This is a genomic window from Lentzea miocenica, assembly GCF_033949945.1.
GTDB classification, from domain to species: domain Bacteria; phylum Actinomycetota; class Actinomycetes; order Mycobacteriales; family Pseudonocardiaceae; genus Lentzea; species Lentzea miocenica.
This window is the reverse complement of sequence record NZ_JAXAVW010000004.1, coordinates 1-341043: the sequence shown is the minus strand read 5'-3', so window position 1 is coordinate 341043 and position 341043 is coordinate 1. Positions and strand designations below refer to the sequence as shown.

The 341043-nt window shown below is 68.1% G+C and carries 329 protein-coding genes, 1 tRNA gene, 2 pseudogenes and 1 riboswitch; of the genes and pseudogenes, 161 read left to right on the top strand and 171 right to left on the bottom strand.

Annotated elements, in window-relative coordinates; translation table 11 throughout:
* Window positions 1-31: 31 nt before the first annotated feature.
* Genes SK803_RS07475 through SK803_RS07465 form a run of 3 tightly spaced genes read right to left on the bottom strand, consistent with a single transcriptional unit; the run spans window position 32 to window position 3033 of the window.
* Window positions 32-1495, bottom strand: coding sequence for a tripartite tricarboxylate transporter permease (locus SK803_RS07475; RefSeq protein WP_319965050.1), 1464 nt, complete (start codon window positions 1493-1495; stop codon window positions 32-34).
* 54 nt (window positions 1496-1549) lie between these two features.
* Window positions 1550-2068, bottom strand: a complete 519-nt coding sequence (locus SK803_RS07470) for a tripartite tricarboxylate transporter TctB family protein (protein WP_319965033.1) — start codon at window positions 2066-2068, stop codon at window positions 1550-1552.
* A complete protein-coding gene (locus tag SK803_RS07465) occupies window positions 2065-3033 on the bottom strand; it encodes a Bug family tripartite tricarboxylate transporter substrate binding protein (RefSeq protein WP_319965049.1) in 969 nt (322 codons plus the stop codon). The genes SK803_RS07470 and SK803_RS07465 overlap by 4 nt, the downstream gene beginning before the upstream one ends.
* Window positions 3034-3163: 130 nt before the next feature.
* Between SK803_RS07465 and SK803_RS07460 the strand changes: the two genes are divergently transcribed.
* Window positions 3164-4699, top strand: coding sequence for a sensor histidine kinase (locus SK803_RS07460; RefSeq protein ID WP_319965032.1), 1536 nt, complete (start codon window positions 3164-3166; stop codon window positions 4697-4699).
* Window positions 4696-5367 (top strand): response regulator, encoded by a 672-nt coding sequence (locus SK803_RS07455; protein WP_319965031.1) that lies wholly within the window; start codon window positions 4696-4698, stop codon window positions 5365-5367. Before SK803_RS07460 ends, SK803_RS07455 begins: the two co-directional genes overlap by 4 nt.
* Here the strand turns inward: SK803_RS07455 and arfB are convergent.
* The 6 genes and pseudogenes from arfB to SK803_RS07425 all read right to left on the bottom strand — a co-directional run bounded on the left by arfB (window position 5350) and on the right by SK803_RS07425 (window position 10853).
* Window positions 5350-5778 carry an alternative ribosome rescue aminoacyl-tRNA hydrolase ArfB gene (gene arfB, locus SK803_RS07450; protein WP_319965030.1) on the bottom strand — a complete coding sequence of 143 codons (429 nt, stop codon included), beginning with the start codon at window positions 5776-5778 and terminating at the stop codon, window positions 5350-5352. The two genes, SK803_RS07455 and arfB, sit on opposite strands and share 18 nt — an antisense overlap.
* Before the next feature lie 684 nt (window positions 5779-6462).
* Window positions 6463-6921 (bottom strand): annotated as a pseudogene (locus SK803_RS46705) (SigE family RNA polymerase sigma factor); the annotation flags it as partial.
* Window positions 6922-6975: 54 nt separating this feature from the next.
* Window positions 6976-8037: a phosphoribosylformylglycinamidine cyclo-ligase gene (gene purM, locus SK803_RS07440; RefSeq protein ID WP_319965028.1), complete on the bottom strand. Its 1062-nt coding sequence runs from the start codon at window positions 8035-8037 to the stop codon at window positions 6976-6978.
* A gap of 48 nt (window positions 8038-8085) precedes the next feature.
* Window positions 8086-9591, bottom strand: a complete 1506-nt coding sequence (gene purF, locus SK803_RS07435) for an amidophosphoribosyltransferase (protein ID WP_319965027.1) — start codon at window positions 9589-9591, stop codon at window positions 8086-8088.
* A 192-nt stretch (window positions 9592-9783) separates the two neighbouring features.
* The gene (locus SK803_RS07430; RefSeq protein WP_319965026.1) at window positions 9784-10107 is read right to left on the bottom strand and encodes a hypothetical protein; all 324 of its coding nucleotides are present in this window, start codon (window positions 10105-10107) and stop codon (window positions 9784-9786) included.
* On the bottom strand, window positions 10107-10853 hold the full coding sequence (locus SK803_RS07425) for a maleylpyruvate isomerase N-terminal domain-containing protein (RefSeq protein ID WP_319965025.1): 747 nt from the start codon (window positions 10851-10853) through the stop codon (window positions 10107-10109). Before SK803_RS07425 ends, SK803_RS07430 begins: the two co-directional genes overlap by 1 nt.
* A gap of 95 nt (window positions 10854-10948) precedes the next feature.
* Between SK803_RS07425 and SK803_RS07420 the strand changes: the two genes are divergently transcribed.
* Window positions 10949-11272: a type VII secretion target gene (locus tag SK803_RS07420; protein WP_319965024.1), complete on the top strand. Its 324-nt coding sequence runs from the start codon at window positions 10949-10951 to the stop codon at window positions 11270-11272.
* Window positions 11269-13239: an alpha/beta hydrolase gene (locus tag SK803_RS07415; RefSeq protein WP_319965023.1), complete on the top strand. Its 1971-nt coding sequence runs from the start codon at window positions 11269-11271 to the stop codon at window positions 13237-13239. The genes SK803_RS07420 and SK803_RS07415 overlap by 4 nt, the downstream gene beginning before the upstream one ends.
* Here SK803_RS07415 and SK803_RS07410 read toward each other — a convergent pair.
* On the bottom strand, window positions 13236-13583 hold the full coding sequence (locus SK803_RS07410) for a sterol carrier family protein (RefSeq protein ID WP_406601496.1): 348 nt from the start codon (window positions 13581-13583) through the stop codon (window positions 13236-13238). The two genes, SK803_RS07415 and SK803_RS07410, sit on opposite strands and share 4 nt — an antisense overlap.
* A gap of 91 nt (window positions 13584-13674) precedes the next feature.
* On the opposite strand from SK803_RS07410, the gene SK803_RS07405 reads away from it, so the two are divergent.
* Both SK803_RS07405 and SK803_RS07400 read left to right on the top strand, forming a co-directional pair.
* The gene (locus tag SK803_RS07405; protein WP_319965021.1) at window positions 13675-15192 is read left to right on the top strand and encodes a hypothetical protein; all 1518 of its coding nucleotides are present in this window, start codon (window positions 13675-13677) and stop codon (window positions 15190-15192) included.
* The gene (locus SK803_RS07400) at window positions 15189-16868 is read left to right on the top strand and encodes an FtsK/SpoIIIE domain-containing protein (protein ID WP_319965020.1); all 1680 of its coding nucleotides are present in this window, start codon (window positions 15189-15191) and stop codon (window positions 16866-16868) included. Before SK803_RS07405 ends, SK803_RS07400 begins: the two co-directional genes overlap by 4 nt.
* Here SK803_RS07400 and SK803_RS07395 read toward each other — a convergent pair.
* From SK803_RS07395 to SK803_RS07375, 5 genes are all read right to left on the bottom strand, one after another.
* Complete coding sequence (locus SK803_RS07395) at window positions 16863-18443, bottom strand: glycosyl hydrolase family 28-related protein (protein WP_319965019.1); 1581 nt, start codon at window positions 18441-18443, stop codon at window positions 16863-16865. The genes SK803_RS07400 and SK803_RS07395 overlap by 6 nt on opposite strands.
* 119 nt (window positions 18444-18562) lie before the next feature.
* On the bottom strand, window positions 18563-19369 hold the full coding sequence (locus tag SK803_RS07390; protein WP_319965018.1) for an ESX secretion-associated protein EspG: 807 nt from the start codon (window positions 19367-19369) through the stop codon (window positions 18563-18565).
* Entirely contained in the window at window positions 19366-20616 is a 1251-nt protein-coding gene (locus tag SK803_RS07385) for a PPE domain-containing protein (RefSeq protein ID WP_319965017.1), read from the bottom strand. Before SK803_RS07385 ends, SK803_RS07390 begins: the two co-directional genes overlap by 4 nt.
* Window positions 20617-20630: 14 nt before the next feature.
* Window positions 20631-20999, bottom strand: coding sequence for a transcriptional regulator (locus tag SK803_RS07380; protein WP_319965016.1), 369 nt, complete (start codon window positions 20997-20999; stop codon window positions 20631-20633).
* Between the two features lie 116 nt (window positions 21000-21115).
* Window positions 21116-21709 (bottom strand): DUF3558 domain-containing protein, encoded by a 594-nt coding sequence (locus tag SK803_RS07375; RefSeq protein ID WP_319965015.1) that lies wholly within the window; start codon window positions 21707-21709, stop codon window positions 21116-21118.
* Between the two features lie 150 nt (window positions 21710-21859).
* On the opposite strand from SK803_RS07375, the gene SK803_RS07370 reads away from it, so the two are divergent.
* Entirely contained in the window at window positions 21860-24505 is a 2646-nt protein-coding gene (locus SK803_RS07370; RefSeq protein ID WP_319965014.1) for a glycoside hydrolase family 2 protein, read from the top strand.
* Here the strand turns inward: SK803_RS07370 and SK803_RS07365 are convergent.
* From SK803_RS07365 to SK803_RS07355, 3 genes are read right to left on the bottom strand one after another with little or no spacing between them, the layout of a single operon-like run.
* The gene (locus SK803_RS07365) at window positions 24498-26297 is read right to left on the bottom strand and encodes a glycoside hydrolase family 15 protein (RefSeq protein ID WP_319965013.1); all 1800 of its coding nucleotides are present in this window, start codon (window positions 26295-26297) and stop codon (window positions 24498-24500) included. The two genes, SK803_RS07370 and SK803_RS07365, sit on opposite strands and share 8 nt — an antisense overlap.
* A 20-nt stretch (window positions 26298-26317) precedes the next feature.
* Complete coding sequence (locus SK803_RS07360; RefSeq protein WP_319965012.1) at window positions 26318-28483, bottom strand: putative bifunctional diguanylate cyclase/phosphodiesterase; 2166 nt, start codon at window positions 28481-28483, stop codon at window positions 26318-26320.
* 60 nt (window positions 28484-28543) lie between these two features.
* Window positions 28544-29359, bottom strand: a complete 816-nt coding sequence (locus tag SK803_RS07355; RefSeq protein ID WP_319965011.1) for an SAM-dependent methyltransferase — start codon at window positions 29357-29359, stop codon at window positions 28544-28546.
* A 92-nt stretch (window positions 29360-29451) separates the two neighbouring features.
* On the opposite strand from SK803_RS07355, the gene SK803_RS07350 reads away from it, so the two are divergent.
* Window positions 29452-30378 carry a hypothetical protein gene (locus tag SK803_RS07350; RefSeq protein ID WP_319965010.1) on the top strand — a complete coding sequence of 309 codons (927 nt, stop codon included), beginning with the start codon at window positions 29452-29454 and terminating at the stop codon, window positions 30376-30378.
* Between the two features lie 880 nt (window positions 30379-31258).
* On the opposite strand, the gene SK803_RS07340 is transcribed toward SK803_RS07350, so the two are convergent.
* Complete coding sequence (locus tag SK803_RS07340) at window positions 31259-32152, bottom strand: LysR family transcriptional regulator (protein WP_406601493.1); 894 nt, start codon at window positions 32150-32152, stop codon at window positions 31259-31261.
* Between the two features lie 78 nt (window positions 32153-32230).
* On the opposite strand from SK803_RS07340, the gene SK803_RS07335 reads away from it, so the two are divergent.
* Window positions 32231-33070 carry an aldo/keto reductase gene (locus tag SK803_RS07335; protein WP_319965009.1) on the top strand — a complete coding sequence of 280 codons (840 nt, stop codon included), beginning with the start codon at window positions 32231-32233 and terminating at the stop codon, window positions 33068-33070.
* Between the two features lie 42 nt (window positions 33071-33112).
* On the top strand, window positions 33113-33904 hold the full coding sequence (locus SK803_RS07330; protein ID WP_319965008.1) for a lysozyme: 792 nt from the start codon (window positions 33113-33115) through the stop codon (window positions 33902-33904).
* Window positions 33905-33961: 57 nt separating this feature from the next.
* Here SK803_RS07330 and purL read toward each other — a convergent pair whose 3' ends face one another.
* The 4 genes from purL to SK803_RS07310 form a co-directional block, all read right to left on the bottom strand.
* A complete protein-coding gene (gene purL, locus SK803_RS07325; protein WP_319965007.1) occupies window positions 33962-36214 on the bottom strand; it encodes a phosphoribosylformylglycinamidine synthase subunit PurL in 2253 nt (750 codons plus the stop codon).
* Window positions 36211-36882 carry a phosphoribosylformylglycinamidine synthase subunit PurQ gene (gene purQ, locus SK803_RS07320; protein ID WP_319965006.1) on the bottom strand — a complete coding sequence of 224 codons (672 nt, stop codon included), beginning with the start codon at window positions 36880-36882 and terminating at the stop codon, window positions 36211-36213. Before purQ ends, purL begins: the two co-directional genes overlap by 4 nt.
* Complete coding sequence (purS, locus tag SK803_RS07315; RefSeq protein WP_030477798.1) at window positions 36879-37118, bottom strand: phosphoribosylformylglycinamidine synthase subunit PurS; 240 nt, start codon at window positions 37116-37118, stop codon at window positions 36879-36881. The genes purQ and purS overlap by 4 nt, the downstream gene beginning before the upstream one ends.
* A gap of 231 nt (window positions 37119-37349) precedes the next feature.
* Window positions 37350-37889: a hypothetical protein gene (locus tag SK803_RS07310; RefSeq protein WP_319965005.1), complete on the bottom strand. Its 540-nt coding sequence runs from the start codon at window positions 37887-37889 to the stop codon at window positions 37350-37352.
* 114 nt (window positions 37890-38003) lie between these two features.
* Here SK803_RS07310 and SK803_RS07305 point away from each other — a divergent pair, with 114 nt between their 5' ends.
* On the top strand, window positions 38004-38984 hold the full coding sequence (locus SK803_RS07305) for an NAD-dependent epimerase/dehydratase family protein (protein WP_319965004.1): 981 nt from the start codon (window positions 38004-38006) through the stop codon (window positions 38982-38984).
* 13 nt (window positions 38985-38997) lie between these two features.
* Here the strand turns inward: SK803_RS07305 and SK803_RS07300 are convergent, their stop codons facing one another.
* Window positions 38998-40122, bottom strand: a complete 1125-nt coding sequence (locus SK803_RS07300) for a trypsin-like serine peptidase (RefSeq protein ID WP_319965003.1) — start codon at window positions 40120-40122, stop codon at window positions 38998-39000.
* Between the two features lie 66 nt (window positions 40123-40188).
* On the opposite strand from SK803_RS07300, the gene SK803_RS07295 reads away from it, so the two are divergent.
* Complete coding sequence (locus tag SK803_RS07295; RefSeq protein WP_319965002.1) at window positions 40189-40812, top strand: MBL fold metallo-hydrolase; 624 nt, start codon at window positions 40189-40191, stop codon at window positions 40810-40812.
* Here SK803_RS07295 and SK803_RS07290 read toward each other — a convergent pair.
* Window positions 40775-41425: a DUF2334 domain-containing protein gene (locus SK803_RS07290; RefSeq protein WP_319965001.1), complete on the bottom strand. Its 651-nt coding sequence runs from the start codon at window positions 41423-41425 to the stop codon at window positions 40775-40777. The two genes, SK803_RS07295 and SK803_RS07290, sit on opposite strands and share 38 nt — an antisense overlap.
* 50 nt (window positions 41426-41475) lie before the next feature.
* On the bottom strand, window positions 41476-42351 hold the full coding sequence (locus tag SK803_RS07285; RefSeq protein WP_319965000.1) for a phosphoribosylaminoimidazolesuccinocarboxamide synthase: 876 nt from the start codon (window positions 42349-42351) through the stop codon (window positions 41476-41478).
* 91 nt (window positions 42352-42442) lie between these two features.
* On the opposite strand from SK803_RS07285, the gene SK803_RS07280 reads away from it, so the two are divergent.
* On the top strand, window positions 42443-42874 hold the full coding sequence (locus tag SK803_RS07280; protein ID WP_319964999.1) for a hypothetical protein: 432 nt from the start codon (window positions 42443-42445) through the stop codon (window positions 42872-42874).
* On the opposite strand, the gene SK803_RS07275 is transcribed toward SK803_RS07280, so the two are convergent.
* From SK803_RS07275 to SK803_RS07245, 7 genes are read right to left on the bottom strand one after another with little or no spacing between them, the layout of a single operon-like run.
* A complete protein-coding gene (locus SK803_RS07275; RefSeq protein ID WP_319964998.1) occupies window positions 42871-43662 on the bottom strand; it encodes an MOSC domain-containing protein in 792 nt (263 codons plus the stop codon). The two genes, SK803_RS07280 and SK803_RS07275, sit on opposite strands and share 4 nt — an antisense overlap.
* A 2-nt stretch (window positions 43663-43664) precedes the next feature.
* Window positions 43665-45083 carry an adenylosuccinate lyase gene (gene purB / locus SK803_RS07270; protein ID WP_319964997.1) on the bottom strand — a complete coding sequence of 473 codons (1419 nt, stop codon included), beginning with the start codon at window positions 45081-45083 and terminating at the stop codon, window positions 43665-43667.
* Window positions 45084-45108: 25 nt separating this feature from the next.
* A complete protein-coding gene (locus SK803_RS07265) occupies window positions 45109-45870 on the bottom strand; it encodes a hypothetical protein (protein WP_319964996.1) in 762 nt (253 codons plus the stop codon).
* Window positions 45867-46400 (bottom strand): SigE family RNA polymerase sigma factor, encoded by a 534-nt coding sequence (locus tag SK803_RS07260; RefSeq protein ID WP_045316796.1) that lies wholly within the window; start codon window positions 46398-46400, stop codon window positions 45867-45869. Before SK803_RS07260 ends, SK803_RS07265 begins: the two co-directional genes overlap by 4 nt.
* A gap of 57 nt (window positions 46401-46457) precedes the next feature.
* Complete coding sequence (locus SK803_RS07255) at window positions 46458-47042, bottom strand: TetR/AcrR family transcriptional regulator (protein WP_319964995.1); 585 nt, start codon at window positions 47040-47042, stop codon at window positions 46458-46460.
* A 27-nt stretch (window positions 47043-47069) separates the two neighbouring features.
* Window positions 47070-47759 (bottom strand): hypothetical protein, encoded by a 690-nt coding sequence (locus SK803_RS07250; protein ID WP_319964994.1) that lies wholly within the window; start codon window positions 47757-47759, stop codon window positions 47070-47072.
* 35 nt (window positions 47760-47794) lie between these two features.
* A complete protein-coding gene (locus tag SK803_RS07245; protein WP_319964993.1) occupies window positions 47795-48313 on the bottom strand; it encodes a SigE family RNA polymerase sigma factor in 519 nt (172 codons plus the stop codon).
* Window positions 48314-48496: 183 nt separating this feature from the next.
* Here SK803_RS07245 and SK803_RS07240 point away from each other — a divergent pair, with 183 nt between their 5' ends.
* Entirely contained in the window at window positions 48497-49438 is a 942-nt protein-coding gene (locus SK803_RS07240) for a threonine aldolase family protein (protein WP_406601495.1), read from the top strand.
* 1 nt (window position 49439) lies between these two features.
* Window positions 49440-50042 (top strand): HAD-IA family hydrolase, encoded by a 603-nt coding sequence (locus SK803_RS07235; RefSeq protein ID WP_319964992.1) that lies wholly within the window; start codon window positions 49440-49442, stop codon window positions 50040-50042.
* Here the strand turns inward: SK803_RS07235 and SK803_RS07230 are convergent.
* The 9 genes from SK803_RS07230 to SK803_RS07190 form a co-directional block, all read right to left on the bottom strand.
* Window positions 49986-50711, bottom strand: coding sequence for a potassium channel family protein (locus SK803_RS07230; protein ID WP_319964991.1), 726 nt, complete (start codon window positions 50709-50711; stop codon window positions 49986-49988). The two genes, SK803_RS07235 and SK803_RS07230, sit on opposite strands and share 57 nt — an antisense overlap.
* A gap of 38 nt (window positions 50712-50749) precedes the next feature.
* A complete protein-coding gene (locus SK803_RS07225) occupies window positions 50750-50899 on the bottom strand; it encodes a hypothetical protein (protein WP_166049133.1) in 150 nt (49 codons plus the stop codon).
* 55 nt (window positions 50900-50954) lie between these two features.
* On the bottom strand, window positions 50955-52085 hold the full coding sequence (locus tag SK803_RS07220; RefSeq protein ID WP_319964989.1) for a pyridoxal phosphate-dependent aminotransferase: 1131 nt from the start codon (window positions 52083-52085) through the stop codon (window positions 50955-50957).
* Window positions 52086-52117: 32 nt separating this feature from the next.
* Window positions 52118-53281, bottom strand: coding sequence for a transglycosylase SLT domain-containing protein (locus SK803_RS07215; protein ID WP_406601492.1), 1164 nt, complete (start codon window positions 53279-53281; stop codon window positions 52118-52120).
* Window position 53282: 1 nt separating this feature from the next.
* On the bottom strand, window positions 53283-53588 hold the full coding sequence (locus SK803_RS07210; protein ID WP_319964988.1) for a hypothetical protein: 306 nt from the start codon (window positions 53586-53588) through the stop codon (window positions 53283-53285).
* A 124-nt stretch (window positions 53589-53712) separates the two neighbouring features.
* Window positions 53713-54450 carry an ESX secretion-associated protein EspG gene (locus SK803_RS07205; RefSeq protein ID WP_406601491.1) on the bottom strand — a complete coding sequence of 246 codons (738 nt, stop codon included), beginning with the start codon at window positions 54448-54450 and terminating at the stop codon, window positions 53713-53715.
* Between the two features lie 22 nt (window positions 54451-54472).
* Complete coding sequence (locus SK803_RS07200) at window positions 54473-55765, bottom strand: hypothetical protein (RefSeq protein WP_319964986.1); 1293 nt, start codon at window positions 55763-55765, stop codon at window positions 54473-54475.
* 9 nt (window positions 55766-55774) lie between these two features.
* Complete coding sequence (locus SK803_RS07195; RefSeq protein WP_319964985.1) at window positions 55775-56362, bottom strand: DUF3558 domain-containing protein; 588 nt, start codon at window positions 56360-56362, stop codon at window positions 55775-55777.
* Between the two features lie 2 nt (window positions 56363-56364).
* Window positions 56365-56817: a hypothetical protein gene (locus tag SK803_RS07190; RefSeq protein ID WP_319964984.1), complete on the bottom strand. Its 453-nt coding sequence runs from the start codon at window positions 56815-56817 to the stop codon at window positions 56365-56367.
* A 222-nt stretch (window positions 56818-57039) separates the two neighbouring features.
* Here SK803_RS07190 and SK803_RS07185 point away from each other — a divergent pair, with 222 nt between their 5' ends.
* Complete coding sequence (locus tag SK803_RS07185; protein ID WP_319964983.1) at window positions 57040-57888, top strand: AraC family transcriptional regulator; 849 nt, start codon at window positions 57040-57042, stop codon at window positions 57886-57888.
* Here the strand turns inward: SK803_RS07185 and SK803_RS07180 are convergent.
* The 5 genes from SK803_RS07180 to SK803_RS07160 form a co-directional block, all read right to left on the bottom strand.
* The gene (locus SK803_RS07180; protein WP_319964982.1) at window positions 57878-58786 is read right to left on the bottom strand and encodes an ADP-ribosylglycohydrolase family protein; all 909 of its coding nucleotides are present in this window, start codon (window positions 58784-58786) and stop codon (window positions 57878-57880) included. The genes SK803_RS07185 and SK803_RS07180 overlap by 11 nt on opposite strands.
* Window positions 58783-60039, bottom strand: coding sequence for a phosphoribosylamine--glycine ligase (gene purD / locus SK803_RS07175; protein ID WP_319964981.1), 1257 nt, complete (start codon window positions 60037-60039; stop codon window positions 58783-58785). The genes SK803_RS07180 and purD overlap by 4 nt, the downstream gene beginning before the upstream one ends.
* Before the next feature lie 16 nt (window positions 60040-60055).
* Window positions 60056-61033, bottom strand: coding sequence for a TAXI family TRAP transporter solute-binding subunit (locus SK803_RS07170; protein ID WP_319965045.1), 978 nt, complete (start codon window positions 61031-61033; stop codon window positions 60056-60058).
* Window positions 61023-62912, bottom strand: coding sequence for a TRAP transporter permease (locus tag SK803_RS07165; protein WP_319965044.1), 1890 nt, complete (start codon window positions 62910-62912; stop codon window positions 61023-61025). Before SK803_RS07165 ends, SK803_RS07170 begins: the two co-directional genes overlap by 11 nt.
* Window positions 62913-63037: 125 nt before the next feature.
* The gene (locus tag SK803_RS07160) at window positions 63038-63298 is read right to left on the bottom strand and encodes a UBP-type zinc finger domain-containing protein (RefSeq protein WP_319964980.1); all 261 of its coding nucleotides are present in this window, start codon (window positions 63296-63298) and stop codon (window positions 63038-63040) included.
* 20 nt (window positions 63299-63318) lie between these two features.
* Here SK803_RS07160 and SK803_RS07155 point away from each other — a divergent pair, with 20 nt between their 5' ends.
* Together SK803_RS07155 and SK803_RS07150 are read left to right on the top strand one after the other, a co-directional pair.
* Window positions 63319-64893, top strand: coding sequence for a Na+/H+ antiporter (locus SK803_RS07155; protein ID WP_319964979.1), 1575 nt, complete (start codon window positions 63319-63321; stop codon window positions 64891-64893).
* Between the two features lie 66 nt (window positions 64894-64959).
* The gene (locus SK803_RS07150) at window positions 64960-66042 is read left to right on the top strand and encodes a glycerophosphodiester phosphodiesterase (RefSeq protein WP_319964978.1); all 1083 of its coding nucleotides are present in this window, start codon (window positions 64960-64962) and stop codon (window positions 66040-66042) included.
* On the opposite strand, the gene SK803_RS07145 is transcribed toward SK803_RS07150, so the two are convergent.
* From SK803_RS07145 to SK803_RS07125, 5 genes and pseudogenes are all read right to left on the bottom strand, one after another.
* Entirely contained in the window at window positions 66032-67156 is a 1125-nt protein-coding gene (locus SK803_RS07145; RefSeq protein ID WP_319964977.1) for an LLM class flavin-dependent oxidoreductase, read from the bottom strand. The genes SK803_RS07150 and SK803_RS07145 overlap by 11 nt on opposite strands.
* Window positions 67153-68109: an ABC transporter substrate-binding protein gene (locus tag SK803_RS07140; protein WP_406601490.1), complete on the bottom strand. Its 957-nt coding sequence runs from the start codon at window positions 68107-68109 to the stop codon at window positions 67153-67155. The genes SK803_RS07145 and SK803_RS07140 overlap by 4 nt, the downstream gene beginning before the upstream one ends.
* Window positions 68093-68791, bottom strand: a pseudogene (locus SK803_RS07135) (ABC transporter ATP-binding protein); the annotation flags it as partial. The pseudogene SK803_RS07135 and the gene SK803_RS07140, both read right to left, overlap by 17 nt.
* Complete coding sequence (locus SK803_RS07130) at window positions 68776-69543, bottom strand: ABC transporter permease (RefSeq protein WP_319964976.1); 768 nt, start codon at window positions 69541-69543, stop codon at window positions 68776-68778. The pseudogene SK803_RS07135 and the gene SK803_RS07130, both read right to left, overlap by 16 nt.
* A gap of 129 nt (window positions 69544-69672) precedes the next feature.
* Window positions 69673-70962 carry an adenylosuccinate synthase gene (locus tag SK803_RS07125; protein WP_319964975.1) on the bottom strand — a complete coding sequence of 430 codons (1290 nt, stop codon included), beginning with the start codon at window positions 70960-70962 and terminating at the stop codon, window positions 69673-69675.
* A 110-nt stretch (window positions 70963-71072) separates the two neighbouring features.
* Here SK803_RS07125 and SK803_RS07120 point away from each other — a divergent pair, with 110 nt between their 5' ends.
* Window positions 71073-71681: a hypothetical protein gene (locus SK803_RS07120; RefSeq protein WP_319964974.1), complete on the top strand. Its 609-nt coding sequence runs from the start codon at window positions 71073-71075 to the stop codon at window positions 71679-71681.
* Between the two features lie 102 nt (window positions 71682-71783).
* Window positions 71784-72413 (top strand): HNH endonuclease family protein, encoded by a 630-nt coding sequence (locus SK803_RS07115; RefSeq protein ID WP_319964973.1) that lies wholly within the window; start codon window positions 71784-71786, stop codon window positions 72411-72413.
* Window positions 72414-72572: 159 nt separating this feature from the next.
* On the opposite strand, the gene SK803_RS07110 is transcribed toward SK803_RS07115, so the two are convergent.
* Both SK803_RS07110 and SK803_RS07105 read right to left on the bottom strand, forming a co-directional pair.
* Window positions 72573-73733 carry an FUSC family protein gene (locus tag SK803_RS07110; protein WP_319964972.1) on the bottom strand — a complete coding sequence of 387 codons (1161 nt, stop codon included), beginning with the start codon at window positions 73731-73733 and terminating at the stop codon, window positions 72573-72575.
* Window positions 73734-73951: 218 nt separating this feature from the next.
* Window positions 73952-74362: a DUF3151 domain-containing protein gene (locus SK803_RS07105; RefSeq protein WP_319964971.1), complete on the bottom strand. Its 411-nt coding sequence runs from the start codon at window positions 74360-74362 to the stop codon at window positions 73952-73954.
* A gap of 319 nt (window positions 74363-74681) precedes the next feature.
* On the opposite strand from SK803_RS07105, the gene SK803_RS07100 reads away from it, so the two are divergent.
* Window positions 74682-75728: a hypothetical protein gene (locus SK803_RS07100; protein WP_319964970.1), complete on the top strand. Its 1047-nt coding sequence runs from the start codon at window positions 74682-74684 to the stop codon at window positions 75726-75728.
* Here the strand turns inward: SK803_RS07100 and SK803_RS07095 are convergent.
* Complete coding sequence (locus tag SK803_RS07095; RefSeq protein ID WP_319964969.1) at window positions 75721-76092, bottom strand: winged helix-turn-helix transcriptional regulator; 372 nt, start codon at window positions 76090-76092, stop codon at window positions 75721-75723. The genes SK803_RS07100 and SK803_RS07095 overlap by 8 nt on opposite strands.
* An 84-nt stretch (window positions 76093-76176) precedes the next feature.
* Between SK803_RS07095 and SK803_RS07090 the strand changes: the two genes are divergently transcribed.
* Entirely contained in the window at window positions 76177-77016 is an 840-nt protein-coding gene (locus SK803_RS07090) for an SDR family oxidoreductase (protein WP_319964968.1), read from the top strand.
* Window positions 77017-77084: 68 nt separating this feature from the next.
* Here the strand turns inward: SK803_RS07090 and fbaA are convergent, their stop codons facing one another.
* A complete protein-coding gene (gene fbaA, locus SK803_RS07085; RefSeq protein ID WP_319964967.1) occupies window positions 77085-78119 on the bottom strand; it encodes a class II fructose-bisphosphate aldolase in 1035 nt (344 codons plus the stop codon).
* Window positions 78120-78276: 157 nt separating this feature from the next.
* Between fbaA and SK803_RS07080 the strand changes: the two genes are divergently transcribed.
* Complete coding sequence (locus SK803_RS07080; protein WP_319964966.1) at window positions 78277-78561, top strand: DUF427 domain-containing protein; 285 nt, start codon at window positions 78277-78279, stop codon at window positions 78559-78561.
* Here the strand turns inward: SK803_RS07080 and SK803_RS07075 are convergent.
* A complete protein-coding gene (locus SK803_RS07075) occupies window positions 78551-79345 on the bottom strand; it encodes a TIGR03620 family F420-dependent LLM class oxidoreductase (RefSeq protein ID WP_319964965.1) in 795 nt (264 codons plus the stop codon). The genes SK803_RS07080 and SK803_RS07075 overlap by 11 nt on opposite strands.
* A 37-nt stretch (window positions 79346-79382) precedes the next feature.
* Between SK803_RS07075 and SK803_RS07070 the strand changes: the two genes are divergently transcribed.
* Complete coding sequence (locus SK803_RS07070; protein WP_319964964.1) at window positions 79383-80318, top strand: aldo/keto reductase; 936 nt, start codon at window positions 79383-79385, stop codon at window positions 80316-80318.
* 45 nt (window positions 80319-80363) lie between these two features.
* A complete protein-coding gene (locus SK803_RS07065) occupies window positions 80364-81215 on the top strand; it encodes an SDR family oxidoreductase (protein WP_319964963.1) in 852 nt (283 codons plus the stop codon).
* Here SK803_RS07065 and SK803_RS07060 read toward each other — a convergent pair.
* Entirely contained in the window at window positions 81205-81489 is a 285-nt protein-coding gene (locus SK803_RS07060) for a YciI family protein (RefSeq protein ID WP_319964962.1), read from the bottom strand. The two genes, SK803_RS07065 and SK803_RS07060, sit on opposite strands and share 11 nt — an antisense overlap.
* A 40-nt stretch (window positions 81490-81529) precedes the next feature.
* Here SK803_RS07060 and SK803_RS07055 point away from each other — a divergent pair, with 40 nt between their 5' ends.
* From SK803_RS07055 to SK803_RS07010, 10 genes are all read left to right on the top strand, one after another.
* Complete coding sequence (locus tag SK803_RS07055) at window positions 81530-82093, top strand: SigE family RNA polymerase sigma factor (protein ID WP_167972523.1); 564 nt, start codon at window positions 81530-81532, stop codon at window positions 82091-82093.
* A 151-nt stretch (window positions 82094-82244) separates the two neighbouring features.
* Window positions 82245-83156: an ROK family protein gene (locus SK803_RS07050; protein WP_319964961.1), complete on the top strand. Its 912-nt coding sequence runs from the start codon at window positions 82245-82247 to the stop codon at window positions 83154-83156.
* On the top strand, window positions 83153-84304 hold the full coding sequence (nagA, locus tag SK803_RS07045) for an N-acetylglucosamine-6-phosphate deacetylase (RefSeq protein WP_319964960.1): 1152 nt from the start codon (window positions 83153-83155) through the stop codon (window positions 84302-84304). The genes SK803_RS07050 and nagA overlap by 4 nt, the downstream gene beginning before the upstream one ends.
* 4 nt (window positions 84305-84308) lie before the next feature.
* Window positions 84309-84503 (top strand): hypothetical protein, encoded by a 195-nt coding sequence (locus tag SK803_RS07040; protein WP_319964959.1) that lies wholly within the window; start codon window positions 84309-84311, stop codon window positions 84501-84503.
* Window positions 84504-84526: 23 nt separating this feature from the next.
* Window positions 84527-85246: a DedA family protein gene (locus SK803_RS07035; RefSeq protein ID WP_319965042.1), complete on the top strand. Its 720-nt coding sequence runs from the start codon at window positions 84527-84529 to the stop codon at window positions 85244-85246.
* A gap of 79 nt (window positions 85247-85325) precedes the next feature.
* On the top strand, window positions 85326-86597 hold the full coding sequence (locus SK803_RS07030; protein WP_319964958.1) for an FAD-dependent monooxygenase: 1272 nt from the start codon (window positions 85326-85328) through the stop codon (window positions 86595-86597).
* A complete protein-coding gene (locus tag SK803_RS07025; RefSeq protein ID WP_319964957.1) occupies window positions 86540-87109 on the top strand; it encodes a TetR/AcrR family transcriptional regulator in 570 nt (189 codons plus the stop codon). The genes SK803_RS07030 and SK803_RS07025 overlap by 58 nt, the downstream gene beginning before the upstream one ends.
* A 32-nt stretch (window positions 87110-87141) precedes the next feature.
* The gene (locus tag SK803_RS07020) at window positions 87142-88284 is read left to right on the top strand and encodes a glycoside hydrolase family 18 protein (RefSeq protein ID WP_319964956.1); all 1143 of its coding nucleotides are present in this window, start codon (window positions 87142-87144) and stop codon (window positions 88282-88284) included.
* A 4-nt stretch (window positions 88285-88288) separates the two neighbouring features.
* Complete coding sequence (locus SK803_RS07015; protein WP_319964955.1) at window positions 88289-88492, top strand: hypothetical protein; 204 nt, start codon at window positions 88289-88291, stop codon at window positions 88490-88492.
* Window positions 88493-88526: 34 nt separating this feature from the next.
* On the top strand, window positions 88527-89963 hold the full coding sequence (locus SK803_RS07010) for an amidohydrolase family protein (RefSeq protein WP_319964954.1): 1437 nt from the start codon (window positions 88527-88529) through the stop codon (window positions 89961-89963).
* Here the strand turns inward: SK803_RS07010 and SK803_RS07005 are convergent.
* Window positions 89960-91336, bottom strand: a complete 1377-nt coding sequence (locus SK803_RS07005) for an FAD-binding oxidoreductase (RefSeq protein ID WP_319964953.1) — start codon at window positions 91334-91336, stop codon at window positions 89960-89962. The genes SK803_RS07010 and SK803_RS07005 overlap by 4 nt on opposite strands.
* A gap of 156 nt (window positions 91337-91492) precedes the next feature.
* Between SK803_RS07005 and SK803_RS07000 the strand changes: the two genes are divergently transcribed.
* From SK803_RS07000 to SK803_RS06980, 5 genes are all read left to right on the top strand, one after another.
* Window positions 91493-92137, top strand: a complete 645-nt coding sequence (locus SK803_RS07000) for a DedA family protein (RefSeq protein WP_319964952.1) — start codon at window positions 91493-91495, stop codon at window positions 92135-92137.
* Window positions 92138-92225: 88 nt separating this feature from the next.
* Window positions 92226-93200, top strand: a complete 975-nt coding sequence (locus SK803_RS06995) for an AAA family ATPase (RefSeq protein ID WP_319964951.1) — start codon at window positions 92226-92228, stop codon at window positions 93198-93200.
* A complete protein-coding gene (locus SK803_RS06990; protein WP_319964950.1) occupies window positions 93191-94354 on the top strand; it encodes a DUF58 domain-containing protein in 1164 nt (387 codons plus the stop codon). The genes SK803_RS06995 and SK803_RS06990 overlap by 10 nt, the downstream gene beginning before the upstream one ends.
* Window positions 94351-96498 carry a transglutaminase family protein gene (locus tag SK803_RS06985; RefSeq protein WP_319964949.1) on the top strand — a complete coding sequence of 716 codons (2148 nt, stop codon included), beginning with the start codon at window positions 94351-94353 and terminating at the stop codon, window positions 96496-96498. Before SK803_RS06990 ends, SK803_RS06985 begins: the two co-directional genes overlap by 4 nt.
* Window positions 96495-99359 (top strand): PKD domain-containing protein, encoded by a 2865-nt coding sequence (locus SK803_RS06980; protein WP_319964948.1) that lies wholly within the window; start codon window positions 96495-96497, stop codon window positions 99357-99359. Before SK803_RS06985 ends, SK803_RS06980 begins: the two co-directional genes overlap by 4 nt.
* An 11-nt stretch (window positions 99360-99370) precedes the next feature.
* Here SK803_RS06980 and SK803_RS06975 read toward each other — a convergent pair whose 3' ends face one another.
* From SK803_RS06975 to SK803_RS06965, 3 genes are read right to left on the bottom strand one after another with little or no spacing between them, the layout of a single operon-like run.
* On the bottom strand, window positions 99371-100426 hold the full coding sequence (locus SK803_RS06975) for a toll/interleukin-1 receptor domain-containing protein (protein ID WP_319964947.1): 1056 nt from the start codon (window positions 100424-100426) through the stop codon (window positions 99371-99373).
* A gap of 39 nt (window positions 100427-100465) precedes the next feature.
* Window positions 100466-101053: a nucleoside/nucleotide kinase family protein gene (locus tag SK803_RS06970; RefSeq protein WP_319964946.1), complete on the bottom strand. Its 588-nt coding sequence runs from the start codon at window positions 101051-101053 to the stop codon at window positions 100466-100468.
* Window positions 101054-101064: 11 nt separating this feature from the next.
* Window positions 101065-101910, bottom strand: a complete 846-nt coding sequence (locus tag SK803_RS06965) for a PfkB family carbohydrate kinase (RefSeq protein ID WP_319964945.1) — start codon at window positions 101908-101910, stop codon at window positions 101065-101067.
* A 34-nt stretch (window positions 101911-101944) separates the two neighbouring features.
* On the opposite strand from SK803_RS06965, the gene SK803_RS06960 reads away from it, so the two are divergent.
* Complete coding sequence (locus tag SK803_RS06960) at window positions 101945-102922, top strand: LacI family DNA-binding transcriptional regulator (protein ID WP_319964944.1); 978 nt, start codon at window positions 101945-101947, stop codon at window positions 102920-102922.
* Window positions 102916-103647, top strand: coding sequence for a sugar phosphate isomerase/epimerase family protein (locus tag SK803_RS06955; RefSeq protein WP_319964943.1), 732 nt, complete (start codon window positions 102916-102918; stop codon window positions 103645-103647). The genes SK803_RS06960 and SK803_RS06955 overlap by 7 nt, the downstream gene beginning before the upstream one ends.
* Here the strand turns inward: SK803_RS06955 and SK803_RS06950 are convergent.
* From SK803_RS06950 to pyrE, 4 genes are read right to left on the bottom strand one after another with little or no spacing between them, the layout of a single operon-like run.
* Window positions 103637-104734, bottom strand: coding sequence for a glycoside hydrolase family 76 protein (locus SK803_RS06950; protein WP_319964942.1), 1098 nt, complete (start codon window positions 104732-104734; stop codon window positions 103637-103639). The genes SK803_RS06955 and SK803_RS06950 overlap by 11 nt on opposite strands.
* A gap of 25 nt (window positions 104735-104759) precedes the next feature.
* Complete coding sequence (locus SK803_RS06945) at window positions 104760-105425, bottom strand: TrmH family RNA methyltransferase (RefSeq protein ID WP_319964941.1); 666 nt, start codon at window positions 105423-105425, stop codon at window positions 104760-104762.
* Window positions 105397-105765: a DUF2784 domain-containing protein gene (locus SK803_RS06940; protein ID WP_319964940.1), complete on the bottom strand. Its 369-nt coding sequence runs from the start codon at window positions 105763-105765 to the stop codon at window positions 105397-105399. Before SK803_RS06940 ends, SK803_RS06945 begins: the two co-directional genes overlap by 29 nt.
* Before the next feature lie 59 nt (window positions 105766-105824).
* Window positions 105825-106373 carry an orotate phosphoribosyltransferase gene (pyrE, locus tag SK803_RS06935; RefSeq protein WP_319964939.1) on the bottom strand — a complete coding sequence of 183 codons (549 nt, stop codon included), beginning with the start codon at window positions 106371-106373 and terminating at the stop codon, window positions 105825-105827.
* Window positions 106374-106444: 71 nt separating this feature from the next.
* Between pyrE and SK803_RS06930 the strand changes: the two genes are divergently transcribed.
* Window positions 106445-106993 (top strand): LURP-one-related/scramblase family protein, encoded by a 549-nt coding sequence (locus SK803_RS06930; RefSeq protein WP_319964938.1) that lies wholly within the window; start codon window positions 106445-106447, stop codon window positions 106991-106993.
* Here the strand turns inward: SK803_RS06930 and SK803_RS06925 are convergent, their stop codons facing one another.
* The 6 genes from SK803_RS06925 to SK803_RS06900 all read right to left on the bottom strand — a co-directional run bounded on the left by SK803_RS06925 (window position 106994) and on the right by SK803_RS06900 (window position 110619).
* The gene (locus SK803_RS06925) at window positions 106994-107449 is read right to left on the bottom strand and encodes a hypothetical protein (RefSeq protein WP_319964937.1); all 456 of its coding nucleotides are present in this window, start codon (window positions 107447-107449) and stop codon (window positions 106994-106996) included.
* Window positions 107446-108348 (bottom strand): WXG100 family type VII secretion target, encoded by a 903-nt coding sequence (locus SK803_RS06920; protein WP_319964936.1) that lies wholly within the window; start codon window positions 108346-108348, stop codon window positions 107446-107448. Before SK803_RS06920 ends, SK803_RS06925 begins: the two co-directional genes overlap by 4 nt.
* On the bottom strand, window positions 108345-108659 hold the full coding sequence (locus SK803_RS06915; protein WP_319964935.1) for a hypothetical protein: 315 nt from the start codon (window positions 108657-108659) through the stop codon (window positions 108345-108347). The genes SK803_RS06920 and SK803_RS06915 overlap by 4 nt, the downstream gene beginning before the upstream one ends.
* A 37-nt stretch (window positions 108660-108696) precedes the next feature.
* On the bottom strand, window positions 108697-109470 hold the full coding sequence (locus SK803_RS06910; protein ID WP_319964934.1) for an SDR family NAD(P)-dependent oxidoreductase: 774 nt from the start codon (window positions 109468-109470) through the stop codon (window positions 108697-108699).
* A 49-nt stretch (window positions 109471-109519) separates the two neighbouring features.
* Complete coding sequence (locus SK803_RS06905; RefSeq protein WP_319964933.1) at window positions 109520-109696, bottom strand: LPXTG cell wall anchor domain-containing protein; 177 nt, start codon at window positions 109694-109696, stop codon at window positions 109520-109522.
* Between the two features lie 188 nt (window positions 109697-109884).
* Entirely contained in the window at window positions 109885-110619 is a 735-nt protein-coding gene (locus SK803_RS06900; RefSeq protein ID WP_319964932.1) for a type III secretion system chaperone family protein, read from the bottom strand.
* Between the two features lie 88 nt (window positions 110620-110707).
* On the opposite strand from SK803_RS06900, the gene SK803_RS06895 reads away from it, so the two are divergent.
* Entirely contained in the window at window positions 110708-111871 is a 1164-nt protein-coding gene (locus SK803_RS06895) for a cytochrome P450 (RefSeq protein ID WP_319964931.1), read from the top strand.
* Between the two features lie 62 nt (window positions 111872-111933).
* On the opposite strand, the gene clpB is transcribed toward SK803_RS06895, so the two are convergent.
* Complete coding sequence (gene clpB / locus SK803_RS06890) at window positions 111934-114516, bottom strand: ATP-dependent chaperone ClpB (protein ID WP_319964930.1); 2583 nt, start codon at window positions 114514-114516, stop codon at window positions 111934-111936.
* A 147-nt stretch (window positions 114517-114663) separates the two neighbouring features.
* Between clpB and SK803_RS06885 the strand changes: the two genes are divergently transcribed.
* Window positions 114664-115047 (top strand): VOC family protein, encoded by a 384-nt coding sequence (locus SK803_RS06885; RefSeq protein WP_319964929.1) that lies wholly within the window; start codon window positions 114664-114666, stop codon window positions 115045-115047.
* Here SK803_RS06885 and SK803_RS06880 read toward each other — a convergent pair.
* The gene (locus tag SK803_RS06880) at window positions 114945-116603 is read right to left on the bottom strand and encodes an MDR family MFS transporter (protein ID WP_319964928.1); all 1659 of its coding nucleotides are present in this window, start codon (window positions 116601-116603) and stop codon (window positions 114945-114947) included. The genes SK803_RS06885 and SK803_RS06880 overlap by 103 nt on opposite strands.
* Before the next feature lie 142 nt (window positions 116604-116745).
* Window positions 116746-117369 (bottom strand): pyridoxamine 5'-phosphate oxidase family protein, encoded by a 624-nt coding sequence (locus SK803_RS06875; RefSeq protein ID WP_319964927.1) that lies wholly within the window; start codon window positions 117367-117369, stop codon window positions 116746-116748.
* A gap of 303 nt (window positions 117370-117672) precedes the next feature.
* Here SK803_RS06875 and SK803_RS06870 point away from each other — a divergent pair, with 303 nt between their 5' ends.
* The gene (locus tag SK803_RS06870) at window positions 117673-118776 is read left to right on the top strand and encodes an FAD-binding oxidoreductase (RefSeq protein WP_319964926.1); all 1104 of its coding nucleotides are present in this window, start codon (window positions 117673-117675) and stop codon (window positions 118774-118776) included.
* A 6-nt stretch (window positions 118777-118782) separates the two neighbouring features.
* A riboswitch (ZMP/ZTP riboswitch) is annotated at window positions 118783-118867 on the top strand.
* A 13-nt stretch (window positions 118868-118880) separates the two neighbouring features.
* Window positions 118881-120098, top strand: a complete 1218-nt coding sequence (locus SK803_RS06865; protein WP_319964925.1) for a serine hydroxymethyltransferase — start codon at window positions 118881-118883, stop codon at window positions 120096-120098.
* On the opposite strand, the gene SK803_RS06860 is transcribed toward SK803_RS06865, so the two are convergent.
* Window positions 120081-120656 (bottom strand): TetR/AcrR family transcriptional regulator, encoded by a 576-nt coding sequence (locus SK803_RS06860; RefSeq protein WP_319964924.1) that lies wholly within the window; start codon window positions 120654-120656, stop codon window positions 120081-120083. The genes SK803_RS06865 and SK803_RS06860 overlap by 18 nt on opposite strands.
* A gap of 85 nt (window positions 120657-120741) precedes the next feature.
* Between SK803_RS06860 and SK803_RS06855 the strand changes: the two genes are divergently transcribed.
* A complete protein-coding gene (locus SK803_RS06855) occupies window positions 120742-121641 on the top strand; it encodes an SDR family oxidoreductase (RefSeq protein ID WP_319964923.1) in 900 nt (299 codons plus the stop codon).
* A gap of 307 nt (window positions 121642-121948) precedes the next feature.
* Here SK803_RS06855 and SK803_RS06850 read toward each other — a convergent pair whose 3' ends face one another.
* The 9 genes from SK803_RS06850 to SK803_RS06810 form a co-directional block, all read right to left on the bottom strand.
* Window positions 121949-122476, bottom strand: a complete 528-nt coding sequence (locus SK803_RS06850) for a hypothetical protein (protein ID WP_319964922.1) — start codon at window positions 122474-122476, stop codon at window positions 121949-121951.
* Window positions 122452-122880, bottom strand: coding sequence for a heat shock protein transcriptional repressor HspR (locus SK803_RS06845; RefSeq protein ID WP_319964921.1), 429 nt, complete (start codon window positions 122878-122880; stop codon window positions 122452-122454). The genes SK803_RS06850 and SK803_RS06845 overlap by 25 nt, the downstream gene beginning before the upstream one ends.
* Window positions 122881-122885: 5 nt before the next feature.
* A complete protein-coding gene (dnaJ, locus tag SK803_RS06840; RefSeq protein WP_319964920.1) occupies window positions 122886-124049 on the bottom strand; it encodes a molecular chaperone DnaJ in 1164 nt (387 codons plus the stop codon).
* A gap of 19 nt (window positions 124050-124068) precedes the next feature.
* Window positions 124069-124701, bottom strand: a complete 633-nt coding sequence (gene grpE, locus SK803_RS06835) for a nucleotide exchange factor GrpE (protein WP_319964919.1) — start codon at window positions 124699-124701, stop codon at window positions 124069-124071.
* Window positions 124698-126569, bottom strand: a complete 1872-nt coding sequence (gene dnaK, locus SK803_RS06830) for a molecular chaperone DnaK (RefSeq protein WP_319964918.1) — start codon at window positions 126567-126569, stop codon at window positions 124698-124700. The genes grpE (SK803_RS06835) and dnaK overlap by 4 nt, the downstream gene beginning before the upstream one ends.
* A gap of 187 nt (window positions 126570-126756) precedes the next feature.
* Entirely contained in the window at window positions 126757-127599 is an 843-nt protein-coding gene (locus SK803_RS06825; RefSeq protein ID WP_319964917.1) for a DUF4097 family beta strand repeat-containing protein, read from the bottom strand.
* Between the two features lie 92 nt (window positions 127600-127691).
* Entirely contained in the window at window positions 127692-128246 is a 555-nt protein-coding gene (locus SK803_RS06820) for a hypothetical protein (RefSeq protein ID WP_319964916.1), read from the bottom strand.
* 4 nt (window positions 128247-128250) lie between these two features.
* Window positions 128251-128838, bottom strand: a complete 588-nt coding sequence (locus tag SK803_RS06815; RefSeq protein WP_319965041.1) for a TetR/AcrR family transcriptional regulator — start codon at window positions 128836-128838, stop codon at window positions 128251-128253.
* Complete coding sequence (locus SK803_RS06810) at window positions 128835-129158, bottom strand: DMT family transporter (protein ID WP_319964915.1); 324 nt, start codon at window positions 129156-129158, stop codon at window positions 128835-128837. The genes SK803_RS06815 and SK803_RS06810 overlap by 4 nt, the downstream gene beginning before the upstream one ends.
* A 143-nt stretch (window positions 129159-129301) precedes the next feature.
* Here SK803_RS06810 and SK803_RS06805 point away from each other — a divergent pair, with 143 nt between their 5' ends.
* Window positions 129302-131563, top strand: coding sequence for a (Fe-S)-binding protein (locus SK803_RS06805; RefSeq protein ID WP_319964914.1), 2262 nt, complete (start codon window positions 129302-129304; stop codon window positions 131561-131563).
* 61 nt (window positions 131564-131624) lie between these two features.
* Here SK803_RS06805 and SK803_RS06800 read toward each other — a convergent pair whose 3' ends face one another.
* The 3 genes from SK803_RS06800 to SK803_RS06790 form a co-directional block, all read right to left on the bottom strand.
* Window positions 131625-132005 (bottom strand): phage holin family protein, encoded by a 381-nt coding sequence (locus SK803_RS06800; RefSeq protein WP_319964913.1) that lies wholly within the window; start codon window positions 132003-132005, stop codon window positions 131625-131627.
* Between the two features lie 32 nt (window positions 132006-132037).
* Window positions 132038-133321 carry a hypothetical protein gene (locus SK803_RS06795; RefSeq protein ID WP_319964912.1) on the bottom strand — a complete coding sequence of 428 codons (1284 nt, stop codon included), beginning with the start codon at window positions 133319-133321 and terminating at the stop codon, window positions 132038-132040.
* A gap of 157 nt (window positions 133322-133478) precedes the next feature.
* Entirely contained in the window at window positions 133479-134027 is a 549-nt protein-coding gene (locus SK803_RS06790; RefSeq protein WP_319964911.1) for a MarR family winged helix-turn-helix transcriptional regulator, read from the bottom strand.
* Between the two features lie 420 nt (window positions 134028-134447).
* On the opposite strand from SK803_RS06790, the gene SK803_RS06785 reads away from it, so the two are divergent.
* Window positions 134448-135422, top strand: a complete 975-nt coding sequence (locus tag SK803_RS06785) for a cation diffusion facilitator family transporter (protein WP_319964910.1) — start codon at window positions 134448-134450, stop codon at window positions 135420-135422.
* On the opposite strand, the gene dcd is transcribed toward SK803_RS06785, so the two are convergent.
* Entirely contained in the window at window positions 135419-136000 is a 582-nt protein-coding gene (dcd, locus tag SK803_RS06780) for a dCTP deaminase (RefSeq protein ID WP_319964909.1), read from the bottom strand. The two genes, SK803_RS06785 and dcd, sit on opposite strands and share 4 nt — an antisense overlap.
* Before the next feature lie 48 nt (window positions 136001-136048).
* Here dcd and SK803_RS06775 point away from each other — a divergent pair.
* Together SK803_RS06775 and SK803_RS06770 are read left to right on the top strand one after the other, a co-directional pair.
* Window positions 136049-136119 (top strand) — tRNA-Gly (locus SK803_RS06775).
* A 283-nt stretch (window positions 136120-136402) separates the two neighbouring features.
* Window positions 136403-136789, top strand: a complete 387-nt coding sequence (locus SK803_RS06770; RefSeq protein WP_319964908.1) for a hypothetical protein — start codon at window positions 136403-136405, stop codon at window positions 136787-136789.
* 53 nt (window positions 136790-136842) lie between these two features.
* On the opposite strand, the gene SK803_RS06765 is transcribed toward SK803_RS06770, so the two are convergent.
* Both SK803_RS06765 and SK803_RS06760 read right to left on the bottom strand, forming a co-directional pair.
* Window positions 136843-137835 (bottom strand): hypothetical protein, encoded by a 993-nt coding sequence (locus SK803_RS06765; protein ID WP_319964907.1) that lies wholly within the window; start codon window positions 137833-137835, stop codon window positions 136843-136845.
* A 64-nt stretch (window positions 137836-137899) separates the two neighbouring features.
* Entirely contained in the window at window positions 137900-138271 is a 372-nt protein-coding gene (locus tag SK803_RS06760) for a PadR family transcriptional regulator (RefSeq protein ID WP_319964906.1), read from the bottom strand.
* Between the two features lie 399 nt (window positions 138272-138670).
* Between SK803_RS06760 and SK803_RS06755 the strand changes: the two genes are divergently transcribed.
* The 4 genes from SK803_RS06755 to SK803_RS06740 all read left to right on the top strand — a co-directional run bounded on the left by SK803_RS06755 (window position 138671) and on the right by SK803_RS06740 (window position 141511).
* Entirely contained in the window at window positions 138671-139444 is a 774-nt protein-coding gene (locus tag SK803_RS06755; protein ID WP_319964905.1) for a hypothetical protein, read from the top strand.
* A 64-nt stretch (window positions 139445-139508) separates the two neighbouring features.
* Entirely contained in the window at window positions 139509-139877 is a 369-nt protein-coding gene (locus SK803_RS06750) for a roadblock/LC7 domain-containing protein (protein WP_319964904.1), read from the top strand.
* A 150-nt stretch (window positions 139878-140027) separates the two neighbouring features.
* Window positions 140028-140399 carry a hypothetical protein gene (locus SK803_RS06745; protein WP_319964903.1) on the top strand — a complete coding sequence of 124 codons (372 nt, stop codon included), beginning with the start codon at window positions 140028-140030 and terminating at the stop codon, window positions 140397-140399.
* A gap of 149 nt (window positions 140400-140548) precedes the next feature.
* Entirely contained in the window at window positions 140549-141511 is a 963-nt protein-coding gene (locus SK803_RS06740; protein ID WP_319964902.1) for a TIR domain-containing protein, read from the top strand.
* On the opposite strand, the gene SK803_RS06735 is transcribed toward SK803_RS06740, so the two are convergent.
* Window positions 141508-141924: a hypothetical protein gene (locus SK803_RS06735; protein WP_319964901.1), complete on the bottom strand. Its 417-nt coding sequence runs from the start codon at window positions 141922-141924 to the stop codon at window positions 141508-141510. The genes SK803_RS06740 and SK803_RS06735 overlap by 4 nt on opposite strands.
* A 90-nt stretch (window positions 141925-142014) precedes the next feature.
* On the opposite strand from SK803_RS06735, the gene SK803_RS06730 reads away from it, so the two are divergent.
* Window positions 142015-142386 (top strand): hypothetical protein, encoded by a 372-nt coding sequence (locus SK803_RS06730; RefSeq protein WP_319964900.1) that lies wholly within the window; start codon window positions 142015-142017, stop codon window positions 142384-142386.
* Here SK803_RS06730 and SK803_RS06725 read toward each other — a convergent pair.
* A complete protein-coding gene (locus SK803_RS06725; RefSeq protein ID WP_319964899.1) occupies window positions 142376-143887 on the bottom strand; it encodes a sodium:solute symporter family protein in 1512 nt (503 codons plus the stop codon). The two genes, SK803_RS06730 and SK803_RS06725, sit on opposite strands and share 11 nt — an antisense overlap.
* Window positions 143888-144130: 243 nt before the next feature.
* Here SK803_RS06725 and SK803_RS06720 point away from each other — a divergent pair, with 243 nt between their 5' ends.
* The gene (locus tag SK803_RS06720) at window positions 144131-144772 is read left to right on the top strand and encodes a response regulator transcription factor (RefSeq protein WP_319964898.1); all 642 of its coding nucleotides are present in this window, start codon (window positions 144131-144133) and stop codon (window positions 144770-144772) included.
* On the opposite strand, the gene SK803_RS06715 is transcribed toward SK803_RS06720, so the two are convergent.
* Entirely contained in the window at window positions 144734-145312 is a 579-nt protein-coding gene (locus tag SK803_RS06715) for a TetR/AcrR family transcriptional regulator (RefSeq protein ID WP_319964897.1), read from the bottom strand. The genes SK803_RS06720 and SK803_RS06715 overlap by 39 nt on opposite strands.
* An 82-nt stretch (window positions 145313-145394) precedes the next feature.
* Here SK803_RS06715 and SK803_RS06710 point away from each other — a divergent pair, with 82 nt between their 5' ends.
* Both SK803_RS06710 and SK803_RS06705 read left to right on the top strand, forming a co-directional pair.
* Entirely contained in the window at window positions 145395-146429 is a 1035-nt protein-coding gene (locus SK803_RS06710) for an FAD-dependent oxidoreductase (protein WP_319964896.1), read from the top strand.
* Between the two features lie 151 nt (window positions 146430-146580).
* On the top strand, window positions 146581-148416 hold the full coding sequence (locus tag SK803_RS06705; protein WP_319964895.1) for an acyl-CoA dehydrogenase: 1836 nt from the start codon (window positions 146581-146583) through the stop codon (window positions 148414-148416).
* Window positions 148417-148484: 68 nt separating this feature from the next.
* On the opposite strand, the gene SK803_RS06700 is transcribed toward SK803_RS06705, so the two are convergent.
* From SK803_RS06700 to SK803_RS06675, 6 genes are all read right to left on the bottom strand, one after another.
* Window positions 148485-149408, bottom strand: coding sequence for a hypothetical protein (locus SK803_RS06700; protein ID WP_319964894.1), 924 nt, complete (start codon window positions 149406-149408; stop codon window positions 148485-148487).
* Between the two features lie 22 nt (window positions 149409-149430).
* Complete coding sequence (locus SK803_RS06695) at window positions 149431-150399, bottom strand: FG-GAP repeat domain-containing protein (protein WP_319964893.1); 969 nt, start codon at window positions 150397-150399, stop codon at window positions 149431-149433.
* A gap of 77 nt (window positions 150400-150476) precedes the next feature.
* Window positions 150477-151265, bottom strand: coding sequence for a DUF1206 domain-containing protein (locus SK803_RS06690; protein WP_319964892.1), 789 nt, complete (start codon window positions 151263-151265; stop codon window positions 150477-150479).
* Between the two features lie 46 nt (window positions 151266-151311).
* Window positions 151312-153096, bottom strand: a complete 1785-nt coding sequence (locus SK803_RS06685; RefSeq protein ID WP_406601494.1) for a VanW family protein — start codon at window positions 153094-153096, stop codon at window positions 151312-151314.
* A 280-nt stretch (window positions 153097-153376) separates the two neighbouring features.
* On the bottom strand, window positions 153377-153670 hold the full coding sequence (locus tag SK803_RS06680; RefSeq protein WP_319965040.1) for a GroES family chaperonin: 294 nt from the start codon (window positions 153668-153670) through the stop codon (window positions 153377-153379).
* Window positions 153671-153706: 36 nt separating this feature from the next.
* Window positions 153707-155527, bottom strand: a complete 1821-nt coding sequence (locus SK803_RS06675; RefSeq protein ID WP_319964890.1) for an NHL domain-containing thioredoxin family protein — start codon at window positions 155525-155527, stop codon at window positions 153707-153709.
* A 91-nt stretch (window positions 155528-155618) separates the two neighbouring features.
* Between SK803_RS06675 and SK803_RS06670 the strand changes: the two genes are divergently transcribed.
* Together SK803_RS06670 and SK803_RS06665 are read left to right on the top strand one after the other, a co-directional pair.
* Entirely contained in the window at window positions 155619-156110 is a 492-nt protein-coding gene (locus SK803_RS06670; RefSeq protein WP_319964889.1) for a helix-turn-helix domain-containing protein, read from the top strand.
* Between the two features lie 160 nt (window positions 156111-156270).
* Window positions 156271-156543, top strand: coding sequence for a hypothetical protein (locus SK803_RS06665; protein WP_319964888.1), 273 nt, complete (start codon window positions 156271-156273; stop codon window positions 156541-156543).
* 13 nt (window positions 156544-156556) lie between these two features.
* Here the strand turns inward: SK803_RS06665 and SK803_RS06660 are convergent, their stop codons facing one another.
* Window positions 156557-157408, bottom strand: coding sequence for a pentapeptide repeat-containing protein (locus SK803_RS06660; protein WP_319964887.1), 852 nt, complete (start codon window positions 157406-157408; stop codon window positions 156557-156559).
* 121 nt (window positions 157409-157529) lie between these two features.
* Here SK803_RS06660 and SK803_RS06655 point away from each other — a divergent pair, with 121 nt between their 5' ends.
* A complete protein-coding gene (locus tag SK803_RS06655) occupies window positions 157530-158549 on the top strand; it encodes an NAD(P)-binding domain-containing protein (protein ID WP_319964886.1) in 1020 nt (339 codons plus the stop codon).
* On the opposite strand, the gene SK803_RS06650 is transcribed toward SK803_RS06655, so the two are convergent.
* Window positions 158546-159214, bottom strand: a complete 669-nt coding sequence (locus tag SK803_RS06650; RefSeq protein WP_319964885.1) for a dienelactone hydrolase family protein — start codon at window positions 159212-159214, stop codon at window positions 158546-158548. The genes SK803_RS06655 and SK803_RS06650 overlap by 4 nt on opposite strands.
* Before the next feature lie 74 nt (window positions 159215-159288).
* Here SK803_RS06650 and SK803_RS06645 point away from each other — a divergent pair, with 74 nt between their 5' ends.
* Window positions 159289-160062: an HAD family hydrolase gene (locus SK803_RS06645; RefSeq protein ID WP_319964884.1), complete on the top strand. Its 774-nt coding sequence runs from the start codon at window positions 159289-159291 to the stop codon at window positions 160060-160062.
* Between the two features lie 8 nt (window positions 160063-160070).
* Here the strand turns inward: SK803_RS06645 and SK803_RS06640 are convergent, their stop codons facing one another.
* Both SK803_RS06640 and SK803_RS06635 read right to left on the bottom strand, forming a co-directional pair.
* Complete coding sequence (locus tag SK803_RS06640) at window positions 160071-160415, bottom strand: PIN domain-containing protein (protein WP_319964883.1); 345 nt, start codon at window positions 160413-160415, stop codon at window positions 160071-160073.
* Window positions 160416-160430: 15 nt separating this feature from the next.
* On the bottom strand, window positions 160431-161798 hold the full coding sequence (locus SK803_RS06635; RefSeq protein ID WP_319964882.1) for a S28 family serine protease: 1368 nt from the start codon (window positions 161796-161798) through the stop codon (window positions 160431-160433).
* A 136-nt stretch (window positions 161799-161934) separates the two neighbouring features.
* On the opposite strand from SK803_RS06635, the gene SK803_RS06630 reads away from it, so the two are divergent.
* A complete protein-coding gene (locus tag SK803_RS06630; protein ID WP_319964881.1) occupies window positions 161935-163110 on the top strand; it encodes an LGFP repeat-containing protein in 1176 nt (391 codons plus the stop codon).
* Window positions 163111-163115: 5 nt separating this feature from the next.
* A complete protein-coding gene (locus SK803_RS06625) occupies window positions 163116-164258 on the top strand; it encodes an LGFP repeat-containing protein (protein ID WP_319964880.1) in 1143 nt (380 codons plus the stop codon).
* On the opposite strand, the gene SK803_RS06620 is transcribed toward SK803_RS06625, so the two are convergent.
* From SK803_RS06620 to SK803_RS06610, 3 genes are all read right to left on the bottom strand, one after another.
* Window positions 164255-165109, bottom strand: a complete 855-nt coding sequence (locus SK803_RS06620) for an NAD(P)-dependent oxidoreductase (RefSeq protein ID WP_319964879.1) — start codon at window positions 165107-165109, stop codon at window positions 164255-164257. The two genes, SK803_RS06625 and SK803_RS06620, sit on opposite strands and share 4 nt — an antisense overlap.
* Before the next feature lie 225 nt (window positions 165110-165334).
* Entirely contained in the window at window positions 165335-165481 is a 147-nt protein-coding gene (locus SK803_RS06615; RefSeq protein WP_167969512.1) for a hypothetical protein, read from the bottom strand.
* A 158-nt stretch (window positions 165482-165639) separates the two neighbouring features.
* The gene (locus SK803_RS06610; RefSeq protein ID WP_319964878.1) at window positions 165640-166833 is read right to left on the bottom strand and encodes an ATP-binding protein; all 1194 of its coding nucleotides are present in this window, start codon (window positions 166831-166833) and stop codon (window positions 165640-165642) included.
* Between the two features lie 154 nt (window positions 166834-166987).
* Between SK803_RS06610 and SK803_RS06605 the strand changes: the two genes are divergently transcribed.
* Window positions 166988-167602, top strand: a complete 615-nt coding sequence (locus tag SK803_RS06605) for an SIMPL domain-containing protein (protein ID WP_319964877.1) — start codon at window positions 166988-166990, stop codon at window positions 167600-167602.
* 144 nt (window positions 167603-167746) lie between these two features.
* Here the strand turns inward: SK803_RS06605 and SK803_RS06600 are convergent, their stop codons facing one another.
* The 3 genes from SK803_RS06600 to SK803_RS06590 all read right to left on the bottom strand — a co-directional run bounded on the left by SK803_RS06600 (window position 167747) and on the right by SK803_RS06590 (window position 170247).
* Window positions 167747-168001, bottom strand: a complete 255-nt coding sequence (locus tag SK803_RS06600; RefSeq protein WP_319964876.1) for a hypothetical protein — start codon at window positions 167999-168001, stop codon at window positions 167747-167749.
* A gap of 72 nt (window positions 168002-168073) precedes the next feature.
* The gene (locus SK803_RS06595; protein WP_319964875.1) at window positions 168074-169045 is read right to left on the bottom strand and encodes a serine hydrolase domain-containing protein; all 972 of its coding nucleotides are present in this window, start codon (window positions 169043-169045) and stop codon (window positions 168074-168076) included.
* A complete protein-coding gene (locus tag SK803_RS06590) occupies window positions 169042-170247 on the bottom strand; it encodes an acetyl-CoA C-acetyltransferase (protein ID WP_319964874.1) in 1206 nt (401 codons plus the stop codon). The genes SK803_RS06595 and SK803_RS06590 overlap by 4 nt, the downstream gene beginning before the upstream one ends.
* A 53-nt stretch (window positions 170248-170300) precedes the next feature.
* Between SK803_RS06590 and SK803_RS06585 the strand changes: the two genes are divergently transcribed.
* Entirely contained in the window at window positions 170301-171536 is a 1236-nt protein-coding gene (locus SK803_RS06585) for a 3-oxoacyl-ACP reductase (RefSeq protein ID WP_319964873.1), read from the top strand.
* The gene (locus tag SK803_RS06580) at window positions 171536-172306 is read left to right on the top strand and encodes a MaoC family dehydratase (protein WP_319964872.1); all 771 of its coding nucleotides are present in this window, start codon (window positions 171536-171538) and stop codon (window positions 172304-172306) included. The genes SK803_RS06585 and SK803_RS06580 overlap by 1 nt, the downstream gene beginning before the upstream one ends.
* Here SK803_RS06580 and SK803_RS06575 read toward each other — a convergent pair.
* Window positions 172295-172933 carry a TetR/AcrR family transcriptional regulator gene (locus SK803_RS06575; protein ID WP_406601489.1) on the bottom strand — a complete coding sequence of 213 codons (639 nt, stop codon included), beginning with the start codon at window positions 172931-172933 and terminating at the stop codon, window positions 172295-172297. The genes SK803_RS06580 and SK803_RS06575 overlap by 12 nt on opposite strands.
* A gap of 98 nt (window positions 172934-173031) precedes the next feature.
* Between SK803_RS06575 and SK803_RS06570 the strand changes: the two genes are divergently transcribed.
* The 3 genes from SK803_RS06570 (at window position 173032) to SK803_RS06560 (ending at window position 175796) form a co-directional block, all read left to right on the top strand.
* Window positions 173032-173661: an SCP2 sterol-binding domain-containing protein gene (locus SK803_RS06570; RefSeq protein WP_319964870.1), complete on the top strand. Its 630-nt coding sequence runs from the start codon at window positions 173032-173034 to the stop codon at window positions 173659-173661.
* A 22-nt stretch (window positions 173662-173683) separates the two neighbouring features.
* Window positions 173684-174898, top strand: coding sequence for an acyl-CoA dehydrogenase family protein (locus SK803_RS06565; RefSeq protein WP_319964869.1), 1215 nt, complete (start codon window positions 173684-173686; stop codon window positions 174896-174898).
* Between the two features lie 166 nt (window positions 174899-175064).
* Window positions 175065-175796: a thermonuclease family protein gene (locus SK803_RS06560; protein WP_319964868.1), complete on the top strand. Its 732-nt coding sequence runs from the start codon at window positions 175065-175067 to the stop codon at window positions 175794-175796.
* 134 nt (window positions 175797-175930) lie between these two features.
* Here the strand turns inward: SK803_RS06560 and SK803_RS06555 are convergent, their stop codons facing one another.
* The 6 genes from SK803_RS06555 to pdhA all read right to left on the bottom strand — a co-directional run bounded on the left by SK803_RS06555 (window position 175931) and on the right by pdhA (window position 182490).
* Entirely contained in the window at window positions 175931-176251 is a 321-nt protein-coding gene (locus tag SK803_RS06555) for a hypothetical protein (RefSeq protein WP_319964867.1), read from the bottom strand.
* A 75-nt stretch (window positions 176252-176326) separates the two neighbouring features.
* Window positions 176327-177247, bottom strand: a complete 921-nt coding sequence (locus SK803_RS06550; protein ID WP_319964866.1) for a helix-turn-helix domain-containing protein — start codon at window positions 177245-177247, stop codon at window positions 176327-176329.
* 44 nt (window positions 177248-177291) lie between these two features.
* The gene (locus SK803_RS06545) at window positions 177292-178791 is read right to left on the bottom strand and encodes a carboxylesterase/lipase family protein (RefSeq protein WP_319964865.1); all 1500 of its coding nucleotides are present in this window, start codon (window positions 178789-178791) and stop codon (window positions 177292-177294) included.
* A gap of 71 nt (window positions 178792-178862) precedes the next feature.
* Window positions 178863-180254: a dihydrolipoamide acetyltransferase family protein gene (locus SK803_RS06540; RefSeq protein WP_319964864.1), complete on the bottom strand. Its 1392-nt coding sequence runs from the start codon at window positions 180252-180254 to the stop codon at window positions 178863-178865.
* Between the two features lie 14 nt (window positions 180255-180268).
* A complete protein-coding gene (locus SK803_RS06535; RefSeq protein WP_319964863.1) occupies window positions 180269-181294 on the bottom strand; it encodes an alpha-ketoacid dehydrogenase subunit beta in 1026 nt (341 codons plus the stop codon).
* Window positions 181294-182490 carry a pyruvate dehydrogenase (acetyl-transferring) E1 component subunit alpha gene (pdhA, locus tag SK803_RS06530; protein WP_319964862.1) on the bottom strand — a complete coding sequence of 399 codons (1197 nt, stop codon included), beginning with the start codon at window positions 182488-182490 and terminating at the stop codon, window positions 181294-181296. The genes SK803_RS06535 and pdhA overlap by 1 nt, the downstream gene beginning before the upstream one ends.
* A 355-nt stretch (window positions 182491-182845) precedes the next feature.
* Between pdhA and SK803_RS06525 the strand changes: the two genes are divergently transcribed.
* The 9 genes from SK803_RS06525 to SK803_RS06485 all read left to right on the top strand — a co-directional run bounded on the left by SK803_RS06525 (window position 182846) and on the right by SK803_RS06485 (window position 196677).
* Window positions 182846-184264, top strand: coding sequence for a M20/M25/M40 family metallo-hydrolase (locus SK803_RS06525; protein WP_319964861.1), 1419 nt, complete (start codon window positions 182846-182848; stop codon window positions 184262-184264).
* Window positions 184265-184406: 142 nt separating this feature from the next.
* A complete protein-coding gene (locus tag SK803_RS06520) occupies window positions 184407-186065 on the top strand; it encodes an ATP-binding protein (protein ID WP_319964860.1) in 1659 nt (552 codons plus the stop codon).
* Window positions 186066-186178: 113 nt separating this feature from the next.
* Window positions 186179-188833: an MGH1-like glycoside hydrolase domain-containing protein gene (locus SK803_RS06515; protein WP_319964859.1), complete on the top strand. Its 2655-nt coding sequence runs from the start codon at window positions 186179-186181 to the stop codon at window positions 188831-188833.
* A 142-nt stretch (window positions 188834-188975) separates the two neighbouring features.
* Window positions 188976-189788, top strand: a complete 813-nt coding sequence (locus SK803_RS06510; protein ID WP_319964858.1) for a basic amino acid ABC transporter substrate-binding protein — start codon at window positions 188976-188978, stop codon at window positions 189786-189788.
* A gap of 76 nt (window positions 189789-189864) precedes the next feature.
* Window positions 189865-190665, top strand: a complete 801-nt coding sequence (locus tag SK803_RS06505) for an amino acid ABC transporter permease (protein ID WP_319964857.1) — start codon at window positions 189865-189867, stop codon at window positions 190663-190665.
* A complete protein-coding gene (locus SK803_RS06500; RefSeq protein WP_319964856.1) occupies window positions 190662-191429 on the top strand; it encodes an amino acid ABC transporter ATP-binding protein in 768 nt (255 codons plus the stop codon). The genes SK803_RS06505 and SK803_RS06500 overlap by 4 nt, the downstream gene beginning before the upstream one ends.
* A 4-nt stretch (window positions 191430-191433) precedes the next feature.
* Window positions 191434-193542 carry a hypothetical protein gene (locus SK803_RS06495; RefSeq protein WP_319964855.1) on the top strand — a complete coding sequence of 703 codons (2109 nt, stop codon included), beginning with the start codon at window positions 191434-191436 and terminating at the stop codon, window positions 193540-193542.
* Between the two features lie 55 nt (window positions 193543-193597).
* On the top strand, window positions 193598-195766 hold the full coding sequence (locus SK803_RS06490; RefSeq protein ID WP_319964854.1) for an NEW3 domain-containing protein: 2169 nt from the start codon (window positions 193598-193600) through the stop codon (window positions 195764-195766).
* 11 nt (window positions 195767-195777) lie between these two features.
* Window positions 195778-196677: an ROK family protein gene (locus tag SK803_RS06485; protein WP_319964853.1), complete on the top strand. Its 900-nt coding sequence runs from the start codon at window positions 195778-195780 to the stop codon at window positions 196675-196677.
* 513 nt (window positions 196678-197190) lie between these two features.
* Here the strand turns inward: SK803_RS06485 and SK803_RS06480 are convergent.
* Window positions 197191-197970, bottom strand: a complete 780-nt coding sequence (locus SK803_RS06480) for a LamB/YcsF family protein (protein ID WP_319964852.1) — start codon at window positions 197968-197970, stop codon at window positions 197191-197193.
* A 96-nt stretch (window positions 197971-198066) separates the two neighbouring features.
* On the opposite strand from SK803_RS06480, the gene SK803_RS06475 reads away from it, so the two are divergent.
* The 5 genes from SK803_RS06475 to SK803_RS06455 all read left to right on the top strand — a co-directional run bounded on the left by SK803_RS06475 (window position 198067) and on the right by SK803_RS06455 (window position 202917).
* Window positions 198067-198753 carry a GntR family transcriptional regulator gene (locus SK803_RS06475; protein ID WP_319964851.1) on the top strand — a complete coding sequence of 229 codons (687 nt, stop codon included), beginning with the start codon at window positions 198067-198069 and terminating at the stop codon, window positions 198751-198753.
* Window positions 198754-198858: 105 nt separating this feature from the next.
* A complete protein-coding gene (locus SK803_RS06470; protein WP_319964850.1) occupies window positions 198859-199125 on the top strand; it encodes a DUF3311 domain-containing protein in 267 nt (88 codons plus the stop codon).
* Window positions 199125-200759 carry a monocarboxylate uptake permease MctP gene (mctP, locus tag SK803_RS06465; RefSeq protein WP_319964849.1) on the top strand — a complete coding sequence of 545 codons (1635 nt, stop codon included), beginning with the start codon at window positions 199125-199127 and terminating at the stop codon, window positions 200757-200759. Before SK803_RS06470 ends, mctP begins: the two co-directional genes overlap by 1 nt.
* Before the next feature lie 71 nt (window positions 200760-200830).
* Entirely contained in the window at window positions 200831-202078 is a 1248-nt protein-coding gene (locus tag SK803_RS06460; RefSeq protein ID WP_319964848.1) for a hypothetical protein, read from the top strand.
* Window positions 202075-202917 (top strand): septum formation family protein, encoded by an 843-nt coding sequence (locus SK803_RS06455; RefSeq protein WP_319964847.1) that lies wholly within the window; start codon window positions 202075-202077, stop codon window positions 202915-202917. Before SK803_RS06460 ends, SK803_RS06455 begins: the two co-directional genes overlap by 4 nt.
* 294 nt (window positions 202918-203211) lie before the next feature.
* Here SK803_RS06455 and SK803_RS06450 read toward each other — a convergent pair whose 3' ends face one another.
* From SK803_RS06450 to SK803_RS06435, 4 genes are all read right to left on the bottom strand, one after another.
* Complete coding sequence (locus SK803_RS06450) at window positions 203212-203421, bottom strand: hypothetical protein (RefSeq protein ID WP_319964846.1); 210 nt, start codon at window positions 203419-203421, stop codon at window positions 203212-203214.
* Window positions 203422-203495: 74 nt separating this feature from the next.
* Window positions 203496-205307: a phosphoenolpyruvate carboxykinase (GTP) gene (locus SK803_RS06445; protein WP_319964845.1), complete on the bottom strand. Its 1812-nt coding sequence runs from the start codon at window positions 205305-205307 to the stop codon at window positions 203496-203498.
* A gap of 314 nt (window positions 205308-205621) precedes the next feature.
* Window positions 205622-206308, bottom strand: a complete 687-nt coding sequence (locus SK803_RS06440) for a hypothetical protein (protein ID WP_319964844.1) — start codon at window positions 206306-206308, stop codon at window positions 205622-205624.
* A gap of 43 nt (window positions 206309-206351) precedes the next feature.
* Window positions 206352-206600, bottom strand: a complete 249-nt coding sequence (locus SK803_RS06435; protein WP_319964843.1) for a hypothetical protein — start codon at window positions 206598-206600, stop codon at window positions 206352-206354.
* Window positions 206601-206689: 89 nt separating this feature from the next.
* Between SK803_RS06435 and SK803_RS06430 the strand changes: the two genes are divergently transcribed.
* The 3 genes from SK803_RS06430 to SK803_RS06420 all read left to right on the top strand — a co-directional run bounded on the left by SK803_RS06430 (window position 206690) and on the right by SK803_RS06420 (window position 207996).
* Complete coding sequence (locus SK803_RS06430) at window positions 206690-207547, top strand: helix-turn-helix domain-containing protein (RefSeq protein ID WP_319964842.1); 858 nt, start codon at window positions 206690-206692, stop codon at window positions 207545-207547.
* A complete protein-coding gene (locus SK803_RS06425) occupies window positions 207544-207723 on the top strand; it encodes a DUF397 domain-containing protein (RefSeq protein ID WP_319964841.1) in 180 nt (59 codons plus the stop codon). Before SK803_RS06430 ends, SK803_RS06425 begins: the two co-directional genes overlap by 4 nt.
* 78 nt (window positions 207724-207801) lie before the next feature.
* Window positions 207802-207996 (top strand): DUF397 domain-containing protein, encoded by a 195-nt coding sequence (locus tag SK803_RS06420; protein ID WP_319964840.1) that lies wholly within the window; start codon window positions 207802-207804, stop codon window positions 207994-207996.
* Here SK803_RS06420 and SK803_RS06415 read toward each other — a convergent pair.
* Genes SK803_RS06415 through SK803_RS06405 form a run of 3 tightly spaced genes read right to left on the bottom strand, consistent with a single transcriptional unit; the run spans window position 207961 to window position 211639 of the window.
* The gene (locus SK803_RS06415) at window positions 207961-209781 is read right to left on the bottom strand and encodes a dynamin family protein (protein ID WP_319964839.1); all 1821 of its coding nucleotides are present in this window, start codon (window positions 209779-209781) and stop codon (window positions 207961-207963) included. The genes SK803_RS06420 and SK803_RS06415 overlap by 36 nt on opposite strands.
* Window positions 209778-210143: a nucleotide exchange factor GrpE gene (gene grpE / locus SK803_RS06410; protein WP_319964838.1), complete on the bottom strand. Its 366-nt coding sequence runs from the start codon at window positions 210141-210143 to the stop codon at window positions 209778-209780. The genes SK803_RS06415 and grpE (SK803_RS06410) overlap by 4 nt, the downstream gene beginning before the upstream one ends.
* Complete coding sequence (locus tag SK803_RS06405; protein WP_319965039.1) at window positions 210140-211639, bottom strand: dynamin family protein; 1500 nt, start codon at window positions 211637-211639, stop codon at window positions 210140-210142. The genes grpE (SK803_RS06410) and SK803_RS06405 overlap by 4 nt, the downstream gene beginning before the upstream one ends.
* A 63-nt stretch (window positions 211640-211702) precedes the next feature.
* Here SK803_RS06405 and SK803_RS06400 point away from each other — a divergent pair, with 63 nt between their 5' ends.
* Window positions 211703-212149 carry a hypothetical protein gene (locus SK803_RS06400; RefSeq protein ID WP_319964837.1) on the top strand — a complete coding sequence of 149 codons (447 nt, stop codon included), beginning with the start codon at window positions 211703-211705 and terminating at the stop codon, window positions 212147-212149.
* On the opposite strand, the gene SK803_RS06395 is transcribed toward SK803_RS06400, so the two are convergent.
* Window positions 212134-212502, bottom strand: coding sequence for a GntR family transcriptional regulator (locus tag SK803_RS06395; RefSeq protein WP_319964836.1), 369 nt, complete (start codon window positions 212500-212502; stop codon window positions 212134-212136). The two genes, SK803_RS06400 and SK803_RS06395, sit on opposite strands and share 16 nt — an antisense overlap.
* Window positions 212499-213179, bottom strand: a complete 681-nt coding sequence (locus tag SK803_RS06390; RefSeq protein WP_319964835.1) for a hypothetical protein — start codon at window positions 213177-213179, stop codon at window positions 212499-212501. The genes SK803_RS06395 and SK803_RS06390 overlap by 4 nt, the downstream gene beginning before the upstream one ends.
* Window positions 213180-213294: 115 nt before the next feature.
* On the opposite strand from SK803_RS06390, the gene SK803_RS06385 reads away from it, so the two are divergent.
* Window positions 213295-214470 carry a sensor histidine kinase gene (locus SK803_RS06385; RefSeq protein WP_319964834.1) on the top strand — a complete coding sequence of 392 codons (1176 nt, stop codon included), beginning with the start codon at window positions 213295-213297 and terminating at the stop codon, window positions 214468-214470.
* Between the two features lie 9 nt (window positions 214471-214479).
* Window positions 214480-215136, top strand: coding sequence for a response regulator transcription factor (locus SK803_RS06380; RefSeq protein ID WP_319964833.1), 657 nt, complete (start codon window positions 214480-214482; stop codon window positions 215134-215136).
* Between the two features lie 294 nt (window positions 215137-215430).
* Here the strand turns inward: SK803_RS06380 and SK803_RS06375 are convergent, their stop codons facing one another.
* From SK803_RS06375 to SK803_RS06365, 3 genes are read right to left on the bottom strand one after another with little or no spacing between them, the layout of a single operon-like run.
* Window positions 215431-216351 carry an SDR family oxidoreductase gene (locus tag SK803_RS06375; RefSeq protein WP_319964832.1) on the bottom strand — a complete coding sequence of 307 codons (921 nt, stop codon included), beginning with the start codon at window positions 216349-216351 and terminating at the stop codon, window positions 215431-215433.
* Window positions 216335-216814 carry a pyridoxamine 5'-phosphate oxidase family protein gene (locus SK803_RS06370; RefSeq protein WP_319964831.1) on the bottom strand — a complete coding sequence of 160 codons (480 nt, stop codon included), beginning with the start codon at window positions 216812-216814 and terminating at the stop codon, window positions 216335-216337. Before SK803_RS06370 ends, SK803_RS06375 begins: the two co-directional genes overlap by 17 nt.
* Window positions 216814-217341: a TetR/AcrR family transcriptional regulator gene (locus tag SK803_RS06365; RefSeq protein ID WP_319964830.1), complete on the bottom strand. Its 528-nt coding sequence runs from the start codon at window positions 217339-217341 to the stop codon at window positions 216814-216816. Before SK803_RS06365 ends, SK803_RS06370 begins: the two co-directional genes overlap by 1 nt.
* Before the next feature lie 48 nt (window positions 217342-217389).
* Here SK803_RS06365 and SK803_RS06360 point away from each other — a divergent pair, with 48 nt between their 5' ends.
* Window positions 217390-218178, top strand: coding sequence for an HAD family hydrolase (locus tag SK803_RS06360; protein WP_319964829.1), 789 nt, complete (start codon window positions 217390-217392; stop codon window positions 218176-218178).
* A 51-nt stretch (window positions 218179-218229) separates the two neighbouring features.
* Here the strand turns inward: SK803_RS06360 and SK803_RS06355 are convergent, their stop codons facing one another.
* Window positions 218230-218664 (bottom strand): PPOX class F420-dependent oxidoreductase, encoded by a 435-nt coding sequence (locus SK803_RS06355; protein ID WP_319964828.1) that lies wholly within the window; start codon window positions 218662-218664, stop codon window positions 218230-218232.
* A gap of 131 nt (window positions 218665-218795) precedes the next feature.
* Between SK803_RS06355 and SK803_RS06350 the strand changes: the two genes are divergently transcribed.
* From SK803_RS06350 to SK803_RS06340, 3 genes are all read left to right on the top strand, one after another.
* Complete coding sequence (locus SK803_RS06350) at window positions 218796-219707, top strand: ABC transporter ATP-binding protein (protein ID WP_319964827.1); 912 nt, start codon at window positions 218796-218798, stop codon at window positions 219705-219707.
* 5 nt (window positions 219708-219712) lie between these two features.
* Complete coding sequence (locus SK803_RS06345; protein ID WP_319964826.1) at window positions 219713-220471, top strand: hypothetical protein; 759 nt, start codon at window positions 219713-219715, stop codon at window positions 220469-220471.
* Window positions 220472-220557: 86 nt separating this feature from the next.
* On the top strand, window positions 220558-221460 hold the full coding sequence (locus tag SK803_RS06340) for an ABC transporter ATP-binding protein (protein ID WP_319964825.1): 903 nt from the start codon (window positions 220558-220560) through the stop codon (window positions 221458-221460).
* Here the strand turns inward: SK803_RS06340 and mycP are convergent.
* Window positions 221426-222574: a type VII secretion-associated serine protease mycosin gene (gene mycP / locus SK803_RS06335; RefSeq protein ID WP_319964824.1), complete on the bottom strand. Its 1149-nt coding sequence runs from the start codon at window positions 222572-222574 to the stop codon at window positions 221426-221428. The genes SK803_RS06340 and mycP overlap by 35 nt on opposite strands.
* A gap of 155 nt (window positions 222575-222729) precedes the next feature.
* Here mycP and SK803_RS06330 point away from each other — a divergent pair, with 155 nt between their 5' ends.
* The 5 genes from SK803_RS06330 to SK803_RS06310 all read left to right on the top strand — a co-directional run bounded on the left by SK803_RS06330 (window position 222730) and on the right by SK803_RS06310 (window position 228387).
* Complete coding sequence (locus tag SK803_RS06330; protein WP_319964823.1) at window positions 222730-223242, top strand: hypothetical protein; 513 nt, start codon at window positions 222730-222732, stop codon at window positions 223240-223242.
* Window positions 223243-223310: 68 nt separating this feature from the next.
* Window positions 223311-223955, top strand: a complete 645-nt coding sequence (trmB, locus tag SK803_RS06325) for a tRNA (guanosine(46)-N7)-methyltransferase TrmB (protein WP_319965038.1) — start codon at window positions 223311-223313, stop codon at window positions 223953-223955.
* Between the two features lie 132 nt (window positions 223956-224087).
* The gene (locus SK803_RS06320) at window positions 224088-225194 is read left to right on the top strand and encodes a nitric oxide synthase oxygenase (RefSeq protein ID WP_319964822.1); all 1107 of its coding nucleotides are present in this window, start codon (window positions 224088-224090) and stop codon (window positions 225192-225194) included.
* A 309-nt stretch (window positions 225195-225503) separates the two neighbouring features.
* Window positions 225504-226661 (top strand): sensor histidine kinase, encoded by a 1158-nt coding sequence (locus SK803_RS06315; protein ID WP_319964821.1) that lies wholly within the window; start codon window positions 225504-225506, stop codon window positions 226659-226661.
* Between the two features lie 421 nt (window positions 226662-227082).
* Window positions 227083-228387, top strand: coding sequence for an amidohydrolase family protein (locus tag SK803_RS06310; RefSeq protein WP_319964820.1), 1305 nt, complete (start codon window positions 227083-227085; stop codon window positions 228385-228387).
* Between the two features lie 170 nt (window positions 228388-228557).
* On the opposite strand, the gene SK803_RS06305 is transcribed toward SK803_RS06310, so the two are convergent.
* On the bottom strand, window positions 228558-229235 hold the full coding sequence (locus SK803_RS06305; RefSeq protein WP_319964819.1) for an SDR family oxidoreductase: 678 nt from the start codon (window positions 229233-229235) through the stop codon (window positions 228558-228560).
* A 14-nt stretch (window positions 229236-229249) separates the two neighbouring features.
* Here SK803_RS06305 and SK803_RS06300 point away from each other — a divergent pair, with 14 nt between their 5' ends.
* Window positions 229250-230425: an MFS transporter gene (locus SK803_RS06300; RefSeq protein ID WP_319964818.1), complete on the top strand. Its 1176-nt coding sequence runs from the start codon at window positions 229250-229252 to the stop codon at window positions 230423-230425.
* Here the strand turns inward: SK803_RS06300 and SK803_RS06295 are convergent.
* The 5 genes from SK803_RS06295 to SK803_RS06275 form a co-directional block, all read right to left on the bottom strand.
* The gene (locus SK803_RS06295) at window positions 230398-230937 is read right to left on the bottom strand and encodes a DUF3455 domain-containing protein (protein ID WP_319964817.1); all 540 of its coding nucleotides are present in this window, start codon (window positions 230935-230937) and stop codon (window positions 230398-230400) included. The genes SK803_RS06300 and SK803_RS06295 overlap by 28 nt on opposite strands.
* Before the next feature lie 141 nt (window positions 230938-231078).
* Complete coding sequence (locus SK803_RS06290; protein ID WP_319964816.1) at window positions 231079-231621, bottom strand: DUF3455 domain-containing protein; 543 nt, start codon at window positions 231619-231621, stop codon at window positions 231079-231081.
* A 129-nt stretch (window positions 231622-231750) separates the two neighbouring features.
* A complete protein-coding gene (locus SK803_RS06285) occupies window positions 231751-233814 on the bottom strand; it encodes a PhoX family protein (protein WP_319965037.1) in 2064 nt (687 codons plus the stop codon).
* 159 nt (window positions 233815-233973) lie between these two features.
* On the bottom strand, window positions 233974-235989 hold the full coding sequence (locus SK803_RS06280; RefSeq protein ID WP_319964815.1) for a PhoX family protein: 2016 nt from the start codon (window positions 235987-235989) through the stop codon (window positions 233974-233976).
* A 57-nt stretch (window positions 235990-236046) separates the two neighbouring features.
* Entirely contained in the window at window positions 236047-237213 is a 1167-nt protein-coding gene (locus SK803_RS06275; RefSeq protein WP_319964814.1) for an MFS transporter, read from the bottom strand.
* Between the two features lie 66 nt (window positions 237214-237279).
* Here SK803_RS06275 and SK803_RS06270 point away from each other — a divergent pair, with 66 nt between their 5' ends.
* Entirely contained in the window at window positions 237280-237909 is a 630-nt protein-coding gene (locus SK803_RS06270) for an HAD family hydrolase (protein ID WP_319964813.1), read from the top strand.
* On the opposite strand, the gene SK803_RS06265 is transcribed toward SK803_RS06270, so the two are convergent.
* The gene (locus tag SK803_RS06265) at window positions 237858-238439 is read right to left on the bottom strand and encodes a hypothetical protein (protein ID WP_319964812.1); all 582 of its coding nucleotides are present in this window, start codon (window positions 238437-238439) and stop codon (window positions 237858-237860) included. The genes SK803_RS06270 and SK803_RS06265 overlap by 52 nt on opposite strands.
* Before the next feature lie 94 nt (window positions 238440-238533).
* Here SK803_RS06265 and SK803_RS06260 point away from each other — a divergent pair, with 94 nt between their 5' ends.
* A complete protein-coding gene (locus SK803_RS06260; RefSeq protein WP_319964811.1) occupies window positions 238534-239268 on the top strand; it encodes an SDR family NAD(P)-dependent oxidoreductase in 735 nt (244 codons plus the stop codon).
* 57 nt (window positions 239269-239325) lie between these two features.
* Here the strand turns inward: SK803_RS06260 and SK803_RS06255 are convergent, their stop codons facing one another.
* Both SK803_RS06255 and SK803_RS06250 read right to left on the bottom strand, forming a co-directional pair.
* Window positions 239326-240411 (bottom strand): inositol-3-phosphate synthase, encoded by a 1086-nt coding sequence (locus tag SK803_RS06255; RefSeq protein WP_319964810.1) that lies wholly within the window; start codon window positions 240409-240411, stop codon window positions 239326-239328.
* 30 nt (window positions 240412-240441) lie between these two features.
* Window positions 240442-240978: a PadR family transcriptional regulator gene (locus SK803_RS06250; protein ID WP_189157466.1), complete on the bottom strand. Its 537-nt coding sequence runs from the start codon at window positions 240976-240978 to the stop codon at window positions 240442-240444.
* A 164-nt stretch (window positions 240979-241142) separates the two neighbouring features.
* Here SK803_RS06250 and SK803_RS06245 point away from each other — a divergent pair, with 164 nt between their 5' ends.
* From SK803_RS06245 to SK803_RS06205, 9 genes are all read left to right on the top strand, one after another.
* The gene (locus SK803_RS06245) at window positions 241143-241541 is read left to right on the top strand and encodes a DUF5318 domain-containing protein (RefSeq protein ID WP_319964809.1); all 399 of its coding nucleotides are present in this window, start codon (window positions 241143-241145) and stop codon (window positions 241539-241541) included.
* Window positions 241542-242068: 527 nt separating this feature from the next.
* Entirely contained in the window at window positions 242069-244423 is a 2355-nt protein-coding gene (locus SK803_RS06240) for a transglycosylase domain-containing protein (RefSeq protein ID WP_319964808.1), read from the top strand.
* Window positions 244424-244774: 351 nt separating this feature from the next.
* Window positions 244775-245287: a hypothetical protein gene (locus SK803_RS06235; protein WP_319964807.1), complete on the top strand. Its 513-nt coding sequence runs from the start codon at window positions 244775-244777 to the stop codon at window positions 245285-245287.
* 291 nt (window positions 245288-245578) lie between these two features.
* The gene (locus tag SK803_RS06230; RefSeq protein WP_319964806.1) at window positions 245579-248812 is read left to right on the top strand and encodes a golvesin C-terminal-like domain-containing protein; all 3234 of its coding nucleotides are present in this window, start codon (window positions 245579-245581) and stop codon (window positions 248810-248812) included.
* Between the two features lie 7 nt (window positions 248813-248819).
* Window positions 248820-249704 carry a S8 family serine peptidase gene (locus SK803_RS06225; protein WP_319964805.1) on the top strand — a complete coding sequence of 295 codons (885 nt, stop codon included), beginning with the start codon at window positions 248820-248822 and terminating at the stop codon, window positions 249702-249704.
* Window positions 249701-250201: a hypothetical protein gene (locus SK803_RS06220; RefSeq protein ID WP_319964804.1), complete on the top strand. Its 501-nt coding sequence runs from the start codon at window positions 249701-249703 to the stop codon at window positions 250199-250201. The genes SK803_RS06225 and SK803_RS06220 overlap by 4 nt, the downstream gene beginning before the upstream one ends.
* A gap of 95 nt (window positions 250202-250296) precedes the next feature.
* Window positions 250297-254148 carry a golvesin C-terminal-like domain-containing protein gene (locus tag SK803_RS06215; protein WP_319964803.1) on the top strand — a complete coding sequence of 1284 codons (3852 nt, stop codon included), beginning with the start codon at window positions 250297-250299 and terminating at the stop codon, window positions 254146-254148.
* 23 nt (window positions 254149-254171) lie between these two features.
* Entirely contained in the window at window positions 254172-254591 is a 420-nt protein-coding gene (locus tag SK803_RS06210) for a hypothetical protein (RefSeq protein ID WP_319964802.1), read from the top strand.
* 68 nt (window positions 254592-254659) lie between these two features.
* Window positions 254660-256273 (top strand): glycosyltransferase family 87 protein, encoded by a 1614-nt coding sequence (locus tag SK803_RS06205; protein ID WP_319964801.1) that lies wholly within the window; start codon window positions 254660-254662, stop codon window positions 256271-256273.
* Here the strand turns inward: SK803_RS06205 and SK803_RS06200 are convergent.
* Genes SK803_RS06200 through SK803_RS06190 form a run of 3 tightly spaced genes read right to left on the bottom strand, consistent with a single transcriptional unit; the run spans window position 256185 to window position 259382 of the window.
* On the bottom strand, window positions 256185-257192 hold the full coding sequence (locus SK803_RS06200) for a GDSL-type esterase/lipase family protein (RefSeq protein ID WP_319964800.1): 1008 nt from the start codon (window positions 257190-257192) through the stop codon (window positions 256185-256187). The two genes, SK803_RS06205 and SK803_RS06200, sit on opposite strands and share 89 nt — an antisense overlap.
* Window positions 257193-257211: 19 nt before the next feature.
* The gene (locus SK803_RS06195) at window positions 257212-258588 is read right to left on the bottom strand and encodes a glycosyltransferase family 87 protein (RefSeq protein ID WP_319964799.1); all 1377 of its coding nucleotides are present in this window, start codon (window positions 258586-258588) and stop codon (window positions 257212-257214) included.
* Window positions 258589-258611: 23 nt separating this feature from the next.
* Entirely contained in the window at window positions 258612-259382 is a 771-nt protein-coding gene (locus SK803_RS06190; RefSeq protein ID WP_319964798.1) for a deoxyribonuclease IV, read from the bottom strand.
* Between the two features lie 132 nt (window positions 259383-259514).
* On the opposite strand from SK803_RS06190, the gene SK803_RS06185 reads away from it, so the two are divergent.
* The 6 genes from SK803_RS06185 (at window position 259515) to dnaB (ending at window position 264878) form a co-directional block, all read left to right on the top strand.
* The gene (locus SK803_RS06185) at window positions 259515-260453 is read left to right on the top strand and encodes a hypothetical protein (RefSeq protein ID WP_319964797.1); all 939 of its coding nucleotides are present in this window, start codon (window positions 259515-259517) and stop codon (window positions 260451-260453) included.
* 101 nt (window positions 260454-260554) lie between these two features.
* Complete coding sequence (rpsF, locus tag SK803_RS06180; protein WP_319964796.1) at window positions 260555-260929, top strand: 30S ribosomal protein S6; 375 nt, start codon at window positions 260555-260557, stop codon at window positions 260927-260929.
* 29 nt (window positions 260930-260958) lie between these two features.
* Window positions 260959-261465: a single-stranded DNA-binding protein gene (locus SK803_RS06175; protein WP_319964795.1), complete on the top strand. Its 507-nt coding sequence runs from the start codon at window positions 260959-260961 to the stop codon at window positions 261463-261465.
* A gap of 57 nt (window positions 261466-261522) precedes the next feature.
* Window positions 261523-261762, top strand: a complete 240-nt coding sequence (gene rpsR, locus SK803_RS06170) for a 30S ribosomal protein S18 (protein ID WP_030480165.1) — start codon at window positions 261523-261525, stop codon at window positions 261760-261762.
* Between the two features lie 18 nt (window positions 261763-261780).
* Window positions 261781-262233 (top strand): 50S ribosomal protein L9, encoded by a 453-nt coding sequence (gene rplI, locus SK803_RS06165; RefSeq protein ID WP_319964794.1) that lies wholly within the window; start codon window positions 261781-261783, stop codon window positions 262231-262233.
* A 617-nt stretch (window positions 262234-262850) separates the two neighbouring features.
* Window positions 262851-264878: a replicative DNA helicase gene (dnaB, locus tag SK803_RS06160; RefSeq protein ID WP_319965036.1), complete on the top strand. Its 2028-nt coding sequence runs from the start codon at window positions 262851-262853 to the stop codon at window positions 264876-264878.
* A gap of 143 nt (window positions 264879-265021) precedes the next feature.
* Here dnaB and SK803_RS06155 read toward each other — a convergent pair whose 3' ends face one another.
* Window positions 265022-266005, bottom strand: a complete 984-nt coding sequence (locus SK803_RS06155) for a helix-turn-helix transcriptional regulator (RefSeq protein WP_319964793.1) — start codon at window positions 266003-266005, stop codon at window positions 265022-265024.
* 86 nt (window positions 266006-266091) lie between these two features.
* Here SK803_RS06155 and SK803_RS06150 point away from each other — a divergent pair, with 86 nt between their 5' ends.
* The gene (locus SK803_RS06150; protein WP_319964792.1) at window positions 266092-266472 is read left to right on the top strand and encodes a VOC family protein; all 381 of its coding nucleotides are present in this window, start codon (window positions 266092-266094) and stop codon (window positions 266470-266472) included.
* On the opposite strand, the gene SK803_RS06145 is transcribed toward SK803_RS06150, so the two are convergent.
* Window positions 266469-267068, bottom strand: a complete 600-nt coding sequence (locus SK803_RS06145; RefSeq protein ID WP_319964791.1) for a TetR/AcrR family transcriptional regulator — start codon at window positions 267066-267068, stop codon at window positions 266469-266471. The genes SK803_RS06150 and SK803_RS06145 overlap by 4 nt on opposite strands.
* A 123-nt stretch (window positions 267069-267191) precedes the next feature.
* Here SK803_RS06145 and SK803_RS06140 point away from each other — a divergent pair, with 123 nt between their 5' ends.
* The 3 genes from SK803_RS06140 (at window position 267192) to SK803_RS06130 (ending at window position 268979) form a co-directional block, all read left to right on the top strand.
* On the top strand, window positions 267192-268043 hold the full coding sequence (locus SK803_RS06140; RefSeq protein WP_319964790.1) for an SDR family oxidoreductase: 852 nt from the start codon (window positions 267192-267194) through the stop codon (window positions 268041-268043).
* Window positions 268044-268061: 18 nt separating this feature from the next.
* Entirely contained in the window at window positions 268062-268547 is a 486-nt protein-coding gene (locus tag SK803_RS06135; protein WP_319964789.1) for a GNAT family N-acetyltransferase, read from the top strand.
* 75 nt (window positions 268548-268622) lie between these two features.
* Complete coding sequence (locus tag SK803_RS06130; RefSeq protein ID WP_319964788.1) at window positions 268623-268979, top strand: nucleotidyl cyclase domain-containing protein; 357 nt, start codon at window positions 268623-268625, stop codon at window positions 268977-268979.
* A 104-nt stretch (window positions 268980-269083) separates the two neighbouring features.
* Here the strand turns inward: SK803_RS06130 and SK803_RS06125 are convergent, their stop codons facing one another.
* From SK803_RS06125 to SK803_RS06115, 3 genes are all read right to left on the bottom strand, one after another.
* Window positions 269084-272110, bottom strand: a complete 3027-nt coding sequence (locus SK803_RS06125; protein ID WP_319964787.1) for a beta strand repeat-containing protein — start codon at window positions 272108-272110, stop codon at window positions 269084-269086.
* Window positions 272111-272302: 192 nt separating this feature from the next.
* The gene (locus tag SK803_RS06120) at window positions 272303-273079 is read right to left on the bottom strand and encodes a hypothetical protein (protein WP_319964786.1); all 777 of its coding nucleotides are present in this window, start codon (window positions 273077-273079) and stop codon (window positions 272303-272305) included.
* Window positions 273080-273227: 148 nt separating this feature from the next.
* Window positions 273228-275405 carry a translocation/assembly module TamB domain-containing protein gene (locus SK803_RS06115; protein ID WP_319964785.1) on the bottom strand — a complete coding sequence of 726 codons (2178 nt, stop codon included), beginning with the start codon at window positions 275403-275405 and terminating at the stop codon, window positions 273228-273230.
* 77 nt (window positions 275406-275482) lie between these two features.
* Between SK803_RS06115 and SK803_RS06110 the strand changes: the two genes are divergently transcribed.
* A complete protein-coding gene (locus SK803_RS06110; RefSeq protein WP_319964784.1) occupies window positions 275483-276622 on the top strand; it encodes an AI-2E family transporter in 1140 nt (379 codons plus the stop codon).
* On the opposite strand, the gene SK803_RS06105 is transcribed toward SK803_RS06110, so the two are convergent.
* Window positions 276619-277761, bottom strand: a complete 1143-nt coding sequence (locus tag SK803_RS06105) for a GGDEF domain-containing protein (RefSeq protein WP_319964783.1) — start codon at window positions 277759-277761, stop codon at window positions 276619-276621. The genes SK803_RS06110 and SK803_RS06105 overlap by 4 nt on opposite strands.
* Window positions 277762-277939: 178 nt before the next feature.
* Here SK803_RS06105 and macS point away from each other — a divergent pair, with 178 nt between their 5' ends.
* The 6 genes from macS to SK803_RS06075 are packed head-to-tail and all read left to right on the top strand — an operon-like array spanning window position 277940 to window position 284023.
* The gene (macS, locus tag SK803_RS06100) at window positions 277940-279100 is read left to right on the top strand and encodes a MacS family sensor histidine kinase (RefSeq protein ID WP_319964782.1); all 1161 of its coding nucleotides are present in this window, start codon (window positions 277940-277942) and stop codon (window positions 279098-279100) included.
* Window positions 279097-279759, top strand: a complete 663-nt coding sequence (locus SK803_RS06095; RefSeq protein ID WP_319964781.1) for a response regulator transcription factor — start codon at window positions 279097-279099, stop codon at window positions 279757-279759. The genes macS and SK803_RS06095 overlap by 4 nt, the downstream gene beginning before the upstream one ends.
* Window positions 279756-280289 carry a DUF1707 SHOCT-like domain-containing protein gene (locus tag SK803_RS06090; protein ID WP_406601488.1) on the top strand — a complete coding sequence of 178 codons (534 nt, stop codon included), beginning with the start codon at window positions 279756-279758 and terminating at the stop codon, window positions 280287-280289. The genes SK803_RS06095 and SK803_RS06090 overlap by 4 nt, the downstream gene beginning before the upstream one ends.
* A 36-nt stretch (window positions 280290-280325) precedes the next feature.
* Window positions 280326-281777 carry an SDR family oxidoreductase gene (locus tag SK803_RS06085; protein WP_319964779.1) on the top strand — a complete coding sequence of 484 codons (1452 nt, stop codon included), beginning with the start codon at window positions 280326-280328 and terminating at the stop codon, window positions 281775-281777.
* A 36-nt stretch (window positions 281778-281813) separates the two neighbouring features.
* Window positions 281814-282845 (top strand): L-threonine 3-dehydrogenase, encoded by a 1032-nt coding sequence (tdh, locus tag SK803_RS06080; protein ID WP_319964778.1) that lies wholly within the window; start codon window positions 281814-281816, stop codon window positions 282843-282845.
* A complete protein-coding gene (locus SK803_RS06075; RefSeq protein WP_319964777.1) occupies window positions 282845-284023 on the top strand; it encodes a glycine C-acetyltransferase in 1179 nt (392 codons plus the stop codon). The genes tdh and SK803_RS06075 overlap by 1 nt, the downstream gene beginning before the upstream one ends.
* 84 nt (window positions 284024-284107) lie before the next feature.
* Here SK803_RS06075 and SK803_RS06070 read toward each other — a convergent pair whose 3' ends face one another.
* The 4 genes from SK803_RS06070 to SK803_RS06055 all read right to left on the bottom strand — a co-directional run bounded on the left by SK803_RS06070 (window position 284108) and on the right by SK803_RS06055 (window position 289219).
* Window positions 284108-285283, bottom strand: coding sequence for an MAB_1171c family putative transporter (locus tag SK803_RS06070; RefSeq protein ID WP_319964776.1), 1176 nt, complete (start codon window positions 285281-285283; stop codon window positions 284108-284110).
* Window positions 285280-285822, bottom strand: coding sequence for a hypothetical protein (locus SK803_RS06065; RefSeq protein WP_319964775.1), 543 nt, complete (start codon window positions 285820-285822; stop codon window positions 285280-285282). The genes SK803_RS06070 and SK803_RS06065 overlap by 4 nt, the downstream gene beginning before the upstream one ends.
* Complete coding sequence (locus SK803_RS06060) at window positions 285809-286249, bottom strand: XRE family transcriptional regulator (protein ID WP_319964774.1); 441 nt, start codon at window positions 286247-286249, stop codon at window positions 285809-285811. Before SK803_RS06060 ends, SK803_RS06065 begins: the two co-directional genes overlap by 14 nt.
* A 63-nt stretch (window positions 286250-286312) precedes the next feature.
* On the bottom strand, window positions 286313-289219 hold the full coding sequence (locus SK803_RS06055) for an AfsR/SARP family transcriptional regulator (protein ID WP_319964773.1): 2907 nt from the start codon (window positions 289217-289219) through the stop codon (window positions 286313-286315).
* 146 nt (window positions 289220-289365) lie between these two features.
* Here SK803_RS06055 and SK803_RS06050 point away from each other — a divergent pair, with 146 nt between their 5' ends.
* From SK803_RS06050 to SK803_RS06015, 8 genes are all read left to right on the top strand, one after another.
* Window positions 289366-290670: a C40 family peptidase gene (locus SK803_RS06050; RefSeq protein WP_319964772.1), complete on the top strand. Its 1305-nt coding sequence runs from the start codon at window positions 289366-289368 to the stop codon at window positions 290668-290670.
* A 19-nt stretch (window positions 290671-290689) separates the two neighbouring features.
* On the top strand, window positions 290690-292009 hold the full coding sequence (locus tag SK803_RS06045) for an FG-GAP repeat domain-containing protein (protein WP_319964771.1): 1320 nt from the start codon (window positions 290690-290692) through the stop codon (window positions 292007-292009).
* 1 nt (window position 292010) lies between these two features.
* On the top strand, window positions 292011-294089 hold the full coding sequence (locus tag SK803_RS06040) for a N,N-dimethylformamidase beta subunit family domain-containing protein (protein WP_319964770.1): 2079 nt from the start codon (window positions 292011-292013) through the stop codon (window positions 294087-294089).
* Window positions 294090-294280: 191 nt separating this feature from the next.
* Window positions 294281-294745 carry a hypothetical protein gene (locus SK803_RS06035; RefSeq protein WP_319964769.1) on the top strand — a complete coding sequence of 155 codons (465 nt, stop codon included), beginning with the start codon at window positions 294281-294283 and terminating at the stop codon, window positions 294743-294745.
* Between the two features lie 20 nt (window positions 294746-294765).
* The gene (locus SK803_RS06030) at window positions 294766-295128 is read left to right on the top strand and encodes a hypothetical protein (RefSeq protein ID WP_319964768.1); all 363 of its coding nucleotides are present in this window, start codon (window positions 294766-294768) and stop codon (window positions 295126-295128) included.
* Between the two features lie 33 nt (window positions 295129-295161).
* On the top strand, window positions 295162-295482 hold the full coding sequence (locus tag SK803_RS06025) for a hypothetical protein (protein WP_319964767.1): 321 nt from the start codon (window positions 295162-295164) through the stop codon (window positions 295480-295482).
* Between the two features lie 72 nt (window positions 295483-295554).
* Window positions 295555-296031: an RNA polymerase sigma factor gene (locus tag SK803_RS06020; protein ID WP_319964766.1), complete on the top strand. Its 477-nt coding sequence runs from the start codon at window positions 295555-295557 to the stop codon at window positions 296029-296031.
* The gene (locus SK803_RS06015; protein ID WP_319964765.1) at window positions 296016-297032 is read left to right on the top strand and encodes a hypothetical protein; all 1017 of its coding nucleotides are present in this window, start codon (window positions 296016-296018) and stop codon (window positions 297030-297032) included. Before SK803_RS06020 ends, SK803_RS06015 begins: the two co-directional genes overlap by 16 nt.
* Before the next feature lie 4 nt (window positions 297033-297036).
* Here SK803_RS06015 and SK803_RS06010 read toward each other — a convergent pair whose 3' ends face one another.
* A complete protein-coding gene (locus SK803_RS06010) occupies window positions 297037-297627 on the bottom strand; it encodes a TetR/AcrR family transcriptional regulator (RefSeq protein WP_319964764.1) in 591 nt (196 codons plus the stop codon).
* Between the two features lie 65 nt (window positions 297628-297692).
* Here SK803_RS06010 and SK803_RS06005 point away from each other — a divergent pair, with 65 nt between their 5' ends.
* The 4 genes from SK803_RS06005 (at window position 297693) to SK803_RS05990 (ending at window position 300504) form a co-directional block, all read left to right on the top strand.
* On the top strand, window positions 297693-298595 hold the full coding sequence (locus SK803_RS06005) for an oxidoreductase (RefSeq protein ID WP_319964763.1): 903 nt from the start codon (window positions 297693-297695) through the stop codon (window positions 298593-298595).
* The gene (locus tag SK803_RS06000; protein ID WP_319964762.1) at window positions 298592-299440 is read left to right on the top strand and encodes a LysR family transcriptional regulator; all 849 of its coding nucleotides are present in this window, start codon (window positions 298592-298594) and stop codon (window positions 299438-299440) included. Before SK803_RS06005 ends, SK803_RS06000 begins: the two co-directional genes overlap by 4 nt.
* 94 nt (window positions 299441-299534) lie before the next feature.
* Window positions 299535-300326, top strand: coding sequence for a helix-turn-helix domain-containing protein (locus SK803_RS05995; protein ID WP_319964761.1), 792 nt, complete (start codon window positions 299535-299537; stop codon window positions 300324-300326).
* A gap of 13 nt (window positions 300327-300339) precedes the next feature.
* Window positions 300340-300504 carry a DUF397 domain-containing protein gene (locus SK803_RS05990; protein WP_319964760.1) on the top strand — a complete coding sequence of 55 codons (165 nt, stop codon included), beginning with the start codon at window positions 300340-300342 and terminating at the stop codon, window positions 300502-300504.
* Here SK803_RS05990 and ptsP read toward each other — a convergent pair.
* Window positions 300481-302112, bottom strand: coding sequence for a phosphoenolpyruvate--protein phosphotransferase (gene ptsP / locus SK803_RS05985; RefSeq protein WP_319964759.1), 1632 nt, complete (start codon window positions 302110-302112; stop codon window positions 300481-300483). The two genes, SK803_RS05990 and ptsP, sit on opposite strands and share 24 nt — an antisense overlap.
* A 214-nt stretch (window positions 302113-302326) precedes the next feature.
* Between ptsP and SK803_RS05980 the strand changes: the two genes are divergently transcribed.
* Window positions 302327-303487, top strand: coding sequence for a right-handed parallel beta-helix repeat-containing protein (locus SK803_RS05980; protein ID WP_319964758.1), 1161 nt, complete (start codon window positions 302327-302329; stop codon window positions 303485-303487).
* Window positions 303488-303496: 9 nt separating this feature from the next.
* Here the strand turns inward: SK803_RS05980 and SK803_RS05975 are convergent, their stop codons facing one another.
* From SK803_RS05975 to SK803_RS05955, 5 genes are read right to left on the bottom strand one after another with little or no spacing between them, the layout of a single operon-like run.
* Complete coding sequence (locus SK803_RS05975) at window positions 303497-304375, bottom strand: ribokinase (protein ID WP_319964757.1); 879 nt, start codon at window positions 304373-304375, stop codon at window positions 303497-303499.
* Window positions 304372-305289 carry a substrate-binding domain-containing protein gene (locus SK803_RS05970; RefSeq protein ID WP_319964756.1) on the bottom strand — a complete coding sequence of 306 codons (918 nt, stop codon included), beginning with the start codon at window positions 305287-305289 and terminating at the stop codon, window positions 304372-304374. The genes SK803_RS05975 and SK803_RS05970 overlap by 4 nt, the downstream gene beginning before the upstream one ends.
* 30 nt (window positions 305290-305319) lie before the next feature.
* Window positions 305320-306225: an ABC transporter permease gene (locus SK803_RS05965; RefSeq protein ID WP_319964755.1), complete on the bottom strand. Its 906-nt coding sequence runs from the start codon at window positions 306223-306225 to the stop codon at window positions 305320-305322.
* The gene (locus SK803_RS05960; RefSeq protein ID WP_319964754.1) at window positions 306222-307631 is read right to left on the bottom strand and encodes a sugar ABC transporter ATP-binding protein; all 1410 of its coding nucleotides are present in this window, start codon (window positions 307629-307631) and stop codon (window positions 306222-306224) included. Before SK803_RS05960 ends, SK803_RS05965 begins: the two co-directional genes overlap by 4 nt.
* A complete protein-coding gene (locus SK803_RS05955) occupies window positions 307628-308593 on the bottom strand; it encodes a LacI family DNA-binding transcriptional regulator (protein ID WP_319965035.1) in 966 nt (321 codons plus the stop codon). The genes SK803_RS05960 and SK803_RS05955 overlap by 4 nt, the downstream gene beginning before the upstream one ends.
* A 112-nt stretch (window positions 308594-308705) precedes the next feature.
* On the opposite strand from SK803_RS05955, the gene SK803_RS05950 reads away from it, so the two are divergent.
* Both SK803_RS05950 and SK803_RS05945 read left to right on the top strand, forming a co-directional pair.
* Window positions 308706-310661 carry a DUF2339 domain-containing protein gene (locus tag SK803_RS05950; RefSeq protein ID WP_319964753.1) on the top strand — a complete coding sequence of 652 codons (1956 nt, stop codon included), beginning with the start codon at window positions 308706-308708 and terminating at the stop codon, window positions 310659-310661.
* A gap of 121 nt (window positions 310662-310782) precedes the next feature.
* The gene (locus tag SK803_RS05945; RefSeq protein WP_319964752.1) at window positions 310783-311865 is read left to right on the top strand and encodes a cytochrome D1 domain-containing protein; all 1083 of its coding nucleotides are present in this window, start codon (window positions 310783-310785) and stop codon (window positions 311863-311865) included.
* Here the strand turns inward: SK803_RS05945 and SK803_RS05940 are convergent.
* Window positions 311796-313919, bottom strand: a complete 2124-nt coding sequence (locus tag SK803_RS05940) for an MMPL family transporter (protein ID WP_319964751.1) — start codon at window positions 313917-313919, stop codon at window positions 311796-311798. The two genes, SK803_RS05945 and SK803_RS05940, sit on opposite strands and share 70 nt — an antisense overlap.
* A 112-nt stretch (window positions 313920-314031) precedes the next feature.
* On the opposite strand from SK803_RS05940, the gene SK803_RS05935 reads away from it, so the two are divergent.
* Window positions 314032-314757 carry a TetR/AcrR family transcriptional regulator gene (locus SK803_RS05935; protein ID WP_319964750.1) on the top strand — a complete coding sequence of 242 codons (726 nt, stop codon included), beginning with the start codon at window positions 314032-314034 and terminating at the stop codon, window positions 314755-314757.
* Window positions 314758-314910: 153 nt separating this feature from the next.
* On the top strand, window positions 314911-315333 hold the full coding sequence (locus SK803_RS05930; protein ID WP_319964749.1) for a hypothetical protein: 423 nt from the start codon (window positions 314911-314913) through the stop codon (window positions 315331-315333).
* A gap of 22 nt (window positions 315334-315355) precedes the next feature.
* Here SK803_RS05930 and leuS read toward each other — a convergent pair whose 3' ends face one another.
* Window positions 315356-318133 (bottom strand): leucine--tRNA ligase, encoded by a 2778-nt coding sequence (gene leuS, locus SK803_RS05925; RefSeq protein ID WP_319964748.1) that lies wholly within the window; start codon window positions 318131-318133, stop codon window positions 315356-315358.
* Between the two features lie 152 nt (window positions 318134-318285).
* Window positions 318286-319245: an esterase-like activity of phytase family protein gene (locus SK803_RS05920; protein WP_319964747.1), complete on the bottom strand. Its 960-nt coding sequence runs from the start codon at window positions 319243-319245 to the stop codon at window positions 318286-318288.
* A gap of 65 nt (window positions 319246-319310) precedes the next feature.
* Here SK803_RS05920 and SK803_RS05915 point away from each other — a divergent pair, with 65 nt between their 5' ends.
* Window positions 319311-319715, top strand: coding sequence for an SdpI family protein (locus SK803_RS05915; RefSeq protein WP_319964746.1), 405 nt, complete (start codon window positions 319311-319313; stop codon window positions 319713-319715).
* 30 nt (window positions 319716-319745) lie between these two features.
* Here the strand turns inward: SK803_RS05915 and SK803_RS05910 are convergent, their stop codons facing one another.
* Entirely contained in the window at window positions 319746-320324 is a 579-nt protein-coding gene (locus SK803_RS05910) for a YqgE/AlgH family protein (protein ID WP_319964745.1), read from the bottom strand.
* A gap of 237 nt (window positions 320325-320561) precedes the next feature.
* On the opposite strand from SK803_RS05910, the gene SK803_RS05905 reads away from it, so the two are divergent.
* Window positions 320562-321896 (top strand): MFS transporter, encoded by a 1335-nt coding sequence (locus SK803_RS05905; protein ID WP_319964744.1) that lies wholly within the window; start codon window positions 320562-320564, stop codon window positions 321894-321896.
* Here SK803_RS05905 and SK803_RS05900 read toward each other — a convergent pair.
* A complete protein-coding gene (locus tag SK803_RS05900; protein ID WP_319964743.1) occupies window positions 321825-322079 on the bottom strand; it encodes a LuxR C-terminal-related transcriptional regulator in 255 nt (84 codons plus the stop codon). The genes SK803_RS05905 and SK803_RS05900 overlap by 72 nt on opposite strands.
* Before the next feature lie 95 nt (window positions 322080-322174).
* Complete coding sequence (locus SK803_RS05895) at window positions 322175-323611, bottom strand: CCA tRNA nucleotidyltransferase (protein WP_319964742.1); 1437 nt, start codon at window positions 323609-323611, stop codon at window positions 322175-322177.
* A 42-nt stretch (window positions 323612-323653) separates the two neighbouring features.
* Between SK803_RS05895 and SK803_RS05890 the strand changes: the two genes are divergently transcribed.
* From SK803_RS05890 to SK803_RS05850, 9 genes are all read left to right on the top strand, one after another.
* Entirely contained in the window at window positions 323654-324169 is a 516-nt protein-coding gene (locus SK803_RS05890) for an NUDIX hydrolase (RefSeq protein WP_319964741.1), read from the top strand.
* A complete protein-coding gene (locus tag SK803_RS05885; protein ID WP_319964740.1) occupies window positions 324166-326460 on the top strand; it encodes a DUF6049 family protein in 2295 nt (764 codons plus the stop codon). Before SK803_RS05890 ends, SK803_RS05885 begins: the two co-directional genes overlap by 4 nt.
* Window positions 326457-328106, top strand: a complete 1650-nt coding sequence (murJ, locus tag SK803_RS05880) for a murein biosynthesis integral membrane protein MurJ (protein ID WP_319964739.1) — start codon at window positions 326457-326459, stop codon at window positions 328104-328106. Before SK803_RS05885 ends, murJ begins: the two co-directional genes overlap by 4 nt.
* A 37-nt stretch (window positions 328107-328143) precedes the next feature.
* Window positions 328144-329661, top strand: coding sequence for a protein kinase family protein (locus SK803_RS05875; RefSeq protein WP_319964738.1), 1518 nt, complete (start codon window positions 328144-328146; stop codon window positions 329659-329661).
* 140 nt (window positions 329662-329801) lie between these two features.
* On the top strand, window positions 329802-330419 hold the full coding sequence (gene sigM, locus SK803_RS05870) for an RNA polymerase sigma factor SigM (protein WP_319964737.1): 618 nt from the start codon (window positions 329802-329804) through the stop codon (window positions 330417-330419).
* The gene (locus SK803_RS05865; RefSeq protein WP_319964736.1) at window positions 330416-331159 is read left to right on the top strand and encodes a hypothetical protein; all 744 of its coding nucleotides are present in this window, start codon (window positions 330416-330418) and stop codon (window positions 331157-331159) included. Before sigM ends, SK803_RS05865 begins: the two co-directional genes overlap by 4 nt.
* 78 nt (window positions 331160-331237) lie before the next feature.
* A complete protein-coding gene (gene trxB, locus SK803_RS05860; RefSeq protein WP_319964735.1) occupies window positions 331238-332218 on the top strand; it encodes a thioredoxin-disulfide reductase in 981 nt (326 codons plus the stop codon).
* Window positions 332219-332244: 26 nt separating this feature from the next.
* Window positions 332245-332574, top strand: coding sequence for a thioredoxin (gene trxA / locus SK803_RS05855; RefSeq protein ID WP_319964734.1), 330 nt, complete (start codon window positions 332245-332247; stop codon window positions 332572-332574).
* 219 nt (window positions 332575-332793) lie between these two features.
* Window positions 332794-333933: an N-acetylmuramoyl-L-alanine amidase gene (locus SK803_RS05850; RefSeq protein WP_319964733.1), complete on the top strand. Its 1140-nt coding sequence runs from the start codon at window positions 332794-332796 to the stop codon at window positions 333931-333933.
* A 56-nt stretch (window positions 333934-333989) separates the two neighbouring features.
* Here SK803_RS05850 and SK803_RS05845 read toward each other — a convergent pair whose 3' ends face one another.
* The gene (locus SK803_RS05845) at window positions 333990-334622 is read right to left on the bottom strand and encodes a GNAT family N-acetyltransferase (protein WP_319964732.1); all 633 of its coding nucleotides are present in this window, start codon (window positions 334620-334622) and stop codon (window positions 333990-333992) included.
* A gap of 134 nt (window positions 334623-334756) precedes the next feature.
* Between SK803_RS05845 and SK803_RS05840 the strand changes: the two genes are divergently transcribed.
* Both SK803_RS05840 and SK803_RS05835 read left to right on the top strand, forming a co-directional pair.
* Complete coding sequence (locus tag SK803_RS05840; RefSeq protein ID WP_319964731.1) at window positions 334757-336073, top strand: aminotransferase-like domain-containing protein; 1317 nt, start codon at window positions 334757-334759, stop codon at window positions 336071-336073.
* Window positions 336074-336094: 21 nt separating this feature from the next.
* A complete protein-coding gene (locus tag SK803_RS05835; RefSeq protein ID WP_319964730.1) occupies window positions 336095-337039 on the top strand; it encodes a D-alanine--D-alanine ligase family protein in 945 nt (314 codons plus the stop codon).
* An 89-nt stretch (window positions 337040-337128) separates the two neighbouring features.
* Here SK803_RS05835 and SK803_RS05830 read toward each other — a convergent pair whose 3' ends face one another.
* The 3 genes from SK803_RS05830 to rsmG form a co-directional block, all read right to left on the bottom strand.
* Window positions 337129-338097 carry a ParB/RepB/Spo0J family partition protein gene (locus tag SK803_RS05830; protein ID WP_319964729.1) on the bottom strand — a complete coding sequence of 323 codons (969 nt, stop codon included), beginning with the start codon at window positions 338095-338097 and terminating at the stop codon, window positions 337129-337131.
* Entirely contained in the window at window positions 338094-338969 is an 876-nt protein-coding gene (locus tag SK803_RS05825; protein WP_319965034.1) for a ParA family protein, read from the bottom strand. The genes SK803_RS05830 and SK803_RS05825 overlap by 4 nt, the downstream gene beginning before the upstream one ends.
* Before the next feature lie 98 nt (window positions 338970-339067).
* Window positions 339068-339715 (bottom strand): 16S rRNA (guanine(527)-N(7))-methyltransferase RsmG, encoded by a 648-nt coding sequence (gene rsmG / locus SK803_RS05820; RefSeq protein WP_319964728.1) that lies wholly within the window; start codon window positions 339713-339715, stop codon window positions 339068-339070.
* A 137-nt stretch (window positions 339716-339852) separates the two neighbouring features.
* Here rsmG and SK803_RS05815 point away from each other — a divergent pair, with 137 nt between their 5' ends.
* Entirely contained in the window at window positions 339853-340383 is a 531-nt protein-coding gene (locus SK803_RS05815) for a protein-tyrosine phosphatase family protein (protein ID WP_319964727.1), read from the top strand.
* The last annotated feature ends 660 nt before the right edge of the window (window positions 340384-341043 follow it).

The window sequence follows — 341043 nt, the reverse complement described above, 5'->3', positions numbered from 1 at the left end:
CAGCTGAGCGGGGGCCTTCGTCACGACGCGATCAGGCGTCGACCTTCTCGCGGTCCGGCGTCGGCGCGGCGGGAGGCGCGGGATTCGGCAGGAACTTCCTGATCAGCGGGAAGAACAGGATCACCAGGACGACCACGTAGACGATGATCGCCATCGGCGTGTTCACCAGGCCCGTCAGGGAACCGTCGGAGAGCTGCAACGCGCGGCGCATCTGCTGTTCCGCGGCCGGGCCGAGGATCACGCCGATGATCGCCGGCAGCACCGGAAGGCCGTAGCGGCGCATCGCGAAGCCCAGCAGGCCGATCACGAACATCAGCAGCAGGTCGAAGATGTCCGCGTTCACCGCGTACGCGCCCACCGAAGCGAAGAACAGGATGCCCGCGTAGAGGTACGGCCGCGGGATCCGCAGCAGCTTCGCCCACAGCGGCGCCAGCGGCAGGTTCAGCACCAGCAGCAGCGTCAGGCCGATGAACAGCGACGCGATCAGCGCCCACACCAGGCCGGCTTCACGCTGGAACAGCAGCGGACCGGGCTGGATGCCGTACTGCTGGAACGCCGCCAGCATCACGGCCGCGACCGCGGTGGTCGGCAGGCCCAGCGTCAGCATCGTGACCAGGGTGCCGGCGGCTGACGCGGAGGCCGTGGACTCCGGGCCCGCGACGCCCTCGATGGCGCCCTTGCCGAACTCGTCCTTGTGCTTGGAGAGCCGCTTCTCCGTCACGTAGGACAGGAAGGTCGGGATCTCCGCGCCACCGGCCGGAATCGCGCCGAACGGGAAGCCGATCACCGGGCCGCGCAGCCACGGCTTCCAGGTGCGCTTCAGGTCCGCCTTCGACAGCCACGGACGACCGACGGGGATCGGCACGAACGGCTTGCGGCGCAGGTGAGCCGCCACCCACAGGGCCTCGCCGACCGCGAACAACGCCACCGCCACGACGATCACGTCGATGCCGTCGGCCAGGTGCAGCGAGCCGAACGTCAGGCGCTGCTGGCCGGTCATCTCGTCGAGCCCGACCAGGCCGAGCGTCAGGCCGATGAGCAACGACGCCACGCCGCGGATCCGGGAGGCGCCGAGGACCGAGGTCACCGCGATGAAGGCCAGCACCATGATCGCGAACAGGTCGGGCGCACCGATGTCGACCGCGTGCCTGGCCACGAACGGCGCCAGCAGGACGATCAGGATCGTGCCGATGATGCCGCCGGTGAAGTGGCCGATGGCGGCGGCGGCAAGCGCTTGCGCACCACGTCCCTTGCGGGCCATGGGATTGCCTTCGAAGGCGGTGACCACCGCGGCGCTTTCGCCCGGTGTGTTCAGCAGGATCGAGGTCGTCGAGCCGCCGAACATGCCGCCGTAGTAGATGCCGGCGAACATGATGAACGCGCCGGTCGGTTCCATGCCGTAGGTGACGGGGAGCAGCAGTGCGACCGCCATGGCCGGGCCGATGCCGGGCAGGACGCCGATCGCGGTGCCGAGCAGCACACCGATCGCCGCCATGAGCAGATGTGTCGGCGTCAGCGCCGTCGCGAAGCCGTCGAGCAGTTGTTCCACCTAGAACACCTCCATCAACGGGCCACCGGGCAGGGGGACGCCGAGCAGGTTGTTGAAGATCAGGAAGGTCGCGATCGACATGCCGGCCGCGATCAACGGGTCGCGCACCAGGTTGCGGCTGCCGAGCGCGTAGGCCGCGCCCCAGAACAGGATCGCGCCGGAGATCGGGAACCCGACCACGCCGATCAGCACGGCGTTGGCGAGGAAAGCCCCGCACAGCAGCAGAACCGTGCGCATGTCGGCCGGTGCGGTCAGGTCGACGTCCTCGCCGCCCTCCGCCTCGCCACGACCGCCGCGCAGCACGTCACGGGCCAGCAGCGCGGCCACGAGCAGCAGCAGCGAGCCGACCAGGATCGGCACCGCCTTCGGGCCGACCGGGCCGCGCTGGGCGAAGTCCGTGGGGATGCGCAGCGCGTCGGTCAGCACCAGCACGCCGAGCACGACCAGCAGGGCGCAGATGCCCAGCTCGGAGCGTTCGCGGAGCCACGCCCTGGCTCCAGTCCTCGTCTCGGTCGTCATGCCAGCCCCAAGTCCTTCAGCACCGTTGCCACCCGCTTGTTCTCGTTTTCCAGGAAGGTCTTGAACTCGTCCCCCGGTGCGAAGGCGTCGGTCCAGCCGTTGCGCTGCAACGCTTCCGCCCACTGCGGCGTCTTCTGGAGCCGCGCGAACACGTCGACCAGCTTGTCGCGGTCGGTCTGCGTGATGCCCGGCGGCGCGACGATGCCCCGCCAGTTGGTGAACTCGACTTCCACGCCGGCCTGCTTGAGCGTCGGCGCGTCGATGCCCTGGATGCGGTCCTTGCTCGTCACCGCGAGCACCCGCAACGTGCCGGCCTGGATCTGGTCGCGGTACTCGCCGACGCCGGAGACGCCGAACGCGACCTTGCCGCCCAGGACGCTGGCGAGCAGTTCGCCGCCGCCGTCGAACGGGATGTAGTTGACGGTCTTCGGTTGCAGGCCCACGGCCTTCGCGATCAGCATCGGCGCCAGGTGGTCGGGCCCGCCGGGAGCCGAGCCGCCGCCGACGGTCACGGTGCCGGGGTTGGCCTTCCACGCGTCCACGAGTTGTTGCATCGACGTGTACGGCGAGTCCTTCGCGACCACGACGATGTCCGGTTCCTCGATCAGCTTCGCGATCGGGGTGGTGTCGAGCAGCGAGTTCGGCGACTTGTTCGTGTACACCGCGCCCACGACGCCCAGGCCCATAGACATGATCAGCTTGCCGTTGCCGCGTTCGCCGACCGTGCGGCCGAGTCCGACCGTGCCGCCGGCGCCGGGGAGGTTGAACACCTCGGCGTTGCGCAGCAGGTCAGCGTCTTCCATGGCCTTCGCCGCGGTCCTGGCGGTGATGTCGTACCCGCCGCCGGGCGCGTTCGGCACGAGCACCCGCAGCGCCCTCACCTGGTTCGTGTCGCCGCTGTCCGCACCCGGCGTCAGCAGCGGTGGCACCAGCAGGACGGCGAGCAACGCCGTCGCCACCGCCACCCACACCTTCACCGACACTGTGATCCCCGCCTCTCGTCCGCGTGGTTCGACATGTTGCTCTGGTGTAAACCTTGATGTCGCTCTTGCGCTTCTAAGGTTTCTTTCGGTCTTTCTGGTCACGGGAGGTTTCATGCGTCGCCGCCGTTCCCTGGCCAGCCAACTTCTCGTGTGGCAACTCGTAGTCGTCACCTTGCTACTGTGCGCGGTCGGCGCGCTGACTGTCGTCCAGACGGGCAGCAACTTTCGCTCCAACGAGGAACGCAGGATGCTGTCGGTCGCGGAGACCGTCGCCGCGAACTCGCTGGTCCAGGAGCAGATGGGCAACTGGCGGCTGCTGTCCGCGCCCGCCGAGACGGCCCGCAGCCTGTCCGGCGCCACCTACGTGCTGATCCTCAACGCCAAGCGGCTCGTGATCGCCTCGCCGGACCCCGCCCAGATCGGGTCCACTCTGGACACCGGGACCACCGCGCTGGAGGGCAGGTCGTGGACGGGAACGGTCGGCGACTCGATCGAGGCGCACGTGCCGGTGTTCGACCCGATCAGCCGCCGCGTGAACGGCATGGTGATCGCGGGCGCGGAGAACCCCGGGATCTTCGCCGGAGCGTTGGAGCAGCCCGTCGACGTGCTGCGCTACCTGGCGATCGCGCTGCTCATCGGCGTCACCGGCTCGTTGCTGCTGGCCCGCCGGGTGAAGAACCAGACGCTCGGCCTGGAGCCGCACGAGATCACCGCGCTGGTCGAGAACCGCGAGGCGTTGCTGCACGGCATCCGGGAGGGCGTCGTCGGCCTCGACGGGCAGAACCGGATCATGCTGGTCAACGACCACGCGAGCGATCTGCTGGCGTTGCCGGAGGACGCCGTCGGCCGCTCGGTCGAGGAGCTGGAGCTCAACGACCGGCTGCGCGACGTGCTGACCGGCCGTGCGACCGGTGTCGACCAGCTGGTGCTGCGGCAGGGCGTCGTGCTCACGTTGAACCGCATGCCGATCGAGGGCGCCGGCGCCGTCGTGACGTTGCGAGACCGCACGGAACTCCTTGCGCTGCAACACGAACTCGACGCCTCGCAGCACGCGACGGACACGCTGCGGGCGCAGGCGCACGAGTTCGCGAACCGGCTGCACACGATCGCCGGGCTGATCGCTTTGAAGGAGTACGACGAGGTCACCAACTACATTCACCAGATCAGCTCGGCGCAGGACCAGTGGCGGGCCGAGGTCAGCTCGTCGATCGGCGACCCCGCCGTGGCCGCGCTGCTGATCGCCAAGGCGTCGCTCGCGGCCGAACGCGGCACGGAGCTGAGGCTGGGGCCGGACAGCGTGCTGGGCCGCGTGGACGAGGCGTTGTCGGCGGATCTGGTGATGGTGCTGGGAAATCTCGTCGACAACGCGTTGGACGCGCTGAGCTCGCTGAGCGCCAACGGAGCCGGCAAGTGGATCGAGGTAGGTGTGATGCAGTTGGACGACGAGGTCCAGGTCGTGGTGCGTGACTCGGGTCCCGGGGTGGCGCCGGAACTGGCGGAAGAGGTGTTCCGGCACGGGTTCACGACCAAGGCGGCATCGCATGGCGAACGCGGCATCGGACTCGCGTTGATCAGGCGGGCGTGCCTGCGGCGCGGAGGTTCGGTGAGCGTTTCCGGCTCCGTCTTCACCGCAAGGCTGCCCTGGTGATCCGGGTGCTCGTCGTCGACGACGACTTCATGGTGGCCAAGGTGCACAGCGGATATGTCGCGCGCACAGAGGGTTTCGAGGTCGTCGGGGTCGCGCACACCGGCGGTGACGCGTTGCGGCTGGTGTCGTCGCTGAAGCCGGATCTGGTGCTGCTCGACATCTACCTGCCGGACGTCAGCGGACTGGACGTGCTGAAGTCGTTGCGCGCCAACGAGGACGTGGACGTCATCGTGATCACCGCGGCGACCGACGTCGACACCGTGCGCAGTGCGATGCGCGGCGGGGTGCTGCACTACCTGATCAAGCCGTTCGACTACTCGGCTCTGCGTGACCAGCTCGCGCACTTCGCGTCGTTGCGGGACAAGCTGCACCGGCTGGACTCGGCCGGACAGGCGGACGTGGATCAGGTGTTCGGCGCGCGGCCGTCCTCGAAGCCGTTGCTGCCCAAGGGTTTGACGCCGGAGACCGCGCGACTCGTGGAGGGTGCGCTGCGGGCACGTCCGGACGGGTTGTCGGCCTCGGAGTGCGCTTCGTCAACGGGGGTGGCTCGCGTAAGTGCGCGGCGGTACCTGGAGCACTTCGTGTCGATGGGACGGGCCGAGGTTCGGTTGCGGTACGGCGGAACCGGTCGCCCGGAACGGATCTACGCGCTAGTCCCAGGAGCCTGAACGGCCGCGGCCGCGTTTCGTGTCCGCGCGGCGCTTCTTCGACGCGATGCGGCGTTCCTGCGAACCCTTGGTGGGCTTCGTCGGCCTGCGCATCGGCGGTGGCGGAGCGGCCGCGCTGCGCAGGATCGCGGCGAGGCGTTCACGGGCGGCGGCGCGGTTCTGCAACTGCGCGCGGTGCTCGGACGCGGCGATCGTGAGCACGCCGTCGACCAGCCGGCCTTCCAGGCGGTCGAGCATCCGGCGCTTGAGGTGCTCCGGGATCGACGGCGAGGCAGCCAGGTCGAACGAGAGCTCCACGCGGCTGTCCGCCGTGTTCACTCCCTGCCCGCCCGGCCCACCTGACCTGGAAAAACGTTCGCGCAACTCAGACGCCGGCAGCACCAGCGTCCGAGTCACGGTCACGTCGTTCATGCCTCCAGGTTAGAAGGTCAGGCCCGGAAGTGTCGCGATCTTTATCAGCGCCTCGCGGTCGAGCACGGGTTCCGGCCGCTGCGGCTCGCCCAGCAGGTCGACCTTGCCCCAGAACGAGGGGTTGAACCTGCCGATGTTGTCGCTGGTCACCTGAACGTGGGTGCCGTCAGGGCGCCACGCCTCCGCCATCAGCACCTTCTGCGTCGTCGCTCCCGGCACCGCGGCCGGCGCGATGGTGACCTTGATGCCGTTGCGCTCGTACGTCTGGCATTGGGTGACCGGGTCGTTGCAGTCGCCGGTGCTGCGCCGGGGCTCGCGGTCGAGCCAGATCGTGACGCCACCGACGCCCTGCGCGTCACGCAACCGCGCCGCCGCCCAGCTCTTGCTGTCGCGACTGCGGAACTCGAACGCCGGCGCCTGGATCTCCGCGACGTCCTCCACCGCGAAACCGGGTGGGACGACGTTCGCCTCGCGCAGCACCCTGGTCAGCTCGGCGTTGTGGTTCACCTGCAGGACCGGCTGGGCGGCGTTCTCCTGCGGACGAGCCAGGAAGGCCACACCTCCGAGCGAGAACACCAGCAGCACGGTCAACGCGGTCGCGATCGCCGTGCGCCGGCGCGCCAGCCGGGACCTGCCCGCCCTGATGACGTCGGCAGTGTGGATCTTCGATGCGGGCTCGTCCTCCAGCAGTTCGCGCAACGCCGCGAGCCCCTTGGCCGCCTGACTCTTCACCGTGCCCTCCGTCCTGCCGAGGATGCGGGCGGTCTCGGTGACGCTCAGGTCCTCCCAGTACCGCAGGACGACGACAGCGCGTTGCCCCGGTGGCAACGCGCCGAGCGCCCGGCGCAGGTCGAAGTCCGCGGAGTCGTCCGAGACGGCGAGTTCGGGCACGGCGTCGACGGTCCGTTCACGCGCGAAGAACCCGCGGCGCTGCTCGTCGATGGCGGTGTGCACCAGCACTTTGCGGGCGTAGGCGTCGACGCTGTCCTGGCGCACGCGTGACCAGGCCACGTACATCTTGGTCAACGCGGTCTGGACGATGTCCTCCGCGCGATGCCAGTCGCCGCACAGCAGGTACGCGGTGCGGCGCATGACGAGAGCGCGTGCGTCGACGAACTCCCCGAACTCGCGGTCGCGGTCCAAGTGCCCCCTCCTCGGTCGCCGCTTAGTACGCGGCGACCACCTCAGGAGGTTGCCTCAGAAACGCGGGTGGTCGCCGACGAGTGCGGCGCCGCCCTCGGGCGACTTGGTGATCTCGCCCAGGACCCACGCCGGCACGTGGCGTGCGGTCAGGACGGCCAGTGCGCGGTCGACGTCCTCGGGCGCGACGACGGCGACCATGCCGACGCCCATGTTGAACGCCTTCTCCATCTCCTCGCGCTCCACGCGGCCGCGCTGGGCGATGAGCTGGAAGATCGGCGCGGGCGTCCAGGTGCCGCGGTCGAGCTTCGCGTGCAGGCCCTCCGGCAGCACGCGGGCCAGGTTCGCGGCGAGGCCACCACCGGTGACGTGCGAGAACCCGCGGACTTCCGTCTCGGCGATCAGCGCGAGGCAGTCCTTGGCGTAGATCTTGGTCGGCTCCAGCATCTCCTCGCCGAGGGTGCGGCCGAACTCCTCGACGTGACCCTCGAGCGGCATGCGCGCGATCTCCAGCAGCACGTGCCTGGCGAGCGAGTAGCCGTTGGAGTGCAGGCCGGACGAGCCCATCGCGATCACGACGTCGCCGTCGCGGACCCGGTCGGGGCCGAGCAGCTTGGACTGCTCGACCACGCCGACGCCGGTGCCGGAGATGTCGTAGTCGTCGTCGCCCATCAGGCCGGGGTGCTCGGCCGTCTCGCCGCCGAGCAACGCGCAACCGGCCTGGACACAGCCCTCGGCGATGCCCTTGACCAGCGACGCGATCCGGTCGGGAACGACCTTGCCGACCGCGATGTAGTCCTGCATGAACAACGGCTCGGCACCGCACACGACCAGGTCGTCCACGACCATCGCGACCAGGTCGATGCCGACCGTGTCGTGCTTGTCGAGCGCCTGGGCGATCGCGATCTTGGTGCCGACGCCGTCCGTGGAGGAGGCGAGGATCGGTTCCTTCCAGCGGTCGAGCTTGAGCTGGAACAGGCCGGCGAACCCGCCGATGCCACCGAGCACCTCGGGCCGATGCGCCTTGGCCGCCCACGGCTTGAGCTTCTCCACCGCCTCGTCACCTGCGGCGATACTGACTCCGGCGGCGGCGTAGGTGGCCTTGGCGCTGTCGGTCACGTCAACTTCTTCCACTTGGTTCTGGGAGGCTCAGGGACGCACCCAAAATCAGGGGCGTCGGAGTGCGTCCTCGGCACCATAGCCGTTGGCCAGAACGGGGGCGGCTGAGCCCGCCACGCCCTTGAGGCCCTCGAGCAGGTGCTTGCCGATGAGCGCGTCCGGCGGCAGTTCGATCGGGTACTCGCCGTCGAAGCACGCAGAGCACAGCCTCGTCTTGGGCTGCTCGGTCGCGGCGATGAGCTGCTCGAGCGACACGTACCCGAGCGAGTCAGCGCCGACCGACCGGCGGATGCCGTCGTCGTCCAGGCCGTTCGCGATGAGCTCCGCCCGTGAGGCGAAGTCGATGCCGTAGAAGCACGGCCACTTGACCGGCGGCGACGCGATCCGCACGTGCACCTCGAGCGCACCGGCCTCGCGCAGCATGCGGACGAGGGCGCGCTGGGTGTTGCCGCGCACGATCGAGTCGTCGACGACGACCAGCCGCTTGCCGCGGATGACGTCGCGCAACGGGTTCAGCTTCAGCCGGATGCCCAGCTGACGGATGGTCTGCGACGGCTGGATGAACGTCCGGCCGACGTAGGCGTTCTTGACCAGGCCCGACCCGTACGGAATGCCGCTGGCCTGCGCGTATCCGATCGCGGCCGGCGTGCCGGACTCCGGCACCGGGATCACCAGGTCGGCCTCGACCGGGTGCTCCTTGGCGAGCCGGCGGCCGATCTCGACGCGGGTGGCGTGCACCCCGCGCCCGGAGATCGTCGTGTCCGGCCGCGCCAGGTAGACGTACTCGAAGATGCAGCCCTTGGGCTCGGGGGTCGCGAACCGGCTGGACCGCAGTCCGTCCTCGTCGATCGCGATGAGCTCACCGGGCTCGACCTCGCGCACGAAGCTCGCGCCCACGATGTCGAGCGCCGCGGTCTCGCTCGCCACGACCCAGCCGCGGTCGAGCCGGCCGAGCACCAGCGGGCGGACGCCGTGCGGGTCACGCGCCGCGTACAGCGTGGACTCGTCGGAGAAGGTCAGGCAGTAGGCGCCCTTGACCGTGGGGAGCAGCTCCAGAGCGGCCTGCTCGATGCCCTTGTCGGCCGCCGCGTGGGCCAGCAGCGCGGTGAGGATGTCCGAGTCGGTCGTGGCGCCGTTGCGGCTGGAGATGCCGAGTTCCTTGACCTTCTCCAGCAACTCGGCGGTGTTCACCAGGTTGCCGTTGTGACCGAGGCTGAGCCCCGACCCGGCGGCCGTGGTCCGGAACGTGGGCTGCGCGTTCTCCCAGGTCGTGGAGCCGGTGGTGGAGTAACGGCAGTGCCCGACGGCCACGTGGCCCTTGAGCGACTGCAGGACCTGCTCGTCGAAGACCTGGCTCACGAGTCCGAGGTCCTTGAAGACGACGACCTGGGACCCGTCACCGACGGAGATGCCCGCTGCCTCCTGGCCGCGGTGCTGCAGGGCGTAGAGCCCGTAGTAGGTCATCTTGGAGACGTCTTCACCGGGAGCCCAGACGCCGAAGACGCCGCACTCCTCACGGGGTTCCTGTTCGGACTGGGAATGGTCGTCGACCACCGAATTGGCTCCCTCACGATGGGGCTGGCTGCAACCCGAGTGTAAGTGGAGCAACGGGTGAACTACCCCCTCCAGACCCCTGGTGAGGTGATGAAACTCATGCCATCCGGCACTTCGAGAGCTGCAGCGGGATCCCGTTGAGGTACGAAAGCCGCCGAAGGCTGGCCGCGAGCACCACGACGGTCCTGCGCATCAAGCCTTCTTGCAGCCGCTCAGCTTGGTGTCCTTGGACCAGTGCGCGAACGGGCTGCCTTCCTCCTGCTTGGCCGTGCAGACAACCTCGTCCCCGACGGTCGCGCCACCGCCGACGCGGCTCGGCACCTCGAATTTGGGAGTCAGGCCGTCCTGCCACAGCAGGCCCTTCGGGGGATCGCCCACCAACTCGAGCTCGAAGTACTCGGTCGGGGCGTTGCTCCTGTCGATCGAGACGATCTTGTACCGGAGTTCGCCATCCCACGAGGAAGCGCAGCCGGACAGCGCCAGGCAGCTCAGCAGGACGATCGCGAGCTTGCGCATCAGTGCCCCCGTCCGACCTGGAGGACGTCCAGCACGCGCCGGTCGCCGGTCATCTCCTTGAAGTTCATCCTGTTCCAGAGCCAGAAGTAGACGAGCTCGGCCTCACCGGTCACCTGCGCGTCACCCTCTTCGCCGGGGGCCGCGGCACGGACCTCGGGAACCTCGTCCGCCGCCAGGGAGATCAACCACGACTCCGGCACGTCGGTCGGTCGCACCACGGCGCTGCCGGACACCGTGTTCGGCACGTCGCCGTCGAGCTTCGCCGCGACGATCGTGGTCAGCACCTCGTCGATGCCGTCGGCGCTGAGGTCGGCGTCCGTGGCGACGACCTGCCGGACGACCGTCTGCGCGTCGAACCGGCGCAGCACGGTCTCATGCGCGATCCGGCGGTGCCACACCCAGGCGAGATCAGGCGCAGCCGCCGAGAACGTCCAGACGGGGCGGTTTCCCGGCACAGCCGTCAGAATCTCGCCGGCCGCGGTCAGCTGCAGGTCGAGGTATTCGAGCGGGGCCAGCCCGGCAGGCGGAGGCGGTGGCCGCATCGCGGTGCGGCTGCCGGTGCTCAGGTAGGCGGTGGAGGTCTCCAGGAAGCGTGCGAGGTGCACGACGAGGTCCTGCACGGTCCAGCCAGGACGTGTCGGGACCTCGGCGGTGGGGTCTGCTTCCGTCACTGCCTTGCGGAACATCTCCGCCTGTTCGATGAACACAGCGGTCCACCGCTGGGCCGTCCACCCTGTCTGCACCATGAGCGACATCGTGCCGGAAACGTCCCACGCGTGAGTGGGGAACCGGCCATGATGCTTCTGCGTCGCATGGATCAGAGACCAACCAGGGGGTGGCGATGTTCGGCGTTGAGCCCGAACTGCTGCGCAACGCGTCCAAGGAGTTCGGCAACGGCTCCGACGCGGTGCGCGAGGCAGCGGAGATGATCTCGATGCTCCAGCTCGACGCGGGCGCGTTCGGGGAGGTCGACGCCGCCGCGGAGTTCGCGGACGCCCTGTCGAAGTTCGTCGGCACCCACTCCCAGGACCTGCAGCGTGGTTCCGCCTGGATCACGGACGCGGCCGAGGGCCTGGTGTCGAACGCCGATGCCTACCAGCGCACGGACGAAGATCACGCGGCCGCACTGACGAAGCTCTTCGGGGGACTTGGGGGCGGCAAGTGAGCTACCCGGATCCGGAGAGCCTCTACGGCAAGCTCGCCTCGGGCGACGCAGGCCGCATCGCCGCCGCTGCCGACCCCATTACCGGCGCGATCAGCGCGGTCGGGCGCGCGGGCGAGTCCGTCGCCAACGGTGGCAAGACCGCGGTCAGCAACTGGACCGGCGACGCCGCGACGAAGTTCACCGCGCGCGCCGAACTGTCCGCGCGCGCCGCCAAGGCCGCTGTCGAACGACTCGGTGCGGGTGTCGACATCGTCCAGGCCGCCTCGCGGGCCTATGGCCAGATGCGCGGCGCTGCCGACCAGGCGATCGGCGTGTGGCGCGGCCGCCCGCCCGGCATGGACGAGGCACAGACCCGCCAGCTCGCGAACCAGGTCAACGAACACCTGAACAAGGTGAAGTCGGGCTACGACAACGTTCTGCGCACCTACGCCGGTGCTCTCACCAAGATCCCGCCAGGGTTCGAGGAGTCCGCACGCACGGACTGCGGATGGGACCGCGCCGCCCAGCGCGGTGGTGCGGGCGGTGCGCTTCCTCCGGTTCCGCCGCCGGGCAGCGACCCCAAGGCGGTTGCCGACTGGTGGAAGTCGCTCAGCAAGGACCAGCAGGAAGCGCTCAAGAACACCAAGTACCAGGAGCTCGGCCAGCTCCGCGGGCTGCCGGCGGACGTGCTGAACGACGCCAACCGCAAGCGGATCCCCGAGGACGCGGCGCGGTTCAACGCGGAGAAGGACCAGCTCAAGCAGCAGGTGGCCGACCGGGCACGCGAGCTCGGCGTCGACCCGAACTCGCCGGAAGGCCAGCGCGCTCTGCGCAACGACGCCCAGGGTTCGCAGCTGATGTCGCAGTACGACGAAGCGGCACGTCGGGCGAAGAACGCGGACGACGCGGTCGGTGCCCTGACGAAGGCCGACAACTTGGGCGCTGAGAGTGGCAAGAAGGCGTACGTGCTCGCGTGGAGCCCGGACGGCGCCGGCGCCAAGGAAGGCGCGATCGCCGTCGCGTTCGGCAACCCGGACACCGCGAAGAACCTCGCGGTGTGCGTGCCCGGCACCACGTCCACGCTCAGCAGCTTCGGCCTCGACCAGGCCTCGAACCTCAGCGCGAAGATGGGCCCGGACGGCGCCGCGATCCAGTGGCTCGGCTATGACGCACCGGAGTTCCTGCCCGGTCAGGTGAACGACCCCGCGCAGGCCCGCGAGGGTGGCGCGATCCTCGCGAAGGACGTCGAGGGCTACCGCACCGCGAACCCCAACGCCCACGTCACCGTGATCGGCCACAGCTACGGCAGCACGGTCGTCGGGTACTCCGCCATGGACAACGGCTTGAAGGCGGACGACATCGCGTTCGTCGGCTCACCAGGCGTTGGTGCGTCCAACGTGGACCAGCTGTCGGCCGGCAACGGACACGTCTACGTCGGTGGCACGGAACACGACCCGGTCATCCAGGCGACCAGTGGCGACTGGTTCACCAAGGACGGGTCGTCGACCGGTCCGTACGACTCGTCGTTCGGGGCGAAGACGTTCGGCACGTCCGGCGAGAGCGGTATCGGACACGCCCACTCGTCCTACTACGACAAGGGTTCCGAGTCGCTCGACAACCTCGCGAAGATCGCCAACGGGCACGGCGGCGACGTCAGCGAGCAGCGCTGGCAGGACGCTCCCACGCCGCGTGAGGTGCCCGGTTCGGACCTGCCGGGCGTCGGGCCCGTCATCGACTGGGGTGTCAACACGGGCAAGGAAGTCGTGGACATGGGCGAGGACGTCTGGCGCGGAGGCGGTCAGGTCGTCGACGACATCTCGCAGGGCAACTGGGGCGACGCGGCCGGCCACGCGTGGGACACGACCAAGGAGGTCGCCAGCGATGCCGGGGACGTCGTGGTCGACACCGTGGGCAACGTGGTGGAGGTCGGGCGGGACGTCGTCGACGGTGTCGGCGGTGCGATCAAGACGGTCGGGTCCTGGTTCTAGAAGCGCACGACCGGCAGCAGTTGTGAGAGGTCCGCTCGGGTCCCGGACGCCGTGACCCGGGCGCCGTCCAGGGCGTCGGACCAGGCCAGGTCTCCGGTGGCCAGTTCCAGCCAGGTGCGGGGATCGGTTTCCACCACGTTCGGGGGCGTGCCGCGGGTGTGACGCGGACCTTCGACGCACTGCACGGCGGCGAACGGCGGCACGCGGACTTCCACGGTACGGCCCGGTGCGATCTGTTCGAGGGTGCGCAGGCTCAGCCGGACGGCGGCGGCCAGAACAGGGCGTTCCGGCTGGTCGGCCTCGCCTCGCAGCCAGGGGAGCACGGCCTGCACGGCGGCGCGCATCTCGGCTGGGTCCACGGCTTTGGCTGGCACGTCGCCCACATTAGCGAAGGGGCAGCGGCGGTCCCTGGGCTGTTGGTATATGTGGGCGGTGATGAGGAACTTCGCCGTCGTCGGTCCCGGGCAGGCGACCAGGGAGCGGTTGACGGCGGCTCTCGCGGCCGCGCCGGACCTGGCCGTCTACCGGATCGGGCGGGGTGCCGACCCGTTGCCCGTCGCGGCCACGTTCGATCCGTCCGACCAGTCGGGGTGCCGGAGTCTGCTGGACTGGTTCGAGCGCGGGGCGCCGTCGGGGGCGGTGCTGCTGGTGGACGACTGGGCGTTGTGCGCCGGGCAGGATCCTGGGCTCGGCGGGACGGTGGAGTGGATCGCGGCGTTCGGGCCCGCGCGGGGCGTACAGGTCGTCGTCACGGCGCGGAGGTGGGCTGATGTGCCGGACCGGTTGCGCAAGCACCTGCTCGGTGAGCCGACGGACTTCCTCGCGTTGCACGAGATCGAGGCCGATCTGAGCAACATGTGGCAGCGCAACGACTTCAGGGCCGCCGCCGGGGTCGATGACCGGGGGTGGCCGGTCAACGCCGAGCTCGCGCTGGGCAGTGCCGTGCATCGTGGCACGCCGGACCAGCTGCTGAGTCTGCTGCTGGGCTTCCTGGTCACGCACTCGGCCGACCACGTGCAGTACCTGCTCATCGACGGCGACGGCAGCGGTGTGTTCGAGCCGCTGGCCTTCATGTCCCAGGTCGCGCACACCATGACGCCGGCGGCGGACGACGCGACGGTGGTCCGGTTGCTGGACGCGTTCTACGGCGAGATCAACCGGCGCCAGGAGATCGTGCACACCGCCGGGAAGTTCAAGAGCCTGAACGACTACCGGAAGGCGCTGATGAACGGCGCCCCGCTCGACCCGGTCGCGGAGCTGATCGTCTGCGTGTCGGGCGCGAACGCCTTCATCGCCAGGGAGCCGAAGTTCCTCGCGGCACTGCTGATGGGCATGCGGGCCGGCCGGGTGCTGGGCGTGCACGTCATGTTCGCAGGCGAAGTGCCACAAGGGCTTCCGCACGAACTCCCGGAGTGGCCGCTCGCCACTCCCACCTACGACTTCGCCGAGATGCTGGACGTTCTGCCGGACGTCGCCGGCGGCGGGTTCGCCTACGAGATCATGCTTCCACCGCTGGGCGATCCACTGACGCTGGACATGCTCCCGCCCGGTGCCGTCGGGCTGATCGACAAGCCGTACGAACACCGCATCGACCCGTTCGTCCCGGACTTCACGCCAGAACTGCGGCACGGCGCCATCGTCGGCGCGCCCGGCACCGGCAAGTCCACGACGTTGCGCACGCTCGCGACCGTTCTCGGTGATCTCAGCGCGTACCAGCTGCTCGACGGGCCCGGCGAACCCCTTGACCCGCAACGCCACATCGTCGTCACCGCACGCACCTGGGACCAGGTGCCGCCGTTCATCAGGGACAGCCTGGCGTTCGGCATCGAGCTCCGCCTGGACGACCCGGACACCTCGCTGATCAACGGCCGCAGCGCCGCGCACGTGCCGAACCTGCCCGGCATGGGGCTTTCCGTGCACGACAAGGCCGCCGTCCAGATCGCGGTCACGTGACCGGGCAGATCTACCGCATCGGCCGCGGCACCCCGCCCGAGCCGGTCAACGTGTCGTTCGACCCCGCTGACCACCGCCGCTGCCAGAACCTGCTGACGTGGTTCGAGCGCGGTGGCGAACCCGGCGCGACCCTCCTGATCGACGACTGGAAGCTCTGCGCGGCAAGCCATCCGGGTCTCGCGGACTCCGTGCGCTGGATCGCCGCGACCGCCAGGAACGCCCAGGTGATCATCAGGGCCGGTGCGCTGAGCGACGTGCCGACAGGCCTGCGATCGTTGGTGCGGCTGAACTTCCTCGCTCTGCACGGCCTGAGCACCTTCACCAGGGCCCTCGCGTGGAAGGGCCGGTGGTGGAAGGTTCCGATCGGTCTCGACAGCAACGGCGAGCCGGTCGTCGTCGAGCTCACCCACTTCGTCGACGGCAAGTGGCGCACCGGATCACACCTCAGCGTCACCGCGCCGGACGCGTTCCGGAGCCTGGTGCTGGGCCTGATGACGACCCAGTCGCCCAAGATGTTCCAGGCGATCTTCATCGACGCGCACGACACGGACGTGTTCGCGGGGCTCGACCAGGCACCGCACGTGCAGGCACATCATCGGAACGCGGCACGGAATCCCGGGCGGCTCGCGGACGTGCTGCTGGCCGAGTCCCAGCGCCGGCTCGAGGTCGTCGGCAACACCTGGACGATCTTCCACCACCGCGGCTTCGACCAGGTGCTGCCGCAACTCCTGGTCTGCGTCACCGGGTTCGAGGACATCAAGGCCGCGGAACCTTCGTTCGCCTCCGACCTCGCGATCATCGCCAAAGACGTTGGCCAGTCGGGGATGCAGCTGCTCCTCGACTGCCCGCACGAGGCAGCGGAACTGCAGATCGACGACTGCACGGTGCCCGCGGACCTCGACGAGATGGCTGTGTCGTTGCCGTTGCTGATGCACCAGGACGAGCCGCCGCCGGACTTCTTCACCCTGCACGACATGCCCAACCGGTTCGACCAGCCGCACGCGTGGCGGCCACGCCCGATCGCCATGCAGTACCGGGTCGCGGTGGGCGCGGACGTGTACGGCCAGCCGGTCGAGATCGACCTCAAGTCGAGCGCCCTGCAAGACGGAATGGGACCGCACGGCGAGGTGGTCGCCCCGGCCGAACGACGTGCGGAAGCCCTGCGCGCGTTGGTTCTCGGTCAGATGCTGCGGCACTCGCCGGACGAGCTGCAGGTCGTCCTGATCGCCCTCCACGGCGCCGCGGTGTTCGACGGCCTTGCAGACGCACCGCACGTGCGGGCCGTGGACCTGCTGGAAGACCACGAGCAACGCACCAGGACGCTCGCGGCCAACGGCTACCGGAGCATCTGGGACTATCGCGCGGCCCGGTCCAACGGTGCGGAACTCGGTCCGCTGCCGGAACTCCTCGTCTGCGTGGACGGTCTGGCCGAGGTGCCCCCGGAGTTCCTGGACGTCCTGCGGACACTGGGCCAGGCCGGGCGCACCTACGGCCAGCACCTGCTGCTGTCCGGCCCGGCACCGCTGGGGCTCGACTTCCTGTCGTACCGCCTGGAGCTCACCGGGCAGGGCTGGACCCGACGCATCAGCAGGTCGGTGGAGAACCTGGTGCTCCCCACCGACCTGGACGACGTGACGCGATCGCTGCCAGGAGTGATGCGGGCCGCTAGCTCATGAGCGACGCAACCGCTTCTGCGCGTCGTAAAGGTTGCGAGGCGTGACATCCGTGGTGCCGTAGAGCTCCAGGCGCGAGTTCAACGGCCCGATGAAGTCCGGCTTGTCGATCTGGCCGAAGTCGCGCACCTCGGAGATCGCCACGGTCGCGCTGCACGGAGCGACCTGGTCGATCCGGACGTTGCCGGCGCGCTGGTTCGTCACGGTGACGTTCCAGTGCGCGAACCGGGCGCCGTACAACGGGCCGGCGTTCGCACTGCCGCCGTGCGCACCAACGTTGTTGATGGTGATCTCGGTGCGGACGTTGGCGAACGGCAGACCGCGGTGGGTGTCGAAGACGTCGTGGTCCATGTGGCCGCGAGTCCAGACGTTGCCGCAGGACAGGCCTTCGACGTTCAGGCCGTGGTTGCCCGCGCCCGCCTGCGAGGGTTCCGAAGGCGCCTCGATCACGAACCCGTCGGTCAGGTTGTCGTGGGACTGCTCGCGCGTCGCGTACGCGTGGTGGTGACCGCGGCCGGACACACGCGTGTTCAGCAGCGAGATTCCCTTTGAGGACACCAGGAGGAAGCCGTTGTCGACGTCCTGCACGTGCACGTCGTCGGCCCAGCAGTCCCACGCGCACTGGAACGCGAGACCGTTGTACCCCTTGTCCTGCAGGTGCCTCGGCGTCGGCACCTTGAACATCTCGATCTTGATGCCCTCGACGCCCGCACCCGTGACGACCGGCGCCATCGTGGTCAGCCGCGCCTTCCACTCCGGGCGGATCTCCAGCGGCAACGGCTGCGCGAGCTTGACCCTGTTGCCGCGCACCCACTCCACCCCCACCGGCCACAGGAACGGGAAGTACGACAGGAGCTTGTCCTTGTCGTCCCACTTGTAGGACGTCGTACCGGCGACATCACCGCACATGTGCTTCGGCAGCGAGTACTCGGAGTCGTCCAGCCGCAACAGAACGCGCTGGCCGGCGCGCAGCTTGCGTCCATTCTCGACAGTCACGACGAACGCACCACGTGCCGCCGAACCGGTCACGTTGGTGAGAGTCGACCCCTGCTCCAGCTCGTTGCCCGTCCAGCCCTCGAACGGCCACTTCTTCGCCTTGATCGCGTCGACCAGCGGCTGGTAGCGGTCGCGGTGGCACACCCACACCAGGCCGCCCGACCAGCTCCAGGCCGAGTTCTCCGAGCCGTACCGGCTGCGGTTGATGCCGACGATCTCCTCCAGCGACCGGGTCGCGCAGAAGGTCGTCTTCTTGCTGCCCGCGCCGCGCAGCACCACGTTGTCGTAGCCGATGCGGATGATGTCGTCGATCCGGTAGCGGCCCGGTGGCACGTAGACGGTGCCGCCGCCCAGCCGGCCGACGAACTCGATCGCCTTGTTGATCGCGGCGGAAGCGTCGGCGGAGCCGTCCCGGCGCGCGCCGAAGAACAGCACATTGGCCAGAACAGGCCGGTGAGCAGGCTTTTCGCCCATCCGGTAGCCGGCGTAGGCGATGTTCGGGATCTGCGGGTGGTTGTACGGGTTGGCAACGAACTCCTGCCACAGCGAAGCGGAGGACGCTGCCGAGGCAGTCCCCGTCATCACTGACGTCCCGACCAGTGCGACCCCTGTAGCCAGCAGGAATCGCCGTCTGTCGATGTTCATTTCGCCGTCTCCAAGGGGTCTTGGCCACGGCGGCGGTGGTCAGATCAAACCAGACATCAGCCGCTTGCGGAACGAACCGCTTCGGAGATCAGCTCGTCCACCTGGTGCATCATCCGGCGGGCGTCGGTCGGCGTGAACGTGCTCCACGGCGGCTGGCCGTTCGAGGCACGGCGTTGCTGCAGGTAGCGGCCTTCCTCGGTGTCGAAGAACGCGACCACGCGCTCGGGCCGCCAGCGCTTGCCGTACTTGTCCCTGGCCGCGGCACCGAAGTTCCCGGTGTGCACGATGCCGGTGAACATCTTGATCAACGCCTTGGCGTCGTCCTCGCGCAGGCCGATGCCCCGGAACGCGGCCTCCATCGACTTCGGCGACCCGTCGGTCTGCGAGATCGCCTTCTCGATGTCGGCGCTGGGCAGCGTCACGGACAGGCCCGTGCCGGCGGGGTGGGACGGCAGCATCGAGAGCACCGCGGAGGCGAGCCCGGAGCCCGCCCACGGCTGGAACGTCAGTTGATCGTCCCGCAACGTCGCCAGCGCGCCCCAGTCGCCGTTCGCGACGGCGAGGACCCGCAGGCTGTGCCCGAGCCAGAGGCGGCCGTCCGCCTCCCGCTCTGGCTTGACGAACATGCGCAGCAGTCCGTCCAGTTCGGACGAAAGCCCGCGCGAGTTGCCCAGGCGGCGGTGATCCAACTGCTGGTAGACGCGGTTTTCGAGCTGAATGCGCTCGTCCCGCGTCTTACCGGGAGTGGGAACCTTGAGCACGAGCGGCATGGGACCGACGTTCATCCGGTCCCACAGCACGTCGAACTCCTCGGCGGAGAGAGTGATCGGCTCCCTCTCCGCCGGGCCGCCGAACAAGCTCACTCCGTGAAGCCTCCGATGACGGGCGGCGCGACCATGCGGTCGTCACCGAACACGTCGCCGGTCTCGACCAGGTAGTCCGCTGCCTTGTGCTCGAGGTCGTCCTCGCCCTCGCCCTTCTGGCCGTGCGCACCACCGGCACCCGCACCAGCGGCACCGCCCTTGCCCGCGGCACCCGCGCCGGAGCCGGCGGCACCGCCGCGCATCCCGTCCGGACCGGCACCCATGCCGGACAGGCCGCCGGGCTTCATCGCGTTCTGCTGGCCGGACGTGCCGAGCGAGCCGGACATCGGGCCGAACGCCTTGCCGGAACCGAGCTGACCACCGCGAACGTTGCCGAGCTGACCACCGCGGCCACCACCGGAACCGCCACCGGGCGTGCCCGTGGTCGGCCGGGTGAACACCGGTCCGCCGGGAGGCGTCACGGTGGGCGGCGGGGTCGGCTGCGGAAGGCTCGTCGGCGGCGGCGTGTGGATCGGCGGCGCGGGCGGCGGCGTCGGCTGCGTCCACGACGTGTGCGTGGTGTCCGTGGGAGGAGGCGTCCAGCCGGTCGAGACCTGCTGCGTGGTCGCCGGCGGCGTCGTCCAGGACGGGTTCGTGGTGCCGGTGTTGCCCGACGGCGAGTGCGTGCCGGTCGAGGTGTAGCCGGCCCGCGTGCTGCCGGTGCCGGTGTCGGCGGGCGGCGGCGTGTCGATCACGACCTGAGGAGGCTGCGGGAACTCACCGAGCGTCGAGGAGTTCCAGCGGCTGTCCGACTGGTAGTCCTCCATGACCTTGACGGCCTGGGCCGCGGCGTTGTCCGCGGCGGCTTCCTGCTTCTCGTGGTCCATCTGCTGGCCCACGACGTGCGCCATGCCGACCGGACCCGTGAGCGCGCCGACCGCCATGTCCATGAAGCCGGGCTTCTCGGTGGTGATCGGGACGACCTCGGGCATCTTCTTGCGCGCGTCGGCGATGAACTCGCCCTGCAAGCGCGCGGAGCTCTCCATCGTCGTGGCGCCCTGCTCGGCGAACCCGGCCCACTGGGCCAACGGCGACAGCGCGCCCTGGGCGGCGTCGGCGGCGTCGGACTCCCAGTCCGCGCCCATCTTCGCCAGCCCGGCGTGCAGGTCGGCGTCGATCTGGGCGAGCGTGGCCGCGATCGTCTTCCAGCCCTGCTCCACCGGGATGGAGGCGGAGACGCCAGGACCAGAGTTGATCATCTTGTACAGCTCGGGGTGTGCGTACCCCTGAAAACGGTGGTCAGTCATCGGTCAGCCCCCTCTCAGTCCCGGTCCCGCAGGTGCTTGCCCCACATGGCCTCGTTGTCGCCCTCGGTCTGCCGGTACTGCGCCTCGATCATCGTGAGCTGGCTGATGACCCCGACGAGCTGCTCCCGGTAGAACTTCATCGCGGCGAGCGCCTTCTCCGAGGTCTGCTCGTTGAAGGCCTTCGAGGTCTCACTGCTGATCGGGTCCTGCGCCCACGGCTTCGTGGGGAGCTGCTCGATCGCGTTCTTGATCTTGTTGTCGAACTCGTCGAGCGCGTGCTCGAAGGCTTTCCTCGCCTGCGGAATCGCAGACGGCTCCACCTTGAGCTTGCGCTGACCGAACTCAGGAGGCGACGAGCTGCCGCCACCGTCCGCGAGATACACGGAACACCCTCCTCAGTACGGCCCCCCAGTTTTGGGCCGCGTGTGCATTTGGAACGACTTTAGCTCTGATGCATGACGCGAGTGACCGGTTCCCGGTACAAGCCGGGTACTTCTACTCACTTCTTCGCGAGCACCGCCCCCGCGGCCTCCGCGAGCGGCTTGACCTTCTCGCACGCACTGTCCGCAGTGGCCGAACTACCCCATCCCGCGATCACCGAAACCAGCAACAACTGCTCGTCGTGGGCGTCGAAGTAGATCTCGCACTGGGGAGATCCGGCGCCGGACTCGCCCTTCGCGAGGTAGGCGGGGTAACCGGCGACCTTGAGCTCGGTGAGCTGACTCTCCTTGCCGACCGTCCTCTTCAGCCTGTCGACACCGCCGTTGACCACCGTGTGGATGCCCCAGGTGAAGTTCCGGTCCTCGAAGCTGGTGCCGCACGCCTTGCTGCCCTCGCCGTAGTCCGCGTCGACGGGAGCCGACTGCACGGTGCGGATGGCGAGCGCGGCCTTCGTCTCCGGCGTGACCAGCGAGCACGGGTCCAGCGTCTTCATGTCGACGGCCTTGGGCCTGTCCACCGGCGCAGTCCCGGCCGAAGAACCGGTCGTCGGCGCCGCGCCGGTCTGATCTCCCGCGGAGGGCGTCCCCGGTTGCTGCGAAGAACACCCGGTCAGGACCGCTGCCAGCACGAACGGGACGGCAAGTCGAAGCATGAAGGCAAACGTATCGGATGGCCGGGCACGGAGTGTGGCGAACGATGTGTCCCGCGTCACCCGTAAGGCGCATTGCCGGTGACCTCACAAAAAGGAAACCTTCTTTACGATACCCCGAAGCGCCGCCGCCCCGATGCGTCGAGGAGCGACATGCTGCGCAACCGACCACTACCGACACTGGTCGTGGCGGCGGTGGGCCTGGCCTTGTTGGTGCCAGGAACATCAGCCAACGCGGGTCCCGTGCCCGGCACGGGAGCGGCGCTCAAGGTGGCCGCGAGCCCAGGAACGACCTCCACCATCCCGGACTGGCGCATGCAGTCGAGCGCCACGGCCACGCAGGCCGGCAACGTGATCTCCGGTCCAGCCTATTCGGACGCCGGCTGGCTGACCGTGCCCAAGCGGTCCACCGTGATGGCGGGCCTGATCGCCAACAACAAGTACCCGGACGTCAACTACTCGCAGAACCTCAAGCAGGCCAACCCGAACGACTTCAAGGTGCCGTGGTGGTACCGCAAGGTCTTCCAGGCCGACCCGCAGCCGGGCGTCAACACGTTCCTCAAGCTCAACGGCGGCATCATCTCCCGCGGCGAGATCTGGCTCAACGGCACGAAGGTCGCCGGCACCGACACGGTCGTCGGCGCCTACCCGACGCACGAGTTCAACGTGACCTCGTTGCTGCGCAAGGGCGACAACGCGTTGGCGATCAGGGCGTCGTCGTCCGACCCGCAGAACGACCTGCTGATCCACTTCATCGACTGGGCGCAACTGCCGCCCGACCGCAACCAGGGCATCTTCCGCGACGTGCAGTTCACGCCGAGCGGCCCGGTCTCGCTGCGGAACCTGCGCGTCGACTCCGACCTGCCGCTGCCGAGCCTGAGCAGCGCGAAGATCACCACCAAGGTCGACGCGCGCAACAACACCGGCCAGGCGGTCACCGCCGAGGTCACCGCGACCGTCGCGGGCCAGGTGTTCAAGCAGCAGGTGCAGCTGACCGCGAACCAGACCAAGACCGTCACGTTCACCCAGGACCTGCAGAACCCGCAGGTGTGGTGGCCGTTCCAGATGGGTGCGCAGCCGCTCTACCTGGCCACGCTCGCCGCGAACGTCGGCACCGCCGAGTCCGACACGGCGAAGACGACCTTCGGCGTCCGCGAGGTCACGTCGAGCATCCGCGGCAGCGGCCGGCAGTTCACGATCAACGGCAAGCCGTTCCTGGTCCGCGGTGGCGGCTGGGCGTCGGACCTGTTCCTGCGCACCGACCTGCGCTACATCGAGGACCAGCTCGACCTCGTCAAGGCGATGGGCATGAACACCATCCGGCTGGAGGGCAAGCCGGAGAACGACGAGCTCTACGACTTGGCCGACCGCTTGGGGATCATGCTGCTCACCGGCTGGGAGTGCTGCTCGAAGTGGGAGAAGTACGACACGTTCGACGCCGAGGACAACCGCGTCGCCGGTGAGTCCGCGGAGAGCGAGGCCAAGCGCATCCGCAACCACCCGAGCATGATCGGCTTCATGATCGGCTCCGACGCCGCACCGGGTGCGGGCCTGGAGAAGATCTACCTCGACGCGCTGAAGCGGGCCGAGTGGAACCTGCCGGTCATCTCCTCGGCGAAGAACATCAGCTCACCACAGCTGGGCAACCCCGGCATGAAGATGGACGGCCCGTACTGGTGGGAGCCGCCGGTCTACTGGTTCAACAAGCAGAAGGGTGGCGCGGCGGGCTTCGCGTCCGAGATCGGTCCCGGCGCGACCATCCCGGAGATGGACGAGCTCAAGAAGTTCCTCTCCTCTGGCGAGATCAGCAAGCTGACCGACTACAACGCGACGCAGTACCACCTGTCTCCGTCGTCGACGTTCAACAAGCTCACCTTCTGGGGCACGGCGCTCGACAACCGCTACGGCAAGCCCACCAACGTCGAGGACTTCGTCCGCAAGGCGCAGCTCGCGAACTACGAGACGAACCGCTCGCAGTTCGAGGCGTTCGGCGACAACTTCAACGACTCCAGCAACCCGTCCACGGGCGTCATCTACTGGATGCTCAACAACGCGTGGCCGACCCTGTACTGGCACCTGTACGACTACTACCTCGCCACGGCGGGTTCGTACTTCGGAGCCAAGACGGGCCTGCGTCCGTTGCACGCCCAGTACTCCTACGACGACAAGTCGCTGGCCGTGATGAACACCAGCCTGCAGAACGCGAACAACCACAAGCTGCAGGTCACGCTGTTCAACCTGGACGGCACGCAGAAAGCCGACGAGACGCGCAACGTGAACGCGACGGCCAACGGCCCGACCAAGGTCGGCTCGTTGCCGCAGCCGTCCGGGCTCTCCACCACGTACTTCGTCCGCCTGCTGCTGAAGGACGCGGCCGGCAACGTGGTGGACCGCAACGTCTACTGGCTGTCCACCAAGGCCGACACGCTGAACTACGGCGGCTCCACCTGGTACCACACGCCGCAGTCCGGTTACGCCGACCTGAAGGGCCTCAACACGTTGAAGCCCGGCACGGTGACCTCCACCGTCGCCACCACCCCTGTCGGTGACGACAAGCAGCAGACCACCGTGACGCTGAAGAACACCGGCACCACCGTGGCGTTCTTCGTGCGGGCGTCGCTGCGCAAGGGCCAGGGCGGTGCCGAGGTGCTGCCGACGCAGTGGAGCGACAACTACGTGACGCTGTGGCCCGGCGAGACCCTCACGCTCAAGGCCGAGTACCGCAGCTCGTCGCTCGGTTCCGCGCAGCCCGTCGTGGAGATCTCCGGCCACAACGTGGCGAAGAAGTCCTTCAGCTGAGGTAACGCCGCACGACAACGGATGGTCGCTCGACCGGGGTGCCTCGGTCGAGCGACCACGCCAGCCGCACGTACTGCGCGTGCGTCCAGGCGAGTGGGGTGGCCGAGGTGGTTCCCCGGCCGTCCCACACCTGTTCGGGCAGCATGAGGCCGCTGTTCGCCGTTGCCGCGATCTGGCTGAGTCGCTTGGCGGCACTCGCTTTGTCGTTGAGGAGCAGCTCGTACTCGCCGCGTTCACCGCTCAGCAACGGCCACAGCCGGCCGTACGTGCGGGTCGGCGTCGGCCAGTTGATGCCCCACGGCCTGCCGTCCGCGGTCTCGCCGTAGCCGTCCTGCGTGAACCGGTGCCAGTAGCCCTGTTCCTTCAGCTGCTGGTCCACGACCGCGACGGTGTTGCGGATGACCGGGTCGTCGGCGCGTTTGACGCCGAGCCGCACCAGTTCCAGGAAGCTCGGGTCCACCACGGCCCGCTGGTCGATGTCGGTGGGGTTGTTGTCGCCGAGGTTGTACTTGGTCGGCGCGTCCGGGTTTCCGTCCTTGGTCAGCCGCAGGTAGTACGGCTTGGGCGAGTACGGCCCGGTCTTGGTCGCGGTCCAGCTCTCCACCTTGCGCTGCCACTCGTCGGCGGCGGTGAGGTAGCGGTCGGCGTTCTCCCCGTTGCGCTGCAACAGGTCCGCGAAGCACACCAGACCCGCGACGACCGAGGCGATCGTGGCGGGCGAGTAGCCGTCCTGGTTCTCCCACCGCTCCTGCTCGCTGAACGGCGAGTTCGGGTAGGCGAGCAGGTAGTCGGCCGAGCGGCGCAGTGAGTCCACTGTGGACTTGTCGTGGCGGCCCAGTTGGTGGGCCAGCAGCAGGGGCGCGGCGGTCTGGTCCAGCTGGACCTTGGTCCACACCGGCGTGCCGTCGACCCGCGTGTTCTGCGGCAGGTGGCCGTCGGGCCGCTGTTGCTTCCGGAGCATGAAGTCCAGGGCACGCCCAGCGAACCCGCGATCTCCAGCCGCGATCATGGCCGTGGACACGTGGTAGAGGTCGCGCGGCCACACCAGCGCGTACGGGCCGAGCTCCGGTGCCAGCTCCCGGTCGAACCCGAACGCCCACGGGAAGCTCGGCGAGGCGATCGACGCGCCGGGGTTGGCCTTGTCCTCGGTCGCGGCCAGCACCATCACCGACTGGTCGTAGAGGCGCCGATCCGCCGACTTCGGACGCTTCAGCCCGTCCAGGTAGGTGTGCCAGCCCCGCGCGTACTCCCGCGCCGCCGAGGCGAACCCGCGGTTCAGAGCGGCCTGGGCGACGCCATCGCCGAACCCGACCGCGAACGTGCCTTTCGCGCGTCGCACCGGGTTGGTGGGCAACGAGCCGGCCACGTCGCTGGAACCCTTGATCCGCACGTGGTCGATCGACAACCGGACCGGGCGCTCGGCCCTGACGGACACGTCCGCCAGCACGGCGGCCCGCCGCGGATCGGTGACGTAGGTGATCTCAGCCCGCCAGCCGTCGCCGCGCAGCCGTTGGCGGAACGTCAGCGACCTGTCGTCCGCGGGCTCGGTGTACGCCTGACCGGGCTTTCCGTCGACCAGCAGCCGGGTCTCGCGGGTCGCGGGCGTGCTCAGGTCAGGGTGGAAGATCTCGGACAGGCCCTGGTGGCCGAGCGTGAACCAGACCGGGCTCGCCGTGGACCTGGCCGTACCGAACGCCTGTTTGTCAGCGGGCAGCGGCACTACGTCGGGGGCCGCACGGGCGACCGGAGTCATTGTGACGAGCAGGAGCACGACCAGGGCCAATGACTTCATGGCACTGGGAGTTCCCCGAGCTAGAGATCACCACGCAACAGGCTGTCGATGTTCTCCGGCGGACCGGGCCGGGCGAAGAACCAGCCCTGCCCCGTGTCACACCCCAGCCGCAGCAACCTGGCTGCCTGAGCCGGCGTCTCCACGCCCTCCGCCGTCACGCCCAACGACAACGCGTGCGCGAGCTGCACGAGGGTCGCCACGATCTGCGAGTCGACCGGGTCTTCCTCGTTCTCCGCCCGCAGGCCCTCCATGAACGAGCCCGCGATCTTCAGCTCGTGCACGGGCAGGTGCTTCAGGTAGGCCAGGTTCGAATACCCCGTGCCGAAGTCGTCGATCGCGATGCGCACACCCATGTCGCACAACGCCCGCAGCGCTTCCAGCGGCTCGTCCGCGGTGCCCATGATCGCCGACTCGGTCAGTTCCAGCTGCAGGTGGTGTGGCGGCAGGGCGCACTCGTCGAGGATGCGCTTGACGTCGCGGACCAGCTCGGGGTCGCGGGACTGACGCACGGCCAGGTTCACCGACACGAACGGTGCCGCGTCGCCGAACTCGACCAGCCAGCGGCGCGCTTCCTCGCACGCCTTGCGCAGCACCCACCGTCCTAACGGGACGATGAGGCCGGTTTCCTCCGCCAGTTCGATGAAGCGGTCCGGCGCCAGTCGGCCGAACTCCGGGTGTTGCCAGCGCACCAGGGCTTCCACGCCGGTGACGGTGGAGTCCTCCAGCCGCACCAGGGGCTGGTACTCGACGTAGAACTCGCCGCGTTCCAACGCGCGCGGCATCGTCGCGGACAGGGTGAACCGAGCCACCTCGCGGGCGTTGCGTTCCGGGTCGTACAGCGCCCAGCGCGCCTTGCCGTCCGCCTTGGCCCAGTAGAGCGTGATGTCCGCGTCGCGCATGAGGTCGGCGGAGGTGGTGCCGGAGAGCTGGCGTTCGACGATGCCGATGGACGCCGAGACCGACAGCTCGTGGCCGGCGATGCGGATCGGCGCTTCCAGTTCGGTCAGCACGCGGTCCGCCACGTCGACGATGTCCTGCTCGCCGGCCGAACCCTCGACCAGGATCACGAACTCGTCGCCCCCCATGCGCGCGACCAGCTTGCCCTCGCCGGACACCGAGTGGTCGAGCCGGCGGCCCACCTCGACCAGGAGCTGATCTCCCGTGTCGTGGCCCAGCGAGTCGTTGATGACCTTGAAGCCGTCCAGGTCCAGGTAGCAGAGGCCGGCTCGCACGTGCCTGGCCCTGTTGTTGAACACGCGGCCGAGGCGTTCCAGGAACAGCGCGCGGTTCGGCAGGCCGGTCAGCGGGTCGTGCAGCGCCTGGTAGCGCAGCCGGTTCTGCAGCAGGTGGCGGTCGGTGACGTCCTCGATCATCGCGACCTGGTACTGCGGCTCGCCGTGGTCGTCGCGGACCAGGGACAGGGTCAGGTGCGTCCACACCTGTTCGCCGTCGGCCCGGTGGAAGCGCTTCTCGGCGCGGTAGTGATCGCACTCGCCGGCGATGAGCTGGTCGTAGAGCCGCCACACGCTGCCCGCGTCCTCGGGGTGCATGAGGTCGCGCACGTTGTACTGGCGCATCTCCTCGACGCTGAACCCGAGCATGTCCTGCAATGCCTGGTTGACGTCCAGTATCCGGCCGTCGATGTCCGCGATGCCGATGCCGATCGCGGCCTCGGTGAACATCGCGCGGAACCGGGCCTCCGAGGCCCGCAGCATCGACTCCGCCTGGTCGCGGGCGTCCAGGACGGCCGCCCTGATCGCCTCCTGCTCAGCGAGCGTGCGTTCGCGCAGCGCTCGGGCGTATCCGGCGGCCAGCCCGCCCTGCAGCGCGGCCAGCCGGGACTGCAGGCGGTCGTCGCCGGGGAAGCCCAGCTCGGTCAGCAGGTCGTCGCCGAGCAGCTGGACGGTGCGGCCCAGCGTGTCGGTGCCGGTGAAGTGCGCGTCGACCAGCCGTGAGCCGATCTCGTAGCCGGGTGCCGTGCGGAACGGGCTCGCGAACAGCGCCTCGACCAGCATCTCGGTGAGGTCCTGCAGGTGCTGCGCCACCTCGGCGCGGGTCATCGGCACGTAGCTCGACCCGATCACCGCCGTGGCCCAGCTGCGCGCGAACGACTTGGCACCGGCCAAAACGGCCGGGTCCAAAGGAGAGCGATCCTCACGCACTCGCTGGTCAACCCGTTCGGTCATCTGCTCGGCCCTAACGCCACGAACGCGCAGCATACGGGCGGTCGCCGTGAGTCGTCACCTCTACGCCTTCCGGCCTACTGCCGCGAAGCCCGGGAAGGCTCCGCCGAACTCCTCGACGTCGTCCACCGACTCCGGGCGCCACGCGGGAATGCGCACGACTCCCGGCTCGACCAGCTCGAAGCCCTTGAACAGGCGGGTCACCTCTGCCCTGTTGCGCAAAGTCGTCGAGGTGACGCCGCGGTCGTAGATCTTGCGCGCCTCCCGCGACGCGGCCGGCACCTCGTCCGACTCGTCGTAGCCGGCGTGCGAGACCGCCAGGAAGCTGCCGGGAGCGAGGCGGTCGCGATAGTCGCCGACGATGCTCTCCGGGTCGTCCTCGTCCGACACGAAGTGCAGCAGCGCGATCATCAGGACCGCGATCGGCTCGGCGAAGTCGAGCTGCTCGGCGACCTCCGGCGCGGCCAGCACGGTCGCAGTGTCGCGGACGTCGGCCTGCAGCACGCTCACCCGGTCGTTGCCGGTGAGCAGCGAGCGGCTGTGCGCGACGGCGACCGAGTCGATGTCGACGTAGACGACGCGGGCGTCTGGGTTCGTGGTCTGCGCGATCTCGTGCACGTTGCCCACGGTCGGGATGCCGGAACCGAGGTCGAGGAACTGCCGGACACCGGCGCCGACCAGATAGCGGACGGCCCGGCCGAGGAACGCGCGGTGGTTCAGCACGACGCTGCGCACCTGCGGCATCGTCTCCAGGGTCTTCTGCGCGATGGCGCGGTCGGCGGCGAAGTTGTGCGCGCCGCCCAACCAGTAGTCGTAGACGCGTGCGACGCTCGGCCGTTCCAGGTCGATGTCCCCCGGCGCCCAGTTCGGCCGCTCCACCCGCTCACCCCGTTCGAGTTCGGACAGTTCAACCCAATCATCTGCCGATAAGTCAGCCTGGCACACCGCCTGCTTGGCAGAATGCCGATCTCGTGAGGTTCCTGCCGGCCGCCGGTGCACGCAAGCACCGCCGCGCACAAAGTTTGCTGCTTCTGACCATTCTCGCGTCGCTCGGCGCGTTCGCGCTGGTCGGCGGCGCGCTGCTGCTCATCGACCCCGGCGCGCCCAAGCACGAGGCGATCAAAACCGGCGGCCTCGCGGGCGGCGCGATCGTGGCGCTCTACGCGCTGTGGCTCAACGACCGGCGACGCAAGGTCGAGGAGGCCCGCCAGGAGCTCGAGAGCCAGCGCATCGAGCACGACAGGTCGCGCGTGGCCGACGAACGGTTCGCGCGCGCCGTGGAGCTGCTGGGGCACGACGCGGCCCAGGTCCGGGTGGGCGCGATGCACGCGCTGGCCGGCCTCGCGAAGTCCCGGCCGGAATACACGCAAACCGTGCTCGACATCCTCTGTGCCTACCTGCGCCGGCCGTTCCAGCACCACGAGGACGACCTGGAGGACTTCGACGCCGTGCAGAACGAGATCGAGCTGGAGGTCCGGCTCACCTCGCAGCGGCTGATCGAGGACCTGCTGCCGCGCGTCGAGGAGAAGGACCCGGTCCGCTACGACCTCAACCTCACCAAGGCGCACCTCGAGTACATGGACCTGTCGTACCGGCACGTCGGCGACCTGATCATGCGCGTCGCCCGGCTGAACGAGGCGAACGCGTTCCACCACATGGTGATCCACGGCGACGTCTACCTCACCGAGGTCGAGTCGACCGGCCGGTTCTACATGCACCACACCGAAGTCCGCGGCAAGGCGTGGTTCAGCCGGTTCAAGGCGCGCGGCCTCGCGGTGCTCACCGAGTCGAAGTTCCTGGGCGAGACCAAGTTCAAGGGCTCGGAGTGGACGGATGTGAAGGCGGACGGCTGTACGTTCGCGACGAAGGCCGAGCTACCCGAAGCGTGGAGGAACTGAAGTGCGTGCACCTTGGCTGGTGGCGGTGGTCGCCGCGCTCATCACGACGGGGGTGACGGGGGTGGCGCTGTGGCTGGTGAAGGCGCCCCCGGTCGAGATCGTGAAGACGGCGGGTGTCGCGGGTGGCGCTGTGGTCGCGCTGTACGCGTTGTGGCTCAACGACAAACGCCGCCGCACTGAGGAATCCCGGCACAGCCTGGAGAGCGAGAAGGTGGCGGACGAACGGTTCGCCCGTTCCGTCGAACTGCTCGGCAACGAGGCGGACCAGGTGCGGGTGGGCGCGATGCACGCGTTGGCGTGGTTGGCGAAGTCGACTCCGCGCTATCGGCAGACCGTCATCGACGTGCTGTGCGCGTACCTGCGCCGCCCCTTCGAACACCCGGCCCACCAGGCGAAGCCAGAGGACCCGGACCAGGTGTTCCTGGAGGTGGACCAGGACATCCGGCTGGAGCACCAGGTCCGGCTGACGGCTCAACGGTTGATCAAGGACACGTTGTCGTGGGGCGACCGCGACGACCACGACCACCTCAACCTGGACCTCACCGGTGCCGTGCTGGAGTACTTCTCGCTGGACGGCAGGCACGTCAACAGGTTCGTCGCCCGGCGCGCGCGGTTCTACGGCATCACGAACCTGCGCAACATGCACGTGCAGAAGCCCACGCTGTTCTCCGGCGGCGCGTTCCACGGCAGGCTCGACCTCACCGGCGGGCGGTTCGAGGGCGGGATCTCGTTCCAGGAGACGACCTTCGCGGGCCTGGTCGAGCTGAACGCGGAGGTCGGCACGTTCATCCACCCGTCGGTGCGACGACCGGCCCGGCTCTCCGGTGAGCTGAAGTTGTTGCCCGGTACGCAGTTCCGGGGGCTCATGAACGACTGGCCGCTAACCGGCCACACGGAGGCGGCCGGACTTGGCCTCTCCGACCATGTCCAGCAGGACGCTCGCGGCGGCGCTGACGGTGTTGCCGGTGACGACCACGGTCTCGGCAACGGGCAGGTCGCCGCGAAGGCTGATGAAGCACGCGCGGTTCGTCTTGACGACGAAGGACTGCGGGACTAGCGCGACCCCCAGGCCGAACCCGACGAAGTCCAGGAGCGAGTGCACGTCGTTGACCTCGACGGCGACGTGCCGCTCGACACCGGCCGCGGCGAGCATGCGGTCGACGTCGTCGCGCGTGCCCCAGTCCGGGTTGAAGTCGACGAAAGCCTGCCCGGCGAGCTCCTCCAGTCCGACGAAGTCCCTGTCGGCGAACGGACTTCCCACCGCGCAGGCGAGCATGAGCGGTTCGCTGGCCAACGTGGACACCCGCAGGTCGTCCGCGATCTTGGACTGCCTCGTGACGAACGCGAGGTCGAGCCGGCCCGCCCGGACCTCCTCGACCAGTTCGGCGTTGCCGGACTGGCGCATCCTGATCTCCACGCCGGGGTGGATCTCGTGGAACCGCGCCAGCACCGCGGGCAGGTGCACCACGTGCAGGCACTGCAGGCTGCCGACGGACAACGTGCCGCGCAGCAGCCCCTGCACCGCGGCGACCGCGTCCCTCGCCGACTCGACGCTGCTCAGGGCCCGGCGCGCCTCCGGCAGCAGGGCACGCCCGGCCTGGGTCAGCTCGACCTGGCGGGTGGTGCGCAGGAACAACGGCGCGCCCAGCTCCACTTCGAGCGCCCTGATCGACGCGGACAGGCCCGACTGGGAGACGTGCATCCGGCGCGCTGCCCTCGTGAAATGACACTCGTCGGCGACCGCGAGGAAGTACTCCAGCTGTCTGAGTTCCACGATTCATCACCTCCAGTGCTCAATGAGATCACTTCTTTGCGTTGGACAGCTTAATCCAGAGGGTCCAGAGTGGAGTCCATGCAGAAGCGTCGTATCGGAGAAGTGGAAGTCAGTGCCATCGGCCTGGGCGGCATGCCCATCTCCGTGCAGGGGAGGCCGGACCGCGCGCAGGCGATCGAGACCATCCACGCCGCGTTGGACGCGGGCGTGACGTTCATCGACACCGCCGACGCCTACTCGCTCGACGACACCGACTTCGGCCACAACGAGGAGCTGATCGCCGAGGGGTTGCGCGGCAGGTCAGAAGAGGTGTTCGTGGCGACCAAGGGCGGCCACACGCGGGTGGCGGGCGGCGGCTGGGAGCTCGACGGACGCCCGGAGTACCTGCTCAAGGCCGTGGACGCGTCGTTGCGGCGGCTCGGCGTCGACCAGATCTTCCTGTACCAGTTCCACCGGCCGGACCCGAAGACGCCGATCGCGGAGTCGGTCGGCGCGCTGAAGGAGCTGCTGGACAACGGCAAGATCCGCTACGCGGGCGTCTCGAACTTCAACCCGGACGAGATCGTGCAGGCCAACGAGATCCTGGGTGGGCGCCTCGCGGCCGTGCAGAACCAGTTCTCGCCGGTGTTCCGATCGAGCGAACCCGAGCTGGAGCTGTGCGCGAAGCTCGGCATCGCGTTCCTGCCGTGGAGCCCGTTCGGCGGCATCGGCAAGGCGGGTGCGCTGAGCGGTCCGTTCAAGGAGGTCGGCGAGGCGCACGGCGTCAGCGCCCACCAGGTGTGTCTTGCCTGGATGCTGGCGAAGTCCGAAGTGGTAGTCCCCATTCCGGGTGCTTCCCGGCCGGCGAGCATCCGGGATTCCGCCTCGGCCACCCACCTGGAGTTGACCGAGGACGAGTTGACCCGCCTGGACGGGTGACCCCGGTAGCAGATTAGGACAAATGGTCGGACGATCTACTCCATGCGGACCTTGATCAGCATCGTGGCGATCGTCGCCGGCCTCTCGCCGGCACCCGCGTCCGCGGCGCCCTTGCCCGAGGGCTCCGCGGACCACACCGCGGGTTCCCAGATCCTCAAGCACGAAGGCATCGGCGATCTGCGCTCGGCGGAGTCGCCACCAACAGACGGCAAAGTGCCGGGGATGGACGTCAGCAGCCATCAGGGCGACGTCGACTGGAAGTCCTCTTGGGACAAAGGCGCCCGGTTCGCCTACGTCAAGGCGACCGAGGGCACCCATTACCGGAACCCGAAGTTCACCCAGCAGTACAACGGTTCCCTCAACATCGGCATGATCCGCGGCGCGTACCACTTCGCGCTGCCCGACCGTGCCGACGGCGCCGCGCAGGCGAACTTCTTCGTCAACAACGGCGGTGGCTGGTCGCCCGACGGCAAGACGCTGCCTCCCGCGCTGGACATGGAGTACAACCCGTACGGCGAGACTTGCTACAACATGAGCCAGACCGCGATGACCGCCTGGGTGAAGGCGTTCAGCGACACGGTCTTCGCGCGCACCAAGCGGCATCCGGCCATCTACACGTCCACGAGCTGGTGGAACAAGTGCGTCGGCGGCTCGGTGAAGTTCGGGGACAACAACCCGCTGTGGATCGCGCACTACAACTCGAAGCTCGGCCCGCTCCCGCTCGGGTTCGACTTCCACACCATCTGGCAGTGGCAGGCGGCCGGTCTCTTCCCCGGCGACCAGAACCTCTTCAACGGCAAGTTCGAGCAGCTGCAGCGGATCGCGTCGAGCTGAAGGCGTCTGCAAGTACCACCAACTGCGAGTCGGTAGTACTTGCAGACGCCGGAACAGCTAGTCGAACAGCGCCGGGAGAGTGCCTTCCCAGGCCTCGCGGAGCTCGTCCAGCGGGAGTTCGCCGAGGTCCTGGATCTCCAGGGCGTTCGACTCCGGGTCGACGACACCGACCTTGCGCCACGGCAGTCGGCGCGCGGTGCACATGTCGGTGAAGCGCTGCTCCTCGGTCCGCGGCACGGCGACCAGCACACGGCCGGCCGACTCGCTGAACAGCTCGGTGAACAGGTCGCCCTGCAGGAACACCCGCGCGCCCACCTCGCCGATCAGGCACGTCTCGACCAGCGCCTGGGCCAGACCGCCCTCGGACAGGTCGTGCGCGGCGGAGACCATGCCGTCCCGCGAGCCCGCGACGAGGACCTGGCCGAGCAGCTTCTCGCGTTGCAGATCGACCTTCGGCGGCAGCCCGCCGAGGTGACCGTGGACGTGGTGCGCCCACTCGGACCCGCCGAACTCGTCGCGCGTCTCGCCGAGCAGCAACAACGTCTCGCCGGCCTCGGCTCCGATCCCGGTGGGGATGCGGCGCCGCACGTCGTCGATCACGCCCAGCACGCCCACGACCGGCGTCGGCAGGATCGCCGTGGAGCCGGTCTGGTTGTAGAAGCTGACGTTGCCGCCGGTCACCGGGATGCCGAGCTCCGCGCACCCGTCCGCGAGGCCCTTCACGGCCTGCTCGAACTGCCACATGACCGCGGGGTCCTCCGGCGAGCCGAAGTTGAGGCAGTTCGTGACGGCGACCGGCGTGGCGCCGGTGGCCGCGACGTTGCGGTAGGCCTCGGCGAGCGCGAGCTTCGCGCCCTCGTACGGGTCGAGCTTGGTGTACCGGCCGTTGCAGTCCGTCGAGAGAGCGACGCCGCGGCCCGTCTCCTCGTCGATCCGGATCATGCCGCCGTCGCTCGGCTGCGCCAGGATCGTGCCGCCGCGGACGTACCGGTCGTACTGCTGGGTGACCCACTTCTTGGAAGCCAGGTTGGGGCTGGCCGCCATGGTCTTGATCAGTTCGAGCAGGTTCTCCGGCCTCGGAAGGCTGTCCGGCGTGTTCGCCTGCAGCTCGTCCTGGTCGGCCGGCCGCTGGATCGGCCGGTGGTAGACCGGGCCCTCATGGGCGACGGTCCGCGGCGGCACGTCCACGACGACCTCGCCGTCGTAGGTGATCACCAGCCGGTCGCCGTCGGTCACCTCACCGATCTCGGTGGCGATGACATCCCACTTCGCGCAGACCTCCAGGAACGCCTCGACGTTCGCGGGCTCGACGACCGCGCACATGCGTTCCTGGGACTCGCTGGAGAGGATCTCCGCCGGGGTCATGCCGGTCGCCCTGAGCGGGACGCGCTCCAGGTAGACGTGCATGCCACCGTCACCGGCGGACGCCAGCTCACTCGTCGCGCAGGACAGACCCGCGCCGCCGAGGTCCTGGATGCCGGCGACGATGCCCTTCTCGAAGAGCTCGAGCGAGCACTCGATCAGCACCTTCTCCGTGAACGGGTCGCCGACCTGCACGGACGGCAGCTTCTTGCGCTTGCCGGCGCTGTCGTCGAACGTCTCGCTCGCCAGCACGCTGACCCCGCCGATGCCGTCGAGGCCGGTGCGCGCGCCGTAGAGGATGACCTTGTTGCCGGTGCCACTCGCATGCGCGAGGTGCAGGTCCTCGACGCGCATCGCACCGACGCACAGGGCGTTGACCAGCGGGTTGCCCTGATAGGACTCGTCGAACACGACCTCGCCGCCGATGTTCGGCAGGCCGAGGCAGTTCCCGTAGCCACCGACGCCCGCGACGATGCCGGGCAGGACGCGTTTCGTGTCCGGCGCGTCCGGCTTGCCGAACCGCAGCGGGTCCATGACCGCGAGCGGCCGGGCACCCATGGCGAGAATGTCGCGCACGATGCCGCCGACCCCCGTGGCCGCGCCCTGGTAGGGCTCGACGTACGACGGGTGGTTGTGGCTCTCGAGCTTGAACGTGACCGCCCAGCCGTCACCGATGTCGACGACGCCGGCGTTCTCGCCGATGCCCGCGAGCATCTTGCTGCGCATCTCGTCGGTCGTGGTGTCGCCGAAGTACTTCAGGTGCACCTTGGACGACTTGTACGAGCAGTGCTCGCTCCACATGACCGAGTACATCGCGAGCTCGGCATCGGTAGGGCGCCGTCGCAGGATCTCCTTGATGCGCGCGTACTCGTCGTCCTTCAGGCCCAGCTCCTGGTAGGGCTGCTCCTGGTCCGGCGTGCTCTCGGCGTTCTTGACGGTGTCGATCATGCCTTCACCACCGAGTCGAGCAGGGACAGGAACATGCCCAGCCCGTCGTCCGTCGGCCCGGTGAGCGCGTCGATCGCGTGCTCGGGGTGCGGCATGAGGCCGACGACGTTGCCCCTGGCGTTGGTGATGCCCGCGATGTTGTTGCGGCTGCCGTTCGGGTTCTCGCCGACGTACCGGAAGACGACCCTGTTGTCGTCCTCAAGCTCTTTGAGCGTGTCCTCGTCCGCCTGGTAGCCGCCCTCGCCGGACTTCAACGGCACGAGGATCTCGGCACCGAGGTCGTACCTGCCGGTCCACGAGGTGGTGTTGTTCTCGACCTTCAGCCACTGGTCGCGGCACACGAAGTGCAGCTTGTGGTTGCGGACGAGCGCGCCCGGCAGCAGATGCGCCTCGGCGAGGATCTGGAAGCCGTTGCAGATGCCGAGAACCGGCATCCCCTTGTTCGCGGCCTCGATCACTTCCTGCATGACCGGCGCGAACCGCGCGATGGCGCCACACCGCAGGTAGTCGCCGTACGAGAACCCGCCAGGCACGATGACCGCGTCAACGCCCTTGAGGTCGTGGTCGCCGTGCCACAACGGCACAGCCTCCCCGTCCGCATACCTGACGGCGCGCTGCGCGTCGACGTCGTCGAGGGTGCCGGGGAAGGTGATGACACCGACCCTCATGCCTCGACCCTGCGCACGGTCCAGTCCTCGATCACCGGATTGGCGAGGAAGGTCTCGGCGATCTTGGCGAGCGTGGCGTCGTCGACGTCGTCGGCGACCTCCAGCTCGAAGTGCTTGCCCTGGCGGACGGCGGTGACGCCGTCAAAGCCGAGGCGCGGCAGGGCGTTCGCCACCGCCTGGCCTTGGGGGTCGAGAATTTCGGGCTTCGGCATGACGTCGACGACGACTCGGGCCACGACAGACTGCTCCCGGGTTTGGAGGGGCTGGCGGTACCTCGAGAGCCTATCTGACCTGTGCGTTCATCCTCCCGACACGTGTTCGGGGGCACATCGTGACGGGCTCACCATCGGGTGAACGACCTTGCCTCGGCGGCGCCGTTTGGTAGAGTGGGAGACAGCCGAGGCCCGTAAGCCGAGGAAGTGTACCCAGCCCACGTCCGGACGGTCGGCGGCTGGGTATCGCGCTTTCTAAGGACAGTCCAGTTCGACGATCGACTCGACGACTGGCATCACGCGCTCCCGCCATTCACCGCCGGAGCCGTAGCACCACGCCACGACGTCCGCGATCCACAGCAGCTCCTCGTTGGTGCTGCGGCAGTGCTCGTAGACGAGGTTCGACGACCACGCTTCATGGCCCAGTGCCGTGCGGATCGTCAGGGCGTCATGCCGATCCCGCTGGTCGCGCGAGTCGAGGACCATCCGATGGGCGTCGACGTCCAACAGGTCGGTGACGAGCCGCCCGAGGCACGTTTGACGCGCCTGCTCGTCACCCCAGTCGCAACTCCGCGTGTAGAGCCGCACGGAGACCTGCTCCGCGACCAGTCGCGAAACGATCATCTTGCGCCGGCTGGGTGTTTCCTTCTTGCAGTGCAGCTCGTGCTGCCCCGGCATCAGCAAACCACGCAGGGCTTTGCGGAACTTGTGCAACCGACCGGGCGACACCAGGGCTACAGCCAGCAGGTACGTGTTGTTTCGCCGCGACTCGTCGACGAAGGCGTGCAGACTCACGGAACGTCCATCGGCCGGGCCCGAACGATACTTGATCAAACCCATACCAACGAGCTATTTCGCCGAAAGCGAGACCGGTGGCAGTCCGGCGCGATCGGACGGATGCTGGAGATCATGAAGATCCTGGTGCTCGGCGGAACCGTGTTCCTCAGCAAGGCCATCACGGCGGAGGCCGTCCGGCGAGGCCACGACGTGGTGTGCGGCGCTCGCGGTGCTTCCGGCGAGGTGCCCGAGGGCGCGCGCCTGATCTCGATCGACAGGAACAAGCCCGGCGCGTTCGACCAGTTGGCCGGTGAGCAGTTCGATGCCGTTGTCGACGTGTCGAAGTACTCGGTGAACTGGGTGCGGGATGCGTTGGAGGCGTTTGGGCGGACGACGCCGCACTGGACGTTCGTGTCGAGCATCTCGGTCTACGCGGATCACACGACGGGGAGCGACGAGCTGTTGCCGCCGTTGGAGGACGATCCGGCGGAGGAGTTCACGTCGGAGCGGTACGGCAGCGTCAAGGTGGCCAGTGAGATCGCCGTGCGGGAGGCGGTGCGGGGGCGTGAGTTCATCGTCAGAGCTGGGCTGATCACCGGGCCGGACGACCCCAGTGACAGGTTCGGGTACTGGCCGGCGCGGATGGCCCAGGGTGGGCGCGTGGTGGTGCCGGACAGTCCTGACCTGGGGTTCCAGCACATCGACGTGCGGGATTTGGCGCAGTGGATCGTGTTCGCGGCCGAGGAGCGGGTCACGGGCACGTACGACTCGACCGGGCCGGTCATGCCGTTCCAGATGGCCATCGGGGAGATCGCGGGGGCCACGGCGCCTCCCGGTACGCAGCTCGTACCGGTGCCCGAGAAGGTCCTCAACGAGTTGGAGATCAACCCGTGGGCCGGGCCGCGGTCGCTGCCGCTGTGGCTGCCGCAGGAGTGGGCCAAGATGGTCGGCCGCGATGTGAGCAACGCGCTGGCGAACGGGTTGCGGGTCAGGCCGCTGGCCGAGACCGCGCTCGACTCGCTGGAGTACGAGCGCGGCCTCGGGCTGGACCGGCCTCGCAAGGCCGGGCTCACCGCGGCGGAGGAGCAGGAGATCCTCGCCGCTGTCAGCTAGCTGGAACAGCGAGTCAGAGCAGTGAGCCGATCTGCGCGGCGACGAGGTCGATGCGCACGCCCTGGTTCGGGCAGCCGCCGAAGTGGTGAAGCCCGATCACCTTGTGCGTGCGCCTCGACAGCACCGGTGAGCCGGACGAGCCGCCTTCGGTGTCGCACATGTAGCTGATGTCGGACTGCGACGAGCTGCCGTTCACCCGCACCGCGCGCACGATGCAGTAGCCGCCGCCGTTGTTGTTGTCGCGCAACGACAACTTCTTGAGCTTCCCGGCCGGGTGGCCGATGACGTACATCTCTTCACCAACGGCCGGGACGCGCGCGTCCAGTTCGAGGAAGCCGAACGAGCTGATGGCCGCGAAGTTGTTGACGGTGAAGAGGGTGTAGTCCAGCGCGGCGTTGGTCTTGAGGACCTGCGCTGCCAGCACCTTGGTCGTGGGAGCGGACGTGGTGCCGCCACAGGTCGGGCACTGGTAGTTGAACCACACCTCGATGCCCGCGGTGCTGGTGAAGCAGTGGTTGTTGGTCAGCAGGCGGTTGTTGGGGCCGACCCGCCAGGCGGTGCACAGCGAGCTGCCGTTGCGCAGCAGCTTCGCGACGGACGCGGTCTTCCCGAACTCGGTCGGGTTGCTGGACTGGTAGCAGACCGCGTCCTTGTAGTCGTTCGTGCCGCAGATGCTCTGCACCGACGGACGCGAGTCCATCTCGGCCTCGGTGTAGCCGCGCGTGATCTTGTCGATCCGCACCCGGCTGAGCGGGTTGCCCACCGAGACGACGGCGCGCGAACCCGTGATCGACATGGCCCAGAAGCCGGTCGAGTCGGGCGTGGCCGTCAGTGAGGTCTTCAGGTCCCGGTTGTAGGTGTACTTCTCGGTGCCATCAGGGTTCGACACCGTGAGCACGTCGCCGGGCAGGATCCGGAGGTCGGTGAAGTGGATCTTCACGTACCCGGAACCAGGTCGGTCGATCACGGACGAAAGGGACTTTCCACCAACACGGACCGAGAGCGACTCCTCGGTGCCGATTTCCTGCGACTGCGGCGACGCAGCCTGTGCAGGTGTAGAGGTGGTGGTAGCAGGGACGAAGGACGTCATCGGCAGGGCGAGCGCCAGTGCCGTGAGGAGTTGCAGGGTTTTCCTCATGCCATTTGATACTTCCGACGTCACCTGACCGTGTCAGCCCGCCAAACGTCGGTAATGGAGGAATCTGTGCAAGTTGTCCATTTCGGTCATGCCTGCGTACTTCTCGACACGGGAACCACCCGCATCCTGATCGACCCCGGCACGTTCTCCACGGGGTTCGAGGACGTAAAAGACCTGGACGCGGTGCTCATCACGCACCAGCACTACGACCACCTGGACGTCGAGAAGCTGCCCGCGCTGCTCAGGGCGAACCCGCAGGCGCAGCTCATCGTGGACGAGGGATCGGCGCCCAGCGTCGAAAATCCGACCGTCGCACGACCGCGTGACGTCATCAAGGTCGGCGACACGACGGTCACGGTCGTCGGCGGCAAGCACGCGATGATCCACCAGGACATCCCGATCGTGCCGAACACCGGCTACGTGGTCGGCGACGGCGCGTTCTACCACCCCGGCGACTCGCTGTTCGTGCCGGACGAGGACGTCGACGTGCTCGGACTGCCCACCGGAGCACCGTGGCTGAGGCTCGGCGAGGCGGTCGACTTCATGCGCGCGATCAAGCCCCGCGTGGCCGTGCCCATCCACGAGAAGCTGCTGTCGATGCCGGAGAACGCCTACCGGATGTTCGAGATGCTCAAGCCGGACGGCACCGAGGTCAGGCCGCTGACGCCTGCCGCGGAGACGGCAGTCTGACGTAGGTGGTCGGCGCGGCGTCGTGGGCGAGTGCGATGTCCACGGCGTCGAGCACGGCCTGCCGGGCGCCGGGCCGGTCCAGGTCGCGGGCGTCCACGGTGATCCGGGTCAGGCCGCCGCGGCGCGCGGACCGTGCCGCCGCGTAGACCAGCGCCAGCGACCGCAGCTCACCGAAGCTGCTGCGCTCGGTCAGCGCGTGCAGGCGGCCCAGCGTCGCGAGCCCGGTGCCCACCTCACGGACGGCGTGCGCGTCGGCGCAGCGGGTGAACCGGTGCTTGGCCAGCGCCATCAACGTGCCGGGCGACGCGACACACCGCCGGGGCGCGAACGTGTCGGCGTTGAGCCCGATGGCTTCCATCTGGACGCGAGCACCCGTGAGCAGCAGCCCGGCCTCGTAGGCGGGCAACCGCCGTTGGCCGAGGCCGTGCAGCACGACCGCATCGCCGAGCGCGGCGCGCTGCCGCACCCATTCCTGCGCCCTGCCGAGCTCGCGAGGGATCACGAGCAGCGACAACGGCACCTTCCGCGGCTCGAGAGCCGCGGCGAGATCAGCGCATCGGTCGAGTGTCTGCGGACCGATGCCGGACAGGGAGACCACGAGCTGTGAGTGCACGCATTGAGTGCGCCATGCCGTGGTGACATCCGCGTGAAACCGGAGCTAACTCACGCGAGCCAGTCAGCGAAAGACCGGCCGGTGAGCCGCTCGTACGCCTCCACGTACCTCTTCCGGGTGGCTTCGACGACCTCCGCGGGCAGCGGGGGCGGCGGAACGTCGCTCTTGCGGTCCCAGCCGGACTCCGGCGACGTCAGCCAGTCCCGGACGTACTGCTTGTCGAACGACGGCTGCACGCGACCGGGCTCGTAGCCCTCGGCCGGCCAGTACCGCGACGAGTCCGGCGTGAACACCTCGTCCGCCAGGATCAGCTCGCCGGCAGCGTCCAGCCCGAACTCGAACTTCGTGTCCGCCAGGATCAGGCCGCGGGTCAACGCGTACGCGCGCGCCTCGCTGTACAGCTCGATCGTGCGGTCACGCAGCTTCGACGCCAGCTCTTCACCGTGCTTCGCGGCGATGACGTCGAACGACACGTTCTCGTCGTGCGCGCCGATCTCGGCCTTCGACGCGGGCGTGAAGATCGGCGGGACGAGCTCGGAGGCCTCGACCAGCCCGGCCGGCAGCTCGATCCCGCAGACCGCACCGGTCGCCTTGTAGTCGGCCATGCCGGACCCGGTCAGGTACCCGCGCGCCACGCACTCGACATCGACCATCTTCAGCTTGCGCACCAGCAGCGCCCGGCCGCGGACCTCGGCGGGAATCCGCGGGTCGTCGAACGCGACCAGGTGGTTCGGGGCGAGCCGCTCGAACCAGAACACGCTCATCGCGGTGAGCACCCGGCCCTTGTCCGGGATCTCGGTGCTCAGGACGTGGTCGTAGGCGGAGATCCGGTCGGACGCGACGAACAGCAGCAGCTCGTCGTCGACGTCGTAGAGTTCGCGAACCTTGCCGCGGGCGACGTGCTGGTAGTCAGCGAGCGTTGGCACGGCAGCCAGCCTACGTGCCCCTTGTTCCGCAAAACCGACGCACACCCCTCACCTCTACAGATCAAGCGCGAAGACGCTTAAGGTGCACCCCGTGCTCACCCGAAAGGCGTTGTGGATCCCGGCGTTGGCCAGTGCGGGACTGCTCATCGTGCTGGGCGTGGCCGGCTGGAGCTTCGACTCCGCCCCCATCTCGACCTCATCGTCAAGCTCCCCGGACACGAGCACGACGCAGTCGGTCAGCATCGTGCCGACCCCGGACGTCGCCGAGATCACGGTCAAGACCACGGCCTCCGCAACGACGACCACCACGACGACCACGCAGCCGAAGCCGCCGCCCGTGCAGGCTCCGCCGCCCGCTCAGCAGCCCACCACGACCACGGCGCCTCCTCAGCGAGGCCTGCTGGTCAACGAGGGTGCGCGGTGCGATCCCGAAGGCGCACAAGGCATCGGCTTGCTCAACGAGCCGTTGGTCTGCCGCAAGGACGCCCAGCGCGGTGACCGGCTGCGCTGGCAGAAGGCCTAGACAGCCGCCCACTCCAGCACGTCGATCTTGTCCCCGATCGCGACGGTGCCGGTGGCGATGACGGCCGCCTTCATCCCGAAGATCACGCCGCCGTCCGGGTCACGCCGGTAGGTGGCGAGCGTCCGCGTCGGCTCCGGGCCGTCGCGCAGCCCGGTCTCCTGGTCGACCATCGGCACGGCGCATCGCACGCAGTCCTTGGCGTAGGCCAGTTCCACGTCGCCGATCACCGCACGCCGCACCCTGTCCTCGGTGTGCGGCTCCTGCCAGCCGGACACGACGACGTTGGGGCGGAAGCGGTTCATCGGCACGGGCTCGCCGCCACGTTCCAGGATCCGTTCGTTCAACCCGTCCAACGAGGACAGCGAGATCATCAGCAACGCGTGCGCGTCCGCGTACCCGACCAGGCCCGCGTTCTCGCCGCCCGACTCCCGGTGCAGGTCAGGAGGCGTTCGCCGGAGCCGCACGGACATACCGAGCGCGTCCGAGAAGTACTCCGCGGCAGCGTCACCCTGGTCGATTCCGGTGCCGTGCCACTTGTGCACGACCACCGGAACCCGAGGCCCGTCGACGACAACCGGGAACGACTCCCCGCCGATCACCAGCGAGGAGTCCACGAGCGAGGGACGCAACGCGGCCATCGCCGGCATCTTGCGCTGCGACAGGAACACGCCGTCGTCGTCGACCAGCACCATCATCCGGTCGTCGCGCAGACCCGTGAGGTCGACGGCCGACGCCGTGACGGAGAACCCGCCGCAGCCCTTGATCGGATAGACGTGCAGGCCGGACACGATCACAGAATCGGCTCCGGCTCGTAGACCGGGTACTTGTCGACCACCGCCGCCACCTGCTCGACCACGGCCGCGACCTGCGCCGACGCCACGCCGGTGAACGACAGGCGGTCGGCCAGCAACGCGTCCAGCGCCGCGCGGTCCAGCGGCAGGCGCTCGTCGGCGGCCAGCCGGTCCAGCAGGTCGTTCTGCGCGAGGCCCTGCTCGCGCATCGCCAGCGCCACGGCCACCGCGTTCTCCTTGATGGCCTCGTGCGCGGTCTCGCGGCCGACGCCCGCGCGCACGGCCGCCATCAGCACCTTCGTCGTGCCGAGGAACGGCAGGTAGCGGTCCAGCTCACGCGCGACCACGGCCGGGTAGGCACCGAACTCGTCCAGCACCGTCAGGAACGTCTCCAGCAGCCCGTCGAACGCGAAGAACGCGTCCGGCAGCGCGACCCGGCGCACCACCGAGCACGACACGTCGCCCTCGTTCCACTGGTCGCCCGCCAGCTCGCCGACCATCGACAGGTAGCCGCGCAGGATCACCGCGAAGCCGTTCACGCGCTCGCAGGACCGGGTGTTCATCTTGTGCGGCATCGCGCTGGACCCGACCTGGCCGGGCTTGAAGCCCTCGGTCACCAGCTCGTGGCCTGCCATCAGGCGGATGGTCTTCGCGACCGACGAAGGCGCCGCCGCGAGCTGCACGAGCGTCGACACGACGTCGAAGTCGAGCGAACGCGGGTAGACCTGGCCGACCGACGTCAGCACGCGCTCGAAGCCCAGGTGGCCCGCGACCGTGCGCTCCAGCTCGGTCAGCTTCTCCGGCGTGCCGAGCAGGTCGAGCATGTCCTGGGCGGTGCCGACCGGGCCCTTGATGCCGCGCAACGGGTACCGCGCGATCAGCTCGTCCAGCCTGCTGAACGCCACCAGCAGCTCGTCCGCGCCCGTCGCGAAGCGCTTGCCCAGCGTCGTGGCCTGCGCGGCCACGTTGTGCGAGCGACCGGCCATCACCAGGTCGGAGTGCTCGGCCGCGAGCCGCGCCAGCCGTCCGAGCACCGCCGCGACCTTGGACCTGATCAGCTCCAGCGAGCGCAGGACCTGCAGCTGCTCGACGTTCTCGGTCAGGTCGCGCGAGGTCATGCCCTTGTGGACCTGCTCGTGGCCCGCGAGCGCGTTGAACTCCTCGATGCGCGCCTTCACGTCGTGCCGCGTCACCCGCTCACGCGCCGCGATCGACTCCAGGTCGACCTGCTCCAGCACGCGCTCGTAGTCGGCGATCGCGGTCGCCGGGACCTCGATGCCGGCGGCGGCCTGGGCGCGCAGCACGGCGAGCCACAGCTGGCGCTCCAGCACGATCTTGTGCTCGGCCGACCAGAGCGTCGCGAGCGACGTGGAGGCGTAGCGACCTGCGAGGACGTTGGAGATGCGCGGCTTGGTCACGCCCTCAGGTTAGTGCACACGGGACTCACTCCCAGCTGATGCTCGGGTCCGTGACCAGCTGTGTGAGCACCCCCACGGGCACCGGCACGGTCTGGCGCAGACCCAGGCCCGTCGCCGGGTTCGTGTTGTAGCTGGAGATCCGCACGAGGAGTCCGCTGTCGAGCCGGCGCAGCACCTCCGCCCGCGCGATGGACGTGGTCCCGTCGTAGAACTCGGCCGCGGTGACCAGCGACCCGTCCTTCTGCTTCACGTCCTGGCAGGTGTTCGCGCCGGTGCAGAAGCCGCCCTGGTCGTAATCGCGCTTGACCACCACCACGCGCAGCGCGGTCGGTCCGATCTCGTCGGTCAGGAACACGTAGCCCGACATCTCCGGATCGGACGGCGAGCGCTTCTGGGTCGACGTCGTCGTCGCGATAGGCGGGTAGAGGACTTGACCCGGCCGGAGGTCCGCGTAGACCTCCTTCACGTTCGTCATCGTGACGCCGAGCTTCTCCGTCAGCTTGTCGCCGATGCGCTGGGCCTTCTTGTCCGCGGACTCGCTCGGCGGCGCCGACGAGGTCGTCGGGCCGTCGGACGCGAGCTGGCCGTCCTGGCCGCGCGGCAGCAGACCGGGCAGCGCGAGCGACGCGACGACGATCATCGCCGTAGCCACGCCCACAGTGACCAGCGCTCGTCGACGACTTTTTTTCTGCTCGACCCGCCTCATCAGCGTGTCCGGGTCGAAGTCGAGCGGCGGCTCGTCCCAGACGGCCAGCAGCATTCCCTCGCGGATCTCCTGCTCACTCACGACGCGACCCTCCCCGAACTGCTGTCGAGCTTCTCCACGATGGCGCGCAACGTCGCGAGGCCGCGCGCCGTCTGGCTCTTGACCGTTCCCTCGGTGCAACCCATGGCCACCGCCACCTCGGCGACCGACAGGTCTTCGAAATAACGCAACACGAGCACCGCCCGTTGCCTCGGCGGCACCTGCAACAACGCGGTGTGCACCAACTCGCGGGCCCAGAGCTTCGCGCTGGTCGTGTCGGGATCGGAGGTGGCGTCCGCGGCGTCCGGCAGCTCCCCGTCGCGCTGCTCGGCTCTGCGCCACGGCCTGCGCTTCTCGTCCAGCCAGGTGCGCAGCAGCACCTTGCGGGCGTAAGCGATCAGGTTGTCCAGGTCCTTGATGCGCTTCCAGGCCATGTACATCTTCATCAGGCTCGACTGCATCAGGTCTTCTGCCGTGTGCCAGTCGCCACAGAACAGATACGCAGTGCGTCGCAAAGACGCGGCATTGGCTGCCGCGAACTCGCGAAAGCCCTGCTCATCGGCCTTGCGCATGCGATCCCCTCTCGCGTCCTCAACCAGGGGAACGCATCAGGGGAACGCGAGGTTGCATCATCCGTGACGCGAAAGGGCCGAACGGAGCATCCTGGCCGCGACGCCGCGCGGATCCGGCTTGAGTTCGATGAACGCGTTCACCATCGAACCGTCCACCAGCGCGATCAACTCCTCGACCCGGTCGGGCGCGATGTCACGGCCTGAGCGGGCGAAGATCTCGGCGATCAGCGAGTGCAGTTCCATGGACAGCACCCGCATCAACGGCCGCAGGTACGGGCGGCGGCCGGTCGCGACGAGGCGTTCGTAGCGCAGCAGCATCGCCTCGGTGTCGGTGACGTCCTGGCCGACGAGCAGGTCGAGGACCAGCTCCACGAGCACGTCGTCGTCGGTCAGCCGGTCCGAGATCGTCGCCAGGCGTTCGCGGCAGCTCGCCAGCTCGGCGTGCGCGTGGAACTCCACGGCGGCGGTGATCAGCTCGTCCAGCGAGTCGAAGTAGTACGTGGTCGACGCGAGCGGCAGACCTGCGCGTTCGGCGACCGCGCGGTGCCTGATCGCGTCGAATCCGCCCTCCACGAGCAGTTCGGCCGCGGCCTCGACGAGCGCCTGCCGCCTGCGCTCACCCTTGGGGGTTGCTGCCGTCATAGTCGCGCCAGGGTACTTGGCGAACGATCAGAACCTGGGGGCCAGTGCGTCGGCGAACCGCTTGGCCTGGCCTTTCAGCTCGCCATCTCCCTGCGTGAAGACGTAGAGGTCCTGGCCTTTCGCGGTTTTCACCTTCTCCGTCCGCGCGCCGGCGGGCGGCTCGAAGGACTCCGGCGTGACGATCGCGGTGAGCGTAAGGCCGTCGATCTTGAACGTGGCCGCGCGGGAGTTCGGCGAACAGGTCACCGTCGGGGGCTCCGCGAAGTCCGGTGAGACCGAAAGCTCGACGGCGAGGGCGTCGGCGAGCTCTCGGTCCACACCTGCGCAGCCCTGCACTGCGCGTTCACCAGCCGAAAGGCCAGTGCTTCCCGGCGATTCCCCGTCCCCCTGCGTGGACGGGTCGCCAGAGAAGTTCGTGGGGGGTTTCGCTTGTTGCGGGTTGATCTGCTCCGTCAGCGGCGATTGTGCCGCGTTGTCCTGCGCTTGCCCAGAACCCGCACTCGTCGAATTGCTCCGGTCCTGGCTGATCCAGTTGGTACCCGCCATCACACCGCCGAAACCGAGCACCACGACCAAGGTGGTGCCGGCGGCGATCGAGTTGCGCCTGCGCATGGTGGCGCGGCGCGAAGCCGTCCGGACGTCACCCGCGTCGAAGGACGCCGGTGGTGCGTCGTGCGCTGCGTCGCGGAACAGGTCCGCGAGCTTCTGCTCGTCCATCTACGTCCTCCTCTCGCTGGTGGTCACCGCGCCGGTCACGAGGCCGGTCGCAGGTCGTCGATCGCGTCGCCAAGAGCTTCCCGCAACGCGGTCAGCCCACGGGCGGTCTGACTCTTCACAGTTCCTTCCGAGCACTTCAGCGTCTCGGCCGTGGCCGTCACGTCGAGGCCCTCGAGGAACCTCAGCACGAGCACGGCCCGTTGCCGCGGCGGGACTCTGCGCAGGCCCTTCATCAACGCCTCGCGCGTCGCGACCGTCTCGCCGATCTCGTTGTCCGTCGTCGGTGGTTCAGGCATCTCGTCGGTGAACTTCTCGCGCCGCCACGGACGGCGTGATTCATCGATCACCGCGCGCACGACGGTGCGACGGACGTAGGCGTCGAGAGCCTGCTTGTCCCGGATCTTCCGCCACCTCCTGTGCACCGCTACGAACGCTGTCTGCGCGAAGTCGTCAGCGCGGTGCCAGTCGCCGCACAGCAGGTATGCCGTTCGGCGCACGGCCTCACGGCGAGCCACGAAATACTCCGCGAACTCCTGCTCGTCGCGCTGATCCACGCGGACTGCTCTCCGCTCGTTCTACGAGTTGCACTTACCGGACGGAATCTGAGGCAACAACGGTTGCACGAACCACCGGAGAGAGCTACATCACCCCCTCGGTCGTTCACCGGATGTGATGTGATCGGCGTCGTGATCCCCATCGACCTGCGCTCGGACACCGTCACCCAGCCGGACGAGGAGATGCGTCGCGCGATGGCCTCGGCCGAGGTCGGCGACGACGTGCTGGACCACGACCCGACGATGGCCGCGCTGGAAGAACGGGTCGCCGCGCTTCTCGGTGTCGAAGCCGCCCTGTGGGTGCCCTCCGGATCGATGGGCAACCTGATCGCGTTGTTCCTGCACCTCGACCGCGGTGACCGGTTCCTGGCTCCGCTCGGCGCGCACGTGCTGGACGCCGAGCTGGGGACCGCCGCCTGGCTGGCCGGTGGGATGCCGCACGCGCTGCCCGTGATGTCTCCGGAAGCCGTGGTGGCCGCTGGTGGTGGTGAGTCTCCTTATTACGGGCTTCGCACCACGTTGTTGTGCGTGGAGAACACGCACAACGCTTCCGGCGGCACCGTGACCACGGCTGACGAGCACGCATCGTTGGTGTCGACGGCACGGTCCATCGGGCTGGCTGTGCACCTCGACGGTGCACGGCTGTGGAACGCGTCGGTGGCACTTGGGGTGTCGCCCGCTGATCTGGCCGTTGGGGCGGACACCGTGCAGGTGTGCCTGTCCAAGGGGCTCGGGGCGCCGGTCGGGTCCGTGGTGGCCGGGTCCGCGGCTTTCGTGGTCGAGGCTCGTCGCGTGCGGAAGATGCTCGGTGGCGGGGTCCGGCAGGGCGGCGTCCTGGCCGCTGCCGGTCTGGTCGCGCTGGACCGGATCTCCCGGCTCGCCGACGACCACGCTCATGCGTCGGCGCTGGCGGCCGGGCTGCGCGAGCTGGGGTGGGACGTGCCGGAGCCGGCCACGAACATCGTGCTGGCCTCCGTTCCCGACCCGGACAAGACGCTGTTGTCGTTGCGGGAGGTCGGGGTTTTCGCCAGTCCGATGTCCGGCAAGGTCCGGTTCGTGACGCACGGCGACGTGGGCTCGTCCGACATCGCCGAGGTGCTGCGCCGGCTACGAGAGGACGCCTGAGATGCGCTGGATCGTGTTCGACTTCGGCGAGGTCATCAGCCAGCGGAACCCGGCGCTGCCCGCGATCGCCGCGCGGCTCGGGGTGTCCCTGGAGGCCTTCGAGGCCGCGTACTGGGACCGGGACGCCTACGACCGCGGCGGCCCTGACGCCGACTACTGGTCGCTGATCGGGTCCTCTTTGGACCTGTCGTTCGACGACACGGCCGTGCGCGAGCTGACCGCGCTGGACAACGCCGGATGGCTGGACGACCCGGTGGCGGACACCGTCGCGTTGATCGACGACCTGGACTCGCTGGGCGTGCCGCTCGCGTTGTTGTCGAACGCGCCGGTGACGTTCGCCCGGCTGGCCGAGAAGGTGCCGTGGGCCAAGCACTTCCGGCACCTGATCTTCTCCGGCGATCTCGGGTGCGCGAAGCCGGACGTGGCGATCTGGGAACACCTGTGCACCGTGCTGGGTGCGGCTCCCGCGGACCTGATCTTCTTCGACGACCGGCAGTCGAACATCGACGGCGCGCTGGCGTTCGGGATCGACGCGCGGCTGTGGACGTCAGCTGCCGCTGCGCGTGTTGAGCTCCGCGCGGAGTTCGGCGATCTCGGCGCGTAGGTTCCGGAGCTCCTGCGCGACCTCGAGTTCGGCTTCCTCGACGCCGCGCAGCTTCTCCACCAGCCAGCTGGCGATCGTGCCGGTGATGACACCCAGCAACGCGATGCCACCGACCATGAGCAGACCCGCCACCAGCCGTCCTTCGACCGTGACGGGGTAGCGGTCGCCGTAGCCGACCGTCGACATGGTGGTGATGGTCCACCACAGGGCGTCGCCGAACGTCGTGATGCTCGCGTTTTCGGCGTGCCTTTCGGCGTCCAGCACGGCGAGACTGGCGCAAAAAGCGACGATTGTCGTCACGCCGGCGACGTAAATGCTCACCCGTTGCCGGATTTTGTGCTGGAACTTCTTGTTCAGCAGGGTCATGACGGTGATGAGCCGGAGGACCCTGAGTTGCCGGACCATCGGCAACACGACCGCGGCAAGATCGAAGATGTGCGTCTTCAGAAACCGGATCTTGTTCTCGGCGAGACTGAACCGGGTCGCGTAATCCGCCGCGAACACGGCCCAGACCAGCCACAACACGATCTCGAGCGGGAAGTGCATGCTCCCGTGATCATCAAAGACCTGCCACGTGTACGCGGCGAGGAAAAGCAGGGCGAGAGCCGTCAGCGGCCACTCGACCTTTCGTTCCCACCGCTCGAGGCGGGTCTCGGTGGACTGCAACACCGCTTCATGGTGAGTGGTGTGTCCCGTTTAGACCAGGGTCACCGCTTGGATTTGATCGCACCGTAAGCAGCCGTGCCTGCGAGGAGTAGTCCTCCAATCACAGCGAGCCAGAAAAGGCCCTTCACCACGGCTCCGACGACGGCCAGCACGATCCAGATCGCCACCAGCCACCCGATGATCGCCCACATGGGTCCCTCCCCTTCTCCGCACTGTGAACGTTCGGCGGGCCCGCTTTGTTGCGATCTAGATCCAGGCCTTGAGACGGCGGAGCGCCTCCTCGATGTCCTGGGTGGCGCCCGCGAACGACATCCGCACGAAGTGGTGCCCGTCGACCGGGTCGAAGTCGATGCCGGGCACGATCGCGATGCCGGTGTCGTCCAGGAGCTTCCTGCAGAAGCCCATCGAGTCGTCCGTCAGGTGCCGGACGTCCGCGTAGACGTAGAACGCGCCGTCCGCCGGCGCCAGCTTGTCGATCCCGAGGTTCGTCAGGCCTTCGAGCAGCAGGTCCCGGTTGGTCTTGTACCGCTGGAGGTGCTGCGCGGTCTCCGCGTAGGCGTCGGGGTGAAACGCCTCGACGGCGGCGTACTGCGCCAGAGCGGGCGGGCACAGCGTGAAGTTGCCGGTCAGGCAGTCCACGGCCCTGCGCAGGCGTTCCGGCAGCAGCATCCAGCCGAGCCGCCACCCCGTCATCGCGAACGCCTTCGAGAACGAGTTGACGACGATCGATTCCCTCGACGTTTCCCAGGCGCAGCGCAGCGGTTCGCCGTAGCTGATGCCGTGGTAGATCTCGTCGCTGATCAGCTGCACGCCGTTGTCCGCGCACCACCGTGCGATCGGGCCGACGTCCACCATGGTCCCGGTGGGATTGGCCGGGCTGGCGACGATCACGCCCTTGAGGTCCTCGTCGAGCATTTCGACCGTGGGCTGGAACCGCGTCTCGGGCCCGCACGGCAGCTCGACGACCTCGCACCCGAGCGCCTTCAGGATGTTGCGGTAGGCGGGATATCCGGGCCGTGCCAGGGCAACCCGGTCGCCGGCGTCGAAGGCCGCCAGGAACGCCAGGGTGAACGCGCCAGACGACCCGGTCGTGACGACCACGTCGTCGGCCGTCACGTCCAGGTCGTACTGGCGCCGGTAGTGCCCGGCGATGGCCGTTCGCAGCTCGGGAATCCCGAGCTGCTCGGTGTAGCCCAGCGCGTGGTCGTCGAGCGCCCTCGCCGCCGCCTCCCGCACCGGCCGCGGCGCCGAGCTGGAAGGCTGCCCCGCGGCCAGCGAGATCACGTCACCGTGCGTCCGCTGCCGTTGTGCGGCAGCGGAAAGCACGTCCATGACGTGGAAGGGCGGGACGTCGGCGCGGGCGGCCACGGTCAGCATGCCGCCAGGCTAACTCCCCGGTGCGGATCCGGTCAGTAACCCTGGTACCCGCCGCCCTGGGACATCGCCTTGAGGCCGGGGTGGCCTTCGAAGCCGCCGTAGCGCGAGAACGTGTACCGGACGCCGGCGATGATGTTGTCGACCGGGTTCCAGATGTCGTCGTGGCCGGGCAGCTTGTGGGCGTTGAACGTCGAGTCGATGCACTGCATCAGACCCTTCGACGGGTGCCCTGCCTGGTAGTTGGAGTCCCAGAGGTTGATGGCGTGCGGGTTGCCGCTGGACTCCTTCTCGATGATCTTCCAGATCTCGTCGATGTTCGCGTCGGTGACCGGGATGCCGTTGGCCTGCAGGATCTTGATGGCCTCGCGGATCCACTCCTCGACGTTGCCGGGAGGTGGGCTGCCGGAGGGCGGACCGCCGCTGGGGCCCATGCCGCCGCCTCCGCCGCCGCCCTCACCACCGCCGCCTCCGCCACCGGATGCGCCGCCGCCACTTCCACCACCACCGCCGTGGTTCGAGGTCGTGGGCGTCGGCTGCGGCGGGGAGTCCGCTGTGGACTGTTTGGTGGAGTCGTCCGGCGGCGCGCTCGGCGCCCACTCGACAGGCTTGCCGGGTTGCGGGACGAAGGTCTGCGTGGCCGGGTCCTGCAGGCCGGAGAACTTCGGCGCCAGCGAGCCTGGACGGCCCTTGAGCGTGCCGGCCGCCGCGTTCACGGCGTTTTCCGCTTGGGAGACAACGGGTTTAGCGTCGCTCGTGGCCTCGGCGCAGTAGCTGCGAATGATGCTGTCGACGTCTTCCTGCGGCTGGTTGTGCAGCTGCTGGCGCGTCTGCCGGGCGCGGCTCAGCAGGGTCTCGCAGATGCGGCTCATCGAGGACTTCGCGGTGTCCAACGCGTTCGCGGCCGCCTCCAGGTCGGCCGCGGCACCGTTGAGCGCGTCCGCCATCGACGTGCCGCACTTGGTGAGGTTGCCCATGTAGGCGACGAAACCGTCCGCCGACTTGCCCTCCCAGCCGCCGTCGAGCTGGCTGACCGACCGCTGCAGGACGTTCGTCTGGTCACCGCACTTGCCGGCCGCCTGCTTCCAGCGGTTCGCGATGTCGCGCACGGCCTGCGGTTGCGCGGTCTCGATCTTGTCCGCGAGCGCGGCCAGCTCCGCTCCGCCGGGCAGCGCCGCGACCTCGTCCATCGCGCTCACGTCACACCGCCTTCATGGAGTTCTTGTTGGCTTCCTCGACGTCCTGCACGCTGGTCTGAATCGCGTCGAGCGCGCTTTCGACCTTGCGCAACACCTTCTCCGCCGCCTCGAACTCCTGCGTGCCCGCCTGATCCATTGCGGTCACCGCACTCGAAACAGCGCCGGAAGCGCCGAGTTTTCCGAAAATGTCCGAATTGCCGTACTGATTGGAAAAGCCGTCACCGATCGCGCCGAATTGCCCGGCCTGACTGCTCACGGTCGTGCGGCACTGTTCCATGGCTTCGCTGTTGAACTTCGCCACAGCCATGCGCGCCTACCCCCTCATGTCTCCTCGAAGACCTTAGAACGAACTGCGCCAGGCAGGGCGCCGATTCGCTCGTTCGTGCCCGCCCCTCAGGTTCGACGGGCGGGCACGTCCAGGGGTTCCGCGATCACACCTCTTGCAGGAGCTCCCAGATGGAACCCGCGAGGCGATGGTTGTCGACCGGCGTGATGGTGCACCACTTTCGCCCGTCACTGCTCGGCTTGAGCTGGCGAAGATAACGCCCGTTGTGCGTGTCGTGAAAAGAAACAACGCGACCAGCACGCCGCCCGTTGCGCTGCACACCGAACTGCCCGCGCGTGGACGTGCCGTCAAGCATTCCGGCAAGTTCCTGCGCGTCACCAAGCCGCATTCCCTGCCGTTCCAACGCCGTGATCAACCGCTGAGCGTCCTGCCCGACACCTTTGGCCGCAGCCACCAGATCGTCGTAAGGCAGGCTGATCGACCGCCCGAACCCGGCAGGCATCTCCCCGGCGACCGACACCGCGGCCTCCGCGAGAGCAGTCCCGCGGGCCTCGATCAACCACATCTCGTCACGATCCTGCACAGCCAGGATCGCCTCGTCACCAATGGCCGCGGCGAGCCCGCTGATCTGCCGATCCGCCCAGATCCACAGGTCGATGGAAACGGTCGAGTTGGCCAGCAACGCGAACCCGTCCGCGAGCTCGGGCACAACCCGCCCGTTGCGCGCCAGCCCACGCGACTCCAACGACTCCCAGGCCCGCTTCACCACCTCGGCCTTCTCCGTGTGGGTGACGGAGGGAATCCGCGTGTCCAGAGCAACGTGCGCGGCCGGGAGGCGTTGCGCCTCCCAGACCACGGCGAACTCCACTGTGGACAAAACCACAGAACCTGGTGAACTCAAGGGATTACTGATCCTTAGGGTCTTCGCCGATGACGGACTGCACCACCATGCGGTCATCGCCGAACATCTCGTCGGAGTCGACGCCGTACTTGCGCACGTGCTCGCCGTCCTCCTCGCCATCACCCTTGGCCGCACTGGCCGCGGGCGACATGAGCGACCCACCGCCCTTACCACCAACGCCACCCTTGCCGGCAGCAGCGCCGGCCCGGTTCGCCTCAGGCCCGACACCAGCCGCGCCACCAGGCGTGACCGCACCCTTGCCAGCGGCACCGGTAGCACCAGGCCCGCCGGCCGCCCCGCCACCAGCGCCGCCTGCGCCACCACCCTTGCCGCCACCTGCGCCGATGGTGCTGGGCGCACCCTTCGGTCCGGCGGGCGCGATGGGCGTCTTCGGCGCCTGGCTCGGCCCGCGTCCGCCGCCCACGACCTGGGCTCCGCGTGCGGCACCCGTGGCGCCGGCCAGACCGGATGCGGCCGCGGTTGCGGCGGTGATGCCGATCGAGGGGCCGATGAACGGCTTCGGCAGACCGGGGCCTGCCGCGAGGGGAGTCGGAGTGCCGCCGCCGGGGATGATGCCCGTGGCGTTGCCGGGGATGTTCGGGGTGGGGCCGACCGGGACGCCCGGCGAGCCGGGACTGCCCGGGGTGCCGGTGAAGCCGGGGCCGCCGTGGATGCCGGGCGTGCCTGCGGTGGGGGTGCCGACTGGGGGTCCAACGGGCGTGGCGACCGCACCGCTGGTGACCACGATGTCCGGAGCCTTGTCGGGGGCGCGGAAGCCGTCCAGCGAGCCCTGGCTGTTCGAGACGTAGCCGTTGAGGGTGTCGATGGCCTGCTGACGCGCTTTGTTGGTCTGCTCGACCTCAGCGGCGTGGTCGGTCTCGATGCCGAAGAAACCGCCGACCTTGTCCTTGAAGTTCTGCTCGGTGTCGCCGCGGAGGTCCTGCTCGGGAGGCGTGCTGTGGCGGGCGGTGCTGGTGCTCTCGCCCTGCTGCGTAATGGCCTGAGAGTTCTGCTGCGACGCCTGGCTGCCGTCGTCGATGCCCTTGGCCACCACGTCGGTGTGGTCATGACTCTTCTCGGCGGTCGCGCCACCCCACGCGATGTCGAGGTCTGCGAGCTGCCCGCGAATCGTCTGGTCGATGGACTCGAGCGTGTTGGCCAACGTCCGCAGCGCCTCAGACGCCTCGCCGAACCGCGAAGCAACCGTGTTGCCGGACAACTTCTGGACCTCGTCCGCGAGCTGCTGATTGGACCAGCCGTCGAAGTTCCAGTCGTTGAGCTGCCGATAACCCGACATGGCTCCCCCTCACTTCAATGTCTTGAGCGTCGAGAGCGCGAGACCCGCGGCCTTTTCAGCCTTCCCGCACAACACGGACTGGTCCTTCTCCTTGGTGGTGGTCGGAATGTAGCTGACCATCAGCTGCTGACCGTCAGCGACATCGATCGCCACCGAGCAGTCGAATCCTGAGCCACCTTTGAGCTTGACCTGCACCGCGCCGTAGTCGCCAACCTTGATCGCTTTCGCGTCAACGTTGCCGCCACCGTCCAGCCAGTAGGAAACGCCGTTGTGAGTCACCGCGCCGACCTGGTAACCGAAGCCTCCGTCGCTGCCATAATCGCAGCTCGGTGACTCTTTACCCTCCACCAGGTCCAGTTGCACCGGGTCCGCGGAAACAGCGCTGATCTGCTTCATCTGATCCGCGGTCAGCAACTTGCAGGTATCCACCGAATCCAATTTGAGAGCCTGCGGACGTTCCGGCAACTTGGTCCCGGAATCGTTGCTGGACGAGCCGGTGGACGGAGCAGGAGTGGGATTCCCCTTCTCGCCGCTGGTCGTGCAAGCCGAAACAGCCGCCGCGATGACAACCACGGCAGCAAGCTTGGATACGCGCATCGTCACTCTTTCGACTTGCTGAACACGGCGGTGACCTCGTCCTCAGTGAAGCCGTACTGCTGCGCAGACTCCTTCAACTGGTCGGAAAGGTTGCGCAGTTTTTCCATGTAGAGGGTGATTCTGTTGGCATAGGAGTCGTCGTGGAAGACCAGTCGGTCGTTCCAAGCCTCCACCACGTCCGAGGACACGCTGTCACCGCTGGCCGGGATCCGCAGCTTGGGAACGTTCTGCTTGTACGCCTTCTCCAGGAGATCGAGCTGGTCGTGGACGACCTTGCCCGCCCTCATGACGGTGTCCTTCTCGACGTGGAACTGCTGGGTCGACGGACCAGCGGACAGCCTGTCCATGACCGCCGATGCGGCCTTGAGCGCGCTGACCGCACCGGCCATCGCGCCACCAGCCAGTCCCGCAGCGGCACCGAGAACGGCATCCGCCCCCGCGTTCTCCTGTGTCACGACGTCCTACCCCCGTACGGTTGGTAACGGTTCGGTCCCGCTTCGCAGGCTACCAACGCCTGCGTAAGACGTACCTGTGGTTGGACGAAGACCACCCCTAGTTGGTTCCACATCACTCTGAGTCCCGAGCGAGGTCGCGGCCCGTGGCGGGGCTGGGTGAGGCGATCGGACCGGGCACAGGAAGTCGGGTGCCGCCGCTGCCCAGCCCATAGCGTTGGGGACGTGTTGGAGCGACTCAACGAGGCCATGGCCCGCATCGAGCAAGACCTCGGGAGCGAGGTCGACGTCAGGTTGCTGGCGCGGATCGCCGGCACCAGCGAGTACCACCTGCGCAGGCTGTTCAGCGCGTTGGCGGGCATTCCGCTGAGCGAGTACATCCGGCGCAGGAGGCTCACGAAGGCCGCGGCGGAGGTCCTCAGTGGACACGAGTCGCTGCTCGACATTGCGACTAAGTGGGGTTACGGGTCCAACGAGGCCTTTGCGCGGGCGTTCAGGGCCATGCACGGAGTTGGGCCGCAGGAGGCTCGCAGCAACAAGAAGGCGTTGCGGTCGCAGCAGATTCTCACGTTCAAGCTGATTGTGGAGGGGAGTACGAGCATGGAGTACCGGATTGTGGAGAAGGACGCGTTCCAGGTGGTCGGCCGGGGGACGCGGGTGCCGTTGGTGCACCTGGGGATGAACCCCGCGATCGTCGAGTTCATCAAGGGGATCGGCATGCCGGCGTTGGAGCGGATGAAAGCCCTCGGTGACGGGGAGCCGGAGGGGCTCGTCGCGCTCACCTACAACCAGGAGGGCGTCGAGGAAGGAGATCATCTCGACTACTTCCACGGCGTGGTCACGGACAAGGAGGCCCCGGAGGACTTCCAGGCCATGACGGTGCCCAAGAACACGTGGGCCGTGTTCACCAGTGAGGGGCCTTATCCCGAGACGATTCAGCACATGTGGCGGGACGTTTACACGCAGTGGTTCCCGTCGAACAGCTACCAGAGTGTTGAGGGGCCGTCGATGTTGCGCACGCGGATCGCGGGTGAGACGGCCAAGGCCGAGTTGTGGATTCCGGTCACCAGCTGAGGGCCAGGCGTTCGATCTCGTCCCGCAGTTCCAGGACCGACAGCCACGACTCGGGGATCACGGTGACGCCGTCGCGGGCGCCCAGGATGTTGCCGCAGATCGAGCCGGTCGAGTCCGAGTCGCCTGAGTGATTCACGGCGACGCGCAGTGCCGAAGTGAAGTCTGGGGACACCAGGGCGGCGTGCAGGCCGATGGCCAGGGCTTCTTCGCCCACCCAGCCGCCGCCCAGTTCGGATTCGATCTCTTCCGGGGTCAGTGGGCCCAGCGCCACTGCCTTGTCCAGCAACGAGGTTTGTTCCTCGTGGCCGTCCCAGCGGACCAGTTCCGCGCGCGCCAGAGCGACCGCGCTGGGCAGGTCGGAACCACCCAGCAACGCCTGCACGATCACTGCCAGCACGCCCGCGGACAGGTAGCCGCTGGGGTGGTGGTGGGTCAGGCGCGCCGTCTCCGCCGCCAAACCGAACACCTCGCGCGTGTCGCGGGACCACACGGCGACGGGGGCGGCGCGCATCACGCCGCCGCAGCCTTTGGAGTTGTTCTTTTCGTTGTGCCGCAACGCGGTGATGCACGTGTGGCCCGGCGCCCGCCGTGAGTGCAGGCGCTGGTCCGCCATCAGCCGTCCGTCGGAAGCCACGACGGGGCCGCCTTGCGTGTGCAGCCAGCGCAGGTAGGCGGCGTGCACGGTGGCAACGGGGTCGGTCCCGCGTTCACGGGCCAGCAACAGGCCTTCCAGCGTGAACAGGGTCATCTGGGTGTCGTCGGTGATCTCCAGCTGAGGGAGGTCGACGACACCCTCTGGGCCGTGGAGCCGGCGGATCACGTCGATCGACGAGAACTCGATCGGCGCGCCCAGCGCGTCGCCCACGGCTCCGCCCAGAAGCGAACCGAGCAGGCTCACGGGACGGTGATGGTGCCGTCGACCGCCTTCGACGCGATGTCCGAACGGTGGTGCGAGCCGGTGAGGTGGATGTCCGCGATCCGCTTGTACGCGCGCTCGCGGGCCTTGGACAGCGACTTGCCGGTGCCCACGACCGACAGCACGCGGCCGCCGGCGGACACCACGGCGCCGTCTTCACGGCGGCGCGTGCCGGCGTGCAGCACGCCCTCTGCCTCGGAACCGGTGATCACGTCGCCGGTGCGCGGACGGCCGGGGTAGCCCTCGGCGGCCACGACGACGGTCACGGCGTAGCCGTTCTCCCACTCCAGAGCCGGCAGCTCCGCGAGGGTCCCGGTCGACGCCGCCAGGAACAGAGAAGAGATCGGCGACTTCAGCAGGGCGAGAACGGACTGGGTCTCCGGGTCGCCGAAGCGGCAGTTGAACTCGATCACCTGCACGCCGGACGACGTCAGCGCCAGGCCCGCGTACAGCAGCCCGACGAACGGCGTCTCACGGGCGCGCAGCTCGTCGACGACGGGCTGGACGCACCGCGACACGATCTCCGGCACCAGGCCCTCCGGCGCCCACGGCAGCGGCGCGTAGGCACCCATGCCACCGGTGTTGGGGCCGTGGTCACCGTCACCCACGCGCTTGAAGTCCTGCGCCGGGATCAGCGGAACGACGGAAACGCCGTCGGTGACGCAGAACAGCGACACCTCAGGACCGTCCAGGAAGGACTCCAGCAGCACGGGGTGCCCGCCGTCGAGCAACGTCATGGCGTGCGCACGGGCCAGCGCCAGGTCGGACGTCACCACGACGCCCTTGCCGGCGGCCAGGCCGTCGTCCTTCACGACCCACGTCGGGCCGAAACGACCCAGGGCGGCGTCCAGCCGGGCCGGGTTGTCCACGACCTCGCTGTGCGCGGTCGGCACCCCCGCCGCGTTCATGACGTCCTTGGCGAACGCCTTGGACCCCTCGATCTTCGCCGCCGCGCGGGACGGCCCGAAGCAGGGGATGCCGAGCGCACGGACAGCGTCGGCGGCCCCGGCGACCAGCGGTTGCTCGGGGCCGATGACGACGAGGTCGGCCTTCCACTCCTTCGCGAGAGCGGCGACCGCCGAAGCATCTGCGACGTCCACGCCGTAGATCTCGGCGTGTCCCGCGATGCCGGCGTTGCCAGGCGCGCACGCCAAAGCAGTCAGCTGCGGATCGCGCGACAACGCGAGGACAAGGGCATGCTCACGGGCTCCAGACCCGATGACCAGGACGCGCACGATGCCCGAGCCTAGTTCAGCCGAGCGCCTGCTTCGCTCCTGGGTGCAGCGGGACCGGGTCGGAGGAGGCCGCCTTGGCCCTGTCGATGTCCTTCACGGCCGGGTGCACCTTCTCCAGGTCGGCCTTCTTGTCGAAGATCAGCTTGGTCACGGCGCACGCGTTGTTGGCCGCGAAGTCCTCGCGCACGAGCAGCAGGTTGGGCACCACGATCGTCGGAACGTCCGAGGTCCCGTAGGTCGCGGCGGGGATCGTGGCCGTGTCGTACACCGGGCTGATCTTCTTCATCTCCGGCAGCAGCGGGGTGATGTCGACGAACTTCACCCGGTCCTTGAGCGACGTGGTGATGTCGGTGATCTGCGGCGTCGGCAACCCGCCCGACCAGATCAGGCCGTCGATGCTGCCGTCCTTCATGCCGTCCGCTGTCTTGGTCAGGTCCAGCCGCTGCGCCTGCACGTCGGAGTCGATGTTGAGACCCGCCGTCTTCAGCAACCGGCCCGCGATCACCTCGGTGCCGGACTTCGGCGAACCCGTCGAGATCCGCTTGCCCTTCATGTCCGCGATCGAGTTGATCCCGGCATCGGCCCGGACGAGCACCTGCGTGTAGTTCGGGTAGATCCGCGACAGCGCCGCGATCTTCTCCTTCTTGCCGTTGAACGCACCGCTGCCGTTGATGGCGTCCGCGGCGGTGTCCGCCAGCGAGAACGCGATGTCGTAGGTGCCGGACACGAGCTGCTGGATGTTCTGCACGGACGCGCCGGTCTCGGCAGAAGACGCCTTCAGCTTCGAGTTGTCGGAGATCAGCTTGGCGAGGCCGCCGCCGACCACGAAGTACACGCCACCGGAGTTGCCGGTCGCGATCGTGATCCGGCCTTCGGACGCCTCACACGACGCGCCGCCGCCCGACGCGTCCGGGGTCGTGGGTGTGCGCTTGCCACCACAACCGGAAACAGCCAGCGCGAGTGCGATCGCACCGATCGCGTACTTACGCAGCATCACGAACCCTCCCACGGGTAACCAGGTGTACCGCCACGGCCACCACGAGGAATCCAGCCCCGATGGCGATCGTCAACGGCTGCAGGTAAAGCAGGAACAACGCCGCCGGCACGCACAGAACGCGTTCCGGCCAGCGCGCGGGACCGAACAACCAGCCGCCCGTCAGCACAGCCAGGGCGGCAACACCCAGAGCGGACGCACCGAACGCCCACACCGAGTCCAGCAACGGCCCGCGCAACAACAACGCGGCACCGGAATCGGTCAGCACGAACGCCAGCGGCACGAGGAACGCAGGCAATGTGTACTTCCACGTCTGCCACATCGTCTTCATGACATCGCCGCCGGTCAGCGCGGCGGCGGCCACCGCAGCCAGCGCGGTCGGCGGCGTCACCTCGGACAACACCGCGTAGTAGAAGATGAACATCGCGGTCTCGGCCGGCTCGACGCCCAGCGTGATCAACGCCGGCCCGATGACGACCCACGAGATGATGAACGACGCGGTCACCGGCACGGCCAGGCCGAGCACCGACACCGCCACGGCCGCCAGCACCGCGGTCAGCATCAACACGACCACGGGTGACGACGACACCGCCGAGGCGAGGTCGACCAACGACCCCGCAAGCGCTTGCCCCAGGCCGGTCTTGGTGATCGTCGACGTGACCACACCGGCCGCCGCGCACACCGCGATCACCGGGAACGCCGAGCGCACGCCGATGGACAGCGCGTCTGCGATCAGCCGGAACCAGTCACGCCGGTGGTTGATCAACGCGAACAACGCGGCCACACCCGTGGCGTACACGACCGCCTTGTAGACCGGGATGTCCAGCGCCAGGAACACGATGATGATCCCGAGCGACAGGAAGTGGTACCAGCCGAGCTTCAGCACGTCCCAGAACCTCGGCGCGTCCACGTCGACCGGCTTCGCACCGAACCGCCGTGCGTCGGCCTCGACCGCCAGCGCGATGCCCAGGTAGTAGAGCAGCGTCGGGATGATCGCCCAGATCAGCACGGACAGGTACGAGACCCGGAGGTACTCGGCGATGATGAACGCCGCCGCGCCCAGCGTGGGCGGCGACAGGATCGCCCCGATGCCGGACGCCGCGAGCAGCCCGCCCGCGTTCTCCTTGGGATAACCGGCTTTCTGCAGCATCGGCCACGTCACCGCGCCCAGCGACACGGTCGTCGCCGTGCCGGAACCGGAGACCGTGCCCAGCAGGAACCCCGCCGTCGCCGCGGTACGGCCGGGCGCCGTCCGGGACTTGCGGAACGCGGCGAAGCTGATGTCGACGAAGAACTTCCCGGCACCGGAAGCGTTCAGCACGGCACCGTAGATCGTGAACAGCACGATGTAGGTCGCCGCGACGTCCAGCGGTGTCCCGTAGAACCCGCTGAAGTCGTTGAAGAAGCCGTTGATGATCTGCGGGAAGTCGACGCCGGAGTGCGAGATCGACCACGACGGCGGCAGGAACCCGCCGTAGTAGGCGTAGGCGATGAACGCCACGCACACCACCGGAAGCACCCAGCCGGTCGTGCGGCGGCACGCCTCCAGGATCAGCACCAGCAGCACCGAGCCCGCGATCACGTCGAGCGTCGAGAGCTGCCCCTGCCGGTTGAGGAACTCGTCGAAGCCCCCGAACAGCGGGTACGCGCCGGCCAGGAAGGCAAGGCCCGCCAGCACCCAGTCCCACCAGGGCGGCGTGTGCCCGCGGCCGTACGCCAGGAACACCAGCGGCAGGGTCACCGCCAGGAAGATGATCAGGTAGTACTGGCTTCCCTTGGCGAACGGGAAGAACACCTGCTTGAGGACCAGAAGCGCGATCAGCAGACCGGCGATCCACAGCGCCCGCTCCCACCGGGGTGAGAGCGAGCGCGACGGCATCTCCTCGTCGTTCTCCGCGACGATGCGGGCGAGGTCCGGGTTGGCCACGCTCGAACCGTACTGTGGGCGCGATCACAGCGGCAGACGATCAATCCAAAGGGACTGCAAAGTCCTCAGGGCGCGACTCAGACGATGGCACTGTCCACATAGCACCAGCGCCAGTCCTCGCCCGGCTCGAACGAGCGCATGACCGGATGCTGGGACGAACCGAAGTGCGCGGTCGCGTGCCGGCGCGGGCTCGAGTCGCAGCACGCCACGTGCCCGCAGGACAGGCACATCCGCAGGTGAGCCCAGTTGTGCTCACCCAGAGCGAGGCAGTCGACGCAGCCTGCTGTCGACTCCGGCGCCACCGACTGGGGCAGCGCTCCCACGTGCGAACAGGTCATGGCTTCCATCATTACGCAGAATGAGCGGCATGGTCGGGCCTGAACTGCTGCTGCTGTTGCTCGGGGCGCTGGTCGTCACCTCCATCGCGCGCCGCCTGAACTGGTCGGCGCCGCTGGTGCTGGTCGCGGTCGGGCTCGTGGTCTCGTTCATCCCTGGAGTCCCGGAGTTCGCGCTCGATCCGCACCTGATCCTGGTCCTGGTGCTGCCGCCGCTGCTCTACAGCGCGGCGCTGGACAGCTCGTACCTCAACATCCGCGCGAACCTGCGGCCGATCGGCCTGCTCGCGGTCGGGCTCGTGCTGTTCACGACGTTCGTGGTGGGCGTGACGGCGAAGTTGGTCTTCCCGGACCTGCCGTTCGCCGCCGCCCTGGTCCTCGGCGCGGTGGTCGCCCCGCCGGACGCCGTCGCCGCCGTCGCGATCGGGCGCAAGCTCGGCCTGCAACGCCGGGCGATGACGCTGCTGGTCGGCGAGAGCCTGATCAACGACGCCACCGCGCTGACCGCGTTCAAGGTCGCGGTGGCGGCCGCGGTGGGCACGGCCATGCACCCGATCACGAGCGTCTGGATGTTCATCTACATCACCGCGGGCGGCATCGCGGTCGGGCTCGTCGTCGGCGTGGTGGTCCGCTTCCTGCGCAAACGGCTCTGCGAGGGCGTGCTGGAGAGCGCGCTGGGCCTGCTCGTGCCGTTCGGTGCCTACCTGCTCGCGGAAGAGGGCCTGCACGCGTTCGGCATCCAGTTCTCCGGTGTCCTCGCGGTCGTCGTCGCGGGCTTGTACGTCGGTCACCACTCGCCGCGCGGCACCTACACGACCCGGCTGCAGGACGCGGCCGTGTGGCGTTCGGCCGACGTGCTGCTCGAGTCGTTCGTCTTCGCGCTCATCGGCCTGCAGGTCTCGTCGATCATCAGCGACGTCGACCTCGACGTCAGCCTGCTGCTCGGTGCGGCCGCCGTGCTGCTCGCCACGATCCTGGCGCGGTTCGTCTGGATGTACCCGGCCACCTACCTGCCCAGAATCCTCTTCCCGAAGCTCAAGAAACGCGAGGACCGGCCGCCGCACCTCGGCCAGGTCACGGTGATCTCGTGGGCGGGCATGCGCGGCGTGGTGACGCTCGCCGCCGCGGCCGCGATCCCGGAAACAGTCCCGGGACGCGACATCATCCTGTTCTGCGCATTCGTGGTGACGGTCGCCACGCTGCTGCTGCAGGGCACCACGCTGCCCTGGCTGATCAACAAGATCGGGTTCGAGGGCGACGACGCGCGGCAGGACGCGCTGGCCGAGGCCCAGGTGCAGCACCGGGCCGCTCAGGCGGCCGTGACGAGGCTGGACGAGGAGATCGAGGACGTCCCCGACCACGTGCGCGACCAGCTGCGATCGCTCGCCGAGCACCGGGGCAACGCCGCCTGGGAACGGCTCGGCCGGCAGGAGGAGGAGAGCCCGGCGGCCGCGTACCGGAGGTTGCGCACGGCGATGCTGATGGCCGAGCGCGACGAGTTCGTCAAGGCGCGGGACGCCGGTGAGATCGACGACGAGGTGCTCTTCCGCGTGCTGCGCGAGCTGGACTTGGAGCAAGCCGCACTTTCTCGTGAGTAACCGTTCACCTGCTTTTCGTGTTGCGATGCTTGGGTGCGCTCTCAACACCAAATGGGAGGTCGATCGATGTACCGGAGAGGTCTTGCCGCCGCGGTCCTCGTGTTCGCGGGTGCGGTGGTGGCGTCGCTGCCGTCCGCGTCGGCACACGACGACAAGGGTCCGATCGTCATCGGGCACCGTGGCGCGTCGGCGTACCGGCCTGAGCACACGCTCGCGTCCTACGAGCTCGCCGCTCGCATGGGCGCCGACTTCATCGAGCCCGACCTGGTGCCGACCAAGGACGGCAAGCTCGTCGCCCGGCACGAGAACGAGATCGGCGGCACCACCGACGTCTCGACCAGGACGCAGTTCGCCGACCGCAAGAAGACCAAGACCATCGACGGCGTCGCCGTCACCGGCTGGTTCACGGAGGACTTCACGCTCGCCGAGCTGAAGACGTTGCGCGCCAAGGAACGCATCCCGGCGATCCGCCCGCGCAACACGCTCTACGACGGCCGGTTCGAGGTGCCGACGCTGCAGGAGGTCATCGACCTGAGCAAGCGCCTGTCCCGCGAGCTGCACCGCGAGATCGGCATCTACCCGGAGACCAAGCACCCGACGTACTTCCAGTCGATCGGTCTCGCGCTGGAGCCGAAGCTCGTCGACGTGCTGAACCGCAACGGCCTCAACCGCCGCGGCGCCAAGGTCTACGTGCAGTCGTTCGAGGTGGCGAACCTCAAGCAGCTCAACAAGTCGCTGCGCGTGCCGCTGGTCCAGCTGGTCAACGGTTCCGGCGCGCCGTACGACTTCGTCGTGGCCGGTGACAAGCGCACCTACGCCGACCTGGTCACCCCGGCCGGTCTGCGCGAGGTGCGGTCGTACGCGGACGGCGTCGGCCTGACCAAGGACCTGATCATCCCGCGCGACGCGGCAGGCTTCCTCAAGGCGCCGACGACGGTGGTCAAGGACGCGCACAAGGTCGGTCTGATCGTGCACGCCTGGACGTTCCGCAACGAGAACTCGTTCCTGCCCGCGGACTTCCGGTCCTCGACCGACCCGGCCGCGTACGGCCGGGCCTTCGAGGAGTACGACCTGTTCTTCAAGCAGGGCCTCGACGGCGTGTTCGCGGACAACCCCGACACGGCCGTGGAAGCAAAGGTCAAGCGCTAGCCAGTGCGAGCGTGCGGTCCCCGTCGAGCAGATCTCGCTGCTTGAGCAGGGGCCGCACGCCCTCACCGAACCAGTAGGCCTCTTCGAGGTGCGGGTAGCCGGAGAGGACGAACTCGTCGATGCCGATGGAGTGGTACTCCTCGATCAGGTCGGCGACTTCTTCGTGTGAGCCGACGAGAGCAGTGCCCGCGCCGCCACGCACGAGTCCGACGCCGGCCCACAGGTTCGGGTAGATCTCCAGACCACGCACGCCACGGCTGAGGTCGCCGCCGTGCAGCGCCAACATCCGTTGCTGGCCAACGGATTCCGACGCACCTAGCTGTTCCTGCGCTTTCGCCACCACCGCCGGGTCCAGCGCGTCGAGCAACTTCGCCGCCGACGCCCACGCTTCGGCCGACGTGTCCCGGCTGATCGTGTGCAGCCGGATGCCGAACCGGATCGGCCGGTCCGTCAGCGCCCGCACCCGTGCGATCTTCTCCGCCACGTCCTGCGGCGGCTCGCCCCAGGTCAGGTAGACGTCGGCCCGCGCAGCCGCCACCGGGAGAGCGGCGTCGGAAGAACCACCGAAGTAGATCGGCGGCACCGGGTCCGGCGCGGCCAGCACGGTCGCGTCCTGCACCTGGTAGTGCTTGCCCTGGAACGAATACGGCTTGCCGGTCCAGATGCCGCGCACGACCTGGAGGAACTCGTCGGTGCGCTCGTAGCGCTGGTCCTTGTCGAGCCAGTCGCCGAACCGTTGCTGCTCAACGGAATCGCCGCCGGTCACCACGTTCAGCAGCAACCGGCCGCGCGAGATCCGTTGGTACGTGGAGGCCATCTGCGCGGCCAGCGTCGGCGACAGCACACCCGGCCGGAACGCCACGAGGAACTTCAGCGTCTTGGTCTGCGCGATCAACGCGGATGTGGTCAGCCACGCGTCCTCGCACCACGTGCCGGTCGGCGTGAGCACACCGGTGAACCCGACCTGCTCGGCCGTGCGCGCGATCTGTGCCAGGTAGTCGATGTCCGCCTCACGACGTGCCCCGGCAGCAGGCGCGCGGTTGGCGTGGAAGTGCTCCACGACCGTGCGCCCGTCACCGGACGTCGGCAGGAACCAGTGCAGCGTGATGCTCATGCGAGATCTCCCTGGAACCTCGTGTCGACGAACTTCGCGAAGTCGACCTTGCCCGGCAACGTCTTGTCCTCGGTGAACGCGTCCGCGAGCTCCTGCTCCGACTTGATCACGGTGTCGTCGATCTTCACCGGCAGGTCGCCGTTGCGGTTCACCGCGGCGAGCGCGACCTCGTACTTGAGACCCGTCTCCGCCGCCCACGCCTTCGCCCACTCCTCGCGGTGCGTGTCGGCCCACTTCTGCGCCTTGTAGTAGCGGATCAGGTATTCCTTGAGCGCCGGGTTCTTCCCCTTGTCGTCCAAGGCCTTCTTGCCGGCGACCTGGAAGCCGTACCCGTTCGACCTGCCCTCACCGGTGGTGAGCACGCGCGCTTTGGCCTCCAGCTGCGCCTGCGCCGTGTAGGGGTCCCAGACCGCCCACGCGTCGACCTTGCCCTGGGTGCACGCGCCGTACGCGTCCGACGGCTGCAGGAAGTTCAGCGTCACGTCCTTCGTGCTCAACCCGTTGGCACGCAACGTGAGCAGCACCTGGCCGTGCGCCGAACTGCCCTTGGCGACGGCGATGTTCCTGCCCTTCAGGTCCGTGACCTTCTGCAGCGGCGAGCTCTCCGGCACGAGGATCGCGTCGGCCTCGACCTGCCCCTTCGACGCGCCGATCGCGGCGATCTTGGCGTTCGCGGCGGCGGCGAAGATCGGCGGTGTGTTGCCCACACCGCCGATGTCGATGGCTCCGGCGGACGCGGCTTCGAGCAGCGGCGGGCCGGAGGTGAAGGTCGACCATTCGAGCTTGTACGGGAAGTCGGCGAGCAGACCGGCGGCCGTGAGCAGCGCCTTCGCCCCGCCCTTCTGGTCGCCGACCTTCAGCACGACGTCGCCGGCCGGGGTGTCCTGCGCGGTCGCGGCGCATCCGGTCGTGAACAAGATCGCCGCGAGGAGGCCAAGCAGCTGTTTCAACATCCACTCCCAGATCAGCGAGCACGCGGGTGCGTTGCTCCACAACGGAGGCCCGGCGGCGCGGGCGGGGCAGGTCGACGTGGTGCGTGGCGACGATCCGGCCCTCGTCGAGCACGAGGATCCGGTCGGCCAGCAACAACGCCTCGTCGACGTCGTGCGTCACCAGCAGCACGGCGGGCTGGTGCCTGGTCCACAGGTCTTCCACCAGGTGGTGCATTGCCAGCCTGGTCAACGCGTCCAGCGCGCCGAACGGTTCGTCCAGCAGCAGCACGTCGGGTTCGCGCACCAACGCCCGTGCGAGCGACACCCGTTGCGCCTCACCGCCGGACAACGTCAGCGGCCACGCGTCGGCGTGATCGGTCAGCCGTACCTCTTCGAGGGCTTTGAGCGCGACCGAGCGCCCGTCCGGCTTGTGCAGGCCGAGCGAGATGTTCCGCCAGACCTTGCGCCACGGCAGCAGACGCGGCTGCTGGAACGCGACCGACACGGTGCCGGGAACCGTTGCGACGCCGTCGTACTCGCCGTCCAGGCCCGCGAGGATGCGCAGCAACGTCGACTTGCCGCAGCCGCTGCGCCCCAGCAATGCCACGAGCTCACCAGGAGCGATCTCCAGGTCAATCCCGTCCAGCACGGTTCGCGGGCCGAAAGCCTTGCGCAGACCGCGAACGCTCACCGCGCTTGCCATCGCAGCACTCTCCTTTCCAGCATGCGCACCAACGCGTCCGTCGTGAGACCGAGCAGCGCGTAGACCACGAGGCCGACGACCACGACGTCGGTGCGGAGGAACTCACGGGCGTTGTTGATCAGGTGACCGAGGCCGGCGTCGGCGTTGATCTGCTCGCCGACGATCAGCGACAGCCAGGCGGTGCCGAGCGCGATCCGCAGTCCCACCAGGGTTTGTGGCACGGCGGACGGCAGCACGACGTGCACAATCTGTTCGACGCGGCTGTACCCGAGCACGCGGGCGGCTTCGACCAGGCCGGGGTCGGTCTGCCGGATGCCGGCGTGCAGGTTGAGGTAGAGCGGGAACGCCACACCGGCGGCGACCAGCGCGAGCTTGGGTTCCTCGCCGATGCCGAACCACAGGATGAACAACGGGATCAGGCCGAGATGCGGCAGCGTCCGCAACATCTGGACGGGCGGATCCAGCAATGTCTCGCCCCACCGGGAAAGACCGGAGGCAAGACCGAGTGCGACGCCGGCAACGCCACCGATGAGAAAGCCGAAGAAAACGCGGCCGAGCGAAACGGCGAATGCCTCGCCCAATTGGCCGTCCGCGATGAGCTCACCGGCGGATTCGACCACCGTCACCGGCGAGGCGAGTTTGTCCGGCGACAGCACACCCGTTGAGCTGGCCAGTTGCCACAACAGGACCAGCGCCACCGGGCTGATCCAGCGCAGCGGCAGCGAGGGTTTCCGAAGAAGCAAAAGGGCCACGGCGCGAAGTACAGGCGAGCCGTGGCCCCGAGTCAACGACGCCCAAATCGTGAAAATGCGTCGTAGTTCGAGATGATCGGCGTCCGGGTGGTTTCCCAGATATCGGAAACCACCCGGAGCCTGTGGTGTTTAACCGAGCACGTCGTGGCGGACGATCGTCTGGTCGCGGCCGGGGCCGACACCGATCGCCGAGACGCGGGCGCCGATGATGCTCTCCAGGTACTCGACGTAGGACTTGGCGTTCGCCGGCAGTTCGTCGAACGAACGGCAGTGCGAGATGTCCTCGAACCAGCCGGGCAGCTCCTCGTAGACCGGCACGGCGTGGTGCACGTCGGTCTGGGTCATCGGCATCTCGTCGACGCGGCGACCGTCCACTTCGTACGCGACGCAGACCGGCACCTTCTCCAGGCCCGACAACACGTCCAGCTTGGTGAGGAAGTAGTCGGTGATGCCGTTGACGCGCGAGGCGTAGCGGGCGATCACGGCGTCGAACCAGCCGGTGCGGCGCGAGCGGCCGGTGGTGACGCCGAACTCACCGCCCTGCTTGCGCAGGTACTCGCCCATGTCGTCGTTGAGCTCGGTCGGGAACGGACCGGAGCCCACGCGGGTCGTGTAGGCCTTGAGGATGCCGATCACGGTGCTGATGCGGGTCGGGCCGACACCGGAGCCTACGGTCGCGCCACCCGAGGTCGGGTTCGACGACGTGACGAACGGGTAGGTGCCGTGGTCGACGTCGAGCAGGGTGCCCTGCGAGCCTTCCAGCACCACGATCTCGTCGCGGTCGAGCGCCTGGTTGAGCAGCAGGCGGGTGTCCGCGATGCGGTGCACGAAGTGCTGACCGTGCTCCAGCACCTGGTCAACGACCTGGTCGGCGTCGAGCGCCTTGCGGTTGTAGACCTTGACGAGCACCTGGTTCTTGAAGTCCAGGGCCGCCTCGACCTTCTGCCGGAGGATCTTCTCGTCCAGCAGGTCCTGCACGCGGACCCCGACGCGAGCCAGTTTGTCCTGGTAGGCGGGCCCGATGCCGCGGCCGGTGGTGCCGATCTTCGCCTTGCCCAGGTAGCGCTCGGTCACCTTGTCGATGGCCACGTGGTACGGCATGATCAAGTGCGCGTCCGACGAGATCAGCAGGCCGCTGGTGTCGACGCCCTTCTCCTCCAGCCCCGCGAGTTCCGTCAGCAGGACACCGGGGTCGACGACCACGCCGTTGCCGATGACGTTCTTCACACCAGGCGTGAGGATGCCGGACGGGATGAGGTGCAGGGCGAACTTCTGACCGTCCGGGAGGACCACGGTGTGACCCGCGTTGTTGCCGCCTTGGTAGCGGACGATCCACTGGACACGCTCACCGAGGATGTCGGTGGCCTTGCCCTTGCCCTCATCGCCCCACTGGGCACCGATCAGCACGACGGCCGGCATGTGAAACTCCAAGCGCTTGGACTGGTTCGAGCGAACGCCGGTAAGCGAGGGTAGACCAGGAGATGACCGTGCACGGAATCGTGTTGGCCTGCGGAAACTCGCAGTCGCCAATGATCACTCAACGTGACGGCGTGCAGGTCGTTCCTGCCCGCCCCGGCAAGGACCACGTCGACCCCCACCTGGACGCGGAACGGCTCGTCGTCGTGGGTACGGACGCGGACCTCGCCGCCGTCGGGGTTCGGTTGCTGCGCAAGGAGAAGCTCGGTTCCGTCACGCTCGGCTACGTACCCGTGGGCGATTCGCCCGTTGCCGCGCTCTGGGGGCTTTCGACCGACCCCGAGCGCGCGCTGGACATCGCTCTCAACGGTGACGTAGATCCCGTTCCGTTCGTGCGCGATGACGTCGGTGGAGTCCTCATGGGACTCGGCGTGTTGTCACCGGTTCGTGGCGTTGGTTACAGCGACGCGGACAACGTGCTGCGCGGCCAGGCCTCGCGGATCGAGTGCACGCCCGACCCCGAAGGCGGTCTGGGTCTCGTCGTCCGCATCGTGAACAAGCGGCTCATCGGGTCGAAGGTGCGGGAGAGCCGGCCACGTGCGTTCCAGCTCGGCTGCCTGCCCACCACCGCGGTGCTGGACGGCCACAAGCATCCGCGCCCTGTGGACAAGTGGACCTGGTACCGGCACACCGAGGACTTGAGGCTCGTCCGAGGCGTCTAGTCGTCCGCTTGTCATTCACTTGAGCGTCACTCGAAGGCATTGCTTAATTCCACAATGTGACTGAGGGTGGTCCCGAAACTTCCAACCAGGAAGGCCGGGACAATGTCAAAAGTTAACCGAACCATTGGTGTTTTAGTTGCCGCCGCGGCTCTCACCTTTGGTTTTGTTTCCCCTGCACTGGCGACACCAACTGGAATCCCCACCACCACTGAGGCCAAAACCAAGCTGGCCGCTCTGACGGTTCGCGCGGACGGCTCGATGACGGGTTATTCGCGCGACAAGTTCCCGCACTGGATCACGCAGTCGGGCACCTGCAACACCCGCGAGGCCGTGCTGAAGCGGGACGGCACCAACGTGGTGACCGACTCGTCCTGCGCGGCCACCTCCGGCCGCTGGTTCTCGCCGTACGACGGCGCGACCTGGTCCGCGGCGTCGGACGTGGACATCGATCACATCGTGCCGCTGGCGGCCGCCTGGAGGTCGGGAGCGGCGTCGTGGACGACGGCGCAGCGCCAGGCGTTCGCGAACGACATGACCCGCCCGCAGCTCATCGCGGTCACCGACAACGTGAACCAGGCGAAGGGCGACCAGACCCCGGCCACCTGGAAGCCTCCGCTGACGTCTTACTGGTGCACGTACGCCAAGATGTGGGTAGGTACTAAGAGCTACTACAACCTCAGCGTGAACTCGGCTGAGAAGACCGAACTGACGGGCATGCTCGGAAGGTGCTGATGACGTCACTCTCCTCGCTTTTCGTGGCCGGTCCCGGCGGCGTGATGACCGATGAAGTCGGTGTCGTCACCGGGGACCTGGAACTGTGCACAGAGCTTTCCGACGACGGAAAGCTGCGTGCGCTGGTCCGCTACGAGGGCGCGGAGGAGTGGTATGCCGTCACGGGCGCTTCTTGTGTGCTGACTGATCCTCGCGATCACGAGCCGGTTCACTCGCTGCTGCTGGGTTTGCTGAACCGGCCGGAGGGCTGAGAGGCGGCAACGCCTCCATCGCCTCGCTCCTGCTCAACCCGGTCGCCTGCAACAGATCCACGGCCACGCTGCGGATCTGCGCCAGCACGACCTTGGACGAGAACCCGTCCCCGCCGAGACGCCGCGCGGTGAGATGCCGCGCGGCGTTTCGCACGGCCTCTCTGGTGTCCTTGGGCGTCTTGCCCTTCTCCAGCTCGACTCTGAGGCAGTCGACGGCGTCCGCGTAGTCCTTCAGGACGTCCGGCACGCCGTCCGGGATCTGCTCGTCCGCCTTGAGCGCCGCCATGGTCCTGCGCGCGAGCACGCGGGTGTTGCGGATCGCGTAGTCCACCGGGCCGGCCGCGGTCTGGTACCTGCTGAGCTCGTCCTTGGAACGCCATCGGATGGGCGCGATCTTCGCGATCTCCGACCCGGTCTGCAGCGCCGCCTTGTAGTCGTCGATCGTGGCCTGGCTGGTCCGCAGCTCCGCGAGCACCCCGGCCGCCTTGACCGAGTCCTTCTCGGTCAGCGCCTCGGCGAGGTTCCGCAACGCGCCGCTGAGGGTGTTCGTGAGCGCTTTCAACTGCCGTTGGGCCACGGTGACCGGGTTGGCGGGCAGAAGTGCCGCGACCACCAGCCCCACCAGACCGCCGGTCAGCGCGTCGATCATGCGGTCGAACCCGCCGCCCGCACTCGGCGGCAGCAGCGTCGCTACCAGCACCGCGCTGCTTCCGGCCTGCAGCGCGATGACCGAGCCGCCGTCCAGCAGCACCGCCGCCGACATCGCGAGCCCGACGACCAGCGCGATCTGCCACGGACCGCTGCCGATCAAGCTGATCAGCGCGTCGCCGACACCGACGCCGACAGAGACGCCGACGACGAGCTCACCGACGCGCCGCAGACGTTGCCCCAGCGAGACTCCGAGGCAGACGACCGCGGCGATCGGCGCGAAGAACGGGTGCTGGTGTCCGATGACGAGGGTCGCCACGAGCCAGGCGATGCCCGCGGACAGGGCACTTTGGACGATCGGCAGCGCGGCTTTGCGCCACCGCGTCAGCCCGCGCCCGACCGCGTCCCGGACAGCACCCACAACTCACCCCGACCTGGTTCACCCGACCGCCTCAGTCTTGGTCCAACGGTCAACAGGCACAACCTGCGGGTGCTCTTTCACATGCCCAACACGACCAGCGTCACAGGTGCCACGCCGCGGCCAGACCGGTGTGCTCTTTTCGTGTGACAAAGCAGCCGGACCCCTGATTCCGCGAGCAGCGGCGTCAGAGGTCCGGAGCTGGTGAACTACAGGCTGGGTCAGACCAGGCCCAGCGCGGCCGGGGCCTTGGGGTCGGAGTCGGCGAGGAACTTGCTGCAGCGCTCCCACTCCTCGTCCTCCCCGATCTCGCGGGCGGCACGGGCCAGCGCGGCCAGCGCGCGCAGGAAGCCCTGGTTCGGCCGGTGGTCCCACGGCACGGGGCCGAAGCCCTTCCAGCCTGACCTGCGCAGCTGGTCGAGGCCGCGGTGGTAGCCGGTGCGGGCGTAGGCGTAGGCGGCGACGGGGTCGCCGGCGTGCAACGAGCGTTCGGCCAGCAGGGCCCAGGCCTCGGAGAAGTCCGGGTAAGCCCGCACGATCTTGCCTGGGTCGGTGCCACCGTCCGCGGCGGCCTGCGCCTCAGGGCGGTCGGGGAGACGGGTCGGCTCGGGCCCGAGGAGGTTCTCAACCATGCGGCCCATCGTGCCGCACGAACGCGACTTGTCAGATGAAGACCCTCATGACGGCGGCCACAACGGCCAGCATCAACGCGGTCACGAGCACTCCGGCGACGATCTTCTTGCTCATGGCCGTGCACTGTGCCGCGCTGGGCCGAAGAGAGCAACGTCGTTCACCCGAAGGTGCACACAACTTGGAAACATCAGGGTAAAGCCAGGGTGGGTCGGCCTTCCTGGAGACACGACCGCAGCTCATGATGTTCGGATGATTCAGGGGGTAAGGCAGTTCCGGGACCAGTACTGGGAGCGAGGCGCGCCGGGCAGGGACACACCGGTGAAACTCACGAAGCAGCTCTACCAGCTGTGGCTCGTCGGACTGCTGCTCAAGTTGATCGGGTCCTCGTGGGACGTCTCGTGGCACTTCAAGTGGCTGCGCGACGACCTCGCACCGCCGCACCTGATCAACACGGTCGGCACGGTGATCGTGGTCGGGCTGACGTTGTTCCACACGTTCACCGGCTACGGCGTCGACAAGCTGACGCTGAGGCTGATGCAGGTCGGGTGCGGGATCTTCCTGGTGGCGCTGCCGATCGACGTCATCAACCACCGGATCAACGGGCTCGACATCACCTCGTGGAGCGGCTCGCACGCGCTGCTCTACCTGGGCACGGCCGTGATGCTGGCCGGCGCGATCCGCGGGTGGATGAAGTACTTCCCCGAGGGCAACGCACGGACGTTCGGGCTCGTCGCGCTGTGGTTCTTCTTCCTGGAGAACGTCTGGTTCCCCAACCAGCACCAGGAGTACGGCGTGCGCGCGCTGCAGGCCTGGGACAGCGGCAAGGCCGAGGCCGAGCCGATCCTGCTGCAGTTCGCCGCGGACCAGCTCGGCGTCCCGATCGGACGCGAGGCGGTCGTGCACTTCGCGCTGCCCATCGCGGACTGGGTCTACCCGGTGTGGGGCCTGGTCGCGGCCGCCATCGTGCTGGTGATCGCCCGGCGCACCATCGACAAGCCCTGGGCCGCCACCGCCGTCGTGGGCGGTTATGTCGCGTACCGGTGCCTGATCTGGCCGTTGCTCGCGGGCATCGACTTCCCGAAGTCCGCCGTGCCGCTGTTCCTGATCTTCGTCGGGCTCGCGATCGACGCGGCGCACGCGATCAAGATGCCCACGCCGGCCGCGGCCGTGCTGGGCTCGGCGGCCGTCACGACGGTCGGCTACGTCGGCATCTGGTTCCAGCAGGAGTACCTGTGGGGACCGCCCATCTCGTTCTCGTCGGCGGCGGTCACGGCCGTGATGCTGGCGGTGTTGTGGACGGCCGGGGACATGGTGATCCACCGGCCGGAGACGCAGATGATCGCGTCGAGACTGAAACTCAGCTGAGCAGGTCCGCCGACAGCCGGCTGGTGATCCGGCCGAACAGGTCGGCCAGCGGCTCGCCGACGTCCCGCCCGAACTCGGTCAACCCGTAGGTGACCTGGGGCGGGGTCGTCGGCTCGACCTTGCGCCAGATCAGGCCGTCCTCGACGAGCCCGCGCAACGTCTGGGAGAGCATCTTCTCGCTGATGCCCCGGATGCTCTCGCGCAGCTCGAAGAACCTCAGGTCGTTGGTCTGCAGGGAGATCAGCACCCAGATGCCCCACCTGCTGGTGACGTGGTCGACCATCTCGCGCGCGGGGCAGTCGGTGTGAAACACCTCATACCGCTCCGTCGACTCGGACCGCGTGAACCGAGTTCCGACCGCCATGTCCGGAGCTTACCTTCAGGTACGTCCTTACCAAAAGTAAGCCCAGTTCCTAGCGTCGTCCCCACAACGACGAAGGAGCTGGAAATGATCGTGGTGACCGGGGCTACCGGCAACATCGGGCGACCGCTGACGAGGGCGCTGGCGGAGGCCGGCGAGCAGGTGACGGCCGTGTCGCGGCACGCGGCGGAGGTGCCGGACGGCGTGCGGCACGTGGTGGCCGATCTCGCCGATCCGGCGAGCCTCGAATCCGCGCTGGCCGGCGCGAAGGCGTTGTTCCTGCTGCTGTCCGGCGACCTGCACGCGGCCGGCGCCAACCCGGCCGACGTCATCGCCCAGGCCGCGGCCGGCGGGGTGCGCCGGGTGGTGCTGCTCTCCTCGCTGGGCGTGGTGACCAGGCCGTTCGGCACGACCCGGATCGCGATGCGCGAGCTGGAGGACGGACTGCGGGAGTCCGGTCTGGACTGGGCGATCCTGCGGCCGGGCGGCTTCGCGTCCAACGCGCTGTGGTGGGCGGAGTCCGTTCGGGCGCAACGGGTCGTCGCCGCGCCGTTCGGTGACGTCGGCGTGCCGATCATCGACCCGGCGGACATCGCCGAGGTCGCGGCCGCCTGCCTGCTGGACGACCGCCACACCGGTGGCGTGTACGAGCTGACGGGGCCGGAGGTGATCACACCGCGGGAGCAGGCGGAGGCCATCGCCGCCGCGCTCGGCTCGCCGGTGCGGTTCCACGAGCTGACCCGCGCCGAGGCCAAGGCAGGGATGGAGCAGATGATGCCGGGCGAGCTCGCCGACGACACCCTGGACATCCTCGGTTCCCCGACGCCGGCCGAGCAGCGCGTCAGCCCGGACGTGCAGGCGGTCCTCGGCCGCACACCCCGCACCTTCTCCACCTGGGCCGCCCGCAACGCAGCCGCGTTCCGCTAGCCGCAAACGCACGCGGGGACCTTTCGTACCGTCTGATGGTACGAAAGGTCCCCGCGTGCGGTCTGGGGTCAGCCCGCGATCATGCGGCCCGACGACTTGAGGTGCTCGCACGCCGAGGCGATGCGGGCGGCCATGGCCTGCTCAGCGGCCTTGAGGTAGCTGCGCGGGTCGTAGGCCTTCTTGTTGCCGACCTCGCCGTCGACCTTCAGCACACCGTCGTAGTTCGCGAACATGTGCGCCGCGATCGGACGGGTGAAGGCGTACTGCGTGTCCGTGTCGATGTTCATCTTGATGACCCCGTACGACACGGCCTCGTGGATCTCCTCGAGCAGCGAGCCGGAGCCGCCGTGGAAGACCAGGTCGAACGGCTTCGAGCCGGCCGCGAGGCCCAGCTTCTCCGCCACGACGTCCTGGCCCTGCTTGAGGATCTCCGGGCGCAGCTTCACGTTGCCCGGCTTGTAGACGCCGTGCACGTTGCCGAAGGTCGCGGCGAGCAGGTAGCGACCCTTCTCGCCGGCGCCGAGCGCCTCGACCGTCTTCAGGTAGTCCTCGGCGGTCGTGTAGAGCTTGTCGTTGATCTCGTTGTCGACGCCGTCCTCCTCGCCACCGACGACACCGACCTCGATCTCGAGGACGAGCTTCGCCTTGGCGGACAGGTCGAGCAGCTCGCTCGCGATCTGGAGGTTCTCGTCCAGCGCGACAGCCGAGCCGTCCCACATGTGCGACTGGAACAGCGGGTTGCCGCCCTTGTCGACGCGCTCCTGGCTGATGGCGATGAGCGGACGCACGTACCCGTCGAGCTTGTCCTTCGGGCAGTGGTCGGTGTGCAGCGCGATGTTCACGGGGTACTTCGCGGCGACCACGTGCGCGAACTCGGCGAGCGCGACAGCGCCGGTCACCATGTCCTTGACCTTGGTGCCCGAGGCGAACTCGGCACCGCCGGTCGAGACCTGGATGATGCCGTCGCTCTCAGCCTCGGCGAAGCCGCGCAGAGCCGCGTTGAGCGTCTCCGACGACGTGACGTTGATGGCGGGGTAGGCGAACTCGTTCGCCTTGGCCCGGTCCAGCATCTCCGCGTAGACCTCGGGAGTTGCGATGGGCATCGGTGGTCCTCCTCAGGCGCCCTGAACGGGTGTCAGCCCGCATCCTACGAGGCCGAGTCACGGGGCCAACTCGGTGGCCGTCCTCACAGAGTGATCGATCAAGTAGCAGTTGACCAGGCGGTCCGCGCTACTCGCCGGTACGGGCACACTGGATGACATGGCAACCGCTCAGTGGAACGGCAAGATCATCGCTTCGAGCGACGACACCGTCGTGGTCGAAGGCAACCACTACTTCCCGCTTGAGTCCGTCGACCCGGCCGTGCTGAAGCCGTCCGAGCACACCTCGCACTGCCCGTGGAAGGGCAACGCGAACTACTACTCGTTGCAGGTCGACGGCGCGGAGAACGCCAACGCGGCCTGGTACTACGCGGAGCCGAAGGAGGCCGCGGCGCAGATCAAGGGCCGCGTGGCGTTCTGGAAGGGCGTCGAGATCAGCGCTTGAGCCCCAGGGCGGCGGCGAGTTCGGCGTAGTGCCCGTTCAGCGACTGGACGGCCACGTGGTCGGCGCCCGCGTCGACGTGCGCCCGCAGCTTCGCCGCCACCTGGTCCGGACTCCCGTGGGCCACGAGTGCGTCGATCAGGCGGTCAGAGCCGAGGTCCGCGACGTCCTCTGGCGAGAAACCCCAGCGCAGCCAGTTGTTCGTGTAGTTGGTCAGGCTGAAGTAGTACGAGAGCTGCTCGCGTGCGATCGCCCGCGCGGCCTCCGGGTCCTCCTCCACGACGACGGTCACCTCCGGCGCGAGGATCTTGTCGCCGAGCGTCTTGCGGGCCTCGGCGGTGTGCCCGACCGGCACCAGGTACGGGTGGGCGCCCGCGGTGCGGTCGGCGGCGAGCTGGAGCACCTTCGGGCCGAGCGCGGCGAGCAGCAGCCGGTCGGCGGGCACGTCGAGCCGGTCCAGGTACGACACCAGCTTCGGATACGGCTTCTCGTAGGACTGGTCGATCTGCCGGTGGCCGACACCGACGCCGAGCACCACCCGGTCGCTGCCGAGGCGCTGGAACGAGCGCGACACGTCCTCCGGTTCGGTCTGCCACACGTTGAGCACGCCGGTGGCAATGGTCATCGACCGGGTGACGTCCAGCGCCTTCTCGACGAGCGCCAGGTCGGACGGCGGTGAGCTGCCGACCCAGAACGTGCCGTAACCGAGCGACTCGAGGTCGGCGACCTCGTCCATCCGCTCGCCCCACTGGTAGAGCGATCCCCAGACCCCGAACGTTCCCAACATGCGAGCCCCAATCTCGACGACGGACTACCTTCGCAGTATGCCGATCTTGAGCACCACTGACCTGAACGTTTCCCGACTTTGCCTGGGGGGCAACGTCTTCGGCTGGACGGCCGACGAGGACGCCTCGTTCGCAGTGCTCGACGCCTACACCGCGGCGGGCGGGAACTTCGTCGACACCGCCGACGTGTACTCGGCCTGGGCGGACGGGAACTCCGGCGGCGAGTCGGAGACGATCATCGGCAGGTGGCTGGCCAAGCGTGGGACCCGCGACGACGTCGTGATCGCCACCAAGGTCGGCATGCTCGCCGGGTTCAACAACCAGAAGCGCGACACCATCCTGAGCAGCGCCGAACGCTCGTTGAAGCGCCTGGGCATCGATCACATCGATCTGTACTACAACCACCTCGACGACCCGAACACGCCGCTCGAGGAGACGCTGGCCGCCTACGACCAGCTCGTCCGCGACGGCAAGGTCCGCCACCTCGCGGCGTCCAACTTCTCCGCCGAGCGGCTGGCGAAGGCGCTGGAGATCCAGGAGCGCGAGGGCTTCGCGAAGTTCGTGGCGCTGCAGCCCGAGTACAACCTGGTGAGCCGCGACCAGTTCGAGGGCGAACTGCAGGACACCGTGGCGAAGCACGACCTGGCGACCGTGCCGTACTGGTCGCTCGCCAAGGGATTCCTGACCGGCAAGTACCGGCCAGGTGTCGAGGTGCAGAGCGCACGGGCCGGCGCGGCCTCGAAGTACCTGGACGAGCACGGCCTGCAGATCCTCGAAGTGCTCGACGAGCTGGCCGAGACGCACGAGACGCACGAGACCACAGTCGCCTCGGTCGCCCTGGCGTGGCTCGCCCAGCAGCCGACCGTGGTCGCGCCGATCGCGTCCGCCCGCACGTTGGAGCAGCTCAGCGACCTCGTTCCACTGTTCACCCTGGAGCTCTCCCAGGCCGAGGTGGACCGTCTGAGCGCAATTTAACTTGCCAGTAGCTTACCGGGAGTAGGTTGCGTTACCGTGACGGGCATGGACGTCACGGGCAAGGTGGTACTGATCACCGGCGCGGCCAGGGGCATCGGCGCCGAGGTGGCGAGGCAACTGGCCGCGCGCGGAGCTCGGCTCGCGCTCGTCGGGCTGGAGAAGGCCCAGCTCGAAGAGGTCGCCCAGCAGACCGGCGGCAGGGCGTGGGAAGCCGACGTCACCGACTGGGACGTGCTCGAACGCGTCATGAACGAGGTCGCGGACCACTTCGGCGGCATCGACGTCGTGGTGGCGAACGCGGGCATCGCGGCCACCGGGTTCGTGCGCTCGATGGACCCCAAGGCGTTCGAACGGGTCATCGAGGTCAACCTGCTCGGCGTGTGGCGCACGGTGCGCACGGCTCTGCCGCACCTGATCAAGAGCCGCGGCTACTGCCTGGTCGTGTCGTCACTGGCCGCGATCGTGCACATCCCCGGCAACGCGGCCTACTCGGCGGCGAAGGCGGGCTGCGAGGCGTTCGCCGACAGCCTGCGGGCCGAGGTCCGGCATCTCGGCGTGGACGTCGGCACCGCGTACTTCTCGTGGATCTCCACGGACATGGTCAACAGCGCCGACGAGCACCCGGTCTTCGGCAAGCTGCGCCAGGGCATGCCGGGCGTGGCCGGCAAGAAGTACCCCGTCCGCAACGTCGGCAAGGCCGTCGTGAAGGGCATCGAGAAACGTGCGAAGGCGGTCCACGTCCCCGGCTGGGTGGGCGCGCTGAAGTTCTTCCGCGCGTTCACGCCGATGGTCGTGGACCGCCAGGCGGTCGAGGAAGTGGCCGACGCCGACCGGCAGATGGCCGCGAGCGACACATCGGGCCTGGTCGGGCCGGGAGGTCAAGCCGCTAGTCGGTGAGCCAACTGCCGAGCAGGGCGTTCCAGACGCGGATCTCCCACTTGGTGATCACGTTGGCAGGCGTGTACGGGTCGTTGGAGATGATCTCCTTCAACGTCGCCTCGTCCTGCGCGTCGTAGATGATCAACGCGCCGGTGTCGTCCGCGTACGGACCGGCGGCGAGGACCACGCCTTTCTCCGACAGAGAGGCGATGTACTCGCGGTGCGCGGGGCGTGCCGCGAGACGCTTCTCGCGATCGGGACCGAACACCAATTCGACTGCAAAGCGGGCCATGCGACCACCGTAGCGACGGTGACCGGTACCGTCCTACCTTGTGGTTGGCGACGAAACACCGCGCACCGTGCAGGACACCCTGACCAACCTGCGAATCAAGGACGGCGTCGCAGGACCTCCTACAGGGCCCCTCACGCTCGAAGACCTGTACAAGCAGCACCGCATGCGCCTCGTGAGGCTCGCGCTGCTGCTGGTGGACGAGCCTTCGACGGCTGAGGACGTGGTCCAGGAGGCATTCGCCGGCCTGCACCGCAACTGGAAGGGCCTGCGCGACGCACAGGCGGCCGTCGGTTACCTCCGCACGGCCGTGGTCAACGGTTCCCGCAGCGTGCTGCGCCGGCGCAAGACCGCCCGCGACTACACACCCCCGCACGTCGCGAACGCGCGTTCGGCCGAGTCGCTCGCGATGCTGACCGCGGAGCACCAGGCCGTGGTCAAGGCGCTGCAGCAACTGCCGCCGCGCCAGCGCGAGGTGCTCGTGCTGCGCTACTACGGCGACCTGTCCGAGGCGGAGATCGCCGAGGCCACCGGCATCTCGAAGGGCACCGTGAAGTCGACGGCCTCGCGTGCGCTGGACGCCCTGCAGAAGATCATGGCCGGCTGAGTCAGCGCAGGATCGGACAGTTAGCAAACTTCACAGTCTTCCCAGTTGAGCCGTTTTGCCCGGTGCGGGCGGTTTCAGCTCGTAAGACCACGCGCCCAAATCGGTACTTGGTATAGACCAATAGGGCTCCGATGCCTCAGGATCAGTCCTCGTGGCACGCAGACACGTGGTCGCCGTTGACATCGGTGGCACCGAAACCAAGGCGGCGCTCGTCTCCGGCACCTCGGAGGCGGTGGCGGCGGAGAAGCACGCCCGTCGCGCGACTCCGGCCGAGCTGGAGCCTCTGCTCGGGGTGATCGCCGAGCTCGTCGACGAGCTCAGGAGCGCCTCGGAGTACGAGATCGACGCCGTGGGCGTGGTGGCGCCGGGCATCGTGGACGAGGCCAACGGCGTCGGCGTGTACACGACGAACCTGCCGTGGAGCCAGTTCCCGTTCAGCACCGTCCTCACCGAACGGCTGGGCGTCCCCGTCGCGTTCGGCCACGACGTGCGCGCCGCCGGTCTCGCCGAGTGCCGGATGGGTGCCGCGCGAGGTCTGCGCAACGCGGTGATCCTGCCGATCGGCACGGGAATCGCGGGCGCGCTGCTGCTCGACGGGAAGATCTTCAGCGGCGACGGGTACGCGGGCGAGATCGGGCACGTGAACGTGGGCCACGGCGTGCCGTGCGCGTGTGGCCAGATCGGCTGCGTGGAGACGGTGGCGTCGTCCGCGGCGATCGCCCGCCGGTACACCGCACGTACCGGGAATCCCGTCAACGGCGCCGCTGATGTCGCCCGAAGGGTGAAAGACGGAGAGCAGGACGCCGTCGCCGTGTGGCACGAGGCCGTGGACGCGCTCGCCAGGGGGATCCTGGTGCTGGCGACGCTGCTCGGCCCGGAGGCCGTTGTGCTCGGCGGCGGGCTCGCACTCGCAGGGGACCTGCTGGTGGAGCCGTTGCGGGAAAGGCTGGACGGGCTGATCGCCTTCCAGCGCCGACCGGAGCTGCGGCTCGCGGCGCTCGGCGACGAGGCGGGCTTCCTCGGCGCGGCGCTGCTGGCCATCGACATGCTGGAGGCGTCATGAGCACATGGGGTGGACCTGTCGACGTGACCCTGACCAATGGTCGGGTCGTCACGCCGGACAGGGTGCTCGAGAACGGGTGGGTCAGCATCAGAGACGGCAGGATCGCCGCGGTCGGTGAGGGCGTCGCACCCGACGGCCCGACGACCGACGTCGGCGGTGGCACGATCGTGCCGGGATTCGTCGACATCCACTGCCACGGCGGTGGCGGTGACGCGTTCACCAGCAGCGACCCGGTGAAGGTCCGCAAGGCCGCGTCCGCGCACCGCAGACACGGCACCACGACCTTGCTCGCGTCACTGGTGTCGCGCCCGGTGCCCGAGCTGGCCGACCAGGTGTCCGCGCTGGCCGAACTGGTCCAGGAGGGTGTCGTCGCCGGCATCCACCTCGAAGGACCGTTCCTGAGCGCGGCCCGGTGCGGCGCCCACGACCCGGCGATCCTGTGCCCGCCGGAGCAGACCGCGGTGACGAAGCTGCTCGACGCCGGCAAGGGCACCGTCCGGATGATCACCATCGCCCCCGAGCTGGAGGGCGCGGTCCAGGCCGTGCACCAGCTCGTGGACAACAACGTCATCGCCGCCATCGGCCACACCGACGCGACCGAGGCGCAGGTCCGCCCCGCCGTCGACGCGGGCGCTTCGGTGGCGACGCACCTGTTCAACGGCATGCGCCCGTTGCACCACCGCGAGCCGGGCCCGATCGGCGCGCTGCTGGACGACGACCGCGTGACCGTCGAGCTCATCTGCGACCTCGTGCACCTGCACCCGACCGCGGTCCGCCTGGCCGCGCGGCACGCGGGCCGCAAGCGCACGATCCTGATCACCGACGCCATCGCGGCCGCCGGTGTCGGTGACGGCGTGTACGACGTGGGCGGGCTCGAAGTCCGGGTCGTCGACGGCGTGCCAACGTTGGCAGGCGGTGCGGCACTGGCCGGCAGCACGCTCACGATGGACATGGCGTTCCGCAACGCCGTCAACTCCTGCGGGCTGTCGCTGCTGGAGGCGGTGCACGCCACCTCGACCCGCGGCGCGGAGCTCCTCGGCCTCGACACGGGCAAGCTGCAGCCGGGCTGTGCGGCCGACATCGTGGTGCTCGATGCAGAATTGAAGCCGAAGGACGTGTTGGTCAGGGGCGAGTGGGTCAAGGATTAGGTGCATGGCGGACGATCCGGAACGGCTGGTGACCGACGCGTTGCGCGCGCAGGCCACCAGCACCAATGCCGGATTTGCCGTACCTGTCCCGGTTTCCGATGAACGCCCTGGTCCGCTGTCAGTGTGGTGGGTGCTGGGCCTCGCGCTGCTGTTGGGCCTGGCAGCGGGCACGGTGGCCGCAGTGATCACGCTCAGCTGACCTGTACCGTTGTCGCCGTGACGATTGCATTGGGCCCTGACTGGCTGGACCCCACCGTTCTGCTGAACGGGCTCGGCCCGTACATGCTCATCGGGCTGTGCCTCATCATCTTCGCGGAGTGCGGGCTGCTCGTCGGTTTCTTCCTGCCGGGCGACTCGCTGCTGTTCACGGCGGGTCTGTTCGTCGCGGCGGGCACCATCGACACCCCGCTCTGGCTCGTCTGCGTGCTGCTGACGGTGTGCGCGTTCGTCGGCAACGTCGCCGGCTACTACATCGGGAAGAAGGCCGGCCCGGCGCTGTTCAGCAAGCCGGAGTCGAAGATCTTCAAGAAGGAGTACGTCGACAAGACGCAGGAGTTCTTCGACAAGTACGGCGCGCGCGCCATCGTCCTCGCCCGATTCGTGCCGATCGTCCGCACGTTCATCACGGCGATGGCCGGTGTCGGCAAGATGGACCCGAAGAAGTACTTCACGTACTCGGCGATCGGCGGCGTGGCGTGGGCCGCGGGCCTGACGATCCTGGGCTACTTCCTCGGCCAGGTCTCGTTCATCAAGAACAACCTCGAGATCACGCTGCTCGCCATCGTGTTCCTGTCGATCGTGCCGATCATCATCGAGGTGATCAAGGCGCGCAGGGAGAAGAAGTCGCTCCTGCAGGAAGAGGCGGACGACATCACCCAGGTGATGGACGCCCAGCTCCACCAGGACGACTCGACGCAGATCATCCCGCGCGTCGAGCGCTGACCAGCTGCTGAGGCCCGCCTGTTCCGGCAGGCGGGCTTTTTGCCGGCACTATTTGAATACAGTGCTGTACTGTATTCGTATGGTCATCATTGCGGGGGCGGGTCCGACCGGCTTGGCGCTGGCGTGCGGACTCCGGCAGTTCGGGGTGGATGTGCGGGTCGTGGACCAGGCGGAGGGGCCGGCCACGACGTCGCGGGCGCTGGGGGTGCAGCCTCGCGGCGCCGAGGTGCTGGCGCGGGTGGGCGCGCTGGGCGACCTGCCGGAGAAGGCGGTCGAGCTCAGGGCGTTGCACGTCGACGGCAAGGTGGTGATGAACCTGGCGCGGATGGCGCAGGCCGGTGCGTTGATCGAGTCGCAGGCACTGGTGGAGGCACGGCTGCGCGACCGGCTCGCGACGCTCGGGGTCTCGGTGGAGTGGCAGACGCCGGTCTCCGCGGTGCGGGAGTGGGACTGGCTGGTCGGGTGCGACGGCGCGCACTCGGCGGTGCGGAAGATGGCGGGCATCTCGTTCGACGGAGTGCCGGTGATGGAGAACTTCTTCCTGCAGGACGTGCACGGCGCGTGGGACCTGGACCGTTCATCGGTGCACGTCCTCACCCGCGGCAACTCGATGACCGCACTGTTCCCGTTGCCGGGCAACGATCTCTGGCGGGTGATGTCCCCGGACGGCGCCCGGTGGACACCGGGCCCGGTCACCTCGACGGTGTGGGAGTCGACGTTCCGGATCCAGCGCCGGCTCGCGTCGGCGTACCGGCGGGGCAACGTCCTGCTGGCCGGCGACGCGGCGCACATCCACAGCCCGCTCGGCGGTCAGGGCATGAACACGGGGCTTGGTGACGCGGACAACCTGGCCTGGAAGCTCGCCCTGGTCGTGCAGGGCCGGGCGTCGGAACGGTTGCTGGACAGCTACGAGGCCGAACGCAGGCCGATCGGCGCGCAGGTGCTCAGGTCGACCACGCCCGCGACGCGGATGGTCCTGGGTTCCGGTCGTGCCGCCCGGATCCTGCGCGATCGCGTGATCTGGCCGTTGATGAACGTCGGTGTGCTGCAACGGAAGCTGATCCGTGCCGCGTCCCAGCTCGACGTCCGGTACTCCGGACCGCTGGGAGGACCGCGCGTGCCGCTGTTCGCGAAGGTCGGCCAGTGGGTGCTGGCGGGACCGGCGACGTGCCTGGAGGTGGCCGGGGACCGGCTCGGGGACGTCGTGCACCATGAACGCGCCGGTGACACGCTGCTGGTGCGCCCCGACGGCCACCTGGCGTGGCGCGGAACCTCCCCGGAAAGGCTTTCTGCGTGGCTGAACGAAGTGCTGGGCGCCCCCGAGACCCCGAGGCGGACCACGCGATCCTGACGGCGGCTTTCGAGCTGTTCCTGGAACGCGGCCTCGACGGCACCTCGATCGAGCAGGTGGCCAAGCGGGCGGGCGTGACCCGCGCGACGGTCTACCGCCGGTTCGCCACCAAGGAGGAACTCCTGTTCAGCGTGATCGAGCTGCCGCGCGACGTCGCGGCGCTCGATCCCGCACGCATGGCCGTCGCACCACCCGAGGAGATCGTGCGGGGCTGGGCGGCGCTGATGTCGACGGCGCAGGCGATCCAGCTGCTGCGACGGCTCGTGGGCGCGTCGGCGGACAACTTCCCGTTGATGCAGCGGTACTGGGAGCTGTTCATCGCGCCCCGCCGGGCCGTGCTGAAGGACGTCGTGCGTCCCGGTTTTCCGCCCGGTACCGATCTCGACGTCGTGGTGGACATGGCCGCGGGTGCGCTTTTCTACCGCGTGCTGACCCGCCCGGAGCAGTACCCGCCCGCAGAACTCGAGACCTATCTCCACAAGGTGTTGCACCAGGTCGGTTACCGCCCCTAGGTTCTAGTGGTCTGGACCACTGGAGGCCCGTGATGTCGTTGTTCCGCAAGGGATTGGCGGTCACCCTGGCCGCGCTTTCCGTCTCAGTTGGCATCGGTGTCGCCGACGCCTCGCCCAAGAAGATCGTCGGCGCCTACTACGGCAACTGGTACAGCGGCTCGAAGCCGATCTCGTCGATCCCGACGAACACACCGATCACGCACCTGTTCTACGCGTTCGCGCTGATCGAGAACGGCAAGTGCGTGATGCCCGCCGAGACCGCGGCCAAGGACTTCGCGGACATCCGGGACCTCAAGAAGCGCAAGCCTTCCCTCAAGGCGCTGATCTCGCTGGGCGGCTGGGGCGCCGGCGGTTTCTCCGACGCGGCACTGACCCGTGAATCCCGGTCCGTGCTGGTCAAGTCGTGCGTGGATCTCTTCTTCACCGACGGCACGTTCGACGGCATCGACCTCGACTGGGAGTTCCCGGTCTACGGCGGTCCGACGGAGATCACCGACCGGCCAGAGGACAAGCGCAACATGACGTTGCTGACGAAGGACTTCCGCCGCGCGCTCGGCAGGAAGCTCGTCACCGCGGCACTGCCCGCCGGCCGCCTGCAGACCGACGGCCCGTACGACCCGGCGAAGTCGTTCGAGCTCCGCGAGCTTTCGCAGATCATGGACTTCATCAACGTCATGACCTACGACCTGGGCACCGGCTTCTCGCCAGTGGCCACGTTCAACGCCGGGTTCCGCGAGGTCGCCGACGACCCGATGCCCGCGGCCGACCGCAGGTGGAACAACGTCGTCGGCGCCATCGACTACTACCAGCGCCACGGCGTCTCGCCGCGCAAGATGGTGCTGGGCACGCCTTTCTACGGCCGCGGCTTCAACGTGAAGACCGAGGGCCCGCAGCACGGCCTCTACCAGGCCTACGACAGCGCGTTCTGGGTCGACGGCTACGACGAGGCGCTGAAGCTGAAGGCGACTCCCGGCTGGAAGGAGTACTGGCACCCGGTCGCGCAGTCGCCGTGGCTGTACAACGCGGCCGAGAAGAAGTTCGTGTCGTACGAGAACCCGCGGTCGATCGGGATCCGCGCGGACTTCGCGCGCTCCCGCGGGCTGCTCGGCACCTTCATGTGGGAGCTCGGGCACGACGACGCCCAGCACTCGTTGCTGAAGGCGATGTCGCGCTGAAACCATGTGTCCTCAAGCGGAAGACCGCATCGCACTGCTGCGCCAGGCGTTGGCCAGCCGGGACGCGTGGCAGGTGGCGGCCGCACTGAAGTACATCGCCGACAAGCTGGAGCACGAGCACCGCGCGGCGCTGGTGCCCCAGCTCGTCGAACTCAGCGGCAATCCGCTGTGGGCGTGCGACGCACGTGCGGTGCTCGAAAGGATTTGAGTCTGACGCTACGTCAAGGTGTTGGTTGAACGGCATGACCGACACCACTCGACGTGAAGTGCTGGGATGGCTGGCCGGACTCGGTGCGGCAGCGGGCGCGGGCCTGCTCCTGCCCGGTCAGGCCGGCGCTTCCACCGCCGTCACCGCGCTGCGCGACGTCACGCTCATCGACTCGGCCGGCGTCCGGCCCGGCGCGACGATCGTGCTGGCGGACAACGAGGTTCTCGCGGTCGGCTCATGCGACCTGCCGTTGCCGCGCGGCTCCACCGTGCTGAACCTCACCGGCAAGTTCGTCATCCCCGGGCTGTGGGACATGCACGTGCACGGCGCGTACATGGACCGGATCACACTGCCGCTATGCCTGGTCAACGGTGTGACAGGCATCCGCGAGATGTGGGGCTTCCCGCCGATCTACGAGCTGCGCGAACGGATCGAGCGTGGCGAGGTGTTCGGACCTCGGCTGATCGTCGGCAGCTCCATCATCGACGGGCCGAACTCGACGTTGCCCGGCGCGTTGATCGTGAGCACTCCCGACGAGGGACGCGCGGCCGTGCGGGAAGCGAAGACGCAGGGCGCCGACCTCGTGAAGGTCTACTCGTACCTGGACCGTCCCACCCTCGCCGCCATCGCGGACGAATGCTCCAAACAAGCCATCACGTTCGCCGGGCACTGCTCCAACCACGTGCCGCTCGGTGACGCGAGCGACCTGGGGCAGCGCACCTTCGAGCACATGTACGGCCTGCCGCTCGCCACGAGCACGCGGGAAACCCAGCTGCGCCAAGCGATCGCGGACCTGCCGCTCGACCCGGCTGACACGTTCGCCTGGTTCAGGCAGGTGCTGGAGTTCGAACGGCAGGCAACGCTGTCGCACAGCGGAAGCAAAGCCGCGCAGTTGGCGAAACGGTTGCAGCGCAACAACTCCGCGCTGTGCCCGACGATGGTCGCGATGCGCGTGTACTCCAGTCCGGCGGACCGGTTCGTGAACGACCCGCGGGTCAAGTACCTGCCGGCCTTCTACCTGGACCTCTGGCGTGACGGCCTCAAGCGGTGGGTTCCGGTGACACCGCAGGAGATCCGCCGGCAGGCCGAGTTCTTCCGGCGCCGCCAGGACCAGGTCGCCGAGATGCACGACCACGGCGTCGAGATCCTGGTCGGCACCGACGCGGGCAACCCGTACTCGTTCTCCGGCTTCTCGGTGCACGACGAGCTGGAACTGCTGGTCGAAGCGGGCCTGTCCCCGAAGGCGGCGCTGAAGGCCGGCACTCGGGGCGGCACGGTGCGGCCCGGCGAGGCGGCGAACCTCGTCGTGCTGGACGGCAACCCGCTCAAGGACATCCGCAACACCCAGCGGATCCACACCGTGCTCACCCGCGGCCGGGTGTTGGGTCCGGCCGAACGGCAGCAGATGCTCGCCGATGTGGAGAAGGCCGCTCAGGAACCGTTCCCCCCAACCGCACGCACCTGTTGCTAGAGGCTGAACATCGAGCCAGGGTTGAACAGGTTCTCCGGGTCCAGCGCGCGTTTGATCTCGCGGTGGACCCGGAGGCCGACCGGCCCGATCTCCTTCGCCAGCCACTCGCGCTTGATCTTGCCGATGCCGTGCTCGCCGGTCACCGTGCCGCCCAGCGAGAGACCCACGGCCAGGATGTCGTCGAACGCCTTCTGGGCGCGCGCGAACTGGTCGGCGTCGGTGGGGTCGTAGACGATCGTCGGGTGCATGTTGCCGTCGCCCGCGTGGCCGACGACGGCGATCTTGAGGCCGACCTCCTTGGCGATGTCTTCGCAGCCCTGGATGAGCTCGGCGATGCGGGTGCGCGGCACGCACACGTCGTCGGTCAGCCACGAGCCGTAGACCTCCAACGCGGTGAGGACGGCCCGGCGCGCGGTCAGCAGGTCTCGGCCCTCGTTGACGTCGTGCGTCGAGTAGACGAGATCGGCTTCCAGGCAGATCTCCTCGATCTTCTGGAGTTCGTGCCTGGCCTGCTCGCCGCCCGCGTCGGACTGGCAGATCAGCAACGCCGCGCAGCCGGGTCCGGCGCCGAGTTCGGTCTTCAGGTACTGCTCGACGGCCTCGATCGAGGTGCGGTCCATGATCTCCATCAGGGACGGCACCAGGCCCTCGCGGACGATCCGGCTGACCGCGGCGCCGGCCGTGGCGGTGCTGCTGAACGCGGCGACCAGGGTGGCGGGGGCCTGCGGGAGCGGCTTCAGCGCCAGGGTGGCCTTGGTGATCACGCCGAGCGTGCCCTCGGAGCCGATGAACAACTTGGTGAGGTCGTAGCCCGCGACGCCCTTGACCGTGCGGCGGCCCGTCCGGAGCACCTCGCCGTCGGCCAGGACGACTTCGAGTCCCAGGACGGAGTCGGTGGTCACGCCGTACTTCACGCAGCACAGGCCGCCGGCGTTGGTGGAGAGGTTGCCGCCGATCGTGCACCAGTCGTAGCTGCTCGGGTCCGGCGGGTAGAACAGGCCGTTCTTCTCGACGGCGCCGCGCAGGTCGAGGTTGATCACGCCGGGTTCGACCACGGCGAGGCGGTTGTCGGTGTCGATCTCGATGATCGCGTCCATCTTGGTCGTGACCAGCACGACGCAGCCGTCGATGGCGTTGGCGGCGCCGGAGAGGCCGCTGCCCGCACCGCGCGGCACGATGGGGACCTGGGCGCTCGCGCAGGCCCGCACGACCGCCTGGACCTGCTCTGTGTTCAGCGGGAACACCACGGCCAGCGGGCTGCCGTGCGGCGCCAGCGGCATCATGTCGCGCTGGTAGCTCGCGGTGACATCGGCGTCGGTCAACACTCCGGAGTCGCCGACGGCGGTGCGGAGTTCAGCGAGCAACGTCTCCATATCTCCCACGCTAGTCCGATTCGACTGGTTCACTCGAAAGTGATCTCAACGGAAGGGTGTTCACGTGGTGACCGAGCGTGCTCAATCAAGATTTCGTCGTCCCGTCAGACCGATGTCGCCGTGCCGCCGGCGCAGCACGACGTAGGCTGGCTCACCGTGGCACATGCTTTCGCCTCGCTGGAGACCGCTGGTCCGGTGGCCGTGTGGGTCATCGTGCTCAGCTTCATCTTCGTCGAATGCGCGTTCATCTTCGGGCTCTTCCTGCCTGGTGACTCGCTGCTGTTCGCCGCCGGTGTGGTGCTGGCGACGCACAACAGCGAACTGTCGGCGTGGGCGCTGTCCCTCGTGGCCCTGATCGTGGCTGTCGTCGGCAACCAGGTCGGATACTTCATCGGCAGGGGCACCGGCACCCGTGTGCTCGCTCGCAAGGGCGGCAAGGTGCTGAACCGGCAGAACCTCAAACGCGCGGGCGACTTCCTCGACCGGCGCGGGTTCTGGGCCGTCGTGCTCGCCCGCTGGCTGCCCTGGATCCGCACGCTGGCGCCGATGATCGCCGGTGCCGCGCGGATGGACATCCGCCGGTTCACGCTGGCCACCACCCTCGGCGCCATCGCCTGGGTGCCGACGCTGGTGCTCGCCGGCTACTACGGCGCGGGCATCCTGCAGCAGCTCCCGTGGCTGGAGACGGCCGCCCTGGTCGTCAGCATCGCGTTCTTCCTCGGCGGCACCGGGTGGGGCATCTGGCGCTACCGCCAGGAGATGCAGAAGCCCATCGACGAAACGGTCGAAGTCGCTTCCTAGAGCACCTGCGCAATTCCTGTCGTTGTTTTGACATTGATCCCCTCCTGGGCCGATCGCAGACTTGTCTGCGACCAAACGGAGGGTGCGCATGTCCGACGTCAAGCACTTCGCCGATCGGTTCACCACCCTCGCGGGCAACGTCGAGACGTTCATCCGCGGCAAACCCGAGGTCGTGCGGCTGGCGCTGGTGTGCCTGTTCGCGCAGGGGCACCTGTTGATCGAGGACGTCCCTGGCGTCGCGAAGACCTCGCTGGCCAAGGCCATCGCGCGGTCCATCTCAGGCGTGAAACTGCGACGCATTCAGTTCACGCCGGACCTGCTGCCGTCCGACGTGATCGGGGTGCAGACCTACGACCAGGCCAATCACGTCTTCAAGTTCATCGAGGGGCCGGTCTTCGCCAACATCGTCATCGGTGACGAGATCAACCGCGCGTCACCGAAGACGCAGTCGGCACTGCTCGAGGTGATGGCCGAGCAGCAGGTGACGATCGACGGCCTGCCGCGCCCGGTGCCGGACCCGTTCCTCTGCATCGCCACGCAGAACCCGATCGAGCACCAGGGCACGTACGCGTTGCCGGAGGCGCAACTCGACCGGTTCATGATGCGGATCGAGGTCGGCTACCCGTCGGACCCGCTGGAGGAGATGCAGGTCATCACCAACGGCATCGCGCGCAGGACGCCCGAGCGGCTGCTGGAACCGGTGATGCAGGTGGACGACCTGCGCGGCCTCATCAAGGTGGCGCAGAGCGTCCACGTGTCCGATCCGATCAAGAACTACATCGTCCAGGTCGCCATGCGCACGCGCGGCCACGACTCGGTGCGGCTCGGCATCAGCCCACGCGGCTGCATCGCGCTGGCCGCCGCCGCGCAGGCGTACGCGGCCGCGCAGGGCCAGGACTTCGTCGTCACGGACGACGTGCGGGCAGTGGCGTTGCCGGTGCTGAGCCACCGGGTGCTGCTCAAGCCAGAGGCGCGGATGCACGGCGCGAACGTGGAGACCATCCTCAACGGACTGCTCAGAGACGCCGAAGGCGTGCCTGCGCCGCGGAAGCGATGGGCCTGACCAGGGGCGGTGTCACCGTCGCGGTGGCAGGGGTGGTGCTGCTGGGCGCAGGCCTCCTCGCCGACTACCCCGAGCTGGTGCTCATCGCCCTCGCCTGCGCGGCCGCGTTCCTGGTGGCCGCGCTCTGGATGCTGCTGAGGCCGGAGCTCACCGCGACGCGCGCCGGGATCTGGCCGTTGCGGGTGACCGAGGGTGAGGAAGCCGGTGTCACGCTCGTCGTCGTGAACAACGGGCGCCGCCGCAGCCCACCGGTGTCGCTGGTGGAGAAGGTCGGCGGGCACCCCGTCTCGATCGAAGTGCCGAGCCTCGCCGGTCGCAGCAGCCACCGCCACCACTACGACCTGCCACAACTGCGCCGCGGTGTGCACGTGCTGGAAACACCGGAGGTGGGGCACTCCGACCCGTTCCGGTTGATGAAGATCGGCAGCACGTCCGGGACGGAGTCGGTCGTGCGCGTCCATCCCCGCGCGCACGTCGTGGCCGCGCCGCCGACGGGCGGGCCGCAGGACGCCGAGGGCCCGACGTCGAGCGGGTCGCCGCAGGGTGGCGTGGCGTTCCACAGCCTGCGCGACTACGTGCCGGGCGACGACTGGCGGCTCATCCACTGGCGGTCCACCGCTCGCACGGGCAAGGCCGTCGTGCGCCATCACGTGATCCCGGACGAACCGCGGCAGCTGGTCGTGCTCGACACCCGGCGAGCGTCGTACCCCAGCGAGAGCTTCGAGGACGCCGTGCGGGTGGCCGCGTCGCTGGTCCGCGCGGCGAGCCGGGCGGCGTTCCCGCTCGACCTGCGCACCACCGCCGACGTCCGGACCGGGGACCACCGTCCCGCCGAGTGGTGGTCGACCGACGAGCTGCCCGCTCTGGATCTGCTGTCCACCGTGGAGCCCGACGACGGCGCCGGCCTGCGCGGGCTGCCCGGCCTCGTGGCGGACGTCGCGTCGAGCATCGAGGGTGTGGCGCTGACCGTCGTCACCGGTTCACCGCACGCCGAGGAGCTGGCCTGCCTTCCGGCCGTCAGGTCGCGGTTCCTCATGATCAGTCTCGTCCGGATCGGGGAGAGAGCCGGCGCCGAACCGCCCGGTGCGGTCACCGTCGACGCCCGCACCAGCACCGAGTTCGCCGCGCTGTGGAACGAGCTGGTGACGCGATGATCCGATGGCTGACCACGCTCCTCTGCGCCGCGCTCGCCGCGACGAGCGGGCTGCTGTACGCGGAGTTCTTCGCCACCAACGGTTTCCTGCTTCCCGTGCTCGCCTCCGCAACCGCAGGCGCGCTCATCGCGACGCTCCACTGGCGACTCGGCGGCGCCCTTGCGCTGGCGTTCGGCGTATTCGCGCTGCTCGTCGCCTACCTCGCGCTGCGGGACACGCTGTGGGGCTTCGTGCCGACCCCGCGGACCGGGCTTGAACTGCTGCGCGGCATCGGGGGCGGCTGGGCGCGGATGCTCACCACCGGGCTGCCCGCCGATGTCCGCGGTGAACTGCTGGTCACGCCGATGCTGCTGACCTGGGCCGCCGCGTTCATCGCCACTCGCATCGCGCTCCGGCACGGCAACGCACTGGCTCCGACGGCACCGCCGCTCGTGGCCTTCGTGATCTGTCTGCTCTTCATCGCCAAGCGGCCGGGCTCGCACCTGGACGTGGCGGCGCTGTTCCTGACGCTCGCATTGACGCTGGTGTTGTTGCGCGCCAACCGAAGCGCGACACCGAACCGGCGGATGAGCGTGACCAGGGTCGTGGTCGGGGCACCGACGATCGGCGTGGTCGCTGCGCTCGCATTCGTCGCGACCAGCGCGCTCGGCTTGGGTGACAACCGCTTCGACCCGCGCGAGCTGCGGCCACCACCACCGTTGGCGAGCGACGCCGTCACGCCCCTCGCGGCGGTGAAACGCCAGCTCCGCCAACCAGAACCCGACAGGCTCTTCACCGTCCGCGTGAGCGAGTCCACGGTGGACAAGATCAGGACCGCCGCGCTCGACCGGTTCGACGGCGCGTTGTGGACGTCCAGCGACTCGTTCCCCGCCGCGGGCCACGAGCTCGCGGCCGACGCCGACGGCAGCACGTCCTTGCCGATGACCGGCGAGGTCACGATCGACCGGCTCACCGGGCCGCACCTGCCGGTCGCCGGGTGGCCGACCAGCCTCGAGACGCAGACGCCGATGGGGTTCTGCGACTCTTCCGGCACGCTCATCGGCACCGGCCGGATCAGCGGAACCACCTACCGCTTCAGCGCTCAGCTCAGTCCCAGGGACGAGGGGCTGCTCCTCGCCCCGCCCAGCTCGACGCCGAAGTACCGCCGCTACACCGAGAAACCCGCAGGCATGCCGGCCAGGCTGCAGGTGCTCGCGCTGGAGATCACCAAGGGCGAACGCACCCCGTACGGGCAGCTGACCGCGCTCGAGAAGCACCTGCAGTCGTTGCCCTACAGCCTCGACGCCCGGCCCGGCCACTCCTACGGCGCGATCATGCGGATGTTCGACGGCACTCAGCCTGGTGACTCCCAGGCGTACGCCGAACAACACGCTTCGGCGTTCGCGGTGCTGGCCCGCCTCCTGAACCTGCCGAGCCGGGTCGCCGTCGGGTACCGCCTGCGCGACGCGAAGGACGGCCAGTTCACCGTGACGTCCCACGACGCGCACGCGTGGGCCGAGGTGCACTTCAGCGGCTACGGCTGGGTGGCGTTCGAACCGACCGACCTCACCAAGGTCCCCCCGGACCCGCACGACCCGATGAACAACGCCGCGTTCGAGTCGATCGCGCAACAGGTGCCGCAGGAGTCACCAGAGCTCGACCCGATCGTCACCGAGAAAGGCGACGACTCCGGTTCGCTCGGCCGCACGATCCGGCAGGCAGCGCTGGTGACGGGACTCGGCCTGGCCGGACTGATCGTGCTCACGGCAGGCACGATCGTGCTGACGAAGGTGCTGTGGCGGTGGCGAAGACGGCGCGGCGCCCCGGCCGATCGCGTGCTCGGGGCGTGGCGCGAGTCGCTGGACCGGCTGGTGGAGCGCGGGCTCGCGGTGCCGGTGACCCTGACCGCCCGCCAGGTCGCCGCGACGTCGAGGTCCGGAACCCTGCACCGCCTCGCCCCGATGGCCGAGGCCGCCGTGTTCGCCGCGGACGAACCGAACGACGACACCGTCCGCGCGGCCTGGGCGCTGGAGGCCGCGATGCGCCGTGAGCTGCACCCGAGACGCCTGTCGCCAGGCCGGTTCCGAGCCGCGCTCAGCCCACGCCCGCTGCTCATGGCGTGGCGGCAATGGCGGCTCGTCCGCAGAGCAGAGGTGCGCCGATGAACAGCAGGCGCCGTCTCTTCGCCTGGACGGCAACGACGATCGCCGCCGCGACGGCGCTGGCGTTCGCCGGGCTGGCCGAGCAGTACCCGGCGCCAGAGGTGCGGCTGCACCCAGGAGTCGTGTGGCTCGCGTCCAACGGCATCGGCCACCTCACGCTCCTCGACGGCACGTCCGAGGAGGTCGCGGCGAGCGTCAAGGTCGCTGATCCGGGCACGAAACTCGGTGCGGTGCAACAGGGTTCGACCGGCTATGCGGTGAACCGCGGTGCGGGCACGGTGACCAGGATCGACGGCGCGACGCTCATCGCAGGGGCAGCGGCCACCCCGTTGCCAGGCGCCGAGAACGCGCTGACGATCGTGCCGGCAGCGGACGCCGTCTACGCGCTCAACGCGAGCAAGGGCGTGCTCACCCGCACCGACCCGGCCACGCTCGCTCCCATCGGTCAGCTCCAGTCGTTGCCGCAGCACACGCAGGACATCGCCGTGCAGGGCAACGCCCTGTGGGCGATGGACCCGAGCACCGGAGCGCCGACCCGGTACGCCGGTGGCAGCCGGACTCCCGCACGGCACAAGGGCACCCCGCGGGTCGCCAAGCTCACCGACGGCCCGGTGCTCGTCGACCAGGACCGCCGGGTGGCAGAGCTGCTCGACCCGGACAGCGGCAATCCGCTGAAGTCGGTCACGATCGACGCCGGGGTCCACGACGAGATCGCGATCGCGGGCAGCACCGACCGCGTGCTCGTGTCGATCGGCGCGCGAGGACTGGTGCTGTCGTGTGGTTACGCCGAGGGCCAGTGCACTCCGGTCGAGGTGGACAAGGGTGAGCTGGGGCCTGCTGTGGTGGCGGCGGGTCACGCGTTCGTCCCCGACTACGGGCGTGGCCGAGTCTTGATCATCGACCTGGCGACCGCCGGGCTCGTGCACGAAGCAGAGATCTTCGGCGGGAAGAGGAACTTCGAGCTGATCAGCCGCGACGGGTACGTGTTCTTCAACGACCCGGACACCGACCAGGCCGGTGTGGTCGACATCAACGGCAGGGTGAAGCCGATCCCGAAGTACGACCCGGCCAAGCAGACCGGCAACGACCCGCAGGTGCCCGACGACCAGAAGAAGGACCAGGAGCAACAGAGGCCCGACCCGGTTCCAGACCCGAACAACCCGAATCGGCGGGACGACCCGAGCCGGCCGGGCGAGCAGCGGGTGCCGCCGGCGACCGGATTCCCTGACGGCGGTGGCATCACCGCGAGGGACGTGTCCATCGAGGTGCGGCCGGGCACCCGGCTCGGCGTCGGCGAGGAGGCCGAGTTCACCGTGCGGGTGAAGGACAACGCCGTCGCTTCCGCGCGCTGGACGTTCGGCGACGACACCACCGGTACCGGGACGACGGTGCGACATCAGTGGGATCGCACCGGTACGTACCAGGTCAGCGTGTCCGCGGTGACCGTGTCCGGGCGGCGTGCTCCCGTGGCGACCGTCGCGATGACCGTCTCGTCGTCCCCCAGCGGGGTGACGTTGAACATCTCCTCGATCAGCGTCCAGCCACCGACACCGCTGACCGGGCAGCCGGTGAACTTCAGCGCGGCGGTCGAAGGTCAGCCGGAGCGCTGGGAGTGGACGGTGTCCGGTCCCGGCGGCACCACGCCGTCGGGCGAGAAGGACTTCCAGCAGGCGTTCACCTCGCCCGGCCCGTACGTGGCGACCCTGCGCGTGTTCCGCGGCGAGATCGTGGACGAGGAACGCCAGACCTTCACCGTCGCACTGCCGCAGACCGGTGTGCAGTGCGGTGACCGGATCACCCAGAGCGCGCTGCTCACCGGGCATCTGCAGTGCGGCAGCGGGACCGGGGTCACGATCGGCGGCAACGACGTGGTGCTCGATCTCGGCGGCTTCACCATCTCCGCCGGCACCGGCGTGGTCGTGGACGGCGTGTCCGGAGCGGTCATCCGCAACGGCGACATCGAATCCGACCCGACCACCGGTGTTGTGCTGACGAACACCAACGGCGCCCAGATCATCGACATCACGACCATCTCGGGCATGCAGGGCACTGACGCGGCCAACACCCAGCTGACCAGGGTCACGACCAGCCAGGCCGGCGGTGCGCTGATCACCACGACGTTCCGCAGGTCGTCGGTGACCATGTCCGGCGGCGGTTTCATCATCGACACCTTCACCTGCACGGAGAGCTCGTCGTGCGTGTTCGACGGCGCCGCCCTCGACGCCGTCTGGATCACCTGCGACCTCGACCTCAACTCCTCGCTCACCGTCCTCGGCGGCACCATGGAGGTCGGTGACGTGCGGTGCCGCTCGGTGGTGCTGAGCAACCTGGTGCAGGGCACCATGAACACCCTCGCCGCACAGACCGCGACGATCACCGACAGCACGATCACCGCGACCGCGGGCAACGGGCTGCTGCTCGCCGCGGCATCGGTGACGATCCTGCGCAACAACTTCAGCGGTGGATGGCACGGCCTGCAGGTGCGCGACGAGCCGCCGTTCCCCGGTGGGTTCCTGCAGAGCGGGTCGATCAGCGGGAACAGCTTCTCGAACCACGGCGGCGTCGGCCTGTTCATCAACACGCTGAACCACCGGCCGGGCAACGTGCTCATCGACAGCAACACGTTGACGTCCAACGGCCACGACAGCGACTCGCAGGTCTTCGACAAGGGAGGCAATCGCGTCAACGACGGCTTGCGCCTCTACCTGCCGTTCGGCAGCGACATCAGGTTGTCCAACAACATCTCGGACAACAACAACCAGTTCGGCATCTGGGTCGGCCCGAATCCAGGCGGTGTGGCCAGTGCGAGCGGCAACCAGGCGAGCGGCAACCCACAGGGCTGCCACCAGATCAGCTGCTCCTAGCGGCGTGGCTACTAGCGGCCGCGATTCCGGTTCTCGATCGCGGCCGCCAGTTTCCGCTGTGCTGCCGCGAGGATTTCCGCGCCGAGCAGGCGTTCCAGCCTGGCCGCCATCCGTTCGCCGACCGGTGAGCCGCGCCGGGCGAACTCACCGAGCGACGGCGCCGCCACCGAGTCGTGCACCTCGATCAACGACCGCAGGTACTCGTACTCCTCGAAGGCGTCCTCGTACCGCGTGTCCCGCACCAGGTCGAACACCGGCCGCAGCACCCTGCGCAGCCGCGTGCTCAGCAGCCCGTCCACGTACTGGGGATCGACGACCCGGTACAGCGGCATCGGATGCCCGTGCAGCGCCTCCCACACCAGCTCGTCCCGTTCCACCGCGGTGGCGGCCACCCCGTAGGCGTACGACACGAGCAGTGCCGCATACGCAGGTGCGGCCGAGTTGCGGACGCGACCGATCGCCCAGTCGACGTCGTCTCCGTCCCGCACGGCCTCCGCGACGCCGCGCAGCACGTCCGCGAAGGCCTCCTCGCACGACGTGAACCACGTCGCGACGGCCGGCCGCACCCGGTCGGAAGGCAGGTCTCCTAGTTCCGGGAAACCGGGGCAGCCGCTCACCGCCCGGCCGATCCTCGTCTGCAACGGCACCGCCCAGGCCGGTGGCGAACCGAGCGGCGGCCGTTCGGAAACGTCGTAGATCGCCCGCAGCACCCGTTGCAGACCCAGCTGGACGTCGGTGGGGTCGACGTCGATCCAGGTGATGTCGAGCAGCGCGGGAGGGATCTCCACGTCGTCGATCCGGATCGGGATGACCCTGATCCTGCCGCTGATCCGCAGGTTGATCGCGGCGCGCACCTCCTCGGTCATCCACCGCGACGCCGCGCTGTGCTTCGACAGCACGGCGATCAGCACGTCCGACTTCGCGATGCCCTCGTCGAAGAGCTGCCCGACGAGGCTCTCGCCGAGCTTGAGCTCCCACCGGTCGACCCAGGCCCTGACCCCGTTGTCCCACAGCGCGAGGCTGAACGGGATGACGAACCGCTCCTTGTCCGGTCCCGCGTGGCTCATGAACACGCTGGGCGATCTGTCCGAGGTCAAGGCACCCGCCTAAAGCACTTCCGTGATCAGCAGATCCGCTGATCCCTTCGACGAGTTGACCATCAACGCGTTGACGTGGTCCGTGCCGTGCAGCACCCGTTCCTCCGCCTCCGACAAGGTACGCCCGTACCGCAGGTGGCGGTCGATCAGGCGTTGCACGCGCACGTCCTCGTCGATGAACAGGAACCACGCCTCGTCCAGGATGATCCGGACGCGCTTCCACTTGTCGTAGTTGAGCAGCAGGTAGTTGCCCTCGGTGACGACGAGCGGGACGTCCGGGTGCACCGGCACCGCGCAGGCGACCGGTTCCTCGATCTCGCGGCGGAACTGCGGCGCGTAGATCATGTCCGGCCCGCACGCCTTGATCCGGCCGAGCAGGTCCACGTAGCCGGGGATGTCGAACGTGTCCGGCGCGCCCTTGCGTTCGACCAGCCGCAGCCGTTCGAGCTCGCTCTGCGCGAGGTGGAAGCCGTCCATCTCGACGAGCACCGCCTGGCCGTCGAGGGCCTCGACGAGCCGTCGCGCGAGTGTCGACTTGCCAGAACCCGGTGCGCCTCCGATGCCGAGAATCTTGCGCTCACCCTGATCCGTGAGCACTCGAGCCCGCTCTAGCAGCTCGTCGAACCTGACCTGCTGTCCTGCCACCGTGCCAGCCTCTCAACCCAGTCCCCGACCGCGCCGACGCGAACAGCGGCCGCTTGCGACGCGAAGCCGATGGCCTCCACCGGGTCCGCACCTGACGCCAGCGCGTAGGCGTACGCGCCGTGCCAGACGTCCCCGGCACCGTTCGTGTCCTTCACCTCCACCGAGGGCACGGGCACCTCTCCGGTCGAGCCGTTCCGCGACCAGGTCACCGGTGCCGCACCCTGCGTGCGGATCACCAGCGGCACTCCGAAGGCGTGCACCTCGGCGTCGGACCGCTCGAACCCCGAAGCGCAGGCGGCCACGTCCACCAGCGGCAACAGGTGATCGAGGACAGGTTTCCAGCTCCCGGCGTCGAGCACCACAGGCAATCCAGCTGCTTGCGCCTGCCGGGCGACGGGGATCACCAGCCCTTCATGGTGTCCGTCCAAGAGCACGACGTCCGCGGCGGCGAGCAGGCCGGACAAATCCGGCGCCGTGACGGGCACCGAGGCGTTGCGCGAGACGACCGTGCGCTCCCCATCAGCGTCTCTGACGACGACCATGCTCACCGGGGTCGTGCCGGCCACGGCGGTGACTTGGACCGGGTCCAAGGAGGCCCGGACGAATTCACCCAGTGCGTCGGCACCCAACGCGGTGAGCAGTGACGATTTTCCGCCCAGGGCCGCGACGGCACGGGCCGCGTTCGCCGCGGGACCACCGGGCGACAGGACCGCGTCGAGCGAGCGGACCTTCTGCCCGGGATCCGGGAAGGCGTCCACCCGTTGAGTCACGTCGAGAGTTGTGAGCCCGACACACAGCACGGCTGCCATCAGGGCTTCCTCCATACGGGTAAGGTCCCGGGCCATGGTCACCATGCGGGATGTCGCGGCTCTCGCGGGGGTCTCCATCACCACGGTGTCACACGTGATCAACGAGACCAGGCCCGTCGCCGGAGACACGCGAGAGCGCGTCCAGAAAGCGATCGACGAAACCGGGTACACGGGTGACGCCATCGCGCGATCACTGGTCATGGGTGGCACCAAGTCGCTGGGCCTCGCGGTGTCGCTGGTCTCCCACCCGTACTTCGCCGAGCTGATCGCCGCTATCGAGAACGAAGCGACGCGCAACGGCTACTCGCTCGTGCTGATCGACACCAGAGACACCCCCGAGTCCGAGCAGACAGCGGTCAGAATGCTGCGCTCACGAAGAGTCGACGGCTTGTTGCTGACACCGTCTGCCGGCACCGGAGGCAGCCTCGTGCTGCCGGAGCTCAAGAAGCTCGGCATCCCGACGGTGCTGGTGGACCGCCTGACCGTGGCCAAGGACATCGACCAGGTCGGCCCGGAGAACGTCCAGGCGACCTCGGGCCTGGTGAAGCACCTCGCGGAACTGGGGCACCGGCGGATCGGCATCGTCTGCGGCAAGACGGGCGTGGCGACGACCGAGGAACGCATCCTCGGCTACCGCCTCGGCCTCGGCCGCGCGGGCCTGAAGTGGGACGAGGCGCTGGTCTCGCAGAGCGGCTGGCTCGCGCCCCTGCTCGACCAGGACGACCCGGCGACCGCCGTCGTGGCCGCTGACCACCTCGTCACGGTCGGCATGCTGCACGAGGCACGTGCCCGCGGCCTGAAGCTCGGCACCGACCTGGCCGTCGTCGCGTACGACGAGGTCGAGTGGGCGACGTTGATCGAACCGCCGCTGACCACGCTGGCCCAGCCGGTCGAGGAGATCGGCAGGACCGCGGTGAAGCTGCTGCTGTCCAAGATCGCCGACCCGGAACGGCCGCCGGAGACCATCCGGCTCTCGCCGTCACTGATGCACAGGCAGTCCTGCGGATGCTGATTCCCGGCCTCGTCTCGGTGACGTTCCGGCAGCTCACGGTCGAGGAGATCGGTGAGCTGGCAACGGAGTGCGGGCTGCAGGCCGTGGAGTGGGGCGGCGACGTGCACGTGCCGCCCGGCGACTTCGCGGCCGCGCGGCGGGCGTTGGACACCGGCCTGAAGGTGGCCGCGTACGGGTCGTACTACCGCGCGGGTGTGTCCGATCGCGGTGACCTGGCGGCGATCCTGGAGACCGCGGCCGAGCTGGACGCGCCGTTCGTGCGGGTCTGGGCCGGGACCGCCGGTTCGGCCGAATGTCCTGACCGCGCACCGGTGATCGAGGCGTTGCAGCACGCGGTCGAGCACGCGGACGCGATGGGCACGAAGATCGCGTTGGAGTACCACCGGAACACGCTGACGGACACGTTGGACTCGACGGTTCAACTGCTCGACGAGGTCGACGGCGTGGTGTCGTACTGGCAGCCGCGCGGAGGCCAGGACGTGTTCTCCGCGGTGCACGAGGTGCGGACGCTGGAACCGGTGACGGCACACGTCTTCTCGTGGGGTCCCGGTGGTTTCACCGAACGGCTGCCGCTCGCCGCGCGCCGCGACCTGTGGAAGCCGGTGCTGACCGAGCTCGCGCGCGACGGCATCGAGCGCAACGCGTTGCTGGAGTTCGTGCTCGACGACTCGCCGGAGCAGTTCCGCGAGGACGCCAAGACGCTGCTGAGCTACCTCAAGCAGTAGCGACGTTCAGGCCGTGCCGTTCGAGCAGGGCCGCGGACTCCAGGCACATCCAGCCGCCGAGCTGGACGGACAGGTCGCGTCCCTCGCGCTCGTCGGCAGGAACCGTCCACTCCGGACCGAACAGCGGGCCGCTCACCGCCATCACGCGGTTGAGCCACGCCGCCTCCGCTGACTGGACGACGAGCTCCCTGGCCAGATCCGCGGTCTCGTGCCGGTCCGGGTCGAGGTCGGGGATCGTCAACGCGGCCTGGGCGAGATAGCGCGTGAGGATGCCCGCGAACAGACCGCCGTCACCGCCGCCCTGGCCCCTGATCACGCCGTTCGTCGCCAGGTCGTCGTGCACCGCGGTGATCGTGCGGGCGGCCTTGTCGAGCCACTTGTCGGCCTGGCCGTGCTGGGCCAGCTCCACGCACGCGCCGATGAGAACTCCTTGGCAGTACGTGTAGATGTTCTTCTCGTACTCGCGGATCTCACCGTTGGGGTGGACGTGCAGACCGTCCCACGCGAGGCCGCTGCCGGGGTCGACCAGGTTGTCCTCGACCCAGTCCACGATGGACCGGGCGCGGGCGAGGTCGGTGCGTTCGTTCTGGCGGGCCAGGAAGATCGCGGCCGGGCCGTTCGCGGGCACGTTCTTGAAGTCGTCCTTGCGCTTCCACCAGATACCGCCGCCGGCGTGGTCGGTCCAGCCGTCCCGCAGCCGTTCGGCGATGGCGCTGAGCGCCTTGGGTTTCGCGACACCGACCTCGTGCTGCGCGCGTTGCAGGGCGAGGCCGAGCCACGCGATGTCGTCGTAGAAGTCGTTGGTCCAGCCGAGGACGTTGCGCACCCGGATGCCCCGCACGACCTTGGTGATCGCGGCCTTGCGCAGCTCGTTGGGCGAGCGCAGGTAACCGTCGATCATGCAGTCGAGCAGGTGCGCCTGCCACCAGTAGTTGAAGCTGGAGTGCAGCTTGTCCCGGAAGAGCGGGGGCCAGGCCCGTGCTCCGAGGAGCGTGCCCGGCACACCCCAGACCCGTCGAAGGTGCCTGGAGTACACCGCGCGCTCCGCGACACCCGCGCGTGCCGCCAGCAGTTTCGCGATCACCACTGGCTCATCGTGAGTGCTTGACCGGTCAAGAAGCTCGATGAATCACCCAGTGGTAGAGACCCATCGCCACAGAAGTTGTCAGGTTGTAACTGCTGACCTGGTCCCGCATGGGCAGCCGGACGATCCTGGTGGCCTTCGCGCGGACCTCGTCCGACAGGCCGTGGCGCTCCGAACCGAACGCCAGCACGGCGTTGTCGGGGATCGGACCCTTCAGCAGGTCGCCGTCCGCGTCGAACGCGATCAGCTCGCCCTCGAAGTCGAGGCTCGTGGCTTTGCCGACCGGCAACGCGAAGTGCAGGCCGGCCGATCCCCTGAGCACGTTGGGATGCCACGGATCGACGTCACCGGTGGAGATCACCCCGCCCGCGTCCAGACCCGCCGCCACCCGGATGGCCGCACCGAAGTTGCCGAGGTTGCGCGGGTTGTCGAGCAGGACGATCGGAGCGCCCCGGTCGAACGGCAGCTCCGGCCGGTCCGCGAATCCGGCGACACCGGTCGGATGCGTACGGCCGATCTTGTGCACGAACGTGGCCCGGTCGACCTCGGTGGCCTGCCGGAAGGCTTCGACCAGGTCCGGCGCGTGCGACTCGGCGAGCTCGACCGCGTCGGCCAGGTTCGTGGTGAGCAACGGGCGCACCTCCGCGCCGAAGCGCAGGGCGTGCTTAACCGTGTGAAAGCCTTCGAGCAGCACGTGCGCCAGCGTAGAACCCGATCCACGAGACGATCACGATCGACCCCAGCACCAGCTGGACCAGCGTCGACGCGCTCTCCGGGTACCAGACGCCGTCGATGTAGTGGTCGATGAACCCGGTCCCCAGCGACGGCATCCCCGCCTGAGCGCGGAAGAACTCCTCCGCGGTCGTGAGCGGGCACGTCACCGGCACCAGCAGACTGAGGATCGCCCACGCACCGATCGTCAGATGTGCGTAGATCACGCCACGCCACCGCCATGCGATGAACCCACCCACGAGCAGGAACGCCAGCACGGCGAAGTGCAGCATCATGACCGCTTCGGCGAAGAACCTGGCCATTCGCACCACCCCGCCTTCCAGACTAAGACGGGGTGGCTCGAAGCGCTCTCGATAAAACCTCAGGCCAGGCCGAGGTCGTTCAGGTCGAGCAGGTACCGGTACTGCAGACCCTCGGCCTCGATGGCCTCTTTTGCACCCGTACCGCGGTCGACGACGGTGGCGACACCGATGACGTCGGCCCCGTGCTCGCGCAGCGCGGTGACGGCCGTGAGCACCGAACCGCCCGTGGTGGAGGTGTCCTCAACTGCAAGAACACGCTGCCCGCGCACGTCGATGCCCTCGATCTGCCGCTGCATGCCATGCGCCTTGCTCGCCTTGCGCACCACGAACGCGTCGAGCACGTCACCGTCGATCGCGGCGGAATGCATCATCGCGTAGGCAACGGGATCCGCACCGAGTGTGAGACCGCCGACAGCGACGAAGTCCCAGTCGCTGGTGAGCTGCCGCAGCAGCTTGCCGATCAGGGGGGCCGCCGCGTGGTGCAGCGTCGCCCGCCGCAGGTCGACGTAGTAGTCGGCTTCCTTGCCGCTGGAGAGAGTTACCTTGCCGTGCACCACGGCCAATTCGCTCACAAGACGAGCGAGTTCCGACTTAGCGTTCGCGTCCAAGACCACTTCAGTTCGCACGGGTCGCTAGCTTCGCACACACGGGCCGTCAGTGCCTCGTACCCTGCATCACCGTGAGCACCCTCTACGTGGAACAGCCGTGGACGTCCATGAGCCTGTTGTTCCGGCCGCACTACCGGGTGGAGGTGTTCGACGAACACGACACGCCGGTCATGGTGGTCAGCGAGCGCAGCGGACCGGGCCTGCAGCGACCGCTCCGGCACACCGGGTTCTCCGGCTGGACGACGTTCGACCTCGACGTCGTGGCACCGCACGGCCAGCCGATCATGCACATCGACAAGCAGTTCGGACGGCGTCCGCACGTGCGGGTCAGCACGCCGCAGGGACAGTTGATCGGGACGATCAAGACGCACGGCGCCTGGCAGCAGTCACTGCACGACGCGAACGGTCAGCAGCTCTGCTTCTTCGGCGACGTCGGGCGGATCGAGACCGGCGCACGCGCCAAGCGGGGCGGCAGGCGCGTCCGCCGGGACCGCGTCGAGATCAACCCTCAGGTGACCGAGCCGGTGCGCTCGCTGGCGACCGCCTGCGCGGTCGCCTTCGACGTCGTTCGCGGCACCGGGACCAGCCACCTGAGCGGCAGCGGCACCTGGCCGGCCTGACTACCAGGCGTCCTTGCGGAAGTGGCTCGGGCCGTCGTCCTCGTCGTCGTCATCGGCACGGCGCGAACGGACCGGCGGCTGCGGGACCGGGTTGCCCGACGCGATGATGTCGTCGATGTCCTGGCCCTCCTCGATCGCACGGTAAGCGCGCTGGAGGTCCGGCACGCCGACGGCGAGTGCCTTCTGCACACCCTCGTCGTTGATCGCGCGGCCAGAGGCGACGTCAGCCCACGACATCTCGCCGGCGTCGACGCGCCGCTGGAGGTCCTTGAGCTCCTTCGGCGCGCCCGGCGACTTCGCGAAGCGTTCGATCTCGGCCAGGTCCTGCTCGGAGAGCCCGCGCGACCGGCGCTGCACGTGCGATGCGGCCGTCGCGACCTTCCCGAGATCGTCGATCTTGGAGTCCACGTCGTTGATCAGCGCCTGCAGTCGCGCCTGGTCGTACGGGAACGTCATTGCTGACCACCACTGGGAGCCGGAGCCGGCGCGGGAGCGGGAGCAGGGGAGCCACCCGAGCCCGAGCTGGAACGGCCGGAGGCCGCGGACCCGGCCTTGCCGAGACCGTAGGCACCCAGGCCGACACCGATCGCACCGGACTTCGCGGCGGCCTTGCCGTTGTCGAACTTCTGCTTGCCGTCCTGCACGCCGTCGACCACGTCGAGGAAGTCGTTCACGTCCTTGACGTCCTTGAGCTTCATCAGCGCCGTGCCCATCGCCACGATGCCGTCGACCATGCCCTTGACGCCCTCGATCAGCGTCATGATCGACTGGATGATCTTGCGGATGGCGTCGACGATCTGGATCGCGTCGTAGACCATCCACACCGCGCGGCCCCAGCCGACGACCGGGATCACCGCGGTCATCGCGGCCTCGAGCAGCATGGTGCAGAGCTTGTCGAGCAGGAACAGGGCGATCTTCGTGGCCGAACGGCACGCGGACGCCATGGACTGGAACTTGTTGCCGATGATCCGGGCGACCTGGGAGTCCGCCTCGATCGCGATGACCCACATGGTGTCCATGCGGCGCTCGAAGCCCTGCGCGGCCGCACCGTCCCAGTGCGGGCCGAGCTTGCCCGCGCCCTCGCCGACGTTGTGCCGCACGGAGTCCAGCGCCTTCGCGACCTGGTCCCACGCGTTGGCGTTGGCGTCGATCTTCTCGAAGTCACCGACCAGCGGGGTGATCAGCGCCTCGATCAGGTTCTCGCCGGTGACCTTCTCGTAGATCCAGTTGACGCCCTGCAGCTTCCACCCGGCAGCCTCCATCAGCTCCTTGGTGGACTGCCGGCCAGGGCGGTCCTCGGCGGCGGCGTTGAGCGCGGCCGACGGGTCCTGGACGTCTGCGTATGCCGTGGTCATCGGCCACCCCCGGCCTGCTTCATCAGCTGAACGCCGTGAAGGTCGACCTTCTCGTAGGTTTCGGCTGTCTTCTTCAGCGCGTCGGAGTCCTTGAGCATCATCTTGTTCGCGAAGTCCAACGTCTCCCCGTACAGGTTCGCGACGCCGGTCACGACGGGGTGCAGCAACGTCAGCAGGCCGGTGAACCCGCTGGTGTCACCGCCCTTGGAGATCGCGTGGTCCTTGATGGTCAAGAAGTGCTGGGCGTTGCGGTCCAGCAGCTCGCTGTACCCGCGCAGCTCGTTCGGTTCGACATGGAACTGTTCGCTCACGAGGGCTCCGACGCGCCATTCGGCCGAACGGTTCCGCTCAGGTCCGGCCGCGACCGCCGGCGAAGCGCGACGCCATCTTGCGCACGAGGGCTCGCGGGAGCAGTCGCGAGATGATCACGACGGCCTTGTACTGCAGGCCGGGGATCGACAGCGGCTTGCCGCGGCGCAGGTCGCGCAGGGCCTCGTGCACCAGCCGGTCGGCGTCGACGTAGAGCCAGCCCGGCGTCTTGGACATGTCGATGTTGGCCCGCTTGTGGAACTCGGTCCGCACGAAACCGGGACACAGCGCCATGATCCGCACGCCCGAACCCTCGGCCGCGAGGTTCATGCCCTCGGAGAACGTCGTCACCCACGCCTTGTCGGCGCTGTAGCTGGTACCGCGGCCGGGCAGGAAGCTGGCCACGCTGGACACGTTGATCACGTCGCCCTTGCCGCGGGCGATCATCGGGGGGATCGCGGCCCTGGACAGGCGCAGCACCGTCGCGACGTTGACGTCCAGCTGGGCCTGCAGCTTCTCGATGTCGGCCGCGAAGAACTCGCCGGTGTTGGCGAAACCGGCGTTGTTCACGAGGAGGTCGACCGGCGACTCGGCCAGCCGTGCCTCGACCTTGGCGCGGTCGGTCCTGTCGCTGAGGTCCGCGGGCAGGACGTCGACGTGCACGCCGTGACGATCGCGCAGCTGCTGCGCGACCTCCTCCAGTGCGGACGCGGTGCGCGCGACCAGCACGAGGTCGTATCCCTCAGCCGCGAGCCTGCGGGCGAAGGCGGCCCCGATCCCGACGGTCGATCCGGTCACCAGTGCGGTTGGCATGCCACCGAACGGTAGTCGGAAAATCGCCGGGGCCGAAGGCCGCCGATGATCACACTTCGCGTTTCGCCGGGCGGCGAAGCACGACGAGGCGCAGCGCGAGGCCCGAAACGACCAGCGCGACTCCGCCGAACAGCAACCATCCGACCGACGCACCCGTGTTGGCCAGCGTCACGACGGACGCGGTGCCGGCTACTGCGGCGGGCGGAACCACTTTTCCTCCGTACATCGTGCTTCCCTCCGGGGGGTTGGGGACACGACGACTTACGCACGGAGTATCTGAATCGGGCCCAGATGTTTTACACGGAGTGAAGTGTGATGTAGCTCACACCACTTCCGCGACGGTCCGGAACAGCGCTGGTTGGAGTGGGACGACGGACGGTACGTATGCCCGGCGCTCACCCACCGTCACATGAGTTACGGCTGCTTGCGACCGAACGACGGCCGGTAGACCTCGCCGCCCTCGTCGTCCTCTGCCACCGGTTCCTCGCGCTCGGAGGGGTCCGGGTCGAACGGGTCGATGACGTCCGCGAGCTCACCGACGTCGCGCAGCAGCCGCTCCAGGCGGGCGGGCGACGAGTTCGGCGGCGCGGCGGCCAGCACCCAGTCGTTCTCCATCCAGACGACCGTGACGTCGCCACCGATCTCCTCGGCGGCGTCGATCAGGTCCGGCGTGATGATCTTGCGGGCGGCCGGGACGTCCGTGACGAACGCGTACCGCGAGCCGACCGGCCCGAGCAGGTCCGGCATCGGCATCTTGTCGTTGTCGCGCTGGAACGGAACCGTCGACAGCCAGAGTTCGATCACCACCGACAACGCCCGGCGGCAGCGCACGCCGACCAGCACGGAGTTGACCTTGCCACCGGTCTCGTGGTCGAGCACGTAGACCTGCCGCCGCCCGTCCGCGGTGAAGGTCGAGCCCGCCACCACGTCCCGGGCGAGCCCGGTGCCGTAGTAGGCGATGGCGCCCGCTTCCCAGCGCGTCGGGAGCACGTGGTCTGTCTCCTCGAACTGCCAGCCGCGCAGGGCAGCCCAACGGCGCCGTTCACGATTTCGGGCGGTTCGTTGCGCACGGTCGGTCGCCAGCAGGGCGAACCCCGCCACACCCGCCACCGCAGCGACGGTGAACCAGACCCACGCCGGTATGTCCACAGCTGAAGCGTAGTGGGTCGGACGCGTGGAACGAAGATCACTTCCACGCGTCGTGAACTGGGCGCGCCAATTCGACGTGGTTCAGGACATGTCCGCCACGTTCCCGTTCACCACGCCGCGCTCGTTGGACAACGAGCCGGAGGCGCAAACCCTCCTCGCCTCCGAGGGGCCCGTCGTGCTCGCGAAGATGGGTCCGATCGACATCTGGCTGGCGTTGTCCTACGCCGCCTGCAAGCAGGTCCTCACCGATCCGCGCTTCAGTCGCGAGGAGGCCACCCGCCCCGGTGGCCCCGTCACGATCCCGTCCGCGGCCAACCCACTGGTCCTCACCTCGATGGAAGGCGGCAAACACGCCCGCACCCGCAAACTCGTGGCCTCCGCGTTCAGCCCGCGCATGGTCGCCACCCTGGAACCCCGCGTCCAGGCGATCGTCGACGCACTCCTGGACGCCCACCCCGCAGACCTCGTCGCCGGTCTCTGCACACCACTGCCCACGATGGTCATCTGCGAGCTGCTCGGAGCGCCCTACTCCGACGCTCCCGACATCCGCCGCTGGACCGGCGTGCTGATGACGTCCGTCCTGACGCCGGAAGAGCTTCGTCAGGCCGAGAACGACATGCAGGGCTTCCTCGCCGACCTGGTCGAGGAGAAGCGGGTCCGGCCCGACGACAAACTGATCACCGCCCTCGTCGAAGCCCACGACGAAGGCGGGCACCTCACGTCGGCCGAGATGCTCGCGAACCTGCAGATGCTGCTGGCCGCGGGCCACGACACAACGGTCAACCAGCTCGGCAACTCCCTGCTCACGTTGCTGAGGCACCCCGCGGAGATGCGCCGGCTGATCGACGACCCGTCGTTGATCGACACGGCCGTCGACGAGCTGCTGCGGTACTCGCGGCTGATGGCCGCGACCCTCCCTCGCGTCACCACCGAGGCGGTCGAGCTGGCCGGCGTGCGGCTGGAGAAGGGCGCCGCGGTGCTGCCGATCCTCTCCTCGGCCAACCGGGATCCTTCGGTGTTCCCGGATCCCGACCGGCTGGACCTCGGCCGGGCAGGCGCGGCGCCGTTGGCGATGGGCTTCGGGCCGCACTACTGCCTGGGTGCGCAGCTCGCGAAGCTGGAACTGCGGATCGCGCTGACCTCGGTGCTGAAACGGTTCCCGGGGTTGCGGCTGGCGGTGGACGAGTCGGAGCTGGCGTACCGGATGGAGACCAACGTCCGTGCGCTGGTCTCGCTGCCGGTTACGTGGTGAGTTAGCGCGGTACGACGAAGCGGCCCCGCCGATCAGGCAGGGCCGCCTCGAACGCACACAGGTCAGGCGCTGCGGCCCACGATCAGGCCCGAGTTGTCGTCCAGCACGTCGACCCGCACGGTGTCGCCGTCGCGCACCTCACCGGCCAGCAGCTCCTTCGCCAGCTGGTCACCGATCGCCGACTGCACCAGCCGCCGCAACGGCCGAGCCCCGTAGATCGGGTCGAAACCGTTCAGCGCCAGCCAGTCCCGCGCCGAGGCCGTCACGTCCAGCGTCAGCCGGCGGGCGGCCAGGCGGTTCGCCAGGCGGGTGATCTGGATGTCCACGATGGACGTCAGTTCCTCGGTGGCGAGCGCGTGGAACACCACGACGTCGTCGAGCCGGTTCAGGAACTCCGGCTTGAAGTGCCGTTGCACCACCGAGAGCACGGCGTCCTTGCGTTCCATCTCGGTCATCGACGGGTTCGTGATGGCCTGCGAGCCCAGGTTCGAGGTGAGCACCAGGATCGTGTTGCGGAAGTCGACGGTGCGGCCCTGGCCGTCGGTCAGGCGGCCGTCGTCGAGCACCTGCAGCAGCACGTCGAACACGTCCGGGTGCGCCTTCTCGACCTCGTCGAGCAGCACGACCGAGTAGGGGCGGCGGCGGACCGACTCGGTCAGCTGGCCGCCCTGGTCGTAGCCGACGTAGCCGGGAGGCGCGCCGACCAGGCGGGCCACCGAGTGCTTCTCGGAGTACTCGCTCATGTCGATGCGGATCATCGCCCGCTCGTCGTCGAACAGGAACGCAGCCAGCGCCTTGGCCAGCTCGGTCTTGCCGACGCCGGTGGGGCCGAGGAACAGGAACGATCCCGTCGGGCGGTCCGGGTCCGCGACGCCGGCACGCGTCCTGCGCACGGCGTCCGACACGACCCGCACGGCCTCGGCCTGGCCGACGACCCGGCGGGCGAGTTCGTCCTCCATGCGCAGCAGCTTGGCGGTTTCGCCTTCCAGCAGACGTCCCGCGGGGATGCCGGTCCACGCCGCCACGACGTCCGCGACGTCGTCGGGGCCGACCTCCTCCTTGAGCATGGCATCGTCCTGAGTGGACTCGGACGCTGCTTCGAGGTCCTTTTCCAGCGCGGGAATCCGGCCGTAGCGGAGTTCGGCGGCGCGGCCGAGGTCGCCGTCGCGCTCGGCCCGTTCCGACTCGCCGCGCAACGACTCCAGCTGCTCCTTCAGCGTCCGCACGCGGTCGATGGAGCCCTTCTCGTTCTGCCACCTGGCCGTCAGCCCGGACAGCTCCTCGCGCTTCTCGGCCAGCTCGGCGCGCAGGGCGTGCAGCCGTTCCACCGACGCGAGGTCGGATTCCTTGGCCAGCGCCATTTCCTCGATCTCGAGCCGGCGCACGGCACGTTCGACGGTGTCGATCTCGACCGGGCGGGAGTCGATCTCCATCCGCAGCCGGGACGCGGCCTCGTCGACGAGGTCGATCGCCTTGTCCGGCAGGAAGCGCGCGGTGATGTAGCGGTCCGACAACGTCGCCGCGGCGACGAGAGCGGCGTCGGTGATGCGCACGCCGTGGTGCACCTCGTAGCGTTCCTTGAGACCGCGCAGGATGCCGACGGTGTCCTCCACCGACGGTTCGCCGACCAGCACCTGCTGGAAGCGGCGTTCCAGGGCGGCGTCCTTCTCGATGTGCTCGCGGTACTCGTCCAGCGTCGTGGCGCCGACCATGCGCAGCTCACCGCGGGCCAGCATCGGCTTGATCATGTTGCCGGCGTCCATGGCCGACTCGCCGGTCGCGCCCGCGCCGACGATCGTGTGCAGCTCGTCGATGAACGTGATGACCTGGCCGGCCGAGTCGGTGATCTCCTTCAGGACGGCCTTGAGCCGCTCCTCGAACTCACCGCGGTACTTGGCGCCCGCGACCATCGAGCCGAGGTCCAGGGCCACGACCTTCTTGCCGCGCAACGACTCCGGCACGTCACCGGCCACCACGCGCTGCGCCAGGCCCTCGACGATCGCCGTCTTGCCGACGCCGGGTTCACCGATCAGCACGGGGTTGTTCTTGGTGCGCCGGGACAACACCTGCACGACCCGGCGGATCTCGGCGTCACGGCCGATCACCGGGTCGAGCTCGCCCTTGCGCGCGCGTTCGGTCAGGTCGACGCCGTACTTCTCCAGCGCCTTGTAGGTGCCCTCCGGGTCCGCCGACGTCACCCGCGCCGAGCCACGCACCTTCGTGAAGGCCTCGGTCAGCGCGTCGGGCGTCGCACCGTGCCGCCGCAGCAGGTCGGCCACCTGGCCACCGTGCTGCGCCAGCCCGACGAGCAGGTGCTCGGTGGACACGTACTCGTCACCCATCTCGGTGGCGAGCTCCTGCGCCTTGCCGAGCACCCGCACGGCGTCGCGCGAGAGTTGCGGGGCGGACACGGTCGAGCCGGACGCGCTGGGCAACGAGCGGGAGAGCTGCTCGAGCTCCTTGCGCACCTGCGCCGGGTCGGCACCTACCGCCGACAGCAACGGCGCGGTCAACCCGTCCGTCTGCGCCAGCAGTGCACTGAGCAGGTGCACGGATCCCACGTCCGGGTTCCCGTTGAGCGTTGCGGCCTGCACCGCCGCGGAAACCGCCTGCTGCGTCTTGGTCGTCGGGTTGAAAGCGTCCATTCCTCCACCTCGTGGTCAGCCTCCAGCATGGACCATCATCCCGCACAACGTCAGAAAAGTTGAGCGTGTTCCGCTCAACTATGGAACGTGACGAGCGTCCCCGAAAATCGCACGTCAGCTGACCCGGGTTAGGCGAAGATCTGCGCCATGACCTCCATCATCCACAACGTCACCGTCGACGCCCGCGACTCCTACGAGATCGCCTCGTGGTGGGGCCAGGTGCTCAACCTGCCGCTGCACCCGGACGACAACCCCGGCGACCCGGAGTGCATGGTCGTGCTGCCGAGCGGCATCAACTACCTCTTCATCAACGTGCCAGAGGGCAAAGAAATCAAGAACCGCCTGCACATCGACCTGCAGCCGACCGACGGCACCCGCGACCAGGAGGTGGAACGCCTGGTCGGCATCGGCGCGACGATCTTCGACGATCAGCGGCGCCCCGACGGCACCGGCTGGGTCACCATGCGCGACCCCGAGGGCAACGAGTTCTGTGTGGAACGCAGCGCAGCCGAACGCGCCGCGACCTCCTGATCGCTGTCACTCGAAAGCACCAACAGCTTGTCCACAGCGGAGACGGAGTTGTCCACAATCCGCTGTTCAGTATCCACAGGTGAATCAAGCTCAGTGGCGACCGTCTGTGCACTAGAACCCGTTGGGGTGACATCCACCGAGTCCCGCAGCGGCTGTTCCTTGATCAGCAGCACGGCGATCACCGTGAACACCGCGAGACCGGCGGCGATCAGGAACAGTTCACCCATCGCGTCGCCGTAGGAGTCCCGCACCACTGGGGAGAGGGAGCCGCGGTCGAGCGTCTTGGTGCTCACGTGGGCCGCCAGCACAGCGCCCAGCACCGAGACGCCGGCCGTCCCGCCCAGCGACCGCAGGAACGTGGCCGTGGAGCTGGCCGCACCGAGGTCCGCCATCCCCACGCCGTTCTGCACGGCCAGCACCAGGTTCTGCATGGTCAGCCCGACCCCGACACCCACCAGCGCCAGGTAGGCACCCATCAGCACCAGGTTCGTGCGGTGATCGATCGTGCCGAGCAACGCCAGCCCGATGACCAGCGAGAACGCGCCCCAGACCAGGTAGCTCTTCCACCTGCCGCTCTTGGCGATCAGCTGCCCGCTGACCGTGGACGAGATGCTCAGCCCCAGCACCAGCGGCACGGTCAGCAACCCGGCCTTGGTGGGCGAGAACCCGCGCGCGATCTGGAAGTACTGCCCCATGAACACCGAGGCCCCGAACATCGCCGTGCCGACCGCGATGCCACCGAGCATCGCCAGCACCACGGTCCGGTTCTTGAACAGGTGCAGCGGAATGACCGGCGAGCTGGCTCGCCGCTCGACGAAGTAGGCGCCGACGATGGCCAGCACCGCGCCACCGACGAAGAGGGCGCTCGCCCCGCTGATCCAGTCGAAGTTCTTGCCGGCGAACGACACCCACATCAGCACGAGGCTCACACCACCCGTGATGAGCGTGGCACCCAGGTAGTCGATCTTCACGTGCTGCTTCTTGGTGGGCAGGTGCAGCGTCTTGTGCAGCACGGCCAGCGCCACCAGCGCCAACGGCACGCAGACGAAGAAGCACCAGCGCCAGCCGGGCCAGTCGACGAGGAACCCGCCGACCAGCGGGCCGCCGACGGTGCCCGCGGAGATCACCATGCCGGTGTAGCCGCTGTACCTCCCGCGCTCACGCGGGCTGAGCAACGCGCCGACCACGACCTGGCCGAGCGCCTGCACACCGCCCATGCCCAGCCCCTGGACGACCCGGAACGCGATGAGCTGCTCCATGTTCTGACTCAGCCCGGACAGCACCGAGCCGACGACGAACAACACGATGCTGACCTGCAACAGCATCTTCTTGTCGAAGAGGTCCGCGAGCTTGCCCCACAACGGCGTGCTCGCGGTGGACGCGAGCAGCATCGCGGTGATGACCCAGGTGTACTGGGTCTGCGTGCCCTTGAGCTCGGCCAGGATCGTCGGGAGTGCGTTCGAGACGATGGTGGAGCTGAGGATCGCGACCAGCAGCGCTACCCAGATGCCGGACAGCGCTTCGAGGATCTCCCGATGCGACGAGGGCCGGTTCAAGCACACCTCCAGTAGTTAGTTGATGCCATACAACTATATCTGGAGATAGTTAGCTAGGCCAACTAATTCGGTGGCTGATCGGTCACACCCAAAAAGCGGGGACCTCACGTACCCGTTCAGTACGCAAGGTCCCCGCGTGCGGTCAGTTGGCGGTCTTGTCCGCCTTGACCCCGAAGAAGTCGCCGCCCTTGCGCTTGACGTCGTCGGTGCCCCAGTCCCGGACGCGGTCGACCGGGATCATCCGGGGGATGTGCTTGCGGCAGTGGATGTAGGCCTCCTGCACCTCGACCACCACCCACCGCTCGATCCGCCGGTCCTCCCCGGCGAACTCCGCGAACTCCTCCCGGGGCACGACCCGTGCGCGACCGTTCACGTGCAGCCCGATCAGGTCGTCGGCGAAGTCCACCATCAGCATCCCGACGTGCGGGTTCTCCATGATGTTGCCCAGGGACGCCATCACGCCGTTGCCGCGGTACTCGGGGTACACGACGGTCCGGGAGTCGACGACTCTCAGGAACCCCGCCGGCCCGGCCCGCAGGGTCGAGTCGCACTCCCCGTCGGCATCGGCGGTCGAGATGAACGCCATCTCCATCCGGCCCACGAACTCGGCCATCGCGGGGTTGAGGTGATCCAGGACCTGGTCCGAGTAGAAGCGTGTGGCGCGGTCCTGTGTCTCCAGGGCACATTGGAGGAAGTGCTCACCGCGTGAGCCAGGTAGCTCAACACGGTCGGGTGAGGTGGTTTCAGTCAGCTCAGGCAGGGACACGCGCCCAACCCAAGCACGCAAGCACGCAACCCGGTACAGACGGACCCTCACATTCACACTGTTGCGGTAACAACTAGTTGCGTACGGTAATCGTGCTTCGCTCGAAGGTGGCATCAAGGAGTCAAACAGCCCGATCAGGGGTTACTGTCCACCCTGTCGGGGGACGGATGCTTGACGAGGACGACAGCGCCTTGCTGGCGCCAATCAGATTGTGGAGACTGCGCGCGGACCATGACTGCGAACGCTGTGCTGAGCCCCATCCCTACCCCGCCTCACCGAGAACCTCCGCCTGGTGTCACCGCGATGGTGCGGATGATCCGGGAGAGCTTCGCGGTGGTGGAGCCGCATTCCGAAGAAGTGGCGAAGTTCTTCTACGGGATGCTCTTCTCGCTCTCGCCTGCCACACGCGAGATGTTCCCCGCGAACATGGAGGTCCAACGCAGCCGCCTGCTGCGGGCCCTCGTGCACGTGGTGCAGATGGTCGACCGTCCGGACGACCTCATCCCCTTCCTGCGTCAGCTGGGCCGTGACCACCGGAAGTTCGGTGTCATCAACGTCCACTACGAGGCGGTGGGGACCGCACTGCTGTCCGCGGTGAAGAAGTTCTCCGGTGCCGCCTGGACGCCGAAGGTCGAGATGGCCTGGGCCGAGGCCTACACGCTGATGGCGCGAGCCATGCAGGAGGCGGCCGACGCCGACAACGGGCCCGCGTACTGGCACGCGACGGTGCTGGAGCACCAGCGCGTCTCGTGGGACCTGGCCGTCGTGCGGCTGCAGCCCGACCACCCGGTCAACTACAAGGCCGGGCAGTACGTCAGCGTGGAGACGCCGCAGCGCAAGCGCCTGTGGCGGTACTACTCGCCGGCGAACGCCCCGCGTGAAGACGGCGTCATCGAGTTCCACATCCGGTCCGTCGACGGCGGCTGGGTGTCACGCTCGGTCGTCGGCCACACGCAGGCCGGTGACACCTGGCGCATCGGTCCGCCGATGGGACGTCTTTCGGTCGACCGCACGGCCGGCTCGGACATCCTGATGGTGGCCGGCGGCACGGGCGTCGCGCCGATGCACGCGATCATCGACGAGATGGCGCAGTACGGCGAGAACCCGCGTGTGCACCTGTTCTACGGCGGCCGCACCCGCGAGGACCTCTACGACCTGGACAACCTGCAACGCATCGCGACCACGAACCCGTGGCTCACGGTCGTGCCGGTGCTGGAGTCGGACCCCGGTGTCCGGGGCGTCGAGCAGGGCAGCCTGGCCGACGTGGTCACTCGTTACGGCGCGTGGGAGGAACGCGACGTCCTGGTCTGCGGCAGCCCCGCCATGATCAGATCGACGGTCTCCCGCATGCTGGTCGCCGGAACTCCGCTCGACCGGATCAAGTACGACCCGTTCACGCTGGACTAAGCTCGGCACGTCGAAAGCGACTGGCGTGCCGAGGGTGGAAGTGACCACCGGGAAGCGACGGCCGAGCGCACCGAACGCCTGGGTGCCCGGCGCGGAGTGATGCCGTGCTGCACGAAGTCGATCCCGAGATCGCCACCCTGATCCAGGCCGAACAACGCCGCCAGGCGAGCAAGCTGCGCATGATCGCGTCCGAGAACGACGTGTCGTCCGCCGTGCTTGAAGCAACAGGCTCGGTGCTGACGAACAAGTACTCCGAGGGCTACCCCGGCAAGCGGTACTACGAGGGCCAGCAGATCATCGACCAGGTCGAACAGCTCGCCATCGACCGGGCGAAAGCGCTGTTCGGCGTGGACCACGCGAACGTCCAGCCGCTCTCCGGCGCACCGGCGAACCTCGCCGTCTACCTGGCGTTCCTGCAGCCGGGCGACACCGTGATGGGCATGTCGCTCCCGATGGGCGGCCACCTCACCCACGGCTGGAACGTGTCCGCCACCGGCAAGTGGTTCCACGCGGTGCAGTACGACGTCCGCAAGGACACCGGCGTCGTCGACATGGACGAGGTCCGCACCCTCGCCCTCGCCGAACGCCCGAAGGTGATCTTCTGCGGCGGCACCGCGATCCCGCGCACGATCGACTTCCCGGCGTTCGCGGAGATCGCCAAGGAGATCAACGCCGTCCTGGTGGCCGACATCGCCCACATCGCCGGCCTGGTCGCAGGCGGCGCACACCCGTCACCGGCCGGGCACGCACAAGTGATCACCACGACCACGCACAAGACGCTGCGAGGCCCCCGCGGCGCGATGATCCTGTGCGACGCCGAACACGCCAAAGCCATCGACCGCGCCGTGTTCCCCGGCCTCCAAGGCGGCCCGCACGACCACACGACGGCCGCCATCGCCGTGGCACTCAAGGAAGCCTCACAGCCGGAGTTCCGCGACTACGCCCACGCGATCGTCGCGAACGCCAAGGCCCTGGCCGACGCCCTGCTGGACCGCGGCTTCGACCTGGTCTCCGGCGGCACCGACAACCACCTGATCCTGGTCGACCTCACCTCCAAACAACTGGGCGGCAAGCCGGCGGCCCGCGCCCTGGATCGCGCAGGCATCGAACTGAACTACAACGCCGTCCCCTACGACACCCGCAAGCCGTTCGACCCGTCCGGCATCCGCCTGGGCACGCCGGGAATCACCACCCGAGGCCTCCAGCCGTCTCAAATGCCGTTGATCGCAGACTGGATCGACCGAGCCATCACCGCCCACGACAACGACCAGGCCCTGGACCGCATCGCCGCCGAGGTCGAAGAACTACTCAGCACCCTCTAGCGCGGCAGCCGCAACCCGAACCTCTTCGAGCGTCCGGCGGGCGACTTCCCCGAAGTCCCCGCCGACCTCAAGCCACTCGCCGTACCCCCGCCGCAGCGCCAGCACACCCAACTCGGCAGCAACGGCCGCATCCAGCTCCGCCACGCCACGCCGCTCCAACGCCTCAACCATCGTGCGGGCAAACCCGGCCATCTTGAGCGCGTCCCTCTCCCGCAACTCGTCGTTGCCCGCAATCACCGCCAGCCGCCGAGGCCCGTTGGCACGCCGCTCCTCGGTGAACGTGACCGCGATCGCCACCAGCGCCCCCTCGACCGCCACCAGCGCCCCAGCCCCCTCAGGCGCACCACTGATCCCCGCGATCAACAACTCGACCAACTCGTCCTGGCCGCCGAACAACACCTCGCGCTTGTCCCGAAAGTGCCGGAAGTACGTGCTCTTGGTGAGCCCGGCCCGCTCAGCAATCTGCGCAACCGCCGTGTTCTCGTACCCCTGCTCGCTGAACAGGTCGAGCGCAGCACGCACCAACCGCTCCCGCGCGTCCGGCTCCCATCGACCCATGAGCCACATCCTAAGTGATGCGACTTGGTCCCATCACTCTGCTACGTTGATAAGACCAAGTCCCATCACTCACCGGAGTCGTTCCATGAAGGTCTTCGTCACCGGCGCCAGCGGCCACGTCGGCTCAGCCCTGGTCCCAGAACTCCTGCGAGCAGGCCACCAGGTCATCGGCCTGGCCCGCTCAGACACCTCAGCCACAAAACTCGTCACCCAAGGCGCCACCGCCCATCGCGGCGACCTGGACGACCTCGACGCCCTCCGCAAGGGCGCAGCCGAAGCAGACGCAGTGATCCACCTGGCGTTCAAGCACGAGGAAATGTTCAGGGGCGACTACAAAGCCGCCTCCGACGCCGACGTGGCCGTAGTCCGCGCCTTCCTGGACGAACTGTCCGGCACCACCAAGCCCCTCATCGGCACCGGCGGCACCCTGTCCTACTCCGGCCTGGGCCACACCGCCACCGAGGAAGAACGCGTCCCCGACGACCACAGCCGAGGCACCGCCCGAAACCTGATCATCGACGCCCACCACGTCCGAGGCGCCGTGGTGGTCCTGCCCCCAACCGTCCACAGTGAACTGGACACGGCAGGCTTCATCCCCATGCTCGTCAAAACCGCCCGCGCCACCGGCATCTCCGGCTACCCGGGCGACGGCACGAACCGCTGGTCCGCCACCCACACCCTGGACGCAGCACGCCTCTACCGCCTCGCCGCAGAAAAGGCTCCCGCAGGCTCAGTTCTGCACGCAGTAGCCGAGGAAGCCGTGACCATGCGAGAGATCGCCGAGGCCATCGGCCGAAAGCTGAACCTGCCAGTGGAAAGCATCCCCCTGGAACGAGCACAGGACCACTTCGGCCCACTGGCAAACATGGTCGCGCGAGACGCACCAACCTCCAGCGCACGCACGAAGGCGCTACTGGGCTGGGAACCAAAGGAACCCAGCCTCAGAGAAGACCTGAACGCCGGGTTCTACTTCGACCAGCAGTAAATCAACGCAAAGCCGAAGGCGAGCCGACCCGACGGCGAAGCCGAGGCGTCTTTAACGCTTGAAACGGGAGGTTCCGGTGGGTGGTCCCGTCACGAGTCGTGCCTCAGCTCTTGCGCTCTGGCCCGGCTTGTGACGGGACCACCCACCCGAACCGCACCACCCACGCAACGCAACTCCGCCCAAAGCAACAGGCGTGCCATCAACCCGCCGGTGGCGTGGACAAGGTCCTTGATCAGATTGGCGGGGTCCGGGGCGGAGCCCCGAAATCCCTGAACCGGAACCAACGCACCCAACCCGACCACCCGCATCAACGCCAAACTTCCAGCGCCATATGAGCTTCAGAAATCCTGCCGTCGGGGTCAGGCCCACCCAGCGCAGCTTCCTCAAGCACAGCAAGAGGTTCCACCCCACGCAACCACGTGGCCAGCGCCCCGTCAGCATCCTTGCTACCCACAACGTCCCCGACAAGCGCCGCCAACGCATGCGGTACCGCCAGGAAGTAATCCTGGATGACCGCCTGCTCCCGCGAGTCGCCCTCCGCATGGGCCTCGACCGCCAACCGCAGCCAGAAAAAGTCCGCATCAAGCGAACCACCTGCGATCAACTCCAGCACTCGCGGCAGCAGGTAGCGCCTGAAGCCCTCATCGCCGATCGTCCCCGACCGCAACCAGTACTTCTCAACCTGCCCAGCAGTCAGCTCACGCAACGCCACGGCAGTGAAAGGCGCGATGTCGGCCGGGTCGACGCAGTGATTGCAGAACTCGACCACTCGCGGACGTGGCGCTGCGAACAACTCATACAGACGCTCAATCACTTGCGAGGCTTCGGCTTCCACACCACCAGCGCGGTCTCCTGCCGAACCGGCACCAGATCCCGCCGATAAGAAGCGTGCACAGCGGCCGCAGCGGAATCCGCGGCCGCCAACGCGTTGGCCAGCTCCGCGGTCAACTCGGAAACCCGAGCCCGCAACGCATCCACCTGATTCTCCAGGTCGATGATCCGCTTGATCCCGGCGAGGTTCACGCCCTCGTCCTGCGAGAGCCGCTGAACCTCGCGCAGCAGCACGATGTCCCGCATCGAGTACCGCCGCCCGCCCCCGGAAGTCCGCCCGGGGGAAACCAGCCCCATCCGGTCATAGGACCGCAGCGTCTGCGCGTGCAGCCCGGACAGCTGCGCGGCCACCGAGATCACGAAGAACGGCGTGTCCTCATCAGTCCCAGGAGGGAACGGAAAACCCACCGAACTCACCGCCCTTCAAGCAGCGCGTTCAAATCTCCACGCGGGTCATGGTCACCGGTGACGTCCGCATACGTCTCGAGAGCCTTGCGGGCCTCGGACGACAGGTTGTTCGGCACGGCGACCTCCAGGGTGATCAGGAGATCGCCCGCGGTCCCGTCCCGCTTCGTGATCCCCTTGCCCCGAGCCCGCAGCACTCGCCCGGAGGCGGTTCCCGCAGGCACCTTCAAGGTCACCTTGCCGTCCAGCGTCGGCACGGTCAACGTCGTTCCCAGAGCCAGCTCGGAGAACGTCATCGGTGCCGTGAGCGTGAGGTCGTTGCCCTTGCGGCCGAACACGCTGTGCGGGTTCACGTGCACGCGCACGAACAGGTCACCGGAGGGTCCGCCGTTGCGGCCCGGTTCGCCTTGTCCCGCAAGGCGTATCCGTTGGCCGTCGTCAACGCCGGACGGGATGCGCACGGTCAGCGTGCGCGTCCGGGTGCTGATGCCGTCGCCACCGCATTCGGAGCACGGGTCGTCGATGATCCGGCCGGTGCCGCGGCAGTCGCGGCAGGGCTCGCTGAACGCGAACGCGCCCTGCGACCGCGTGACGAGGCCGGAACCAGAGCAGGTCGCGCAGACGTGCGGCGTGGTGCCAGGCTTGGCGCCCGAACCACCACACGTCGTACAGGCGGCAGGGGACGACAGGCGCAACGGCACCGTCGCTCCCTTGACCGCCTCGGTGAAGTCGATGCGGACGTCGGTCTCGACGTCCTCGCCACGACGCGGGCGGGTGGGCGAACCGGCCGCCCCGCCACTGCGCCGGTTGAACAGGCCGCCGAGCAGGTCGCCCAGGCCGCCGCCACCGGTGCCCTGCGCGGCACGGCCGAACAGGTCGTTGACGTCGAAGCCGCCGGCCCCGCCACCGAAGCCGCCGGGGAAGCCGCCGCCGCCCGCGAACAGACGGCGGGCCTCGTCGTACTGCTTGCGCTTGGCCGGGTCCGACAGCACGCCGTAGGCCTCGGAGACCGACTTGAAGCGGGCCTCGGCCTTGGCGTCGCCGGGGTTCGCGTCGGGGTGCAGCTCGCGGGCGAGCTTGCGGTACGACTTCTTGATCTCGTCCGCCGACGCGTCGGAGGAGACACCCAGCTCGCGGTAGAAGTCCTTCTCGATCCAGTCCCTGGCACTCACCGGATGTCTCCTCCTCTCGTCATTCCTGTTCGGCCTGCGGTGCGGCGGCAGGCTCGTGGTCCGTCACCGCGACGAGCGCGGGGCGGACGAGCTTGTCGCCGAACCGGTAGCCGCGGCGCAGGACGGCGGTGACCGTCGGTCCGTCGACGTCCGGGGACGTGTTGTGCTGCACAGCCTCGTGCACCGACGGGTCGAACGCCTCGCCCTCGTGCGCGAACGGCTCCAGGCCGGTCTTCGACAGCGTGGACACGAGCTTGTCCGCCACCGCCTTGAACGCGCCGGTCAGGTCGCCGTGCGCGGCGGCCCGTTCGACGTCGTCCAGCACCGAGAGCAGCTCGGAGGCCACGGACGCCTTCGCGTTGTTGATCACCGCTTCGCGGTCGCGTTCCACCCGCTTGCGGTAGTTCGCGTACTCGGCGGTGAGCCGCTGGAGGTCGGCGGTGCGCTCGTCGAGCTGGGACTTCAGCTCGGCGGCCACCTCGTCCACGACCTCGGCGACCAGGGGTTCGTCAGCAACAGCCGGAGCAGTGCCTTCCTCGGCAACGTGGGCCGGCACCCGGACCTCACCCGTTTCGGGGTCGATCCGGCGCCGGTCGTTCACGACTACCTGAGGCTGCTCCTCGTCAGGGGCGGCATGCCTCGGCTCGGTCACTTCTTCTCGTCCTCGTCCACGATCTCGGCGTCGACGACGTCGTCCTGGCCGGCCTTCGCACCGGCGCCGGCACCCGCGGCACCCGGCGCGTCAGCACCAGGGGCCTCGGCACCGGGAGCACCCGGAGCGTTGGCGTAGATGGCCTGGCCGATCGCCTGGGACTCGGTCGCGAGCTTCTCGACCGCCGTCTTGATGGCGTTGATGTCGGTGCCCTTGAGCGCCTCGTTCGCCTCGGCGATCGCGGCGTTGACCTTGTCCTTGATCTCGGCCGGGAGCTTGTCGTCGTTCTCCTTGACGACCTTCTCCGTCTGGTAGACCAGCGTCTCGGCCTGGTTGCGGACCTCGGCCTCCTCGCGGCGGCGCTTGTCCTCCTCGGCGTGCGCCTCGGCGTCCTTGACCATGCGGTCGATGTCGTCCTTCGGCAGCGCGGAGCCACCGGTGATCGTCATCGACTGCTCCTTGCCGGTGCCGAGGTCCTTCGCCGACACGTGGACGATGCCGTTCGCGTCGATGTCGAAGGTGACCTCGATCTGCGGCACGCCACGCGGGGCCGGGGGCAGGCCGGTCAGCTCGAACATGCCGAGCTTCTTGTTGTGCGCCGCGATCTCACGCTCGCCCTGGAAGACCTGGATCTGCACGGACGGCTGGCTGTCGTCGGCCGTCGTGAAGGTCTCGGAGCGCTTGGTCGGGATCGTGGTGTTGCGCTCGATCAGCTTGGTCATGATGCCGCCCTTGGTCTCGATGCCGAGGGACAGCGGGGTGACGTCGAGCAGCAGGACGTCCTTGACCTCACCCTTGAGGACACCGGCCTGCAGGGCGGCGCCGACGGCGACGACCTCGTCCGGGTTCACGCCCTTGTTGGGCTCGCGACCGCCGGTCAGCTCCTTGACGAGCTCCGCGACGGCGGGCATGCGGGTCGAGCCACCGACGAGCACGACGTGGTCGATGTCGCCGACGGAGACGCCGGCGTCCTTGATCACGTTGTTGAACGGCGCGCGGGTGCGCTCCAGCAGGTCGTTCGTGATGCGCTGGAACTCGGCGCGAGACAGCGTCTCGTCGAGGAACAGCGGGTTCTTGTCACCGTCGACGGTGATGTACGGCAGGTTGATCGACGCCTGCGAGGAGCTCGACAGCTCGATCTTGGCCTTCTCCGCAGCCTCACGGATGCGCTGAAGGGCCATCTTGTCCTTGGTCAGGTCGATGCCGTTGGCCGACTTGAAGCGCTCGACCAGCCAGTCGACGACGCGCTGGTCCCAGTCGTCGCCACCGAGGTGGTTGTCACCGGAGGTCGCGCGGACCTCGACGACGCCGTCACCGAGCTCGAGCAGCGAGACGTCGAACGTGCCGCCACCGAGGTCGAAGACCAGGATGGTCTGCTCCTTCTCGCCCTTGTCGAGGCCGTACGCCAGAGCGGCGGAGGTCGGCTCGTTGACGATGCGGAGCACGTTGAGACCCGCGATCTGGCCGGCCTCCTTGGTGGCCTGGCGCTGCGCGTCCTCGAAGTAGGCGGGGACGGTGATCACGGCGTCCGTGATCTCCTCGCCCAGGTACGCCTCGGCGTCGCGCTTGAGCTTCATCAGCACGCGCGCGCTGATCTCCTGCGAGGTGTACTTCTTGCCGTCGATCTCGTCGGTCTGCCAGTTCGTGCCGATGTGGCGCTTGACCGAGCGAATGGTGCGGTCGACGTTGGTGACGGCCTGGTTCTTCGCGGGCTGACCCACGAGGACCTCGCCGTTCTTGGCGAACGCGACGATGGACGGGGTCGTCCTCGAGCCCTCCGAGTTGGCGATGACCGTCGGCTCACCGCCCTCGAGAACGGCGACGACGGAGTTGGTCGTCCCCAAGTCGATGCCGACTGCACGCGCCATTGGAGTTCCTTCCGCTAGTACTTGTTGAGCGTTGCTGACTCAAGTTTGCCATCTCGCCCAACCTTGAGCCTACCCGACTCAAGCTTTCTGACTGTCCCAACGGACGGCAAAGTCTGGTTGTTCCCTCAGAACGCGAAGAAGGCCACCCCTTGTGGAGTGGCCCTCAACACACATCGACCCTCGGAACTCAGGCCGCGAACACCTGGACGTCCCCGGAGCCGGTGGTGAGGTTGAGTTCGAGTGACGCACCCGGATCGGTCGGCACGTGGATCGCCCGCTCACCGCTGCCCGACGAGCCGACGATCTTGAACGGGCCCCCTGGCACTCGGACGACGACCTCGCCGGACCCGGTGTTGGCCCGCACGGAGTTCGCCGCCGACAACATCAGTTCGATCCGCCCCGAGTCAGCCTTCGCGATCACCTCGCTCGCCATCGAGGTGGCGTTGATGTCCCCGGAACCGGTGCCGAGCAGCGCCTTGCCCCTGATCGCGTCCAGCACGATCCGGCCGGACCCCATGTCGGCCGTGACGGCGCCCCCGATCCGGCCGCCCTCGAAGTCACCGGATCCGGCCTTCACCTTGACGTCCCCCGCGATGTCGCGGGCGATGATCCTGCCGGAGCCGGTCCTGAAGTCGACGGCGGCCAGCCCCTCGATGGTCGCGTCCCCCGAACCGGTGTCACCGATCAGCGAGATGTCCGCGGACGGGACCAGCACCGTGTAGTTGATCTCGCAGTTCCTGCCGCAGCCGTCCAGCACGAGCGTGCTGCCCTCGATGCGGTGCGCGATGCCCGAGGGCTTGTTGTCCTTCATGTGCTCGACCTTGCGGTGGATCTGCGTCTCGGCCAGCCCCTGCTGGTACCGGATCGACACGTCCCCCGCGCCGTCCTCGCCACGCACCTTCACCGACGTGAACTTCTCCGCGACGACGTGGTCGTCCTGGAACTCGTACTTCATGATGCGAATGCCACAGCCCGTCAGCACTGTGAGCACCGCCCCCGCAAGCAACGCCACCAGCGCCGTCCTCATCATGTGCACAAAACTAGAGGTGGCGGTGCTCAGCTACACGGCAGTCAGCCCCCGAAGGCGGGGTGGGGTTGTCCCTACCTGATCCGGACGGAAGATCAGACCAGGTCTTCGAGGACCGCGCGCAGGGCCGGAGCGGTGCGCGCGGGGTCGTTCAGGAACCGGGTCGAGGCGAGCACGTACGCGGGTGCGATCCGTTCCCACATCAGGCCGTCGACCGGCACCTCGACGATGTGCAGCTCCACGCTCTGCGCCCACCGGCCGATCCGCGACTCGATGCCCCGCAGCACGTCGCCGATCGGCAACGCCGCGGGACTCTGCACCCGGTGCAGCTGCTCGATGCCCGGCTTCATCGCGAGCACCGCGGCCCGAGAAGCCGGTCGGGTCAGCAACGCCTCGGCGTCCTCGGGTGTCACGGGCTCGGCGCCCCGCGTGCACGCGTCCAGCGCGTCGGCCCACCAGCCCGGCCACTCGGCGGTCACGGCGGCACGGTCGACCCCCGCGGGCACCTGCACCGGCAGCGCCGGTTCCAGGCCCGGCACGTGCGGCTCGACGTCGACCGACAGGGCCAGGGTGTCGCGCACGTAAAGCGCTGCCAGCAGCCCGAGGCTCACCCCGTGGCCGATGCCGGACACCTCTCGCGCGAACTTCATGACTTCATTGTTCCCTCGTCGTGGCGGTGAAATCGTCGCGGCCGCGGATCAAGAAGGACACAATTGGCTCCAGCTCGTCCTCGTTCGGAGCAACGTCGGCGATCAGGCCCTGGATCAGCAGCCCGTCGACGGCCGCGAGGAACGCGCGGAACGCCACCGGGTCCGCCGGCCGCACCGCCTCCACGGCCAGGTCGAGCCACCTGCGCGCGGCCGCCTTCAGCTCGGGACGCCGACCGGCGAGCAGGTACAGCTCATATTCGGCGAGAGTGCGGCCGCGGTTCTCGTCGACCGCTTTCGCCAGGCTGCGCGCGATCTCACGGGCCGTGCCGCTCGCGACGACCTGCAGCACGTCGTCGCACAGCTCTTCGGCGGACCACAGCAGGGTGGCGATCAACAGGTCGTCGAGGGTCGAGAAGTAATAGGTCGGCGCCGTCGTCGGCACGCCTGCTTCCCGGGCCACACTGCGATGCGTCACGCCGGCGATGCCTTCGCGTTCGATCACGCGCAGGGTGGCCTCGATGATCGCGTGGCGCTTCTTCTCACCGCGCGCCTTGCGGCCGTCGATCTTCGGACTGGCTACGACTGCGGTCAGTGCGTCCTCCCGAGCTCGAGCGTCACCACGCCTCCGATGATCAGAACCAACCCGATGACCATCGTGGGGTTGAGGGTCTCGCCGAGGAACTTCCAGCCGATGATCGCAACGGCTGCTACGCCGACAGCTGACCACACGGCGTAGGCGACGCCCACGGGCATACCCAACTTCAACGCGCGCGAAAGCGCCGTGAAGGCGATGGCGTAACCGACGACGACCACCACAGACGGCCACAGTCTGCTGAAGCCCTCCGACAGCTTCAACGACACGGTGGCGGCAATCTCTCCCACGATCGCCGCAGCGAGATACAGGTACAACACGGCGACCTCCGGGTTCCCGACCAACTACTTGAACAAGTGTTCCACAAGTTTTTGATCAATTTCCGGATACTTGACCGGTACGTGAGGAGACACCGGCCACGTCCAAGTGGTTACCCGCGAGTAACGTGGCCTAGAATCCCGCCATGACCCTCCAGCTGGTTCTCGGACTCGTCGCCGTGGCGGTGAGCGTCGTCGCCTGGGGCGTGTTCGTCGCCGCCGTGCTGAAGCAGATCAAGATCATTCGGCTCGGCCAGCCGGACGGCACCCGCATGGGGCCGTTCGTGCCGCGCATGAAGACGATGATCGTCGAGTTCGTGGCGCACACCAGAATGGCGAAGTTCCGTTCGGTCGCCCCGTGGCACTGGATGGTGATGTGGGGCTTCCTCATCGGCTCCGCGGTGCTGTTCGAGGCGTACGGCGAGGTGTTCGACCCGCACTTCCACTGGCCGATCATCGGTACGTGGTCGGTCTGGCTGCTGCTGATCGAACTGCTGGGCCTCGGCACCGTGGTCGGCGGTGTGGCGCTCGCGATCATCCGCCAGCGCAACCACCCGCGCCGCGCCGACCGGGTCTCCCGCTTCCAGGGTTCCGACTTCAAGTCCGCCTACTTCGTCGAGGCGGTCGTGATCATCGAGGGTGTCGGCATCCTGATGGTCAAGGCGTTCAAGCAGTCGAGCGGCCTGGAGGTCGCGCCGCTGTGGACGTCGTTCGTGACGCAGCCGCTCGCGCAGATCCTGCCCGCCGCGCCCATCTGGGTGTCGGTGATGGCGCTGGTCAAGCTGCTGAGCGGCATGATCTGGCTGATCGTGGTCGGCCGGAACCTCACGATGGGCGTTGCCTGGCACCGCTTCTCGGCGTTCTTCAACATCTACTTCAAGCGCGAGGACGACGGTGGCGTCGCTCTCGGCGCGCTGAAGCCGATGATGTCCGGCGGCAAGGTGCTGGACCTGGAAGAGGCGGACCCGGACAAGGACGTGTTCGGCGTCGGCAAGGTCGAGGACTTCACCTGGAAGGGCGTCCTCGACTTCTCCACCTGCACCGAGTGCGGCCGCTGCCAGTCGCAGTGCCCCGCCTGGAACACCGGCAAGCCGTTGTCCCCCAAGCTCGTCATCACGCAGCTGCGCGACCACATGTACGCGAAGGCGCCGTACCTGCTGGCCGGCGGCTCGCGCGACATGGCCGGTGACGAGGTCGGCCTGACCGAGGACAAGTACGAGGACTACAAGAAGCGTCTCGAGTCCATCGACGTGCTGGCGATGGCGGAGTCCGAGCGCCCGCTGGTCGGCGGCCCTGACGAGCTCGGCGTCATCGACCCCGAGGTGCTGTGGTCCTGCACGACCTGTGGCGCGTGCGTCGAGCAGTGCCCCGTGGACATCGAGCACGTCGACCACATCGTCGACATGCGCCGCTACCAGGTGCTGATCGAGTCGAACTTCCCGTCCGAGCTCGGCGGCATGTTCAAGAACCTGGAGAACAAGGGCAATCCCTGGGGCCAGAACTCCAAGGACCGCCTGGCGTGGACCGAGGGCCTCGAGTTCGAGGTGCCGGTGTTCGACGGCGAACTGGGCGACGCCGAGTACCTGTTCTGGGTCGGCTGCGCCGGTGCGTACGAGGACCGCGCGAAGAAGACCACGCGCGCCGTCGCCGAACTGCTGCACACCGCCGGGGTCAAGTACACGGTGCTCGGCCCGGAGGAGACCTGCACCGGCGACCCGGCCCGCCGCGCCGGCAACGAGTTCCTGTTCCAGATGCTCGCGCAGCAGAACGTCGAGGTGCTCAACTCGGTGTTCGAGGACCGGCCCGCCGGTCAGCGCAAGATCGTCGTGACGTGTGCGCACTGCTTCAACACGCTGGCCAACGAGTACCCGCAGGTCGGTGGCACCTACGAGGTCGTGCACCACACGCAGCTGCTGAACAAGCTGGTGCGCGAACGTCGCCTGGTGCCGGTCGCGCCGGTCACCGAGGACGTCACGTACCACGACCCGTGCTACCTGGGCCGCCACAACAAGGTCTACGAAGCACCGCGTGAGCTCATCGGGGCGTCCGGCGCGAAGCTGCGCGAGATGCCGCGCCACGAGGAACGTTCCATGTGCTGTGGCGCCGGTGGTGCGCGCATGTGGATGGAAGAGCGGATCGGCAAGCGCATCAACGTCGACCGCGTGGACGAGGCGTTGTCCACCGCGCCGTCGAAGATCGCGACCGGCTGCCCGTTCTGCCGCGTGATGCTCACCGACGGCGTGACCGCCCGTCAGGCCGACGGCCAGGCGGGGGCGCACGTCGAGGTCGTGGACGTGGCGCAGATGCTGCTGGAGTCCGTGAAGCGCGGCACGGAGAAGCAGGACACGCCGACCGACGAGGTGCCGACCGGCACGCCGCTGCCGGACCAGGACAAGTCGAAGGTCTGAGTCTCCGCAAGAGAAAGGCCCTCGGTCCGATGTGGACCGAGGGCCTTTCTCGTTCGGTGGGTCAGTCGTTGTCGGTGATCTTGTCGTAGACCACGTTCAGCACCCAGCCGGTCAGGGCGACGATGATCGCGCCCCAGAACGCGGGCCAGAAACCGTCGACGCGGAACGGAAGGTCCAGCTGCTCGGCGATCCACCCGGTGAACATGAACAGCAGCGCGTTCACCACGAGCCCGATCAGGCCGAGCGTGACCAGGTAGAACAGGCAGCCGAAGAACTTCACGAGCGGCTTCACCACCGCGTTCACCAGACCGAAGATCACCGCGACGCCGATAAGCGTGAGGATCCGCGATCCGGTGCTGCCCTCGCCCAGATCGATGCCGGGGAGCGCCGTCGACACCCAGACCGCCACGGCAGTCAGCAGCACTTGCACCAGAATGCCCATGCCGCAGACTAACCGTGACGGGTCCTAAGTGGTCAGGAGCGTCGGCGGCGTGCCACGAAGAACGCGCTCATACCGGCCGCGAGCAGCAGCGCGCCCAGCCCCAGGAAGCCGAACACCGACGCACCGGTCGACGCGAGGCCGGACTTGTTGCCCGCCTGGGCCACGGCCGGGTTCGTAGTGGTGGTCGGCGCGGCGGTGCTGGTCGACGACGGCGCGCTCGGCTCGGTCGTGGTGCCCTTCTCGACGACCTTGATCGCGATCGGTGGCACCAGGACGTTGTTCCTGCGGTCGACGTCCTTCAGGTTGCCGTAGTTGAAGCGCACGATCGGCTGCACCTTGTCGAACGTGAGGTCGTTCAGCTCGACCTTGAGCACGACGTCGGCCTTCTCGCCCGGCAGGATCTTGGCGACGGTTTCGAACTCGTCGTCGCTGCCGTTGACGAACTTCACGTTGTCGCTGTGCGACACCAGCTTCGCGACGAACTCCGCCATGACCACGGACGGCACGACCGGCACGTCGCCCTTGTTCGAGAGCGTCAGCTTGACGTCGATCTGCTCACCGAGGACGTAGGTGTCCTTGGCCGGCGCGACTGCGGCGGCCAGCGCGATGTCGGCCTTGGCCTCGAAGTAGCGCAGGTCGACGCGCTGCGCACGGCTGTTGGTGTCCGGGACCAGCTTGCGCGTGCCGGTCAGCCAGTCGATGTCGTGGTCGGCCTTCGGCTTGGCCAGCGCGAGGCCGCCCAGCGTGAGGTCCGGCGCGGTCACCGTCAGGTCGGCCAGCGGGAGGTCGAGCAGGTAGGAGCCGTCCGCCTTGGCCTCGGTCTCGACGTTGACGTCGGCGCCGGTCTGGCTCTTGCCGGTGACCTTGACCTTGCCGCCGTGCGTCTTCTCGTCGTCCTGCTTCACGCCGTCACCGTTCGCGTCGACGAAGGTGAAGCCGTTGAGGAAGTAGCCGCGCAACGGGAAGTTGGCGTCCGACTTGGACTCCGACGTGCCGTACCCGATCTTGGTCGTCGTGTAGTCCGTCATGTCGTTGTTGTTGACGATGTACGTCGGCCCCTTCGGCAGGACGGCCTTGAACCTGCCGTCCGCGCCGGTCGGGAAAGTGCCGACCTCTTCGTTGGTGTCCTGGACGCGGATCCTGACGCCGGTGCCGTTGGCCCGGACGTTCTCGCCCTCGCTGAAGGCGTTGTCGCCGTTGCGGTCGAGGAAGAACAAGCCCTCGATGGTGATCTTCTCGTCCTGAGCCGCGGCCGACGTGGCCGCGACGGGCAGGGCGAGGGCGGCCGTCATCGCGACGGCGAAAACCTTCTTCACTGATCCCCCAGCGTTCGATTGCTCCACTTAGGACATCGAAACGCCGGGGGTCAGCGTTGCGTGATGCCGGTCACTCCGACAGTGGATAGCCACCCATGTCGCACCCCTCCCTCTCGCGCCAGTTAGCACGATATCGGATAGTACGAGTTCGTAGCAATTAGTCCTTGTCGAGCGCGAGCCTCGTCCGCCGGTGTGCGGGACCCAGCTCGCCGCTCAGCACTTCCATCACCTGACGCAGCAGGTCACGCAGGTTCTCCAGGTCGCCACCCGGCAGTGTGGTGAAGAGGTCGCGCTCCCGTGCGGCCTGACCGGCGACGATCTGCAGGAAGATCTCGCGGCCGGCGTCCGTGAGCGTGGCGGGCAACGACCGGCGGTCACTCGGGTCGAGTTCGCGGACCACGAGCCCCGCCTTCTCCAGCCGGTCGAGGCGGCTCGTGATCGTGGTGGCCGGGCTCAGCGTGCCGTTCGCGAGCTGCTTGGGCGTGAGCCGGTGCGGCGGCCCGATCCAGAAGAGCCGCGCGAGGATCTCGTAGTCGGCGCGGTTGAGCCCGTGCGGTGCGGCGATCTCCGTGGCGAGGAAGTCGAGGTACTTGCTGATCTGGTGCACCCGGTCGACCACGCCTTCGACCACCGGATCGATCGCCGGAACCATGGCCCTCCACGACTCGACCTCGGCATCGGTGTCGTCCGCACCACGCTTGCCCATCACACGATGGTAGTTGCGCCGACATGCGGAACGGCCCGCGTCTCTCCCGGACGCGGGCCGCTCCGTCTTACCCCCTGGTGATCAGCGTCCCCCCGGAGCAGATCCCAGCCTTAAGACACCCCAGGCCCCGCAGATGTTGCCCCAGCCGCCGAATGTCACTCGAATGCAGTAACGATCACGAGGGCGCGGACCGAGGTCGACGGCGTGCTCGCCAGCCGACCACGCCCGTCGACATCGGGGCCGGGCCGTAGAACACGGTGCCGCCGATGCTCATTCACCTATCGGCGGTTTTTGCGCAACACAAACAAGACCCAGCGCATTCTTCAGTTTGATTTCCCCTGCTGCCACCGAGGGACCGAGCCGAGATTTTGGCCGGTCAACGGCAGGTGGGCGTGCGGGCGAGGCCCTAAGCTGATCGTCATGAGCGAGAAGCCGCAGGCCTCGGGCGAAAGCACTCTCACCGTTGTCCTGGCCCTGCTGGTGAATCTGGCGATTGCCGTCATGAAAGCCATTGCGGGCGTTTTGACCGGTTCGGCGGCGATCCTCTCCGAAGCCGCGCACTCGGTGGCCGACACGTTCACCGAAGCGCTCCTGCTGACCGCACTGCGCCGCTCGGACCGCCCCGCCGACCGCCGTCACCCGTTCGGCTACGGCAAGGAGCGCTACTTCTGGTCCCTGCTGGCGGCGGTCTCGATCTTCGCCTCGGGCGCGATGTTCGCGTTCTACGAGGGCTTCCGCACGGTCTTCGGTGAACCGGAAGAACAGACCCGGCCGTGGGTCGGCTACCTCGTGCTCGGCCTGGCCTTCGTGCTGGAGTCGATCTCGTGGACCCAGGCGTTCCGGCAGGTCCGCTCCGAGGCCGCCGCGCACAGCCGCGGGTTCTGGGACTTCCTGCGGGTGTCGGACGACCCGACCGTGAAAACGGTGTTCCTGGAGGACTCCGCCGCACTGATCGGTCTGCTGCTGGCGTTCGCCGGCCTGGGCCTGCACCAGCTGACCGGCTCGTCGCTGTGGGACGGCCTGGCCTCGCTGGCCATCGGCGTGCTGCTGGCGTTGGTCGCTTATGTGCTGGCGCGCACCAACCGCGGCCTTCTGATCGGACGGCAGGCGGACCCGGTGATGGTGAAGGCGATCTGGAGTCAGCTCGGCGAAGTGCCCGAAGTCGACGCCGTCGTGGACGTGCTGACGATGCTCATCGGCACCGACCGCGTGCTGCTGTGCGCACGACTCGACTTCAGGGACGAGCTGACGGCCTTCGAACTGGAGAACGCGTGCGTGCGCATCTCCGCGGAGCTGCGCACGTCGTTCAGCGACCTGGACGAGATCTTCCTGGAGCCCGTGCCCCGGTCAGATCCCGACCTGCGCCGCCGCGTGCTGGAACGCTACGGCTTCTAGCGCCGCGTGTCGGTGCGGTGGAAGTTGAGGTAGGCGCGGCTGGGCGTGGGCCCGCGCTGCCCCTGGTACCGGCTGCCGGCCTGCTTCGAGCCGTACGGGTGCTCCGCCGGGCTCGACAGCTTGAACAGGCACAGCTGCCCGATCTTCATGCCCGCGTGCAACGTGATCGGCAGGTTGGCCACGTTGGACAGCTCCAGCGTGATGTGGCCGGAGAAGCCGGGGTCGATGAAGCCGGCCGTGGAGTGGGTCAGCAGCCCGAGCCTGCCGAGGCTGGACTTGCCCTCGAGGCGCCCGGCCAGGTCGTCCGGCAGCGTGACCATCTCGTAGGTCGAGCCGAGCACGAACTCACCGGGGTGCAGCACGAACGGCTCGTCCTCCGCCGTCTCGACCAGACTCGTCAGGTCGTCCTGCTGCAAGGCGGGATCGATGTGGGTGTAGCGGGTGTTGTTGAAGACCCGGAAGAACCGGTCCAGCCGCACGTCGATGCTCGACGGCTGAACCATCTCGACGTCGAACGGGTCGAGTAGGAGACGGCCGGACTCGACCTCTTTGCGCAGATCCTGGTCACTCAGCAGCACGCGGACAGGCTAGCTCAGCCTTGTGTATGATCGGCGACGCACTGCTTCGCGGGTGTAGTTCATTGGTAGAACGACAGCTTCCCAAGCTGTAGAGGCGGGTTCGATTCCCGTCACCCGCTCGAAACCGGTAGCCGGTGTGTGCCTGCGGAAAGCGCAGGCCGCACCGGTTTCGGTGTTTTCTGAGGGCCCAGCCCCCAGACCCCGGCCGGGCGGGCTCCGCCCCCGGACCCCCGGCCCGCTGCGTGATTGCGCCGTAACGGGTTCCCAGCACGTCACCTCGCGATCCGCGCGCAGCCAGCCGGTCGCAACGGCCTGAATTCGATCTGCTGACGCTCCGGCCGTGAACTCGCTCGGGGCGTTCTGCTGATAACAGGGCGAAGACCCTTCGCTCGAAAGGCCACCATGACAGCAACCGACGCGGAGCTCGTAGAAGCGTCGCTGCGCGTGCCGGAGAAGTTCGCGCTGTTCTTGCAGGGCAACGACAAGGACCGGTCGGTCAACTCGTACGGCAAGGACGTGCTGGGCATGGTCAGCGGCTCGTACCTGCCGGGGCCGCAGCGGGCCGCGTTGTTCGAGGCGGCGACCCGCGTGCCGGGGCTGACCGTCGTGGAGAACGTCTCGGCCGGCCGGCCGGGGATCGGGATCAGCTGGCCGGTACCGGAGGGCTCGTTGCCGGAGGCCAAGCCGACGGTGATGGTGTTCGACAAGGACACCTACGAGTACCTCGGCACGCAGAACGAGCCGCCGGACGCGTCCGGGTTCGTCAACCAGGTGGGCGACCGCGTCTAGCGGTGCTTCATGCCGAGGGCCCAGGTCACACGACCTGGGCCCTCGTTTTCGAGTCAGGCCGCGGTGGCGCCCTGGGGACGGTTGAGGGCCCGGCGAAGGTGGCGGAGCGCCATGGTTGTCGCGGTGAACGCGACGACCGCCAGCGCGACGGCCGGGAGGTAGCCGAACAGGACTGCCATGGCCAGCATGGAGCCCCGCGGCAGCAGGTCGTGGATCGGCTCGAGCAGGTAGACGGTGGCGCTCGCGATCAGCAGGGTGGTGAGCAGGCCGCGCGCTCCCGTGCGCTGGAAGACCAGCCCCGCGGCGACGAGGAGGGCGAGAGCCGTTCCGATGGGGAGCGCTTGCTCGTCGAGGTCCATCGCGAAGGAACGCCTGCTGTGGGCGGGCACCGACGTGGCCACCGTGAGGACCGCGAAGGCCACGGAGACCGGGGCGACGAGCGCGGCGACGAGCCCGGCGCGCAGGCGCTCGCGCTTGTCGAGCCGGAGAGCGGCTGCGGGTGCGAGCAGCAGGAGCAGACCACCGATGACCACGGCCTTGTGCGCGTCCGTACCCACGCCCGCGTCCACGCCGGGCATGAACGGCGCCGCCAGAGCGGCACCGGCGGCCAAGCCCCTGGCCCACCAGGCGTGGCCCCGAAGCACCGACACCACGGCCCCGGCCCACAGTGCGGTGGTGACCGCGAGCGCGAGGTGACCCCACACCGACCCGACGTGCACGACGTCGGTCAGGCCCATGCCGTCGAAGGCGAGCAACGCGTAGACGGCGAGGAGGTAGCCGGTGATCAGGGCGGCGACGGGGATGGTCGCCGCGGCGGTCGCACCGCGGATGCCGTCACCCGCTCCGCGCACGTGGGCACGGACGGCACCGCGCAGCAGACTGACTCGTTCCCGTGCGGTGGGCCGGATCTGGCCGGGCTGCGCCATCTCGCAGAGAGTGCCCAGCATCTCCTGCTCGCGGTCGGCGCGGTAGGCGGCGGGGTACCAGCGGAGCAGCCTGCGGTAGGCGTGCTCGAGGCGGTGGGACGCCGGGTCGGCGACGGTCACAGACGTGCTCCTTCGAGGAATACGGGGTCGGTTCGCATGAGCGGGTGCGTCACTGCTCGGTGCGTCAGGCCAGGCCGGCCGCGGGGCCTGCGCCGAAGCCGCTCAAGCCACCACGGGCGGCGCGAGCGCGGAGGCCGGCGGTGGCGGCGTCGGCGTTGGCGCGCAGCCGGGCGGTTTCGTCGGCGAGAACGCCGGCGCCGGTGTCGGTGAGCTTGTAGTAGCGGCGCAGGCGACCTTCGACGACGTCCTCGCGGTCGAGTTCGATCCAGCCGTCGTCCTTGAGCCGGTCGAGAGCGCCGTACAAGGTGCCGGCCTGGAGGCGGACGCGGTCGGCTGAAAGTTCCGCTACGGCCCGGACGATGCCGTAGCCGTGGAGCGGTTCGGTGGTGAGCGCGGTGAGGATGAGGAACGTGGGCTCACGAAGCGGGATGGGCACACCAGGAAGCTACAGCTGCCGACATATATCGTCAACCGACCCATAGTGCCGAGCGCCGACACGTGGCCGTGAACCAATCTTCAGCCCAGCAGGATTCATTTATCGCAAATGAAAGTTGCTGTTGTTGTCGTGCGATAAGGCGTAGCCACCAAACCGTCCAGTCGGCTTTTGCCTCACGAACTGGAATGCTTCACTCAATCAGGTGACGCTTGCTCGGGAAAGTTCGGGTCGACGGGTAAGAAGTAACCCCTGCGATCGCTCTTTCGATGAGGGTGAAGTACCCAATCGGATGATCACGCCAGATACGCTCTGCAGGCCCGAATTCACCCGGAGTAACTCCTGACACGCGACAATCGAGCTGCATTCGACGTTCTCGCGTCCGCCCTGACGCAGTGCAACGTGGATCGAGTCACCGGCGCATTGCGCGTTGTCGGCAATGCGGGCGGACTGTTTCATTTGCGCGACGGCGCGGTGGTCGCGGTGGACAGCCCCGGATCTCCCGGACTGGAGACACTTCTGCTGAGTTCAGGCAGGATCGAGGAAAGCGACTGGACCGCGGCACTGGTGGAGAGTGTCGAGACACGATCCCTTCAAGCGGCACTTCTGGCTCGAGGGATCAAGTCCACCGAAGTCGAGGACCTCATCACGGCAGTCGTGCTGGACGGGGCGTTCGCCACTGCCGCCGGCGAGATCGAGGAATGTCTCGTCGACGAATCCATCGATCACCCCCTGCTGGCCGCGTCCGACGGCGTCGCCACGGACCTGCTGTTGTCGGAAACGGCCCGCCGACTGGATGCGATTGCCTCACTCGCGGTCACCTTGTCGCCTTACCGGGACCGGGTGGTGGCAGCGGGCAGAACGGAGTCCGCCGTGGTGACCGCGGAACAGCGGGAGATCATCGCGCACGCCACCGGAAGGCGCACCGCGCGGGACATGGCCTTCGCGCTGGGCCGAAGCCTCTACCCGGTCACCGTCGAAATTTCCCGAATGCTCGGTGACGGACTGCTGGAGATCGCCCCACCGGCGACATCGTCCAGTTGTTCGCATTGGGGACTGACTTCACTGCGTCCTCGGACACCAGCGACGCAGACCGTCAGTCGCGAGGCTGACCAGGCGAGTTCACTGCCCACTCGCCGCCCGGGACGGGCCGCGCCGGATTCCGGAACCGTCTGAGGACTTCGGAGGTGGAATGTTAGTGCTGAGCGGTTCGGCTTTTCCAATTCAGGAGTGGAGTGAATTGGACTACGACGCCCTGAGCGCCGAGATGCGGAAGCTCCGGGAGAACGTCCCCGGAGTCACCGACACGGTGCTGGCCGCGTCCGACGGGATCCCCATCCTCGCCGACGTGGCGAAGAACGTCGAACCCGCACACATCTCCGCACTGGCCGCCGCCGAGCTCGGAATCGCGCGCCAGGCAGCGGAGGTGATCGGCCTGGGCACGCTCAGCCAGACCGTGGTGTTCGGCAGCGAGGGCTACATGGCCGTGTACGCCATCGGCAGGCTTTCACTGATGGTCGTACTCGGGGACAAAGGGCTGAACCTCGGCCGTCTCCTGCACGAGTCCCGGCCTGTGATCGAACGGGTCGGCGCGATCCTGGCCGCGTAGCAAACACCTCAATCCGGTGAGTACATGTCCACGTTTGGTTCATTGTTCTCGTCAATTTCTTCTGCATGGAGACGTGTCCGCATGCGACCGAGACACCGGAAGTCGGCCACGTCACCTCAACCACCAGCTGAAACAGGGAAGTGGATTTCGATGAACATCGATATCGCGTTGAAAGAGGCCATGTCCATCTCCGGCGCCGTCGGCGTCGCACTGGTCGACTACGACAGCGGAATGTCGCTCGGCACCAGCGGTGGAGGCGACTGGCTGAACCTGGAAATCGCCGCGGCCGGAAACACCGAGGTGATCAGGTCGAAGCTGCGGGTGATGTCCTCGCTCGGACTCAACGACAGCATCGAGGACATCCTGATCACGCTGCACCGCCAGTACCACCTGATCCGGCTGATGAGCGGGATGAAATCCAGAGGTTCGCTCTTCCTGTACCTGGTGCTGGAAAGGGAGGTCGCGAACCTCGCGATGGCCAGGCATCAGCTCAAGCGCATCGAAGCCGACCTGCAGGTATAGGTCGATTCGATTCATGTCAGCCGCTCCACCCAAGGGCCCAGGTCGCACGGCCTGGGCCCTTTTTTCGACGTTGAGAGCTTCTTTTGGCCCCAACCGGTAGAGTGGCCACTTCGGCCTCGACAAGATCTCCGTGATGCGAGGTGGTCACTGTGACGGTGTTCATCAGCCACTCCTTCGACAACAAGCCCGAGTTCGCGAACGTCACCGAGTCGCTGGATCGGCTGAAAGTCCCGTATTGGCGGCCGGCCGAGATCAAGACCGGCGGTGCCTCGCTCCGCGACCAGCTCCGTGCAGCCGTGCAGACGTGCTCGGTGTGCGTTTTCATCGCCACCCACGCTTCGGTGAAGTCGAGCTGGTGCGGCGCGGAGCTGGGAGCGTTCTGGGGGGCCGGCACACCGATCATCGTGTACGTGGCCGACTCGTCGCTGCCGGAAAAGCATCTGCCTCCGATTCTTCAAGGCGACGCCTGGGAGCGGACGCTGGCCGTGGTGGCGTCCAGAGCCGCGGAACTGGTCAGCCATGACCAGAGCGGGGCCTACACAGCTCCCCAGCCGAGCACGTTGGTCTCGAACATGAACGCCTCACAACTCGAGAAGGTCGTCACCGGCGCGCTCTCGCTCGCACTGGCGCAGGCAGCCGACGAACCGGCCGGCATCAACGTGGAGACGGCCGCCTCTGAAGCCACGGGCCGGACTCTGCGCGCACGCGCGACGGTCGGACTTCTCGGCGAAGACCCCGAAGACGACTGGAAGCGACGCATCCTCTGGGTCGACGACCATCCCGGCAACAACCAGCGCGAGCGGAAGGTTTTCGAGTCGTTCGGCATCGAGTTCACTCTCGCCAGGTCGACCAGGGAGGCCCTGAGCGTGCTCGACGAACGCCGGTTCGGAGCGATCATCTCGGACATGGGCAGAGCTGAGGGCCCGGACGAGGGTTTTGCCTTGTTGAACGAGGTCCGATCGCGGGATCTCTCGACGCCGTTCTTCCTCTACACCGGTGTCGCAGCACGCCAACATCGGCTGGAGGCGTCAGCGCGCGGAGCGCAGGGCGTGACGAACATGGCAGCCGAACTGGTGGACATGGTGACCGCGGCTCTGGGCAAAGCGGTCTAGTCGACCGGTAGACCCCACGGCCTGCGGTCCAACTCCACCCACCCACCGCCACGAGCGAGAGCAGCGCGCACACCCGCCACGTGGTCGGCGAACGACGCGAGATCGCCGTGCAGCAACTCGGCGCGCTCGACGTCCAACGGGTGTGTGTCGTCGTGCCACAGATCAACGGCGAACGAGGCGACGAACGACATCGACTGCAGGAGCTGCAGCAGGGCCACGGAAGGGCGAGCGGTCTCGGCGAGGTAGTCCGAGCGGATCGACTCGCAGTCCTCCAGCAGGGCCCGGACCTGACGGATGGCATCGGCCGGAGTGCCGTCCCACGACGGGTCCGGGTACACGCGGTCGCTCAGCTCCAGCCAGAGCCGCCACCCCGTGGCCAGTTCCGCGTCGTCAGCAGGACACCACTTACCCATGCCTCCACTGTGCATGCGCAACCGCGCATGAGTCTCGTGACGATGACGCACGCCACGGAACCAACGGGTCACACACGCGTCTTGAAGCGCATGACGCATGTGAGGCAAGGGCTTGGCGTGCTGCTCAAGCCGATGGCGGTCGGGCTCGCCATCGGGCTGGTCCTGGCGTTGCTCGCGGTGCCGGCGCTCAAGTACGAGCTGGCCGACCACGCCAATCTCGCCACCCGCATCCTGGCCTACGGTTTCCTGCTCGTGCCCGTCGCCGTCGTCACCGTGCTGAAGAGCTCCTACCCCGTCACGCACACCACCGGGCTCGTGGCGGGCGCGACGGCGATCCTTGCCACCGCCGGCCAGACGTACACCGGTACGCCGATGCCCTACATCTGGCTCGCGGCGGCGACCCTGTTCGGATGCGCCGCCGCGAGGATCATGCAGAAGGAACGTGCCGTGGTTACGCCTTGACGGTGGCCACGTCGGGCTCGTCGGACTTCAGCGAGTCGATCAGCGCGTCGCGTTCCGGCGAGGCTTCCGGCTTCGCGAAGCCGATCGCCAGGTACAGGACCAGGGAGACCAGCAGGGGCGTCGAGACGATCAGGGCCTGCGAGACGACGAAGTCCTTCAGGAACTGCTGTTCGACGTAGAGGAAGATCCAGGTCGAGAGACCACCGATGGTCGACGACAGGGCTGCCGTCGGGCCGAACTTCCGGAACCACGGGAGCAGGCCGAGCATCAGCGGGATCGCGATCGGGCCCATGGTGGCCGCCACGAGGGCGATCACGACCTTCAGCACGAAGCCCTTGGTGTCCGCTGTCAACGCGATGGTCATCGACAGGCCGATGAACAGGAACGTCGTGATGCGCGCCAGTTTCAACTGAGCATCCGCGGTCATCGCACGGGCGCCCTTCCAGATGCGCGGAAGGATGTCGCGGGTGATGACGGCGGTGATGACGTTGGCGTCGGAGGAGACCATCGCCATCGTGTGCGAGAAGAAGCCGGCGAGGACGAGGCCCACCATGCCCGCGGGGAGCATGGCCTTGCCCATCTCGACGTAGGCCTGTTCGGCGTTGGCGTCCATGCCGGGAACGATCAGCGGGGCCGCCCACATCGGGAAGAACAGGATGAGCGGCCAGACGAGCCACAGCCCGGCGGACAGCAGGGCCGAACGCTTCGCGGCGAAGCCCGACGGGGCCGCCATGTAGCGCTGGGCCAGGTTCCACATGCCGCCGTTGTACTCGAGCGTCTTGATCAGGAAGAGCGCCATGAAGAACGTCAGCGTGTAGGGACCGGTCAGCGGGTCGCTGTGGCTCTCGGGGAGCTTGTCCCAGATCGTCCACATGAAGTTGATGCCACCGAAGTGCGACGCGACCGCGAAGAACATCGCGAGGCCCGCGGCGCCCTGGATGATGAACTGGCCGAAGTCCGTCAGCGCGTCGGCCCACAGACCGCCGAGCACCGAGTAGACCATCGTGACGACGCCGACGAGCGCGATGCCCCAGAAGATCGGGACACCGGCGAAGCCCTGCAGCAGCAGCGCGACGGCGACCCACTTGGCCGCGATGTCGACGACCTTCAAACCGGCGCCCGCCCATGCCATGAGCTGCTGGGTCGGCACGTTGTATCGAATTGCCAGGTACTCGAGCGGCGACTTCACGTCGTGCTTGGCGCGCAGCCGGTTCCAGGCAGGTGCCCAGAGGAACGCGCCGATTCCGACGCCGATGCCGATCGTCAGCGACCACCAGATGTAGACCGTGAGGCCGAGCCGGTACGCCTCCGCCGCGAACGCGACGAACATGACGGCGCTGTACCCGGACATGTGGTGCGAGATGCCTGACAACCACCACGGCATCTTGCCGCCCGCGGTGAAGAAGTCGGCGATGTTCTTGATCCGCCCGCGGGACCAGAGACCGATGCCGACCATCACCACGAAGTAACCGGCGACCACGATCCAATCGAGGGTGCCCATGTGACCTCCTTGCGTGCACACACGTGTGCCCGCGAGAGCACCAGGCCTCATGGCGGCGGGAACCTGGCACATCCGCACGGGATATGTGACGTAGGTCTTACGAGACTGTTGCCCCGGGACGGAAGACCTTCGGCGGTCTTGAATCACATTCGTGACCCTTGTTCACCTACGTGAACCGGCTATTCCGCGTCACACGTCCGAGGGAACGACGTCTCTCCTCCGGAAGCACGAACGGAGGTGCTGATGCTCCCGCCCAGCCGGCCTGCCCCCGGTGTCGCGCTGATCGACCCGGTACCGCTGTACCGCGAAGGCCTGTCCGCCCTGATCAGGCGGACCGGCGGCCTGCGCTGGCTCGGTTCCACGGGTGATCTGCACGCTGCCGTTCGCCTGCACGAACGACTGCGCCCCGACGTGCTCCTCATCGACTCCGTGCTCGATCCGGTGGGCCACCTGGCCCGGCTACTGGTCGAACGCGACCCGAATCTGCTGATCATCGGACTCGTCCGCGACGCGCACTCGCACGCGAACTACGTGACGAGCGTGTTAGAAGCAGGTGTTCGCGGCGTCGTACCGCGTTCGGCCCAGCCGGAGCAGATCGTCCGGGTGATCGCCGAGACGTGCCGGTCCCGCGGCTACGTGCACCCCGACCTGCGCCCGACGAAGGAACGGCCGACGCTCACCCGGCGCGAGTACGAGGTGCTCACGCTCATCGCGGACGGCCTGGAAAACCAGCAGGTCGCGAACGAGCTCATCGTGTCCGTGGAGACCGTGCGGACCCACGTGAAGGGCATCCTGCGCAAGCTCAGCGCGCGCGACCGAACGCACGCGGTGTCACTCGCTTACCGGTCAGGACTGCTGATCGGCCGACCAGCCGTGCTCGAGTAGCCCGAACACCTCGTCGGCGGCCCGTTCGCGGTCCGGCCGATCGAAGATCAAGTCCCGCGCCTCCAGGGCGAACCGGGCCAGCGCGGCACATCTGACGTCGCCGTCCGGCGCACCGATCTCCGCCGCGATGACGCGCGCCAACGCGTCCTGATGGCGCATCCACATCCCGTGCGCGTACGCACGCAACGCCGGTGTCGTCCGCACCAGCCGCTGGAAGTCGTCGAACATCGGGTGGTCGGCGTGCCCCTTGGCCGCCTCGACGAAGTGGTCCCGCAGCGCCTGCGTGATCGACTTGCCGGCCGGACGCTCCCGCACCACGCCTAGCAGCGCGGACTCCTGCTCCTCGTCCTCGTCGAAGAGCAGCGACTCCTTGCTCGGGAAGTGCTTGAACAGCGTCGTCACCGACACGTCCGCACGGTCGGCGATCTCCTTCACGCCCACGTCGTCGAACCCGCGCGCCATGAACAGGTCCAGCGCCGCGTCAGCGATCGACCGGCGGGTCTGCAGCTTCTTGCGCTCACGGCGGCCGAGTTCGGTCACCGCCCGATCCTAGCGTGCGAGTTGAACCACTTCAAAAGTGTAGTGGTTGCACTTTTGTAGTGGATACGCTTTCATCGACGGCATGACCACACCACGCATCGCCATCGCAGGGGCCGGCATCGGCGGCCTCACCTGTGCCCGCGTTCTCCAGCTGCACGGCTTCGAGAACGTCACCGTCTTCGAGCGGGAGAGCTCGCCGGAGGCCCGCCAGCAGGGCGGCACCATCGATCTGCACGCCGACAGCGGTCAGGAGGCGATCCGCGCCGCCGGCCTGTTCGACGAATGGCACGCGCTCGCCCGCTTCGAGGGCCAGGAGCAGCGCAAGGTCGACCACGCCACGGCCGCGTTGATCGAGCACGAGCCGGCGGAGGGCGACTTCCGCCCGGAGATCGACCGCGGCCAGCTGCGCAAGCTCCTGCTCGACTCACTGGCGCCCGGAACCGTCTGCTGGGGCCTCGGCATCGACTCCGCCGCACCGGGCGAGATCACGTTCCTGGACGGCTCCACTGCCACGTTCGACCTGGTCATCGGTGCGGACGGAGCCTGGTCACGGGTGCGCCAGGCCCTGTCCGACGCGATTCCGCAGTACACCGGCGTGATGTTCGTCGAGACCCGGCACGACAACGACGAACGACTCCTCGACCTCACCGGTCAGGGCACGATGGTCGTGGACCACGAGGGCCTGATGCTGTGGGCGCAGCGCAACAGCGGCGATCACATCCGCGCGTATGCGTGCATGCGCGCGCGTGAGGATTGGAAGCCCTCCAACGCCGAGCTGCTGGACCTCTACGCGGACTGGCACCCGGACCTCAGGGCGTTCCTCGCCGGCGAGCTGATCCACCGGCCCCTTTACGCGCTGCCGGTGCCCCACAGCTGGGACCACACGCCCGGCGTGACGCTGCTCGGTGACGCGGCCCACCTGATGCCTCCGCTGGGCGTCGGGGCCAACCTCGCGATGCAGGACGCGGCCGAACTGGCGCTCGCGATCGCCGAGAACGGTGTCCGAGACGGTGCGCGAGCCTACGAATCTGTCATGTTGCCGCGCGGGATCAGCTTCGCCGAGCGCACGAACCCCGCACTTCTCGAGATGGTCTCCGAGCGTCCGATACGCGTCTGACCGGCTCTCATGCCCGATTCAGGGTGGTTGCGGGAGTGTCTGATTCGCCACCAGTGGGTGGTCGCCCTTGCCGGGGTTACTGTCGGGTAATACTCTGTTGTTACCGGTCAGTAGGCGACCCCGCCGCGACCCTGAGGAGTGAGCTGACGAGATGGGCCACTACAAGAGCAACGTCCGGGATCTCGAGTTCAACCTGTTCGAGGTCTTCAACGTGCAGGACCACCTCGGCACGGGGCCGTTCGAGCAGTCCGACGAGGACACGGCGCGCAGCGTGCTGGCCGAGGTGAAGAACCTCGCGGAGGGTGTCCTGGGGGACTCCTTCGTCGACGCAGACCGCAACCCACCGGTGTTCGACCCCGCGACGCACTCGGCGACCCTGCCGGCGTCGCTGAAGAAGTCGTACCAGGCGGTGTGGGACGGCGAGTGGTACCGCCTGTTCCTGCCGAACGAGCTGGGCGGCTTCGGCACCCCGCCGTCGGTCACCTGGGCCGCGTCCGAGCTGCTGCTCGGTGCGAACCCGGCGGTCTACATGTACCTGGCGGGTCCCAGCTTCGCGACGGTCGTCTACAACAACGGCACCGAGCGCGACAAGCAGTGGGCGCAGCTGATGATCGACCGCGGCTGGGGCGCCACGATGGTGCTGACCGAGCCGGACGCCGGTTCCGACGTCGGCGCCGGCCGCACCAAGGCCATCAAGCAGGACGACGGCACCTGGCACATCGAGGGCGTGAAGCGCTTCATCACGTCCGCCGACCAGGACCTGACCGAGAACATCATGCACATGGTCCTGGCGCGTCCCGAGGGCGAAGGCATCGAGGCGAAGCCAGGCACCAAGGGCCTGTCGCTGTTCCTGGTGCCGAAGTTCCACTTCGACCCCGAGTCCGGTGAGCTGGGCGAGCGCAACGGCGCCTTCGTGACCAACGTCGAGCACAAGATGGGCCTCAAGGCGTCCACCACGTGCGAGCTGACGTTCGGCCAGCACGGCGTGCCCGCCAAGGGCTGGCTGCTCGGCGAGGTGCACGACGGCATCGCGCAGATGTTCGACGTCATCGAGTACGCCCGCATGATGGTCGGCACCAAGGCCATCGCGACGCTGTCGACCGGTTACCTGAACGCGCTGTCCTACGCCAAGGAGCGCGTGCAGAGCGCCGACCTGACGCGCATGACGGACAAGACCGCCCCGCGCGTCACCATCACCAACCACCCCGACGTGCGCCGCAGCCTGATGCTGCAGAAGGCGTACGCCGAGGGCCTGCGCGCGGTGTACCTGTACGCCGCCACGCAACAGGACAAGGTGATGCTGGGCGGCGACGACGCGAAGCTGGCGGCCAAGGTCAACGACCTGCTGCTGCCGATCGTCAAGGGCGTCGGCTCGGAGCGTGCGTACGAGCAGCTGGCGCAGTCGCTGCAGACGCTGGGCGGCTCGGGCTTCCTGCAGGAGTACCCGATCGAGCAGTACATCCGGGACGCCAAGATCGACTCGCTGTACGAGGGCACCACGGCCATCCAGTCGCTGGACTTCTTCTTCCGGAAGATCATCCGCGACAAGGGCCAGGCGCTCGGCTTCATCAACGGCGAGATCCAGACGTTCCTCGACAACGAGGGCGGCAACGGCCGTCTGAAGGAGGAGCGGGCGCTGCTCAAGCAGGGTCTCGAAGACCTGCAGGGCATGCTCGGCGCGCTGGTCGGCTTCCTGACCACCTCGCAGGAGGACGTCCGCAACCTCTACAAGGTCGGCCAGAACTCGGTCCGCCTGCTGATGACCGCGGGTGACGTCCTCGTCGGCTGGCTGCTGCTGCGTCAGGCCGAGGTCGCGCTGCAGAAGCTCGCGGGCACGCCGTCGGCCAAGGACAAGGCGTTCTACGAGGGCAAGATCGCCGTGGCGTCGTTCTTCGCGAAGACGGTGCTGCCGGAGCTCACCGCCCGCCGCAAGATCGCCGAGCAGACCGACAACGCGCTGATGGACATCGACGAGAGCGTTTTCTAAGCGCCTCAAGGACAACGGGTCCGCGCACCTCCTGCCCGAGGTGCGCGGGCCCGTTTCTCATTGCCTCGTCAGGAGATCTGGTCGACGGTGTACCAGCCCGTGCTGAGCACTCGCGGGGCCAGGTAGGTGTTGTAGACGTCGCTCTCGTCGAACCGGCCGCTGTGCAAGTACGCGACCAACGCTCCGTCGCTCTTCCTGCGGCCCAGCAGGTCCGGGATGCCGTCGCCGCTGATCTCCTTGAGCATCAACGAGTCCAGCGTGTCCCAGCCCCAGCCGAGCGTGATCTCCCGGTAGCGGCCGACGCTGTTCTCGAACTCCAGCTTCTGCACCGCGAGCCTGCCGTTCGCGTATTCGACGATCCGGTCGCGGTACTGGCCCCTCGTCACCGAGCCGGGCACCTCCGAGTACTGCGTCCAGACGACCCTGCCCTTGCTCTCCCGGTCGATGCTGAACTGCTCGAAGTGGTCGACGCCGTACACGAGCTTGTTCTGGAAGTGGTAGATCGAGGTCTCGTTGTCGCTGGCGTAGATCTTCTCGATGTCGTCGAGGCCGTCGCCGCGGACCGTGCGGATCACGGCCTTGCCCCAGCCGTCGGCCCAGTACCAGAAGTTCTTGCCGGCGATCTCCCGCTGGCGCAGCGTCGAGATGCCGTTGAAACCGGCGTTCGGGTAGAGCCAGAGGTTGCCGTCGAGGTCGGCGGCGACGACGTCGCTCGGGCCGGCACCGTCGGCCCTGGCGGTGGCGATCCAGTGGTAGTTCACGTCGCGCCAGCCGTAGCCGATCGTCACCGGCGCGCCGAAGTTGCCGCCGTCGATCTGCGGGTAGACGACGAGCCGTCCGTCGGACGTGCGCGCGGTGATGTCGGACTTGCCGTCGCCGGTCACGTCACCCGACGGACGGGGCGAGGTGCCGGGCTCTGCGGTCGCAGGCACGGCGAGGCCCGTGACGGACAGGGCGACGACCGCGGCGGCGATCCAGGTTCTTCTTCGCATGGCTTTCTTTCCCCCGGTTCGGTCAGCTGATGACGTTGTTGGTGTTCCAGCCGTAGCCCATCAGGGTCGGCGCCTGGAACGTCGCGATCGGGTTGGCCGGGTTCCACGTCTGCGAGTGCCGGTAGCCGACCAGTTCGCCGTTGTGTCGCCTGCCGATCAGGTCCGGCCAGGCGTCACCGCTGTACGAGCTGACACCGACGAAGTTGAGCGTGGTGAACCCGTGGCCGAGGGTGTAGTTGGCCTCCCCGCGGAACGAGAACACCTTCAGCGTGTCGGCCGGGTCCAGGTACAGCAGGTCGGGGTAGCCGTCGAAGGTGACATCGGCCATGTTCATGTCCACGACGTACCTGACGCCGTACATCAGCGCTTCCGGTGCGCTGTACCGCGCTACCTCACCGAAGTTGCCGAGGTGGCGGTAGATGTACGCCATGTCGGTGTTCACCCGGCGGGCGATGATGTCGTCGCGGCCGTCGCCGTTGAAGTCGTGGAGCAGCACCAGGTCGTTGATGTTCCAGCCGGTGCCGAGGACGTACGACGGGCCGAGGGTGTTGAGGCCGTCGAAGGTCCCCGAGTGCGGGTAGACCCGCATCGTGCCCCCGCTGTCGATGCTGACCACGTCGGCCAGCTGGTCGTCGGTGATCCGGCCGGCACCGATCCAGCGGAAGCCGCCCCACCCGTGGTTGATGGTCACGGCTGGTTGGAAGGTGTCGAAGCCCCCGTCGAAGCTGTTGCCGTGCGGGTAGACCTTGAGCACGCCGTTGTCGGCCTGTCTCGCGAGGATGTCCGGCAGCCCGTCACCGGTGAAGTCCCCGGATCTGGCGCCGCTGCTCGCGGAGCTGGCACCGATGTGCCCGCCGGTCTCGGCAGGCTGCATCCCGGAGGACTGGACACCGTGCGGCTCGGGCGCGGCGAAGACGACCGGAGTTGTGGATGCTGCCGTAGACGTCAGCAATGCCGCCGTGGCGACCAGGAGACCCCATTTGCGCTGCATGCGCGCATCATGCAGGCCGTCCCCGCGTTCCCGCAGCGAAATCCGGCAACGCGGGGACGGCCGCGGTCAGCGAATTTTCACGCCTTGAGCGCGCGTGCGGCGACGAAGCAGTACACGCCGAACGCGGCGATGCCGATCGCGACCGCGCTGAGCAGGAACATGCCATAAGGCTGTGCCGCCAACGTCTTCAGCGCCTTGTCCATGCCACCGGACTGCTGGGGGTCGGCGTTGATCGCGGCAAGTCCGACGAGGACACCGATCACGCCGTACGCGGTGCCCTTGCCGATCCAGCCGATGCGGCCGACGGGTTCGATCCACGACGGCGCGCGGCTCATGTCGAGGTCCTTCTCGAAGGACTTCTTGATTCCTTTGTAGATGATCACGCCGGCGATGCAGAGGATGCCGATGGCGATCGCGCCGACGATGAACTGGCCGCCGGGCAACGCGAGCACCTGCGCCGTGAGTTCTTGCTGCTGCTGGTTCTGGTCGCCGGAACCGCCGCCCGTCGCGTATTTGAAGGCACCGAGCGCGATACCGGTCGCGGTGATGGCACGGGCAGCGGAGCCGATGCGCTTGGAGATCCGCTTCCGCTTCTTGCCGATGTAGGTGTAGCCCACGAAGGCGAGCAACAACTGCCACAGCGCGAAGAACACCAGCCCGATCGCGAGCGTCCACAACACCCAGGCGCCGCCCTGGGCGATGTCGCTCACCGCGCCTTTCGAGTCGGCCTGTTCGGAGTCACCGAACGCGACCTGGATCGCCAGCCACGCCACCAGGACGTGCACGACCCCGTACAGCACCATTCCCGCCCGCCCCAACGTCTGAACGGCGGGGTGTCTTCGCGCTTCCTGCGCAACAGTGGCCACGAAGGGGTGAATACCCCCGCGTGGCCACGGCGAACCTGAATGTTGCTCAGCCGCCGGGCGGCGGCTCACAGACGATCTTGAACTGCGGGTCGTAGCGGACCGTGCGCGACTCGCTGCGGGACTGGCCGGTGCGGCGGTCCGTGATCGTGCGGGTGTCCGTCACCGAGAAGCCAGGAGCGCCGTTGCTCGGCGCACACTCGGCCTTGTTGACCTTCTTCTCCTGCGGCTGGGTGGGGTTGAACTCGCCGCTGGTGGAGCCGGTGACGTCGTAGTTCTTGGTGCCCCAGAGCACGATCTTGATCGACGAGCCGGTCCAGATCGTCTGGATGGCGACGCCCGTGTCGTCCGGGTTCGTGAACGCGATGTCGATCAGGCTGTTGCCCGCGCCGTCCATGAACACGGTGGCCTCGCGGCCCTTCGGGTACCGCGTGATCCAGTAGCTGTGCTCCTTGTGGCCCGCGTCCTTCATGCCCGCGTAGTAGTACGCGTTGTAGAGCGTGGTCGCGAACTGCGAGATGCCGCCACCGACCGCCTTGCCGGGGATGCCGTTCTCGATGATGCCCGCCTCGACGTAGCCCTGCGCGGTACCGCGGGGGCCGGTGTACTTGTTGAGGCTGAACGTCTCCTTGGGCTTCACGATCGCGCCGTTCACCTTCTCGGCGACGACCCGGATGTTGACGCCGGAGGCGGGAGCGAAGCCACCGGTCTGGAACTCGCCGATGACCTCCTTGATGCCCATCTTGTTCGCCTGCTCGGTGGTGACCTTCGCGGGCGTGTGCTTGTACTCGAACTTGACCTCGCGCGCGTCCGTTTTCTTCAGCGTGTCGAAGTAGGGCTGGAGGTTCTTGTCCCAGTCGAGGTCGAGGCCGTCCACCGACGGCTTGACGGTCGGCTTGCCGCCCTCGAAGACGATCTCGGCGTCCTTGCCCTGCTTGACCGTGTCCTTGAGCTGAGGCGCCGTCACCTCGGCGAGCTTGTCCTTGTTCGGCGTGACGGTCAGCGCGCCACCATCGCCGGGAGCGAAGGCCAGCGTGGCCCCGATCTGCTCCGGCGTGAGCGTCGCGTCCTTGCCCTCGCCCTTGATGACGACCGGACCGGACACCGCGGTCTTGACGATCTCGTTGAGCGCCTTCTCGACGCCCTCCTTGGTCGTCTTCACCGGGGTGAAGTCCATCGGGACCTCGACCGGGCTGCCGGACGCCCAGTTCGCGACGACCGCGCTCGCGGCGTCCTCGGTCTTGAGCTTCTGGCCGTCGTGCGGCTCGACGGCGACCGGGTTGGCGCCCTCGAACTTGATGGTGCCCTCGATCGGCTCGTGGTCGAGCTTGGGGCGCATGGCCTCCAGCGCGCCGGAGACCTTGGCGTCGTCCGCCTTCGTCGCGACGCCGACCTCGCGGCTGGTGAAGAACGAGGTCACGCGGGTGATCGGGCTGAGCGGCTGGCTGCCGGCGCGGTCGATCGTGCCGTTCCAGTCGAGCTCCAGACCCGCCGCCTTGGGGTCGAGCTCGGCGTTGACGTCACCGGCCTTGAGCGCGACCGGCTTGCTCAGCCGCGGGCCGATCTCGTCGCGCAGCTTCTTCTCGGCCTCGTCGTGGCCCATGCCGCCGACGTCGACGCCCGCCACGGTCACGCCGCGGGGCACGTTGCCGCTGGAGACGAGGATGTCCAGGCCGTAGAGCAGGCCGAACGCCCCGACCACGGCCGCGGCCACCATCAGGAGCTTCTTCTTGTTGTTCTTCGGCTGTTCCTCGTCCTCGCCGGGCTCGATCATCACCGGCCCGTAGACGCCCGAGTCCTCCGGCTGCGGCAGTGGCGGGGCCACCGGCGCCATGTACTCGGTCGCGTCCTCGCCGGCCGGGAACCCGACGCCGGGCACGGCCGCGGTGACGGTCGGCTCGCTGTCCGGTTCCTCGGAAGGCCACGCCTCGGTGGGCGCGCCGGTGGTCACTGGGCCGATCTTCGTCGTCTGCTCGGAGGCGGTGCCTCCGGGATTGACCGGCGGCATCGCTCTAGTCTTTTCAGCGTCGTACGGCACAGCTCTCCCCGTTGCCCTGTCTCTCCTGAGGCGGCATATGTGTGTAGCTATCAGGCGCAGATCACTTACCGGCGGCTCATAGGTACAGACCAGTACCGTGCTCGGTGAGCTCACTTGCCACAGCGTGCAGGTCGCGTTCCCTCATCACGAGATACGTGGTGCCGTGCACCTCGACCTCAAGCTGATCTTCCGGGTTGAACAGAACCCGGTCGCCCACCTTCACGTGCCGCACGCTGGTACCAGCCCCGAACACATCACCCCACGCCAACCGCTTCGCCATCTGGGCCGTAGCGGGGATCACGATGCCACCACTGGAACGCCGCTCGCCGTCCTCCGGCGAGATGCGCACCATGACGCGGTCGTACAGCATCTGGATCTCGAGCTTGACATCAGGCACCAGCAGAGTCTACGTGCCTGCTGGACCAGCCTCGTCCATGCCGCCCATCAGCAGCGGAAGACGGGTAGGTGCATCGGCAACAACTCGAACCGGCACCCCCCAGTCCTGCCTGGTCAGACGGCAGACCGGGTGTTCGTCGGCCGGATCGTCACTGCAACTGGCCGCCTGCGCTACGACGTGCAGAACGCCGTTCGTGACCTGATCGTTGATCCGCAACGCCCGTACCAGTTCGGTACCGGCCCCCGCGCCCTCCAGAATCAGCTCCGGCGGTGAGCTGGTGATCTCCAGCCGGGTGGACGGTCCGTACCTTTCGTCCAGTTTCGTCCCGGTCGGCGGCGTGAAGACCACCGCGAGCTCGATCTCCCCGGACGCGATGTCGGTGGACGGCCGCTTGACCGCGTGCTCCTTGCCGTCGATCTTCGTGGCGGCCGCGGAGAACCTTTCGAGACGGTGAGCAGCACTGGCCACGACCACGAGCTCGTCGTCGACGAGGAGCGCGTCGGACGGCTCGGCGATGTCCGTCGCGATGGTGGTCAGCGTCTTCGTTTCGGGGTCGTAGCGCCTGATCGCGTTGTTGTAAGTGTCCGAAATGGCGATCGAGTGGTCATTCAGGACAGTGACGCCCAACGGGTGCTGCAACAGGGCTTCCTCGGCGTCGCCGTCCTTGTGTCCGAACGCGAACAGCCCCTTGCCGATGACGGTGTGGACCTCACCGTTCTCGAGGTACCGGAGCGCGCTGGTCTCGGAGTCGACCATCCAGAGCCTGTCGCCGTCCGCGGCCAGCCCGGACGTCTGCGCGAAGAAGGCCCCCGCGGCCGGCCCGTCGTTGATGCCTTCGACCGTGGTGCCGGCGAGCCTGCTGACGGTGCCGGCCTCGGGGTCGAAGAAGCCGAGCGTGTGGTTGCCGGCCATGGCGATCGCCACGCCACCGTTCCACCACGCGACGTCCCACGGGCTGGTGAGGTCGATCTTGTCGGCCGGCCCGTCGGTCTCACCGTCCCGCCACTGCTCGCCCGTGCCCGCGAGCGTCGTGACCTCGCCCGTGTCGAGGTTGAGGCCCCTGATGAGGTGGTTGACGGTGTCCGCGACGACGACGTCGTAGCCGTGCGTGTTGGGGACCGCGGTGAGGCCCGCCGGCTCGGAAAAGCTGGGGTTGAGGCCGTCCTCTTTGCCTCGTTCGCCGGTGCCGATACGGCGGATGACGGTCTCGCCGTCCGCTTCCAGCTCCACGATGCTGTGGTGGGCGGAGTCGCTGACCAGGATCGTGTTGCGCGGCGTGACGATGGCCTTGGCCGGGAACCGCAGCGTGGTGCTGGTGGGCTCCGGGGCGACGTACGGACCGGTGCCGCGGTGCAGCGTGCCCTTCTCGTCGTGCTCCTCGACCAGTTCCCTGATGATCGTCCTGAGCGCCTCGACGTGCCCTTCCCCCGCGGCGACGTGCACGACGTACCCCTCGGGGTCGACCAGCACGAGCGTCGGCCACGCCTTGACCGCGTAGTTCTGCCAGGTGGTGAGCTCGGGGTCGTCGAGGACCGGGTGGTGCACCTCGTACCGCTCGACGGCAGCTTTGAGCGCCTCGGCGTCGGCCTCGTGGACGAACTTCGGCGAGTGCACGCCGATCGTGACGAGGACGTCCTCGTGTTCCTTCTCGAGGGGGCGCAGCTCGTCCAGGACGTGCAGGCAGTTGATGCAGCAGAACGTCCAGAAGTCGAGCAGCACGATCTTGCCGCGCAGGTCCTTGAGGCTGACCGGTTCGCCGCCGGTGTTGAGCCAGCCGCGTCCGACCAGCTCAGGGGCACGGACACGGGCACGGCGCTTCACAGTCGTCACGACCGTATCCAACACGGTGGGACAGGGCGTCCATTCCGGCGTCCATCATGTGGGCGCTTTCGTTTTGTTCGTTTTGAGCTAGCATCGCGGCATGACGGCAAGCGGCGGCGAACGAACGGTGTTGCCTCCGGCGCGACCCGAGAGTCTGTCTCCTTGGGTCGCCGCCCTGACGCGTTCCGGCAGCGAGACCGCAGCGCTCGTCGCACCGGACGGAACGCACCTCGACCTGCCCGCAGAGATCTTCGAGGTGTTGCGGGAGGTCGTGTTCGCGATGTCACAAGGCTTGGCGATCACGGTTGCCCCACAACACACAGTGCTCACCACCAGCGAAGCCGCACACGTGCTGGGAGTGTCCCGGCCGACCCTGGTGCGTTTGCTCGAAGCGGGCGAGATCCCCTACGAGCAGCCGAACAGGCATCGCCGGGTCCGCCTGGCCGACCTTCTCGCTTATCAGGACCGATCCCGCAGGGCACGCGCCGCAGGACTCGACGAGATGGTCCGCGGCGGTGAGGACAGCGGACTGTACGAACTCCCGTTGGACACGCCGTTCGAGCGGATGCCGACGAACGACGACCCCAGGTGATCAGTGCTTCCCGTCTTCATCGACACGTGCGTTCTGCTCAAGCCCTACCTGTGCGACACCCTGCTGACGATCAGCGAAAGTGGCGTCTACCGTCCTTTGTGGTCAAAAGGACCCCAAGGATCGACACGTACTCGCAGCGGCAGTCTGGGGCGGTGCGGAGTTGCTGGTCACCGAGAACCTGAAGGACTTCCCCGACGCGATCGCCCGCCGCTTCAGCATCGAGGTGCTGCATCAGGACGAGTTCCTGCTCGACCAACTTGATCTCGCACCCGAGCTGGTGATCGCAGCGCTCCGGCGACAGGTGTCCCGGTATCGCCGAGCGCCACGCTCTGTCGACGACCTGCTCGACATCTTGGCCAGCGAGGGCCACCGCTGCACAGGGTTCGCTGAGGCGTGCCGCAACGCCCGCCCGTTCGGCACTTGGAGAAGTTGACCTACGACATCCGTCATGTGGACGGCAGTTTGAGGCCTGGCTTCTCACCCTCGTCGAACACCGGCGCGACCTGCACCACCGCTTCCGACAGGTCCACCTCACCGCCCGCGAACCGGGCCCCGCGGAACGACACCTCGCCTGCGTTGAACTCCGCGCCCTCGAACCGCACCCGCCCGCCGCTGAACTCGGCCTTGTCGAACGTCACGCGCGCGCCGTCGAACGAAGCGCCGCCGAACCACACCTCGCCGCCGCACACCTTCATGCCGTCGAACGAGATCCAGCCGCCGGGGAAGCGCGCCAGGCTGAGGAAGACGGTGCCGGCCGGGATGACGATGCCCGCGAAGTCGGCCGACCTCAGCACCGCGCGCACCAGGTCGAAGTCGTGGCCCTGCCAGCTGACCGGGGCGCCGTCGCGGAGGTGCTGGGCGATCACGCTGGTGAGCGTCAGGCGCACCTCGGACTCGGCGTCGTGGTACCACTCCGAGTCGAGCGAGGGCTCGTACGGGACGCGCAGGTAGGCGCACAGCACGTTGATGCAGGTCTGGCGTTGTTCGGGCCATTCGTCGGCGAGTGAGGCCATGGCGTAGATGCCGGCCAGGCGGACGGTCGGGGCCTCGTTGCCGATCTGGTTGCAGGCGGCGCCGAAGCGTTCGTTGAGCAGCTTGGTTCGTTCGCGGGTCTCGGCGGACTCGCTGATGCGTTGTTTTCGATAAGCCACAACGAGTGCGACCACGCCGCCTACGCCCGCCACCACGGTCAGCGCGACCTTGATGATGTCGAGCCTCGCGGTCGACGCAGTCGGAAAGCCCAGGGCGGCCCAGAGAAGGGCTGCGGCCGCAGCAAAGACGGTTAGGCCGATCAGCACAACGAGACCTATGTGCCTTTTGATTGACCAAAGCAGGCCGGAGTCCACGATGATGGACCGTAACCGCCCGTCTGAACCTTTGCGTTGTGTTTGGCGTAGAGGACGCCGGGAGGTGCGTGTGATGGTGGAGTACCTGGTGATCGGTGCGGGTCCGGCGGGCCTGCAGATGGGGCGCTTCCTGCACCGCGCGGGCCGCGAGTACCTGATCGTCGAGGCGGGGGCGGAGCCGGCGAGCTTCTTCCGGACGTTCCCGCGGCATCGCGTGCTTTCCACGGACGACAACTCGTTGTTCGAGGGTGTGCCGTTTTCGCGGTACAGCAAGCGGTCTTTCCCCAACGCGGACGATCTGGTGCGGTATCTGGAGGATTTCGCGCGGCCGTTGAACGTCCGCTACAACACGCCGGTCAGCGACGTGGACCAGTACCGGGCCCGGCACGTGATCATCGCTACCGGCAAGAAGCCTCACCTGCCCAGCATTCCCGGTGTCGAGCACGCCGAGACGTACGGGAGTGCCAGCACCGATCCGACCGCGTACGCGGGCAGGCGGGTGCTGATCATCGGCCGTGGCCACAGCGCGTTCGAGACGGCGGACAACATCGCGGCGACGGCCAGGGTCACGCACACCGTGGGGCGGACGGTGCAGCGGATCGTCAAGGACGGCAACGAGTTCGTCGCGACGATCGACGGCACCGGCGAGCTGAGGTACGACAAGGTGATCGTGTGCGCGGGCTTCCGCAGGGACACGACCCTCGACACACCGCACGTGCACGTCGTCAGCGGTGACTCGATCAAAGCGATCCGGCACTCGGCCAGGGCGCTGCACCGGATGCTGGAGGCCGAGCACCACGGCGTGCCGTGGCCGCACCGCAAGCTGCGCAACCGGCCGGACGCGCTCGCGGCGACCATCGCGATGCGGGCCAGCGAGATCCCGGACGGGTTGGCGGACGTCGTTGTCCCGCAAGGACAGCACGCGCTTCTCTACGACGAGATGCCGACGACCGAACGCCGCGGCTTCGTGGTCACGAGCACCCAGATCAGCCACTACCGCAAGAACGAGCTGATCGCCGTGGAACACCGCCTGCACCGCAAGCCGCTGGAGAGGTTCTTCTCGCAGCAGCTCGCGGTGCCCTGCATCGCCTAGACGGGAAGCGTGCGCGCGAGGAACGCCGCGGTCAGGTCCCAGGCCCGGTTCGCGGCGCCCTCGTCGTACCAGGGAGCCAGGTGGTTGAGGAACGCGTGGCCCGCGGGCTCCAGGTTGATCTCCGCGCCCTCGTGCGCGGCCACCGCGTCCACGACCTTCTGGTACCCGGTGATGAACGAGTCCTCGGTGCCGAAGTGGAACAGGATCGGGCAGGACACCTGGTCCAGCGTGCTGATCTGGTCCGGCACACCCGAGCCGTAGAACGAGACGGCGGTGTCCGGGTCGGAGGCCGTGGCCGCCGCGTAGGCCAGGGTGCCGCCGAGGCAGAACCCGAGCACGCCGACGCCACCGGTGACCTCTGGCAGGCCGCGCAGGTACTCGACCGACGCCACCACGTCCTGCACGGCCAGCGGGAAGTCGAGCTTCCCGACGACCTCCATCGACCTCTGGATGCCGGCCTCGTCGTGCTCACCCACCCAGCCCGGCTCGAAGCGGTGGAACAGCTCGGGCACGGCCACGACGTAGCCGAGCGCGGCGAGCTTCTCCGCGATGCCCCGCAGGTAGGCGTCCAGGCCGAAGATCTCCTGGATCAGGACGATGCCGGGGCCGGAGCCGGACGAAGGCAGCCAAACCGGCAACGGCATGTCGTCAATTCGATGGGTCATGGATCGATCTTGCCCGAGAAGCTCGGTCCAGTTGCTCACCACCACGGCGCCGTCGCGTGCCCGATAATCGGCCGATGATCAGGCTGATCGCGACCGACCTCGACGGCACGCTCCTGCAGCCGGGCGGAGTGCTCAGCGACCGCACCCGCGCCACGCTCAACGCCGTCGACGCGGACGTCGTGGTCGTGACCGCGCGGCCGCCGCGGTTCGTGCAGGACCTCGACCTCACCGGGACAGCGATCTGCTCCAACGGCGCGATGATCTACGACCTGACAAACCGGGAGGTCACGCACGCGCAGACGGTGCCGTTCGACGTCGTGCGGAAGGTGTCGGAGGCGCTCGCGGAGGTGATCCCGAACGTGGGCATCGCGGTGGAGACCGGGCTGGAAGTGTTGTGCGAGCCCGCGTTCAAGGGGTTCAGGGCGAACAATCCACATCGGACACTGGAGTTGCTCGACCACGTCTTCGAGGAGGCGCACCAGGTCGTGCAGATGCTCGCCTGGGCGCCGGACTCCGAGGCCGACCACATGATGGAGATCGCCAAGCAGGCCGTCGGGCAGCACGTCACGGTCACGCATTCCGGTGGGCTCGGGCTGCTGGAGATCAGCCCGCCCGGTGTCTCGAAGGCGGCGACGCTGGAGTCTCTTTGCGGTGCAAGGGGAATCGGCAAGCACGAGGTGATCGCGTTCGGGGACATGCCGAACGACCTGTCGGTGCTCGGGTGGGCCGGCACTGCGTATGCGATGGGCAACGCGCACCCGGTGGTCAAGCAGGCGTGCAGCAACCACGCGCCGCCGAACACCGAGGACGGCGTGGCCCAGGTCCTCGAACAGCTCTTCCGGCTCTAGTGACGGATCTAGCGGCGTGGCACCGAGGTGGGGCCTGCCACCTCGGCACCGAGCGCCGTCACCCGCCGCCGGAGTTCGCGGTCCGCGGTCACCACGGTCACCGACCGGCCGGCGCCCTCGGAGCGGACCACCTCGACGATCGTGTCGTCACCATCGCCTGCGGCGGAGACCACGCGGACGTCGGGGATGCTGGACACGTTGCGCGCCTTGCCTTCCACGACGAGGACCACTTCCTCGTCGCGGCCGCTCAACGCGTCGCGGAGGCGTTCGGCCGCGCCCGCCCGGTCGCGCCACCACCCGTCGGGCACTGATCCCACGACGTTGGCGGCATCGACCACGAGCAACGGCTTCACGCCCCTCAGAGTGCCTCAGCCCCGGCGTGCTCGCAGTGCGTCGAGCGAGTCGGGGTCGTCGCTCACCGCGAGTGAAGAGACAGCCTCGGAGACGCCGGCCCAGCGCTGCACGGCGGCCGTGGCGGCGGCGCGTTCCTTCTCGGGCAGCTTCGCGATGTTGGCGCCGTGGTTGCCGCCCGGCACCGCGAACGACAGCGAGTCGCGGGTGCCCGGACCGAGGCGGAACGGTTCGGCGCTCCACGGGTCGTTCTGACCGTTCACGAACAGCAGCCGCGAACCCTGGTAGCGCACCCACGAGTCGACGTCACGCATGGCGGAACGGTCGAAGCGCGGGAACCTGATCTCCGGCGACACCATCGAGCGCGGCACCGAGACGCCGGGGTAGCGCAGCAGGTCGCGCACCGCCGACTCGTCCGCCTCAGGCCAGCCGAGCTGCGTACCGGCCTGGTAGTAGTACGGCGCGTAGGGCGCCACGCCCGCGTCGGTGTAGAAGTCCCAGCCCACGGTCTTGTCCATGAACGTCCAGAGGTCGTCCACGGAAGCCGAAGCGCCAGGAACCAGGGCGCACTGCTCCTGGGTGCCGTACTGCCAGAACGTGAACGGCGTGTCGAGCACCAGGATCTCCAACGCCCGATGCGCGCTGCCGAACTGCTTGTACGTGTAGCCCTTGGCTTCCAGGCGCGAAACGATCTCGTCACGGTGCTGCAGGATCTGGCGCTGCACGCCCTCCAGCCGCTTGTTGCACGTCGGGTCGTTGCCGACGTTGCGGATGAACTCGCCGTAGACGTCGCGGTCGTTCACCACGTCGTTCGGCGCGACATAAGCGATGGTCGCGTCGACGTCGCGGGGGAAGAAGCGGCGGTGGTAGATCGACGTCATGCCGCCCTTGCTGGCACCCGTGGAGAGCCAGCGAGCGCGGTAGATCTTCTTGAACGCCAGCACGATCCGGTGGTGGTCGTTGGCCGCCTGCCAGATGTTCAGGTCGTCCCAGTCGGCCGGCACCGGGCGCGAGGGCGTGAAGAACCGCTGCTCCACGCTGAGCTGGTTGCCGTCGACGAGCCGCGCCGGTTCGGACGCGCCGATCGTGCCCGGCAGGCCGTAGCCGGTGGTGTGCAGCACCATCGGCTTGGCGTCGTCCTTGTGCAGCAACGAGAAGCGCTGCTCGAACCGCGACCCGCGCGGCCGGTGGTGGTCCGCGGGCTGCTGGATGCCGAGGACGAACGTCCGCGCGGTGCCGGACATCCCTTCGCTGATGATCCGGACGCCGGGTAGCGCGGCGATCCGGTCCTTGATGTCCGGGGCGGCGGACACGACCGAGGCGACAGCCAGGACCTGTGCCGATGCCAGGCCGAACGCCAGCAGGGAGCGTACGAGTCTGTTCACCACCCGAAGCTAGCCAGCGCGAGCGTCTCGACGAACCGGCCGATCGGCGGGACTACAGGTCTCTTGCAGCGGACTTGGAGAGGCCTTGCAGACGGGCCCGCGAATCTTCAGCCAAGCCTGAAGAGGGAGATCGGAAATGAAGGTTCGAGAGCTGCTCGGAACCAGTGCGGTCGCCGTCGCGCTCGTCATGGGAATGGCGAACGTGGCCACGGCCGACGACATGAGCGTGATGTTCAACTGCGGGACCTACCCCGCGGGCAAGCAGACCGCCAGGGACGAAGCCCTGGCCAGATCGACGACCTGGATCCAGTCGCGGGTGCCGTACAGCCAGAGCGCCTGCCACGCCAACCAGTTCGGCTCGTACCGCACCGACTGCAGCGGTTACCTGTCGATGATCTGGGGCCTGCACCACTCCTACACGACCTCGACGTTGCACGAGGTCTCGCACACCATCAACCGCGCTGACCTGCAGCCCGGCGACGCGCTGAACTGGCCGGGACAGCACACCGCGTTGTTCATCGGCTGGGCGGACGGCGCGCGGACGATGCCGCGGGTCCGTGAGCAGGCCGGGCCGAACGGTGCCGCCACGGTCGAGCGCAACTGGTCGGCCGCGACCGCCGCCAAGTACACGCCGATCCGCTACAACGGCATCATCTCGTACAACGTCGCCGGCGACATCGGCACGAAGTGGCGTGCGATGGGCGCGGACAACAGCCTCGTCGGCAGCCCGATCAACAACGAGCAGCCCGGCGCTCCCGGCGGCCGCTGGCAGGGTTTCCAGCGCGGCAACATCTACTGGACCCCCGCCACGAACGCCCACCCGGTGTACGGCGAGATCCTGACCAAGTTCATGAACTCCGGTGATGAGCACCGCTGGGGCTACCCGGTCAACGACGAGTCCCCTGGTGCGCACGGCGGCCGCTGGCAGGGCTTCCAGAACGCGAACTTCTACTGGACCTCCAGCACCGGCGCGTTCCCCGTGTTCGGGGAGATCCTCACCAACTTCATGAACAACGGCGATGAGCACCGCTGGGGCTACCCGCTCATGGAGGAGGCCGTCGGTGCGAACAACGGCCGCTGGCAGAAGTTCCAGAACGGCATCTGGTACTGGTCGGCACGCACCAGCGCGTACCCGGTGTACGGCGACATCCTGAAGAAGTTCGGCACCACCGGGGACGAGCACACCCACGGCTACCCGAAGGAAGCCGAGAAGGACTGGGCAGGCGAGCCCGGTGGGCGCATGCAGACCTTCGAGAACTCGACCTTCTACTGGACCCCCGCCAAGGGCGCCTGGTCCGTGGCGAACGGGTGATGGCCATGAAGACGACCACCACTCTCGCGATCGCCGCCCTGTCCCTGCTGCCGTTGGCGGGCGTCGCCCAGGCCGAACCGGCACACGTCTCCAACGCCGAGATGCAGGCCGCCTGCGCGGTTCCCGCCAACCGCGACATCAACGTCACCCGGATCGTCCACAACGTCGGTGTCCGGCGTGGTGTGTCGGCCAAAGTGATGCTCGCCGGGTTCGAAGCCGGCTGGGTCGAGTCGCACATGAACAACCTCAACTGCGGTGACCGCGACTCGCTCGGCGTGTTCCAGCAGCGGCCCTCGCAGGGCTGGGGCACCCCCGAACAGATCATGAACGTCGACTACGCCGCCGACCGCTTCTTCGCGGAAGCGCAACGCGTCGAGCCGAAGTACCCGAACCTGAGCGCGGGTCTGCTCGCGGACAAGGTGCAGCGCTCGTGCTGTCCTGCCCGCTACGACCAGGCCGAGGCGAAGGCCAGGCAGATGCTCGACGAGGTCCGGATCTCGGTCTACGGCGACATCGGCGTGAAGTGGCGGGCGATGGGCGCGGAGAACAGCGTCGTCGGCGCCCCGATCAGCAACGAGCAGCCGGGCGCACCCGGTGGCCGGTGGCAGGGGTTCCAGCGCGGCAACATCTACTGGACCCCGGCCCTCAACGCCCACCCGGTGTACGGCGAGATCCTGACGAAGTTCATGAACACCGGTGATGAGCACCGGTGGGGTTACCCGGTCAACGACGAGCAGCCCGGCGCGCCGGGTGGCCGCTGGCAGGGCTTCCAGAACGCGAACTTCTACTGGACCTCCAGCACCGGCGCGTTCCCCGTGTTCGGGGAGATCCTCACCAACTTCATGAACAACGGCGATGAGCACCGCTGGGGCTACCCGCTCATGGAGGAGGCCGTCGGTGCGAACAACGGCCGCTGGCAGAAGTTCCAGAACGGCATCTGGTACTGGTCGGCACGCACCAGCGCGTACCCGGTGTACGGCGACATCCTGAAGAAGTTCGGCACCACCGGGGACGAGCACACCCACGGCTACCCGAAGGAAGCCGAGAAGGACTGGGCAGGCGAGCCCGGTGGGCGCATGCAGACCTTCGAGAACTCGACCTTCTACTGGACCCCCGCCAAGGGTGCCTGGTCGGTCCGGAACAACTAGTCCTTGAAGCTGGCGAAATAGGCGGCGGCCATGTCCTCGTCGCCATGGCCTCGGGTGACCGCGCGGTTCAGGCGGGCACCCGAGGCCATTGCCACGTCCAGCTCCACACCAGCGCGCACGGCCGCCTCACGCACCAGCAGCGCGTCCTTCAGCGCGTTCTGCACGGTGAAGGCCGGCGGGAACTCCCGCTCGATGATCGCGTTGCCCTTCGTCTGCAGGTACGCGCAGTCCATCGCACCACCGGAAACGGCTTCCAGGAACAGCTTCGGGTCGAGCCCGGACGCCTCGGCCAGCGACACGGCCTCACCGACCGCGGCGGTCAGCGCGAGCACCCAGCTGTTCGCGACGAGCTTCAACCTGGACGACGCACCGGCTTCGCCCACCCACATCGTGCGGGCGCCGATCACGTCGAACACCGGCTGCACGCGGTCGCGCAGCTCGGTTGCACCCGAGGCGAGCACGACGAGCTTGCCCTCGGTCGCCGGTTTCACACTGCCCAGCACCGGGGCGTCGACGAAGTCCAGCCCGAGCGACCGGGCGAGCGCGATGTGGTCGTCGATCGCGTCGACGCCGACCGTGGACGCCTGGATCCAGACCGCGTTGTGCGGCAACGCCGCGGCGGCCGCGTTCATGGTCTCCGTGACGGCGGCTCCGTCGTTGAGCATCGTCAGCACGATCTCCACGCCCTCGACGGCCTGAGCCGGAGAGTCGGCGACGACCGCGCCCTGAGCGGCGAGCGGTTCAGCCTTCGCGCGCGTGCGGTTCCAGGCACGGACTTCGTGTCCGGCAGCGGCGAGGTTGGCTGCGATGGGGGCACCCATGAGGCCGGTGCCGAGCACGGCGATCTTCATGTCCCCAGCAAACAAGAAACCTCGCGGTGCTGCCAGGTCGGGGGTCCGACAGCACCGCGAGGTCAACAGTGACATCGGCGGACCGACGTGCGCTGTTACAACGCCATCATACTGTGGCGTGGATCACGTTTAACAGAATGAAACCCCTGGAGCGCGGGAGGTGCTCCAGGGGTTCCCGTAGGGAGGCACTCGCGACGGGGCGCCGTGCGAGTGCCGGGTCGAAAGTCAGCGCAGGGTGGTGACCTGAGCCTGGGCGATGGCCATCAGCTCGTGACGCATGGCCGGGGTGGTGGCCATGTCGATCGCGCGAGCCACGGCCTTCCGGTTGCGCGCCTCGGCACGACGGGCGCGGAGCTTCGCTGCGAAGTTCATCTCGGTCTGCACTTCCCTCTCGGAGGTCTGTTTGGCTGGTAACCCAAGTATGCACCCTCCTACCCGCAAACGCACGCGATTATCCGGTGAGTTGGGGCACAGGCCGATGAATCGTCGGCCGACAACGTGAACAGCCGGACAACGACGGGGAGTGCTCGTCAGTCCTCGCGACCCAGCAGGAACCTGCCGAAGTGCGGCACGGTGAAGGCGATCTGACCCCGTTCCGCGCTGTAGACCAGGCCTTTCTTGATGAGCGAGTCCCGCGCGGGCGACAGCGAGGAGGGCTTGCGACCCAGGTGGTCGGCCACCTGGGCGGTGTTGACCCCCGCATCCTTTCCGTCGGTCAACTCGGCCATCGACCGGAGATACTCGCGTTCAGCAGGCGTTGCACGCTCGTATCGGGAGCCGAAGAAGCCCACCGCCAGCTCGGCGTCGGCCTCCGGAGCGGCCATGGAGACGTCCAGCGCGCTGATCGGATCGACCGGCGCGGCGTCCCAGGCGGCCTTGCCGTAGGCCTGGATGAAGTACGGGTAGCCGCCGGACGCGTCGAACAACGCGTCGAGCGCCTCGTCGGTGATGCCCGCGTCCTCCCGTTCGACCGGGGCGAGCACCGCGCGATCGGCGTCCTCACGACTGAGGCGGTCGATGCGGACGTACCGGAAGAGCCGCTCCGAGTACGACTTGCTCGCGGACAGCACGGCGGGCAGGTGTGGCAGGCCCGCCCCGACGACCACGAGCGGCGCACCGAGCTGGGAGAGCTCGTGGCACGCCGCGCACAACGCGCTGATGTCCTCCGGCTTGAGGTCCTGCATCTCGTCGATGAGCAGCGCGACGCCCGTGCCGACGTCCTGCGCGAGCTCGGCGACGTCGGTGAACAGCTCCACCAGGTCGATCTCGATGTCACCGGAGTCCGCGCGCCCGCTCGCCGCCGGCACGTCGATGCCGGGCTGCCAGCGGTCCCGCAGCTTGGCGCCGTCCGGTGCCGCTCTCAGCGCGAACGCCTTCAACACGCCCAGGATCGCCTCGACCCGGTCCGGCGCGCGGTGCCGGACCGCGAGATCCCTGATCGCCCGGTGCAGCGCGGCCGACAGAGGTCGTCGCAGGTCAGCCTCTGGCCGAGCCTCGACCTTGCCCGCGCCCCAGCCCCGTTTGACCGCCATGGACCGCAGCTCGCCGAGCAGCACCGTCTTGCCGACGCCGCGCAGTCCCGTCAGCACGAGGCTGCGTTCGGGACGGCCGCGGGCCACGCGTTCGAGCACCACCTCGAAGGCGGCGACCTCTTTGTCCCGGCCGGCGAGCTCAGGAGGCCTCTGGCCTGCACCGGGGGCGAACGGGTTGCGCACCGGGTCCATGCCTCGCACCGTATCGGCGTTTCTAGTGCCCGCCGTAGAGACGCGCAGACGAACCTCGAAGTGGCTCCGGATGCCGCCGTATTCGGCTATCTAGCGATTAGACAATAGTTGTTAATAGTTGCGGATGAACCGAGGCACCGGTTGGCTGGGCCACGTGGCTGAAGTCGTGACGAAGGGGACCGGCGAGGTCGAGCGCACCGCCGACCGCGCCCAGGTGGACGTGACGTTCGAGGCGCTCGGTGCCGAACGCTCCGAGGCGGTGAGCACGCTCAACCAGCGCATCTCCGCGGTCGAACCGCTGCTCGAGGACTTCGAGGTGCGGTCGCGGCAGCTGTCCGTGCACGACAACTGGGACAACAACCAGCGCGTCGGCAGCCGCGCGACCCAGCAGTACGTGATCTGGGTGAAGGACCTCGACAAGCTCGACGGGCTGCTCGCCGAACTCGTGCAGGCCGAGCCGTCCTGGGTCAACGGACCGTCGTGGACGCTCGTCGACGACACCGAGGCCATCCGCGAGGCGCAGCAGAAAGCCGTGGCGGACGCGTTGCGTCGCGCCGAGGGCTACGCGACGGCGCTGGGGCGGCGGCTCGGGCCGTTGCTGCGCATCGGCGACACCGAGGGTGGTGCGCACTACTCGCCGCGGATGATGAGCGGCGCCGCGTCGTTCGAGATGGCCGGACCTGCCGGGATGGTCGACCAGCTCAACCTCAAGGCGCAGCAGATCACCGTGGCGGCGTCCTGCACGGCGGCCTGGTCGCTGCTCGACTAGTAGTGGGTCGTGACGGCCAAGCACTGCCTTCCGGCGAGGTCGTCGCGGTGACCAGCCGCGGACCCATCGGGCCGTGCGGTGATGAGCGCTGGATCGTCTACACCGCCGTTGCGCCGCACCAGCAGTGGATCGAGAAGACGATCGCTACGAACTAGCTTGCAGGGACTCCATCGCGTGGTGCACCGCCGCCGCGTCGAGATCGCCCGGTCTGTCCTTGCGCCACTTCTCCAGCCACACGGCACGACGGGCGGCTGCCGTGGCCAGGGTCAGCACGATGTACGCGCGGCGTTCCCACTCCCTCGCGGACGCCATCGCGTCGGCCGCCGGGCGCCACTCGTCGCGGAGCGTGCCGACGAGCGCGCGGGCCAGCACCGGATCTTTTTCTGGATCGACCTGCATCCGCTCCACCCCCAGTACCGCAGCGCTGCGGTTCAGAGAGTGTGCATGAAGGACCGTCCGGTTCGGCAAGCCTTACTCGGCGGCGTACCGCCAGAAGTCGCGCATGATCGCGGTCGGGGTGGGGCTGGTCATGGCGGTCCGGGTGAGCAGAACGGTGACCATTTCCTGTGCCGGCACCACATGTGCGGCCGTGCCGGAGCCGCCGACCCAGCCGTAGCGGCCCTGGACGTTCCACGGGTCGATCTCGGCGACGTCGACGCTGCCGCCGAAGCCCCAGCCCTGACCTTCCAGGAAGATCTGCGCGGCCTCGCGCTCCTCGGCCGTCGTGGTGTCGTTCGCCAGCACCGAAAGCATGCCACTGGACAACAGGAATCGATTGAACGCCAATAGATCGTCCACAGTGGACGTCAGTCCGCCGGCGCCGGACGGGAAGACGTCGCTGCCGAACGCGGTGTTCGTCATGCCCAGCGGGCGGTAGATCCGTTCGGAGAGGAAGTCCGGGAGCGATCCCGTGACGCGGTGGATCAGCACGCCGAGGACGTCCGCCGCGGTGTTGTAGAGCCAGCCGTCGCCGGGCTGGTGCAGCAACGGCACCTCGGCGAGCTGCTTGAGCCACTCGTCCGGCGTCGGCAGATCCATGCGGCCGTGCACGTGCGTCGCTTCGAGGAGCTTTTGCGTGGTGGGCAGCGAGAAGTCCGCGGTGAAGCCCCAGCCGGAGCGGAACGACTGCAGGTGCCGGACGGTGATCGGTTCCGTCGCCGGGACGACGTCGTCGACCGGGCTGTCCGGCGTTCGCGCGACCACCGGGTCGGCCAGTTCGGGCAGCCAGTTCGCGATCGGGTCGTCGAGCGCGATCCTGCCGTCCTGGACCAGGAGCATGGCCGCGGTGGCGACGATCGGCTTGGTCACCGACGCGATCGGGAAGACCGACTCGCGGGTGTCCTCACCGACCGCCGCGAACTCGACGTCGTCGCCTCGGGCGATGAGTGCGACCGCGGTGGGCACTTCTTCGCGGTGGGACTCCAGCAGCTTCTGCAGCGTCACCGTTCCAAGATAGCCGTGATGCCCTGACCACCGGCGGCGCAGATCGACACGAACCCGCGCCCGCTTCCCTTCTGGTGCAGCAACTTCGCCAAGGTCGCCACGATCCGGGCACCGGTGGCGGCGAACGGGTGCCCTGCCGCGAGCGACGAGCCGTTGACGTTCAGCTTGGCGCGGTCGATCTCGCCGAGGTCGGTCTCCCAGGCCTTCAACGTGGCGAGCACCTGGGACGCGAACGCCTCGTGCACCTCGTAGAAGTCGAACTCCTGCAGCTTGAGGCCCGCCTTCTCGAGCATCCGCGGCGCCGCGTGCACCGGGGCCATCAGCAGGCCCTCGTCGCCGTGCACGTAGTCGACGGCGGCGGTCTCGGCGAAGGTCAGGTACGCCAGCACCGGGAGTTTGCGCTGCTGGGCCCACTCCTCGGTGGCGAGCAGGACCGCGGAGGCGCCGTCGGACAGCGGGGTCGAGTTGCCGGCGGTCATCGTGTCGCCGAAGACGGGCTTGAGCTTGGCGAGCTTCTCGGCACTGCTGTCCGGGCGGAGGTTCTGGTCGCGGGTCAGGCCCAGGTACGGGGTGACGAGGTCGTCGAAGAAGCCCTCGTCGTAGGCGCGGGCGAGGTTCTGGTGGCTGCGCGCGGTGAGTTCGTCCTGGTCCTCACGCGTGACGCCGTACTTGGCCGCGGTGATCGCCGCGTGCTCACCCATGGACATGCCGGTGCGCGGCTCGCCGTTGCGGGGCAGGTGCGGCACGACGTGGCTCGGTCGCAGTCTGGTCAGCAGGCTGACCTTGCGGGTGCGGTTGAACTCCAGCAGGAGCTTGCGGAAGTTCTCGTTCACCCCGATCGGGGCGTCGCTCGTGGTGTCGACGCCACCCGCGATGCCCGCGTCGATCTGGCCGAGCGCGATCTTGTTGGCCACGGCGATGATCGCCTGCAGACCCGTGCCGCACGCCTGCTGGAGGTCGTAGGCGGGTGTCTGGGGGCTGAGCTTGCTGCCGAGCACGGACTCGCGGACGAGGTTGAAGTCGCGCGAGTGTTTGAGGACGGCGCCGGCCACGACCTCGCCGAGGCGTTCGCCCTGCAGGCCGAAGCGGCTGACCAGGCCGTCCAGCACCGCGGTGAACATGTCCTGGTTCGAGGCGGTGGCGTACGGGCCGTTCGAGCGGGCGAACGGGATGCGGTTGCCGCCGATGATCGCTACTCGCATGTCGTCATACTACCTACTAGCGGGTAGACTTACTAGCGAGTAGGTTATGCGACGTGGACAGGTATCAGAAGTTCGCCTCTTCGGGGCTGGGACGCCAGCTCGTGCGCAGGCTCGGCCTGCCGAACCCGCATCCACTTCGCCGCGACGCCGCCCTGGCCACACCGGTGCTGGTCGGCGGCGCTTCCCGGCTGCCCTTTCTGAAGCAGCTCGAAACAGGTCCCGCCCCCTATGGCGCCCTGATCTTCGACGCGTCCGATGTCGCCGCTGTTTCCGACCTGCGACAGCTGCACGACTTCTTCCACCCGGTGATCACGCAGCTCGGGCCGTGCGCGCGGGTGATCGTGATCGGACGGTCCCCGGATTCGGTGGCCCAACGGGCGCTTGAAGGCTTTGTGCGGTCGGTCGGCAAGGAACTGCGGCGGGGTGGCACGGCGAACCTGGTCTACGTGGCGGACGGCGCGGAGGACGGGGTCGAGTCGACCCTGCGGTTCCTGCTGTCCGGCCGGTCGGCGTACGTGTCCGGGCAGGTCATCCACGTTTCCGACAACGCTGTCGCCGGCACGTTGAAGGGCAAGGTCGCGCTGGTCACGGGTGCTTCCCGGGGCATCGGCGAGGCGATCGCCACGGCCTTGGGGCGCGATGGCGCACACGTGATCTGCCTGGACGTTCCTGCCGCCGGAGATCTGTTGTCGAAGGTGGCGAACTCCGTTGGCGGGTCGGCGTTGCAGCTCGACATCACCGGCGATCCCGCTCGGCTGACGTCCTACCTGCTGGAGCGGCACGGCGGTGTGGACGTCGTCGTGCACAACGCCGGCATCACGCGCGACAAGACGTTGGCACGCATGGATTCCTCGCTGTGGGACTCGGTGCTGGAGGTCAACCTGGCCTGCCAGGAGCGGATCAACGACGCGTTGCTGCACGGCGGCGTGCTGCGCAACGGCGGGCGGATCGTCGGGGTGTCGTCGATCGCCGGCATCGCGGGCAACGTCGGCCAGACCAACTACGCCACCTCGAAGGCGGGCGTGATCGGGATGGTGCGGTCGCTGGCGCCCGTTCTGGCTGCTCGCGGGGCCACGATCAACGCCGTCGCGCCGGGGTTCATCGAGACGAAGATGACCGCGGCCGTGCCGTTGATGACGCGCGAGGTCGGACGGCGGATGAACAGCCTGTCGCAGGGCGGCCTGCCGGTCGACGTGGCGGAGACCGTGGCGTGGTTCGCGTCGCCGGGTTCCGGTGGCGTGAACGGCAACGTGGTACGGGTGTGCGGACAGATGCTGCTGGGGGCGTGATGTTGCTGCGTGCTGCCCTGACGTCGTTCCGGCGCGGGGAAACCCTGGCCGCCGAGCCTGTTTCGGCCACGGTCGACGTCTCGTTGAAGCATCTGACGGCCTACAACTCGGTGTGCGGGTTCGGGTTGCGCGACGCGTTGCCGCTGACCTACCCGCACGTGCTCGGCTTTCCGTTGCAGATGAAGCTGATGACGAGCGCGGGCTTCCCGTTTCCGTTGCCCGGCCTCGTGCACATCGCCAACCGGATCACGCAGTCGCGCCCGCTGACGCTGGACGAACCGCTGGAGATCACGGTGTCCGCGCGCGATCTGCGGCCGCATCCGCAGGGCACCCAGGTCGACGTGGTGACGTCGGTTTCCGGTGTGTGGGAAGGGGTTTCGACCTATCTGCGGCGCACCGGCGGCTCCTCGGGGCCGAGCGAGGAGCTGGAGCGGCCGGTCGGGTCGGCGGTGTGGCGGGTGCCGGCGGACATCGGCAGGCGGTACGGCGCGGCGTCAGGTGACCGGAACCCGATCCACCTGTACCCGTTGAGCGCCAAGCTGTTCGGATTCAAGCGGGCGATCGCGCACGGGATGTGGACGAAGGCGCGCTGCCTCGCGGCGTTGGAAGGCAGGCTGCCGGAGGCCGTGACCGTGGACGTCCGGTTCAAGAAGCCGTTGCTGATTCCTGGTCGCGTCGAGTTCTCCGCGGCCGAGAAGGACGGCTGGGAGTTCGCGGTGTGGGGCAAAGGACCCCACCTGGTGGGCTCGGCCCAGGATCTAACGCCGTGACGGCGGGTGCCAGACGTTGCCGTCGACGAGGTCACCGAAGCCCATCCACACGAGGTTCATGAGGCGGGCCGCGACGACGCCGGCGGGTTCCTCGGGGTGGTCGAGCCACCACTCCGCGAGCGACTCGCCGGCCCCGACCAGCGCGGCGGCCAGCGACTCGGCCTCCAGCTTGGTCGCGGGCGCCTTGGTCGACTGGGTGAGCAGCGCCGCGACCAGCGACACCGCCCGGCCGCGCATGTCCGTGAGCTCGACCGCGAACGGCCCGCCCTGGGTCGACGCCTGCCGGTGCAGCACGAGCCAGCTGGCCCGGTTCTCGCCGACGAAGCCGAAGAACGCTCTGAGCCCGCTCCACAGCTGCACGTCGGGTTCCTGATCGGGCTCGACGCCGGTCGCGATGGCCTCCATCATCCGGGTGGCCTCACGCCGGATGCAGGTCGCGAACAGCTCTTCCTTCGAGCCGAGGTAGGCGTAAAGCATCGGCTTCGAGATGCCGGCGACGTCGGAGATCTCGTCCATCGACGCCGCGTGGAAGCCGAGCCGCGAGAACACGTCGACGGCGGCGTCCATGATCTGCCGCTCACGCACCGCGCGTGGCAAGCGCTTGGCTCGACCTTCTGTGCGCATCATTACCCCTCGGTTCGGAGCAGCAAGATTATCCGATCGGCTTGCCGCCCAATCTACTCACCAGTAGTCTTACTCACGAGTAGGTACCAGGAGGTGTGTCAATGACGCTCGACCTCACCACCGAGGCGATCGCGAAGCTCAGCCCGGCTGAGCTGATCAGCACTTTGCAGCAGATCTCGCCGGACGACCCCGCACTGGCGAACGTCGACATCGACGTCATCGCCCGCGGCATCGACCCGAAGAAGCTGGGCAAGGACGACTTCGCGGCGCTGCTCAACGCGTTGGGCAAGCTGGCCGACGGCGGCGCGGACCTCGACCTCTCGAAGATGGACCCGGCCAACTTCGCCCGGATCATCTCGCGCGCCTCGAAGGACCAGATCGAGGGCGTGGTCGCCGATGCCGCGTTGCGCACCCGCGTGCTCGACGAGGTGTTCCGGCGCATGGAGGTCCACTTCCGCGCGGACCGGGCCGGCGCCACACGTGCCGTCGTGCACTTCCACGTGCTGGAAGACGTCTACGAGGCCATCATCGAAGACGCGACGTGCACCATCAACAAGGGCGTGACGCGCGAGGCCCGTGCGATCGTGACGCTGACGCCCGCCGACTTCCTGAAGCTCGCGACCGGCAACGCCTCCGCCCCCGTGCTGTTCATGACGGGCAAGCTGAAGGTGAAGGGCGACCTGGGCTTCGCGGCCGGGTTCATGAGCCTGTTCAACATCCCGAAGGCTTAACTCTATTTTGGGGAGACTTCCTGTGGGCGGCTTCTCGCTCGAGCTGAACGAAGACCAGACCGACCTGCGCGACTGGGTGCACGGCTTCGCCCGCGACGTGATCAGGCCAGCGGCCTCCGAGTGGGACGAGCGCGAGGAAACGCCGTGGCCGGTGATCCAGGAGGCGGCGAAGATCGGCCTCTACGGCTTCGAGTCCCTGGCGACCTGGTTCGCCGACCCGATCGGCCTGTCGCTGCCCATCGCCACCGAAGAGCTCTTCTGGGGTGACGCGGGCATCGCGCTGGCGTTGATGGGCACCGGCCTGGCCGTGGCCGGCATCTTCGCCGGCGGCGAGCCCGAACAGCTGGCCGAATGGGTGCCGGAGTGCTTCGGCGACGAGTCGGACCCGAAGCTGGCCGCCTTCTGCGCCTCCGAACCCCAGGCCGGTTCCGACGTGGCCGGCTACCGCACCCGCGCGCGCTACGACGAGGCGACCGACGAGTGGGTGCTGAACGGCCAGAAGGCCTGGGCCACCAACGGCGGCATCGCGAACGTGCACGTCGTGACCGCGGTCGTCGACCCCGCCCTGGGCTCGCGCGGCCAGGCAGGCTTCATCGTGCCGCCGGGGACGCCCGGCCTGTCGTCGCCAGGCAAGATCAAGAAGCACGGCATGCGCGCCTCGCACACCGCCGACGTGTTCCTCGACGACGTGCGGGTGCCGGGCCGTTGCGTGCTGGGCGGCCGCGAACGGTTGGAAGCCCGCCTTGCCCGCGCCCGTGAAGGTCTGAAAGCCGGCGGCCAGGCCGCCATGGCGACCTTCGAGACCACGCGTCCGACCGTCGGTGCGATGGCCGTCGGCGTCGCCCGCGCCGCCTACGACTACGCCCTGGAGTACGCGAAGGACCGCGAGGCGTTCGGCCGGAAGATCATCGAGAACCAGTCGATCGCCTTCGACCTCGCGAACATGCGGATGGAGATCGACGCGTCGCGGCTGCTGGTGTGGCGCGCCGCGTGGATGGGCCGCAACAACGTGCCGTTCACCGCCGGTGAGGGTTCGATGTCGAAGCTCAAGGCTTCCGAGGTGTCGGTGTGGGCCACGGAGCGGGCCATTCACATCCTCGGTGGGGCCGGGTACACGCGGGAACACCCGGTGGAGCGGATGCACCGGGACGCCAAGATCTTCACCATCTTCGAGGGGACCTCGGAGATCCAGCGGCTCGTGGTGTCGCGGATGATCTCGGGCATGCAGATCAAGTGATTCGAGGCGGGCGGCTTTCGGGCCGCCCGCCTCGCGTCTTGCTGAACGCCAGCACGGACGTGAATCCAGGTCGCGTTGGTTAGCCGACGGTAAATCGGCGAACGCAAGGAGTAACACGGAATCCCACTGCTCCGATCAGACCAGTAGATCGGCGTGAGGGGGAATCGTGATGCTCCCGAATGTGTTCGTGATGGCTGCCGCGGTCCTGACCGGTGCCGCGAGCAGTGCCTACGTCGTGACGGTCGCGGACCGCCCCGAACCGGTTGTGGTGAGCCAGGTCGTGCGCGTGGTCGACGCGGAGACCGTCGAGGTGCGCGAGGGTGATCGCGTCACCCGGATCAAGCTGGTGAACGTTGCCGCTCCTGCTGCGGGCGAGTGTCTGCACGCGGAGTCCGCGAAACGGCTGAGCGAGTTGCTGCCGGACGGGGCTCTGGTCACCGTGGTGAGGGACGGGCCGTTCGCCGCGGTGTCCACACAGGACGGAAGGCTGGTCAACGCCGAGCTGATCGCCGACGGGCTGGCGGTGCCGACGGTCAACGGGATTCGCTTCCTGGACAAGGCGAAGCAGGCGAACGCCGAGGCGGCCGAGAAGCAGAAGGGGCTGCATTCGCCTGAGGTGCCGTGCACGTTGCCTGGGCAGGTGCGGGCGATCACGGAGGCTGCGGCTGCCGTTGAGGCACAACCCCTCAAAGCCACCAAGACTCAGTTGACGGTGGCCGCGGACACGGCCAAAACCGCGATCGGGCTGGTGGATCAGCTGGCCAAGCCCGGCGGGTTGACGTGGGACGCGGTGGCGCCGGTGGACCAGACGGTGTTGCTGGCGAAGGTCACCAAGGTGGTGCCGACGTTGTACCGCAAGGAAGCCGAGTTGCGGAACGTCGTGAAGGGCCTGAAGTAGTGCTGGCCCGCCGTACCCCCGGCGCCGGCGGGCCGTTCACAACATCCCGGTTCGCGGTTATGCGGCGGTAAACGTCCTGGTTGGACATGTCCTGCCGATGGGCCTCGCGTCCGGTGGGGTCGTGTTGACCGCGATCAGGTCGGCAGCTGAAGGATCGCGCCCACGCGCTTGAGCTCGCGGCGGTGCACGGCGAGCAGCACCACGTCGGACGGGCGGCGGAAGTGCAGCACCACGAAGTTCGGGTGCGGCGGGTCCTGGTCGATGATCTGCTCGACCCTGCCCTCGTCGTCGCTGAAGACGATCCGCTCATCCCAGATGATCTTCGTGGGGCCGAAGAACAGCTCCCCCTCGTGCCACTCACCGTCCAGGAAGACGTCGCCGTCGCCGCGTGAGTGGTCGTCTCCGCCGGGCCCGAAGGCCTCAGCGAGGGTTCCCCCGAGAATTTCGAACAACATCGACATGACGATCCCCCTTCGTTGCTACAGGAACGAGCTGGGCGCCCAGCCGGTTCCCGTGCGGTGGTGGTGGATCTAGCCGAACGGCTGACCTGCCTCGCGCAGCCAGGCGCGCTCGGCCGAGTGGTCCGGCATGGCGGGCCAGCCGTTGATCTTCGCGATCAGCACCCAGTACCGCTCGGCACGCGGGTCCGCGAAGTCGGAGAGTTCACGCAGCCGCTCGACGAGACGTTCGTCGTTCGGCAGGTTCAGCGCCTGCGCCCAGTTGGCGTTCACGCGGTCCACGACCTCGCGAGCAGCCTCCGACTCCGGCGCGACACCGGCGTCGAGAGCCGCACGGGCCTGGGCGATCGCGAAGTTGAACGCCTCCATCTGGTCACCCGACGGCGGGCTCATGTCCGCACCGTCTCGGCGCTGTTCCTCGTGCTGCTGGGACATTCGCTTGACCGCCGCGCGGAAGTCCGGGTCCTGCACGAGCTTCGCGAGCTCGACCCACGCCTCCAGCTGTTCGGTCGACGGGTCGTCCGGCAGCTCGATGCGCACGGACCGCATGTGCTGCTCGAACTGGGGATCCAGCTCGTACGGCCCGAACACCTCCTCGAAGAAGTCGTCGAGGATCCGCTGGCGCTCCTCGTCCGACATCCGTGCCAACTCGTTCATCAGTTCCATCTCCCCTCCCTTGGCGACGGCGCGCAGGACGGCACGGCGCAGCCGCAACGTCCGCATCTGCGCGTCGATCGCATCCGCATGGGCGCGCGCCACGTCGGTCACCGTCACCTCGCGGGCAAGCACCCGTCCGGCGGTCGGCAGATCCACACCCAGGTCACGAAGGGTGCGGACGAGCTTGAGCTTGGCGACCGCCTCACCGTCGTACGTCCGATAGCCGCCGACCGTTCTCGCTGTGGGCGGGATGAGGCCCTGGTCGGAGTAGAACCGGATCGTCCTGACGGTGAGGCCGGTCATCCTGGCCAGCTCGCCGATCTGGTAGCGCGTCACGGGGACAACTCTGAACCCTCCAGTGACTGGAGAGTCAAACCGCATTAACCGATCGAGTTCCAGAACGAGCAGTTGTGCCTGGTCAGAGCGTTGACCTGACCAACGCGCTCAAGGGAGTACTCCTGGACGTTGCCCGCCGAGAACCGCGACCAACCGGGCCGGCCGGTACGCGCGAACGTGGTCCAGTCGCGGATCATGGTCGCCGCGAGCCGCTGCTGGGCCGGGTCGAGGTCGAACGTCGGGATGTCGAAGAAGTAGGCGAGCTCGAACGAGTGCGCGGCGCCGGCCGGGAAGCCGGCGGGGAAGAGGTCCTTGAACCACCCGAGCGGCGCGGTGCGGTCGGCGAACTCGTAGCCGTACGTCGGCGTGTAGCGCGAGAGCAGCCGGTCATCGGCGAGCTGATGGCACGCCCACACGCCATCGGTGAGCACAGCGCCGTAGGCAACACGTGCGGACTCGCCCGCCGGGTACTCGGCAGCGATCTTGGCAGCCTTCTCCCCACCGAAGCCCTGCACCAGCAAACCCTGGTAGTCGAACGGTTCGGGCACGGTCGCGGACGTCAGCCTGCCCTCGTCACGGGTGTTGCCCCAGATCACCGGCACGCGGTTGAAGCGACCGGTCCGCAACGCGTCGGCAGGGTGCACCGGCAGCACGCTGTTGCCGATCACCACCGGGGTGGCGCCGCGGTCGATGGCGGTGAAAGCCGTGGGAGGTAACGTTCGCAGGCACGCCACGTCCGAGCAGCCGAGCTGAGTCGAGATGGCCACGGCGTCTGCCGCAGCCGCGTCCTTCGTGACCCAAGGGGCACCGGCCGGCTTGCCGTGGATCACGCCGTTGGCACCCCATGTCGTCGAACAACCGCCGCTCTGCGCGATGGCCCTCTGGAACAGGCCACGCGACCTCGGCGACGTCACGTGCGCGCACACGTCGAACGCACCGCCGGACTCACCGAAAACCGTGACGTTGTGCGGGTCGCCACCGAACGCGGAAGCGTTGCGCTGCACCCACTTCAGCGCCGCCTGCTGGTCCTCGACGCCGTACGCACCCGAGTCCGGCAGGTCCGGGTGTCCGAAGAAGCCGAAGAAACCGAGACGGAAGTTGATCGTCACGACGACCACGTCACCCTGCACGGCCAGGCGACCCGTGCCGAACCCTGCGCCGGACAGGTAGCTGTTGCCGCCACCGTGGAGATAGACCATGACCGGCTTGCGGCCACGCGTGGAAGGCGTGGTGACGTTGAGGTACAGGCAGTCCTCGGTGCTGCTCGGCGACCCGGCGCCGGCAGCCTGGGCACAGGCCGGGCCGGGCTGGGTGGCAGCACGGGGTGTCGTCCAGGGCGTGACCGGCAGCGGTGAACGCCACCGCAGCTCGCCCACCGGCGCCGCCGCGTACGGAATTCCCTGGTAGAGCTGGTGATCGGCGAGAACCGTGCCGCGCACCGGGCCGGCATCGGTCCGCACCAGACCAGGTTCCGAAGCCTGCGCCACACCGGCCGGTCCCGCCAGCAGAGCCGCGGCGATCAACAAAGACAGTCGCTTGTTCATGCACAGGCGTCGAACGGACGGCCCGCGGATCGACATCCGCGGGCCGTCACATACCGAGCTGCCGAACTACCTCAGTAGGTCATCGCGAAGCCGGGGTCGGCCAGCAGCGCGCCGACGTCGGCCAGGAACTGCGAGCCCTGCTGGCCGTCGACCACGCGGTGGTCGAACGACAGCGCGAGCTGGCAGATCTTGCGGATCTTGATCTCGCCGTCGACCACCCACGGCATGTCGCGGATCGCGCCCAGGGCGAGGATCGCGGACTCGCCGGGGTTGAGGATCGGCGTGCCGGTGTCGACGCCGAAGACGCCGACGTTGGTGATCGTGATGGTGCCGTTCATCATGTCGGCAGGGGAGGTCTTGCCGTCCCTGGCGACGGTGGCGAGCTCGTCCAGTGCGACCGCGAGTTCCTTCAAGGACATCTGGTCCGCGTCGCGGACCTTGGGCACCACCAGGCCGCGCGGCGTGGCGGCCGCGATGCCCAGGTGGACGTAGTCCTTGTAGACGATCTCGTTCGCCGCCGCGTCCCACGTCGCGTTCACGTCCGGCGTGCGCCGGGCGGCGAGGATGATCGCCTTGGCGCAGAACGCCAGGGGCGTCAGCTTCACGCCGCGGAACTCCGGGTGGTTCTTCAGGCGGGCGCGCAGGTCCATCATCGGCGTCACGTCGACCGTCAGGAACTCGGTGACGTGCGGGGCCGTGAAGGCGCTGTCCACCATCGCCTGCGCGGTCGCCTTGCGGACGCCCTTGATCGGCACCCGGCGTTCGCGCGAGCCGTTGTCCACAAAGGACTGGGCCGGAGCGGCAACGGGTGCCGTTCCAGCGTTTTCGACGTCCTCGCGGGTGATGACGCCGTTCGGGCCGGAGCCCGTCAGCGCGTACAGGTCGACGCCGAGGTCCTTGGCCAGCTTGCGGACCGGCGGCTTGGCCAGCGGCACGTACCCGCCGGGTGTCTGCACCGGAGCCGGGGCGGCGACGGGCGCCGCGACCGGAGCGGGAGCAGGTGCGGGTGCGGGCGGCGCCACGACGGCAGCGGCCGGAGCGGCCACCGGGGCCGGGCCGTCCTTGCGCGCGCGACGCTTGGCCACACCGGACTTCGGGCCGTAGCCGACGAGCGTCGCGATGCGCCCGCCCGGCATCTCCTCGCCGATCTTGCCGGACGAGGTGCCGTTGGCCTCGGCAGCAGCCGGGGCCTGGGCGACGGGTGCGGCCGCGCCACCGGGGTCGGTGTCGATCGTGATGATCGGGACGCCGACCTCGACGGTCTGGCCGGGCTCCGCGAGCAGCTCGGTCACGACGCCTGCCCACGGGCACGGCAGTTCGACGGCCGCCTTGGCGGTCTCGATCTCGACGATGATCTGGTTGACCGTGACGGTGTCACCCGGCTTCACGTGCCAGGTGAGGATCTCGGCCTCGGTCAGCCCCTCAGCCGTGTCCGGCAGGGGGAATTGCTTGTACTGCGGCATTTCCGGTGTTCCCCTTACCAGGCGAGAGAGCGGTCGACGGCGTGCAGCACCCGGTCGAGGTCGGGGAGGAACTCCTCCTCGAGCTTCGAGGGCGGGTACGGGGTGTCGAAACCGGTCACCCGCAGCACCGGCGCCTGCAACGAGTAGAAGCACTCCTGCTGGACCTTGGCTGCAATCTCGCTGGCGATCGAGGACTCGGACGGCGCCTCGGACACGACGACCAGACGGCCGGTGCGGCGCACCGACTCGAACACCGGCGCGAGGTCCAGCGGCGACAACGTGCGGAGGTCGATGACCTCCAGCGAAGTCCCGTCCTCGGCGGCCGCGTTGGCGGCGTCGAGAGAGGTGCGGACCATCGGGCCGTAGGCCACCAACGTCGCGTCAGTACCCGGACGCAGCACGCGCGAGGCGAACAGCGGGCCGGGCTGCGCGGTCGTGTCGACCTCGCCCTTTTCGTAGTAACGGCGCTTGGGCTCGAAGAACAGCACCGGGTCGTCGCAGTCGATCGCCTGCTGGATCATCCAGTACGCGTCGGCCGGGTTCGAGCACGAGACGACCTTGAGGCCGGCGGTGTGCGCGAAGTACGACTCGGGCGACTCCGAGTGGTGCTCGACGGCACCGATGCCGCCACCGAACGGCACGCGGATCACGATGGGCATCTTGATCTTGCCCTGCGTGCGGTAGTGCAGCTTCGCGACCTGCGACACGATCTGGTCGAAGCCGGGGAAGATGAAACCGTCGAACTGGATCTCGCACACCGGGCGGTAGCCGCGGATCGCGAGGCCCACGGCTGTGCCGATGATGCCGGACTCCGCGAGCGGCGTGTCGAGCACGCGCTGCTCACCGAAGTCCTTCTGCAGGCCGTCGGTAATTCGGAAGACACCACCGAGCTTGCCGATGTCCTCGCCCATCATGATGACCTTGGGGTTGGCCTCCATGGCCGCCCGCAGGCCCATGTTGAGCGCCTTCGAGATCGTGAGCGTCTGCACCGGGGTCGCCGGTGCGGCGGCGGTCGAACGATCCATCGTCGGAGCAGCCATCAGTGCTCACCTCCAGCAAAACCCGAGACGTAGTCGAGGAATTCGTCGCGCTGCGCGTCGAGGTTGGGGTTCCCCTCCGCGTACACGTTGCTGAAGATCCGTTCCGCGGGCGGATCGGGCATGTTCGTGCAGAACTCCCGCAGCTCCTCGCCCAGCTTGTCGGCGTCCGCCTCGACGCTGTCGAAGAAGTCGTGATCGGCCCACTGCTGGCGGACCAGGTAGACCTTGACCCGCTCGATCGGGTCCTTGAGCTTCCACATCTCCAGCTCGTCCGACAGCCGGTAGCGCGTCGGGTCGTCGGAGGTGGTGTGCGCGTCCATCCGGTAGGTGAACGCCTCGATCAGGATCGGGCCGTTGCCGTGGCGGCACTCGTCGAGCGCCCACTTCGTCACGGCCAGCGTCGCGAGGACGTCGTTGCCGTCGACGCGGATGCCGGGGAAGCCGTAGCCGCGAGCGCGCTGGTACAGCGGCAGGCGCGACTGGCGTTCGGTCGGCTCGGAGATCGCCCACTGGTTGTTCTGGCAGAAGAACACGAGCGGCGCGTCGTAGACAGCCGCCCACACGAAGCCCTCGTGCACGTCGCCCTGCGAGGTCGCGCCGTCGCCGAAGAAGCACATGGTGGCTTCTCCCTCGTCGTCGCCGACCTTGCCGTCGAACTTCTGGCCCATCGCGTACCCGGCCGCGTTGAGGACCTGGTTGCCGATGACGATCGTGTAGGGGTGGAACCGCTTCTCCATCGGGTCCCACGTGCCCTGATCGGTGCCGCGGAAGATGCCCAGCAGCTCCGTCGGGTTGATCCCGCGGGTCCACGCGATGCCGTGCTCGCGGTAGCTCGGGAAGGCCATGTCGGTCTCACGCATCGCGCGGCCGGCGCCGATCTGCGCCGCCTCCTGGCCGAGCAGCGGCACCCAGATGCCGAGCTGACCCTTGCGCTGCAACGCGTTCGCCTCGCGGTCGACCCGGCGGATCAGGACCATGTCGCGGTACAGACCGCGCAGCTCCTCCGGCGAGATGTCGATGTCGAAGTCGGGGTGCGTCACTCGCTCACCCTCGGGGGTGAGGAGCTGCACCAGGTCGGCGCCGCCCTCGTCTGTCGCTCGCAAGCCTGCGATCACCTGTTCCGCTGTCGGTTTTGCGGCAGTGGCGGCCGGCGCTGCGTCCGGCTCAGGGTGCGTCCATTGCTCAGGGGACGACATGCGCCTTCTCCTCTGTCTTCTCCGACCGCCTGATCGCTCGTGACGATCTCGTGCGGCGACGTCGGCGGTCGCCGCCAACCCTGTGGGGCCGGAGGCAGCCGTCGACGGTGACGGTGGCTTACGACCACATCCTGACACGGCCTCACCCGAGTTGGTGAGACCCGTCCCACTTCGTAACACACGAGTCAACGTTCTGATCAGGGACAACAGTCGGAAGTTCGACCTTTTGCCCTCCGACTAGGCCGTCCGATTACCGAACGCCGCTGTCCCGGTTACCGATCGTTAACTTAGCTGCGGGCCTCCAGGGAAGAGCCTAAGGACGCGAGCAGAGGCGGAGTCGTGACAGGATCGAGAGGTGGACCGCTCAGTTGTGACCAGCACCGTCAGGACGCTTTGGGACGACGACATCGTCCCGAGCCTGTCTCAGCTCGTCGCCGTGCCGGCGATCTCGCCCGCGTTCGATCCCGACTGGGAAGAACACGGCGAACTGGCCGCCGCGATCGAGCACGTGCGCACCTGGATCACGTCCCGCGAGCTGCCCGATGTGACGCTCGAAGTCGTCCAACTGGCGGGACGCACGCCGCTTCTCGTGGTCGACGTGCCCGCGTTCGGTAACTCAGGCGACGACACGGTGTTGCTCTACGGACACCTGGACAAGCAACCACCGGTGGGTGGCTGGAGCGAAGGACTGGGTCCGTGGACCCCGGTGCTGCGTGACGGACGTCTCTACGGCCGTGGCGCGGCCGATGACGGTTACTCCGGATATGCCGCAATCGCCGCGATCGAGGCCGTGCGCGCGGCCGGCGGTTCGCACTCCCGCTGCGTCGTGCTGCTGGAGACCGGCGAAGAGTCGGGTTCGCCCGATCTGCCCGCCTACCTGGAGCACCTGTCCTCACAGTTGGGCCAGGTGTCACTGGTCGTCTGCCTGGACTCGGGCGGCTCCGACTACGACCGCATGTGGCTGACGACGTCGCTGCGCGGCCTGGTGCAGGTCACGGCCACCGTCCGGGTGCTGGAGGGCGGGCTGCACTCCGGCATGGCGTCGGGCATCGTGCCGTCATCCTTCCGAATCGCGCGCGTGTTGCTGGACCGCCTGGAGAACGCGTCGACCGGCGAAGTCCTGGTCCCCGAGATGCACGTCGAGATCCCGGCACACCGCCTGGCCGAGGTCCGCGAGGCCGTCGAGGCCGCGCCGGGCGCACTGTGGGGCGCGGTGCCGCGCGTCGGCGACCTGCAGCCGGTGTCCTCAGACGAGGTGGAACTGGCCCTGAACTCCGGCTGGCGCCCGACCCTGTCCGTCACCGGCGCCGAGGGCCTGCCGCTGCCGGACGACGCGGGCAACGTGCTGCGGCCGTTCACGACGCTGGTCCTGTCCTTCCGCCTGCCGCCCACGGCCGACGCGGCCGCGGCCCTGGAGGCGGTCAAGCAGCGGTTGACCACCGACGTGCCCTATGGCGCGACGGTGGAGCTCTCGCGCGTCGAGTTCGCCGACGGCTGGAACGCGCCCGAGCTGGCGCCGTGGTTGTCCGCGACGCTGGACGAGGCGGGCAAGGAAATCTTCGGCTCGCCGTGGCGGACCGTGTCGCTGGGTGGCTCGATCCCGTTCATGGGGCTGCTGCACGAGGCGTACCCGGAGGCGCAGTTCCTGGTCACCGGTGCTGTTGGGCCGGACTCGAACTGCCACGTGCCGGACGAGTGGCTGCACGTGGCGCACGCCACTCGGGTCACAGAGGCCGTGGCTCTGGTGCTGGACGCGCAGTCGCGACAGAACTGACGACACACCGCTACTCTCAACTACTCTCAAGCCGAACTCTCAAGTACTCTGAAGTTGGTTGAGAGTTCGGCTTGAGAGTAGGACCGTGGACACATCCAACCTCGCCTCCCTGATCGACCGCCTTCGGAAAGTCGGAGGCGAGGTGAGCGATGTCGAAGTGAAATCCGCACAGGGCGGGCTGCCCAAGAGCATCGCGGAAACGCTGTCCGCCTTCGCCAACACCAACGGAGGCTTGTTGCTGCTCGGGCTGGACGAGCAGAGCGGTTTCGCTCCGGTCGCGCTGAACAATCCCGCCAAGTTGCGCGACGATCTCGCATCAGCCGCGAGCAGCTGCCTCGAACCCCCGCTTCGCATCTCCACCGATGTCATCGAGATCGAGGGGCAAGCACTCGTAGTCGCCGAGGTCGATCCGGTGACCTCCGACCAACGCCCTTGCTACGTCGAAAGCCGCGGCATCGCGAACGGGTCGTACGTCCGCGTCGGCGATGGAGACCGGCGGATGACCCAGGCGGAGATCGGACTCGCGATCGCCAACCGCGGCCAGCCGCGCTACGACCTCGAACCCGTTCCTCAGGCCGCTGTCGCAGACCTCGACCGAGCAGCGCTGGCTCGCACGCTCGAGCGAGTGCGCCAGACATCCAGAGCTTTTCGGGATGTCGACGAAAGCACCGCGCTGGAGCGGTTGCACGTTCTGGTGCGCGATGAGCACAGCAACCTGGTGCCTTCCCTGGGCGGCCTGCTCACGTTCGGCGTTTACCCCCAGCAGTACTTCCCACAGCTCACGATGTCGGTCGTGGTGTACAGCGGAGAACAGACGGGGCCCAGGTTCGTGGACAACCCGGTCATCCGCGGCCCGATTCCGGAGCTCGTCTCAGAGACGATCGCGGTACTGCGCCGTCATATGCGGGTGAGAAGCTACGTCAGCGCGGCTGGTCGTCACGAACGACTCGACTATCCGCTCGAGGCTGTGCGTGAGGCAGTCGTGAACGCGGTACTGCACCGCGACTACAGCCCGGTGACCAGAGGGACACAGGTCCAGGTCGAACTGCACCCCGATCGTTTGCTCGTGCGCAGTCCTGGGGGCTTGTTCGGTCCAGTGGTCGTCGAGGACCTGGGAACAGAGGGCGTGACGTCGTCCCGCAACTCGTTCCTGGCAGCGATGCTGTCCGACACGTATCTGCCCGGCAGCGACCGGCTGGTCGCGGAGAACAAGGCTTCCGGCGTGCCTGCCATGATCAAGGAACTCCGGCTGTCCGGAATGACCCGACCGGTCTTCAGGAACTTCGCCAGCCGCTTCGAGGTGGAGTTCAACAGGTCGGAGCTGCTCGACTCCGCCACTCGTCACTGGCTCAACACCTTGCGGGAGCCGGGACTTGGCCAGCTGCACGAGCTGGCGCTTGCCACGATGTTCCACGGCCAGTCCATCGGCAACGCGACGTTGCGAGAGTTCGGCGCGAGTCCGGCAACCGCGACGACCGTGCTGCGGGACCTCGTCGTCTGGGGGCTGGCCGTCCGAACTGGCGGGCGCCGTTACGCCACCTACTCGCTCAACACCCCGGTCCAGGCTCCGGAGCAACCGTCGCTCTTCTCGGAGGTCGAGGAGCCCACGTCAGCAGACCTCGTTGCGGACGCTCTGCGCGAACTCAAAGCGGCGCGGGCGAGTGAGCTGATCACGGCGACCGGATACTCCCGTCCCACCGTGCTCGCCCGCCTCGAAGACCTGATCAACAAAGGGCTGGTGCGCGTCGAGGGAACCCCGAGAAGCCCGAAACGCAGGTACCTGTGGACAGACACTCGGTGAGTACGCCGTTCAGGTCACACTCGGCCGCCAGTCCAGCCGTCTTTTAGTGAGGATTAACTCAGACAAGACGTGGGCCCGACCAGGCATGCGAACAGGTGTCGCACACTGGAGCGATGGGCGAACAAACGGAACGGGCGCGTCTCGCGGAGTCGGAGAACCCGACTTCGCCGTGGCGACGGTGGGGGCCGTACCTGTCGGGTCGCCAGTGGGGCACGGTTCGCGAGGACTACTCGCCCGAGGGTGACGCGTGGGCGTCGTTCCCGTTCGACCACGCCCGTGCGCGCGCTTACCGGTGGGGCGAGGACGGCATCGCGGGGATCTGCGACGTCCACGGCTTCCTGAACTTCGCCATCGCCCTGTGGAACGGCAACGACCCGATCCTCAAGGAGCGGTACTTCGGCCTCACCAACGACGAGGGCAACCACGGTGAGGACGTCAAGGAGCACTGGTGGGTGACCGACGGGACGCCCACCCACTCCTGGATGCAGGTGGTCTACCGCTATCCACAGCGCGAGTTCCCGTACGGGCAGCTCCGCGAGATGGCGCGTAACGCAGGGCGGGAGAACCGCGAGCCCGAACTCAGCGACACCGGCGTACTCGACGAGAACCGGTTCTTCGACGTGCAGGTCACCTACGCGAAGGCCGACACGGACGACATCTGCATCGAGATCCAGGCGACCAACCAGGGGCCGGAGGACGCGCCGCTGCACCTGCTGCCGCAGCTGTGGTTCCGCAACACCTGGGCGTGGGGGCGGGACCAACGGCCGTGTCAGCTCGTTGCGAGCACCACGACCGGACGCAAGGTCACGGCTGACCACGGCAATCTCGGCCGGTACACGCTGCATCTGGACGACTCGCCGTCGATGCTGATGACGGACAACGAGAGCAACGAGATGTCGCTCTTCGGGGCCGAGCGCAACCCGTCGCCGTGGACCAAGGACGGCATCTGCAACTACGTCGTGCACGGCAGCACGTCCACGTGTCAGGTCGTCGGACCGGACGACGCGGGTGCGGCCGGCACGAAGTTCGCCGCCTGGTACTCGTTCGACCCCGTCGAGCCGGGCGAGACCGTGACGATCCGCCTCCGGCTGACCGGCGGCGACGGGCACATGGACCCGTTCGGGCCGAGCTTCGAAGAGACCGTGCTGGCCCGCAAGGCCGAGGCCGACGAGTTCCACGACGACATCGCGCCCAACGCCGAGCCCGAGCAGAAGCACGTGCTGCGACGCGCGCTCGCCGGGTTGATGTGGACCAAGCAGCACTACCGGTTTCGGACGCGGGACTGGCTCGACGGCGACCCGACCAAGCCCGAGGCGCCGAGTTCGAGACGCACGCAGGAAGCGCGCAACGTGCACTGGCGGCACCTCGACGTGGCTGACGTGATCTCCATGCCGGACGAGTGGGAGTACCCCTGGTTCGCGGCGTGGGACCTCGCGTTCCACACCATCCCGTTCACGATGGTCGATCCCGCTTTCGCGAAGGAGCAGCTGCTGCTGTTCTGCCGCGAGTGGATGATGCACCCGAACGGCCAGATTCCCGCCTACGAGTGGGAGTTCGGCGACGTCAACCCGCCTGTGCACGCGTGGGCGGCGTTGCAGGTCTACCGCGCGGACGGCAGCAGAGATCGCCAGTTCCTCGCAAAGGTCTTCCACAAGCTGCTGCTGAACTTCTCGTGGTGGGTCAACCGCAAGGACGCGGGCGGCAGCTACCTGTTCGAGGGCGGATTCCTCGGCATGGACAACATCGGGCCGGTCAACAGGTCAGAGCCGATGCTGGGCGAGTGGCGGCTGGAGCAGTCGGACGCCACGTCGTGGATGGCCGCCTACAGCCTGCACCTCATGCAGATGGCGCTGGAGCTGGCGCGCGACGACGAGTCCTATGAGGACGTCGCGACGAAGTTCGTCGAGCACTTCCTGTCGATCGCGGAGGCGTTCACGCAGTTCGGTTCGTCGGGCAGCGGCATCTGGCACGAGGAGGACGGCTTCTGCTATGACCGGGTCTCGCGCCGCAACCCGGACGGCAACGTCGAGTCGGAGCCCGTGCGCGTCCGGTCCATGGTCGGGCTGATCCCGCTGCTGGCGAGCGCTGTCCTCGAACCGTGGGTGCTCAGCGACCTGCACGGGTTCACGCGCAGGTTGGAGCACCTGCTCAAGCGCCGGCCGGAGCTGCGGCAGTTCATCACGTTCCACTACGACCGCGGCGCGTTCGTGTCGTTGCTGGACGAGCACAAGCTGCGCCGCGTGCTGCACCGGATGCTGGACGAGCACGAGTTCCTCTCCCCGCACGGGATCCGCAGCCTCAGCGCCGCCCACCGGGAGGGTCTGGAGGTCAAGGTCGCCGGCCAGGACCACCGGATGGGCTACGAGCCCGGCGAGTCGAACACGCCGATGTTCGGCGGCAACTCGAACTGGCGCGGCCCGGTCTGGTTGCCCACCAACGCCCTGCTGGTCGAGGCGCTCCGCACGGTCTGCGCGTTCCACGACGGCATGTTCCAGATCGAGATGCCGACGCACTCGGGCCGCTGGGTCACCGCAGGTCAGGTCGCCGACGAGCTGTCCGACCGGCTCATCGGGCTCTTCCTGCCTGATCACGACGGGCGCCGGCCGTCCGACGGCAAGCGGATCGAGGCCTCGGAGTCACCGCTGTGGCGTCGGCACGTCACGTTCAGTGAGTACTTCGACGGCGACACGGGCGAAGGACTCGGCGCCACGCACCAAACCGGGTGGACCGCGCTGGTGGCTGGGCTATTACAGGACCGTTCCCGCTAACCCACCCGGTTCGTAACATTGGCCATTCCACGCCTGGTGACAGTTGACACGCACTTTCTGTAACGCATGCGTGCTGTGCAGGTCGCTCACGAGATGGCAGGATCCCGTTCACTCGTCCGCGACAGTTACGAGGAGTGACGCAGTGGCTCGTCGAACCAGGCAGTTGATGGCCATGATCCCCGTGGTGGGGCTGGCCGTGATGGCAGCGTCGGGCTGCGCGACCCCCGTGAATCAGCCCGCGGGCAACTCGGGTGTCACTCTGGTGCAGAGCGGCAAGCTCGTCACCTGCACCCACCTGTCCTACAAGCCCTTCCAGTACAGCGAGGGCGACAAGACGGTCGGCTTCGACGTCGACCTCGTCGACCTGATCGCCAAGGACCTGGGTGTCACCCAGCAGATCTTCGACACCCCGTTCGAGACGATCACCTCGGGCACGTCGTTCAACGCGAACCAGTGCGACCTGGCCGCCGCGGGCATGACGATCACCGACGAACGCAAGCAGGCGATCGACTTCTCCGACCCGTACTTCGACGCCTCGCAGGCGCTGCTGGTCAAGAAGGGCTCGAACCTCAAGTCCCTCGCGGACCTCAAGGGGAAGAAGCTCGGCGTCCAGCAGGACACCACGGGTGAGAAGTACGCGAACGACAACGCGGCCGCCAACGGCTACACCGTCGTCCAGTTCGAGGACCTCCCGCTGTCCGAGACCGCCGTCCGCACCGGCGCGGTCGACGCGGTGATCAACGACAACGGCGTGCTCTACGACTACGCCAAGGAGTTCTCGGACACCGAGGTCACCACCGAGTTCGACACCGGTGAGGCCTACGGCATCGGCGTCAAGAAGGGCAACACCGCCCTGCTGACGAAGGTCAACGAGGTCTTGAAGAAGGCCAAGGAGAACGGCGAGTACGACAAGATCTACGAGAAGTGGTTCGGCAAGAAGCCGACGTCCAAGTAGTCGCTTCTCGGGGGCCGGTGCGGGTACTTCGCGCCGGCCCCGCCGCTTGTCCGCACCACATTCGCTAGGAGCCGCAATGGCCATGTCCAAGCGCAAGCGCGCGGAATACATCCGCTACGCGCAATACGGCTTGTTGGTCGTCATCGCCCTGCTGGTCGCCTTCCTGGCCGACTGGGGCCAGATCAAGGGCGCGTTCTTCAACGTCGACATCGCGAAGTCGATGTTCCCCAACGTGATCACCGTCGCGTTGAAGAACACCATCATCTACACCGCGCTCGGATTCGCGTTCGGACTCGCGCTGGGCCTCGTGCTCGCGCTGATGAAGCTGTCGTCGGTCGCCCCGTACCGCTGGATCGCGACCGTCTACATCGAGTTCTTCCGCGGCGTGCCCGCGCTGCTGGTGTTCATCGGCATCTACTACGGCGTGCCGATCGCGTTCCAGATGCAGTTCCCGCCGCTGACCACGGTCATGCTGGCGCTCGGTGGCGTCGGTGCCGCCTACATGGCCGAGACGATCCGCGCCGGCATCCAGGCCGTGCCCAAGGGCCAGGTCGAGGCCGCCCGTTCGCTCGGCATGTCGCAGGGCCGCGCCATGATCACGATCGTGATCCCGCAGGCGTTCCGGATCATCCTGCCGCCGCTGACCAACGAGCTGATCCTGCTCACCAAGGACTCCTCGCTCATCTACATCCTCGGCCTGTTCCGCGAGCAGTACGAGCTCACGAAGTTCGGCCGGGAGACGCTGAGCCGCAGCCCGTCCCTGACGCCGATCCTCATCGCGGGCCTCTGCTACCTGATCATCACGCTGCCGCTCGGTTACCTGTCGCGGTACCTGGAGCGCCGCGGTACCAGCGGCAGGAAGAAGGTGTCCGCATGAGCGAGACGTTCGTCGAGATCACCGGGCTGAAGAAGTCCTTCGGCCCGCTGGACGTCCTCAAGGGCATCGGCCTGCAGGTCAACCGCGGTGACGTGGTGTGCATCATCGGCCCGTCCGGTTCCGGCAAGTCGACGTTGCTGCGCTGCGTGAACCTGTTGGAGGAGCCGAACGGCGGCAAGATCGTCGTCAACGGGGTCGAGCTGACCGACCCTGACGTCGACATCGACTCCGCGCGCACGAAGATCGGCATGGTCTTCCAGAGCTTCAACCTGTTCTCCCATCTCAGCGTGCTGGCGAACCTCACGGTGGCGCAGCGCAAGGTGCTCAAGCGCTCCGAGGAGGAGTCGCGCCGGATCGCGCTGCACAACCTGGAGCGCGTCGGGCTGAGCGACAAGGTCCACTCGATGCCCGCGCAGCTCTCCGGCGGCCAGCAGCAACGCGTGGCGATCGCCCGCGCGCTGTCGATGGACCCCGAGGTCATGCTGTTCGACGAGCCGACCTCGGCGCTCGACCCGGAGCTCGTCGGTGACGTGCTGGGCGTGATGCGCCAGCTCGCCGACGAGGGCATGACGATGCTGGTCGTGACGCACGAGATGCAGTTCGCCCGCGAGGTCGCCGACAAGGTGATCTTCATGGACGGCGGCTACATCGTCGAGGAGGGCCCGGCGGCCGAGGTGATCGGCAACCCGCAGGAACCGCGCACCCAGGAGTTCCTGGCCCGCGTGCTCGACCCGACGCACCACGGTCCGAGCGACCCGGTCTAGCCGCGTGGCGAGGGGGAAGGTCTCCGCGGCGGACGTGCTGCGGGGGCTGTTGGGGGAAAACGACAACTCTGGTGGTGGCGGGTGGAGGTTGCCGCGGCGCAAGCCGAGCACCCCACCCGTCATCCGCGTGGTGGACCGCGTGATCACCGACGTCCTGGACCTGCGCGCGGTCGAGGTGCCGTACGTGCTGGAGTTCGAGCGCTGCCAGTTCGAGGCGGCGCCGGACCTGCGGCAGGCGAACCTCGCCGGTGTCTCGTTCACCGACTGCGACCTGCCGGGTCTCGAGGCCCGCAACCTCAGCAGCAGCAACGACGTCTCGTTGCTCGGCTGCCGCGTCACCGGGCTCACCGACCTGACCGACGCGGAGATCGCGGGCTCGGTCCTGTTGCGGGACAGCAGGTTCAGCGTTCCCGGCGGCCTGTGCATCCACGGTGACCGGCTGACGGCGGCCGGCGCGCTGCTCGGGTTCGGCATCCACACCGAGGGCGAGGTGCGGTTCGCCGGCGCGCGCATCGGCGGCAACGTCAACCTCGGCAGCGCGGTGCTGGAGAACCCCGACGGGTTCACGTTGAACGGCAACGGCATGCAGGTCGGCGGCAACTTCCTCGGCGCGTTCACCTCGCACGGCGTGATTTTCCTGGCCAACGCCCGGATCAGCTCGGCGCTGTCGTTGCGCGGCGCGATGCTCTCGCGCGGTGACATCCTCGACGAGACCACTGACCCGCACGCCGACCCGTCCGTGACGCTCATCCTGGACCGCGCGGACGTCTCCGGTGACCTGGAGCTGGACCGCGGTTTCACCAGCGCGGGCACCATCCGCGCCGTCAACACGCGCATCGGCGGCACGTTGTCGCTGGCAGACGCTGTTTTGGACGCGGTGTCACCGCCCGCTGTCGGCACCGACCCGACCGGTTCGGGCCGCGCGCTGCACGTCGACGGCGCGGAGATCGGCGGTGACGTGGTCGGCAGAGGCGTCAAGATCAAGGGCCAGCTGCGCATGGTCGACACGCACGTGCGCGGCAGCATCACCATCGAACGGGCCACTGTGGACAATCCGGCCGCGGATGCCGTGCTGGCCAACCGTTCGCAGATCGGCAGCAACTTCGTGGTGCGCGAGTCGAACATCGCCGGCGGCCTGGAGCTGCGCGGCATCACCGTCGGCGCGAACCTCGACCTGCGCGGCAGCCGCCTGATCAAGCCGGGCAAGTACCGCCACCAGCCGCGCGAGAAGCCGTCGCTCGACATCGGCGGCGCCACCATCGGCCGCGACCTCATCTGCGCCCGCGGCGACAAGGAGTTCGTCGCGCACGGCGGTGTGCGGTGCCGGCGCGCGACGATCGGCCGCATGGCGAACTTCAACGGCGCGGTGCTCGGCTACAAGCTCGACAGCCACGCGTTGAACGCCATGGGCATGCAGGTCCAGGAGCTCATGCTCAACGTCGTGTCGCCGCCAAAGGGCCTGGTGACGCTGCGCCAGGCACGTTGCACGTCGTTGGACGACAACGAGAACTTCTGGAACGCCACGGGTTTCATCGACCTCGACGACTTCCGCTACGACTCGCTCGCCTTCCCGATCAACCTGCGCGACGACGCCCAGGTCCAGCAACGGCTGCGCTGGCTGCGGCAAGCCATGCGCCGCAGCTACCACCCACGCCCGTACGACCAGTTCGCCGAGATGCTGACCGCGGCCGGCAACGAGGAACACGCCTCGACGGTGCTGATCGAGAAACAACGCCTGCGCTACAAAGCGGTCGCCGAGGGCATGCGGTTCTTCGGCCCGTTGGTGCTGGTGTGGAGCTTCCTGCAACGGTCGATGGTCGGCTACGGCTACCGCCCGGCGCGCGCTCTGGGGTGGCTGATCGCGGCCTGGGTCGTCGGCAGCATCTGGTTCCAGGTCAAGGGTCCGCTGATCGAGATCAACGACGACGACCACCTGCCGTGGAACGCGTGGCTCTACACGATCGACCTGGTGGTGCCGATCGTCGACTTCGGCAACAAGAACCGCTGGCAGACACCGGGTGTGTCGCAGTGGATCGCGTCGGGCCTGATCGTGACGGGCTGGCTCCTGGCGACGACCGTGGCCGCCGGTCTGACCCGAATGCTCAAACGCTAGGACTCGCCACCATCGGGGTATTTCGTCCAGTGGTGAACGATGGTGCGATCGTCCGGTGATCGCCGCCGAGTCCACCGAGCTCTTCGTCGGGCCTCGGACCGCGCTGCTGCAGGTGGTGCGGCTGACCTCGCCCGCGCTGGCGGGACCGGTGCACGCGCACGTCTCCGGCCCCGACCTGCACTCGCCACGCCACGGAGGCTCGCTGGTCGCCGGCCCGTTCGGCTACGAGCTGGCCGTCGACGTCTCCGCGCACCAGCCTGGCTCCGCGGTGCCCGCCCAGGCCGTGGTGCGCTCTGCTTCCGGCGAGGAGTCCTGCACGTTCTCGCTGGTCGTGGGCTCGCCGGGGTGGACAGTGCACCTGGTCGGCCACGTAGCGGGCAACGCACCCTTCTCCGCTTTTCGCGCCCACCTCGACCTGGCCCTGACCGACCCCGCCTACCGGTTCGCCGTGACCTCCGTGGAGCTGTTGCAGCCTTACTGGGACACGTTCCCGCAGCACCGCTCGCTGCTGCAGCGGCTGATCTCCGAGGGACGGGTAGAGGTCGTCGGCGCCGAGTCCAATGTGGTCGGTGTGTCACCGCTGCTGGCGTCGCTGCCCTCCGGTTCACCGCTGGAGGCCTCCTCCTTGGGCGAGGCCGAACGTTCCGTCTACGCCTCGTTCCTCGAACTGCGAACCTCGGCCCCCGCACCGCACGTGATGCTGCCCGTCGGCTCCGCCCGTTCCGCGCCCAATCCGTGGGTAACCGCGATCCACCACGATTGGAGCGCGCGCTACACGTGGCCACGAGTGGTCTGCTCGTTGCCCCGCGACTACTACGTGCGCGGCTCCGTACCCGTGCCGCCCGCCCCTCCCGACGACTCACCTGCCGCCGTGTTCGCCTCACACGCCGCCCGCCTGACCGGCGCGGCCCTCCCCACCGCCGCCCTCACCCGCGCTGCGTCCGCGCACCCCCGCGAGGCCTTCGACCTGCGCTCCGACGTCGTGACGCGCTCCCTGACTGCCCTGACGTCCACTGTGGACTCATCAGTCGTCGTCTGGAACCCGCTGCCATCTCCTTGCACCGACATCGTCCACGTGCACCTGCCTTCCGCCCGGAACGTGCACGTGGAGTTCGACGGCGAACCGTTGCCGACGTTGGTCGACGGACTGACCGTGACCTTCCTGGCCCGTGACGTGCCGGCTACTGGTTGGCGCACCTACGCGTTGGTCGACGACAACCTCGACCACGGTTGGAAGCGCGGCTACGGCACAGAGATCGCGTCCACTCACTACGTCCTGTCGTACGACCCGATCGCCTCGCTGGTGGCAGTCGACGGCCCGGCCCTGAAGCCTCCGAAGCTGACCGGCCCGGTGACCGTCTGGCACAGCGAGGTCGGCGAGAAGATGGTCGGCTCCACCACCTTCACCCTGTGGCACGAGGTCCCGCACCTGGACCCGTCTCCGCTGGTAGGCGTACTCGGCACCCGCACCCCGGCTTTCGGCACGCTGCCTTCGGTGGCCGCACGCCTGTCACTGGCCGGACCACCCCTGGGCCCCACCACCCCGACCATCACCCCGGTCTTCGCGCGGTACTGGCTGCACGAGCCCGCACCGTTGGGCGGTCTCCCAGCGAACCTCCTCCTGGAGGTGCTCAGCCCAACCCGGCTGCGAGTCGTCGCCGTGTCCGACGGCCCAGCCTTCGAGGGCGTCGTCCAACTCTCGCTCCCCGACGGCTGGTCAGCCTCCTGGGACTCGCTGCCGGTCTCGGTCCCGGCCGGCGGCTACGTGTCGGCCGACGTGCACCTGACGCCACCGCGAACCCCCGGCTGCTACCCAGTTCGCGCAACCCTGCACGGCCTCCCGTTCGACGTCTTCGACATCGCTCTGCTGACCGTGCCGGAGTGGGACGGCGAAGACCCCGTAGAAGTCCTGTGGGTGGCCTCCTCACCATCGACCGTCTCAGCAACTCCCGGCTCGTCGGCCCTGCTCCGCGTGGTCATGGCATCCAGCGCCCACGGCGATCTCCCCCTCCAAGCCCGAGTGCTCTCCCCACGCGACTCCTGGGAACTGATCGGCCCGTTCTGCGTGGCCGCCGTTCTCCCAGCCCAGGGCCACACACCCCTCGACTTCACGCTCTCGGCCCCTCCCTGGGCCACCCCCGGCAGCTGGTCGGCCGTAGTCCGAATATCAGCGGGCCCGCTGATCAGGACCACTCCGCCCATCCGCCTCGAAGTAGCTGGTTAACATGGCCCCTCGTGACTGATCTGGTGCTGGCACTGGACTTCGGCGGCACCAAGATCGCCGCCGCCCTGATAGACCCTTCCGGCTCCGTGGTGCGCTCCGCCCGAGTGCCCACGCCGACCTCCGACCCCTGGGACGCCGTCCTGACGGTGGTGTCCTCGGTAGTCGGGAACAACCCCGTCACCGGCGTAGGAATCGCCTCGGCAGGCCCCGTGGACACCGCACGCGGCACCGTCTCACCCATCAACGTCCCCTCGTGGCAAGCCTTCCCCCTGCGCGCCGCAGTAGCCGAACTCTTCCCACACGTGCCAGTCGAACTGGCAGGCGACGGCGTCTGCATGGCACTGGGCGAACACTGGCGCGGCGCAGGCCAAGGCAGCACCTTCATGGTGGGCCTGGTCGTGTCAACCGGCGTAGGCGGCGGCCTCGTGCTGGACGGACGCCCCTTCGGCGGCCGAACCGGCAACGCGGGCCACATCGGCCACATCGTCGTAGAACCCGACGGCGCCCCCTGCACCTGCGGCGGACGCGGTTGCGTGGAAACCGTCGCAGGCGGCCCACGAATGGTGGCCTGGGCCCGCCGCGCAGGCTGGCAAGCCCCAGACGACGCCGACGCCGCAGTACTGGCCGCAGCCGCCCTGGCCGGCGACGAAATCCCACTGGAAGCCTTCGAACGCGCCGGTCAAGCAGTAGGCATGGCCATCGCGGGCGCCGCAGCGGTGTGCGACCTGGACCTGGCAGTCATCGGCGGCGGCGTGGCCCAAGCCGGCGAGCTGCTGTTCGAACCGATCCGCCGCACCCTGAAGACCCACGCCGGGCTGTCCTACCTGGAGGGGCTGGAAGTCCGCGCGGCCCAACTGGGCGGCGAGGCGGGCCTGGTGGGCGCGGCGGCCCTGGTCCGCCAGGCACGCTGACGCAGGCGTCCCCTCCGCCACAGGATCCCCCGCGACCCAACGTACTCAGCGGGTCTGACACTCCCGCGAGGTTGATCGGGCGAGGTTGATCGGGCGCGGTTGATCGCGCGAGGCCGAAGGCGAGCCCACGCCGATGCCGCAGGCGAGGCGACCCAAAGGCGAAGCCGAGGCGTCTTTAACGCTTGAATCGGGAGGTTCCGGTGGGTGGTCCCGTCACGAGTCGTGCCTCAGCTCTTGCTGCACCCGAAGGGGGATGTCAAACGGACACGCTTTTCGTCCGTTTGACATCCCCCTTCGGGTGTGGCGCGCTCTGGCCCGGCTTGTGACGGGACCACCCACCCGAACCGCACCACCCACGCAACGCAACTCCGCCCAAAGCAATAGGCGTGCCATCAACCCGCCGGTGGCGTGGACAAGGTCCTTGATCAGATTGGCGGGGTCCGGGGCGGAGCCCCGAAATCCCTAAAACGCGACACGCCCTACGCAAGGCGACCATCGACGAAAGTCGCGGACTCACCCAGCCTGCCGAGCATGCCGAAGCGGCGACTCCACCCGCCCCACCACCACCCCCGCCGACTCCAAAGCCCCCCGAACCGCCCGAGCGATCCCCACCGCATCCGGCGTGTCCCCATGCACACAAATCGAGTCGGCAACCACCCGAACCGGCCGCCCGGACACACTCCGAACCCACCCCTCGGTAGCCATCTGCACGCACCGAGCCGCAATCTCGGCCGGATCCCGCAACACAGCCCCAGGCTCCCCCCGAGGCACCAACGTCCCAGCCGACGTATAGGCCCGATCAGCAAAGGCCTCATGCCAAACCCGCAACCCAGCCACCGATGCCCGCTTCAACCACACGGCCCCAGGCGGCCCCAGCACAGCCAAGGTCGGATCGAACATCCGAACCGCATCCACCACGGCATCAGCCTGAGCCTCATGCCGAACCAACGCGTTGTACAACGCCCCATGCGGCTTCACATAAGACACCCGAGTCCCAGCGACACGAGCGAACCCGGCCAACACAGCGAGCTGAGCCAGAACATCGTTGGTCAACGTATCGGGAGCAACGTCGATGAACCGCCGCCCGAACCCGGCCAGGTCCCGGTACCCGACGTGCGCCCCCACCGCCACCCCGGCCTCCGCGGCAAGGGCACACACCGAGCGCATCGTGTCAGCGTCCCCGGCGTGATACCCGCAGGCAACGTTAGCGCTGGTCACGACATCGAGAAGCGATCGATCGTCTCCAAGAGCCCAGTGGCCGAAGCCCTCGCCGAGATCCGCGTTCAGGTCCATGGCCGCCCTCCAACTCATGCCGGTTTTGTTGGATCGTGGGATTGTTGAACGATTCTACGATACTGCAATAGAACGATCCTGCAATAGGCTTACGAGGTGACCGAGACGTGGGTGTCGACGCTGGCTCAGGGCAAGGCCGACCTGGAGCGCGCGAGCACCGCGCAGAAAGTCGCGGACATGCTGCGTGAGCGGGTGCTCGACGGGGAGCTGGCGCCGGGGCTGAGGCTCAGCGAAGAGGCGATCGGCGGCGCGCTCGGGGTCAGTCGCAACACGCTGCGCGAGGCGTTCCGGCTGCTGACGCGTGACCGGCTGCTGGTGCACGAGCACAGCCGCGGTGTCTTCGTGCGCAGGCCGACTGGTGACGACGTGCGTGACCTCTACGCCGCGCGCCGGGTGATCGAGTGCGGTGCCCTGCGCCGGTGGAACGACGTCACCGAGGCGCTGCGCGAGGCTGCGCGGGCGCCGGTCCGGCAGGCCGTCACCAGGGCCGAGAAGAACGACTGGACGAGGGCCGGCCAGGCGAACATCCAGTTCCACCGCGCCATCGTGAGGCTCGCGGGCAGCGAACGGCTGAACGAGGAGTCCGACCGGCTCTTCGCCGAGCTCATGCTCGCGTTCAACGTGGCGCAGGAGATCAACGACTTCTACCAGTCGTATGTGCCGTGGAACCTCAGGATTGTTGAATTGTTGAACAACGGGGAGGTCGACCAGGCAGTCGGCCAGCTCACGGAGTACCTCGACGCCGCCGAACAGGATCTTGTCAGCCGTCTTGAGGCCCAATAGTCCAAAGAGAACGTTAAGCCGAGTGCAACGATTGCGATCACGAGGCTGACGGCACGTGTGATCAGGCCTAACATCCGCGCAACACCGCGTACACGGAGGGCCACCATGCCGTCGGATCACAAGACCGGCTTGCGCTGGAGCAACTGGAACCTGCTGCTGATACTTCCGCTGCTCATGCTCATCACGCCGTGGTTCAACTTTGACGAGCCCCGACTCTTCGGGCTGCCGTTCTTCTACTGGTACCAGTTCGCCTTCGTGCCGCTCGGCGTGCTGTGCGTCGGCCTGGTCTACGTGAAGACCAAGGACGCGCCCGCCGTCACCGGCAAGCCGGACAAGCTCGGCGTCGACGACCTGGACGAGGGAGCGAACTGATGCAGTGGACCGAGCTCATTGTTTTCAGCGCCCTCTTCCTGCTGGTCACGGTCATGGGGTTCGTGGCGGCGAAGTGGCAGAAGGGCGACACGCTCGAGCACCTGGACGAGTGGGGTCTCGGCGGCCGGAAGTTCGGCAGCTGGATCACGTGGTTCCTGGTCGGTGGCGACCTCTACACCGCGTACACCTTCGTGGCGGTGCCTGCACTGATGTTCGGCGCTGGCGCGACCGGGTTCTTCGCGCTGCCGTACACGGTGATCCTCTACCCGATCGTCTTCCTGCCGCTGGTCCGGATGTGGTCGGTCAGCCGCGTGCACGGCTACGTCACGCCCGCCGACTTCGTGAAGGGCCGCTACGGCTCGCACTGGCTGGCGCTGATCATCGCCATCACCGGCATCGTCGCGACCATGCCGTACATCGCGCTGCAGCTCGTCGGCCTTGAAGCCGTGCTGCGGAGCATGGGCCTCAACGGCAGCGGCATCCTCGGCCACCTGCCGCTGTTCATCGCGTTCGTGATCCTCGCGCTCTACACCTACCAGTCGGGTCTGCGGGCGCCGGCGCTGATCGCGTTCGTCAAGGACATCCTGATCTACATCGTCATCCTCGTGGCGATCGTCTACCTGCCGTCGAAGTTCGGCGGCTGGGGCGAGATCTTCAACGACGCCCAGGCGAAGTTCGACGCCACGCCGGCCAAGACCGACGGCATCCTGCTCAACAGCAACAACCAGCTGCAGTACGCGACGCTGGCACTGGGCAGCGCGCTCGCGCTGTTCATCTACCCGCACTCGCTGACCGGCATCCTGGCCAGCCGCGGCCGCAACGTCATCAAGCGCAACATGGTGGCGCTGCCGGCGTACTCGCTGGTGCTGGGCCTGCTGGCGCTGCTGGGCTACGTCGCGATCAGCGCGGGCACCAAGCCGATCGTCAACCAGGCGACCGGCCGTCCCGACACCAACACGATCGTGCCGGAACTGTTCGGCGCGAACTTCCCGTCGTGGTTCGCGGGCATCGCGTTCGCGGCCATCGGCATCGGCGCGCTGGTGCCGGCGGCGATCATGTCGATCGCGGCGGCGAACCTGTGGACGCGCAACGTCTACAAGGAGTACATCAAGAAGCACGCCACCCCGGCGGAGGAGGCCAAGCAGGCCAAGCTCGCCTCGCTGGTCGTGAAGTTCGGCGCGGTGGCGTTCATCGTGTTCGTCGACCCGCAGTTCTCCATCGACCTGCAGCTCATCGGCGGCGTGATGATCCTGCAGACGTTGCCGGCGGTCGCGATCGCGTTGTACACGCGCTGGTTCCACGTCTACGGCCTGGTCGCGGGCTGGGTCGGCGGCATGGGCTACGGCATGTGGCTGCTCTACAACATCGGCAACCCGGCCATCGGCAAGGCGCACTTCGCCGGGTCGGCGCTGCCGCTGGGCAAGCTGTCGATCTTCGGCTGGCACCCGTTCGGCGAGTCGACCATGACGATCTACGTCGGCATCATCGCGCTGGCGGTGAACCTGGTCGTCGCGGTGATCGTCACGCTGATCGCCAAGCAGGCCAAGGTCTTCAACGGCACGGACCAGACCGATCCGTCCGACTACCACGTCGACGAGGACAGCCCTCGGGTCAAGCCGGTGGCGACCCACTGAGACGCGTCCGTCAACGGTAGGGGCCACCCGTCGGTTTCGGCGGGTGGCCCCATCCGTTAGAGATCAGTGCTGTGAAAACCATCGCCGGACTGGTCGGACTGACCGCGCTCGCCCTAGTCGTCGCGCCTGGAGCCGCTCAGGCGCAGGACGCGAACTGCTACGACACCAACGCCCCGCTGACCGTCGAGGAACAGCGGCTCGACGACCCGCTCGTGACGGGCGGTCCCGCCGTCGGCCCCGCGCTCGTGAAGCTCGCCGGATTCGACGGCCGCGTCACCGAGTTCACCGCCAAGCTCTGCCGCCAGGCCGCGTCCAGGCAGGCGCAGCAGTTCGTGGAACGCGAGGGCAACGCGCTGTGGAAGGCCGCCGTCGCCCGCGCGCAAAGCACACAGGCTCTGACACACGACGCCTATGACGACCGGCCGCTCTACTGGGCACGCCTGCAGCTCTCAAGTGCGCTGCGCCAGTGGAAGCCGCGTTTCTCCTTGCCCGTCAACGAGCGCGCGAAGCTGATCCAGAAGTTCGACTGGGCCTCGCGCGGGCTGAGCGACTCGGCGTTCCCCAGCAAGCCGGGCGTGCGCAGGATCGCCGTGACGGGCTTCGACCCGTTCCAGCTCAGCGGCGTGAACGTGCGGCGCGCGAACCCCGCCGGCGCGGCGGCGTTGCAGCTCGACGGCCGGGAGATCTCCACGCCGAACGGCAAGGTCGTGCTGCAGGCCGCGGTGCTGCCGGTGCTGTGGGGTGGATTCGACGAGGGGGTCGTCGAGCAGTTCTACGGCAACGCGCTCGCGCAGAAGCCCGACGCGTTCGTGACGATCAGCCAGGGCCGGCCGGGCCGGTTCGACGTCGAGCGGTGGGCGGCGCGCTGGCGCGGTGGCTTCGCGGACAACAACAACATCGGCTCGTTCGGCAGCGTCCCGAACGCCGCCGGTTGGCCGCAGCCGGCCACCGAGTTCATCGAGACCTCGTTGCCGTTCCAGAAGATGATCGACGCGGGCACCGGTCCGTTCGCCGTGAACTACAACCGGGCCTTCTGCGAGTGGGTCGTCGTCGGCTCCCAGCAGTCGTGCCGCACGGACGAGCCGACCCCTGGCAGGGTCGCGGCCAGCGGTGGCGGCGGTGACTACCTCTCCAACGAGAGCATGTACCGGGCCAACCGCCTGCGAATCGGTTACGGCGCAACGAATGTCCTGGGTGGACACCTGCACACGCCGGTGCTCGGCCAGCCCGTCGACCCGGCCGCGCTGACCGATGCGGCGTTCGAAAAGCAGCGTCGGGACATCGCCGATCAGGTGAAGGCCCTAGTCTCTGTGGTGTGACTCGTGTGCGGCTGGCGGTGGCAATTGTCCTGAGCGCGTTGACGCTGTCCGCGTGCGCGATTCAGGTGGGAGGGCAGGCGGTCCCCGGACCGATGCCGTCCACCGCCTCCGCCTCCGCGCCCACGCTGCCCAAGGCCGGCCAGTGCATGAACGCCTACGAGCTGAAGGTGCTGCAGTGCACCGAATCGCACGAGGCCGAGGTCATGAGCGCGGGTGAGCTCACCGGCCTGCCGACGGTCTACCCGGACACGCAGGCGCTGCGCAAGGCCGCGCTTCCGCCGTGCCGTCAGGTGCTCAGCGAGTACCTGGGCAGCGCGGACGCGGACTCGACGCGCCTGCGGGTCTGGGCGTTCTGGCCGAACGAGCAGGGCTGGAAGGACGGCCAGCGCTGGCGGCTGTGCACCGTCGTGGAGATCAGTCCCGACGAGAAACCGCTGGCGCGCAAGGGTTCCGTGAAGGGCATCCTCGGCGGCAACGGCTTCACGACGTTCCAGACCTGCACCCAGGGCTCCCCGTCCAAGGACCAGGAGGTCAAGGTCGTCGCCTGCAACACCCCGCACCTGGCAGAGGCCGTGCCCGCCGGTGTCGTGTCGCTCGGCAAGTCGACCGACCCCGCTCCGTCCAAGGAGCAGATGAACACCCTCGCGAACGACAAGTGCACCAAGGTCGTGCACGACTACCTGGGCTCGGCCAAGCGCACCGACGTGTTCCCCGCGTGGCGGAACCCCGGCTCCCAGGCCTGGTCAGAGGGATGGACGAACGCCGTCTGCTACGCCGAGGCCAACAAGGTCTTCAACGGCACTCTCTTCGGCATCCGAGACAACCCGCTCCCGAACTGAGCCGGCGACCACGACCATCAGCACGGCGGCCAGGGACAGCACCAGCATCGCGATTCCTGCGATCCCCACGGCACACCTCCCTACCGTCCGGTGACGATCTTTGTGATCGCCATCACATACCTAAGACGTTCCCGGAAGGTGCCAGGTTCATTCCTGGAGCAAGACCATTTGTGCGACTTGTGGAGAAGTCCCCGGAGTACCCACAGGGCTGTCCACAGCTATCCACAACATGTGCACAAGCCCATCCACACCTGTGGACAACTTCGTCTCAAGTGGACGATGAGCTGCACTGATTCAGAGAAAATTGCTGCACAGGACCACACCCGCTGCGGTGCCGATGGCTAAACCGAGGACGAACACGAGCGTGTAGCGCCACCACGGCGTGCGAGCCGGCGGGGCGGGCGGCACCGGGTAGTAGCGCACGATGCCGGTCGTCGGGCCGACCTCCACATCCCGCTTCGAACCGTCGAAGTTCAGTCCGCCGAGGAAGTCGTCCTGCGTCACACCACTAGTAGTACCCCAAAAAGATGACCCAGCGGTCGCCGTTGACCGCTGGGTCACCAAACACCTGAGAAGGATCAGCCCAGGCGCTGCTTCAGGGCCGCCAGCTCGTCGCGGAGCGTGGTCGGGACCTTCTCGCCGATCTTCGCGAACCACTCCTCGACCAGCGGGATCTCGGCGCGCCACTCGTCGGCGTTGAACTCGAGCGAGGCCTCGATGTCCTCACGCGGCGCGTCCAGGCCTTCGAGGTCCAGGTCGTCGGCGGTCGGCACGTACCCGATCGGCGTCTCCTGCGCGGCGGCCTTGCCCTCGAGGCGCTCGATGGCCCACTTCAGCACGCGCGAGTTCTCGCCGAACCCAGGCCACAGGAAGCGCTTGTCGTCGCCCCTGCGGAACCAGTTGACGTAGAAGATCTTCGGCAGCTTGTCGGCGTCGGCGCGCTTGCCGAGATCGACCCAGTGCTGGAAGTAGTCACCGGCGTTGTAGCCGATGAACGGCAGCATCGCCATCGGGTCGCGGCGCACGACGCCGGTCTTGCCGACAGCGGCGGCCGTGGTCTCCGACGACAGCGTGGCGCCCATGTAGGTGCCGTGCTGCCAGTCACGCGACTCGGTGACCAGTGGGATCGTCGTGGCGCGGCGGCCACCGAAGAAGATCGCCGAGATCGGCACGCCCTTCGGGTCGTCCCACTCCGGCGCCTTGATGTCGCACTGCTCGATCGGCGTGCAGTAGCGCGAGTTCGGGTGCGCCGCCAGCTCGTCGCCGTCCGGCGTCCAGTCCTGGTGCTTCCACGAGGTCAGGTGAGCAGGGGCCTCGCCGATGCCCTCCCACCAGATGTCGCCGTCGTCGGTCAGCGCGACGTTCGTGAACAGCGAGTTGCCCTTGGCGATGGTGCGCATCGCGTTCGGGTTGGTGTGGTAGTCGGTGCCGGGCGCGACGCCGAAGAAGCCGTTCTCCGGGTTCACCGCGTAGAGGCGGCCGTCCTCACCGAAACGCATCCAGGCGATGTCGTCGCCGAGCGTCTCGACCTTCCAGCCGGGGATGGTCGGCTCGAGCATCGCGAGGTTCGTCTTGCCGCAGGCCGACGGGAACGCGGCGGCGATGTAGTACGCCTTGTTCTCCGGCGAGGTGAGCTTGAGGATCAGCATGTGCTCGGCGAGCCAGCCCTCGTCGCGCGCCATGACCGAGGCGATGCGCAGCGAGTAGCACTTCTTGCCGAGCAGGGCGTTGCCGCCGTAGCCGGAGCCGTAGCTCCAGATCTCGCGGGTCTCCGGGAAGTGCGAGATGTACTTGGTTTCGTTGCACGGCCACTGCACGTCCTGCTGGCCGGCCTCGAGCGGCGCGCCGAGCGAGTGCAGCGCGGGCACGAAGTCCGCGTCGTCACCGAAGACCGCGAGAGCCTTGGTGCCCATGCGGGTCATGATGTGCATGGAGACGACGACGTACTCCGAGTCGGTGATCTCGACGCCCAGCATCGGCTTCTCCGCGTCGAGCGGGCCCATGCAGAACGGGATCACGTACATCGTGCGGCCACGCATGCAGCCCCGGTAGAGCTCCGTCATGATGGCCTTCATCTCGGAAGGGTCCATCCAGTTGTTCGTCGCGCCCGAGTCCTCCTCGCGCACCGAACAGATGTACGTGCGCTCCTCGACGCGTGCGACGTCGCTGGGGTCCGAGGCGGCCCAGAAGGAGTTCTGCTTCTTCTTCAGCGGCACGAAGGTGCCGGCGTCGACGAGCTTCTGCGTGAGGCGATCCCACTCACCCTGGGACCCGTCAGCCCAAACAACCTCATCGGGGCAGGTCAGCTCTGCGACTTCCTGAACCCATGCGAGCAAGCGCGCGTGGTTGGTAGGTGCGTGTTCGAGACCGGGAATGGTCACTGCCGTCATCTCGTCTCGTCTCCTGACTGAACGCCTCGGCCGCCCGAGGACGTAGCTGGGTCCGGTGTGGGGACTTCGTCGTCCTCGGGAATAGCTCCACAACGCCCGGTGGGGCCGGGCGTGCGTGGAAGGGGATGGATCGAGGTTAGCCCGGTGAATGGCAGGTAAAGCACCCCCAGCCTGTCGCTTCCCTCACAAAACCGATTCTGGAATCGATTCAGCACTCGGACGGCGTTAAGGCGCGCTTGAGGTGGGAAAAACACAAGAGGCCCCGGTGCGGTTCTCACCACACCGGGGCCTGTGACCTGCGCTTCAGTCGGACGTCAGTTCGGGCTGATCCACTGACCGGTGGTGGAATCGATTCGGACGACACCGTCGAACCGTTCTTCCTCGAACCAGTCGTCCGAGTCGTCCAAAATGCCGCTCTTGGAGTCCGTCACGTAGCGGCCGTCGGACTCGATGTGCCCGTGCTCGACCTCGACCCAGTCGTCACCACGGTGTTCCGACATCGTGACCTCGCCCGATCGTGTGATCTCGGTCGCCACGTCGGCCCGTCCGTCGCCGTTCTTGTCGGTGAACAGCCAGGTGTCACCGTCGTCGTCGCGCACGACAGCGGTGTCGGCCTTGCCGTCGCCATCGGTGTCCTCGGTCGCCTTGCCGACGTTTCGATCGCCTTCGTCGGTGTCCACGACAATCGTCTGAGAGGGCGACGAATTCGTCTTTTGTTCCTGCGAGTCGTTCGGATCGACGGCAACCCACTCGCCGGAATTCTCCTCGAACCGAGCCTGGCTCAGGAGATTGCCGTCCTTGTCGAACGTTGTCATCAGATCGGCGTCGCCGTCACCGTTGCTGTCGGTGAACGCAAGATGACCACCGTCGTCCGTCTCGACCACCGCGGAGTCGTTCACGCCGTCGTGGTCGAGATCGAAGGTGACGTCGGCGGTGTACTCCTCATCCTCGACGGTGACCTTCAGCTCGGCGTCGGCAGCACCGTTCTCGTCGATGTACACCGGGACACACCTCCTGGGCTCTTGCGTACCGGTATGACCCACGTTATGCCGGTTCGGTTCCCTCGCCAACCTCGTGAGGCGTGCCCAGGTCGATCTCGCTCTGATCGATGGCGGCGTCGAGGGCCGCGCGGAAGCGCACGATCTCGCTGCCTTCGAGGGTGAACGCCGGACCGTCGGGGCCGGCGATCTCCACCGCACCCGCGCTCACGCTGACCTCGCAGACCGCGCGGTCCGCGTAACTGTCGCTGCAGTGAAGGAGCCACTCGCGCTGAACGCCCATGGTCAACCTCATCTTCACCCCAGGCCGGCCGATATGGGCTTAACTTTAGCCTTGCTTGAGACTAAAGTCGCTCGCCTAAGCGTATGAAGGGAGGCAGCCACGTGGGTCAGGCCAGACAGACCGTGGAGCGCCTCCAGCTCGGACTCACGCTGCAGCGACTGCGCCTCGCGGCAGGCAAGACGCAGGAGGACGCGGCCGAGACGATCGGCCGGAGCGCGGGCCGGCTCAGCCAGGTGGAGAACGGCAAGGGCGCCCTCGGTTCGACGGAACTCATCCAGCTGCTGGACTTCTACGGCGTAGAGGGTGAAGAGCGATCGACCGTCCTCTCGCTCGGCCGGGTGAGCAGGCGTCGACAGCCCCGCCTCGGGTACGTCGACACCCTGCCGGACTCCTTCCCGCGGTTCATGGACCTGCTCTCGGCCGCGCGACGCATCAGCTGGTACGAGTGCGGAGTCATTCCGGGACTCGTGCAGTCGAAGGGATACGTCAAGGCGATCATCAGCGCGGGGGCGTACATCTCGTCGGAGACGGAGGTCTCCGAACGCATCTCCTTCCGGCTCGCGCTCCAACAGGTGCTCCACTCGGGTCTCGCTGAGCGGATCGACATCGTTTTCACCGAAGACTCGTTGCTGCACGTCCTGGGCGATCGCTCGGTCATGCGCGAGCAGGTGCTGCACATGTTGCAGCTTCTCGAGCAGCACACGGCCCTGAGCATTCGGATCGTTCCGCTCGACGCCATGAACAGTCCGGGCAACGGCGGCGGCATGGTGGCGCTGGAGTTCGACACGTCCGACCCGATCACGTTCAGCACCGTGATCTACGGGCCCTCCGTCTATTACGATCAGCCGTCCCACACGGAGCCCATGCGACAGCTCTTCGAGCAGGTACAAAGCCTTGCGTGGAACGGCAGGGACACTCGTTCAGCCCTGATCAACTTCCTGCAAGGAGCCCCTGATTGACCGCGTGGTGCAAGAGCAGCCACAGCTCTACCGGAGGCGATGCCTGCGTGGAGGTTCGGTACAGCAACGTCATCGTGGGCGTCCGCGACTCCAAAAACCCTGATGGGCCGCGGTTCGACGTGTCGCCGACCGCGTGGCAGGCGTTTCTGAACACGGTCACCCACCCAGCTGGGTGAAAACCGAGCAGGTCCCAGCCGACGCGGCCGATGCGTCGGCCGTACAAGCACGCCCGACAGCCGGCAAGGAGCACTTGGATGAGCTCGTGGCGGAAGAGCAAACACGACCCCGACGACCGTGACGACCCTGATGAGGGCGTCGAGGTGAAGCACACCGAGGAGGACGTCTGGGTGCGCGACCCCAGTGACCCCAACGGCCGTGAGGTCAAGTTTTCGCGCGATGCCTGGAAGTTGTTCCTACGCTCGATCTCGGACGGACCGGATCCGGCCTAGCAACTCCTCGGCCTTCGCGCGTCCCGACTCCACCTCAGCCAGCTGCCGGGTCGCGGACTGCAGTTCGCGGCCCCGTTCGCCCGCCTCCATGCGCAGCGCGCGGTCTACCTCGCGCAGTTCGGCCTCGATGGCCTCGATGCGCTTGGCCAGGGCCTCGTCCAGGGCGAGGGACAGGGCCTGCTCGGCTTCGATGAGCTGTTCGGCGGCCAGTTGGTCCACTGTGGAGCGGGCGTCGGCGATGGCGTCGGAGAGCCATTGCTTGACGTGCTGCTTCTCGGCGGTGTGGGTGCGGGTGCGGGCCATCCACCAGCCTGCGCCGAGACCCAGGGCGATGGTCACCGGCAGGACGATCGGGTTCAGCACGGCTATGCCGAGGCCGGCGAGTGGCATGACGGCGAGTTTGCCCGCGCCCAAGCCACCGGAGACGCCCATGAAGACCAGGAGTTTGTCTTCCGCTGTGGGTGGGCGCTTTTCCTTGGGGCGCAGGATGACCGGGGGTTGTTCGCCGCGTGCGAACTGGCCGCGGATCAGGGTCAGTTCTTCTGACGAGAACATCGTGGCCAGCACGGCGTCGGTGACCTGGGCCAGGCGCACGGACAGTGCGGTGGAGATGCGGCCGGACACGACCTGCAGGGCTGTGTCGACCTGCTGCGGCAGCTGGGCCAGGCCGGTGCGGTCGGCGGCGTCGATGGCCTGGCGGTACCAGGTCTGGAGGTCGCGCATCTGGCGCGAGATCTCGTGGGAGTTCTCGACTCGGGCGCGTTGGACCTCGCCGCGCAGGCGGACCTGCCAGCCTCGGGTGGACGAGCGGCGTTCGGTTTGCAGTTCTTCGCGGCGGGCCCTCAGCACAGCGGCTTCGTCTTCGCCCACGGACAGGGCGCGCTTCTCGTGTTCCAGACGAATCGTGAGCTCGTCCAGCACGGTCGACAGGGCGCGCAGGGCGTTGGCCTCGGCCAGCATGCCGGCGCGGCCGGCGACCAGTTCTTGCAGGGAAGTCTGCAGCAAAGCGACGCCGGAACGTTCGCGGAGCATGGCGGCGGCGTCCGGGTTCGGGGCATGGGCTGCCATGTCGAACATGCGCGACGACACCGGGTACCAGGTGGCATCGGCGAAGCGCGGGGCGTGCTCGGCCAGGAGCGCGCGGTCGGCGTCGAGGACCTGGCGCCAGCCGCGGTACTGGTCGGTCTTGGTCAGGGCGAAGACGACGGTTTCGACGCGGTCGCCCACGCGTTTCAGGAAGTCGAGCTCGCCGCGGGTGAACGGGGACGAGGCGTCGACGACGAAGACCAGGGCGGTGGCCGAGGTGACGGCTTCGAGGGCCAGTTCGCCGTGCACCGACTCGAGGCCGCCGACGCCTGGAGTGTCCACAACGGACATGCGCTCCAGCAGCGGGATCGGCGCGTCGACCTCGACGTACCGCGGCGGGAGCTCGCCGGGAGGCAGGTCGTGGGCCGCGGACACCCAGTTGATCAGTGCGGGCAGCGGGAACGACACCGGCGCGAGCAGGCCGGGATAGCAGGCGCGGGCCGCCCAGGTCGGGCCGTGCTGGAAGACCAGGTAGGTCGAGGTGGCCACGTCGGCGTCGACCGGCGACAGGCCCGGAGTGGCCAGCAGGGCGTTGACCAGCGAGGACTTGCCGCGGTTCGTCTCACCGACGATCACCACGGACGACACCTCCGGAGCCCCGCGACGAGTGACCCAGTCGGCCATGGACGGGTCGAGCTCGCGCACGAGAGAGGTGAGGCGTTCGCGCGTCTGCCGGACCGTCTGGGAGAGGTTGCTCATCGGGCCGTGTACACGGTCACGATCGGAGCCCGCAGGAGACGTCCGCGGTCGCAGAAGCCGGGTACCTCCGTCTCGGCGACCAGGCCCAGCAGCGCCTTGTCGTCCGTCGGCACCGTCCCGCCCGCCTCGTGCTGCGACGGGTCGAACCGTTCACCGTCGGCGCGCAGGGCCACGACGCCTATCGACGACAGGCCTTCCTCGATGCGTGCGACCACGCCGGCACTGGCGCGGTCCAGCGCGTACATGCACAGCTGGACCAGCGCGCGGCGCTCGGCCAACGCCTGGTCGAGCAGCTCGTCGGCAATGGTCTCCACACCGTCATCCGACGCCAGATCGGTGGGATCGGTTCCGTTCACGCTCATCGGTGCCCCCCAGCACGTAGTTGCTGCCAGATGAGGAAATACGCCCGATGGACGACATGCGCCACTCGGGCCTGCGCCGGCGTCGCGCCGAACGACGCGAACGAACGCCACCAACCGGCCCGTTCCAGCGCATGTGCGACCAGTTCAGAGCCAGGACGGCCGGTCAGTCCCAGCTGAGCGGGGACGTCCGGGGTGCTGCCGACGCGCAGCACCTCCTCGGTCAGGTCCGGTGCCAGCGTGACCGCGCCGGACGACACCAGCGTCAACGCCTCCAGCAGCCGCAGCTGGTGCGCCTCCGGCCGGGCCAGCAGGACCTCGATCGCGTCGTGCACGCGCTGCCGTTCGCCGGGATCGCCCGAGGCCAGCGAGGTGACGGACGCCAGCGCGGCCGCCGCCTTGATGCCGTCGGCCCGCGCCCGGAACACCGCGTCCAGCCGACCGCGGACGGCGGCGAACCCGGACGCGTCGAACAGGACCCGCCGCAACGCGCCGGCCGTCAGCCCAGGTTCGGCGTCCAAGGCCGCAAGAGCGCGGCCGATGCCGTAGAGGTCGAGCTTCTCCAGCAACCGCGAGCGCACGCCCGCCGCCACGTCGCAGTCCCACGACGTGAAGAGGTCACCGGACATCAGCATCATCGTGCGGGTGTCCGCGTCCAACGCCGCGAGCTGCCGCAACGCCTCCGCGTCCGCCGACGTGAACTCCCCGGTCTCCGCCGACTCGGCGAGCAGGCTGATCACCGGCAGCACGTCCGCGACCCGCGGCTTCAGCAGCTGGGCCTGCTTCGACGCGAGTATCTCCGCGGCCCGCCAGACGTCACCGTCCGAGCCTTCAACGGTTTCCGGAGCCACGGCGTCGACCTTGTTCAACGCGGCGATGGCGTTGACCGGCCCTGCCTCACGAGAAGCGGTCGCGGCGGTGAACGCGGCCAACGTCGAGTGGTCGTCCGCGCGCACGCCCTGCGTCACGACGTAGAGAACCGCCTCGGCACCAGCGACAGCGTTGCGCGACACCGGATCCAGCAGTTCCTCGGTGCGCGCGACCGATGCCGTGTCCAGCGACCCGAGCCCTGGGGTGTCGATGACGGTGAAGTCGCGCAGAACGGCGTTCGTCAGGTACGCCTCGATGTGCGAGATGCCTTCCACGCCAAGAGAGGCGGGAATCATGCCGTTCGCGTCGAACGGCAGCACCTGGCGTCGTCCGTCCCGAAGCACGACTTCGATGCGGTCGACCGTTCCGTACTGATAGCGCGTGACGAGCCGTGTGCACTCACCGATGTCGGTGGGCGCGACCCGTCGTCCGATCAACGCGTTGACCAGCGTCGACTTGCCCGACTTGATCCGCCCGGCGACCGCGACCTGCAACGGCGCGTGCAGGCGGCGCAGCACTTCCTGGAATCCGGCGGCGGTCTGCTGGGAGACCTGAGGTTGCAAGGCAACACACAAGTGGGCCACCGCCGCGCACAACGGTCCGGCCAGCTGTTGTTGTTGTCCTTGCAACGCCGTCACGGGCACTGATCGTGCCACGGTTTGTGCACGTGCGTGCGCGGGTAGCCACAGCGCATGGGTGACAGCTACGTGACGTTCCTAGTGCTGGGGATCGTCCTGGTCGTGGTCGACGGCCAGCTGATCTACCGCGGCGGCAAGGGATACCTCAAGCGCGCCGCGTACGACGAAGAGCAGGCCGGCAGCATGATGAAGCTGACGACCGTGCTGTTCCACCTCGTCGTGCTCGGCCTGCTGGCACTGGTGTCGATCATCAACGTCGACACCGGCGATCCGGTGAAGAACGTGGTCGTGAAGCTGGGCATCGTGCTGTTGCTGCTGGCACTGGCTCACGGCGCGACGATGGCGATCCTGGCCAGGATTCGGGATCGCCAGGTGCAGCAGCAACTCGCGGACGAGATGGCCGAAGAGCACCGCATCTACGAAGAGCGCCAAGAACGTCAGGCGCACATCGGCGAACCGCGACCCGCGCCCAAGATCGAGTCGCCTTACTCACCCACGTAGTGGGACCGCACGGCGTTCAGTGCCTCCCCCTCACTGGCGCCGAGTGACCGAGCGATGGCGACGAACTCCGCCGCAGCGGCGGAGAGCGGGTCCGGTGCATGCGAGGGCAGGGCAGCCACCACGGTGCCCTGCCTTCGTCCTGTCGTGAGCACCCCTTCGGTCTCCAGCTCCCGATACGCCCGCGCGACGGTTCCGGCGGCGAGCCCCAGGTCGGCGGCGAGCTGCCGGATCGTCGGCAATCGCGACCCGACCGGCAACACACCCCCGCTGATCAACCGCACCAGCTGATCGCGCACCTGACGCCAGGGCGCGACGCCGTTGTCGACGTCGACGACGATCCTGGGAGCTGTCATCTGACGATCTTGGCTGGTTGTGGCTTCGTGTTGGCCATCGAGACCCACGCCAGCAGGCCGGCGATGCCGAACCAGGGACCGGCCAGTCCTCCCACCACGGCCACACCGAGCCCCGTCGCGACGTGCACGCTGCGGGTGCGCAACGCCATGTCGACCGCCTCATCACCATCGGCAGGCCGCGCGACGGCAGCCCAGACGGCCAGCGCGACCGCGAGCACCGACCCCGCCAGCCAGGCGACAGCGGTCCACCGCGGGCTGATCACGAGGTAGACCGCGACAACCACCACGAACACCACGTAGGTGAGCAGGACCCACCTCGACGCGATGTCGAACAGCCCGCGCGGTGCGAGCGACGCCTCTCGACGAGCGCCGCGGCGTGGACGCAGCGCCAGCAGCTCGGCGAGCAGCGTTCCCGCGAGAACCACGACCACGAGCTGGTCGACGTCGTCGCCCCATTTCGGTACGAGCCAGAGCACCGAATAGAGCCACGGGTAGAGCAGCCGACGCCGCTTCAGGTACCGGACGGCGTCCTCGACCTGGGCGTCGGTGGGGTCTGCCACCTGCCACTTCTTCAGCAGCTTCACGCCGGTCGACCTGATCGGCCACAACATCACCAGCAGGAACAGGCCCACAGCCGCGACCACGACGAGCTGAATCCAGAAATCCCTGTCGAACACCGGCCACCCCCAGCTTTGTATCAACCCCTCGACACAATAACTCACACTGAAGTCGTACGCAGCGTCAGCCCGTGGCGCGACGCGCGAAAGTTCGGCCCGCACCTAACCTTGTCCAGTGCGGAGGTTCAGCCTGTGGATGAAGGCTCACCCGGCGTTCGGGGACTCCCTGATCGCCGGGCTGTTGCTGATCTTCGACCTGGGAGTGGGCGTCAGCGGGATCGACCGCGGCGTGTCGTTCTCCGCGTTCCTCGCCGTCACACTCCTGATGCTCGGCCCACTGCCGTTCCGGCGCTACCACCCGCTCGGCACCAGCTACCTGATCCTCGCGGGCGCGTTCCTGCAGCTCTTCACCCACGGCGGGGAGAACGGCATCCCGGCGCGGATGTCGGACTTCGCGCTGGCCATCGCCCTGTACACGCTGGTCGCGTACATCGGCCGCAAGTCAGGCCTGATCTACTCGGCCTGGCTGCTGGCGGGCACGCTGCTCTGGGCGATCTTCCAGATCGGCGAGATCCAGGCCGTCTTCCTGGTGTTCATGGTCTTCGTGATCTTCGGCTTCAGCTGGGCCATGGGCGAGTTCGTGGGCGCCCGCCGCGCCTACCAAAGCGAGCTGGAACAACGCCTGGCCCTGCTGGAAACCGAACGCGACCAGCAAGCCAAGATCGCAGTAGGCGAAGAACGCTCCCGCATAGCCCGCGAACTGCACGACGTGGTGGCACACGCGGTGAGCGTCATGATCGTCCACGCCGACGGCGCCGCCTACACGATCCGCTCCCAGCCAGAAGTAGCCGAGAACGCCGTCCGCACGATCGCCGACACCGGCCGTCAGGCCCTGACCGAGATGCGCCGCCTCCTGGGCGTCCTGCGCAGCGAAGACGCCGAAACTCAGTGGGCCCCACAACCCGACGCACGAGGCGTGGTCGAACTGGCCGAGAACACCCGCGCGGCCGGCGTGCCGGTCCGCCTGGAAATCAGCGGCGACGTGGACGACCTGCCCGTAGGCGTGGGCCTGAGCGTCTACCGAATCGTCCAGGAAGCACTGACCAACACCATCAAACACGCCGGATCGGGCACCACCGCCATCGTCCGCCTGGCCCGCTCGCCAGAAGAACTGCGCCTGGAAATCGTCGACAACGGCTTCGGCACCCCTCACGACGTCGTGAAAGTCTCCGGCGGCAACGGCCTGATCGGCATGAGGGAACGTGCCGCGGTCCTCGGCGGCGAGTTCGAAGCAGGCCCCAACCCAGGCGGAGGCTGGCGCGTGCGCGCGAGCTTCCCACTAGCCGCATAGGGTGATCGAGTGATTCGGGTGCTGCTGGTCGACGACCAGGAACTCATGCGCATGGGCTTCCGCATGGTGCTGGGCGCGCAAGAGGACATCGACGTCATCGGCGAAGCCGCCGACGGACTGGACGCCGTGCAAATGGCCGACAAACTCCGCCCCGACGTCGTGCTCATGGACGTCCGCATGCCAGTGCTGGACGGCGTGGAAGCAACAAAACGCATCACCGAAGCCAACACGGCCAAAGTCCTGGTCATGACCACCTTCGACATGGACGAATACGCCCTGTCCGCCCTCCGCAACGGCGCCAGCGGCTTCCTCCTGAAGGACACCCCACCGTCAGACCTCGTATCGGCCCTGCGCGCGGTGGCCTCCGGCGACGCCGTGGTCTCGCCCTCCGTCACCAAGCGCCTGCTGGGCCGCTTCCTCGGCGACGGCGGCGGCGAACTCCGCGACGCCTCGATGCTCGACGTCCTCACCGAACGCGAGCGCGAAGTGCTCGTGCTGATCGCGAAGGGCCTGTCGAACACCGAGATCGCACGGAAGCTCTTCCTGTCCGAGGCCACGGTGAAGACCCACGTGGGCCGGATCCTGGCAAAGCTGGAACTGCGAGACCGCGTACAGGCCGTGGTCCTGGCCTACGAAACCGGTCTCGTCCGCCCCGGCGACGCCTAACCCACGCCGATAGCCACGCCGATGCCGCAGGCGAGGCGACCCAAAGGCGAAGCCGAGGCGCTCTTAGCTTGAAACGCGAGGTTCCGGTGGGGGTCCCCGTCACCCGAACCGCACCACCCACGCAACCGGCAGCCGCCCAACGAAACAGGCGTGCCATCAACCCGCGCGTGGCGTGGTACCCCCTGATCAGATTGGCGGGGGACTGGGGGCGGAGCCCAGGGGAAGCACGCAACAGGAACTCGCCGCCCGCAACCCAACCACCCTCAAAGCCAGCGACCCTCAAAACCCAGCGCCCTACCGGTAATCCGCCGGGTCAGCCTCCACAACCACCCCCGCCATCCGAGGCTTCACCACCTCGTCGTACCAACGCCCCCAGTCAGGCTGCGACCCGTCGAGATCCGTGAACCCGTACTCCCGCTTGAGCCGCCACGAAGACAAGCACTGCCCCGAAAACCGTCCACGATCCGAATCCGCCGCCACATGCGCAAGTCCACGCCCGAGATAGTGCGGCGTCTCCGAGATCGCGTAGTCCGGCACCTTCTCGACCGCATCCCGCCAGGTCGCCTCGGTGACCCCGAACGTCTCCAACATCTGCTCAGACCGCAGAAACCCCGGCGTAGCAGCAATCGCCGTGACGTTCGGAACGTCCCGAAGATCCTTGGCCAGCACCTCACCGAACCGCCGCACCGAATTCTTCACCGCGTCGTACGTGAGGTTCACGAAGTAAGCCTCCCCGTCCTCCCCGTCAGTCACCTCGACGACAAGCCCGTCGTCGGAGCGCACGAGGATCGGCATCAGCTTGTGCAACGCCACCAGGTGCGTCTCAATCCCGTTGCGCCACATCCGCAACTGCCGATCGAGATCGTGCTCCCAGAACTTCCCCCACTCAACAAGATTCTCCCCACCCCAGGCGTTGTCGACGAAGATGTCGAGCTTGTCGATCCTCGCGGCGAACGCGTCCACATCGGACGGATCCGTGAAGTCGCACCGAATGGCAATCCCCTTGCCACCGGCAGCGTCCACCAACTCCGCGGTCTCCTCGATCGTCTCCGACCGCCCGACCTCGGACTGCTGTTCGCGCGTCGTGCGACCTCCGACGAAGACCGTCGCTCCAGCCGCCCCGAGCTCGACCGCGATCGCCCGCCCAGCACCACGCGTGGCCCCGGTGACAACCGCGACCTTCCCCGTCAGATCGGGCTCACTTCTTTGCGACACGTCGAGTTCCCTTTCCCTCGCGCCAGGAGAGGACGACCATCTCGTCTCCCTCGACGGTGATCGACACGACCTCGGTGACGGTCAGCCGGAAGAGGTCGAGCTCGTCCGGGTTCGGTTGCCAGCCGGTGCGCTCGAAGAGCTCCTTCAGGTAGTCGGTCTTGTCCGTCCAGAACTCCGCGGAACCACTGATCTTCGCGTCCCCGGCCTCCGTCATCGAGGCCGTAGTCGTGTTGCAGTGCAACGAGAACCGGGGATCACGACGCAGATCAAGCGACTTCAACGAGGCAGGCATCATCCCGACCCACAGGTCGCCACGCGCGAAATCCGGTTCCACGCCACTGATCCGCGGCGCCCCGTCCTTCCGCAGCGTCGCGATCAACGCGTGCCGGTCCGCGGCGAACCGGCTCTGCACGAACGCGGCCAGGTCGGGTTGTTCGGCCGCGAACTCCGCCCAGGTAGCCATCAGCGCATCCCTTTCAACACCAGATCGACGTCCTCTGCCGTGCGTGTCAGCAGCTCCCCCCGCGGGCGCACCGACCAGTCCATCGAGATCCCGTACACCAGCGCGGAGAGGACTCGGGCCGCGTTCGGCGGCAGCCCCTCGGCCGCGCACAGGATCTCCAGTTCGGCCTCCAGCACCGCGTAGTGCCTGGCCAGCAACGCACGCAGCTCCGGGTCGATCAGGTCGACGCCGAGCTGCGCGAGGTTGTTCGTCGCCACCACCGGGTCGGCCAGCCGGTCGAACCAGGTCAGCAACGCGTCGCGAACGGTCCCGGCCTCGCGCATCCTGCGGACGACCTCTTCGGTGCCCGCCCTGGTCAGCGCCTGCAGCAGGCCGCTCTTCGACCCGAACCGCTTCGCCACCGCCCCGACCGACACCCCGGCCTCCGCCGCGACGTCCGCGACCGTGAACTCCGGTCCGCGCCGGTCGATGACCGCCGCGACAGCGTTCAGGATCCGCTCGTCGGTGATGGTGCGAGGTCGTGCCACCGCATTAGTGAACCACAGTTCACTAACCATCGCATAGGGTGGCGTCACGTGACCTGGAGACCGCGTCTGGTGGCGCTGGACATCGACGGAACCCTGACCCCTGTCGGCTCGAACCACATCGCCCCGGCGGTGAAAGCAGCCATCACACGCGCGACGGAACACGGCGCTGTGGTCGTGCTCTGCACCGGCCGCAGCCTCATCGGCACCACCCCGATCGCCGCGCAGCTGCCCGCGTCGTTCGCCATCTGCTCGAACGGCGCCGTGTGGTGGGATCCGGCACTCTCAGAGGTCACCAAGCGCACGACGTTCGATCCCGGCCCGACGATCAAGGCGCTGCAAGCACTGCTGCCGGACACGGTGTTCGCGGTCGAGCAGACCGGCGTCGGCAACCTCTCGCTCGGCCGGTTCCTGCCGGGCGACCTGTGGGGCGTGACGACCGAGACGACGTTCGACGAGATCGCGGCCACCCCGACCCCGCGGCTGGTCATGCGCTGGCTCGACCACACGCCGGCCGAGCTGTCGTTCGCCGTTCGCGAGCTCGACCTGCCCGGCGTCGAGTGGTCCGTCGACCACACCGAGGCGTGGCTGACCGCGGTGCCGCTGAACGTCTCGAAGGGATCGGCGCTGGAGGAACTCCGACAGGAGCTCGGGATCTCCGCCGACGACACGCTGGCGATCGGCGACGGCGGCAACGACGTCGAGATGCTGCGGTGGGCGGCGCTCGGGATCGCGATGGGCCAGGCGCCGGCGACCGTGCAGGCAGTGGCCGACGAGGTCACCGGGACAGTGCTGGAAGACGGTGCGGTGCAAGCGTTGTCGCGCTTCTTCCCGGCCTAGTGGGTGTGGCGTGGCCCGGCCACGTTCCGGGTCACGCCACTGCGCGCGGGTCTAGTCGGACACGTTCATCTTGGCGACGATCTTGTCGACCTTCACCCGGACGACCATCTCGCCCGGCACGCCGTTGCGATCGGCGTAGGTGTCGGCCTGGTCGGCGCCCATGTAGCGCGCGGCCGTGCGGCCCGCCCAGTACTTGAGCTGCTCGGGGTCCTCGTCGGTGATCGCCTGACCGGTGATCGTCACGAAGTTGAACGGCGGGGTCTCGTCGTCGAAGCACAGGGCCACCCGGCCGTCGCGCAGGATCGACTTGCCCTTGATCGTGTCGCGCGCGGTCAGGAAGACGACGTCAGGGCCGTCGAGGTCCACCCACACCGGTGCCACGTGCGGTGATCCGTCCTTGCGGGTGACCGCGAGCTTGCCGGTGCGGGCGGGCTTGGCCAGCACGAACTCGCGCCACCAGCCTTCGGGAGCTTCCGTGTATCCCATGTGGCTCATTCAACTACGACGGAGGTAGCGGCACCCGACGACTGAAGTTGACGCGGCTGAAGACCGCAGGGCGATGTGGCGGACCCCCTCGGAGTTGGAGAGTTGTCCCCAGCACCGAGAGGGGAAAGCCAATGATCGAGGCAATCGGCCTCACCAAGAGATACGGCAGGACGGTCGCGGTCGACGACCTGTCGTTCACCGTCCAACCTGGACGGGTGACCGGGTTCCTCGGTCCGAACGGCGCAGGCAAGTCCACCACCATGCGGATGATCCTGGGGCTCGACCGTCCGACGGCAGGCCGCGTGCTGATCGACGGAAAGCCCTACGCGGAGCTCGACCGTCCACTGCGGACTGTCGGCGCGCTCCTCGACGCCAAGTGGGTGCACCCGAACCGCTCCGCCCGCGCTCACCTGCGCTGGCTCGCCAAGTCCAACGGGCTGCCGAACAAGCGCGTGGACGCGGTGCTGGAGGCGGTCGGCCTCACGCAGGTCGCCGGCAAGAACGCCGGTGGGTTCTCGCTCGGCATGTCGCAGCGGCTGGGGATCGCCGCGGCACTGCTCGGTGAGCCGTCCGTGCTGCTGTTCGACGAGCCGGTCAACGGCCTGGACCCGGAGGGCATCCTCTGGATCCGCACGTTCATGCAGAACCTCGCCGCCGAGGGCCGCACGGTCCTGGTGTCGAGCCACCTGCTGTCCGAAATGGCACTGACGGCCAGCGAGCTCATCGTGATCGGCAAGGGGAAGCTGATCACCCAGAGCAGCACCGCCGAGTTCATCGACCGCTCAACGGGTAACTCAGTGCTCGTGCGCAGCCCTCAACTCTTCAAGCTCGGCCCGCTTCTGGTGGACAAGGGGTTCACGGTTCGTGACGGCGCGGATGGCGCGTTGTCCGTATCGGGTGCGACAAGTGACCAGATCGGTGACATCGCCGCAGCTAACGGTGTTGTCCTGCACGAGCTCAGCCCGCAGCGCGGCTCGCTCGAAGAGGCGTTCATGCAGCTGACCGGCGATGCTGTCGAGTACCACGCAGAGATCGGGAAGTGAGTCTGATGACCCTGTTGGCAGTTGAGAGAATCAAGCTCTTCTCGACCCGTTCGCCCTACTGGTGCACGGCGCTCGCCCTGGTCCTGGGTGTCGGTCTCACCGCGATCATCGCGGCCTCGACCGAGAACGGGCAGCTGTCCATCGGCGTCACCCAGTTCGGCAGCAGCCAGCTCGCGCTGGCCGTCGTGCTGGTGATGTCGGCGCTCGCGGTCACCACCGAGTACCGCTTCAGCACGATCCGCGCCACGTTCCTCGCGGTGCCGAACCGGACGTCCGCGCTGGTCGCCAAGACCGTCGTGGTCGCGTTCATCGCCGGTGTCCTCGGCGAGATCATCGCGTTCGCCTCGTGGGGCATGGCGAAACTGCTGTCGCCCGCCTCCGACCTCGCGATCAACACGGGTCCGGAGTGGCGGCACGTCGCGGGCGTCGGCCTGCTCTACGCCGTCGGCGCGGTCCTCGCGATCGCGGTCGGCATCCTGGTCCGCCAGACCGCCGGTGCCGTGGCCATCCTGCTGGTGTGGAACATGCTGCTCGAAGGCCTGATCGGGATCATCCCGAAGGCCGGCGTGAAGATCCAGGCGTGGCTGCCCTTCCAGAACGCCAACCACTTCTTGGCCCTGCCCAGCGGCGCCGACGCCGGTGAGCAGGTGACGGCCGGCATCGACTTCAAGCTGAGCCAGTGGGGTTCGCTCGGCTACTTCGCCGGCATCGCGATCGCGTTGCTGGTGGTCGCGCTCATCGTCGCCAAGCGGCGGGACGCGTGACCGAGTAAAGGGGGAGCGGGGCGTGGGTCATCCGTCGGGGGATGGCCCACGTCCCGATCAGTCTTTCTAGCGAACGGGAGAGGCCCATGATCGAAGCAGTGCGGTTGCGCAAGCACTACGGCCGGACCAAGGCCGTCGACGACCTGTCGTTCACCGTCCGGCCCGGCCGCGTGACCGGGTTCCTCGGGCCGAACGGCGCCGGCAAGTCCACGACCATGCGGATGATCCTCGGCCTCGACACTCCCACCGCGGGTGACGTCAAGATCGACGGCCAGCACTACGCCGAGCTCAAGCAGCCGTTGCGCAAGGTCGGCGCGTTGCTCGACGCGAAGTGGGTGCACCCCAACCGTTCCGCCCGCGCGCACCTGAAGTGGCTCGCGGTGTCCAACAAGATCCCGGTCAGCCGGGTCGACGAGGTGCTGGCGATCGTCGGCCTCACCGAGGTCGCGAACAAGAAGGCGGGCGGGTTCTCGCTCGGCATGGCCCAGCGGCTCGGCATCGCGGGCGCGTTGCTCGGCGACCCCGAGGTGCTGCTGTTCGACGAACCGGTCAACGGCCTCGACCCCGAGGGCATCCTCTGGATCCGGCAGTTCATGCACCGGCTCGCCGAGGAGGGCCGCACGGTGTTCGTGTCGAGCCACCTGCTCTCGGAGATGGCGCAGACCGCCCAGGACCTCATCGTGATCGGCAAGGGCCAGCTGATCTCGCAGACCACCACCGAGCAGTTCATCGCCGACGCCACCCAGGACCACGTCCGGGTGCGCTCACCGCACGCCGCGAAGCTGCGCGAAATCCTCGCGGCGCACGCGACGGTGACCGAGGACGCGGTGAACGGAGCCCTTGTGGTGCACGGGATTCCGGCGGCGCAGATCGGTGACATCGCGGCGGAGCACCAGATCGTGCTGCACGAGCTGAGCCCTCAGCGCGGGTCGCTGGAGGAGGCCTTCATGCAGCTCACCAAGGAGTCGGTGGAGTATCACGCGCACTGACCGGTTGGCGTCGCCTGGACGTGATGGCGGGCAGGGCGATCAGCAGGCCGGTCATCAGTGCGGTGCCACCCACGACTCCGGCGACGAACGGCAGCCGGTCCTTCATCTCCGCGACCGGCTGCTCGGGACGCTGGGCGACGAGCGTCGGAGTCGGTTGCGGAGTGGACGGCTTCGGCTCCGGCAGCAGCGGGTTCCGTTCCACCGGCGGGAACTGCGCGGTGAGCGCGCCCATCGGGTTGACCATGCCGAACCCGGTCGTCTCGTCGCGGCCGGGATCCGCCAGGTCCTTCGCGGTCTTGATGAGCGCGTTGACGACGTCCTTCGCGGGCATCGCGGGATGTTTCGCACGCACCAGCGCCGCGACGCCGGACACGATCGCCGACGCCGCGCTCGTGCCGTCCATCTCGGCATAACCGCTGGAGTAGACGCTCTCGGGCGCCGCGGTGACGATGCCTTCAGCAGGCGCCGCGAGCACGGTGTCCGCGCCGATGTTGGACGACTTCCACGGCTTGCCCTCGCGGTTCGTGCCCGCGACCGCGATCACCCCGCCGATGTTGGCCGGCGCGGAGACCTCCTTGCCCTCGTTGCCGGTGGCGGCGACGAGGACGACGTCCTTCTCGATCGCGTAGTTCACGGCCTTGACCAGCGTCGGCGTCATCGTGCTGGAGAAGCCGAGCGACATGTTGATGACCTTGGCGCCGTGGTCGGCTGCCCACCTGATGCTCTCCGCGACGACGTCGAGGCCGAACTGCTCCTTCTCGTCGGCGCTCGCGATCGGCAGGATCTTGGCGCCGGGCGCGATGCCGAGCGCGCCGCCGTTCTTGCCGTTCGCGGCGATGATCCCGGCCATCCCGGTGCCGTGGCCGTCGGTGTCGGTCGTGCCGTCCGTGCCCTTGGAGCTGCCGAAGCCGGTTCCGGGTAAGACACGTCCGGCCAGGTCGGGGTGCTGGGCGTCGACGCCGGAGTCGATCACCGCGACGATCACGCCGTCCCCGCGCGCCTGGTCCTGCGCCGAGTAGACGTCGAGCGCGTCCAAATGCCACTCCTGCTCCTCGATCGACTGCGCGGCGAGCAGCAACGGCAGCACGACGGCGAGCGCGGGAAGGATGGGCACGACCCGTACATCGTGTTTCCAGGTCAAGGCGCAACGTGCCTGGCGTCACACGTTGCGTAAGGGTGCTGTTAACAAGCCGTGAAAAGCCGCTTTCTGGACAACACCGGCGTTTGGATTCGCGTTCAATTGGGCTATCCCGGTGCCGGAGGTGGCCAGTGGCGGTTCACGTCGAAGCAATGCTCAGCCTCGAGTGGTCTGATGCGCTCGAAGTTCCGAACTCTCCTGACCTGGCAAGCGCACCGGCGGAGGTGCGCCGTTCCTGGGTCAACCAGGCCGATGAGAAGCAGGTCCTCGCTACCTACCGCGCGGTGAACGCGGTCGGTGACACGCCCGCGCCGTGGTGGCTGCGCGCGCTCGACCGCGGCAAGCTGGGGTCCCGTGCCGAAGGTCACGCGATCGAAGACGCGGTGACCGAACTGCTGACGTCCCGTCCCGGCTGGGTCTACGTGCCGTGGGCCGACTTCGGCGAGATCGGGTACTGGGAGTTCGTGCCGTCCGAGAGCGGCGTCTACGGGCCCGCGACCCCGACGACCGTGCAGTTCACCGACACCCACCGCGGCTGGATCCACCTGGTTCCGGCGCACCACGGGCCCGGCATCGCCCGCCCGATCGACTTCACGGTCGCCGACCTCCGTGCGCAAATCGAGGACATCGAACTGATTGCCTAGACTGTGTGGTCGTGACCAGGCCTGAGTTCCCCCGTTCCATCGTCAGCTTCGTCCAGCGCGGCGAGCGCATGACCGTGGGACAGGAGCGCGCCTGGGACACGTACTGGGAGAAGATGGGCAACGACGTGAAGTCGTTGCCCGAGGGGCCGCTCGACTTCGACTCGTGGTTCGGTCGTTCCGCGCCCGTGCTGCTGGAGATCGGGTCCGGCATGGGCGAGACCACCTCCCAGCTCGTGGCCGCCGCGCCCGAACTGAACTACGTGGCCGTCGAGGTTTACAAGCCGGGACTCGCCCAGCTGCTGCTGCGCGGCGAGCACCTCGGCGGGCTGGACAACCTGCGCGTGCTGCGCGGTGACGCCGTCGACCTCCTGACCGACCACATCGCGCCCGCGTCGTTGCACGGTGTGCGGATCTTCTTCCCGGACCCGTGGCCGAAGAAGAAGCACCACAAGCGCCGGCTCGTGCAGCCGGAGTTCGTCGCACTGCTCGCCTCACGGCTGGAGCCCGGCGGCGTGCTGCACCTCGCGACGGACTGGGAGCACTACGCCGAGCAGATGCTCGAGGTGTGTTCCGGCGAGCGTTTGCTGACCAACATGTACGACGGCTGGGCGCCGCGACCGGACTGGCGGCCCGTCACGAAGTTCGAACAGCGCGCGGTGAACGAAGATCGGGTATCGCACGACCTGATGTTCAGGCGGAACGACCTCACCTGATCGAGGTCTCAAGCCCATCGGGTGGACACCGTGGGTCTAGCCTTCACTCGTTGGAGTGGCGGGTGTTGATCACCCGAAATGCCCCGAGTGGCAGTGACGCGTGAGGCTCTTCCGGCCTTAGCGTCTCGCTCCGTGACCCCCGACGTCCTCCCCGTCGCGGAGGAGTTCGTCCGCATGTTCCACGCGGCGCACTCCGACGCAGGCTCGCTGACCGCCCGCATCGCCCAGGTGCGCGCCGAGATCGCCGAGACCGGAACCTACCGCCACACCACCAACGAACTCGCGTACGGCGCGCGGATCGCGTTGCGAGATTCTGGTTGGTGCACCTCAGGTGTGCCGTGGCGACGACTGAAAGTCCGCGATCTGCGCGGCTATCGCAACGCCGCCGCAGTCGCCGGCGAATGCGTGGAACACCTGCGGCTGGCGACCAACGGCGGTGAGATTCGGCCGCTGGTCACGGTTTTCGCACCGGACGCGCCCGGTTCGCCTGGGCCGGTGATCTGGAACGAACAGCTGATCCGGTACGCCGGGTACAGCGATGGGCTGGGTGACCGCCGGTACACCCAGTTCACCGAAACCATGCAGGGCATGGGATGGCGGCCGCCGGCGCGACGGTCGCGCTTCGACCTGCTGCCGTTGGTGGTGGAGACCCAGCACGAGGGACCGCGGTTGTTCACGCTGCCGTCCGAGATCGTGCACGAAGTTCCTTTGGAGCACCCGACTTTGCCGTGGTTCGGCGAGATGGGCCTGCGCTGGCACGCGGTTCCGGTCATCGCGAACATGCGGCTGTCGATCGGTGGCGTGACCTATCCCGCGGCGCCGTTCAACTCGTGGTTCGTCGGCGCGGAGATCGGCACGCGTTCGCTGGCTGAGGAAGGTGCTTACGGTGTGGCACGTGAGGTTGCCGATGCGTTGGGTTTGGACACTTCGTCCGAACGCACGCTGTGGCGGGACCTGGCCACCGTTCACCTGAACGCGGCAGTGCTGCACTCGTTCGACAAAGCGGCCGTCACCATCACGGACCACCACGCGGAAGCCTTGCACCGCCTCGCGTGGCTGCGCTCTCGCCAGCGTCCTTCCGCGGCCAGGCCCGCCTTCCGCCTGGACCCGGCCGCTGCGAACCGCGCTCGCGCCGGAGCGCCCGCACAGTTCACCGCCGCTGTGGACGAGACCCGTCCGCAACCGACGAGCAGGCTGGCGGAACTGCTCCGCCAGCAACATTCCCTGACCAGCGTCTGACTTCCCCATCACACGCTGGCACTTGTTTTCTGGCGCTGCGGCTACCTCTGGGAGTCGATCATCACGCCCGAGAGGGCCATCAGCGCCAGGACCAGCAGACCGACCACCGCGGCGGCCCAAGTGAACACAACTGACAACATGGCGTCCTCCGTTTCCCCGACTATCGCTCCTCCAGAGTCCGTGACCGAGACGTAATCCGGCATCCGCCACGAGGGTATTTCCGCAGGTCGCCCTCTCAGCCTTCTGGCTGATGCAGGGTTAGCCTCCGGTCGGACGCGGTGTCGGCCTTTCGGCTTTACTGTGTGCCGGGTGGAGAGCACGGAACTGAACTGGCGGTTGCTCGCCAAACGCCAGTGGCCGCTGGCGCTCTCGCTCACCGGGATCGCCCTGCTGGAGACCGGGTCGATCTCGACCGGCCACGGCTGGTGGCAGGTGCCGGGCGTCGTCGTGGTCTGCGTGATCGCCGTGCTCGCACCCCGCCGACCGTTCGACGCGGCACTCGCACTGGCGTTCGCAATCGCTTGCGTTGGCGTCTACATGCGGTTTCTCGGTGTGGCGATCGAGCCGCACCTCTTCTGGAGCGGCGCGAACGTCTCGATTACGGGCGCCGCGATGGCCACCATCGCGACCGTCGTGCGGGAGGAGTCTCGCGCTCGTTCGGTAGCGGGAACCGGGCTGGTGCTCGCGGCCATGACGACCGTCGAGATCCTTGGCTGGCCGATCGTGGCGCCGATCGAGTACCGCGAGTGGGACCCGGACGCCTTCAACTTCGCGATCGCCGCGTGCGTCCTGCTCGTGCTGGCGGTGGGCACCGGCCTGTACTTCCGGGCACGTGACAACGAACGCACGTCTCAGTTGGCTGCTTCCGTTGCGGCGGCTCAGAACGCCGAGCGGATGGCGTTGGCGCGGGAACTCCACGACGTCGTCGCGCATTACGTCACGGCGATCGTGGTGCACGCGCAAGCAGGTCAGCTGAACCGTGAAGTAGATGTGCTGCCTGCGATCGCGACTTCCGGCACCGAGGCGTTGACCGCGATGCGGCGTCTCGTAGGGACCATGCGCGACGGAACTTCCGGTGGCCCGGCCGCTTCTTCGTCGTTGATGGACGACGTGCGTGCGCTGGCTGAGGAATCCGGGCTGCCCGTGCGGCTTTCGTTCGACCTGGAGGACGCGGTGCCGCAGGAGCTGGCCCGCTCGGTCCTGCGGCTGGTGCAGGAATCGTTGACCAACACCCAGAAACACGCTGCCGCAGTGTCCTCAGTGGACGTTTCACTGTCCTCGAGCGAGGGTGTGCTGCGACTGGCCGTGCTGGACGACGGCATCGCCTCGGGCGTTCCCGTTGGCGGCTCTGGGGGTTACGGGATCGTGGGCATGCGCGAGCGCGTGGAACTGCTGGGCGGCACGTTCTCCGCAGGCCGACGCGAACCGACTGGATGGACGGTCCGCGCCGAACTGCCGCTCGCCTAGTCGCGAATGACGTCGAACTCCTGCGTCATCTCGGCATCGTTGAACTGGTCGTCGTTCTGAGGGTCGTTGTCGGCCACTGATGCCTCCGCATGATCACGCCCGTACCCGTGCGAGTGTGATCATGCCAACTCAGCGGCGAGTCGGCGGCTTGGGGGTGGCGGGCTTCTGCGCGCGCCGGAAGGACCCACTGGAAGTGCACGGCTTCTTCGACATGATCAAGTGACGTCCCTGGTCTCGTCGTGGTTGCTCGCGGAAAGCACAAAGGGCTCGCCGGTGTTGATCGACGAGCCCTTTGGTTGGGGGGAAGTTTGAGGCCGGGGCGGACCCTGGGGGTCGGCCCGCGCCCGACAGAGCGAGGATTCCCGTCCGTTGCGGATGTATGCATGCTTGTGACCGGCATCACAATGGCAGGATTCCCGGCATGTCACTGCGCCTGCATGCCCCGGTGGTCCTGCCCTGCGATCCGTCCTGCTCCGTACTGCGAGACGCGGTCGTGGACGTCGTCGACGGCCGAATCACCTATGTGGGTGCACGTTCGGACGCGCCCGCTTTCGACGGTGAGGTCCGCGCGTTGTCCGGGATCCTGCTCCCCGGCCTCGTGAACACCCACGCGCACAGCCCGATGACGGTGCTGCGCGGCCTGGGCTCGGACCTGCCGCTGCTGCGGTGGCTGCAGGAGCACATGTGGCCGAACGAGGCCCAGATGACGGCGGCCGACGTCGGCACGGGCATGCTGCTGGGCGCCGTCGAGATGCTGCGGCACGGCGTGACCACCTCCGCCGAGATGTACTTCCACGGCCCTGAGCTGGTGTCTTCGGTGCTGGCCGCCGGCTCGCGCGTGGTGTTCGGCTCCGCGATCCTCGACGTGCCGGGCATGTCGTGGCGGTCAATGACCGACGAGGTCTCTTCCTGGATCGACGCCGATGGCCTGGTGTCCGCGGACGGTCGGGTCGAGCTGGCCTACGGACCGCACTCGGCCTACACGCTGTCGCCCGCGCAGCTGACCGCGGTGGCCGTCGAGGCTCGTGCACGCGGCGCGCTGCTGATGGTGCACGTCGCCGAGTCGCCTTTCGAGGACGAGGCGCAGCGGGCCGAGTTCGGGTCGGTGCCGGCGTTGTTGAAGGCTTCGGACGTGCTGGGCGGGCGTGTTTTGTCCGCGCACTCCGTGCACTTGTCCGACGACGACATCGCTTTGTACGCGTCGTTCGGCGTTGGCGTGGCGCACTGTCCCGGGTCGAACGCGAAGCTGGCCTCAGGCATCGCTCGCGTGCCGGAGATGCTGGCCGCCGGGGTGTCGGTCGGGTTGGGCACCGACGGGCCGGCGTCCAACGACGACCTGGACCTGTTCGAGGAGGCTCGGCTCGCGGCGATGTTCGCGCGGGTTTCGGCGATGGACGCGACCGTGCTCGGGGCGGCGCAGGCGTTGTTGCTGGCGACTCGGGGTGGGGCTGCCGCACTCGGGCGCGAGGACATCGGGGCGCTGGAGGTTGGGCGCTGGGCCGATGTCGTGCACATCGATGCTGACGACCCGGCGTTTGCGACCGGGTTGGAAGCGCCGGATTCGCAGCTGCTGGCGAACCTGGTGTGGGCTTCCGGGGCTCGGCGGGTCAGCGACGTGTGGGTGGGCGGGGAGCACGTTGTGGCTGGTGGGGAGTCGGCTCGGGTGGACCGGGGGGAGGCTCAGGCAGGCGTGACGGCGGTGGCTGCACGGCTGCGCAGCGCATAGGGGCTGCCGGCCTGGGGGCTGATGATCAGCCCCCAGCCGCACTTGAGCGGCCACAGGGCTGTTGGAGCCGTTAGCGGCGCGCAGCAGCAGGTGCGCGCCGGGTTCCCCCAGTTTCGATTTTACCGTGCGTTACGGGCTAACCACAGGCTGTTGATGGACCTGTGGACAACTCAGCGCGGGCGTGGGCGGACGACCAGTTCGGTGATGTGCGCGTCCGGCGTGGCCAGCACGGCTGACGCCACCGCGCGTCCCACCGAGGCCGGGTCCAGGTACTGCGTGGCGTCGTACTCGCCGCCCTCGTGGCGCCGCACCTCGCGCTGCATCGGCGTGTCGGTTCGTCCTGGGAACACCGAGGTCACGCGCAACGACGGTTCGTCGGCGCGCAGGGCGTCGGCGTAGGCGCGGAGGGCGAACTTCGAGGCTGCGTAGACGCCCCATCCTGGGTTGGCGCGCAGGCCGGCGCCTGAGTTGATCAGCACCACTTGGCCTGAGGCGGCGCGGAGTTGGGGGAGCAGCGAGCGGGTCAGTTCGGCTACGGCGATGACGTTCACTTCGAGGGTCTGGCGCCATGCGTCGACGGAGGCTTCGGCCAGAGGGCCCAGCAGGGCGACGCCGGCGCTGTGGACGATCACGTCCAGGCGCGGCACGCTGGTCAGATCCGCGCTGGCCACGTTCGTCAGGTCGAAGGGCCAGGCTTGTGCGCCGGGGAGTTCTGCTGCCAGCACGGACAGGGACGTCTCGTCACGGCCGCCTAGCAGGAGATCGTGAGTTGGGGCCAGACTGCGGGCGATGGCCGCGCCGATTCCGCTGGATGCCCCGGTGACCAGGGCGACCGGACGATCACTCATGGGGAAACCGTAACGTGCCGAAGAAGCTCATCCTCCCGTATCTGTGCCTGCTGTACTTCATCAACTACCTCGATCGGGTCAACATCGGGTTCGCCGGGCCCAACGGGATGTCGGAGGAGTTGAAGCTCTCGGCGACGGTGTTCGGGTTCGCGTCCGGGGTGTTCTTCATCGGCTACCTGTTGCTCGAGGTGCCGAGCAACCTGGCGTTGCACCGGTTCGGGGCGCGGAGGTGGATCGCCCGGATCATGGTCAGCTGGGGAATCGTCGCCACGGCCATGGCGTTCGTGCCCAACGGGACCGTGCTGATCGCGCTGCGGTTCCTGCTCGGTGTGGCGGAGGCCGGGTTCTTTCCCGGGATCATCCTGTACCTGACGTACTGGTACCCGGAGAAGGAGCGGGCGCGGATCGTCGCGCTGTTCATGGTGGCGGTGCCGATCTCGACGGCGCTCGGGGCCACGTTCAGCGGGTTGCTGATCGAGTGGACCGGCTGGCGCACGATGTTCCTGATCGAGGGGCTGCCGGCGATCGCGCTGGCGATCGTGACGTGGTTCTGGTTGCCGGACAAGCCGAAGGAAGCGATCGAGGAACCCGCCAAGGAGCAGTGGCCGCTCAGGAAGGCGCTCACGCATCCGCGCGTCCTGGCGTTGAGCTTCGTGTACTTCGGGATCGTGTACGGGTTGTACACGCTGGGGTTCTTCCTGCCGACGATCATCAAGGGGCTCGCACCCGGTGCGAACATCGTCGAGCGCGGGTTGATCAACGCGATTCCGTACGTCCTCGGCGCGGTCGCCATGATCCTGTGGGCCAGGCACGGCGACCGCACCGGAGAACGGAAGTGGCACGTCGCCGCGCCGATGTTGCTCGGTGGAGCGGCCATTCCCGTCGCGCTCTACCTCGACAACCCCGTCGCGGCGATGGTCGCGGTGAGCGTGTGCGCTGTCGGAGTCTGTGCCGCCCTGCCCACGTTCTGGGCGCTTCCCACGAGCTTTCTGGGTGGCACGGCCGCGGCGGGCGGGATCGCGTTGATCAACTCATTGGGCAACGTGAGCGGGTTCGTCGCGCCCTACGTCACCGGGTGGCTGCGTGACCTCACCGGGACCCAGAAGACCGGCCTCTGGGTCGTCGGCATCACGATGGTCACCGCTGCTGTCGTTGCGCTGGTTCAGAGAGCGGGCACGGAGAAGGTGTAGAGCGCCTCGTAGCGCACTGAGGTCTGGGCGCCTTCCTGGCAACCGCCGGCGGGTGCGACGCCGCCCTTGGTCGCGAGGCGCTGCACGTAGCTGACGCCGGCGAACACGCCCGCGCCCCTGGTGGACTTGGCCTTCAGCAGGAGCTCGGGAACAGCTCCGGGTACTTCGTTGCGGGCGCCGTCGACCGGGGCGGCCTCGACCGCGCTGCCGTCGAGGGTGGACACCCAGATCGGACCGCGCGAGTGCAGGCCGACCGCGCGGCCGAGCCGGTCCGCCAGGGTGGCGGCGGGCTCCAGGCCCTTCCACGCGCCGGTGGTGCAGGTGTAGGTCTGCACACCCTTGGCGTAGAACTTGGCGACGACCTTGTTGCCGGGCGGAACCTGGACCGCGGGTGCGACCCGCGCGTCAGATCCGCTCATGGCTTCCGGGGTCGGTGCGGCGGTGGAGCCTGCCACTCCTGCGCCGACGCCGATCAGAGCTGTTGCGACGAGCACGAGACCAGCACGTTTCATCAGTCACTCACTCCTAGTGGACAGAACAGACAGTGCGACGTGTCTCGGCTGTCCGCGGTGCAGCCAGCAGGGCATACGGCCCCGCGACCGCACCGGTTCAAACGACTCCACCAAGTGAGACGGGACGTACCGTGCGTCAGCTCAGGCGGCCGGAGCGAAGAAGGTGTAGAGAGCCTTGTAGGGCACGGAGATCTGGGCACCTGCCTGACAGCCACCGGACGGGGCGACGCCGCCCTCGGTCGCGAGCCGCTGCACGTAGGTGACCTTGCCGAACAGGCCGTCGCCACGGGCGGTCTTGGTCTTCAGCAGGAGTTCGGGGACCGCACCCTTGATGTCGTTCTTGGCGCCGTCGACCGGAGCCGCCTCGACCGCACTTCCGTCCACAGTGGACACCCAGACCGGGCCGCGGGAGTGCAGGATGATCGGCTTGCTGTCCTTGTCGACCAGCGTCGCGGCGGGCTCCAGACCCTTCCACGCGTTGTTCGCACACGAATACGTTTGGACACCGGTGGCCTGGTACTCGCCGACCAGCTGCTGGCCGGCCGGGACCTGGACGGCAGCGGCGACCGCGGCGTCCGGCGAGGCCTGGGCGACAGGAGTCGGGGTTGCGGTACCGGTGGTGGCGCCACACGCAGCAAGACCCAGAAGAGCAGCAGCACCAACGAAAAGACCAACACGCTTCACAATCACTCCAAAGTAGACAGCCAATGTGGACGTTCCCGTCGGCTGTCCGCGGTGCAGCCACCCATCACACGGACGGGTGGCTGCACCGGTTCAAATTCGAACTTGAAGTGAGTCAGACCACAGAGATCATCAGTCGCAGATCTTGCGACGGTCCTTGCGCCACACCACCGCGACGGACGGACGCGGCTGCGAGGTGCCACCGTCCGGCCAGTGCGAGAGCGGGTTGTTCGCCGAAGCACCGTCGATCTCACCGGGGTGCTGCACCGACACCAGCACGAAGTCCTCGGTGACGACCGGACCGCAGGTCTCCGCACCCTTGGGCACGGTGAGGAACTGCTTCACGAACCCGCGGCGCTTGCCCTCGACGGGCACCGCGAACAGGCCGTCGTTGGACGCCAACGCGTTGCCGTCAGTCGAGATCCACAGGTTGCCGTGCGTGTCGAACGCGACGTTGTCCGGGCAGGAGATCGGGCTGACCTGCGACTTGTCGTAGCCGCCGAAGTACGTGCCGGGATCCTTCGGGTCACCGCAGACCAGCAGCAGCTTCCACGAGAACGTCAGCGCCGTGTTGTCGCTGCGGCGCTCCTCGATCTCGAGGATGTGGCCGTGCCTGTTGCCGTTGCGCGGGTTGATCTCGGTCGGGCCTTCCTTGCCCGCCTTGCCGCGGTCGGTGTTGTTGGTCAGCGCGGCGTAGATCCGGCGGTTGTGCTTCGAGGGCTCGACGTCCTCCGGGCGGTCCATCTTCGTGGCGCCCATCTTGTCCGCGGCCAGCCGCGTGAAGACGTAGACCTCTTCCGCAGTGAAACCCGGCACGAACGACTTGTCGTTGTGCGCCAAAGCGATCCACTCGCCGGTGCCGTCGAACTCGCCGTCCGCGGGCAGCTTGCCGGTGCCGTCGATCTCGGCCGCGGGGCTGTCGCCGGTGAACTTGGCGACGTAGAGCGTGCCGGAGTCCAGCAGCTTCTTGTTGTGCTCGCGGGCGCGCTTCGAGTCGCCCTTCTGCATGCGCTCGTCCGTGACGAACTTGTACATGTAGTCGAAGCGCTCGTCGTCGCCCATGTACGCGACCACACGGCCGTCCTTGGCGACGATGACGTTCGCGCCCTCGTGCTTGAAGCGGCCGAGCGCGGTGTGCTTGACCGGCGTCGACTTCGGGTCGAGCGGGTCGATCTCGACGATCCAGCCGAAGCGGTTGGCCTCGTTGGGCTCCTGGGCCAGGTCGAAGCGCTTGTCGAACTTCTCCCACTGACGCAGGGACGCGCCGCCGCTGATGCCGTAGCGGGCGAACTTGGCCTTCGTGTCCGGGTCGGTGACCTGGCTCGCGTTGGCGAAGTACTGGTTGAAGTTCTCCTCGCCGGACAGGATCGTGCCCCACGGCGTGACGCCACCCGCGCAGTTGTTCTGCGTGCCCAGGACCTTGCGGCCCGTGGGGTCGGCGGAGGTCTTGAGGAACTTCGAGCCGGCGGCCGGGCCACGCACCTCGAACGGCGTGGTGAGCGTGATCCGGCGGTTGTACTTCTTCATGTCGTCCGGGCAGACGAAGAGCTTGCCCGTACGAGGGTCGCGGTCGACCATCACGACCGACAGGCCGTGCGCGGCCCACGCGATCTTGGCGTGCTTTTCGGTGACCTTGTCCGGCGCCCAGTCCTTGAACATGAACGACTCGCTCGTGTACTCGTGGTTGCTCACCATGAGCCAGCTGTCGTGGTAGCCGGGAACCGGGACGAGGCCGCAGAAGTCGTTGTTGAAGCCGAACTGCTTGGCCTGCGCCTCAGGCGTCTGGTTGTCGAAGTCGAACTTCGGCGCGTCCGGCAGCACCGCGTCGCCCCAGCGGATCACGACGTCCTGCTGGAACCCCTTGGGCACGGTGATCTGGTCGAGGGTGTTGGGCTGCACCGGCTCGAAGTTGAGTCCGTCGTTGTTGTGGCCGAACCCGAGGTTCAGGTCGACGTCGACGTCCGCGGGGGCGGCGGAGGCCGCGCCGGACATCGCGAGCGCACCGGCGCCCGCGACCGCGACAACAGCACCGGCCTTGAGCATGCCGCGGCGGCTCACGACCTCCTTGACGACGTCACCGAAGTACGCGTTCGCGGACGAGTTGGGCGCCTCGTGCGCGCAGGCGTTGCCGCAGCGGAACTCGCAGGTGACGGCCTGACGGCCGAGCGGGTGGTTCGTCGGCAGGAGGGGCAGCATGCGGCGGCCCCGATCGGTGGGTGAGGACACGCAGGCCTCCGAGATCGGTCAGTGTGGGAACTGGCCGAACTTAAGAGCCCAACGAGATCGCCTGCCGTCCAGAAGATGAACGGCAGGCGAACTCGTACTACTCCCGAACGATCACCGCACGCAGCGTGATCAACCGATCTCACCCAGCTGACGACGGCCCTTGCGCCACACCGCGACGACCGACGGACGCGGGCGCGAGGTACCCCGGTCCGGCCAGTTGGAGACGGGCTTGTCGGCACTCGCGCCGTCCACCTCGCCGGGGTGCTGGACGCACACGGTGATCACCCGCTCGCCGATCACCGGACCACACGTCTCACCACCGCGCGGCACCGTGAGGAACAGCTTGAGATGCCCTCGCTCCGGCCCTTCCAGCGGCACGCCGTAGAGGCCGTCGTTCAGCCCGTCCAGCTTGCCGTCGGCGTCCGTGGAGATCCACAGGTTGCCGTGCCGGTCGAACGCCACGTTGTCCGGACTGGAGATCGGACTGACCTGCGACTTGTCGTAGCCGCCGAAGTAGGTGTTCGGGTCGTCCGGGAAGCCGCAGACGAGGAACAGGCCCCAGTTGAACGTCAGCGCGAGCGCGTCGCCGCGGCGTTCGACGATCTCCAGGACCTGGCCGTGACGGTTGTTGATGCGCGGGTTCGGCTCGGTCGGGCCTTCCTTGCCCGCGGTGACCCCGCGTTCGACGTTGTTGCTGAGCGCGCAGTAGATCGTGCCGGTGCGCGGGTGGCACTCGATGTCCTCCGGGCGGTCCATCTTCGTCGCGCCGACCTTGTCCGCCGCGATGCGCGTGAAGACGTAGACCTCTTCGGCCGTCATGCCCGGCACGAAGGACTTCTTGCCCGACGCCAGCGGGATCCACTCGCCGCCGCCGTCGAACTTCCCGTCGCTGGGCAGCTTTCCGGTGCCGTCGATCTCGGACGCGGGGCTGTCGCCGGTGAACCGGCCCACGTACAGCGTGCCGTCGTCGAGCAACGTCATGTTGTGGCGGCGCGCGGCCTTGCTGTTGCCGCGCTTCATCTTGCCGGTGGAGATGAACTTGTAGATGTACTCGAACCGCTCGTCGTCACCGGAGTACGCGACGACGCGGCCGTCGTCGGCGATGCGGATGTTCGCGGTCTCGTGCTTGAACCGGCCGAGGTGCGTGTGCTTGATCGGGGTCGAGTCCGGGTCGTTGGGGTCGAGCTCGATGACCCAGCCGAACCTGTTGACCTCGTTGGGTTCCTGTGCGAGGTCCCAGCGCTTGTCGAACCGCTCCCACTTGCGCGTGGTCGCCGTGCCGGTGACGCCGTAGCGGGTCAGCTTCGGGTCGTTGCGGCCGGCGGCGTTCGCGAAGTACTGGTTGAAGTTCTCCTCGCCGGACAGGATCGTGCCCCACGGCGTGACACCGCCGGCGCAGTTGTTGATCGTGCCGAGGACCTTCTTGCCGGTCGGGTCGACGGAGGTCTTCAGCAGGTCGCTGCCGGCTGCCGGACCACGCACCTCGAACGGTGTGTTGAGGGTGATGCGGCGGTTGTACTTGCTGAAGCGCGGCTTGTAGTGGCCGGAGAACAGCGAGCGCTTGATCATGAACACCGAGAGGCCGTGCGCGGCCCAGGCGATCTTCACCTGTTCCTCGGTGGGGTTCGCGGCGTTGTAGCCGCTGAACATGAACGGCTCGCTGGTGTACTCGTGGTTGGTGACCATGATTCCGGTCAGTTCCAACGGGTCCAGCGGCAGGATCGCGGCGAAGTCGCAGTTGAAGCCGAACTGCTTCTCCTGCTTCGCGGCAGTCTGGTTGTAGAAGTCGAACTCGGGCACGCCGGGGAAGAGCGGGTCGCCCCAGCGGATCACGATCCCCTGCTCGTACCCCTCGGGGACGACGACCTCGTCCTTGGTGTTGACCTCGACGGGCTTGAAGTCGAGTCCCCTGGGTGGGCGGCCCTGGAACTCGGGTGCGGCGGCAACGGTCGCCGGCAGCGCGACGGTGGCGGCGGCAGCGACGACCGCGCCGGCTTTGAGCGCGGTGCGGCGGCTGACCAGGTCGCCGAAGTAGGGGTTGTCCGAGGTGTTCGGAACCTCGTGGAAGCAGGCGTCGCCGCAGCGGTACTCGCATGTCACCGCTGCTCTGCCGACGCGATGGTTGACGAGCGGCAGAGGGATCATGGTGGTGGCCTCCTACGATCGGTGCGGGAACCGGCACCGACCGTAGTTCACCTTTTGTTAACCGACTAGCTGCTCGCTCGCGATCACGACTTCCGCAGGTACCTCGCGCGTATCAGTTCGGTTGAACGCCAGTAGCACGGCCGCGATCGCACACAGGACGGCGGCCACGACGAACGGCTGCGCGAGGTGGCTCACGAACGTCGCCGCCAGCGCACCGCCGAGCCAGCGCAGGAAGTTGTAGCCGGCACTCGCGACCGGCCGCGGCGCGTCGCCGACGCTCATCGCGGTACCGGTGAACAGCGTGTTCAACAGGCCGCTGACCAGGCCGCTCACGATGACGGCGACCACCAGCAACGACTTGCTCGGCACCGCCATCACGAGCATGAGCAGTGCGAACGCGAGGACCGATCCGATGATCGCGCGCTTCTCGCCGATGCGGTCCGCGAGCCGTGGCGCGAGGAAGACGCTGGAGACCGCGACGCACACGCCCCAGCCGAAGAAGATCAGTCCGATCTCGACGGCACCCCATCGCAGGACGAACGGCGACCAGGCCAGCACCGTGAAGAACGCGGCCGTGTAGAGCGCGGCACCGATCGAGGTGCGCAGCAGAACGGGGTTGCGGAGAGCCTTCAACGGGTCGAGCACGCTGATCTGCTGGCGCTCCTGGTGCGAGTCCCTGGCCAGGAACGTTGCACAAAGGATCAACGCGACGGCCATCAGGATCGCGGTGCCGAGGAACGGCCCGCGCCACGAGATGCTGCCGAGCAGGGCGCCGAGCAGCGGCCCGACGCTCAGACCGAGACCTAGAGCGGCCTCGTAGAGCAGGATCGCGGCCTTCTGCCCGCCGCTGGCCGCGCCGACGATGACGCTGAGCGCGGTCGCGATGAAGAACGCGTTGCCGAGCCCCCAGACGGCCCGCAGACCCACGAGCTGGCCGATGCTCCCCGCCGCCGAGCACGCCAGCGTGGCGACGACGATCAGCGCGAGCCCGCCGACGAGCGTGCGCTTGGCCCCGAACCTCGCCGTCGCGGCGCCCGTGAAGAGCATCGCCACGACCTGAACACCGAGGTAGGACGAGAAGAGGAGGGTGACCTGCGCGGGTGTTGCGTGCAGACCCTCCGCGATGGACAACAGGATCGGGTCCACGAGCCCGATCCCCATGAAGGCGATGACCGCGGCGAACGCCGTGATCCACACCTGCTTGGGCTGAGCCTTGAAATTCACTTAGCTACCCTAACAGGTTTTGGTTAGCATGGCGAAGTATTCCGCGCCACAGGGTACGGTTCCGGTGTGGATGCGGTGATCTTCGACCTCGACGGCGTGCTGATCGACTCCGAGCAGGTGTGGGACGAGGTGCGCCAGGCGTTCGCCGCGTCGCACGGCGGCGTGTGGACTCCCACGGCCACCCGTGACATGCAAGGCATGTCGACGCCCGAGTGGGGCGCGTACCTCGTTGATGCCGTCGGCGTGCGGCTGACGCCCGAGGAAGCTTCCGGCGGTGTGATCGCCGAGATGGAGAAGGCCTACGCGGCGCATCTGCCGCTGATCCCGGGTGCCGTCGAGACGGTGCGGTCCGTCGCGTCCCGCTTCCCGGTCGCGATCGCGTCGTCGGCCCCGGCCGTGCTGATCAAGGTGTTCCTGGACGTGACCGGACTGCCGGTGCCCGTCGCGGTGTCGTCGGAGGAGTGCGCCGCGGGCAAGCCGTCGCCTGACGTCTACCTGCTGGCGGCGTCACGGCTTCAGGTGTCTCCGGCTTCCTGCTACGCCGTCGAGGACTCCACGAACGGCCTTCGCGCCGCGCTGGCGGCCGGGATGACCGTGCTCGCCGTGCCGAACCCGCACTTCCCGCCCGCCGCGGAGGTGCTGTCTCAGGTGCGGGTGCTGTCCTCGATCGCCGACCTGCCGGGCGCGCTGACGTAACTGATCGCGGCCATGCCGATCGCGATGCACGTGCAGGCGATCACGCCCTTGGGCCAGTAGATGTGGCTGTCGAGGAACAGGAAGCTGCCGACCAGCAGGAACGCGGCTCCGGGAATCGCCTTGAGCTTGTGCGCGAGCAACGCACACACCGCGATCGCGATGCCGGCCGCGAAGAAGCACCACGCGCCAACGGTTCCGAGCTGGTTGCCGATCTTGAACAACGGTTCGTCGGCCGGCGAGCGCCCGCCGTTCGCCAGGGTCATGGCGCCACCGCCGATGCCCGCCAACGCGTCCAGCGCGCCGTAGAAGACGACGAAGCCGAACGCGAGGACTCGGGCCGGGTAGCGCACGTACTTCGGGCTGTCTGCAAGCAGAACCCATTGCGCGGCACCGAGAAGCGGGAAGATCACCGCCAGGATGATGTGCATGTTCTGCCACCACCCGGCGGTCGACGCGTCGAGGTGGTGCGGGTGGGTGAGGCCGATGCCGGCGAGGATCAGGCCGGGGAGGGCGACGAGCAGCGTGCGCACCGGGTGAACCTAGCGGAAGCAGGACTTTCGCTGAGACTCCGAACACACGAACGTGGCTGTGCCTGAACGGCCGCCGCTGCCTAGCGTGGCGCACATGACGCAACGAGTTGCTGTGGTCACCGGCACGGCGCAGGGCATGGGGCTGCGGATCGCCGACGTGCTGCGCGAGGACGGGTTCGCCGTCGTCGGGTTCGACCTGCAGGAGAGCAAGGACGGGATCGTCGGCAACGTCGCCAGCGCCGAGGACGTCCAGCGCCTGACCGACCACGTCAAAGACACCTACGGCCGGGTGGACGTGCTGGTCAACAACGCGGGGATCGCCGGCATCGTGCCGTTCGAGGACACGACGCTCCAGCAGTGGGAGCGGATCATGTCGGTCAACCTGACCGGGCCGTTCCTGCTCACGCAGGCGCTGGGCAAGATCATGCTCGCGCAGGGCAGCGGCAGCGTCGTCAACATCGCTTCGGTCGCCGGACTGCAGGGCGTGGCGGACCGGGCGGCGTACAACACGACGAAGCACGGGCTGATCGGGATGACGCGCACGCTCGCCGTCGAGTGGGGCGGGCGGGGGATCAGGGTCAACGCGGTGTGCCCCGGCTGGGTCAAGACCGAGATGGACGTCGAGTCGCAGGCCGGCGGTTACTACGTCGACGAGGACATCACGGACCACGTGCCGATGAACAGGTTCGCGGCGCCGGACGACATCGCGCAGGCCGTGCGGTTCCTGGCGAGCGACAACGCGCGGTACATCAACGGCGTCGCGCTGCCCGTCGACGGCGGGTGGACCGCGGACGGCAGTTGGCAGAAGCTGCGGCTCTCGAAGCGCTGAACGACGTCCGCAAGTACCACCAACTGCGAGTTGGTGGTACTTGCGGACGACCGAAGATCAGACCTCGCCGCGGATGAACTTCTCGACGGCCTCGTGGGCCTCGGAGTCCGAGTACTGCACGGGCGGGGACTTCATGAAGTACGACGACGCCGAGAGGATCGGGCCGCCGATGCCCCGGTCCAGGGCGATCTTCGCCGCGCGGACCGCGTCGATGATGATGCCCGCGGAGTTCGGGGAGTCCCAGACCTCCAGCTTGTACTCGAGGTTCAGCGGCACGTCGCCGAACGCGCGACCTTCCAGGCGCACGTAGGCCCACTTGCGGTCGTCGAGCCACGCCACGTAGTCCGACGGGCCGATGTGGACGTTGCGCTTGCCCATCTCGCGGTCCACCTGGGACGTGACGGCCTGCGTCTTGGAGACCTTCTTGGACTCCAGGCGCTCCAGCTCCTTCATGTTCAGGAAGTCCATGTTGCCGCCCACGTTCAGCTGCATGGTGCGGTCGAGCTGGACGCCGCGGTCCTCGAACAGCTTCGCCAGCACGCGGTGCGTGATGGTGGCGCCGACCTGGGACTTGATGTCGTCACCGACGATCGGCACGCCGGCCGCGCGGAACTTCTCCGCCCACTCCGGGTCCGACGCGATGAAGACCGGCAGGGCGTTGACGAACGCCACACCGGCGTCGATGGCGCACTGGGCGTAGAAGCGGTCCGCGTCCTCGGAGCCCACCGGCAGGTAGGACACGAGCACGTCGACCTCGGCCTCGCGCAACGCCGCGACGACGTCGACCGGTTCGAAGTCGGACTCCTCGATCGTCTCGCGGTAGAACTTGCCGAGACCGTCGTAGGTGTGGCCGCGCTGCACGACGACGCCCAGCGGTGGCACGTCCGCGATCTTGATCGTGTTGTTCTCGCTGGCCAAGATCGCCTCGGCGAGGTCGACACCGACCTTCTTGGCGTCCACGTCGAACGCGGCCACGAACTCGACGTCACGCACGTGGTAGTCACCGAACTGCACGTGCATCAGGCCGGGCACGCGGGCACTCGGGTCGGCGTCCGCGTAGTAGTGAACGCCCTGCACCAGCGACGCCGCGCAGTTGCCAACCCCGACGATGGCCACTCGAACGGTGCGGCGGTTTCCGCCCATTGCCGAGTCCTCCTTGATCAACGATGAGTACTACTCGTCCTGCTCGGACTTTTCGTGCGCGATGAGCTCGTTGAGCCACCGCACCTCGCGCTCCGTGCTTTCCAGGCCTTGGCTGTGCAGCTCACGGGTGTAGCGGTCGATCTGCTCGCCCGTGCGAGTGAGCCGCTCGCGGAGCCCCTCCCTGCGTTCTTCGACACATCGCCGGCGGCCTTCCAGGATTCGCATCCTGACGTCGGCCGGCGTGCGCGAGAAGAACGCCAGGTGGACCCCGAACGAGTCGTCGTCCCAGGTCTGCGGCCCCGCGTTGGCCAGGAGATCGGCGAACCGCTCCTTGCCTTCCGGGGTCAGCTCGTAGACCTTGCGAGCCCGACGTCCCCAAGAAAGAGCCGACTCCTCCGGCCCCTCCTCCACGATCAGGCCCGCACGTTGGAGTCGCCGCAAAGTTGGGTACAGCGATCCGTAGGAGAACGCGCGAAACGCTCCGAGCAGGTCATGCAAGCGCTTGCGCAGCTCGTAGCCGTGCATGGGCGCCTCGTGCAGCAGGCCGAGCAGCGCGAACTCGAACACGAGTCACCTCCCCGCACCTGCACCGATAGGTGAGGTGATTATATCGCCGCGATACATCGATGGGTCCTCTCAGCTGTGGGATGTGGCACACGGTGATACCGCGCCGGCCCCCGCTGCCCTGAACGGCCCATCATCGGAATGCGGTCGGCACGTACTCTGGTCACGTGTTGACCCAACGGCAGGTGGTGGACTACTCGCTGCAGCGGCGTGCGCTGCTGGCGGAGGTCTACGCGGGCCGGACGGGCACCATGGAGGTCTGCGACGCGTCGCCGTACCTGCTGCGAGCTGCGAAGTTCCACGGTACGCAGACCCAGGTGCCCTGCCCGGTGTGCCGGAAGGAACCCCTTACGAACGTGTCTTGGGTCTACGGTGACGAGCTCAAGCACGCGGCGGGCTCGGCGCGGACGCCTGAAGAACTGGTGAAGATGGCGAACCTCTTCGACGAGTTCTCCGTGTACGTAGTTGAAGTTTGTCGCACGTGCAGTTGGAACCACCTGGTGCAGTCATACGTCCTGGGGAAGCGTGGGCTGGAAAAGCCACGCAGGAGGACTGCGGCGGAATGACCCACAGGTGACACTGCTCCGAATGAAGTACGACCACCGAACCGTGTGCTGATGCACGCCGGTCTGGGAGGCCTTTTCACGTGAACGACCAACATGGTGATGACCGGCAGCGCGGAGGCGAGCCGCAGTGGCCGACCGGGGACGACCCGGACGGCGGCGGCACGAGGCGTGATGTCCCGAATCAGCCACGACCGGGTACCCCACCCGGTGGTTTCGCGCGCCCTTCTCAGGGTGGCACGCCACCCGGTGGTTTCCCACAGCAACAGCCACCACGCCGCCCGAACGGACCAGGCGGTCCGCAGGGTGCGCCTGGCGGGCCCGGGATGCCCCAGGGCGGCCCAGGACGGCCACCGCAGGGCCCTGGCGGCCCTCAGGGCGGTCCCGGCGGACCTGGCGGCCCCGGCGGTCCTGGTGGCCGTCCCCCGACGCCTCCCGGCGGCATGCCGATGGCCCCGCCTCCCGGTGGCCGTCGCCCCGGCGGTCCCGGTGGCCCCGCGGGTGGCCCTGGCGGCCCCGGCCGTCCCGGCATGCCTCCGCGCCAACCCGGCGAGGAGCGGACCACGCAGCTGCCGCCGGTCAGCCGGCCGACGCAGCGCGAACCTGAGCTGATCACGCACCGCGAGCCGGACGACGAGTTCCTCATGGCCGGCGTCGCGGACGATGACGACGACGAGTACTACGACGACGAGCCGGAGCTCACCGAAGAGGAGGAGCGTCGTCTGCGCAAGAAGAAGATCTGGAAGCGCGTCCGGATCGGCGCCTTCGTCGCGATCGGCCTGATGATCCTCGGTCCCGTGGTCGCGGTCGCGATCGCGTACCCGCTGCTCGACTGGCCCAAGCCGGAAGAAATCGCGGCGGAGCAGAACAAAACGATCACGCTGCAGTACGCCGACGGCAACGAGATGACCAAGATCACCGCGCCCGGTGAGAACCGGACGATGCTGACGTACGACGAGATCCCCGACAACGTCAAGCACGCGGTGCTCGCGGCCGAGGACAAGAACTTCTACGACAACCCCGGCTTCGACGCCAAGGCCATCGTGCGCGCGGTCTGGATCCAGGCGACCGGCGGCAGCTCGGGTGGTTCGGGTCTGACCCAGCAGTACATCAAGAAGGCGACCCGCAACGAGGAAGCGACGCTGACCCGCAAGTTCACCGAGGTCGTCAAGGCCTTCAAGATGAGCAACGAGTCGGACCACAACACGATCCTCACCGCGTACCTCAACACGGTGTACTTCGGTCGTGGCGCGAACGGCTTCAAGGCCGCGTCGCAGGTGTACTACAAGAAGGACATGAAGGACCTCACTCCTTCGCAGGCAGCGCTGATCGCGGCCATGATCCAGACGCCCTCCTGGTCCGAGGACAAAGAGCACTCCCAGAAGCAGTGGAAGTACGTCATGGGACAGATGCTCCAGAAGGGCTGGATCGACCAGGCCTACTACGACTCGGAGCAGTGGCCGCAGCCGCTGTCGTTCGCCGAGACGCAGCCGAAGTCGCTGGAGGGCCCGCGCGGCCTGATCGTCGACCAGGTCCAGGAAGCGCTCGACGCCGAGCAGACCGGTGTCTCGTTCGAGCAGGCGCAGAAGACCGGCGTCACGATCCAGACGACGATCGACCCGAAGATGCAGACCGCGGCCGAGGAGGCCGTGGACGAGATCATGATCAAGGGTGCGCAGCCGGAGGCGTTGAAGACGTCGCTGACGGCCATCGACCCGACCACCGGCGCGGTCCGCGCCTACTGGGGCGGACGCGACGGCCGCGGCTCCTTCGACTACGCGAAGGGCACGCTGCAGGAACCCGGTTCGTCGTTCAAGGCGTTCGACCTGGTCGCGGCGCTGCAGGACGGCAAGGGCCTCGGCACGGTCTACGACGGGCGGTCGCCGCGCACGTTCCCCGGCGTCTCGACGCCGATCCGGAACTCCGGCAACGACAACTCGTGCGGCAAGGAGTGCCCGGTCCGCACGGCCATGATCAAGTCGTTGAACACCGTGTTCTACGACATGGTCGTGAACGACGTCGGCGTCCCGAAGACCGTCAAGGCCGCGCACCAGGCGGGCATCCCCGACGAGGTCAACATCGGCGACGGCCCGAAGAAGCTGCTGGTCGGTGAGGACGGCGGCACCCCGAACGGCGGTATCGCGCTCGGTGGTGACCAGGCGGTCGTCCGCCCGTTCGACATGGCCTCGGCCTACGCGACGTTCGCCGCACGTGGTGTCTACCGCGCGCCGTTCTTCATCCTGAAGATCACCGGCCCGGACGGCCAGGTGCTCTACCAGCACGCGGACAAGCCGATCTCGGCGTTCGACCCGGATCAGACGAAGAGCCAGGACATCGCCGACAACGTCACCGACGTGCTCAAGGAGATCCCCACCAGCTCCAAGATCCCGTGCGCCGGCAACCGCGAGTGCGCCGGCAAGACCGGAACGCACGAACTGTCCGAGAGCGCGGGCCAGGGTGCGGGCCTCAACTCGAAGGCGTGGATGGTCGGCTACACCCCGTCCATCTCGGCCTCCGTGTGGGTCGGCCGCAACGAGGGCAACCAGCCCATCCGCGACAAGTCCGGCGCCAACATCTTCGGCTCGGGCGTGCCGGGCAAGATCTGGCAGGCGTTCATGAACAAGGCGCTGGCCGGCTCGCAGATGGAGAAGTTCCCGAAGGCCAAGCCGCTCAACCAGTACAACCCGCCGAAGCCTTCGAACACGCCGTCGAACACGCCTTCCAACACCCCGCCGGCGAACACCCCGTCCAACACTCCGTCGGAGCCGACCCGGCCGACGAAGCCGTCGGGCGAGCCCTGTGAGGGGCTGCTCTGCCCGCCGACCGGGCCGACCAACCCGAGCACGTCAGGCAAGCCGCCCGGCCGCGATCCAGGAGACACCTGACGAACGGGCTGATCAGACAGACTGAATGACGACGAAAACGGGGCTGACTCCACGTCAGCCCCGTTTTCGCGTTCGAGACGTCGGTCAACTGCAGCGAAGGGTGGCCTTGACGTCGCTGCGGGTAGCCGGTTGAATCCATTTCGCCGGAGGGTCCTGGGGAGGTCCTCCACACGGGCTTCGTGCCCACTGGGGGCGTCTCGGAGAGCACCACGCCGAGTTTCTTGATCCTTCGTTGCGGGATTTCCGCAACACTTCTGCACTCACTTCCACCTGTCTGCCTGTGTCATCACGCACAGGCCGATCAGCCTGCCCGAAAACGGTGGGGCATGGAATTCACACCTGGGGGAACACATGCGCAAGAACCGCTCGGCCCTTTTAGCTGTGCTCGGCCTCGCATTGGCATTCGGGCCCGCACTGCCGGCCAACGCCGCACCCGCCGAGAACTTCTGCGTCGCGACGGTCGGCAAGCCGGGCAGCCGGTCCGTCGAGAAGACGTGCGACTCCAAACCCGACACGGCCAAGCTTCGCGCCGCGAAGACGGCGGCGAGCGCCTCAGCGGCCACGATGCTGATGAGCTGGTACGACAACGCCAACTGGGACGCCAGTGACGGCATCATCACGTGGTACGGCTACGCGGGCAACTGCGACAAGTCCGGCTACCAGATCAACATGGACGCCAACAACTTCCCCAGTTGGCGCAACCGGATCTCGTCGTGGACGGTCCACGGCACCTGCTGGAAGACGCTGTCCTACGACGTCGCGTACTGGCCCTCCGGTCCTTCCAAGCGGCTGGATGGTGACGTCGCGTGGGTCGGTGCCGACTGGAACGACATGATCGAGGCGTTCTCCACCACCTCCTCCTGACGCCGATCAGGTCAGACCACATCTGAAACACCCCGTGGCCGGCCTGTGGTCGCACGTGTTCGTGCGACCACAGGTCTGTTCGGCCTGCCCGAAAAAGAATTGGGGGGACACGAATTGCCCGCAAATCGGACACTGAGACAACGAACACTTGTCGCGGTGAGTTCCGCGGCGTTGATTCTCGCGTCGTCAGGTCAAGCCGACGCGAAACCCGTTCCGGTTGTTCCTTCCGGAAATCCCGACGCACCAGTGGCTCTGAAAGCCAAACCGCCCGTCGAACCACCCGTTGTACCCGTGGAAAAGCGTCAGGAGCTGCTCGGCCAGGGATGGCAGCAGTCAGGTGACCGGCTCTGGACCACGTCCGGCGACGGCACCGGGTTCCACGTGCTGGTGGCGGAGGCGAAGACCGGTTACTCGTGGCGGACCGTCGCCACGCTGGGCACCAAGTCACTCGACACCGACAAGTGGATCGGCAACGCCTGCGTCACCGGCGACGGCAACAAGGCCGTGGTGGTGTACGCGCCGCGCACGTTCACGAACAAGGACCAGTTGTTCTCCCGCGGAGGCCTCACCGCCGTCGTCGACCTCGTCTCCGGCGAGGTGAAGCACCTGCCGGTGAAGACGTCGCTGGCGTACTTCAACCCCGGCTGCGGTGCTGGTGACACCGTCGCCCTCACCCAGGGCGGTGAGGAGGACCGCGGCAAGACGCGGCTGTTCACCGTGGACGTCAAGTCCGCGCAGCTCAGCAAGCCGACCGACCTCGACGGCCAGCTGACCTCTGCCGTTCCCTATCAGGACGGGTTCGCGGTCGCGAGTGCCGGCGGGGTGCTCAAGGTCGGCAGGGACGGCATGAAGCGACGGCTCGCCCAGACCAAGGGCACGCCGTCGTTCCTGCGCCCCGACGCCGCCAACGGGGTGGTGTTCGTCGCTCCGGAGGACACCACCAAGGTGCACGTCCAGCGCGCGACTTCCGGAGTCGGCGCGAAGGTCGCCACCCTGGCGAGCGGCAAGGCAGGTGAGCTCAGCGTCGCGCAGGGTGCGGCGGGCAACGTGTTCATCACCGGCGCCGCGGCCAAGGTCGAGGCATTGCCGCAGTTCGTGCGCAAGCTCGACGTCGCGGTCAACGCCGAGGTGTCGACCAACGGCGAGACTGCGATCACCGAGCACAAGCCGACCGGTTCGCCGGTGCAGGACAAGCCGCAGGCGTGGCACCTCCAGGCGAAGAGCCTCAAGACGGGCAAGGAAGTCGGCTTCACCGTCGACGCCGCCGCGGCGCTCAAGCCGCGTGAGGTCGAGCCCGGCTACACCTGTGCGATCCCGCGCAACGACACGAACATCCAGGTGTACCAACCGAAGCCCAAGCAGGTCGAGTGGGCTGCGGACATGGCCGTCAAGGGTCACCTCGACATGACCCGCTCGCCGGGCTGGCGCAACCTGAGCAACGGTTTCTACACCCCGCAGGGCCTGTTCCCGCAGCTCCCGATGGTCAACACCGGGGGCAACGGCAAGGTGCCCGCGCAGATCCTGCTCGGCATCATGGGCCAGGAGTCGAACCTGTGGCAGGCCGCGCGCCACGCGCTGCCGGGCGAACTGGGCAACCCGTTGATCGGCAACTACTACGGCCTGCCGATCTACGACGACGTCGGCTACAACGACTGGGACGTCGACTTCGCCGACGCCGACTGCGGCTACGGCGTGACGCAGCTGACCGACGGCATGCGCAAGGCGGACACGAGCCTCACGTACCAGCAGAAGTTCGCGATCGCCACCGACTACGCGGCGAACGTCGCCTCCGGCCTGCAGAAGATCCAGGAGAAGTGGAACCAGGTCCAGAACGCCGGGATGAAGGTCCACGACAACGACTTCTCCAACATCGAGAACTGGTTCCTCGCGGTCTGGGCCTACAACTCCGGCTACAACGCACCTGGTGCGAAGGACCCGACGGCGTGGGGCGTCGGGTGGAGCAACAACCCGGTGAACCCGAAGTACAACCCGAACCGGGGCTCGTTCGGTGAGAACCCGCGGGACTTCGCCGCCCCGCAGCACTGGCCGTACCCGGAGAAGGTCATGGGCTTCGCGGCCAACCCCCCGTCCGGCTTCGAAGACGAGAACACCGAGGTGGCGTTCTTCCGCGCCGCGTCGTGGAACGGTGTGACCGGACCTGCGGACGTCCCTGGAACGGACAAGTACAACCGCCGCAACGTCAAGCCCGACAGGTGGACGTTCTGCAACGCCAGCAACAACTGCGTGAAGGACGGCCAGTACACCCCGAACAAGCCGGACAACCCCAGCACGCCAGAGGACGAGAGCACGATCGGCGAGCCCACGGGGCCTTGCGCGCACCAGGACGGCGCCGGCTACTACGACCTGAAGTGCTGGTGGCACAGCCCGGTCTCGTGGAAGCCGGACAACTGTTCGTCCACCTGTGGTTTTGAGTTCGTTCGCTACGACTACCCGGAGTACGCGAGCGAGTCGTCCGTGGCGGACGGCACCAGCTACCCGCCCACCTGTGATCTGGCGGACCTGGCGATCCAGGGCAGCAGCCTCATCGTCGACCACGGCGCGCCGGGCCTGCGGAACAAGTTCTGCACACGGCCGACATCGTCCGGGAGCATGACGTTCCGCACCGACGACAGACCGGCCGCGATGGTGGACCTCCACCAGATCGGCAGTGGCATGGGCGCTCACATGTGGCAGACCACGGTGAAGGGCGACAACGTCACCGACCGGAAGGCCGAGATCACGGCCGAATGGAAGCTCAACCGCCCGCTGAACGGAAAAGCTGACGTGTGGGCGTTCATTCCCGCGCACGGCAAGAACAAAGCCACGCAAGCGCAGTACAAGGTGTACACCAAGGACGGGGTCGTGAAGGTCGGCGTGGTCGACCAGTCGAAGTTCGCGAACAAGTGGGCATTCGTCGGGTCGTACGTGTTCGACCAAACCCCGATGGTGACCTTGAGCTCGGTCACTCCCAACGGCGGTGTGCTCAACAACCAGGTCATGGTCTTCGACGCGATCGCGTTCAGCTCTCCGAAACCGAAGGGCGACAACGAAAAGGCCACGCCGATCATCAACAACTCGACCGGTAAGTGCCTCGTGCCCGAGGATGCCGGAGGCCCGTCGTCAGTCGGCCAAAGGCAGTGCACCGGCACGTTCACCGATCACTGGCTGATCAGCAACGTGCCGGGGCCGGAAGGCGGCGTGTTCAGGCCCGATCTCACTCCGCCCGACTGGTGGAAGTACCGGTTCATCCACCGGGGCACAGGAATGTGCCTGGCGAGTCACACGGGGGTGGAACAGAACAACGACTTCCTCGAAACCAAACCGTGCAGCGACATCACCGCGTACATGTACGGCGCCGGCGATTGGCTGGCCACGCGGCCTGTGGACAACGGTTATCTGCTGAGCGCGCCCAGCTGGGGTGTTCGCCCCGCCAACAACAGTCACGACGACCACGCCTTCATGCAGCAGCAGAAGGTGGACATCAACAGCGAGTCCCCCAACGGCTACCTGCTGTGGGACTACTGATCCCGCGATGAAGATCCTGCTCGCACTGGTGATGCTCGCGGACCTCTCCTGGCAGCTCGACCTCGAGCACGCCTGGGAGCGGTCCAAGGGCTCGGGGGTGGTCGTCGGAGTCGTCGACACCGGCGTCGACGACGGCCGCCCCGCACTGGCGGGCGCCGTGCTGCCCGGTGCCGAGTTCCCCGAACTCGGCACCGGCACGCGCGACCAGCTCGGCCACGGCACCGACGTGGCCGAGCTGGTCGTGGGCGTCGCCCCGGAGGCGAAGATCCTGCCGGTCAAGCTCAGCGGCAACAGCGTCGAGGCGAACGCCGCGATCAGGTGGGCGGTCGACCACGGCGCACGGGTGCTGAACCTGTCGCTCGGCAGTTCCTCGACCGGTTCGTTCGACGAAGGCCTGCGGTACGCCGCCGACAACGATGTCGTGGTCGTGGCGGCAGCCGGCAACGCGGGCCGCGACATGGGTGTCACCGCACCCGCCAACGGCCCGGGAGTGCTGGCGGTGTCCGCGGTCGGCAGGAACAAGGAGTTCCGGCCCGACATCAGCGTCGCGGGGCAGGAGGTCGCGCTCGCCGCGCCCGGTGACGGGGTGACCGGCACCGGGAAGTCCGGTACCAGCTTCTCGGCGGCCATCGTCTCCGGTGTGGCGGCGCTGGTGCGGGCCGAGCATCCGGACCTGACCGCCCCCGAGGTCGTCGGGTTGCTCACCTCGACCGCCGAGGACCGCGGCGCACCGGGCAGGGACCCCGAGTACGGATTCGGCGTGGTCGATCCGGGCCGGGCACTGAACAGCCCGGTCGAGCACGGGCACGACAAATTCGCGTGGTTGGCGTGCGCACTGGCCGCACTCGCCACAGGAGCACTTCTCTTCCACAAACGAGGGAAAAAAAGATGAAGAAGATCGTTCCATTCGGCGCGCTCGTCGGAGCGTTGCTGTGCTCCACGGCCACTCCGGCCGATGCCGCATCCGCACAGAAGTACTGCGTTGCGGTGACAAGCGCGGACAAACAGAGCACCGTGATGACGTGTGACAGCCAGGAGAATTCGACGAAGCTGCAGAACGCCGCTCCCACGGCCGCAGCCGCCACGTTGCTGATGACGTGGTACGACAACTGGCACTACGACGGCAGCAACGGCTGGATCAACTGGTACGGATACGCCGGCACCTGTGATTCGAGCGGATATGTGGTCGATCTCGACGCGACCAACTTCACCGCCTGGCGCAACCGGATCTCGTCGTTCGAAGTACACGGTGCCTGCGGCTACACCGTCGGGTACATGCAGGACCACAACGTCAACTCGCCGAGCAACGGGTACAAGGGCGACACCTATTACGTCGACGACGAGTTCAACGACCGGATCAACCGATTCAGGGTGCGAACCTTCAACTGACCGATCCGCCTGAAACAGGAAGAATCGATTCATCAACAATCTCTGGGGGAATCCGCATGCGCAAAAGGCGCATCAGATCAAGTGCGGTTCTAATGGTGGCAACAGCCCTGTTGGCAGGCCAGTCACAGGCCACAGCGGCACCTGAGACACCGAAACCGCCCGCAGCACCGGTCGACGAAGTCCGGCCGAACTCGACAGACCCGGCCAAGCGGGACGAACTGCTCGGCAAGGACTGGCAGAAGTCGGGCGACCGGGCGTGGACCACGAGCGGCGACGGCGACGGCTTCCACCTCATGGTGGCCGACGCCTCGACCGGTTACACCTGGCGCACGGCGGCGACGTTGTCCGAACCGGGCTTCGAAGCCGACCAGTGGATCGGCAACGCCTGCGTCACCGAGTCCGGCAAGCGCGCCGTCGTCGTCTACGCCCCGCGCATCTTCACCAACCGGGAGCAGCTCTCGGCCCGCGGCGGGTTCAGCGCCGTGGTCGACCTGGACACCGGTGCGGTGACGAAGCTGAAGGTGAGGTCCAGCCTCGCCTACTTCAACCCCGGCTGTGGCACCGGCGAACAGGCCGTGCTCACCCAGGAAGGCGACGAGTTCGGCAAGACCGGCCTCAACCGGGTCGACGCGACGGCAGGCGCGACGACCCAGCGGATCGAGGTCGAGGGTCAGATCACGTCGGCGGTCCCGACGAAGGCCGGCATCGTCGCCGCCGCTCGAGACGCGATCGTCAGGATCGACGACAAGGGCACCAGCACCCGAGTCGCCGCCGCGACGGGGACACCGTTCCTGCTGAAGCCCGACGCCGATGGCGGTCTCGTGTTCCTCGAGCGCCTGCGCGACGACGTCCGGGTGCGGCGTTCGCTGCCGGGCGACCCGAAGGCCAAGCTCACGACGCTGGCCACCGGAGCGTTGAAGGACCTGGCGGTGACGTCGGGCCGGGCCGGCAAGGTGTTCATCACCGGCGCCGCGAAGAGCGTCTCCGCCCTGCCGCCGTCGGTGACGAAGGTCGACGTCGCGAGAGATGCCACCGTCTCCACCGAGGGCAGGAGCGCGGTCGAGAAGTCCGAGTGGGAGAAGCCCGCGGCAACGGCCGAACTCGTCCGTGCGGCCAAGGTCGAGCTGAAGGTCGTCCCCACCGGGCGGAAGATCGGTTTCACGATCGACCCGGCGGCGCGCGTCAGCGACCAGGCCGCGACCGGCCGTGCACTGCACCCGAAGCTCGGTGACGCCAAGGTGCAGGCGCAGCTGGCCGCCACCGATCTCAGCGACCCGGTCGACGCCGAGCGGGTCTGCTCGATCCCGCGCGGCGACCCCAACCAGATGGCGACCCAGCCGACGCCACTGCAGGCCGAGTGGGCCGCTGACCGGGCCGTGCTCGGCACGCTCGAACAGGACAACGGCGCGCAGCGGATGTTCCCGCCGGTCGCGATCGAAGGCGGGGGGAAGGTGCCACCGCAGATCCTGCTCGGCATCATGGCGCAGGAGTCCAACCTGTGGCAGGCCGCGCGGTTCGCGATCCCCGGCGTCACCGCCAACCCGTTGATCGGCAACTACTTCGGGCTGGCGATCTACAACAACAACGGTGACGACGACTGGGACATCCACTGGGAAGACGCGGACTGCGGCTACGGCATCACGCAGGTCACCGATGGCATGCGCATGGCCGGCCGGGAAGGCGACATCGCCAAGCACGGTCGTGCTCTCCCCCTCGACCAGCAGAGGGCCATCGCGCTGGACCACAAGTCGAACATCGCCAAGGGCCTCACGATTCTGCAGAACAAGTGGAACGAGACCCGGCGGGCCGGCCTGATCGTCAACAACGGCAACTACCGCAAGATCGAGAACTGGTTCTTCGCGGCCTGGGCCTACAACTCCGGGTTCAACGCGAACAAGGGTGACGGCTCGCCGTGGGGCCTCGGGTGGACGAACAACCCGATCAACCCGCGCTACCAGGAGAACCGCAACCCGTTCCTCGAGTACTGCCAGTGCGACGCCAAGAACCCGCAGTTCTGGCCGTACCCCGAGAAGATCATGGGCTGGGCCGCCCACTCGATCGGCACCCCGTACGGCGAGAACGGTGCCGGATTCCTGGGTGCCTGGTGGAACACCACCGACGAACGTGCGGGCGTGAAGCCGCCCGCGGACCAGTTCTGCAAGCAGGAGAACGACTGCTACCCCGGCCAGAAGTGGGTTCCTGACGACCCGTCGGTGTTGCCGAAGCCCGGTGAGGACCCGGAGAAGCCCGGCCCGTGCGGGCACAAGAGCGCGGCCGGCAAATACGATCTGAAGTGCTGGTGGCACTTCCCCTCGACGTGGAAGAGCGACTGCGACTCGACGTGCGGCAACTGGAACTTCCGCTACGACGTGGAGCCCTCCCCGGGATGGGGCACCAACTACCCGCCCAGGTGCGGACAGGAGACCCTGCCGCAGAACGTGCTGATCGTGGACGACGTGGCGAACACGCCGCAGCCGCCCTCGCCGAACTGGGCCGATCCAGCCCGCAAGTGCGTCCGGGGCTGGACCAACCAGGGCAGGTTCAAGCTGGAGTTCTCGAACCCGTCGGCGAAGATCGACTTCCACCAGATCGGTGCCGGCTTCGACAACCACTTCTGGTTCGGCCACACCCGGCTCAACGATGCCGAGGGCAATCGCGGCAAGGTCACCGGGACGTGGGAGCTCAACCGCCGACTCGACGGCTGGGCCAGGGTCATGGTCCACATCCCGGACCACGGCGCGCACACCCAGCAGGCGAAGTACGAGATCGAGACCGGGCTGGGCAGGAAGACCCGCGTGATCGCACAACGGACCGAGCAGAACAAGTGGGTGTCGCTCGGTGCGATGCGGTTCGCCGGCACGCCCACGGTCAAGCTGTCCACGACGACGCTGGACGGCATGGGGACGGAAGACGTCGCGTGGGACGCGGTCGCTTTCCAGCCGTTGACGCAGAAGCCGGAGACGGTCGTCGCGCTCGGCGACTCGTATTCCTCTGGTGAGGGCTCGGGAGGAAACGCCGCCTACTACCGCGAGTCGAACATCGACGGCGACAAGGACAGCGACAACCCGCAGTTGCAGAAGATCAGCACGCGCAACGCCTGCCACCGCTCGCCGCACGCGTGGTCGCGGCAGGGCAAGCTGGCGCGGCACAACGGTCCGACCATCGGTCAGATCGCTGACTTCTACAACGACCCGACACTCGACTACCACCTTCTCGCGTGCAGTGGTGCGAGGGTGCGGAACCTGTTGCCCAGCAGCATGCCGGACGGCTCGGCACCTCCGAAGGACGCGAACGGCAACGGTGGCAACGGGCAGTATCGAGAGCTTGCTCAACTGGACCGCGGTTTCGTGGATCAGGACACCACCCTGGTCACGCTCTCCATCGGTGGTAACGACACCATGTTCACTCCGGTCGTCATGGAATGCGTCATGAACAGGAAACCCTGTCGTGACGCTCACCTCGACGAGGTGGGGGCCGGGCCGATGAGCGAGGCTCTGCCCAGGTTGATCAGGGAGAAGGCCCTGCCGTCTGTCGCTACCGCGATCAGGACCATTCACAAGCTGGCTCCCAATGCCAAGATCGTGCTCATGGGGTATCCCAAGCTGATCGCGACGCAACAAGCCATGAACTGCCCGGTCACTCCTGACGACGCCACGTGGCTCGTTGACATCGCCAACCTGCTGATGGACGAGTTCCTGACGCTGGGCAGGCAACTGACCGACGTGGAGCGCATCCCGCTGGTCGTGGGTGACCCGAGGAGCAAGTTCGACGGGAAGAGCGCCTGCGGTTCGGACCCGAAGATCAACAGGCAGAGCGTGGAGTTCACCGATGGCGACAGGCCGTTCCCCAGCCAGTTCGTTGCGGCGAACAGCTTCCACCCGACCAAGGAAGGACATCAGTTGTACGGCGAAGTGCTGACCGAGTCCCTGCGGCGGCTCGGGCTTTGATCCACCGGTCGATCATCGCCGCCGTGCTGGGCACCCTGGTGCTCAGCACGGCGGCGTGCGCGTCCACTCAGGAGCAGGCGTTCGAGTTCGCGGTGGCGGACGCCCGCTCGGCCGTCGACGAGGGCCGCGGCAAACTCGAGAAAGCCGTGACCGGAGGTCAGGGGGTCGAGGCCGCTGATGCCGCCACCTTCGGACCGCATCAGGTCTTCGACAGCCGAACCGTCGAGGGTGGCTTCGAGGTCGACGCCGTGTACTACGGCACGGGACGAGCCGGATCCGCTGGAACGTACGAGGGGACCGCGGTGCGCATCTGCGTGCGGTTCCAGATCCACCCCGGGCGGTCGCCTCAGATCGAAGCTTCGGACACCGAATGCTCACCGGCGCTGCCCACCACGATCCCGTACTACGGGACGGTCACCCGTACCGTTCCGCTGAAGGACTAAGAGGCCGAGACGCCGCGTCGACGACCGTTTGACCACCACTGCTCGTTGATCCCCGTAACATCCGCGACGTGCCCAGCAGCCCTGCCGAGCTTCCCGCCGAGGCCCCCGCCTCGGACCTCGCCGAGGACACCGACTCGCTCACTCACGAAGAGCGTGTCGCGCCCACTTGGACCGAGTCGCTCGCCCGCGTCCTGAGCAGACCGTTCGGCGGTCCGCTGGGCGAGCACGCGCTGGTCGGACGGAACTACTTCTGGACGGCGCTGCGGGTGATCTTGCTGCTCGCCGTGCTGACGTTGCTCGCTGGATGGGTGCAGAAGTCGCCGTGCATCCAGCAGTACACGGACGACAAGGGTGTTGTGCAGCTGGACTGGCGGGGGAGCAAGCAGTTCACCGCGCTCTGCTACTCGGACACGGTGCCGCTGTACACGGCTGAGCGGCTCGACCAGCGCGGGTCCTTCCCGTACATCACGTCGTGGAAGGACGACGAGGGCAAGCCGACCGAGCACATCAGGTACATGGAGTACCCGGTGGTCACCGGGGTGTTCATGTGGCTCAACGCGCGGGTGGCGCAGGGGCTCGTGGCGCTCGTGCCGGGGTTGCCGATGACGGTGATCGTGTTCTTCAACGTCACGGCGTTCTGGCTGGCGGTGGCGTGGCTGGTGACGGTGTTCTCGGTCGCGCGGATCGCGCGGCGCAGGACGTGGGATGCGGCGATTGTCGCTGTGTCGCCGTTGGTCATCGTTCACGCGTTCACGAACTTCGACACGATCGCGACGGCGTTCGCGACGGCTGGATTGCTGGCGTGGGCGCGGAAGAAGCCTGTGCTCGCCGGAGTGTTGCTGGGGCTCGGGGGTGCGGCGAAGCTCTATCCGTTGTTCCTGCTCGGGCCGTTGCTGTTGTTGTGCTGGCGTTCCGACAGGATGAAGGCTGGTCTCACCACCACCGCGGGGGCCATCGGGGCGTGGGCGCTGGTCAACGCGCCGCTCGCGTTGAACCCCGCCTCGCACACGGGGTGGAGGGAGTTCTTCCGCCTCAACACCGAACGCAACGCGGACCCGGACACGCTCTACAACGTGCTCGTGCAGTGGACCGGGTGGCAGGGCTTCGACCCCGGGCTGACGCAGGGGCAGCCGCCGACGGTGCTCAACACGGTCAGCATGGTGCTGTTCCTCGTCTGTTGCGCCGGCATCGCTTACGTGGCACTGAGTGCGCCGACCAGGCCGCGGCTCGCGCAGCTCGGGTTCCTGGTCGTGGCGGCGTTCCTGCTGACGAACAAGGTGTGGAGCCCGCAGTACTCGCTGTGGCTGGTGCCGCTGGCGGTGCTCGCGTTGCCTCGCTGGAAGTTGCTGCTGGCGTGGATGGCGGTCGACGCGCTCGTGTGGGTGCCGCGGATGTACTTCTACCTCGGCACGGACAACAAGGGCCTGCCGATCGACTGGTTCCTCGGCGCCGTGTTGCTGCGGGACGCGGCCGTCGTCATGTTGTGCGTGGTGATCCTCAAGGAGATCTACCACCCGCAGCGCGACCTGGTGCGGATGGCCGGCGACGACCCGTTGGCCGGTGTTCTGGCCGACGCACCGGACCGGCGGATCATCACACCCGCACGAGGCGAGCCATCGCACCGAATGCGGACGCGTTCGGATGCAGGTGATCACCGGAGTCGAACTCCGGACGCAGTCTGAGCGGATCGGCGGGGTCCCGCACGGCCGCGTCGAAGTCGACGTGGCCGGGGAAGGTGGCGCGGATCCAGGCGTTCACCTTCTGGCGTTGCTGTTCCCTGAGGTCCGTCCAGTTCACCCAGCCGCGCCAGGGCGTGATGGTGCCGACGTTGAACTGCACGCCTTCGTTCTGGCACCGCAGCTGGACCGTGCGGATGCCGGCGATGACGTTCTCGGCGCTGACCCCGTTCTGGATGTCGTTGATGCCACCGAGCATCACGACCTTGCGCACCTCACCGCTGTAGAGGACGTCGCGGTACAGGCGCGTGATCATCGGCGCGTCGCCGAACACCACGCCGTTGCCGCCGATGCCCGCGTTCAGCACGGCGTAGTCGCTCTCGACCAGCGCGGGCCAGCTGCCCTCCGCGTATCCCTCGGTGATCGAGTCCCCGAACATCACCACGGCGCCCGGTGCGGTGAAGCCCGCGACCTCGACCGCCGAGACGAGACAGGTGTACGCGCGCGCCGACGTGATGGTGTGCCACGCGCGCGCCTGACACGGAGTGCCGCTCGGGGTGTGCGTGGTGATTTCCAGCGTCTTGGCCACCGGCAGCTGCACGGCGTCGCTGTAGACCTCGTCGCGGGCCCTGATCGTCACGGCGCGGGACCTGTTGAACCTCAGCTCGCGCGACTCACCGTTCGCCTTGATCGTGACCTGCTCGACGCGGACCGGCTTGATGCCCATCAGGTTCGACAGGCGCACCCGGACCGACGTGCCGCCCGCGGCGAGGTCGACCGTCGTGCGCACGACGTGGTCCGGCACCCCGGCCGACAGCGTCGGCACGGCCTGCCACACGGGCAGCCAGCGGATCACCTCCGACCGCTCTGGCACGCCGGAGGCACCGCAGACCAGCAGCAACGCCAGCGCGATGATCACCCTCACAGGTGAAGTCTGCGGTGGATCAGCCCTTCGCTGCTACATCTCCGCGGATGAATTTCAGATCTTCGTGGTCGTCCTCGGTCACGTCCCTGGCCTTCAGGAACGCCACGAACAGCGCGACGAGCAACGCCGCACGACCCCACACGCCGATCATCACGGCCTGCGCGGAGAAGCTGTCGTAGATCCCGGCCGGCTGACCGAACTCGATCGCCCAGAACCAGCGGAAGATGCCGATCCCCATCGCCAGGTCGACCACGAAGTAGGCGAACGCCCACATCAGCCGCACGCGCAGGAGCACCAGGAACGGCACCAGCCACAGCGTGTACTGGGGCGAGTGGACCTTGTGCAGCAGCATGAAGCCGCACAGCATCGCCCCGGACACCGCGATCCACGGATAGCTGCCCTCGCGCGTGTACCGCCACCAGCCGTAGCCGGCCGCGATCGCGAACGAGACCAGGATCGTGATCGGCGAGATGACGCCGACCAGCGACTGCATCGCCTCGTCCCCGATGAACGGCCGCAGGCCCCAGTACCAGATCGAGTTCGTGGTGATGTCGACCCGGCGCAGCTGCTGGAACTCGAACGACGCGAGCCAGCCCTTGCTGCCCGCGATCGCGAACGGCAGGTTGACCAGCACGACCGTGATGATCGAGGCGAGCCCGACCTTCACCGCGCCGGCGATGTCGGCCTTCTTGCCCTCCGGCATCTCCTGGCCGCGCCAGCCGCCGGTGGCGACGAAGAGCATCAGCGGCAGCACGAAGGCCGCCGGGTACACCTTGAACGCGAACCCGAGCCCGAGCAGCACGGACGCGACCGTCGCCCGTTCGACGAGTGGTCTGTTCCAGCGGTGCACCACGAAGACCGCGGCCACCGAGCACAGCACGACCGGCAGGTCCCAGTTGTGGAACGCGTACAGGATCAGCGGTGGACCGATCGCCCACAGCAGCGCGCGCCAGCGGGCGAGCTTGCCCAGCATCCAGCCCGTGAGCAGGCCGAACGGCGCCATCAGCAGCGAGGAGAAGAGCAGGTACTCGGCGTCGTTGTGCGCGAAGATCGCGCCCGCCCAGATCAGCAGGCCGGAGAGCACCGGGTACTCGACGGAACCGCCGACGAGAATGCCCTTGTCGTTGATGCCGCCGTCGACGTACGGGAAGACGTGCCGGTCGATGTCGCGCCCGATCCAGAGGTGCTGGATGTCGGAGTAGCAGACGTCCTGCTTGTTGCGCTCGTCGTAGTCGGGCTGCGTGCGGCCCCACTGGTCGAACGAGGGACCGGTGCAGCGGTCCTTGTTGATGAAGCCCAGCAGCAACGTGAGCCCGCACAGCAACACGAGCACGACGAGGGCCGCGCTGCCGAAGCGGTTCACGAAACGCCCGCCGTCGCCTCGCTCGGGCGTCACGCTCACCACCTCGTGCACGGTGTTCACCGGCCGGCGTGGTCGCGCAGGAAGGCGATGTCGTCGGCCTGGCCCTCGTCCGGTGTCTCCACCACGACGGGGCATCCGGCGCCGGCGACCACGGCCACCAGCTGGTCGGCGTCGATGGTGCCAGTCTTGATGTTGTCGTGCCGATCGCGCGCGGAGTTGAACTCGTCGCGCGAGCTGTTGAGGTGCACGAGGTCGATCCGGCCGGTGATGGCCTTCACCCGGTCGACGATGCCGACGAGGTCCTCACCCGCGGCGAACGCGTGGCAGGTGTCGAGGCAGAAGCCGGAGCCGAACTCGCCGACCGCGTCCCAGAGGCGCTTGAGGTTGTCGAACGAGCGCGCCATGGCGTTGTCGCCGCCCGCGGTGTTCTCGATCAGGACCGGGACCGCGAAACCGCCCTCGGCGACCTGCCGTTCGAAGAACTTGCGCCAGTTCGCGAAGCCCTCAGCGGGGTCTTCGCCCTTCGTGACGTGCCCGCCGTGCACGATCAGGCCCTTCGCGCCCACCGTGGCGGCGGCCTCCGCGTGCTGGATCACGTTCTTCCTGGACGGAATCCGGATCTTGTTGTTCAGCGACGCGATGTTGATCATGTACGGGGCGTGGATGAAGACCTCGAGGTCGGAGGCGAGCAGGGCCTCCGTCTGCGGGTGCGGCTTCGGCTTCTTCCAGCCCTGTGGATCGGACAGGAAGAACTGGACGACCTCCGCGCCGCGTTCGGCCGCGGCGCCGACCGGGTCGTCGTCGCGTACGTGGGCCCCGATGCGCATGAACAAGGAGGGTAGACGGCGTCCATAACGCCATCGCAGCCGCCGCCGATAGGAGTAATTGCGAAAACTGGGGGTGGTTCGCGTCACGACCAGGACCTACGGTCGTTACTTGAGAGTAGGAAAGGGGTTCACATGCGACTGCTGAGCGTCACCGCCGCGACGCTTCTGACGTTGGCCTCCGCCGCTGTGGGCGTCACTTCCGCCACGGCCGCGGAACCGATCGTCGTGGGCAGTTGCGCGACATCGGTGCAGGGCACGCCAGGCACTCCCGTCTCACTGAGCCCCGCCGCCGTCACCCAGCCCATCACGGACCTGGTGCGCGCGGTGCCGCTGCTCGGACCGCCACTCGCGGAACCGTTCAAGCAGGCGTTCGCGCAGGTCAAGCCCATGCCGATCGGCGCGGTGCAGGTCGGCACGACGACCATCAGCGGTGCCACGATCGCGAACGCCGTGATGGCGGAAGTGCAGAAGATCCCGCTGCTCGGGCCGATCCTCGGCACCCTCGACAAGACCGTCCGCGCGACGCTGACCAGCGGCTGCCAGGTCACCGTGATCGGCGTGAACCAGGCCGTCGCGCCCGTCCAGGACGGCTCCAAGGCCATCGCGGACGCGTCGCAGCAGGCCGTCGGGGCGCTTCCCGGCGCGCCGAAACCGCCCGGTCAGCTGCCCCAGCCGCAGCCGGGCACGCCGCCCGGCCAGCAGCCCGGCGCGAACCCCGGCACCACGCCGGGTGTGCCCGCGGGCTCGCCGAGCAACCGCGACTTCTCGCTCTACCCGCTCGGCACGAACTTCGGCCGGGTGCCGCTGTTCAGCTACGGCTCGCTGCCGTTCGCGATGCCCGGCCTGTACTCGCCGTCGCCCGGCGTGCGGTACGGCTCGCAGGTGCCGCGAGCGTCGAACGGCAACGGCGTCGAGAGCGACCAGGTGCAGGCAGCCGGTCGCGCGACGGCGCTGCCCAGGCTGGGCGGCCCCGGTGGCGTCGGCGCTCCGGTGCTGGTCGCGGTGCTGATGCTGGCCCTGGTGACAGGTGCGCTGGTGCGGACCTGGGTGCTCCGCCGCACCCCTGCGTAGTCGCCGGACGCGCTCTGTTAACCTTTGTCAGTTGCTGACGCGACGACCCTCCTGCCACGGAAAGCCCGTGGCCGCGAGTCCACAGGAGGTGAGTGGTCCTCATGCGTCATTACGAAGTGATGGTCATCCTCGACCCCAGTCTCGACGAGCGCACGATCGCGCCGTCTCTCGACACGTTCCTCAACGTCATCAAGACGTCGGGCGGCAACGTCGAGAAGGTCGAAGTCTGGGGCAAGCGCCGGTTGAGCTTCGAGATCAACAAGAACGCCGAAGGCATCTACGCGGTGCTCGACCTGACCTCGACGCCGGAAGCAGTGAAGGAACTGGACCGCCAGCTCGGTCTGCAGGAGACGGTGCTCCGGACGAAGGTCCTGCGCCGCGAGCCCGCCAAGGCCGCCAAGTTGGCTGCCAAGGCTGCGGCCAAGGCGGACGCCAAGTCGGTCAAGTCGGCGGCCAGGGCCGCTGCCAGGGCCTGACGAACCTCGATTAGGGGAGCTCCCAAGACATGGCTGGCGAGACGACGATCACGGTGGTCGGAAACCTGACCGCCGACCCTGAACTCCGCTTCACCCAGTCCGGCGCGGCGGTGGCCAGTTTCACGGTCGCCTCCACCCCCCGCACGTTCGACAAGCAGTCGGGCGAGTGGAAGGACGGCGAAGCGCTGTTCCTGCGGTGCAACGTGTGGCGTCAGGTCGCGGAGAACGTGGCCGAGTCGCTCACCCGTGGTTCACGAGTGCTCGTCTCCGGACGGTTGCGCCAGCGTTCCTTCGAAACGAAGGAAGGCGAGAAGCGCACTGTCGTGGAGCTTGAGGTCGACGAGATCGGCCCCTCGCTGCGCTACGCGACCGCGAAGGTCAACAAGGTCAGCCGTGGAGACGGCGGCGGTGGCGGCGGCTTCGGCGGCGGCGGCGGTCAGCAGTCTCGTGGCGGCGGTGGCGCACCGGCCGACGACCCGTGGGGTTCCGCCCCGCCGGCCGGCTCGGGTGGCTTCGCCGACGAGCCCCCCTTCTAGACCGCTGCACCGGTCATCCAGTACTTCATTCACTGCGTATCCAGGAGTTAGAGACACATGGCCAAGCCGCCTGTGCGCAAGCCCAAGAAGAAGGTCTGTGCCTTCTGCAAGGACAAGAGCGCGAGCCTGATCGACTACAAGGACACGACGCTGCTTCGGAAGTTCATCTCCGACCGCGGCAAGATCCGTGCCCGCCGCGTCACCGGCAACTGCTCGCAGCACCAGCGCGACGTCGCTGTTGCCGTGAAGAACGCCCGTGAAATGGCGCTGCTGCCCTACACCTCGACCGCTCGCTAAGAGAAGGGAACTTTTGCGATGAAGCTCATCCTCACCGCTGACGTTTCCGGCCTTGGCGCGCCCGGCGACATCGTCGAGGTCAAGGACGGTTACGGCCGCAACTACCTGCTCCCGCGTGGCCTCGCGATCGTGGCGACCCGCGGTGCGCAGAAGCAGATCCAGGTCATCACCCGCGCGCAGGACACCCGGCGCGTGCGCGACCTGGACCACGCCAAGGAGATCAAGACCGCGCTCGAGGGTCTCTCCGTGACGTTGAAGGCCAAGGCCGCCGCCGGCAGCACCAAGCTGTTCGGCTCGGTCACCGCGTCGGACGTGGCGGCTGCCGTCAAGTCCGCCGGTGGTCCGGTCCTGGACAAGCGCGCCATCGAGCTGCCGGGTCACATCAAGACGACCGGCAAGCACTCCGTCACGGTTCGCCTCCACCCCGAGGTCACCGTGGCGCTGCCGCTGGTCGTCACCGCCGGCGAGTAGCTAACCCTGCTCGCCCTCGCGTGTCTGTTGCGGGGACGACCCCGCAGACCCCGCTGGCGTTACCGCCGACGCGTAGTACCCGCAACGCGAACCTCGTGATGTGACCTCCTCGGGGGCACTTCACGAGGGTTGCGATTGCTGAAGCGCTGCCTACCCGGAATGCTCCGGGTGGGTGGCGCTTTCGCTCGTATGGACCAGTGCGACCCTGTCCACGTCCTGTGGATAAACACCGCGTCCAGCGGTGTCGCGACACGCCGAAGAGGGTGTTTTTCGCGACACGCCGAGGGTGTGGCGCACAACTTTTTCCACAAGTTGTGCACAGCCACTGAGCTGCGGTTACTTCTGTCACTCCACTGGTTGTCAACAGGTTGTCCCCAGCGCTTCCATCCCTGTGAGCAGACATCCACAGGTTGTCCCCCAGTTGTCCACAGGGCGATCCACACGCTGGTTTGCTTGCTCCGGACGGGTCCCTCTAGCGTCGCTACCAGGGCGCCGCCATCGCACAGCGTGGCCGCCCGAAATTGTCGGTGCCGCGCGGTACAACTAGGGGACTCAGGCACCGGCTCTCGACTCTTCGCAGGGGTGATCTGGCAGTGGCGCTCGTGGACGACCGGGGCATGGCGGAGCCCGCATTCGAGCGTCAGCCGCCCCAGGACCTCGCCGCGGAACAGTCGGTTCTCGGCGGCATGCTGCTGTCCAAGGACGCCATCGCGGACGTCATCGAGGCGCTCGCGCCGAACGACTTCTACCGCCCGGCGCACCAGGCGATCTACGACTGCATCCTCGACCTGTACGGGCGCGGCGAGCCGGCCGACCCGATCACCATCTCGGCCGAGCTCGAACGGCGCGGCGAACTGCTGCGCGTGGGCGGCGCGCCGTACCTGCACACGCTCATCGCGACGGTGCCCACGGCCGCGAACGCCGGCTACTACGCCGAGATCGTGGCCGAGAAGGCGGTGCTGCGCCGTCTGGTGGAAGCCGGCACGCGGATCGTGCAGCTCGGCTACAACGGTGCCGAGGGCGCGGACGTCGACGAGGTGGTCGACCGAGCGCAGGCCGCGATCTACGAGGTCACCGACCGCCGCACCACCGAGGACTACGTCGCACTGGAAGACCTGCTCCAGCCGACCATGGACGAGATCGACGCGATCGCGTCCCGTGGCGGCATGTCGCAGGGCATCCCCACCGGCTTCGCAGACCTCGACGCGCTGACCAACGGCCTGCACGGCGGCCAGATGATCATCGTCGCCGCCCGCCCCGGTGTCGGCAAGGCGCTGGCCCTGAACACCCCGCTGCCCACCCCGTCCGGCTGGACCACGATGGGCGCGGTCTCCGTCGGGGAGTTCCTGATCGGTGCCGACGGCCGCCCGACCCGAGTGGTCGCCGCGACCGAGGTGATGACCGGCCGCCCGTGCTTCGAGGTCGAGTTCTCCGACGGCACGGTGATCGTGGCCGACGCCGAGCACCAGTGGCTGACGGAGTCGTGCAGTGAGACCGGCGGCTTCTGGGCGATCCGCACCACCAAGCAGCTCTTCGAGCGCGTCGGCGTGTGCCGCATGTTCGTGCGCATGTCCGCCGCCTGGGACCTGCCGACCGCGGCGCTCCCGCTCACGCCCCGCGCGCTGGGCCTGTTCCTGTCGGGCCTCGGCGACCTGGAGCTGACGGACGACGAACTGCGCGTCGCCAAGGACCTCGAGCTGGCCGACGACCCGCACATCCCCGCCGCGTACCTGCGCGCGTCCCGCAAGCAACGCGAGGAGCTGCTCGCCGCCCTCCAGGTGGACGGCCGCTTCGCCCGCCTGCGCCGCGACGTCGACGAGCTGATCGCCGGCCTCGGCAGGCACGACCAGGTGGAGGTCGTCGCGGTCCGCCCGGTCGCGTCCGTGCCGGTGCGCTGCGTGGAGGTCGACAACCACGACCACCTGTACCTCGCGGGCGAGACGATGATCCCGACCCACAACTCGACGCTGGGCCTCGACTTCGCCAGGTCGTGCTCGGTGAAGCACGGCATGACCAGCGCCATCTTCAGCCTGGAAATGAGCCGCACCGAGATCGTCATGCGCATGCTCTCCGCCGAGGCGCGCATCCGCCTCAGCGACATGCGAGGCGGCACGATGAGCGACGACGACTGGACCCGCCTGGCCCGCCGGATGAGCGAGATCAGCGAGGCACCGCTCTTCGTGGACGACAGCCCGAACCTCACGATGATGGAGATCAGGGCCAAGGCCCGTCGCCTCAAGCAGCGCCACGACCTCAAGCTGGTGGTCGTCGACTACCTCCAGCTGATGTCGTCGGGCAAGAAGACCGAGTCGCGGCAGCAGGAAGTCTCGGAGTTCTCCCGAAACCTGAAGCTGATCGCCAAGGAACTCCACGTCCCGGTCATCGCGATCTCCCAGCTGAACCGTGGTCCGGAACAGCGAACCGACAAGCGCCCGATGCTCTCCGACCTCCGTGAGTCGGGCTCCCTGGAGCAGGACGCCGACATGGTCATCCTGGTCAACCGCCCGGACGCCTGGGAACGCGACGACCCCCGCGCGGGCGAGGCCGACCTGATCATCGCCAAGCACCGCGCCGGCCCGACCGCGACCATCGTCGTGGCCCACCAGCTGCACTACAGCCGCTTCACCGACCTGGCCCAGAGCTGACCGACACTGCGCGCGAGCCTCGGCCACGCGTTCTTCGACCGGCACGGTGTCGCGGGGCGCCTGGCGGCCACCCACTCCGCGGTGAGCCGCACGCCGGAAACCCGTCGGACGCGGACGGCCGGGATTCGGGAATGGTCACGCCCCTACGTCGCATCGAGATCCACAGCATCGGCGTGCGCGGCCAGTCGGCCGGCCAGCGCCTTGATCAGGTCGCGGAGCGCGTCGGGTTGCTCGACGACGAACGGCCGATCGAGTGCGGCGAGCAGCGGCGGGATCCAGTCGAGGCGCTCCGCCCGGATCCGGACCCGCGTCCACGGAGGGTCAGCGGTGATCTCCTCCAGCACCGCGACAGCCGGCGGGAAGACGGACCGGATCTCGTCGGGCATTGATCGAATCCGCACGACCACGTCGTGCTGGTACGGCGCTTCGGCGAGCGAGGTCAGCACCTGCCCACCTGGGTTGAAGCCCGCCGGCACGTCGAACGTTCCGTCGCGCGGCTCGACGGTGGTGATCCGGTCGACGCGGAAGGTGCGCACCTGGCCGCTGGCCGAGTCCAGCCCGGTCAGGTACCACCGCCCGGAATGCGACACGACTCCGTAGGGGTGCACGACGCGTTCGCTGGCACCGCCGTGGCCGGCGAGGTAGGCGAGTGCGATCGGCCGGCGTTCCTTCGCAGCTTCCGCCACGGTGAGCAGCACCTCGGCATCCGCCGCGAGGGCCGACCGGGCGGGAGCGGTGAAGTCGGCGGTCTCCAGCACCGCGTCGAGCCGGGTTCCCAGCGCTTCCGGCAGCACTCGCCGGACTTTCGCGACCGCGTTTTCGACGGCCGCGACCGAGGTGGTGATCAGTCCGGATCGCCTGCCCGCGACGAGGCCCAGCAGGACGGCCAGTGCCTCCTCGTTGCTGAGCATCAGCGGCGGCATCCGGTAGCCCGGCGCCAGGCGGTACCCGCCGTGGCGTCCGCGCACCGAGCGGACCGGGATGTCCAGATCCAGCAGGCGGTCCACGTAGCGGCGGACCGTGCGTTCGTCGACGTCAAGTCGCTCGGCCAGCTCGGCCACGGTGCGAGTGCCGCCGCTCTGGAGGATCTCCAGCAGAGCCAGCACGCGAGCGATCGGTCGAGTCACCGAAAGATCGTGCCGATACCGGGCGGATCCTGTCCACTATTGCTCCTAGCGTGTCCCTCGAACCACTGGTGCAGAGAGGGATCGCCATGCAGCTCGTTTCCGTCCGTGTCATCACCCACGACGTCGCCCGCCTGGTCGAGTTCTACGAACGAGCGACCGGTCTGGAAGCGCGGTGGCGGCTCGCCGACAAGTTCGCCGAGGTGGTGGGGCCGTCGTGCACGCTGGCCATCGGCAGTGCCGAGACGATGACGCTGTTCGGCGCCGGAGCGGCGGTGCCCGAGTCGAACCGGACCGCGATCATCGAGTTCCGCGTCGAGGACGTCGACGGGGAGTACGAACGGCTGACCGGCCTCGACGTGGTCCCCGAGATCGTGCAGAAGCCGACCACGATGCCGTGGGGAAACCGCTCGCTGCTGTTCCGCGACCCCGACGGCAATCTGATCAACTTCTTCGCGCCACCGGCCTAAGGGCGTGGGGCCAGGCCGCTCAGTGCCATGTCCACCACCTGATCCACGTACTCGTGGGTCAGCGGACCGGTGCGGTGCAGCCATCGGTTGAGGACCGGTCCGAACAGCATGTCGACGGCCACCTCGAGGTCGACGTCCTCGGCGAGTTGCCCGGCGCGCTGGGCGGAGCGCAGGCGCGTTTTCTTCAGCTCGCGCATGGGTCCGTCGAGGCGCGACAGGTACTCGGCGGCCAGGAGGTGGTCGTTGACGATCTCGACGTGCATGGCACGCATGGCGCGGTCGTAGCGCGGGTTCTCGAGTTCGTCGACGGTGGCCCGCAGCACCACCTTCAGGTCGGCGGCCAGGTCGCCGGTGTCGGGCAACGCCGCGGCCTCGCCCTCGCCGGCGAAGGCGAGGAAGGCGTCGAAGAGCAACGCGCCCTTCGACGGCCACCACCGGTAGATCGTCTGCTTGCCGACGCCGGCGGCGTGAGCGATGCCTTCGATGCTGAGCTTCGGGTAGCCCACCTCCCCGACCAGGTCGATGGCGGCGGTGAGGATCGCTCGCCGCGCGGTCTCGCTGCGGCGGGTGGCGTCTGGGGCGGCCTTCGTGGACACGGTGGTCAATCTAGCAAGCGACGAGACGAGACGGTCCGTCTTGACAGCCTGCCTCACCGAAGGGCACGCTGTGGCCATCAACGAGACGGACCGTCTCGTCTCGTCACGGCGGAAGGAACTGCGATGGAAGCCTCAGCCTCATCCCGCGTCTGGTTCATCACGGGCGCCAGCCGTGGCCTCGGCCGCGCGTTCACCGAGGCCGCGCTCGCCGCCGGTGACCGGGTCGTCGGCGCCGCCCGCGACGTCTCTCCCCTCGACGACCTCGCTGCTCAGCACCCGGATCGCTTACTGGCACTCAGCTTGGACGTGACGGACCGTGCAGCGGTCTTCGACGTCGTCGACCAGGCCGTCGGGCGCTTCGGCCGGCTCGACGTCGTCGTGAACAACGCCGGAGCGCTGTTCGCAGGGATGGTCGAGGAGTTCAGCGAGGCCGAGGCCCGTGCCCAGCTGGAGCTCAACTTCTTCGGCGCGTTGTGGGTGAGCCAGGCCGTGCTGCCGCAGCTGCGGGCTCAGGGCAGTGGGCACGTCCTGCAGATCTCCAGCATCGGTGCGCTCGGCGGCTTTCCCAGCACCGGGCTTTACAGCGCGAGCAAGTTCGCACTGGAGGGCATGAGCGAGGCGCTGGCCCATGAAGCCGCCCAGTGGGGTGTCAAGGTCACCATCGTTCAGCCGGGCGGCTACTGGACCGACCTCTACACCAGCAGCACCGCGACCACGCCGAACCCGGTCTACGACCCGCTTCGTGCGGAGCTGGAGAAGCAGTGGGCAGAGGGGTCGATCGACAGCGAACCGCGGTTGGCCGCCGAAGCGGTGATGACCCTGGTCGGCAGTGACGACCCGCCGCTGCGACTTCTGCTGGGCAGCATGGTCTACGACCTCGCGTTCGACATCTCCCGGCGGCGCATGGGCACCTGGGCCGCGTGGGAGGAGACCAGTCGCGCCGCGGAGAAAGCCGTTCCCGCCCCGGCCAGCTGACCAGTGCAAGATCTACGTGTGAGGCACGACAAGACCCAACCGGTGACCAGGCCGGCCGAGCGCTGGGACGTTCCCGCGCTCGTCCGCCTGCGCCTGGCCAACGCCGAACGGCACGTCCAACTCGCGCCGGAGTTGTTCCGCGTTCCCGATGCCGAGGTGGTGCGGCGGTACTTCGAGGACATCGTCGGGCACGCGCTGATCACGGTCGCCGAGCTGGACGGCGAGGTGGTGGGCATGGCGGAGGTGGTCCTGCTGGCCGAGCCGCCCGCACACCAGATCCTGGTGCCGCGCCGCGGTGCCGACATCCACACCGTGGTCCTGGACGGACATCGCGGCCGCGGCGTCGGCGCCGCATTGGCCAAGGCGGCGGAGCAGGTGGCCGCGCGCCACGGCGTCTCCACCCTGCACGCCACGATCTTCGCGACCAACGAAAACGCCGTCGCGTTCTACTCGGCGGCGGGCTACGGACCGCGCGGGATCCTGCTGAGCAAGCCCCTCGACTGAATGCGGCTCACCCGTGCGGGGCTGTTCGACGCGGCGATGCTGGTCAACGGGGCACGCCTCGGCTAGGAACGGACTGTGCTGCACGACCCGCTCACAGGCCTGCCCGGACACGCACTGCTGCTCGACCGCCTGGAGCAGTCGCTGATTCGCGCCCATACCCGCGGCACCCTCGTGACGCTCGTCCTGATCACGGCACCGGACTCGGTGCTGGACGCGGCCAAGGTGCTGCGCGCGGGACTGCGCCCGGACTTCACCGTCGCCCGCTACGGCGACCAGGCGCTGGCCGTTCTCGCCGAACACGACTTCGGGGACGGGTCGCCCATCGCGGAGCTGATCAGGCAGCTGGTCGGGGAGAGTCCGCGGATCCACTGGGTGACGAGCGACGGCGACACCGAACCGGACGACGTGATCGCGACAGCAGAAAGCCGCTGACCAGCAGGAGGTCAGCGGCACGGAACGGCACTGAGCCCCGAAGACACCGTCGCGTCTTCGGGGCTCAGCTTCTTACCGGAGGAGGGTGTTGCGGTCAGCGGGTGTTACAGCGAGCCGGACACCGTCTCGAACAGGTGCGCCGGGTCGATCAGGGTCATCGCCGGAGCGGCGACCGGGAGCTGCGGCAGCGAACGCTCGCCGGCAGCGGGGGCCAGGCCCTGGGTCGGGTTCAGGTTCAGACCCGAGATGGAGGCCGGGCCGTCGAGCGGCAGCGCGGGCAGCGAGCGCTCGGTCGGCAGGGCCGGCAGCTGCACCGGCACCGGCAGGGCCGGGGCGGTGACCGGCAGGGACGGGACGGCGGGCAGCGACCGCGCGGTGGCACCCGCGGGGATCAGGCCCTGAGCGGCCTCGAGCACCTGGCCCAGCGGCAGGCCCTGGACGTTCGGCGTGAGGCCGGCCGTGCCACCGTTCACAGGCAGAGCCGAGCGCTCCTGCGCCACACCGGGCAGCGCCGGGGTGGGCAGCTGGCCGGTCATCGCGGCCAGGTCAGCCGGGTTCGGCAGCTGGTTCACGGGCAGCTTGTCGAGGCTGTCGATGCCGTGGAACGCCGGGACCTCGTTGGCCTTCAGCAGGCTGTCGACGCCCTTGGGGAGCTCCAGACCCTTGAGCTGCGTGGCGCGCAGGGTGCCCGCGTCCTCGCCGGTCAGCTGGGTGTCGTCGCTCGTGCCCAGCGTGGTCGCCTGGCCGACGACCTCGACGGGGATGCGCGCGACCTTGGCCGCAGCCTCGACCGGGACGGTCATCTCACGGGCGGAAAGCGGGCCGCTGCCCTCGGTGAGCATCTGGCCGCCGGCCTCGGTGTTCGAGGTCTTGTCGGTGACGGTGGTGGCGTTGCCCGCAGCCGCCACCGCGTCCGCGTACACGCCGGCAGCGGCGGTGGCGGGGACGTGGATCAGGTTGCCGGACACCGAGGCGTCATCGGCCTTGGAGAAGCTGTCGCCACCGGACACCACGTTGGTGTCGGTCACGACGTCGGAGTTGGTGATGCCCGCTGCGGAGACGGTGTTGCCCGGAACCGCGGGGAGCACGGCCGGCTGCGCGCCGATCAGGTTGCCCGAGACCGAGCCACCGTCACCGTTGCTGTTGACGTCGCCGCCGGCGACCGAGTCGAGGTCGTTCGTGGCAGCGGAGTTCACGTTGCTGCCGCCGCCGACCGACCAGCCGAGCACCTGGGTGCCGGTCGCGACCGGAGCCGAGATGACGTTGCCGGCGATGGAGCCCTGCTCACCGGTGGTGAGAGCGTCGCCGCCCGCCTTCATGTCGGTGGCGTTGTCGGCCGTGGTGGCGTTGTTGCCGACCAGGGTGGCACCGTCGGCGAAGACCTGGGCCGGCGTCGAGGTCGGGACCTGGACGATGTTGCCGGACGCCGAGCTCTTCTTGCCGTAGGCCTTCGGGGCGTCGCCCGCGACGACCGAGGTGTCGTTCGTGGTGTCCGACGTGGTGTTGCCCACCAGGCCGGCCGTGACGGCGAAGACCTGCGGCGCGACGGCGGTGGGAGCGGTCACGACGTTGCTCGCGACCGTGCCGTTGTCGTCCTGCGTGTTCGGCTGACCGCTGGAGCGAACGTCCTTGATCTCGTGCGCCGAACCAGCGGCCTGGCCGCCGGCCGCGGCCGCGAGGCCGTAGACCTCAGCCGGAGCGGCGAGCGGGGTCTGCGCCAGGTTGCCGGACAGGACCGAGTCGTTGCCGGTCGTGCCCTGGTAGCCGCCGGTCACCGAGTCGACGTCGTTCTCGCACGTGCCGGCTGCCTGGCCCACGAGGGTGGCACCGTTGCCGCACGCGTCCACGGCCGTGGCCGGGGGGACGTCGGCGATGTTGCCGGACAGAACCGACTTGTCGCCCAGCGTGTAGACCTCGCCGCCGGACTTCGACGTCGAGTCGTTCGAGTGGTCGGTCAGCGCGTTGCCGACGATGGACGCACCGTTGCCACCCATGGAGGTGGGAAGCGCGACGGGGACACCGGCGATGTTGCCCGACGCCGTGGAACCGCGACCGTCGGAGTGGATGATCCCACCAGCGGTCGAGTCGTTGGTCGTGTCGCTGACGGCGGTGGCGTTGCCCGCACCGGCAGCGGCGTTGTCGTCGACCGTGATCGGGCCCGAGAGCGCGGGCGCGACGACGTTGCCGGCCAGCGTGGCCGGGTCGCCGTTGGTGTCGGTCTTGCCACCGGCGTAGGCGGCGCCGGTCTGCACCGAGTCGGTGGTGGCGTTGGCCGCACCGGCGACCGCGTTGCCGTTGACCTCGAACAGCGGGGCCAGCGGAACCGGCACGGCGTTGCCCGAGATCGAGCTGCTCTTGCCGCTGGTGAGGACGTCGCCCTCGGAGGACGCGAACGTGTCGGCGGTCGAGTTGGCCTCGGCGATGCCCGCCGCGCCCACACCGTTGCCGGTGATCTGAACCGGGGTCGCACCCTGCTCGGCGACGACGTTGCCGGAGATGGCGCCCTTGTCACCGTTGGTGGTGATGTCGCCGCCGGTGGTCGACACCTGCGACGCGTCGGCCTGCGTGGCGGCGTTGCCACCCGCCGCGATCGCGTTGCCGGTGATCTGGACCGGGAGGATGTGGTTGACGGCCACGACGTTGCCGGCGAGGGCCTGGCCCGCGCCGTCCGTGACGATGGTGCCGTCGCGGTGCGTCTCCTGCGTGCAGTCGGCGGTCGCCTCGGTGTTGGCGAGAACCGCGATCGCGTTGCCGCAGATGTTGATCGGCACATCGACGTGCGCCTGGACCGTGTTGCCGCGCACCAGGTTCTGCAGCGCGGTGCCCTGCAGACGCTCGCCTGCCTGGCGGATCAGCGGGTTCGCGACCGGTGCAGCCGTGCGGGTGGGCACCGCGCTGGTGACGCGGTCCGTGCTGATGGTCCGGTCAACCTTGGGGACCGTGAGTTCCTTGACCGGAGTGGCGAGCTTGTTCTGGTCAGCCTTGACCGGAACAGAGGCCGCGACGTCGACCGCCGGAGGGGCGGCGTCGGGGTCGACGTTCTCCTGGGCAGAAGCGATGCCCGTACCGAGCATCAGCAAACCACCAGTGACAAACGCGGTCTGAAGTCCGCGCTTTGCCCAGGTCTGCATTAGATCTCCTTCATCGATTTCCCGTCCAAGCGACGGGGGCTCAAGGGGGTGGGGCCGAAACGCGCAGGGGAAGGCGCGTCATCACCGGGGGAATCGCACGCGGTGATCGACCTGAATGAGCGCAAGAAAAAAGCGCGACGGTCGACTTCCGGACAGCCGGGGGAGGAGGCTGCCGCGGACCGCGCGCTGGAATCAGTCGGGGTTGATACCGGGCTGCTTGCCCGGCGTCACGGTGACCTCGTCAGTGGACGGCGCGAGAGCGCGCGTCGACGAGATGCCGTGAGCGTTGCCGGACGCAGCGAAGGCAGCGAACGTGCTGCCCTTGGCCGAACCAGAACCGTCGTTGCACGAAGAGCACTGCACCGGCGCGGGGGCCGGGACGGGCAGCTTCGGGAACGGGTTGCTGGGCAGGGACGGACGCTGCTCGGAGGGAACAACGAAGTCGTTGTGCTCCAACAGGTCCGTCCACGTGGCACCGGACGGGCCGGTGAACTGCGAGACCACCGGTGCCGGCGACTGTCCGGCATCGGTGGGGGTGGCCGGGATCTCCGGGAACGTCACGTCCATCGACCGCGCCGAGGCGGGGGCGTGGGACTGACCGATCCTGGTGACCTGCGGCAGGATCCGCTCGGCGATCTGTTCGACCGCCTTGGAGACCTGCACGTCCGGCAGAGCGGCGCGAGCCTTTTCCTGCTCGGCGCGCAACGTTTCGTCGATCTTGTGCACCGCGGTGGCAGCGGGGACGACGACCGGCAGCTTCTCGTCCGACTTGGCGACGATCTTGCTGACGACGTCGAACTGCTGTGCGTCCGCGGAAGGCACCGCCTCCGCAGCGTTCGCGGCAGACGTGGTGAGCGCCCAGGCAACGGCCGTTCCCGCGATCGCGCCGCCGACAGCGAGCAGCGCTCGGGTGGCGAACCGGCGGATGCCGTTCGCTCCCGTCTTCGCTCGCAGATCGGCGGAGAACAACGCAGGAAACCTCGCTACTCGGTGGCACTCAAGGGATTCGCCGACGATCAACGTGATCAAGTCGACGTCGGCGACTCTGCCAGTCCCATGGCCCCGAATGCACGCTCTGAGCGCTCGGTTAACTACATCGTGTGAACACCGCCCGGGATCAGACTCGCTTCAGCACCCGAGCCGCACCCGCCGCCGCGGTCGACGCGAGCACCCATCCCACGGCGACGAGCAGCCCGGAGATCCACTGCGACGCGCCCGCGAACTGCCACTTCCCGTCGTGGCCGAAGTCGATGATCGGCAGCAACAGGTCGAGGGAGAGCAGCCAGGCGTTCCACACCGGGTCCTCGTCCTTGTTGAGCTTGACCATCGGGTGCCAGTTGAACCAGAGCGCGCCACCCAGCCAGAACACGCCGAGCCAGCAGATCGCGAGCCACGGCCGGTAGCCGTAGCCGACCGTCCACCGCTGCACCACGCCCCAGACCCGCCCCGCCCTGCCGAGTTCGGAGTACCGGCGGCGCTGCTTCTCCAGCTGGACCTTCTGCGCGAGCTCCTCCTCGCCACCCTGCTGGTAGACGGCGGCGAGCTGCTCGTACGGTCCTGGCGCGAAGTCCGGCTGCACCTTCAGCAGCCACTTCAGCCGGGTCTCGACCCGCACGTCGGGATCGGCGGTGATGCCGGCGAACTCGAAGTCGTCGACCGCGACGCCGCCCTCCGCGTCCCACAGGCCGGGTCCGTCGGTGACCGACACCGCTTTGAGCCGGCTCAGCACGACCTTGCCCTTGGGCTGCTGGCCCGCGGGGATGTGCAGGCGGAACTGGTGCACGGTGAGGCCGTACGCGTTGAGCGCGATGTCCGCGGTGGTCGAGCCGAGGTGCGAGTCGCTGAACGTCGCCATCTTGCCGACCTCGCCCAGCCGGATCCGCACGCCGCCGACGGCTTTGAACCCGCGGCTGCACAGGAGGTCCTTGCCGATGGTGATGGCACGGGCGTCGAGCGACGGCTTCTGCGTGCCGTTCGCCCGGAGCCTCGGCAACGTCAGTTCGGCGCCGGACATGTCGAGGGTGGAGCCGATGTTCGCGTTCTGCAGCCGGATCGAGCCCTTGGCCTTGAGCTCGCGCAGGAAGAGCGTGCCGCCGATCTGCAGGCGGTCGGCGAACAGGACGTCGATGCCCGGCCCGTGCAGCGACACTCCCGACATGCTCGCGCTGCCTTGGATCGTCGCGTTCGACAGCCGGACCTGGCCGTAGGTCTGCAACGGCGGAGTGCGCGCGCCTCCGTTGGTGGCCGCGCTACGGGCCTCGACGTCACCACGGACCTGCATGCCGTCCGCGTGCAGGGCGACCGGGATCCGGTTGGTGACGTCACCGGCGAGTTCCTCGGCGACCTCACGCGGCCCGATCACCGCTCCGGACAACCGCAGGTAGCCGCCGACGATCGCGTTCGGCAGCCGCACGGTGCCGGTGGAGGTGAAGCCGTTGTCGAGTTCGACGTTGCCCTCGACCTTGATGCGGTCGGCCACCAGCGTCGCCGCCTCGTCGGCCAGTCCGTGCGGCAACACGAGCACCTGGTTGTCGACGCGGTGGCTGGAGCTCAGCCGGGCGCCGGTGAACTCGAGGTTGCCGCCGACGCGCGCGCCGTCGAGCAGCACCCGCCCGTCCGCGGTGAACCGGCCGCCCTCGGCGTTGCAGAAGACGTTGCCCGCGACGACGATGCCGGACGCCTCCAGCGCGTCGCGGCCGGTGTTGATCAGCCGCGCGCCACCCAGGTGGACACTGCCGCCGATCGCCGCGCCCCGGAGCCGGACCTCGCCGTTGGCCCGCATCGCGATGGCCTGGACGGATCCGCTGACGCGCAGCCGAGCACCGAGGAACGCGTGCTCGCTGTTGGAGCGGAGAACCGCGCCGGCCAGCCGCAGGGTGCCGTCGACCGCCGCGTCGGTGAGGTCGACGGTGCCGGTGCAGGTGAAGCCGGCCTCGAGGACCAGGTCGCTGAAGACCCGGAGGTTGCGGCCCTGCAGGCCGGGAACGCGGGTGCCGCGCAGCCGGAGGCCGATGAGGCGGGCCATGCGAAGGTCGAGCGACTCCTCGAACGTGCAGTGGGTGAGGTCGATGACCCGCGTGACGCGAGTGCCCTCCAGTTCGAACTTGCCCATGATTCGTGCGTTTCGCAGCCGCAGGGCTGGCAATCCCTTGCGCGGCACCCGGTACATGCCGGTCAGCAATCCGGTGAGCACCTCGCCGCGCACGCTCTGCCCGGTCAGATCGATCTCGGTGCCGCCCGCATAGGCTCCGGCGACCTGGCGTTCCACGTCGGTCAAGTCTTCCGGCTTGATCACTTTCGTCCTCCCCTGACGAACGGATCATCCCATCAGGTTCCGGCTTTACCAGGGGCTGAACAGTTAACGTGAGGTACGTGAGCGCACCGGAGTCGGAGATCAGCAGTCGCGTTCCGCTGCTGCTACGGGTAAGTGCCGCGCTGAGCTGGCGGTTCGTCGTTGTGGTGGCCGCGTTGTACGTGTTCGGCTTCCTCGCGTCGATCGTGATCCCCGTCGCAATCGCGCTGCTGCTGGCCGCCCTGCTGTCGCCCGGCGTGACGAAGCTCGTCGAGTGGCGAGTCCCACGCGGCGTGGCGACGACGGTGATGATGATCATCGGCATCGGCGTGCTCGGCGGCGTGCTGACGTTCGTGATCAGCGAGTTCTCCCGCGGCCTGCCCGAGCTGCAGACGCAGGTGGGGGCATCGCTCGACACGATCCAGCAGTGGCTGAAGGACGGGCCCGCCCACCTGTCGGACCAGCAGCTGCAGAACTACCTCAACGACATCGTGAAGACGATCAAGGAGAACCAGGCCGAGATCACGTCCGGCGCGCTGACGACGGCGGCGACCGTCGGCGAGGCGCTCACCGGACTGCTGCTCGCCCTGTTCACGCTCATCTTCTTCTTGCACGACGGCGACGGGATCTGGCGGTTCGTGACGCGTGCGGTGCCGCGCGACGTGCGTCAGCGTGTCGACGTGGCGGGTCGTCGCGGGTTCGGCTCTCTCGTTTCTTATGTACGTGCCACGGCCGTGGTCGCGATCGTGGACGCCGTCGGTGTCGGCATCGGCCTGGCGATCATCGGCGTACCGCTCGTGGTGCCGCTGTCCGCGTTGGTGTTCCTCGGCGCGTTCATCCCGATCATCGGCGCGGTGTTCACGGGCGCTGTGGCTGTGTTGATCGCGTTGGTGACCAACGGGCCGATCGCCGCGCTCGTGGTCTTGGCCGTGCTCATCGGCGTCATGCAGCTCGAGTCGCACGTGTTGCAGCCGCTGCTGCTGGGCCGCGCGGTCAAGCTGCACCCGTTGGCCGTGGTGCTGGCGATCGCCGGCGGGTTGGTCACGGGCGGGATCGCCGGGGCACTGCTCGCGGTGCCGTTGCTCGCGGTGCTGAACTCCGGGATCCGGTCGCTGATCTCGGACGCGGACGCGGTGGAGAACCCGGAGAAGGTGGACGTGCTGAATCCGCAGGACACCGCGCCGAAGGACGACAAGAGCGAGCGGGTCAAGGAGCTCTAGGCCATCGAGACGAGGTTGCGGCCGTACGCCTTCGCTGCCAGCAGCGCCGCGTCGGCCGCCACCAGCAGGTCCGGCAGCTCGTAGCCGAACCGCGTCGTGGTCGACACGCCGATCGACACGGTCAGCCCGTGCAGCTCGTGCGGCTTCCCGTCGGTGGCCATCGTCGGCACCCGCAGCGCCGCCACGGCCTTGCGCACCCGTTCCGCGACGAACTCGGCCTCGTCGGGTGTGGCCTCGGGCAACAGCACGACGAACTCCTCGCCGCCGAACCGGCCGACGAGGTCGCCGCGGCGGACGGTGCCGCGGAGCAGCAGCGAGATCGCGGCCAGTGCGGCATCGCCCGCCAGGTGGCCCACCTCGTCGTTGACCCGCTTGAAGTGGTCGAGGTCGAGGAGCATGACGGCCATCGGGCGGGTGCGGTCGGCGGCCTTGCTCAGTTCGTAGCGGGCTCGGCTGTCCCAGTGCACGGCGTTGGCCAGGCCGGTCTTGGCGTCGCGCTGAGCCGAGCGGCGCCACTGCGGGAGTTGGGCCGCTCGTTCCAGCAGGGCCAGGGGCGGGCCGGCGATCAGGGCGTGGATGGCGTTGGACTCGGCCACGCAGCCCATGAGGCCGCCGATGGACACCGCGACGATGCCCAGGACCACGTCGATGGGTTCGCCGACGTTCTCCTCGAACGTCGCCGACGGGGTGCGGAGCTTCATGCCGTACGCGATCAGGGCCGCCCTGACGATCAGCAGGACGGCCGCGCCGAGCACCATGATCAGCAGGCTGGCGTGGGGGTTCGACCAGCCGAGCAGGTAGCGGGTGGCGAAGACGGCGAGGGTCGTGGCGCTGAGGGTGTAGATCCAGCGGTGCGTCTCGGGGCGTTGTGCCAGCAGGCAGTGCAGGGCGGGGCCGAAGAGCAGCAGGACCATCAGGTTCGGCGGCAGGGCGAGGATGCCGGCCGTCAGGTACGACAGGTGGGCTGCCCACGGGTTGCGCTCGGTCTCGCCCAGGCGGTGGCTGTAGATGGAGCTGCCGATGATCACGGCGCCCGCTGTGCCCGCGATGGCCGCGAACCTGCCGATTTCGGAGGGTGACGGCGTCGGGGTGGAGACGATCACGTAGGCGACGGTCGCGAGGGCCGCGATGTCGACCAAGAGCCAATAGCAGAGCGCGGGCCGTCGCAGTGTCCACAACGGCCAGTCGCGCACCTGTATGCCCTCCCCACCTGAACCCGGAGAGCGTCGCACATTCCTCCGTTCGGCAGAAGACGGCCACCTGGGGGTTAGCTAGCGCACGTTCACGCGGCAGGATGGTGTCCGAAAGGAGCACAGCGTGCGCAAACTGCCTGCCGAACGTGTGACGAAGGTGATCGACGACCCGGCCACACCGCTGTGGCGCGGGACGATTGCGCTACGCATAGTCACATTCCTCTTCGCGGCGGCCAACGTGATCGCGAACCAATCCGGTTACGTTCGCCCGTGGCTCGCGTGGACCACGCTCGGGGTGATGGCGCTGTGGTCCGTGTTCACCAGCCGCGCGTACAGCACGACGTGGGGCAGGCGCTGGCCGATCGTGCTGGCCGACCTGGCCGTGACCTGCGGGCTCATGTCGCTGTCGCCGTTGATCATGTCCGACCACCAGCTGCTGACCCTGAACGTCCCGCTGATCACCACGATCTGGGCGTGCGTTCCGGCTGTCGCGCTGGGCGCGCTCGGCGGGGCGGCGGCCGGCTTCGGGGGCGGAATGGCCGTCGGCCTCTTCACCTATCTGTCGAAGGGCGTGCCGAGCCTCGACCTGCTGCGCGACGTCGTGCTGCTGGCCGGTGCGGGCATGGTCGTCGGCATGGCGTCGGCCACCGCACGGCGTTCGGCGGTGCGGCTCGCCCAGGCGTTGCGCACCGAGGCGGCGACGGCCGAACGCGAACGGCTCGCCCGTTCGATCCACGACAGCGTGCTGCAGGTCCTCGCCCGCGTGCGCAAACGCGGCCTGGAGGTCGGTGGCGAAGCGGCGGAACTGGCCAAGCTCGCCGGTGAACAGGAAGTGGCGCTGCGGAACTTGGTCGCCGCCGCACCGACCGACTCCACTGTGGACGGCGAGATCGACCTGCGGCCCGGCCTGCAACTGCTCGCCACGCCGAAGATCCAGGTGTCCACGCCCGCCACCCAGGTGATGCTCGCCGCACCGGCCGCAGGCGAACTCACCTCACTCGTCCGCGAAGCACTGTCCAACGTGGACAAACACGCTGGTGAGGACACTCGGGCCTGGGTGTTGCTCGAAGATCTCGGTGAGGAAATCGTGTTGAGTGTCCGGGACGACGGACCGGGGATCCCGGACGGCCGCATCGCCTCCGCCGCGGCGGAAGGCAGGATGGGGATCGAGAAATCGATCAAAGGCCGGGTGGAATCGCTGGGTGGCACGCTCGAACTCCAGACCGGGCCGGGGGAGGGCACGGAATGGGAGGTCAGGGTGTTCAGGAAGGGGGCGGCAAGATGACGGTCTCGGTGATGGTCGTGGACGACCACCCGATGTGGCGCGAAGGCGTAGCACGCGATCTCCAGGAGCGCGGTTTCGAGATCGTGGCGACCGCGGGTGACGCCGCCTCGGCCGTGCGCATCGCGAAGGCAGTGCGGCCCAACGTGGTGCTGATGGACCTCAACCTCGGCGAGCTCTCCGGTGTCGACGCGACGCTGATGATCACCAGTGAGCTGCCGGACACACGGGTGCTGGTGCTGTCCGCGTCCGGCGAGCACGACGACGTGCTCCAGGCCGTGAAGGCGGGCGCGTCCGGTTACCTGGTGAAGTCCGCGTCGTCGGAGGAACTGGTCGAGGCCGTGACCAGGACCGCCGCCGGGGACGCCGTGTTCACCGCCGGTCTCGCGGGACTGGTGCTGGGTGAGTACCGGCGGATGGCCGCCGCGCCCGACGACTCCGAGGAGAAGCCGCAGCTCACCGATCGGGAGACCGAGGTGCTGCGGCTGGTGGCCAAGGGCCTGACCGCACGACAGATCGCCAACCGTCTGGTGATCTCCCACCGAACGGTCGAAAACCACGTTCAATCGACATTGCGCAAACTTCAACTGCACAACCGGGTGGAGCTGGCGCGTTATGCCATCGAGCACGGTCTCGACGCCGAACCGGAGGCAGAGAAATGACAGACCCCAGAGAGTTACGCGTGTCCGATGCGGAACGTGAGCACGTGGTCAGCCTGCTGAACAAGGCGGTGGGCCGCGGCATGATCTCGCTCGACGAGTTCACGGCCCGCACGGACACCGCTCTCGCCGCCGTGACCAGGGCTGATCTGAACGCAGTGCTGCTCGACCTGCCCGGCATGGTCAACAACGAACTGGCACACGCGCGCACCGAGCTGAAGAACACGATGAGCACCACGACCCGCAAGGGCCACTGGGTCGTGCCGCGAGAGCTCGTCATCCGCAACACCCTCGGCACCACCAACCTCGACTTCACCGCCGCCGACGTGCCGCCGATCGTCAACGTCGACCTGGACGTGTCGCTGGGCACGGTGAAGCTCCTGCTGCCCGCGGGATCATCGGTCAACGCCGACGGCGTCGAGATCACCGCCGGCGAGCTCAAGGACAAGGTCCACAACTCCGTCGGCAACCCGCACTTCCAGCTCAAGGGCTCGGTGCGCGGCGGAACCGTGGTGATCAAGCGCAAGCGCTGATCTGCGGCTGCTCATCTCAGCACCGAGGATCGAGGCATGCGATGTCTCGTGACCGGTGCGACCGGATACCTCGGCGGGCGGCTCGTGCCCAGGCTGCTGGCGGAAGGTCACGAGGTGCGCTGCCTCGTGCGCTCACCGGAGAAGTTGCGCGACGTCCCGTGGGCCGCTGACGTCGAGATCGTGCGTGGTGACGTGCTCGGCGACCTCGACGAACCCATGCGGGACGTCGAGGTCGTGCACTACCTCGTGCACTCGCTGAACTCGAAGGACTTCGCCGACGCGGACCGCAGGGCCGCCCAGAACACCGCGAGGGCCGCGGAACGCGCGGGCGTGCGGCGGATCGTCTACCTGGGCGGACTGCACCCCGAAGGCACCGAGCTGTCACCTCACCTGGCCTCCCGCAAGGAGGTCGGCGAGGTGTTCCTGCGTTCTGAGATCCCCGCCGTGGTGCTGCAGGCCGCGGTGATCATCGGGTCGGGGTCGGCGAGCTTCGAGATGCTGCGGTACCTGACCGAACGGCTGCCGGTCATGGTCACGCCGCGCTGGGTGCACAACCGGATCCAGCCGATCGCCGTCCGGGACGTGCTGCGGTACCTCGTCGACGCGACGACGCTCGACGCGAACCGGACGTTCGACATCGGCGGGCCGGACGTGCTCACGTACCTGGAGATGATGCTGCGGTACGCGCGGGTGGCCGGGCTGCCCGAACGACGTGTGCTGCCCGTGCCCGTGTTGACGCCGGGCCTGTCCTCGCACTGGGTCAACGTGGTCACGCCCGTCCCGCGGTCGATCGCGAGGCCGTTGATCGAGTCGCTGGTGCACGAGGTGGTGTGCCGGGAGAACGACATCCGCGAGGTGCTGCCCGGCGAGAACGCCGGTTACGACAAGGCGGTCGAGCTCGCGCTGACCAAGATCCGCGACGCCGACGTGGAGACCCGCTGGTCGGGGGCCTCCGTGCCGGGCGCGCCGAGTGAACCGCTGCCGAGCGACCCCGACTGGTCCGGTGGTTCGGTCTACGTCGACGAGCGCGAACGCGAGACCAAAGCGACGCCCGAACGGCTGTGGGAGGTCGTCGAGGGCATCGGCGGCGAACGCGGCTGGTACTCGTTTCCGCTGGCCTGGGCCGTGCGCGGGTGGATGGACCGGCTCGTCGGCGGCGTGGGCCTCAGACGCGGCCGCCGGGATCCGCACCGGTTGAACGTGGGCGAGGCGCTCGACTGGTGGCGGGTCGAGGAGGTCGAACGCGGCAGGCTGCTGCGGTTGCGCGCGGAGATGAAGGTGCCGGGTCAGGCCTGGCTGGAGCTTCGAGTGGCGGGCAACGAGGGACACGGGTCCACTTACCGCCAACGCGCCGTGTTCGTGCCCAAAGGGCTCGCCGGACACCTCTACTGGGCGGTCGTCTGGCCGTTCCACGGCGTTGTGTTCGGCGGCATGGTGCGCAACATCGCCAATGAAGCTGAGCTGCACAAGAACTTCAGAAAGTCCTGATGGACTGCACAAGCCGCAAAGGGTGAGACTTCCCGCATGAAGGCTCTCGTCAAGGTCGCCGCCGGGCCTGGCCTCGAACTGACCGACGTCCCCGACCCCACACCGGGTCCGACGGACGTGCTGGTCAGGGTGTTGCGCACCGGCATCTGCGGCACCGACCTGCACATCGACTCGTGGGACGACTGGGCCGCCCAGAACATCAAGGCTCCGCTGGTCCTCGGGCACGAGTTCGTCGGTGAGGTCGCCGAAGTCGGCAACAGCGTCACCGGCGTGAAGGTCGGTGACCTGGTCAGCGGCGAGGGCCACCTCGTGTGCGGAACCTGCCGCAACTGCAAGGCCGGACGCAGGCACCTTTGCGCGAACACGCGTGGTCTCGGCGTGCACTCCAACGGCGCGTTCGCGCAGTACGTCGTGCTGCCCGAGCAGAACGCGTGGGTGCACCGCACGGCCGTCGACCTGGACGTGGCCGCGATCTTCGACCCGTTCGGCAACGCCGTGCACACCGCGCTGAGCTTCCCCGTCATCGGCGAGGACGTGATCATCACGGGTGCCGGCCCGATCGGGATCATGGCCGCCGCCGTCGCCAAACACGCGGGCGCGCGCAACGTCGTGATCACCGACGTCTCCGAGCACCGGCTGGACCTCGCCCGCAAGGTCGGCGTCGACCTCGCGGTGAACGTCGCCGAGAAGACCATCGAGCAGGCACAGGCCGAGCTCGGCATGGCGGAGGGCTTCGACGTCGGCATGGAGATGTCCGGCAAGCCGTCGGCACTCCAGAGCATGATCGCGAACATGGCGCACGGCGGTCGCATCGCGATGCTGGGGCTGCCCGCCGAGGAGTTCCCCGTCGACTGGAGCAGCGTCGTGCTGAAGATGCTGCACATCAAGGGGATCTACGGCCGTGAGATGTTCGAGACCTGGTACTCGATGACCGTGCTGCTGCAGCGCGGCCTCGACCTCGCACCGGTCATCACGCACCGGTACGACCACACGCAGCACGCGGAGGCGTTCGCCACCGCGCGCGAAGGCAAGTGCGGCAAGGTCATCCTCGACTGGACGGGAGCCTGATGTACGGCGAGCTGAAGAACGATCTCCTCAAGACGATCGGGGAGATCAGGGAGGCCGGGCTCTACAAGGCCGAACGCGTGATCGGCACCCCGCAGAACGCCGCCGTGCGCGTTGGTTCCGGTGACGAGGTGCTGAACTTCTGCGCCAACAACTACCTCGGGCTCGCCGACCACCCGCGCCTGATCGAGGCCGCGAAGACCGCGCTCGACGACTGGGGCTTCGGCATGGCCTCGGTGCGGTTCATCTGCGGCACCCAGGAGCCGCACAAGGAACTGGAGCGCAAGCTCAGCGAGTTCCTCGGCACCGAGGACACGATCCTCTACAGCTCGTGCTTCGACGCGAACGGCGGTCTGTTCGAGACGCTGCTCGGCGCCGAGGACGCGATCATCTCCGACGAGCTGAACCACGCGTCGATCATCGACGGCGTGCGCCTGTCGAAGGCTCGCCGGTTCCGCTACAAGAACCGCGACATGGACGACCTGGAGCGCCAGCTCAAGGACGCGGCCGACGCGCGCTACCGCCTGATCGCGACCGACGGCGTGTTCTCGATGGACGGCTACCTCGCGCCGCTGGACGAGATCTGCGACCTGGCCGAGCGCTACAACGCGCTGGTCATGGTCGACGACTCGCACGCCGTCGGCTTCACCGGCCCGACCGGTCGCGGCACCCCGGAACTCTTCGGCGTGCAGGACCGCGTCGACATCGTGACCGGCACGCTCGGCAAGGCACTGGGCGGCGCGTCCGGCGGCTACACGTCCGGCCGCGCGGAGATCGTCGAACTGCTGCGCCAGCGCTCGCGCCCGTACCTGTTCTCGAACTCGCTCGCGCCGTCGATCACGGCCGCCGCGATCGCCACGCTGGACATGCTGTCGTCCTCGTCCGAGCTGCTCACCCAGCTCAGGGAGAACACCGAGCTGTTCCGCCGGCGCATGACGGAGGAGGGCTTCGACCTGCTGCCCGGCGAGCACCCGATCATCCCGGTGATGATCGGTGACGCGGCCGAGGCGTCGAGGCTCGCCGACCTGTTGCTGGAGCAGGGCATCTACGTCATCGGCTTCTCGTACCCCGTGGTGCCGCACGGCAAGGCCCGGATCCGCACGCAGATGTCGGCCGCGCACACGACGGACGACGTGAACCGCGCGGTGGACGCGTTCGTCGCCGCCCGCGCCAAGATGTAGCCAACGCCTGGTCGTCAGCCGGTGCGGGTTCAGGTTCGCCTGTCCGCACCGGCGGCCGGAACGGCGACGGCCCGGCCTGCGGGGTCATCTCGCCTCCGCACGGGCGAACGCGCCGGCGACCTGCTCCAGCCACGCCACCTCGGCGGCGAGGTCGGACCCGCCCGGCATCTTCGGCGCGTAGTCGTCCTCGCTGCGATCACGGCCGTGTTCGCGCGCACGCAACCCTTCCGCCACGCTCGCCGCCTCGGCGACCGCGGTGATCTCGGTGTCGCTCAGCCCCGCCGCCCGTGCGGAAGCGATCGCGGAGTCGCGGTGCGACCGGCTGGTGTACGGGCGCAGTGCCCGCCGAGCGTCCCAGATCTCGATCACCCGCCGGTAGACGAAGTACCGCAGGTCGTCGAGCCGATAACCGTCCCTGCCCGGCCGGTACGGCGCTTCCAGCTGCACCTCGGGGAAGGCACCGACGAGTGCCGTCCACAGTGGAGCGAGCCGCCGGTAGGACCGGTAGTGCAGCACCCACTGCCGCATCGCGTCGAACCTCGGCCCCCACCTCGGCACCAGCGAGCCGACGGTGATCAGCACGATGCCGGCGAGCGCGGGAACGAAGCTCCCCTTGAACTCGGACCACGGCGGCTGGTGCCCGAGGAACACCGCCGACACGTAACCGACCTTGTGCACGGCGAACAGCGCGGAGATCGCGGAGCCGACCGCGATCAGCCGCAGACCCCGCCGCAGCCACACCCGGTCCGCCACCTTCGCCCACGTCCACGCCATGCGCGTGACCGTCACCTCGACGAGGCCGACGTACGCGACGAAGACGACGTTCATCCACACCGACAGCGGCGCGTTCGTGAAGTCGTGACGAAGCAACGCGTTGAGGTCACCGGTGAGGTACGCCGGCACGTACAGCGCGGTGATCACCGCTTGGAACGCCAGGTACACGACGGCCCACAGGATGGCCCGCTTGTGCGCCGCACGGTGTTCGTCGATCGAGTAGATGAAGAACACCTGCACCGCGAGACCGCCACCGCACAGGAGAACGTGCTGCACCCACCACGGACTGCCGGGAACGACCCGTTCCATCGCCTTGAACACGACGTCGACACCGACCACGAGCCCGAAGACGAATCCGGCCAGGGTGCCCCACAGTCCCCACATCGCGGGGTTGGTGCGCTTGCGCAGCAGTTCGACGAACTTGTACCCGACGAGCGCGAGGAACACGACGGACAGGGCGATGTGCATGGTCTGGTTGATGATCATCGGACCTCACCCAGCACCTCGTCGAACCTGTCAACGACGGCCGCCGAGGCCGGGTCCAGCTCGCGGTTGGGGACCAGCCGCCGGCCGATGAGGTCCCACAGCACAGCCGCGCCGAACTCCGCCTCCTGCTCCAGCACCCGGCTGTACGCGGACCGGCCGAAGACGTCCCGCACCGCCTGAGGATCGAGGTCGGGGAAGAACACCCGTGCCTGCGCCTCGTCGAGGTGGCCGTTGCCGCGGTGGTCGAGCAGCATGTGCGCGACCTCGTGCAGGATCGTGTTCTCCTGGTGCAGCCTGGACGTGCCGAGCTCGTGGAAGATGAAGTCCTCGGTGCCGGTGGCGAGCCACAGCCCGCGCACGTCGTTGGCCGTGGGCAACTCTACGGCGAACAGGTGGATCTGCCGGCCCCGGTGCTTGCCGAGCCTCCGGACGAACTCGCCGATCTCGAACGGGCGGGGGATCTCCACACCGTCGATGGCCTCGGCGATCCTGCCGCGCAGCACCCGGCGGTCCACAGTGGACCGTTCAGTCGGTCTCATCGCGACCCCCGTCACGATGCAGGTTGAGCGCGAGGTTGATGAGCTGGGCGATCCTGTCGCGCACCTCGGGTTCGGCGTCGTTGAGCTCGATCACCCGTGCCTGCAACGCGTCGACCTTCGTGGTCTTCATGGCCTGCAACGCCTGGACCTGGTTGCGCACGCGTGCCAGATAGGCCTCGTCGTCGGCGAAGAAGTACGCGGGCGTCACGCCGAACGCACTGCTGAGCACCTCGATGTGCTGTTTTGTCGGGTTGTCCCGCTCACCCGTGCGCAACTGCCACAGGTACGTGTGCGAGATCTTGACGTCGAACCGCTCCTGGATGTGAGCGGCCAGCGTGCGCGGTGTGAACAGCTCGCCGTTCGGTCCCAGCACCGTGCTGAACAAGAAGCTGATCTTGCTGGACAGACTTGTCCCGTCTTCGGCCACGCGCGAAACACCCCCCAGATGCTGCTCGCTCAGATTGCCACAGGCCGAGCGAGAGCGTCAACATCAGTTAACGCTCACTCGCAGTGCGCGGGCGCTCGCGGCCAGTACGGTGAATCCACCGACGGCCGCGCGCTCTTCTACGTCCCGCAGCAGCTCCTGGGCAGCCTCGGTCTCGCTCATCGCGAGGTTCGCCCTGGCCGCGCCGAGCAACGACTCCAGCTGCTGCACCACGACGCCTGACCTGCGAGCCAGCGCGACGGCGTTCGTGTGGCGCTCGGCCGCCCTGGCGAACCGGCCGGCGAGCAGTTCGATCGAGCCGAGCGTGTTCAACGCGTCGGTCTCCGCGCGCAGGTCGGCGAGCTTGCCCGCGAGTTCGGTCGACCGTTGCGCGGTCTCCAGGGCGGCGTCGAGCTCACCGGTGTCGCGTTGCACTCGAGCGAGTGTGTCCAGCGCGTGTGCCTCGACGCCCCGGTCGTAGCCCTCGCTCCGGGACAGCGCCATCGAGACGTGCTCCATCGCGTCGTCGAACCTGCCGCGTTCGTGGGCGAGGAGGGCCAGCATGTTGTACGCAGAGCCGACGAGCGTCGGATCGATCTCGTCGTAGCAGGTCAGGGCCCACCGGTAGAGGTCGTTCGCGATGTCGTACTGACCCATCAGCTGCCGGACGTAGCCGAGGTTGCCCTTGGCTCCCGCAGCCATGAGCCGGTCGTCCTGGGCGATGGCGATGCAGTCGTTGAAGTGCCGTTCCGCGTCGGGAAGGCTGCCGCGGTCCTGCTCGACCAGCCCGAGGAACATCAGGTTCGCCGCCTCGGCCACGCGGTCTCCCGACTCACGTGCCAGCGCGAGCGCGTCCGCGAGGTGCACGATCGCTTCCTCGTTCTGGCCCAGGCAGTGCCGCGCCTCGCCGAGGAGCCGCTTCGCCGAAGCGAGCGCGCGCTTGTCGCCGGCCTGCTCAGCGCTCTCCTGGGCAACGGTGGCCAGCCGCAACCAGTGCGAAACCGGCCTGCTCAACCAGAAGTAGCCACCGAGCTCTTCGGCGATCCGCCAGGCGGCGTCCGGACGACCGACGGCACCGGCGGTCTCGGCGACCGCGACCAGGTTCGGCAGCTCGGCCTCGATCCACCGCATCGCCTGGTCGCGTTCATCCGGATCGACGGACGCGATCCCGGCCGCGGCCCGTTCGACGGCTGTCACGTAGGCACCCACCAGCGCACGCGTTGCAACCGCGCGGTCCTCCGCGTCGTCGAACGCGTCCGCGAGTTCCGCCGCGTACAGCCGCAACAGGTCGTGCATGACAAACCGCTCCCAATCGGACTGAACGACGAGGTGCGAGCTCGCCAGCTCGTCGAGCAACGTGCGCAGATCCCCCACCGCCGTACTCGCCAGCGCCGCGGCGGACTCGACGGAGAACCACCCGCTCGGCAACAGGCCGAGCCTGCGGAACAACCGCTGCGCGGGCTGCGACAACGCACGGTAGGACATGTCGAAGGCCCTGCGTACGGCGAGGTCGCCGGATCCGGGCACCTCCAGCGACGACAGGCCTCCGTCGGAGAGGTCCCGAACGCCGTCGGACAGGCTGCGGAACGGCACGTTGGCGAGGTTGGCCGCGGCGATCCGCAGCGCCAGCGGCAGGTGCCCGCACAGTTCCGCCAGCTCGGCGACGGCATCGGGTTCGGCGGCGGCTCGTCGTTCGCCGAGTGCCTCCACCAGCAGCTCGGTCGACTCCTTCGCCGGGAGAACGGAGAGCGTCATCCGGCGCGCGCCGTCCGCGACGACCAGCCCGTCCAGCCGATCCCTGCTGGTCACCAGCGCGAAACAGCCGTTGCTCGCCGGCAGCAGCGGACGCACGTCGTCCGCCATCTCGGCGTTGTCCAGAACCATCAGCACTCGCCGGTCGGCCAGCAACGTGCGCAACACCGACGCCGCCTCATCGAGGTGGGTCGGCACCCGCTCGGGAGCAACCCCCAACGCGCGAAGGAAGCGGCCGAGCACGTCGATCGGCGCGACACCGCCGTGGACGTTCGCGTAAAGATGGCCGTCCGGGAAGCGGTCCTGGACGCGATGCGCCCAGTACAACGCCAACGCCGTCTTGCCGACGCCAGGAGCACCCGTCAGCAACCCCACCCCGGCGCCGTCCGGCAGCGCGTCCAGCTCAGCGAGTTCGGACTGTCTGCCGATGAACCCCCGCGCGGACGCCGGCAGCTGCCGCGGCACCGACACCGCGGTCACCACCGGCCGCAGGTCGAGGTCGGGGTCCGCGCGGAGCATGCGCTGCTGCAGATCCCGCAACCGCACGCCGGGACGCACGCCCAGCTCGCGGTCGAGCAGGGCGTGCACTTCGCGGTGCGCCTCCAACGCCTCGGCCTGCCTGCCACAGCGGTACAACGCGAGTGCGTACTGAGCCCACAGGCCTTCGCGCAACGGATGCCGGTCGATCAACCGCCGCAGCTCGCCGACCACCTCGTGGTGCAGGCCGAGCTCGAGCCGTGCCTCGACGTGGTCCTCCTCGGCCGCCAACCGCAGCTCGTCGAGCCGCGCCGCCTCGGCCCGTCCCGCGTCGGGCAACGCGAGCCCGCACAGCACCTCGTCGCGCCACAACGCCAACGCCCGCCCGAACTGTTGCGCGGCGACCACCTGACGTCCGGCCCGCACGGCCGCCTTGCCGTCACGCGCGAGCCGTTCGAAGTTCGCCGCGTCGAGCTCGTCGTCCGCAATCTTCAGCAGGTAGCCGTCCTTGCTCGTGCGCAACCTCTCCTTGCCGATCAGCTTGCGCAGCTCAGAGACGTACGACTGCAGGTTCGCGACGGCCGACGCCGGCGGCGCCTCGCCCCACAACCAGTCGACGACGGTGTCCCGCGAGATCACCTCGTTGGAGTGCAGGCACAGCATGCCGAGCAGAAGCCTCTGCTTGCGGCGCGTCGGGACCGCTGGACGCCCGTTGTCCGGCCTTACCTCAAGCGGGCCAAGCACCCGGAAGTCCATCCCGCCCCTCACAAACTCACACGGACAGGGTCCGTTCTACACAGGTTTGTATAGCGGCGTGTGCCTGCCCGTGTAGTCCCCCTCGCGAACCTCGTCGCATGAAACGCACGCTGAGAACCACCCTGTTGGTTGCCGTGAGCGCATTGATTGCAGGGCTGTTCACTTCGCCCGCGTCCGCAGCCGTGCTGGACGGGCCGATCACCAGGTCCGAGGTGCTGACGCGGTCGCAGTCGTGGATCGCCGCACGCGTTCCGTACAACCAGAACGCCTCGTACACGAACCAGTACGGCACCTATCGGACGGACTGCTCCGGCTATGTCTCGATGACGTGGGCCTTGAGCAGGTCCCGCAGCACGTACGACCTCCCGGAGATCATGCACACGATCCCGCGTAGCGACCTGAAGCCGGGTGACGTGCTCTTCCAGCACAACGACAACATCCAGCACATCGCGCTGTTCGTCGGGTGGGACGACAACGCCAAGACCAGGCCGATCGTGCGCGAGGAGTACCTGTCGGGCCGGGTCGCCGAGGAGCGCGTGTGGCCCGCGTCGTGGGCGAACGGGTTCACGGCGATGCGCTACAACAACATCGTCGACGACGGGTCCTCCGGACGACCCCGCACCGACCACGTCGGTGACGTGAGCGGCGACGGCTACGCGGACCTGACCGCTCTCAAGTCCGACGGGACGCTGCACTACTACCCGAACAACATCAACACCAACGGTGGCAAGCCGTTCACCAGCGGGACTCAGATCGGTGTGGGCTTCGGGCCGTTCAACTGGGTGCGCTCTGCCGACGTCAGCGGTGACGGGTACGCGGACCTCATCGGCGTGCAGTCGGACGGTTCGTTGCACTACTTCCCCAACAACATCAACACCAACCCCGGCGGCCGCCCGTACACCAACGGCATCAACATCGGCAGCGGCTTCCAGGTCTTCAACAACATCCTGCTGGCCGACGTCAGCGGTGACGGCTACGCCGACCTGCTCGCCACCAAATCGGACGGGACGCTCCACTACTTCCCGAACAACATCAACTCCAACCCCGGCGGCCGCCCGTACACCACGAGCACGCAGGTCGGTGTGGGCTTCCAGTTCTTCACGATGCTGCGCGCGGGCGACGTGAGCGGTGACGGGTACGCGGACCTGATCGGTGTGCAGGCAGACGGTTCGCTGCACTACCTGCCCAACAACATCAACACCAACCCCGGCGGCAAGCCGTACGGCAACAGCATCAACATCGGCAGCGGCTTCCTGCCGTTCAACCAGCTCGTGCTCGGCGACCTCAGCGGTGACGGCTACGCCGACCTGATGGCCCGCAAGTCCGACGGGACGCTCCACTACTTCCCGAACAACATCAACTCCAACGCCGCCGGCCGTCCGTACACGACGAGCTCTCAGATCGGCGTCGGTTTCGACGTCTTCAGCTCGATCCTCTAACAGTCCTGGGGGGACAACCATGCGTACAGCAGCAAAAAGACTCGTCCTCGGCCTGGCAACGGTCGCGCTCGTCACCAGCTCGACGACCGCGTTGCAGCCGGTCGCGTCCGCCGCGGAGTGCCCGATTCCCCTGCCACCACGCGATCTCAACGTCACCAAGAAGGTCTACGAGGTCGGCAAGCGGTACCTCGTGTCGCCGAAGGTCATGCTCGCCGGCTTCGAGACCGGCTGGGTCGAATCGCACATGAACAACCTGGACTGCGGCGACCGCGACTCGCTCGGGGTCTTCCAGCAGCGCCCTTCCCAGGGCTGGGGCACGCCGGAACAGATCAGGAACGTCGACTACGCGGCCACTCAGTTCTTCACCAGGGCCGTCAACGTCGACAGGGCGAACCCCGGCTACACCGCGGGCCAGATCGCGCAGGCGGTGCAGATCTCCGGGCACCCCGAGCGCTACGACCAGTTCGAGGCCACCGCACGGCAGTTGCTCGCGGAGGTGGCCACCACGTCCGGTCGCGGCGACCGCATCGGTGACGTGAGCGGCGACGGCTACGCGGACCTCACCGCGCTGAAGTCGGACGGCACGCTGCACTACTTCCCCAACAACATCAACTCCAACCCCGGCGGCAAGCCGTTCACCAGCAGCAGCCAGATCGGCGTCGGTTTCGGTCCGTTCCAGTGGGTGCGTTCGGGTGACGTGAGCGGCGACGGGTTCGCCGACCTCATCGGCGTGCAGACGGATGGTTCGTTGCACTACTTCCCCAACAACATCAACACCAACCCCGGCGGCCGCCCGTACACCAACGGCATCAACATCGGCAGCGGCTTCCAGGTCTTCAACAACATCCTGCTGGCCGACGTCAGCGGCGACGGCTACGCCGACCTGCTCGCCACCAAATCGGACGGGACGCTCCACTACTTCCCGAACAACATCAACTCCAACCCCGGCGGCCGCCCGTACACCACGAGCACGGAGATCGGCGTCGGCTTCCAGTCCTTCACGATGCTGCGCGCCGGCGACGTGAGCGGTGACGGATACGCCGACCTCATCGGCATCCAGGGCGACGGCTCGCTGCACTACCTGCCCAACAACATCAACTCGAACCCCGGCGGCAGGCCCTACGGCGACAGCATCAACATCGGCGGCGGCTTCCTGCCGTTCAACGAGATCATCACCGGCGACCTCAGCGGCGACGGCTACGCAGACCTGATGGCCCGCAAGCCGGACGGAACGCTGCACTACTTCCCGAACAACATCAACTCCAACGCCGGTGGGCGTCCGTACACGACGAGCACGCAGATCGGCGTCGGCTTCACCATGTTCAGCGCGGTCGTGTGACATGAACGAACCACAGGCCTACGGACGCAGGCAGGTGCTGCAAGGCGCGGCACTGCTCGCGGGCGCCGGCCTCCTCGGTGGCGGGAGCCTCACCGCTTCCGCCGCCGAGGCGGCGTTCGACCCGCGTCAGCGATTCCTCAAACTCATCCCCGCCGGCAACGGCGTCATCTACGCACTTCAGTCCGACGGCACGCTGCTGTACTACCGGCACACCGGCTGGGCCGACGGCAGCGCCTCCTGGTCGCCCGGTGCCGGTTACCCGATCGGCAACGGCTTTCACCAGTTCCAGGACGTGCTGGCGGACGATGACGGCACGTTCTTCTGCCGCACCGGAACCGGCGCCATCCGCCGTTACCACTACGCCGTGTCCAACCCCGCCACCGGTGAGGGGCAGTGGACCGACGGCGGCGGCACGCAGATCGGCGAGGGCTTCCAGCAGTTTCCGCGGATCTTCGGCGGCTGGGACGGCGTCATCTACGGCGTCGACGCCGACGGCGGACTCTGGTGGTACCGCTACCAGAACGGCTGGGCCAACGGCGGCGCCGGCGTGCGGATCGGCAGCGGCTTCAAGCAGTACCAGACGTTGACCGCGGGCCCGGACGGCGTGATCTACGGCGTCCGGCAGGGCACCGACCTGCACTGGTTCCGCTTCAACCCGGACGGCGCGACGTGGGCCAACGGCGGCAACCCGTTCACGATCGGCAACGGCTGGGGCGAGGGCTTCCACAAGCAGGTGTTCTCCGACAACGCAGGCTGCGTCTACGCGGTGAGCGTGGACAGGGGAAGCGTGCCGGCCAACGACGACACGTTGCACTGGTACCGCCTCCTGAACACCCGCACGGTGGCCACAGACGGTGGCCCGAACTGGGCTCGCGGCGGCACCTCGACGGACGTCGGCAACGGTTTCTCCGTCGAACCGACCGGAGCGTTGCAAGGCTATGCGAGCTCACTGACCGTTCGTCCCGGTGAGCGAATCGGCTTCCCGATCTCGACGAGTCTCGCCGGCGTCACGGCATCGGTGATCAAGTTGCCCAGCAAGCAGAGCGTGTCGAGCGGCCTGACCGTCGCAAATGGACTCCAGGCGCTGCCCGCGAACTACCGGACCGCGGGATGTGGCTGGTCGGAACGGGTCTCCACGACCGTGTCCTGGCCGACCGGCGTGTACGCGCTGGAGATGAAGTCGCCAGGTGGACTGCGCAGGCACATCCCGTTCGTGGTCCGGCCGGCAGCGCCGACGTCGAAGATCGCGTTCCTCCTGCCCACCAACACCTACAACGCCTACAACACCTGGGGCGGCCACAACCAGTACTCCATCGGTGAGGACGGGCGCCAGCGCCAGGTGACGTTCATGCGGCCGAGCACGTCCATCCCGGTCGATCCGCCAGGACGCATCGACCACCTGCTGTACAGCGACATGTTCTTGCTGAAGTGGATGGAGGACAACAGCTTCGGCTACGACACCTACATCGACGGCGACCTCGACGCCGATGGAACGTGGCTGCGGCAGTACAAGGCGCTGGTGCTCGGCAGCCACCCCGAGTACTGGTCGGAACGCATGCGCCAGCGCGTCGCCGACTACCTCGCGGGCGGCGGCCGGCTGATCTACACCGGCGGCAACGGCATGTACGAGCGGATGAGCTACGCCAACGGCACCACGGCAACGCACCGCAACTCGACCGGTGGTCGCGACGAGTTCCACGCGCTGGGCAAGTCCGAGTCGCAGATCCTCGGCGTCGCCCTGACCGGCGCGTACATGAACTTCCACCCGTACAAGGTCGTCGCCGATCACCCGTTGCTGGCGGGCACAGGACTGAAGCCCGGCAACACGTTCGGCAGCTACGCCGACAACGGCGCCGCAAGTGGCTGGGAGGTCGACGCGCTGAACCCGGCGATGTCCGGCGTGCAGCACATCGCCCGCGGCACCAACAACGAGGACAACGGCGCGGACATGGTGTTCTGGCCGAAACCCAACGGGGGATGGGTTTTCAGCGCTTCCTCGATGTCGTTCAACGGGGCTTTGCCGCACGACGCGGCCATTCGCCAGATCCTGCGCAACGTCTTCACACTCGCGTTGCGCTGAATTCCCGTCAATTCAAGGGGTACGAGGTGCACAAGAAACTGATATGCGCCTTGCTGGGCGCGTTGACACTGATAGCTCTCACCACGGTCCCATCTCAAGCGGAAACGTCTGGCCCGCGATCCGTGAGCGGGGTATCGGCCGACGTTCCGTGCTGGACGAGTTTCGATCCGCCGGCTCCACAAGGGCGCCCGATGACGCACTACTACAAGAACTGCAACAACCAACCGATCAGGGTCGCCACCGGATTCGTCGACGGATCCGGCCAGATCAGCACATATGTGACCAGCTGTGCTGATGTCGGAATCGGCCAGGTCCATCAATGGTTCTACGAGGACGGCACCAATCCGGGCGTGAACTACCAGACGATCATCTGTCGTTCGGGGGACTTCCGGCCGATTGTCAGACCAGCCGCCGCCGACGTTCCGTGCTGGACAACCTTCCTCCCGCCGAACCCCAACGGCGGACCGATGCTCCACCGGTACAAGAACTGCAGCGGCAGCACGATTTCAGTCGCCAGCGGACTTTCGAACGGGACGGGCCAGATCGCGATTTATCGCGGCGCCTGCAGCAACGTGCGGCCAGGCGAGGAATATCTCTTCGACTATCAGCAAACCACGGTGGGCATCAACTACCACACGATCATCTGCCTGAACTGAAGAAAGAGGTTGTCATGCGCATGAAATTGCTGGGAGCCGCACTGGGCGGCTTGGCTCTGATGTCGGCGACCGCAGTGTCCTCCCAGGCCGAGCCGGCCAACTTCCAACCCGCGAACGGCGGCTTGGTCGCGGCAGCGGACAACATCCCGTGCTGGACGAGCTTCAACCCGCCGGCTCCGCAAGGCGGCCCGATGATCCATTACTACAAGAACTGCAACACCGCGCCCGTCACGGTCGCCACCGGATTCGTCGATGCGGCAGGTCAAGCCACCTTCTACCACTGGACCTGCACCACCGTGCCGGTCGGCGCCACCTGGCACTGGGCCTACGAAGGAAGCACGAGGCCGGGCGTGAACTACCAGACGGTCATCTGCCTGTCCTGATCCGAAATCCCGTCAATCAGAGAGAGGGTTTCCGTGCGCAAGAAACTGATCGGTATCGCGTTGGCCGGGGCATCGGCCATCGCGATGACGGTGACCGCAACCTCGTCCCAAGCCGCGCTTCCGTGCTGGTCGTCCTTCAACCCGTCCGCACCACAGGGCGCGCCGATGACCCACTACTACCGAAACTGCAGCGGTGGCAGCATGCTGGTCACCACCGGGTTCATCGACGCGTCAGGGCAGGTCAGCGCTCGATTCATGGAGTGTCGCCACGTGCCCGCGAATGGCGAGACCTCCTGGGCGTGGGACTCCACCAGGCAGGGCGTGAACTACCAGGCAGTCATCTGCAACCCGTGATGTGACCCCGGTCACTCGCCGGTAAGAACTGGCCTGGTCGACGCACTACCTCGTGAAGAGGGAGGGGCGATCGTGGAGGACTTCTCCGATGTCTACCGCGAGTGTTACCCGCGGGTGCTCGCCTATGCCGCGAGCCACGCGGGGGCGCGGCTCGCGGAGGACATCACCAGCGAGACCTTCACGATCGCCTGGCGCAAGCTCGACCAGATGCCGTCGAACGCGTTGCCGTGGTTGCTCGGCATTGCCCGCAACCTGGTGAAGGCGTCGCGCAGGCAGGTTTGGCACGACGAGATCGATGACGTGCCGATCACCGATGACTTCGTTCGGGTTGTGGAGTTGCGGGCGGCGCTGGCCGGTTTGTCGGAGGGCGATCAGGAAGTGCTCACGCTGATCGCGTGGCACGGGTTGCCGGCGGCTGAGGCCGCGCAGGTGCTCGGGTGCACCACGGCGACGTTCTTCGTGCGGCTGCATCGGGCTCGACGGCGGTTGAAGGCTGCTCTCTCGACATCGAACTTCGACCGGGCGAGGGAGTCATGGAAGACCTCATGAAGGAGCTGGCTCAGGCCGCGCCGCCCGCGCCCGAGGTCGACCGCGATCGGATGGAACGCGACCTGGTGCGCATCATCGCGCTGCCACGGGAGCGCACTGCCAGGACGCAGTTCCTCAGGCGGTTCGCTCCGCTGGTGGCGGTGGCGGCGGTGATCGCGCTGGCGGTCGTCGTGCTGCCGCGGCCCACTCCGACCGTGCAGCCCGGGGCGCCTGCGCAGTGGTGGCACGTGTTGACGGAGCAGTCGTCGCTGATGGTCGTCGGTGACCCGGCGAACCCGTACCTCGTGCAGTTCAGCTCCAAGACCGATCAGTGGCTGTCGGCGAACCGCCAGGTCACGGTCGTCCAGAAGGACGGCAGGGTGGAGCCGTACTCCTCGGTCGACGAGGCCAGGTGGGAGATGGCGGGCAAGCCGGCGACCGCGCCTCAGGTCGGTGGCAGCCGCGCGGTGCGCATCGGGCCGATGCGGCCTTCGGTGCAGAAGGCCGACGTGTCCGGGTTCCAGATGTCCATGCACAGTCACGTGCGGCTCGACTCGTTCGACTCGCTGCCCACGGATCCGGCGGAGCTGAAGAAGACGCTGGAGAACCTCACCGGGGAGAAGACTCCGTACCGGATCGCGACTCTCGCGATGGGCTTGATGGCGTCGAACGTGCGGGACGACCAGCGGCGGGCGGCGTTCGAGCTGCTCAAGATGCTCGACGGGGTGCGCTTTCTCGACCGGGTGAGCCTGCGGGAGGGCAGCTTCGGCGTCGGTGTGGCGATCGCCGCGCCGGCGACGTTCCAGTTCTCCAACGTCGAGACCCAGTTGGTGGTCAACCCGGAAACCGGGCTGCCGGTCGTCAAACGGGACCTCATCACCACGCCTCAGCACGGCCTGCCGGCGATGTGGCCCATCTCGGAGGAGGAGTACCTCCTGCTGGACCGGACGACCATCGACCCGATCGTGCCCGGCGACGTCCCCGTGAACGGCGAGGTGGAATCCCCCATCGTCGAGCGGTGAGCCCTCAGACCGGGCGGGCTCCTCGCAGGAACTGCTCGACCGCTGTCTCCACGAGGCCGTCGAGCAGGTCAGGCTTGACCATGTCGCCGTTCATCAAAGTGGCAATGCCCTGCATCAGGGCGAACAACACGATTCCCACGCGCTCCGGGTCCCCGACGGCGAGCTCTCCCGCTCCCTGACCCTGGACGATCAACTCGTGCATCAGCGCGAACGCCGACTCGGCCGCCACCACCACGCAGTCGGCGCCCGGCCGGTGCTTGCTGGTGAACATCAGCTGGAGCAGCGCCGCGTCCTCGGTGGCGAACCGGATGTACGCCGCCACCGTCGCCTGCAGACGCGGCGCGAAGTCGTCCCCCGCTTCGGCGCACGCGGCGCGCAGTTGTGCGTCCAGGCGCCCGAACCCCGCCTCGGCCAATGCGTCGAGCAGGGCCTGCCGGTCGGGGAAGTGGCGCCGCGGTGCGGCATGGCTGACACCTAGTTCCCTGGCCAGTTCGCGCAGGGAGAGCTGCTCCTCACCGTGCTGGCGCAGGCTGCGTTCGGCGGCGGCGAGCAGGGCGGAGCGGAGTTGTCCGTGGTGATAGGGCCGTTCGGGCACCTCGGGATCGTATACGAAACTTGTTGCCATTGCCGACATTGTTGTCAGCGTCTACATTGTTGCTCATGACTACATTCACTTCGGCCGACGTCCCCGACATGACCGGCCGCACCGTCATCGTCACCGGCGCGAACAGCGGCATCGGCCGTGTCGCCGCCCGCGTGCTCGCCGCCAGGGGAGCACGAGTCGTGCTGGCGGTGCGAGACCTCGCCAAAGGCCGTGAGGCTGCCGCGACGATGACCGGCGACCTCGACGTCCGCCGACTCGACCTCGCCGACCTCACGTCGGTCCGCGCATTCGCCGACGACTTCGAAGAGCCAGTCGACCTGCTCATCAACAACGCGGGCCTGATGATCCCGCCGCTCGGCCGCACCGCCGACGGCTTCGAGCTGCAGTTCGGCACCAACCACCTGGGACACTTCGCGCTGACCAACCTGCTCCTGCCCCGGATCAGGGAGCGGGTGGTCACCGTCTCCTCCACCGCCCACCGGGCAGGCTCGATCGACTTCGCGGACCTCAACTGGGAGCGCAGGCCGTACCGGGCACTGGCGGCGTACGGACAGTCCAAGCTCGCCAACCTGCTGTTCACCGCCGAGCTGCAACGCCGGCTCACCGAGGCCGGCTCGCCTGTGCTCGCGACCGCGGCACACCCCGGCATGGCGGCCACGAGCCTCCTGCGCCCGTCCGGGAAACGGCCCCTGATCGAGTCGATCCAGCAGAGGGTCGTGCACCTGCTCGCCCAGAGCGACGAGGGCGGCGCGCTGCCCACCCTGTACGCCGCCGTGGCAGAAATCCCTGGCAACAGCTACGCCGGCCCGAAGGGCTTCATGGAGAGCCGCGGCGCACCGAAGCTGGTCGGCCGGTCGGGCAACGCCCGCGACGCCGACAGCGCGCGTCGCCTGTGGACGGTCTCCGAGCAGCTCACCGGCGTCACCTTCCCCCTGTCATCCACCATCATTGAGCGGTGATCGATCCTCGACGGCTCCGCGTGCTGCGCGCACTAGCCGACCACGGCACGGTGACGGCCGCTGCTGCTGCACTGCACCTCACACCGTCAGCGGTGTCGCAGCAGCTGGTCGCCCTGGAGTCGGAGGCCGGACATCCGTTGTTGCTGCGCAAGGGGCGCCGGGTCTCGCTGACCCCCGCCGGCGAACTGCTCGTGGCGCACGCCCATGTCGTTGCGGCGGAACTGGAACGCGCACAGGCCACTTTGGACGCTCTCGCCTCCGGTTCGTCCGGCCGGGTCGCGGTGGCCGCCTTCGCCTCGGCGATCACGCAGGTGGTGGCGCCGGCGTTGGCGGCCTTGCGAGAACGGTCCATCGAACTGTCGGTGCGTGATGCCGAGGGCCACGAGAGCGTGCGGCTGTTGCTGGACGGCGAGATCGACGTGGCGATCACCGAGGAACACCGGACCACGGACCGCTTCACCCGCTTTCCGCTCTACACCGAGCCTTTCGACGTCGTGCTGCCGCCGGGCCACGCGCTGAACGGCGGGCCGGTCGAGCTGACCGCGCTGGCGGACGAGGACTGGGTGGTGACGCTGCCGGGCAACCCGCTGCGGGACGTCGTGGAGATGGCGTGCGCGCAGGCCGGGTTCACGCCGCGCATCAGGCACACGTCTGACGACTTCCGCGCGATCCAGGCCCTCGTCGCCGCAGGAGCCGGAGTGGCGTTGGCTCCGCGAAATGCTGTGCGCGGCATCCCGGTCGCCGGTGTGGCACCGTTGAGACGGGTGGTGGCGGCGGTGCGCCGCGGGTCGGAGGACCATCCGTTGATACGCATCGTCCTTGAGGTGTTGGACCGGCTCCAATAACTACTTCCTTCGGGGATATTCGGGCGGAAACGATGGAGCGAAGGGGATCCGGACTTCTAGCTTCAGCGCCATGCCACGACGAATTTCCAGCGTGGTGGGACGGGAGTTCGGCGAGGGCGTCCGGCACGCCATCAAGCAGATCCACCTGACCCATCGCGAACTCGCTGAAGCACTCGACTGGGACCCGGCCAAGCTCTCCGACCTCGTACGAGGCAAGGGCGGCGTCAACGAAGCCGACGTGAAGCAGCTGCTCGGGTACTGCCGCGTCAAGCCGGACGAAGTCCGCCGTTTGCTGGCGCTGTTCCGGGAGTCGCGCGAGAACGGCTATCTCCAGATCCCAGCCCAGGTGCACACATTGATCACCCAAGAGCGCCTTGCAAACGCCATCACGGTCTGGTCGATGGACCTGATTCCTGGTCGACTCCAGACTGCTGACTACATGCGCGCCCTTGTCGCAGCTACCGCGCGCTCGGAGTCGATTGACTATGAGGAGATCATCGCGGCGAAGCTCGCTCGGCGCGAACTCTTCCACTGGAGCCGCCAGTACGTTTTCTTCGTCCACGAACAGGCTTTGCGACTTCCGGTAGGTGGCTCGGACGTCATGAAAGACCAGCTTCTCCACATGCTGGCAATGACGCAGCGCTCATACATCGAGGTGCGGATCGTGCCCACCTCGATCGGTGCACACGCTGGACTGGCCGGCTCGTTCACGCTGCTCGGGTACGAGAAGTTCGAGCCTGTCGTGTACCTGGAGAGCAAGAACTCCAGCCTCTTCCTCGAAGACGCGGCAATCCTTGCCACCTACGACGAGGTGCTCAAGCTCCTCGACCTGCAGGCGTTGGATGCGGAACACTCGAAGGAGCTGATCACCAGCATCCTGATCTGAGGAGATGTTCCGCATGCCGGTCTGGCGCAAGAGCAGCTACAGCATCGAGGGCGACAACTGCGTCGAGATCGGGCGTGGGATCGGTATCCGGGACAGCAAAGCGCCGACCACGCACCTGCCCGTGTCGGACAAGGCGTGGTCGGCGTTTCTCGAACTAGTGCGGGGCGCGAGCAGCTAGCTTCGCCGTCGCCGGGTCGCCCGCCGCGAGCGCGCCACGGGCCGCGAGCTGGCAGATGTCCATGCTGGACGTCGCGAGCCTGGCGCCGACGTCGGCCAGCGCCGTGTGGTTCATCGACAGCGACGTCACGCCCATGCCGATCAGCACGCACGCCAGCAGCGGGTCGGCCGCCGCCTCGCCGCAGACGCCGACGGGCTTGCCGGTCGCGGTCGCCGCCTCGCCGACCAGGGCGATCAGGCGCAGCAACGCGGGCTGCCACGGGTCGTTCAGTGCCGCGACCCCGCCGAGCTGGCGGTCTGCGGCGAAGACGTACTGGGCCAGGTCGTTGGTGCCGATGGAGATGAAGTCGACGACCTGGAGGATTTCCTTCGCCGACAAGGCGGCCGAGGGAACCTCGACCATCACGCCGACGCGCTTGATGCCTGCCTTGCGGGCGCGCTCGACGAACCAGGCGGCCTCGGCGGCCGTGGCGACCATCGGAGCCATGACGGAGACGTCGGCGCCAGAAGAGACAGCCGCGGCGGCGATGGCTTCGAGCTGGCGGTCCAGGATCTCGGGCCGGTCAAAGGCGACGCGCAGGCCGCGGACGCCCAGGGCCGGGTTGGGCTCGGGGTCCGGGTTCAGAAACGCCAGCGGCTTGTCCGCGCCCGCGTCGAGGGTGCGCACCACAACGGGTTTGCCCGCAAACGGCGCCAGCACAGCCTCATAAGCAGCAGTCTGCTCAGCAACGGTCGGTTCCTCTGCGGCGTCCAGGAAGCAGAACTCCGTGCGGAACAGGCCGACTCCTTCCGCACCGGCAGCCGCGGCGGCAGCGGCGTCCGCGGGGGAGCCGACGTTGCCGAGGACCTTCACGCGGAGGCCGTCCTTGAGGACGCCGACGCCGTTCCAGGTGGCCTTCTTGCCGGTGCCGGCCGCGCGGACCTTGCCGTCCGACTCGCGGACCTGGCCGGTGTCGCCGTCGACGTCGAGAGCGGTGCCTGCGAACGCCAGAATGCCGCGGCACGCCACGACGGCCGGGATGCCCAACGACCGCGCGAGGATCGCGGTGTGCGAGGTGGGGCCACCCTCTTCAGTGACCAGGGCGAGGACCTTCGACGGGTCGAGGCCGGCGGTGTCGGCGGGCGCGAGGTCACGCGCCACCAGCACGGACGGCGAGGTCAGGTCGGGGACGCCGGGAGCCGGCAGGCCCAAGAGCTCTGCGACCACGCGATCGCGGACGTCCTGGACGTCACGGGCGCGTTCGGCCATGTACCCGCCGGCGGCCTGCAGTGCCGAGATGAACTTCTGGGCTGCCTGGTGCACGGCACGGGCGGCGGTGAGCGACTCGTCGACGACGAGCTTCTCGGCGGCCTTGATGAGCGCCGGGTCGCCGGCCATCGCCGCGGTGGTCTCCAGAACGGCACGGGCCTCGCCCTCGACCGTCTTCGCGCGCTCCATCAACCGCTGCGCCACGACCTCGGTCGCAGGCCGGATGAGAGAGGCTTCCATCTTGGTATCCGCTGTTCGCGGGCCCGCGGGAGGTTCGGGAAGGGCCTCGGAAACCCTCACCACCGGGCCGGTTGCCCGGCCGCTGCTCACACCGACACCGCTCAGCCGCGCGCTCGACATGGTCTAGACCATACCCTTCCACCGGGAACGACCAACAGCTCAGTGTGACCAATTGAGAGGCGGAACGCGGAACGCCGCCGAACTGGTCGTCGTGGCGTAACGCAACAGGGCAACTCCGTCGGTCATCCGATACATCGTGTTCACAAACGTCTTCAGTTCGCGCTGGCAGGGCCAGTGTCCCAGTAGGCCGAACGGAGCAGTACGGTGCCCGGCTGTGCACGTTCCGTACAGCATCGCAGCAGTGCTTCTGGTCGCCGGATGCTCGTCGGCGGCGCAACCGAAGCTCGGTCCCGAGATCAACGTCCCGGCGCAGCTGAGCACCATTCAGGCCGCCGTGGACGAGGCGCGGGAGGGCGCGACCATCCTCGTCTCGCCCGGCGTCTACAAGGAGACCGTGCAGGTCAGGACCAAGGGCCTCACGATCAGGGGCGCCCGGCGCGGCAGCGTGATCATCGACGGCGAGGTCAAGCGCGCCAACGGGATCGTGGTGATGGCGCCGGACGTGTCGGTGCAGAACCTGACCGTCCGCAACCACACGTTGAACGGCGTGCTGGTCACCGGGCTGTCCGAGAAGCTCCCGCCGCTGCAAGGGTTCCGCGTCTCGTACGTGACGGCCAGCAACAACGCGCTGTACGGCATCTACGCGTTCGACGCCCAGCACGGCGTGATCGAGCAGAACTACGCGAGCGGCAGCGCGGACTCCGGTTTCCACGTCGGCCAGTGCAAGCCGTGCGACGTCGTCGTGCGCGGCAACGTCGCTGAGCGCAACGCCGTCGGTTACGAGGGCACGAACGCGTCCGGTCAGATGTACGTGCTGGGCAACAGGTTCAGCGGCAACCGCGTCGGCATGACCTCGAACTCCGACCACCAGGAGCCGTTCCTGCCGCAGGAGGACGCCACGATCGTCGGCAACCTGATCTCCGACAACGCCGAAGCGCTCTCACCGGCACAGGCCGACGGCGCGTTCGGACTCGGCATGGGCATCGCGGGCGGCACGCGAAACCTCGTGTCCCGCAACCTGATCACCGCCAACCCCGGCACTGGCATCGCGTTGACGTCCAGCGAGGACCTGGCCCCGCTGGACAACCGCTTCGAGGGCAACGTGATCACCCGCAACGGCCAGGACGTGCTGTACTCGGCCACCAAACGCGCGCCCGGCAAGAACAACTGCGTCGAAGGCCGCTGCTACGACGGCGTTGGCGAGACCCTGAAGAAACCCGCCGCACCGCGTGGAATCCCGTTCAACCAGGTCGCCGCACCGCCCGAGCAGCCCGAGATGCCGGACGGCCCGTTGCCGGACAAGGCACCGAACGTCGAGAAGTACGCCGTGCCGACCGAGGACCTGTTCCACGACCGCGCGGCGGTGAGGTCGTGAGGAAGCAGGTCATCCCGCCGCTAGCGAGCTGACCTCGGCTGCGGTCGGGTACGACGGCTGCGCACCGGCCTTCGTGACGGACAGCGCGGCGACCTTCACCGCGTACTCGGCCGCGACGACGACCCGGTCGCCCTCGGCCAGCCGCGCGGAGAAGGCACCGGCGAAGGCGTCACCGGCACCGGTCGTGTCGACCACCTCGTCGACCTCGATCGACGGCACTTCCTCGACGCCGGCCGGAAGGACGACGGCGACGCCGCGCGACCCCAGCGTGACGATCGCGGTCTTGGGGCCGAGCCGGAGCAGGTGCCGCCAGTCCGACACGAGTTGGGCGGCCTCGTGCTCGTTCACGATCAACGTGTCGAGCTGCTTGAACGTCTCCGCGGGCAGTTCCGCGACCGGCGACAGGTTCAGCACGGTCCGGACGCCTGCGTCCGCGGCCACGTCGATCGCGTGGATCACCGTCTCCAGCGGTACTTCCAGCGAGCACGTCAGCACGCTAACGCCGTCGAACGACAGAGCGTCCACATCGGACGGTGACACGTCCGCGTTGGCGCCGGGCGACACGACGATGGAGTTCTCGCCGTCCGGAGTCACGGTGATGTACGCGATGCCGGTCGGCCGTTCGGAAGTCCTCACCAGCGACGAGTCGACACCGGACGACTCCAGCGACTCACGCAGCAGCGAGCCGTAGCCATCGTTTCCCACAGCACCAACGAGAGCAACGGAGGCACCGACGCGAGCAGCGGCAACGGCGGTGTTCGCACCCTTGCCGCCGGGCAGCACGACGGTGTCGCCGCCGAGCACGGTCTCACCGCCGGCGGGCCGCCTGCCGACCTCGACCACGAGGTCGGCATTGGCGGACCCGAGGACAAGCAACGTCTTTGTCACTTGATGAACTCTGCCACGTTCTGCTTCGTGATGACCTTCACCTCGACGTCCACGACCTGCTGAACGGCCTCGCCCTTCGCGGCCTTGACCGCCTGCTCGACGGCCTTGGAGCCGAGCAGCTTCGGCTGCTGCGCGACGGTGGCGGTGAGGGTGCCTTCCTGGATCGCCTTCAGGCCGTCCGGCGTGCCGTCGAAGCCGACGACCATGACGTCCTTGCCGGCACGGGCGCCGAGGGCCTTGATCGCGCCGAGCGCCATCTCGTCGTTCTCGGCGAAGATGCCCTTGATGCCGGGGTGGCCCTGCAACAGGTTCGTGGTCTCGTTGAGGCCCTTGGCGCGGTCGAAGTCCGCGACGGCCGAGGCGACGACCTTGATGTTGCCGCTGTTCAGGCCCTGCTCGAAGCCCTGGCCGCGGTCACGGGAGGCCGACGCGCCCGAGATGCCCTTGAGGTGCGCGACCTCACCGGACGTGGCGCGGCCGAGTTCGATGGCCGCGAGGCTGCCGCCCGACACGTTGTTCGACGCGACCTCGGCGGCGACCTTGCCCTCGACCGAGCGGTCGACCGAGATCAGCGGGATGTTCGCCGTCTCGGCGGCCTTGGCGGCGGGCGCGGACTGCTTGGAGTCGACCGGGTTGAGGATGATCACCTTGACGCCCTGGGTCACCAGCGTCTGCACCTGGTTGATCTGGTTCGTCGCGTCGTTCTGCGCGTCGACCACGGTCAGCTTCGCGCCGAGCTGGTCCGCCATCTCCTGTGCGCCCTGCTGCAGTTCCACGAAGAACGGGTTGTTCAAAGTGGACACCGCGAGGCCGATGGTGAGGTCGCTTCCTCCGGACGCCCCTGTACCGCTGCACCCGGTCGCCAGCAATGCCGCGGCGCCGAGCGTCAGCGCGATCCGTCGGGTCACCTTCATTGGTGTCTTCCTTACCTGTTGCGGGTTTTCTCAGCGACGGCGTAGTGAGTCGAGCAACGCGGCGAGAGCGATCACCGCGCCGATGACGACCTGCTGCCAGAACGGCGGCACTTGCAGCAGGTTGAGGCCGTTGCGCAGGACGGCGAGCACAAGTGCGCCGACCAACGTCCCGGTGGCGCGGCCAACGCCACCGGACAGCGACGCTCCGCCGATGACGACCGCGGCGATGGCGTCGAGCTCGTAGCCGGCCGCTGCCTGCGGACCGGCGGACCCGAGCCGTCCCGCGAGCACGAGACCCGCGGCGGCGGCGAACAGGCCGGAAAGGGCGTAGATCCACAGCTTCTGGTTGCGGACGTCGATCCCGCTGAGCTTCGCGGCTTCCTCGTTGCCGCCGATCGCGTACATGCGACGGCCGAGGTTGGTGCGCGTGAGGATCAGGCCGGTGAGGCCGAAGAACGCCAGCATCAGCAGCAGCGGCAACGGAACCATCGGGGCGAGGTTCGAGCCGAGGAACGTGACCAGCGCGTCCGTCTCGTGCGGCTGGCCCTCGGAGAACACGAGCGTCAGACCGCGGGCGACGCTCAGCATGGCCAGCGTCGCGATGAACGGCGGCAGCTTGCCGTAGCTGATCAACGCACCGTTGACGAGCCCGCACAGCGCGCCGACGACGAGGCCGAGCGGTCCGGCGGTGAGTGCGCCGACCATCGCCGCCAGCGCGGCGATGCTGCCGACGGACAGGTCGATGCCGCCCGCGACGACCACGAACGTCATGCCGAACGCCATGATCGCGATGACCGCGGCCTGGACGCCGACGTTGAGCAGGTTCTGCGCGTTGAGGAACGCCGGCTGCATGATCGCGATGACCAGGGCGAGGATGATCAACCCCGCCAAAGCGCCGTTCTCACTGGCGTACTTGCGAATGCTGATCGTGGTCATGCCGAAATCTCCTGCACGGCGAGTGCCATCACCTGGTCTTGGGTCGCGCCCCTGGGCAGCTCACCGGCCACCCGGCCGTGTGCCATCACGACGACGCGGTCGCTCATCCCGATCACCTCGGGCAGGTCGCTGGACACGAGCAGCACGGCCCGGCCCTGCGCGGTCATGCGGTTGATGAGCTCGTAGATCTCGACCTTGGCGCCGACGTCGACGCCGCGGGTGGGCTCGTCGAGGATCAGCACCTTCGGGTCGGCCAGCAGCCACTTGCCGATGACGACCTTCTGCTGGTTGCCGCCGGACAGTTCCTTCACCGGCTGCTCGACGCGGCCCTTGATCCGGAGCTTGCCCGCGATGTCGCTCAGGCGCTTGCGGTCGCGGTTGTCCAGCGTGACCAGCTCGAGGTTCTCCCCGACCGTGGCCGTCAGCACCAGGCCCTGGCCCTTGCGGTCTTCGGGAACCAGGCCGAGCCCTGCCTTGATCGCGGCCTGGACGTCGTGGCGTCGCAGCGGTTTCCCGTCGACCTCGACCGTGCCGTGGTCGTAGTCGTCCACACCGAACGCGGCGCGCGCGACCTCGGTGCGGCCGGCGCCGACCAGGCCGGCGATGCCGACGACCTCGCCCGCGTGAACCTCGATGGTGATGTCCCGGAAGACGCCCCGCTTGGTGAGCCCCGAGATGCTCAGCAACGGCTGACCTGGGCGTTGCCGCGCCCGCGGGTACTGCTCGTCGATCGGGCGGCCGACCATCAGCTCGATCATGTGCTGGGTGGTGGCGCGCGGTCCGAGGACACCGACGCTCTTGCCGTCGCGCAGGATCGTGATGCGGTCGGCGATGCGCTGGATCTCGTCGAGGTGGTGGGTGATGAAGACGAGGCCCACGCCGTTGTGGCGCAGCTGGGCCATGATCTCCAGCAGGCGGTCGGTCTCGGTGTCGGTGAGGACCGCGGTCGGTTCGTCGAGGATCAGCACGCCGGCGTTCTTGTCGAGCGCGCGGGCGATCTCGATCATCTGCTGCTGGGCGATGCCGAGGTCCTTGACCTTGGCGTTCGGGTCGACGTGCAGGCCGACGCGGTCGAGCAGCTCGGGGGCACGGCGGCGCATCTCGGCGCGGTCGACGAACCCGAACCTGCGCGGGAGGCGGTTAAGGAACAGGTTCTCCGCGACCGTGAGCTCCGGGACGAGCGCGAGTTCCTGGTGGATGACGGCGAGGCTGGCGTGGCCCTCGATCGTGCCCGCGTCGTGGCTGTGGATGCCCGCGAGGACCTTGACCAGCGTGGACTTGCCCGCGCCGTTCTCGCCGAGCAGGACGTGGACCTCGCCCGCGTTGATGTCGAGGTCGACGCCGTCCAACGCCTTGGTGGCACCGAAGTGCTTGGTGATCCCGCGAGCGGTGATCAGCGCGTTCACAGCTCGGCCTCCCCGAGCGAGCCGCGCAGCACGAGCTTCGCGGTGAGGCGGACGTCGTCGGGCTGCTGGCCGTTGATCAGGGCGAGCAGGCTGCGCGCGGCGGCCCTGCCCATCTCGACGGTCGGCTGCGCGATGACCGTGATGGGCGGGTCGAGCAGCGGGAACCACGGCTGGTCGTCGAACACGGCGAGCGCGATGTCGTGCGGGATCTGCAGGCCGCGGGCCCTGATCTCGCCCAGCGCGCCGAGGCCCATCAGGTTGTCCATCGCGACCAGCGCGGTGGCGCCGTCCTCGATCAGCTTGGCGGCGGCCTGGCTGCCGCTCTCCTGCCGGAAGTCGCCGTGCACGACCTGCGCGAGTCCGCCGAGCGACCCCGTGAGCACGTCGGTTCGTTCTCTTCCAGTGGAGGTGTTCGGCGGGCCCGCGATCACTCCGATGCGGGTGTGGCCGGCGCCGACGAGCCGCCGGGCGAGCGCGGTCAGTGCCTCGCTGCCGTCGGCGCGGACGACTGGGCATGTCGCGCCCCTGACCGTCCGGTCGAGCAGGACGAGCGGAACGCCGCCTGCGCTCACTTCACGAACCAGACTCGGGTCGTCGGTCGCGGGGCACAGCAGGAGGCCGTCCACCCGGCGGTCGAGCAGGGTGCGCACGTAGGTCGCTTCCTGCTCGGCGCTCTCGTCGGCGTTCCCGATCACGACGCAGTAGCCGTGTGACCGGGCTTCGTCCTCGACCGCTCGAGCGATCTCGGCGAAGAACGGGTTCAGCAGATCGCTGATGACCAGACCGAGGGTCTGGGTGCTGGTGGTCCTGAGGGATCGCGCCAGGGCGTTGGGCCGGTAGCCGAGTTCCTCGATCGCGGCGAGCACTCGCACACGGGTCTCGGGAGTCGGCGCGGCATGGCCGTTGAGCACGCGCGACACGGTGGCCGTGGAGACGCCGGCGTGCTGCGCGACGTCCTTCATGGTCGTCACGAGGGCGTAGTTAATCGATTACACATGTATGTAGTCAAGCTGAGATCAGGGGATGAGTAGGTGTACGGATGTCACTGACCGTGGTCTGCCTCACTCTGATCACATGGACGGACAGGATCGCCTCGGGTACGAGCAGCGGCTCTCGCTGGAGCTCGCGGCCATCGGGCAGCGGCTGGTGACGATCAGCACGGAGATGCGGTCGCAAGCTCCGGCTGCCGCGACCGCGGTGGCCGAGGTCGTCGCGCCGCCGCCGAGCCTGGACGCGCCGGTGTCCGTGCCGCTGCCGCCGACCACGTCCTTCCCGACGCCACCGGTCGGCGTGCCGCAGCAGCCGAACCCGTGGTCACAGCAGACGGTCGCGCCCCCGGCTCAGCAGCAGTTCCCGCAGCCGCCGCCTCAGGCGCAATGGCCGCAGCAGCCGCAAACGCAGTGGCAGCAGCCGCCGCCGCAGTGGCCCGCTCCGCAACCGCGCGAGACCCTGTTCGAGAAGCTCGGCAAGGACGGCGCCGGGGCGAAGCTGCTGGCCTGGGTCGGTGGCGCGATCACCGTGCTCGGCTTCGTGCTGCTGCTGATCCTCGCCATCCAGCGCGGCTGGCTCGGCCCGATGCCGCGCGTGATCGGCGGCGCGGTGTTCAGCGGCGCGCTCGTCGGCATCGGCATGTGGCTGCACCGCAACCCGGCCGGTCGCACCGGTGCGTTCGCGCTGGCGGCCACCGGTTTCGCGGGCCTCTACCTCGACGTCATCGCCGCCACCAGCCTGTACGGGTACTTCCCTTCCGGCGTGGGTCTCGTGGTCGGCTTCGCGGTCGCGGCGGCCGGTGTCGTGCTCGCTCTCCGCTGGGACTCGCAAACGCTCGCGGTCGGTGTTGTCGCAGCTTGTGCCATCTGCTCGCCGATATTGACCGAAGGCTTCACGGTCCTGCTGGTCGCGTTCCTGCTGGTGCTGAAGATGGCCAGCACGCCGGTGCAGATCCAGCGCAACTGGCCGGGTCTCGCGATCGCCGGTGGCTTCATGCCGATCTTCGCCTCGCTGCTCACCACCGCGAACGCCATCCCCAACGACTTCGAGTGGACCGTGGTCGGCGTCGCCGGTGCCACGACGGTTGTCGGCATCGCGGTCGCACTGCTGACCATCCGCAAGCGTCCGGAGGACATCGTCGCGATCGCGCTGATCGCGGGCTCGGCACTGCCCGCGATGTTCGCGACCACGCTGCTGAACGACCCTGCCAACTCGGTGCTCGCCGGTGCGGTCGCCGCGGCGCTGCTGGCGATCTGGATGGTCCCGGACCTGCCCCGCGCGTTCACGACGGCGGCCGGCGCGACGGGCATGCTCGCGTTGTTCCAGACGACCGTGATCGCGCTCGACGGCAACGTGCGCACGGCGATCGTGCTGGCAGAAGCGGTGCTGCTGGCGTTCCTCGCGGCCCGGCTCAACAAGAAGAGCGCGCTGGTCGGGTCCATCGTGTTCGGGGTCGTCGGGTTCCTGATGACGATCGGCCAGGCGGTGCCGATCACGTGGCTGCTGGAGGAGCCGCGCTTCTTCAACAACGTCCAGCCGGGCGACTACGCGGCGGGCCTGGTGACCGCGGTCGTGCTGGGTGTCTTCGCGGCGGTCCTGCCGTGGGCGGCGCTGAGGATGCAGGTGCTGCGCGAGCCGGCCAAGCACCCGTTCCCGTGGATCCTCGCCGGGCTCGTGATGCTCTACGGCGCGGCGGGTGCGGTGCTGTGCGCGGCGCTGCTGGTGTCGCCGGACGAGAGCGGATTCCTCTTCGGACACTCGGTGGTCACCGTGTCGTGGACGATCGCCGCGTTGTTCCTGCTGGTCAAGGGGATCAACAACAAGGCGCTGCGGATCTCCGGCCTGATCCTGGTGGCCGCCGCGGTGGTGAAGCTGGTGTTGTTCGACCTGGCCGCGCTCGACGGTGTCGCCCGCGTACTGGCGTTCCTCGGCGCCGGCCTGGTGCTCCTCACCGCGGGCACCCGTTACGCCAAATTGGTGGCAACGGCGAAAAGTCCCGAGTCATATGAATCCAAACCAGTCGCTCCGCCGTCTTACTAGTTGACGACCGTCGCCCGCGCCGCCGTCGCGGGCGACGGTCGTACTACAACCAGGCAAAGATTTCCCTCGACCGAGTGACGGAAGTAGATCGAAAGCACCCGGAAGTGGTCCCATCGGGCGTATGGCAAAGCCACGCCTCGTGGCCGCGGTTCTAGCGCTCTCAGCGGCCTTCGCGGCGACGGGTGTTCACCAAGGGCACGAGTACACGACCACTTCCTCCGCATCGGTTTCCCCGCGTGCGTACGTGGTGGGCAAGACCGGTCTCGTGCAGGTCGTCGACACCCGGAGCGGCACGGTTCTCGCGCAGGCGGACACCGGCGGCCGCGCGACGGGTGTCGCCGTGTCACCGGACGGGCAGCGTCTCTACGTGATCAACGGGTGGACCGGCGCGATCACCGTGGTCGACCCGGACACCGGCGCGATCCTCGACCGCATCTTCACCCAGGTCCAGCTCTCGCACGCGGCGATGCGCCCGGACGGGCAGCGCCTCTACGTCTCGGCCAGCGGCAGCGTGGCGGTGGTGGACCCGCAGGACTTCCGGCTGGTCGCCGCGGTCAAGGTGCCCGGCCAGCCGCAGGGTCTCGCCGTGCACCCGAACAACCAGGTCCTCTACGTGGCCAACGCCCAGGACGGCACGGTCGGTCTGGTCGACACCGCGACGGCGTTCCAGACCTCGACGGTCCAGGTCGGCGGTCTGCCGCAGTTCCTGGCGATCTCACCCGACGGCAAGCGCCTCTACGTGAGCAGCATGCGCCTCGGCGAGAAGACGCCCGGCACGCTGTCGGTGATCGACACGACCACGAACCAGGTCGTCGGCTCGCTGAACGCCGGCAGGGGAGCGGGCAGCATCGCCGTCACCCCGGACGGCGCCACCGTCTACCTCACGTTGCCGAAGGAAAGCTCGGTCGTGGTCGTCGACGCGGCGACCATGACGGTGCGCGAACGTTTGCCCATCAACACGCCGGGTGTCGCCATCGCGCCGGGCGACCCGAGAGTCTTCTTCGCGACCGGCGCGACGACGACGGTGCTGGACACGTCGAACGCGGTGCTCGCCACCTACCGGATGCGGTCGGGCGAGCTGGAGGAGGCGAGGCCGCGCCAGTTCGACGCGGCCATGATCGCCTTCGCCTCCGGTCAGCCCACCCTGGCGGGCTCGCGGATCTCGTCGTCCCAGTCGTCGAAGTCGTCCACCGGCTCGTCGTGAAGCGCGAGACGTTCCTGGATCCGCTTGAGCGGACCGGGTGACCACCACGCGGCGTCGCCGAGGAGCTTGAGCACGGCCGGCACGAGCAGCATCCGGACCACGGTGGCGTCGAGCGCCAGCGCCAGGATCATGCCGACGCCGACGAATCGCATCATCGCGACCTGCGAGAACGCGAACGCACCCGTGACCACGATCAGCAGCAGCGCCGCCGAGGTGATCACCCGGCCGGTCTTGGCCAGGCCGGTGCTCACCGCCTCCTCGGTCGTCGCGCCCTGACCGCGAGCCTCGACCATCCTGCTGAGCAGGAACACCTCGTAGTCCGTCGACAGACCGAACACGATGGCCGCCATCAGCACGACGATGCCGGACTCGAGCGGCCCCGGCGTGACGCCGAGCCAGTCCGCTCCGTGTCCCTCCTGGAAGATCCACACCAGCACGCCGAACGTCGCGGACAACGACAGCGCGCTCATCAGCACGGCCTTGATCGGCAGCACCACCGAGCCGAACGCCAGGAACATCAGGATCAGCGTGGCACCGACCAGCAACGCGATCATCAACGGCAGCCCTGCCGCGATGGCGTCGAGCGAGTCGCTGACCGTGGCGGTGTTGCCGCCGACCAGCACCTCGGCGTTAGGCGGGGGAGTGATCGCCCGGACGTCCTTGAGCGCCTGCTTCGACTCGTCGCTCAGCGCGTCCTGCTCAAGCCCGGCGGCCGCGGCCGTGACGCCCTTGTCCGCCCCCATCGGCTGGACCTCGCCGACGCCGGGGACGTCCTTGACCTTGCCCAGGTACTCCTGGACTCCCGCCTGGTCACCGCCCCTGACGACGATCTTGAAGCCGGTGTTGGAGAGCGCCGAGAAGTTCTGGTTGATGTTCTCGGTGGCCACCCGCACGGTGTTGCCCTCCGGCAGCACCTTCTCGGTGACCTGGCCGAACTGGACGTTCAGGAACGGCGCGCCGAGTGCCGCGAGGATCGCGATCAGCGGGATCGCGAACAGCAGCGGTCGCTTCATGACCTTGCCGCTCAGCTTGCGCCAGCCGCGTTCGCTCGGCTCCTTCTTGCGCCACGGCATGGCGAGCTTGTCGACCCGGTGGCCGAGCACGCCGAGCAACGCGGGCAGCAGCGTCAGCGAGACCACCGCGGCGATCGCGACCGACGACATGCCGCCGTACGCGAGGGACTTCAGGAAGCCGTGCGGGAAGAGCAGCAGCCCGGCCAACGCGATGACCAGCAGCGTCGCGCTGAACACGACGGTCCGGCCGGCACTGGCGACCGTGCGGCCCACAGCTTGTTCGGTGGTGCGTCCTTGGGCGAGCTCCTCGCGGAACCGGCCGACCATGAACAGCCCGTAGTCGATCGCCATGCCGAGGCCGAGCAGCGACGCGACGTTGACCGCGAACGAGTTGACCTCGGTGAACAGCGCGACGCCGTGCAGCACGCCGAGCGCGCCCATGATCGCGAGACCGCCGACGACGACCGGGAGGCTGGCCGCCACCAGTCCACCGAAGATGATCACGAGCAGCAGCAGGACCAGCGGCAGCGAGAACATCTCCGCGCGCGTCAGGTCTTCCTGCGACATGTCGTTGATGGCCTTCTGGGTGGGCACGAGCCCACCGACCTGCTGGGTGAAACCGTCGATGCTCAGCTGCTTCTGGATGTCCTCGAACTGCTTGATCTGCTCGTTCGAGTCACCGCTGGTGAGCGTGATCGCGACAAGAGCCTGCTGCTTGTCGTCGGACGGGACCGGCCCGTTGACCCTCAGCACGTCGTCCTTGGGGAAGCCGCTGATGTGGTCGGCGACCTTCTTCAACTCGAGCGGGTTGGCGAAATCGCCGCGGTAAATGACGATCACGTCACCGTTCTGCCGCCCGAACGCCTCCTCGGCTACTTTGTCGGCCCGCGCCGCTTCACTGGAGGGAGCTTCGTAGCCACCCTGGCTGAGCTTGTCGAACACGCCCAAGCCCCAAACACCGCCGAGAACGGTGAGCAGTACGGTCGCGACCAGAACCACCCACCGGCGGCGATATGCGATCGAGCCCCACTTCGCGAACATCGACGACGGCCTCCTGGGTTACCGTGCTGTAAATCCCGTGAACTCTTGTAAACACCGTTCACTGAAACCGTACGGGGCCGTGGACGGGGTCTACAACCCGATGGAGTGACATATGACCGAGGCCACTCGCCGAGAACGTCTCCGCGCTGAGACCGAGCGTGAGATTCGGCAGGCGGCCCGCGCCCTTTTGGTGGAAAGCGGCCGCGATGCGGTTACCCTGCGTGCCATCGCGCGCAAACTAGGCATCACCGCGCCCGCCCTCTACCGCTACTACGACTCCCACGACGCGCTATTGCGGCAGCTCTGCGACGACATCTGCGCGGACATGGCCTCAGCGCTCTACGCGGACCTCGCCGCGGAGCCGTCGGGACACGTGGGATGCCAGGTGAGGGCCGTGTGCAAGGCCTTCCGCCGCTGGGCACTGGCCCACCCGCAGGAGTTCGCCCTGGTCTTCGCCTCACCGCGCGACCCACTGGGCGCCGACCAGTTCGGCTCGGTGTTCCTGCAGCTCGCCGGACGGCTGATCGCCTCGAACCTGGTCGCCAACCACGCGGACGACGAGGTGCCCGAGGTGCTGCACGAGGACCTGGCGAGGTTCCAACAGGTGCTGATGGACGCGGTGTCGGTGCACGGCGTGACGGTCGAGGACGACGTCCTGAACCTGGGCAAGATCTACCACGTGGTGCAGTCGTGGGTCCGGCTGTACGGGCACGTGGCGCTGGAGGTGTTCGGGCGGTTCCCGTTCACGGTGAGCAACCCGGAGCCGATGTTCGACAGCATGCTCGACCAGATGCTGACGGACATCGGGTTCCAGGAGGACGACTCAGCTGTTCACTGAGGAACATCGCCCGTGCCCGCCAGCGCAATCCGGAGGCGACACCGGCGGAGGTCATCGGCACCCTGGAGAAGATGTACGTCAGCGCACTGGCGACAACTGGGGCCGCAGTCGGGGGCGCCGCGGCCGCGTCTGGCGTCGGCACCGGGGTCGCACTTGTCCTCGCTCGAGCTGAGCGCCCTGTTCGTGCTCTCGGTCACCGAGGTCCACGGGATCTCGCTTGACGAGATCGAACGCCGCCGGACTCTCGTACTGGGAATCCTGCTCGGCGAATCCAGCTCCAAAACGATCGGCAAGGTCGCCGAACGCACCGGTCAGCACTGGGCCCGCCAACTCGTCAGCATGGTGCCCACGGCGACCCTGAAGCAGATCAACAAAGTCCTGGGCAAGAACTTCATCACCAAGTACGGCACCAAGCAGGGGATCATCGTGCTCGGCAGGGCGGTCCCGTTCGGCATCGGCGCGCTGATCGGCGGCGGCGCGAACGCCACCATGGCCGCACTGGCTGTCCGGGCGGCCCGGCGCGCGTTCGGCCCGGCACCCGAGTCGTGGCCGGAGGAAGAGCCGGCGCAGCCGTAGCCACGCCGGCTCTTCTCGACGACTACAGAACGACGTTCACCAGGCGGCCGGGAACGACGATCACCTTGCGCGGTTCGCCGTCGGCGACCAGTTCGGCGATCTTCTCCTCGGCCAGTGCCGCGGCCTTGATCTCGTCCTGCGACGCGGACGCCGAGACGACGACCCGCGAGCGGACCTTGCCGTTGACCTGGATCGGGTACTCGACGGTGTCCTCTACCAGGTACTGCTCGTCTGCCTTCGGGAACGGGCCGTGCGCCAGCGTGCCTTCGTTGCCCAGCTTCGCCCACAGCTCCTCGGCCACGTGCGGGGCCTGCGGGGCCAGCATCAGCACCAGGGGCTCGGCCAGCGCGCGGGGCGTGCCGGCGGAGTAGTGCTTGGTGACGAAGTTGTTCAGCTCGATCAGCTTGGCGCCCGCCGTGTTGTAGCGCAGGTTCGCGTAGTCGTCGTGCACGCCGGCGATCGTCTTGTGCAGCAGTCGCAACGCTTCTACCGAGGGCTCATCGGAGGTGACGCGCAACGAGCCGTCGGTCTCGTCGACCAGGTTGCGCCACAGACGCTGCAGGAACCGTTGCGCGCCAACGACGTCCTTGGTCGCCCACGGCCGTGACACGTCCATCGGGCCCATGGACATCTCGTAGAACCGGAAGGTGTCGGCGCCGTACTTCTCGCACATCTCGTCCGGCGTGACGACGTTGTTCAGGCTCTTGCCCATCTTGCCGTACTCGCGGTTGACCTCTTCGCCGTTGTGGAAGAACTTGCCGTTCTCCTCGACGACCTCGGTCGCGGGCACGTAGAAGCCGCGGGCGTCGGTGTACGCGTACGCCTGGATGTAGCCCTGGTTGAACAGGCGGCGGTAGGGCTCGTCACCGGTCAGGTGGCCCAGGTCGAACAGGACCTTCTGCCAGAAGCGCGAGTACAGCAGGTGCAGCACCGCGTGCTCGACACCGCCGATGTACAGGTCGACGCCGCCGGGGTCGGTCGGGCCGTGCTCGGCCGTGCGCGGGCCCAGCCAGTACTTCTCGTTCTCCGGGTTGACGAACCGCTCGGTCTCGACCGGGTCGACGTAGCGCAGCTGGTACCAGCACGAACCCGCCCAGTTCGGCATGGTGTTCGTGTCGCGGCGGTACGTCTTCAGGCCGTCGCCCAGGTCCAGCTCGACCGTCGTCCACTCGGCGGCACGCGACAGCGGCGGCGACGGCTCGGTGTCCGCGTCCTCCGGGTCGAAGGTGCGCGGCGAGTAGTCGTCGACCTCGGGCAGCTCGACCGGCAGCATCGACTCCGGCAGCGCGATGGCCGTGCCGGCCTCGTCGTAGACGATCGGGAACGGCTCGCCCCAGTAGCGCTGGCGGCTGAACAGCCAGTCGCGCAGCTTGAACTGGACGGTGCCGTGGCCGTGGCCGTTCTCCTCCAGCCAGCCGATCATCGTCTTCTTGGCGTCGTCGATCGCCATGCCGTCCAGGAAGCCCGAGTTCACCGCCGGGCCGTCGCCGGTGAAGGCCTCGCCCTCGAAGCCCTCCGACGGCTGGACCGTGCGGATGATCGGCAGGTCGAACTTCTTCGCGAAGTCCCAGTCGCGCTGGTCCTGGCCGGGCACGGCCATGATCGCGCCGGTGCCGTAGCCCATCAGCACGTAGTCGGCGATGTAGACCGGGATTTCGTTGCCGTTCACCGGGTTTGTCGCATACGCCCCGATGAAGACGCCGGTCTTGTCCTTGTTCTCCTGACGGTCCAGTTCGGACTTCAGGGACGCGGCGCGCCGGTACGCGGCGATGTCTGCCACGCGATCGGGCGTCGCAATCTGGTCCACCAGCTCGTGTTCCGGTGCCAGGACCATGTAGGTCGCGCCGAACAACGTGTCCGGCCGGGTCGTGAAGACCTCAATGCTCTCGTCTCCCACCGCGAATCGGACTCGGGCGCCGTGCGAGCGCCCGATCCAGTTGCGCTGCATGGCCTTGACCTTGTCCGGCCAGTCCAGCCGGTCCAAGTCGTCGATCAGCCGGTCCGAGTACGCGGTGATGCGCATCATCCACTGGCGCAGGCTTTTCCTGAACACTGGGAAGTTGCCACGTTCACTGCGACCGTCCGCGGTGACCTCTTCGTTCGCCAGCACAGTACCCAGTCCGGGACACCAGTTGACGGGCGCCTCCGACATGTAGGCCAGCCGGAATTCGCCCAAGATCCTTTGCTGGTCGGCAAAAGACAGCTCAGACCACTTGCGACCGCCCTCGACGTCCCGCTCGCCAGACTCGAACTGGGAGATCAACTCGGCGATCGGACGCGCCTTGCGGGCGTCGACGTCGTACCAGGAGTTGAAGATCTGCAAGAAGATCCACTGGGTCCACTTGTAGTACTCGGGGTCGATCGTCGAGATGCGGCGACGCTCGTCGTGGCCCAGCCCCAGCCTGCGGATCTGGCGCAGGTAGGTGTTGATGTTCTCCTCGGTGGTCTTGCGCGGGTGCTGACCCGTCTTCACCGCGTACTGCTCGGCGGGCAGGCCGAACGCGTCGAAACCCATGGTGTGCAACACGTTGCGGCCGTTCATGCGGTGGTACCGCGCGAACACGTCCGTGCCGATGAAGCCCAGCGGGTGCCCGACGTGCAGGCCGGCACCGCTCGGGTACGGGAACATGTCCTGCACGAACAGCTTGTCCGCGGGCACGTCACCCTTGAGCGGCCCGACGGGGTTGGGCGCGTGGTAGGTGCCGTGGTTCTCCCAGTACCGCTGCCACCGCTCCTCGATCTGGTTCGCCAGCTCGGCGGTGTAGCGGTAGGCGGGAATCTCCGCCGCGTCCGTGCTCATTTCAAGGTCCCTCTCACGTCGTTCCTGCCCCTGACATGACGAAACCCCCCAGCCCAGAAAGGGCATGGAGGGCGGCCGCGCCGACCGTCTTGCGATCAGGTCGTCGCGGCTAGATAAGGAGCAGGCGGGCCGTGCTCATGTCGTCAACGGTATCAGCGGACCGCAAGCGCGATGAACTGGGTGACCTGCGTCGCGCTGAAGTTGTCGTCCGAGACCAGCCACAACGTGCCGTCCGGCCCCCACGCCATGCCTTCGAGGTTGTCGGGCTTCGCGAAGTCGCCGATGTCGGCGAGCAGACGCTTCTTGTTCTGCAGCGGACGGAACTCGAACAGGCGGACCTTGTTGCCGAGCTGCGGGTGGAAGGACCTTTCGAGCACCAGGTAGACGCCGGGGGACTTCTCCAGGATCGCCGTGACACCCGTCGAAGCACCCGCCGCGAACAACGGTTCCTGCTGGTAGCGGTACTGCGTGACGACCTGGCCGGTGCGCGTCTGGACCACGATCCGGGAGACCGCGCCCTTGGTGGCGTCGGCCGGCGGGCCGTCCTGCAGCAGCGGGCCTTCCACCGCGGTGACGACCAGGCTGCCACCGAGGGCGAACGTGAGGCCTTCCAGCGCCTGGTTCTGCCGCGGGCCGGTCTCCGGCTTCATCTTGAGATCTTCCGGCGTGGGCAAGCCGCGCTTGAACGAACCGTCCTGACGGCTGAACTGCACCGACGGGTCGATGAGCGTGGTCGGCGTGCGGTCGCCTTCCTGGCTCCACAGCAGGTCGCCGGTCCAGCGATCCACCCGGACGTCCTCCGGGTCGACGGTGCCGGGCGCGTACGGACCGTTGGGACCAACGAGAGAGTGGACGTCCGTGAACTCGACACCCTCGCGCGACAGCTTGCCCTCGTAGAACCGGGGTGCCACGCGGTCGTCGCTGATCAGGATCCACTTGCGCGAGCGCGGGTCGTAGTCGAGGCCGGAGATGCCGCCGACGGTCGTACCGCGCACGACCAGGCCTTTCGGCACGACGTGCTGGCCGAGGAAGCGGACTTCGGGGTTGTGCGCCTGCGCGGGAGTCGCGCACAGTCCGAGCAGGACCGGGACGAGCAGAAGTCGTCTGAGCATGGCGCACAGCACACCTGACCGGGGTGACTGCCAGGTGAACTCAGGATTCGTCCTACCCTCATGGGGTGAACATCGTGCTGTCGGTCGTCCTGGGTGTGCTCGGCGTCGCTCTCGGCGCGGTCGGTCTGCTGGGTCTGCAGGGCAAGCTGCGACGCAACCGCTACGTCGGCGTGCGCACCGCGGCGGCGCTGCGTGACGAGGAGACGTTCGCCCTGGCCAACCGCGTCGCCGGCGTGCCGAACGTCGCGGCCGGTGTGGTGGCGATCGTGTCGGGCGCGATGGCGTTCGTCATGGCCGACCTGGCCGTCACCGCTGGGATCATCGGACTGGTCGGCGCCCTCGCGATCGCGGTCGCCGGTGGGCTCGTGGGAAGCCGCGCGGCCGAGGCGCTGCCGGAGCCGGTCAAGCCCAAGGGCTGCGGTGGCTGCGCCTGTGGTGGTGGCGGTTGCTCCCCGCTCGCCGGGCTGTAATCCGACGTTTCACGTGAATCAACGCTGAGGTCAGTTCTCGCGGACGTCCTTGGGATAGGTCGACAGCAGCGCCAGCGGCATGCCCTGCCGGCGCAGCACGCGACCCCACAGGTCGACGTTGGCGCCCACCAGCACGTCGTCGGCCAGTCCGGTCACGACGATCCAGTCGCCGCGTTCGATCTCGCCTTCCAGCTGGCCCTCGCCCCACCCCGCGTAGCCCGCGAACACCCGCAGGCCGCGCACCAGCGGCATGAGGTCGTCCGGTTCGGCGTCCAGGTCGATCAGCGCCACCGGGCCCTGCACGCCGACCAGGCCCTCCACTGCGGACGGATCGGTGCCCGTCTTCAAGGCCGCCAGGCACAGCGCCGTCTTCTGTTCGACCGGGCCGCCCACGTAGATGCACTGCGGCTTCGTGACGTGCGAGCCCCACGGAGGCAGCACGTCGTGCACCGCCACCTCGGAGGGGCGGTTCAGCACGACGCCGAGGGTCCCCTCTGGACGTTGATCGATGATGTAGACGACAGTGCGCGTGAAGTTCGGGTCGTTGAGGCTCGGAGCGGCAACCAACAGGGAGCCTGGCTCGACTTCGACTTCGTCATCGGGACGCACGTCACCATGAAATCACCCGTGATCGCCGGAACAACTCAGGGCCGCACCCCGTTAGACTCAAGTGTCGGATGTCTTTGTGTCCCCCGGGCTCAACAGACAACCGCCTTCGCGGAATACCGTTCGGCTGGAGCCGCGTAGTGCGCCGCGCCGTGAGGCGACCTGGCATCCGATCCAAGAGAGCCGGACCGTGAGGTCCGGCTTTCGTGGTTTTCACCACCACGCGCCTACAGTGCAACGGTGACAGCGCTTGCGGTGGAGAAGCACCACTGGGGATCACGCCGGTTCCTCGGCATCCCCGAGTACCGCAGGCTCCTCGCCACCCGCCTCGCGTCGCAGTGGGGCGACGGGCTCTTCCAGGCCGGGCTCGCCGGTGCCGTGCTCTTCAACCCCGAGCGCCAGGCCGATCCGGTGGCCATCGCGGCCGGGTTCGCGGTTCTCCTGCTGCCGTACTCGCTCATCGGCCCGTTCACGGGCGCGCTGCTCGACCGGTGGGACCGCAAGAAGGTCATCGTCGTGGCGAACGTCACGCGCGCCGTGTTCGTCCTGCTCACCGCCGCGGCGGTCGGAGCGGGCCTGAGCGGGTTGCCCCTCTACGTCTCCGCTCTCATCGTCATGGGCATCGCACGGTTCGTCGGAGCCGGGCTGAGCGCCTCACTGCCGCACGTCGTCCCGGAAGACCACCTGGTCGAGGCGAACGCGCTGGCCACGACGGCCGGGGCGATCATGGCCGTGGTCGGCGCCGCCTGCGCCATCGGGTTCCGCACGCTGCTCGGCGCCGGGGACGGCGGGTCGGCGTGGACCACGACCATCGCCGTGGTCGGACTGCTGCTCAGCGCGTTCATCGCGAGCAGGTTCAAGGCCGGCGTGCTCGGACCGGACGAGGTCGACGAGCCGCACAACGCCATCACGGCCGTGGCGCGCGGTCTGCTGGACGGCGCGAAGGCCGCCTGGCGCACCCCGAGCGTCATCGCCGCACTTGCCGCCGTTCTCGCCCACCGGGCGGCGTTCGGCATCAGCCTGATGATCACGCTGCTGCTGATGCGCTACAGCCTGGAGGACGTCGGCATCCTCAAGGCGGGCATCGGCGGGCTCGGCGAGGTCGCTGTCGCGGGTGGCGCCGGTGTGCTGCTCGCCGGCATCCTCACCGACCGGGTCGTCGACAGGTTCGGCACCACCCGGACGATCTGCGGTGCGCTGATCCTCGCCGCGGCCGCGCAGATCGGGCTCGGACTGCCGATGACGCTGCCGAGCATCCTGGCGGCCAGCTTCGTCATCATCTTCACCGGTCAGATCGTCAAGCTGTGCGTGGACACCGCGGTGCAGCACGACATCGGTGACGAGGTGCGCGGCCGGGTCTTCTCCCTTTACGACACCTTGTTCAACATCGCGCAGGTCACCGCGGTGTCCGTCACGGCGACGGTGGTCCCACTGGACGGGCGCGCGCCCGGTCTCATCATCGCCGCCGCGGGTCTGTACCTGGTCGGACTGGCCGGCTACCTGCTAGCGCGGAAACGGCAGGTGCAACATGCCGGCCTCGTGAGCGAAGACGACGGCGGCCACCCGATCAGGTAGATCCAGGCGCCGCAGGATGTCGGCCACCTCGTCGGCCACCCGCTGTTGCCCGAGACCGAGGACCCGCGCGATCTCGTGGTCTGCGTGACCACGCGCGAGACACCTCAGCACCGCCCGTTGGTCGTCGGTCAGCTCGTCCAGGTCGCGAACCGCCGGACCTGCGGAAAGTCCCCAAGTGAACATCTGCACCACCCCCATGCGCCCCCTAGCGCACTTCCCATGGTGCAGCCCCGCGCTGACACTTCGCTAACGCGGGGATTTCATCCGCTCACAATGCGTCACGTGGCGGGTGGCGTGATCCCCTGTTCGCGCGCCCAGCCGAGCAACGCCGCCTCCGCCTCGTCGCGGTCCATCGGCCCGTTGTCGAGCCGGAGCTCCTTCAGGAACTTCCACGCGGCACCGACCTGCGGACCCGGCGGCAGCCCGAGCAGCTTCATGATCTCGTTGCCGTCGAGGTCCGGCCGCACGCGCGCGAGGTCTTCCTCGGCCGCGATGCGCGCGATGCGTTCCTCAAGAGAGTCGTAGGTCCGCTTCAGCAGGTTCGCCTTGCGCTTGTTCCTGGTCGTGCAGTCGGCACGGACGAGCTTGTGCAACCGCGTCAGCAGGTCTCCGGCGTCGGTCACGTACCGGCGCACGGCCGAGTCGGTCCACTCGCCGTTGCCGTAGCCGTGGAAGCGAAGGTGCAGGTAGACGAGCTTCGCGACGTCCTCGGTGATCTCCTTCGAGTACCGCAACGCCCGCAAGCGCTTGCGGACCATCTTCGCGCCCACGACCTCGTGGTGGTGGAACGAGACGCCGCCGCCTGACTCGAACTTCCGGGTGGCCGGTTTGCCGATGTCGTGCAGGAGCGCGGCGATCCTCAGCACCAGATCGGGTGATTGATCAACATCTTCAAGATCAATTGCCTGTTCCAGCACAACCAGCGAGTGGTCGAAGACGTCCTTGTGCTGATGGTGTTCATCGATTTCCAGCTTCATGGCCGTGAGCTCCGGCAGCACGACGTCTGCCAGGCCGGTCTCGACCATGAGCTCGATGCCGCGGCGGGGGTAGGCCCCGCACAGGAGCTTCGAGAGCTCCACCTGCACGCGCTCCGGCGTGATGCGGGTGAGCTGGCCTGCCATCTCCCGCATCGCCTCGATCACCCGCGGCGCCGCCGTGAAGCCGAGCTGGGACACGAACCGCGCGGCGCGCAACATCCTCAGCGGGTCGTCACCGAACGACTCCTGCGGGGTCGCGGGCGTGTCCAGCACACCGTCGCGGGCGGCCTGAAGGCCTCCGGTCGGGTCCACGAACTCGTTCGCCGCGATGTCGAACGCCATCGCGTTGACCGTGAAGTCGCGACGGACCAGGTCGCCGTCGATGTTGTCGCCGAAGGTCACCTCGGGGTTGCGGGTGACGCCGTCGTAGACGTCCGCGCGGAAGGTCGTGATCTCGATGATCTCGCCCTTCTTCGAGGCACCGACCGTGCCGAAGGCGATCCCGGTGTCCCACTGCGCCTCCGCCCAGCCGCTGAGCAGCTTCTGGATCTCGGCGGGGCGCGCGTCCGTGGTGAAGTCGAAGTCGTTCGTCGGGCGCCCCAGCACGGCGTCGCGCACACTCCCACCCACGAGGTAGAGGCGCTTGTCGCCGGCTGCGAACCGGGCGGCGAGTTCGGCGACGACTGGCGTGATAGCGGGCTGTTCCACCACCGCATTCTGCTGGAGCGATCGAGACACGAGAAACCAGCGTACTCATCGGATCTAAGTACGATCGGCCGTATGTCCCCGTCAGCCGCACGTTCCGGGAGTCCCAAGCCGGGGCGCCGGAAGAGGCGCCGGGGCAGGAGGCTCAAGACGGTCGACGAGACGTCGGCGGGTGGCCTGGTGCTCGACGGAGCACAACGGGCCGCGGTGATCGGCAGACTTGACCGGCGCGGCCGGTTGCTGTGGTCTTTGCCGAAGGGTCACATCGAGGCCGGCGAGACCGCGGAACAGACCGCGGTGCGCGAGGTCGCCGAGGAGACCGGTATTCATAGCAGGGTGCTTCGCCCGTTGGGGTCGATCGACTACTGGTTCGTCGCTGACGACCGCCGGGTGCACAAGACGGTTCACCACTTCCTCCTCGAAGCGCTGGGGGGAGAGCTTTCCGACGAAGACGTGGAGGTCACCGAGGTGGCGTGGGTGCCACTCGGCGAACTGGACGAGCGACTCGCGTATGCCGACGAGCGCCGCCTGGTCCGCCGAGCCGCCGAACTGCTCGCCGGCCGCTGCCGCAACGGGGCGGGGTCGGCGTGAGTCTGAGGAAGCTCGTCTGCACAGCCGCTGTCGCCACGTTCCTGGTGATCGCCTCGCCGCCCGCGGGCGCCGTCGAGCAGTCACCACCGGACGAGGTCGACGCGCTGCCGTTCCTGCCCGCCACCGAGGTGTGGGCCACCAGATCTCTTTCCGCCCAGCCGGGCCAGCAGACGCCGCAGTTCCTGCGGCTCGACATCGCCCAGCTCACCCCCCGGTTCGTGACGAGCGACTCGCCCGGCACGGTCAAGATCACCGGCACGATCGTCAACATCGGTGACCGCAAGGTCTCCGACATCGTGCTGCGCCTGGAACGCGGTGAGCCGCTGGCCACCGAGGACGACCTGCGCAAGGCGTTGCGGGAACCGGCGGCGGCCGAGGCCGTGCAGCCCAAGTTCACGCAGGTCGCCGACGTGCTGGAGCCGGGCCAGCAGAAGGACTTCACGCTCGACGTGCCGTTGCGGGGCACCGAGCCGACCTCGCTCGAGGTCGAGCAGCCCGGCATCTACCCGATCCTCGCCAACGTCAACGGCAGGCCGGACTTCGGCGGCCAGGCGCGGCTCGCGGCGCTGTCCACGCTGCTGCCGGTGCTCGGCGTGCCCGGCGGTGAGACCAAGGGCAAGACCGGCGCACCGGCCAAGCTCACCGTGCTGTGGCCGATCGCGGACCGGCCGAGGCTGGTCCGGCTCGGCGGCGAGGGTCAGTCGGAGCTGATCGACGACGAGCTCGCGACGTCGCTCTCGGTCAACGGCCGGCTGTACGGCCTGTTGCAGGCCTACGAGCAGGCGATCTCGTCGATGAGCACGGCCATGTGCGTCGCCATCGACCCCGACCTGCTGCGCACCGTCCAGGCCATGAGCACCGGCTACAAGGTGCGCGGTGGCGCGGACGGCAAGGGCAGGACCGAGGCCAGGCTGTGGCTGGACCGGCTCAAGCTCGCCGTCAGCGGCCGCTGCGTGATCGCGCTGCCCTACGCCGACGCCGACCTCGTGGCGTTGAACAGGGCGAAGCTCGGTCCGATGCGCACGCTCGCGGTGACCGGCGGCCCCAAGCTCATCCAGGACATCCTGGCCGTGCAGCCGCTGCCGAACCTGGTGTGGCCGGAGGACGGTGTGCTGGACCAGTCGACGTTCGACGAGCTGGTCACCCCGCAGCCGGACAAGGGCTACCAGGGCATGAAGTCGGTCCTGCTCGACCCGACCGGCCTCGCGGACGCGCCCGGCACCACCCCTGTCGGCATCGGCGGCAAGAACCCGGTGACCGCCGTCAAGATCGACTCGATGGTCTCGGACGCGCTGCAGGGCAGTGACTCGCGCCCGCGCACGCTGTCCGGCGTGACCGCGCCGTTCGAGAACCAGCCGGTGTCCGTGCAGAACGCGCTGGCCGTGCTGGTGTTCCGCGCCGGATGGCAGGGCGACGGCCGCAACGTGCTGGTCGCGCCGCCGCGCCGGTGGAACGCGCCGCTCTCGGAGATGACCGAGTTCCTGACGGCGTCCCAGAAGCTGCTCGCCGGCGGTTACGCGGCCCAGACCGGGCTCGAGGAGCTCACGAAGGCCACCCCCGCGGTGACGAACGCCAAGGTCGCCTACCCGCCGGAGGCCGGCGCGCGGGAGATCTCGACGGTCATCGCGGACTCCGTGACGAACCAGAGCGCACAGCTGAACGGCCTGGTCGCGGCGATGCAGCAGGAGGACACCCAGCACGCGTCGCCCGCCGACCTGGCCGACCCGCTGTGGCTCGGCCTGCTGCGCGCGATGTCCGGCGCGTGGCGGTCCAACGAGCAGGGCGCCCGGTCCGCGGCCGAGGTCAGCCAGGGCGAGCTGAACGGCCTGACCGGCATGGTCGGCGTGACCCAGCCGAACAGCCCGATCCTGCTCGGCTCCGGTGACAGTCCGATCCCGGTCACCCTCACGAACAAGCTCGACGTCCGGGTGACCGTGCGGATCACGCTGGCCGACACCCCGGGGATCAGGAAGCTCGACCTCGCCGACCAGGTGCTTCCCGCACGTGGCGAACGCGTCGTGCGGGTGCCCGTGGAGGTGCTGCGGTCCGGCAGGTTCCCGGTCAACGTCCGCCTGACCACTCCCGAGGGCGTCGCTCTCGGTGACACTGTCAAGCTTGAGGTGTCGTCGTCCGCCTACGGCACGATCACGGTGATCATCACCGTGATCGCGGCCATCGCACTCGTCCTGCTTTCCGGGCGGCGCATCTACAAGCGGGTCCGCGCTCGCAACGGCGAGAACGGCGACGCACCGTCCATCGAGAACGTCACACCGGAGAAGTCGAGCGCGTGAGCGAGACAGCCACGACCACCGAACCAGAGCAGCAGAAGCAGGCACCGTCGGTCGCCAAGGCGAGCGGCTCCATGGCGATCGCGACGATCGTCAGCCGCGCCACCGGGCTGCTGTCGAAAGTGCTGCTGATCGCGGTGATCGGCGCCGAGACGCTCGGTGACTCGTACCAGGCGGCCTCCACGCTGCCGACCATGATCAACGAGCTGCTCCTGGGCGGTGTGCTGACCAGCGTGGCGATTCCGCTGCTGGTCCGCGCCGAGAAGGAGGACAGCGACGGCGGCGAGTCGTACGCCCAGTGGTTGATCACCATGGGCACGCTGATCCTCGGCGTCGGCACCCTGCTGGCGATGGCCTCCGCGCCGTTGCTGACGGACATCTACATCTCCGACTCGCAGGACGCGAACCCCGAACTGGTCACCGCGTTCGCCTACCTGGTGCTGCCGGGCATCGTCTTCTACGGCCTGACGGCACTGCTCAGCGCCGTGCTGAACGCACGACACGTGTTCGGCATCCCCACCTGGGCGCCGGTGCTGAACAACCTCGTCGTGATCGTCGTGCTGGTCGTTTACGCGATGCTGCCGGGCGAGCTCACGCTCAACCCGGTCCGCATGACCGACACGCACCTGCTGGTGCTCGGCCTCGGCACCGCGCTCGGTGTCGCGGTGCAGGCAGCCGTCCTGTTCCCGGCGCTGCGCAAGACCGGATTCCGGTTCAAGTGGCGGTTCGGCTGGGACTCGCGGCTGTCGGAGTTCGGCAGCCTCGCGTTCTGGGTGCTGCTCTACGTCGGACTCGGCCTGGCCAGCATGACCGTGCTGACGAACGTGGCGACGAGCGCCAAGGGCACGCTGGTGGCGTTCAACTACCAGTGGCTGATCGCCCAGGTGCCGTACGGCGTGCTCGGAGTCTCGCTGCTCACCGCCCTGATGCCGAAGATGAGCAGGGCGGCCGCGCACAACGACAACGACTCGATCGTGCGCGACCTGCTGTTCGGCAACCGCATGTCGGCGATCCTGCTGATGCCGTTCAGCGCGCTGATGACGGTGTCCGGTCTGTCGATCGGCCTCGCGGCCTTCGCCTGGGGCAACTCGGGCATCACCGGCGGCACGAGGATCGGTCTCGCGCTGGCGCTCTCGGCGTTCGGTCTCGTGCCGTACGCGATCACGTTGCTGCAGTTGCGGGTCTTCTACGCGATGAAGGACGCCCGCACGCCGACGCTGATCCAGGCGTTGATCGTGGCGGTCCGCATCGGGCTGCTCTACCTGTTCCTCGCGGTGTCCACGCCGGGTGACGCCGGGCAGCTCGCCGTCGGCGTGTCACTCGCGATGTCGCTCAGCTTCGTCTTCGGCGCGATCGTCGGTCAGATCTGGCTGCGAATCAGGCTCGGCCGGCTGCGCACCGGCTTCACCATCTGGACCGTGTGCCTCACCGTGGTGGCGTCCTCGCTGGCGTTCGCGGTGGCCAAGGGAGCGAACGCGCTGGTCCAGGGCTTGATCGAGTTCGGCGACCCGGTTGTAGCCGCTTGGGTCGAGGTCGTTCTGGTGACTTTGATCGGTTTGCCGCTCGCGTTCGGCCTTTTGGCGGCATTCCGGGTACCCGAGATGAAGCCGGCCATCGACAAGATCAACCGTTTGGTGCGGCGGCGGTGACTCCGGCCCGTGACTGTCGTCCCGTACCCTCGTGCCCGTGAGTAGCGGAGTTCACGCCGCCCTGGTTCCCGGCGGCGTCATCGGCAATGGCCGCTACCGCCTGCTCGCGAAATCAGGAGCGGACGCCCGGTCGAACGCGGAGCTGTGGCGCGCCCGCGACGGTCAGCTCAACCGGGACGTCGCGCTGACCGTGTTGCTGGGCGATCTGGCGGACAACGACGCCGCCGCTCGTGCTCGCCGAACGGTCGAACGCGCGATGCACGCGGCGTCGTTCACGCACCCCGGCGTTTCGCGCGTGATCGACGTGCTGACGCCCGGCACCGGCATCCGCCCGGACGAGGGCATCCTCGGCATGGTCATCGCCGAGTGGACCCAGGGCACCGACCTGATGGACCTCATCGCGGAGGGCCCGCTGCCGGCGGGCGCCGCGACCCGTCTGCTCGAGCCGCTCGGCGCCGCCATCGAAGGCGCGCACCACGCCGGTCTCGTGCTGGGCGCCGACCACCCGCAGCGCATCCGGGTCACCTCGGACGGCCGCCTGCGCCTCGCGTTCCCCGGTCCTCGGCCGGACGCGATCGCGCGCGACGACGTCAAGGGCCTGGGCGCGATCCTGTACCTGCTGCTCACCGGCCGGTGGGCGCTGCCGGGCGGCCCTCAGGGCGTGCCGCTCGCCCCGACCGGTCCCGATGGGTCCGTGGTCGCACCGAACGCGTTGCACCCGTACCTGCCGCACGACCTGTCGTCCGTCGCGGTGCGTTCGCTGGAAGACACTTCGGTGGGTGGCATCCGGACGTCCGCGGCGATCCTGCAGGTCCTGGACCAGATCGCGGCCGAGGAAGCACAGACCTCGCTGATCCCGGCCGTGTCGCCGGCTAAAGACGACGACGACCAGGTCGTGTGGACGACACAGCGTCCGCGGCAGGACAAGCAGCAGAAGAAGAAGCTGTGGATCAGCGTCGGCGTGCTCGCCGTGGCCACGCTGACCGTGATCGTGTGGCTGAGCGTGCAGATCGTCGGCTTCTTCAGCGACGAGCCGTCCAAGGGCGGCGGCCCGACCGTGGTGATCAACCAGCCGGGGTCGAACGGCCAGTCCGCACCCGCACCCGCGCCGGCCGGACCGGTGCAGCCGGGCCAGATCGGCGTCTACGACGTGACGAACCAGCCGGACAACGCGAACCAGGCGAGCCGCGCGGTCGACAACAACGCGACCACGTTCTGGCGGACCGACAACTACTTCCAGCCGTTCCCGACCCTGAAGCCGGGGATCGGGCTGATGGGGTCGTTCGCCGAACCGGTGCGGCTCGCCTCGATCACGATCACCTCGCCCAGCAAGGGCACGCACGTCGAGATCAGGGTGGCGTCCTCGCTCGACGCCCCGCTGGAGGAGACCAAGGTCATCGGGGTCGCGGACCTGTCAGAAGGGCAGACGCAGATCCAGCTCAACGAGCACGAACCGACCGGGCACGTGCTGATCTGGATCACGCAACTCACGAACTCCGGCGGCGGCAAGAACCAGTCGGAGATCCGCGAGATCCTCTACACCCGAGCCCAGTAGAACTACGCCTGCACATTGGATGGCCATCTTCGGGTGACGCGAGGTCGTGTCGGTCGTCCGGCCGACTTCTCGACGACCTCGCCGCCGTCTCCGAAGGAGCGGCCAACAACGCTGTGATCACGCTCGCTAAAGTGCGTCCCGTGACCGCCGCAGCCAGCTCGGACGCCGATCTCATCTCGGCCCACGCCGCAGGTGACCCCTACGCGTTCTCGGAGCTGGTCAAACGGCACCGCGACCGGATGTGGGCGGTGGCGTTGCGAACGCTGCGAGACCCGGAGGAAGCGGCGGACGCCCTCCAGGAGGCGTTCATCTCGGCCTTCCGGGCGGCCTCGACGTTCCGCGCGGAGTCACAGGTGACCACCTGGCTTCACCGGATCGTGGTCAACGCGTGCCTCGACCGGATGAGACGGCGGCAGACAAGACCGACAGTGCCGCTGCCCGAGGCCGGTCCCGGCGAGCCCGTCGCGCCCCGTGACGCGATGAGCGACCGCGAGACCAGCCTGATGGTGCAGCAGGCGTTGATGGAGCTGCCTGAGGAGCAGCGGGCGCCCATCGTGCTCGTCGACGTCGAGGGCTATTCGGTCGCCGAAACGGCGAAGATGCTCGGCATCGCCGAAGGCACGGTGAAGAGCCGGTGTGCGCGAGGTCGCGCCAAGCTCGCCAAAGTTCTCGGGCACCTCAGGAACCGAATCGCAGATGCGAACGTCCCAGCTGACGGTGTGAATGTGCAAGAGCAACGTCAGTGGGAGGGCCGATGACCGGCATGGAGCGCGTGCCGATGGGTCCGCCGTGGTCTGTTGACCTCATCGCGGACCTGCACGCGGGCGTGCTGCCCCCTGAGGTCGCCGCACAGCTGCGCCCGAGGGTCGAGGCGGACGCTGACGCCAGGGAGATCCTGCAGGCGCTGGACGCCACGCTGGAGGACCTGCGGGCGTTGCCGCCGATCCCGATGCCCGACCACGTGGCCGCCAGGATCGACGCCGCTCTCGCCGCCGAGGCCCGTCCGGGCATCGCGCCGGTGGTGTCGCTGAACGAGGCCCGCAAGCGTCGCAACCGCAGGCTCGGCCTCGGTGGTGGCGGTGTGCTGGTCGCGGCCGCGGCGGCGTTCGGCATCGTGCTGGCCGTTTCCCCTGGCGGGAAAGAGGCGAACACCCCCGGCGACGCCGCACCGGCACCGACGACGTCCGCCGCGAACCAGGCCCCGCTCGCCATCAAGCGCGACGAACTGGGCTCCGCGGTCGGGGAAGTGCTGAAGGCGCAGAACTACGGCCCGCTGGAGACGCCCGACCGGTTGGCCGGCTGCCTGCGGGGCGGTGGCATCACCAGCTCGGGCAACCCGCTCGGCATCAGCCCGATCAACCTCGAGGGCAAGGACGCCGTGATGGCGATCCTGCCCGCCGGTCTCGGCAAGTACCGGCTGGTCGTGCTGGACCCTGCGACCTGCGGACCGGACAAGCCGGAGGGCGTTCTCGCGGACACGACGGTGGGTCAGAGGTAGTCGCTCAAGTCACGGAATTAGCTGCACCTACGATCCGTTGAGCCAGACAGACGACGAGATCGAGGAGTTGCTGGGGCCGTGAGCGTGCGCAACGTGATCATCATCGGATCGGGGCCTGCGGGCTACACCGCGGCGGTCTACGCCGCCCGCGCGCAGCTCGAGCCCCTGGTCTTCGAGGGTTCGCAGTACGGCGGCGCCCTGATGACGACGACCGAGGTCGAGAACTACCCCGGCTTCCGCGACGGCATCATGGGCCCCGAGCTCATGGAGCAGATGCGTGAGCAGGCGACCCGTTTCGGTGCCGAGCTGCGTGCCGAGGACGTCGAGTCCGTCGAGCTGACCGGTGAGATCAAGAAGGTCGTCGCGAACGGCGTCGAGTACGAGGCCCGCGCGGTCATCCTCGCGATGGGTGCGGCGGCCAGGTACCTGAACATCCCCGGCGAGCAGGAGCTGCTCGGCCGCGGTGTGTCGGCCTGTGCGACGTGCGACGGCTTCTTCTTCCGCGACCACGACATCGCGGTGGTCGGCGGCGGCGACACGGCGATGGAGGAGGCGACGTTCCTCACCCGCTTCGCCAAGTCCGTGACGGTCATCCACCGTCGCGAGGAGTTCCGCGCCTCCAAGGTCATGCTCGAGCGCGCCCGCGCCAACGAGAAGATCAAGTGGCAGCTGAACACGCAGGTCACCGACGTGCTGGGTGACGGCACGGTGTCGTCGATCAAGATCAAGGACACCCAGACCGGCGCCGAGTCCGAGATGCCCGTCACCGGATTCTTCCTGGCGATCGGCCACGACCCGCGCTCGTCCCTCGTCAAGGGCCAGGTCGACCTCGACGCGGAGGGTTACGTCCTGACGAAGGACAAGTCCTCCTACACGAACCTGGACGGCGTGTTCGCTGCCGGCGACCTCGTCGACCACGAATACCGCCAGGCCATCACCGCCGCCGGCTCGGGTTGCAGCGCCGCGATCGACGCGGAACGGTGGCTCGCCGAGCACGGCGAGGAGCACGCCGAGATCGCCGCTGAGGCAGTCGGCGGCGGCTACGGCAAGAGCAACTGAAGTTTCTTCGAGTTCTAGGAGAGAACATGGCAGGCGCCACCGTCACGGTGACCGACAAGTCGTTCGCGGACGACGTGCTGACCAGCGAGAAGCCCGTGCTGGTCGACTTCTGGGCGACCTGGTGCGGCCCGTGCAAGATGGTTGCGCCGGTGCTCGAGGAGATCGCCGCCGAGCACAGCGAGAAGATCACCATCGCCAAGGTCGACATCGACGCCAACCCGTCGATCGCCCGCGACTACCAGATCATGTCCGTGCCGACGCTGATCCTGTTCCAGGGCGGCCGCCCGGTGAAGCAGATCGTCGGCGCGAAGCCCAAGGCCGCGCTGCTCAACGACCTGTCGGACGTTCTGGCCTGACGAAAAAAGTTGCATCGGCCAAGAAGTCCTTTGCAACGCGCAACGTGACCCGCCCGTCTATCGATAAGACGAGCGGGTCACGTTCGTTTTCGTGCCGGGAACGTGATCCCGGTACGACTGTGAGTAGCCCTGCATCGATCACTCTGCGGAGCAGGGCACAATGAGGACTTCCCAACTGACGCGCCGACCAGGTTCGGCGCCCTAGTCGAGCGAGGGTGCATGCAGCTGCTCCGCCGCGGGGACGTCGGAAGTGATGTTGCCGAGATCAGGTCGACCCTGACCCGTATCGGGATGCTTCCGCCGACCGACCCCCAGGCGCCGCCGGTGTTCGACCAGCAGGTCGAGCACGCCGTGCGAGCGTTCCAGCAGCAGCGGGGGCTGATCATCGACGGCATCGTCGGCCCGGCGACCTACCGCGCGATGCGCGATGCGACGTTCTCACTCGGCGACCGTCCGCTCGCCTTCCTGATGTCGCAGCCGACCACCGGCGACGACGTGCTGATGCTGCAGGAACGCATGCTGGAACTCGGTTACGACGCCGGCCGCGCCAACGGCGTGTTCGGCCAGCAGACCGAGCAGGCGCTGAAGAACTTCCAGCGCGACTACGGCCTGATCGTGGACGGCATGTGCGGCCCGGACACCGTGCGCGCGTTGCGCCAGCTCCAGCCGAAGGTCCGCGGTGGCCGCCCGCAGCTGCTGCGTGAGCAGGAACGGCTCCGCGGCGCCGGTTCGCGCCTGTCCGGCAAGCGCATCGTGATCGACCCCGGTCACGGCGGCCAGGACCGCGGTGTGGTCGTGGACGGTCTCTCCGAGGCCGACCTGATGCTGGACCTCGCGCGCCGGCTGGAAGGCAAGATGGCCGCCACCGGCATGGAGGCGTTGCTCACCCGCGGGCCGAACAACTGCCCGGACGAGGCGGAGCGCGCCCGGTTCGCGAACGAGGCCGGCGCCGACCTGATCCTCTCGCTGCACGCCGACGGCAACTCGTCACCGCACGCGCAGGGCGTGGCGACGTTCCACTACGGCACCGGCAACGGCGCGTCGTCCACCGTGGGCGAGGCGCTGGCCGGGTTCATCCAGCGCGAGGTCACCGCCCGCACGTCGATGTGGAACTGCGGCTCGCACCCGAAGACGTGGGACCTGCTGCGGCTCACCCGCTGCACGGCCGTCCGGGTCGAGGCCGGGTACCTGACGAACACCGAGGACCGCGCGCGGCTGGCCACGCCGGGCTTCCGCGACATCGTGGCCGAGGGCATCCTCGTCGCCGTGAAGCGGCTCTACCTGCTCGGCAAGGACGACCAGCCGACGGGCACGTTCACGTTCAACGACCTGCTGCGCTACGAGATGGCCAAGGGCTGATCTCTTCCCCGCACGAAAAAGGGCCCCCTCTCGCGAGGGGGCCCTTTTTGCTTTGGTCAGACGGGACGGAAGCTCGGTTCCGCCGTCGAGACGGTCACGCTGTTGAGAAGTCGTTCGAGGGCAGCCTCGACGTCTTCCTTCCACGTGATGGCGCTGCGGAGCTCCAGACGCAACCGCGGCCAGCGCGGGTGCGGCCGCACGGTCTTGAAGCCGACGCTCGTGAGGAAGTCGGCGGGTGTGACGCAACTGGACTCTTCGTCGTCCGGGCGCATGTCGCCGAACGCCTCGATGGCCTTCACGCCACGACGCGTCAGATCCTTCGCCACGGCCTGCACGAGCACGCGCGCGAGTCCTCCCCCTCGGAACTCCGGAAGAACGTCCAGCGAGGTCATGAGGACCGCGTCCGGGCTCACCGGAGACGTGGGGAAGGCGGCGCTGCGCGGAACAGCGGCCGGTGGTGCGTAGAAGACCGAACCTGCGGGAATGCCGTCGCAGTAGATCATGCGACCGCACGAGCCCCATTCAAGCAGGACGCTGGAGACCCAGGCTTCCTTCTCGAACTCGGTGTCGCCGTATTCCTCAGCCTGTTCGCGCAGGTGAGGGGCCAGTTCCCAGAAAACGCACGTCCTGCTGTGCTTGGAGAGATGCTCCAGGTTGTCCAGCGTGACGCCCACGACGCGACGGGACACCCCAACCTCCACCCGTTAACACACACAGTGAACCCATACGAGGGTAGGCGAATGTGACGGAACCGGGAAGGCGCGTGCCCTGAACGGGACGACGGTTACACTCGCTCGGGACATTTCCTATTCAGGAGTCCCACATGACTGTGCCCGGACAGCCCGCCAAGCAGGGCCCCAGAAGCCTTGACCCCCACCTCCGCCGCTACGCAGCGCGCACGGCAGGGATGACGGCGTCGGAGATCCGGGCACTTTTCGCAGTCGCATCCCGTCCCGAGGTCGTATCGCTGGCCGGCGGCATGCCGCACCTGGCCGCGTTGCCGCTGGAGTCGCTGTCGGCCGAGATCGGTCAACTGGTCGCGACCGAGGGTCTGGTGGCGCTGCAGTACGGCTCGGCGCACGGTGTTCCGACGCTGCGCGAGCAGATCTGCGAAGTCATGGCGATGGAAGGCATCAAGGGCCACCCGGACGACGTGGTGGTGACCGTCGGCTCGCAGATGGGCCTCGACATGGTCACCCGGATCTTCTGCGACCCCGGTGACGTGGTGATCGCCGAGGGACCGTCGTACGTCGGCGCGTTGGGCTCGTTCACGGCGTACCAGGCGCACGTCGTGCACGTCGCGATGGACGCTGACGGGCTCGTGCCGTCGTTGCTGCGAGAGGCCCTGGAGGCTTGTCGTCGCGCCGGCCAGCGGGTCAAGTTCCTCTACACGATCCCGAACTTCCACAACCCGGCCGGCGTGACGCTGGCCGTGTCGCGGCGGGCCGAGATCCTGGAGATCTGCCGTTCGTACGGCGTGCTGGTCGTGGAGGACAACCCGTACGGGCTGCTCGGGTTCGACGGCCAGACGTACCCGGCGCTGCGGTCCATGGACCCGGACAACGTGGTGTACCTCGGGTCGTTCTCGAAGACGTTCGCCGCCGGACTGCGGGTCGGCTGGGTGCTGGCGCCGCACGCGGTGCGCGAGAAGCTGGTGCTGGCGGCCGAGTCGGCCACCCTGTGCCCGCCGACGCTGAACCAGATGATCGTGTCGCGCTACCTCTCGACCCAGGACTGGAAGGGTCAGATCAAGACGTACCGCGAGGCGTACCGGGAACGCCGGGATGCGGCGGTGTCGGCTCTCGAGCAGCACATGCCGCAAGGTTCCACGTGGAACATTCCCGACGGCGGCTTCTACGTCTGGGTGACGGTGCCCGAGGGCATCGACACCAAGGCGATGCTGCCTCGAGCCGTGACGGCCCGCGTGGCGTACGCGTCCGGCACCGGGTTCTACGCGGACGGCTTCGGCTCCCGCCAGTTGCGGATCTCGTACTGCTACCCGACGCCGGAGCGCATCCGGGAGGGTGTTCGCCGCCTGGCGAACGTCATCGAGGAAGAGATGCAGCTGCACGCGACCTTCGGGGCGACGCCTGGGCGGCAGCTGTCCGGTCCGCAGACCCCTTCGCCCGACACCGCCTGATCCTCTCTTTGGAGTTTTGCTGTGGCTGACCGCATGGTCGCTGTGCTGTCCGGTGGGCTCTCCCACGAACGCGAAGTCTCGATCCGCTCCGGTCGCCGTCTGTCGGCTGCCCTGCGGTCGGCGGGCGTGATGGTGGAGGAGTGGGACGCCGACGCCTCGCTGTTGACGCGTCTTGCTTCGCATCGCCCGGACGCTGTCGTCGTCGCCCTGCACGGCGGTGAGGGCGAGAACGGTTCGGTGCAGGCGATCCTCGAGATGTTCGGTGTGCCGTACGTGGGCACCGACTCGCGGGCGTGCCGCCGGGCGTGGGACAAGCCGACCGCGAAAGCCGAGCTGGCCCGTGCCGGTCTGGCGACGCCGGAGTGGGTCGTCCTGCCGCACGCGACGTTCCGGGAGTTGGGTGCCAAGCCGGTGCTCGACGCGATGGTCTCGACGCTGGGGCTGCCGTTGATGCTGAAGCCGGATCAGGGTGGCTCGGCGCTGGGTGCGCACGTGGTCCGGGACGCTGCCGATCTGCCCGCGGCGATGGTCGGGTGCCTGGCGTACGGCGACACCGTTCTGGCGGAGCAGTTCATCTCCGGGGTGGAGGTGGCCGTGACGGTGGTGGACGGACCTGACGGTCCGACGTCGTTGCCGGCGGTCGAGATCGTTCCGGAGACCGGTGTGTACGACTACACCGCTCGGTACACCGCGGGGCTGACGGACTTCCACGCGCCGGCTCGGCTGGACGCGGCGGCCGCCAAGGCGGTCGGGGAGCTGGCGGTGGCGGCGCACCGGTTGCTCGGGCTGCGGGACGTGTCGCGGACCGACGCGGTCGTGGCCGAGGACGGGACCGTCTACTTCCTCGAAGTGAACGTGTCGCCGGGACTGACCGAGACCTCGCTCCTGCCGATGGCCGTCGAGGCGGCGGGGGAGTCGTTGGGCGAGATTTACGCCGGACTGATCGAGCGCGCTGTCGCTCGTTGACCTCTCCTTCATAGGTGACGCCCCGTAGCCAGTCGGCTGCGGGGCGTCATCGTCACCGTGACATAAGGCCCGTGGGTGATCGTATGGGCCTACTCCGATGTCCGAATTGTCGTTTCTGGGCTCATCATGCCGATGATGCGTTCAAGATCGTCAACTGACCCGAATTCGACGACGATCCGGCCCTTTCGCTGCCCGAGTTCGACCTTCACGCGAGTGTCGAAGTTGTCCGAGAGGCGCTCGGCGAGCTCCTGCAGACCGGGTGCGTGCATCTGCTTGCGAGGAGCCTGCTTCGGCTTCGCGGGCTTCTCGTTCTTGGCGAGCGTCACCGCTTCCTCGGTCGCGCGGACCGACATGCCCTCGGCGATGATCCGTGCCGCGAGGTCTTCCTGCGTGCCGGCGTCGTCGAGACCGAGCAGCGCGCGTGCGTGACCCGCGCTCAGCACCCCCGCCGCCACCCGTCGCTGGACGGGGAGGGGGAGCTTGAGCAGACGGATGGTGTTCGTGACGACGGGGCGGCTGCGGCCGATGCGGTCCGCGAGCTCCTCGTGCGTGACGCCGAATTCCTCGAGCAGCTGCTGGTAGGCCGCCGCTTCTTCGAGCGGGTTGAGCTGGACGCGGTGGATGTTCTCCAACAGTGCGTCGCGCAGCATCACGTCGTCGGCGGTCTGCCGCACGATCGCCGGGATGGTCTTGAGCCCGGCCTGCTGGGTCGCCCGCCATCGGCGCTCGCCCATGACGAGCTCGTAGGTGTCCGCGGTGAGCTCGCGGACCACGATCGGCTGCATGAGCCCGAACTCCTTGATGGAGAACGAGAGCTCGTTGATCGCGTCCGGGTCGAACACCTGGCGCGGCTGCTTGGGGTTGGTCTTGATCGCGGTGACCGGAACCTCCCGGTACACCGCCCCCGCAACCTCACCGATCGGCTGCTGGTTCCTCGCCGTCCCGTTCCCGTTTCCGGCCGCGGCGGGCCGGATGGTGCTGGGCGCACCGGGCGGAGGACCCTGCGGGATCAATGCGGCCAGGCCGCGCCCGAGTCCGCCCTTGCGCTGCTCCGTCATGCGCCCTCCTCCATAGCCCCGCGGATCGCGATCTCCTTGGCGGCGTCGAGGTAGCTCATCGACCCGCGCGAGCCCGGGTCGTACGTCAACACCGTCTGCCCGAATCCTGGTGCCTCGGAGACCTTCACGCTGCGCGGAATCACCGTCTTGAGCGCCACGTCGCCGAAGTGACCGCGCACCTCACTGGTCACCTGGTCCGCGAGCTTCGTGCGGCCGTCGTACATCGTGAGGAGGATCGTCGAGATCGCGAGGTCCGGGTTGAGGTGCTGCTGCACCAGTTCGATGTTCCGCAGCAGCTGGCTCAGACCCTCCAGCGCGTAGTACTCGCACTGGATCGGGATGAGGACTTCCTGGGCCGCGACCATCGCGTTGACGGTCAGCAGGCCGAGACTCGGCGGGCAGTCGATGAAGACGTAGTCCGGCTGCAACGCGTCGAGCGCCTCGGGGGAGAGCGCCTCCTTCAGTCGCGACTCACGGGCGACCATCGAGACGAGCTCGATCTCGGCGCCGGCGAGGTCGATCGTGGCGGGCACGCAGTACAGGTTCGGCGACGTCGGGCTGACCTGAGCGGCCTCCGCGATGGAGATCTCGCCGATCAGCACCTCGTAGACCGACGGCGTGCCGGAGCGGTGCTCAACAGAGAGCGCCGTGCTGGCGTTGCCCTGGGGGTCGAGGTCGATCACGAGCGTCTTGAGCCCGTGAATCGCGAGCGCCGCGGCCAGGTTCACCGTGCTCGTCGTCTTGCCCACGCCACCCTTCTGGTTGGCGACAGTCATCACCCGGCGATGCGTAGGCCGGGGGAGCAGTGACTCGTCGGGGTGCAGCACGCTTGCCGCACGAGCCGCCTCTTCTGCAATCGGGGTCCACACCACGGCGCTGTCATCTCCGTTGTTGGTCGGCTTGGTCTTCGGCTTCTGCTTGGGCTCGGTTTCACGTGGAACATCAGCAGCCTGAAACTCCGGAAACACGCTCACCGATCCCTCCTCGTCTGGCGCTCAACAATCAGCACCGTCGTAGGCACCTCAAGTACGTCCGCTCCCACAACGACGACGTGGCCATTGGCGCCCCCAGCCTTCTGCACCGCCGCGCCGTCGCGATCAAGCTCCTCCTGCGCACGCTCACCCTTGAGCGCCACCATCCGCCCACCGCCCTTGAGAAGCGGAAGACACCACCGCGCGAGCTTCTCCAGGGGAGCCACCGCGCGCGCAGTAACCACGTCGCAGTTCTTCAGCTGCGCCCGAACCGGCCCTTCCTCCGCACGCCCGCGAAGAACGGTCACGTTGTCGAGCTCCAGCCGCTCCTTCACTTCCTCAAGCCACGCAATCCGCCGAGCCATCGGCTCCAGCAGCGTGATCCTCAGGTCGGGCCGCGCAATGGCGAGCGGCACCCCAGGCAACCCGGCACCCGAGCCTACGTCGACCGTCCGACAATTCGGCGCGATGACCTCCTGGATCACCGCCGAGTTGAGCACGTGACGATCCCAAATCTTGTCGACCTCACGAGGACCAATAAGGCCACGCTCGACGCCGTGCTCCTCCAGGAGCCGAACAAACTCGGCAGCACGCTCAACGTGCTCGCCGAAGACGAGCTTCGCGTTGTCGGGCAACTCCCCGGCCATGTTCTCCGTCCGTGAGCGTTTCACGTGAAACCACGCGGCGGCGACCTTGCAGCGGCCGGTGGAAAAGCTGGCGAATGCCAGGGCACCATCATGACGGATCGACCGTGCGCTCCGCCAAATCCTGAGCGCTGTTTCACGTGAAACTTGGGGAAAAGTTGCGCCCGACCATCTACACCGTCGCCCACCCCGGCCCCGGACGCGTCTCCACCATGTCCCACCCAGCCGGCGGCCGATACCTGGAGGCAAAGATCCGCGACCTCCGCCGCCTCGGCGTGGACATCCTCGTGTCTGCCCAGACCGACAGCGAACGGGTCGAGTGCGATCTCGCCGACGAGGAGCGCGCGGTGACCGCAGCCGGTCTTCAGTTCGTGTGCTTCCCGATCGAGGACCGGACAGCGCCTGTCGTGGCGGAGGCCGTCGCCGTCGTCGCGCCGCTCCACGCGATGTACCGGGCGGGTGCGCACGTGGTGTTCCACTGCTGGGCGGGGATTGGGCGGTCGTCGTTGTTGGCCGGCCTGCTGCTGGGGATGGACGGGGTGGAGCCGGGGGAGGCTTGGCGCCTGATCTCGGCAGCCCGTGGGTTCCCGGTGCCGGACACGGCGGAGCAGGAGTCCTGGCTCGCGGCTTGGTGGGCTGACCGCGATGCGGCGTTTCACGTGAAACCGTGACGCCAGGTTCGTTGGCTAGTCACGTCCCCAGCGTGGTCCGTCAGGCATGGACGAGATGTGGGGTCCATCGCCGCTGCGCGACGATTGCGATTGGGGCTTGACCTTGAGCCTCTGACGGGATGCTGACACGGCCTCCAAAAGCCGGGGTGAAAAGCGCCCCGGCCGAACCCGAACAGGGGAGCATCCCGCCCCCTCAAGGTAAAGCCCCAATCGCGAGGCGTGGGGTGTGCACCGCTACCCGGCGGGGGATCGCACACGCGGGCGTACCCATCGTGGCGGCGCACCTGGGCGTGCCCAGCGGTGCGTAGCTCCACACGATGCCCGGCGAGCGAGACGACCCAGTGCCTGCCGGGGTCCAACGTCCGCCAGATCCCGCATCCATCACGCCTGGCGTCCCGCCGCTGAGGGAACCTCGCGCCTGTCCGATCCGCAGCGGATGGCGGAGGCACCGCCGCGCTCACGGCCGCGACTTCCGCCGGATCTCCCGCCGCCACGTCGCCCACCGCACCCCGCACCTGTCTCGCACCCGCCACACTGCATCCCCGCGCCGCCCCGCCTCGCCCCGCTTCGCCCCGCGCCGCTTCGCCCCGCGCCGCCTCGCCCCGCGCCGCCTCGCCCCGCGCCGCCTCGCCCCGCGCCGCCTCGCCCCTGTCTCTTATA

Bases quoted from the DNA above. Each gene is read 5' to 3' on its own strand.
- SK803_RS07475 (WP_319965050.1), bottom strand. From the start codon at position 1,495: ATGGCGGCGATCGGTGTGCTGCTCGGCACCGCGATCGGCGTCCTGCCC.
- SK803_RS07470 (WP_319965033.1), bottom strand. From the start codon at position 2,068: ATGACGACCGAGACGAGGACTGGAGCCAGGGCGTGGCTCCGCGAACGC.
- SK803_RS07460 (WP_319965032.1), top strand. From the start codon at position 3,164: ATGCGTCGCCGCCGTTCCCTGGCCAGCCAACTTCTCGTGTGGCAACTC.
- arfB (WP_319965030.1), bottom strand. From the start codon at position 5,778: ATGAACGACGTGACCGTGACTCGGACGCTGGTGCTGCCGGCGTCTGAG.
- SK803_RS07430 (WP_319965026.1), bottom strand. From the start codon at position 10,107: ATGCGCAAGCTCGCGATCGTCCTGCTGAGCTGCCTGGCGCTGTCCGGC.
- SK803_RS07425 (WP_319965025.1), bottom strand. From the start codon at position 10,853: ATGGTGCAGACAGGGTGGACGGCCCAGCGGTGGACCGCTGTGTTCATC.
- SK803_RS07420 (WP_319965024.1), top strand. From the start codon at position 10,949: ATGTTCGGCGTTGAGCCCGAACTGCTGCGCAACGCGTCCAAGGAGTTC.
- SK803_RS07410 (WP_406601496.1), bottom strand. From the start codon at position 13,583: ATGCGCGCCGCCGTGCAGGCCGTGCTCCCCTGGCTGCGAGGCGAGGCC.
- SK803_RS07405 (WP_319965021.1), top strand. From the start codon at position 13,675: ATGAGGAACTTCGCCGTCGTCGGTCCCGGGCAGGCGACCAGGGAGCGG.
- SK803_RS07395 (WP_319965019.1), bottom strand. From the start codon at position 18,443: ATGACGGGGACTGCCTCGGCAGCGTCCTCCGCTTCGCTGTGGCAGGAG.
- SK803_RS07385 (WP_319965017.1), bottom strand. From the start codon at position 20,616: ATGACTGACCACCGTTTTCAGGGGTACGCACACCCCGAGCTGTACAAG.
- SK803_RS07375 (WP_319965015.1), bottom strand. From the start codon at position 21,709: ATGCTTCGACTTGCCGTCCCGTTCGTGCTGGCAGCGGTCCTGACCGGG.
- SK803_RS07370 (WP_319965014.1), top strand. From the start codon at position 21,860: ATGCTGCGCAACCGACCACTACCGACACTGGTCGTGGCGGCGGTGGGC.
- SK803_RS07365 (WP_319965013.1), bottom strand. From the start codon at position 26,297: ATGAAGTCATTGGCCCTGGTCGTGCTCCTGCTCGTCACAATGACTCCG.
- SK803_RS07360 (WP_319965012.1), bottom strand. From the start codon at position 28,483: ATGACCGAACGGGTTGACCAGCGAGTGCGTGAGGATCGCTCTCCTTTG.
- SK803_RS07335 (WP_319965009.1), top strand. From the start codon at position 32,231: ATGCAGAAGCGTCGTATCGGAGAAGTGGAAGTCAGTGCCATCGGCCTG.
- SK803_RS07330 (WP_319965008.1), top strand. From the start codon at position 33,113: ATGCGGACCTTGATCAGCATCGTGGCGATCGTCGCCGGCCTCTCGCCG.
- purL (WP_319965007.1), bottom strand. From the start codon at position 36,214: ATGATCGACACCGTCAAGAACGCCGAGAGCACGCCGGACCAGGAGCAG.
- purQ (WP_319965006.1), bottom strand. From the start codon at position 36,882: ATGAGGGTCGGTGTCATCACCTTCCCCGGCACCCTCGACGACGTCGAC.
- SK803_RS07305 (WP_319965004.1), top strand. From the start codon at position 38,004: ATGAAGATCCTGGTGCTCGGCGGAACCGTGTTCCTCAGCAAGGCCATC.
- SK803_RS07300 (WP_319965003.1), bottom strand. From the start codon at position 40,122: ATGAGGAAAACCCTGCAACTCCTCACGGCACTGGCGCTCGCCCTGCCG.
- SK803_RS07260 (WP_045316796.1), bottom strand. From the start codon at position 46,400: ATGCGCAAGGCCGATGAGCAGGGCTTTCGCGAGTTCGCGGCAGCCAAT.
- SK803_RS07255 (WP_319964995.1), bottom strand. From the start codon at position 47,042: ATGACGGCAGCAACCCCCAAGGGTGAGCGCAGGCGGCAGGCGCTCGTC.
- SK803_RS07250 (WP_319964994.1), bottom strand. From the start codon at position 47,759: ATGGACGAGCAGAAGCTCGCGGACCTGTTCCGCGACGCAGCGCACGAC.
- SK803_RS07240 (WP_406601495.1), top strand. From the start codon at position 48,497: ATGCGTCGCGCGATGGCCTCGGCCGAGGTCGGCGACGACGTGCTGGAC.
- SK803_RS07235 (WP_319964992.1), top strand. From the start codon at position 49,440: ATGCGCTGGATCGTGTTCGACTTCGGCGAGGTCATCAGCCAGCGGAAC.
- SK803_RS07225 (WP_166049133.1), bottom strand. From the start codon at position 50,899: ATGTGGGCGATCATCGGGTGGCTGGTGGCGATCTGGATCGTGCTGGCC.
- SK803_RS07220 (WP_319964989.1), bottom strand. From the start codon at position 52,085: ATGCTGACCGTGGCCGCCCGCGCCGACGTCCCGCCCTTCCACGTCATG.
- SK803_RS07210 (WP_319964988.1), bottom strand. From the start codon at position 53,588: ATGGCTGTGGCGAAGTTCAACAGCGAAGCCATGGAACAGTGCCGCACG.
- SK803_RS07200 (WP_319964986.1), bottom strand. From the start codon at position 55,765: ATGTCGGGTTATCGGCAGCTCAACGACTGGAACTTCGACGGCTGGTCC.
- SK803_RS07195 (WP_319964985.1), bottom strand. From the start codon at position 56,362: ATGCGCGTATCCAAGCTTGCTGCCGTGGTTGTCATCGCGGCGGCTGTT.
- SK803_RS07170 (WP_319965045.1), bottom strand. From the start codon at position 61,033: ATGCTGCGTAAGTACGCGATCGGTGCGATCGCACTCGCGCTGGCTGTT.
- SK803_RS07165 (WP_319965044.1), bottom strand. From the start codon at position 62,912: ATGCCGTCGCGCTCGCTCTCACCCCGGTGGGAGCGGGCGCTGTGGATC.
- SK803_RS07160 (WP_319964980.1), bottom strand. From the start codon at position 63,298: ATGACCTGTTCGCACGTGGGAGCGCTGCCCCAGTCGGTGGCGCCGGAG.
- SK803_RS07155 (WP_319964979.1), top strand. From the start codon at position 63,319: ATGAGCGGCATGGTCGGGCCTGAACTGCTGCTGCTGTTGCTCGGGGCG.
- SK803_RS07150 (WP_319964978.1), top strand. From the start codon at position 64,960: ATGTACCGGAGAGGTCTTGCCGCCGCGGTCCTCGTGTTCGCGGGTGCG.
- SK803_RS07145 (WP_319964977.1), bottom strand. From the start codon at position 67,156: ATGAGCATCACGCTGCACTGGTTCCTGCCGACGTCCGGTGACGGGCGC.
- SK803_RS07140 (WP_406601490.1), bottom strand. From the start codon at position 68,109: ATGTTGAAACAGCTGCTTGGCCTCCTCGCGGCGATCTTGTTCACGACC.
- SK803_RS07125 (WP_319964975.1), bottom strand. From the start codon at position 70,962: ATGCCGGCCGTCGTGCTGATCGGTGCCCAGTGGGGCGATGAGGGCAAG.
- SK803_RS07120 (WP_319964974.1), top strand. From the start codon at position 71,073: ATGATCACTCAACGTGACGGCGTGCAGGTCGTTCCTGCCCGCCCCGGC.
- SK803_RS07115 (WP_319964973.1), top strand. From the start codon at position 71,784: ATGTCAAAAGTTAACCGAACCATTGGTGTTTTAGTTGCCGCCGCGGCT.
- SK803_RS07105 (WP_319964971.1), bottom strand. From the start codon at position 74,362: ATGGTTGAGAACCTCCTCGGGCCCGAGCCGACCCGTCTCCCCGACCGC.
- SK803_RS07095 (WP_319964969.1), bottom strand. From the start codon at position 76,092: ATGGCGGTCGGAACTCGGTTCACGCGGTCCGAGTCGACGGAGCGGTAT.
- SK803_RS07090 (WP_319964968.1), top strand. From the start codon at position 76,177: ATGATCGTGGTGACCGGGGCTACCGGCAACATCGGGCGACCGCTGACG.
- fbaA (WP_319964967.1), bottom strand. From the start codon at position 78,119: ATGCCCATCGCAACTCCCGAGGTCTACGCGGAGATGCTGGACCGGGCC.
- SK803_RS07080 (WP_319964966.1), top strand. From the start codon at position 78,277: ATGGCAACCGCTCAGTGGAACGGCAAGATCATCGCTTCGAGCGACGAC.
- SK803_RS07075 (WP_319964965.1), bottom strand. From the start codon at position 79,345: ATGTTGGGAACGTTCGGGGTCTGGGGATCGCTCTACCAGTGGGGCGAG.
- SK803_RS07070 (WP_319964964.1), top strand. From the start codon at position 79,383: ATGCCGATCTTGAGCACCACTGACCTGAACGTTTCCCGACTTTGCCTG.
- SK803_RS07065 (WP_319964963.1), top strand. From the start codon at position 80,364: ATGGACGTCACGGGCAAGGTGGTACTGATCACCGGCGCGGCCAGGGGC.
- SK803_RS07060 (WP_319964962.1), bottom strand. From the start codon at position 81,489: ATGGCCCGCTTTGCAGTCGAATTGGTGTTCGGTCCCGATCGCGAGAAG.
- nagA (WP_319964960.1), top strand. From the start codon at position 83,153: ATGAGCACATGGGGTGGACCTGTCGACGTGACCCTGACCAATGGTCGG.
- SK803_RS07040 (WP_319964959.1), top strand. From the start codon at position 84,309: ATGGCGGACGATCCGGAACGGCTGGTGACCGACGCGTTGCGCGCGCAG.
- SK803_RS07030 (WP_319964958.1), top strand. From the start codon at position 85,326: ATGGTCATCATTGCGGGGGCGGGTCCGACCGGCTTGGCGCTGGCGTGC.
- SK803_RS07020 (WP_319964956.1), top strand. From the start codon at position 87,142: ATGTCGTTGTTCCGCAAGGGATTGGCGGTCACCCTGGCCGCGCTTTCC.
- SK803_RS07015 (WP_319964955.1), top strand. From the start codon at position 88,289: ATGTGTCCTCAAGCGGAAGACCGCATCGCACTGCTGCGCCAGGCGTTG.
- SK803_RS07010 (WP_319964954.1), top strand. From the start codon at position 88,527: ATGACCGACACCACTCGACGTGAAGTGCTGGGATGGCTGGCCGGACTC.
- SK803_RS07005 (WP_319964953.1), bottom strand. From the start codon at position 91,336: ATGGAGACGTTGCTCGCTGAACTCCGCACCGCCGTCGGCGACTCCGGA.
- SK803_RS06995 (WP_319964951.1), top strand. From the start codon at position 92,226: ATGTCCGACGTCAAGCACTTCGCCGATCGGTTCACCACCCTCGCGGGC.
- SK803_RS06990 (WP_319964950.1), top strand. From the start codon at position 93,191: ATGGGCCTGACCAGGGGCGGTGTCACCGTCGCGGTGGCAGGGGTGGTG.
- SK803_RS06985 (WP_319964949.1), top strand. From the start codon at position 94,351: ATGATCCGATGGCTGACCACGCTCCTCTGCGCCGCGCTCGCCGCGACG.
- SK803_RS06980 (WP_319964948.1), top strand. From the start codon at position 96,495: ATGAACAGCAGGCGCCGTCTCTTCGCCTGGACGGCAACGACGATCGCC.
- SK803_RS06975 (WP_319964947.1), bottom strand. From the start codon at position 100,426: ATGAGCCACGCGGGACCGGACAAGGAGCGGTTCGTCATCCCGTTCAGC.
- SK803_RS06965 (WP_319964945.1), bottom strand. From the start codon at position 101,910: ATGGCAGCCGTGCTGTGTGTCGGGCTCACAACTCTCGACGTGACTCAA.
- SK803_RS06960 (WP_319964944.1), top strand. From the start codon at position 101,945: ATGGTCACCATGCGGGATGTCGCGGCTCTCGCGGGGGTCTCCATCACC.
- SK803_RS06955 (WP_319964943.1), top strand. From the start codon at position 102,916: ATGCTGATTCCCGGCCTCGTCTCGGTGACGTTCCGGCAGCTCACGGTC.
- SK803_RS06940 (WP_319964940.1), bottom strand. From the start codon at position 105,765: ATGGCCAGGTTCTTCGCCGAAGCGGTCATGATGCTGCACTTCGCCGTG.
- SK803_RS06925 (WP_319964937.1), bottom strand. From the start codon at position 107,449: ATGACGTTCCCGTACGACCAGGCGCGACTGCAGGCGCTGATCAACGAC.
- SK803_RS06920 (WP_319964936.1), bottom strand. From the start codon at position 108,348: ATGACCACGGCATACGCAGACGTCCAGGACCCGTCGGCCGCGCTCAAC.
- SK803_RS06910 (WP_319964934.1), bottom strand. From the start codon at position 109,470: ATGCCAACCGCACTGGTGACCGGATCGACCGTCGGGATCGGGGCCGCC.
- SK803_RS06905 (WP_319964933.1), bottom strand. From the start codon at position 109,696: ATGTACGGAGGAAAAGTGGTTCCGCCCGCCGCAGTAGCCGGCACCGCG.
- SK803_RS06895 (WP_319964931.1), top strand. From the start codon at position 110,708: ATGTCCGCCACGTTCCCGTTCACCACGCCGCGCTCGTTGGACAACGAG.
- clpB (WP_319964930.1), bottom strand. From the start codon at position 114,516: ATGGACGCTTTCAACCCGACGACCAAGACGCAGCAGGCGGTTTCCGCG.
- SK803_RS06885 (WP_319964929.1), top strand. From the start codon at position 114,664: ATGACCTCCATCATCCACAACGTCACCGTCGACGCCCGCGACTCCTAC.
- SK803_RS06870 (WP_319964926.1), top strand. From the start codon at position 117,673: ATGGTGCGGATGATCCGGGAGAGCTTCGCGGTGGTGGAGCCGCATTCC.
- SK803_RS06860 (WP_319964924.1), bottom strand. From the start codon at position 120,656: ATGGGTCGATGGGAGCCGGACGCGCGGGAGCGGTTGGTGCGTGCTGCG.
- SK803_RS06855 (WP_319964923.1), top strand. From the start codon at position 120,742: ATGAAGGTCTTCGTCACCGGCGCCAGCGGCCACGTCGGCTCAGCCCTG.
- dnaK (WP_319964918.1), bottom strand. From the start codon at position 126,569: ATGGCGCGTGCAGTCGGCATCGACTTGGGGACGACCAACTCCGTCGTC.
- SK803_RS06825 (WP_319964917.1), bottom strand. From the start codon at position 127,599: ATGATGAGGACGGCGCTGGTGGCGTTGCTTGCGGGGGCGGTGCTCACA.
- SK803_RS06820 (WP_319964916.1), bottom strand. From the start codon at position 128,246: ATGAAGTTCGCGCGAGAGGTGTCCGGCATCGGCCACGGGGTGAGCCTC.
- SK803_RS06805 (WP_319964914.1), top strand. From the start codon at position 129,302: ATGACCCTCCAGCTGGTTCTCGGACTCGTCGCCGTGGCGGTGAGCGTC.
- SK803_RS06800 (WP_319964913.1), bottom strand. From the start codon at position 132,005: ATGGGCATTCTGGTGCAAGTGCTGCTGACTGCCGTGGCGGTCTGGGTG.
- SK803_RS06790 (WP_319964911.1), bottom strand. From the start codon at position 134,027: ATGGGCAAGCGTGGTGCGGACGACACCGATGCCGAGGTCGAGTCGTGG.
- SK803_RS06785 (WP_319964910.1), top strand. From the start codon at position 134,448: ATGAGCGAGAAGCCGCAGGCCTCGGGCGAAAGCACTCTCACCGTTGTC.
- SK803_RS06770 (WP_319964908.1), top strand. From the start codon at position 136,403: ATGACAGCAACCGACGCGGAGCTCGTAGAAGCGTCGCTGCGCGTGCCG.
- SK803_RS06745 (WP_319964903.1), top strand. From the start codon at position 140,028: ATGAACATCGATATCGCGTTGAAAGAGGCCATGTCCATCTCCGGCGCC.
- SK803_RS06735 (WP_319964901.1), bottom strand. From the start codon at position 141,924: ATGGGTAAGTGGTGTCCTGCTGACGACGCGGAACTGGCCACGGGGTGG.
- SK803_RS06730 (WP_319964900.1), top strand. From the start codon at position 142,015: ATGACGCATGTGAGGCAAGGGCTTGGCGTGCTGCTCAAGCCGATGGCG.
- SK803_RS06725 (WP_319964899.1), bottom strand. From the start codon at position 143,887: ATGGGCACCCTCGATTGGATCGTGGTCGCCGGTTACTTCGTGGTGATG.
- SK803_RS06720 (WP_319964898.1), top strand. From the start codon at position 144,131: ATGCTCCCGCCCAGCCGGCCTGCCCCCGGTGTCGCGCTGATCGACCCG.
- SK803_RS06710 (WP_319964896.1), top strand. From the start codon at position 145,395: ATGACCACACCACGCATCGCCATCGCAGGGGCCGGCATCGGCGGCCTC.
- SK803_RS06705 (WP_319964895.1), top strand. From the start codon at position 146,581: ATGGGCCACTACAAGAGCAACGTCCGGGATCTCGAGTTCAACCTGTTC.
- SK803_RS06700 (WP_319964894.1), bottom strand. From the start codon at position 149,408: ATGCGAAGAAGAACCTGGATCGCCGCCGCGGTCGTCGCCCTGTCCGTC.
- SK803_RS06695 (WP_319964893.1), bottom strand. From the start codon at position 150,399: ATGCAGCGCAAATGGGGTCTCCTGGTCGCCACGGCGGCATTGCTGACG.
- SK803_RS06685 (WP_406601494.1), bottom strand. From the start codon at position 153,096: ATGGCGCCGGTGGCCCCGCCACTGCCGCAGCCGGAGGACTCGGGCGTC.
- SK803_RS06680 (WP_319965040.1), bottom strand. From the start codon at position 153,670: ATGCTGTACGACCGCGTCATGGTGCGCATCTCGCCGGAGGACGGCGAG.
- SK803_RS06670 (WP_319964889.1), top strand. From the start codon at position 155,619: ATGACGGCAAGCGGCGGCGAACGAACGGTGTTGCCTCCGGCGCGACCC.
- SK803_RS06655 (WP_319964886.1), top strand. From the start codon at position 157,530: ATGGTGGAGTACCTGGTGATCGGTGCGGGTCCGGCGGGCCTGCAGATG.
- SK803_RS06650 (WP_319964885.1), bottom strand. From the start codon at position 159,214: ATGACCCATCGAATTGACGACATGCCGTTGCCGGTTTGGCTGCCTTCG.
- SK803_RS06645 (WP_319964884.1), top strand. From the start codon at position 159,289: ATGATCAGGCTGATCGCGACCGACCTCGACGGCACGCTCCTGCAGCCG.
- SK803_RS06630 (WP_319964881.1), top strand. From the start codon at position 161,935: ATGAAGGTTCGAGAGCTGCTCGGAACCAGTGCGGTCGCCGTCGCGCTC.
- SK803_RS06625 (WP_319964880.1), top strand. From the start codon at position 163,116: ATGAAGACGACCACCACTCTCGCGATCGCCGCCCTGTCCCTGCTGCCG.
- SK803_RS06620 (WP_319964879.1), bottom strand. From the start codon at position 165,109: ATGAAGATCGCCGTGCTCGGCACCGGCCTCATGGGTGCCCCCATCGCA.
- SK803_RS06615 (WP_167969512.1), bottom strand. From the start codon at position 165,481: ATGAACTTCGCAGCGAAGCTCCGCGCCCGTCGTGCCGAGGCGCGCAAC.
- SK803_RS06610 (WP_319964878.1), bottom strand. From the start codon at position 166,833: ATGGACCCGGTGCGCAACCCGTTCGCCCCCGGTGCAGGCCAGAGGCCT.
- SK803_RS06600 (WP_319964876.1), bottom strand. From the start codon at position 168,001: ATGCAGGTCGATCCAGAAAAAGATCCGGTGCTGGCCCGCGCGCTCGTC.
- SK803_RS06590 (WP_319964874.1), bottom strand. From the start codon at position 170,247: ATGCGAGTAGCGATCATCGGCGGCAACCGCATCCCGTTCGCCCGCTCG.
- SK803_RS06580 (WP_319964872.1), top strand. From the start codon at position 171,536: ATGTTGCTGCGTGCTGCCCTGACGTCGTTCCGGCGCGGGGAAACCCTG.
- SK803_RS06575 (WP_406601489.1), bottom strand. From the start codon at position 172,933: ATGATGCGCACAGAAGGTCGAGCCAAGCGCTTGCCACGCGCGGTGCGT.
- SK803_RS06570 (WP_319964870.1), top strand. From the start codon at position 173,032: ATGACGCTCGACCTCACCACCGAGGCGATCGCGAAGCTCAGCCCGGCT.
- SK803_RS06555 (WP_319964867.1), bottom strand. From the start codon at position 176,251: ATGTTGTTCGAAATTCTCGGGGGAACCCTCGCTGAGGCCTTCGGGCCC.
- SK803_RS06545 (WP_319964865.1), bottom strand. From the start codon at position 178,791: ATGAACAAGCGACTGTCTTTGTTGATCGCCGCGGCTCTGCTGGCGGGA.
- SK803_RS06540 (WP_319964864.1), bottom strand. From the start codon at position 180,254: ATGCCGCAGTACAAGCAATTCCCCCTGCCGGACACGGCTGAGGGGCTG.
- SK803_RS06535 (WP_319964863.1), bottom strand. From the start codon at position 181,294: ATGGCTGCTCCGACGATGGATCGTTCGACCGCCGCCGCACCGGCGACC.
- pdhA (WP_319964862.1), bottom strand. From the start codon at position 182,490: ATGTCGTCCCCTGAGCAATGGACGCACCCTGAGCCGGACGCAGCGCCG.
- SK803_RS06515 (WP_319964859.1), top strand. From the start codon at position 186,179: ATGGGCGAACAAACGGAACGGGCGCGTCTCGCGGAGTCGGAGAACCCG.
- SK803_RS06505 (WP_319964857.1), top strand. From the start codon at position 189,865: ATGGCCATGTCCAAGCGCAAGCGCGCGGAATACATCCGCTACGCGCAA.
- SK803_RS06500 (WP_319964856.1), top strand. From the start codon at position 190,662: ATGAGCGAGACGTTCGTCGAGATCACCGGGCTGAAGAAGTCCTTCGGC.
- SK803_RS06480 (WP_319964852.1), bottom strand. From the start codon at position 197,970: ATGGACCTGAACGCGGATCTCGGCGAGGGCTTCGGCCACTGGGCTCTT.
- SK803_RS06470 (WP_319964850.1), top strand. From the start codon at position 198,859: ATGCCGTCGGATCACAAGACCGGCTTGCGCTGGAGCAACTGGAACCTG.
- mctP (WP_319964849.1), top strand. From the start codon at position 199,125: ATGCAGTGGACCGAGCTCATTGTTTTCAGCGCCCTCTTCCTGCTGGTC.
- SK803_RS06445 (WP_319964845.1), bottom strand. From the start codon at position 205,307: ATGACGGCAGTGACCATTCCCGGTCTCGAACACGCACCTACCAACCAC.
- SK803_RS06435 (WP_319964843.1), bottom strand. From the start codon at position 206,600: ATGAGGTTGACCATGGGCGTTCAGCGCGAGTGGCTCCTTCACTGCAGC.
- SK803_RS06420 (WP_319964840.1), top strand. From the start codon at position 207,802: ATGAGCTCGTGGCGGAAGAGCAAACACGACCCCGACGACCGTGACGAC.
- SK803_RS06415 (WP_319964839.1), bottom strand. From the start codon at position 209,781: ATGAGCAACCTCTCCCAGACGGTCCGGCAGACGCGCGAACGCCTCACC.
- grpE (WP_319964838.1), bottom strand. From the start codon at position 210,143: ATGAGCGTGAACGGAACCGATCCCACCGATCTGGCGTCGGATGACGGT.
- SK803_RS06400 (WP_319964837.1), top strand. From the start codon at position 211,703: ATGGGTGACAGCTACGTGACGTTCCTAGTGCTGGGGATCGTCCTGGTC.
- SK803_RS06395 (WP_319964836.1), bottom strand. From the start codon at position 212,502: ATGACAGCTCCCAGGATCGTCGTCGACGTCGACAACGGCGTCGCGCCC.
- SK803_RS06370 (WP_319964831.1), bottom strand. From the start codon at position 216,814: ATGGCTACCTGGGCGGAGTTCGCGGCCGAACAACCCGACCTGGCCGCG.
- SK803_RS06355 (WP_319964828.1), bottom strand. From the start codon at position 218,664: ATGGGATACACGGAAGCTCCCGAAGGCTGGTGGCGCGAGTTCGTGCTG.
- SK803_RS06350 (WP_319964827.1), top strand. From the start codon at position 218,796: ATGATCGAGGCAATCGGCCTCACCAAGAGATACGGCAGGACGGTCGCG.
- SK803_RS06345 (WP_319964826.1), top strand. From the start codon at position 219,713: ATGACCCTGTTGGCAGTTGAGAGAATCAAGCTCTTCTCGACCCGTTCG.
- SK803_RS06340 (WP_319964825.1), top strand. From the start codon at position 220,558: ATGATCGAAGCAGTGCGGTTGCGCAAGCACTACGGCCGGACCAAGGCC.
- trmB (WP_319965038.1), top strand. From the start codon at position 223,311: ATGACCGTGGGACAGGAGCGCGCCTGGGACACGTACTGGGAGAAGATG.
- SK803_RS06310 (WP_319964820.1), top strand. From the start codon at position 227,083: ATGTCACTGCGCCTGCATGCCCCGGTGGTCCTGCCCTGCGATCCGTCC.
- SK803_RS06305 (WP_319964819.1), bottom strand. From the start codon at position 229,235: ATGAGTGATCGTCCGGTCGCCCTGGTCACCGGGGCATCCAGCGGAATC.
- SK803_RS06295 (WP_319964817.1), bottom strand. From the start codon at position 230,937: ATGAAACGTGCTGGTCTCGTGCTCGTCGCAACAGCTCTGATCGGCGTC.
- SK803_RS06285 (WP_319965037.1), bottom strand. From the start codon at position 233,814: ATGCTGCCCCTCCTGCCGACGAACCACCCGCTCGGCCGTCAGGCCGTC.
- SK803_RS06280 (WP_319964815.1), bottom strand. From the start codon at position 235,989: ATGATCCCTCTGCCGCTCGTCAACCATCGCGTCGGCAGAGCAGCGGTG.
- SK803_RS06260 (WP_319964811.1), top strand. From the start codon at position 238,534: ATGACGCAACGAGTTGCTGTGGTCACCGGCACGGCGCAGGGCATGGGG.
- SK803_RS06255 (WP_319964810.1), bottom strand. From the start codon at position 240,411: ATGGGCGGAAACCGCCGCACCGTTCGAGTGGCCATCGTCGGGGTTGGC.
- SK803_RS06240 (WP_319964808.1), top strand. From the start codon at position 242,069: ATGCCTCCGCGCCAACCCGGCGAGGAGCGGACCACGCAGCTGCCGCCG.
- SK803_RS06235 (WP_319964807.1), top strand. From the start codon at position 244,775: ATGCGCAAGAACCGCTCGGCCCTTTTAGCTGTGCTCGGCCTCGCATTG.
- SK803_RS06225 (WP_319964805.1), top strand. From the start codon at position 248,820: ATGAAGATCCTGCTCGCACTGGTGATGCTCGCGGACCTCTCCTGGCAG.
- SK803_RS06220 (WP_319964804.1), top strand. From the start codon at position 249,701: ATGAAGAAGATCGTTCCATTCGGCGCGCTCGTCGGAGCGTTGCTGTGC.
- SK803_RS06190 (WP_319964798.1), bottom strand. From the start codon at position 259,382: ATGCGCATCGGGGCCCACGTACGCGACGACGACCCGGTCGGCGCCGCG.
- SK803_RS06185 (WP_319964797.1), top strand. From the start codon at position 259,515: ATGCGACTGCTGAGCGTCACCGCCGCGACGCTTCTGACGTTGGCCTCC.
- rpsF (WP_319964796.1), top strand. From the start codon at position 260,555: ATGCGTCATTACGAAGTGATGGTCATCCTCGACCCCAGTCTCGACGAG.
- SK803_RS06175 (WP_319964795.1), top strand. From the start codon at position 260,959: ATGGCTGGCGAGACGACGATCACGGTGGTCGGAAACCTGACCGCCGAC.
- rpsR (WP_030480165.1), top strand. From the start codon at position 261,523: ATGGCCAAGCCGCCTGTGCGCAAGCCCAAGAAGAAGGTCTGTGCCTTC.
- rplI (WP_319964794.1), top strand. From the start codon at position 261,781: ATGAAGCTCATCCTCACCGCTGACGTTTCCGGCCTTGGCGCGCCCGGC.
- dnaB (WP_319965036.1), top strand. From the start codon at position 262,851: ATGGCGGAGCCCGCATTCGAGCGTCAGCCGCCCCAGGACCTCGCCGCG.
- SK803_RS06150 (WP_319964792.1), top strand. From the start codon at position 266,092: ATGCAGCTCGTTTCCGTCCGTGTCATCACCCACGACGTCGCCCGCCTG.
- SK803_RS06140 (WP_319964790.1), top strand. From the start codon at position 267,192: ATGGAAGCCTCAGCCTCATCCCGCGTCTGGTTCATCACGGGCGCCAGC.
- SK803_RS06125 (WP_319964787.1), bottom strand. From the start codon at position 272,110: ATGCAGACCTGGGCAAAGCGCGGACTTCAGACCGCGTTTGTCACTGGT.
- SK803_RS06095 (WP_319964781.1), top strand. From the start codon at position 279,097: ATGACGGTCTCGGTGATGGTCGTGGACGACCACCCGATGTGGCGCGAA.
- SK803_RS06090 (WP_406601488.1), top strand. From the start codon at position 279,756: ATGACAGACCCCAGAGAGTTACGCGTGTCCGATGCGGAACGTGAGCAC.
- SK803_RS06085 (WP_319964779.1), top strand. From the start codon at position 280,326: ATGCGATGTCTCGTGACCGGTGCGACCGGATACCTCGGCGGGCGGCTC.
- tdh (WP_319964778.1), top strand. From the start codon at position 281,814: ATGAAGGCTCTCGTCAAGGTCGCCGCCGGGCCTGGCCTCGAACTGACC.
- SK803_RS06075 (WP_319964777.1), top strand. From the start codon at position 282,845: ATGTACGGCGAGCTGAAGAACGATCTCCTCAAGACGATCGGGGAGATC.
- SK803_RS06070 (WP_319964776.1), bottom strand. From the start codon at position 285,283: ATGATCATCAACCAGACCATGCACATCGCCCTGTCCGTCGTGTTCCTC.
- SK803_RS06065 (WP_319964775.1), bottom strand. From the start codon at position 285,822: ATGAGACCGACTGAACGGTCCACTGTGGACCGCCGGGTGCTGCGCGGC.
- SK803_RS06045 (WP_319964771.1), top strand. From the start codon at position 290,690: ATGCGTACAGCAGCAAAAAGACTCGTCCTCGGCCTGGCAACGGTCGCG.
- SK803_RS06040 (WP_319964770.1), top strand. From the start codon at position 292,011: ATGAACGAACCACAGGCCTACGGACGCAGGCAGGTGCTGCAAGGCGCG.
- SK803_RS06035 (WP_319964769.1), top strand. From the start codon at position 294,281: ATGACGCACTACTACAAGAACTGCAACAACCAACCGATCAGGGTCGCC.
- SK803_RS06030 (WP_319964768.1), top strand. From the start codon at position 294,766: ATGAAATTGCTGGGAGCCGCACTGGGCGGCTTGGCTCTGATGTCGGCG.
- SK803_RS06015 (WP_319964765.1), top strand. From the start codon at position 296,016: ATGGAAGACCTCATGAAGGAGCTGGCTCAGGCCGCGCCGCCCGCGCCC.
- SK803_RS06005 (WP_319964763.1), top strand. From the start codon at position 297,693: ATGACTACATTCACTTCGGCCGACGTCCCCGACATGACCGGCCGCACC.
- SK803_RS05990 (WP_319964760.1), top strand. From the start codon at position 300,340: ATGCCGGTCTGGCGCAAGAGCAGCTACAGCATCGAGGGCGACAACTGC.
- ptsP (WP_319964759.1), bottom strand. From the start codon at position 302,112: ATGTCGAGCGCGCGGCTGAGCGGTGTCGGTGTGAGCAGCGGCCGGGCA.
- SK803_RS05970 (WP_319964756.1), bottom strand. From the start codon at position 305,289: ATGAAGGTGACCCGACGGATCGCGCTGACGCTCGGCGCCGCGGCATTG.
- SK803_RS05965 (WP_319964755.1), bottom strand. From the start codon at position 306,225: ATGACCACGATCAGCATTCGCAAGTACGCCAGTGAGAACGGCGCTTTG.
- SK803_RS05955 (WP_319965035.1), bottom strand. From the start codon at position 308,593: ATGAAGGACGTCGCGCAGCACGCCGGCGTCTCCACGGCCACCGTGTCG.
- SK803_RS05950 (WP_319964753.1), top strand. From the start codon at position 308,706: ATGGACGGACAGGATCGCCTCGGGTACGAGCAGCGGCTCTCGCTGGAG.
- SK803_RS05945 (WP_319964752.1), top strand. From the start codon at position 310,783: ATGGCAAAGCCACGCCTCGTGGCCGCGGTTCTAGCGCTCTCAGCGGCC.
- SK803_RS05940 (WP_319964751.1), bottom strand. From the start codon at position 313,919: ATGTTCGCGAAGTGGGGCTCGATCGCATATCGCCGCCGGTGGGTGGTT.
- SK803_RS05935 (WP_319964750.1), top strand. From the start codon at position 314,032: ATGACCGAGGCCACTCGCCGAGAACGTCTCCGCGCTGAGACCGAGCGT.
- leuS (WP_319964748.1), bottom strand. From the start codon at position 318,133: ATGAGCACGGACGCGGCGGAGATTCCCGCCTACCGCTACACCGCCGAG.
- SK803_RS05920 (WP_319964747.1), bottom strand. From the start codon at position 319,245: ATGCTCAGACGACTTCTGCTCGTCCCGGTCCTGCTCGGACTGTGCGCG.
- SK803_RS05900 (WP_319964743.1), bottom strand. From the start codon at position 322,079: ATGTTCACTTGGGGACTTTCCGCAGGTCCGGCGGTTCGCGACCTGGAC.
- SK803_RS05890 (WP_319964741.1), top strand. From the start codon at position 323,654: ATGTCCCCGTCAGCCGCACGTTCCGGGAGTCCCAAGCCGGGGCGCCGG.
- SK803_RS05865 (WP_319964736.1), top strand. From the start codon at position 330,416: ATGACCGGCATGGAGCGCGTGCCGATGGGTCCGCCGTGGTCTGTTGAC.
- trxA (WP_319964734.1), top strand. From the start codon at position 332,245: ATGGCAGGCGCCACCGTCACGGTGACCGACAAGTCGTTCGCGGACGAC.
- SK803_RS05850 (WP_319964733.1), top strand. From the start codon at position 332,794: ATGCAGCTGCTCCGCCGCGGGGACGTCGGAAGTGATGTTGCCGAGATC.
- SK803_RS05840 (WP_319964731.1), top strand. From the start codon at position 334,757: ATGACTGTGCCCGGACAGCCCGCCAAGCAGGGCCCCAGAAGCCTTGAC.
- SK803_RS05830 (WP_319964729.1), bottom strand. From the start codon at position 338,097: ATGACGGAGCAGCGCAAGGGCGGACTCGGGCGCGGCCTGGCCGCATTG.
- rsmG (WP_319964728.1), bottom strand. From the start codon at position 339,715: ATGGCCGGGGAGTTGCCCGACAACGCGAAGCTCGTCTTCGGCGAGCAC.